This window comes from Allopontixanthobacter confluentis, from assembly GCF_009827615.1.
Classification (GTDB): Bacteria; Pseudomonadota; Alphaproteobacteria; order Sphingomonadales; family Sphingomonadaceae; genus Allopontixanthobacter; species Allopontixanthobacter confluentis.
The window spans coordinates 638,129-1,099,501 of record NZ_WTYU01000002.1; the positions used below are offsets into that span (position 1 = coordinate 638,129).

The 461,373-nt window shown below is 59.4% G+C and carries 417 protein-coding genes, 4 tRNA genes and 2 pseudogenes (2 of these 423 only partly in view); 207 read left to right on the forward strand and 216 right to left on the reverse strand.

The window, feature by feature from the left end:
• The 7 genes from glnE to GRI44_RS11420 form a co-directional block, all read left to right on the forward strand.
• Positions 1-1,666 carry the 3' portion of a bifunctional [glutamate--ammonia ligase]-adenylyl-L-tyrosine phosphorylase/[glutamate--ammonia-ligase] adenylyltransferase gene (glnE, locus tag GRI44_RS11390; RefSeq protein WP_160601891.1) on the forward strand. 1,055 nt of this gene lie to the left of the window's left edge, so the window shows 1,666 of its 2,721 coding nt (coding positions 1,056-2,721); the start codon falls outside the window, past its left edge; it ends in the stop codon at positions 1,664-1,666.
• The gene (locus GRI44_RS11395) at positions 1,666-2,136 is read left to right on the forward strand and encodes a peroxiredoxin (RefSeq protein WP_160602367.1); all 471 of its coding nucleotides are present in this window, start codon (positions 1,666-1,668) and stop codon (positions 2,134-2,136) included. The genes glnE and GRI44_RS11395 overlap by 1 nt, the downstream gene beginning before the upstream one ends.
• A gap of 38 nt (positions 2,137-2,174) precedes the next feature.
• Complete coding sequence (locus tag GRI44_RS11400; RefSeq protein WP_160602368.1) at positions 2,175-2,987, forward strand: ferritin-like domain-containing protein; 813 nt, start codon at positions 2,175-2,177, stop codon at positions 2,985-2,987.
• Between the two features lie 149 nt (positions 2,988-3,136).
• Positions 3,137-3,829: a M23 family metallopeptidase gene (locus tag GRI44_RS11405; protein WP_408609199.1), complete on the forward strand. Its 693-nt coding sequence runs from the start codon at positions 3,137-3,139 to the stop codon at positions 3,827-3,829.
• A gap of 181 nt (positions 3,830-4,010) precedes the next feature.
• Entirely contained in the window at positions 4,011-5,549 is a 1,539-nt protein-coding gene (locus GRI44_RS11410; protein WP_160601892.1) for an acyl-CoA synthetase, read from the forward strand.
• Between the two features lie 3 nt (positions 5,550-5,552).
• Positions 5,553-6,854, forward strand: coding sequence for a cytochrome P450 (locus tag GRI44_RS11415; RefSeq protein ID WP_160601893.1), 1,302 nt, complete (start codon positions 5,553-5,555; stop codon positions 6,852-6,854).
• Between the two features lie 23 nt (positions 6,855-6,877).
• Positions 6,878-7,618, forward strand: a complete 741-nt coding sequence (locus GRI44_RS11420; protein ID WP_160602370.1) for an SDR family NAD(P)-dependent oxidoreductase — start codon at positions 6,878-6,880, stop codon at positions 7,616-7,618.
• Positions 7,619-7,678: 60 nt separating this feature from the next.
• Here the strand turns inward: GRI44_RS11420 and galU are convergent, their stop codons facing one another.
• Complete coding sequence (galU, locus tag GRI44_RS11425) at positions 7,679-8,563, reverse strand: UTP--glucose-1-phosphate uridylyltransferase GalU (protein ID WP_160601894.1); 885 nt, start codon at positions 8,561-8,563, stop codon at positions 7,679-7,681.
• Positions 8,564-8,677: 114 nt separating this feature from the next.
• Here galU and murA point away from each other — a divergent pair, with 114 nt between their 5' ends.
• Together murA and GRI44_RS11435 are read left to right on the forward strand one after the other, a co-directional pair.
• Entirely contained in the window at positions 8,678-9,961 is a 1,284-nt protein-coding gene (gene murA, locus GRI44_RS11430) for a UDP-N-acetylglucosamine 1-carboxyvinyltransferase (RefSeq protein ID WP_160601895.1), read from the forward strand.
• Between the two features lie 62 nt (positions 9,962-10,023).
• Positions 10,024-10,266, forward strand: a complete 243-nt coding sequence (locus GRI44_RS11435) for a hypothetical protein (RefSeq protein ID WP_160601896.1) — start codon at positions 10,024-10,026, stop codon at positions 10,264-10,266.
• A 127-nt stretch (positions 10,267-10,393) separates the two neighbouring features.
• Here GRI44_RS11435 and GRI44_RS11440 read toward each other — a convergent pair whose 3' ends face one another.
• The 3 genes from GRI44_RS11440 to GRI44_RS11450 all read right to left on the reverse strand — a co-directional run bounded on the left by GRI44_RS11440 (position 10,394) and on the right by GRI44_RS11450 (position 12,414).
• Positions 10,394-10,624, reverse strand: a complete 231-nt coding sequence (locus GRI44_RS11440) for a ribbon-helix-helix domain-containing protein (RefSeq protein WP_160601897.1) — start codon at positions 10,622-10,624, stop codon at positions 10,394-10,396.
• 79 nt (positions 10,625-10,703) lie between these two features.
• Complete coding sequence (gene phbB / locus GRI44_RS11445) at positions 10,704-11,426, reverse strand: acetoacetyl-CoA reductase (RefSeq protein WP_160601898.1); 723 nt, start codon at positions 11,424-11,426, stop codon at positions 10,704-10,706.
• A gap of 184 nt (positions 11,427-11,610) precedes the next feature.
• Positions 11,611-12,414, reverse strand: a complete 804-nt coding sequence (locus GRI44_RS11450; RefSeq protein ID WP_160601899.1) for a hypothetical protein — start codon at positions 12,412-12,414, stop codon at positions 11,611-11,613.
• A 410-nt stretch (positions 12,415-12,824) separates the two neighbouring features.
• Here GRI44_RS11450 and GRI44_RS11455 point away from each other — a divergent pair, with 410 nt between their 5' ends.
• From GRI44_RS11455 to holA, 4 genes are all read left to right on the forward strand, one after another.
• Complete coding sequence (locus GRI44_RS11455; RefSeq protein WP_160602371.1) at positions 12,825-13,265, forward strand: DUF3576 domain-containing protein; 441 nt, start codon at positions 12,825-12,827, stop codon at positions 13,263-13,265.
• 96 nt (positions 13,266-13,361) lie between these two features.
• The gene (leuS, locus tag GRI44_RS11460) at positions 13,362-15,914 is read left to right on the forward strand and encodes a leucine--tRNA ligase (RefSeq protein WP_160601900.1); all 2,553 of its coding nucleotides are present in this window, start codon (positions 13,362-13,364) and stop codon (positions 15,912-15,914) included.
• Positions 15,911-16,417 (forward strand): LPS assembly lipoprotein LptE, encoded by a 507-nt coding sequence (gene lptE, locus GRI44_RS11465; protein WP_160601901.1) that lies wholly within the window; start codon positions 15,911-15,913, stop codon positions 16,415-16,417. Before leuS ends, lptE begins: the two co-directional genes overlap by 4 nt.
• A gap of 22 nt (positions 16,418-16,439) precedes the next feature.
• Positions 16,440-17,498: a DNA polymerase III subunit delta gene (gene holA / locus GRI44_RS11470; protein WP_160601902.1), complete on the forward strand. Its 1,059-nt coding sequence runs from the start codon at positions 16,440-16,442 to the stop codon at positions 17,496-17,498.
• 29 nt (positions 17,499-17,527) lie between these two features.
• Here holA and GRI44_RS11475 read toward each other — a convergent pair whose 3' ends face one another.
• Both GRI44_RS11475 and GRI44_RS11480 read right to left on the reverse strand, forming a co-directional pair.
• Complete coding sequence (locus tag GRI44_RS11475; protein WP_160601903.1) at positions 17,528-18,979, reverse strand: O-antigen polymerase; 1,452 nt, start codon at positions 18,977-18,979, stop codon at positions 17,528-17,530.
• Between the two features lie 6 nt (positions 18,980-18,985).
• Positions 18,986-19,891: a sulfotransferase family protein gene (locus tag GRI44_RS11480; protein WP_160601904.1), complete on the reverse strand. Its 906-nt coding sequence runs from the start codon at positions 19,889-19,891 to the stop codon at positions 18,986-18,988.
• Positions 19,892-20,015: 124 nt separating this feature from the next.
• On the opposite strand from GRI44_RS11480, the gene GRI44_RS11485 reads away from it, so the two are divergent.
• Entirely contained in the window at positions 20,016-21,155 is a 1,140-nt protein-coding gene (locus GRI44_RS11485; RefSeq protein ID WP_160601905.1) for a glycosyltransferase family 4 protein, read from the forward strand.
• Positions 21,156-21,167: 12 nt separating this feature from the next.
• On the opposite strand, the gene GRI44_RS11490 is transcribed toward GRI44_RS11485, so the two are convergent.
• Complete coding sequence (locus GRI44_RS11490) at positions 21,168-23,381, reverse strand: hypothetical protein (protein ID WP_160601906.1); 2,214 nt, start codon at positions 23,379-23,381, stop codon at positions 21,168-21,170.
• On the reverse strand, positions 23,378-23,809 hold the full coding sequence (locus GRI44_RS11495; protein ID WP_160601907.1) for a hypothetical protein: 432 nt from the start codon (positions 23,807-23,809) through the stop codon (positions 23,378-23,380). Before GRI44_RS11495 ends, GRI44_RS11490 begins: the two co-directional genes overlap by 4 nt.
• 157 nt (positions 23,810-23,966) lie before the next feature.
• On the opposite strand from GRI44_RS11495, the gene GRI44_RS11500 reads away from it, so the two are divergent.
• A complete protein-coding gene (locus GRI44_RS11500; RefSeq protein ID WP_160601908.1) occupies positions 23,967-25,211 on the forward strand; it encodes a glycosyltransferase family 4 protein in 1,245 nt (414 codons plus the stop codon).
• Here GRI44_RS11500 and GRI44_RS11505 read toward each other — a convergent pair.
• From GRI44_RS11505 to gmd, 7 genes are all read right to left on the reverse strand, one after another.
• Entirely contained in the window at positions 25,208-26,587 is a 1,380-nt protein-coding gene (locus GRI44_RS11505) for a lipopolysaccharide biosynthesis protein (protein WP_160601909.1), read from the reverse strand. The genes GRI44_RS11500 and GRI44_RS11505 overlap by 4 nt on opposite strands.
• Positions 26,577-27,884, reverse strand: a complete 1,308-nt coding sequence (locus GRI44_RS11510; RefSeq protein WP_160601910.1) for a WcaI family glycosyltransferase — start codon at positions 27,882-27,884, stop codon at positions 26,577-26,579. Before GRI44_RS11510 ends, GRI44_RS11505 begins: the two co-directional genes overlap by 11 nt.
• Entirely contained in the window at positions 27,877-28,839 is a 963-nt protein-coding gene (gene fcl, locus GRI44_RS11515) for a GDP-L-fucose synthase (RefSeq protein ID WP_160601911.1), read from the reverse strand. Before fcl ends, GRI44_RS11510 begins: the two co-directional genes overlap by 8 nt.
• On the reverse strand, positions 28,839-29,282 hold the full coding sequence (locus tag GRI44_RS11520) for a hypothetical protein (RefSeq protein ID WP_160601912.1): 444 nt from the start codon (positions 29,280-29,282) through the stop codon (positions 28,839-28,841). The genes fcl and GRI44_RS11520 overlap by 1 nt, the downstream gene beginning before the upstream one ends.
• Positions 29,283-29,345: 63 nt before the next feature.
• A complete protein-coding gene (locus GRI44_RS11525; protein WP_160601913.1) occupies positions 29,346-29,798 on the reverse strand; it encodes a hypothetical protein in 453 nt (150 codons plus the stop codon).
• Positions 29,795-30,850, reverse strand: coding sequence for an STELLO glycosyltransferase family protein (locus GRI44_RS11530; protein WP_202386331.1), 1,056 nt, complete (start codon positions 30,848-30,850; stop codon positions 29,795-29,797). Before GRI44_RS11530 ends, GRI44_RS11525 begins: the two co-directional genes overlap by 4 nt.
• Positions 30,851-30,853: 3 nt before the next feature.
• The gene (gmd, locus tag GRI44_RS11535) at positions 30,854-31,924 is read right to left on the reverse strand and encodes a GDP-mannose 4,6-dehydratase (protein WP_160601914.1); all 1,071 of its coding nucleotides are present in this window, start codon (positions 31,922-31,924) and stop codon (positions 30,854-30,856) included.
• Positions 31,925-32,113: 189 nt separating this feature from the next.
• On the opposite strand from gmd, the gene GRI44_RS11540 reads away from it, so the two are divergent.
• The 6 genes from GRI44_RS11540 (at position 32,114) to GRI44_RS11565 (ending at position 39,629) form a co-directional block, all read left to right on the forward strand.
• Positions 32,114-33,505: an exopolysaccharide biosynthesis polyprenyl glycosylphosphotransferase gene (locus GRI44_RS11540; RefSeq protein WP_232843121.1), complete on the forward strand. Its 1,392-nt coding sequence runs from the start codon at positions 32,114-32,116 to the stop codon at positions 33,503-33,505.
• Positions 33,506-33,626: 121 nt separating this feature from the next.
• The gene (locus GRI44_RS11545) at positions 33,627-33,935 is read left to right on the forward strand and encodes a hypothetical protein (RefSeq protein ID WP_160601915.1); all 309 of its coding nucleotides are present in this window, start codon (positions 33,627-33,629) and stop codon (positions 33,933-33,935) included.
• Between the two features lie 20 nt (positions 33,936-33,955).
• Positions 33,956-35,413: an O-antigen ligase family protein gene (locus GRI44_RS11550; RefSeq protein WP_160601916.1), complete on the forward strand. Its 1,458-nt coding sequence runs from the start codon at positions 33,956-33,958 to the stop codon at positions 35,411-35,413.
• Between the two features lie 3 nt (positions 35,414-35,416).
• Positions 35,417-36,115: a polysaccharide biosynthesis/export family protein gene (locus tag GRI44_RS11555; protein WP_160601917.1), complete on the forward strand. Its 699-nt coding sequence runs from the start codon at positions 35,417-35,419 to the stop codon at positions 36,113-36,115.
• A 128-nt stretch (positions 36,116-36,243) separates the two neighbouring features.
• Positions 36,244-38,406, forward strand: a complete 2,163-nt coding sequence (locus GRI44_RS11560; RefSeq protein WP_332872408.1) for a GumC family protein — start codon at positions 36,244-36,246, stop codon at positions 38,404-38,406.
• Positions 38,406-39,629 (forward strand): hypothetical protein, encoded by a 1,224-nt coding sequence (locus tag GRI44_RS11565; RefSeq protein ID WP_160601918.1) that lies wholly within the window; start codon positions 38,406-38,408, stop codon positions 39,627-39,629. Before GRI44_RS11560 ends, GRI44_RS11565 begins: the two co-directional genes overlap by 1 nt.
• Before the next feature lie 3 nt (positions 39,630-39,632).
• Here GRI44_RS11565 and GRI44_RS11570 read toward each other — a convergent pair whose 3' ends face one another.
• Positions 39,633-40,214: an LbetaH domain-containing protein gene (locus GRI44_RS11570; RefSeq protein ID WP_160601919.1), complete on the reverse strand. Its 582-nt coding sequence runs from the start codon at positions 40,212-40,214 to the stop codon at positions 39,633-39,635.
• Positions 40,211-41,380 carry a glycosyltransferase gene (locus GRI44_RS11575; protein ID WP_160601920.1) on the reverse strand — a complete coding sequence of 390 codons (1,170 nt, stop codon included), beginning with the start codon at positions 41,378-41,380 and terminating at the stop codon, positions 40,211-40,213. Before GRI44_RS11575 ends, GRI44_RS11570 begins: the two co-directional genes overlap by 4 nt.
• 150 nt (positions 41,381-41,530) lie before the next feature.
• On the opposite strand from GRI44_RS11575, the gene GRI44_RS11580 reads away from it, so the two are divergent.
• Positions 41,531-42,469, forward strand: a complete 939-nt coding sequence (locus tag GRI44_RS11580; RefSeq protein WP_160601921.1) for a glycosyltransferase family 2 protein — start codon at positions 41,531-41,533, stop codon at positions 42,467-42,469.
• Here the strand turns inward: GRI44_RS11580 and GRI44_RS11585 are convergent.
• Both GRI44_RS11585 and GRI44_RS11590 read right to left on the reverse strand, forming a co-directional pair.
• The gene (locus tag GRI44_RS11585; RefSeq protein ID WP_160601922.1) at positions 42,422-44,185 is read right to left on the reverse strand and encodes a glycosyltransferase; all 1,764 of its coding nucleotides are present in this window, start codon (positions 44,183-44,185) and stop codon (positions 42,422-42,424) included. The genes GRI44_RS11580 and GRI44_RS11585 overlap by 48 nt on opposite strands.
• Complete coding sequence (locus tag GRI44_RS11590; protein WP_160601923.1) at positions 44,182-46,080, reverse strand: ABC transporter ATP-binding protein; 1,899 nt, start codon at positions 46,078-46,080, stop codon at positions 44,182-44,184. Before GRI44_RS11590 ends, GRI44_RS11585 begins: the two co-directional genes overlap by 4 nt.
• A gap of 25 nt (positions 46,081-46,105) precedes the next feature.
• Here GRI44_RS11590 and GRI44_RS11595 point away from each other — a divergent pair, with 25 nt between their 5' ends.
• On the forward strand, positions 46,106-47,728 hold the full coding sequence (locus GRI44_RS11595; protein WP_160601924.1) for a glycosyltransferase: 1,623 nt from the start codon (positions 46,106-46,108) through the stop codon (positions 47,726-47,728).
• Between the two features lie 33 nt (positions 47,729-47,761).
• Here the strand turns inward: GRI44_RS11595 and GRI44_RS11600 are convergent, their stop codons facing one another.
• From GRI44_RS11600 to GRI44_RS11610, 3 genes are read right to left on the reverse strand one after another with little or no spacing between them, the layout of a single operon-like run.
• Positions 47,762-48,331 (reverse strand): LptA/OstA family protein, encoded by a 570-nt coding sequence (locus GRI44_RS11600; RefSeq protein ID WP_160601925.1) that lies wholly within the window; start codon positions 48,329-48,331, stop codon positions 47,762-47,764.
• On the reverse strand, positions 48,331-48,990 hold the full coding sequence (gene lptC, locus GRI44_RS11605) for an LPS export ABC transporter periplasmic protein LptC (RefSeq protein WP_160601926.1): 660 nt from the start codon (positions 48,988-48,990) through the stop codon (positions 48,331-48,333). Before lptC ends, GRI44_RS11600 begins: the two co-directional genes overlap by 1 nt.
• A 24-nt stretch (positions 48,991-49,014) precedes the next feature.
• On the reverse strand, positions 49,015-49,632 hold the full coding sequence (locus GRI44_RS11610) for a ribonuclease D (RefSeq protein ID WP_160601927.1): 618 nt from the start codon (positions 49,630-49,632) through the stop codon (positions 49,015-49,017).
• A 76-nt stretch (positions 49,633-49,708) separates the two neighbouring features.
• Between GRI44_RS11610 and ung the strand changes: the two genes are divergently transcribed.
• Positions 49,709-50,395, forward strand: a complete 687-nt coding sequence (gene ung / locus GRI44_RS11615; RefSeq protein ID WP_160601928.1) for a uracil-DNA glycosylase — start codon at positions 49,709-49,711, stop codon at positions 50,393-50,395.
• Between the two features lie 65 nt (positions 50,396-50,460).
• Here ung and GRI44_RS11620 read toward each other — a convergent pair whose 3' ends face one another.
• The 4 genes from GRI44_RS11620 to GRI44_RS11635 all read right to left on the reverse strand — a co-directional run bounded on the left by GRI44_RS11620 (position 50,461) and on the right by GRI44_RS11635 (position 59,112).
• Positions 50,461-51,897, reverse strand: a complete 1,437-nt coding sequence (locus GRI44_RS11620) for a glutamate synthase subunit beta (RefSeq protein WP_160601929.1) — start codon at positions 51,895-51,897, stop codon at positions 50,461-50,463.
• Positions 51,898-51,913: 16 nt separating this feature from the next.
• Positions 51,914-56,581, reverse strand: a complete 4,668-nt coding sequence (gltB, locus tag GRI44_RS11625; protein ID WP_160601930.1) for a glutamate synthase large subunit — start codon at positions 56,579-56,581, stop codon at positions 51,914-51,916.
• Between the two features lie 190 nt (positions 56,582-56,771).
• Positions 56,772-57,761, reverse strand: a complete 990-nt coding sequence (locus GRI44_RS11630; RefSeq protein WP_160601931.1) for a hypothetical protein — start codon at positions 57,759-57,761, stop codon at positions 56,772-56,774.
• 76 nt (positions 57,762-57,837) lie between these two features.
• Positions 57,838-59,112 carry a TIGR04063 family PEP-CTERM/XrtA system glycosyltransferase gene (locus tag GRI44_RS11635; RefSeq protein WP_160601932.1) on the reverse strand — a complete coding sequence of 425 codons (1,275 nt, stop codon included), beginning with the start codon at positions 59,110-59,112 and terminating at the stop codon, positions 57,838-57,840.
• 90 nt (positions 59,113-59,202) lie between these two features.
• Here GRI44_RS11635 and GRI44_RS11640 point away from each other — a divergent pair, with 90 nt between their 5' ends.
• The 7 genes from GRI44_RS11640 (at position 59,203) to GRI44_RS11670 (ending at position 65,155) form a co-directional block, all read left to right on the forward strand.
• A complete protein-coding gene (locus GRI44_RS11640; RefSeq protein ID WP_160601933.1) occupies positions 59,203-59,388 on the forward strand; it encodes a hypothetical protein in 186 nt (61 codons plus the stop codon).
• A 5-nt stretch (positions 59,389-59,393) separates the two neighbouring features.
• Complete coding sequence (locus tag GRI44_RS11645) at positions 59,394-60,827, forward strand: DUF5935 domain-containing protein (protein ID WP_160601934.1); 1,434 nt, start codon at positions 59,394-59,396, stop codon at positions 60,825-60,827.
• Positions 60,824-61,969, forward strand: coding sequence for an acyltransferase family protein (locus GRI44_RS11650; RefSeq protein WP_232843123.1), 1,146 nt, complete (start codon positions 60,824-60,826; stop codon positions 61,967-61,969). Before GRI44_RS11645 ends, GRI44_RS11650 begins: the two co-directional genes overlap by 4 nt.
• A 134-nt stretch (positions 61,970-62,103) precedes the next feature.
• The gene (locus GRI44_RS11655) at positions 62,104-62,553 is read left to right on the forward strand and encodes a MaoC family dehydratase (RefSeq protein WP_160601935.1); all 450 of its coding nucleotides are present in this window, start codon (positions 62,104-62,106) and stop codon (positions 62,551-62,553) included.
• A gap of 47 nt (positions 62,554-62,600) precedes the next feature.
• Positions 62,601-63,779, forward strand: coding sequence for an acetyl-CoA C-acyltransferase (locus GRI44_RS11660; RefSeq protein ID WP_160601936.1), 1,179 nt, complete (start codon positions 62,601-62,603; stop codon positions 63,777-63,779).
• A gap of 37 nt (positions 63,780-63,816) precedes the next feature.
• On the forward strand, positions 63,817-64,473 hold the full coding sequence (locus GRI44_RS11665) for a hypothetical protein (protein WP_160601937.1): 657 nt from the start codon (positions 63,817-63,819) through the stop codon (positions 64,471-64,473).
• A 61-nt stretch (positions 64,474-64,534) separates the two neighbouring features.
• A complete protein-coding gene (locus tag GRI44_RS11670; RefSeq protein WP_160601938.1) occupies positions 64,535-65,155 on the forward strand; it encodes a DUF4126 domain-containing protein in 621 nt (206 codons plus the stop codon).
• A gap of 30 nt (positions 65,156-65,185) precedes the next feature.
• On the opposite strand, the gene GRI44_RS11675 is transcribed toward GRI44_RS11670, so the two are convergent.
• Positions 65,186-66,439: a polyhydroxyalkanoate depolymerase gene (locus tag GRI44_RS11675; protein ID WP_160602376.1), complete on the reverse strand. Its 1,254-nt coding sequence runs from the start codon at positions 66,437-66,439 to the stop codon at positions 65,186-65,188.
• Between the two features lie 166 nt (positions 66,440-66,605).
• Between GRI44_RS11675 and GRI44_RS11680 the strand changes: the two genes are divergently transcribed.
• The 5 genes from GRI44_RS11680 (at position 66,606) to GRI44_RS11700 (ending at position 72,633) form a co-directional block, all read left to right on the forward strand.
• A complete protein-coding gene (locus GRI44_RS11680; RefSeq protein ID WP_160601939.1) occupies positions 66,606-68,531 on the forward strand; it encodes an ABC transporter transmembrane domain-containing protein in 1,926 nt (641 codons plus the stop codon).
• Between the two features lie 251 nt (positions 68,532-68,782).
• Positions 68,783-70,909 carry a M13 family metallopeptidase gene (locus tag GRI44_RS11685; protein ID WP_160601940.1) on the forward strand — a complete coding sequence of 709 codons (2,127 nt, stop codon included), beginning with the start codon at positions 68,783-68,785 and terminating at the stop codon, positions 70,907-70,909.
• Between the two features lie 129 nt (positions 70,910-71,038).
• A complete protein-coding gene (locus GRI44_RS11690; protein ID WP_160601941.1) occupies positions 71,039-71,851 on the forward strand; it encodes an undecaprenyl-diphosphate phosphatase in 813 nt (270 codons plus the stop codon).
• A gap of 183 nt (positions 71,852-72,034) precedes the next feature.
• The gene (locus GRI44_RS11695; RefSeq protein ID WP_160601942.1) at positions 72,035-72,289 is read left to right on the forward strand and encodes a GlsB/YeaQ/YmgE family stress response membrane protein; all 255 of its coding nucleotides are present in this window, start codon (positions 72,035-72,037) and stop codon (positions 72,287-72,289) included.
• An 86-nt stretch (positions 72,290-72,375) separates the two neighbouring features.
• The gene (locus GRI44_RS11700) at positions 72,376-72,633 is read left to right on the forward strand and encodes a hypothetical protein (RefSeq protein WP_160601943.1); all 258 of its coding nucleotides are present in this window, start codon (positions 72,376-72,378) and stop codon (positions 72,631-72,633) included.
• Positions 72,634-72,774: 141 nt separating this feature from the next.
• Here GRI44_RS11700 and phhA read toward each other — a convergent pair whose 3' ends face one another.
• Positions 72,775-73,713 (reverse strand): phenylalanine 4-monooxygenase, encoded by a 939-nt coding sequence (phhA, locus tag GRI44_RS11705; RefSeq protein WP_232843124.1) that lies wholly within the window; start codon positions 73,711-73,713, stop codon positions 72,775-72,777.
• A 68-nt stretch (positions 73,714-73,781) separates the two neighbouring features.
• Here phhA and ppk2 point away from each other — a divergent pair, with 68 nt between their 5' ends.
• Entirely contained in the window at positions 73,782-74,558 is a 777-nt protein-coding gene (gene ppk2, locus GRI44_RS11710; RefSeq protein WP_160601944.1) for a polyphosphate kinase 2, read from the forward strand.
• Between the two features lie 22 nt (positions 74,559-74,580).
• On the opposite strand, the gene GRI44_RS11715 is transcribed toward ppk2, so the two are convergent.
• From GRI44_RS11715 to GRI44_RS11735, 5 genes are all read right to left on the reverse strand, one after another.
• Positions 74,581-75,810 (reverse strand): acetyl-CoA C-acetyltransferase, encoded by a 1,230-nt coding sequence (locus GRI44_RS11715; RefSeq protein WP_160601945.1) that lies wholly within the window; start codon positions 75,808-75,810, stop codon positions 74,581-74,583.
• 37 nt (positions 75,811-75,847) lie between these two features.
• Positions 75,848-77,077, reverse strand: a complete 1,230-nt coding sequence (locus GRI44_RS11720) for a CoA transferase (protein ID WP_160601946.1) — start codon at positions 77,075-77,077, stop codon at positions 75,848-75,850.
• Positions 77,077-78,249, reverse strand: coding sequence for an acyl-CoA dehydrogenase family protein (locus GRI44_RS11725; protein WP_160601947.1), 1,173 nt, complete (start codon positions 78,247-78,249; stop codon positions 77,077-77,079). Before GRI44_RS11725 ends, GRI44_RS11720 begins: the two co-directional genes overlap by 1 nt.
• A 52-nt stretch (positions 78,250-78,301) precedes the next feature.
• On the reverse strand, positions 78,302-78,529 hold the full coding sequence (locus GRI44_RS11730) for a hypothetical protein (protein ID WP_160601948.1): 228 nt from the start codon (positions 78,527-78,529) through the stop codon (positions 78,302-78,304).
• A gap of 132 nt (positions 78,530-78,661) precedes the next feature.
• Positions 78,662-78,976, reverse strand: coding sequence for a hypothetical protein (locus tag GRI44_RS11735; protein ID WP_160601949.1), 315 nt, complete (start codon positions 78,974-78,976; stop codon positions 78,662-78,664).
• Between the two features lie 186 nt (positions 78,977-79,162).
• Between GRI44_RS11735 and recQ the strand changes: the two genes are divergently transcribed.
• From recQ to asd, 6 genes are all read left to right on the forward strand, one after another.
• Positions 79,163-80,953, forward strand: a complete 1,791-nt coding sequence (recQ, locus tag GRI44_RS11740; protein ID WP_408609206.1) for a DNA helicase RecQ — start codon at positions 79,163-79,165, stop codon at positions 80,951-80,953.
• A 56-nt stretch (positions 80,954-81,009) separates the two neighbouring features.
• The gene (locus tag GRI44_RS11745) at positions 81,010-81,924 is read left to right on the forward strand and encodes an SPFH domain-containing protein (protein WP_160601950.1); all 915 of its coding nucleotides are present in this window, start codon (positions 81,010-81,012) and stop codon (positions 81,922-81,924) included.
• Positions 81,925-81,942: 18 nt separating this feature from the next.
• Positions 81,943-82,143 carry a toxin-antitoxin system HicB family antitoxin gene (locus tag GRI44_RS11750; RefSeq protein WP_160601951.1) on the forward strand — a complete coding sequence of 67 codons (201 nt, stop codon included), beginning with the start codon at positions 81,943-81,945 and terminating at the stop codon, positions 82,141-82,143.
• Positions 82,144-82,204: 61 nt separating this feature from the next.
• A complete protein-coding gene (locus GRI44_RS11755) occupies positions 82,205-83,197 on the forward strand; it encodes a right-handed parallel beta-helix repeat-containing protein (RefSeq protein WP_232843125.1) in 993 nt (330 codons plus the stop codon).
• 71 nt (positions 83,198-83,268) lie between these two features.
• Positions 83,269-83,532, forward strand: coding sequence for a DksA/TraR family C4-type zinc finger protein (locus GRI44_RS11760; protein ID WP_160601952.1), 264 nt, complete (start codon positions 83,269-83,271; stop codon positions 83,530-83,532).
• Between the two features lie 80 nt (positions 83,533-83,612).
• A complete protein-coding gene (gene asd / locus GRI44_RS11765) occupies positions 83,613-84,491 on the forward strand; it encodes an archaetidylserine decarboxylase (RefSeq protein ID WP_160601953.1) in 879 nt (292 codons plus the stop codon).
• Between the two features lie 7 nt (positions 84,492-84,498).
• Here the strand turns inward: asd and ribA are convergent, their stop codons facing one another.
• The 7 genes from ribA to pabB form a co-directional block, all read right to left on the reverse strand.
• Entirely contained in the window at positions 84,499-85,536 is a 1,038-nt protein-coding gene (ribA, locus tag GRI44_RS11770) for a GTP cyclohydrolase II (RefSeq protein WP_332872410.1), read from the reverse strand.
• Positions 85,537-85,583: 47 nt separating this feature from the next.
• Positions 85,584-86,378, reverse strand: a complete 795-nt coding sequence (gene xth / locus GRI44_RS11775) for an exodeoxyribonuclease III (RefSeq protein WP_160601954.1) — start codon at positions 86,376-86,378, stop codon at positions 85,584-85,586.
• 365 nt (positions 86,379-86,743) lie between these two features.
• Entirely contained in the window at positions 86,744-87,406 is a 663-nt protein-coding gene (locus GRI44_RS11780) for a LolA family protein (RefSeq protein ID WP_160601955.1), read from the reverse strand.
• A gap of 64 nt (positions 87,407-87,470) precedes the next feature.
• Positions 87,471-87,638, reverse strand: coding sequence for a 50S ribosomal protein L33 (gene rpmG / locus GRI44_RS11785; protein ID WP_160601956.1), 168 nt, complete (start codon positions 87,636-87,638; stop codon positions 87,471-87,473).
• A gap of 163 nt (positions 87,639-87,801) precedes the next feature.
• Positions 87,802-88,206, reverse strand: coding sequence for an alternative ribosome rescue aminoacyl-tRNA hydrolase ArfB (gene arfB, locus GRI44_RS11790; protein ID WP_160601957.1), 405 nt, complete (start codon positions 88,204-88,206; stop codon positions 87,802-87,804).
• Positions 88,199-88,894, reverse strand: coding sequence for an RluA family pseudouridine synthase (locus GRI44_RS11795; RefSeq protein ID WP_160602381.1), 696 nt, complete (start codon positions 88,892-88,894; stop codon positions 88,199-88,201). Before GRI44_RS11795 ends, arfB begins: the two co-directional genes overlap by 8 nt.
• Positions 88,888-90,711: an aminodeoxychorismate synthase component I gene (pabB, locus tag GRI44_RS11800; RefSeq protein ID WP_160601958.1), complete on the reverse strand. Its 1,824-nt coding sequence runs from the start codon at positions 90,709-90,711 to the stop codon at positions 88,888-88,890. The genes GRI44_RS11795 and pabB overlap by 7 nt, the downstream gene beginning before the upstream one ends.
• A 115-nt stretch (positions 90,712-90,826) precedes the next feature.
• Here pabB and GRI44_RS11805 point away from each other — a divergent pair, with 115 nt between their 5' ends.
• Positions 90,827-92,425, forward strand: coding sequence for a helicase HerA-like domain-containing protein (locus GRI44_RS11805; protein WP_160601959.1), 1,599 nt, complete (start codon positions 90,827-90,829; stop codon positions 92,423-92,425).
• An 11-nt stretch (positions 92,426-92,436) separates the two neighbouring features.
• On the opposite strand, the gene GRI44_RS11810 is transcribed toward GRI44_RS11805, so the two are convergent.
• From GRI44_RS11810 to GRI44_RS11830, 5 genes are all read right to left on the reverse strand, one after another.
• A complete protein-coding gene (locus GRI44_RS11810; protein ID WP_160601960.1) occupies positions 92,437-93,870 on the reverse strand; it encodes a sensor histidine kinase in 1,434 nt (477 codons plus the stop codon).
• Entirely contained in the window at positions 93,867-94,640 is a 774-nt protein-coding gene (locus GRI44_RS11815; protein ID WP_160601961.1) for a response regulator, read from the reverse strand. Before GRI44_RS11815 ends, GRI44_RS11810 begins: the two co-directional genes overlap by 4 nt.
• Positions 94,641-94,706: 66 nt before the next feature.
• Positions 94,707-95,474: an EF-hand domain-containing protein gene (locus tag GRI44_RS11820; protein ID WP_160601962.1), complete on the reverse strand. Its 768-nt coding sequence runs from the start codon at positions 95,472-95,474 to the stop codon at positions 94,707-94,709.
• A gap of 212 nt (positions 95,475-95,686) precedes the next feature.
• Positions 95,687-96,064, reverse strand: a complete 378-nt coding sequence (locus GRI44_RS11825) for a VOC family protein (RefSeq protein WP_160601963.1) — start codon at positions 96,062-96,064, stop codon at positions 95,687-95,689.
• A 92-nt stretch (positions 96,065-96,156) separates the two neighbouring features.
• A complete protein-coding gene (locus GRI44_RS11830; protein ID WP_160601964.1) occupies positions 96,157-97,962 on the reverse strand; it encodes an aminopeptidase P family protein in 1,806 nt (601 codons plus the stop codon).
• A 37-nt stretch (positions 97,963-97,999) separates the two neighbouring features.
• On the opposite strand from GRI44_RS11830, the gene GRI44_RS11835 reads away from it, so the two are divergent.
• Positions 98,000-100,084 carry a S9 family peptidase gene (locus GRI44_RS11835; RefSeq protein ID WP_160601965.1) on the forward strand — a complete coding sequence of 695 codons (2,085 nt, stop codon included), beginning with the start codon at positions 98,000-98,002 and terminating at the stop codon, positions 100,082-100,084.
• Positions 100,081-100,476, forward strand: coding sequence for an acyl-CoA thioesterase (locus GRI44_RS11840; protein WP_160601966.1), 396 nt, complete (start codon positions 100,081-100,083; stop codon positions 100,474-100,476). The genes GRI44_RS11835 and GRI44_RS11840 overlap by 4 nt, the downstream gene beginning before the upstream one ends.
• On the opposite strand, the gene GRI44_RS11845 is transcribed toward GRI44_RS11840, so the two are convergent.
• The gene (locus GRI44_RS11845) at positions 100,473-101,990 is read right to left on the reverse strand and encodes a sensor domain-containing diguanylate cyclase (protein WP_160601967.1); all 1,518 of its coding nucleotides are present in this window, start codon (positions 101,988-101,990) and stop codon (positions 100,473-100,475) included. The two genes, GRI44_RS11840 and GRI44_RS11845, sit on opposite strands and share 4 nt — an antisense overlap.
• Positions 101,991-102,360: 370 nt before the next feature.
• A complete protein-coding gene (gene ald, locus GRI44_RS11850; RefSeq protein WP_160601968.1) occupies positions 102,361-103,476 on the reverse strand; it encodes an alanine dehydrogenase in 1,116 nt (371 codons plus the stop codon).
• Positions 103,477-103,596: 120 nt separating this feature from the next.
• Between ald and GRI44_RS11855 the strand changes: the two genes are divergently transcribed.
• Complete coding sequence (locus tag GRI44_RS11855; protein WP_160601969.1) at positions 103,597-104,235, forward strand: flavin reductase family protein; 639 nt, start codon at positions 103,597-103,599, stop codon at positions 104,233-104,235.
• Positions 104,236-104,457: 222 nt separating this feature from the next.
• On the opposite strand, the gene GRI44_RS11860 is transcribed toward GRI44_RS11855, so the two are convergent.
• From GRI44_RS11860 to GRI44_RS11870, 3 genes are all read right to left on the reverse strand, one after another.
• Positions 104,458-106,782 (reverse strand): EAL domain-containing protein, encoded by a 2,325-nt coding sequence (locus tag GRI44_RS11860; RefSeq protein ID WP_160601970.1) that lies wholly within the window; start codon positions 106,780-106,782, stop codon positions 104,458-104,460.
• A 212-nt stretch (positions 106,783-106,994) separates the two neighbouring features.
• On the reverse strand, positions 106,995-109,328 hold the full coding sequence (locus GRI44_RS11865) for an FtsK/SpoIIIE family DNA translocase (RefSeq protein WP_160601971.1): 2,334 nt from the start codon (positions 109,326-109,328) through the stop codon (positions 106,995-106,997).
• 67 nt (positions 109,329-109,395) lie between these two features.
• Positions 109,396-109,965: a thiamine phosphate synthase gene (locus GRI44_RS11870; RefSeq protein WP_160601972.1), complete on the reverse strand. Its 570-nt coding sequence runs from the start codon at positions 109,963-109,965 to the stop codon at positions 109,396-109,398.
• A 17-nt stretch (positions 109,966-109,982) separates the two neighbouring features.
• Here GRI44_RS11870 and GRI44_RS11875 point away from each other — a divergent pair, with 17 nt between their 5' ends.
• Entirely contained in the window at positions 109,983-110,645 is a 663-nt protein-coding gene (locus tag GRI44_RS11875) for a YggS family pyridoxal phosphate-dependent enzyme (protein WP_160601973.1), read from the forward strand.
• A gap of 88 nt (positions 110,646-110,733) precedes the next feature.
• On the opposite strand, the gene GRI44_RS11880 is transcribed toward GRI44_RS11875, so the two are convergent.
• The 3 genes from GRI44_RS11880 to GRI44_RS11890 form a co-directional block, all read right to left on the reverse strand.
• A complete protein-coding gene (locus GRI44_RS11880) occupies positions 110,734-113,520 on the reverse strand; it encodes a TonB-dependent receptor (protein ID WP_160602382.1) in 2,787 nt (928 codons plus the stop codon).
• Positions 113,521-113,602: 82 nt separating this feature from the next.
• Positions 113,603-116,362: a [protein-PII] uridylyltransferase gene (locus GRI44_RS11885; RefSeq protein WP_160601974.1), complete on the reverse strand. Its 2,760-nt coding sequence runs from the start codon at positions 116,360-116,362 to the stop codon at positions 113,603-113,605.
• Positions 116,359-118,056, reverse strand: a complete 1,698-nt coding sequence (locus GRI44_RS11890; RefSeq protein WP_160601975.1) for a class I adenylate-forming enzyme family protein — start codon at positions 118,054-118,056, stop codon at positions 116,359-116,361. The genes GRI44_RS11885 and GRI44_RS11890 overlap by 4 nt, the downstream gene beginning before the upstream one ends.
• Positions 118,057-118,217: 161 nt before the next feature.
• Between GRI44_RS11890 and lgt the strand changes: the two genes are divergently transcribed.
• Positions 118,218-119,078 carry a prolipoprotein diacylglyceryl transferase gene (gene lgt, locus GRI44_RS11895; RefSeq protein WP_202386334.1) on the forward strand — a complete coding sequence of 287 codons (861 nt, stop codon included), beginning with the start codon at positions 118,218-118,220 and terminating at the stop codon, positions 119,076-119,078.
• Entirely contained in the window at positions 119,075-120,136 is a 1,062-nt protein-coding gene (locus GRI44_RS11900) for a class I SAM-dependent methyltransferase (protein WP_160601976.1), read from the forward strand. The genes lgt and GRI44_RS11900 overlap by 4 nt, the downstream gene beginning before the upstream one ends.
• Positions 120,137-120,145: 9 nt before the next feature.
• Here GRI44_RS11900 and GRI44_RS11905 read toward each other — a convergent pair whose 3' ends face one another.
• Genes GRI44_RS11905 through GRI44_RS11915 form a run of 3 tightly spaced genes read right to left on the reverse strand, consistent with a single transcriptional unit; the run spans position 120,146 to position 124,070 of the window.
• On the reverse strand, positions 120,146-121,681 hold the full coding sequence (locus GRI44_RS11905; protein ID WP_160601977.1) for an ABC transporter permease/substrate-binding protein: 1,536 nt from the start codon (positions 121,679-121,681) through the stop codon (positions 120,146-120,148).
• Between the two features lie 16 nt (positions 121,682-121,697).
• Positions 121,698-122,504 carry an ATP-binding cassette domain-containing protein gene (locus GRI44_RS11910; RefSeq protein ID WP_160601978.1) on the reverse strand — a complete coding sequence of 269 codons (807 nt, stop codon included), beginning with the start codon at positions 122,502-122,504 and terminating at the stop codon, positions 121,698-121,700.
• 57 nt (positions 122,505-122,561) lie between these two features.
• Entirely contained in the window at positions 122,562-124,070 is a 1,509-nt protein-coding gene (locus tag GRI44_RS11915; protein ID WP_160601979.1) for a sensor histidine kinase, read from the reverse strand.
• A 161-nt stretch (positions 124,071-124,231) separates the two neighbouring features.
• On the opposite strand from GRI44_RS11915, the gene GRI44_RS11920 reads away from it, so the two are divergent.
• From GRI44_RS11920 to GRI44_RS11945, 6 genes are all read left to right on the forward strand, one after another.
• Complete coding sequence (locus tag GRI44_RS11920) at positions 124,232-125,398, forward strand: isovaleryl-CoA dehydrogenase (protein ID WP_160601980.1); 1,167 nt, start codon at positions 124,232-124,234, stop codon at positions 125,396-125,398.
• Positions 125,395-126,996 (forward strand): carboxyl transferase domain-containing protein, encoded by a 1,602-nt coding sequence (locus tag GRI44_RS11925; protein ID WP_160601981.1) that lies wholly within the window; start codon positions 125,395-125,397, stop codon positions 126,994-126,996. The genes GRI44_RS11920 and GRI44_RS11925 overlap by 4 nt, the downstream gene beginning before the upstream one ends.
• Positions 126,997-127,024: 28 nt before the next feature.
• The gene (locus GRI44_RS11930) at positions 127,025-127,546 is read left to right on the forward strand and encodes a DUF2306 domain-containing protein (protein WP_160601982.1); all 522 of its coding nucleotides are present in this window, start codon (positions 127,025-127,027) and stop codon (positions 127,544-127,546) included.
• A gap of 60 nt (positions 127,547-127,606) precedes the next feature.
• Complete coding sequence (locus GRI44_RS11935; RefSeq protein ID WP_160601983.1) at positions 127,607-128,242, forward strand: lysophospholipid acyltransferase family protein; 636 nt, start codon at positions 127,607-127,609, stop codon at positions 128,240-128,242.
• Positions 128,235-129,044, forward strand: a complete 810-nt coding sequence (locus GRI44_RS11940; protein ID WP_160601984.1) for a DUF1295 domain-containing protein — start codon at positions 128,235-128,237, stop codon at positions 129,042-129,044. The genes GRI44_RS11935 and GRI44_RS11940 overlap by 8 nt, the downstream gene beginning before the upstream one ends.
• 106 nt (positions 129,045-129,150) lie before the next feature.
• On the forward strand, positions 129,151-129,624 hold the full coding sequence (locus GRI44_RS11945; RefSeq protein WP_160601985.1) for a copper resistance protein NlpE N-terminal domain-containing protein: 474 nt from the start codon (positions 129,151-129,153) through the stop codon (positions 129,622-129,624).
• Positions 129,625-129,704: 80 nt separating this feature from the next.
• Here GRI44_RS11945 and GRI44_RS11950 read toward each other — a convergent pair whose 3' ends face one another.
• From GRI44_RS11950 to gyrB, 4 genes are all read right to left on the reverse strand, one after another.
• Complete coding sequence (locus GRI44_RS11950; protein ID WP_232843126.1) at positions 129,705-131,495, reverse strand: bifunctional metallophosphatase/5'-nucleotidase; 1,791 nt, start codon at positions 131,493-131,495, stop codon at positions 129,705-129,707.
• 79 nt (positions 131,496-131,574) lie between these two features.
• Complete coding sequence (locus GRI44_RS11955) at positions 131,575-132,750, reverse strand: BaiN/RdsA family NAD(P)/FAD-dependent oxidoreductase (RefSeq protein ID WP_160601986.1); 1,176 nt, start codon at positions 132,748-132,750, stop codon at positions 131,575-131,577.
• 19 nt (positions 132,751-132,769) lie between these two features.
• Positions 132,770-133,171, reverse strand: a complete 402-nt coding sequence (locus GRI44_RS11960) for a hypothetical protein (protein WP_160601987.1) — start codon at positions 133,169-133,171, stop codon at positions 132,770-132,772.
• Between the two features lie 4 nt (positions 133,172-133,175).
• Positions 133,176-135,761, reverse strand: coding sequence for a DNA topoisomerase (ATP-hydrolyzing) subunit B (gyrB, locus tag GRI44_RS11965; protein WP_408609200.1), 2,586 nt, complete (start codon positions 135,759-135,761; stop codon positions 133,176-133,178).
• A 114-nt stretch (positions 135,762-135,875) separates the two neighbouring features.
• Here gyrB and GRI44_RS11970 point away from each other — a divergent pair, with 114 nt between their 5' ends.
• From GRI44_RS11970 to GRI44_RS11985, 4 genes are all read left to right on the forward strand, one after another.
• Positions 135,876-137,339, forward strand: coding sequence for a M20/M25/M40 family metallo-hydrolase (locus GRI44_RS11970; RefSeq protein ID WP_232843127.1), 1,464 nt, complete (start codon positions 135,876-135,878; stop codon positions 137,337-137,339).
• Positions 137,336-138,883, forward strand: a complete 1,548-nt coding sequence (locus GRI44_RS11975) for a class I adenylate-forming enzyme family protein (RefSeq protein WP_408609201.1) — start codon at positions 137,336-137,338, stop codon at positions 138,881-138,883. The genes GRI44_RS11970 and GRI44_RS11975 overlap by 4 nt, the downstream gene beginning before the upstream one ends.
• A gap of 489 nt (positions 138,884-139,372) precedes the next feature.
• The gene (gene guaA / locus GRI44_RS11980) at positions 139,373-140,977 is read left to right on the forward strand and encodes a glutamine-hydrolyzing GMP synthase (RefSeq protein ID WP_160602387.1); all 1,605 of its coding nucleotides are present in this window, start codon (positions 139,373-139,375) and stop codon (positions 140,975-140,977) included.
• 48 nt (positions 140,978-141,025) lie between these two features.
• A complete protein-coding gene (locus tag GRI44_RS11985) occupies positions 141,026-141,688 on the forward strand; it encodes an endonuclease III domain-containing protein (protein ID WP_160601989.1) in 663 nt (220 codons plus the stop codon).
• A 48-nt stretch (positions 141,689-141,736) separates the two neighbouring features.
• Here GRI44_RS11985 and GRI44_RS11990 read toward each other — a convergent pair whose 3' ends face one another.
• The 6 genes from GRI44_RS11990 to GRI44_RS12015 all read right to left on the reverse strand — a co-directional run bounded on the left by GRI44_RS11990 (position 141,737) and on the right by GRI44_RS12015 (position 145,952).
• Complete coding sequence (locus GRI44_RS11990; RefSeq protein WP_332872412.1) at positions 141,737-142,153, reverse strand: hypothetical protein; 417 nt, start codon at positions 142,151-142,153, stop codon at positions 141,737-141,739.
• 21 nt (positions 142,154-142,174) lie between these two features.
• Positions 142,175-142,669 carry a hypothetical protein gene (locus GRI44_RS11995; protein WP_160601990.1) on the reverse strand — a complete coding sequence of 165 codons (495 nt, stop codon included), beginning with the start codon at positions 142,667-142,669 and terminating at the stop codon, positions 142,175-142,177.
• An 86-nt stretch (positions 142,670-142,755) separates the two neighbouring features.
• Positions 142,756-144,195 carry a metalloprotease TldD gene (gene tldD, locus GRI44_RS12000; RefSeq protein WP_160601991.1) on the reverse strand — a complete coding sequence of 480 codons (1,440 nt, stop codon included), beginning with the start codon at positions 144,193-144,195 and terminating at the stop codon, positions 142,756-142,758.
• A 45-nt stretch (positions 144,196-144,240) separates the two neighbouring features.
• The gene (locus GRI44_RS12005) at positions 144,241-144,846 is read right to left on the reverse strand and encodes a DUF4402 domain-containing protein (protein WP_160601992.1); all 606 of its coding nucleotides are present in this window, start codon (positions 144,844-144,846) and stop codon (positions 144,241-144,243) included.
• A 155-nt stretch (positions 144,847-145,001) separates the two neighbouring features.
• Positions 145,002-145,253 carry a zinc-finger domain-containing protein gene (locus GRI44_RS12010; protein ID WP_160601993.1) on the reverse strand — a complete coding sequence of 84 codons (252 nt, stop codon included), beginning with the start codon at positions 145,251-145,253 and terminating at the stop codon, positions 145,002-145,004.
• 63 nt (positions 145,254-145,316) lie between these two features.
• On the reverse strand, positions 145,317-145,952 hold the full coding sequence (locus GRI44_RS12015; protein WP_160601994.1) for a DUF4402 domain-containing protein: 636 nt from the start codon (positions 145,950-145,952) through the stop codon (positions 145,317-145,319).
• Positions 145,953-146,075: 123 nt separating this feature from the next.
• On the opposite strand from GRI44_RS12015, the gene GRI44_RS12020 reads away from it, so the two are divergent.
• The 4 genes from GRI44_RS12020 (at position 146,076) to GRI44_RS12035 (ending at position 150,558) form a co-directional block, all read left to right on the forward strand.
• On the forward strand, positions 146,076-147,029 hold the full coding sequence (locus GRI44_RS12020) for an ABC transporter ATP-binding protein (RefSeq protein ID WP_160601995.1): 954 nt from the start codon (positions 146,076-146,078) through the stop codon (positions 147,027-147,029).
• A 138-nt stretch (positions 147,030-147,167) separates the two neighbouring features.
• The gene (gene nadB, locus GRI44_RS12025; protein ID WP_160601996.1) at positions 147,168-148,766 is read left to right on the forward strand and encodes an L-aspartate oxidase; all 1,599 of its coding nucleotides are present in this window, start codon (positions 147,168-147,170) and stop codon (positions 148,764-148,766) included.
• A gap of 21 nt (positions 148,767-148,787) precedes the next feature.
• Entirely contained in the window at positions 148,788-149,675 is an 888-nt protein-coding gene (locus GRI44_RS12030; RefSeq protein ID WP_160601997.1) for an alpha/beta fold hydrolase, read from the forward strand.
• 373 nt (positions 149,676-150,048) lie between these two features.
• Entirely contained in the window at positions 150,049-150,558 is a 510-nt protein-coding gene (locus GRI44_RS12035; RefSeq protein ID WP_160601998.1) for a protein-tyrosine phosphatase family protein, read from the forward strand.
• Between the two features lie 134 nt (positions 150,559-150,692).
• On the opposite strand, the gene GRI44_RS12040 is transcribed toward GRI44_RS12035, so the two are convergent.
• On the reverse strand, positions 150,693-150,935 hold the full coding sequence (locus tag GRI44_RS12040) for a GlsB/YeaQ/YmgE family stress response membrane protein (protein ID WP_160601999.1): 243 nt from the start codon (positions 150,933-150,935) through the stop codon (positions 150,693-150,695).
• A gap of 669 nt (positions 150,936-151,604) precedes the next feature.
• Between GRI44_RS12040 and GRI44_RS12045 the strand changes: the two genes are divergently transcribed.
• Positions 151,605-153,686, forward strand: a complete 2,082-nt coding sequence (locus tag GRI44_RS12045; protein WP_160602000.1) for a ribonucleoside-diphosphate reductase subunit alpha — start codon at positions 151,605-151,607, stop codon at positions 153,684-153,686.
• A 241-nt stretch (positions 153,687-153,927) separates the two neighbouring features.
• Positions 153,928-154,317, forward strand: coding sequence for a PepSY domain-containing protein (locus GRI44_RS12050; protein ID WP_160602001.1), 390 nt, complete (start codon positions 153,928-153,930; stop codon positions 154,315-154,317).
• 76 nt (positions 154,318-154,393) lie between these two features.
• On the opposite strand, the gene GRI44_RS12055 is transcribed toward GRI44_RS12050, so the two are convergent.
• Positions 154,394-154,642 carry a hypothetical protein gene (locus tag GRI44_RS12055; RefSeq protein ID WP_160602002.1) on the reverse strand — a complete coding sequence of 83 codons (249 nt, stop codon included), beginning with the start codon at positions 154,640-154,642 and terminating at the stop codon, positions 154,394-154,396.
• Positions 154,643-154,871: 229 nt separating this feature from the next.
• On the opposite strand from GRI44_RS12055, the gene GRI44_RS12060 reads away from it, so the two are divergent.
• From GRI44_RS12060 to GRI44_RS12085, 6 genes are all read left to right on the forward strand, one after another.
• The gene (locus GRI44_RS12060) at positions 154,872-155,939 is read left to right on the forward strand and encodes a ribonucleotide-diphosphate reductase subunit beta (RefSeq protein ID WP_160602003.1); all 1,068 of its coding nucleotides are present in this window, start codon (positions 154,872-154,874) and stop codon (positions 155,937-155,939) included.
• Positions 155,940-155,972: 33 nt separating this feature from the next.
• Positions 155,973-156,383, forward strand: coding sequence for a hypothetical protein (locus tag GRI44_RS12065; RefSeq protein ID WP_160602004.1), 411 nt, complete (start codon positions 155,973-155,975; stop codon positions 156,381-156,383).
• A gap of 67 nt (positions 156,384-156,450) precedes the next feature.
• The gene (locus tag GRI44_RS12070) at positions 156,451-156,762 is read left to right on the forward strand and encodes a helix-turn-helix domain-containing protein (protein WP_160602005.1); all 312 of its coding nucleotides are present in this window, start codon (positions 156,451-156,453) and stop codon (positions 156,760-156,762) included.
• A complete protein-coding gene (locus tag GRI44_RS12075) occupies positions 156,755-157,174 on the forward strand; it encodes a hypothetical protein (protein ID WP_160602006.1) in 420 nt (139 codons plus the stop codon). The genes GRI44_RS12070 and GRI44_RS12075 overlap by 8 nt, the downstream gene beginning before the upstream one ends.
• 78 nt (positions 157,175-157,252) lie before the next feature.
• Positions 157,253-157,567 carry a DUF1294 domain-containing protein gene (locus tag GRI44_RS12080; protein ID WP_408609207.1) on the forward strand — a complete coding sequence of 105 codons (315 nt, stop codon included), beginning with the start codon at positions 157,253-157,255 and terminating at the stop codon, positions 157,565-157,567.
• Between the two features lie 24 nt (positions 157,568-157,591).
• The gene (locus tag GRI44_RS12085; RefSeq protein ID WP_160602007.1) at positions 157,592-157,771 is read left to right on the forward strand and encodes a hypothetical protein; all 180 of its coding nucleotides are present in this window, start codon (positions 157,592-157,594) and stop codon (positions 157,769-157,771) included.
• Positions 157,772-157,799: 28 nt separating this feature from the next.
• On the opposite strand, the gene GRI44_RS12090 is transcribed toward GRI44_RS12085, so the two are convergent.
• Entirely contained in the window at positions 157,800-158,357 is a 558-nt protein-coding gene (locus tag GRI44_RS12090) for a thermonuclease family protein (protein WP_232843129.1), read from the reverse strand.
• Between the two features lie 118 nt (positions 158,358-158,475).
• On the opposite strand from GRI44_RS12090, the gene GRI44_RS12095 reads away from it, so the two are divergent.
• The 7 genes from GRI44_RS12095 to GRI44_RS12125 all read left to right on the forward strand — a co-directional run bounded on the left by GRI44_RS12095 (position 158,476) and on the right by GRI44_RS12125 (position 163,569).
• Positions 158,476-159,393 carry a sulfotransferase domain-containing protein gene (locus GRI44_RS12095; RefSeq protein WP_160602008.1) on the forward strand — a complete coding sequence of 306 codons (918 nt, stop codon included), beginning with the start codon at positions 158,476-158,478 and terminating at the stop codon, positions 159,391-159,393.
• 81 nt (positions 159,394-159,474) lie between these two features.
• Entirely contained in the window at positions 159,475-160,383 is a 909-nt protein-coding gene (argB, locus tag GRI44_RS12100; RefSeq protein WP_160602009.1) for an acetylglutamate kinase, read from the forward strand.
• The gene (locus tag GRI44_RS12105) at positions 160,380-160,985 is read left to right on the forward strand and encodes a hypothetical protein (protein ID WP_160602010.1); all 606 of its coding nucleotides are present in this window, start codon (positions 160,380-160,382) and stop codon (positions 160,983-160,985) included. The genes argB and GRI44_RS12105 overlap by 4 nt, the downstream gene beginning before the upstream one ends.
• 111 nt (positions 160,986-161,096) lie before the next feature.
• Positions 161,097-161,357: a YggT family protein gene (locus GRI44_RS12110; RefSeq protein WP_160602391.1), complete on the forward strand. Its 261-nt coding sequence runs from the start codon at positions 161,097-161,099 to the stop codon at positions 161,355-161,357.
• Entirely contained in the window at positions 161,354-162,247 is an 894-nt protein-coding gene (gene folD / locus GRI44_RS12115; RefSeq protein ID WP_160602011.1) for a bifunctional methylenetetrahydrofolate dehydrogenase/methenyltetrahydrofolate cyclohydrolase FolD, read from the forward strand. Before GRI44_RS12110 ends, folD begins: the two co-directional genes overlap by 4 nt.
• Positions 162,244-162,942: a hypothetical protein gene (locus GRI44_RS12120; RefSeq protein WP_160602012.1), complete on the forward strand. Its 699-nt coding sequence runs from the start codon at positions 162,244-162,246 to the stop codon at positions 162,940-162,942. Before folD ends, GRI44_RS12120 begins: the two co-directional genes overlap by 4 nt.
• 3 nt (positions 162,943-162,945) lie before the next feature.
• Positions 162,946-163,569 (forward strand): MarC family protein, encoded by a 624-nt coding sequence (locus tag GRI44_RS12125; protein ID WP_160602013.1) that lies wholly within the window; start codon positions 162,946-162,948, stop codon positions 163,567-163,569.
• 18 nt (positions 163,570-163,587) lie between these two features.
• Here GRI44_RS12125 and GRI44_RS12130 read toward each other — a convergent pair whose 3' ends face one another.
• Positions 163,588-164,199, reverse strand: a complete 612-nt coding sequence (locus GRI44_RS12130) for an LON peptidase substrate-binding domain-containing protein (RefSeq protein ID WP_160602014.1) — start codon at positions 164,197-164,199, stop codon at positions 163,588-163,590.
• Between the two features lie 4 nt (positions 164,200-164,203).
• The gene (locus GRI44_RS12135) at positions 164,204-165,112 is read right to left on the reverse strand and encodes a tetratricopeptide repeat protein (RefSeq protein ID WP_160602015.1); all 909 of its coding nucleotides are present in this window, start codon (positions 165,110-165,112) and stop codon (positions 164,204-164,206) included.
• Positions 165,113-165,299: 187 nt separating this feature from the next.
• Here GRI44_RS12135 and GRI44_RS12140 point away from each other — a divergent pair.
• Together GRI44_RS12140 and GRI44_RS12145 are read left to right on the forward strand one after the other, a co-directional pair.
• A tRNA-Gly gene (locus GRI44_RS12140) sits at positions 165,300-165,374 on the forward strand.
• A 235-nt stretch (positions 165,375-165,609) separates the two neighbouring features.
• A complete protein-coding gene (locus tag GRI44_RS12145; RefSeq protein ID WP_232843130.1) occupies positions 165,610-167,757 on the forward strand; it encodes a TonB-dependent receptor in 2,148 nt (715 codons plus the stop codon).
• 1 nt (position 167,758) lies between these two features.
• Here GRI44_RS12145 and GRI44_RS12150 read toward each other — a convergent pair whose 3' ends face one another.
• The 4 genes from GRI44_RS12150 to putA all read right to left on the reverse strand — a co-directional run bounded on the left by GRI44_RS12150 (position 167,759) and on the right by putA (position 173,427).
• Positions 167,759-168,940 carry a saccharopine dehydrogenase family protein gene (locus GRI44_RS12150; RefSeq protein ID WP_160602016.1) on the reverse strand — a complete coding sequence of 394 codons (1,182 nt, stop codon included), beginning with the start codon at positions 168,938-168,940 and terminating at the stop codon, positions 167,759-167,761.
• 114 nt (positions 168,941-169,054) lie between these two features.
• On the reverse strand, positions 169,055-169,609 hold the full coding sequence (gene dcd, locus GRI44_RS12155; protein ID WP_160602017.1) for a dCTP deaminase: 555 nt from the start codon (positions 169,607-169,609) through the stop codon (positions 169,055-169,057).
• A gap of 58 nt (positions 169,610-169,667) precedes the next feature.
• Positions 169,668-170,210, reverse strand: a complete 543-nt coding sequence (locus tag GRI44_RS12160) for a hypothetical protein (RefSeq protein WP_232843131.1) — start codon at positions 170,208-170,210, stop codon at positions 169,668-169,670.
• Positions 170,211-170,268: 58 nt separating this feature from the next.
• Positions 170,269-173,427 carry a bifunctional proline dehydrogenase/L-glutamate gamma-semialdehyde dehydrogenase PutA gene (gene putA / locus GRI44_RS12165; RefSeq protein WP_160602018.1) on the reverse strand — a complete coding sequence of 1,053 codons (3,159 nt, stop codon included), beginning with the start codon at positions 173,425-173,427 and terminating at the stop codon, positions 170,269-170,271.
• A gap of 183 nt (positions 173,428-173,610) precedes the next feature.
• On the opposite strand from putA, the gene GRI44_RS12170 reads away from it, so the two are divergent.
• The 5 genes from GRI44_RS12170 to ftsH all read left to right on the forward strand — a co-directional run bounded on the left by GRI44_RS12170 (position 173,611) and on the right by ftsH (position 179,933).
• Positions 173,611-174,063, forward strand: a complete 453-nt coding sequence (locus tag GRI44_RS12170) for a MaoC family dehydratase (RefSeq protein ID WP_160602019.1) — start codon at positions 173,611-173,613, stop codon at positions 174,061-174,063.
• A gap of 85 nt (positions 174,064-174,148) precedes the next feature.
• On the forward strand, positions 174,149-176,113 hold the full coding sequence (locus GRI44_RS12175; protein WP_160602020.1) for a DUF3604 domain-containing protein: 1,965 nt from the start codon (positions 174,149-174,151) through the stop codon (positions 176,111-176,113).
• Positions 176,110-176,904: a peptidyl-prolyl cis-trans isomerase gene (locus GRI44_RS12180; RefSeq protein ID WP_160602021.1), complete on the forward strand. Its 795-nt coding sequence runs from the start codon at positions 176,110-176,112 to the stop codon at positions 176,902-176,904. The genes GRI44_RS12175 and GRI44_RS12180 overlap by 4 nt, the downstream gene beginning before the upstream one ends.
• Entirely contained in the window at positions 176,901-177,881 is a 981-nt protein-coding gene (locus GRI44_RS12185) for a HupE/UreJ family protein (RefSeq protein ID WP_232843132.1), read from the forward strand. Before GRI44_RS12180 ends, GRI44_RS12185 begins: the two co-directional genes overlap by 4 nt.
• Before the next feature lie 105 nt (positions 177,882-177,986).
• The gene (gene ftsH / locus GRI44_RS12190) at positions 177,987-179,933 is read left to right on the forward strand and encodes an ATP-dependent zinc metalloprotease FtsH (RefSeq protein ID WP_160602022.1); all 1,947 of its coding nucleotides are present in this window, start codon (positions 177,987-177,989) and stop codon (positions 179,931-179,933) included.
• A gap of 64 nt (positions 179,934-179,997) precedes the next feature.
• Here the strand turns inward: ftsH and GRI44_RS12195 are convergent, their stop codons facing one another.
• Both GRI44_RS12195 and rpoZ read right to left on the reverse strand, forming a co-directional pair.
• Positions 179,998-181,116, reverse strand: coding sequence for a DUF3667 domain-containing protein (locus GRI44_RS12195; RefSeq protein WP_160602023.1), 1,119 nt, complete (start codon positions 181,114-181,116; stop codon positions 179,998-180,000).
• A 164-nt stretch (positions 181,117-181,280) separates the two neighbouring features.
• Positions 181,281-181,625 (reverse strand): DNA-directed RNA polymerase subunit omega, encoded by a 345-nt coding sequence (gene rpoZ, locus GRI44_RS12200; RefSeq protein WP_160602024.1) that lies wholly within the window; start codon positions 181,623-181,625, stop codon positions 181,281-181,283.
• Positions 181,626-181,731: 106 nt separating this feature from the next.
• Between rpoZ and GRI44_RS12205 the strand changes: the two genes are divergently transcribed.
• Positions 181,732-182,925 carry a phospholipase D-like domain-containing protein gene (locus tag GRI44_RS12205; RefSeq protein ID WP_160602025.1) on the forward strand — a complete coding sequence of 398 codons (1,194 nt, stop codon included), beginning with the start codon at positions 181,732-181,734 and terminating at the stop codon, positions 182,923-182,925.
• Positions 182,926-182,943: 18 nt separating this feature from the next.
• On the opposite strand, the gene GRI44_RS12210 is transcribed toward GRI44_RS12205, so the two are convergent.
• Positions 182,944-184,449: a replicative DNA helicase gene (locus GRI44_RS12210; protein ID WP_160602026.1), complete on the reverse strand. Its 1,506-nt coding sequence runs from the start codon at positions 184,447-184,449 to the stop codon at positions 182,944-182,946.
• 127 nt (positions 184,450-184,576) lie between these two features.
• Here GRI44_RS12210 and GRI44_RS12215 point away from each other — a divergent pair, with 127 nt between their 5' ends.
• From GRI44_RS12215 to GRI44_RS12225, 3 genes are read left to right on the forward strand one after another with little or no spacing between them, the layout of a single operon-like run.
• Positions 184,577-185,071 carry a UPF0262 family protein gene (locus GRI44_RS12215; RefSeq protein WP_160602027.1) on the forward strand — a complete coding sequence of 165 codons (495 nt, stop codon included), beginning with the start codon at positions 184,577-184,579 and terminating at the stop codon, positions 185,069-185,071.
• Between the two features lie 5 nt (positions 185,072-185,076).
• Positions 185,077-185,781, forward strand: a complete 705-nt coding sequence (locus GRI44_RS12220) for a glycoside hydrolase family 25 protein (RefSeq protein ID WP_160602028.1) — start codon at positions 185,077-185,079, stop codon at positions 185,779-185,781.
• Positions 185,778-186,194: a cytidine deaminase gene (locus GRI44_RS12225; RefSeq protein WP_160602029.1), complete on the forward strand. Its 417-nt coding sequence runs from the start codon at positions 185,778-185,780 to the stop codon at positions 186,192-186,194. The genes GRI44_RS12220 and GRI44_RS12225 overlap by 4 nt, the downstream gene beginning before the upstream one ends.
• 70 nt (positions 186,195-186,264) lie before the next feature.
• Here the strand turns inward: GRI44_RS12225 and GRI44_RS12230 are convergent, their stop codons facing one another.
• Both GRI44_RS12230 and GRI44_RS12235 read right to left on the reverse strand, forming a co-directional pair.
• A complete protein-coding gene (locus tag GRI44_RS12230; RefSeq protein WP_332872434.1) occupies positions 186,265-187,392 on the reverse strand; it encodes a M14 family metallopeptidase in 1,128 nt (375 codons plus the stop codon).
• A gap of 25 nt (positions 187,393-187,417) precedes the next feature.
• The gene (locus GRI44_RS12235) at positions 187,418-188,038 is read right to left on the reverse strand and encodes a DUF4136 domain-containing protein (RefSeq protein WP_160602031.1); all 621 of its coding nucleotides are present in this window, start codon (positions 188,036-188,038) and stop codon (positions 187,418-187,420) included.
• 154 nt (positions 188,039-188,192) lie between these two features.
• Here GRI44_RS12235 and galE point away from each other — a divergent pair, with 154 nt between their 5' ends.
• The 3 genes from galE to GRI44_RS12250 all read left to right on the forward strand — a co-directional run bounded on the left by galE (position 188,193) and on the right by GRI44_RS12250 (position 190,440).
• Positions 188,193-189,215 carry a UDP-glucose 4-epimerase GalE gene (gene galE, locus GRI44_RS12240; protein ID WP_202386335.1) on the forward strand — a complete coding sequence of 341 codons (1,023 nt, stop codon included), beginning with the start codon at positions 188,193-188,195 and terminating at the stop codon, positions 189,213-189,215.
• 155 nt (positions 189,216-189,370) lie between these two features.
• Positions 189,371-189,496: a type B 50S ribosomal protein L36 gene (gene ykgO / locus GRI44_RS12245; protein ID WP_007165381.1), complete on the forward strand. Its 126-nt coding sequence runs from the start codon at positions 189,371-189,373 to the stop codon at positions 189,494-189,496.
• Positions 189,497-189,750: 254 nt separating this feature from the next.
• Entirely contained in the window at positions 189,751-190,440 is a 690-nt protein-coding gene (locus GRI44_RS12250; protein ID WP_160602032.1) for an HAD-IA family hydrolase, read from the forward strand.
• Positions 190,441-190,522: 82 nt separating this feature from the next.
• On the opposite strand, the gene GRI44_RS12255 is transcribed toward GRI44_RS12250, so the two are convergent.
• Positions 190,523-190,867, reverse strand: a complete 345-nt coding sequence (locus GRI44_RS12255) for a CC_3452 family protein (protein ID WP_160602033.1) — start codon at positions 190,865-190,867, stop codon at positions 190,523-190,525.
• Between the two features lie 178 nt (positions 190,868-191,045).
• Between GRI44_RS12255 and GRI44_RS12260 the strand changes: the two genes are divergently transcribed.
• A complete protein-coding gene (locus tag GRI44_RS12260; protein ID WP_160602034.1) occupies positions 191,046-191,618 on the forward strand; it encodes a winged helix-turn-helix transcriptional regulator in 573 nt (190 codons plus the stop codon).
• 97 nt (positions 191,619-191,715) lie between these two features.
• Here GRI44_RS12260 and GRI44_RS12265 read toward each other — a convergent pair whose 3' ends face one another.
• Complete coding sequence (locus GRI44_RS12265) at positions 191,716-193,224, reverse strand: YifB family Mg chelatase-like AAA ATPase (protein ID WP_160602035.1); 1,509 nt, start codon at positions 193,222-193,224, stop codon at positions 191,716-191,718.
• A gap of 150 nt (positions 193,225-193,374) precedes the next feature.
• Between GRI44_RS12265 and GRI44_RS12270 the strand changes: the two genes are divergently transcribed.
• The 7 genes and pseudogenes from GRI44_RS12270 (at position 193,375) to GRI44_RS12300 (ending at position 198,166) form a co-directional block, all read left to right on the forward strand.
• Positions 193,375-194,160 carry an alpha/beta hydrolase gene (locus GRI44_RS12270; protein WP_202386337.1) on the forward strand — a complete coding sequence of 262 codons (786 nt, stop codon included), beginning with the start codon at positions 193,375-193,377 and terminating at the stop codon, positions 194,158-194,160.
• A 65-nt stretch (positions 194,161-194,225) separates the two neighbouring features.
• The gene (rpmH, locus tag GRI44_RS12275) at positions 194,226-194,360 is read left to right on the forward strand and encodes a 50S ribosomal protein L34 (RefSeq protein ID WP_160597292.1); all 135 of its coding nucleotides are present in this window, start codon (positions 194,226-194,228) and stop codon (positions 194,358-194,360) included.
• 159 nt (positions 194,361-194,519) lie between these two features.
• A pseudogene (gene rnpA, locus GRI44_RS12280) lies at positions 194,520-194,894 on the forward strand (ribonuclease P protein component); the annotation flags it as partial.
• A gap of 128 nt (positions 194,895-195,022) precedes the next feature.
• A complete protein-coding gene (gene yidD, locus GRI44_RS12285) occupies positions 195,023-195,220 on the forward strand; it encodes a membrane protein insertion efficiency factor YidD (protein ID WP_202386338.1) in 198 nt (65 codons plus the stop codon).
• Positions 195,221-195,282: 62 nt separating this feature from the next.
• Positions 195,283-197,076 carry a membrane protein insertase YidC gene (gene yidC / locus GRI44_RS12290; protein ID WP_160602038.1) on the forward strand — a complete coding sequence of 598 codons (1,794 nt, stop codon included), beginning with the start codon at positions 195,283-195,285 and terminating at the stop codon, positions 197,074-197,076.
• Positions 197,073-197,741 (forward strand): ribosome biogenesis GTP-binding protein YihA/YsxC, encoded by a 669-nt coding sequence (yihA, locus tag GRI44_RS12295; RefSeq protein WP_332872415.1) that lies wholly within the window; start codon positions 197,073-197,075, stop codon positions 197,739-197,741. Before yidC ends, yihA begins: the two co-directional genes overlap by 4 nt.
• 59 nt (positions 197,742-197,800) lie before the next feature.
• On the forward strand, positions 197,801-198,166 hold the full coding sequence (locus GRI44_RS12300) for a DUF6481 family protein (RefSeq protein WP_160602039.1): 366 nt from the start codon (positions 197,801-197,803) through the stop codon (positions 198,164-198,166).
• A gap of 114 nt (positions 198,167-198,280) precedes the next feature.
• On the opposite strand, the gene GRI44_RS12305 is transcribed toward GRI44_RS12300, so the two are convergent.
• Positions 198,281-198,952, reverse strand: a complete 672-nt coding sequence (locus tag GRI44_RS12305; protein WP_160602040.1) for a nitroreductase — start codon at positions 198,950-198,952, stop codon at positions 198,281-198,283.
• Between the two features lie 69 nt (positions 198,953-199,021).
• Complete coding sequence (locus tag GRI44_RS12310; RefSeq protein WP_160602041.1) at positions 199,022-199,444, reverse strand: VOC family protein; 423 nt, start codon at positions 199,442-199,444, stop codon at positions 199,022-199,024.
• A 121-nt stretch (positions 199,445-199,565) separates the two neighbouring features.
• On the opposite strand from GRI44_RS12310, the gene GRI44_RS12315 reads away from it, so the two are divergent.
• The 4 genes from GRI44_RS12315 (at position 199,566) to GRI44_RS12330 (ending at position 203,588) form a co-directional block, all read left to right on the forward strand.
• Positions 199,566-200,231 carry a glutathione S-transferase family protein gene (locus GRI44_RS12315; RefSeq protein WP_160602042.1) on the forward strand — a complete coding sequence of 222 codons (666 nt, stop codon included), beginning with the start codon at positions 199,566-199,568 and terminating at the stop codon, positions 200,229-200,231.
• On the forward strand, positions 200,192-201,097 hold the full coding sequence (locus GRI44_RS12320; protein ID WP_160602043.1) for a S1/P1 nuclease: 906 nt from the start codon (positions 200,192-200,194) through the stop codon (positions 201,095-201,097). The genes GRI44_RS12315 and GRI44_RS12320 overlap by 40 nt, the downstream gene beginning before the upstream one ends.
• A gap of 8 nt (positions 201,098-201,105) precedes the next feature.
• Positions 201,106-202,248, forward strand: coding sequence for a succinyl-diaminopimelate desuccinylase (gene dapE, locus GRI44_RS12325; protein ID WP_160602044.1), 1,143 nt, complete (start codon positions 201,106-201,108; stop codon positions 202,246-202,248).
• A gap of 101 nt (positions 202,249-202,349) precedes the next feature.
• Positions 202,350-203,588 carry a dicarboxylate/amino acid:cation symporter gene (locus GRI44_RS12330; RefSeq protein WP_160602045.1) on the forward strand — a complete coding sequence of 413 codons (1,239 nt, stop codon included), beginning with the start codon at positions 202,350-202,352 and terminating at the stop codon, positions 203,586-203,588.
• A 24-nt stretch (positions 203,589-203,612) separates the two neighbouring features.
• On the opposite strand, the gene GRI44_RS12335 is transcribed toward GRI44_RS12330, so the two are convergent.
• The 3 genes from GRI44_RS12335 to dapB form a co-directional block, all read right to left on the reverse strand.
• Entirely contained in the window at positions 203,613-204,020 is a 408-nt protein-coding gene (locus GRI44_RS12335; RefSeq protein WP_232843133.1) for a hypothetical protein, read from the reverse strand.
• 70 nt (positions 204,021-204,090) lie between these two features.
• Positions 204,091-204,738: an endonuclease III gene (nth, locus tag GRI44_RS12340; protein WP_160602047.1), complete on the reverse strand. Its 648-nt coding sequence runs from the start codon at positions 204,736-204,738 to the stop codon at positions 204,091-204,093.
• A 10-nt stretch (positions 204,739-204,748) separates the two neighbouring features.
• Positions 204,749-205,477, reverse strand: coding sequence for a 4-hydroxy-tetrahydrodipicolinate reductase (gene dapB, locus GRI44_RS12345; RefSeq protein WP_160602048.1), 729 nt, complete (start codon positions 205,475-205,477; stop codon positions 204,749-204,751).
• Positions 205,478-205,512: 35 nt separating this feature from the next.
• Between dapB and GRI44_RS12350 the strand changes: the two genes are divergently transcribed.
• Both GRI44_RS12350 and GRI44_RS12355 read left to right on the forward strand, forming a co-directional pair.
• Complete coding sequence (locus GRI44_RS12350) at positions 205,513-206,223, forward strand: NAD-dependent deacylase (RefSeq protein WP_160602049.1); 711 nt, start codon at positions 205,513-205,515, stop codon at positions 206,221-206,223.
• Positions 206,220-206,561 carry a GFA family protein gene (locus GRI44_RS12355; RefSeq protein WP_160602050.1) on the forward strand — a complete coding sequence of 114 codons (342 nt, stop codon included), beginning with the start codon at positions 206,220-206,222 and terminating at the stop codon, positions 206,559-206,561. Before GRI44_RS12350 ends, GRI44_RS12355 begins: the two co-directional genes overlap by 4 nt.
• On the opposite strand, the gene GRI44_RS12360 is transcribed toward GRI44_RS12355, so the two are convergent.
• From GRI44_RS12360 to mutM, 4 genes are all read right to left on the reverse strand, one after another.
• The gene (locus GRI44_RS12360) at positions 206,558-207,328 is read right to left on the reverse strand and encodes a HesA/MoeB/ThiF family protein (RefSeq protein WP_160602051.1); all 771 of its coding nucleotides are present in this window, start codon (positions 207,326-207,328) and stop codon (positions 206,558-206,560) included. The two genes, GRI44_RS12355 and GRI44_RS12360, sit on opposite strands and share 4 nt — an antisense overlap.
• Positions 207,329-207,351: 23 nt before the next feature.
• Entirely contained in the window at positions 207,352-208,842 is a 1,491-nt protein-coding gene (gene dnaA, locus GRI44_RS12365) for a chromosomal replication initiator protein DnaA (RefSeq protein WP_160602052.1), read from the reverse strand.
• 536 nt (positions 208,843-209,378) lie between these two features.
• Positions 209,379-209,639: a 30S ribosomal protein S20 gene (gene rpsT / locus GRI44_RS12370; protein WP_160602053.1), complete on the reverse strand. Its 261-nt coding sequence runs from the start codon at positions 209,637-209,639 to the stop codon at positions 209,379-209,381.
• Between the two features lie 228 nt (positions 209,640-209,867).
• Complete coding sequence (mutM, locus tag GRI44_RS12375) at positions 209,868-210,683, reverse strand: bifunctional DNA-formamidopyrimidine glycosylase/DNA-(apurinic or apyrimidinic site) lyase (protein ID WP_160602054.1); 816 nt, start codon at positions 210,681-210,683, stop codon at positions 209,868-209,870.
• Positions 210,684-210,798: 115 nt separating this feature from the next.
• Here mutM and GRI44_RS12380 point away from each other — a divergent pair, with 115 nt between their 5' ends.
• Entirely contained in the window at positions 210,799-211,530 is a 732-nt protein-coding gene (locus GRI44_RS12380; protein WP_160602055.1) for a class I SAM-dependent methyltransferase, read from the forward strand.
• A 4-nt stretch (positions 211,531-211,534) separates the two neighbouring features.
• The gene (ubiB, locus tag GRI44_RS12385; protein WP_160602056.1) at positions 211,535-213,091 is read left to right on the forward strand and encodes a 2-polyprenylphenol 6-hydroxylase; all 1,557 of its coding nucleotides are present in this window, start codon (positions 211,535-211,537) and stop codon (positions 213,089-213,091) included.
• Here the strand turns inward: ubiB and GRI44_RS12390 are convergent.
• The gene (locus GRI44_RS12390; protein WP_160602057.1) at positions 213,088-213,489 is read right to left on the reverse strand and encodes a DUF4345 family protein; all 402 of its coding nucleotides are present in this window, start codon (positions 213,487-213,489) and stop codon (positions 213,088-213,090) included. The two genes, ubiB and GRI44_RS12390, sit on opposite strands and share 4 nt — an antisense overlap.
• A gap of 189 nt (positions 213,490-213,678) precedes the next feature.
• Here GRI44_RS12390 and GRI44_RS12395 point away from each other — a divergent pair, with 189 nt between their 5' ends.
• The 10 genes from GRI44_RS12395 to GRI44_RS12440 all read left to right on the forward strand — a co-directional run bounded on the left by GRI44_RS12395 (position 213,679) and on the right by GRI44_RS12440 (position 223,632).
• On the forward strand, positions 213,679-215,514 hold the full coding sequence (locus GRI44_RS12395; RefSeq protein ID WP_160602058.1) for a bifunctional phosphopantothenoylcysteine decarboxylase/phosphopantothenate synthase: 1,836 nt from the start codon (positions 213,679-213,681) through the stop codon (positions 215,512-215,514).
• A gap of 312 nt (positions 215,515-215,826) precedes the next feature.
• Entirely contained in the window at positions 215,827-216,276 is a 450-nt protein-coding gene (dut, locus tag GRI44_RS12400) for a dUTP diphosphatase (RefSeq protein WP_160602059.1), read from the forward strand.
• A gap of 417 nt (positions 216,277-216,693) precedes the next feature.
• On the forward strand, positions 216,694-217,362 hold the full coding sequence (locus GRI44_RS12405) for a helix-turn-helix transcriptional regulator (RefSeq protein ID WP_160602060.1): 669 nt from the start codon (positions 216,694-216,696) through the stop codon (positions 217,360-217,362).
• Between the two features lie 315 nt (positions 217,363-217,677).
• Entirely contained in the window at positions 217,678-218,127 is a 450-nt protein-coding gene (locus GRI44_RS12410; RefSeq protein WP_160602061.1) for a hypothetical protein, read from the forward strand.
• A 2-nt stretch (positions 218,128-218,129) separates the two neighbouring features.
• Positions 218,130-218,753, forward strand: coding sequence for a hypothetical protein (locus GRI44_RS12415; RefSeq protein ID WP_160602062.1), 624 nt, complete (start codon positions 218,130-218,132; stop codon positions 218,751-218,753).
• 36 nt (positions 218,754-218,789) lie between these two features.
• Positions 218,790-219,809: a hypothetical protein gene (locus GRI44_RS12420; RefSeq protein WP_160602063.1), complete on the forward strand. Its 1,020-nt coding sequence runs from the start codon at positions 218,790-218,792 to the stop codon at positions 219,807-219,809.
• A 132-nt stretch (positions 219,810-219,941) separates the two neighbouring features.
• Complete coding sequence (locus tag GRI44_RS12425; RefSeq protein WP_160602064.1) at positions 219,942-220,667, forward strand: C39 family peptidase; 726 nt, start codon at positions 219,942-219,944, stop codon at positions 220,665-220,667.
• Between the two features lie 12 nt (positions 220,668-220,679).
• Positions 220,680-221,522, forward strand: a complete 843-nt coding sequence (locus GRI44_RS12430; protein WP_160602065.1) for a hypothetical protein — start codon at positions 220,680-220,682, stop codon at positions 221,520-221,522.
• Positions 221,523-221,553: 31 nt separating this feature from the next.
• Positions 221,554-222,144 carry a peptidoglycan-binding domain-containing protein gene (locus GRI44_RS12435; protein WP_160602066.1) on the forward strand — a complete coding sequence of 197 codons (591 nt, stop codon included), beginning with the start codon at positions 221,554-221,556 and terminating at the stop codon, positions 222,142-222,144.
• A 57-nt stretch (positions 222,145-222,201) separates the two neighbouring features.
• Positions 222,202-223,632 (forward strand): transporter, encoded by a 1,431-nt coding sequence (locus GRI44_RS12440; protein ID WP_160602067.1) that lies wholly within the window; start codon positions 222,202-222,204, stop codon positions 223,630-223,632.
• Between the two features lie 917 nt (positions 223,633-224,549).
• Here GRI44_RS12440 and GRI44_RS12445 read toward each other — a convergent pair.
• Positions 224,550-224,807 carry a hypothetical protein gene (locus GRI44_RS12445; protein ID WP_160602068.1) on the reverse strand — a complete coding sequence of 86 codons (258 nt, stop codon included), beginning with the start codon at positions 224,805-224,807 and terminating at the stop codon, positions 224,550-224,552.
• A gap of 12 nt (positions 224,808-224,819) precedes the next feature.
• Between GRI44_RS12445 and GRI44_RS12450 the strand changes: the two are divergent.
• Positions 224,820-224,969: pseudogene (locus tag GRI44_RS12450) on the forward strand (dUTP diphosphatase); the annotation flags it as partial.
• Between the two features lie 56 nt (positions 224,970-225,025).
• Positions 225,026-225,283, forward strand: a complete 258-nt coding sequence (locus tag GRI44_RS12455; RefSeq protein ID WP_160602069.1) for a hypothetical protein — start codon at positions 225,026-225,028, stop codon at positions 225,281-225,283.
• A 78-nt stretch (positions 225,284-225,361) separates the two neighbouring features.
• Here GRI44_RS12455 and GRI44_RS12460 read toward each other — a convergent pair whose 3' ends face one another.
• The 4 genes from GRI44_RS12460 to secB all read right to left on the reverse strand — a co-directional run bounded on the left by GRI44_RS12460 (position 225,362) and on the right by secB (position 229,451).
• Positions 225,362-226,066, reverse strand: coding sequence for a DUF4136 domain-containing protein (locus GRI44_RS12460; protein ID WP_160602070.1), 705 nt, complete (start codon positions 226,064-226,066; stop codon positions 225,362-225,364).
• 208 nt (positions 226,067-226,274) lie between these two features.
• Positions 226,275-227,291 carry a tryptophan--tRNA ligase gene (gene trpS / locus GRI44_RS12465; RefSeq protein WP_160602071.1) on the reverse strand — a complete coding sequence of 339 codons (1,017 nt, stop codon included), beginning with the start codon at positions 227,289-227,291 and terminating at the stop codon, positions 226,275-226,277.
• A 21-nt stretch (positions 227,292-227,312) separates the two neighbouring features.
• Positions 227,313-228,884 (reverse strand): murein biosynthesis integral membrane protein MurJ, encoded by a 1,572-nt coding sequence (gene murJ, locus GRI44_RS12470; protein WP_160602072.1) that lies wholly within the window; start codon positions 228,882-228,884, stop codon positions 227,313-227,315.
• 45 nt (positions 228,885-228,929) lie between these two features.
• Positions 228,930-229,451: a protein-export chaperone SecB gene (secB, locus tag GRI44_RS12475; protein WP_160602073.1), complete on the reverse strand. Its 522-nt coding sequence runs from the start codon at positions 229,449-229,451 to the stop codon at positions 228,930-228,932.
• A gap of 272 nt (positions 229,452-229,723) precedes the next feature.
• Here secB and GRI44_RS12480 point away from each other — a divergent pair, with 272 nt between their 5' ends.
• Genes GRI44_RS12480 through GRI44_RS12490 form a run of 3 tightly spaced genes read left to right on the forward strand, consistent with a single transcriptional unit; the run spans position 229,724 to position 232,228 of the window.
• Positions 229,724-230,383, forward strand: a complete 660-nt coding sequence (locus GRI44_RS12480) for a Tim44/TimA family putative adaptor protein (protein WP_332872417.1) — start codon at positions 229,724-229,726, stop codon at positions 230,381-230,383.
• A gap of 56 nt (positions 230,384-230,439) precedes the next feature.
• Complete coding sequence (mltA, locus tag GRI44_RS12485; RefSeq protein WP_160602074.1) at positions 230,440-231,618, forward strand: murein transglycosylase A; 1,179 nt, start codon at positions 230,440-230,442, stop codon at positions 231,616-231,618.
• A gap of 4 nt (positions 231,619-231,622) precedes the next feature.
• Positions 231,623-232,228 (forward strand): Smr/MutS family protein, encoded by a 606-nt coding sequence (locus tag GRI44_RS12490; protein ID WP_160602075.1) that lies wholly within the window; start codon positions 231,623-231,625, stop codon positions 232,226-232,228.
• Between the two features lie 21 nt (positions 232,229-232,249).
• On the opposite strand, the gene ahpF is transcribed toward GRI44_RS12490, so the two are convergent.
• From ahpF to aroC, 3 genes are all read right to left on the reverse strand, one after another.
• Positions 232,250-233,860: an alkyl hydroperoxide reductase subunit F gene (gene ahpF / locus GRI44_RS12495; protein WP_160602076.1), complete on the reverse strand. Its 1,611-nt coding sequence runs from the start codon at positions 233,858-233,860 to the stop codon at positions 232,250-232,252.
• Positions 233,861-233,984: 124 nt separating this feature from the next.
• Positions 233,985-234,557: an alkyl hydroperoxide reductase subunit C gene (gene ahpC, locus GRI44_RS12500; protein WP_160602399.1), complete on the reverse strand. Its 573-nt coding sequence runs from the start codon at positions 234,555-234,557 to the stop codon at positions 233,985-233,987.
• Between the two features lie 212 nt (positions 234,558-234,769).
• On the reverse strand, positions 234,770-235,837 hold the full coding sequence (aroC, locus tag GRI44_RS12505) for a chorismate synthase (protein ID WP_160602077.1): 1,068 nt from the start codon (positions 235,835-235,837) through the stop codon (positions 234,770-234,772).
• Positions 235,838-235,958: 121 nt separating this feature from the next.
• On the opposite strand from aroC, the gene ruvA reads away from it, so the two are divergent.
• Together ruvA and ruvB are read left to right on the forward strand one after the other, a co-directional pair.
• Positions 235,959-236,561, forward strand: coding sequence for a Holliday junction branch migration protein RuvA (ruvA, locus tag GRI44_RS12510; protein ID WP_160602078.1), 603 nt, complete (start codon positions 235,959-235,961; stop codon positions 236,559-236,561).
• A gap of 73 nt (positions 236,562-236,634) precedes the next feature.
• Positions 236,635-237,675, forward strand: coding sequence for a Holliday junction branch migration DNA helicase RuvB (gene ruvB, locus GRI44_RS12515; RefSeq protein WP_160602079.1), 1,041 nt, complete (start codon positions 236,635-236,637; stop codon positions 237,673-237,675).
• Between the two features lie 532 nt (positions 237,676-238,207).
• On the opposite strand, the gene GRI44_RS14005 is transcribed toward ruvB, so the two are convergent.
• Positions 238,208-238,783, reverse strand: a complete 576-nt coding sequence (locus GRI44_RS14005) for a hypothetical protein (RefSeq protein ID WP_232843135.1) — start codon at positions 238,781-238,783, stop codon at positions 238,208-238,210.
• Here GRI44_RS14005 and GRI44_RS14010 point away from each other — a divergent pair.
• Complete coding sequence (locus tag GRI44_RS14010; RefSeq protein WP_232843136.1) at positions 238,782-238,901, forward strand: PEP-CTERM sorting domain-containing protein; 120 nt, start codon at positions 238,782-238,784, stop codon at positions 238,899-238,901. The two genes, GRI44_RS14005 and GRI44_RS14010, sit on opposite strands and share 2 nt — an antisense overlap.
• Before the next feature lie 91 nt (positions 238,902-238,992).
• On the opposite strand, the gene acnA is transcribed toward GRI44_RS14010, so the two are convergent.
• Complete coding sequence (gene acnA, locus GRI44_RS12525) at positions 238,993-241,665, reverse strand: aconitate hydratase AcnA (protein ID WP_160602081.1); 2,673 nt, start codon at positions 241,663-241,665, stop codon at positions 238,993-238,995.
• 246 nt (positions 241,666-241,911) lie between these two features.
• Here acnA and GRI44_RS12530 point away from each other — a divergent pair, with 246 nt between their 5' ends.
• A complete protein-coding gene (locus GRI44_RS12530) occupies positions 241,912-242,088 on the forward strand; it encodes a hypothetical protein (protein ID WP_160602082.1) in 177 nt (58 codons plus the stop codon).
• Here GRI44_RS12530 and GRI44_RS12535 read toward each other — a convergent pair.
• Complete coding sequence (locus tag GRI44_RS12535) at positions 242,085-242,993, reverse strand: DMT family transporter (protein WP_160602083.1); 909 nt, start codon at positions 242,991-242,993, stop codon at positions 242,085-242,087. The genes GRI44_RS12530 and GRI44_RS12535 overlap by 4 nt on opposite strands.
• A gap of 154 nt (positions 242,994-243,147) precedes the next feature.
• On the opposite strand from GRI44_RS12535, the gene GRI44_RS12540 reads away from it, so the two are divergent.
• The gene (locus GRI44_RS12540; protein ID WP_160602084.1) at positions 243,148-244,548 is read left to right on the forward strand and encodes a L,D-transpeptidase family protein; all 1,401 of its coding nucleotides are present in this window, start codon (positions 243,148-243,150) and stop codon (positions 244,546-244,548) included.
• 64 nt (positions 244,549-244,612) lie between these two features.
• Here the strand turns inward: GRI44_RS12540 and GRI44_RS12545 are convergent, their stop codons facing one another.
• The 4 genes from GRI44_RS12545 to ispG are packed head-to-tail and all read right to left on the reverse strand — an operon-like array spanning position 244,613 to position 248,522.
• Complete coding sequence (locus tag GRI44_RS12545) at positions 244,613-245,338, reverse strand: murein L,D-transpeptidase catalytic domain-containing protein (protein WP_232843137.1); 726 nt, start codon at positions 245,336-245,338, stop codon at positions 244,613-244,615.
• 29 nt (positions 245,339-245,367) lie between these two features.
• Positions 245,368-245,889 carry a thioredoxin family protein gene (locus tag GRI44_RS12550; protein ID WP_160602085.1) on the reverse strand — a complete coding sequence of 174 codons (522 nt, stop codon included), beginning with the start codon at positions 245,887-245,889 and terminating at the stop codon, positions 245,368-245,370.
• Positions 245,886-247,337, reverse strand: a complete 1,452-nt coding sequence (locus GRI44_RS12555) for an NAD(P)-binding protein (protein ID WP_160602086.1) — start codon at positions 247,335-247,337, stop codon at positions 245,886-245,888. The genes GRI44_RS12550 and GRI44_RS12555 overlap by 4 nt, the downstream gene beginning before the upstream one ends.
• Positions 247,338-247,385: 48 nt before the next feature.
• Positions 247,386-248,522: a flavodoxin-dependent (E)-4-hydroxy-3-methylbut-2-enyl-diphosphate synthase gene (gene ispG / locus GRI44_RS12560; RefSeq protein ID WP_160602401.1), complete on the reverse strand. Its 1,137-nt coding sequence runs from the start codon at positions 248,520-248,522 to the stop codon at positions 247,386-247,388.
• Between the two features lie 126 nt (positions 248,523-248,648).
• Here ispG and GRI44_RS12565 point away from each other — a divergent pair, with 126 nt between their 5' ends.
• Entirely contained in the window at positions 248,649-249,662 is a 1,014-nt protein-coding gene (locus tag GRI44_RS12565; protein ID WP_160602087.1) for a zinc transporter ZntB, read from the forward strand.
• Positions 249,663-249,673: 11 nt separating this feature from the next.
• Here GRI44_RS12565 and GRI44_RS12570 read toward each other — a convergent pair whose 3' ends face one another.
• From GRI44_RS12570 to GRI44_RS12585, 4 genes are all read right to left on the reverse strand, one after another.
• Positions 249,674-250,057, reverse strand: coding sequence for a response regulator (locus tag GRI44_RS12570; protein ID WP_160602088.1), 384 nt, complete (start codon positions 250,055-250,057; stop codon positions 249,674-249,676).
• Entirely contained in the window at positions 250,054-251,148 is a 1,095-nt protein-coding gene (locus GRI44_RS12575; protein ID WP_160602089.1) for an HWE histidine kinase domain-containing protein, read from the reverse strand. The genes GRI44_RS12570 and GRI44_RS12575 overlap by 4 nt, the downstream gene beginning before the upstream one ends.
• A gap of 204 nt (positions 251,149-251,352) precedes the next feature.
• Positions 251,353-251,880, reverse strand: coding sequence for a GNAT family N-acetyltransferase (locus GRI44_RS12580; RefSeq protein ID WP_160602090.1), 528 nt, complete (start codon positions 251,878-251,880; stop codon positions 251,353-251,355).
• An 89-nt stretch (positions 251,881-251,969) separates the two neighbouring features.
• On the reverse strand, positions 251,970-253,235 hold the full coding sequence (locus GRI44_RS12585; RefSeq protein WP_160602091.1) for a mechanosensitive ion channel: 1,266 nt from the start codon (positions 253,233-253,235) through the stop codon (positions 251,970-251,972).
• Positions 253,236-253,581: 346 nt separating this feature from the next.
• On the opposite strand from GRI44_RS12585, the gene GRI44_RS14180 reads away from it, so the two are divergent.
• Positions 253,582-253,917, forward strand: a complete 336-nt coding sequence (locus GRI44_RS14180) for an immunity protein Imm33 domain-containing protein (protein WP_456298096.1) — start codon at positions 253,582-253,584, stop codon at positions 253,915-253,917.
• Positions 253,918-254,030: 113 nt separating this feature from the next.
• Here GRI44_RS14180 and bla read toward each other — a convergent pair whose 3' ends face one another.
• The 9 genes from bla to GRI44_RS12625 form a co-directional block, all read right to left on the reverse strand.
• A complete protein-coding gene (bla, locus tag GRI44_RS12590; RefSeq protein WP_160602092.1) occupies positions 254,031-254,996 on the reverse strand; it encodes a class A beta-lactamase in 966 nt (321 codons plus the stop codon).
• 53 nt (positions 254,997-255,049) lie between these two features.
• Complete coding sequence (locus GRI44_RS12595; protein WP_160602093.1) at positions 255,050-255,970, reverse strand: RDD family protein; 921 nt, start codon at positions 255,968-255,970, stop codon at positions 255,050-255,052.
• Positions 255,967-257,040, reverse strand: coding sequence for a stage II sporulation protein M (locus GRI44_RS12600; protein ID WP_160602094.1), 1,074 nt, complete (start codon positions 257,038-257,040; stop codon positions 255,967-255,969). Before GRI44_RS12600 ends, GRI44_RS12595 begins: the two co-directional genes overlap by 4 nt.
• Entirely contained in the window at positions 257,037-257,234 is a 198-nt protein-coding gene (locus GRI44_RS14150; protein ID WP_332872418.1) for a hypothetical protein, read from the reverse strand. Before GRI44_RS14150 ends, GRI44_RS12600 begins: the two co-directional genes overlap by 4 nt.
• A complete protein-coding gene (locus GRI44_RS12605) occupies positions 257,231-258,367 on the reverse strand; it encodes a DUF58 domain-containing protein (protein ID WP_332872419.1) in 1,137 nt (378 codons plus the stop codon). The genes GRI44_RS14150 and GRI44_RS12605 overlap by 4 nt, the downstream gene beginning before the upstream one ends.
• A gap of 31 nt (positions 258,368-258,398) precedes the next feature.
• Positions 258,399-259,361 carry an AAA family ATPase gene (locus GRI44_RS12610; protein WP_232843138.1) on the reverse strand — a complete coding sequence of 321 codons (963 nt, stop codon included), beginning with the start codon at positions 259,359-259,361 and terminating at the stop codon, positions 258,399-258,401.
• Entirely contained in the window at positions 259,358-260,659 is a 1,302-nt protein-coding gene (locus GRI44_RS12615; protein WP_160602095.1) for a DUF4350 domain-containing protein, read from the reverse strand. The genes GRI44_RS12610 and GRI44_RS12615 overlap by 4 nt, the downstream gene beginning before the upstream one ends.
• Entirely contained in the window at positions 260,656-261,366 is a 711-nt protein-coding gene (locus GRI44_RS12620; RefSeq protein WP_332872420.1) for a hypothetical protein, read from the reverse strand. Before GRI44_RS12620 ends, GRI44_RS12615 begins: the two co-directional genes overlap by 4 nt.
• Before the next feature lie 119 nt (positions 261,367-261,485).
• Positions 261,486-262,412: a prephenate dehydratase gene (locus tag GRI44_RS12625; protein ID WP_160602096.1), complete on the reverse strand. Its 927-nt coding sequence runs from the start codon at positions 262,410-262,412 to the stop codon at positions 261,486-261,488.
• Between the two features lie 227 nt (positions 262,413-262,639).
• On the opposite strand from GRI44_RS12625, the gene GRI44_RS12630 reads away from it, so the two are divergent.
• Complete coding sequence (locus GRI44_RS12630; RefSeq protein ID WP_160602097.1) at positions 262,640-263,314, forward strand: c-type cytochrome; 675 nt, start codon at positions 262,640-262,642, stop codon at positions 263,312-263,314.
• Between the two features lie 86 nt (positions 263,315-263,400).
• On the opposite strand, the gene GRI44_RS12635 is transcribed toward GRI44_RS12630, so the two are convergent.
• Both GRI44_RS12635 and GRI44_RS12640 read right to left on the reverse strand, forming a co-directional pair.
• Positions 263,401-264,075, reverse strand: coding sequence for an RlmE family RNA methyltransferase (locus GRI44_RS12635; protein WP_160602098.1), 675 nt, complete (start codon positions 264,073-264,075; stop codon positions 263,401-263,403).
• On the reverse strand, positions 264,072-265,427 hold the full coding sequence (locus GRI44_RS12640; protein WP_160602099.1) for a Ppx/GppA phosphatase family protein: 1,356 nt from the start codon (positions 265,425-265,427) through the stop codon (positions 264,072-264,074). The genes GRI44_RS12635 and GRI44_RS12640 overlap by 4 nt, the downstream gene beginning before the upstream one ends.
• A 203-nt stretch (positions 265,428-265,630) precedes the next feature.
• Here GRI44_RS12640 and GRI44_RS12645 point away from each other — a divergent pair.
• Together GRI44_RS12645 and GRI44_RS12650 are read left to right on the forward strand one after the other, a co-directional pair.
• A tRNA-Gln gene (locus GRI44_RS12645) sits at positions 265,631-265,704 on the forward strand.
• A 77-nt stretch (positions 265,705-265,781) separates the two neighbouring features.
• A complete protein-coding gene (locus GRI44_RS12650) occupies positions 265,782-266,663 on the forward strand; it encodes an LOG family protein (RefSeq protein WP_160602100.1) in 882 nt (293 codons plus the stop codon).
• A 29-nt stretch (positions 266,664-266,692) separates the two neighbouring features.
• On the opposite strand, the gene thiD is transcribed toward GRI44_RS12650, so the two are convergent.
• From thiD to glmM, 3 genes are read right to left on the reverse strand one after another with little or no spacing between them, the layout of a single operon-like run.
• Entirely contained in the window at positions 266,693-267,508 is an 816-nt protein-coding gene (gene thiD / locus GRI44_RS12655) for a bifunctional hydroxymethylpyrimidine kinase/phosphomethylpyrimidine kinase (RefSeq protein ID WP_160602101.1), read from the reverse strand.
• Positions 267,505-267,729 (reverse strand): DUF1272 domain-containing protein, encoded by a 225-nt coding sequence (locus GRI44_RS12660; protein WP_160602102.1) that lies wholly within the window; start codon positions 267,727-267,729, stop codon positions 267,505-267,507. The genes thiD and GRI44_RS12660 overlap by 4 nt, the downstream gene beginning before the upstream one ends.
• On the reverse strand, positions 267,729-269,066 hold the full coding sequence (gene glmM, locus GRI44_RS12665) for a phosphoglucosamine mutase (RefSeq protein WP_160602103.1): 1,338 nt from the start codon (positions 269,064-269,066) through the stop codon (positions 267,729-267,731). The genes GRI44_RS12660 and glmM overlap by 1 nt, the downstream gene beginning before the upstream one ends.
• Before the next feature lie 127 nt (positions 269,067-269,193).
• On the opposite strand from glmM, the gene GRI44_RS12670 reads away from it, so the two are divergent.
• Together GRI44_RS12670 and GRI44_RS12675 are read left to right on the forward strand one after the other, a co-directional pair.
• Positions 269,194-270,459 carry a dicarboxylate/amino acid:cation symporter gene (locus tag GRI44_RS12670; RefSeq protein ID WP_232843139.1) on the forward strand — a complete coding sequence of 422 codons (1,266 nt, stop codon included), beginning with the start codon at positions 269,194-269,196 and terminating at the stop codon, positions 270,457-270,459.
• A gap of 84 nt (positions 270,460-270,543) precedes the next feature.
• Positions 270,544-271,155, forward strand: coding sequence for a superoxide dismutase (locus GRI44_RS12675; RefSeq protein ID WP_160602105.1), 612 nt, complete (start codon positions 270,544-270,546; stop codon positions 271,153-271,155).
• Positions 271,156-271,262: 107 nt separating this feature from the next.
• Here the strand turns inward: GRI44_RS12675 and GRI44_RS12680 are convergent, their stop codons facing one another.
• The 3 genes from GRI44_RS12680 to GRI44_RS12690 all read right to left on the reverse strand — a co-directional run bounded on the left by GRI44_RS12680 (position 271,263) and on the right by GRI44_RS12690 (position 273,391).
• A complete protein-coding gene (locus GRI44_RS12680) occupies positions 271,263-272,471 on the reverse strand; it encodes an AI-2E family transporter (protein ID WP_160602106.1) in 1,209 nt (402 codons plus the stop codon).
• Positions 272,472-272,606: 135 nt separating this feature from the next.
• Positions 272,607-273,215, reverse strand: a complete 609-nt coding sequence (locus GRI44_RS12685) for a sigma-70 family RNA polymerase sigma factor (protein WP_160602107.1) — start codon at positions 273,213-273,215, stop codon at positions 272,607-272,609.
• Positions 273,215-273,391 (reverse strand): NepR family anti-sigma factor, encoded by a 177-nt coding sequence (locus GRI44_RS12690; RefSeq protein WP_160602108.1) that lies wholly within the window; start codon positions 273,389-273,391, stop codon positions 273,215-273,217. Before GRI44_RS12690 ends, GRI44_RS12685 begins: the two co-directional genes overlap by 1 nt.
• Positions 273,392-273,555: 164 nt before the next feature.
• Between GRI44_RS12690 and GRI44_RS12695 the strand changes: the two genes are divergently transcribed.
• Entirely contained in the window at positions 273,556-275,211 is a 1,656-nt protein-coding gene (locus GRI44_RS12695; RefSeq protein WP_202386340.1) for a CHASE domain-containing protein, read from the forward strand.
• A gap of 157 nt (positions 275,212-275,368) precedes the next feature.
• On the opposite strand, the gene GRI44_RS12700 is transcribed toward GRI44_RS12695, so the two are convergent.
• The 11 genes from GRI44_RS12700 to GRI44_RS12750 form a co-directional block, all read right to left on the reverse strand.
• Positions 275,369-276,163 carry a response regulator gene (locus GRI44_RS12700; RefSeq protein WP_160602109.1) on the reverse strand — a complete coding sequence of 265 codons (795 nt, stop codon included), beginning with the start codon at positions 276,161-276,163 and terminating at the stop codon, positions 275,369-275,371.
• A 502-nt stretch (positions 276,164-276,665) separates the two neighbouring features.
• Positions 276,666-277,088: a response regulator gene (locus GRI44_RS12705; protein WP_160602110.1), complete on the reverse strand. Its 423-nt coding sequence runs from the start codon at positions 277,086-277,088 to the stop codon at positions 276,666-276,668.
• A 137-nt stretch (positions 277,089-277,225) separates the two neighbouring features.
• Positions 277,226-278,383: an N-acetyltransferase gene (locus GRI44_RS12710; RefSeq protein ID WP_160602111.1), complete on the reverse strand. Its 1,158-nt coding sequence runs from the start codon at positions 278,381-278,383 to the stop codon at positions 277,226-277,228.
• Positions 278,384-278,431: 48 nt separating this feature from the next.
• A complete protein-coding gene (locus tag GRI44_RS12715) occupies positions 278,432-279,154 on the reverse strand; it encodes a sterol desaturase family protein (RefSeq protein ID WP_232843187.1) in 723 nt (240 codons plus the stop codon).
• A 313-nt stretch (positions 279,155-279,467) separates the two neighbouring features.
• The gene (locus GRI44_RS12720) at positions 279,468-279,791 is read right to left on the reverse strand and encodes a hypothetical protein (RefSeq protein ID WP_160602113.1); all 324 of its coding nucleotides are present in this window, start codon (positions 279,789-279,791) and stop codon (positions 279,468-279,470) included.
• Between the two features lie 61 nt (positions 279,792-279,852).
• On the reverse strand, positions 279,853-280,470 hold the full coding sequence (locus tag GRI44_RS12725; RefSeq protein WP_160602114.1) for a GNAT family N-acetyltransferase: 618 nt from the start codon (positions 280,468-280,470) through the stop codon (positions 279,853-279,855).
• Positions 280,467-281,564, reverse strand: coding sequence for an LPS export ABC transporter permease LptG (lptG, locus tag GRI44_RS12730; protein WP_160602115.1), 1,098 nt, complete (start codon positions 281,562-281,564; stop codon positions 280,467-280,469). Before lptG ends, GRI44_RS12725 begins: the two co-directional genes overlap by 4 nt.
• Before the next feature lie 2 nt (positions 281,565-281,566).
• On the reverse strand, positions 281,567-282,775 hold the full coding sequence (locus GRI44_RS12735) for an LptF/LptG family permease (protein WP_232843188.1): 1,209 nt from the start codon (positions 282,773-282,775) through the stop codon (positions 281,567-281,569).
• 246 nt (positions 282,776-283,021) lie between these two features.
• Positions 283,022-283,399: an ATP-dependent Clp protease adapter ClpS gene (clpS, locus tag GRI44_RS12740; protein ID WP_160602117.1), complete on the reverse strand. Its 378-nt coding sequence runs from the start codon at positions 283,397-283,399 to the stop codon at positions 283,022-283,024.
• A 282-nt stretch (positions 283,400-283,681) separates the two neighbouring features.
• Positions 283,682-284,494 (reverse strand): phasin family protein, encoded by an 813-nt coding sequence (locus GRI44_RS12745; protein ID WP_160602118.1) that lies wholly within the window; start codon positions 284,492-284,494, stop codon positions 283,682-283,684.
• A 137-nt stretch (positions 284,495-284,631) separates the two neighbouring features.
• Entirely contained in the window at positions 284,632-286,548 is a 1,917-nt protein-coding gene (locus GRI44_RS12750) for a PHA/PHB synthase family protein (RefSeq protein ID WP_160602119.1), read from the reverse strand.
• A 167-nt stretch (positions 286,549-286,715) separates the two neighbouring features.
• Between GRI44_RS12750 and GRI44_RS12755 the strand changes: the two genes are divergently transcribed.
• The 7 genes from GRI44_RS12755 to GRI44_RS12785 all read left to right on the forward strand — a co-directional run bounded on the left by GRI44_RS12755 (position 286,716) and on the right by GRI44_RS12785 (position 291,214).
• A complete protein-coding gene (locus GRI44_RS12755) occupies positions 286,716-287,897 on the forward strand; it encodes an LL-diaminopimelate aminotransferase (protein ID WP_160602404.1) in 1,182 nt (393 codons plus the stop codon).
• Positions 287,898-288,033: 136 nt separating this feature from the next.
• Entirely contained in the window at positions 288,034-288,561 is a 528-nt protein-coding gene (locus tag GRI44_RS12760; RefSeq protein WP_160602120.1) for a hypothetical protein, read from the forward strand.
• Positions 288,562-288,612: 51 nt separating this feature from the next.
• Positions 288,613-288,972 carry a hypothetical protein gene (locus GRI44_RS12765; RefSeq protein WP_232843140.1) on the forward strand — a complete coding sequence of 120 codons (360 nt, stop codon included), beginning with the start codon at positions 288,613-288,615 and terminating at the stop codon, positions 288,970-288,972.
• 18 nt (positions 288,973-288,990) lie between these two features.
• Positions 288,991-289,491 carry a hypothetical protein gene (locus tag GRI44_RS12770; RefSeq protein ID WP_160602121.1) on the forward strand — a complete coding sequence of 167 codons (501 nt, stop codon included), beginning with the start codon at positions 288,991-288,993 and terminating at the stop codon, positions 289,489-289,491.
• A 50-nt stretch (positions 289,492-289,541) separates the two neighbouring features.
• Positions 289,542-289,913: a JAB domain-containing protein gene (locus GRI44_RS12775; RefSeq protein ID WP_160602122.1), complete on the forward strand. Its 372-nt coding sequence runs from the start codon at positions 289,542-289,544 to the stop codon at positions 289,911-289,913.
• 46 nt (positions 289,914-289,959) lie between these two features.
• Positions 289,960-290,427, forward strand: coding sequence for a winged helix-turn-helix domain-containing protein (locus GRI44_RS12780; protein WP_160602123.1), 468 nt, complete (start codon positions 289,960-289,962; stop codon positions 290,425-290,427).
• Positions 290,408-291,214, forward strand: coding sequence for a crotonase/enoyl-CoA hydratase family protein (locus tag GRI44_RS12785; RefSeq protein WP_160602124.1), 807 nt, complete (start codon positions 290,408-290,410; stop codon positions 291,212-291,214). The genes GRI44_RS12780 and GRI44_RS12785 overlap by 20 nt, the downstream gene beginning before the upstream one ends.
• Positions 291,215-291,264: 50 nt before the next feature.
• Here GRI44_RS12785 and GRI44_RS12790 read toward each other — a convergent pair whose 3' ends face one another.
• On the reverse strand, positions 291,265-292,044 hold the full coding sequence (locus GRI44_RS12790; RefSeq protein WP_160602125.1) for an acyl-CoA thioesterase: 780 nt from the start codon (positions 292,042-292,044) through the stop codon (positions 291,265-291,267).
• A 156-nt stretch (positions 292,045-292,200) separates the two neighbouring features.
• On the opposite strand from GRI44_RS12790, the gene GRI44_RS12795 reads away from it, so the two are divergent.
• The 3 genes from GRI44_RS12795 to GRI44_RS12805 all read left to right on the forward strand — a co-directional run bounded on the left by GRI44_RS12795 (position 292,201) and on the right by GRI44_RS12805 (position 292,855).
• Positions 292,201-292,274: transfer RNA gene (locus tag GRI44_RS12795), tRNA-Cys, on the forward strand.
• A 32-nt stretch (positions 292,275-292,306) separates the two neighbouring features.
• Positions 292,307-292,382: transfer RNA gene (locus GRI44_RS12800), tRNA-Thr, on the forward strand.
• Positions 292,383-292,612: 230 nt separating this feature from the next.
• A complete protein-coding gene (locus GRI44_RS12805; protein WP_160602126.1) occupies positions 292,613-292,855 on the forward strand; it encodes a hypothetical protein in 243 nt (80 codons plus the stop codon).
• Between the two features lie 298 nt (positions 292,856-293,153).
• Here the strand turns inward: GRI44_RS12805 and GRI44_RS12810 are convergent, their stop codons facing one another.
• From GRI44_RS12810 to GRI44_RS12820, 3 genes are read right to left on the reverse strand one after another with little or no spacing between them, the layout of a single operon-like run.
• The gene (locus tag GRI44_RS12810; RefSeq protein ID WP_160602127.1) at positions 293,154-294,515 is read right to left on the reverse strand and encodes an NfrA family protein; all 1,362 of its coding nucleotides are present in this window, start codon (positions 294,513-294,515) and stop codon (positions 293,154-293,156) included.
• Positions 294,512-295,969, reverse strand: coding sequence for a glycosyltransferase family 2 protein (locus tag GRI44_RS12815; RefSeq protein WP_160602128.1), 1,458 nt, complete (start codon positions 295,967-295,969; stop codon positions 294,512-294,514). Before GRI44_RS12815 ends, GRI44_RS12810 begins: the two co-directional genes overlap by 4 nt.
• Positions 295,933-296,613 (reverse strand): glycosyltransferase, encoded by a 681-nt coding sequence (locus tag GRI44_RS12820; RefSeq protein ID WP_160602129.1) that lies wholly within the window; start codon positions 296,611-296,613, stop codon positions 295,933-295,935. The genes GRI44_RS12815 and GRI44_RS12820 overlap by 37 nt, the downstream gene beginning before the upstream one ends.
• A gap of 800 nt (positions 296,614-297,413) precedes the next feature.
• Here GRI44_RS12820 and GRI44_RS12825 point away from each other — a divergent pair.
• Positions 297,414-297,965 (forward strand): DUF937 domain-containing protein, encoded by a 552-nt coding sequence (locus GRI44_RS12825; protein ID WP_160602130.1) that lies wholly within the window; start codon positions 297,414-297,416, stop codon positions 297,963-297,965.
• A gap of 121 nt (positions 297,966-298,086) precedes the next feature.
• On the opposite strand, the gene GRI44_RS12830 is transcribed toward GRI44_RS12825, so the two are convergent.
• Together GRI44_RS12830 and GRI44_RS12835 are read right to left on the reverse strand one after the other, a co-directional pair.
• Positions 298,087-300,399 (reverse strand): putative bifunctional diguanylate cyclase/phosphodiesterase, encoded by a 2,313-nt coding sequence (locus GRI44_RS12830; protein WP_160602131.1) that lies wholly within the window; start codon positions 300,397-300,399, stop codon positions 298,087-298,089.
• Positions 300,396-301,025, reverse strand: a complete 630-nt coding sequence (locus tag GRI44_RS12835; RefSeq protein WP_160602132.1) for a cupredoxin domain-containing protein — start codon at positions 301,023-301,025, stop codon at positions 300,396-300,398. Before GRI44_RS12835 ends, GRI44_RS12830 begins: the two co-directional genes overlap by 4 nt.
• Before the next feature lie 111 nt (positions 301,026-301,136).
• On the opposite strand from GRI44_RS12835, the gene GRI44_RS12840 reads away from it, so the two are divergent.
• Together GRI44_RS12840 and GRI44_RS12845 are read left to right on the forward strand one after the other, a co-directional pair.
• Entirely contained in the window at positions 301,137-302,015 is an 879-nt protein-coding gene (locus GRI44_RS12840) for a DUF3034 family protein (protein ID WP_160602133.1), read from the forward strand.
• Between the two features lie 10 nt (positions 302,016-302,025).
• Complete coding sequence (locus tag GRI44_RS12845) at positions 302,026-302,562, forward strand: group I truncated hemoglobin (protein WP_160602134.1); 537 nt, start codon at positions 302,026-302,028, stop codon at positions 302,560-302,562.
• Between the two features lie 45 nt (positions 302,563-302,607).
• Here GRI44_RS12845 and GRI44_RS12850 read toward each other — a convergent pair whose 3' ends face one another.
• Entirely contained in the window at positions 302,608-304,299 is a 1,692-nt protein-coding gene (locus tag GRI44_RS12850) for a class I adenylate-forming enzyme family protein (protein WP_408609208.1), read from the reverse strand.
• A gap of 482 nt (positions 304,300-304,781) precedes the next feature.
• Here GRI44_RS12850 and GRI44_RS12855 point away from each other — a divergent pair, with 482 nt between their 5' ends.
• Genes GRI44_RS12855 through GRI44_RS12865 form a run of 3 tightly spaced genes read left to right on the forward strand, consistent with a single transcriptional unit; the run spans position 304,782 to position 308,334 of the window.
• Positions 304,782-306,017: a serine hydrolase domain-containing protein gene (locus GRI44_RS12855; protein ID WP_160602136.1), complete on the forward strand. Its 1,236-nt coding sequence runs from the start codon at positions 304,782-304,784 to the stop codon at positions 306,015-306,017.
• A gap of 17 nt (positions 306,018-306,034) precedes the next feature.
• Positions 306,035-308,086 (forward strand): 3-hydroxyacyl-CoA dehydrogenase NAD-binding domain-containing protein, encoded by a 2,052-nt coding sequence (locus tag GRI44_RS12860; protein WP_160602137.1) that lies wholly within the window; start codon positions 306,035-306,037, stop codon positions 308,084-308,086.
• 14 nt (positions 308,087-308,100) lie between these two features.
• Positions 308,101-308,334 (forward strand): hypothetical protein, encoded by a 234-nt coding sequence (locus GRI44_RS12865; protein ID WP_160602138.1) that lies wholly within the window; start codon positions 308,101-308,103, stop codon positions 308,332-308,334.
• 7 nt (positions 308,335-308,341) lie between these two features.
• On the opposite strand, the gene ccoS is transcribed toward GRI44_RS12865, so the two are convergent.
• The 9 genes from ccoS to GRI44_RS12910 all read right to left on the reverse strand — a co-directional run bounded on the left by ccoS (position 308,342) and on the right by GRI44_RS12910 (position 316,913).
• Positions 308,342-308,491: a cbb3-type cytochrome oxidase assembly protein CcoS gene (ccoS, locus tag GRI44_RS12870; RefSeq protein ID WP_160602139.1), complete on the reverse strand. Its 150-nt coding sequence runs from the start codon at positions 308,489-308,491 to the stop codon at positions 308,342-308,344.
• The gene (locus GRI44_RS12875; RefSeq protein WP_160602140.1) at positions 308,488-310,626 is read right to left on the reverse strand and encodes a heavy metal translocating P-type ATPase; all 2,139 of its coding nucleotides are present in this window, start codon (positions 310,624-310,626) and stop codon (positions 308,488-308,490) included. The genes ccoS and GRI44_RS12875 overlap by 4 nt, the downstream gene beginning before the upstream one ends.
• Entirely contained in the window at positions 310,623-311,069 is a 447-nt protein-coding gene (locus GRI44_RS12880; protein WP_160602141.1) for a FixH family protein, read from the reverse strand. Before GRI44_RS12880 ends, GRI44_RS12875 begins: the two co-directional genes overlap by 4 nt.
• Positions 311,066-312,571, reverse strand: a complete 1,506-nt coding sequence (ccoG, locus tag GRI44_RS12885; RefSeq protein WP_160602142.1) for a cytochrome c oxidase accessory protein CcoG — start codon at positions 312,569-312,571, stop codon at positions 311,066-311,068. The genes GRI44_RS12880 and ccoG overlap by 4 nt, the downstream gene beginning before the upstream one ends.
• Entirely contained in the window at positions 312,558-313,466 is a 909-nt protein-coding gene (gene ccoP / locus GRI44_RS12890; protein WP_160602143.1) for a cytochrome-c oxidase, cbb3-type subunit III, read from the reverse strand. Before ccoP ends, ccoG begins: the two co-directional genes overlap by 14 nt.
• Positions 313,456-313,614, reverse strand: coding sequence for a cbb3-type cytochrome oxidase subunit 3 (locus GRI44_RS12895; RefSeq protein ID WP_160602144.1), 159 nt, complete (start codon positions 313,612-313,614; stop codon positions 313,456-313,458). The genes ccoP and GRI44_RS12895 overlap by 11 nt, the downstream gene beginning before the upstream one ends.
• The gene (gene ccoO, locus GRI44_RS12900; RefSeq protein ID WP_160602145.1) at positions 313,614-314,360 is read right to left on the reverse strand and encodes a cytochrome-c oxidase, cbb3-type subunit II; all 747 of its coding nucleotides are present in this window, start codon (positions 314,358-314,360) and stop codon (positions 313,614-313,616) included. The genes GRI44_RS12895 and ccoO overlap by 1 nt, the downstream gene beginning before the upstream one ends.
• Positions 314,361-314,390: 30 nt before the next feature.
• Positions 314,391-316,061: a cytochrome-c oxidase, cbb3-type subunit I gene (ccoN, locus tag GRI44_RS12905; RefSeq protein ID WP_160602146.1), complete on the reverse strand. Its 1,671-nt coding sequence runs from the start codon at positions 316,059-316,061 to the stop codon at positions 314,391-314,393.
• Between the two features lie 159 nt (positions 316,062-316,220).
• Positions 316,221-316,913: a Crp/Fnr family transcriptional regulator gene (locus tag GRI44_RS12910; protein WP_160602147.1), complete on the reverse strand. Its 693-nt coding sequence runs from the start codon at positions 316,911-316,913 to the stop codon at positions 316,221-316,223.
• A gap of 206 nt (positions 316,914-317,119) precedes the next feature.
• Here GRI44_RS12910 and GRI44_RS12915 point away from each other — a divergent pair, with 206 nt between their 5' ends.
• Positions 317,120-317,686, forward strand: coding sequence for a pseudouridine synthase (locus GRI44_RS12915; protein ID WP_160602148.1), 567 nt, complete (start codon positions 317,120-317,122; stop codon positions 317,684-317,686).
• Between the two features lie 21 nt (positions 317,687-317,707).
• Here GRI44_RS12915 and GRI44_RS12920 read toward each other — a convergent pair whose 3' ends face one another.
• Positions 317,708-318,859, reverse strand: a complete 1,152-nt coding sequence (locus GRI44_RS12920) for a cupin domain-containing protein (protein WP_160602149.1) — start codon at positions 318,857-318,859, stop codon at positions 317,708-317,710.
• Between the two features lie 76 nt (positions 318,860-318,935).
• Here GRI44_RS12920 and GRI44_RS14090 point away from each other — a divergent pair, with 76 nt between their 5' ends.
• The 3 genes from GRI44_RS14090 to GRI44_RS12930 are packed head-to-tail and all read left to right on the forward strand — an operon-like array spanning position 318,936 to position 321,966.
• Positions 318,936-319,067: a hypothetical protein gene (locus GRI44_RS14090; RefSeq protein ID WP_269801004.1), complete on the forward strand. Its 132-nt coding sequence runs from the start codon at positions 318,936-318,938 to the stop codon at positions 319,065-319,067.
• 32 nt (positions 319,068-319,099) lie between these two features.
• A complete protein-coding gene (locus GRI44_RS12925; protein ID WP_202386341.1) occupies positions 319,100-321,571 on the forward strand; it encodes a cation-translocating P-type ATPase in 2,472 nt (823 codons plus the stop codon).
• Positions 321,568-321,966 carry a DUF302 domain-containing protein gene (locus GRI44_RS12930; RefSeq protein ID WP_160602150.1) on the forward strand — a complete coding sequence of 133 codons (399 nt, stop codon included), beginning with the start codon at positions 321,568-321,570 and terminating at the stop codon, positions 321,964-321,966. The genes GRI44_RS12925 and GRI44_RS12930 overlap by 4 nt, the downstream gene beginning before the upstream one ends.
• Before the next feature lie 35 nt (positions 321,967-322,001).
• On the opposite strand, the gene trxC is transcribed toward GRI44_RS12930, so the two are convergent.
• On the reverse strand, positions 322,002-322,493 hold the full coding sequence (gene trxC, locus GRI44_RS12935; RefSeq protein ID WP_408609202.1) for a thioredoxin TrxC: 492 nt from the start codon (positions 322,491-322,493) through the stop codon (positions 322,002-322,004).
• Between the two features lie 30 nt (positions 322,494-322,523).
• Entirely contained in the window at positions 322,524-323,681 is a 1,158-nt protein-coding gene (locus tag GRI44_RS12940) for a L,D-transpeptidase family protein (RefSeq protein WP_160602151.1), read from the reverse strand.
• 90 nt (positions 323,682-323,771) lie between these two features.
• Here GRI44_RS12940 and GRI44_RS12945 point away from each other — a divergent pair, with 90 nt between their 5' ends.
• A complete protein-coding gene (locus GRI44_RS12945) occupies positions 323,772-324,371 on the forward strand; it encodes a murein L,D-transpeptidase catalytic domain family protein (protein ID WP_160602152.1) in 600 nt (199 codons plus the stop codon).
• A gap of 88 nt (positions 324,372-324,459) precedes the next feature.
• Here GRI44_RS12945 and GRI44_RS12950 read toward each other — a convergent pair whose 3' ends face one another.
• Together GRI44_RS12950 and GRI44_RS12955 are read right to left on the reverse strand one after the other, a co-directional pair.
• Entirely contained in the window at positions 324,460-326,055 is a 1,596-nt protein-coding gene (locus tag GRI44_RS12950; protein WP_160602153.1) for an MBL fold metallo-hydrolase RNA specificity domain-containing protein, read from the reverse strand.
• Between the two features lie 44 nt (positions 326,056-326,099).
• Positions 326,100-326,687, reverse strand: a complete 588-nt coding sequence (locus GRI44_RS12955; protein WP_332872422.1) for a hypothetical protein — start codon at positions 326,685-326,687, stop codon at positions 326,100-326,102.
• A 153-nt stretch (positions 326,688-326,840) separates the two neighbouring features.
• On the opposite strand from GRI44_RS12955, the gene GRI44_RS12960 reads away from it, so the two are divergent.
• The 4 genes from GRI44_RS12960 to GRI44_RS12975 all read left to right on the forward strand — a co-directional run bounded on the left by GRI44_RS12960 (position 326,841) and on the right by GRI44_RS12975 (position 333,846).
• A complete protein-coding gene (locus GRI44_RS12960) occupies positions 326,841-328,091 on the forward strand; it encodes an ACS family MFS transporter (RefSeq protein WP_160602154.1) in 1,251 nt (416 codons plus the stop codon).
• Between the two features lie 93 nt (positions 328,092-328,184).
• The gene (locus GRI44_RS12965) at positions 328,185-330,035 is read left to right on the forward strand and encodes a tetratricopeptide repeat-containing sulfotransferase family protein (protein WP_160602155.1); all 1,851 of its coding nucleotides are present in this window, start codon (positions 328,185-328,187) and stop codon (positions 330,033-330,035) included.
• A gap of 105 nt (positions 330,036-330,140) precedes the next feature.
• Positions 330,141-332,540 carry a TonB-dependent receptor gene (locus tag GRI44_RS12970; protein ID WP_160602156.1) on the forward strand — a complete coding sequence of 800 codons (2,400 nt, stop codon included), beginning with the start codon at positions 330,141-330,143 and terminating at the stop codon, positions 332,538-332,540.
• A gap of 13 nt (positions 332,541-332,553) precedes the next feature.
• Complete coding sequence (locus tag GRI44_RS12975; protein ID WP_160602157.1) at positions 332,554-333,846, forward strand: amino acid permease; 1,293 nt, start codon at positions 332,554-332,556, stop codon at positions 333,844-333,846.
• On the opposite strand, the gene GRI44_RS12980 is transcribed toward GRI44_RS12975, so the two are convergent.
• Positions 333,843-334,442 carry a TetR family transcriptional regulator C-terminal domain-containing protein gene (locus GRI44_RS12980; RefSeq protein ID WP_160602158.1) on the reverse strand — a complete coding sequence of 200 codons (600 nt, stop codon included), beginning with the start codon at positions 334,440-334,442 and terminating at the stop codon, positions 333,843-333,845. The genes GRI44_RS12975 and GRI44_RS12980 overlap by 4 nt on opposite strands.
• Before the next feature lie 36 nt (positions 334,443-334,478).
• Between GRI44_RS12980 and GRI44_RS12985 the strand changes: the two genes are divergently transcribed.
• Together GRI44_RS12985 and GRI44_RS12990 are read left to right on the forward strand one after the other, a co-directional pair.
• On the forward strand, positions 334,479-335,648 hold the full coding sequence (locus GRI44_RS12985) for an aromatic ring-hydroxylating oxygenase subunit alpha (RefSeq protein ID WP_160602159.1): 1,170 nt from the start codon (positions 334,479-334,481) through the stop codon (positions 335,646-335,648).
• Positions 335,645-337,252, forward strand: coding sequence for a phytoene desaturase family protein (locus GRI44_RS12990; RefSeq protein ID WP_160602160.1), 1,608 nt, complete (start codon positions 335,645-335,647; stop codon positions 337,250-337,252). Before GRI44_RS12985 ends, GRI44_RS12990 begins: the two co-directional genes overlap by 4 nt.
• Positions 337,253-337,258: 6 nt before the next feature.
• Here GRI44_RS12990 and GRI44_RS12995 read toward each other — a convergent pair whose 3' ends face one another.
• Both GRI44_RS12995 and GRI44_RS13000 read right to left on the reverse strand, forming a co-directional pair.
• Complete coding sequence (locus GRI44_RS12995; protein ID WP_160602161.1) at positions 337,259-338,548, reverse strand: metal-dependent hydrolase family protein; 1,290 nt, start codon at positions 338,546-338,548, stop codon at positions 337,259-337,261.
• Positions 338,545-339,960: a M20/M25/M40 family metallo-hydrolase gene (locus GRI44_RS13000; RefSeq protein ID WP_160602162.1), complete on the reverse strand. Its 1,416-nt coding sequence runs from the start codon at positions 339,958-339,960 to the stop codon at positions 338,545-338,547. The genes GRI44_RS12995 and GRI44_RS13000 overlap by 4 nt, the downstream gene beginning before the upstream one ends.
• Positions 339,961-340,120: 160 nt before the next feature.
• Here GRI44_RS13000 and GRI44_RS13005 point away from each other — a divergent pair, with 160 nt between their 5' ends.
• Positions 340,121-341,110, forward strand: coding sequence for an aldo/keto reductase (locus tag GRI44_RS13005; RefSeq protein WP_160602163.1), 990 nt, complete (start codon positions 340,121-340,123; stop codon positions 341,108-341,110).
• 20 nt (positions 341,111-341,130) lie between these two features.
• Here GRI44_RS13005 and GRI44_RS13010 read toward each other — a convergent pair whose 3' ends face one another.
• Both GRI44_RS13010 and GRI44_RS13015 read right to left on the reverse strand, forming a co-directional pair.
• Positions 341,131-342,786 (reverse strand): acyl-CoA dehydrogenase family protein, encoded by a 1,656-nt coding sequence (locus tag GRI44_RS13010; RefSeq protein WP_160602164.1) that lies wholly within the window; start codon positions 342,784-342,786, stop codon positions 341,131-341,133.
• On the reverse strand, positions 342,783-343,601 hold the full coding sequence (locus GRI44_RS13015) for a MaoC family dehydratase N-terminal domain-containing protein (protein WP_160602165.1): 819 nt from the start codon (positions 343,599-343,601) through the stop codon (positions 342,783-342,785). The genes GRI44_RS13010 and GRI44_RS13015 overlap by 4 nt, the downstream gene beginning before the upstream one ends.
• Positions 343,602-343,901: 300 nt before the next feature.
• Between GRI44_RS13015 and GRI44_RS13020 the strand changes: the two genes are divergently transcribed.
• Complete coding sequence (locus GRI44_RS13020) at positions 343,902-345,086, forward strand: molybdopterin molybdotransferase MoeA (protein ID WP_160602166.1); 1,185 nt, start codon at positions 343,902-343,904, stop codon at positions 345,084-345,086.
• A 99-nt stretch (positions 345,087-345,185) separates the two neighbouring features.
• Here the strand turns inward: GRI44_RS13020 and GRI44_RS14015 are convergent, their stop codons facing one another.
• From GRI44_RS14015 to GRI44_RS13030, 3 genes are all read right to left on the reverse strand, one after another.
• A complete protein-coding gene (locus tag GRI44_RS14015; RefSeq protein WP_232843142.1) occupies positions 345,186-345,308 on the reverse strand; it encodes a formate dehydrogenase accessory sulfurtransferase FdhD in 123 nt (40 codons plus the stop codon).
• A gap of 404 nt (positions 345,309-345,712) precedes the next feature.
• A complete protein-coding gene (locus GRI44_RS13025) occupies positions 345,713-346,198 on the reverse strand; it encodes a hypothetical protein (protein ID WP_160602167.1) in 486 nt (161 codons plus the stop codon).
• Complete coding sequence (locus tag GRI44_RS13030) at positions 346,199-346,753, reverse strand: T4SS efffector SepA family protein (protein ID WP_160602168.1); 555 nt, start codon at positions 346,751-346,753, stop codon at positions 346,199-346,201.
• A 337-nt stretch (positions 346,754-347,090) separates the two neighbouring features.
• Here GRI44_RS13030 and GRI44_RS13035 point away from each other — a divergent pair, with 337 nt between their 5' ends.
• Positions 347,091-347,384, forward strand: a complete 294-nt coding sequence (locus GRI44_RS13035) for a hypothetical protein (protein ID WP_160602169.1) — start codon at positions 347,091-347,093, stop codon at positions 347,382-347,384.
• 640 nt (positions 347,385-348,024) lie between these two features.
• Here GRI44_RS13035 and GRI44_RS13040 read toward each other — a convergent pair.
• Both GRI44_RS13040 and GRI44_RS13045 read right to left on the reverse strand, forming a co-directional pair.
• Positions 348,025-348,483, reverse strand: a complete 459-nt coding sequence (locus GRI44_RS13040; RefSeq protein WP_160602170.1) for a hypothetical protein — start codon at positions 348,481-348,483, stop codon at positions 348,025-348,027.
• 853 nt (positions 348,484-349,336) lie between these two features.
• Entirely contained in the window at positions 349,337-349,660 is a 324-nt protein-coding gene (locus GRI44_RS13045) for a hypothetical protein (RefSeq protein WP_160602171.1), read from the reverse strand.
• A gap of 251 nt (positions 349,661-349,911) precedes the next feature.
• Here GRI44_RS13045 and GRI44_RS13050 point away from each other — a divergent pair, with 251 nt between their 5' ends.
• Both GRI44_RS13050 and GRI44_RS13055 read left to right on the forward strand, forming a co-directional pair.
• Positions 349,912-351,165: an AAA family ATPase gene (locus GRI44_RS13050; protein ID WP_160602172.1), complete on the forward strand. Its 1,254-nt coding sequence runs from the start codon at positions 349,912-349,914 to the stop codon at positions 351,163-351,165.
• A gap of 2 nt (positions 351,166-351,167) precedes the next feature.
• On the forward strand, positions 351,168-351,968 hold the full coding sequence (locus tag GRI44_RS13055) for a DUF3226 domain-containing protein (protein ID WP_160602173.1): 801 nt from the start codon (positions 351,168-351,170) through the stop codon (positions 351,966-351,968).
• Between the two features lie 121 nt (positions 351,969-352,089).
• On the opposite strand, the gene GRI44_RS13060 is transcribed toward GRI44_RS13055, so the two are convergent.
• Positions 352,090-352,365, reverse strand: coding sequence for a type II toxin-antitoxin system YafQ family toxin (locus GRI44_RS13060; protein WP_160602174.1), 276 nt, complete (start codon positions 352,363-352,365; stop codon positions 352,090-352,092).
• 5 nt (positions 352,366-352,370) lie between these two features.
• Positions 352,371-352,982, reverse strand: coding sequence for a hypothetical protein (locus tag GRI44_RS13065; RefSeq protein WP_202386342.1), 612 nt, complete (start codon positions 352,980-352,982; stop codon positions 352,371-352,373).
• A gap of 365 nt (positions 352,983-353,347) precedes the next feature.
• On the opposite strand from GRI44_RS13065, the gene GRI44_RS13070 reads away from it, so the two are divergent.
• On the forward strand, positions 353,348-353,635 hold the full coding sequence (locus tag GRI44_RS13070; RefSeq protein ID WP_160602175.1) for a type II toxin-antitoxin system RelB/DinJ family antitoxin: 288 nt from the start codon (positions 353,348-353,350) through the stop codon (positions 353,633-353,635).
• A gap of 390 nt (positions 353,636-354,025) precedes the next feature.
• Positions 354,026-354,571 carry a recombinase family protein gene (locus GRI44_RS13075; RefSeq protein ID WP_160602176.1) on the forward strand — a complete coding sequence of 182 codons (546 nt, stop codon included), beginning with the start codon at positions 354,026-354,028 and terminating at the stop codon, positions 354,569-354,571.
• A 154-nt stretch (positions 354,572-354,725) separates the two neighbouring features.
• Here the strand turns inward: GRI44_RS13075 and GRI44_RS13080 are convergent, their stop codons facing one another.
• Positions 354,726-355,964: a hypothetical protein gene (locus GRI44_RS13080; protein ID WP_160602177.1), complete on the reverse strand. Its 1,239-nt coding sequence runs from the start codon at positions 355,962-355,964 to the stop codon at positions 354,726-354,728.
• Between the two features lie 326 nt (positions 355,965-356,290).
• Between GRI44_RS13080 and GRI44_RS13085 the strand changes: the two genes are divergently transcribed.
• From GRI44_RS13085 to GRI44_RS13105, 5 genes are all read left to right on the forward strand, one after another.
• Positions 356,291-357,028, forward strand: coding sequence for a hypothetical protein (locus GRI44_RS13085; RefSeq protein ID WP_160602178.1), 738 nt, complete (start codon positions 356,291-356,293; stop codon positions 357,026-357,028).
• A gap of 407 nt (positions 357,029-357,435) precedes the next feature.
• Positions 357,436-358,938 carry a type I restriction-modification system subunit M gene (locus GRI44_RS13090; protein WP_160602179.1) on the forward strand — a complete coding sequence of 501 codons (1,503 nt, stop codon included), beginning with the start codon at positions 357,436-357,438 and terminating at the stop codon, positions 358,936-358,938.
• Positions 358,935-360,443 (forward strand): type I restriction-modification system subunit M, encoded by a 1,509-nt coding sequence (locus tag GRI44_RS13095; RefSeq protein ID WP_160602180.1) that lies wholly within the window; start codon positions 358,935-358,937, stop codon positions 360,441-360,443. Before GRI44_RS13090 ends, GRI44_RS13095 begins: the two co-directional genes overlap by 4 nt.
• On the forward strand, positions 360,436-361,632 hold the full coding sequence (locus tag GRI44_RS13100; protein ID WP_160602181.1) for a restriction endonuclease subunit S: 1,197 nt from the start codon (positions 360,436-360,438) through the stop codon (positions 361,630-361,632). The genes GRI44_RS13095 and GRI44_RS13100 overlap by 8 nt, the downstream gene beginning before the upstream one ends.
• Positions 361,629-364,589, forward strand: a complete 2,961-nt coding sequence (locus tag GRI44_RS13105) for a type I restriction endonuclease subunit R (RefSeq protein ID WP_160602182.1) — start codon at positions 361,629-361,631, stop codon at positions 364,587-364,589. The genes GRI44_RS13100 and GRI44_RS13105 overlap by 4 nt, the downstream gene beginning before the upstream one ends.
• 31 nt (positions 364,590-364,620) lie before the next feature.
• Here GRI44_RS13105 and GRI44_RS13110 read toward each other — a convergent pair whose 3' ends face one another.
• From GRI44_RS13110 to GRI44_RS13140, 7 genes are all read right to left on the reverse strand, one after another.
• On the reverse strand, positions 364,621-366,234 hold the full coding sequence (locus GRI44_RS13110; RefSeq protein ID WP_160602183.1) for a tyrosine-type recombinase/integrase: 1,614 nt from the start codon (positions 366,232-366,234) through the stop codon (positions 364,621-364,623).
• 296 nt (positions 366,235-366,530) lie between these two features.
• Positions 366,531-368,468 carry a DUF262 domain-containing protein gene (locus GRI44_RS13115; RefSeq protein WP_160602184.1) on the reverse strand — a complete coding sequence of 646 codons (1,938 nt, stop codon included), beginning with the start codon at positions 368,466-368,468 and terminating at the stop codon, positions 366,531-366,533.
• 70 nt (positions 368,469-368,538) lie between these two features.
• Positions 368,539-369,579, reverse strand: coding sequence for a PGN_0703 family putative restriction endonuclease (locus GRI44_RS13120; protein WP_160602185.1), 1,041 nt, complete (start codon positions 369,577-369,579; stop codon positions 368,539-368,541).
• A 9-nt stretch (positions 369,580-369,588) separates the two neighbouring features.
• Positions 369,589-370,617, reverse strand: a complete 1,029-nt coding sequence (locus GRI44_RS13125) for a helix-turn-helix transcriptional regulator (protein WP_160602186.1) — start codon at positions 370,615-370,617, stop codon at positions 369,589-369,591.
• 5 nt (positions 370,618-370,622) lie between these two features.
• Positions 370,623-372,122, reverse strand: coding sequence for a DUF2779 domain-containing protein (locus GRI44_RS13130; RefSeq protein ID WP_160602187.1), 1,500 nt, complete (start codon positions 372,120-372,122; stop codon positions 370,623-370,625).
• A complete protein-coding gene (locus GRI44_RS13135) occupies positions 372,122-372,577 on the reverse strand; it encodes a hypothetical protein (RefSeq protein ID WP_160602188.1) in 456 nt (151 codons plus the stop codon). The genes GRI44_RS13130 and GRI44_RS13135 overlap by 1 nt, the downstream gene beginning before the upstream one ends.
• A 157-nt stretch (positions 372,578-372,734) precedes the next feature.
• The gene (locus tag GRI44_RS13140; protein ID WP_160602189.1) at positions 372,735-374,771 is read right to left on the reverse strand and encodes an AAA family ATPase; all 2,037 of its coding nucleotides are present in this window, start codon (positions 374,769-374,771) and stop codon (positions 372,735-372,737) included.
• Between the two features lie 243 nt (positions 374,772-375,014).
• Here GRI44_RS13140 and GRI44_RS13145 point away from each other — a divergent pair, with 243 nt between their 5' ends.
• Positions 375,015-377,732, forward strand: coding sequence for a UvrD-helicase domain-containing protein (locus tag GRI44_RS13145; RefSeq protein WP_232843143.1), 2,718 nt, complete (start codon positions 375,015-375,017; stop codon positions 377,730-377,732).
• Here GRI44_RS13145 and GRI44_RS13150 read toward each other — a convergent pair.
• Complete coding sequence (locus GRI44_RS13150) at positions 377,704-378,498, reverse strand: hypothetical protein (protein WP_160602191.1); 795 nt, start codon at positions 378,496-378,498, stop codon at positions 377,704-377,706. The genes GRI44_RS13145 and GRI44_RS13150 overlap by 29 nt on opposite strands.
• A gap of 207 nt (positions 378,499-378,705) precedes the next feature.
• On the opposite strand from GRI44_RS13150, the gene GRI44_RS13155 reads away from it, so the two are divergent.
• The gene (locus GRI44_RS13155; protein ID WP_160602192.1) at positions 378,706-379,929 is read left to right on the forward strand and encodes a hypothetical protein; all 1,224 of its coding nucleotides are present in this window, start codon (positions 378,706-378,708) and stop codon (positions 379,927-379,929) included.
• 302 nt (positions 379,930-380,231) lie between these two features.
• Here GRI44_RS13155 and GRI44_RS13160 read toward each other — a convergent pair whose 3' ends face one another.
• From GRI44_RS13160 to GRI44_RS13205, 10 genes are all read right to left on the reverse strand, one after another.
• A complete protein-coding gene (locus GRI44_RS13160; protein ID WP_160602193.1) occupies positions 380,232-381,065 on the reverse strand; it encodes a hypothetical protein in 834 nt (277 codons plus the stop codon).
• Positions 381,062-381,898 (reverse strand): META domain-containing protein, encoded by an 837-nt coding sequence (locus tag GRI44_RS13165; protein ID WP_160602194.1) that lies wholly within the window; start codon positions 381,896-381,898, stop codon positions 381,062-381,064. The genes GRI44_RS13160 and GRI44_RS13165 overlap by 4 nt, the downstream gene beginning before the upstream one ends.
• Positions 381,895-383,694, reverse strand: a complete 1,800-nt coding sequence (locus GRI44_RS13170; protein ID WP_160602195.1) for a hypothetical protein — start codon at positions 383,692-383,694, stop codon at positions 381,895-381,897. Before GRI44_RS13170 ends, GRI44_RS13165 begins: the two co-directional genes overlap by 4 nt.
• Before the next feature lie 121 nt (positions 383,695-383,815).
• The gene (locus tag GRI44_RS13175) at positions 383,816-384,514 is read right to left on the reverse strand and encodes a hypothetical protein (protein WP_160602196.1); all 699 of its coding nucleotides are present in this window, start codon (positions 384,512-384,514) and stop codon (positions 383,816-383,818) included.
• Positions 384,511-386,013 (reverse strand): hypothetical protein, encoded by a 1,503-nt coding sequence (locus GRI44_RS13180; RefSeq protein WP_160602197.1) that lies wholly within the window; start codon positions 386,011-386,013, stop codon positions 384,511-384,513. Before GRI44_RS13180 ends, GRI44_RS13175 begins: the two co-directional genes overlap by 4 nt.
• Positions 386,013-388,379: a hypothetical protein gene (locus GRI44_RS13185; protein ID WP_160602198.1), complete on the reverse strand. Its 2,367-nt coding sequence runs from the start codon at positions 388,377-388,379 to the stop codon at positions 386,013-386,015. Before GRI44_RS13185 ends, GRI44_RS13180 begins: the two co-directional genes overlap by 1 nt.
• The gene (locus GRI44_RS13190; protein ID WP_202386343.1) at positions 388,376-389,647 is read right to left on the reverse strand and encodes a serpin family protein; all 1,272 of its coding nucleotides are present in this window, start codon (positions 389,645-389,647) and stop codon (positions 388,376-388,378) included. The genes GRI44_RS13185 and GRI44_RS13190 overlap by 4 nt, the downstream gene beginning before the upstream one ends.
• Entirely contained in the window at positions 389,644-391,002 is a 1,359-nt protein-coding gene (locus GRI44_RS13195; RefSeq protein ID WP_160602199.1) for a hypothetical protein, read from the reverse strand. Before GRI44_RS13195 ends, GRI44_RS13190 begins: the two co-directional genes overlap by 4 nt.
• A 14-nt stretch (positions 391,003-391,016) precedes the next feature.
• Positions 391,017-391,412, reverse strand: a complete 396-nt coding sequence (locus GRI44_RS13200) for a hypothetical protein (RefSeq protein WP_160602200.1) — start codon at positions 391,410-391,412, stop codon at positions 391,017-391,019.
• Between the two features lie 5 nt (positions 391,413-391,417).
• Positions 391,418-392,926 carry a hypothetical protein gene (locus tag GRI44_RS13205; RefSeq protein WP_160602201.1) on the reverse strand — a complete coding sequence of 503 codons (1,509 nt, stop codon included), beginning with the start codon at positions 392,924-392,926 and terminating at the stop codon, positions 391,418-391,420.
• A gap of 325 nt (positions 392,927-393,251) precedes the next feature.
• On the opposite strand from GRI44_RS13205, the gene GRI44_RS13210 reads away from it, so the two are divergent.
• From GRI44_RS13210 to GRI44_RS14155, 3 genes are all read left to right on the forward strand, one after another.
• On the forward strand, positions 393,252-393,797 hold the full coding sequence (locus GRI44_RS13210) for a hypothetical protein (protein ID WP_160602202.1): 546 nt from the start codon (positions 393,252-393,254) through the stop codon (positions 393,795-393,797).
• Positions 393,798-393,853: 56 nt separating this feature from the next.
• Positions 393,854-394,561, forward strand: coding sequence for an amidohydrolase family protein (locus GRI44_RS13215; RefSeq protein ID WP_160602203.1), 708 nt, complete (start codon positions 393,854-393,856; stop codon positions 394,559-394,561).
• A 68-nt stretch (positions 394,562-394,629) separates the two neighbouring features.
• Entirely contained in the window at positions 394,630-395,346 is a 717-nt protein-coding gene (locus tag GRI44_RS14155; RefSeq protein ID WP_160602204.1) for an amidohydrolase family protein, read from the forward strand.
• A gap of 331 nt (positions 395,347-395,677) precedes the next feature.
• Here GRI44_RS14155 and GRI44_RS13225 read toward each other — a convergent pair whose 3' ends face one another.
• A complete protein-coding gene (locus GRI44_RS13225; RefSeq protein ID WP_160602205.1) occupies positions 395,678-396,316 on the reverse strand; it encodes a TetR/AcrR family transcriptional regulator in 639 nt (212 codons plus the stop codon).
• A 42-nt stretch (positions 396,317-396,358) separates the two neighbouring features.
• Between GRI44_RS13225 and GRI44_RS13230 the strand changes: the two genes are divergently transcribed.
• Together GRI44_RS13230 and GRI44_RS14160 are read left to right on the forward strand one after the other, a co-directional pair.
• On the forward strand, positions 396,359-397,108 hold the full coding sequence (locus GRI44_RS13230; RefSeq protein ID WP_160602206.1) for an Asp23/Gls24 family envelope stress response protein: 750 nt from the start codon (positions 396,359-396,361) through the stop codon (positions 397,106-397,108).
• Entirely contained in the window at positions 397,105-397,671 is a 567-nt protein-coding gene (locus tag GRI44_RS14160) for a YdeI/OmpD-associated family protein (protein WP_160602207.1), read from the forward strand. The genes GRI44_RS13230 and GRI44_RS14160 overlap by 4 nt, the downstream gene beginning before the upstream one ends.
• Positions 397,672-397,771: 100 nt before the next feature.
• Here the strand turns inward: GRI44_RS14160 and GRI44_RS13240 are convergent, their stop codons facing one another.
• Positions 397,772-397,987 (reverse strand): AlpA family transcriptional regulator, encoded by a 216-nt coding sequence (locus tag GRI44_RS13240; RefSeq protein WP_160602208.1) that lies wholly within the window; start codon positions 397,985-397,987, stop codon positions 397,772-397,774.
• Complete coding sequence (locus GRI44_RS13245; RefSeq protein WP_160602209.1) at positions 397,980-398,471, reverse strand: hypothetical protein; 492 nt, start codon at positions 398,469-398,471, stop codon at positions 397,980-397,982. Before GRI44_RS13245 ends, GRI44_RS13240 begins: the two co-directional genes overlap by 8 nt.
• Positions 398,472-398,837: 366 nt before the next feature.
• Between GRI44_RS13245 and GRI44_RS13250 the strand changes: the two genes are divergently transcribed.
• Genes GRI44_RS13250 through GRI44_RS13335 form a run of 18 tightly spaced genes read left to right on the forward strand, consistent with a single transcriptional unit; the run spans position 398,838 to position 416,561 of the window.
• A complete protein-coding gene (locus tag GRI44_RS13250; RefSeq protein ID WP_160602210.1) occupies positions 398,838-399,170 on the forward strand; it encodes a hypothetical protein in 333 nt (110 codons plus the stop codon).
• A gap of 33 nt (positions 399,171-399,203) precedes the next feature.
• Positions 399,204-399,491 carry a type IV conjugative transfer system protein TraL gene (traL, locus tag GRI44_RS13255; RefSeq protein WP_034960277.1) on the forward strand — a complete coding sequence of 96 codons (288 nt, stop codon included), beginning with the start codon at positions 399,204-399,206 and terminating at the stop codon, positions 399,489-399,491.
• A 13-nt stretch (positions 399,492-399,504) separates the two neighbouring features.
• The gene (locus GRI44_RS13260) at positions 399,505-400,074 is read left to right on the forward strand and encodes a type IV conjugative transfer system protein TraE (protein ID WP_160602211.1); all 570 of its coding nucleotides are present in this window, start codon (positions 399,505-399,507) and stop codon (positions 400,072-400,074) included.
• Entirely contained in the window at positions 400,071-400,886 is an 816-nt protein-coding gene (locus GRI44_RS13265; RefSeq protein WP_160602212.1) for a type-F conjugative transfer system secretin TraK, read from the forward strand. The genes GRI44_RS13260 and GRI44_RS13265 overlap by 4 nt, the downstream gene beginning before the upstream one ends.
• Positions 400,886-402,205, forward strand: coding sequence for a TraB/VirB10 family protein (locus GRI44_RS13270; RefSeq protein ID WP_160602213.1), 1,320 nt, complete (start codon positions 400,886-400,888; stop codon positions 402,203-402,205). The genes GRI44_RS13265 and GRI44_RS13270 overlap by 1 nt, the downstream gene beginning before the upstream one ends.
• A complete protein-coding gene (locus GRI44_RS13275; RefSeq protein WP_160602214.1) occupies positions 402,202-403,074 on the forward strand; it encodes a DsbC family protein in 873 nt (290 codons plus the stop codon). The genes GRI44_RS13270 and GRI44_RS13275 overlap by 4 nt, the downstream gene beginning before the upstream one ends.
• The gene (locus GRI44_RS13280; RefSeq protein WP_202386345.1) at positions 403,071-403,658 is read left to right on the forward strand and encodes a hypothetical protein; all 588 of its coding nucleotides are present in this window, start codon (positions 403,071-403,073) and stop codon (positions 403,656-403,658) included. The genes GRI44_RS13275 and GRI44_RS13280 overlap by 4 nt, the downstream gene beginning before the upstream one ends.
• Complete coding sequence (traC, locus tag GRI44_RS13285; protein WP_160602215.1) at positions 403,655-406,198, forward strand: type IV secretion system protein TraC; 2,544 nt, start codon at positions 403,655-403,657, stop codon at positions 406,196-406,198. Before GRI44_RS13280 ends, traC begins: the two co-directional genes overlap by 4 nt.
• Complete coding sequence (locus GRI44_RS13290; RefSeq protein ID WP_160602216.1) at positions 406,195-406,575, forward strand: hypothetical protein; 381 nt, start codon at positions 406,195-406,197, stop codon at positions 406,573-406,575. Before traC ends, GRI44_RS13290 begins: the two co-directional genes overlap by 4 nt.
• Entirely contained in the window at positions 406,568-406,954 is a 387-nt protein-coding gene (locus tag GRI44_RS13295) for a TrbI F-type domain-containing protein (protein WP_332872424.1), read from the forward strand. Before GRI44_RS13290 ends, GRI44_RS13295 begins: the two co-directional genes overlap by 8 nt.
• A complete protein-coding gene (locus GRI44_RS13300; RefSeq protein WP_160602217.1) occupies positions 406,951-407,472 on the forward strand; it encodes a S26 family signal peptidase in 522 nt (173 codons plus the stop codon). Before GRI44_RS13295 ends, GRI44_RS13300 begins: the two co-directional genes overlap by 4 nt.
• Positions 407,469-408,107, forward strand: a complete 639-nt coding sequence (traW, locus tag GRI44_RS13305) for a type-F conjugative transfer system protein TraW (RefSeq protein ID WP_332872425.1) — start codon at positions 407,469-407,471, stop codon at positions 408,105-408,107. Before GRI44_RS13300 ends, traW begins: the two co-directional genes overlap by 4 nt.
• Positions 408,104-409,117 carry a conjugal transfer pilus assembly protein TraU gene (gene traU / locus GRI44_RS13310; protein WP_160602218.1) on the forward strand — a complete coding sequence of 338 codons (1,014 nt, stop codon included), beginning with the start codon at positions 408,104-408,106 and terminating at the stop codon, positions 409,115-409,117. Before traW ends, traU begins: the two co-directional genes overlap by 4 nt.
• Positions 409,114-409,863 (forward strand): type-F conjugative transfer system pilin assembly protein TrbC, encoded by a 750-nt coding sequence (trbC, locus tag GRI44_RS13315; RefSeq protein ID WP_160602219.1) that lies wholly within the window; start codon positions 409,114-409,116, stop codon positions 409,861-409,863. The genes traU and trbC overlap by 4 nt, the downstream gene beginning before the upstream one ends.
• The gene (locus tag GRI44_RS13320; RefSeq protein WP_160602220.1) at positions 409,860-411,584 is read left to right on the forward strand and encodes a conjugal transfer protein TraN; all 1,725 of its coding nucleotides are present in this window, start codon (positions 409,860-409,862) and stop codon (positions 411,582-411,584) included. Before trbC ends, GRI44_RS13320 begins: the two co-directional genes overlap by 4 nt.
• Complete coding sequence (locus tag GRI44_RS13325) at positions 411,581-412,396, forward strand: conjugal transfer protein TraF (RefSeq protein ID WP_160602221.1); 816 nt, start codon at positions 411,581-411,583, stop codon at positions 412,394-412,396. Before GRI44_RS13320 ends, GRI44_RS13325 begins: the two co-directional genes overlap by 4 nt.
• A complete protein-coding gene (locus tag GRI44_RS13330) occupies positions 412,386-413,846 on the forward strand; it encodes a conjugal transfer protein TraH (RefSeq protein WP_160602222.1) in 1,461 nt (486 codons plus the stop codon). The genes GRI44_RS13325 and GRI44_RS13330 overlap by 11 nt, the downstream gene beginning before the upstream one ends.
• Before the next feature lie 12 nt (positions 413,847-413,858).
• Positions 413,859-416,561 carry a conjugal transfer protein TraG N-terminal domain-containing protein gene (locus tag GRI44_RS13335; protein WP_160602223.1) on the forward strand — a complete coding sequence of 901 codons (2,703 nt, stop codon included), beginning with the start codon at positions 413,859-413,861 and terminating at the stop codon, positions 416,559-416,561.
• Positions 416,562-416,565: 4 nt separating this feature from the next.
• Here GRI44_RS13335 and GRI44_RS13340 read toward each other — a convergent pair whose 3' ends face one another.
• The gene (locus GRI44_RS13340; RefSeq protein WP_160602224.1) at positions 416,566-416,766 is read right to left on the reverse strand and encodes a hypothetical protein; all 201 of its coding nucleotides are present in this window, start codon (positions 416,764-416,766) and stop codon (positions 416,566-416,568) included.
• 150 nt (positions 416,767-416,916) lie between these two features.
• Between GRI44_RS13340 and GRI44_RS13345 the strand changes: the two genes are divergently transcribed.
• Both GRI44_RS13345 and GRI44_RS13350 read left to right on the forward strand, forming a co-directional pair.
• Positions 416,917-417,279, forward strand: a complete 363-nt coding sequence (locus GRI44_RS13345) for a helix-turn-helix domain-containing protein (protein ID WP_232843144.1) — start codon at positions 416,917-416,919, stop codon at positions 417,277-417,279.
• Positions 417,276-418,571, forward strand: a complete 1,296-nt coding sequence (locus GRI44_RS13350; RefSeq protein ID WP_160602225.1) for a type II toxin-antitoxin system HipA family toxin — start codon at positions 417,276-417,278, stop codon at positions 418,569-418,571. The genes GRI44_RS13345 and GRI44_RS13350 overlap by 4 nt, the downstream gene beginning before the upstream one ends.
• An 86-nt stretch (positions 418,572-418,657) precedes the next feature.
• Here the strand turns inward: GRI44_RS13350 and GRI44_RS13355 are convergent, their stop codons facing one another.
• The 10 genes from GRI44_RS13355 to zorA all read right to left on the reverse strand — a co-directional run bounded on the left by GRI44_RS13355 (position 418,658) and on the right by zorA (position 444,783).
• Positions 418,658-420,805, reverse strand: coding sequence for a GmrSD restriction endonuclease domain-containing protein (locus GRI44_RS13355; RefSeq protein ID WP_160602226.1), 2,148 nt, complete (start codon positions 420,803-420,805; stop codon positions 418,658-418,660).
• A gap of 93 nt (positions 420,806-420,898) precedes the next feature.
• Positions 420,899-424,132, reverse strand: coding sequence for a type I restriction endonuclease subunit R (locus GRI44_RS13360; protein WP_160602227.1), 3,234 nt, complete (start codon positions 424,130-424,132; stop codon positions 420,899-420,901).
• Positions 424,129-425,379 carry a restriction endonuclease subunit S gene (locus GRI44_RS13365; protein ID WP_160602228.1) on the reverse strand — a complete coding sequence of 417 codons (1,251 nt, stop codon included), beginning with the start codon at positions 425,377-425,379 and terminating at the stop codon, positions 424,129-424,131. The genes GRI44_RS13360 and GRI44_RS13365 overlap by 4 nt, the downstream gene beginning before the upstream one ends.
• Positions 425,376-427,418, reverse strand: a complete 2,043-nt coding sequence (locus GRI44_RS13370; protein ID WP_160602229.1) for a type I restriction-modification system subunit M — start codon at positions 427,416-427,418, stop codon at positions 425,376-425,378. Before GRI44_RS13370 ends, GRI44_RS13365 begins: the two co-directional genes overlap by 4 nt.
• 221 nt (positions 427,419-427,639) lie before the next feature.
• A complete protein-coding gene (locus tag GRI44_RS13375) occupies positions 427,640-433,567 on the reverse strand; it encodes a DEAD/DEAH box helicase (RefSeq protein WP_232843145.1) in 5,928 nt (1,975 codons plus the stop codon).
• Positions 433,568-433,598: 31 nt separating this feature from the next.
• A complete protein-coding gene (locus GRI44_RS13380; protein WP_160602231.1) occupies positions 433,599-436,895 on the reverse strand; it encodes an STY4851/ECs_5259 family protein in 3,297 nt (1,098 codons plus the stop codon).
• A 106-nt stretch (positions 436,896-437,001) separates the two neighbouring features.
• Positions 437,002-440,733 carry a DEAD/DEAH box helicase gene (locus tag GRI44_RS13385; protein ID WP_160602232.1) on the reverse strand — a complete coding sequence of 1,244 codons (3,732 nt, stop codon included), beginning with the start codon at positions 440,731-440,733 and terminating at the stop codon, positions 437,002-437,004.
• Positions 440,727-442,103 (reverse strand): EH signature domain-containing protein, encoded by a 1,377-nt coding sequence (locus GRI44_RS13390; RefSeq protein WP_160602414.1) that lies wholly within the window; start codon positions 442,101-442,103, stop codon positions 440,727-440,729. Before GRI44_RS13390 ends, GRI44_RS13385 begins: the two co-directional genes overlap by 7 nt.
• A gap of 26 nt (positions 442,104-442,129) precedes the next feature.
• On the reverse strand, positions 442,130-442,807 hold the full coding sequence (locus GRI44_RS13395; RefSeq protein WP_232843148.1) for an OmpA/MotB family protein: 678 nt from the start codon (positions 442,805-442,807) through the stop codon (positions 442,130-442,132).
• A gap of 50 nt (positions 442,808-442,857) precedes the next feature.
• On the reverse strand, positions 442,858-444,783 hold the full coding sequence (gene zorA / locus GRI44_RS13400; protein ID WP_160602234.1) for an anti-phage ZorAB system protein ZorA: 1,926 nt from the start codon (positions 444,781-444,783) through the stop codon (positions 442,858-442,860).
• Between the two features lie 473 nt (positions 444,784-445,256).
• Between zorA and GRI44_RS13405 the strand changes: the two genes are divergently transcribed.
• Positions 445,257-445,892 (forward strand): S24 family peptidase, encoded by a 636-nt coding sequence (locus GRI44_RS13405; protein WP_160602235.1) that lies wholly within the window; start codon positions 445,257-445,259, stop codon positions 445,890-445,892.
• A gap of 11 nt (positions 445,893-445,903) precedes the next feature.
• Here GRI44_RS13405 and GRI44_RS13410 read toward each other — a convergent pair whose 3' ends face one another.
• The 5 genes from GRI44_RS13410 to GRI44_RS13430 form a co-directional block, all read right to left on the reverse strand.
• Complete coding sequence (locus tag GRI44_RS13410; RefSeq protein ID WP_160602236.1) at positions 445,904-446,812, reverse strand: HNH endonuclease; 909 nt, start codon at positions 446,810-446,812, stop codon at positions 445,904-445,906.
• A gap of 72 nt (positions 446,813-446,884) precedes the next feature.
• Positions 446,885-449,809 carry a MobF family relaxase gene (gene mobF, locus GRI44_RS13415; RefSeq protein ID WP_160602237.1) on the reverse strand — a complete coding sequence of 975 codons (2,925 nt, stop codon included), beginning with the start codon at positions 449,807-449,809 and terminating at the stop codon, positions 446,885-446,887.
• Between the two features lie 58 nt (positions 449,810-449,867).
• Positions 449,868-452,183, reverse strand: a complete 2,316-nt coding sequence (locus GRI44_RS13420; protein WP_160602238.1) for a type IV secretion system DNA-binding domain-containing protein — start codon at positions 452,181-452,183, stop codon at positions 449,868-449,870.
• Positions 452,173-452,505, reverse strand: a complete 333-nt coding sequence (locus GRI44_RS13425) for a hypothetical protein (protein WP_160602239.1) — start codon at positions 452,503-452,505, stop codon at positions 452,173-452,175. Before GRI44_RS13425 ends, GRI44_RS13420 begins: the two co-directional genes overlap by 11 nt.
• A 728-nt stretch (positions 452,506-453,233) precedes the next feature.
• A complete protein-coding gene (locus tag GRI44_RS13430) occupies positions 453,234-453,455 on the reverse strand; it encodes a hypothetical protein (protein ID WP_160602240.1) in 222 nt (73 codons plus the stop codon).
• A gap of 287 nt (positions 453,456-453,742) precedes the next feature.
• Between GRI44_RS13430 and GRI44_RS13435 the strand changes: the two genes are divergently transcribed.
• Positions 453,743-454,069 carry a DUF6437 family protein gene (locus GRI44_RS13435; RefSeq protein WP_232843151.1) on the forward strand — a complete coding sequence of 109 codons (327 nt, stop codon included), beginning with the start codon at positions 453,743-453,745 and terminating at the stop codon, positions 454,067-454,069.
• A gap of 66 nt (positions 454,070-454,135) precedes the next feature.
• Here the strand turns inward: GRI44_RS13435 and GRI44_RS13440 are convergent, their stop codons facing one another.
• From GRI44_RS13440 to GRI44_RS13460, 5 genes are all read right to left on the reverse strand, one after another.
• Positions 454,136-454,522: a single-stranded DNA-binding protein gene (locus GRI44_RS13440; protein WP_160602241.1), complete on the reverse strand. Its 387-nt coding sequence runs from the start codon at positions 454,520-454,522 to the stop codon at positions 454,136-454,138.
• A 281-nt stretch (positions 454,523-454,803) separates the two neighbouring features.
• The gene (locus GRI44_RS13445; protein ID WP_160602416.1) at positions 454,804-455,073 is read right to left on the reverse strand and encodes a hypothetical protein; all 270 of its coding nucleotides are present in this window, start codon (positions 455,071-455,073) and stop codon (positions 454,804-454,806) included.
• A gap of 267 nt (positions 455,074-455,340) precedes the next feature.
• Positions 455,341-456,264, reverse strand: a complete 924-nt coding sequence (locus tag GRI44_RS13450) for a DUF2493 domain-containing protein (protein ID WP_160602242.1) — start codon at positions 456,262-456,264, stop codon at positions 455,341-455,343.
• 293 nt (positions 456,265-456,557) lie between these two features.
• Positions 456,558-456,983 (reverse strand): hypothetical protein, encoded by a 426-nt coding sequence (locus GRI44_RS13455; protein ID WP_160602243.1) that lies wholly within the window; start codon positions 456,981-456,983, stop codon positions 456,558-456,560.
• An 11-nt stretch (positions 456,984-456,994) separates the two neighbouring features.
• A complete protein-coding gene (locus GRI44_RS13460; protein WP_160602244.1) occupies positions 456,995-457,930 on the reverse strand; it encodes an ArdC family protein in 936 nt (311 codons plus the stop codon).
• Positions 457,931-458,222: 292 nt separating this feature from the next.
• Between GRI44_RS13460 and GRI44_RS13465 the strand changes: the two genes are divergently transcribed.
• Both GRI44_RS13465 and GRI44_RS13470 read left to right on the forward strand, forming a co-directional pair.
• The gene (locus GRI44_RS13465) at positions 458,223-459,644 is read left to right on the forward strand and encodes an SMEK domain-containing protein (protein WP_160602245.1); all 1,422 of its coding nucleotides are present in this window, start codon (positions 458,223-458,225) and stop codon (positions 459,642-459,644) included.
• Positions 459,641-461,056, forward strand: a complete 1,416-nt coding sequence (locus tag GRI44_RS13470; RefSeq protein WP_160602246.1) for an argonaute/piwi family protein — start codon at positions 459,641-459,643, stop codon at positions 461,054-461,056. Before GRI44_RS13465 ends, GRI44_RS13470 begins: the two co-directional genes overlap by 4 nt.
• Before the next feature lie 237 nt (positions 461,057-461,293).
• Here the strand turns inward: GRI44_RS13470 and GRI44_RS13475 are convergent, their stop codons facing one another.
• Positions 461,294-461,373, reverse strand: the end of a protein-coding gene (locus GRI44_RS13475) for a phospholipase effector Tle1 domain-containing protein (RefSeq protein WP_160602247.1). Its footprint extends 1,369 nt past the window's final position; only the last 80 of its 1,449 coding nucleotides appear in the window; the start codon falls outside the window, past its right edge; the stop codon is at positions 461,294-461,296.

The following is a 461,373-nucleotide window of genomic DNA, read 5'->3' on the forward strand; positions in this document are numbered from 1 at the left end:
GGCAGACCAGCAGACCCATGCGCTGCCGTCGGGCGAGGCGCTGGATAATGTGGCACAATTTGAAGGGCTGGCGGGCGGGGCCGCGCTGGTCGCGCAGGTGGCCGAATTGACCGAGGCTGTAGGCCAGAGGTTTGACCGGCTGATTGATGCAGGCGGCGCATCATCCCACGCAGGTGCCGCGGCACCAGCGGGGCTGCCCGGCCAGTTGGAACAGCTTGGCTTTGCTGATCCTGCCGCGCTGGCAAGCCGGATAGAGGGGTGGACAGATGGCCATATCCGCGCCCTGCGCAGCCCGGCGGCGTGCAAGGCATTTGACGCCATTTTGCCCGATGTGCTGCAGGCACTGGCCGATGCGCCCGACCCCGAGCGGGCGCTGCTGCGCTGGGAAGCGATGCTGGCCGGCGCGCCTTCTGCCATCAATCTGTTCCGCCTGCTGGAAGCGCGGCCGGGCCTGTTGGACCAGCTGGTCAAGGTGCTGACGCTGGCCCAGCCGCTGGCCGATGAACTGGGCCGCCGCCCCGAATTGCTGGATGCGCTGATTGATCGCAGCGCGCTGGATTTGCCGGGCAGCGTGGCTGACCTTGCCAATGCCATGTCGCGCAAGGAAGACGATGATGATTACGAGCGGCGGCTGGACCGCATCCGCGTCGTCACCAGCGAAAAACGTTTCGCGCTGGGCGTGCAACTGATCGAGGCGGCGCATGATCCGCTGGAAATCGGCGCGGCGCTGTCGCGGCTGGCAGAAGCGGCGCTATGCGTTGCCGCGACTGCCGCGCGCGAGGAATTTGTGAAAGTGCATGGCACTGTGGCTGGTAGCGAATTGATGGTGCTGGGCCTTGGCCGGCTGGGCGGGGGCGTGCTGACCCATGCGTCCGATCTCGACATTATTTTCCTGTTTACCGGCACCCATGAAGGCGAATCGGATGGGGGCCGCGATGGAGGGCGCCCGCTGGGTGCAACACTCTATTTCAACCGGCTGGCACAGCGGGTCAGCGGCGCTCTCAGCGTGCCCACCGCAGAAGGCGCCTTGTATGAAGTGGATACGCGGCTGCGCCCGCAGGGCAAACAGGGTCCGCTGGCAGTCAGCCTCGACAGTTTTGCCCGTTACCAGCAGGAAAGCGCGTGGACGTGGGAGCATATGGCGCTGACACGGGCCCGCCCGCTGTTCGGATCGCCCGATGCCTGCGCCCGATTAAGCGGCATCATTGCCGATGTGCTGCAAACCCCGCGTGATGCAACCAGCCTGCGCGAAGACGTGCTGCAGATGCGCGCCGATATGGCGCGGCACAAACCCGCCAAAGGCCCGCTCGATGCCAAGCTGTCACGCGGCGGATTGGTCGATCTGGAATTTCTGGTGCATTATCTGCAATTGCGCGACCGCACGGCGCTGACACCGCATCTGGGCGAAGCGGTGGCGGGGCTGGTTGATGCAGGGCTGGTGCCGCAATCCCTGGTGGCCGCGCATGATCTGATGACGCGGATGCTGGTTGCAACGCGCCTGCTGGCGCCTGATCTGGCGCTTCCGGCGCCTGCCTCGGCCCGGGTGCTGGCGGCGGCCTGCGGATGCAGCGACGGGCCGGGTCTGCTGCGTGCTTTCGCGGATGCCCGCGCCCAGGTCGCGGACATCTGGAGCACCGTTCTGGACAGCAAACTGGAGAGCGAATGATGACCGATTATAATCCCGGCACCGCAGTGGCGGATATTGCGCTGGAAACCACCGATGGCGGCAGCGTCAGACCATCCGATTTTCGGGGCCGCAAGCTGGTGCTGTTCTTTTATCCCAAGGACAACACGCCCGGCTGCACGACCGAGGCGAAGGATTTCTCGGCATTGAAGGCAGAGTTTGAACAGGCCGGTGCCGCAGTTTTGGGGGTGAGCAAGGATACGCCGAAGAAACATCTCAATTTCATCACCAAACAAGGCCTGACGGTTGATCTGGCAACCGATGCCGAAACCGGCGGCCTGTCCGATGAAATGGGAATCTGGACCGAAAAACAGATGTATGGGAAAACCTATATGGGCATGGTCCGCACCACGTTCCTGATTGATGCAGAAGGCCGGATCGCGCGGAGATGGGACAAGGTGCGGGTAAAGGGCCACGCCCACGAAGTGCTGGAAGCTGCGCGCAGTCTGTGAACATCACGGCTTCCACCAAGCCAGCGCGCGCGCCTGCCATGCCGCCTGAGCTGCCGCCCGAACTGCCGCCTGTATCAGGCGCAATCCGTTCTGCATTGCTGACAGCTGACCCGCAGGCCAAGGTCATGGCCACGCGCGAAGTTGCGCGGGCATGGCGTCAGGGCCGGCTCGGTTTCTGTTTCGATGACGTCATGCCGGACAAGCCTGAATGGCCAGCCTCTCCGCAATTGCTGCCGCCGGGCCAGATGCCGCGCCGCGGGCAGGGTTCTGCCCATGGCCGCACCGCATTGTGGCACGCGCTGGCGCATATTGAATTTGTGGCGATTGACCTCGCGCTGGACATGGCCGGGCGCTTCGGCGCGCAGATGGGGCCTGAATTCGTGACGGATTTTCTGTCAGTAGCGGCGGATGAAGCAATGCATTTCGCCCTGCTTGATCGCAAGCTGAAGACCCTTGGCAGCCATTATGGCGCGCTGCCGGCGCATGACGGATTGTGGCAGGCGGCTTGTGAAACGCAGCATGACGTCGCAGCGCGATTGGCGATCGTGCCGATGGTGCTGGAAGCGCGCGGGCTGGATGTGACGCCAGCGACCATCAGCCGCGTCGAATCGCAGGGGGACAAAAATGGTGTCCGCATCCTGAGTCGCATACTTGACGATGAAATCCGGCACGTTCGCTTCGGCACCAAGCACTTTATCGCGCTGTGCGAGCAGACAGGGATCGATCCCCAGAGCCACTGGAAATCCTTACTGAAAAGTTATTTTCGGGGGGGTCTGAAAGCCCCATTTAACGACTCAGCGCGTCTCGCAGCCGGTTTATCGCGAGACTTCTACGCTGGTATTGCGTCGTAAAGATTTTCACGTCTAACCCATAATCACTGAAACGGCGGGGGGTTCCAAAGTTTCATAAAAAAGTTTCGCAGCAGTCGGCAACCGGCTGATTGCTGATGGAACGGGGGTCTTGGCGATGCTGCAACGGCATCGCAGAAAAGGACGGGTTTGTGGTCGGATTTCTGAAGAATAGCCGGATGTCTGCGTTGGCGGTAATCGCCTGCGGTTTCCTGGCACTGGGCGCATCGCCCGCATTGGCCAACAGCAGCGCGGCAACAGCCGACATGACCGCAGCGGTCCGTGATGCCAATACTTCTTCTGCCAGCGGCGGTGATGACCAGTTCCGCAATCTCTTCGCCAGCTGGGAAGCGCTCGACAGCGGTGCCATTTCCTCCCCGACGACTTCGGTGGCCATTCCTTCGCGGATGCCACTGGCCGCAGCCAAGCTGACCAGCGATTATGGCATGCGCACCCACCCGGTAATCGGTGGCCGCCGCGCCCATAAGGGTGTCGATCTTTCCGCTCCTACCGGCACACCTGTCTATGCCACAGCAGACGGTATCGTCGGCAAGGCAGAACATTTCAGCAGCTATGGTCTCTATGTCCAGATCGAACATGGCGCAGAACTTGAAACCCGCTTCGCCCATATGTCGAAGCTGGCCGTGGCTGAAGGCCAGCGCGTCAACAAGGGTGATGTCATCGGTTATGTCGGTTCCACCGGCCGTTCCACCGGCCCGCACCTGCATTACGAAGTCCGCATTGCCGGTGAAGCAGTAAATCCCATTCCTTACATGGTCGAAACAGAAGCCCAGCAGGCATTTGCACTGGCCATGGGTGATGGTGGCCGCGGCGGTCCTGAATAATCGCCAGTAATACAGAATAAATTCATGCCCCGAACCGCAATCGGGGCAAGACATCGGAGGGGATGTCTTGAATGAAGGTGGCCGGAGCGATCCGGCCGCCTTTTTCTTTGTCTCGCCCGCAGGTGATTTTTCTTGTTCCGCGCCGCAGCCTGATTAGGCTGCACTTCGGAAGAGGAACACTATGCACCCGATACAACATGCAAAGACGCGCCCGGACCATCCTGCTGTCATCATGGCAGGCAGCGGGGACACAATAACGTACCGGCAGATGGACGATGCAGCCAACCGCATGGCGCATTATTTGCGCAGTCAGGGGCTGGCAGAAGGCGATGCTTTCGGCCTGCTGATGGAAAACTGCGTCCATTACCATGAAATACTCTGGGCCTCGCAGCGCGCGGGCACGGTCATGGTGCCCATTTCCACGCATCTCACGGCGGATGAAGTGGCCTATATTCTGGACGACAGCGATGCCCGGTTGCTGGTGACCACCACAAAGTTTGATTCGCTGGTGGACCAGATGAAGGCCGCAGGCCTTGCGATTCCAACGCTCACTTATGGCGCGCCCGGTGCTGGCAGTGCAGAGGCCGTTCTGGCCGCGCAGCCTGCCACGCCGATTGATGACCAGTCTGCGGGCCGTGTCATGCTGTACAGTTCCGGCACCACCGGCCGGCCCAAGGGCATCGTGCCTGCGCCGCCTGCCGACCCTGAGGTGGAGGCAGCAGTGCCGCTGATGGCCCTCGCAACCCAGGGCTTCCAGATCGCCGGTGACGGCAGCAGCATCTATCTGTCGCCCGCGCCCATGTATCATGCCGCCCCCCTGAGCTGGAGCAGCTGCATCCACCGACTTGGCGGGACCGTCGTGCTGATGGAAAAATTCGATCCCGAAGGCGCGTTGGCAGCGATCGAGAAATTTCGCATTACTGACAGCCAGTGGGTGCCGACCCATTTTCTGCGAATGCTGAAATTGCCGGAGGACGTGCGCGGTCGCTACGATCTTTCATCCCACAGCCACGCCATTCATGCGGCAGCGCCCTGCCCTGTGGATACCAAGCGGGCGATGATCGACTGGTGGGGGCCGATTATCTTCGAATATTATGCCGGCAGCGAAGGCAATGGCATGACCATGGTCGCCAGCCCCGACTGGCTGACCCATCAGGGCACCGTGGGCCGCGCTATTCTGGGCACATTGCATATCTGCAAGGATGATGATGCAGAAGCGCAAGTGGGCGAAGAAGGGGTGATTTTTTTCGAAAGCCCCTATCCCTTTGCCTATCACAAGGATGAAGGCAAAACCGCCGAAGCCACCCATCCCAGCGGCTGGACGACGCTGGGCGATATTGGCAAGCTGGATGAAGACGGCTTCCTTTATCTGACCGACCGGCGCAGCAATATGATCATTTCCGGCGGGGTGAATATCTACCCGCAGGAGATCGAAAACCTGCTGGTGACGCATGAAAAGGTGATGGATGCCGCCGTGATCGGCGCACCTGACGAGGATATGGGCGAAAAGGTGGTTGCCGTGGTCCAGCCGGTCGACATGGCGGCTGCGGGCGATGATCTGGAAGCAGAATTGCTGGCATATCTATCCACCAAATTAAGCCGGCTGAAACTGCCCCGCCTGTTTGATTTCAGGCCCGAACTGCCCCGCGAAGCCAATGGCAAATTATACAAGCGCAAGCTGAAGGAAGAATACAGGATCCGCGCGCAAGAGGAGGCATGACCCATGGCGACCGTAGCTGACAACACGCTGGATGCCGCAACCGCGCGGATGGTGATTGAGCCCAAATCCTATGCCCGGTGGGACGGTTTGCTCGATACATTTGACCACGTGCGCCAGACCATGCCGGTGGCCCGGGTCACGCCTGCGCAAGACGGGGTGTTTGACCCTTTCTGGCTGATCACCCGCTATGATGATGTGATGCGGATCAGCAAGGACAATGCCACCTTCCTCAACCATCCGCGCTCGGTGGTATTTTCGCTCACCGAAGGCATCGAATTTGCCAAGCACCTGACAGGGGGCAGCCCGCATATGGTGGCCAGCCTGGTCACTTTCGATGGCCCGATACATATGAAATATCGCAAGCTGACGCAGGAATGGTTCATGCCCAAGAACCTGCGCCAGACCGAGGATGAAATTCGCAAACTGGCGCACCGCACGGTCGACCGGCTGGTGGCAGCGGGCCCGGATGTGGATTTTGTAACGCAGGTGTCAGCGCCCTATCCGCTGCACGTGGTCATGCAGATCATGGGCGTGCCCGAAGAAGACGAGCCGCGGATGCTGATGCTGACGCAGCAATTGTTTGGCGGACAGGATGATGATCTCAACCAGTCGGGTCTGAAGGATTTGCCGCCCGAAGCAATCACCCAGCTGGTGGCTGGCGCAGTGGCGGATTTCGAACAATATTTTGCTGGCATCACCGCGCAGAAACGGGCCGCGCCCACCAGCGATGTCGCCAGCATCATCGCCAATGCCACGATTGACGGCGAGCCGCTGAATGACCGTGACATGATGGGCTATTTCATCATCCTGGCGGCTGCTGGCCATGATACGACATCGGCCTCCACTGCCGGTGCCATGCTGGCGCTCGCGCGTGATCCGGAACAATTTGCCCGGGTAAAGGCGGACCGTTCGCTGCTGGCCGGCATTGTCGAGGAAGCCATTCGCTGGACGACGCCGGTGCAGCATTTCATGCGCACGGCCGCCTGCGACACGGAAATTTCGGGACAGAAAATCGCTGCCGGTGACTGGCTGATGCTGAGTTACATCGCCGCCAATCATGACCCTGCGCAATTTGAAAATCCGCGCAAATTCGATGCCGCGCGCAGCCCCAATCGGCATCTGGCGTTTGGCGCGGGCGCCCATCAGTGTCTGGGCCTGCATCTGGCGCGGCTGGAAATGCGGATATTGTTCGAAGTTCTGCTCGATCGGCTGGATAGTATCGAGCTGGCAGGCGAGCCGCTGCGGTCCAATTCCACCTTTGTGGGCGGGCTGAAGACGTTGCCGCTGCGTATCAAGGCGCATTGATCGTGGCTGCAACCCCGCCCACCATTGGCGCGGAGCTGGATTTTACCGGCAGGAAAGTGCTGGTCGTGGGCGGGTCGAGCGGCATTGGCAATGGCATCGCGCAGGCATTCCGCACGCGCGGCGCAGATGTTCATGTCTGGGGCACGAGGGCTTCTGCAACAGAGTATGTCAGCGACGCCGGGTCCGACCTTTCCGGGCTGGTATATGCGCAGGTTGATGTGGGCAATGGCGATGCGGTCGATCAGGCGGCGGCGCAATTTGGCGCGGCTGATGTGGTGGTATTGTGCCAGGGTGCAGTCCGCTATGGCCGGCAGGAATTTGAACGTGCTGGCTGGCATGATGTGATGGACGTCAATCTCAATTCGGTCATGGATTGCGCCCGCGCGTTTCATGATGCGCTGGCAGCATCGGGCGGCAGTCTGATTATCATCAGTTCCACCGGCGCCTATCATGCCATGGTCGGCAATCCTGCCTATGCGGCATCCAAGGCAGGGGCGGTCGCGCTGGTCAGAACATTGGGCGCGGCATGGGCGCGCGATACTATCCGCGTGAACGGCATTGCGCCGGGCTATGTCGCCACCAAGATGACGCGGGTGACCACCGATAATGACCAGCGCATGGCAGGCGTGATCCGCGCCATTCCGCTGCGGCGCACTGGCCAGCCATCAGACATGGCGGGCGCGGCCTTGTTCCTGGCATCCCCGCTGGCGTCCTATATCATTGGTCAGACGCTGGTGGTGGATGGCGGGCTGTCGCTCGGCTGACCGAAATTTAGACCAGCAGTTTCAGCCAACAGGCTCAGCCAGCAGTTTCAGGCAGCAGTCTCAGGCAGCAGTTTCGGCCAACAGGCGGGTGGCAATGCGGCGGATATCATCGCCCATGTCATCGCGTTCCAGCGCCAGCGCCAGCGTGGCTTCGACAAAGCCAATCTTGCTGCCGCAATCATAGCGTTTGCCCCGGAACGTGACTGCGTGGAACGGCTGCGTGCCGATCATCCGTGCCATGGCATCGGTCAGCTGGATTTCACCGCCAGCGCCCTTGCCCTGATTTTCCAGCGTCCGCATCACCTCAGGCTGCAGGATATAGCGCCCTGAAATGATCTTGTTGGAAGGCGCGTCTGCCATCGCCGGCTTTTCCACCAGCCCGTTTACCTGCGTCAGATCGCCGTGGCTGCTGCCCGGATCAATGACGCCGTAACTGGACACTTCCTCGCGCGGCACTTCCAGCACACTGATGAGGTTGCCGCCCACTTCGTCATAGGCTTCGACCATCTGTCTCATGCATCCCGGCTGGCCGACCATCAATTCATCCGGCAGCAGAATGGCAAAGGGATCATCGCCGATTATCGCCCGCGCACACCAGATGGCATGGCCAAGGCCAAGTGGCACCTGCTGGCGCACGGTGATGATGTTGCCCGGCGTGGCGCGGGTATCATCCAGCACCGACATATCCTTGCCGCGCTCCTTCATCGTGGCTTCCAACTCGAATGCGATGTCGAAATGTTCGACAATCGCGGTCTTGCCGCGGCCAGTGACGAAAATGATCTGTTCAATGCCCGCCTCGCGCGCTTCGTCCACTGCATATTGAATCAGCGGGCGGTCCACGATCGGCAGCAATTCCTTGGGGATTGCCTTGGTGGCGGGCAGGAAGCGTGTGCCCAGCCCGGCAACGGGAAAGACAGCCTTTTTTATGGGTTTGCGTGTGGTCATGCGCCAGGTGGTAAGCAGCCTGCGGGAAAGGCGTCAATACGGCAAAGCGTCGATGGTGACATTCTTGCGCGTTTGCCTACTTGCCCTGCGCGCGGTTCCGGTTAAACCGCCGTGATGGATAAAATCATCATCAGAGGCGGAAACCGCCTGTCCGGCACCATTCCCATTTCCGGCGCGAAGAATGCAGCGCTCACGCTGATACCGTGCGCTTTATTGACCGAAGAACCGCTGACCTTGCGCAATTTGCCGCGCCTGGCGGATATTGACGGATTCCAGCATCTGATGACGCAATTTGGCGTATCCACCAGCATTCAGGGCAATCGCCCGGAAGATTTCGGCCGCGTTGTCACTTATGAAGCCACGCGGCTTACATCCACTGTCGCGCCCTATGATCTGGTGCGCAAGATGCGTGCGTCCATTCTGGTGCTGGGCCCGATGCTGGCCCGCGCTGGCGAAGCGACAGTGTCGCTGCCGGGCGGCTGCGCGATTGGCAACAGGCCCATCGACCTGCATTTGAAAGTGATGGAAGCGCTGGGCGCCCAGATCGAACTGGCGCAGGGCTATGTCCGCGCCCATGCGCCCGATGGCGGGCTGCCGGGCGGCGATTTTGATTTTCCCGTGGTGTCTGTCGGCGCAACCGAAAACGCTCTTATGGCAGCGGTGCTGGCCGCCGGCACCAGCCGCCTGACCAATGCCGCGCGCGAGCCGGAAATTGTCGACTTATGCAATCTGCTGGTCGCCATGGGCGCTGAAATCGAAGGAATTGGCAATTCGGAATTGATCATCCACGGGGTGAAACGCCTGCATGGGGCGACTTACCGCGTCATGGCTGACCGTATCGAGGCAGGTTCCTACGCTTGCGCTGCGGCCATCACTGGCGGTGATGTGCGGCTGGAAGGGGCCAAGGGCGATGAAATGGCCGCCACGCTCCACGCCTTGCGCAATATTGGCGTGACGGTGGAAAGCGATGCACGCGGCATCAACATTTCATCGGATGGCAAGCTGAAAGCAGCCAATCTTTCAACCGCGCCCTATCCCGGTCTTGCCACCGATATGCAGGCGCAGTTGATGGCGTTGCTGTGCCGCGCGGAAGGCACCAGCGTCCTCAATGAAACAATCTTTGAAAACCGGTATATGCATGTGCCCGAACTGAACCGGATGGGCGCCAATATCGAAACCAGCGGGCGCACGGCAATTGTCCATGGGGTGGAAAAAATGACCGGCGCCGAAGTGATGGCGACAGACCTTCGTGCTTCCATGAGCCTGGTGATTGCCGGGCTTGCCGCAGAAGGCACCACCGAAGTGCGGCGGCTGTATCATCTCGATCGCGGCTATGAACGGCTGGAAGAAAAGCTGGCGCTGGTGGGTGCAGATATCGAACGGGTTGGCGACGATTGATTTTCCTTTTGCGGACCTTTCCTTTGCAATGTGCATTGTAAGGGAAAGAAAGGAATTAAATCATGGCACTATTGAAAATGGCCGCTTTGTCGGCACTTGGATATGTGGGTTACAAATATTTCGAGAAGCAGAAGAATCCGGACAATGCAGCATTTGCTGCTGGCCAGCCCGGCGATGGCAATTTCTCGCAAGTGCGTGATGCTGGTGTCTCCAGCATGCGTGACCCGGAAAACAAGGGTTGGTCCAAGACTGACGAGGAACTGGATGGCAGTTTCCCGGCGAGTGACCCACCCGCAAATTACTGACACCGTCTCAGATTAAAAAAGGCGCGCGTGACCCGAAAGGGTTTCGCGCGCCTTTTTATGTGCGGCACGTTTTCGTGTGCAGAACTGGGTTGCCCAAGCAGCCGCGCAATTTGCGGGTCACGACCGTTCAGGCGTTCACCACCAGCCACACGCGGATGGCGCTGGCCAGCCCCGGCGGAGTGGGCGATTTGATCCGTTCTGCATCAATCCGCGCCACCAGCGCATTAATCGGTTCGCCTTCGCGTTCTGCCGCCTGTTTCAGCATCTCCCAGAACAGAGGTTCCAGACTGATCGAGGTTTTGTGCCGGTCAATCTGGACGGACCGTTTGACCGGTGGATGGTAAGGCGAAGATGTCATGGCGGGGTCAGACCAGGTTTGTTAATTCGGGGCAGGGTCAAGGCAGGAAGGTCATCGCAGCAGGACCAACGCAGGCGCGTCAATACATATGCTGCCCGCCATTGATGCTCATGGTCGAACCTGTGACAAAGCCGCCATCTTCAGAACACAGGAATGATACGCCGCGCGCGATTTCATCCGCCTTGCCCAGCCGCCCGACGGGAATTTTGGCGACGATTTTTTCCAGCACCGGTTCCGGAACGGCGGCCACCATGTCGGTGTCGATATAGCCCGGCGCGATAGCATTGACCGTCACGCCAGCACGCGCGCCTTCCTGTGCCAGCGCCTTGGTGAAACCGTGAATCCCGCTTTTTGCAGCGGCATAATTGACCTGCCCATATTGGCCTGCCTGCCCGTTGATGGATCCGATATTGACGATCCGGCCCCAGCCGCGTTCGCGCATCCCGGGGAAGCACGCCTTGGCCATGTTGAAACAGCCGCCCAGATTGATGCGCATGACTTCATTCCAGTCATCGAAGCTCATCTTCTGCAAAGTGCCATCGCGGGTGATGCCGGCATTGTTTACCACCACATCCACCGGGCCGACTTCACTGGCCACTTTCTCGCATCCGGCGATGCAGGCTTCATGGTCGCCCACATCCCATTTATAGGCCGGAATGCCAGTTTCCTGTGTGAAGGCGCGCGCCTTTTCATCATTGCCGCCATAATTGGCTACCACGGTAAATCCGTCATTCTGCAGGGTTTCACATATGGCGCGGCCGATCCCCCGCGTGCCGCCTGTGACAATTGCAATGCGTCCCATGTCATTCTCCAGTCCCAAAACCTTCGGCCTTGCCGAATTGCAGCATTACCTTACGGCATGGCGGGGGCAGGGCAATAAAAAACCCCGCGCAAGCGAGGTTTAAAACGAACGTGTAGATGGCGGCTTCTGCGCGCATATTTCGCCGTCTGCCTTGGCCATAAAGGCCGCAACGCCGCGCTGCAAATCAGAAGCGGAACTGCGTCCCGACATAGACTGCCTGACTGTCCTGAACCGCATCGGTCAAGGGCGCCAGCCGGTCACGATCCTGCGACAGGCGCACGCCTGCGGTAACATCAAGGTTACGCGTGACGCGGTATGCCCCGCCCAGATCGACCGATTGTTCGCCCAGCGATTCCAGCGTTCCGCGTGAACGGCCCGCGGTACCTTTTTCCGTTTCCAGCGCAATGCGCGGCTGGAACCGGCTTGGCTTGTCCCTGGCCGTACCTTCCGATGGTTTGAAATCTGCCAGATCCGGCAGCGATACATCGCGCAGGGTTGCAGAAACCAGTGGCCGTGATGGCGCCACCGGTGTCTTGGCAAAGCCCTGATAGCCGCGCGCCGCACCCAGATTGTAGCGTGTCGGTGCAAGGCTGACCGTCCTGGTGCCTGCATCGCGCTGCGCGCTGGCAATGGCCGACCGCACCGAAATGGCGCGCGCCGTTTCATCATCAACGCGGACTGCCACGGTGTAGGTGCGGGCCTGCGAGGAATGGCCCGTGGCCGGTGTGAAGCGAATAGCCTGCCCCTTGGCGCGCACAGATGCCGCCACGCGCAGGGCAAGTTCAGGATCGACAGTGGCGGGGGTAAAGGGGGCAAAATCCATATTGGCGAGTGCTGCCACCGGCGATGTATCACCGCCAGCTTTCGCGCCGCCCATCCCAAGACCAAGCGCAAGGCTGGCTGTCGGCACGGCAAATGCAAGGCCCGCAGCGGCAATAAGCGCCGGCGCGATACCGCCAAATGCTGTCTTGTTGCCTACCTTCGCCATGAAACTGCCTGCGTGATCCTTCCCGAGTGTTCAGACCATTGCCGGCCTGAATAGTTCCTGACTGCCTGTTTGTGGACTCGCGGGTTTATGCGGAGTCGCTCAGTCTATCAGCGTGGATATTAGGCCCGGCAATTGGCCATTACCAGCTTTTCCACAATCGGTTCAGGACGATAGATGCAAAGTGTTGCAGCATGTCCACAAAGCCGCCTCCCGCGCCGCTCACTACGGCTAGCCGCGTGCCAGCGGATTAACCGCCGGTTCACGCGCGCGCGCCGTTAAGCAGCGGGCGATTGGCGTGAAAACGTCACCATGTCTTGCCGCCCGCTTCGGGAAGGTTATAGAGGCTCAGAACATTCCTTTGGCGCGCCGCTGCGCCATTTTCTAGGACGATCCGTAAGATCATGACCGTCATGCACACGACCACCACCAAAATCATTCGCGCCGCAATGGTTACTGCCGCACTTACCGGCCTTGCAGCCTGCGGCGGCAAGGAACGGCCCAGGGCTGATATTGCGGCATCGCAAGTCACCACCATCGGGGTGAATTCCTATCTCTGGCGCGCTGCGCTGGAAACAGTCAGCTTTGCGCCATTGTTGCAGGCAGATAGCGCCGGCGGCGTGATTGTGACGGACTGGTACACCAATCCTGCCAATCCGGGTGAACGGGTGAAAGTCAGCGTGGCCATTCTGGACCAGGATTTGCGGGCCGATGCGTTGCGCGTTGCGGCCAGCCGCCAGGTTGCACAGGGCGGCACCTGGGTGGATGCGCCAGTGCAGGCCGCCACCGTCCAGAAGCTGGAAGACATTATCCTGACCAAGGCCCGCGATCTGCGGCGCCAGACGGCGGGCTGACGGGCTTCGTTTACCAAAACCCCCTAAATTTGTAGCACAAGAAATTCACATACCGGGGGTTTTCGCCCTTACATTCTGAAAGGCGATCCAGGGGCCATGAGCAACACAAACGGGACCGATACCCGTTTCGATCCGTCGCAGGCTGATGCAAAGTGGCAGCAGGCGTGGGACGAGGCTGGCTGTTTCCATGCAGACAGCAACAGCGACAAACCCAAAAGCTACGTGCTGGAAATGTTCCCCTATCCATCGGGGCATGTCCACATGGGCCATGTCCGCAATTACACGATGGGCGACGTGCTGGCCCGATATAAGCGCATGCGCGGGTTTGAAGTGCTGCACCCGATGGGGTGGGATGCCTTTGGCATGCCGGCAGAAAATGCTGCCATGGAAAAGAACGTCCATCCCGGCGGCTGGACCCGCGCCAATATCGCGCACATGAAATCCCAGCTGAAGCGAATCGGCTTTGCGCTCGACTGGAACCGCGAATTTGCCACTTGCGACCCTGCATATTACGGTCACGAGCAGGCGCTGTTTCTGGACCTCTATGCTTCCGGGTTGGTTTACCGCAAGGAAAGCGAAGTCAATTGGGACCCGGTCGACCAGACCGTGCTGGCCAATGAACAGGTGATCGACGGCAAGGGCTGGCGGTCCGGCGCGGAAATCGAGAAGCGCAAGCTGAGCCAGTGGTTCCTCAAGATCACGCAATTTGCCGAAGACCTGCTGGACGGGCTGGGCACGCTGGAAGGCTGGCCTGATAAAGTGCGGCTGATGCAGGAAAACTGGATTGGCAAAAGCAAGGGCCTGCAATTCAGCTTCGCGCTGAATGGCGGGGCTGCTGACGGCGAACGGGTGGAAGTCTATTCCACCCGGCCCGACACGATTTTCGGTGCCAGTTTCGTGGCCGTGGCGGCAGACCATCCGATTGCGCGCGCGGTCGCGGCAACTGACAGTGACGCAGCGGCGTTCATCGAGGAATGCAAGCGCGGCGGGACCACAGCGGCAGAGCTGGAAACGGCAGAAAAGCTGGGCTTCCAAACCGGCATCATGGCTGCCCATCCGCTGGACCCGGCGCGGCAACTGCCCGTCTATATCGCCAATTTCGTGCTGATGGATTACGGCACCGGCGCTGTCATGGGCGTGCCCGGCCACGACCAGCGCGATTTCGAATTCGCCACCAAATACAAGCTGCCGATCACCCGCGTTGTCGCCAGATCCGCCGAAGAAGCGGACGCGCCGTTTGCCGGCGAAGCGGAAGCTGGCGACGGTATCATCGTCAATTCCGGCCCGCTTGACGGGATGGATGTGGATGCGGCCATTGCCGATGTCATTGCCCGCGCCGAAAGCGGCGGGTGGGGCGAAGGCAAGACCGTGTGGCGCCTGCGCGATTGGGGCGTTTCGCGCCAGCGGTACTGGGGCACGCCCATACCCTTCATCCATTGCGATGGCTGCGGTGTGGTGCCTGTGCCCAAGGCGCAGCTGCCTGTAACCCTGCCCGAAGATGTCGATTTCCAGACGCCGGGCAATCCGCTGGTGCGCCATGCCACGTGGAAGCATGTCAGCTGCCCCAAATGCGGCGGCAAGGCAGAACGCGAAACCGATACGCTGGACACTTTCGTGGACAGTTCGTGGTATTTCCTGCGCTTTGCCAGCCAGCCTGCGGACAAGCCGTTCGACCGGGAAGAAGTCGAAAAATGGATGCCGGTCGAACAATATATCGGCGGTATCGAACATGCGATCCTGCATCTGCTTTATGCGCGGTTCTGGACGCGGGCGTTGCAGCACATCGGCATGCTCGGCTTTGCCGAACCCTTTGCCAGCCTGTTCACACAAGGCATGGTGACGCACGAAACCTATTCGCGCAGCGGCGTTGAAGCGCGCCCCACATTCTTCACTCCTGCCGAGGTGGAAAAGCGCGGTGAAAGCGCGGTCCTGAAAGCCGACGGGTCTGCGGTGGATGTGGGCCGCGTGATCAAGATGTCCAAGTCGAAGAAGAACGTCGTCGACCCGGATGAGATCGTGGCGCGTTATGGCGCCGATGCGGTGCGCTGGTTCATGCTGTCGGACAGCCCACCGGAACGCGACCTGCCTTGGTCCGAAGCCGGTATCGAAGGCTGCTGGCGGTTTGTGCAGCGCCTGTGGCGGTTGCTCGAACAACATGATGGCAGTGCGACCGGCGACGACAAGGCTCTGGCCCGCAAGACCCATCAGACCATCGCTGCTGCTGCCGGCGATATCGAGGCATTGTCGTTCAACAAGGCCGTGGCCCGGATGTATGAACTGACCGGCGCAATCGAAAAGGCAGCGCCTTCTGCCAGCCGTAGCGAGGCGATCCATTCGCTGCTGCTGATGGCATCGCCCATGATGCCGCACATCGCCGAAGAAGCATGGGCGCGGATGGGCGGCGAAGGGCTGATTGCCAATGCGCCGTGGCCAGAAGTTGATCCGGCGCTGCTGGTGGATGATGAAGTGACCATCGCCGTGCAGCACAAGGGGAAGCTGCGCGATACGCTGACCGTGGCCAAGGGCCTGCCCAAGGACCAGCTCGAAGCGCTTGCACTGGCGAGCGAGAAGGTCCAGCGTTCGGTTGATGGTGCAGAAATTCGCAAGGTGATTGTCGTGCCTGACCGGCTGGTCAATATCGTCACATGAAACGCAAGGCCATCCTTGCGCCTGTCATGGCGTTGCCATTGATGCTGATGCTGGCGTCCTGCGGGATGCAGCCCATGTATGCCGGCGGCAGCAATGGCGCTGTGGCGCGCGGGCTGGCCGCTATCGAAGTGCCGGCCATCCCTGGCCGCGCTGGCTGGCTGATGCGCAACGCATTGCATGACCGGCTGGGCAATACAGACGCTGCCGGCAGCCGCTACCGTCTGGATGTGCGCCTGGATGACCGGCTGGAAGGGCTGGGCGTGCTGGGCGATGACACTATTGGCCGAGAACGCCGCACATTGCGCGCCCGCTATCAGCTGGTTGATGTGACAGACGGCACGATCCTGCTGGATGCGACAGCCGGTTCCGATGCCGGGATTGACGTGGTTTCCAGCGAATATGCCACCATTGCCGCCGAACAGACCGCGCTGGAAAACCTGTCGCGCGAAGTGGCTGACCGTATCGTCACGCAGTTGTCGCTGACACTGCGCGCCCAGCCTTGAGGCTGGGCATTATGAGGGCACTGTGAAAGCCACGCAGCGCGATTTTGCCAGTGCCGCCGTGCGCGGCGCGCGCGAATGTTCCCTGTTTTTCCTGTGCGGCCCGGATGAAGCAGGCGCATTTGCCGCAGCCTCCAGAATACTCTCGCTGCTGCCCGATCCGGGCGAACGGGTCGAATTATCGGGCGGGGATCTGCGCAAGGATCCTGTGCGCCTGGGCGATGAAGCCCGCTCCACATCGCTGTTCGGCGACAAGCGCCATATATTGGTGAGAGCGAGCGGGGATGAAGCGCATGATGCGGTGAAAAACATGCTCGATGGCATGGACACCGGCCAGGGCGAAGTATGCCCGGTGCTGATCATCGCCACCTCGGCAACAGATAAATCCCGCACGGCCAAGCTGCTTGAAAAGCGCAAGGACGGGATGGTGGCGATGTTCTGGCCGCCCGATCTCTCCTCGGTCACAGCGTCGGTGCGGACCATGGCAGATGCCGCTGGCCTGCGCCTGAATGGCGATATTGCCGAACGCATTGCGCGCGGTGCCGGGCTGGATGTGCGGCTGGCCCAGTCCGAAATCACCAAGCTGGCGCTCTATCTGGATGCATCACCTGAAGGCCCGCGCAATGCTGATGCAGAAGCGCTGGAAGCCATTGGCGCGGCCACCGAAGAAGATGGCTTCATGCCGCTGGTGAATGCGGTGCTGTCGGGTGAGGCCGCAAAATTGCCGGGCGAACTGAAACGGATGCACGAATTGTCCCTCAACCCGGTTGGCCTGCTGCTGGCGCTGGAACGGCGCACGGCGCAGCTTGCGGGGCTGGCTGCCAAAATCGGCGCATCGGGCAATGCACAACAGGTGCTGACCGCGGAAAAATCGGCGCGGCGAATATTCTGGAAGGACGAACGGGACTTGTCGGTCCAGCTGCGTTTGTGGCGCGGCGCCAGCCTTGACCGGCTGGTGAACCGGCTGGTCAGCCTGCACCGTGCCTTGTTGTCGAACAATCAGTCAGCCGAATTGCTGCTGGCGCAAGGGTTGACCCAGATTGCACGGCAGGCGGCCAGCACGGCGAACAAACGGCACCGGTAAGCAGGAGTGGTCGCACTTGCCGGCGCGGGTTAACCGCGTTTTGGCGCTGCCTTCTCGATCATTGCTTCGATCATCGCGCGCCGCCGCTGCGCTGGTGTCAGGGGCATGCTTCCCCCACCTTCTGTCGGCGCAGGCAAATGGCGGTTTTCACTCGCAAACTGCCGCAGCATATCGGCACGGGGCAGGGAAAATGCGCGGGCAAGCAGCCACATCATCGCAATTGGGCCGAGATAGAACGGCAACGATCGGGCAATGGTAATCAGCACCCCATCGCGGAAAGTGATCGTGGTGGCCGCAATCATGACGGCGTAGGTCATCAGAGACCAGTCATCTTCGCGCCGCGCAATCATCCAGCGGTAAAGGAGTGAATACAGCAGCGCAAACGCCCCGCATTGGATGATGACACCGGCCCAGCCCAATTCATACCAGCCCGCACCGGGCAGCGACAAGGTCATGCCCAGCGGCGATCCGTAATCGAACAGGCTGAACAGCTGGATAGGAGGGCCGACCGGCTTTCCGGGCCACCATGCGCGGGGCACAGGTTCGGTGAATATCTGGAGGTTGGACAGGAAATAATCATACGTGCCGGTTCGTTGCGGCACAGCATAGACGACATATTCGAAGAATTCCTGATTGGCGAAATCCATCGTTTCATACGGGGCTGTGTCGAGATAGGCGATAGTATCGGCCGCCTGTTCGCTGGTGAATATTTCGCGCACCGCTGCGCCCCGGTCTGACACCAGCGTGGTAAAGGTAACAGCGGCAAACACCATGATCAGTGCGCTGCGCCATTCGGGCCAACGGCGGCGCTGCTGCGTCAGATACAGCACGACAATGGCAAAGGCCGCCACGATCAGCGGCCCGCGCCCCCCTGTGCCTGCGCGCAGGATAAAGAAAATGCCGAACGGGATCAGCGACCATAGCCGGAACCGGTAAAGCCACGCAAAAATCACCACGATTGGCACCAGCACCAGCTGGGCGGTGAAAAACCATCCGTTGCCGGTGGTATTGATGGCAATGCCGGTCGACAGGTCGGTAATCATCGTGCTGCTGTCCAGCGCCCGCGTGGTCCAGTGTTCCGCCAGCGATGCCAGCGCGACAGGTGTCAGCAGTGCCGCGACGATCAGGAATGGCTTGCGGAGCATCGTGCGATGCTTGTCGTCATATTTGTCCCGCGCAAAAGCCAGCGGTTCGCGGGCGACAAAAAGCGATACGGCCACAAATGTCACCATGCCAAGATTGGCCGCGAGCAATACGGTAATCTTGTCCTGCATGGACGGCTGGAACCCGAACTGCTGATATAGCGCGCCAAAATCGTAATATCTGGCAAGAAACGGGCGGAATGTGAAAACAATGCCGTGAAACAGCAGATAGAGCGACACCGGATGCATGAAAGACGCCGCCCGGTGCCGCAGATAGAGCGCGCAAACCGCCAGATAGATGGCCAGCGATACCAGCAGGATGATGTCATAGGCCAGCATACAGGATCAGCCCCGGCCCGCATCTTCAGCAGGCGTGCGTTCTGCGTCTGCTGAAAAATTCCAATAGACATCGTCCAGCGCATGTTCGCCAAAGGCCGCTACCGCACGCTGTTTCTGGCCCTTTGTCCAGCTGCGCCATGCGCCATGGCTAGCCTCGATCCTGCTCTTGCCGCGCACGACCGGATCTTCGAGGCCGAAATTGTGTTCCTTGCTGCCAAAATCCAGCATCGCAGGGTCAAAAGCCAGGCCGATATGGGCCATGGCCGCTGTCAGGGTTTGCTGCGGATTTTCGCATAATTCGCGGTAATCGAACCGCGCGGCGCGGGCGCCGTGAGCTGCATGAAAGGCATTCAGCCGCGCAATCGACTGCTGCACATATACCAGCTGCGCTTCAAACGGATCAGCAATATCATTCTGCTTCCACCCGCGCTGGTGCAGCGAATGGACGATATCGCAAGGGTGGCGATAAATGAGCAGATATTTGGGGCGGTGGCCGAACAGACGGTCGATTGCGTCGGCGCAGCCGAGATATTGCGGGGTCTTGTCCGCCCATATTGCCTTGCCTTGAGCGATGCGGAAGGCTTCGTGCAGTTCGCTGGCCTTGCGTGCCAGATCATCACGCATGGCGTCGGCATCATAACCCAGCCCATCATAGCCTGCCTGCACCAGATCATCATCCAGCATCGCAGCATAATGGGCGATGAAAAAACTTTCCGGCGGGCAGGCAATTTCGGGATGGGAATTGAGCATCCGGCGCAGCAGCGATGTGCCGGACCGGTGTGCGCCCAGAACAAACAGCGGATGCGGGCACGCGTCATGGTCTGACACGACCACGGCGTGCTGCTGCATGATCATGCGCGGCCTGCCGATATAGGATTTTATCCGGTTATAGTGCCAGCGCAATGCGCCCATCTGCCTTGTCCGCCCCTTCTGGCCGTCGCTTGTGCGCGGGCAGCCGTTCGGCTAATGGCGCGGGACGCGTTCGTCACGCATAATCTTGCAAAAGCTGGAGCTCGAAGGGGCGCGTTTTTTCACCATGGGTCAACCAGAAATGCCTTTTCCGGTTGCCGTGATGTGGGAAAATTTCGGCCCGTCGCACCATGACCGGCTGCGTGCGCTGGCGCAGGCGGGAATGGCGGTCACGGGGATCCAGCTGTTCCCCCAATCGCGGATTTATGACTGGGAAACAGGCGGCAGCCGCAACTGGCATGAAGTCACATTGACAGACGGCAGCGGCAATCCCGGCGCGGTCCGCCTTGCCGCAAGGCTGGTTGCCGCGGTGAATGCCAGCGGCGCGCGCCATGTGTTTTTTTGCCATTATGATCTGCCCGGCGTTTTCCTTGCCAGCGTGTGGCTGCGGCTGACCGGGCGCGCCGTGTTCACTATGGCGGACAGCAAATTTGATGACGGACCACGCAGCTGGTGGCGCGGCCCGGCCAAGCGCTTGTTTCTGGCGCCTTATCATGGCGCCATCACCGCCAGCCTGCGTTCGCGGGACTATCTGCGCCATTTCGGCATTCCGGCGGCGCGGATCGCCCTTGGCTATGACACGCTGGATATTAGGCGGCTGCGCGCCAGCGCCACCGCCGCCGATGCGCCCGAATTTTCCCAACGCCCGTTTCTGGTGGTGGCGCGGCTGATCCCTGAAAAGAACCTGGCCGCTGGGATTAATGCTTTTGCCGCCTACCGCAAGGCGGGCGGGAGCCGGATGCTGGAATTGATCGGCGATGGCCCATTACGGGCCGCGTTGGAACAGCATGGCCGCGAACTCGGCGTTGCCAATTGGATCATATGGCGCGGCAATTGCAGCAGCGCCGATGTGCTGTCGGCCATGCGCCGCAGCCTGTGCCTTCTATTGCCCAGCCTGCAGGAAACTTACGGCCTGGTTATCATCGAGGCGCTGGCCGCAGGCTTGCCAGTGATCGTATCGCGCCGCGCGGGCGCGGTGGATATTCTGGTCGATGACGGGGTGAACGGACTGGTCATCGACCCTGAAAATGGCGCGCAGCTTCTATCCGCAATGCAGCGGCTGGATGGGGATGAAGCCCTTTACCAGCAGGCTGCCAGTGCGGCTTTCGCTTCTGCCATGCGCGGGGATACGCGCCATTTTGTGAACGGTGTGCAGACCCTTGCCGGGACCGGCGGAAAAATGTCCCCGGCCCCGGCTGTAGATTAGCCCCGGCTGGGATTAGCGGCGGCTGACATCCACAAACAGGTCGCTTGTGAAAGCAGGGCTGGCCTGTGTGCCCGGGTTGAACAGGCTGACTTTCACGCTGTCTGCCGCTGCAGTTTCAGCAAACAGCAGCAGTCCAGGCAGGGCGGCTGCGAAGCTGGCACTGGCTTTGTCACCCACCTTTGCGCCGGCAATCGTGACGCTGAGTGTAGTGGTGCTGCCGGGATTGACGGCCGGAACGCTCCGTGCGGCAAAATTGGCTGACAACGTTTCAGATGCAGCAGAAAAGAAGCCGCATTCTTCCCATCTGGCGGCGCTGGAATTGAACGCGAAGTCGATCCAGTCACCATGTTTGTCCAGAACGCGGGTGCGCTGAACGCTGAGATTGGCACTTTGGCCTTTCACGAAACGGACATCGGCCAGATCGCCTGACTTGTAGATCCGCAACTTCTGCCCTTCGGCAAACCCATAGGCGGCGCCGCCCGTGGGCACTGCCGCCAGCGTGGCATCATACACGCCGTCCACCGTGCTATGTGCCTGAACCACTGGCCCCGCGATACGGATTTCATCATTTTGGTTAAACGGCCCGACGTTAGCCGCGCCGTGCTGCAAATACCCCAGCGAATGGCTGAAACTGCCCAGTTCCACAAATGGCGCCGATTTGGTCGGATTATCCATGGTGTTGGGCACAGTGGTTGCCTCACTGCCGTTAATCGTCACCCGGCAGCTTTTGTCGATATAGCCGGACCAGCGGAATGGCGCCCAGTTGCGGCCTGCCGCCTGCGCCGCGGCCGTGCGGATATGCCGTAACCGCACATGAACATTGCGCGGCGGCTGGATGTAGATACCGGTAGGCGCGCCAGACACGGGTTTGGTCAGCGTGTCAGGGCCATATAGCAGCAGCGGATTGATGGCATCCTTCTGGTCAATAAGGGCTTCTATATCCAGATCGATATCCTGCAGCATGAAGAACAGATTGGCGGTCAGATTGATGATGCTGTCTGTCGTGCGCAGCCGCCCGCGCACCCAGTTGCCGATATAGGCCATGCCGACATTGCGGATTTCGCAGCCGTCAAACTGGGTGACAGGTGGCTGGGTTGCGGTATCCCGCGTGGGATAGAGGTAATTATACAACTGGCCATTGGTGGGGCCGCTGCCGATGTTCATCTTGTCCGCATCCCGCCAGATGCAGCCACTGTAGCGGGCATAACGTTTGCCGGTGTCTTCATGGGCCTGATACGCATCCCCGAATTCGCAATTATTGGCGATGATGGGGGTGTTGGTGCCAGGGTTCATGGCATTGCCATTGGTAGTCAGCAGGCGCACCCGGTCCATGGTCAGGCTGCGCGCATCATAGCCTGCCAGATACAGCAATTCGCCCCGCCAGCCGACAAAGTCTGTATCGCGCAGCACAATGTCGCCAACGTGGGTATCATGCACTTTCAGCCCCTGATGGGTGCCGTCCCAGCCATCGCCCGTGGTGATGTTGGCTGGCCAGTCATGATTGGCGGTGCGCACCGTATTGCCGCGAAAGACCAGCCGGTGCAGTTCCACCCGGTCAATCTGCAGCGGGTTGCCGGGCGCGGGCAGTTCGTTGTTCTTATTGCCGCGCAGCAGGCAGGCATTGCCTCGCCACAACCGGGGCGACGGGTCATTGCTGTCAAGCCACACGGTTTGCCACGATGTCTGCGGATCGCGCCCGCCCAATGCGCGGCAGTCCAGCACGGTGCGTGTGGCCGCCACGCCGCGCAGCACAAGCGTTTTGGAAATGACAATGTAATGCCCGTCAATAGCGAAATTGGCTTTGAACGGAGACGACCGGAAGGGCGCCCATAATTCATAGCGGCCCTGCCCGAACCTGACTTCGGCAGCGGCCACTGCCTGCGCATAATCAATCGCTGCCTGAATGGCGGGCTGGTCATTCTGCCCCGCAATGGCACGCGCCCCGGCCTGTTCGACATAAATGGCGCTGCCTTGCGCCAGCAGGCGGAATATCCGGTTGTCCGCCGAACGGAACGCAAACCGTGGATGCGTGCCCAGCAGGCTGGCGGTGCATTGCGCATCATGCACATAGGTGCCTGCGCCCATGCCTTCAACGGAATAGCCAGTGCTTTCCAGCCGGTTCAGGCTGGCCGGAATGGCGCGCCCCTGCATGGCGGAAAACAGGGCTGGCTGGGACATCAGGGCCTGGCGGGCAAGCCCGCGTGCGGCCAGATCCGGGCCGCTCATTGCGACACCCTGTATGCCACTGTGCCGGCATATATGGCGATATCGAGATAAAGCTGCGCGCCGGCTTCGCTTTCATCCCAGACCGGTTCGCAGGCATTGCCGGTGAAGCGGCCCCATTCGCCGCCAGCTACGGTAATCGGCAGCTTGGTTGTGCCGCCATCGACGGACCGGCGCATTTGCACGCTGCCAATCCAGTCACCGGTTAATTGCACCATCACTGGGCGGCCAACCACGGGCACGAATGGCCCGGCAATGCGATTGCTGTTGGCAGAGCCGGACAGCGCATCGGGCGCTGCCGGGCTGGCGATGGTGGTGGGCAAGGGCGTGGTTTCACTGGCGACCGCCAGCATGCCTGCCCCGTCAGCAAAGCCAATCGCGCTGGCAGTGACATAGCCTGCTGGTATTTTGATCGAATTCGATTCGTACATGGTTGCTTCCTGATAATTTTGGAACCATATCGGTTAATAAGGGAATTGCGTGTAGGAAAATACTTTGTGGAACGGGCCGCTATTTCCCGCTTTTCAGGCCATCATCCTGCGCAGCCCACTTGGCAATCGGACGCAAATCCGTAAGGCCGTAACTTCGATGCAAGTGGCCGTTTTCCATCCTGGTGTTCAGCACAGCTGGCAAACCGCTCTTGCATTGCAGGATCTGGGGCGGCTGGAATGGTATGCGACCAGTATTTTCCGCCGCGCAGACCGGTTTCCCTTTACGCTTGAAAATCTGCTGCCGGGGGCGCTGGGCCGGGCAACACGGCGGGAATTTTCGCGTTTCGATTTTCCCCAGCTTGCCGATGCCCGCATCATCACGCCGGGCAGCACTGCAGAATGGATTGAACGGCTGACAGCGCGGGCCGGGTTTCTGGGCCCGTCGCGGCGGATAAATGACCTGGGCAATGACCTGTTCGCCCGCGCGCTGGAACGCGAGATACGCACCGATATTCCCTATGCAGTATGGGGCTATAACAGCGCGTCACAGCGCGTTTTTGCGACTGCCAAAGCATGCGGGCGTTTGGCGATTCTCGACCGCACCATTGGCGACTGGCGCTATTTCAACCACCAGCTGGAGATTATCCGCCAGACCCATGCCGACTGGTTCATTCCGGGGGTGGAGCCGCAGAACGCCCAGCGCATCGCCCGGGATGATGCGGAATACAGCCTGGCTGATGTCATCCTGTGCGGCAGCGAATTTGCGGCTGCAACGGTGCGCCAGTTTGCAGGAAGCCCGGACATCGCGGAAAAGCTGCGCGTGCTGCCCTATTGTTTTGATGAAGCATTGTTCGGCAATATGCCCGCGCCTGCCCCTGTGCCAAAGTCAGGCCCGGTCAAATTCCTGTTCACCGGGCTGGCGGGGCTGCGCAAGGGCTTCCACCACGTGCTGGAAGCAATCGCGCAATTGCCGCGCAGCGACGCGGAACTGACGGTGGTCGGCCAGTTGAGCATCCCCGATGCCATCTTCGCCCGCTATGCCGACCGGATCACCTACCGGCGAACGGTCCCCCGCTCGGAAATGCCGGCCATCATGGCGGACCATCATGCATTGCTGTTTCCCAGCTATTTCGAAGGATCGGCGCTGACGCTGGTGGAAGGGCTGGCATCGGGTCTGGCGCTCATCCAGACGTCCCAATCCGGCAATGGCGTGACGCCGGATACCGGTATTTGCCTGGCGAAACCCGGCACAAGCGAACTGCTCGGCGCCATGCGCCAGATGATTGACGACCGTGACCGTCTTGATGCCATGCGCGTTGCCGCCCAGCACGAGGCGCAGCGCTACCGCTTCGCACAATATCGACACGGCATCAGCCAGCTACTGGTTGATCTGGCCTGCTAACGGCGGAACAGCCGCGGCAGCCGGTCTGCTATCAATGTCCAGCTGCGGCGCGGCGCGGTGGAAAATGATCCGGCGGCCAGAATACCAGCGCGGCGCGCCTGCCACACCAGCATGACCAGCATCGCCATGTCGAACCCTGCCGCTGTGATGCCAGCGCCCAGCGCGCCCATGCTGCGCGCCAGCACTGCGCACGCACCGACAGAAACACATGCCAGCCCCACAAAAGCGTAAGAATATCGCCCGTGCTGGTTCAGCGCCAACACCAGATTGGCCAGCACCAGCCATAGCCCGCCAAAAACCAGCGATGCTGCCATGACCGCCACCAGCGCCGCAGGCGCTATGATCGCCCCGCCAGTCCATATGCGAATGACTGCCGGCCCGGCCAGTGCGATGGCCATGGCTGCGGGAAGCAGGACCACGAGCGCGGTGGTCAGATTCAACGCCACCAGATCAGCCTTGCGCGCCGTGTCATCCTGCGCTGCGGCGTGGGTAAACACCGGCATGGATGCCACATTCACCACCGATGTCAGCTGGATTGCAAACCGCGCCAGCGTGCGCACGGTTGTAAATACGGGCACGGCGGCTGGCCCTGCTGCCATGCCCAGCGCCATGATGGTGCCCTGAAGCTGGATGGCAAAGCCCAGCGGAACCATGGCCATCGCCAGCGCGGGCCGCGCCAGACGCCGGGCTTCCCCCATGCTGAAAGCCCAGCCCGATTGCGCGAGCCACGGCGCATGGCGGTGTATCATCAGACCCGTGGCCAACCAGCCCGCACACCGTCCCACCGCAAGACCCACCGCTGCCATGACCAAACCGCCGCCCGCCAGAACCAGCGCGAGCGCTATGGCCATTTCCACCATCGCAGTTATGCTGGCGAGATAGAGGAACCGCGCAAACCCATCTGTCGCGCGCAGGGCCAGCGCCCAATTGCTCATTTGCAGATTGGCCAGCCCGTACGCCACAAGGGCCATGGCGGCCCATTGCGCCTGACCGTGGGCATAAGGCTGGGCGAAATCCAGCAGGCGCGCCGCCGGGCCGAAAATCAGCGCAGCGCCGATGAGGGCCGCCACCAGTGACAATCCGGCAAAGCCAGACCGCACTGCGGCATAGGTACGCGCTGCATCATGGCGCCTGCCCTGCGCCACGGCGGCCACCATATCATTGCCTGCCGCGCCGCCAAACCCAAGGCTGAGCGTAGCGAGATAGGCTGGCAGCGTATAAAGAATGAGCCAGATGCCATAGCGTTCAATGCCCCATGAAAGCGTGAACACCGGCACTGAAACCAGCTGGACCGCAAGCTGCGCCAGAAACGAGGCGGACTGGCCGGACACATTGCCCACCAGCCCGCGGCCAAATCTGCGAAAATCAATCTGCACTTGCGACGGCCCACGCCCTGCCGGAAAGGGCATGCAGACGCGGGGCCAATCCTGACATGACGGCGGATTTCGTCCAGCGGTCCTGTGCTCTCGCCTTCGCCGCTGCGCCCAGCGTTGCAGCCAGCGCCCCATCATCACACAGGCGGACAATGGCATCGGCCATGGCCTGTGCCTGTTCAGGCACCACCACCAGGCCGCAGCCGGTTACTTCGTCCGCCAGCGCGGTGCCGGGGGCAGCGCCTGCCACCACCGGGCGGCCAGAGCCGAGCATATTGGCCAGTTTGGAAGGCAACACCAGATCGGCCGCATCGGCCAGTTGCGGCAACAGATGCACATCAGCCAGCGCCAGCAGATCGCCCACACCGCTGGCCGGTTGCAAGGGGTGAAACTGAATATTGCGCAAGCCTTTGGCGCGTATTTCCAGCTGGCTTCGTTCCGGCCCGTTGCCGCAGATGACAAAGGCAAGATCGGTCCGGCCATGCAGCAGGCGCGCGCAGTCAATAATGGTTTCCAGCCCCTGCTTTCTGCCAATATTGCCAGAATAGAGCGCGATTTTCTTGCCCTGCAATCCCCATTCCCGCGCCAGCCTGTCCGGGTCTGCCGCAGCCGCGCTGTCTTCGTGATTGGCCCAGTTCCGCAATTGCATGATGCGCGGCGGTGGCACTCCCTTTTGCGCCAGCCGGTCGCACATGTTGGGGCTGATCGAACTGACCATATCGGCACCACGCAGCATCACGCCTTCAAGCCCCAATGCTGCCCGCGCTACCAACCCCTTTCCTGCCAGGCCCTTTCGGTCGAGTTCAGGCCGGCCCAGAAGACCAGTGGCGAGCGCGGTTTCCACTTCGAAATCCTGCACATGCAGCCACAGTTTCGCGCCCGAAAGCCGCGCTGCTGCCCAGGCCACGGGCATGGCCATCATGGCCGGGGCGACGGCAAACACCACATCAGGCCGCCGTTGCAGGGCATGTTTCAAGGCAGGAAAAGCGGCTGCGGCTGCAAAGCTGGCATGGTGCAGCAATCGTCTGGGGCCAGTCGGGCACTGCGGCACATAATGGGGGACGCGGGCAACGCGCACGCCCTGTTCCGCCGCTGATGTCCATCCGGCATAGCCAGGCTGGCGCTGCCATTGCGGATAATAGGGCGCGCCTGCCACCACATCCACTTGCCAGCCATCTGCTGCCAGCATCTGTGCCATCCCGGCGCTGTAAGGGCCGATGCCGATTTCTTCCGGGGCGTAATTCAGGCTCAGCATCAGGATGCGCGGTGGGCGCGGGGTGCCGGGGCGCGCCTTACCCATCCATCTGCACCTGCCGCAGGTTGCCGCTGGCGAGAAACTGGCGGTAGGCATCCTCAATTCCGCGTTCGAGCGCAATTTCCGGCTGCCACCCCATGGACCGCAGCAGGCTGGAATCCATCAGTTTGCGCGGTGTGCCGTCGGGCTTCGAAGTGTCGAACTGCAACGTCCCTGTAAATCCGACAACATTGGCCACCATCTGCGCCAGCGCGGCAATGGCAATGTCCGAACCGTAACCCACATTGACATGGCTGTGCCCGGAATAATTCTGCATCAGGAAGACGCAGGCATCGGCCATATCATCCACATGAAGAAATTCGCGCAATGGCGCGCCGGAGCCCCAGACAGTCATGGTCTGATCCCCGTTCACCCGTGCATCATGGGCTTTTCGAATAAGGGCTGGCAGGACATGGCTGGTAGCCAGATCAAAATTATCCCCCGGCCCATACATATTGGTCGGCATGGCACTGATGAAATCGCACCCATATTCCTGGCGGTATGCCTGGCACAATTTGATGCCGGCAATCTTGGCCACGGCATACCATTCATTGGTCGGCTCCAGCGGGCCAGTCAAAAGCGCGTCTTCGCAAATGGGCTGCGGGGCCATGCGCGGATAGATGCAGGACGAACCCAGAAACAGCAGCTTGCCGCATTGCGTCTGCCGCGCAGCATCGATGATATTCGCCTCGATCATCAGATTATCGTATAGAAACTGGGCGGGGTAGCGGTCATTCGCGGCAATTCCCCCGACCCGCGCTGCGGCGCAGAACACCGCATCGGGCCGGTTTTTCGCAAACCAGTCGCGCACCATCGCCTGTTCGCGCAAATCTACCGTGCGCGGCGCTGTCAGAATTTCGCACCCTTCGGATGCCAGCCGCCGCACCAGCGCAGAACCAGCCATGCCGCCGTGGCCCGCCACGTAAACGCGTTTTGCGCGCAGGCTATATTCGCCCGCCATCAGGTGTAACGGCTGAGTTTGACAGGGTGGATATACAGCCAGTCGGCCGGGAAATTCGCGCAAAGATGGTCCAGGCTGCCATCCAGCAGGCCGGCATGGCGGGCCTTGTCCGCGGCATTCCACAATTCCACACCGCACAAGCCGTGCGGGTCGGTCCGCGCCGGATTTTCATCATGAAAATGGCTGTTGGCGCAAAGTTCGGTTTTCACGCTGTCAGCGGCCAGCGCCAATGCGGTGGGCACGGCCACTTCGGCAAATATGTTGAGCGCGGCAAACACGCCGCAATAATGCACGAAATCATCAATGGCTTCAGCCGGAATAACCAGAAAATCGGAATAACCTGCCAGCAGCGGATATTCCGCAGGCTGGCCGCGCAGGCTGATGGCATCCAGAAAGCTGCGCTTGGCCTTTTTAGCCTGGGCAAGACGCGCAGCCAGGCCCATGCGCCGGGCCCGTGTGCCGGGGGCGGGAAACCGGATGCCCAGCTTGCGAAAGCGCGCCTCTGCCTAGGCCGCATCGGGCAGCAGCGCGGCAGTATCCAGCATTCGGCTGGAACGGCGGAACGTGGCTGCCACTTCGCCGGCCCATGGCCATGCAAAGCGCAATGCGTCAGCGGAAATCAGGTTCTTGATATAGGCTTGCCCCGGCGCCAGTTTCAGCGCGGCGACAAGGTTATTTTCATCGATCTGAGGGTTCAGCAGCAGATCGTCCGGCACCACGACATAATGGGTGATGCCCGGTTCCACCCAGTCACGCGCGGATTGCGCCAGATGGCCGGAAAAATTGCGCCCCTGTTCCGCCACCCGCGATATGCGCGGCCCCGGCTGGCTGGCAAAGGGCATGATGAAATGGCGGTTGGCAAATCTGCCGCCGTATATACGGTCAAGCATCGGCATATTCGCCTCGAACCGATGGTTGAACAGGAAGAGCGCCTTTATCTGCGGGCCACAATTGCTCATGGCATGGCGGCCAGATCTGCCAGCCAGGCATCCAGCAATGGCAATTCATCCGCGCCGACATGGCTATCTGCCACCAGCCGTGCATAGCACTTGCGCAAATTGGCGGGAATGGCCTCGACCCCGCTGTCCAGATCAAGGCTGGCCAGCGCTTCGCCAATGGCGCGATTGTTCAGATAGCCGGGAATTTCTTCGGCAAAATCCTTCATCAGATCATGGTCGTTGCGGTCCTGACTGACGGTGGCTTCGCGGAACAGGATGCTCCACCCGCACGTCCACGCAATGCGCTGGGCAACAAAACTGCGCCAGATGTCTGTCATCCGGAAACTGCAATGGGCAGGCAGATACAGCAGCGCATAGGCGGCGCGGTAATGCACCGTGTTCTGGCTGTTATAGGGGCACCAGCTGCCATGCCCCAGCGCCAGCCGTTTTGCCCCGCTGTCAAAATCGAACGGCAGCGGATAGGTCAGCCGGTAAATGGCATCCACATCAGGATTGGCATCTGCCAGCCCCTGCTGGATGGGGGCATCCACCAATGTTGGCGGCGGCAGCTGTGGCAGCGGATCGCGCACTGCATCCAGCGGCAGGCCGCGGGGCCAGATGGGCGTCTGGCTGTAAAACCCATAGACATTGGTCCAGCCATTGCCGGTAATCTGCGGCACGCTGCTATGGCGCGGCAGGGGCCGGTAAAATTCTTCGCGCGGAAAATTATCATCGTCAGTTTCGACAATGAAATCAGCGCCAGCGCGAATAGCCACCAGATAGGCAATGTTCTTGCGCGCATAATGGCGTTCCGGACACAGTTGCGCAAAGGCAAAGCCCGTTTCCCGCTGCGCTTCGATGCCGTAATAATCACAGCCTTCCAGCGCGAAATCCGCCGGGCTTTTGGTGTCACCCGCCACCACGAAATGCAGACCCAGCCGAGCCGCGTCCGATGCCAGCTGACGCAGCACGGCGTTGGGCGCGGAAATTGTGGTGACAGCCAGCGCGCCTTTTCCTGGCATAGCGTGGGCGCCTGTATCTGGTGTCGGGCTGATGCCGGGTGTACTGCTCATGCCCTAGTCGCCTTTCGCAATCGGCGCCTGGCGCATCAGTTCAAGATCTGCGGTGGTCATTTCGCGTGCCAGTTCGCGGGCGCTGGTTTCGTGCCGCCAGCCCAGCTTTTCCCGCGCCTTGGCCGGATCGCCCAGCAGGATGGCGACTTCGGTGGGGCGGAAATAACGCGGGTCCACTTCCACCAGACACTGACCTGTGGCCTGGCAATAGGCTTTCTCGGCCAGCCCCTCACCCCGAAACTCGATCGGCTTTCCGGCGTCTTCGAAGCACCAGCGGACAAAATCGCGCACCGACGTTGTCTCGCCTGTTGCCAGCACATAATCGCCCGGTTCATCCTGCTGCATCATCATCCACATGCCGCGCACATATTCGCGGGCGTGGCCCCAGTCACGCATGGCATCCAGATTGCCGAGATAGAGTTTGTCCTGCCGGCCCAGCACGATGGCCGCAGCCCCGCGGGTAATCTTGCGCGTAACAAAGGTTTCGCCGCGCAGCGGGCTTTCGTGGTTGAACAAAATGCCGTTCGATGCATGCATTCCGTATGCTTCGCGGTAATTCACGACCATCCAGTAGGCATAGAGCTTGGCCGCGGCATAGGGGCTGCGGGGGTAGAATGGCGTGGTTTCGTTCTGCGGCGTTTCCTGCGCCAGCCCGTAAAGTTCGGACGTGGATGCCTGATAGAAGCGTGCGGTTTTCTCCAGTCCCAAAATGCGCATGGCTTCCAGCAGGCGCAGCGTTCCCAGCCCATCTGCATTGGCGGTATATTCAGGCGTTTCGAAACTGACCTGCACATGGCTTTGCGCTGCCAGATTGTAGATTTCATCCGGCTGGGTTTCCTGCACCAGCCGGATCAGGTTGGTGGCATCGGTCATGTCGCCATAATGCAGCACGAAACGCTGGTCAGGATCGTGCGGGTCCTGATAAATATCCTCGATCCGGCCGGTATTGAACGAAGACGACCGGCGCTTCAGCCCGTGAACTTCATAGCCCTTTTCCAGCAGCAGCCGTGCCAGATAGGCACCGTCCTGGCCCGTGATACCTGTTACCAGCGCACGCTTCGTTCGTTCGGCCAATTCACTCTTTCCCTTGATAATTGTGCGGCCTTAGCCACCGGCTGGCAGGTTGTGCAACTGCCTTGCCAAGGTTCCAGCCCACCAATTGGGCAGCACGGCGGTGTTACAGGTTTCACGCTGCTGCAAATGTGACTAGGGTGACGCACGGCCGCTTAACATTGTCGAACCAGGGCCCGGACGATCCCGACCATGAAGCAAGATCATTTTCCGATGCAGATGGCGGGCAACGTCAGCCGTTTGCCGCAGGTTTTGCCGCTGGAGCATGGCCGGATCCGGGCGTATCTGGTGCTGCTGGTTGCGGATCTGGGGCTGCTCTATGGCGGGTTCCTGCTGGCAGGCGCACTATACCTGGGTGAATTCCCTTCGGCGGTGGCAAGTCTGGAAGCGCAATTGCTGGCGCCATTGTTCCTGACCATTGCACTGTATCAGAATGTCTATGCCACACGTTCGCTGATGGATTGGCGGTTTGTGGTGCTGCGGCTGTTGCTGGCGCTGGCGATCAGTTCGGCATTGCTCATCTTTTTCACTTTCTATTTCAAGTCGACCACCAGCTTCTCGCGCGCGGTATTCACGCTGGGGCTGGGTTTCAGTTTCATCTTCATGGCGGCATTGCGGACAGGCGCGATCTGGTGGCTGCGGCGCAAATGGGGGCCAACCCCGTTCAATGTCCTGCTGCTGGACGCTGGCGGGCCCGCAGTGGATATTGCCCATGCCATCCATGTCGATGCAGCGGCCCATGGCCTGCTGCCCAGCACGGATAATCCGCATCATATCGACCGCATTGGCCGATATATGCTGCATATGGACAGCGTGATTGTCAGTTGCCCGCCGGATGAACGCGAAAACTGGGCGCGCCTGTTGCGCGCCACCGGCATTCAGGGCGAAATCGTGAGCGAGACGCTGCACGGGCTGGGCGCCATCGGCCTGAACCAATACGAACATTGCACGTCGCTGGTGGTATCAACCGGCCCCCTGGGCCTGCGGGCGCGCATTTTGAAACGCGGGTTCGACATCGGCTTTGCCAGCCTGGCGCTGGTGGTACTTTCGCCGCTTCTGCTGATTACCGGCCTGCTGGTGAAACTGAACGATGGCGGGCCGGTCATTTTTGTCCAGCAGCGGATGGGCTGGGGCAACCGCTATTTCTCGATCTACAAGTTCCGCACCATGTCCGTTGCCTCGGCAGATGCGTCGGGGGGGCGGTCCGCTTCTCGCGACGATGAACGGATCACCCGGATCGGGCGGTTCCTGCGCCGGACCAGCATTGATGAACTGCCGCAATTGTTCAACATTCTGCTGGGCAATATGAGCATTGTCGGCCCGCGCCCGCACGCGCTGGGCTCCCAAGCGGGCGAAAAACTGTTCTGGGAAGTGGATGGGCGGTACTGGCGGCGGCACGCCCTGAAACCGGGGCTGACAGGCCTGGCGCAAATCCGCGGTTTTCGCGGGGCAACAGCGGATGAAAGCGATCTTTCCGACAGGCTCCATGCTGATCTGGAATATATCGCCCGGTGGAGCTTGTGGCGCGATATTGCAATCATTGCCGCAACTACCAGGGTCATGGTGCATAGCCGCGCTTATTGAGGGGAGGGCGGGGGCGCAAATATGACATCAGCCTGTTCGCCTGCCAACTGGCCAGAAACAGGATATTTTTGACTTTATCCCCTAATCTGGCAAAAGACCGCGCAACTGATCAGTAGGACGCGTGACTTTGGCAAATTTGAAGATTTCAGCGGCACTCATTGCTGGCACCTTGTTGCTGGCCGCGCCGCTGCAGGCGCAGGCCACGCGATCTGCGGATGCAGTCCCCAGTGCCGGGGCTACGCAGCAGGCAGACGCCAAGCTTCCCCGCCAGAAAGCGAGCAAGCGTAAGGCAATTACCCGCCAGAGCATGCCGGATTCCGAAAGCGGCCTTGCCGCCAAGGGCGGCGCCGCAGCCTTAGGTTTGCTGCTGGCTGCCACGCTGGGTGTTCTTCCGGGAGTTGATTCTTCGGGGAATGACAGCCCCGGCTGATTGTCAGTCGGGAGTTTGATGTGCCAGCGCTGGCATCACCCAGAAACAATCCGATAATGTGGGCCGCTGGCCTTGTGCTGGCCGTGTCGCTTGTCTTTGGCGGCGGCGGCTCGCCCAATCCGTGGTCGGAAATGGTGGTCCAGTTTGCGGCAGGCGCTGTGCTGCTGTGGCTGCTGTTGGCGCGCAGCATTGCCCGTTCCCCCGCCCGCACCCCCGGCACCACCCCCGCCGTCATCCTCCGCCCCGCCCGCGCTAAAGTTTCGCGTTCCGCCATGTGGCTGATCGCCATCGTCCTGGTGGTGCCGGCAGTGCAGCTGGTGCCATTGCCCCCTGCGCTGTGGCAGGCCATGCCGGGCCGCGCCCCTGAAATTGCCGCACTTGATCTTGCCGGTATGGCGCAAAGCTGGCGCCCATGGTCGGTCTCTCCCCATCTGACGCTGGCGGGCTTATTGGCCTTGGTGCCGCCGGTCATGCTGTTTGCGCTGACCTGTATGCTGGGGCTGCAAGGCCAGAAAATGTTGCTGGCCATAATCGTCGCCACCGGGCTTGCTGCGGTGCTGCTTGGCGCCCTTCAGGTGGCCAGCGGCGGGAGGGAATTTTATCTTTACAGCCAGGTCCATACGCCGTGGGTCACCGGGTTTTTCGCCAATCGCAATGCTGCGGCTGATTTTTTTCTGATTTCAGGTCTGGCGGCCGCCGCACTGTTGCTGCCCCCACGGCCCATACCCGGCGATCCGCAGGCGCATACAGTCACTGGCCCTGTAATCATTGGTCTCGTCGTGATGGTCGCTGTGCTGATGTTGGCGACCGTGCTGACCGGATCGCGCACCAGTATCGCGCTGATACTGGTGGCCCTGGCCGCGCAGGCATGGCTGGCCATTCCGCTTTTTCGCATGGTGGCGGGCCAGAATGGATGGGCCCCAATAGCGCGCGCCGTGCTGATCGCGGCCATGGTGTCTGCCGCCATTTATGTTGGCTTGCGCGGTAATGCGGAAATTGCCGTAGTGGCCAGCCGGTTTGGGGCGACCACGGATTTCCGGTCTGAATTATGGGCTGACACATGGTATGCCATCAGGCAATTCTGGCCGTGGGGCGCAGGCATCGGGACATTCGTACCCGTGTTTGTGGCAGGCGAACGGCTGGAAGTGGTCGATGCGACAATGCCCAACCGCGCGCATAATGATTATCTGGAATTTTTGCTCGAAACAGGCGTGATCGCGCCTTTCATTCTGGCGGCCATCACTCTCATCCTGAGCCGTGCAGCATGGCACCATTGGCGCGCCGCGCCAGATCGCCGGCCGCTGCTGGTGTTTGCAGCGGGCACGCTGGTACTTATCGCGCTGCATTCGCTGGTTGATTATCCGCTGCGCAATATGGCGCTGTCTGCCGTTGCGGCAGTGGCCGCAGGCTTGCTTGTCGGGCAGAAAACCACCAAAGGCTCTGCGGCGCAGCAGCGTGCCTGCAAGGGATCAGACTAGGCCATGATGACAAGACCGCTGCAAAATTGTGCAGCTCTGGCCCTGCTTGGCCTATTTTCAGCCTGTCAGAGCGGGTTTCACCCGGCAGTGGAAAGCGGCAGCGCAGGCTATGATGCCATTGCCGTTCCTGCAGACCAGTCACTGCCCACACGCTATGCCCTTCGGCGGGGCGATGTCGTGAGCGTGGAAGTGTTTCAGGAACCGGAACTGACCCAGACACGCATCACGATCGACAATGGCGGCAATCTCAACCTGCCGCTGATCGGCGAAATTCAGGCCGCCGGTGTCAGTGCGGCGGATCTTGGCCGCACCATCCAGCAGGCCTATGGCCGGCGTTATCTGCGCGATCCCCAGGTGACCGTGGTGGTGAATGAAAGCCAGCCCTACACCTATTCTGTGGAAGGACAGGTCGCCTTGCCCGGCGTTTATGCCCACGCAGAAGGCATGACATTGCTGGGTGCAATCGCGCAGGCACGCAGCCCCACCCAGGTTGCGCGGCTGGACCAGATTGTGGTGTTCCGCACGGTGGAAGGCCAGCGCATCGGCGGGGTTTTCGATCTTCAGGCAATCCGCGAAGGATCGCTGCCCGATCCGGTGATTATGCCGGGTGATGTGATTGTGGTGGGCTATTCGCAGCTGCGCGGCACCTACCGCGACATTTTGCAGGCAGCCCCGCTGATCGGGGTGTTCCGGCCCTTTTGAATAAGGCCGGGCCTGAATGAAGAGCGGGTCTGCGAGAGAGCCTGCCATAATATCTGCGAATAATTTTTTCGCGAAAGGATCAGATCGACGTGGCGGCAAATTCGCTGAGCGCAAGAGAACGGCAACAAGTGCAGCAGGCGTACTCTGCGCTGCCGGGCGAAACGGGTGACAATCCGTTCAGCGCCAATTTGCGTTATGCGCTTGCTGCATTGCGGCGCCATTTGTGGATGGCTGCGGGCATTGTCGGCTTCGCGGTCGCGGCGGCTGTCATCATCACCCTGCTCGACACGCCGCGTTTTACGGCCACCACCAGCGTCCAGATCAACGACCAGAGTGAAAAAGTGCTGGGCGATGAGCTGGATGGGGGGACCACTGAAACATCAGATTGGGACACCGACCGTTTCCTGAATACCCAGCTCGATATTCTTCGCAGCCGCGCCCTTGCGCTGCGCGTGTCGCGCGCGCTCGATCTTGATGGCAATGCGGCTTTTCTTGGCGCGATGGAAGTTTCCGGCCAGAGTGAAGGCATGGATGGCCGCGCCCGGCAGGAACAGGTGCTGGATCTGCTGCGCAGCAACATGAATGTGAACCTGCCACGGTCTACCCGCATTGCCGGCATTGGTTTTACCAGCACCGACCCGCAAATGTCAGCGCGTATTGCCAATAGTTTTGCCGAGGAATTCATTCAGTCAAACCTGCAACGGCGTTTCGACAGCACCGCATATGCGCGCAATTTTGTGGCGGAACAATTGGAAGAAGCGCGCAGCCGGCTGGAATCGTCCGAACGGGAATTGAACGATTATGCGCGGCAGGCAGGGCTGATCCGCACGCGCAATTCCACGTCGGAAGATAGCACTTCGTCAGGGTCGGGCAGCATTACCGCCAGCAGCCTGATGCAGTTGAGCGATGCGGCCAACCAGGCGCAGGCCGCCCGCGTTCAGGCAGAAACACGCTGGGCCGCCGAACAGGCTGTGCCGCTGTTTTCATCGCAAGTGGTGCTGGCCGATCCGACCGTCCAGTCTCTCATGACGAAACGCGCAGAAGTGCAGGGCAATCTGCAAACCGCGCGCGAGCGGTATCTGCCGGACCATCCCACTGTCACGCGCCTGCAAGCCGATCTTGCCTCCACCGAAGCGCAGTTGAACCGCACGGCCGGCAATGTGCGCAATTCCATCCGCGCCGATCTGGTGGCGGCGCGCGCGGCGGAAAAGCAATTGCAGGCGCAGGTCAAACGGCTGGAAGGCGCCACGCTGGCGGAGCAGGACAAATCCGTGCGGTATAATACGCTGGCCCGCGAAGCGGATACCAACCGGTCGATCTATGACGGCCTGCTGCAGCGATACCGCGAATTGAATGCCTCTGCCGGGGTGGCCACCAGCAATCTGTCGATCATCGACAAGGCCGATCCGCCGCTGGTTCCTTCATCGCCCGATTTGCTGCGTAATTTGGCTGTTGCCCTGCTGCTGGGCTTAAGTCTGGCAGGGGCCGCGGTGTTCCTGCGTGACCAGCTGGATGATGTGATCCGCGTGCCGGAAGATGTCGAAGGCAAGCTGGGTCTGCCGCTGCTGGGCGTCATACCACGCAGCCAGATAGACAGCCCCGCGCAGGAACTGGAAGATGCCAAATCCCCCATGACCGAAGCGTATAATTCGCTGCGGGGATCGCTGCTCTATTCCACGCAGGACGGCTTGCCCAAAATTATCGCCGTCACCAGCGCCCAGCCAACCGAAGGCAAAAGCACCACCAGCCTGGCGCTGGCGCAAGCGTTTGGCAAACTGGGAATGCGCGCAGTGCTGATTGATGCGGATCTGCGCCGCCCATCGCTCCACACCAGTGCAGGCGTGGCCAATGAACGCGGTCTGTCAGACCTTCTGACAGGGCAGGCCCTGGCCGCCGACATATCGGTGCAGGTGGCTTCGGGCCCGTTTGATCTTATTCCTTCCGGCCCGCTGCCGCCCGGGCCGGCAGAACTGGTGGCATCGCCCCGCATGGCGCAATTGCTGGAAGAGCTGTCTGCGGCCTATGATGTGGTGATTATCGACAGCCCGCCGGTGCTGGGGCTGGCAGATGCGCCGATGATCGCGGCCTTGGCCGATGGCACGATGTTCGTGGTGGAAGCAGGCCGGGCCCGCAGCGCGCAAGTCAAGGCAGCGCTGCGCCGCCTGCGCGGGACAGACCCTGTCCTGCTGGGCGCGCTGCTGACCAAATTTGATCCTGAACAGGCCGGAAACCGGTATTCCGCCTATTATGGCCGTGAATATTATCGCTACGCCGACGGGGCGCGTGGCTGATGCCGCGTCCTGCCATACAGCTGGCAGGGTTTTCGTCGCTGGCCGCGCGCGGCGCGGTGGTGGCGTTGGTGCTGGCCTATGCGGTGTCGGTGTGGGGTAGCGGTTTTGACCGGCTGGCCGAAACGCGGCCTGTGGCATCGCAGCCGATGGTGTCCCGGCTGGTGCCTGCGCTCTTCCGCAATGCTGCACATCGCGCTGATGCAGCGCGGGCTATGGCGCAGGGCAGGCCGGATATTGCCCACGCAGCCGCCTTGGCAGCGCTTGACCATGATCCGCTGCACCGCCAGCCAGCGGCGCTATTGGGCGCAGCATTATTGGCGCAAGGTGATTTTACCGCTGCGGAGCAGGCATTTCGGGTGGCCGCAAACATGGGGTGGCGTGATCCTATGACGCAGGCCTATTGGTATGATGCGGCCATCCGCCAGCGTGATTATGGCCGCGCTGCCCAGCGTGTGGACGCCATTCTTCGCGCCAATCCAAGGGCGCCTGCCCTTGATGATCTGGTGCAGCCGATGACGCAGACGGCAACAGGACGGGCCGCGCTGGCGCAGCAGATGGCAGCAGACCCTGCATGGTTGGATGGCTATCTGAACGCGCCTGTACGGCTGGACGATGAGATTATGATTGCGCGCAGCGGTATGATCGCGGCAGCAGGCGCTGCGGGCCTGAATCTGGGCTGCGAACGCCCAACCCATTTCACGGCGGACCTGTTGCGGCGCGGTCTGCGGGCGGAAGCGCTGGCCATATGGCAGGCCCATTGCCCGCACCGGGCTGCATCAGGTGGTTTGCTGAATGGCCGTTTCGATTATGCGGCATCTGAAAGTGGCGCTGCACCATTTGGCTGGCAGCGCCGCGGCTCTGGCGATGTGGATATGCGGTTTGTCCCGGCCAAGGGGGGCGGGCAGGCGGCAAAAATCAGCAATTCCGGCGCAATCAGCCGCGTTTTCCTGACGCAGGCGATCAGTCTGGAACCGGGCCGCTATCTGTTGCGGGCCGATGTGACGGCGCAAAACGGGCCGGTCAGCGGGCAGGTCGCGGCATCGGCGGCGTGCGGGGGCGCGGTCATCATCCCCCTCCCTGCCGAGGGCGATATAGCGGCTGGCGGGCAATGGCTGAATATAGGCGCCTGCGGGTTGCAGACGCTGGGCTTGTGGGTACGGCCCGGGGCCGCAGTGACCATTCAGAATGTGCGGCTGGATGGGGGCCCTTCACAGCGGCGCTGACGATCAGCCGCTTGGCTGGCTGTCATTACCATTATGTGGGACACGGTCCTTGATCTTTTGGGCAGGATTGCCGCGATAGACGGCCATGGCTTCCCCATTACCAAACAGGGCCGCCCGCGCTGCCAGCACGCAGCCGGGGGCCATGGTCACACCCGGGCCAACAAAAGCTTCGGCAGCGACCCAGCAGCCATTTTCGATCCGCACCGGGCGCAATACAAGTTTGAACGCCGGATCGGAAAGGGAATGGGTGCTGGCGCAAATATGCGCGCGCTGGCTGATGACGCAATTGGCACCAATGGTAATCTGTCCCTGATTATACAGCCGTGCGCCCGGCCCGATCAGGGCGTTTTCCCCAATTTCAAGATTGCGCGGCAGCCAGATGCGAACGGACGCATGGATCCGCGCATTGCGGCCGATGCGTGCCCCGAATGCCCGCAGCAGCAGCCTGCGCCAGCCATGCAGCGGCGGCGGGGTAAAGCGCGCAAGGACCAGCCAGACCGTGCCGAAAATTATCCGTTCCAGCTTGTTCATGAGGGAAAAGCTCGGCCCGGCCGCATGCGGGTCAAAATCGTCGAAACCGGTCATGCACCAAGCTTCCCGCTGGCAAGCGCGCCATATACAGTGCGCCATTGCTGCGCTGTGGTGCTGGCTGCAAATGGCCCGTTGGCCAGATCCGTCGCCGCGCCGGACATGGCGCGCCATTCCATGGGGGGCAGCGCCAATGCGCGGCGCAGCGCTGCGGCAATGCTGTCAGCCTGCGTGCCGCAGTCCGCAGCGGCACCGCTGCTGAAACCCTCCGGCAAATGGCAGGCGCGGCTCATCAATGTCGGCACACCATTGGCCCATGCTTCCAATATGGCCACCGGCAGGCCTTCACTCAGCGAAGGCAGCGCCATAAAGCGGGCGCGGGCCAATAATTCCTGCTTGGCTGCGCCATGGACGGGGCCAATGTAACGCACATTTCCGGGTGCGGCTGCCACCAGCTTTTCAAGCGCTGCCACTTCGCCACCATCGCCCCATCCCGCGATGGTCAGGCGCGCTTCACCGGCATCGCTGGCAGACAATTGCCCCCAGCCTGCCACCAGCGCCGCAAGGTTCTTTTTCGGGTGGATACGACCAATGAAAATGACTTCCGGTGCGGGAAAATCAGCGGCGTGGCTGCGCGCTGCCGGCGCGGGATTGGGGATGGTCCGGATGGTGGCTGCGCCTGTCTCGCGTGCAATATCCTGCGCTTCATCGCTGGTCAGCGCGTGGAAAGCTGCGGCCCTGCGCCAGCCTGACCGTTCGTAGAACCTGCGCGCCAACGCCTTTTTCCAGCGTCCTCGCGCCATAATCCACGGGTCCAGCATACCATGAGGGGAGATGATATAGAGCCTGCCAGTGCGCTGCGCCCACACCGCACCAGCGCGGGAGGGATACATCCAGATGCCGTGCAGATGCATCACATCGCATTCTGCCTGCATCATCTGTTTGTGCATATCCTTTGCATAGCCGAATATTGCCGGGCCCTGCCGGCTGGCAAGATGGGTTTCATAATTGGCAAATCGGGCGGCCTGCGCATCTGTTTTGGCATCGCGCAGGGCGAAAATGACCGGCACTGCGCCCATGTCGCGGATGATCGCGGCCTGCGACAGGACCGCCTCTGCCACCCCGCCGCCAAGCGTGGAAACAGATGCCGTCAACAGGCCAATCCGCTTGCCGGCCACACTGCCGGTTATACTGGCGGCCACACTGGCGCCCGGCGTGCTCAAAACTTGGCCCTGTTCATGGTGCCAGCCTTAGAAGCTGTCCGCCGCGGCGGCAAGAAATGCGCGTGTTGGCCGTCGAGAGGAGTGCGTAGAACTTCCGGAGGTTGCATTGGGCTTCCAACCGTGCGCCAATCCTGCGAAGCGTGCGGCATCATGCCTGCCCCTGCAACTTCCCCTGCACCATACCTTGGCCCGGGCCGATCCCCGCGCATCAGTGTCATCTGCATTTTTCATAATGCGGATGTTTTTCTGGCTGAAGCGATCGGCAGCGTGCTGGCGCAGACATGGCAGGATTTTGAAATGCTGCTGGTGGATGACGGTTCCACCGATAAAAGCGCAGCCATTGCACAGACATTCGCCGATGGCGCGCCGCACCGCATCCGCCTGCTGGCCCATGCAGGCAACGCCAATCGGGGCATGAGCGCATCGCGCAATCTGGGTATCGCGCATTCTGCCGGTGATCTTGTGGCATTCATTGATGCTGACGATGTGTGGCGCACGCACAAGCTGGAACAGCAGGCCGCCCTGCTGGACCGATTGCCGCAGGCAGGCATGGTGTGCGGCACGGTGAATTACTGGCGCGGTTGGAATGGCGGGCAGGACAGGCTGGTGCCAACCGGCCATGTCACCGATGCGCTGGCATATGCGCCCGATCTGCTGCTGTCGCTTTATCCGCTGGGCCGGGCCGGGGCGCCTTGCCCGTCCGATCTGCTGATCAGGCGCAGCACGATCGAGGCTGCTGGCGGGTTTGAGGATGCGTTTACCGGCCTTTACGAAGATCAGGCATTTTGCGTGAAAGCCTATCTGGCAGCGCCGGTCTATTTCGCCAGCAATGTCTGGCTGGATTACCGGCAGCACGCAGGCAGCGCTGTCGCCACTGCCCATCGCACAGGCACGCAGGCGCGCAGGCGGCAGGAATTTCTCGGCTGGTTTGCAGCCCATGTCGCGCGCCGTGAATTTCCGGGCAAGGCGCAGGTTCAGCAGGCCATCAGGCGGGAAAACTGGCTTGCGCGCCATCGGCTGACGGCAAGAATTTACCGCCGCCTAGCGAAAATAGCGCGTCCGCAGAAAAGTCGACAGGCGCGGAAATGACGTCTTGAGCCAGAACCGCCATGGCGTATCGCTGGCGAGCATTTCCACCCGCGGAATATCGTGCAAATTATCCGTCAGCCGCGCGGTCTTGTCCGCCAGTCCGAAAGCGGCATCATAGCCTGCCTGACTGACCGCGCTGATGCTGCGGGCATCCCTGCCGCCATAGGGATAGGCAAAGAAGCGCGGGCGTTTGCCCATCATCTGCGTAAAATCCTGCGCCGCGCCGGCCGTTTCAGCATATAGCGCATCATCATCCAAATCTGGCATGAACCGGTGGCTGCGCGAATGGCAGCCAAGCGCCACCCCGTACCGCTCAAGTTCGCCAAGGCCCGCTATGTCCAGCAGGCCAAGTTTCTTGGTGCCGATTGCCTGATCCCATTCATTGGTTCCGCTTGCCATGGCGGTCACGCAGAATGCCAGTGCCGGAATACCGGCTGGCGCCAGAATGTCGCGGGCGGCATCCAGCAAATCGGTGTAACAATCGTCAAATGTCAGCAGCACCGGTCGCGGCGGCAGCGGCGCAGCGCGCTGGTAATGGGCCAGTACATCGTCCGCGCTGACAAAGGAGAAGCCGCGTTTTTTCAATGCCGCAAGGTGCGTTTGGAAACGCGCTGGGCCGATGCTGTAATCTGCCAGAACGGCATCGTCGCCATGGTCGGCAATGGCGTGGTAACACAGCACCAGCAGCGGTGTTTCATCAGCCAGCCCGCCAGATGCGCGCACGCCGGACCAATAGAAAACCTGCCGTGCACCATAATACAGGCGCGCAATATGCCGGTTTGAGCGTAGCGGTGTTTTCAAGGCTGTCCCGGCCAGCAGTGCGGCGGCGCTGGCCAACAGCTTCGGCAGCAGTGGTATGCGGGCAAGCGGGCGATACACCAGCCGCGTCATTTTCGTGCCCCCATGGTTGAGGGCGTAAAGAGCGCGGGTCCAGCCGGGGTGGCGGCGGGCAAATTTCACATCGGCCCGCGCTGACAGATAGGCGCGCTCAAGATTTTCCCGCGCGGAGACGATGTAACGGTGATGGCTGACCGCATCCGGATTGAACCGCACATCATGGTGTTGCAGCAGACGCACGCCAAAATCGGCATCTTCCTGTCCATAATTACCGCCGTGGGTATAGCTGGTGTCGAACCCGCCCAGCCGGGCAAACACCGCCCGGCGCACTGACAGATGCCCGCCAGCCATGTGAAACGGAGTCAGCGGCGCATCACCTTGCGAATCTGTCGCGGAATCGGCGGCCCACACCGCGATGCCTTCGGTCAGGAAGCCGGGGGGAGATGCCGGGTCGAGCGGGATATTACCCAGCACGGCTTCGGCCCCTGCGGCATGGCTTTGGGCGTGCCGGGTCAGAATATCGGGGCGGCAGATCATGTCATCATCAAGAAACAGCACGATTTCACCCGTGGCTTCGGCGGCCCCCTGGTTGCGGGCATGGCCAAGCCCGCCATTGGCCTGCTCGATAACCTGCATTGGGACTGGCAGCGAAGCCGATATTTGCCGCAAGGCAGCGACTGTCCCGTCGGTGGAGCCATCCACCACCACGACCAGATCGAACGGGCCGCCATAGGAGATGTCCGCAATTGCCCGCACCGCATCGCACACCATTTCGCGCCGCTGAAAAGTGGGGATGACGATGGTGAAAGACAGCGGCGGCGGTGTGTCTGTGAGCGCTCTGTCTGTGACTGGCGTGTCTGCCAGGGGTGTGTCTGTCATGGGCGCTGACCGGCCATGGCGCGGTAATATGCCAGGCTTTGAACCGGGCCTGTTTCGACGATTTTACCGCCATCCAGCACAATGCCATAATCGCACGCAGCAAGGGTGCTGCGCCGGTGGCTGATGACAAGCGCGGTAGTAAAATGCCGGCGCTGCGCCAGCAATTGCATGATGTGCTGTTCCGACATGGCATCCACCGAATTGGTCGCTTCATCCAGGATCAACACATCGGGCCGCCGCAGCATGGCGCGCGCCAGGCCAATCCGCTGGCGCTGGCCGCCCGACAGGGACAGGCCGCTCATGCCAACTTCGGTTTCCAGCCCGTCCGCCAGCGCATGGGCAAATTCGGACACGCCGGCATCCTGTGCCGCCTGTGCGACATCCTCCGCGCTGGCATCGGGCCTGCCATAGCGGATATTGTCGGCAATGGAGCCTTGGGTGAGGCCTGTATTCTGCCCTGCAATGGCCATGCGGCTGCGCCACAGCGCCGGGGCAATATCCGTTGCCGCAATATCGCCCACCTGCACCGCACCTGTTGATGGTTCGAGCAAGCGACAGACCAGATTGGCAAGGGTGGTCTTGCCGCTGCCGGAAGGGCCGATCAGCGCGGTGATACTGCCCGGTTCCAGGGTAAAACTGACATTGCTGATGGCCGCCTGATCTTGTGCCCCATCATCGCTGTCCACCGGATCGCCCGCTACCGCATCTCTGGCCGGAAAGGCATAGGATACGCCGCGAAAATGGATCGGCTGGTCAATCCGGAAGTCTTGCTGGGCCAACTGTGCGCGCGGCCCTTCCTGTTGCAGCAGCCATTGGACTTCGCTGATGGGACCCTGCACCGATGCCATGCCCGTGCGCGCCTGACTGATGACATGGGCGTGGGGCTGGGCGCGTGACAACAGCAGCAGAAATGTGGTCACTTCGGCAATGGACAGCTGGAACCGGTAGGCGGCAATCAGGATGGCAATGAAAATCAGCGCGATGAACAGGTCCACCGTCGGCAGCACGAATGCGGCCAGTCGCCGCGCGGCAAACATGCGGCTGCCAACCTGCGCTGAGGCGTTTTCAAACTGGCGCTGTTCGGCCTGTTGCTGCCCGAAAATGCGGATCACCCGCATGGCGTTGACAATGGCCAGCATCCGGTCGCCCAGCGCGTGGTTGGCGTCAGTGGCACTCAGGCTGAGGGATTTCTGCCGCCGTTCCAGCATCAGCAGCGCCATTTGCACCAGCACTGCCCCTGCCAGCACAATCAGGAAAAGGCGCCAGTCCACCCAGACAAGCAGGGCGCAAAACACCAGCAGTCCGGCGGCGGCAGGCACCATGGTCAGCGCGGATTTGACCGCATCGGACACAGACCAGCTATCGGCGGAAATGATCTGCACCAGCCGCGAAGCCTGGTGCTTCAGGAAAAACGGGTAATCCAGCGCCAATATCCGTGCGGACAAGGCATTGCGGATATCGCGGCCCATTTTCACCTCGATATTGGCGATGAGGATATTGTTGGCCGCCTGCACAAGCCCGCGCAGCAGCACCAGCGTGACGACCACGCTCGCCAGCGCTAGCATCCTGTCCTGCGGATCAAGCGCGATGACCAGTTCCGCGATGGAGCGGATTGGCTGCGGCAAGGCGGCTGGCAATGATGCGCCGCCTGACAGGGATAATGCCGCCAGCGGGACTAGCATGCCGATGCCGATACCTTCCAGCAGGCTGGCCAGCAGGCCCAACAAGGCGACCAGTGGCAGCAGGGGCGCATATGCGGAAATTACAGGCGCAAATACAGACCGCGCATTCTGGAACAGGCCCGCATATTCCGGCCCACTATGCAGGGGCCCAGTATGTTCCGGCGCAATCTGTGCAGGAATAAAGTTTTTCAGTTTGCCGCCGGATGCCATCATCCCTTACTACCAAGGGGTCGATGCAGTGAATACAGGAAACAAGCGTATTTCAGCGCCAGCCCCGCCGCCCCATAATGCTGATGTCGCCATTGTCGTAACCAGCCATAATTACGCGCGTTTTCTTGGCGATGCGCTGGCCAGTATTGCGGCGCAAACCGTCCCTGCGGCTGAAATCTTCGTGATTGACGATGGTTCGCATGATAATCCTGCGGAGGTGACCGGGAAATTTCCGGCTGTTCAACTGGTTGAAACAGGCCATCAGGGCATTTCGGCAGCGCGCAATCAGGGGCTGCGCCTCGCAGTATCGCCCTATATCCTGTTTCTGGATGCTGATGACGTGCTGCGGCCCGATGCGATTGCCGCAGGGCTGGATTGCATGGCTGCCAACCGGGGCGCAGGGTTTGTCTATGGCGCGCACCGGCTGGTAAACGGCCAGTTGGGCGCGCCGCAAGGCCCCCGGCTGAAGCGCAGCGGGCCGCTGGCCTACCGCGAATTGCTGCGCGATAATCTGGTGGGGATGCATGGCACGGTTTTGTATGACCGCGAAAAACTCCTTGCTTGCGGCGGCTTTGACCCTGCGCTGGAACGGAGCGAGGACTACGATGCCTATTTGCGCATGGCGCGCCGTTTTCGAATTGCGAGCCATGCCCATGTCGTGGCGGATTACCGGCAGCATGGCGGCAATCTGTCGCTGGATGCAGCGCATATGCTGCGCTGGACCATCAGGGTGCATGATGCCCACCGCCCACCCCAATCTGACGGGCCGGAATTTGCCGCATGGCGCGCAGGCAGTGTTTTCTGGAAAAACGCCTTTGCCAATTCTGTGTGGAAGAACCGCGGCGCTAAAGCTACGCCGCGGTGGAGCCAGAGGGTCAGCATGATGCGCAGCGCGCCGCGAACAACATTGATGGCCGCCCTGCGGCAGCTGGCAGTCAGCATCCTGCCAGGACCGGTGGCTGATGCCTTGCGCCGTGTGCGCCGCAAGGCTGTGCATCCCCGCATCGGCCAGGTGGATTTTGGTGATCTGGCCCGCATTGCGCCTGTCAGCCGGGGCTTTGGCTATGCGCGGGGGACGCCGGTGGACCGCTATTACATCGAGGCATTTCTGGCCCGGCACCGCGCCGATATTCGCGGGCGGGTGCTGGAAGTGGGCGATGATCATTACAGCCGCCTTTTTGGGGCAGGCATCACGCGGCAGGATGTGCTCAATCTGGCGGAGGATTATCCCGGCACCACCATCACCGGCGATCTGGCCGAAGCCGGCGTGCTGGAGCCCGCTAGTTTCGACTGCATCATCATCTCCCAGACGCTGCAATATATCTACGATCTGCCAGCAGGGGTGGCGCAGTTGAAACAGGCATTGAAGCCGGGCGGGGTCATTCTGGCCACCGCGCCTGCAATCACCCCGATTGATTGCGATGACTGGGGCGAAAACTGGTTCTGGTCATTTACCGCGCAATCCGCCCGCCGCTTGTTTGGCGATGCTTTTGGCCCGGAAAATGTCGCTGTGTCAGCGCGCGGCAACGCATTTGCCGCCACTTGCTTCCTGCAAGGCATCGCGGTTGAGGAAGTGGGGCCTGACTGGCTCGACCCGGATGATGCGGCCTATCCGGTCAACATCACCATCAGGGCGGTTCATTCAGCCTGACAAGCGAAAGGTTCAGGCCTGCATCGGCCCGCGTCAGTTTTGCGGAACGCTGAATGATCCGGTGACGCGGCCGCCCGACCGCACTGCGCCGGGTTCGCCGGTGACAGAGGATGACCCCGAGGCGCTGCCATCCACGCTGGATACACCGCTTTGCAAGTCAATCACCAACCGCCCGCCGTTCAGCGTGTCCGTGCCGCGCTTCAGGCGCACATTGCCGGCCATGGTGATGATGCGGCGGTTGAAATCATATACGGCCACATCGCCGCTGGCCGCTTCGCTGCCGCGCGTCACCTGCACCCCGCCTGTGGCAGTGATGCGCTGGATCTTGAGCGAGCCTGCATCGGAATAATTCACCAGCGTGCGCGCCGCGCGCACCCGCAGGCCGGCTTGCGTGATATCGACATTGCCCGACAGGACGACACGGTTCTGCCGGTCCTGCAATTCGATCCTGTCCGCCCCGTAATTGACCGGCGCGTTGGAATTATGCGCGGCGATGGCCTGTGCGTGCAATTGCATCCCGCCAAACGCTGCCACGGTGAGGGCAAAGCCGGTCAGCGCCGAACGTGCCGCTACAGATAGATGTGCCGGAATTGGGTTGTTCATCAGGGCATCCTAAGCTTGCCGGGAATCATGCGCATTTTCGCATTGCCATCCAGCGTAACAGTTCGGGCGGAAAGATCAGCTTCAATCCGGTTGGCAGAAAATGTGCCGGCCGGCACTTCGCCGCTGACGCCGCCTTCGCCAACCAGCCTTCTGCTTTCCAGGTTAATCGACACATTGCTTGCCACCATGGAATATCCATCAGCCGCGGTCAGCCGCAAAGGGCCGATCACCGACACTACTTGCTGGTCGATATTATAGGCCCCTGCATCCGCCACGATCCGCGCCGGACCGTCAGGCAGCAGCAGGCCTGCCACCAGATCGCGCATCCGCACAATGCCTTCTGCGCCGGAACGCTGCACTGCCTCGCCCGCCGTGAGGGAAAAGGGCTGGCCGTCATTATCCTTGCCCCGGTACATCGCATTATCCACCCGCAGCCGCTCGTCGATCATGGCGACCTTGTTCCGGTCGAGCAGAAAACTGATTTCGCCGCGCGGACTGAGCGGGGTAATCACCATCAACGCTGCCAGCACGCCAACCGCCATGGGCAGGGCGCGGGCCAGAAAGCCGACCAGCCTGTCATGCGATCCGCCCGGCGCAGCAAAACCCTGCCGCCGGGAGCGCAATTGCCGTGCCTTGGAGGTTTCGATCTCGGAAGTCATGATGGTGCGATACGGCCTGCCAGATTACATGTGGCTGAAGATGTCGTGTTCGGCCCAGCCAGCCAGGTCAAGCCGTGCGCGGGTCGGCAGAAATTCAAAGCACGCCTGCGCCAGATGGGTGCGATCCTCGCGTGCCAGCCGCACTTCCAGAATGTCCTTCAGCCGGTGAAGGAACCGCACGTCAGACGCCGCATAATCGCGCTGCGCATCGTTGATTTCATCTGCGCCCCAATCGGAAGATTGCTGCTGCTTGGAAATGTCCGCGCCGAGCAATTCATTGACGAGGTTTTTGAGGCCATGCCGGTCGGTATAGGTGCGCGTCATCTTGCTGGCGATCTTGGTGCAGAACACAGGCGAAGCTTCCACGCCCAGATAATGTTCAATCGCCGCCAGGTCGAAACGGGCGAAATGATACAGTTTCAGGCGCGATTTATCGGCCAGGACCGCTTTCAGATTGGGCGCGTCGAATTCGCTGTCCTTGCCGAAGCGGACCAGATGTTCATCCCCCTGCCCATCGCTGATCTGCACCAGGCACAGGCGGTCGCGCGGAGTGATAAGCCCCATGGTTTCGGTGTCGACTGCGACCGGCCCGGGTGCAAGCACGTCTGCGGGAAGGTCTTCTTCATGAAAATATACTGCCATAGCGGCTCCCTAGTCTCATTGGTGAGGGAGGGAAAGAGGTTGCTGCCTTTGCCGGGCCTTGCGATAATCGCGCCAGATGACCGATGAACAGATCCCCGAAAGCTGGCGCGCTGCATTGACGGGCGTGCTGGATACGCCGGCATCCCGGCAACTGGGCCAGTGGTTGCGGCAGGAAGAAGCTGCCGGGAAGCAGATTTTTCCGCCCCGCAGCCAATGGTGGCGGGCGCTGGAACTCACCCCGCCTGATGCTGTCAAAGTGGTGATATTGGGGCAGGACCCCTATCATGGCGCAGGCCAGGCGCATGGCTTGTCGTTTTCCGTGCCTGACGGGGTGAAAGTGCCGCCGTCGCTGGCCAATATCTACAAGGAACTGGGCAGTGATTGCGGCATCCCGCGGCCTGCCCATGGCAATCTGGAAGGCTGGGCGCGGCAGGGCGTGCTGTTGCTTAACACGTCGCTCAGCGTGGAAGCGGGGCAGGCAGGCAGCCATGCACGGCGCGGTTGGGAAGCGATTACCGGGGCAGCAATGGCGGCGGTGGCAGCCAGCAGCCTGCCCACCGTATTCATCCTGTGGGGCAACCATGCCCAGGCCGCCGCAGCGCGCATTCCTGCGCTGGGCAGCACGGGCCGCCATCTGGTGCTGAAATCAGCCCACCCAAGCCCGCTTTCTGCCCATCGCGGGTTTCTGGGGTCAAAGCCGTTCAGCCGGGCCAACCAGTTTCTGGAAGCACATGGCCGCACCCCGATCGACTGGCGGGCGTGAAATATCGTGGGCGGATGCAAAACCAAGCCACACCAGCGCCTGATCCGCAAAGCAGGCCCGCCTGATTAACGCGGAAGCTGGGTTTCCCCCATCAGTGCCATGTCCACGCTGCGCGCACATTGGCGCCCTTCGCGGATTGCCCATACCACCAGTGACTGGCCGCGGCGCATATCACCGCAGGTAAAGACGTTCGGCTCGCTGGTGGCATAATCATCGGTATTGGCTGCCACTGCGCCGCGGTCCGTCAGTTCGACACCGGCCCGGTCCAGCAGGCCGCGTTTCTTGGGGCCGGTAAAGCCCATGGCCAACAGGATCAGGTCGGCAGGCAGAACAAATGTGCTGCCTTCCACTTCCTGCATTTTGCCGCCGTCCCATTGCAGGCGGACGCATTCCAGACCGGTCACGATGCCGTCCTGGCCAATCACCCGCTTGGTCAGCACGGACCAGTCGCGGCCCACGCCTTCTTCGTGGCTGGACGATGTGCGCAGTTTCAGCGGCCAGTCAGGCCAGGTCAGCATCTTGTCTTCATGCGCGGGCGGCTGCGGCATGATTTCCAGCTGGACAACGCTGGCCGCGCCTTGCCGGTTGGAAGTGCCGACACAATCCGATCCCGTATCGCCGCCGCCGATCACGATCACATGCTTGCCCGTTGCCGTCAGCGATCCACGTGGGGCGGCGCGCACTTCGTCATCGCCTGCATTGCGCTTGTTCTGCTGGGTCAGAAATTCCATCGCCAGCCTGACGCCGGGCAATTCCGCGCCGGGAATTTCCAGCGGCCGCGCTTCTTCCGCGCCGCCTGACAGCACGATGGCGTCGAAATTTTCATTCAGCGAATTGAACGAGATATCCACCCCGACTTCGGCAGAGGTGCGGAAAGTGACCCCTTCGGCTTCCATCTGCACTGCCCGGCGGTTGATGAGATGTTTTTCCATCTTGAAATCAGGAATGCCGTAGCGCAGCAGGCCGCCAATACGGTCGTTCTTTTCAAACACGGTCACGGCATGGCCTGCGCGGGCCAGTTGCTGGGCGCAGGCGAGGCCCGCCGGGCCAGACCCGACCACGGCGATGGATTTGCCGGTTTCGGCAGCAGGCACCACCGGCTTGATCCAGTCATTTTCCCACCCGCGATCCACAATCGCACATTCGATGGATTTGATGGTTACCGGGGCATCGATGATGTTGAGTGTGCAGCTTGCCTCGCACGGGGCAGGGCAGATGCGGCCGGTGAATTCCGGGAAATTATTGGTCGAATGCAGCACGTCGAGCGCGTTCTGCCAGTCCCCTTCATAGACCAGGTGGTTCCAGTCCGGGATGATATTATTCACCGGGCAACCATTGTGACAATAAGGAATGCCGCAATCCATACAGCGCGCGGCCTGTTTTTTCAGCGCCGCTTCATCATGCGGAATGGCGAATTCGCGGTAATGCGTCAGGCGTTCCTTGGGGTCCGCATAGGTGCGGTCCTCACGCTCGAATTCGAGAAAGCCGGTATCTTTGCCCATCTGCTTACGATCCCAATTATTCTGCGGCCACGGTGGCTGCTTCGTTGCGCTCTGTTTCCAGATTGCGCAGCGCTGCGGCATAATCGCGCGGCATGATCTTGACGAATTTTGGCAGGCATTCCGCCCAATTGTCGAGGATGAAGGACGCCCGCGCGCTGCCTGTGTGCAGCTTGTGACGCTCCACCAGGATTTTCAGACGTTCTGCATCATGGCGCAGCATATCGCCCATGCCTGCATCGCTGACGCTGCGGGCCCGCTGCTGCGGCCGGCCCGTGCCATCATCATCGTCTGGCGTTGCCGAAACCGGCAGCAGGTCCACCTGCGCCTGGTTGCACAGATCGGCAAAATTATCAGCCTCGTCATAGACATAGGCGATACCGCCCGACATGCCCGCGGCAAAATTGCGCCCGGTCCTGCCCAGCACCACCACCACGCCGCCGGTCATATATTCGCACGTATGGTCGCCTGTTCCTTCCGCCACTGCGATGGCACCGGAATTGCGCACGGCAAAGCGTTCGCCGCCAACGCCGCCAAAATATGCCTCGCCCGATATGGCGCCATAAAGGACCGTATTACCGACGATGATGTTCTTCGTCGGATCGCGGTCCACGCCTTCGGGCTGGCGCACGATAATGCGGCCGCCCGACAGCCCTTTGCCAACATAATCATTGGCATCGCCCGTCAGATCCAGCGTGACGCCGTGGGCCAGCCATGCGCCGAAGCTCTGTCCGGCAACGCCGGTCAGATTGATGCGGATGGTGTCCGCCTTCAGCCCGGCATGGCCGTATTTCCTGGCGATTTCGCCCGACAGCATGGCGCCGACAGTACGGTTCACATTGCGGATTTCATGGCTGATCTGGACAGCTTCGCCATGCAGCAACGCAGGCTGGCAGGCTACGATCAGTTCATTGTCCATGGCCGCAGCAAGGCCATGGTCCTGGCTTTGCGTATGATGCAGCGACTGGTTTTCATGCAGCGGCACCTGATGCAGCAGGCGGGACAGGTCGACCCCTTCTGCCTTCCAGTGCCGTTCCACCCGGCGCATGTCGATCAGATCGACCCGGCCAACCATTTCATCCAGCGTGGCAAAGCCCATTTCGGCCATGATCCCGCGCAGTTCTTCGGCCACGAAGAAGAAATAATTGATGATGTGTTCGGGCAGGCCGGTGAAGCGCGCGCGCAGCACAGGGTCCTGCGTGGCCACGCCCACCGGGCAGGTGTTGAGATGGCATTTGCGCATCATGATACAGCCTGCCGCAATCAGCGGGGCAGTGGCAAAGCCGAATTCATCCGCGCCCAGCAATGCGCCAATCGCCACATCACGCCCGGTGCGCAGCCCGCCATCGACCTGCACCGCGATGCGGCTGCGCAAATCATTCAGCAGCAATGTCTGCTGGGTTTCGGCCAGGCCGATTTCCCACGGGCTGCCAGCGTGGGTCAGGCTGGTCAGCGGGGAGGCGCCCGTACCCCCTTCATAGCCCGAAATAGTCACATGGTCGGCCCGCGCCTTGGATACGCCCGCCGCAACCGTGCCCACGCCCACTTCGGACACCAGCTTCACGGAAATGCGCGCCGCCGTGTTCACATTTTTCAGATCGTGGATCAGCTGTGCCAAATCCTCGATCGAATAGATGTCATGGTGCGGCGGCGGGGAAATCAGGCCCACGCCCGGCGTGGAATGGCGCACGGCGGCAATGGCCTTGTCCACCTTGTGGCCCGGCAACTGCCCGCCTTCGCCCGGCTTTGCACCCTGCGCCATCTTGATCTGGATATCGTCGGCATTGACCAGATATTCCGTGGTCACGCCAAAGCGGCCACTGGCCACCTGCTTGATGGCCGAACGCATGGAATCGCCATTGTCCATCGGTGTGAACCGGTCCACTTCCTCCCCGCCTTCACCGGTGTTGGACCGTGCGCCCATGCGGTTCATGGCAATCGCCATGGTGGTATGCGCTTCACGGCTGATGGAGCCAAAGCTCATCGCGCCGGTTGAAAAGCGTTTCACGATTTCGGCTGCCGGTTCCACCTGGGAAATATCCAGCGGCGTGTCAGCTTTATGCAGTTCCATCAGCCCGCGGATGGTCAGCAGGCGTTCGGACTGTTCGTTGATGGATTTGGCAAATTCGTCGTAATTTTTCGGATCATTGCCGCGCACGGCATGCTGAAGATTGGCGATATTGGCCGGTGTCCAGGCGTGGCTTTCCCCGCGCACGCGGTATTGATAGACGCCGCCTACATCCAGCATGGTGCGGTATAGCGGGTTGTCGCCATAGGCGATCATGTGGCGCTGCACGGCTTCTTCGGCCACTTCGATCAGGCCGATGCCTTCGATGGTGGTGGCAGTGCCCTTGAAATAGGCATCGATGAAATCGGAACTGAGGCCAACCGCGTCGAAAATCTGCGCGCCGCAATAGGACTGGTAGGTCGAAATGCCCATCTTGGACATGACCTTGAGGATGCCCTTGCCCACCGCCTTGATGAAGTTGCTTTCAACTTGCCTGGCGGTCAGGCCGGGGTGCTTTGTCTCGCGCAGCTGTTCCAGCGTTTCGAAGGCAACATAGGGGTTGATCGCTTCTGCGCCATAACCTGCCAGCACGCAGAAATGATGCACTTCGCGCGCTTCGCCTGTTTCAACCACCAGGCCAGTCTGCATCCGTAGGCCCTGACGGACCAGATGATGATGCACCGCAGCTGTCGCCAGGGCGGCAGGGATGGGAATCCGGTCCGGCCCCTGCGCGCGGTCGGACAGCACCAGGATATTATGGTCCTGCAGCACGGCTTCGGTTGCGGCCCAGCACATTTCCTTCAGCGCCATGGCAAGACCCTTGGCGCCTTTCTTGGCTTTCCAGGTGATGTCGATGGTTTCGGTGCGGAATGCGCCATCCAGCGCCCCTTCGACCGAACGGATCTTGGCCAGATCTTCATTGGTCAGGATCGGCTGCGTCACTTCCAGCCGTTTATGCGTGCCGGCATCGCGGCCCAGCAGATTGGGGCGCGGGCCGATCATGGACAGCAGGCTCATCACCAGTTCCTCGCGGATCGGGTCGATCGGCGGATTGGTGACCTGCGCGAAGTTCTGCTTGAAATAATCATACAGCAAGCGGCTGCGGTCCGACAGGACAGCAATCGGCGTGTCAGTGCCCATGGAGCCAATCGGGTCTTCACCCAAAGCTGCCATCGGCTCGAGGAATTTGAAAATATCTTCCTGCGTGTAACCGAAAGCCTGCTGGCGTTGCAGCAATTCGGTGGAATGGCCCGGCACTTCGGCCAGTTCCGGGTCGATCTGGTCAAGATCGCCCAGCTTGTACTGCGCTTTTTCCAGCCATTGCGCATAGGGGTGCGCGCCGGCCAGATCGGCCTTCAGTTCCTCATCCTCGATGATGCGGCCCTGTTCCAGATCGATCAGCAGCATCCGGCCCGGTTGCAGGCGCCATTTGCGAGTGATGTCTTCTTCGGCAAAGGGCAGCACGCCGCTTTCCGATGCCAGGCACACCAGATCATCCTTGGTGACGCAAAAACGCGCCGGACGCAGGCCGTTACGGTCCAGCGTTGCGCCAATCTGGCGGCCATCGGTAAAGGCCACTGCCGCAGGGCCATCCCATGGCTCCATCAGGGCCGCGTGATATTCGTAAAATGCGCGGCGCGCCGGGTCCATCAGCGGGTTTTTCGCCCATGCTTCCGGCATCAGCATCATCATCGCATGGGCGAGGCTGTATCCGCCCGCCAGCAGTAGTTCGAGCGCATTGTCGAGGCAGGCCGTGTCAGACTGGCCATGCGGGATCAGCGGCCACATCTTGTCGAGGTCAGGGCCGAGCAGTTCGGATTCCATCGTCCGGCGGCGCGCATTCATCCAGTTCACATTGCCGCGAACCGTGTTGATTTCGCCATTATGCGCAATCAGCCGGTAAGGGTGCGCCAGCCGCCAGCTGGGGAATGTGTTGGTGGAAAACCGCTGATGCACCAGCCCCAGCGCGCTGACGCAGTCAGGATCGCGCAAATCGTCGTAACAACTGCCCACCTGGGTCGCCAGCAGCAGGCCCTTGTACACAATCGTCCGGCTGGAAAAGCTCGGGATATACATGGACACAAGGCCGGGCAGATCATGCTTTTCCGCCAGCTTGATCAGGGGGTTCAAGGTCTGCTTGCGGATCACGATCAGCTTGCGTTCGAACGCATCCTGATCGGCGCAATTGTCGCCGCGCGCCACGATGCACTGGCGCATGACCGGCATGGAGGAAATAACCGCCTTGCCCAGCCCGTCCAGCGTAACCGGCACATCGCGCCAGCCGACCAGTTTCTGGCCTTCCTTGGCAATGAATTTTTCCAGCTGTTCGGTCACAAAATCACGCGCTGCTGCGTCCTGCGGCATGAAACACATGGCCACGGCGTATTCGCCCGGTGCGGGCAGATCATGGCCCTGCGCATTAGCCCATTTGCGGATCAGCGGATCAGGAATTTGCAGCAGAATGCCCGCACCATCGCCCAGCAACGGGTCTGCGCCCACGGCGCCGCGATGGTCCAGATTGGCCAGAATTTCCAGCGCCTGCGTTACGATGCCGTGGCTTTTGACGCCCTTGATGTGCGCGATCAGCCCGACGCCGCATGCATCATGCTCGTTCCTCGGATCGTATAATCCAGCCTTCTGGCCAGTATGCTGCACGCGTGGGGGCGCAGGGTAGCCCATCAAAATTCCATTCCTGTCAGGTGCCGGGCCAGCAGCTGTCAAAGCCGCCTCTCGGCAATCAAATGCGACTTTTTTGGCTGCCAGACGCAGCAAAAATATCGTTCGCCCTATTAATGACGACAGGAAGTGGTTTTTGCAACTGCGAAGAAAGAAGTAATCTTACGGGCCGCGATAGATAATCCTGAGGGTATCAGGCGGCTCCGCTCATCCGCTGCAGCTTAGCCAGCGCATCACGCAAGGCGCGTTCTGTCTCGGCAGGGTTGCCTGTTTCAGCAGAATTGGCTGTTTCAGCAGGATTGGCCCTAAAATCTGTCTGGTCGCCGGTGGCAGCGCCATGATCGGCCACAATTCGGGGCCGTTCAAAGGGGCGGCGCGGATTGCCGGCCATGAAATCAGCCGGGAAAATTTCCTGCGCCGATGCGGGGTGCTGCCTGCTTGCCGCATCCGAGGATTGCGGCGGGTTATAGCGTTGCAGGGACAGGGCAAAGCGTTCCACCAGTTCGACCATGCCCATTTCCGGCAGCGGTTTTGCCAGCAGAATATCGGCGGCAGAAGGCGGGCGCGGCGTTTCGACATTCTGCGCTGCGGGCGCGACTTCGTGATCGGTCGGTTCAGGCGCCCATGCAGTCACTGGTGATGGCTCGCTCTCGAATACCGCTGCTGGCGGACATGCATCAGTGCCGTCAGCTTCTTCGGCGTCGGCCATCTCGTCGATGGTCATCTCGTGGTCGGCCATCTCGCCGCCCGGCAGATAGGCGCCCAGCGGCCTGTCGAAGCCTTCTTCGCCCAGTTCCTCATGCGCGGAGATGAAATATTGGGTTTCTTTCCTGGCATTCACGCTGCGGCCGGCTGCGGGCTGCGCGATGATGCGCGCCAGAACAAAGCCGATCAGCCCCCCGGCACAGGCTGTCACAATGGACAGGGCCACGCGGGCCGTCTGGCCTAGGGGCGCTGCGGCTGCGGGCACATAATCTGCCACGCGCGCCGCACTTACCGCGGTTTCGACAAGTGCATCTGGCAGCAGGAAGCAGACGATCCCCAAAAGGGCGGCGAACCACACGGCAACCATCGCGGGAAAAGCCCGATGCGAACGCACCGATGGCTTTCTCTTGCCACCACCTGTCACAGCTTTTGCGTCAATATTGCCCGTTTCGGCCAAGCCGATAGAATTATGTGTCACTGTGGACTGCCCCTGTTACGTCGACGTTTTCCGGCCCAAAGCGCAAGGCTGTGCCCCAAACTTGCCAGCGTGCCATTCAGGCCGCTCTGGACAGAATCCCGTCAGTCCCACGGTCTATCAAATGTTGGTAAACGGACTGATAACGACAAATATTGCGCGCCCAGTCATGGTGCGTCTGCACATGGGCCAGCGCCCGCGCGCGCATCTGGTCCCAATCGGCCCTGTTATCGGCCAGATCGGCCAGCGCATCGGCAATTGCCGCAGGGTCATCGGCAACAAACAGCGTGCCGGTAACGCCGTCACTTATCAGTTCCTTGTGGCCGCCCACATCCGATGCCGCCACAATCCGGCCCTGCGCCATCGCCTCCAACGGCTTGAGCGGCGTCACCAGATCTGTCAGGCGGCTCTGCTTGCGCGGATAGGCCAGGATGTCGATCAGCGAATAATAGCTGTCCACCACATCATGCGGAACGCGGCCGGTAAAAATGATGGCATCTGCCGCAGGTGAGGCCGCGGCCTGCTGGCGCAAGGCTGCATCCATCGGTCCGCCGCCCACCAGCAGCAATTTCGCGCCGGGCTGGCGCGTGCGCAGGCGCGGCATTGCGGCAATCAGATCATCCAGCCCTTCATAATCGTAAAAGCTGCCGATGAAGCCGATGACGGGGCCAAAGCCGGTGGAGCCAGGGCCAGCAAGAGCGCCAATGCCCAGCCTTTGTGCCAGCGCATCATCACGCGGGCCGGGATCGCCAAACAGGGCCATGTCCACGCCATTGGGCGAAATGCCGATTTTTCCGGCAGAAAAGCCCCGCCCGACCAGATCGTCACGCAGGCCATGGCAAATGGTGAAAACGGCATCGGCCCCTGCCACCACGCGGTTTTCCAGGGCGCGGGTGGCCCGGTATTTGAGCGATCCTTCGCGCCCGGTCAGATTGCCGACCGCCGCATCTTCCCAGAAAGCGCGGATTTCATAAACCAGTGGAATGGTATGTTTGCGTGCGGCGCGCATGGCTGCGAGGCCGCATAATGCGGGTGAATGGGCGTGCAGCACATCGGGCCGCCATTGGTCGATAACGCGGTCGATCGCTTCGGCAAACCGCGTGATTTCACGCCATTCGCGCATCCCCGCAGGGCCAGAAGATGTGCCGGTGGTGCGATGGAAAGTCAGCCCGTCAATCTCCTCCGCCGCAGGCCCGCCATGCCGGTTATCAGGACCGGCATGGTGACGCAGGCCGGTAATGCCGCGCACATCCATGCCTGCTGCCTGCTGGCTTTTCAAAATGGCGCGCGTGCGGAAGGTATATCCGCTTTGCAGAGGCAGGGAATGGTCGAGAATATGCAGCACACGGGTCATGCAGGCCTGTCTGCCACAACACCCTTAACGTGCCGTCAACTGCCTGCTGCTAGGCAGGCTGCCGATGTTGCCCGAAAGGCCCGCTTGCCCGTGATCGATTATTTTGCCCTTGCTGTTGCGCATGCTCTGATCGCGATTGCGGTGTACCGGATGGCGGGCAATCCTGCGCTGGATGATGACGATCTGTCCGATTCGGGCACCAACGACACTGCTCGCAGCGCTGTCAGCCCTGTCAGCACTGGCGTAAACACCGCAACCGGCGAGGCTTCGCGCTAGCCGCCATGCTGGATCTGGCGCTTTTTCTGTGTATTGCTGCATTTCTGGCAGCAGGCATCCGGCGGCCCTTTATCTGGGTGCTGGCCTATCTTTACATCGACATTCTCTCGCCGCAGAAAATCGGCTGGTCGCTGACGCAGGCGCTGCCGGTGTCGCTGATCGCATTCTGCGCGGCATTTGGTGGCTGGTTGCTGACCGATCCCAAGCGCGGCAGCCGCTTTACATTCCGCCAGTTTCTGCTGCTGGCGCTGCTGGCCTATTGCGCCATCACCACTGCCAACGCGGATTTTCCGGTTGATGCGGCCAATAAATGGGCGTGGGTCTGGAAAGCGATGGTGTTTGCGATATTCTTCCCGCTGGCTCTGACCACGCGCCTGCGCATCGAAGGTGCTGCGCTGATCATGCTGTTGAGCGCGTCCGCCATCTATATCACTGCCGGGATCAAGACTGTGCTGTCGGGCGGCGGTTATGGGTCGCTCAGCCTGTTTGTGAACGACAATAGCGGCCTTTATGAAAGTTCCGTGCTGGCCTGCATGGGCATTGCGATTATCCCGCTGATCCTGTGGTTTACCCGGCATGGCACGGTGTTTGCGCCGGACTGGCGAGTCAAACTATTCGGCTATGCGCTCATCTTTGCCTGCCTGCTGGTGCCAGTGGGCACAGAAGCGCGCACGGGCCTGGTGTGCATTGGCGTGCTGGCGGTGTTGCTGCTGCGCGATTCGCGCAGGCGGCTGGCCTTTATTGGCGCCGCAGCGCTGGTGGCCACTGTATCGCTGCCATTCCTGCCGACCAGTTTTTACGATCGCATGTCCACCCTGACAGCGCCCAGCCGTGACGAATCGGCATCGACCCGCGTGGCGGTGTGGAAATGGACGCTGGATTATGCGCGGGATAACCCGTTTGGCGGCGGTTTTGACGCATTTCGCGGGAACAAGTTCACCTATGAACTGCCCGTGGTCAAGGGCAGCGGAAATACGCAGGCCTACCGTTACAACCGCGTGACTGACGAAGGCCGCGCCTATCATTCTGCCTATTTCGAAGTGCTGGGCGAACAGGGCTGGATCGGCCTTGCCATCTGGCTGATGCTGCAGTTTACCGGCCTGTGGCAGATGGAGCGTATCCGCCGCCGCTGGCGTAACCGAACCGCGCCGGGCGAGATGTGGCAGGCCCCGCTGGCCAGCGCCCTGCAATATGCGCAGATCATCTATCTGGTCGGCGCCCTGTTTACCGGCATTGCCTATCAACCGCTGATGCTGATGATTGTGGGCCTGCAAATTGCCCTCGCCACCTTGCTGGGCAAGGCGCAGCCACACCTCCTGGCATCTGGCAATGCAGGGGGGCGGCACCCTGCGGCGGGAAAACAGACCGCAGGCGCGCGCCATGCAGCGCTGCATGCCGGGCAAGCGGCACCTGCCCGGCAGACGGGCGGGCCAACATGACCATGCCGCCTGCCATTGGCCCAGCGACGTTACCTGCCTCTGCTTCCAGCCCAGCTTCTGGCCAGCGCCCGATCCACGCGCTGACCGGCCTGCGCGGCGTGGCTGCGTGGTGCGTGGTTTTCTATCACATCCGATACAGCCTGACAGCGATCCTGCCTGCGTCTGCAATCGAATTTATGGCCAAGGGCTATCTCGCGGTTGATCTGTTCTTTCTGCTGTCGGGCTTTGTCATGTGGCTCAATTACGGGGCAGTCTTTACCAGCGGCGGATTGCGCGCCGCGCCGCGTTTCTGGTGGAAGCGTTTTGCCCGGATCTGGCCGCTTCATGCACTGGTTCTGTCGGCAATGGTGGTTTTTGCCCTCGCCGTGCTGCTGACCGGACGCGATGCTTCGGCCTATCCGGTCGGGGAATTGCCGCTGCATATTCTGCTGATGCAGAACTGGGGCATGACCGGGCAACTGGCATGGAACCACCCGGCATGGTCGATCAGTGCGGAATTTGCCGCCTATCTGCTGTTTCCGCTGCTGGTGACAGCAGTGCCATGGCCGCGCATCGGGACATGGGTGCTGGCGGGCGTTGCAGCGGGGCTGGCAATGGGTCTTTACCTGATTTTTGCACTGCAGGGCCACGCCACCTTGGGGGCGGATATCACGCATCTGGGCTTGTGGCGCTGTCTGGCGCAATTTTCGATGGGCGCGGTGCTGGCGCTTGTGTGGCAGCGCCATGGCGGGCAAACCATGGCTTTGGCGGCATGGGGGGCCTGCGCTGCCATCTTGGCAATCGCTTTGCTGGCAGATCTGCCAGAAACAGCCTTTGTCCCGGCCCTGTTTGCAGCGGGCCTGCTGGCATTGGCGAGCGACCGGGGCGCGGCCGGGCGGCTGTTTGCGGCACGCCCGCTGCGCTGGCTGGGTGACATAAGCTATGCCACCTATCTGCTGCATTTCTTCGGCTTTGTGCTGTTCAAACTGATGTTTGTGGATGCCAGCCTGCAAATGGGCTGGTGGCAATTGCTGGCATTTGGGGCCCTGTTGCTGGCTGCATCCGACGCGGTTTTCCGCTGGTTTGAAAAGCCTGCCCAGCGCTGGCTGAATACGCATTCGCCGCGATTCGCGCAGCGGCAGTCAGGCGCGGCGGCCCGCTGAAGCCGGTTTGCCGGTGCCAACGGTTGCGGCAAGTCTTGATTGCCGTAACGGCAGGCTCGGGCGCGTTGCGCAAAGCCTTCCAAGGTGCCATGTAGCGGCCATTCCCATCGTAACAGCGGTTAGAGGAGAGGCATATGAGCCCACAGGATATTGCAGCAAAAATTGGCGAAAACATCGGCACCAGCGAATGGGTCGAAATGAGCCAGGACCGGATCAACAAATTCGCTGATGCGACAGGTGATCACCAGTTCATCCATCTCGACGAAGAAAAAGCCAAGATGACGCCGTTTGGCGGCACCATCGCCCACGGCTTTCTGACCTTGTCGATGATCCCCTATCTCACGGCCAATTCCGATGTGCCGCGTGTGGATGGCATCAAGATGGCCGTGAATTATGGCGGCAACAAAACCCGTTTCATCTCGCCAGTGCGATCGGGCAAGCGCATTCGCGGCCATTGGAAGCTGACCGAAATGACGGAAAAGCGCCCCGGCCAGTGGCAGCAATCGTGCGAAATCACCATCGAGATCGAAGGCGAGGAAAAACCTGCCCTGATCTGTGAATGGATGACCCAGTATTTTGTCTGAACCCCTCCCCGGGATCGACCATCAAAGTTTAATTCAAGGAAATACCTATGCGTGACGCAGTCATCGTCTCCACCGCCCGCACGGCCATTGGCCGGGCCTATAAGGGCGCTTTCAATTCCACATCGGGCGCCACGCTTGGTGCCTATTCCCTGAAACCGGCGCTGGAACGCGCTGGCATCGACGGCGCGGAAGTCGACGATGTGCTGTGGGGCTCCGCATTGCAGCAGGGCACACAGGCAGGCAATCTGGGCCGCCAGGTGGCGCTGCGCGCGGGTCTGCCCATTTCCGTTTCGGGCATGACCATGGACCGCCAGTGTTCTTCGGGCCTGATGTCCATTGCCACTGCCGCCAAGCAGGTGATTGTCGACCGTATGGATATCGTTGCTGCTGGCGGGCAGGAATCAATCAGCCTCGTGCAGACGCCGGAAATGCGCGTCGCGCCTGACCGCGAACTGATGGCGATGCACCAGTCCATCTACATGCCCATGCTGCAAACCGCCGAAACGGTGGCATCACGCTATGGCATCACCCGCGAAGCGATGGATGAATATGCCCTGCAGTCGCAAATGCGCACTGCCGCTGCCCAGCAGGCGGGCAAATTCGATGATGAAATCGTGCCCGTCACCACCACCCACAAGGTGAAGGACAAGGAAAGCGGCGAAATCAGCGATGTTGAAATCACCATTGCCAAGGATGAAGGCAACCGTCCCGAAACCACGCTGGAAGGGCTGTCCAGCCTGAAGCCGGTGATGGGCCCTGACATGACGATCACGGCCGGTAATGCGTCGCAGCTGTCCGATGGTTCCAGCGCTTGCGTGGTGATGGAAGCCAAGGCCGCTGAAAAGCGCGGGCTGACCCCGCTGGGCCGCTATGTCGGCATGGCTGTGGCCGGCACGGAGCCTGATGAAATGGGCATCGGCCCCATTTATGCCATCCCCAAGCTGCTCGAACGGTTCGACCTCAAGGTCAGCGATATCGGCCTGTGGGAACTGAATGAAGCATTCGCCGTGCAGGTGATCTATTGCCGTGACAAGCTGGGCATCGATAACGATCTGCTCAACGTCAATGGCGGCTCCATCTCCATCGGCCATCCCTATGGCATGACCGGCGCACGCTGCACCGGCCACGCGCTGATCGAAGGCAAGCGCCGCGGTGCCAAATACGCAGTCGTCACCATGTGTGTCGGCGGCGGCATGGGCGCAGCGGGCCTGTTCGAAATCTTCTGAGAGCGGAACATTTCGCTGAATTGCGGCGTTTCGGGGCATGGTTTTCTTGCCCCCGAAGCGCCGCTTTTCTTTTGCCGCCACACTGGCTCCGGTCCTTGCCGCGCTGCTGCTGGCTGGCTGCGGGCCTTCCGGACAGGGCCAGCAACAAGAGGGCGAAGCTTCCACCAGCACCAATCAACCAGCGCCCGTGTCCGATGACGCGCAAGCGAGCACGGTCGCCGCGCCAGAACGGTTCAGTTCTGCATATGGCAAGCTGCAATTCGATGATTGCACGGTGACTCGAGAAGCTACCGAGGGTTACTTTGTTGACCGGCGCTGCCCGGGCCGAGAGGGCATCGCCATTTTCCTGCATGACGGCGATGGCCGCTACGATCTGGATGCGGGCGTTCCCAACGACCAGTTCCAGAGCATCGGCGCGTTCAATTCGATTGGCGATACGCTGGAATGGCGGCTGGATAATGAAACTGCCTTTGCGGTGATTTTCCGCCTGTATGACGCGACACGTGAAGATCGCGGGCGTTCGGTTCTGGCGGTCGAGAAAATCGGCGCCGCAAATTCTCCGGGATGCCGCGTGGCGCAGATTGCCGGTGACACACCGCAGGCCAATCAGCGCGCACGCGCCGTCGCCGATACTGCAGCCGCCAGTTTCGACTGCACTTCAGGCAAGATCAGTTTCATCGGCGATGCCCGTTAAGGCGCTTGCCTTTATCCCGTTTACGCCGCATTTTTGCGAATGATGTAAAGGAATTGGCCAGATGGGCATCGTGGAAATTCTGGGTATCGCAGGCAGTGTCAGCCTGCTGTCCGGCTGGCGGCTGTATCTCAGCATCGTGGCCACGGGCCTCGCCATGCAATGGGGCGCCATTCCGCTGCCTGACCATCTTGCCAGTCTGCAGGTTCTGGCCAGCCCATGGGTGATCGGCATTGCCGGCGTTGCAGCCATAACCGAATTCTTCGCAGACAAGGTGGCATGGCTCGATAGTATCTGGGACACCGTGCATACGCTGATCCGGCCTGTGGGCGGCGCCTTGCTGGCGCTGGCCATCGTCGATCCGTCGGACCCGGCCACGCAGGTTATCGCCTTTATTCTGGGCGGCGGCGGCGCGCTGTTGGCGCATGGCGGCAAGGCGGGTGCGCGGGCGGTTATCAACACCAGCCCGGAACCTGTTACCAATGTGGCAATGTCGGCAGCAGAAGATGTGGCCACCGCCGGTCTGCTCTATGCCGCTTACGAATATCCCTATGCCGCAGGCGCGATTGCGCTGGCATTGCTGGGCCTGTCAATCTGGCTGCTGATGCTGGCTCGGCGCGTAATACGGCGCATTTTCAACGCCGGGAAATTCAATGCCGGAAAAAAAGCCCCGCCTGCGGTGTAAACCGGCAGGCGGCGCACTTTTCAGCACCCGTCAGGAAACTGCCTTGAGGTTTGCTTTGCCGGATGCGCCATGTTTGGCGAAGAAGGCTTCTGCAACCGGCGCGACCTTGTCGCGCCAGCGGCTGCCGTTGAATATGCCGTAATGTCCCGCGCCTTCGGCCAGATAATACTGCTTCTGGCCCGCTTTCAGGCCGGTGGCCAGATCAAGCGCGGCCTTGGTTTGGCCGATGCCGGAAATATCGTCCCGCTCGCCTTCGACAGCCAAAATGGCGGTTTGGGTAATCCTGCCCAGATCCACCACCTTGCCGCGATGTTCGAAGCTGCCGTTGGGGATGGAATGTTTCTGGAACACTTCTTCCACCGTCTGCAGATAGAATTCTGCCGTCATGTCGCAGACAGACCGGTATTCTTCGTAGAAATCCTTGGTCGCATCGGCGCTGGCATCATTGCCGGCGTTGATATGTTTGAACATTTCATAATGGCTCTGCATATGCGCGCCCAAGTTCATGCTCATGAAACTCGCCAGTTGCAGGAAGCCGGGATAAACGCGCCTGCCTGCACCGCGGTAGCTCATCGGGACCGTGGCAATCACGGTCTGGCGGAACCATGCAATCGGGCGTTCCATCGCCAGATCATTCACCGTGGTCGGAGATTTGCGCGTATCAATCGGGCCGCCCATCATGGTCAGGGTGACAGGGGCGGCAGGATTTTTGTCCGCATTCATCAGCGCCGTTGCTGCCAGCGCCGGAACAGATGGCTGGCACACCGCCATCATATGCGCGCCCGGGCCAATGAATTCGAGGAATTCGATCAGATAATCGATGTAATCATCGAGATCGAAGCTGCCTTCGCTGGTCGGCACGGTGCGGGCATCCGCCCAGTCGGTGATATAAACCTCGCAGCTTTCGATCATCCGTTCGACAGTGCCGCGCAAAAGCGTGGCGTAATGGCCGCTCATCGGGGCCACAATCAGCAGTTTCGGCGCGTTTTTCGGCAAGCCTTCGCGGGTAAATCTGAGCAGATCGCCGAACGGCTTGGTCAGCACGATGGATTCGGTCACGCCATGCGACTTACCGCTGATGGCAACGCTTTCGATGCCGAATTCAGGCTTGCCGCGCGGCGCTGCTGCATGGGCGAAAACTTCAAGTGCAGAGGCGGCTGCGGGGCCAAGGCCCATATAACCCATTGGCAACAGGGGGTTGCCCAGCATTTCTGCGCCAATGGAGGCCATGGCGCTGGCGCTGCTCAGCCATGCGCGCTGTAATTCATGTGCGTGATAGAGCAAAATCTGTTCCCTGCGGCCCGGTATGTTTATTGATGTTGCGACGGTCAGTTCCATGGGCATGGTGACCATATTCATTCCATTGTGCAACGCATCATTTTGCCATTGGTGCCGCAATCCGGTCAGCAGGGAGTGGATTTTGCTGTGGCACAGGTCTAGTCAGCCCGCGATGGACCAGCCGATCTCGCCCGCCGAACGCGCCGCAACACAGCTTCCGCCCGGCGGACTGTCCGGCCCCGAATTTGAAACGCCTTCTGCCGCTGGCGCATATTCTGGCGGGGAAGGACATTCTGGCGGGGAAGCGCATTCGGGCGGTGTTCAGCCGGATGAAGCCAGACCTGCACGCACGCTTGGCCCGCTGAAGATGATCTGGGCGGAAATGTATAAATATCCCGGCCATACTGCGATGGCGCTGCTGGCCCTTCTGGTTACGGCCAGCGCGACACTGGCGATCCCTGCCGGGTTCAAGCTGATCATCGACAATGGTTTCAGCGCAGGCGGCGATCCATCCGATATTGGCCGCTGGTTCCGCTATCTGCTATTGATCGTGGTGGTGCTGGCAATTGGCACCGCGCTGCGGTTCTATTTCGTCAGCTGGCTGGGGGAACGGGTGGTTGCGGATATCCGGCTGAAAGTGCAGGATAATCTCCTTCGCCTGGCGCCGTCTTTCTACGAGGAAAACAGCCCCAAGGAAATTTCCAGCAGGATGACGGCGGATACCGCGCTTATCGAACAGGTGGTCGGCACCACTGTGTCTGTCGCCCTGCGTAATGTGCTGATGGGCCTGGGCGGCACTGCCTATCTGTTCTGGCTGGCCCCGCAACTGACCATCTGGCTGGTGGTGGCTATTCCGCTCATCATCCTGCCGATTGCCTATTTCGGCAGGCGGGTGCGGAACATTTCGCGCACCAGCCAGGACCGCGTTGCCGATGTGGGTGCCATGGTCACAGAAACGCTGGGCGCGATGAAGATCGTTCAGGCGTTCAACCAGGAAGCCCGCGAAAACACGCGCTTTTCAAGTGCCGTCGAAGCCATTTTCGATACGGCCAAGCGGCGCATCATGTTGCGTGCGGCGATGACTTCGATCATCATCATGTTCATTTTCGGCTCTATCACGCTTATCCTGTGGCGCGGTGCATTGGGCGTTTCCACGGGCGAAATCAGCGGCGGCACGATTGCAGCCTTTGTCTTTACGGCCGCGCTGGTGGCGGGTGCATTTGGCGCGCTGACCGAAGTATATGGCGATTTGCTGCGCGGCGCAGGCGCAGCCAGCAGGCTGAATGAACTGCTCAATGAAAAACCTGCCATTGCGCCGCCTGCACGGCCCGAACTGTTGCCGCAGCCGCCACGCGGCAGCCTGTCGTTCCGCAATGTCACGTTCCGTTATCCGACCCGGCTCGAAGTTGCGGCGCTGAAGGATTTCAGCCTTGAGGTGGAACCGGGCGAAACCGTGGCCATCGTCGGCCCGTCAGGCGCAGGCAAGTCCACCATTTTCCAGCTGGCAGAACGGTTTTATGATCCGCAGGCAGGCTCCATCCGCATCGACGGGGTGCCGCTGACCAGCGCCGACCCCGCCGAAATCCGCCGCCGCATGGCTTTGGTGCCGCAGGACGGCATCCTGTTTTCCGCCAATGCGCGGGATAATCTGCGCTACGGCGAATGGGACGCCACTGACGAAGATATCTGGGAAGCGGCCCGCGCTGCCAATGCGGAAACCTTCCTGCGCGATCTGCCCGACGGGCTGGATACCTATCTGGGCGAAGGCGGGGCGCGCCTTTCCGGCGGGCAGCAGCAGCGCATCGCCATTGCCCGCGCGCTGCTGCGCGATGCCCCCATATTGCTGCTGGATGAAGCCACCAGCGCACTGGATGCGCAGAGCGAACAATTGGTCCAGCAGGCGCTCGACCGGTTGATGGAAAACCGCACGACACTGGTTATCGCGCACCGGCTGGCCACCGTCCGCAAGGCAGACCGGATCGTGGTGCTGGAAGGCGGCCAGATTGTGGAACAGGGCACGCATGCCCAATTGTCCGATGCTGGCGGGCTTTACGCGCGGCTGGCGTCGCTGCAATTTGCCAATCACGAGCCAGGCTAACAACACGCCGGCCCTTTAACACACCGGTCCGGCAATGCGCGGGCTTGAATCAAAAAGCCAGAGCGTGCCTGCGCGCAGTAAAATTACGTTCAGCCTGTGTTTTTCGACAAAGGTCTATGTCTGGTCGACGAGCGGCAATGGCCGAAGGCGTCCTTTCGACTATGCCCGATGCACTGGGCCCAACCCACTTGGCCCAACCCACTTAATCTTCTGGCCCGCAGCAGGCCATCAACTGACTGGAGTCGCACCATATGATCAAGACGATCCTCGCCGCCGGGGGCAGCGCGCTTGCGCTGGCGCTGGCCACACCCGCACTCGCACAGGATACCGCCAGCGAAACGCAGGCCACCCCCACCATGAGCTTCGGCAAATGGGGCGTTGATCCCGACGCGCTGGATAAAGCCGTTGATCCCGGTGACGATTTCTTCAAATATGTAAATGGCAAATGGCTGGATGAAAATCCGCTGCCGGCTGAATATTCACGCTTCGGCGCGTTCAACCTGCTCGGCGAAAAATCCACTGTCGATGTAAAGGCCGTGGTTGACGATCTTATTGCCGCCAACCCCGCGCCGGGCACTTCTGAACGCCGTATCGTGGATGCCTATCAGACATTCCTCGATACAGATGCGATTGATGCTGCTGGCCTCGCACCTGTTAACCCCTATCTGTATGAAATCTATGGCGCGAACACGCTTGGCAAGCTGGCTGACCTGTGGGGCAAGCCCGGCTTCGCAGCCCCGGTTGGCGCATTTGTCACCGTGGACCAGAAGCAGCCTGATACCTATGTCGCCTATGTCGGCAGTGGCGGGCTGGGTCTGCCTGACCGCCAGTATTACCTGGATGAGAGCGAAAAGGGCCGCGATATCCAGCAGAAATATCGCGATTACCTGACGTTCCTGTTCAAGGAAGCCGGGTTTGGCGATGCCGCGCTGACCGCGCAGGTTGTCTATGATTTTGAAGACACCATTGCCCGCGAAATTTCGTGGGACCGCACCGTCAGCCGCAACCGCGATCTGTCCTACAATGCCGTGACCCCGGCTGAACTCAAGACCATGGCGGGCACTTTCCCGCTGCAGACCATGCTCGACACAGCAGGGCTGGGCAACGCGCCCAAATTCGTGGTGCCGCAAATCCAGCCGACCGCAGAAGAAATTGCCGCGCTGGGCCTGACACCGGAATATGTCGCCATGATTGGCAAGGGCACGCCCGGCATGTTCGATCTGATTTCCAGCACCCCTGTTGCAACATTGCAGGCATGGACGGTTGCCCGGTTCCTGACTGGCAATTCATCCGCCATGCCGACACGTTTTGACGAGGCGAATTTCGATTTCTTCGGCAAGACCCTGCGCGGCCAGCCAGAACAGCGTCCGCGCTGGAAGCGGGCGATCAGCGAAGTGGAAAGCCACCTGGGTGAAGTTCTCGGCAAAAGCTATGTCGAGCGTAACTTCCCGGCCGAAAACAAGGCCGCAATGGTGGATCTGGTCGAAAACCTGCGTATCGCCATGGCGCAAAGCATTGATGAACTGAACTGGATGGGCGCTGAAACCAAGGTTGAAGCCATGGCCAAGCTGGCGGCATTCGATCCCAAGATCGGCTACCGCGACAATCTGGAAACCTATGATGGTCTGGCAATTGTGGCCGGCAATCCGATTGCCAACCGCATGGCCGCTGCCAAATGGGGCTGGGAATATAACATCGCCCAGCTGGGCGGGCCGATTGACCGCACGGAATGGGGCATGCTGCCGCAGACGGTGAATGCCTATTACAACCCGACCAAGAACGAAATCGTGTTCCCTGCTGCCATTTTGCAGCAGCCCTTCTTCGGCATCACTGCCGATGCGGCGGTCAATTATGGCGGCATTGGCGGCGTGATTGGCCACGAAATGGGCCACGGCTTTGACGATCAGGGTTCCAAAAGTGATGGCACGGGCCTGCTGCGCAACTGGTGGCAGCCTGATGATCTGGCGAATTTCACCAAGCTGACTGATGCGCTGGTGACGCAGTATGACGCGTTCTGCCCGCTGGATGATGGCAAAACCTGCGTCAATGGCCGCCTGACCCTGGGCGAGAATATTGGCGATCTGGGCGGCCTCAGCCTTGCCTACCGCGCTTACAAGCTGTCGCTCGATGGCAAGGAAGACAAGGTGATTGACGGGCTGACCGGCGACCAGCGCTTCTTCCTGGCATGGGCGCAGGTATGGCGTTCCTCGCAGCGTGAAGACAATGCCCGCCAGCGTCTGCGCACCGACCCGCACAGCCCGGAAGAATTCCGCGTTAACGGCATCGTGCGCAACATGGATGCCTGGTACAAGGCGTTCAACGTCACTCCTGACGATGCACTGTATCTGGCCCCTGAAAAGCGCCTGTCCATCTGGTAAGGCGCGGTGCTTTAGTTTGAAAATAAGCGCCCCTTCTGCCCGGTAATCCGGTGCAGGAGGGGCGCTTTTTCATGGGCGGCGTCATTTTTGGTTTTGAATCGCGCCGCGCCTCCTTCATGAGCGCGAGCCATGGACCTGACACTTACTGCAATTCTGCTCGGCATTGTCGAGGGGCTGACCGAATTCGTTCCGGTTTCCTCGACAGGCCATCTTATTCTGGCATCCGAACTGTTCGGCTATGATGCATCGCAATGGGCGATGTTCAACGTGGTCATCCAGCTGGGTGCGATTCTGGCCGTGGTGGTCCAATATTGGCGCACCTTCTGGAAGGCCGGCATGGGCGTGCTGAAACTGGAAGCAGAAGGCCTGCGATTCGCGCGCAATATCCTGCTGGCGTTCCTGCCTTCTGCGGTGCTGGGGCTGGCGCTAAAAGATTATATCGACATCATGCTGGGCAGCCCGTCGGTCGTGGCATGGGCGCTGATTGTGGGCGGCATCGCCATTCTGGCAATCGAAAAAGTTGCCAAGCCCGGCGAAGACGGCGGCGTGGCAGACATGCCTGTCAAACAGGCGCTGGGCGTGGGGCTGGCCCAATGTGTGGCCATGATCCCCGGTGTCAGCCGCTCTGGCGCAACCATCATGGGCGCGCTGGCCATGGGAATTAACCGCAAGACGGCGGCTGAATTTTCCTTCTTCCTCGCGGTGCCCACCATGATTGGCGCGTCCACGCTCGAAATCGCCACCAAGGGTGATCAGCTGATGGCCGGCACCAGCACGGTCGGCTGGTGGGAAATTGCGGTTGGCTTCATCGTCAGCTTCATCGTGGCGCTGGGCGTAATTCGGCTGTTTGTGGCCTATGTCAGCCGCCACGGCTTTGCGCCCTTTGCATGGTATCGGATCGTGATTGGCAGCGCTGCGGTCATCTGGCTGATGCTGCGCTGACAATGAGCCTGGGGCCTGCTCAGGGGCGCGGAAATTTTTTCCCACACAATCAGACAGGCGTCCACAAACTACCCTCGGTTCGTCGCAAAATCGGAACCAAAACGCTCCGGCTGGTTTGTTTCGGTTAACACAAGCCGGATTTGCTGATCGGGCAGGATTGATTTGATAAACGAGATTTGAGTAATGGGTCTGACAGTTTTGATCGTGGTGGGAGGCATCATCGGGTGGCTCGCTTCGATTCTCACCCGCACAGATGACCGCCAGGGAATTGTTTCAAACATTGCCGTGGGCATGGTTTCAGCGATTCTTTCGGCCATAATGGTTGACGGCAGCGCGTTTCTGGGTGCCGTCAGCCCTATTGGATTGTTTGCTTCTTTTGCAGGCTCGACAGTGCTTTTGTCACTTTTCGGCCTCTACCGCCGGAAAATGGTGCGCTAAGGCGGGTATTAGGAAAATTTAGCACTTACCAGCAGGGGTTTAGCATTGTATGCAGACCTCCCAATTCTACCAAGGGGAATGAGATTATGAAAAGCATTTTTAAAGCAGCTATGGTTTCTTCGGTCGCAGCAATGAGCCTCGGCCTTGCAGCATGCGACAGCGCAGCTGAAAACCAGATGGAAGACGAAGCGACAGCAATCGACGAAGCTGCTGAAGCTCAGGCTGACAACATGGAAGCCGCTGGCGCTTCTGAAGCTGCTGTTGAAGCAGTTGAAGAGCAGGGCGAAGAAACCAAGGACGCCATGGAAGAGCAGGCTGACAACATGGACGCCGCTCCACAATAAGCGTTTCGCCAGGTTAAGAAATCCGGCGTCGGGACATCCCGGCGCCGGTTTTTCTTTGTCTGCAATACTGGATTGAGGCTGACTCGATCTGAGGCTGGCTTCACCTCTCGAAATCAGGCCAATAGGTGCGATAAAGCAGGATCAGACCGGCGCTGCGCCGCTGCCTCTGCCGCCCCGCAGAAGATATTCCTGCGTGCCGCGGTTGATCACATTATCCACGTCAATCACTGCTGAATTGGCGTAGGTGAAGCCGGGCGGCAGGCTTTTATAGAGCCGGTCAAAATCACGCTCGACCGTCTGGCGATAGAGATCTTCAAAACTTTCGATCACGAAATATGTCGGCTGCAAGTCGCTGATGACATAATCGGTCCGCATTACCCGGTCGACATTCAGCATGATCCGGTTGGGGCTTTGCGCTTCCACTGCATAGACCACTTCGGTCGGGCCAGAGAGAATGCCCGCGCCATAGGCGCGCACATCCGCGCCTTCCATCATCAGGCCAAATTCAACCGTATACCAATAGAGTGCGCCCAGCGCCTTCAGCCGGTTGTACCGCATGGCTTTCCAGCCTGCGCGGCCATATTCCTGCATGTAATCGGCATAGACCGGATCGGTCAGCATCGGCACATGGCCGAACACATCGTGGAATACATCGGGTTCCTGGATGTAATCGAAGGTCTCGCGCGTGCGGATGAAATTGCCCGCGGGGAAACGGCGGTTCGCCAGATGCCAGAAAAACACATGGTCGGGAATGAGCATAGGCACGGGCACCACGCTCCACCCCGTCAGCGCGCCCAGTTCTTCTGACAAGCGGCCAAATTCAGGGACGCCGCCTTTGCCAAGATCAAGTTTCTCCAGCCCGTTCATGAACGCGGTTGCGGCACGGCCGGGCAGGACTTTCATCTGCCGGTCGAACAATTCGTTCCAGATCAGATCATCCTGGGCATCATATCGGGCCTGTTCCGGCTCCAGCCAGTCATCCCCCAGATGCGCGGGCTTTTTCAGCGGCGCTGTGAAGACATCTGCCGGCATTTCGGGCAGTTTGATAAAATCGCGGGATGGTTCGATGTTCGTGGTCATAATATGGTCTTGCCGATAGCATCGCTGGGCTTAACTGACAAATAACAGTAAATTGACAGGAGCGGTATTTGGGCAAGCTGAAGGGCAAGGAATACGCAGAACTGCTGGAGCCGCTGGAAGTGGAGCTGGTGGCAATGGCCCGCTGGGCGCAGCAGACAGGCGCGCGTATTGTGGTGCTGTTCGAGGGGCGCGACACTGCGGGCAAGGGCGGGGCAATTCGGGCCGTTTCGGAGCAATTGAATCCGCGCCAGTGCCGCATCGCCGCGCTGGCGAAGCCCAGCGAGAGGGAACAGTCGCAATGGTATTTCCAGCGCTATATCGCGCATCTGCCCGGGGCAGGGGAAATCGTGCTGTTTGACCGCAGCTGGTATAACCGCGCGGGCGTGGAAAAAGTCATGAATTATGCCGACGACGCGCAGATTGCCCTTTTTCTCGAACAGGCGCCCGAGTTTGAAAAAATGCTGGTGAACGACGGCATACTATTGTTCAAATACTGGCTGACCACCGATCAGGACAAGCAGGAAGAACGACTGGCGGAGCGGCTGGATGACCCGCTGAAACGCTGGAAACTGTCGCCAATCGACCTTGCCGCGCGCGAGAAATATGATGATTACACACAAGCGCGCGAAGCAATGCTGAAAGCCACCCACACACGCCATGCGCCGTGGACGCTGGTGGATTTCAACGATCAGAAACGCGGGCGGCTGACCCTGATAAGCGATCTTCTGGCGCGGTTGCCCGACACGCATTTCGATCCGCCCGCGCTGGATTTTCCGCCGCTTGCGGATGCACCGCGGCAAGAAAGCTATTCTGTGCTGAAACCGATCAAACCATTCAAGGGCTGACGCATCGCCGGTGGGCCTGAACTCAGCTGGCGCGTTCAAAAATGGCTGCCATGCCCTGACCGCCGCCGATGCACATGGTTTCAAGGCCGAAGCGCACTTCGCGCCGCTGCATTTCATGCGCCATGTCCGCCAGAATGCGTCCTCCGGTTGCGCCAATCGGGTGGCCCAGCGAAATGCCGGAGCCATTGACGTTGAGCATATCGCGCCGGCTGTCGTCATCAGACCAGCCCCAGCCTTTCAGCACGGCCAGCACCTGCGGGGCGAATGCCTCGTTCAGTTCCACCATGCCGATATCGTCCCAGCCCATGCCGCTGCGGGTAAACAGGCGGTCAACCGCTGGCACAGGGCCAATGCCCATGCGTGATGGGTCGCAGCCTGCCGCGGCCCAGCCATGCAGCCACAGCATCGGTTCCAGCCCCAGTTCTTCAAGTTTGTCTTCGGCCACGACCAGACAGGCCGATGCCGCGTCATTCTGCTGGCTGGCATTGCCTGCCGTCACCACGGCGTCAGGGTTGGTCTTGCCTTCGATGGCGCGAAGGGCGCCCAGGCTTTCCATGCTGGCATCGGCGCGGAAACCTTCGTCCTTGGCAAATACCACCGGATCGCCCCGGCGCTGGGGGATTTCCACCGGCACCAGTTGCGCGTCAAACTTGCCTTCATCCCATGCCGCCGCAGCGCGTTGGTGGCTGCGCACGGCATATGCATCCGAAGCTTCGCGGCTGATGCCATAATCCTTCGCCAGGTTTTCCGCCGTTTCGATCATGCCGCTGATCACGCCGAACCGTTCGATCGGCTGCGACATCAGCCGCCCGCGCGTCAGCCGGTCATGCAGGGTCATGTCGCCAAAGCGCACACCCTGACGCAGATCGGTGGTGTAATGTTCGACGTTGGACATGCTTTCCACGCCGCCTGCCACCACCACGTCAGCCGCGCCGGTCTGCACCATCATTGCTGCATTGACGACCGATTGCAGGCCCGAACCGCACCGCCGGTCCACCTGATAGCCGGGCACTTCCAGCGGCAGGCCCGCTGCCAGCCAGCTCCAATGGCCGATGGCTGGCGCTTCGGCGCTGCCATATCCCTGGCTGAAAATCACATCATCGACCCGCTCGGGATCAATGCCGCTGCGTTCCACCAGTGCTTTCAGGATGATGGCACCCAGCGCGCCTGCTTCCAGCGGGGCAAGCGCGCCCAGGAATTTGCCCACGGGCGTGCGCAGGGGGCTGACGATGGCGGCGCGGCGTAATTGCATGGATTTCTGTCCCGAGGTTTATGTCGACGTGTTAGTTTCAGGGCGTTTGGGCATCGCTGGTGGCGACGATGCCGGAATCGATCAGTTTGGCGATTTCGCCGGAACCCAGCCCCAGCTTTTCCACCAGCACTTCTTCGCTGTGCTGGCCCAGATAGGGCGCGGGGCGGGGCGCGCCGCGTTCCTGCGCGGGCATATTCGCAAACGGTCCGGCGGCAGGATATTCGAACCCGCTCGGGTTGCCGGGCGACGGGCCAAACAGCGGGTTTTCCGCCACCAGCTGCGGATCGTTCGCGGCTTCGTGCATGGTCCGGTATCGTTCGAATGTGGCCCCGGCGCTGGTCAGCCGGTCTGCCAGCGGCGCATAATCCAGTTTGCCGATCGCATCCTGAAACAGATCGAACAATTCTGCGCGGTGGGTGAAGCGATTGTGGTCGCTGGTTTCGAAACTGACCCCATGGCGTGTTTCGATCGCGGCAATTCCGGCACTGAGATCCAGCGCATCAACCAGTGCCTGCCATTGTTTGTTGGTCAGCGCCGCCAGCATCATGCGCTGGCCATCAGCCGTGCGGAAATCCCGCCCGAAAGCGCCCCAGATGGCATTGCCCAGCCGTTCACGGTCACTGCCGCGATAGAGCATTTCTGCCATGGCACCACTGTTGGCAACGGTGCCGATGGCCACATCGCCCAGCGGAATACGCACTTCGCCGCCTTCGCCAGTCATGTCGCGGTGGCGCAGGGCCGCCATCAGGGCAAAAGCGGTATAGGCGCCGGTGATGAAATCCCATGCGGGCAACATCTGGTTCACTGGCGGGGGGCTGGCGCCCATGTCCACAGGACCGGTCATCAGGGGGTATCCGCTGGCGGCATTGACGGTGAAATCCATCGCCTGACGCCCATCGTGCCAGCCCATGATGCGCACGGTTATCATGTCCGCCCGGCCTTCGGCCAGCCGGGCATGGGCCAGGAAGCTTTGTTCCGGCACATTGGTGATCAGCTGGCCGGTCCGCCGCGCCAGTTCCGCCACCAGCTCGCGCCCTTCGCCAGACCGCAGGTTCAGCGCCACGCTTTTCTTCGCGCGGTTGAGGTTTTCCCACGAAAGCGACCGGCCTTCCTCGGTCAGCAGATAGCGGTCATAATCCAGCCCGCCGCCAATCTGGTCCACCCGGATGACTTCCGCGCCCATCTGCGCGCAATACAGCCCTGCCGTGGGCGAGGCGACGAAGCTGGATACTTCGATGACCGACAGGCCGGACAGCATCTGATACATCAGGCAGCAGCCCCGGCAGCAAATTCGCGCAGCATGTTCTTGGCAATGACCAGTTGCAGGATTTGCGTGGTGCCTTCGTAGATGGTGTAGATCCGGCTATCGCGGTAGAACCGTTCTGCTTCATATTCGGCCAGATAGCCTGCGCCGCCGTGGATCTGCACGCAGCGGTCAGCCACGCGGTTGCACATTTCGGAAGCGAACATCTTGGCGCTGGCACATTCGATGATGGCCTTGCCCGCATTCGCCCTGGCGCTGGCATCGCGCAACATACATTCCGCAGCGTAGATTTCCGCCCTGCTGTCGGCCAGCATGGCCTGGATCAGCTGGAAATTGGCAATCGGTTCGCCAAAGGCCTTGCGTTCACTGGCATAGCGCAGCGCCGTATCGAGGATGCGCTGGGCATAGCCGCAACTGGCAGCCGCCACGGACAGGCGGCCATTGTCGAGGCTCTGCATGGCCGTGGCAAAGCCCTTGCCTTCTTCGCCGCCCAGCAGTGCATCGCCCGGCAGCTTTACTTCATCCAGATAGATGTCGGCAATATGGCTGCCGGACTGGCCCATCTTGCGGTCAGGCTTGCCCACCGAAATGCCGGCGCTGTCCATCGGCACCAGGAAAGCGGACACATGGGCGTTCTTGGCCAGCGTTTCCTGACTGGTGCGGGCCATGATCAGGCCCAGTTTGGCATGGGGCGCATTGGTGATGTAGCGTTTGGAGCCATTGAGGACGTAGCCATTGCCATCCTTGCGCGCCGTCGTGGCCATGGCCGCGCTGTCTGAACCAGAACCCGGTTCGGTCAGGCCGAAACAGGCGATTTCACCTGCCGCAAGGCGGGGCAACCATTCCGCTTTCTGTTCTTCGGTGCCTGAATTTTTCAGCGCGGAACATACCATGCCAAGGTTGATCGAGGTGATCGAGCGATAGGCGGGCAGGGCATAGCTCAGCACCCGGATCGTCTCGACATATTGCGGCACATTCATGCCCGAACCGCCATATTCTTCCGGCATGGTGAGGCCAAACAGGCCCATTTCGCGCATTTCGTCGATCAGATCCTCGGGGATGCGGTCATTTTCGATGACATCGGCTTCTGCCGGGATCAGCCGTTCGCGGACATAACGTTTCAGCTGGTCGATGAACTGGTCGAAAATCTCTGGGTCCATGCCGGTTGCGGACATAATGCTTTCCTCTCCTGTCCCCCTGCTGTGCAGGCGGGACGGTGTTGCGAATTTACGGTGCGGGTTGTTCCCTGCCGGGTGCAGGGTCGCGGGACTGGTTCATGGCTTCAGGCGGCAGACGCTGCGCTTCGATCATTTCGGCGGCCTCTTCCAGCGCCTGCGCCTCGCTCGCACTGGCGCTGCCGGGGGCGTCATCAGATGAAGCGCCGCCGCAACCGGCCAGCAGGCAGGCGGCTGTCAGGGGAAGGGCGATGAAAGCCAGCGTGGTGGTGCGTTTCATTTCGCCACCATAGCGCCAATGGCACAAAGGAAAAGCGGGCGAATCGCCAATCCGATCCGCCCGCTTCAAAAAAGCAGCCCGCTTGCCGCATCACACGGCGCGTTGCTGGCCCAGCCTGTTAGTGTTTACGGCTTATTCCTGTTCAGCAGTCGTGCTGGCAGTTCCGGCAGCCACGGCCGCCACATCGGCAGCAGCAGCAGCAGCAGCTTCGCCTGCGGCATCCGCTTCATTGGCAACAGGGTCAGTCGCAGCAGGCGCAGGGGCAGTATCAACCGCATTGGCCTGCGTGTCTTCGACAGGTGTTTCAACAACCGCTTCCATGGCGTCATTGGCGGGCATTTCGACCGTGTCGGCTTCTGCCTCGACCGACGCATCATCCGAACTGCCACAGGCAGACAGCGCCAGAACGGCAAGCGAGGCAAAAGCGGCAGTGGTAAACTTGTTCATCGTGAAAAATCTCCGAATGGGGTTGCTGGCGCGTTCTAGCGGCGCGGAAATGTATCGGCAAATGCAATTCGCCCACCGGTATCGCAGGATGGGCCATTCACCCATGGCCATGGTTCTGCCATGGGCCATGCCATGCATGATCTGCCGAATGAATATGCCCCACTTGACGCCATGAACTCTGACGCCATGAACCCTGATGCCATGAATGAGGCGCGCGCGCATTTGCGCAGTATTTTCGGCTTTGACGATTTTCGCGGGCGCCAGTCCGAAGTGGTGGAACGGGTGATGGGCGGCAAATCCACACTTGCCGTCATGCCGACCGGCGCGGGCAAATCGCTTACCTATCAGCTTCCGGCCACTGTGCTGGATGGCACCTGCCTTGTGGTATCGCCGCTGATTGCGCTGATGCATGATCAGCTGCGCTCGGCGCGGGCCAATGGCATCCGCGCCGCCACGCTGACCAGCGCCGACGCTGACTGGCGTGAAACGATGGACGCATTCCGGGCGGGCCAGCTTGATCTGCTGTATGTCGCGCCGGAACGGGCCAGCCAGCCGCAATTCCGCGATTTGCTGGCATCATCCCCGCTGTCGCTGTTTGCCATCGACGAAGCGCATTGCGTGTCCGAATGGGGGCATGATTTTAGGCCGGATTACCGGCAGTTGCGCCCGTTGATGGATGCTTTTGCCCATGTTCCGCGTCTGGCGCTGACCGCCACGGCTGATGAACACACCCGCGCGGATATACTGGCCCAGCTGGGCATTCCTGCATCGGGCATGGTGATTGCCGGGTTTGATCGGCCCAATATCCGTTACACCATCCGCCACCGTGACAGCGCGGCAAAGCAGATTATCGGATTGATGGCGGAAAATCCGGGGCCGGGAATTGTCTATGCCCCCACCCGCCGCAAGGTAGAAGCCCTGGCCCAGCAGCTGTCCGCCAGCACCGGACGAAAGGTGCTGGCCTATCATGCCGGACTGCCAGCAGAAGAACGCGCGGCCAATCAGGCGGCATTCGTGGCGAGCGAGGATATAGTGATCTGCGCCACCATCGCCTTTGGCATGGGGATCGACAAACCCGATGTGCGGTTCGTGGCCCACGCCGGCATCCCCAAATCAATCGAGGCCTATTATCAGGAAACAGGCCGTGCCGGGCGCGACGGGGATCCGGCCAATGCGGTGATGCTGTGGGGCGCAGGCGATTTTGCGCAGGCCCGCCAGCGGCTGGGCGAATTGCCCGAAGACCGGCGCACTGGCGAGCGGACACGGCTGGATGCGCTGGCCGCGCTGGTGGAAACGTCTGGCTGCCGCCGGGCCTTGCTGCTGCGGCATTTTGGCGAAAATCCGCCGGAAAATTGCGGCAATTGCGACAATTGCCTCAACCCGCCCAAAGTGGCCGATATAACGCAGGTGGCGCGCAAGCTGCTGTCTGCCGTGTACCGCACCGGTCAGAGCTTCGGTTTCGGCCACATCCAGAAAGTGCTGACCGGCAGCGCGGATGACCGCGTGCGCCAGCGCGGGCATGACCAGCTAAGCGTGTTCGGCATTGTCGGCGCGGATGAAGCCGCCTTGCTGCAACCCATATCCCGGGCATTGCAGGCCCGCGGCGCACTGGTGGCGACTGACCATGGCGGGCTGGCGCTGGGCGGCAATGCACCGGCCATTTTAAAAGGCGAACAATCGGTTGAAATGGTGCTGCCCCCCACACGCGGCAGCACGGCAAAGGGCGGGCGCAAGCGCGGGGACAGCGGCGCCAACCCCGTGGGCGACCCCCTGTTCGAGGCGCTGCGCGATTTGCGCCGCGAAATCGCCACCGAAGCGCAAATGCCGCCCTACGTCATTTTTCATGACGCAACCTTGCGCGAACTGGCCGCAAAGCGGCCAACCGACCGGGCGGAAATGGCAAGCGTCAGCGGCGTGGGTGCGCGCAAGCTGGACGCCTATGGCGATGCGTTTCTGGCAGTCATTCGGCAATATTGACAATTCGCAACTTTGATATAAATATGATATCATAGTCATATCAAAGGAGATTCGTCATGGCCCATTCCACAGGGGGAATGAACATCAGCCGCGAAAGCGGCGCAAAAAGTTACAATGGCTATATCATGCTGTTGGTCATCCTCGCGCTGCTGGCATTATGCGCGTGGACCCTCAGCAGCGGTTTCCCGCCGCAAGGCGCCGCCAGGGACGAAAAACTCGCCTTTGTCGGCACCGCCATTGGCAGCCTGCTGGTGGTGATACTGGTGGCATCGGGCTTCTTCATGCTCCAGCCCAACCAGGCTGCGGTAATCACGCTGTTTGGGGAATATCGCGGTTCCGAACGGACAGAGGGGCTGCGCTGGGTATGGCCGTGGATGATGCGCAAGAAACTGTCTGCCCGCGCCAACAACATCCATTCCGAACGGGTGAAAGTGAACGATCTGCGCGGCAACCCCATCGAAATCGCCTGCAACGTCGTGTGGCGCGTGCGGGATACGGCGCAGGCCAGTTTCGACGTCGATGATTTCCGCGAATTCGTGAACATCCAGATCGAGGCAGGTCTGCGGACCATCGGCTCGCGTTACCCCTATGATGATATCGAACATGACGAAACCACGCTTCGCGGCGGGGCGGACATCATCAATCCGGAATTGCAGGCCGAATTGAACGAACGGCTTGAGGTTGCCGGAATCGTGGTGGACGAAGCGGGGCTGACCCATCTTGCCTATGCACCCGAAATTGCCGGCGCCATGCTGCGCCGCCAGCAGGCAGATGCGGTGATTGCCGCCCGTGCCAAGTTGGTCATGGGGGCAGTGGGCATGGTGGAAGATGCGCTGGCGAAACTGAGCCAGGACGGCATTGTGGAACTGGACGGTGACCGGCGGGCAACCATGGTTTCAAACCTGATGGTGGTCCTGTGCGGGGAACGCGATGTGCAGCCAGTTGTCAATGCAGGGACGCTTTACCAGTAACGCGAAGGGTTAGACCTGATGCCCACTTCTGCCAGAAAAGCCTTTGCGCTCCGTCTCGACCCGGCAGTCCATGCCGCGGTCGAACGGCTGGCGGGGGCAGAATTGCGATCTGCCAATGCGCAGATCGAAATCCTTCTGCGCGAGGCGCTGCAAAAGCGGGGGCTGAAGGTAGGCACATCGGAAAAGCCGCGCCGGGGCAGGCCAGCGCAGGGCGATTGAAAGGCTCAGGCGCAGTTGGCCAGTGATGAATAATTAACCAAACTTGGTCCAAACCGGTGTCATGGAAAAAGCCTTTCGCCCGATGGAACGCCGCATGCCTGACCGCCCGTCCGCCGTGCTGGCAGGCGTGATCGTGGCCTTTGCCATTGCCGCCATTCCGGTTGCCGCCGTGCTGGCCCAGACATCAGGGCCGTTCATGCTGCGCGAAACAGGCCAGCAGTTTGAAAATCTGCAACAGGCCATCAATGCCATCGGCGCAGGGCAGGGCACAATTGCCATTGCGCCCGGCACTTACCATGAATGTGCCGTGCAAACGGCGGGATCTGTCCATTACGATGCGGTCACCGCCGGCACCGTCACATTTGCCCGCACCACTTGCGAAGGCAAGGCAGCGCTGGTCCTGCGGGGCCGCAGCGCCGCTGTATCCGGCATCATCTTCAAAAATATGGCCGTGCCCGATTTCAACGGCGCAGGCATCCGGCTGGAACAGGGCAATCTCGATATCAGCCAGAGCTGGTTTGCAGACAGCCAGCAGGGCATTTTGTCAGGCAATGACAGCAATGGCCGCATCACCATCGACAAGGTAACATTTTCCGGCCTCGGCACGTGCGAAGGCCCGGGCGGCTGCGCGCATTCAATCTATATCGGCGATTATGGCACAGTGCAGATTACGCGGAGCCGGTTCGAGAAAGGACGCGGCGGCCATTATGTAAAGGCGCGCGCACGCACGGTGGACATCACGGCATCCAGCTTTGACGACAGCGGCGGACGCGCCACCAATTACATGATCGACCTGCCCGCAGGCGCGGCAGGCACCATCACCGGCAACTGGTTTGTGCAGGGGCAGGACAAGGAAAATTACTCGGCTTTTATCGCGGTGGGGGCAGAGCAGAGATTGCACGCCTCTGACGGCCTCGCCATCAGCGGCAATGATGCGCGGCTGGCCGCAGACGTGTCGCGCAGCACCACTTTTGTGGCGGACTGGTCGGGTGATGCGCTTGTGCTGGGGCCAAATATGCTTGGCCGGGGCCTCATCCCGTTTGACCGCCGGTAACAGGGCCTGCCGCTCGTCACCGGAACTTCTGCCCCGCCTCACCTGTTGTATGGGGTGAAGGAGAATGCACAATGGCCGGTGGCTGGGCGCGGGATGGCGCCGTTCAGGATCAGATTGACGATACGATAAGCGACGCTGTCAAGGCGGCGCGCCTGCAAATGCCGCGCGGCGACAGTGCGGAATATTGTGACGATTGCGGCGAGCCTGTGCCCGAAAAACGCCGTGCGGCATTGCCGGGTGTGCGCACCTGCGTCAGCTGCCAATCCGTGCGTGACGGGGCGGTCCGCCATTCGGCCATCAATCGCCGTGGCAGCAAGGATAGCCAGCTGCGTTGATCGCTTGCGCTGTGCGGTTTAGAGCAGCGCTTTACCGCTCAATTCCCCGCTTCCATCCCCGTTCAAATCGGAACATATCAATGGCGACAGGCCCGTTCATCTGGTTACAGCACATTGCGCCGCAGCATGCGCTTTCAAAGCTGGCAGGGTCACTGGCCAGCAGCCGCACACCATGGATAAAGAACCGGCTTATTCGCCAGTTCATCAGCGCCTATAACGTCAACATGGCCGAAGCGGCGCAGGGCGCGTCTGATTATGCGTCCTTCAATGATTTTTTCACGCGCGCGCTCAAACCCGGCGCGCGGCCGATTGCGGATCCGCAGCACAGCATCGTCAGCCCGGCTGACGGCGCGATCAGCCAGCTGGGCCGGATCGACAATGGCCGCATCGTGCAGGCGAAGGGGCAAAGCTATTCAGCGGCGGAACTGCTGGGCGGTGACGAGGCGCTGGCAGCCCGGTTTGATGGCGGCGCGTTCATGACAATCTATCTTTCCCCCAGCGATTATCACCGAGTGCATATGCCGGTGGGCGGGACGCTTGCGTCCACCACGTACATCCCCGGTGCACTATTTTCGGTCAACCAGCAGACCGCAGCCGGTGTGCCGCGGCTGTTTGCCCGCAATGAACGCCTGTCCTGCGTGTTTGATACAGACCTTGGCAGCGTTGCCAGCGTGATGGTGGGTGCCATGATTGTCGCCAGCATCGAAACCGTCTGGTCGGGGCGTGTGGCTGCCCACGGCAAGCATATCATCCACACAGATTTTGACGCGAAGTCGCAGCGCGATTCTGCCCTCAGTGCGGAACCGGCACCCATGTTGGCAGCGGGGGAGGAAATGGGCCGGTTCCTGCTCGGCTCCACCGTCATTCTGCTGTTTGAACCCGGCCGGATCGAATGGCTTGCCGAACTGGCCCCCACAGATAAGGTGCGCATGGGCCAGGCAATCGCGCGCAGGCTGTAACTCGGCCTCAGTCCAGAATATGGCCAGACCGGTCACGCTTGGTATCAAGATAGCGGGCATTATGCAGATTGGGCGGTAATTGATGCGCGACCCGCTCCGTAATGTGCACGCCTGCCTCTTCCAGCGCTGCAACCTTGCGCGGATTATTGGTCATCAGCCTGATTTCATCCACGCCCAGCAGCGCCAGCATGCGGGCAGCCGTGCCAAAATCGCGCGCTTCGTCGGGCAGGCCCAGGCGCTGGTTCGCATCCACTGTGTCAAACCCCTGATCCTGCAACCGATAGGCGCGCAGCTTGTTGACCAGGCCAATGCCCCGCCCTTCCTGCCGCATATAGAGCAGCACGCCCCAGCCGCCTGATCTGGCTTCATCTGCCATCGCTTGCAGGGCGGCATCAAGCTGCGGCCCGCAATCGCATTTGAGACTGCCGAGAATATCGCCAGTCAGACATTCGGAATGCAGGCGGACCAGCGGCGCCCGATCGGATGATTGCTCGCCGATAATCAGCGCGACATGTTCGCGCGTATCATCGGCGCTGCGAAACGCGACGATCTGCGCGTCCTCGCACGCGGCCACCGGCAAATGCGCGCGGGCAGCGATGACGAGATTGGCCGCATTGGCCCATTCCGCAATATCTTCTGCGGCTACTGGCTGCGCTTCGCCTGCATCTGCCGGGTTGACCAGAAATGCCGGCAATATGCCCGCCAGCCGTGCAAGTTCCAGCGCGGCCTGCGCCTGCGCTGTCCACGGCAGGTTTTCCGCCAGAAACGGCCCTTTCAATGGCGTCAGAAGATCAAGCGAGGGATCAGCTATGGCGCGCGCGGTGGACAGGGTAAATGGCGCTGCGCCCTTGATGAGCACGGGGGCATGGGGCGCAGCCGCTTCGCGCTGGTTGACCAGTTTGAGAGTGGCCGCGCGGGCGGAAGAAATGAGCATCTGCGGCGCAGCAGCATCAGCAGAAATCGCCGTTTCTGCCGGCAGTAATATCGGCCCGCCCGCCATCGCCAGCGGCCAGCCATGGCGCAAGGCGTCAATCGCCTGTGCCACGCGCCGTGCAGGGGACGCAGGCGCCGGTGCGGAAGGCGGGGGAAGCTTCAGAGATCAATCTCCGTCACCAGCGGCACATGGTCCGATGGTTTTTCCCAGCCGCGGCAGTCTTCAAACACCTGATGGCCAACCGTGGCCGCGGCCAGTTCCGGCGATGCCCACATATGGTCCAGCCGCCGCCCGCGATCATTCACGCGCCAGTCCTTGGAACGGTAGGACCACCAGCTGTAATAGCGTTCCGGATCACGGATATGCTGGCGGCCAACGTCAACAAAACCATGGGCATCCTGAAACCGCTTCAGCGTTTCCACTTCCAGCGGGGTGTGGCTAACCACTTTCAGCAATTGCTTGTGGCCCCATACGTCGCTTTCCAGCGGGGCAATGTTGAAATCACCCACGATCATGGTGGGCCGGTCCACTGTGTCCGCCCAGCGCGTCATCCGTTCGAGAAAATCCAGCTTCTGGCCGAATTTTACATTCTGCTCGCGGTCCGGAATATCGCCGCCGGCGGGAATATAGACATTTTCCAGCACCATGCCCTGGCCTGCGCCCAGCAGTTCCACCCCCACATGGCGGGCTTCGCCATTATCCTGCCAGTTGTGGCGCGAAATCTCTTTCAGCGGAATGCGGCTGACGGTGGCGACGCCGTGGTAGCCCTTCTGCCCGTGCACCGCGTGGTGGGTATAACCCAGCGCATTGAAAGCGTCATAAGGGAACAGTTCTTCTACCGTCTTGATTTCCTGCAAGGACAGCACGTCGGGCGCCTGTTCTTTCAGAAACCGTTCGACGATCGGCATCCGCAGGCGGACCGAATTGATGTTCCAGGAAGCAATCTTGATCATGGTCGCGGGGATAGGCGGGGGCGCTGCCGCTGTCTATCGCGGGGTGTCCGCCAGCCTGCAAAAACCTTGCGGATGGTCACCGGAAATTCGCTGGCATGCACTTTGGCCAATGGACTTTGGCCAATGCACTTCGGCCAATGCACTTCGGGCAGCAAAAAACCCTCGCGCCGGGGGCATTGGCACGAGGGTTCCTTATCAGCGTTCGTCACGCTTTTGCAAAGCGACCTTCACAAAGGTAGGGCAACAGGGGGGAAACCCGCCTTCAGCCGCTCTGTCTGATTAATAATAGTCCTGTTTGGCTTTCTGGCCAATGAACAAGTTCGCGCCTTTTGTCGCAAGCTGCCCACTGTGCACGGTTCAGCCGTTCATCGCGGACGACGAGACGTTACACGCGGATCGCGGTAGCTGAACGCGCTGTCATTTACCGCCACGCCATAACGGTGATTCTTGAGCCGGACCGTGGTGCGATTGTTCTGCGAATCAAGCGCCACCCAATTGGTCAGTTGCAAACCGCCCGGGGCTGACGCGTTGCGCACGAAAATCATCGTGATCACGCCGAATTCCGGATGCTTGGGGTCGCGCACTTCCACGCTGATGACGTTACTACTGCTGGTCGGGATCAGCTTGCCATATTTGGCAATGTCGCGGCCCGGATCGAGCAATGCGCCAAGCGGCGAATTCTTGATCGGCCAGCGCTGGACCTGCTTTACCTCGTAATCCACCATGGTCAGCGATTTGCCGTTTGACACCACCAGAATGGGGACATCCTTCTGGTACTGGAAGCGGATCTTGCCGGGGCGTTTCAGCGTCATCACCCCGGCCAGAGTCTGGCCCTGCCGGTCAGTCTGGGTGAAATCGGCCTTCATCGTGGAAATGCCGCGCAATGCCGAAACAGCCTTGTCGAGGTCGCCCTGGGCAGCCTCGACAGGCGAAACGGGTGCAAGCACCGCAACGGGGAGGGCAAAGGCCATGGCGCCGGCAATCGCGGCGTGGACAGGCTTGTGAAAAATCGAGGTCAAAATGTTCATGCTCCGGCTATTAGCTACGCAGCATTGAACTGTCACTGAATGGCGGTGGTTCCCGCCGTTCAGATTACTTGATCTTGGCTTCCTTGAACTCGACATGCTTGCGCACGACGGGATCATATTTGCGGAAGGTCATCTTTTCCGTAATGTTCCGGGGATTCTTCTTCGTGGTGTAATAGAAGCCGGTGTCAGCGGTCGAGACCAGCTTGATCTTTACGGTTGCAGGTTTCGCCATGGCGGGTTCCTAAAATCTTGTCAGGGGCCACAGGGACATTCCCGGCGGCGCAGAATAAGCTAAGGCGACGCGCCAGCGCCGCCCTTCAAGCCGCGGCCATTGGGACAGGGCGGCGTAAAAGTCAAGCGCGATCGACTGCCGGAATTGCCCGTTTCGCGGCGCTTCACCACTCAATCTTGCCGCGATTGGCCTTCACCGTGCCGCGGTTCTTCTTGCCCTTGATGCGGGCTTCCTTGTTGATTCGGTTGACCCTGCTTTTCTTGCGGACGCGCGGCGCGTGCTGCGCGTCTTCCAGCATTTGCGTCAGCCGCTTGCGCGCATCTTCCCGATTCGCTTCCTGGGTACGGTAATTGCGCGCGGTCAGCACAATCTCGCCTTTGGAGGTCATTCTGCTGCCGGCAATGGTTTTCAGCCGGTTGAACACCGCCGGTTCCAGCCGCAGCGCAAATACATCGAGCCGCAATTGCACGGCCGTTGCCACCTTGTTGACATTCTGCCCGCCCGGGCCGGAGGAAGCGATAAAACTTTCCTCCATCAGTGCCAGGGCGCGCTCGATGATGTCAGCCATTATCGAAGGTGGGCGCATCTACAACAGGATCGCTGAAGCCCAGCTTGATGAAATCAGCGGGCAGCGGGGCAAGCGCGGTAATGGGCGGTTTGCCAGCGCGGGGCACCGTCAGGCCGGCGGCATGCAGCATGGTGCGCGGCGCATTGCTGTTGCCGCTGGCGGCGTCACCATATACAGGATCACCCAGCAGGGGTTTGCCCAAACCGGCTTCGGCATGGACACGAATCTGGTGGGTGCGGCCGGTTTCGGGCCGGAATTCCACCAGCGTATTGCCGCCCTGCACGTCGATCCGCCGCCAATGGGTGACAGATGGCTTGCCCTTGCGTGCGGCAATCATTCGCCAGCCTTTTTCCGCGCTGCTGATTTTCGACAGCGCCAGTTCAATCGTGCCTTCCGCTTCATCCAGCTCGCCAGCGATTATGCCCAAGTATCGCTTGGTCACCAGACGGTCTTCAAACGCCTTGGAAAACCGCGTCAGCGCCTTGGCATTGCGCGCCAGCAGCAGGCAGCCGGATGTATCGGTATCCAGCCGGTGCACGGCTGCGGGTGGGCGCTGGAAGCCCAGTTTCAAATCTTCGTAATGGTCTTCCAGCGCGGGCCCGCCCTTGCGCGGCCGGTCGATCGAGAGGCCAGCAGGCTTGTTGATCACCAGCGCTTCGCCGTCTTCGAACAAAATCGGAATCATGATGTGAATTTCGCTTTCATCAGGCCACGGACAGCATTGCCCAGCAGAAATCCCTCGTCGAGATCGGCCAACTGCAATTGTGATTCGCGCGCCTTGCCCGTTTCGATCAGCGACCGGCGCAGCACGCCGGGCAGCAGGCCCAGGCTGGCGGGCGGGGTCAGCAATACACCGTCCCGCTCGATAAAGATATTGGTCCAGCACCCTTCCGTCAGCAGCCCGTCATCACGCATGAACAGGGCTTCCCCCGCGCCTTCAGCACGCGCAACATCCAGGGCTGCCTCGTAAAAACCGCGGTCGCTGGTCTTGTGGCGCAAACGCCAGTCGCCTGAATCTACCGGAACGGGCAGCACAATGCAGGACAGCGGGCAGGACAGCGGCTGGCCGGGTGCAGTGTTCAATTCCTGTGCTTCCAGCGCAATTGCGCCGCTGCGGGCCAGTAACAGGCGGACCTTGGCCGGGGCTTCCAGTTCGAAACACAACGCCTGTATCTGGTTGCGCGTCTGGTGACGGTCAAAGGCAAAGCCCAGTTCAGCCGCGCTCAATTTCATGCGTTCAAGGTGCAGTTCCAGCAGTGCCATGCCGGTATCCGGGTCGAACCGCATGGATTCGATCAAATCAAAGCCAGCAGCCACATATTCGGGGGAAGATTGCCGCGCAAAACCGCCCTTGAGGATTGATTCGCGCCATTCAGGCATGGCTTCGCTATCTGCGACAATGGCGGAGCCCACGCCCAGGACTGCCGTGCCCTGGTTGTTTTCGACAGGGGTCAGCCGCAGGGTGCGGATGGCGACATTGAAGGCCGCATCGCCATTGGCATCAATCCGGCCCATGGCGCCGCAATAGGGGCCGCGCGCATCGCGTTCGGCCTCGTTGATAAGCTCCATCGCGCGGATTTTGGGCGCGCCGGTGATGGAACCACAGGGGAAAATAGCACGAATGAGATCGGCCGCGCCCTTGCCCGGTTGCAGGCGGGCGCGAACGGTGGACACCATCTGGTGGACGGTGGGGTAGGATTCGACCGAAAATGGCGCATCCACCCGCACGCTGCCCGCTTCGGCCACGCGCGACAGATCGTTGCGCATCAGGTCCACGATCATCAGGTTTTCGGCCTTGTCCTTCACCGAACCGGCCAGTTCCTGCGCCAATGCCTCGTCCTGGCCCTCGTCTGTCCCGCGCGGGCGGGTGCCTTTCATCGGCTTGACCTTGGCGGCATCCCCGTTGAGGCTGAAAAACAATTCCGGTGACAGGCTGAGCAGCCAATGCGCGCCGTCATAAACCATCCCGCCATAGCCGGCGCTGGCGGCGGGCCGCAGCGCGGCATACAGCGCCACGGGATCGCCGCGATAGCTGCCCACAAGGCGCAAGGTCATGTTGGCCTGATATATATCGCCCGCGCGTATCGCATTCTGCAAGGCGTCGAATGCCTCGACATAGGCGCCGGGTGATAGCTGCGGCTCCAACGGGCCGAGGGACGCCGCGCCTTCCATGTTTTGCGCCAGCCAGTCAGCCATGGCCGCAGGCTTCATGACTTGATGGGTTTCAAACAGGCTCAGCCACACCAGCGGCCCTGCTGCGCCGCTGCGGGCATCGGCCAGCCCCTGCAATCTGGGTTCCAGCGCCAGCCCCGCTTCATAGGCGATATAGCCTGCCAGCGTGCCGCCTCCTGCAAGCCGCGCTGCATCGGCGGCATCCAGCACTGCCGACACTTCGCCGGGGTGGCGGGCCACGAATATGCGGCTGGGCCTTTCATACAGATGCGCGTCGGCAGCATGGGTGCTGCGTGCATCGTCGAGCAGGACAAAGGGTTGCCGGTCGGCCATGGGGATGCCTTAGCCGCTTGTTCGCGCAAGTCGAGATGCTTGACCGCTTGCAGGCTACTAAGCCACACACGCCGCAGCGTCTGGACAGGCGGGTTGCAACGGGAGTGAAGCAAGAGTGAGCGATATTTTTCTGGGCCTTGGCGCCAATGGCGAAAGGCAGAGCCTCAATCTTTCCCGTGCGAACCGCCATGGCCTGATTGCAGGCGCCACCGGCACTGGTAAAACGGTGACGCTGCAAGGGCTGGCAGAAAGTTTCTCTGCCAATGGCGTTCCGGTATTCGTGGCGGACGTAAAGGGCGACCTTGCCGGTATTACCATGGCCGGTTCCCCAACTTTCAAACATGCGGACAAGCTGGAAAGCAGGGCGAAGGAACTGGGCATGGATGATTATGCCTATTCCGATAATCCGGCAGTGTTCTGGGATTTGTATGGCGAACAGGGCCACCCCATCCGCACCACCATTTCCGAAATGGGGCCCTTGCTGCTGTCGCGCCTGCTCGATCTGAACGAGACCCAGGAAGGCGTTCTCAACATCGTGTTCCGCTTTGCCGATGAACAGGGAATGCTGCTGCTGGATCTCGAGGATTTGCAATCCATGCTGATCCATACGTCCGAACACGCCAGCGAACTGACTGCGAAATATGGCAATGTGTCGAAACAGAGCATTGGCGCCATCCAGCGCCAATTGCTCAGTCTGGACAGTCAGGGCGCGGCGCAGTTCTTTGGCGAACCGGCGCTGGAAATTGCCGATTTCATCCGGCTGGATGAACAGGGGCGCGGCTATATCAACGTGCTGGCGGCTGACCGCCTGATGCGCAGCCCCAAGCTTTATGCCACGTTCCTGCTGTGGCTGCTGGCTGAACTTTTCGAAACGCTGCCCGAAGTGGGCGACCCGGAAAAGCCGAAGCTGGTGTTCTTTTTCGATGAAGCGCATCTGCTGTTTGATGATGCGCCCAAGGCGCTGGAAGACAAGATCGAACAGGTCGTGCGCCTGATCCGGTCAAAAGGCGTGGGCGTGTTTTTCGTCACCCAGAACCCGATCGACATTCCCGAAGAAGTGGCAGGGCAACTGGGCAACCGGGTGCAGCACGCGCTGCGCGCCTTTACCCCGCGCGACAAGAAAGCGATTCGCGCAGCGGCAGATACTTTCCGCATCAATCCCGATCTGGATGTGGAACGCGCCATCACCGAATTGCGCGTGGGCGAGGCGCTGGTTTCCACCCTGATGGAAGACGGCGCGCCCAGCATCGTTCAGCAAACCCTGATCAAGCCGCCACGGTCACGGCTGGGCCCGGTCACGCCCAAGGAACGGGCGATCATTCAGTCCATTTCGCCGGTTGACGGCAAATATGATGAACGCGTGGACCGCGAAAGTGCCGCCGAAGTCATCGCCCAGAAAATGGTCGATGCCGCTGAAACGGCGCAGGAAGTGGAAGAACAGGGGCGCGAGAAAGTGGCGGAGCGTGAACGCAAGTCGCCATCCTTGTGGGACGGTCTGGGCGGCAAGGTGGCCAAGGCGGCCGGCGGCGCAGCAGCGGCAAGTGCCGGTTCAATTCTGGCCGCGAAACTCAGCGGAAAGAAAAGCCGGGCCAACCCTACTGCCAGCGCGGCCAGTTCCGCAGCCGGCACAGTGGCCACCGAAATTGGCAAGGCAGTGGGCATTCCGGGCCTTGGCCGTTTCGCCCGCAACCTGATTGGCGGGCTGATGCGCTAGTCAGCCAGAAATCAGGCTGAGGGCAGGCGTATTTCTGCCCGCAGGCCACTTGTGCCATTTGCGGTTGGCCGGTTGGCCAGAACCAGCTGCCCGCCATGCTGTTCGGCAATGGCGCGGGCCAGCGTCAGGCCAAGGCCGGCCCCGCCTGTATCGCGGTTGCGCGATGCTTCGCCGCGGGTAAAGGGTTCCAGCATGGCCGCAATCCGGTCTGCCGGAATGCCTGGCCCGCTATCGTCCACCCGCAACACAATGCCGCTATCGGACTTGATCAGCGATACTTCAGCCGATCCGCCATAGCGCAGTGCATTGCCGATCAGGTTGCGCAATGCGCGGCGAAGCCATGTCACATGGACCGGATGCGCAACGCGCGTGGTCTCCTTCAGAGTAACCGGCTGGCCCATATCCTCGAATTCCTCGACCACGGATGCCACCAGCGCGCCCAGTTCAGCGCGTTCGGGCGGGTCGCCGGCGCGGCCCACGCGGGCGAGCGACAGAATATCGTCGAGCGAGCGGGAAATATCCTCGATCGTATCGGCCATCTTGCCACGTTCGCGCTCGTCCTCGACGCTCTCGATACGCACGCGCAGCGCTGCCAGCGGCGTTTTCAGATCATGACCGATCGCGCCCAGCATCACATCCTTTTCATCCAGCAACGCGCCAATCCGCGCTTCCATGGCGTTATGCGCGGTGATCAGGCGGCGGATATCATCCGGCCCTTGCGCTACCAGCGGCTGGGCCGGTTCCTGTGTGCGCGCGAAATTCTCGGTCCGGGCAGTCAGGATGTTGAGCGGACGGGTAATGCGCCGCAGCAACAGGAAATGCAGGCCGACAAGCAGGACATAAATCAGCAGGGTCTGGAGCACGATGGTGCGGATCGGTCCGGGCTGGCGCGGCGGTTCAGGCACGCGGACGATGGTCCAGTCTGCATCGGGGGATTGGCGCAGGCCCGCCACCAGCAAACGTGCCCTCGGCCCATAATTGCGCACAATGCGGCGTTTGATGCGGGGCCGCCCGTCCAGATAGCCGTCGTCCGCCACCATGCGAGAGACCACGACCAGTTCCGCCACATCAAAGCCCTGCTCAGCCAGAATTTCGCCAAGGGCCTGTTCCTTGTTAGCCGCCCGCCGTTCGCCGGGGAGGGCCGGACTGGTCGGTGACTGTTCCGGCCGCAACGCGCGTGCGCGGTCGGGCAGGCCGTTATTCTGCCGATCCCATCCGCGAAATTCGCCGCGCCGTCTGCTTTGCCTGTTTTCACGGCGCTCCCGAAATTCGGGTTCTGAGGGCATCACCAGCCGGAACGCAGCGGCGTTGAGCACCATCTGCTCACGCCTGTTTTCAGCGGCACGAAACAGCAGGGCCGCTGAAATGGATTGCGCCACCAGCAGCGCCAGCGCCACGGCCAGCAACATCTGGCCAAGCAGGCTTTTGGGCCATAAACGCATCATTTCGGCTGACTGTCCCTGGGCTCACCCTGTTTCAAGTCACCGGCGGAATGTGCACTGCGCCGGACATCGGCAACAAAGCGGTAACCGCCGCCGCGCACTGTCTGGATGAATTGCGGATTGCGCGAATCCAGCTCTATCTTGCGGCGCAGGCGGCTGATCTGGTTGTCCACCGCTCGGTCAAACATATGGGCTTCCCGGCCCTGCACCATGTCGAGCAGGCGGTCGCGGTCCAGAACCTGCCTCGGGTGGTCAAGAAATGCGCGCAGCAGCCGAAATTCTGCCGTCGATACGGCGACAAATGCGCCTTCAGGGTCCGTCAGCCGGTGTTTTAGCGGGTCCAGGGTCCAGCCTTCAAACTGATAGAGCGCGGTCTCTTCAGCCGGCGGCGCGGCGCGCTGCGAACGGCGCAATACCGAGCGGATGCGCGCCACCAGTTCGCGCGGCTCGAACGGTTTTACCACGTAATCATCGGCGCCTATTTCCAGCCCGATGATCCGGTCTGTCGGTTCGCTTTTTGCGGTCAGCAGGATAACGGGCAAGCCGCGCGCTTCGATCAGGTGGCGGCACAGCGAAAGGCCGTCCTCGCCCGGCATCATGATGTCGAGCAGGACAAGATCTGGCACCATGTCCAGCAGCAGGCTGCGTGCGGCGGCCGCACTTTCCGCTTCGGTTACGACAAACCCCTGGCGAGCGAGATACTCGGCCAGGGGTTCACGCAGGCTGGCTTCATCATCCACCAGAAGGATGGCGGTAGGCGCTTCTTGGGTCATGTTACCTCCACGCCTACCTTTGCTTTCATGCCGCAGGCAAGTGCCGCCTGCCTGCATGGCGGTGCATCAATTGGCTGGCGCAGCAGCGCGTTTGGCTTTCCATGCCGCGCGCATGGCAGTGTGTGCAGCTTTGCGCTCTTCCGCCGACACGCTGCCATTATTATCGGTGTCCATGCTGGCAAAACGGCTGTCGGCTGCGGCCATGAATTCTGGCTTGGTGACGGTTTTGTCGCCATTGGCATCGGCCTGCATCAGCATTTTCATCCCGCCGCGCATACCGCCCTGCATACCGGCCCGCATACCGTGGCCGCCGCGCTTGCCGCCATGTCCGCGCATCTCACCGTGCATGGCGTGTTCGCCGCGTGCAGCGCGCTTTTCACCGCGCTGCGTGGGCATTTCGCCGCGCCGTTCCTGGCGGGCATCCTGTGCAGCTTCCATTTCCGCTGCGCTCACGCCGCCGCTCTTGTCAGTATCGAGGCGGGCAAACCTGTTTCCACCACGCTGTTCACGCCGCTCGGCACGCTTTTCCGCGCGCTGGGCGTGCATGGCTTCAAATTCGGCCTGGGTCACTTCGCCATTGCCGTCAGTATCAAGTTTGCTGAACCGTTCTGCCTGGCGGGCTGCGCGGTCAGCAGCATTGATCACGCCGTCCTGGTTAGCATCCATCCGGGCAAACATGGCTGCCGCATGGGTGTTATGTTCAGCGCGGGTGATGATGCCATTGGCATCGCTATCCGCCTTTGCGCCGCGTGCATCAGACGGGCCGGCATACGCCACCGTGCCCAGCGCAAGGGCGGCCACAGAAAGCGTCAGGGGAAAGGTGAATTTACGCATATGTCATGCTCCTCGAAAGATTTGGAAGAGCTGCGGGGTGCCCGTTCTGGGGGAGGGAACCTTGTATGGCACCACCGCAACTCACATTTGACCTTCTAGAGTATCATTGTCGCAGCATTATCCCGAACCTGCGCTTAATTGTCGCAAATTGTCACAGAAGGCCGCCTGTGTTCATCCAGCGGACACGAAACTTTCCTGCACCCGCCACAGAATTACGCCGCATTCATCACAAATGCATTCAGCTTGTTCCCATCAGGATCGCGGAAATAGGCTGCGTAAAACCCGTCATCGCCGCGCGGGCCGGGCGCGCCTTCGTCGCTGCCGCCATGCGCCATGGCAATATCATACAGACGGCCAACCTGTTCCTTGTCAGCCGCTTCCAGCGCCACCATCACGCCATTGCCAACCGTGGCAGGCTGACCGTCAAACGCCTTGGTCGCAGCAATCCCGGGCGCACCGCCCAGTTTGCCCCACGCAATGAAGCTGTCGAATTCCATCATCCGGCCCACGCCCATCTCGGCCGCTATCGCATCGTAGAATTGCGCTGACCGTTCCAGATCATTGGTCCCGACAGTTACATATCCGATCATGGCACATTCTCCCTTCTCACGTGTCAAAACGACTCGCGAGGAGGGAGAACATTACCAGAACAGATGTGCCATGCCAAGCTGGCGGACGCTGGTCAGAGCGGCTTGCAGCCTTCCTCGACCCAGGCCCGCACGTCGCCTTCCAACTGCGGCAGCAGAATGTCTCGGACGTGTGCGTGGTAATCGTTCCACCAGGTTTTCTCTTCCGGTGTCAGCAGGGAAACATCGACCATGCTGCGGTCAATCGGCACGAAGGTGAGCGTTTCAAAGCCCAGATATTCGCCTTCCGCCCCGTCGATCTGGCGCGGTTCGACCAGCACCAGATTTTCGATGCGGATGCCATATTCGCCCGCCTTGTAATAGCCCGGCTCGTTCGACAGGAACATGCCAGCCTGGAGCGGCTCGTCCGTGCCGGCCTGCCCGCCGCCTGATTTGGCAATGCGCTGCGGCCCTTCGTGGACCATCAGGAAGCTGCCGACACCGTGGCCGGTACCATGGGCATAATCCACGCCTGCCTGCCACAGGAACTGGCGGGCAAAGGCATCAAGCTGGCTGCCAGCCGTGTTTTCCGGGAAAATGGCGCGGGCAATGGCGATGTGGCCTTTGAGCACGCGGGTAAAGCGGTCCTTCACTTCTGCGGGCGGATCGCCCGGCCCGATCCACACGGTGCGGGTGATGTCGGTGGTGCCATCCAGATATTGCCCGCCTGAATCGACCAGATAGACGCTGCCCGACGCAATCGGCAGATTGCTGTCTTCATCCACGCGGTAATGCGGAATTGCCGCATGGGGGCCTGCTGCGGAAATCGTGTCGAAGGACAATTCCTTCAGCTTGCCGGTTTCCTCGCGGAAGGCATGCAGTTTTGCAGCGGCGGACAATTCCGTTTCACCGCCCTTGGGCGCTTCGATGGACAGCCAGTGGAGGAAGCGGGACACAGCCGCGCCGTCGCGCGCCTGCGCATCGCGGTGGCCCTGTTGTTCGACCGGGTTCTTGATCGCCTTGGGCAGCAGCGCGGGATCGCGTTCCGCCACGGCCTGCGCACCGGCATCTTCCAGCGCCTTGAAAATGGCGGCGACCCCGCTGTTGGGGTCCACCGCGACTTTCCTGCCCTTCATGGCGGCAAGCGCGCTCTCAAATTCATCACGCGGGCGGACAGTCACCGCATTGCCCAGATGCTGCGCCAGTTCCGGCGAGACTTTTTCAGGCGCAATGAACAGGTCTGCGGTGCCGTCGCTATTGGCAATCACGAATGACAGCGCAACCGGCGTGCGGTCCACATCCGCGCCGCGAATGTTGAGCAGCCATGCCACCGAATCAAGCGCGCCGATAACGGCGGCATCCAGCCCTTCGGATTTCAGCCAGTCGGCCACCATAGCGCGCTTTTCCGCGCTGGATTGCCCGGCAAAGGCATCATCATGCACCATCGCCATGGCGGCTGATGGTTCGGGCTGGTCTTCCCACACGGCATCAACCGGATTGGTATCGACTGCCACAAGTTCGCCGCCCACCTTGGCCAGCGCGGCCGAAACCCGGTCGGCCCACGCCTTCGTATGGAGCCATGCATCATAGCCGATGCGCGGGTTCTTATCGGCATTGGCGGCAATCCATTTGCCCATGTCATCCTTGGGCACCTGGCAATAATCGTAAAGCGCGCTGTCCACCTGATCGCGCACCTGAATGGTGTAGCGGCCATCGACAAACATGGCCGCCTTGTGTTTCAGCACCACGGCGCTGCCGGCCGATCCGCCAAAGCCGGTCAGCCAGGCCAGCCTCTGGGCATAGCCGCCGACATATTCGGACATATGTTCATCGGAAATCGGAATGACGAAACCGTCGAGCTCGCGGCGCTTCAATTCCTCGCGCAGGGCATTCAGACGGGCTTCGTGGGTTTGCATAAGCATGGTTGCGGTCCTTTCGTGACCCACATAGAGCTTGTCCATGACCAATTCCACCTCTGCGGCCCCTGTTGCTGCACCGCTCGCCCTGAAAAAGCCTTCCGTCACCACCCATCACGGCATCGACGTGCGGGATGATTACGCGTGGCTGCGCGATCCTGACTATCCCAAGGTGGAGAACAAGGAGATCCTTGCGCATCTGGCGGCAGAGAACGCCTGGTTCGAACAGCGCATGGCCCCGCACCGCCCGCTGGTGGACGCATTGTTCAAGGAAATGCGCGCCCGCATCAAGGAAGCCGATGCCTCCGTCCCGCAAAAGGATGGCGACTGGCTCTATTGGGTCGAATATGAAGAAGGCGCGGAATACAGGAAATGGTGGCGCAGGCCGGTGGCAGGCCCGAATGATGGAACAGGCGCCGAACTGATCCTGGACGAACCGGAACTGGCCAAGGGCAAGGAATATTTCCGCCTGGGCGCGCTGGCGGTCAGCAAGGATGGCACCAAACTGGCCTATTCCATCGACGATAATGGCTCTGAACGCTTCACCGCGCGGGTCAAGGATCTTGTCACGGGCGCAATGCTGGCTGATGAAATCCCCGGCACTTTGTCCTCGCTCGTCTGGTGCGCGAATGACCGGGCGCTGGTCTACAGCCTCGCCAATGAACAGTGGCGGACGGACAATGCCCGGCTGCACTGGCTGGGGCAAAGTGTTGAAGACGATGTTGAACTGTATCACGAGGATGACGAAGGCTACCGCGTAGGTTCCGCCCTTTCGTCGAACGAGAAATACATCATCATCGCCGCGGGCGACCATGAAACGGGCGAGGCTTACCTTATTCCGGCGGATGATCCGCTGCACCCGCCGATGCTGGTGAAAGCGCGGGAAAAAGGCGTCGAATATGACGTGGACGAACGCGATGGCACCTTGTTCATTCTGGCCAATGACAGCCATGAGAATTTCCGCGTGGCGACAGCTTCCATCGACAATCCGGCGGATTGGCAGACGCTGATCGAAGGGTCGGATGCATTCTACATCACCGGGCTGGAGCTGTTCCGCGATTTCTACGTGGTGGAAGGGCGGATCGGCGGCCTCGATCGGATTGAACTGCGCTATTACGACCAGCCGGACCGGATTGAACCGATTACCTTCCCCGAAGCGAGCTATAGCGCGGGCCTGGGCGATAACCGCGAATGGCACATGGAAAAGCTGCGGGTCGATTATGAAAGCATGGTCAGCCCGGCAACGGTCTATGACTATGATGTGAAGGCCGGCACACTGGAAACGCTGAAAGTGCAGGAAATTCCGTCTGGCTATGATGCGGATCTCTACACCACGCAGCGGATGGAAATTACTGCGCGCGATGGCACATCAGTGCCGGTCAGCGTGCTGTATCGCAAGGACCGGCAGGCAGGCGGCCCGCTGCATCTCTATGGTTATGGCGCTTATGGCATTTCCATTCCGCCCGGTTTTTCGACCACCCGTTTCAGCCTGGTGGACCGGGGCTTTGCCTATGCCATCGCGCATATCCGCGGGGGTGATGACCTGGGGCGGGCATGGTACAAGGCAGGCAAGCTGAAAAGCCGCACCAATGCCTTCACCGATTTTGTGGATGTGGCGCGCGGGCTGATTGACTGCGGGCTGACGCAGGCAGGCAGGATCAGCATTTCGGGCGGGTCTGCCGGCGGCGAACTGATGGGCGCGGTGATCAATTCCGACCCTGAATTGTTCGGCGCGGTGGTGGCCCATGTTCCGTTCGTGGATGTGCTGGCGACCATGCTCGATTCCACCCTGCCGCTGACGCCGGGTGAATGGCCCGAATGGGGCAACCCGATAGAGGACCGCGAGGCGTTTGAACTGATTTCATCCTACAGCCCCTATGATCAGGTGAAACGGCAGGATTATCCGCCGCTGCTGGTGACTGCGGGCCTTAACGATCCGCGTGTGACCTATTGGGAACCGGCCAAATGGGTTGCCAAATTGCGCGACATGAAGACCGACCAAAACGAATTGCTGCTCAAAACCAATATGGGCGCAGGCCATGGCGGGAAATCGGGCCGGTTTGAAAGTCTGACCGAAACAGCGGAGGAATTCGCCTTCATCCTGTGGCAGATGGGCATGGCGGAATGACATCTTCCCACACACTGACTTTTACCGCGCAGCCAGACCATATTGACGAGTTGGGCCATGTGAACAATGCGGTATGGGTGCAATGGGTGCAGGATATGGCAACCGCCCATTGGAATGCCGTGGCCGCGCCTGAACATATCGCCGCCTATGCATGGGTCGTAATCCGCCATGAACTGGATTACCGCGGCAATATTGTCGCCGGTGAAAGCGTGACGGGAGAAACCTTCATCCCCGGCCAGCCAAGCGGGGCCAAGTTTGATCGCCGGGTCGATTTTCGCAACAGCGCGGGCAAGGTCATCGTCAGTGCCAACACCACCTGGGCCATGATTGACCGGGAAAGCGGGCGCTTGTGCCGGGTGCGGCCCGATATATCAGCGCCGTTTCTGGCCTAGGCCGCTGCGCTGGCAACAGCCTTGGTGCCGCCGGGTTCGAAATAGGTCAGCTTTTCCGACATGGTGCGATTGCGCCCGGCGGATTTAGCTTCATACAACAGCCGGTCGGCGCGGGTGTATAATTCGGCAAAGTCGATTTTTTCCATTCCGCGTTCCGGCAATTCCACCAGGCCCATGCTGGCCGTTACCAGCCGGTCCAGATCTGCGCCGCAGCGCGCCACGCGCCCTGGTATCGCCTGTCGCCGCCGTTCCGCGCGGGCTGCTGCATCCGGCCCGCGCAGCAACAGCAGAAATTCCTCGCCCCCCAGCCGCACTGCCAGCGTGTCATCGTCAGCATCCAGCGCGGCGGCCACGGCCACCAGCACGGCATCACCGCAGGCATGGCCAAAATCATCATTTACCCGTTTGAAATGGTCCAGATCGACCAGCGCGAAGGTGTCAAAGCCATCGGCGCGCAGTGCCGCAAACTTCGGCTCGATCGCGCGGCGGTTCATCAGGCCCGTCAGCGGATCGCGGCGGGACAGCGATCCCAGGACCGCTGCATCAGCGCGGGCATGGTCGCGCTGTTCCTTGATGATCATGAACCGGTCCGCCACGCCCAGCGAGGTGATCAGCACCTCGAACCCGATGGCCAGCGTGAATGGCACCAGCGCATCTGTGGGTTCTGGCCCAATTCCCAGATTGCTGCCCACGCGCACCAGACCGATAATGTAGATTGGCGTCCAGGCAATGATCTGGAACCACACGGCACGGCTGCCGCGGCGGGCTGCCTGCGCCATGGACAATGCCAGAACCAGCATCATCGGGATGAAACTGGCGTAATAAAGCTGGTTGCCCACATCGCGCATGGCCGGAATTTTGAAAGCGTAAACCGCGCTGCTAATGACGATGAAGGCCGCACACAGGCGCAGCGCTTTTCTGGTCGCTTCGGGCAAGCGGTCTTTCTCGATGAAATCAGCTGCAAACATGCACGCCCCGCTCAGGGAAACGGCCAATGCCGCCTGCATCAGCGGGTTCATCTGGCTGTGGGTCAGCGGCACCAGCCACAGGATGATACCGCTGCTGATCAGGGTCTGGCCGATCATCCCGATGGCGACAACCATATGCCACAGCAGAAATCGTTCGCGCAGGACGTGCCAGAAGCCGAGGTTGAAAAACAAGGGCGCGCACAGCAAACCGCAGATCGCCGCCAGCACCAGCAGCGTGCCTATCGGCCATGCGGCCTCGCGCACGGATGAGGTCAGTCGGGCCTGCGTGATGGTCGATGCGCTCCACGTGCCGTCCATCGCCGCGATGACTTCGATGCTGTCAGACGTTACACGCGGCAATTCCAGAATGAAGAACGGGCCGCCTTTCACAGGCTTGCTCTGGGCCATGGTGTAATCGGCGGTACGCAGCGTCCCGTCACGGTCCCGCACGGTCAGACTTATGGTCTCAAAACTGCCGATACTGGTGACAAAGTAGCGGGAGGGCGTATCCTGCCCTTCTACCTCAAACCGTAACAGGTTGGTCATTCTGCGCTGCAGATAATCGCGCCCGCTGCAATTCCACGCCACATTCCGGGCGGATATCTGCGGCGCTGCTTCGGTTTTATGCACTGCTGCATGGCACGTGGCCGACACGGGCGCTGCCGCGGCAATGGCGGGGTATGAAACCGCCAGTCCAAAAAACAGCCCAGAAGCCAGCCCAGAAGCCAGCCCAGCCTTCGACAGGGCCGCGACACATGCCGCGCACCATGTCCTTAACAGTGCTGAAATTGCCCGGTACATGCCGCGTGTCTAGTCAAACAGCTTTGACAGGACGTTAAAAAATCCAGAAATATCAGTGGCGGCGGTGGCTTTGCGTTAACCATTCCGCCGCCGTCGCAGGCGTCTTTTGCAGCCGTCAGGCGAGAATATCGGCCACGGACACAAAATCGTAGCCCAGCTCTTTGGCCACCGCTTCATAGGCAACTTTACCGCCGTGAACATTAAGACCTTCTGCCAGATGCGGATTGGCGCGCATGGCATCTTTCCAGCCCATCCGTGCAATACGCAGGGCGTGGGGCAGGGTCACATTGTTCAGCGCATATGTGCTGGTGCGGGCCACGGCGCCGGGCATATTGGCAACGCAATAATGGACGATATCATCCACCACATACGTCGGATCGGCATGGGTGGTAGCGTGGCTGGTTTCAAAACAGCCGCCCTGGTCAATCGCCACATCCACCAGCACCGCGCCCGGCTTCATCTGTTTCAGCATATCGCGGGTGATCAGTTTGGGGGCCGCTGCCCCGGGGATCAGTACCGCGCCAATCACCAGATCCGCTTCAAACACGGCTTCTTCCAGATTGGCCTTGTTGGAAAAGCGGGTCGATGCGCGGTTTTCGAAAAAGGTGCCGACCTTGTCCAGCACTTCAGGATCGCGGTCCATGATGGTCACCTGGCCGCCCAGGCCCACCGCCATCTGGGCAGCGTTGAAGCCCACGACCCCGCCGCCGATAACCACAACCTTGCCCGGCATCACGCCCGGCACACCGCCCAGCAGCACGCCGCGCCCGCCATGGGCCTTTTCCAGCGCGGTTGCGCCGGCCTGAATGCTCATCCGGCCTGCCACCTGGCTCATCGGTTTCAGCAAGGGCAGGCTGCCACCTTCGCCTGTCACCGTTTCATAGGCAATTGCCGTCACGCCTGATTTGACCAGATCGGCAGTCTGCTCCGGATCGGGGGCAAGGTGCAGATAAGTATAAAGGATCTGGTCGCGCCGCAATTTGGCGCGTTCCACTGCCTGCGGCTCCTTGACCTTCACAATCATCTCGCATTCGGCAAACAGGGCGTCCGGGCCGTCTTTGATTTCGGCACCGGCATTGCGGTAGGCATCATCGGTCGCGCCAATACCCATGCCAGCGCCCGTTTCCATCCACACATCATGCCCGTTAACCGTCAGTTCCTTGACGCTCTCGGGAGTCAGGCCAACACGATATTCGTGGTTCTTGATTTCTTTCGGGCAACCGATACGCATGGAAGTGCTCCTTGGCAGCGCGGCTGCCGGATGGGGGTTCGGCAAAGCCGTTACAAGTGAAACGATTTTTAGGCAACATTACAGGATTGCAACGGCCGATTGTGCGCTATGGGTCCGGCCATGCAATTCGATATGTCAAAGCTGGATGCGGCTGAACGATACAAGCTGCTGGTCAACACCATCACTCCCCGCCCGATCGCGTGGGTGGTGACGCAGGATGCGGCGGGCAACCGCAATGCCGCGCCCTACAGTTTCTTCAACGCCATGGGTTCAGACCCGGCGCTGGTGGCCATCTTCATGGGGCCTGACGATGTGCGGAGCCCGTCCGGGCAGAAGGACAGCCTGCGCGCCATCCGCGAAACAGGGGAATTCACCGTTGCGCTGGTGAGCGAAGATGATGCGCCAAAAATGGTCCGCAGCGCCACTGACGCACCGGCAGGAGTGGATGAGCTGGCACTGCTGGATATTCCCACGCGCCCCGCCAGCATGGTCACGCCGCCGCTGATCGCATCTGCACCGGTTACCTATGAATGCCGATTGTGGCAGTTCATCGAAACCACGGCCAATGCCGGAATAGTGCTGGGCGAAGTGGTGGCGATGGACATTGACGACCGCCTGCTGGGCGAAGAAAACGGCCGTCTGCGGATTGATGCGCCAGCGATGAAGCTGGTTGGCCGGGCGCATGGTGCCGGCTGGTATTGGCGCGGTAGCGACCAGCTCAGGATTGACCGCCAGAACTGGCCGCTGGACCAGACCTGACCCTGCAACGCGGTTTATCGGATTGCCAAAAGCCGGGGGTGCCACAAGCCGGGGGCGCCAAAAACTGGGCAAGAAAAAGGGGCCCCGAAGGACCCCTAAAATCTTTTAAAACTCGATCAGCCGGATTTACCGGGGAAGAGCCAATTCCAAAAATCCCACATACGCTGTCTCCTGTTTAGAGACACGAAAATGCGTTAACCATCTTTGTTTGTAAAGGATTAACTATAATACTCTTGCGCGGGAATCGCTAAGTCCTTGAAATTGAAGGAGGTCATCTATTCTCAATGGGTAGGAAATCGCATATCCTTGAGCGATATGCAGCCCGAAAGAGCCAAGAATTTTAAGGGTTTGCTCGTCCTCAATGCCTTCGGCAATTACCGTGATTCGTGCTTCTTCGCCCATAGCCAGAATTTTTTTGACGATGGCCTGCGCTTTGCTGCTTTGCTGCATTGCGCTGATGAACAGGCGATCAATCTTCAACTCGTCAAACGGGAACTGCAGGAAGGTTTCGAGGCTGGCAGAGCCAATGCCAAAATCATCAAGTGAAATCCTGATTCCGCGCGATTTGAACTGCGTAATGAGAGCCAGCGCGGTCGCTGCGTCGGTTATTTTGGAAGTTTCAGTGATTTCCAGCACCAGGCGGCGGGGGTCAAAACCTGTTTCATCCAGCACTTCATCAACGATGTTGAGAATGTTGGGATCGTGCAGCAACGTGGCGGATAAATTTACGGACAAGGCAGGTTCAGGCGTGCGCGTCCCCAGGGAAATGAACCCTGCCACGGCTTCCATCAGAACATGCCGGGTGAGATGTTCCATCCGTCCCGCCATCTCGCATTGTTCGATGAAATAGGCAGGCGAAATAGATCCGCGCAGCGGATCATCCCAGCGCACCAGCGCCTCTGCGCCCACCATTGATCCATCGTGGAGTGAAATTTGCGGCTGGAACACTACATAAATTTCGCCCTTGCTTAACGCTGCATCAATCTTTGACTGAAGCGAAATATTCCATAGCCGGTCAGTCTCACTCACTTCTTCGGCAATTTGGACCGGTCGGTACGCTTCATTTGTCTGTTCGGTTGCCGTCAGGGCAAGCGCCACGCGTTGCCGCCCCTTTATGCTGCGTGTCCTATCGACGCCAAAGGTGATCCCGACATCAACAGCCGTATTGCCGACCAATAATGGCTGTGCAAAAAGACCCCGCAGACCTTTTAAATGCTGATCAAGGTCGCCCATGTTTGCTTCGGGGGTAAGCCACGCTAGGTAGCGGTCACCGCTCGTGTAGATTTCCAGCTTCTTGTCCACAACGCGCAATCGGTCGGTAATTCGCAATATATAATCAGCATGGAGCGCTTCTGGAAGGGTCGAGAGCACTTCATCAAGCCGGTGAATCTTTGCAACAACGATCGCTTCGTCGGGATTTTTCCTATCGAGCAAACGCTCGAGCGCGCGGAAGGTAGGCAGTTTACTGGCCGCATCGGTAAGGGCAAATTTGCTCTGCCAGCGATCACGCAGTCGAAGCATGCCGAATACCATCAATAAGGCCAGCGACCATGACAAATTTGCTCTAATGCCAAATTGAGCAAAGAGGAAAACCAGCAAAGGTGCAGACAGGCATAGAGCGAGATACGACAAACGTCGGACTTGCTCATTCAGACAAATAGATACAATTGTGAGGAGCGCGATGAAGTAAAATATAAAGGTTGGTATCGTCCCAAACCGGTCCTTGAAGCCTGCCTTCAAAGTCTCTGCTGCGTAAATTGAAACGTAAGTCGATGGCAGATCGACTTGGCCAGGTATATTGGCAACGGAATCAGACAACTGGCTGGAATTACCGATAACCACGATCTTACGATCGAGGTTTAATGCATCAATGCTTGCATCAGACGCAGATTGTTTGCGCTTAAAGTCGATCGACGAAAGTTCGAGGTTTGGTATAGTCGCTGGATCGAAGCTATAGATAATTTCAATATCTCTGGTCGAACGTGAGTTAATTTCGGCCATTGATGCTGGAAAACTGAGTTCAATTTCTTTTTCGGTCTGAAATCCTATTGGCATTGACCAAGTATTACCAGTGAAATTAATAAACCTGTCGTTTGGAACCGTGTGGGCCTGGCCCATGACCGCCGAAACCGAATCATGGAACTCTGTCGCACCAGCTAAGCCCGTTACCTTGCGCCGTACAAAATAAACCTTGTCTCCCAAATCGGCGATTGCATCATGGAGCGACTTGTCCGCTGCGGGGTCAGATGGTTGATTGAACAGCAGGTCGATATAGATTTTCCGAGCGCCTGCTGCATCCAATGCGCGCAAAGAATTCGCAAGTTGCTCGCGGCGGTGCGGAAATTCAGGATCGGTCAGGTCGTCCCGGGCACCAGCGAAAACAATGTCACCGGATGCCTCATGTGAAGCAAGGCGCGCCTGACTATGCCAGATCAGATGGCCGACTGGGTAAAAAAACAGCGGGCCAAGAAACGATGCAAGGATGGCCGCAATCAGGACTTGCCTGATGCGGTCTATTCCCCAAATCTGTTTCAGCGTCGATATCATCGCAGCAGCGAAACCCCGGTTAACCTTCTGTCGCCCCTGTTTCAGAGCGGGTCGTCAGGCTGTCCTAGTCTGCTTTGGTAAAGATTGGCTTGCGATCCGGCAGATGGTTAATACGGCAGTATCCGTCACACTTGTAACGGGTCTGATAACACTTGGAAAATATGCCGGAATTTGGGCGATAAAATGGTCAGATCGGCCTGCGGCGAGACAAATCAGAGCACATTTCCATCCTGATCGCGGTAGATTTCGCGCCGCCCGACATGGTTCGCCGGCCCGACCAGCCCTTCGCTTTCCATCCGTTCAATCCACTTTGCAGCGGTATTATACCCCACGCCCATCTGGCGTTGCAGCCAGCTTCCCGATGCTTTCTGGTTTTCGAAAATGATCTGGCAGGCCTGCCGGTATTTCCGCTCGTCAGGATCATCGCTGGCGGTCAGTTCATCGTCGAATGCATAGCTGCCATCTTCCGGTTCTTCGGTGACTGCATCGACATAGTCGGGCTTGCCCTGCGCGCGCCAGTGATCCGCCACGGCTTCCACTTCCTCGTCCGACACGAATGGCCCGTGAACACGCACGGTTGCGCCGGTATTGGGCTTGTACAGCATATCGCCCTTGCCCAGCAGCTGTTCGCTGCCCTGTTCGCCCAGAATGGTGCGGCTGTCGATCCGGCTGGTTACCTTGAAACTGATGCGGGTGGGCAGGTTGGCCTTGATCACGCCGGTGATGACATCGACCGACGGGCGCTGGGTGGCCATGATCAGATGGATGCCGGCCGCGCGTGATTTTTGCGACAGGCGCTGGATGAGCACTTCGATTTCCTTGCCTACAGTCACCATGAGATCGGCCAGTTCGTCCACAATCAGCACAATCTGCGGCAGCGGCGCATAATCGAGCTGTTCTTCCTCGAACATTTCCTCGCCGGTTTCCGGGTCGAAGCCGGTCTGCACGCGGCGGCCAAGCGGTTTGCCCTTGGCAATGGCGGCCTTTACCCGTTCGTTGAAACTGTTGATGTTGCGCGAATTGATGCTGCTCATCATCCGGTAGCGGCGTTCCATTTCCTCCACCGCCCATTTCAGGGCGCGCACGGATTTGTGCGGCTCTGTCACCACCGGCGACAGGAGATGCGGAATATCGTCGTAGCTCTTCAGCTCCAGAACTTTGGGATCGATCAGGATCAGGCGGCATTCAGCAGGCGTGAACCGGTATAGCAGCGACAGCAGAATGCAGTTGAGGCCGACCGATTTACCCGAGCCAGTGGTGCCCGCCACCAGCAGATGGGGCATGGCGGCAAGGTCGGCAACCACCGGGTCGCCCGCAATATCCTTGCCCAGAATGATCGGCAAATTGCCGGTGGATTCGGCAAACGCCTCGCACGCGACCAGTTCCTTGAGCGCGACCATCTGCCGGTCGGCATTGGGCAGTTCGATACCCATTACGGTCTTGCCCGGAATGGGCGAAACACGGGCGCTTATGGCGGACATGTTGCGGGCAATGTCTTCGGCCAGCCCGACCACGCGGCTGGCCTTGATACCCGGTGCCGGTTCCAGTTCATACATGGTAACCACAGGGCCAGTGCGAACGGCGGTAATCTCGCCCTTTACATTGAAATCATCCAGCACCGTTTCCAGCAGTCGCGCATTGCGTTCCAGCGCCATCTTGTCGAGTTTGGGCGCAGTATGGACCGGCGGTTCTTCCAGCAGTTCCAGACCTGGCAGCTGGTAATCGGCAAACATGTCAGCCTGCTTGGTCTTGGGCATGGCGGCTTTTTTGGGCGGCGCGGTCGGGTCGGAAATTTCCGGTGCGCGTCGGGCTGGTTCGGGCACCTGCGGCTGCGCTGCAATCTTGGGCTCGCGGTCCTTTTTCGCCCGCTGGGGAATGAAGGGCAGGTCTGTTTCAGACAGACGCGGGGTTCGTTTGAGGAACGCGGGCAAGGTCAGCAATTGCGCCCAGTCGAGCGCAAAAACGCGGGTCAGCAAGGTCGCCCCGGCAGCCAGGCAAACCAGCGCGAGCGCCAGAATGGTCCATCCCTGAATGTTCCCGGGCAGGCGGCCGGCCACGGCTTCTATGCCGCCGGCCCCCAAAAGGCCGATAATACCGCCCAGCGATGCGGGAAAAGCGCCGCCCGGCCCTTCGAATGCGAGCGAGAGGACAGTGGACACCAGCGCCATGGCGAGCAGCAGCATACCCAGCGGCAACCACCAGCGCGTTTCGGTATCGCGGTCTTCTTCTTCCACATCGCGCCATAATTTGCGCGCGGTGATGTAAATGAGCGGCAATAGGAACAGGCAGGATACGCCAAACCAGAATAGCACCCGTTCCGCCGCCCAGGCGCCGGAGGCCCCCATCCAATTGGCGATATCCACATCCGATGCCGCGGTGGAAGGGCTGGGGTCTGTCTGGGTATAGCTGGCCAGTGCCAGCGTCAGGAACACCAGCAGGGCCAGCAGCAGCGCCGCGCCGGTCATTTGCAAGGCACGGCGCAGCGAACGCCGGAATGTGGCGCGCCAGTCAGTGCCGGACGATTTCCCGATTGCGCGGGTGGCCATTGCTACTCCCCTGTCTGCAGGTGCGAAGGTGTAATAGGTGCGTAATGCACAGGAGAGGACTCCTGCGTCAAGAATCCAGTTCGGCGACGAGGCCATCAATCGCGGCCCAGCGCGGCCAGCCAAGCGACCGGGCCCGCCCATGGGTCATGCCGCCAAGAGCGATGACCGGCATCTGGGCCAGCGATGCCAGCTGCCGGAAGCGTTCCGGCCCCAGGCCTGATGCTGCGGGATGGGAGCGGGTGGGAAATACTGGCGACAGGAATACAGCGTCAGCGTCAATATCGTTGGCGCTGCGGATTTCATCTTCATCATGCACCGCGGCCAGCCGCATCAGGCCAGTGGCGGCGGGCAGGCGCTGCGCCGGACCATAGATGCCGTCTGCACCCCAGATTTCTGCCAGCTGGCCATCATCTGCCATGATCACCAGATGCCCGCCGCGCCGTGCGGTGGCGGCCAGCGTGTCGAACCTTGCCCGCCGGGCGGCAGGTGCAAGGTGATAATGGCGGAACACAAGGCCGGAACCGTTGGGCAAAGCGCACAGGGCATGATCCAGCACCGCATCGTTGCGGGCATCACTCAGCAACCACAAATCGGGGATGCCGGTGCATTGCGAGGTATGGCAAGTCGTCACAGCCACGCTATAGCGCAAACCCGATGGAAAATGCAGCAACCAAGCTAGGGCAGGTGCGCGAAAATATCGCGCGCGCAGCCCGGATCGCGGGCCGGAAGGCCGAGGACATCACCCTGATCGCCGTCAGCAAGACACATTCGGCAGAGGAAATCGAGCCGTTGCTGCTGGCGGGCCAGCGCATCTTCGGTGAAAACCGGGTGCAGGAAGCGCAGGCCAAATGGCCCGAACTGCGCGAACGCCACCCTGCCGCGCAGGTCCATCTGGTGGGGCAGTTGCAATCCAACAAGGCCGATGATGCCGTGGCAGTTTTTGACTGCATCCATTCACTCGACCGGCCCAGCCTGGTCACTGCGCTGGGCAAGGCGATGGCCCGCGCGGACAAGCGCGTGCCGTGCTTCATTCAGGTCGATATTGGTGAGGAAGACCAGAAAGGCGGCTGCGCCATAGCCGATTTGCCAGACCTTATTGCAATGGCCCGCGCTGCTGAAATTCCCATTATCGGCCTGATGTGCGTGCCGCCAGCAGGGATCGAGCCGACCCCGTTTTTTGCCCTGCTGGACAAATTGGCCAGCGATCATGGCCTGGAAGGGCGCAGCATGGGCATGAGCAGCGATTATGAAATTGCCGTGCAGATTGGCGCAACCCATGTGCGGGTGGGCACTGCATTGTTTGGTACACGCGACTAATCCCGGCCTGCACAGCCGGCCATAAGAAAGGGGCCGCTTCCTTGCAGAAGCGGCCCCTTTTATTGTGCCGTTTTCAGGGCAGCAAGGCTTAGAACTTGCCGCGAACAGTCACGCCGTAGGTCCGTGGTTCAGCAAGGAATGCCGAATAGGTCTGCTGCGAGGCAACAAACGGCGTGTTGAAGGCAACCTGCGTGTAATCCACGTCGAACAGGTTGGATGCCCAGCCTTCGATGGCCCATTTTTCGTCCGGACCGCGGATGCCGATACGGGCATTCACGAGCGCGAAACCATCCTGTTCCTTGCCAAAGAGCAGGTCAGAACCGGTGTTGTAATCACCCACGCTGCGGGCGTTGACATAGACCAGACCTGACAGGCCGCCATTACCGATGGGCGGTGTCCAGCTGGCTGATGCCGTGGCCGTGATTTCCGGCGCGTTCGACAGATTGTCACCGGGCAGCAGGCGCAGGGCAGGATCAAGCGGCGATCCATTTTCGTTACCGATGAGGTTATCCTCATAGCTGGTGTCCGCAAGGGTCAGGCCAGCAGTGAAGTTCAGGTAACGGCTTGGCTTCATCGTGGCTTCAAGTTCGACACCCTGCGCAACCACGCCATAGGTGACATCATCCGCATCACACGCGCCGGTCAGGCCGAAGGCATCACGATCCGCACCGTTAAGATCGCTGGTGCAGGCATTGACGTTCTGCACCAGGAAGACCGAACCGTTGAAGGTGTTCAGCTGGAAATTGCTGAACTGCTGACGGAATGCCGAAACGCCGAAAGTGAAATCGCGGATCGAATATTTTGCGCCAACTTCAAAGGCATCAACCGTTTCCTGGTCGAATTGCAGATTGGCAGTGTTGGCCAGTGCATTGGGGCCAACCACCACCGAAATGTTGCTCGCACCCAGCGTATCGGTGGGCGAGAAGAACGTGCCGGTAAGCGCCGAACGGTCAAGGTTGAAACCGCCTGCCTTATAGCCGCGTGAGTAGCTGGCATAGAGCAGCAGATCGTCGGTTGCCTTGAAGCTGAGGATACCGGTTCCGGTAAATTCGTTTTCACTGCGCGAATCGGAGAACGTGGCACCGTTGAGTTCACTGGTCGAATTGCCCTGACAGGCAAGGGAGATAAGCCCGCCGGTCAGGCCGCCAAGACCAGGAATGCCAAGCAGCGGGGTCAGTGCGGCACGCTGTGCCGGGCACACCGTGTTGTCATTGCCCAGCAGCGAATCAAAGTCCTTGGTTTCATGCGTGTAACGCAGGCCCAGAGTCAGATCGAGGCGATCGGTCAGGTGGATGATATTATGCGTGAAGGCAGCGAAGCTTTCGCTCTTCTGGTTATAGAAATCGGTGGTTGAACCAAGATCGTTCAGACCTGCAAGCCGGTCCAGCCCGGCAAAGATTGCCGGAGTTGCTGCGCCAAATGCACCCGCGCCGCCATTGGCTCCGCTCAACACTGCCCGTCCGCCTGCGCTCAGACAGCCAGTGCTGCCGGGCGAAGCAAGTGCCGGGTTGATTGCATTGACGATCCGGCATGGGGCAAATGCGCCATACTGGCTGCCAAAGCGCAGATTGTCGCGCACGGCGAGCTTTTCATTGGCGTAGAAACCGCCAACCAGCCAGTCGACCCGGTCATTGAAGGCCGAACCCTGCAGACGCAGTTCCTGAGTGAAGGTCTTGAACGCACGTGCGCCGCCATTTTCATTCGGAGCACGATACAGAATATCTACCTGGGTATAATCGGTGTCGGAACCCTGGAAGTTGGAATATTCGCGGTAGCCGGTAATCGAGGTCAGCTCGGGGCCGCCCAGATCATAATTCAGTTCCAGCGAAGCGCCGTAATCTTCGGTTTCGCCTGCATAGGAACGGCCCTGCGTGACGTAGATGTCGCGGTCAAACGTGCTTTGGGTAAGCGCAGCGGGGTTCTGGCCCAGCCCCAGCAGCACAGGGATGATCGGGTTGGCGGTGCTGGTCAGCGCAGGGCTGCCGGCATTTGGCATTCTGAAGCTGTCGAGACCGGGGCTGACGCGCGCCAGCGGTGCAAAGTCAGGCTGGACGAATGTGGCTGCACAGCAGCTTTCATCCTTCTTGGAATAATCCAGCACCAGACGCGCGGTCAGCGCATCGGTTGGTTCCCACAAAAGCTGCCCGCGCAGCAGATACCGGTCGCGGTCATTGACATCAACGCCGTTCACCACGTCGCGATAGAAACCGTCACGCTTGAAATAAACGCCGTCCACCCGGGCTGCCACGGTTGTGCCCAGCGGCAGGTTCACGCCGCCTTCGACTTTCATCGAATCGTAATTGCCGTAGGAAAACGCGCCGTAGCCGCCGAATTCAAACTTCGGCTTGGCGGTATAGATGGAAATGAGGCCAGCTGAAGAGTTGCGGCCGCCCAGCGTGCCCTGCGGGCCGCGGAGGATTTCGATGCGGTCAATCGGACCAAGCTCGCTCAGCGCATTGCCCGAACGCGAACGATACACGCCGTCAACAAACACTGCGACCGAGCTTTCTAGGCCGGCATTGTCGCCAACCGTGCCGATGCCGCGAATACGGGCCGAACCGTTTGCTTCATTGCCAGTGGAAGAAACCAGCAGCGATGGCGCCACCTGGTTCAGTTCGCGAATATCGTTTGCGCCAGATTTCTGCAGCATGTCACCTGAGACAGCGGAAATGGCGACGGGAACATCGGCCAGCTGCTGCTCGCGGCCCTGCGCTGTCACGACGATGATATTGGCATCGTCATATGCCTGCTGTTCCGCGGCATCTTCTGCGGCCTGTTCAGCGGCAGTCTGTTCCTGCGCGAAAGCGGGCATGGCCGCCATGGAGGCAATTGTGAAGCAGGCAAGTGAAGTGGTTGCACGCAAAGCGAGTTTCATCATCTAGCTATCCCAAAAAAGTGTTTTTATTCTGTACGGATGCCCATACTTGGCATCGGTTTTTAATCAAGACCCATTTCGATCAAGCGTCTTCCAACTCCGCCTGGCGTCGGTCGCTTGCTGCGTCGAGCAGGCTCTGCTCGATCGCCTGCTTGCGGTCCGATGCGTCTATCTTATTACCAAGCAGGTCTGTCACATAGAACGTATCTGCTGCCCGCTCGCCATAGGCCGTGATATGTGCCGAATATACCACAAGCTGGTTCTCAAACAAGGTGCGTGCCAGCCGGTTCAGCAAGGCAGGCCGGTCGCGGGCATGGATTTCGATCACGGTAAATCTGTTGGACGCCTTATTATCGAAAATGACCCGCGGCCGAACATCGAATGCGCCTGCCCTGGTGCGCGGCAGGGGCCGTTTGGCAAGCTGGGGCACAAGTTCCACTTTGCCGGCCAGGGCATCGGCAATGGATTTCTTGATCCGGTCGATCTGCGTGGTTTCGTTGAATGGCTGGCCCACCGGGTCCTGCACCAGAAAATTGTCCACTGCCCAGCCATTACGGGTGGTGTGAATGCGGGCGTCGATTATGTTCGCCCCAGCCAGATGGATGCCTCCTGCAATGCGGTAGAACAGGCCGGGATGGTCAGCCGCGATGACGCTGACCAGCGTTGCGCCGCGTCCTTCGTCATATTCGCAATGAATGGACAGCTGTTCGCGGATTGACTGGGCCACGGAATATTGCACCAGATTGAGCGCGATGATCTTTTCCGGTTCGGCAATCCAGTAAGCATCGCCGAAAATCTGGTCGAGATCCTCGATCAGATGGGCATTTTCGCCCAACAGGCCGGTCACGGTCTGTTTCTTGAACGCCACGCGTTCCTTGCGCCCGTGGCGCATATGGCCCAGCCGCAGCCGTTCCTGCGCGCTGTCCGACAATTCGCCCAGCAGCTGCCGTTTCCAGCTGTTCCAGACCCCGGGGCCAACGGCCCTGATGTCGATTGCGGTCAGGATCATCAGATGGCGCAGCCGTTCCAGGCTCTGCACTTCGCCGACGAAATTCTCGATCGTGGCAGGGTCGGTCAGGTCACGTTTGAAAGCTGTCGCACTCATCAGCAGATGCTGGCGCACCAGCCAGGCGACCAGTTCAGTCTCGGTTTCATCCAGACCGAAACGGGGGCAAAGCTTCTTGGCCACTTCGGCGCCCAGCACCGAATGATCACCGCCGCGCCCCTTGGCAATATCGTGCAGCAAGGCGGCAACATAGGCCACGCGGCGCGATTCGACCTTGTGAATTAGCTTGGTGGCGCGCGGATGGTCTTCTGCCAGATCACCCTTTTCAATGCGGTTGAGCAGCCCGATGGCGCGGATCGTATGTTCATCCACGGTGTAGTGGTGATACATGTCGAACTGCATCTGCGCGTTGACGCGGCCGAAATCGGGCACGAATTTGCCGAAGACGCCCGCTTCATTCATCCAGCGTAGCACCGTTTCAGGATCGTTGCGGCCCGCCAGAATGTCCAGAAACAGCGCATTGGCCGCAGGGTCATTGCGGACCTTGTTATCGATCAGACCGGAATCGCGGTCTGCCTGCCGCATGGTGGCGGGATGCACTTCCAGCGATTCCTGCTGGGCCAACTGGAAAATCTCGATCAAGCGAACCGGGTCTTTGCGGAACCAGTCATCCGATGGCGCCTCGATCCGTCCGCCGAACACGCGGTATCCCTTGAGTTCGCGGGGACGAGCGGTAAATGCCGCCAGAAAACCGCGCCGCCGCCGGGTCTGGGCAAATTGCTGGTCGATATGCGCCAGGAAAACGCCCGTCAGGCTGCCGACGCGTTTTGCCTGCAGAAAATAGAACTGCATGAAGCGTTCTACCGCGCTTTTGCCCGTGCGGTCGGCGAAATTCATCCGTTCTGCCACCTGGCGTTGTAGATCGAATGTCAGCCGGTCTTCCGCACGATCGGTAATCATATGCAGATGGCAGCGCACCGCCAGCATGAAACTTTCGGCCCGGCGGAATGAGCGGTATTCCGCCGGCGTCAGCAATCCCACATCCACCAGATCGGCAGCGCTGCGGACCTTGTGAATATATTTTCCGATCCAGTACAATGTGTGCAGATCGCGCAGGCCGCCCTTGCCATCCTTGACGTTGGGTTCAACCACATAGCGGCTGTCGCCCATGCGTTTGTGGCGCGCATTACGTTCGGCCAGCTTTTCCGCCACAAACTGCCGTTCTGTTCCGGCCACCACTTCCGCAAAGAACCGTTGCCTGCTGTTCTGGTAAAGATCCTCGTCACCCCATACGAACCGGCCTTCCAGCAGCGCTGTCCTGATGGTGATATCCTCCCGCGCGAGGCGGACCATATCATCGGGCGTGCGGCTGGAATGGCCAACCTTGAGGCCCAGATCCCACAGGAAATACAGGATCGCCTCGATCACCTGTTCGCACCATGGCGCGCTGCGGGTGGGGGTGAAAAAGGCGATGTCGACATCCGAATGGGGCGCCATTTCCGCGCGGCCATAGCCGCCCACCGCCATGATCGTCAGCCGTTCGCCAGTGGACCGTGTGCCTACCGGATAAATGCGGCCCACCACATGATCGTGGATCAGCCGGACAAGCTGATCCACCAGAAATGCCTGCCCGGCGGAACATTCATGCCCCGCAGACGGCTTCTGGGCCAGCCTGCGGGCCAATTCACTGCGGCCGGCATCCAGCGCGGCGCGCAGCACGGCCACGATTTCCGGCCGGGCGCTGGCCGCATCGCCAGCGGCCAGCGCATCGATTTTGGCGACGATCACACGCCGGTCGATGATCGCGCGCTGGTTGGGGATGCGTATCTTGTTCAACTGGCCTCCATCTGCGCTGTATATTTGGCGCGCAGGGATTTCTTGTCGATTTTCTGCGTACCAAGACGCGGCAGCGTGTCGGTTGTCTGCCACAGATGGGCCGGCTGTTTATACGGTGCCAGCTTGCCATCCAGGAATTCGGACAGGTCAGACGGGCTTAACGTCTTGCCATCGCGGACCAGATAGGTCGCGCCGACAATCTCGCCAAAGCGTTCATCCGGCAGACCGAAAACGGAACATTCCGTCACATCGGGATGGGCATAGATTGCCTGTTCCACCTCGATGCAGGAAATATTCTCCCCGCCGCGAATGATGATGTCTTTCTTGCGGTCAACGATGAAAAGATATTCATCCTCGTCCAGATAGCCAAGATCGCCCGTGCGGAAATAGCCATTGGCGGTAAAGGCTGCGTCTGTTGCTTCGTCATTGCGCCAATATCCGCGGAAATTGGCTGCGCTACGAATGCACACTTCGTTGACCTGGCCCTTGGGCACGGGGTTTCCGTCATCATCCAGAATGGCCAGATCCACCAGCGGACGGCTGGCGCGGCCCGTGCTGCCCGGCTTTGCCAGATAGTTTTCATTGTAATTGCCGCAGCCAACGCCGTTGGTTTCAGTCAGGCCGTAACCCAGCAGCGGGAAGCCATCGGGGAAGGAATCCCTGATTTTGGAAACATGGTCCACCGGGCGCGGCGCGCCGCCTGCGGCAAAGCTCTTGCAGGCCGTCAGGTCGTATTTGTCGCGGTCAGCGTGGCTGGCCATTTCATAGCTCATCAGCGGCACACCGACGAAATAGCTGACAGCTTCCTTTTCCATCAGGCGCATGGCTTCCACCGCATCCCATTTGGGCATCAGCACCAGTCTGCGGGCAATGGCGAAACTTTGCAAAAACAGTGGCACTTCGCCGGTAACATGGAACAGCGGCACCGCGATCAGCGCGGACGGCTGGGTGCTGGGCGCTTCGCCCTTCTGCGCCAGCATGATGGCGGCCATCGCGCTTTGCGCGACGTAATTCATGGTGCCAGAAACCACCCCGCGGTGGTCGGACCATGCGCCCTTTGGGTGGCCGGTTGATCCGGACGTAAACAGAATGGTGGCCAGATCATCAGGGCCAAGTTCCGGCAAGGGAGTGCCGGCCTGCGCTGCATCTGGCCAGATGGCGGCCAACCCGCCTTCAGGTGAACCGTCATGGCCGAACATGACAATGCGCGCACAATGGTCTGTATCTGCCAGCCGCCGGGCGCGCTGCTCATCTGCCAGCACGATGGTGCATTCGGCCAGATTGATGCCATAGGCCAGTTCCTCGCCAGTCCAGAAACCGTTCAGCAGGGTGACGCAGCCGCCTGCCATCAGCGTGCCCATATAGGCGATGATCCAGTTGGCCGAATTGCGCGCGGCAATGCCGATGCGATCACCCGGTTTCACATCATGGCGCGATACCAGGCCCGCTGCCACGGCGCGGGCGGCGGCATAGGTTTCCGCAAATGTCAGGCGCAGGTCGCCGTCCACCAGAAAAGTCTGGTCGGCATGTTCGTTGCAATAATGGGCAAAATAATGCGCCAGGCTGGGAGGCGCGTTTTTGAATACGGGAATTTCGGTGCCGAAACGGGCCAATGGCACCGTTTCAAACGGCTGCCCCGGCTGAACCAACGTGTCCATGATGGTATTAAGCGTATTGTCCAGTTCCGTTGCCATCTGGCAGTATCTCCTGTTCCCGTTTATGCGATCCGGCTTGTTATAACGGATTCGCGTGTCGTGCAGGCTTCCACCTGCCCCCGCGCTATGCCAAAAGCCATGTGTGCCCAAACATTAATTCGGGCAACTGCGTGGTTCCATCCACTTAAGGGGTAAGCTTCTTGCTGTCACTACTGGCTTCTGCGGCCGCATCCGCGCCAATTCAATGGACGCAGCTGGGTCTGCAGCCGGGGATTGATCTGGGCTTCTTCACACTGCGGTTCTACTCGCTTGCCTATCTGGGCGGCATTCTGTTTGCCTATTGGCACTTGTCGAAGATGATCAAGGCGCCCGGCGCACCGATGGCGCAGCGCCATGTGGATGACCTGTTTTTCTACTGCACGCTGGGCATCATCCTGGGCGGCAGGCTGGGCTATGCCACCTTTTACGATCCATCGCTGTGGACCAGTGTCAAACTGTTCCAGCTGTGGACCGGCGGCATGAGCTTCCATGGCGGGCTGATGGGCGTGCTGCTGGCAATTGCCTATGTCTGCTGGCGCGGACAGCTGAATTTCCTGCGCGTGTCCGATTATATCGCCGTCAACGTGCCGGTGGGCATGATGCTGGGCCGGCTGGCCAATTTCATCAATGGCGAATTGTGGGGCCGCCCTGCCGATGTGCCATGGGCCATGGTGTTCCCCGGGGCCGGGCCATTGGCGCGCCATCCCTCGCAGCTTTACGAAGCCGCGCTGGAAGGCGCGATCCTGATTGTCATTCTGATGGTGATGTTCTGGCAAAGCCGTGCGCGCTATCGCCCCGGCCTGCTGGTGGGCGTATTTACCACCGGCATCGCGCTGGGCCGTTTCATCGTGGAATTCTACCGCGAACCGGATTCGCAACTGGCCGAATTTGCCCGTGAAACCGGCCTGTCCATGGGGCAATGGCTAACTGTCCCGCTGATCCTGCTGGGCGTGGTCATCACGGTGCGCGCGCTGATGAAACCGCCACTGGCAAGCGGGACGGGAACCCCTGCTGCCGCATGAATGACGCCGCTTTGACTACGGCGGACATGTTCCGCCGGCTGATCCGTACCACTGGCCCGATTTCGCTGTCCCAGTTCATGGGGGAAAGCAATGCGCGCTATTACGCGGGCAAGGACCCGATCGGCACGCGCGGCGATTTCATCACCGCACCTGAAATCAGCCAGATGTTTGGCGAACTGATTGGCCTGTGGTTGGCGGATATGTGGATGCGCGCCGGGCGGCGCGATCCGGTTTATTACGTGGAACTGGGGCCGGGGCGCGGCACATTGGCGAAAGATGCGCTGCGCAGTGCGAAGCGATATGGGCTGAACATGCAGCCGCATTTTATCGAAGGATCGCCTGCCTTACGCGAAATCCAGCGCGCTGCTGTGCCCGGTGTCATCCATCATGATGATTTTTCGACTGTCCCTGCCAATGGCCCGCTGCTGGTGGTGGGCAACGAATTCTTCGATGCCCTGCCCGTCCGGCAACTGGTCCGCGCTGCCGAAGGCTGGCGCGAACGGATGGTGGCGCTGGAAGGGGACGCCTTCGTCTTTGCCGCAGGCAGCCAGCCGATGGATGCCGCCGTGCCCGATGGCTGGCGCCAGGCAGTGCAGGGCGCAATTATCGAAACCTGCCCCGGCGCATCGGCAGTGATGGCGGACATTGCCGCGCGGCTGAAACGGCAGGGCGGGGCGGGCCTGTTTATCGATTATGGCCATGCCGATATGCGCGGCGGGTCAACCCTTCAGGCCGTGCGCAACCACCGGAAAGTGGACCCGTTCTCCAGCCCCGGCGAAGCAGACCTGACGGCCCATGTGGATTTTGCCACGCTGGCACAGGTGGCGCAGGCCAGCGGTGCGCGCTGGCTGGGCACGGTGACGCAGGGCGAATGGCTGAAACGGCTGGGCATCGACATGCGGACAGAGGCGCTTGCGCGGCAGGCGCCGCACTATAAAACCGCGCTGGACCAGGCCAGACACCGGCTGACCGCAGATGACCAGATGGGCCTGCTGTTCAAGGTGATGGGGCTGGCAGCGCCGGTGTGGACCGGCGGAACCGGATTTTCCGATAGCTAGGAATTGGCGTCAGGGCGCGTCGATCGTGCGGGCCAGTTCACGCGCGGCCTGTGCCGGGCTGCGTTTATCGTCCAGCCGGTCCACCGCATAATTCGCCTGGCGCATGGCTTCGACCGAAATCGCGCCGATCAGCGGCTTCAGCGCGGCGAGCAGTTCACTGTCCTTCGCGGCCTGGGGTGATATCAGCACCAGCGCATCATAGGATGGCAAGGCGCCGCGCGGGTCTTCCAGCACCAGCAGGCCGTCGGCGGCCACGCGGCCATCGGACGTATAAGCCGATATCACATCAGCCTCGCCGCCCTTCAGCGCATCATACATGAAAGTGCTGGTGAAAGTGCGCTGGCGGCCGAATTTCAGGCCATAGGCATCTTCCACCGCCAGCCATTCGGGCCGCCGGAAAAATTCCACATCGCCGCCAATGGTCAGCCGCCGTGCCTCCCGCGCCAGATCATCCATGGTTTCGATGCCAAGCTGGCGTGCGCGGTCTTTCTTCATGGCAAAGGCATAGGCATTTTCGAAACCCAGCCGCCCCAGTACCAGCGTGCCGGTGGTGTCGGCTTCCCAGCGGACCAGCTGTTCATACATGGCATCGCGGCCCGGATTGTCGCTGCGTTTCAGCTGATTGGTCCACAATGTGCCGGTATAATCGACCGCTATGTCGATCTCCCCGCTGGTGACTGCTTCATGGACCACGGCGGAACCCAGCCCGTCGCGATATTCCACTGCATATCCTGCATCCTGCAGCCGCTGGCCAATCAGGCGCGCCAGCACATATTGTTCGGAAAACGGCTTCGCCCCGATGACAATGGCGTTATCGTCCGTTGCCCGCTGGGCAAAAGCGGCCGCCAGAATACCGGCCAGTGCCAGCGTGATACCGGCCCACACCAGCCAGCGTCTGCGCATCTGGAACCCGCGCTCGATCGCGCCCAGCAGCGCGTCTGTCACCAGCGCCAGCCCGGCAGATGCAATGCACCCGGCCAGCACCAGCGCCCAGTTCTGCGTCTGCAACCCGGCAAATATCGGATCCCCAAGGCTGGTCTGGCCAATGGTGGTGGACAGGGTGGCAGCGCCAATCGTCCAAACCGCCGCAGTGCGGATGCCGGCCATAATGTAAGGCGCAGCCAGCGGCGCTTCGACCAGTTGCAGCTTTTGCCAGCGGGTCATGCCCACTGCGTCTGCGGCTTCCAGCACGCCTGCATCCATCTGTTCCTGCGCGGTGACGGTGTTCCGCAGGATGGGCAGCAGCGCATATAGCGTCAGCGCCAGCAAGGCCGGCAGGAAGCCCAGCGTGGGCAGCCCCTCGCCAAACACCGCGCGCAGGGACAGCAGCACAGGGAAGAACAGCGCCAGCAGCGCCAGCGCCGGGATGGTCTGGACCAGGCTGGAAAAACCCAGCGCCACGCGCGATACCGCTGGCGAACGATTGGCCCAGACGGCCAACGGCAGGGCGATAATTATGCCCAGCCCCAGCGCCGCTGCGGCCAGCAGCACATGGGCTGCCAGCTTGTCACCCAGACTGGCCAGATTGACGAGAATATCGTTCATGAAGCCCGCCTGTTCATCAGGCCGGCCCGTCCAGCTGCGCCATCTGTGCCAGTGCCGCTGCCTGTTCGCGCGGCACGGCCACCATTGCCTGGGCAATAGGGCCGCCAGCGCCTTTCAGCAGCGACCGGGGCGTTTCGTCCGCCACGATGCGGCCTTTTTCCATCACCAATATCCGGTCTGCCAGCAGCAATGCTTCGGCCATGTCATGGGTGACCATCATGGTGGTAAGGTTCAGCTGGCCATGCAGGGCGCGCACCCGTTTGCCCAGCCCGTCCCGCGTCAGCGGGTCCAGCGCGCCGAAGGGCTCGTCCATCAGCAGCAACTGCGGATTACCTGCCAGCGCCCGCGCCACGCCGATGCGCTGGCGTTGCCCGCCGGACAATTCATGCGGCATCCGCCCGGCATAGGAACCATCCAGTTCCACCAGTTCCAGCAGTTCTGCAATGCGGCCATCTGATGCCCGCGTGCCTGACAGGCGCGGGCCGATACCGATATTGTCCGCCACATTCATATGGGGAAACAGGCCGACACCCTGAAACACATAGCCGATCCGGCGGCGCAGCATGGCGGGCGCTGCATCCTGCACATTGTCCCCTGCCAGCAGCACCTGGCCACTGTCAGGATCGCCCAGCCGGTTGACCGTTTTAAGAAGGGTGGATTTGCCCGAGCCTGATGCACCCACCAGCGCGACAAAACTGCCCGCCGCTATGCCGCAGCTGACCCCGTCCACCGCAACGTCCACCGCGCTGTCCTCCGTGACCGTGCTCGCGAACGCCTTGCGGACATTCACAAATTCAAGCAGCGCGTGGGAAGGTTGGTCCATCGCCTGCTGTCCTATGGGCAGTTGGCGGCCAGGTCAAAATCTGGCCGCTGTTTCTGCCTATAGCGAGGAAAGGGGCAGCGTCAGCCGCGCAAGGAAGCCTTCGGGCTGCATTTCGCGCAGCAGCTTGCCGCGAAGCTGGCTGGTCACGGTCATTTCCACCAGCCGCGACCCGAAGCCCACCCGGTCAGTGTCCACCGGGGCCGGGCCATGTGTTTCGCGCCATTCGATCACCGCGTCGTCGCCATCTTTGGTGATGGTGACAGCCACCTTGCCGCCGCGCACCGACAGCGCGCCATATTTTGCAGCATTGGTGGCAAATTCGTGGAACACCAGCGCCAGCGGCGTGGCCGAACGCACACTGATATGCACTTCTTCGCCCACGATGGTGAGGCGGCTTTCCTGCCCGTCGACATAGGGTTCCATCAGCACTTCGAGCAGACCATGCAGGCTGTCACCCTTGGCACTGTCAATCGGGCGCACAAAATCATGCGCGCGGCCCAATGCGCGGATCTTGCCGGTCAGTTCCTCGGCGAAATCCTTCACTTCGGGCTTGTTGCGCGATGTCAGCGCGACCAGGCCGGAAATGACCGCAAAGATGTTCTTGATCCGGTGGGAAAGTTCACTTGCCAAAAGCTCGCGGCTTTCGGATTCGCGGTATTTGTCGTCAATGTCAGTGACCGTGCCGATCCACCGGATAACCGCGCCGTGGGGGCCCTGCACCGGCATGGCGCGGGCCAGCACCCAGCGAAAAGCGCCATCCGCGTGCTTCAGGCGATATTCCATTTCAAACGGTTCGCCGGCAACCAGCGCATTGGCCCATTTGGCATGAAACATCTTTATTTCATCCGGGTGGACATGCTCTGCCGCGCTATCGGGGATCGGCCCTGCCGGCTGGCCGGAAAATTCGAACCAGCGGCGGTTGCAATAATCGATCCGGCCCGAAGTATCGGCCGACCAGACAATATCGGGAATGCCATCGGCCAGCACTTGCAGGCGGGCGGATGTCTCCAGCAGTTCGGATTGGGACAGCAAATGCTGCTGCCGGTCACGCAGGCGGCGCATGACTGATTGCGCCATCACCTGCAGACCCTGCATCTGCATGTGGTTCAGCCCTTCGGGGCGCGGAACGGTATCAATCGCGCATAAAGCGCCAATGGGCGTGCCATCTTCCCCCACCAGCGGCGCGCCTGCGTAAAACCGCACATGCAGCGGGCCGGTTACTGCGGCAAAATCAGCAAAACGCGGGTCACTGGTGGCATCGGGCACCACCAGCGGTGCATTGCCCAGCATCGCATGGGCGCAGAACGAGGTTGAAACCGGCGTTTCGCGGTCTTCAATCCCCTCCCGCACGAGAAACAACTGCCGTTCGGCTTCGACAATGCTGATAGTGGATACCGGCACATCGCATAGCTTCGCCACGAATTTGACAATCGCTGCCAGTTCCGCATCATCTTCAAGCGCATTGATGCCATAAGGCTCCAACGCGCGATTGCGCGAAGTACGGGTTTCTACGCTGCACGAATCAGCATTCGTGTTGGGCAAAGTGTTGATTGTGTTCAATTTCATTCTTCCAATTCACTCCCATTATAGAAGAATTTCCAGATTCCCCAACGATATTCGCCCGCAAACTTAACCTGCGCGACGTTTGGCAATGCTACCCGTTTGCGGGCGCGGTCAGGCTCGGCTATGCGGCGGATCGAAAAGACTTACCCGGCAGAGGAACTATAATGCGCGCGACTCCCGATTTCGATTTTGCCCTTGGCGACAATGCGGACATGATCCGCGAAACGACGGCCCGGTTTGCAGATGAAGTGATCGCGCCTCTGGCCGAGAAAGCGGATCGTGAAGACTGGTTTCCGCAAGAACTGTGGCCCAAGATGGGTGAACTGGGCCTGCACGGAATTACCGTGGAAGAAGAGCATGGCGGGCTGGGCCTGGGCTATATCGAACATGTCATTGCGGTGGAGGAAATCAGCCGCGCCAGTGCCAGCGTGGGCCTGAGCTATGGCGCGCATTCCAACCTGTGCATCAACCAGATCCGGCGCTGGGGCAATGATTCCCAGAAGGCGAAATATCTGACCAAGCTGATCAGCGGCGAACATGTTGGCAGCCTGGCGATGAGCGAAGCTGGCGCCGGGTCGGACGTGGTGTCGATGAAGCTGAAGGCTGACAGCGTGGATGGCGGCTATGTGCTAAACGGCACGAAATTCTGGATTACCAATGCCACCTATGCCGATACGCTGGTGGTTTACGCCAAGACCGCACCGGGTGAAGGCAGCCGGGGGATCACTGCCTTCCTGATAGAAAAAGGCATGGACGGTTTTTCCATCGGCCAGAAGATCGACAAGATGGGGATGCGCGGCAGCCCCACGGCGGAACTGGTGTTCAACGATTGTTTCGTGCCGGAAGACAACATCATGGGCCCGCTGCATGGCGGTGTTGGCGTGCTGATGAGCGGGCTGGATTATGAACGGGTCGTGCTGTCCGGCATCGGCCTTGGCATCATGCAGGCCTGCCTCGACACGGTCATTCCCTATCTGCGCGAACGCAAGCAATTCGGCAAACCGATCGGCAGTTTCCAGCTGATGCAGGCCAAGGTGGCGGACATGTATGTCGCGCTGCAATCGGCGCGGGCCTATGTCTATGCCGTGGCCAAAGCGTGCGATACTGGCCACACCACCCGCTTCGATGCGGCAGGCGCAGTTTTGCTGGCCAGTGAAAGCGCCTTTCGCGAAGCCGGTCAGGCAGTGCAGGCGCTGGGCGGTGCAGGCTATACCAAGGACTGGCCGGTGGAACGCTATCTGCGCGATGCCAAGCTGATGGACATTGGCGCCGGCACCAACGAAATCCGCCGCATGCTGATTGGCCGCGAACTGATCGGCGCGGAACGATGAGCGCCCCTACCCTGACGTCCACGCTGGATACCCAATCCCAAGCTGCACAAGCCAATGCGGCGCATAATCGCGTGCTGGCAGAGGAATTGCGCGCCAGGGTCGCGCAGACTGCATTGGGCGGACCAGAAGGCAGCCGTGACCGCCATGTCTCGCGCGGAAAGCTGTTGCCGCGGGAGCGGGTGGAGCGGCTGCTGGATCCCGGCTCGCCCTTTCTGGAAATTGGCCAGTTGGCGGCCAATGGCATGTATGGGGATGAAATTGCGGCGGCAGGCATGATTGCCGGCATTGGCCGCGTGTCGGGCCGCCAGTGCATGATCGTGGCCAATGATGCCACGGTGAAGGGCGGCACTTATTACCCGATGACGGTGAAGAAGCATCTTCGCGCCCAGGAAATCGCGCAGGAAAACCGCCTGCCGTGCATCTATCTGGTGGATAGTGGCGGGGCCAATCTGCCGCATCAGGCAGAAGTGTTTCCTGACCGGGACCATTTTGGCCGCATCTTCTTCAACCAGGCCAATATGTCGGCGCTGCAGATTCCGCAAATTGCCTGCGTCATGGGGTCCTGCACGGCGGGCGGCGCCTATGTGCCTGCCATGTCCGATGAAACGGTGATCGTGCGCAATCAGGGCACCATCTTCCTTGCCGGGCCGCCGCTGGTGAAAGCCGCCACGGGCGAGGAAATCAGCGCAGAAGACCTTGGCGGTGGCGATCTGCATGCGCGCAAGTCAGGCGTGGTGGATCATCTGGCGGAAAATGACGAACACGCCCTCACCATCGTGCGCGATATCGTCAGCCATCTGGGCAAGGCCCATGAACCCGATGTGGAAATGGCAGACCCGCGGCCCCCTGTGTTTGACGCGCAGGAGCTTTATTCGATCATCCCTGACGATGTGCGCGCACCCTATGATGTGCATGAAGTGATCGCGCGGCTGGTAGACGGCAGCGAATTTCATGAGTTCAAGGCGCAATATGGCGCAACGCTGGTGTGCGGCTTTGCCCATATCTGGGGCATGCCAGTGGCCATTCTGGCAAATAATGGCGTGCTGTTTTCAGAAAGCGCAGTGAAGGGCGCGCACTTCATCGAACTGGCCAGCCAGCGCGGCATCCCGCTGCTGTTTTTGCAGAATATTTCCGGCTTCATGGTCGGCGGCAAATATGAAGCCGAAGGCATTGCCAAACACGGGGCCAAGCTGGTGACGGCAGTTGCCACCGCCCAGGTGCCGAAAATTACGGTGGTGATCGGGGGCAGTTTTGGTGCAGGCAATTACGGCATGGCAGGCCGTGCCTATTCCCCGCGTTTCCTGTTCACCTGGCCCAATGCGCGCATCAGCGTGATGGGCGGCGAACAGGCGGCCAGCGTGCTGGCAACCGTGCACCGCGATGCTGACAGCTGGACACCGGAACAGGCCGAAGAATTCAAGGCACCTATTCGCCAGAAATATGAAGATGAAGGCAATCCCTATTACGCCACGGCCCGCCTGTGGGATGACGGTGTGATTGACCCTGCGCAGACGCGCGATGTGCTGGGCCTTGCCTTTTCCGCCTGCCTTGAAGCACCAATCAACCCGCAGCCGCGCTTTGGTGTGTTCCGGATGTAGCCTGCGGCCAATAGGGGATGCCTGCACAATGAACGCTGCCAAGGTGCCATCGGCAAAATCGCTTGCCCCGGCGAGGATCGATTATGCGCTGGGCGTGCTATCCTTATGTCTTCTTGCAGCAGCCTTGACCGCGCTGTTTCGCGGCATGTCAGAATGGCATCTGCTGCCAGCGCGCCTGTGGCTGCACATCATCACGGTGGTCACGGCAACGGCAATCACGCCGGTCATGCTGTGGCGCCGGCGGGGGGACACAGGGCACCGCATCCTCGGATATATCTGGGTCGGCTGCATGGTGACAACGGCGCTGGCGTCCTTCACCTTGCATTTCCTCAATCCGCCATCAGGGTTCAGCCCGATCCATCTTCTGTCCGTGCTGACCCTGGTGGTGTGCTGGCAATTGGTGGCCCGGGCGCGCGCGCACAAGCCGTTTGAACATCGAAAGCAGGTGCGCGGAATAGTGATTGGCGCGTTGCTGATTGCCGGATTTTTCACATTTCCCTTCAACCGGTTGATGGGGATCTGGCTACAGGGATTGCCGGTTTTCAATTAAAACCATTTCTTTGTGATCGTAATTGGTTTGCTTGGGTGTAAGTTGCCTGCGGGAGAGTGCATGACCGAACATGATCACGGGTTTTCCGACCCGCCACCATCGCTGCTGTCGCGTTTTGTGCGGTGGATCATCCTGTGGGTTTACCGCTGGAAAGGCTGGCAGCTGGAAGGTGGCCTGCCCGACACGCGCAAATTCGTGATTGCGGGCGCGCCGCATACATCCAACTGGGATTTCGTCTTCTTTGTCGGGGCGACCGAGAAGCTCGGCATCAAGCCCAGTTTCATGGGCAAGAATACGCTGTTCAAATGGCCGATGACCCGGTTCATGCTGGATATGGGCGGCGTGCCGGTGGACCGGTCCAAACGCGCCAATTATGTCGATCAGATCGCGGCGGAATTCGCCCGGCGTGATGAACTGGCGCTGGTGATCGCCGCCGAAGGCACGCGCGGTTCCAATGGCGAATGGCGATCGGGCTTTTACCACATTGCACAGGCTGCCGGTGTTCCCATCGTGCCGGCATGGGTGAACAACCGCACCATGCAACTGGGCTTTGGCCCGGCCATCACGCCCAGCGGCGATTATGCTGCTGATCTGGGAAAAATTGCCGACTATCTGCTTTCCAAAGTGCCGGACGAGCCGCGCTTCAAACAGCTGGCAGCGCAGGTAAAGCGGCTGAAGGAGGCCAGCGATGACTGATATCCTGCTGACCAATGCGGCAATCCTGCTGGCGCTGGTGCTGGCGCTGTGGGTAATTTCCATGACCATTAACGATGTGTCCTTCATCGACGCATTCTGGGGCGCCGGCATGGGGGTGCTGGCCATTACCAGCTGGATGCAGCTGGCCGGCCGCGGCACTTTGGCCACGCTGATCATGATCATGGCGGCAGCGTGGGGCTTCCGGCTCGGCATTTATTTGTTCCGGCGCTGGTCACACGAAGGGGAAGACCAGCGATATGAACGAATGCTGCGCAAGGACCGTGAACAAGGGCGCTTTGCCCTTGCGGCACTAACCAAGGTGTTTCTGGGCCAGGCTGTGCTGCTGTTCATGGTCTGCCTTCCGGCGCAAACGGGCATCATCGCTGCTGGCGCGGCAGGGATTGGGCCATGGGTGCAGGCCCCGCTGGTTGGGGCAGGGCTGGCCCTTTATTGTGTCGGCATCTTTTTTGAATGGGTGGGTGACTGGCAGCTGGCCCGGTTCAAGGCGGACCCGGCCAACAAGGGCAAGGTGCTGGATACCGGCCTGTGGCGCTATACCCGCCACCCAAATTATTTTGGCGACGCCTGTGCATGGTGGGGCATCTGGCTGGTGGCGGCCCACACGGGCAACGCTGCGGTCATGTGGAGCGTGATCGGGCCTCTATTCCTGACCTTTACACTCACCAAATGGTCAGGCGCGGCGCTGCTGGAAAAAGGGATGAAGAAAACCCGCCCCGAATATGACAGCTACAAGCAGCGCACTTCGGCCTTTATCCCGCTGCCACCGCGCAAACCGGGCTGACCCCACTGCGGCTGGCCCCAACCGCAGCTGGAATCGCGAAAATTGCGACAATATAGAAACTTACCCTGCGCCTGTTCGTTGGTGGGGCAATAAACAGGAGAATGTCATGCGTAATTCCATCAAAGTTGCCTTCGCGGCCCCGCTTGCCCTCGCCATTTCGGCCTGCGGGGACAAGGATGCGGCGGACCAGCAGGTCGCCGCTGGCGGCACTGAAACCACGGCGCCAGTCACCACCAACGCGCCTGCCCAAATGCCGGCTGTGGCAGCAGATGCCCGCACTTCGGTCCAATATGCCGGCGCCTATGACCAGCGTCTGCCCGACGGCCGCACGCGCACCATCACGCTGAATGCGGACGATACCTATACCGTGCGTGATGAAAACGGTGTTGAAACCACCGGTACGTATAATTGGTATAGCGACAACAGCCGCATCCTGATTGGCACTGGCGCGAACAAGCAGGTCTATGCCATCGCCGATGGCGCCATTTACCAGCTGGCGGATGAAAATACGCCGGTAACAGGCGCAATGACAGCGGATCAGGCATATTTCCGCAGCGCGGGCACTGCCCCTGCGATGTGATCTGGCCTAACGCCAAATGATCCAGACAGACCCCGCCTGCAGCATGGCTGCAGGCGGGGTTTCTGTTTGTGCGGTGCGGATTACTTTGCCTCGGTGACGCGCCCTGTTTCGGGCAGCTGGCGCAAGGGCACCGCCCGAAGATAGGCTTCCATCGCATCCAGATCGACCGGTCCTGTCACCACATTGGTGCCATCTGCAAACACCGTGAAACCATCACCGCCTGCGGCCAGGAAACTGTTCATGGTTACACGGTAGGTGGCGGCAGGGTTGATCGGCTTGCCATCCAGCGATGCTGCCACCAGCCTGCTGCCGGACGGGCGGCGCATGTCATAGCGCATGGCAAACCCTTCCGATGGCGAAAATGTCTGCGCGAAACCGTCATCATCAAACTGCTGTTCCAGCAGCGCCAGCAGCTGCGCGCCGGTAAAGCTCTTGGTGATCAGCGTATTGCCAAAGGGCTGGACCGAATAGATATCGCCATAGGTCACAGTGCCATCGGCGGCGGCGTTCATGGGGGTGCGCACACCGGAATTGTTCATGAAGGCAATCTGCGCGCCTTGCGCCCTGGTGGCAAACAATTGGGCATCGGCAATCAGATTGCCCAGCTGCGTTTCTTCTGTTGCTGGCCCGGGGTCAGCCGCGCTGCCGCTGACTTTGCCCACCGGGCGCTGCGCTGCCTCGCGCGATGCGGCCACATAGGTGCTGACATATTCGGCAACTTGCGGGTCCGGCGCATATTGCCTGAAGGCAGGATTGGCAGGCACAGGCGCGCCTGCGGCATCGCGGCCCTGGCTCTGCACGACGACATTATCCGCGCTGGCGGCAATCACATCATTACGGGCCAGATCCACCGTTAACGCAATGTCGGTCAACAAGGATCCGCCGTAACCGGCGCTGGTGACAAGGAATTTGCGGCTTGGGTCAATGGCGGAATAATCGCACACATATGCGCGGTGAGTGTGGCCTGAAATTACCACATCCACGCGCGGGTCCAGCCGCGCAAGAATATCCAGCAAAGCCCCGGAAACGCCGCCGCAGCTTTTGTCATTCACGCCCACTTCTGTGGAAAGGCCCTGATGGATTGATACCACGATGGCATCGGCCCCTTCGGCTTCCAGCCTGGGCACCAGCGCGTTGATCGTATCGGCTTCATCAAGAAAGGTCAGCCCATCAACTCCGCTGGGCGTGACCAGCGATGGCGTATCCTTGAGGGTGAGGCCGATGACCCCGACCGACACTTGCGCCGCGCCTGTGCCAAACCGTTTGATGCCATAAGGCGCAAACAGCGTTTCACCGCCGGGCATGATGACATTGGCCGCCAGGAAACGGAATTTCGCGCCGGGAAATGGCTGTTCCACCTGGCATGGCTGGCGCAATGTATATTGGGTGCAGCCGCCGTTCTGCATCCGCTGCAATTCCTGCCATCCGCGGTCAAATTCGTGATTGCCCACCGCGTTGAAATCCAGCCCGATCCTGTTCATCGCGCCAATGGTGGGTTCGTCCAGAAAAATGGATGATGCCAGCGGGCTGGCGCCAATCAGATCACCCGCCGCAATGACCATATTATAGGCATTCTGGGTGCGCGCCTCAGCGACAGCGCTGGCAAGATAGGCCGCGCCTGCCAATTGGGCCTGTTCTGATTTGCCATCAGCAACCGGCACTTGCGACAGGCGGGGAAAGGGTTCCAGATTGCCGTGAAAATCATTCAGCCCGATAATCCGCACAGTGGCCGTCTGGGGCGTTTGCGCCGGGCTTACGGGGGCAGGAATGGTCGCGCAGGCCGACAGGAACAGGGCCGCAACGGATGAAAGGATGAATCGCATGGTCATGGCACTGGCACTTAGCGGCAGAGCATGACGGCGGGAAGTCATTGCGTGCCCTGCACAAACCGCAGCCATAAGCCTGCGCCCGTAAATTCGCTCCCATAAACCTTCGCCCGGTGCGCAGCCCCTATAATTCCTGTGCGGCAGCCCAGCCGCTGGCCCATGCCCATTGAAAATTATATCCGCCCAGCCAGCCTGTCACATCCACTGCTTCGCCAATGGCATAAAGGCCGGGGACACGCTTGGCTTCCATAGTCTGGGACGAAAGTTCAGCAGTGCTGATACCGCCCGATGTCACTTCTGCCTTGGCCAGCCCTTCGGACCCATTGGGACAGAACGGCCACCGCAGCAGCTGGTTTTCGGCATCATCCAGAACCTTGTCGGACAGGTTCTGCAAATCGCCTTCATGGCCCAGCCGGTCTGCCAGCGTGGCGGCCAGCCTGTGCGGCAGGGCATCTTTCAGCAGGCTGCGGATGGAAGCGCGGGGGGCGGCGCGCTTGGCATCGCGCAGCCAGCCGCGCGGGCGCCCGGGCAGGAAATTTATCTCGACCATGTCGCCGGGGCGCCAATAGGATGAAATCTGGAGGATGGCGGGGCCGGACAGGCCGCGATGGGTGAACAGGGCAGCTTCATGAAATGTCGTCTTGCCGCAACGGGCATCTACTGGCGCAGACACGCCCGAAAGATCGCGGAACAGCACATCATCGCCGCCCAATGTCAGCGGCACCAGCGCAGGGCGCGGCTCCACCACTTTCAGCCCGAACTGGCGGGCCAGATCATAGGCAAAGCCAGTCGCACCCATTTTGGGTATTGAAGGGCCGCCAGTGGCAATGACAAGGGCAGCAGCAGTAATGTCAGCGCCATTGGCGGTGACCGTAAACTGGCCGTTGCCATGTGCCACGTGGGTCACATCCTGGTCGCAGCGAATGTCCGCGCCGCCAGCGCGGCATTCTTCCAGCAGCATGGCGACAATCTGTTTCGACGAACCATCACAGAACAATTGCCCGAGGGTTTTCTCATGCCAGGCGATGCCGTGGCGTTCGACCAGTGCCAGAAAATCGCTGGCAGTATAGCGGCTGAGGGCGGATTTGGCGAAATGGCGGTTGGCCGAAAGATAGCGGTCAGGCGCGGTGTTGAGATTGGTGAAATTGCACCGTCCGCCGCCGGAAATGAGGATTTTCTTGCCCGGCTGGTCCGCCTTTTCGAGCACCACGACGCGGCGCCCGCGCTGGCTGGCAATGGCCGCGCACATCAGCCCGGCAGCACCGCCGCCAAGAATGATAGCATCGTAAGTCTGGGTCATCGGGTTCTCGGTTCTGGCGTCAGAGTGCGGCACAGGCGACGACGCCTGCCAGTATGAAAGTCGGCACCGCCATGAACCTGACGAGGACAGGCGGCAACCGCTTTGCCCAATATTGCGAATAGGCCTGATGCCAGCGGCGCGGAGCGACCAATATGGCCACTGACGACAGCAGGATAAACCAGCCGGCAATACTGAAAATATGCGGTGCGCCGGAATAATCCGCCCGCACCACCAGCGCCGCGCCTGCCAATGCCCGCAACCCATGTTCGCCGATCTGGATGGGCCAGGTGCTGCCCATGCGGCCCAGCATTGCCAGCGCCAGTTCGGGCCGGATGGCGCAAACCAGTCCCACCACCAGCAGCCAGCCCGCCGCCACCAGAATTACGCCAAGCGCAATCGTCTGGAGCAGCGGGCCGTCCAAGATATCAGGTGTCCAGATTGGCCACGTTCAGCGCATTTTCCTGAATGAATTCGCGGCGTGGTTCCACGATGTCGCCCATCAGGCGGGTGAAGATTTCATCCGTTACATCGGCGTCTTCCACCTTTACCTGAAGCAAGGCGCGATTGTCCGGGTCCAGCGTGGTTTCCCACAATTGGTCGGCATTCATTTCGCCCAGCCCCTTGTAACGGGCAATCGACAGGCCCTTGCGCCCAGCGGCCAGCACGGTGTCGAGCAATTGGGTCGGGCGGGTGATGGATTCGTCGGCAGAAATGACCGGTGCGTCAGTATCGCTCTGGGCGTCACCCTCGTCACCTTCTTCTGCCGGTGCATCGGCAGATGCCTTCACCAGGCGCGACGGGTTTTCGTACACTTCGGCCTGTTCCATGGCGATCTTGTGCATCTTGCGGGCTTCTGCACTGGTCAGGAACGCCGCTTCTATTTCGTGCACATCGGTCACTCCGCGCCACAGGCGGTCAAACCGGGCAGATCCGTCTTCACGCAGGGACGCAGACCAAGTGGCCTCGCTGTCACCCAGTTTCAGGCGGCGCGCTGCATTGGTCAAAGCTGCTTCGCGGCCGGCACGGTCCAGTTCAGGGTCGAGCACGCCGGCCAGCGCCATCGCCTCGATCAGCGAAGGGTCATATTTGCGCGGCACAAAGGCCATCAGATTGCGGATACGCAGCGCATGTTCCACCAGACTGGCAAGATCAGCGCCGGTGCGCGCGCCGGTGCTGCTTTCCAGCACACGGCCCTGCAGCCCGCCTTCCACCAGATAGCGGTCCAGCGCGGCCTGATCCTTCAGATAGACTTCGCTGCGGCCCTTGGCCACTTTGAACAGCGGCGGCTGGGCAATGAACAGATAGCCGCCACGGATGATTTCCGGCATCTGGCGATGGAAGAAGGTGAGCAGCAAAGTGCGGATATGCGCGCCGTCGACGTCAGCGTCGGTCATGATCACGACCTTGTGATATCGCAGCTTCTCGATGTTGAATTCATCGCGGATGCCAGTGCCCATCGCCTGGATCAGCGTGCCCACTTCCTTGGAGGAAATGATCCGGTCAAACCGGGCGCGTTCCACGTTGAGGATTTTACCTTTCAGCGGCAAAATCGCCTGATAATGCCGGTCGCGGCCCTGTTTTGCGCTGCCACCGGCGGAATCGCCTTCGACCAGGAACAGTTCGGATTTCGCCGGATCGCGTTCCTGACAGTCAGCCAGCTTGCCGGGCAGCGATGCAATGTCCATCGCGCCTTTGCGCCGGGTCAGTTCGCGGGCCTTTTTCGCCGCTTCGCGGGCGGCGGCGGCATCGATGATTTTCTGCACGATGGTTTTGGCGTGGGCCGGGTTTTCTTCCAGCCAGTCGCTCATTTTGTCTGCCATCAGGCTTTCCAGCGGCTGGCGGACTTCCGAAGAAACCAGCTTGTCCTTGGTCTGCGACCCAAATTTGGGGTCAGCCAGCTTGACCGAAACAATCGCGGTCAGCCCTTCGCGCATATCTTCGCCCGAAAGAGACACTTTTTCCTTCTTCAGCGCGCCTGACCGTTCGGCATAGCCGTTCAGAGTGCGGGTCAGCGCCGCGCGGAATGCCGCCAGATGCGTGCCGCCGTCGCGCTGGGGAATGTTGTTGGTGAAGCACAGGACGTTCTCGTAATAGGAATCGTTCCATTCCAGCGCCACGTCGATGCCCATTCCGTCCCGTTCTGCCGAAATGGCAATGGGTTCGGGAATGAGGGCGACCTTGTTGCGGTCCAGATATTTGACGAACGCCGCAATGCCGCCTTCGTAATAAAGGTCATGCTCGGCCACTTCCTCGCCGCGCTTGTCGCGCAGTTTGATGTGCACGCCGGAATTGAGGAAAGCGAGCTCGCGGTAACGGTGCTCCAGCTTTTCAAAGTCGAAATCGAGCACGTTCTTGAATGTGTCGGTGCTGGCCTGAAAGGTGACGCGGGTGCCCTTGCGCGGGCCGCCATCTTCGGCTGGCGGTGCATCGCCTTTCTGGACGAGCGGGCCAACGGCGTCGCCATGCTCGAACCGCATCCAGTGTTCCTTGCCATCGCGCCAGATGGTCAGTTCCAGCCATTCGGACAAGGCATTCACCACAGAAACGCCCACACCGTGGAGGCCGCCCGATACCTTATAGGCATTTTCATCCGAGGTGTTTTCGAACTTACCGCCCGCGTGCAGCTGGGTCATGATGACTTCGGCGGCAGAAACGCCTTCTTCCTTGTGCATATCCACCGGAATGCCGCGGCCATTGTCTTCAACCGAGACCGATCCATCGGGGTTGAGTTCGATCAGCACCAGATCGCAATGCCCTGCCAACGCTTCGTCAATGGCATTGTCCGACACTTCGAACACCATGTGGTGCAGGCCCGAACCATCATCCGTATCGCCGATATACATGCCCGGCCGTTTGCGCACCGCATCCAGGCCTTTGAGAACCTTGATGGAATCTGCGCCATACAGGTTCTGGTTGGGGATGGCTTTGGCGGGGGTTTCGCTGTTGGCGGCAGGGGCGGCGGCAGGCGCTGCGCCGGGCTGGTTTTCAGGTGTTTCACTCATGCCATTCATATAGGTGCACAAGGGCCATTTAGGAAGGCACAATGCCCCCTTCCATCCACAGGCAATTCATGGTCAAACCGGGCCTATAAAAACGGATTGGCAACAACAGGTGAGGACGGGTGGATGCGTAAAACGGCTGCAAGAATGACTGCGGGGCTGATGGCCGCTGCGCTGATCGCCACAGGGCTGATAACCAGCCCGGCGGCTTTCGCTGCTGGCGAGGGCGAGACATTGCGCCCTGACCAGAGCACGTTTTTCGGGCTGTACAAGGAACTGGTCGAGACCAATACGACCGTGTCGCAGGGTAGCTGCACCCTTGCTGCCGAACGCATGGCGGCGCGGCTTAAAGCCGCTGGTTTTACCGATGATCAGCTGACCCTGTTTGCCACGCCGGAACACCCGAGGGATGGCGGGCTGGTGGCAGTGTGGCCCGGCACATCCAAGACGCTGAAACCGATGCTGCTGCTGGCCCATATCGACGTGGTCGAGGCCAATCGTGAAGACTGGGTCCGCGATCCGTTCACGCTGATTGACGAGGGCGGATATTATTACGGTCGCGGCACGGTAGACGACAAGGCGCAGGCAGCCATCTTTACCGATACTCTGGTCCGCTTCGCGCAGGAAGGCCACCATGGGCAACGCACGATCAAGCTGGCGCTGACCTGCGGGGAAGAAACCAGTGGCGCCTTCAATGGCGCGGAATGGCTGGCCGCCAACAAGCGTGACCTGATCGATGCCGAATTTGCCATCAATGAAGGCGGCGGTGGCCGCACCGATGGCATGGGCGTGTCGGAAGGCGGCAAGGTGGTGGTGCAGACCATTCAGGTGGGCGAAAAAGCCTATCAGGACTTCACCTTTACCGCCACCAACCCCGGCGGCCACAGTTCGCAGCCCGTGCGGGACAATGCCATCTATGCTATGTCGGAAGCCCTGCTGAAGGTGCAGGGAGCGCAATTCCCGCTGGAATTCAACGATACAACGCGGGCGTTTTTCGCCCAGGCGGGCAAGACCCGTGGCGGCGAATTGGGCGCAGCAATGATGGCGCTGGCTGCCAATCCGGATGATGCCGGGGCAGAAGCCATCGTCAATCAGGACAAGGCGCTCCATTCCATGCTGCGGACAACGTGCGTGGGCACGCTGGTGGATGGCGGCCATGCGCTGAACGCCTTGCCCCAGCGCGTGACGGCCAATGTCAATTGCCGGATGTTCCCGGGCCGGTCGACTGCCGAAACCAAAGCCGCGCTGGAAGCTGTGATCGGCAATCCTTCGATCAGTGTCGCACCGCGCATTGCCGACAAGCCGATTGCCAAGGTTCCGCCATTGGACCCGCGCATCATTTCCGCATCGGAAAGGCTGGTGGCCAAATATTTCCCCGGCCTGACCCTGCTGCCCACCATGTCCACGGGTGCAACAGACGCGGTTTACACAGGCTCTGTCGGCATCCCGACCTACGGCGTGCCGGGCCTGTGGGGCAATCCGGATGGCAATGGCACGCACGGTCTTAACGAACGGATCGAGAAGACCTCGCTCTATACCGGGCGCGATTTTCTGTATGAACTGGTGCGCAATCTGGCGGACACGAAATGATGACGACCGAAGACCTTGATGCAGCGCTGGCCGAACCGTTTGGCTCTTTCCCGGAAATAATCAGGGGGTGGGGCGCTGTGCGCGGCGATGCGCCTGCCCTGCGCGATGACAAGGGTGAGATCAGCTGGCGCGATTTGGCTGACCGGGTGGAACGTGTGGCCGCGCGCATGCAGCAGACGGGTTTGCAACGCGGGCAATCGGTGGCCATCGTCGGCACGTCGGACACATCCTATGCCACCATCTTCCTCGCGGCGGTGCGGGCAGGCGGGGTCGCTGCCCCGCTGACCACCAGTGCCACCCCGCAGCAGCTGGCGGCCATGGCGCAGGACAGCGGTGCCAGCCACCTGTTCATCGACCGGGCGAAGCTGACTGAACTGGGTGATGATTTCATGCCCGGCCTCCAGCGGATAATCTATGACGAGGAACTGGACGGCTGGATGGCACCGGAAGGGACCGAGGCCGCTGAATTCGTGCCGGTCCGGTCCGATCCGTTCAACATCATCTATTCCAGCGGCACCACGGGTACGCCCAAGGGCATCGTCCACAGCCACGGCATGCGCTGGTTCCAGTTCGCGGCCACTGCCAATGCCGTTTATGCAACAAGTTCGCAGGCGCTGACATCCACGCCGCTCTATTCAAACACCACGATGGTGGCATTCCTGCCTGCCTTGCTGGCGGGCGCCTGCGTCAACATCATGGGCAAATTCAACGCTGTCGGCTGGCTGGAGACAGCCCAACGCTACGGCGTGACCCACACCATGCTGGTGCCGGTGCAATATAAGCGGCTGATGGAAGAACCGCGGTTCGATGAATTCGACCTGCGGACGCTGTTCCTCAAATATTGCACTTCGGCACCGTTCCCCGCTGCTCTCAAGACAGAAGTGCTGCGGCGGATGCCGGGCGGGCTGATTGAAATTTACGGCATGACCGAAGGCGGCGTGACCTGCCTCCTTTATGCGCATGAATTTCCGGACAAGCTGCATACCGTTGGCCGCCCCGCACCGGGCCATGCGCTGAAAGTGCTGGGGGAAGACGATGTGGAATTGCCGCCGGGCGCATCGGGCAATCTGGTCGGCATTTCGCCAGCCATGATGGCCGGATACAAGAACCGGCCAGATGCCAGTGCAGAAGCGCTGTGGACCGACCCTGATGATGGCAGCGTGTGGATGCGCATGGGCGATATTGGCCGGGTCGATGAGGAGGGCTTTGTCGAACTGGTGGGCCGCGCCAAGGATGTGATCATTTCCGGCGGGTTCAATATCTACCCCGTCGATCTGGAAGGCGAATTGCTGAAAGAAACGGGCGTGGAAGAAGCCGCCGTCATCGGCGTGCCGTCGGATGCCTGGGGCGAAACGCCGCTCGGCTTTGTCCGGCTGAGTCATGATGCGCCGCAGCCTGCGGAAATCATGGCAGCGGTCAATGCACGGCTGGGGAAAACGCAGCGTCTGTCGGCACTGCACGCAATCGACGAAATGCCGCGCAGCCATATTGGCAAATTGCTGAAAACCGAATTGCGCGATCTGGCGACAAAGCTGCCAGAGTGACGGGCCAACCCGATCTTGCGGAACCAGATATTGCGGAAAAAAGTGGAGGCGCGGCCACCCCAAAGGGGGGGGGGGATTGGTAAGTGGCCGCGCCTCTCTTCCTTCGCTTGAGGGTAATGCAGCACGCGATCGTCAGGGGATCGGGGCGCTGCTTACCAGGCTGTGTCAAAAGACAACCTGCAAGGAAGGACAGGGCATGCAGCGCAATGCACTGACATGGTCCCTTTAGTTAAGGCCGGCCCAACACGATGGGAGAGGATATCTGTGAACCGGCTCGGACTGTGAAATAATGTTACAACATTGGTTATTCAAATGAGAAAACTGCAGGATGTGTTGCAGTTTTTGCAACGGATGGCGTGCGGATATCCGTAAATGGGTCGATCAGCCGCACGGCTGGTGTTGCACGCTGTGCAATTCATTCGCCGCACCTGCACGCTGTTGATACCGGCGCTGGACAGCGGGCGCCCTGCGCGCTTAACGCTGCGGGCCATGAACGCTGCACCCCACACCGATTCCGCTCATTCTGAAACAATTCAGGCTGATTCCATCCTCATTGTCGATTTCGGCAGCCAGGTGACGCAACTGATTGCGCGCCGTGTGCGCGAGGCAGGGGTCTATTCCGAAATCGCGCCGTACACGATGGCGGAAGAAGCATTCGAAAGGATGCGGCCCAAAGGCATTATCCTGTCAGGATCGCCCGCCAGCGTGCCTGATGAAGGCAGCCCACGCGCGCCGCAGATCCTGTTTGACAGCGGCCTGCCGATTTTGGGCATCTGTTACGGCCAGCAGGTAATGACGCAGCAATTGGGCGGCGAAGTGCGGCCCGGCCATGAAACCGGCGAAGGCGGCGAATTTGGCCGCGCTTTCCTGACGGTGAGCAAGGATTGCGCCCTGTTCGACGGTTTGTGGAAAGTGGGCGAGCGGCACCAGGTGTGGATGAGCCACGGCGACAAGGTTACGCGCTTTGCCGATGGGTTCGACATTGTCGCCACATCCGACGGCGCGCCATTTGCAGTCATCGCGGATGAGAAGCGCCGCTATTACGGCACGCAGTTTCACCCTGAAGTGGTGCATACGCCCGACGGCGGCAAATTGCTGGCCAACTTCGTCCACAAGGTCTGCGGGCTGGCGGGCGACTGGACGATGGCGGAATTCCGCAAGACCAAGATCGAGGAAATCCGCGCTCAGGTGGGGGATGGCAAAGTTATCTGCGGCCTGTCGGGCGGGGTGGACAGCGCGGTTGCTGCTGTCCTCATCCACGAGGCGATTGGCGACCAATTGACCTGCGTCTTTGTCGATCATGGTCTGCTGCGGATGAACGAACGCGAGCAGGTCGAAACCCTGTTCCGCGATCATTACAATATTCCGCTGGTGGTGGTGGATGCCGAACAACGGTTCATGGCCGGCCTCGACGGGGTGACGGACCCGGAAAAGAAGCGCAAATTCATCGGCGGTGAATTCATCAATGTGTTCGAGGAAGAAGCGCGCAAGATCGGCGGCGCAGATTTTCTGGCGCAAGGCACGCTCTATCCCGATGTGATCGAAAGCGTGTCCTTCACCGGCGGACCCAGCGTGACGATCAAGAGCCACCACAATGTGGGCGGCCTGCCGGAACGCATGAACATGAAGCTGGTCGAGCCATTGCGCGAATTGTTCAAGGATGAAGTGCGCGTGCTGGGCCGCGAACTCGGCCTGCCCGAAATCTTTGTTGGTCGCCACCCGTTCCCCGGCCCCGGCCTTGCCATTCGCATCCCGGGCGCAGTGAACAAGGAACGCTGCGATATTCTGCGCAAGGCGGATGCCATTTATCTGGAAGAAATCCGCAATGCGGGGCTGTATGATGCCATCTGGCAGGCATTTGCCGTGTTGCTGCCGGTCAAGACCGTGGGCGTGATGGGCGATCACCGCACCTATGACAGCGTGTGCGGATTGCGCGCCGTTACCAGCACTGACGGGATGACCGCCGATGTCTATCCGTTTGACGGGGCGTTTCTGGCATCGGTTGCTACGCGCATCGTGAATGAAGTGCGGGGCGTGAACCGCGTGGTGTATGATTACACCAGCAAGCCGCCCGGCACGATCGAATGGGAATAATCGGCGCACGCTGACCTGCCGAATGATGGTTGCCGCTGCGTTCGCGAAATGACTGAACTGCTCGACAGCGAAGCGGTGGAAACGGTGTTTCGCCGCCTGCGTGATGCGATGCCGGGCCGCACTCGCGGCGCGAAGGGCCCCAAGGGGCAACCCGATGCCTTCCGCGCGTGCATTGCCTGCATGCTGTCCGCCCAGTCGCTCGACCGGAATACGGCGGCTGCGACACAGGCGTTGTTTGCGCTGGCGACCACGCCCAATGCCATGCTGGACCTGTCAGACACGCAGATTGCGCAGGCCATCAGGCCGGCAGGGCTGTATAATGTCAAAACGCGCAATATCCGCCAGTTCTGCGAAGCGTTGCTGGCCAATCATGCAGGCGTGGTTCCGCGCAGCCGGGAAGGGCTGATGTCACTGCCGGGCATCGGGCGCAAATGTGCGGACATTGTCATGTCCTTCACTTTTGGCGCTGATGTGATTGCGGTGGATACGCACGTTCACCGCGTGTGCAACCGGATCGGCCTGACAGCGGCGAGAACCGCCGAAGGCACGGCCCGGCAATTGGAAAGCCGCGCCCCCCACTGGGCGCTGCATGACGGGCATTTCTGGCTGATCCAGTTCGGCAAGCAGATTTGCCAGGCGCGCCGGCCCCAATGCGCCGTTTGCCCGCTGTCCGATCTGTGCCGGTGGCGGTTGGAAAATCTGGAAAAATAGGAGCCAGGCCGCGGTGTAAAAAGGCCCGCCAGACACCTGTTTGTGGCATTATCTCTGTCTGGTGTAGGGCACGAAGTCCCCCAGAAAGATATTGCCCGTATAGGCGCCGCCCACTCGGTCTATCGTGGTGACATAATCCATCCGGCATAGCGAACTGCCGAAGCGCTGCGTGACCAGCACATCGCGGTCGTCCAGCGATTGCGGGTGCAGCGGCACATTCACATACAGGGTGCTGCCGCTCTTATAGACCAGCGCTGTGCCATCGATAATTTTGACGCTGCGCACAGGGTGGGCCGTGATGCAGCTTCGCGGCGCGCCCGCCACCCGTCCTTCCAGCATTTTATCGAGCTTTTCCTCGCCCGAAAGGCGGCGCTTGTCACTGGCCGATGCAGAAGGCGCGGCCAGCAAGGCAGCGGCTGCGAACAGCGATGCCAGAGTAGCTGCAATAGGTAGTGAACGGGTCACAAGTTTGCTCCTTCTGCCAACTCAGTCGGCACGGTCGGGCGCCAGAGTGTCAGGCGCCAGAGTGTAAGGGATAAAGTCGGACATCAACAATTGCGGGCCGGAAATGCCCGCAGCGCGGTCGCGCAGTTCCACCCTGTCCATCCGGCACAGCTGGCTTCCGAAAATCCGGAAAATCGGCACATCGAACCGGTCCAGAAACTGCACCCCATCGGGCGCGTTGACATAGATCGTCCTGCCCGATCCGAACACCATCGCCGTCCTGTCGATGATCTGCATATTCTGCCGCTGTGATGTTCCGATGCAGCGTACCGGCTCGCCCGCCACACGCCCTTCCAGCAGCTTGGCCAATTCAGCCTGCCCGCGATCATGCGGCGCATCCTCATGGCCAGCGTGGTCGGCAGCGTGGCCAGTAGCGTGGCCAGCAGCGTGGTTGGCATCCTGGCTGGAAGCGGCGGCTGGCACCGCCATCAGCAGGGCGGCAAGGCCAGCTGCGAGATATGAAATGCGGCGCATCATCCGTTCTCCTGTTGGCGCATCTTACCACGGCAGACTGAACCACAGCTGACCTGAAGCAGGCGCATGGCGCATCGTTCAGTCAGCCATTATGCAGTGCCGCCCACGGTCAGACCGTCCACCAGCAACGTCGGCTGGCCCACCCCGGCTGGCAGGCTTTGCCCGCCCTTGCCGCACACGCCCACGCCTTCGTCCAGTTCCAGATCATCGCCAATGCCGCGCACTTTGGTCAGCACGCTTGGCCCATCGCCAATCAGGGTCGCGCCTTTTATCGGCGCGCCCAGTTTGCCATTTTCGATGCGATATGCCTCGGTGCAGGAAAATACGAATTTGCCGCTTACGATATCCACTTGCCCGCCGCCGAAGCTCTTGGCAAATATGCCCTGTTTCACCCGCGACAGAAGCTCTGCCGGATTGTCATTACCGGCCTGCATGAAAGTGTTGGTCATGCGCGGCATGGGGGCGTGCTGGTAACTTTCGCGGCGGCCATTGCCAGTGGCGGGAACGCCCATCAGCCGCGCATTCAGCCGGTCCTGCATATAGGCTTTCAGAATGCCATCCTCGATCAGGACGGTTTGCGATGTGGGCGTGCCTTCATCGTCAATCGACAGGGAACCGCGCCTGCCATTGCCGCCATCCAGCGCCAGCGTGCCATCATCCACCACGGTCACGCCCGGCGCTGCCACGCGTTCGCCGATCCGGCCTGAAAATGCGCTGGTGCCCTTGCGGTTGAAATCCCCTTCCAGCCCGTGGCCGATGGCCTCGTGCAGCAGCACACCGGGCCAGCCGGGGCCGAGCAGAACGGTCATTTCGCCCGCAGGCGCATCCACGCTTTCCAGATTGGCCATGGCCTGATCCACTGCAATATCGATGCCGCGATTCCACTGTTCAGCGTCAAACAGCCGGTCATATAGATAGCGCCCGCCCATGCCGAAACTGCCGCGTTCGCGCCTGCCATTGGCTTCTGCGACAATGGCGATGTTAAGGCGCACCAGCGGCCGGATGTCCTGCGCGACAAACCCGTCCGCCCGGATGATTTCCACCACGTTCCAGCTGGCAGATAGCGACACGCTGACTTGCGAGACGCGCGGATCACGCGCGCGGGCAGCAGCGTCGATGGTTTCCAGCAAGGCAACCTTGCGCGCAAATTCAATCCCGTCCAGCGGGCTGGCATCTGTGTAAAGGCGGCGATTGCTTCTTTGCGGGGGCGCAGAAGGCTGGGCCACTGCGGGGTCAAGCAATTGCAGCGTTTCGCCTGCGCGGGCAATGGCCTGCGCGCTGATGTCACTGGCATGGGCAAAGCCGGTCATCTCGCCCGACACACCGCGCAGGCCAAAACCTGAATCGCGCGAATAATCAGCGGTTTTCAAGCGGCCATCATCAAATGCGAAAGCCTCGCTCACGCCATATTGCAGATACAGTTCGCCATCATCGCAGCCCGACAAGGTCCGGGCAGCCAGATTACGGGCTTCGTCCGGGGTAAGTTTGCCCTGCTGATACAGCAATGCGCGCGGATCAAATTGTGTCATGTGCCCTGATATAGGGATACAGGCGGATATTAGAAAGCAGGCCCTTTAAAGATAGGCGATTGTCAGATTGAAGCTGCCTTCATACGTGCCGACGGCCTGCGTGCCGGGCACAGTCAGCGTGCCGCCTGTATAAATGTCCTGCTCTGCTGCAATTGCCCGCAGGCCGATGGGCAGATTGAATACCATTGCCGAAACCAGCCCGGTGCCGCCACGGTGGATCAGGCTGGCGGTCATGGTTTCTGTCCCGCCATTGCGGGTCAGCGTGACGGCGGCGTCACCTGAAAGCACCATGACAGTGCCGACAGGCGCATTCAGGCTGAAACGCGCGCGTGTCTGGTTGCTGCCAATGGCCACAACCTGGCCAATGGTGGTGACAGCGCCGGTCGCGGCATTAATGGTGACAGACCCGCCAAGGCCGGACGGCACAATCTGTGCAAATTGCAACGGCTGGACATTCTGCAACTGGATGTCGTTGAGGATGGCGGCGCTGGCATTTGCGCCGGCATCCTGTGCCGCCGCAGGCGTTGCCAGCAGCAGGGCAGACGCGGCAGCGGGCATGGCAGCACGGCTTAAAATGTTACGCAGGGCAGGATGATGCCGGTCGCGGCCAGTCTGGCAGCGCGAGGCGTCAAGGATGGTCTGGGCACACACGGCAGTCGGCTCCCTTCAGAAGGCAGGCTGTTTATGCACGTCGGAGGCGAATTTCTGGTAACCAGATACGGTCAACCAAACCGGTTAACCCCGCCTTACCAATGCTGCTGTGTCAGGGGAGCGAAAGTCTGGCAGCGCCGCTGCCAGGGCGTTCCTTAAATGCTCGCGCCTTCGGAAATGTCGGGCAGGCTGGCCTGATCCGCGCCGTCAGCCGGGCCGCCGCGAAGGACAAAGCGCCGGTCGCAATAGCCGCAATCCACATAGCCATGTTCGTCTATTTCGAGGTAAATGCGCGGATGGCCCAGCGCCGCTGGCGTGAAAGACGCGCCGCCACGAATGTTGCTGGCCCCGTCACAGCTGACGCGGGCGTGGTCGACGAGGATGGTTTCTGGTGGCGGGATGCTCATGGCGTTGGCGGATAAGCTCTCGGCAAAGGATTCGCAAGCAGATGAATGCGGCCAGCCATGCGCTCAGTCGTAATTGATATCCACGTTGAACGTGCCGGTGTATTTGCCCGGGGCCTGATTGGCGCCCACATTAAGAGTGCCGGCAAGCCGGAAGGTAAAAATCCCATTGGCTGAAGAAATACGGAAGCGGCTATAACCGGGTGTCGCCTTGACCAGCGTGAGTTCGGGCGCGCCATTCAATGTCAGGGCGGAAATATTCATGTTGGAACCCGGGCCGATCAGTTCGATCCGGTCCGACACCGGCTTTTTGATCCGCACAATGCGGCCACTTTCACCCTTGCCGAGAAATTCTGCCGGTTGGCATTTCTGGGCATGAACCAGCCCGCCGGTGGCAGTGCAGGTGGGCGCCGCGGTTGCTGGCATTACAATGGTGCCAGCGGTCTTGCCAATGATGATGCCAAAATCGAGGTCCTTGGTCTTCAGGATAGACAGATCACCCAGCAAAGCCAGCCGGACATCCGCTGCTTCCTGCGCGCTGGCAGGGGTTGCAACCAGCAGCATTGCGCCAGCAGCCATCAGGCCCGTCAGGCCTGTGCGCCCGGCACCATGCCGGAACGCCCGCCCATATGCCGCCCGCCCCATTTCAGAGCGTAATTGAGCGTCATGGAAAATGCCGGAAAAAGAAAACATCGGTTTCATCAAGGCCTCCCTAGCAGCCAAGTGGTAAACGCTGCCGGATGGCTTGTGGTTAACAGCCCGGTAACGAAGTCGATGGGCCGAAACCGCTTTACGAGCCATATGCGTGCGCCCTAGGTGGCCATTATGGACAGCACTGCATCACCGGCCATTGCCATTCGCGATCTTGTAAAACGCTATTCCGGAGAAAAGGGCAGCGAAGGCAAGCTGGCGCTGAAAGGCGTGAGCTTCGATGTGCCCGAAGGCGGCATATTCGGGTTGCTGGGCCCCAATGGCGCGGGCAAATCGACCTTGATCAACATCCTTGCCGGGCTGGTTACCAAGACCAGCGGCAGCGCGGAAATCTGGGGTTTCGATATTGACGAACAGACCCGCAATGCCAAACGCTCGATCGGGATTGTGCCGCAGGAAATCGTGTTTGACCCGTTTTTCACCCCTTTTGAAGTGCTGGAAAACCAGGGCGGCTATTACGGCATTGCCAAACGTCTGCGCCGGTCCGAGGCGCTGCTGAAAGCCGTGCATCTGGCCGACAAGCGCGATGCCTATGCACGCACCCTGTCAGGCGGGATGAAGCGGCGGCTGCTGATTGCCAAGGCCATGGTCCATTCCCCGCCCATCCTCATTCTGGATGAACCGACCGCCGGGGTGGATGTGGAACTGCGTAAATTGCTGTGGGAACTGGTGACAGACCTCAATCAGGATGGCGTGACGGTGGTTTTGACCACCCATTATCTCGAAGAAGCCGAACAATTGTGCGACCGGATCGCCATCATCAATCATGGTGAACTGATCGCCAACAAGCCCACCCGCGAACTGGTGGATATGGCGCGCGAAAAGATCGTGGCCGTGACGGTGGATAGTGACCTCACCGTGCCGCCGTCCCACGAAGCCTTCATCAAGGCGGAAATTTCAGGGCCGCGGGCCGTGGAAGTGACTTATAACAAGGACCGGCTGAATGCCGGACAGGTTCTGGCCATTCTCCAGCAACAGGGCCTGGTCGTGGAAGATGTGACCACGCGCGAGGCTGATCTGGAAGATGTCTTCGTATCGCTGACCAGCACCGCAGCGCAGGTGGCCTGACGCAAGGCTGGCCATCCAGCGCAGCTTGTCGGGGGACCGCTTTTTCCTATAGCGCGTTACAGACAGATGATCGCGGCCCGCTGCTGGACAGCGAATGGCCAGATGCTGGCAAGCGAATGGCCAAATGCTGGCAAGCGAATGGAGAGTATCTTGGCGACGCAAACACATGATGTATTGATCATCGGTTCAGGTGCGGCGGGCCTTACTGCCGCGCTGGCGCTGGCCGAAACCAGAAAAGTGCTGGTGCTGGCCAAGGGTTCGCTCACCGGTGGCAGCACGGCATGGGCGCAGGGCGGAATTGCCGCTGTGCTGGATGCGGGCGATACTTTTGACAATCACATCCGCGATACGATGATTGCGGGCGCGGGCCTCAACCGGCGCGAAACAGTGGAATATGTCATCGAACGTGCGCCCCATTCCATCCAGCGACTGGTGGAACTGGGCGTTCCGTTCAATTCCGAAGAAGGTGACCTTCACCTCACCCGCGAAGGGGGCCATTCGCACCGCCGCATCGTCCATGTGAATGATGCGACTGGCTGGGCCGTGCAGGAAGCCTTGCTGAAAGCGGCCGATGCCAATCCCAATATCACCATGCTGCCGGGGCGCACCTGCGTTGATCTTATCACCGGCAAGCATGAGGAACGCTATTCCGGATCTGGCCGTGTCTGGGGCGCCTATGCGCTGAACGAGGAAACCGGCAAGGTCGAAGCCTATACTGCCCGCGCCACCATCATGGCGGCAGGCGGGGCGGGGCGCTGCTACCTGTTTTCCACCGCGCCGCGCGGCGCCACGGGTGATGGCATTGCCATGGCATGGCGGGCAGGCGCGCGCGTTTCCAACATGGAAATGATGCAGTTTCACCCCACCTGCCTCTACAATCTGGAAGTGAAAAACTTCCTCATCACAGAAGCTGTGCGCGGCGAGGGCGGCCATCTGCTGCATCCGGAAACAGGCCACCGGTTCATGGCGGATTACGACCCTGAACGGATGGAACTGGCCCCGCGTGACGTGGTTGCTCGCGCCATTGATGATCAGATCAAGCGCTACGGCCTCGATTATGTGCATCTGGACATCAGCCACCAGCCAGCGGATTTTGTGAAAGATCATTTCCCGACCATCCATGAAAAGCTGCTGGGGCTGGGCATCGACATGACCAAGGGGCCGATCCCGGTGGTGCCGGCGCAGCATTATACCTGCGGGGGCGTGCTGATCGATCTTGCCGGACGGACCGACCTGCCCGGCCTTTATGCGGCCGGTGAATGCACCGAAAGTGGGTTGCATGGTGCCAACCGGCTGGCTTCCAATTCGCTGCTGGAATGTTTCGTGTTCGGCGAAGCGGCGGCAGCGGATATTCTGGAACGGTGGGACAGTTTCGGCGCGCCGCCGCCCGTGCGCGCATGGGATGAAAGCCGCGTGACCGATTCCGATGAAGAAGTGGTCATCAAGCAGAACTGGACCGAAATCCGCCGCTTCATGTGGAATTACGTCGGCATTGTCCGCACCACCAAGCGGCTGGAGCGGGCCAAGCACCGCATCCGCCTGCTGAACGAGGAAGTGGCCGATTATTACGGCCATTTCCGCGTGACAACTGACCTGATTGAACTCAGAAACCTGCTGCAATCTGCCGAATTGATCGTGAACAGCGCGCTTTCGCGCCACGAAAGCCGCGGCCTGCATTATACGCTCGACTATCCGGAAACAGACCCGATTGCGCGTGATACCGTGCTGGTGCCATAAATATACGCGGGAGACATTATCATGACGCAGATCGCCGCCAATAACATTACCATCGAATATGAAGCCTATGGCGACAAGGCCAATCCGCCCATGCTTCTGGTGATGGGGCTGGGCGCGCAGCTGACCTATTGGCCCATGGAACTGGTGGATGCGCTGGTGGAACGCGGGTTTCACGTCATTCGTTATGACAACCGCGACATCGGCCTTTCGACCAAGTTTGACCAGGCCGGCAATCCGTCCATCCCATGGACCATGATCAAGGCGCGAATGGGCATCAAACCCAAGGTTCCCTACCGCTTGTCAGACATGGCGGCGGATGCTGTGGGCCTGCTGGATGCGCTTGGCATAGACAGAGCGCATGTCGTTGGCGCATCCATGGGCGGGATGATCAGCCAGCTGATTGCGGCAGAATATCCGAACCGGGTGCTATCGCTCACGTCCATCATGTCCACCACTGGCCACCGCAAGCTGCCGCAGGCAGACAATGAAGCGATCCAGGCACTGACAACCCGACCCAAATCAACCGATATGGAAGCCATCCGCGCCCACGGCGTGCGTATTGCCCGCGCGATTGGCAGCCCCCAATATCCCGCACCGGTCGAACGGCTGCACCAGCATATCGACAGCAATTTCCAGCGCAGCTTCTACCCCGAAGGTATGGCGCGGCAGATGGCGGCCATCATTGCCGATGGTGACCGGCGCCAGCGGCTTGCCCATGTCAAAGCCCCCACGCTGGTGGTGCATGGCGAGGCTGATCCGCTGGTGAAAGTGGAAGGCGGGCATGACACCGCCGCACATATTGAAGGCGCGACAATCACGACCTTCCCCGGCATGGGGCACGATCTGCCTGTCGAACTGGTGGACCAGATGGCAGATGTGATTGCCCGCCACGCCGTCTCTGCCTGTTAGGCGGCAATATCTGGCACCCCATTCTTGAGCACCTTTCGTCCAGCACCGACTCGCTGGCCGATTCGCGCCGCCGGAACCGCCTGTTTCTGGCGTTCTGCCCTCCATCCTTATCAAAGGCTGTGAATGGCAATGCGCGCTAAGGCGCACTAAGAATTGGCAAAAGCGGAAGTGTAGTTTTGACAAAATGCATAATTTGACAAATTAACTAAAAAGAGTATTTTTCTGAGCAGTCGAGAAAGCGGTCCGCAGACGCTACTCAACTGATCGACCATTTAAAATCGTCGTATCACGCTATAAGCGTTATGAAAACTTTGGTCGCTTTAGCGATTTTAATTTGTGGCCGATCATCCATTTGAATAAAAAGGATGATCTGATGAAAAATATACTTATTGTAGCATTCGCAACTTCGGTTGCATTTACGCCTATCGGTTTACTGGCTCAGGAAGACGACATCGTCGTGACTTCGGGACGGTCCATGGACCGTTTTGTCGAGGATATGTCGCATGATCTTGATCAGGCACTGAACCGCAGCAGTCTTCGGTCATTGCAGTTGACCGGCACCGGCATCGTCCAGATATCGTTTGAATGCGGACCTGACGGCAAACCCACCAACATCGCCTATTATCGCAGGGATGATGATCATGATGTGAATCGACTGGCACGCAATGCGGTCAGGAAAATTCGTTCGCTGCATCCCTTGCCACGCGGTATTTCCGAGGATCAGAAATACCTCGCGAATATGATCATGGCCGATGATATGTGGGAGTATGAGGCGCTTTCCGAAGAACTGGCCCGGTCCGAACAGGCCCGGATCGCCGCCACGAAAGGCAAGCCGACCTATTTCGCTTTCAATCTTGGCAAACCCCCCGCCCACCGCAAGTAACTTCCGGTGAGCCCCCGGCACTGCTGCCATACCGCACTGCGGGCGGTGTGGCGGCAGTGCCACCGGGTTTTCAGCCTATGCCCCGATCTCTGTCCATGCCCTGATCTTTGGCCATGCCTTAATCTCAGGACGTGTCAGCCAAGGCCTATCAGGCGGCCCAGCAAAATCAGCGCCATGCCGCCAATGATGGACGCTAGGCAGCCTGCCCGGTGAAACCCTGTCCGCCCCCGATTGGCAATAGCGCCGGCCAGCAGTGAACCGCCGATCCCCAGTGCAATCGTCGTCAGCCAGTTCATTTCCACATCACCGGGGTAGAACCACCGCGCCAATGCGCCCACCAGCAGGCCGGAAAGAATGGCACCCAGAATATTGATCATGAAATCTCCAGAGATTGCAGGCGCGCCGACAGTGGCGGCGGCCAGGAATAATTCCGTCAGTGTAATTGCCGCGCCCCAAATGGCGAACAAAAATTTCAGCGGCCGATTCGATTGATCCAAACCCTGTTCAGGCCGCTTATCCCATGAATTATTTTTTCACGAATTCATTTTTGGACTTGCGCAACACGCCAGTCGAGGATTCCCCGCGCGTCGCACCGTTGCACCCGCATAACACAGTACCGCCATGCCCCGCATGACGCGGTTAAATTCGATTTAACCCCTTGCGTCAAACCGCCGTGTGATTCACTATCTAGTGGTTCGTGACCTGGGGGCACCTACTAGACCTTGTTGCCACACTGACTGCGCCTTCTACGCGGTGATGGGTGGATTCGGTTTGGTGATCGGGGTTTTCAAGTCAGGCGCAAGTGGCACTTGTGGGTATCGCGGGGATAAGTTTTTGCCCGCTCGTGCTGCAAAATCGCTAGGGTAGGCAGCAACCTGCCGAATCGAACGGAAGTAGAACATCATGCGCCCGGCAAAACTGCCGACGCACTATGGGCCAGGGGGCTGGCCAAAAGATTTGGGCCAAAAGATTTGGGCCAAAAGATTTGGGGCCGCAATTTAAAGGCCGCAGGTTTTGGGGCCATGGATTTAGAGCAGGGCGATATAATGGATTTTAAAAGTGGGGATGATGCAGCCATGGGGCTCGATCTGGATATGAACGACACGGTCGATACAGCGTCACAGGCGCCATCCACCACCAATGACGCCACACTTACAGAAAAGCGCGCGGTAGATATGGAAACGATGGACAAAGGTACAGACGAGCTGGTGGCAGAAAAAGCCGCAGAAGTGATGGCGGGCGCATTGACGCAGGTGGCAGACGCCATCTCGCAAAGCTCTGCCGGCGCCGCGGCTGACAAGGCTGACACGAAAAAGGTCCGCGATCGCCGCTTCACCGTGGTCACCGATAACAGCCGCGATGCCCTGCTGACGGATTTCGGCAAGGATACGCTGATTGACCGCTATCTGCTTCCCGGTGAAAATTTTCAGGACCTGTTTGCCCGCGTGGCGGATGCCTATGCGGATGATCAGGACCACGCGCAGCGTCTGTATGACTATATCTCGCGCCTGTGGTTCATGCCTGCAACGCCGGTTCTGTCCAATGGCGGCACCAGCCGGGGCTTGCCCATTTCCTGCTATCTCAATTCTGTGTCAGACAGCCTCGAAGGCATCGTCAATACGTGGAACGAAAACGTGTGGCTCGCATCCAAGGGCGGCGGCATCGGCACCTATTGGGGCAATGTGCGCGGCATTGGCGAGCCGGTCGGCCTGAACGGCAAGACCAGCGGCATCATTCCCTTCGTGCGCGTGATGGACAGTCTGACGCTGGCCATTTCCCAAGGGTCTTTGCGGCGCGGTTCGGCTGCCTGCTATCTCGATGTGTCGCACCCCGAGATCGAGGAATTCCTCGAAATCCGCAAACCGTCGGGCGATTTCAACCGCAAGGCGTTGAACCTGCACCACGGCGTGCTGTTGACCGACGATTTCATGGAAGCAGTGCGTGCGGGCGAGAAATTCGACCTCAAATCCCCCAAGACCGGCGAAGTGCGCGGGCAGGTGGATGCGCGTTCGCTGTTCCAGAAACTGGTCGAAACCCGCCTTGCCACAGGCGAGCCTTACATCGTGTTCTCCGACACGGTGAACCGCATGATGCCCAAGCATCACCGCGATCTGGGGCTGAAGGTTTCCACCTCCAACCTGTGTTCGGAAATCACCCTGCCGACCGGCATTGACCACCTTGGCAATGACCGCACGGCTGTGTGCTGCCTGTCCTCGCTCAACCTGGAAAAATGGGATGAGTGGAACGGCGATAAGGTGTTCATCGAAGACGTGATGCGGATGCTCGACAATGTCCTGCAGGACTATATCGACCGCGCCCCGCCGGAAATGGACCGCGCCCGCTATTCCGCCTCGCGCGAACGGTCGGTTGGCCTGGGTGTGATGGGCTTCCATTCCTTCCTCCAGATGAAGAACCTGCCGCTGGAAGGCAGCATGGCCAAGGTCTGGAACCTGAAGATGTTCAAGCACATCAGCGGCAAGGCAGAAGAAGCCTCCATGCTGCTGGCGCATGAACGCGGGCCATGCCCGGATGCTGAGGATATGGGCGTGATGGAACGGTTCAGCTGCAAGATGGCAATCGCGCCAACGGCCTCCATTTCAATCATCTGCGGCGGCACCAGCGCTTGCATCGAACCGATCCCGGCCAATATCTACACCCACAAGACATTGTCGGGCAGCTTCGTGGTCAAGAACCCCTATCTGCAGAAAATGCTGGCGGAAAAGAGCAAGGATTCCACCAATGTGTGGAACACGATCCTTGAAAAGGGCGGTTCGGTCCAGCACCTCGATTTCCTCAGCGCGGAAGAAAAGGCGATCTTCAAGACCAGCTTCGAAATCGACCAGCGCTACCTGCTCGAATATGCCGCTGACCGCGCGCCATTTATCGATCAGGCGCAGAGCCTCAACCTTTTCATTCCGGCCGATGTCGACAAATGGGATCTGGCGATGCTGCATTTCCAGGCATGGGAAAAGGGCATCAAATCGCTCTATTACCTGCGTTCCAAGTCAGTCCAGCGCGCCGGCTTTGCAGGCGGTGTGGAAGCGGACAACACTGCTGACCTCGCCAAGATCGAACTGATGGCAGGCGCGCAGCAGACCGATTACGAAGAATGCCTGAGCTGCCAGTGATCTGACACCGCTGTTCCGGGTTTAAAAACAGGCCGCGCCAGAAAGCATATTCGCTTTCTGGCGCGGCCTTTTTCATGGGCTGCCTTTGCATGGGCCGCCTCGATCCTCGCGCAGTATCGCCAAATTCATTCGCCCGATGGCCGGGGTGTGCCGCACTGAATAATACAAGGCGCGACAATCTGTTGCTTGCGCGCCGGGCCATCATGGTTATCGCGGCGCCATTGCAGATTTTGAGGTATTCATGCGTAAATGGCATCGCTGGCTGTCGGTCTTTTTCGGCGTCTTTCTTTTCTGGATCGCGGCCACCGGCCTGTTGAGCCAGGCGGCGGATTTGTGGCCTTCCGCAGAGCCAACCACGGCTGAACAGCTTGCGCCCGCGCCGCCTGCCGCTTTCGTTTGCCCGAAAGGCTGGCGCTGCCGCCCGCCCGAGGCGACCACCGGCTTCGCTTCGCTCAAGGGTTTCTTCCACCACCTCCATTCGGGTGAGGAATTTGGCCTGCCGGGCGTGATCATTTCTATCCTGTCAGGGCTGGCGCTGGCATTTTTCAGCCTGTCCGGCCTGTGGATGTATATCCGCATGTGGTCGAACCGCCGGTCGAAGAAGCTGAATGGCGGAATGTTCTGGAAATAAACACAGGAAAGGCGCCTGCCCCATGTGACGGGCAGGCGCCTTTCAGATTGCTTTCGGCTCGCAGAATGCGTGGCGGTCAGCCTTCCTTGGCGGCGTCTTTCTCGCTCTCGCCATCCTTGGTGCGGGCATTGCCGTAACCCGGTTGGCTGCCCATATCGGGATCAGCGGCAATCGGGTTGCCCGCATCTTCCAGTTTCGCCGGTTGGGGCGAAGTATCGTCATTCACATTCTGGGCCTGGTTGACTTCATACTGGTCATATTCAGGCCGCGCTGCGCCAACCTTGTTCCTGATTGCCTGCGGTTCGTTGGTCTGGTCTTGTGCCATGGTCCGGTTCCTTTGCTGCTGGCCGCCCGCATATTGCGCCGGCCCCTTGCCCTGTTAACGGGCGGCAGCGGGCAAGTGTTCCGGCAGGCATGGTCCGCCCGACCATGGCAAGGGGGTCACAAATAAAAATATACCCCTTTATCCACGCCGAATCATAAACTCTTGCCTTCGCTTTCAGGCCATGATTCCCTATGTATAACGCCACACTGAATTCCGATGGAGACACTAGATGTCGTTGACCGAAGCCCGCAAGACCTACAAGCCCTTCGAATATCCGTGGGCTTACGACTTCTGGAAACGGCAGCAGCAAATCCACTGGATGCCCGAAGAAGTGCCCCTGGGCGAAGATTGCCGCGACTGGGCGCAGAACCTGTCCGACCATGAGCGGAACCTGCTGACGCAGATCTTCCGTTTCTTCACCCAGGCCGACGTGGAAGTGCAGGATTGCTACCACGAAAAATATGGCCGCGTGTTCAAACCGACCGAAGTGAAGATGATGCTGGCCGCCTTTTCCAACATGGAAACGGTGCATATCGCCGCCTATTCCCACCTGCTCGACACCATCGGCATGCCGGAAAGCGAATATGGCATGTTCCTCGAATATGAGGAGATGAAGGCGAAGCACGATTATCTGCAGGAATTCGGCGTCGACACTGACGAGGATATTGCCCGCACGCTGGCCATGTTCGGCGGCTTTACCGAAGGGCTGCAGTTGTTCGCCAGCTTCGCCATGCTGATGAATTTTCCGCGCTTCAACAAGATGAAGGGCATGGGGCAGATCGTCAGCTGGTCCATCCGCGACGAATCGCTGCATTGCGAAGGCATCACGCGCCTGTTCCACGCATTCTGCGCGGAGCGGGACTGCCTGACGAAAGCGGTGAAGGAAGACATCATGGATGCCTGCCAGAAAACCGTTCGCCTGGAAGACAATTTCATCGATCTGGCGTTTGAACAGGGCCCTGTGCCGGGGATGACGGCGAAGGAAATCAAGCATTACATCCGCTACATCGCGGATTGGCGCCTCAGCCAGCTGGGCCTGCCGGCCATCTACATGGTGGAAGACCACCCGCTGCCCTGGCTCGCCCCGCTGATCAACGGTGTGGAACACGCCAACTTCTTCGAAACCCGCGCGACTGAATATTCCAAGGGCGCGACCAAGGGCAACTGGCAGGACGTATGGAGCAGCTTCGACAAACGCCAGTCCGCCAAAAAAGGCGACCAGGCCAATGACGTAGTCGCCGACGACGGCCCGGGCCTGTTTGGCGATGATGCTGGTGGAAGCGTGGCGGCGGAGTAATTCTGCGCTTGTGCTTTATACCGGTATCAGTATATGAGCGAGATAGAACGCCGATTTCGGCTGATCGTGGACCAACAGGTGGGGGTGGATTTAGCCCGTGTTCGACAAGAGGATTCTTGGGCGCATGCTCAAATCATCGCTCTGCTCCAAGAATATGCAGCGGGGACATTTCCTCCAGAAGAGCTAATTGACGAGCGCTTTGAAAGTGAAGAGATCGAAAATGTTGAGCCATTGTGGCATCTGCAGGATCGACGGCTCAACGTTTATCGTCTCAAGCTTGTCAATGTTGGGAGATGGAGAGTGCTGACCGCGGGCGATCGGCAAAGTCGCGAAGTTGCGGTTTTGGCTGTAATGCATCGCGCGCAAAACTATCAGGCCGATAGGCCACTAATGGATAGGATTAAGAAAAGTTATGAAAGCCTCGGCTTCAAACCGTTGGGTTAACGTAGTTGGCCGGACTAGGACTTCGTCGTCGCCAACCTTTCGATTCCGCCGCAAAGATTTCAAACATTTGGATGGATTGCCTCAAGGTTTTTCGACTCTTGAGTCATTTTTGGCAAAAGTCGACCAAGCGCCTGATGTGGAAATGCTTCAGGAAGCTAGGCGCTTGCTTGTTGATAGGCGGAAGGTCATCGGATTGGCCGCATTGCGGCTTAAGCGTGGGTTGAGCCAAGCGGAGTTGGCAAAGGCAATTGGCACTTCGCAACCGCGTCTATCTTCTTGGGAGCGCGGCACTGAAAAGCCGGGTTATGATAGTTTGCGCAGAATAAAAGACGAGCTTCAAGTGACCTTCGACGAGTTAATGGAGGCGCTTGATGCCTGAAATAGAAGCATATTCCCTATTTTGTGAGGATGTGAGGTGGGAAGCAAACGGCGCGCCAATGTTCCTGGGCATGATGTCTCCCGTTTTCCATCCCACTGAGTATCCTGCAAATCTTTCCAAGATCGTCTTAGCTACCCTTTTCAGGTCAGACTGTAGCAAAGACAAATTCCTCGCAGAACTAATTTTAGAAAAAATCTCAGCAAGTGGCGCCGAAACTCTAGACTCCTTCGACGCCGAATTTGAGCGAAATGAGTTTGATGAAGGCCAATTTCAGTGGGTAGCCGTTTCGACTTTGCCCATTGAAAACATAGAATTTGAACAGGGGAATTCTCTCAAAGCGACATTGAAAATTGAATCGAACACTTGGGAGACTTATTTGACCGCCGGTACGACCATTCAGCCTGATAAATAGGATGGCTATCCAGCAATGAGTTAAAGCATAAGGGTTTTTCGATTAATATTCCCCCTCCCCCCACTAATGCTTGTGGTCATGCAAATGCACTTCCTCACCCACGCCAATATCGCCACATTCCTGATCGCGATGAACTTCATCGCCTTTGCGGCGTTTGGCATCGACAAGATGCTGGCGGAAGCGGGGCCAAGGGGGTCGGTGCGGCGGATATCGGAAGCGACTTTGTTGCAGTTGGCCTTTTTGGGCGGGATTTTCGGGGCGTTTGCGGGGCGGCATCTGTTCCGGCACAAGACGCGCAAGCAACCATTTTTCACCCGCCTTTATGTGGTCGCGGTGGTGCAGGTGATGGGGCTTGGCATGGTGGCGGGCTGGTTTTATCTCCATCAGGGTTAACCGCCTCGCCCGCATGATGCGGCCATGTTCGGTCCGCGTCTTAACACCGTTTTCGCCAGCCGCTGGAAAGCGGTGTGGTGGTCAGCCGTGGTGCTGATGACCGCCTATTGCAGCGTGCCATCCCCTGACAAAGCCGGCGCCAGACAGGCCGCTGCCGATAGCGCCGCGAAGGACGCTAATCCATGGGCGCTGGACCCGCAATAAGCGCCTGCCTGTTCCAGTATTGGCGGGTCTAAACCCCGGCCTGCTGGCACCAGTCGATGGAACTGGGCCACACATCCGACAGGCCCTCTGCCACCAATATCGCGCCCAGGCTCTGCCCGCCGCGTGTCACGTTGCGCAGTTTGCGGCCATACCGGTCCATGTCCCGCCCATCGGGATTGGGGGCGAGGGTAAATGGCCCCTGATTGAGCAGCGCCTGCAACCGCTGCGTCGCGCGGCGGCCCAATTCCGCTTCGCGCGCGCAGGCCGGGCTGCCGGTTTCCGGCGTGTCGATATCGGCAATGCGGATCTTGTCGCCGCGATACCAGAACGTGTCCCCATCCACCACGCAAGTGACGCGCACCGGCCCCGAACACGCGCCGAATTGCGCGCTTTGCGTATCCTGCGGGCTGGCGCTGGTGATGGACGAGGGGGGCGCGGTTTCGGCCGCGCTGCGCCACATGTCGTAAATGATCCATCCCGACACCAGCGCCACCATCAGCACAAAGGGCATGACCTGCCATGCAGCCTTGCCCCAGCCGCCCGATGTGCGGCGTGATGTCTTGTGATTTGCGCGGTTTCGTCCCATCGGCGCTGCTTACCAGCGCGGCAGCAAAGCGCCAGCCGGATGTGCGCCAAGCGGTTGTTTGAAAGCTGCTTTTTTCGGCACCCTTGCCACAATGCTGCGGCACTGTAACATTTGCGCCATGCCCGAGAGAATGCCCCGCCGCGCCCGCACACTGGCAGAGTTCACCGCCGCGCTGGCCGCCATGGCCCCTGATGCGGATGAACTGGCGCAGTTCAGCGCTTACGTCCCGCAGGCAGGCGATGTCATCATCACCCCCTTTGCCAAATGCGGCACCACCCTGTTGCAGCAGATGTTCCACCAGCTGCGCACCGGCGCTGCCGGCGGCGACATGGAATTTGACGATATCAGCCGCGTGGTCCCGTGGATCGAGGAAAGCGTGGGCCTCGGCCTCGATCTGAATGCGCCCCAGCGGGCCATGCCGCGCGGGTTCAAGAGCCATCTGGCCTATCCCGATCTGCCGCCTGGCCTGCGCTACATCGTCGCCCTGCGCGACCCGGTGGCGGCGTTCATGTCGTTCTACCATTTCATGGAAGGGTGGTTTTTCGAACCCGGCACCATCACGCCGGAAGAATTCCTGCCCGGCTGGGAAAATGGCGGGCCCAACCAGCGCAATTATTCCGCCCATCTGCTCAGTTGGTGGGCGCGGCGGGCAGAGGCGGACACATTGCTGATGAGCTATGACGGCATCGTGGCGCACAAGCCCGCCGCCATCCGTGCCATGGCGCAATTTTGCGATATTGCGCTGGATGATGCGCTGCTGGGCCTGGTGGAACATCGCACCAGCCGTGCCTACATGGCGCAGCACGCAGACCGGTTTGACGATGCGTTGCAGCGCATCCGCAGCGAAACGCATGGCGGACTGCCCGCAGGCAGCCAGACTGCCAAGGTCAGCTTCCGCGCAGATGGCAGCGCCCGCGAAAAAACCGCCACCCCAGCCAGCGTGACGCAGCACATCACCGCCATGTGGGAAAAGGACATTGCCCTTGTGACCGGGCATGCCGATTTCGCCTCGCTCGCAGCAGAGCTGGAAATCTAGCGTGCTATGCGCTTTCCACTACCCGCATGAGCCGCTAAACGCGCCGCATAACGCGCCACAACACGCTAAGGACGCTGCATCATGAGCACCAGCCCGCCCCGGACTGACGACACCAAATTCCTGGCCAAGGCGGAAACGCTGATCGAGGCGCTGCCTTATTTCCAGCGCTACAAGGGCCGCACTTTCGTGGTGAAATACGGCGGACACGCCATGGGCGACCCCAAGGCCGCGCGCGAATTTGCAGAAGACATCGTGCTGCTGAAAGCAGTCGGCATCAACCCGGTGGTGGTTCACGGCGGCGGCCCGCAAATCGGTGCAATGCTGAAACGGCTGGGCGTGGAAAGCAGCTTCGTCGATGGATTGCGCGTGACGGACAAGGCCACTGCCGAAATTGCCGAAATGGTCCTGTCAGGCGCGATCAACAAGGAACTGGTCGGCTGGATTGCGGCCGCGGGCGGCAAGGCCATCGGCATTTCGGGCAAGGATGGCGGGCTGGTCACGGCCACCAAGGTTGAACGCACCACCAAAGACCCGGAAAGCAATATCGAACGCGTGGTCGATCTGGGCTTTGTCGGGGAACCATCCGAAGTGGACACCACCATTCTCGACACCGCCAGCGCGGCAGGGATGATCCCCGTGGTTGCGCCCATTGGCGCGGGCAAGGATGGCCATACATATAATATCAACGCCGACACCATGGCCGGCGCTATTGCTGCTGCTCTTGGCGCGGCGCGCCTGTTCCTGCTGACCGATGTGAAGGGTGTGCTGGACAAGGACGGCGAGTTGGTCACCGATCTTGACCCGGCGGCCATCCAGAAATTGCGCGAAGAAGGCGCGATTACCGGCGGCATGATCCCCAAACTGGAAACCTGTGTGCAGGCAGTGGAAGCAGGCTGCGAGGCCGCCGTGGTGCTGGATGGGCGTGTGCCCCATGCGATGCTGCTGGAATTCTTCACCTCGCACGGTGCGGGCACGCTGATCCGCGCATGACGATGCGGGCGGCTTTCCTGTTGCCGCTGCCGCTGCCGCTGCTGGTGCTGGCGCTGGCGTCCTGCGGGCAGAATTCTGTCGCGCCGCCGCCTGATGTGCAGCAGCCAGAAACGGCGCAGCCACGGATGGCGGAAACTCCTCCGCAAACGCCGCCTTCGCCGCCGCCCCCACCTCCGCCACCTCCGCCACCTCCGGCAATCATGCTGGATATCGGCGCAGTGGACAGCACGGATTGTGGCCGCGTCCTGCGCTATTATGCGACCGCGCTGCACGCTCGCCTGTTTCCCGCCGCATCACGTATCTGGCCAGCCCAAAGCGGTGTGGATGGGACTGTGCTACAGCAGCGCTATGCAGATTATCGTTCCATCGACTTGCAGATTGGCAAGCTGAGCGTGGAAGGGGCCGCGGGTTCGCTGTTCTGCGAAGCGCAGGTCACGCTGCTGGAAGCTGCAGGCACGGGGCGCGCGCCGCAGCGCGGTGTCATCACCCTGCGCCGCGTCAACGATGTGCCCGGTGCCACAGCGCAGCAACGCCGCTGGACCATCAGGCAGAGCACTTTGGGCGAAGATGTGGCGGGCGCTGATCGGCCTCCGCCGCGATAATTGCGTATTATGCGGTTGATACAGTTACGCCCCCTCGGGTAGTGGAGGGGAAATACTCTTTATCCTTCGCCGAAAGGACGTCCATTGGGCCTGATAATCGACATAGTTTCCATGCTGATCAACGTGCTTGTCATGCTGATTATCGTGCAGTTCATCATCGGATTGCTGTTTGCCTTCAACGTGGTCAATTCCAGCAATGATTTTCTTCAGCAGATTTACCGCTCGATCAATTCCCTGCTGGAACCGGTTCTGAACCCGATTCGGAAGATACTTCCGGCAACCGGCGCGATTGACTTCTCGCCGCTGGTTCTGATTCTGGGGCTGCAGATTTTCATGCGGATTCTGGTCGAAGTGGCCATTGCAACATCATGACCGCTGAACTGATAGACGGCAAAGCCTTCGCGCTTTCCCTGCGCGAAAAGGTCGGCGAAATTGCCGCTGCCTTTGAGAAAAAGGCTGGGCGCAAGGCGGGCCTCGCCGTGGTGCTGGTGGGGGATGATCCGGCCAGTCAGGTCTATGTCAGGTCCAAGGGCAAGGCGACGGTGGCTGCCCATATGGAAAGTTTCGAACATCGTCTGCCGGATGATGTTTCCAATGAAACGCTGATGGCGCTGGTGAAGCAGCTTAATGATGATCCGGCGGTTGATGGCATTCTGGTGCAATTGCCGCTGCCAGCGCATCTGGACGAACAATCGATTATCGCTGCGATTTCGCCGGACAAGGATGTTGACGGGTTTCATGTCATCAATGCGGGCAGGCTGTCAGTGGGGCAGCCAGGGTTCGTGCCGTGTACGCCGCTGGGCTGCATGATGCTGCTGTCAGACCGGCTGGGCGATCTTTCGGGGCTGGACGCGGTGGTTATCGGCCGTTCGAACATTGTCGGAAAACCCATGGCGCAGCTGTTGCTGGACGCCAATGCCACGGTCACGATTGCGCATAGCCGCACGAAAAACCTGGCTGACGTGGTGCGCCGTGCCGATATCGTAGTGGCGGCTGTGGGCCGGCCCGAGATGATCGGCAAGGACTGGATCAAGCCGGGGGCCACCGTCATTGATGTCGGCATCAACCGTGTGCCCGGCTCTGAAGAAGGCAAGACCAGGCTGGTGGGCGACGTGGCGTTTGACGAAGCAGCTGAAGTGGCCGGTGCGATCACGCCTGTGCCGGGCGGTGTTGGCCCAATGACCATCGCGGTGCTGCTGCGCAATACGCTGGTGGCGGCACACCGCAATGCGGGCTTCGAACTTGCCGCTGGTGCGCTTTGACGTCGGCGTTCAGATTTCTGCTGGCCTGCAGTCTGGCTGCATCGCTGGCGGCCTGTGCCGGAGGGCAGCGGAACATTGGTCCACGCCTTGCGCCCGTTGCCAACCCCAGTGCCGTCATCGCGACGGAACTCGCCTTTGCGCGGGCCGCACGCGAACAGGGGCAGTGGACTGCCTTTCGCCAATTCGCGACCGACAATGCGCTGCTGTTCGGCACGAATGGCGCGTTCGAGGCGCAACCATGGCTGAAAAAACAGGCAGATCCCGCGCAGGCAGTGGTGTGGCAGCCATTTGCCGTATGGAGCAGCTGCGACGGATCGCTGGCAGCCACCAGTGGCGGCTATCGGGAGCCGGAAGGCGCCACCGGACATTTCTATACCGTGTGGGAACGGCAGGACAACGGCACGTATAAGTGGATCTTTGATTTCGGCATACCAACGCCGCTCGCCCCGGCGGAACCTGACAGCATTTCCGCCAGTATCGCCAATTGCAAACTGGCCGACAAGGCAGTGGCGGCAGACCCTGCGCTCAGCCTGCGGTATTCCGCCGACAAAACCTTGGCCTGGGCATTTCAAATGGCTGATCACACAGTTGGTCACAAGGCTGGAAATGGGACGCGCACGCTGTATGTGTGGGCTGCGGGTGAAAACGTCATGACGCTGGTGCTCGAAGCCGCCGCCAACCCGATTGCAGAGTAAGCCATGCTAGAATTGTTCTTTTCAGCCTTTGTCACGCTGTTTGTGATTATCGACCCGCCGGGCTGCGCGCCCATTTATGCGGGGCTGACACAGAAGGCCAATGCCGCGCAGCGCCGGTCCATGGCCATCCGCGCCACAGTCATTGCCACTGGCATCCTGCTGTTTTTCGCGGTGCTGGGCGAAGAAGTGCTGGGCGCGCTGCATATTGAACTGGATGCCTTCCGCATTGCAGGCGGCATTATGCTGTTCCTCATCGCGCTGGAAATGGTGTTTGAAAAACGCACCCAGCGGCGCGAAGACCGTGCGGAAAAGGTCCGCTCGACCCCTGAAATAGAAGATGTGGCGGTGTTCCCCATGGCGATGCCGATGCTGGCAGGGCCGGGCGGCATCGCATCCATCATGTTGTTGATGGCGCGCGCTGAAGGGATCGAGGAGACATTCGTCATTCTGGCGGCGCTGGCGGCAGTGATGGTGTTGACGCTGCTTGCGCTGCTGGCAGCAGCCCCTTTGATGCGGCTGTTTGGATCGCAGTTTGAAGCGGTCCTGACGCGTCTGCTCGGTGTCGTTCTGGCAGCGCTTGCCGCGCAGTTTGTGATCAACGGATTGCGCGGAACATTCGGGCTTTAACGCACGGTCAGTTCACGTTTACTGCAGCGTTACCCGGTCATCATCGCTGTCCCGGCGACTGAAAAACTGCATCAACTGGACCAGCAATTCGCATCTTGTGCGCAGATCGTCCGCTTCCAGCAACGCCTGCTTGGCGGCGGGGTCAAACGGGGCAATCTGGGATACGCCATTGATGAGAGCCATATCATCCAGCCGGGCCACGGAATCCCAATCAACGCTGTAGCTTTGCGTATCGGCAAATTTCTTTGCTTCACGTTCAAAACTCGCGCGTTCGATGCTGCTCAGCACTTCGTCGTCGTCATCCTCAAGCAGTTCGGCTTCCACTTGGCGGAACGGGGTGCTGACATCCAGTTCGCGCAGGACGCGAAAGCGCTGCTCGCCTTCCAGCACCAAGTTGAACCGCCCATCATCCAGCGCTTCGAATTCGCCGATGCGCCCCACGCAGCCCACTTCGAACAGCGGTGCGCCTTCCTCGGGCCGTTGCGGCTGGATCATGGCGATCCGCCGGTCGCGGGCCAGCGCATCGCTGGCCAGCGCGCGATAACGCGGCTCGAACAGATGCAGCGGCAATTGCAGCCCGGGCAGCAGAATGGTGCCGGTAAGGGGGAAAATGGACAGGCGTTTGGCCATCAGGTCAGCCGAACAATATCTTGGACAGGCGGCGGCGCGTGGCAACCACCCAGGCATCCTCAAGGCCGACAGCCTCGAAAATCTGCAGCAGCTTTGCCTTGGCCGCGCCATCGTTCCATTCGCGGTCAGCCTCGATCATGCGGAGCAGGGTATCGGCCGCTTCATCGCGCGAATTACCGGCATAGGCAGCTTCAGCAAATGCCAGTTGCGCCTCCATGTCGGCCGGGCGTTCTGCAGCAGCGGCGCGCAAAGCCTGCAATTCCCCTTCGTTGACACTGGTGCCGGCCAGTTCAACCGCGCTGGTAGCGGCCTGTATCAGCGGATCGTCCTGCAATGCAGGGTCCAGCTCTGCCAGTATGGCGCGCGCATCATCAGCATGGCCCAGAGCCACCAGCGCGCGAACAAGGCCGGCGTGGGCGGCGGCATTATCCGGCACCATTTGAACCACCTGCCCGAAGATGCCTGCGGCCCGCTCCGCATCACCTTCCGCCAGAACCTGTTCGGCCATGGTGATGAATTCGGTAACATCCTGCTGCGGCGCCGCGCCATCACCAGTGGGATCGACAGGCAGTTTTTCCAGCAACTGGTCCAGCATCTGCTTAAGCTGGCTTTCCGTGCGTGCCTGCGTCAGGTCAGCCACCGGCTGGCCCTGGAACATGGCATATACCGTGGGGATGGAGCGCACCTGAAACTGCGACGCGATGAATTGGTCTTCATCGACATTCACTTTTGCCAGAATCACGCCCTTGTCGGCATATTCTGCCGCCACTTTTTCAAGCACGGGTGTAAGTGCCTTGCATGGTCCGCACCATTCGGCCCAGAAATCCAGCACGACCAGTTTGGTCATGGACGGTTCGACAATATCTTTCTTGAACCGGTCGACCGCTTTCTGTTCGTCGATACTAAGACCCATACTGGCCAAGGCGTGCTCCCATCATCAATTGCTACTGGCTGAATACCCAATGTGGGCCTTTCGGGCGATATGTGAAGGGCAAAAAGCCCGATCGAAAAAAGGTGCGATTTTCCCCTTGCTAGGTCGCGCGACCGCTGCTAATTGCCCGCCTCCCCACCGAGCCTACGGGCTTTGGAGAGCATTGTGAGCGGGCGTAGCTCAGGGGTAGAGCACAACCTTGCCAAGGTTGGGGTCGGGCGTTCGAATCGCCTCGCCCGCTCCATTTTCTTAAAAACATGATTTCCCCCTTGGGGGCCCCGGCGGGCGTTTGCCGGGGCATCTCCGCTGATCTGTTTTGGTTGGGCCATTGCCGGACTTTCACGGAACTCAGCGCGGTTTCGGTCTTCCAAAGGGCGCGCGGTGCAATCCGTACGCCCGAACCATGCAGTCTGCCCGATTTATGCCTGCACACCGCGATTTGGTGTTGCATCTGCCCAATCCTGCGCTAACGGGACGATATGTTGTATCATAAAATCAAAACTCTGGGGCGCTCGTCCGTTTCCATCTTCGTGCTGTCCGTTCTTTCCATGCCAGCGGTGGCCGCGGCGCAGGATGCCCCGCCAGCCGGCACGCCAGAGCAGGTCGCCCCCACTTTGGCAGATCAGCAAGCTGACGATGATTTTCATGACCGGCGCAATGATTATGCCGGCGAAATTGTCGTCAATGCAGTTGGCCTGACCCAGCTGGACGTGCTGGCCGGCACATCGGTGATGGAAGGGATTGAACTTCAGCGCAGCCTTGACGGGCAGGTGGGCGAAGTGCTGGCGAAACTGCCGGGCGTTTCTGCCACCAGCTTTTCGCCCGGCGCATCGCGCCCTGTCCTGCGCGGCTTTTCGGGCGAGCGGGTGCGGGTTCTGGTTGATGGGATTGGCGCGATCGACGTGTCCAACACCTCTGCCGATCATGCCGTGTCAATCGACCCGCTGACTGCCGAACGGATCGAGGTTTTGCGCGGCCCTGCCGTCATGTTGTATGGCAGCCAGGCGATTGGCGGCGCGGTCAATGTGATCGACAAGCGCATCCCGTTGCGGCGTTTGAAGGAGCCTGTCCATATTGATGCGCTGGTTGGCGCCGATACGGCAGCAAACAAGCGTGAAGCCGGCGCTTCTGTCGATTTCCCGCTGGGCGATGCCTTCGCATTCCATATCGACGGATCGTACCGGAAAACGGATGATCTTGACGTTCCCGGCTTCACCTATGCCCCGGCATTGCGGGCTGAATTGCTCACCGCGGCGGACCTTTCGGCAGACCCTGCCGAAGCTGCCGAATTGCGCGATGCTGCTGGCCTGCGCGGAGTGCTGCCCAACAGCGCGACCGAGACTTTCAGCGGCAATGCGGGCTTTGCCTTCTTTGCCGGCGGCAGCAATCTGGGCGCAGCAATCGGCGTGTATGATACCAATTATGGCATTCCCGGGCGGCCGGGGCCGGGCGCAGAAGATGATGTCAGCATCGATCTGCACCAGTTCCGTGCGGATATGCGCGGTGAACTGGCGCTGGGCAGCGGGTTTTTCAAAGGCCTGCAAACCCGCTTCGGCTACAGCAATTACACCCATACCGAATTTGAAGGCGATGAAGTCGGCACCACTTTCGATGTAAAAGGGTTCGAGGCGCGCGCGCTGCTGGAACAGAACCGGCGCGGAAGCTGGAGCGGTTCTGTCGGCACGCAATATTACTTCCGCGATTTTGCCGCAGAAGGCGAAGAAGCCTATATTGCGCCCAATCTGACATCGCAGCTGGCATTCTTTGCCTTGCAGGAAGTGGGCATCGGACCGGTCCAGCTGGAAGTGGCTGGCCGTTATGAACATGGCCGCGTCGAATCGCAGGCATTGGGGGTCACGCGCGGGTTCAACAGCCTGTCGGGCGCCGTCAGCCTGGCGCATGAAACCGAAAGCGGCTTGCGCTTTGGCGTCACCGGATCCCACGCGGAACGTGCGCCCAGCGCGGAAGAACTGTTTTCCAACGGTCCACATATCGCCACCCAGGCATTTGAAGTGGGCGATACCGGCCTGTCAAAAGAACGCGCATTGGGCGCAGAAGCCTTTGTGCGCGGCAAGATCGGTCTGGCCACCATCAATCTGGCGGTCTTCAAAAGCTGGTTTACCGACTACATCTATCTGGAAGAAACCGGACTGGTCGAAGACGGCCTGCCAGTATTCCAATATCTTCAGGGCGATGCCAATTATGCCGGTGTGGAAGGGCAGATCACCCTGCCGCTGATCGATAGCGGCCCGTTCACCCTCCTCGCCGATATTCGCGGCGATTACATCCGGGCTGAACTGGACGATGGATCGCCGCTGCCGCGCATCCCGCCGCTCAGTCTGCTGGGCGCGCTGGAAGCACAAACGGAGCGTGTGGATGTGCGCGCCGAGGTCCAATGGTCGGACAGCCAGAGCAGGCTGGCTCCGTTTGAAACGCCGACTGACAGCTTTACCTTCGTCAATGCTTCCATCGCGTGGAAGCCACTGCGCGGCGAGGACAATCTCACCATCATGTTGCAGGCGGAGAATATCTTTGATGCAACGGGCCGCCGCCACGCCAGCTTCACGAAGGATTTCGTGCCGCTGGCGGGACGCAATTTCAAGATCAGCGCGCGGGCCAGTTTCTGATCTAGTTTTCCAGTGTAAAGGTCAGATCGGCGTGGTCTTCTAGCCGTTTGACCAGTTTTTCACCCAGGAAGGAGCCGGGCGTGCCAATGCCGCCCGGCGTATCAGTGGCCAGCAGGGCGATCCCGGTTTCTGACAGCATCCGGCTGGTGGAACCATAGCCCGGGTCGTACCGGCCCTTGACGCTGTAATGGATGGTCTGGCCATCCGGCATCTCGCCCACGAACAGGACATCGTAAAAGCCGTTTTCGCGTTCTGCCGGGGTCGGGCCTTCGCCCGGCTTGGGACCGCCGCTGCCGAACGGGTTTTTCAGGGCCGCAGCCACGGCGCCAGCTGCTTTCTTGCCCATCTCCCCCGCGCTGGTCAGCACCATTTCATCATAGCGGAAATCCTCGCCATAGGGGTGCCCGAGCAGGAAATTGGTGCGGTGGACATTCTTGGTGTTGATGGCCGCCATGATGAAGGGCGCAGCCCAGCTTTCCAGCGCATCATCATATTCCGGGATCAGCCCCAGCGGCTGTGACGGGCCGGAAAAGCCGGGCGTCAGCGCGAAAGGGTCTTGCAGAACGCCGATGAGCCTGGGGTTTTTGGCCGCCGCTTTCATCGTCGCTTTCAGGCTGGCAGCGGTGCCGCCGGAAAATGTCCCTTGCATGGCGCGCACTCGCCCTTTCACCCGCGGGGCTGGCTTGCCGAAGCGTTTGACGGCTTCTTTTTCCAGCATCAACACACCAAGGTCGAACGGGATGGAATCAAAGCCCGATGAAAAACAGATCCGCGCGCCGGATTTGGCTGCTGTTTCGCCGTGCGCGTCAATCATCTGGCGCATCCATGCAGGTTCGCCGCACAGATCGGCATAGTCCGTGCCAGTACGGGCGCAGGTTTCCACCAGTTCATTGCCGTAAAGCTGGTAGGGGCCAACGGTGGTCAGCACCACGCGGGTGCGGTTGCACATGGCTTCCAGGCTGGCCGGGTCGGACGCATCGGCCACCACCAGCGGCGTATCGGCAGGCGCGCCGATCAACCCGCGCACTTCTTCCAGCTTTTGCTGGCTGCGGCCAGCCATGGCCCATTTCGGGCCATCATCGCGCGGGCCGTAATGATGGGCCAGATATTCCGCGACCAGGCGGCCGGTATATCCGGTGGCGCCATAGACAATGATATCGAATTCCCGGTCAGCCTTGCTCATCTTCTCATCTCCCGATTGTGGGGCCAGAGATGCGCGCTGGCGGGCGCTGTGTCAAAGACGCAGGGTCACGGCGGGCTGCGGGAGCAGGCAAGCGGCCCGCTCTACTTCAAAGAATCACAATTTGGGCAGGGTTACGCCGCGCTGGCCCATATATTTGCCGGCCCGGTCGGCATAGCTGGTCTCGCACGGTTCATTCCCTTTCAGGAACAGGAACTGGCACGCGCCTTCATTGGCGTAGATTTTTGCCGGCAGCGGAGTGGTGTTGGAAAATTCCAGCGTGACATGGCCTTCCCAGCCAGGTTCCAGCGGGGTCACATTCACGATGATGCCGCAGCGCGCATAGGTGGATTTGCCAAGGCAGATAACCAGCACATCATTGGGAATGCGGAAATATTCCACCGTGCGCGCCAGTGCAAAACTGTTGGGCGGAATGATGCAGCAATCCGTCTCGCGATCGACGAAGCTCTTGGGATCGAAATTTTTCGGATCGACCACGCTGCTGTCGACATTGGTGAAAATCTTGAATTCTGGCGCAACCCGGGCATCATAGCCGTAGGAGCTGAGGCCGTAGGAAATGCAGTCATCGCGCCGCTGTGCTTCCACAAACGGTTCGATCATGCCGTGTTCGGTCGCCTGGGACCGGATCCATTTATCGCTGAGAATCGCCATGCGGGGGTGATCCACCAAGCCTGCGCGCGGAGCAAGCGTTGCTGGGTCTTTTTCCCCGTTAGTTGATCTGTTTTGCACCAAGGCGCGGGTTCAGCGCGGTGATATGATTGAGCCAGTTTTTCGGTTTACGGAGCATTTTCTTCGGGAAATCCACCTTCAGCCCGACAATTTGCGCCATCTTGCCCACGAAATGGATGCAATTGCGATTGTCGAGCGAGTAATATTTCCCCGGCGCATCGCGCCATGCCTTCATCTCGGCCACCACCTGCCGGTATTGTGCATCGGTCAGCGTGACTGAGAAGTGCCGATTGGTGCTGGTCAGATATTTATCCGGTTCCACCACGATTTCATGTTCAACCGGGCCAGACAGGATGGCGGTCGAAACGGTCTTGGCGGTGAAGCCGTAATTTTCCTTCACTTTCTGGCCCGTGCCATCCAGCGTGCCTTCCAGCACCACGAAGGTATGCGGATAGCGGCCAAAGAACACAGAGCCGTTGAAGCTGTGAAAGCTCATGGTGACTGCAGCGGCAGCTGGCAGGGACCAGCCGAGCGCAGCAAGTGACAGGATGATGGCGACAAGACGTGACATGGGCTGTGTCATAGAGGCCAAGCATCTGAACGGGAACTGAAAACTGCGGCCATAGGTGCTTGCCGCCTGCTCAACTGGCCAGCAGGGTGGCATTACCGCCCGCTGCCGTGGTGTCGATGCAGACCACGCGTTCGGTTGCGAAACGGGCCACATAATGCGGGCCGCCTGCCTTGGGGCCGGTGCCTGACAGGCCTTCCCCGCCGAAGGGTTGGCTTTCCACCACCGCGCCGATCTGGTTGCGATTGACGTAGAAATTGCCGACTCTGGCACGGCTTTCGACCAGCCTGCGCGTTGCCTCGATGCGGCTGTGCAGGCCCAGCGTCAGCCCGAAACCGGTTGCATTGATGTCCGCAACCACCTGTTCCAGCTGGTCGGCACGGAAACGCGCGACGTGCAGGATGGGGCCGAAGTTCTCGCGCTTGAGATCAAGGATGGAATCCATCTCGATAATCGTCGGGGCGACAAAACAGCCCTTGGTCGTGCCGCGCGGCAGTTTGCGCTGCCATACGGTGCGCCCGGCTTTCTTGCGGCGGGCGACATGGCGTTCCAGTGCTGCCTTGGCATCAGGATCGATGACCGGGCCAACGTCTGTATCCAGATCAACCGGATCGCCGATTTCCAGTGCTTCGAATGCGCCGCGGATCATGGCCAGCATATCGTCTGCGACATCGTCCTGGATATAGAGCATCCGCAGGGCGGAACAGCGTTGCCCCGCGCTCTGGAACGCGCTGGCGACCACATCGCGCGTCACCTGTTCGGGCAAGGCGGACGAATCCACGATCATCGCGTTCTGTCCGCCGGTTTCGGCAATGAAAGTGGCAATCGGCCCTTCCCGGGCGGCCAGTGACCGGTTGATGGCACGCGCCGTATCGGTCGATCCGGTAAAGGCGACGCCCGCCAGCCGCGCATCGGACGTGATCATTTCGCCCACATCGCCCGCGCCGGGGATCAGCTGGAACACATCTTCGGGAATGCCTGCCTCGTGGCACAGCCTGACGGCCAGCGCGGCGATCAGCGGGGTCTGTTCGGCAGGCTTGGCGATGACACTATTGCCTGCCGCCAGCGCCGCTGCGGCAGGACCGATGAAGATGGCCAGCGGGAAATTCCACGGGCTGATGGTGGCAAAAACGCCGCGGCCCGCCAGCGACAGGCGGTTTTCCTCGCCCGTCGGCCCCGGCAGGATGGTGGGCGCGGTAAACAGCCGCCGTGCTTCCGCTGCATAATACCGCAGGAAATCGACTGCTTCGCGCAGTTCGAGAACGCCGTCCACCAGCGTCTTGCCCGCTTCGCGCTGGCACAGGGACAGGAATTCGTCGGTATGCAATTCGAATAGCTCCGCTGCCGCTTCCAGCAGCAGGGCGCGTTTTTCGCCGCCCAGTGCATTCCAACCGGGCTGGATATGCACGGCGCGGGTGATGCCATATTCCACTTCTTCGGCCAGCGCATCGCGGCGTGTGCCCACTTCACTGGTCAGGTCCTGCGGCTTGTTGATGGGCGCGACTTCGCCTTCTGCATCGAAACAGAAAGTTGGCTGCGCGTGCCAGTGCTTGCCATCCAGCGCGGCCAGCCGGTCCATCAGGGGCAGGCGCACCACAGGATCGGCCAGATCGACCCCGGCACTGTTGCGGCGCCCGGGAAAGATGTCACCCGGTAGGGGAATGGCAGGGTTGCGCTTGGGCTCCAGCGCGGACAGGTCCGCGACAGGGTCCGTGGTCAGTTCCGCCACCGGCACTTGGGCATCGGCCATGCGGTTGACGAAGGAGGAATTGGCCCCGTTTTCCAGCAGGCGGCGAACCAGATAGGCCAGCAGATCCTTGTGGCTGCCCACCGGCGCATAAATCCGCACCGGCGTGCGCGCATTGGCACCGCCCTGCTTTTCCAGCATGGCCAATTCGTCATAGACATCTTCGCCCATGCCATGCAGCCGCTGGAATTCGAACTGCGTATCATCACCCGAATCCATGCCCGTTTCCCGCGCCAGCGATTTGATCGCGGCCACGGTATAGGCATTATGCGTGGCAAAGGCCGGATAGATGGCATCACGCGCACCCAGCAGCCGCGCCGCGCAGGCGAGATAGGATACGTCCGTTGCCAGCTTGCGAGTGAAGACGGGAAAATCAGGGTAACCGCCAACCTGGCTGAGTTTGATTTCCGTGTCCCAGTAAGCGCCCTTCACCAGCCGCACCATCAGGCGGCGGCCATGGCCGCGGGCCAGCTCGGCCACCCAGTCGCACAGCGGTACGGCGCGCTTCTGGTAAGCCTGCAGGGCCAGGCCGAAGCCGAACCATTCCTGCCCGTTCTGCGTGGTGAACAGCTCATCATCGGCCACCAGCGCTTCGATGATATCCATCGACAGTTCCAGCCGCTCTGCTTCTTCGGCATCGATGGTGAAATGGATATTGGCGTCGCGCGCCTTGCCCGCCAACTCTTTAAGCATTGGGACCAGAGCCGCCTTGGCAAGGTCTGCGTGGAGAAAATCATATTTGGGATAAAGCGCGGACAGTTTCACCGAAATGCCCGGTGAAGTGACGACGCTGCCGGTGGCTTCACGCGTCAGCCGCTCGATCGCAGTGTCATAGGACAGGCGGTAACGTTCCGCGTCGGCAAAGGTCATCGCCGCTTCGCCCAGCATGTCGAAACTGTGGGTGAGGCCGCGTTCGCGTTCCGGCTTGGCGCGCTTCAGCGCCTCGTTCATGGTGCGGCCGAAAACGAACTGGCCGCCCAATATGCGCATCGCCTGCAATGTGGCTTTGCGGATCACCGGTTCGCCCAGTCGGCCGACGGTGCGCTTGAGCGTGGCGCCCATGCCGCGCTGGTGCAATTCGGGCCGTTCCAGCACTTCGCCGGTCAGCATCAGAGAGAATGTCGCGGCATTGACGAAGGTGGACGAACTGTCACCCAGATGTTCCGCCCAGTCGATACCGCCCAGCTTATCCCGGATAAGCGCATCAGCCGTGGCGCTGTCAGGCACGCGCAGGAGGGCTTCGGCAAGGCACATCAGCGCCACGCCTTCTTCTGTGGCCAGACCGTAGGTTTGCAGGAAAGCGTCGATCCCGCTGGCCTTGCGCCTGCGCGCCCCTTCGATCAGCTGGCCTGCCAGTGCCGCTGCCTCGGCGTGCACCGCAGATGCAGGCGCGGCCTGCGCCATGCGTTCTGCAACACAGGCCTGCTCCTCCTGACGGTAGGCTGCGCGAAGATGTGATCGGTCGGGAGAAGCGGTCCGGGCCATGGTTCGACTCTTTAATCGAGGGGGATGAATCGGCGCCGCTCTGAACCTGGTATCAATTGCAATCAAGTTTTGTGTTTGGCCCAGCTTGCAAACTCCCTCACTCGACATGGCTCAACAACACTCGACAAGATTGGGCCAAGCCGCGATGGGGAACAATCAGCTGACACAGCAAGGAAGATGGACATGGCAGGGCGGTATTTCGATCAATGGCAGTCAGGCGACCGGATCGAGCATGAAATCCGTCGGACCGTGACCGAGACGGATAATCTGCTTTTCAGCACCATGACCCATAATCCACAGCCCCTGCACCTTGATGCAGAAGCAGCCAAAGCCAGCGAATTCGGCCAGATTCTGGTGAATGGCACGTTCACCTTTGCCCTCATGGTGGGGTTGAGTGTGGGCGATACGACGCTGGGCACGCTGGTGGCCAATCTGGGCTATGACAAGGTGGTGATGCCGCACCCTGTATTTATCGGCGACACATTGCATGCGGCCAGCGAAGTGACTGAACTTCGTGCATCCCGGTCACGCCCCAATGCCGGGATTGTCACATTCACACATGAACTTATCAACCAGCGCGGCGAAGTGGTGTGCAAATGCCTGCGTTCCGCCCTGTTGATGAAAGCGCCTGCCTGAAATTGGCCGCGCTTGACCTGCGCTGCTTTTTAACTGCAATCTCGCCGCGCACGCCAGAAAACTGGCGGCGACAGGAGGGATTTGGATGGGCCGGGCAAGGAAAATCGTGTCAGGAATTGCCATTGCGGCGGTGCTGGGCGGCGGCGCATATTGGCTGACGCGGCCCAGAATTATCGACCCGGCCAAGATCGCCTCAGCCGAAAGCGATGTCGCGCTGAGCGAATTTCCGGAACGCGTCCTGTTTGGCGATACGCATCTTCACACGGATAATTCCATCGATGCCTTTGGCTTTGGTGCCAGGCTGGGCCCTGAAGACGCGCTGAAATTCGCGCGGGGCGACGAAGTCACTTCGACTACGGGCGTAAAGGCACAGCTTTCGCGCCCCCTCGATTTTCTGGTGATTGCCGACCATAGTGACGGGCTGGGTGTCACCCGGCGGCTGTATGATGCGCCGCGCTTTGCCATTCGCGACAAGACGCTGCGCCGGTGGCGCGACATGATGCACGAATCGCCCCAGCAATCCGTCCGCGCCACATCGGAACTGATTGCCGCCGCAGGCGCAGGCACATTGCCCGCCGCCATGCTGGACCCGGCGCGGCGCGATGAAAGCACTGCCGAGATTTGGGGCAACCAGTTGAAAGTGCTGGACCGCTATTACCAGCCGGGCAAATTCACCCCGATTGCCGGCTTTGAATATACGCTGCAGCCCGATGGCAACAATCTGCACCGCGTGGTGATGTTCCGTGACGGGATTGAGCGCACGTCCAAAATCCGCCCCTATCCCGGCCTGGTGTCCAATGTGGATGGGCTGTTTGATTATATGGACGGGTATGAACGGGCGACAGGCGGCAGGGTGCTGGCGATCCCCCATAACTCCAACCTTTCAAACGGGCTGATGTTTGAACTGACCGATGCGGCAGGCGGGCCGATGACGGCGGAATATGCGCGCCGCCGTGGGGCGCGTGAACCGGTGGTGGAAGCCACCCAGATCAAGGGTGACAGCGAAGCGCATCCGTTCCTGTCACCCAATGATGAATTTGCGGATTTCGGCAAAAAGGGCTGGGAAATCGGCAATCTCACCCTTTCCTTCCCAAAAAAGAACGACATGCTGGCGGGCGAATATCTGCGCGAGGCGTTGAAGCGCGGCTTGTCGATCGAACAGCAGACCGGCGTAAATCCGTATAAATTCGGCATGATCGGTTCCACCGACAGCCATACGGCGCTGGCCACCGGTGACGAGGATAATTTCTTCGGTAAACATACTGGTAACGAGCCGGACAAGATCCGCGCCATCGCCCCGCAGAATCTGGGCACACGGGTCGGGCGCATGGGCTGGAATTATCTGGCAGGCGGCTATGCGGCGGTGTGGGCGCGGGCCAATACGCGGGCGGAAATTTTCGACGCGATGATGCGCCGCGAAGTGTATGCCACCACCGGACCGCGCATGGTCGTGCGGTTTTTTGGCGGTTTCGAATTTTCGTCCGAGACTTTCAAAGGCGATTGGGTGCGCGCCGGATATAAAACCGGCGTGCCGATGGGCGGCGAACTTGTGGCGAGCGGGGCCAAGGCGCCGCGCTTTCTGGTATCCGCATTGAAAGACCCGGAAGGCGCCCATCTGGACCGTGTGCAGATCATCAAGGGCTGGGTTGATGCGAGCGGCACCGCGCAGGAGAAAATCTACGACGTGGCATGGTCTGACACGGCAAAGCGCCAGCCGGTGAATGGCAAAATCCCTGCCGTGGGCGATACGGTCAACAGGGCCAGGGCCGCTTACACCAATGCCATCGGGGCGGCGGAATTGCGCAGCGTGTGGACCGATCCTGATTACACACCGGGCCAGCGCGCCTTCTATTATGTCCGCGTGCTGGAAATACCCACGCCGCGCTGGCCATTGTTCGATGCGGTGCGCTTCGGGGTGAAATTATCGCCTGAAGCCTTGGCCGATGCCGTGGCGCAGGAACGTGCCTATAGCTCGCCCATCTGGGTCGGCCCTGCTGCCCGGAATACTGCTGACCGCAAGACTGGGCAGCGGAGACTTGCCGGCCGATGATTTTGCCCGGCTGGACGCGTGAACCGCTGGTCCATTTTCTGGTTGCAGGTGCTGCCCTGTTCGGCCTGTTTGCATGGCAGGGGGAGCCTGCGGACACGGCCAGCCGTACGATCACCATCACCCGCGAAGATCGCGCACGGCTGGCTATTGAGTGGGAGCGCACGATGCAGCGCCCGCCGACTGATGCTGAACTGGATGATCAGGTAGAGCATTTCCTGCGCGAGGAAATTCTCTACCGCGAAGCGCTGCGCCTCGGGCTTGACCGCGATGATGCCGTTGTCCGCAAGCGGATGGCCAACAAGATGGATTTTCTGGCCGCCAGCATGGTGGAAAGCGCGCCGGCCGATGATGCCGTGTTGCGCCAATGGCTGGCCCGCCACCGGGCGCGTTTCGCACGCGATAGCAGCTACAGTTTCGACCAGCGCTATTTTGCGCAGCGCGGTGCAGCCAATTGTGCATCCGCGGAAAGGATGGAGCGAGCCGGAGACGCGATTTCGCTGCCTGCCAGCTTTGAAAACGCACCCCGAAACGAGGTGGAAGCGCGGCTGGGGTCAGCCTTCATGGCCAATCTTGACCGGCTTGCGCCCGATGGCAAATGGGCCGGGCCCGTGCAGTCAGGCTTTGGCTGGCATTGCGTTCGCCTTCGCCAGCGGGAGGCGGGCCAAACGCCGCCGCTTGCCGCCATCCGCAGCGAAGTGGAAGCGGACTGGCGCAGCGAGACAGAGGCGCAGCGCCGCAAGCAGGCCTATAGCTTGCTGCGCAGTGCCTATAAGGTGAAAATCGCGCGATGAAATGGCTGATCGCGCTGCTGGCAGGCATAGTGTTCATGCCTGGGGCGGCATGGGGTGATGAATTGCGCCCCGGCTATCTGGAACTGACCCAGCATTCTGCGCAAGAATGGCGAATTGCCTGGAAACTTCCCTTGTCCGCGCCGCCAGCAGGGCAGCTTGCGCGGCCGCGCCTGCCGGCAAATTGCCAGTATAAACCACCTGTGGTCCAAGGTTTTACGGGCGGCGGCGTGACGGGAAATGCCATCGCGCGCTGCACCGGTGCCATTTCCGGCGGCACGGTTTCCATGCCTGCGCTGACAGGGCCGGGCGATATGCTGGTGCGCGTTTCACCGCTGGATGAACCAGTGCAGATGCACCGCCTGACAGCGCGCGAACCTGCCGCGCAGATAAGCGCCAGGCCAGCCACATGGCAGGTGCTGCGCAGCTATTTCGTCCTGGGTGTGCAGCATATCATGGCGGGGTGGGACCATTTGCTGTTCGTGATCGCGCTGGTGCTGCTGGTGCGTTCCGGGCGCGCCGTGGTGGCCGCGGCAACTGCCTTTACCATCGCCCATTCCATCACGCTGGCAGGTGCTGCGCTGGGTTTCATTTCCATGCCGCAGCGGCCGGTCGAAGCCATGATTGCTCTTTCCATCATATTTCTGGCATTGGAAACGCTGCGCAGCAGGCATGAAATGCCGACCATGACGCTGCGCTACCCATGGGTCGTGGCCTTCCTGTTCGGCCTGCTGCACGGTTTCGGCTTTGCCGGCGCGCTTGCCCGGATTGGCCTGCCGCAGGGCGATGTTCTGCCGGCCCTGCTGGCCTTCAACATCGGCGTTGAAGCAGGGCAATTGCTGGTCATTTTCGCTGTGCTGACAATGATTGCGATCCTTCGCCGATGGGCGCGCACGGCGCTGCAACCTTCTATCCGTATATCCGCCTATGCGGTCGGAATTACCGGCTCGTACTGGCTGATCGATCGTGTTCTTGGCTGAGCCTTTGTCGGCAGGCGCAAATTTCGCAGGCCCAAAGGGGACGCATTATCTTGCCATTCACCTTCATGCCCCCATATTGTCCTATTGAAAGGACGGGACACGTCGATGAATGATGACAAGGAACCACAGGCCCCCAATCCATGGATGAAGAGCCTGGCTGTCTGGGGCGGGATTTTTCTTGCCCTGTTGATGGTGGTCACGATGTTCGGAAATTCCGGACAGCCGGCAGGAACCCAGATTGGATATTCCGAGTTCCGCAACAAAGTCAGTGAAGGCACCGTGCAGAAGGTCGAAATCGGCCCAGACGCCATTGCCGGGACTTTCAAGAATGGTGAAAACTTCACCACCACCCCTATTTCCGGTGATACCCGCCTGACTGAATTGCTGGACGAGCAAAACGTTCAATATTCAGGCGTCGCGCCTGAGCGGGTGAACCTGCTGCTCGCCATTCTCATCCAGTCGCTGCCTTTCGTGCTCATTCTGGGCATTGCATTTTTCGCCCTGCGCCAGGTGCAGAAGGGTGGAGGCGGCGGCGCCATGGGCTTTGGTAAATCCAAGGCCAAGATGCTGACCGAAAAACAGGGCCGTGTGACCTTCCAGGATGTTGCCGGCATTGATGAAGCGCGCGAGGAACTGGAAGAAATCGTCGAATTCCTGCGTGATCCGCAGCGTTTCTCCAAGTTGGGCGGCCAGATCCCCAAGGGCGCCTTGCTGGTCGGTTCACCCGGCACTGGTAAAACACTGCTCGCCCGCGCCATCGCGGGGGAGGCAGGCGTGCCTTTCTTCACCATTTCAGGGTCCGACTTTGTCGAAATGTTCGTGGGCGTTGGCGCAAGCCGCGTGCGCGACATGTTTGAACAGGCCAAGAAAAATGCGCCGTGCATCGTTTTCATCGACGAAATCGACGCGGTGGGCCGCCACCGCGGCCATGGCCTCGGCAATTCCAATGACGAACGCGAACAGACGCTGAACCAGCTGCTGGTCGAAATGGACGGTTTTGAAGCCAATGAAGGCATCATCATCATCGCGGCCACCAACCGCCCCGATGTGCTTGACCCTGCCTTGCTCCGTCCCGGCCGGTTTGACCGTCAGGTGGTCGTGCCGATCCCCGATATCGAAGGGCGCGAGAAGATCCTGTCGGTGCATATGAAAAAGGTGCCGCTGGCGCCTGACGTGAACCCGCGCACCATTGCGCGCGGCACACCCGGGTTCTCAGGTGCTGATCTCGCCAATCTGGTGAACGAGGCTGCCCTGCTGGCTGCCCGCCGTAACAAGCGGCTGGTGGCGATGCAGGAATTTGAAGATGCCAAGGACAAGGTCATGATGGGCACCGAAAGGCGTTCGATGGTCATGACCGATGATGAAAAGAAAATGACTGCCTATCACGAAGCAGGCCACGCGCTGGTTTCGATCAACGAAGATGCGTCAGACCCGATTCACAAGGCCACCATCATTCCGCGTGGCCGGGCATTGGGCATGGTCATGCGGCTGCCGGAACGCGATAATTATTCCTATCACCGGGACAAGATGCACGCCAACCTGGCAGTTGCCATGGGTGGCCGTGTGGCAGAAGAAATCATCTTCGGGCATGACAAGGTATCGTCAGGCGCATCGTCAGACATTCAATATGCCACCGATCTGGCCCGCAATATGGTCACCAAATGGGGTATGTCGGACAAGCTGGGGCCGCTGATGTATGAACAGAGCCAGGAAGGCTATCTGGGCATGGGTCAGACCAGCCGGACAATGGCATCGGCTGAAACCAACCAGCTGATCGACAGTGAAATCCGCAGTCTGGTGGATGGCGCGCATAAACGAGCCACCGAAATCCTGACGGGCCATGAAGACAAGCTGCATCTGATCGCACAGGCGATGCTGGAGTTTGAAACGCTGACGGGTGATGAAATCGATCAGCTTGTCAGCGATGGCAAGCTGGACCGTCCTGATGCGCCCAAGGGCCCCAGCAAGATCGCCCCGCTTCGCGGTTCGGCCATTCCACGGTCGGGCAAGAAGTTTGGCGGATCGGAAGATGCGGCGCCGCAAGGGGCCTGACCAAGTCATCGGCTGGTTCGGGTCGGCTGGTTCAGGATGTAATGGGCTTTCAGGCTGGATGCGTTCAGCCTGAAAGCACCAATCCGAACATGATGACCGCGAACAGCACCATCGCCGTAACGCAGCCGGCCGATAGCAGGATTGTGCGCCACACAGCGCCAAAGCGGGTGAGCGAATAGGCCCCGCGCAGTGATCGGTAGAGGTGGAACGGTGCATAGATCGCAGGCGCGATAATCAGCAATTGCAGGTCATAAGCTGCGCCAATGCTGGCAATAACCACCAGCATGGTCATGAAGCTGATGGAGTAGGTCACAAACACCGTATGATCATACATCCGGAATTTCCGGCTTAACGGAAACAGCAGCCAGACGAAGGGTACGCTGAGAGGGATCAGCAGCCAGCTCAATTTATAGGCGTTGGTCTGCAATTTATAGAGCAGCAGCTTGGGGTTGGCCTTGGCCTTTTGCCAAATCTGTTGCAGCCATTGGCCGGCGGAATTGTCCGTGTTTGCAGTATCTGCAGAAGCATCGCCGCTTGTGCCGTTTTCTACAGACGGTTGCGCGGCCAGCATGAAATCGCGCGATTCGATCAGTTGCGCCAAGTCTTCCTCGAGGCTGGCGGTACTGCGGCCTGCCGCTTTGCTGGCCGCGATTTTCCTGCGTGTGTCGGCAATGGCGCCATCCACTGTCTGCGAAATGTCCAGACTGGTGCCGCCCTCTTCGACTTGCTGCGATGCGTCATTGACCAGGCTCATGTCGCCCTCGCCAAAACCGCCGGCGGCATTGAACAGGGCAAAACTGACGAAGACCGTAAACAGAAACAATGCGATGGGCGAGATATAGCTGGCGCGTTTTCCGTCTATATATTCGCGCGTCAGCCTGCCGGGTTGCCATGCGAGCAGCGGCAGCGTGCGCCAGAACTTGCCTTCAAAATGCAGCACCCCATGCACCAGATCATGCAGGAAAGCGCCCAGTGTGCGGTGCACATGGGCCCGCTGGCCGCAGGCGTGGCAATGCGTCCCCACCAGCACTGTGCCGCAATTGAGGCAGCAGCCTTCTGCGGTATGGCCATCAGCCGCAACCGTGCTGCCATGCGCTGCCGTATCTGTTTGCGCTGCTACGCCGGCCTGTGTTGCCACGCCGGCCTGCGCCACTTCGCCCGTCATTTCCGGAATTCCGCTCATCTGCCCCACCTTGCGGGCGTATTTATCGCGGCAATTTGTGATGGTCGAGTGGGATCATGCAATTCCGGCTGCAAATGCAAAAAGGCCGCCCGGTGACAGGCGGCCTTTTCAAATTCCGGTTCGATATTGCCTGCCCAATGGCACAGCACAATCTGGCAGCGTGATCAGCCGTCGTAATCAGCGCCGATGGACGTGGAGCGTGTCGGTGCAGATGCGGTGATCCGCAGGGCTTCTGCCGACTGGCTGAGCGAGCCGATTTCATCTGCTTCGTCCTCATCATCAGGCAGGATTTTCTGCAGGCCGGTGACGACGCTTTCCATCAGATGTTTGGGCTTGACCGTCTGTTCGGCAATTTCGCGCAAGGCGACAACGGGGTTCTTGTCCCGGTCGCGGTCGATGGTCAGTTCTGCGCCGCCTGAAATCTCGCGCGCACGCTGCGCAGCAAGCAATACAAGGTCAAAACGGTTTGGAACCTTGTCGACACAATCTTCGACGGTAACGCGCGCCATCGGGCACTCCAATTTCTAACAATACAGGAAAGCGCCGCAATTACTCTGCAGCTTGCCCAAAGTCAAGGATTTGCGCGTAGCGGCAGGGGTGGTTAAGGCACGGGGCATGACAGAAGTTACCTTACCTGCCCAGCAGGCACCTGATTGCGTGACTTATAGCGATCCTGCCCCATTTTCGGCCAGCGCCCAGGGACAGGAGTTGACCTTTTATCCGGCTGGCAAGGACCGGCTTGATGCGCTGCTGGAACTAATTGCCAGCGCCCGCGAATCGGTGCGGATCTGTTTTTACATCTTTTCCGAAGATGGCACGGGCACCAGCGTGCGCGATGCGCTGGTGGCCGCCGCGCGGCGCGGGGCGAAAGTCGAGCTGATCGTGGACGGGTTTGGCGCATCGGCGACCGCGGAATTTTTCAGCGATCTGATTGACGCTGGCGGCACCTATTGCGCGTTCAGCCCACGCTGGACGCAGCGCTACCTTATCCGCAACCACCAGAAAATGGTCATCGTGGATGGCACCAGCGCGATGATTGGCGGCTTCAATGTGGAAGATTCCTATTTTGCCCCGCCCGAGGACGATGGCTGGAATGACCTGGGGCTGATCGTCAGCGGTTCTGTGGTAGATGATCTGGGCAAATGGTTCGACAGGCTGGCGCAATGGACTGCCGATCCCAAGGCAAACTGGCGCGCGATCCGGCGGCTGGTGAAGGACTGGCAGCCGGGGGATGGGCCGGTGCGCTTGCTGATCGGCGGGCCGACCCGCGGCCTTTCAAGTTGGGCGCGCAGCGTGGGGCGCGATCTGGAACAGGGCAGCCGGCTGGACATGATGATGGCCTATTTTTCGCCATCCCGCAGGCTCACCCGGCGCATTGGGGCAATTGCCACCCGGGGTGAGACCCGGCTGGTGATGGCGGGAAAATCCGACAATAATGCCACCATCGGCGCCACCCGTTCGCTCTATCGCTTCCTGTTGAAACGCGGTGCGCGCGTGTTCGAATTTCAGGCCTGCAAATTGCACACCAAGCTGATTGTGCTGGATGATGCGGTCTATGTGGGAAGTGCCAATTTCGATATGCGCAGCCTCTATCTCAATCTGGAACTGATGCTGCGGATAGAAGATGCGGCGCTGGCCGACCGGATGCGGGAATTTGTCTCGCAATATCTTCCCGCCAGCGAGGAAATCACGAGGGAACTGCACAAGAAGCGCTCGACACTCGGCAACCGGCTGCGGTGGAATGCCAGCTGGTTTCTGGTGGCAGTGGTGGATTATACCGTCAGCAGGCGGCTCAACCTTGGCCTATAGGCGCAAGGCTCTCGCCCATCAGACATAATCGGCGCGGCGGTCATCGTCTGCAAGGTCAGAGAATTTGGTGATCCGCGCTTCGAACTTCATCCGCACCTTGCCGGTGGAACCATGGCGCTGTTTGGCCACCACCAGTTCCGCCAGGCCGAACACCTGTTCCATTTCCGCCATCCACGCAGCATAGGCTTCGTGCACTTTCTGATCGTCTGTTTCTACTGGCCGCTTGGGCTCCTTGGCCGCGACGTAATAATCCTCGCGGTAAACGAACCACACCATGTCGGCGTCCTGCTCGATCGAGCCTGATTCGCGCAGATCGGACAGCATCGGCGTCTTGTCCTCGCGCTGTTCGACGGCACGGCTGAGCTGCGATAGCGCAATCACCGGCACTTCGATTTCCTTGGCCAGCGTCTTCAGGCCGCGGCTGATTTCGGAAATTTCATTCACGCGGTTGTCATTGGCGCGGCCTGACCCTTGCAGCAATTGCAGGTAATCAACCACGATCAGGCCGATATTATGCTTGCGCTTCAGTCGCCGTGCGCGGGTCCGCAGGGCGGCAATGGTCAGCGCCGGCGTATCGTCGATAAACAGCGGCAGTTCGGCAAGGCGCTGGCTGGCGAAGGACAGTTTCTGGAAATCGTCGCGGCTGATCTTGCCCATGCGCAGCGCTTCTGAAGAAATGCCCGCCTGTTCGGAAAGGATACGTGTCGCCAACTGGTCCGCGCTCATTTCCAGGCTGAAAAAGGCCACCGGTGCGCCGACGGATTCGTCGATACCGTCATTCTTGTCGCGCAGATAGCGGTCGGCGCAATTGAAGGCGATGTTGGTGACCAGCGATGTCTTGCCCATGCCGGGGCGCCCGGCAAGGATGATCAGATCCGAATCGTGCAAGCCGCCGATTTTTTCATTGATTGAAGTAAGGCCGGTGGTCTTGCCCGAAATATTGCCGCCGGAATTGATCGCCATTTCGATCATGCCCAGCGCCTTGTGCGTGGCCATGCCGAAGGTCGATGCTTCGTTCTGGCCAGCGGCGCCCTCGGCCACCTTGAACAGGGATGCTTCGGCTTGTTCGATCTGGAGCATGGGCGCGACATCTTCCGATGTGTCCAGCGCGCCTTCCACCAGATTGCGGCCCACGGTCACCAGTTCGCGCAGCAACGCCAGGTCATAAATCTGTTCTGCCAGTTCGCGCGGTGCCAGCAGGCCCTGTCCATCGGCAGTCAGGCGGGCAAGATAGGTAATGCCGCCCAGTTCCTTCAACGCTTCATCGGTTTCGAAATAGGGCTTCAGCGTTACCGGCGTCACCACCGCGCTCCGGTCCATCAGGGTGAGGATGCGTTCAAACACGCGGGCATGGACAGGTTCGAAGAAATGTTCGGGCCGAATCGGTGACGGCAGTTCTTCCAGCACCCGGTTATCGATCAGAACCGCGCCCAGAAACGCGGCCTCCGCCTCGATATTTGCGGGCAGGCTGCGGATTTTTGGGGTTTCAGTATGGGCGCGCGAAAGGGTGTCTTGTTCTGGCATGGCCACGCTTTGCGCGCGAAGCGGGGCGAAACGCAAGTGCGCGATTGCCGCAGTCGGCTGTGGATAGTGGGGATGGTTTCTTAAAGTCTTGCCGCACCCCCTTCGCATCTGCGAAAGCGGTCAATCTATGGCCGACCAAAAATCAACCTGGCGCATTTCGCACATCGCGCTCGACGAGGATACGATCCTGTGGCGCAATGCCGATGTCGAGCAGGAGCGGCGCGTGGCCATCTTCGATCTGATCGATGAAAATACCTTCAAACCTGTACGCGCGGCGGAAAAAGGGCGGGACGGGCCGTATCACCTGTCGCTGGCGGTGCGTGACGGGCGGCTGGCCATGACCATCTGCGATGAAGCGGATAACGAGCTGGAAACGCTGTTACTGGGACTGGCGCGGTTCCGCCGTCCGATCCGCGATTATTTTGCCATCTGCGAAAGCTATTACCAGGCGATTCGCAAAGCCACCGCTGCCGAGATCGAAACCATCGATATGGCGCGGCGCGGCGTTCACAACAATGCCGCCGAATTGCTGCTGGAACGGCTGGACGGCAAGGTAGAAACCGATTTTGCCACCGCACGGCGGCTGTTTACGCTCATCTGCGTCCTCCATATCAAAGGCTGACGGGTGTGAGCAGGAAACGGAAAAAATCGCACCCCTGGCGGCTGCGTATCGCAGGGCTTGCGCTGCTGGCGGCGCTGGTGGCTGGCATATGGTTGTGGTGGGATGTGAACCACTGGACGCCGCCTGAAGATATCTACCGCGACCAGGGCGTATTGGCCGGCGCGCGTGACGGAGCGGTTAATTTCCGCACGATTCGCGCGATTGGCGGCAGCTTTGCTTATCTTGACGCAAGCGATGGTGCAGGCGGGCAGGACGCCCGGTTCACCCGCAATTTTGCCGCCGCGCGCGAAGCCGGGCTGCAGGTGGGCGCGGTTCATTCCTTTGACCCCTGTGTGATGGCTGACGGCCAATCTGCCAATTTCGTCACAATGGTCCCGCGCGATGCAACCTTGCTGCCGCCCGTGATCGAATTGACCCGGCTGGCGGATAGTTGCGCAAAACGGGTGAGCGATGCGGCGGTGGAAAGCGAGTTGATGACGCTGATCAACCAGATAGAAAATCATGCAGGCAAGGCTGCCATTCTCAAGCTCGATCCCGCGTTTGAAGACCGCTATGGCTTGGCGGGGCAGTTGGAACGCAATTTGTGGCTGACCCGCACGCGGCTGGCCCCTGATTATGCGGGCCGGCCATGGTTGCTCTGGACCGCGAACGAAGCATTGCGTAGCGAAGCAAGCGAAGATCCAATCCGCTGGGTGGTGGTGCAACCGTGACTGATGAAGACCTGATCAAAGCCGCGCGCAATGCAGCGCAGCATTCCTATGCGCCCTATTCGCAATTTGCCGTGGGTGCGGCACTGCGGTTTTCAGACGGACGCGTGGTAACCGGCACCAATATCGAAAATGCCAGCTATGGCATGGCTTTATGTGCAGAAACCGTGGCCGTGGCCAAGGCGATGGCAGAGGGCATTCGCGGCGGGCTGGAAGCAGTGGCCGTGACCGGCCCATCCGATCGCGGTGGGGATGCGCCCATCACGCCCTGTGGCAGATGCCGGCAGGTGCTGAACGAACTGGCGCAACTGGGCGGGACCGACCCGGACGTATTATGCGTCGGCAATATGGACGTGACACGGCTGAAACTGTCCCAATTGCTGCCCTTGGCATTCGGCCCGGCCAACCTCGACTGACCGGCAGGGCACCGCGCCCTGCCAGCCAGATTTCCAGTTCAGCCCAGATTTCCAGTTCTGCTAAACCGCTTTAGTCCAGCCATTCGACCAGTGCTGCCAGACAGTCGCGGGCCAGCAACTTGCTGCGTTCCGGGCTCCATCCCTGCTCGGGATCGGGCAATTCGTGATTATCCTTGAACGGCATTTCCAGCGTCATCGAACAGCAGCCGAACCGGCTGGCAAGCTGCGTGGTGGACATGGACAGATTGGCTGTGCCCGCCGGGGTTTTGCCATAGCCGAGCTTCATCTGGAAATCAGGAGTGCGCCGGTCGAGGATCGACTGGTATTTCTCGTATTTTTCCAACTGCCCGTCGGCCAGCGAAGGAATGCCCTCAAAACCTGCCAGGAACACTGCCGGGATTGCTTCGTCACCATGCACATCCATGGCAAAATGGACGCCGGTTTTGTCCATCGCGTTGCGGATGCACAGCACTTCGGGGGATTTTTCCGCCGTGGGGGTGTCCCATTCGCGGTTGAGATTGGTGCCCACGGCATTGGTCCGCAAATGGCCGCGGCGCGATCCATCGGGGTTGCAATTGGGGACGATATGCAGCGTGCATTTCTGCCGCAGCGTGCGGCCCACAGGATCGGCCGGATCAGTCAGGCATTCCAATGCGCCTTCCATCCACCATTCGGCCATGCTTTCACCCGGATGCTGGCGGGCATAGAGCCATACCTGCGTTTCGCCTTCACCCATGTCGAGGCAATCGACCGGCTGCCCGTCCAGCGTGGTGCCAAGGCGGCGATAGGAGACGCCTTCACTCAGTGCGGCTTCGGACACCAGATCATGATGGCGTTCCATCGAATAGGGCGCGAAATAGGCAAACCATGCGACATCGCTGTCCCCGGCGTAACGGATGGTCAGCGTTCCGCCATCCTCGTCCTTGTCAAAGGTGGATCTGGCGCGGCCCCAATATTCACGGTCTTCCGACACGCAGGCATCATAGTCCGACCAGCCGCCGGGATAGGCTGACTGGTTGAGGCCGGTAATCTTCAATTCCAGTTCGCGGCCCGATGCCCCGCTGACGCGGAAATGAAACCATTGCGCAAATTGCGACATATGGTCCTTGCGCAAGGCCAGCCTGGCGCTGGCGCCGCTGATCGACAGGACTTCAATATTGCCGCTGTCGAATTCGCAGTCGATGTGGATGGTGTTCACGTGGATGTCGTTCACTGGGCAACCCTTATTTTTTCGGCGTGATCTCGATGGTCTCGCCATTATTTCCCGGAAATTCGCGGAACAATGCGTCCGCAATTATCGAAGCGTTGGCGGCAGTAGCGGCCAATGGTGAAGCAGCGCTTACCGAAAAATTCGCGCGCCCTTCCCACAAGGCATCGCCAGTGGCGCTATCGCGGATTGATACGGCCAGGGCAGTGCCTGTTTCCTCGCGGGATTTGTTACCGCCCAGATTGATGCCGATACCAAGCCCTACGCCCGAACGGTAGCCGCCCGTGCTGCCCCCGACACCCACGCTGACCGGGCTGCGCTGCGGCCCTGCGTCGCGGGTGAAGCGTTCCAGATCCACTTGGGCAATCTGCGCTGCCTCGGCGCGCGGCACCTCGCGGTAGCCCAGCCGGACCAGTTCCTGCGCGACTGCGGCCTTGTAGGGGCTGAGTTCAAGGCTGCTCATTTCCAGCCCCGGCGCGCTATCGATGAAAATTGTCGAATTGCCTAGACGGGCGAGCGTTTCAGGCTGATGGAAACGGGTCACTTCAACCGGGCCAGCAGCACCAGTGGCGCAGCCCGCCACCGACAGGCCGCCCAAGGCAGCAAGCGCAAAAGTGCCGATATGGCGGAAATTCATGGGCATGGTTCCTTTATCTGGCAAGCGTTCAGGCCGCGCCCGATGCAAACCCACCTAGCCAACCAACGCATGAAGCGCCAGAGAGGGTTCAGCGCCCCGTAACGGGAGGCGCTGTTAACCGTCCAACCGCCTTGTGGTGCTATCGAATCGAACCATGACAATTTCATCAAAGACCCCTGTTCTTGTCACCGGCGGGGCCGGATATATCGGCAGCCATGCCGTGCTGGCCTTGCGTGATGCTGGCTGGCCGGTCGCAGTGATCGACAATTTCAGCACCGGTTTCCGCTTCGCCATTCCAGATGGGGTGCCAGTGTATGACGGCGATATCGAGGATGGCGCATTGCTGGCGCGCATTTTTGCAGAACAGGGCATGGGCAATGGCGCAGGGGCAGTGATGCATTTTGCCGGGTCCATCGTGGTGCCCGAATCGGTGGAACAGCCGCTGGCCTATTATCACAACAACACCGTGAAAAGCCGCGCGCTGATCGAAGCTGCGGTCACTGCCGGTGTGCCGCATTTCATCTTCAGTTCCACTGCCGCCACCTATGGCATGCCGGTTGCCTCCCCGGTCAGCGAGGATTGCCCGCAAGTGCCGATCAACCCTTATGGCTGGTCAAAACTGATGACGGAACAAATGCTGGCCGATACCGCCGCTGTCTATCCGATGAATTTCTGTGCGCTGCGTTACTTCAACGTCGCGGGCGCTGATCCGCAGGGGCGCAGCGGGCAGTCCACCGCCGGGGCCACCCACCTGATCAAGGTGGCGGTTGAAGCGGCGCTGGGTAAACGGGATAGCGTGGCGGTTTTCGGTACGGATTACGACACGCCCGATGGCACGGGCGTGCGCGATTATATTCATGTGTCCGATCTTGCTGCTGCCCATGTGCTGGCACTGGAAGAACTGGTGCGGGCGCCGCACACATCGCTGCAGATGAATTGCGGCTATGGGCGCGGCTTTTCCGTGCTGGAAGTGCTGGATGCGGTGGACCGGGTGACCAACCTGAAACTGAACCGCCAGATGCAGCCGCGCCGCGCCGGCGATCCGGGTTCGCTGGTTTCGGACCCGTCGCGAATCAATGCAACGCTGCCATGGCAGCCGCAGCATGCTGATCTGGATGTGATTATAGGCCATGCGCTGCAATGGGAGCGCAAATTGCAGGAAATCAGGCGTGGTTAAGGTCTGGCATCCTATACAAAGGTCAACCACAGGTCGCTGGCCGCATATTGCTATGCGAATCTGTTGACTTCGCCGGTGCCTGCCCGTAATTGCGCCGCTTGAATTTCAGGCATCGGGGGCCATCTCCGGTGCCACTTTTTTTGGAAAAACCGACCATGAAGATCCGCAACAGCCTCAAGTCGCTGAAAAACCGCCACCGCGATTGCCGCGTTATTCGCCGCCGCGGCCGGACCTATGTCATCAACAAGACCAACCGTCGTTTCAAGGCGCGCCAGGGCTAATCCCCAAGGTTTCCACGGCTGCTTCATGCAGTGATTCGGGCTTGATCTGGTCATGCTCGTGGAAGTGGGCCGGGGCTGTTGAAGGGGCTGCTGAACTGGTCCCGGTTATTTGGCCCCGATGATTTGGCCCTATTGATATCGAACGCTCCTTGCCGGCCCGTTCCCCATGATGATGACCCGTTAGGGCAGTCATCAAGGGGAACGGGCCGGAGGCGCTTCCAGCTTGGCGATCCGGCAACCATGGACCTGCGCGCATGACATCTGCAACACCATCCCCGCAAGCGGGCAGCGCCGCTCTGCTTCACAACGATGTGGATGACGACGAATTGCCTGCCGATGCCGTGCAGGCCGTGGTGTTTGATGTGGGGCGGGTGATTGTGCAGTGGGATCTGCGCTGCCTGTTTGCAAAACTCATTCCCGACCAGCAGGAACTTGACTGGTTTGTCGCCAACGTCGTGACCGAAGAATGGCATTTCCAGCATGATGCCGGAAGGCCGCTGGCTGACATGGTGCCAGAACGTAAAGCGCAGTTTCCTGACTATGCCGTTCTGATTGATGCCTATGCGGAGCGTTTTCTGGAAACCATTCCGGGGCCGGTTGCAGGGACGGCGGCCTTGATTGATGGTCTGGCAGAAGCCGGCCAGCCCTTATTTGCCATCACCAATTTCGGCGCCGAATTCTGGGAGATGTTCCGCCCCACGGAGCCGGTGCTGGACCATTTTCAGGATATTGTGGTGTCGGGGAAAGAAAAGCTGGCTAAGCCTGATCCGGCCATTTTCCAACTGGCACAAGCCAGATTTGGCCATGCGCCCGCGCAGATGCTGTTCATCGACGATAATCTGGCAAATATCACCGCTGCCCGGCGGGAAGGCTGGCAGGTGCATCATTTCGAAAATGCCGCGGTGCTGGAAACGGATTTGCGTGCGCGGGGGCTGATCGCCTAAAAAACAGGCTCCCGGGGTTGATGCCCGGAAGCCTGAAAGTGCCACCCTATCTGGAGAGGACGGGGGGGATTTTGAACAGGGGTCAGTTGCCGTTGCAGCTGGCGATGTCTTCTGCGCTGAGGTCTTTGCCGTCAGCCGAAAATCTGGTGACTGCGCCCATTTCGCGCACGACACGCTTGCAGATGTTGAGTGGGCGCGACGTGCCCTTGCCAGCCAAGCACACAGCGCCATCGCACTGCCATGCCTGGCCGCTGATAATGGTGCGGGCTTCTGCTGCAGGGGCCGCCAGTTCCACAGTATAAAACGGGCCATTGCTGCGCGCTTCTGCCGGGGTGGGGGTGATCGCAGCGCCGAATGTCAGGCTGGTCCATGCCAGCGCCATGCCGATGGCACTGAAATTGCGGATGCGGTGTTGGGGGATAGTCATGATGCGGGTCCTTGATCGTGAAACGCTGGTCATCGCTGGCCGCCATAATCAGTTTCAATTGACAACCAGTTGCGAATCACTACCTAGTCCAATAGATTTTAAGTTGCAACTGAAAACTTACTTTAGCTTTTGTGACAGGCCCAATACGCGCTAGACGCTACGGCGGAGAGAGATTCTGATGGGTGAATTACGCGAGCCGCTTAAAGAGCTGACAGTCTGCGGGCTGCCTGAAGCGCTGGAAACCATGGGTGAACGGTGGTCATTCATGATCCTGCGTGCGTCGTTCAACGGGTTGCATCATTTCGAAGAATTTCTGAACGAGTTGGGAATCGCCCGGAACATCCTGTCCAGCAGGCTGGCCAAGCTGGTCGATCATGGCATTCTCAGCCGTGACCCGTGCCCGGATGACCGGCGCCGGATTGAATATCGGCTGACGGAAAAGGGCATGGATCTACTGCCGGCAATGCTGGCGCTGCGCCAGTGGGGTCAGAAATATGGCTCGGAAATCACCGAAAACCCGGTGCTGGTGGACGAACGCGACCGGTTGCCGATTGGCCCTGTGTCCATTCTTGCCCATGATGGCCGGATTCTGACCTATATGGATCTCAATCTACAGGCGCGTGAAAGGATTGGCATCAGGCCGGATGGCACAGTCGCGGAAGAATCCCGCGATGCTTGCGCGCCGGGAAGTTTCGCCCGCACACTCGCTGATGATCCTGATGCGCCGCCGACCCGGGTCGCTAACGGCTGACCTCCGCCATTGCATCTTCGCCCGCCAGATTTGGGGCGCAGCGCGAGACTTTGAATTTAACCGTAACCCCTTCCGGTCCTCGCACCTCGGCGGGCCATCATGCTCGCGGCGCTTGCCTGCGGTAGGACAGCGCTTCGGCAATGTGAATCCGCCCGATCTGCTCCGCGCCTGCCAGATCCGCGATGGTGCGCGCCACGCGCAGCATGCGGGTGTATCCGCGTGCGGACAGGCGCATGGCTTCTGCTGCCTGCAACAACAATGCGCGGCCCGCTTGGTCAGGCGTTGCGTGCCGGTCCAGATGTTCGCCCGCCAGTTCGGCATTGGTGCGCGCGCCTGTCTCAGTCGCGCGGCTTCTCTGGATCGCACGCGCCGCGGCCACCCGTGCGGCCACTTCTGCGGTGCCTTCTGCTGCGGGCGGCAACGCAAGATCCGCCGCGCTGACGGCATCGACTTCCACATGCAGATCAATCCGGTCGAGCATCGGGCCTGAAACCTTGCTCTGGTAATCCGCCGCGCAGCGCGGGGCGCGGCTGCAGGCTAGCGCCGGATCGCCCAGATGGCCGCAACGGCACGGGTTCATCGCCGCGATCAGCTGGACACGGGCCGGAAAGGTAACATGCGCATTGGCGCGCGCCACATCCACCTTGCCGGTTTCCAGCGGTTGCCGCAGCGAATCGAGGACGGCCCGCTGGAATTCGGGCAATTCGTCCAGAAACAGAACTCCCAGATGCGCCAGGCTGACTTCGCCCGGCTTCACCTTGTGCCCGCCGCCGGTAAGCGCGGCCATGCTGGCGGAATGATGGGGGGCGCGAAATGGCCGTGCGCGGCTGATGCGCCCGCCTTCCAGCAGGCCCGCAACAGATTGCACCATGGACACTTCCAGCGCTTCTGCCGGTGTCAGATCGGGCAATATTCCGGACAGGCAACTGGCCAGCAGGCTTTTGCCAGCGCCCGGCGGGCCGGACATCAGCAGATTATGACCGCCAGCAGCCGCAATTTCCAGCGCGCGTTTGGCCGTTTCCTGCCCTTTTACTTGCTTGAGGTCAGGGCCGGGCGGGCTTTGCTCGACTTCGCCCTGTTGCGGCGGCGGCAGGGTCTGGCTGCCCTTGAGATGGTTGAGCAGGCTGACCAGATCGGGCGCGGCGCAAATCGCAATGCCTGCCGCCCAGCGCGCTTCTGCGCCCTGTGTGGCAGGGCAGATAAGGCCGACTTCCGCTTCGCTGGCATGAATGGCCGCCAGCAGCACGCCGGGTGATGCCACGATGCGCCCGTCCAGCGCCAGTTCGCCCACTGCGACCCAATCGGCCAGTTGTTCGGCATCGGTCACGCCCATCGCCGCTAACAGCGCCAGCGCAATGGGCAAATCGTAATGCGACCCTTCCTTGGGCAGGTCCGCTGGCGAAAGATTGATGGTGATGCGTTTTGGCGGCAACGACAGGCCCATGGCCGCAAGGGCGGATTGCACGCGTTCGCGGCTTTCCCCGACGGCCTTGTCCGCCAGGCCAACAATGTTGAAGCGCGGCAGACCGGGCGCGATCTGGCATTGCACTTCCACGGCGCGCGCTTCCAGCCCAAGATAGGCCACCGTCCGGACCAGTGCGACCACTATACCCCCTTTGCATTCCGCTGAATTTGGCTGCTTGTGTCGGCAAATGGCCATGAAGTCGAGCGCCAAGTGGCTGAAATTGCAGCGTCAACCAAATAGCAACCATTCAGGATAGGAAAGCGGAAACCGGCAGGCGGGCAGACTGGCCCGATGCGGAGCGCAATCGCCTTTTTCATCGCCATCGTCACGCTGTTTGGCGCGCCTGTGGCCATGCAGGCGCAAGTGCTGTCGGTCCAGACATGGGTCGAGGAATGGGATGATGCCGCGGGCCAATGGGTGCGGGTGGACGAAGGCGCAGACCGGCTGATCCCACGGGCTGATGCCAGCGCGCCGCAAGCCATCGCGGTGTATGGTCCGTTTCGCGTGCTGGATGGTGCGCGGGCGCAAATGGTCGGGGTTACCGATGCTGCAACCCCCCGTCAGTTTGCCGCAATGCTGCGAGCCTTTCCCGGCCTTGCCACAATCGAGATGGTGGAATGCCCCGGCACAGATGATGACCGCGCCAATATGCGGCTGGGCCGGATGATTCGCGCAGCCAATATCGCCACGCATGTTCCGGCAGGTGGCTCGGTTCGTTCCGGGGCGGTGGAATTGTTCCTGTCAGGCGCAAGCAGGCAGATTGACGACGGGGCGGAATTCGCGGTGCATGCGTGGCTGGATGATCATGGTCGCCAGCCCCACCACTTCGCGCCTGATTCGCCGCAAAACCGGACATATTTGGATTATTATGCCGAAATGGGCATGGAAGCAGCGCAGGCGCGCGCCTTTTATGATATGACCAATTCTGTTACCAATGATGCCGCCTTGTGGCTGGATGCGCAGGCTATGCGCCGCTGGACCCAAGGCGTAAAAGCAGATCGCACTGATGCCCGGCAGGCCAATGCCGATAGCGGACGCGTGATTGCTTATCTTGACTCGGGCTTTGCCACGCCCTAAGCGCGCCGTTCAATTGACGGCCTCCCGATAGAGGGCGGCCCTTTTTATTTGTACTTGAGGTTATCATGAAGCGGACTTTTCAGCCCAGCAATCTCGTGCGCGCACGTCGCCACGGTTTCTTCGCCCGCAAGGCAACTGTTGGCGGTCGCAAGATCCTGCGCGCACGTCGTGCACGTGGCCGCAAGAAACTCAGCGCCTGATTTTGCGCTGCTGAGGGGCTGAATTTTCAGCCTTTGCGCGCATTTCCGGCCCGCTCCCCCTACCAAGACCCTGCTCTATTCTGTGGCGCGGGTATTGGCATGGGGCGCGGGCCGGTTTGCATTTCCGGCGCACGCATTTTCCTCTAGGGATATAGGGCCATGCCGCCGGACACACCGATCATACTGACCCGCCGGGCCGATTTTCTGGCTGCGAATCGCGGGCTCAGGGTGGCACGGCGCGGTTTTGTTCTGTTGGCCCATCCCAATGACGGGAAGGGCACGCGCTACGGCATCACGGTGACCAAGAAGATCGGCAATGCGGTTGTCCGCAACCGGATGAAGCGGCGGTTCCGCGCATTGCTGCGCGATGCCCTGCCCGCACGCGGTCTGGCCGATCATGATCTTGTGCTGATCGGCCGCGAAGGCGGGGTCGAGCGGGACTTTGGCGACCTGCATCGCGAGCTTGCGCGGGCGCTGGAAAAAGCAGCGCTGGGGCAGGGTGATCCGCCGCGCAGCAGAAGCGGGCGCCATCGCGGCAAGCCAAAGCCGGGCCAGCGTTCGGGAGGGCAAGGTTCGGCTGGCCAAAGGTCGTCAGGGCAAGGCTCGTCAGGGCAAGGCTCGGCAGGACAGCCATCGTCAGGACGGGCCAAGTGAAGCAGATAATGATCCTCATCGCGCGGGGCTGGCAACTGGGTCCGTCGCGTATTTTGCCGCCATCGTGCCGCTTTGCCCCGTCCTGTTCGGAATATGCCATTCAGGCGCTGACCAAGTATGGCGCGATCAAGGGTGGATGGTTGGCGTTTAAGCGTATATTGCGCTGCCAACCCTTCGGCGGGCACGGGCACGATCCTGTGCCCTGACCGGATTCGACCCTGACTTAAGATGTTTTTTCAGTAACCTTTCAGACTAACGGGATCCCGCCTTGGATAATCAGCGCAATCTTCTGCTCGCCGTCGTATTATGCGGCTTGCTTCTTCTGGGGTGGGATGCGGGCACCCGGTACTTCTATCCAGAGCCTGCACCTGCGGCGCGGGTCGAAGGCGCGGCCATCCCGAATGACCAAGTGGGCACCGGAGCAGATGGCGGCGCAGCGCCAACGCGCACGCGTGAAGGTGGCCTGACAGACCCTGTTGCCATCGCCGAAGAGAAGAAAGATCTGGTAACGTCGCTGGCTTCGCCAAGCCGCGTCAGGATCGATGCCCCTGAAATCGCCGGTTCCATCAATCTGGTTGGCGCGCGCATCGATGATATCACGCTCAAAACCCATCGCCAGGCGGTGGACAAGGACAGCGGCCCTGTGCGCCTGTTCTCCCCCCAGGGCACACCCGCACAGCAATTTGCGCAGTTTGGCTGGGTGGGTGAAGGCGTTGCCGTGCCTGATGCGACCACGCTGTGGCAGGCAGATGGCACCGTGCTGACGCAAGCGAAGCCTGTAACCCTGTCATGGGACAATGGGCAGGGGCAATTGTTCCGCATCAAGCTGTCGATTGACGCGCAATATATGATCACTGCTGATCAATCGGTCAGCAACACGGGCGCCGGCCCTGTCGTCGTGCGGCCCTTTGCCACCGTCAATCGCACCAGCGCCACGGCCAGCGCCGATACGTGGAACGTGCAGTCAGGCCCGATCGGTGCTTTTGGCGATTCGGTGGATTTCGGCACCGATTATGACGATCTGGCCGAAACCGGCAAAGTCACGCCGGAAGGCCGCACCGGCTGGATCGGCTTTACCGACATTTACTGGCTGTCCGCGCTTATCCCGCAGGACGGGTCCAATCCGGCAGCGGATTTCCGCTCGCTGGGCAACAATATTTTCCGGGCCGATGTCATTTATCAGCCTGTCACCGTGCCGGCTGGCAAGGTGTTCAGCCGTTCAACCCGCCTGTTTGCCGGGGCCAAGGAAAGCGATGTCCTTGATGGCTATCAGGATGCCGGCATTACCAAATTCGGTTTTGCGATCGACTGGGGCTGGTTCCGCTGGTTTGAAAAGCCGATTTTCTGGCTGCTCAGCAGTCTGTTCGGGCTGGTCGGCAATTTCGGCCTCGCCATCATCCTGCTGACTGTCATCATCCGCGGCGCGATGTTCCCCATCGCCCAGAAGCAATTCAAGTCGATGGCTTCGATGAAGGCCATCCAGCCAAAGATGAAGGCGCTGCAGGAACGCTACAAGGACGACAAGCAGAAGCAGCAGCAGGAAATCATGGCGCTGTACAAGACCGAAGGCGTCAATCCGCTGGCTGGCTGTCTGCCACTGCTGTTGCAGATTCCGGTGTTCTTCGCTTTGTATAAGGTGCTGATCCTGTCGATCGAAATGCGGCACCAGCCGTTCATCCTGTGGATCAAGGATTTGTCCGCGCCCGACCCGGCCATGATCCTCAATCTGTTCGGCCTGCTGCCCTTCACCCCGCCGGCCTTCCTTGGCATTGGCGTGCTGGCAGTATTGCTGGGCATCACCATGTGGATGACGTTCAAGCTGAACCCCACGGCGATGGACCCTATGCAGCAGCAGATCTTCAACATCATGCCGTGGATCCTGATGTTCGTGATGGCGCCGTTTGCCGCTGGCCTACTGGTGTACTGGGTAACCTCCAACATCCTGACACTGGCGCAGCAGAGCTATCTGTATTCCAAGCATCCGCAATTGCGGGCGCAGGCGAACAAGGACAAGGAAGATGCCGCGCTTGTGGCAACGCGGGGGGGCAAGAAAAAACCGTGAACGATCCAGAAACCCAGGCCGCGCTGGACAGGGAAGCGGAACTGCGCGCGCGGCGGGCAGCCAAGCTGTTTTCCGGGCGGGTGGATTTCCTGCTGTCCGCGCCGCAGCTGAAATTCCTGCCGGAACCGACCGTGCCCGAAATCGCCTTTTGCGGGCGGTCCAACGTGGGCAAATCATCCCTGCTGAATGCGTTGACGGGCCGCCGGTCCATCGCGCGGGCATCGGTCACGCCGGGGCGCACGCAGGAACTCAATTTCTTTGAAGTGGGTGACCCGACGCTGTTCAGGCTGGTCGATATGCCTGGCTATGGGTTTGCCAAGGCCCCGCCGGCCGTGGTCGACAAATGGAAGAAACTGGTCAAGAGTTACCTGCGCGGCCGGCAAGTGCTGCACCGCAATCTGGTGCTGGTGGATTCGCGCCACGGCATCAAGGATGTGGACCGCGAAATGATGACCATGCTGGATGAAGCCGCCGTGGGTTACCGCGTGGTTTTGACCAAGGCCGACAAGATCAAGGCGAGCGAGCTGGAAAAAGTGGTCGCCCAGACCGTTGAAGAAGCGCGCAAGCACCCCGCAGCCTTTCCCGAACTGCACGTAACCAGTGCGGAAAAAGGAATGGGCATTCCCGAACTGCGTGCAGCCGTCTTGCTGGATGCCGGCGTCTGACACGCTGACTGCAAGATTTTGCAGCTGATGAACACTGAAACTCAAGGACACGTGATTTAATGCCTCCCTTTACTCAACCCAGCTTTCAGGAACGCGTTGCCATGGCCGAAAAGGCCAAGCAGGCTGCGCTCAAAAAACTGAAAGCCCGGCCCAAACTGACCGAAGCAGAGCTGGCGGAGCGTAAAGCTGCGCGCGTTGCCCGCGAAGAAGCAGAAGCCGCAGCCCGCGCTGAAAAACAGGCCGCACGCGAACAGGCCAAGGCGGACCGTGAAGCTGAAAAAGCTGCCGCCGAAGCAGAAAAAGCCGCCGCAGAAGCCGCCAAGGTAGAAGCGGAAGCCAACAAGCCTGCTGCCTTGACCGAAGAAGAAAAGAAAGCCGCCCGTGACGCGCGCTATGCCGCCCGCAAAAAGCGACGCCGGAAATAAGCACCGGAACAAGCGCCGGAACTGAAGGCCGCAAACAGGCCGGATAAGGAAAATCGAGGCCTGCCAGCGGTGTGCCAGGCGCGCCTGCGCAGACGCAGACCTCGATCTGGCGCGTTAGAACCCGACGAAAACGGCGGCGTCTGCCACGTCCCGGCGTTCCGAAACAACCGCGTTGGCGGGGAATGTTTCATCCGGCCAGCCCAGCGCGATGCTTTTCATGATCACCTGATTATCGGCAATTCCGGCGTGTTCGCGCACCACGGGTGATTGCATGATGCCCTGGCTGTTGATGACCGTGCCCAGCCCGCGTGACCATGCGGCATTGACCAGTGCCGTGGCCACCGCGCCGCAATCAAAGGCGGTGTCGTCGCTGCTCGCCAGTTCCTTGTCATAGGTGACAATAACGCAGACTGGCGCATCGAACTGGCGGAAACCGCGCAGCACCCAGTCCTGCCGCATTTCCTTGTCATCACGTTCGATACCCATGGCGCTGAACAATTGTTTCGCCACCCCGATCTGGCGGTCGCGGTGGTGGCCAGCGAAGGCTTCCCCGGTGCGGAATTCACGTGATTGGGGAACGCCTGCCACCATCCGTTCGGTATTGCCCTGCCGGATGCGGTCCAGCGGTTCCCCTGTGATGATGTAGAAATTCCACGGCTGCGTATTCATCGAAGATGGCGCACGCATGGCAATCTGCAGCACTTCTTCGATCAGTGCCCTGGGCACAGGGTCAGGCTTGTATCCGCGGATGCTCCGCCGGCCCAGAACCACGTCATCATATTCCATTGCTGCCCTCTCGTTTGGTCTGTCTGGCCCGACCATACAGGCTTGCCGGAAAGGGGGAAGGGGCGCGTTTCAGCGTGCGAACAGGCTCGCCAGACTGGCAAAGGCTTTCATTTCGATCGCATTGCCGGATGGATCACGGAAAAACATGGTGGCCTGTTCGCCGGGCTGGCCCTTGAACCTGATGGTCGGCTCAATCTCGAAAGTGACGCCTGCCGCTTTCAGCCTGTCTGCCAGGGCCTGCCAGTCGGCCATTTCCAGCACCACGCCAAAATGCGGCACTGGCACACCATGGCCATCAACCGGGTTTGCCCCTGCATCGCGGCTGGCCATATCCGGCACCAGATGAGTCACGATCTGGTGCCCATAAAAATTGAAATCGATCCACTGGTCGGCGCTGCGGCCTTCGTCGCAGCCGAGAAATTCACCATAGAAGCGGCGCGCTTGCGCCAGATCATGGACCGGAAAGGCAAGATGGAAAGGGCGTAATGTCATGTGACCTCCATATTTCAGGCCATTCGAAACCGGAAGAGCTTCATTGCGGCCTGTCGTTCAGTGTCGACAGGGAAAGGATGAACGCCTATCGCGGCGGCTCGGTGGGTAACGAGGCGTTTTTATGAAGCTGATTGTCGGCAACAAGAACTATTCGAGCTGGTCCTTGCGCGGCTGGCTGGCGATCAAGCAATCCGGCCTTTCGTTCGAAGAACTGATCGTCAACATCGGCGGTGAGGAATGGGAAGCGGCCAAGCGCCAGTCGGGCGAAATCATGCCAGCGGGCAAGGTGCCGATCCTGTGGGACGGGGAAACCGTTGTCTGGGACAGCCTCGCCATCATGGAATATCTGGGCGACAAGGTGGGCCGCGAACGGTTCTGGCCCAAGGATGATGCGGCACGCGGCATGGCGCGGTCCATGGTGGCTGAAATGCACAGTTCGTTTCAGGCCTTGCGCCGCGAATGCCCGATGAATGTGCGCACCACCTATGACAACGCCCGCATTTCGGACGATTGCAAGGTCGACATCGTGCGCATCCTGCAATTGTGGGCAGAAGCGCGGGCGCGCTTCGGGCAGGGCGGCCCGTTCCTGTTCGGCACTTTTGGCGCGGCGGACATTTTCTTTGCGCCGGTGGTCAGCCGTTTTATCACCTATGGCATTGGCGTGCCGGGATTTGCAGAAGCCTATATGCAGGCTGTGTGGGAACATGAATGGATGCAGCAATGGATTGCTGCAGCAGAGGATGAACAATGGGTCTTGGAACAATACGAAGCTGTGCCGCAGGGCTGATTGCCGGCATGGCGATGGTGCTGGCCACGCTGGCGCCGGTGCCTGCCATGGCGTGGGGCGGTTATGGCCACCGCACCACAGCTGACATTGCGCTGGCCAATGTTCAGCCATCCACCCGCGCAGCCATTGCGCGGCTGATTGCCTATGATGCGCAGCTTGGCACGCCGGAATGCCGCATCCGCGATCTGGAAGATGCCGCTGTCTGGCCTGACTGCGTGCGCCGCGATTACTGGCGCTGGGGCTATACCGCGGCATGGCATTACCGCACCGCGCCCATTTGCGAGGCGTATAATGCGCGCAGCAATTGCAGCGGGGGCAATTGCGTGCTGGGCCAGATAGAGCGCAACCAGCGCATTCTGGCTGACGAAACGCTGCCTGCCAATGTGCGGCTGGAAGCCATGGCGTTCCTGGTGCATTTCATTGGCGATGTGCATATGCCGCTGCATTCCGGTGACAAGGATGACAAGGGCGGCAATGACCGCGTGACATCCTATGGCGATGTGCCGGGCCTCAATTTGCATGGCATCTGGGACAGTACGCTGGCTGAACGGGCGATCACTTCCGCACAGCCGCCGCTGGTGCGCGCCTATTCTGCGGCAGAGCGGGCCGAACTGGCTGGCGGGGACGCGGCGGAATGGGGCCGGGAAAGCTGGCAGCTGGCGCGCGATGTGGTCTATCCCGGCGCGTTTGAACAAAACGTCTGCGATGGCGACTTGCCCGAGAATGCCGCGCTGACGCAGGCCGACATCGAAGCCGCCATCCCGGTATCGCAAAAACGCATCGTGCAGGCAGGATTGCGCATGGCGCGGATGCTGGACGAAGCCTTTGCACCCGGGCCGCTGGCGCCCGCTTCATCAGCCCGGTAACAGGCCAAATGACCGACAACAGCCTTGCCGTTTCGCTCGCTGAAAAGCTGATTGCAGCCGAAAGCGTCACTCCTGCAACCGGCGAGGTTTTCGCCGTGATGGAAGCCATGCTGGAACCGCTGGGTTTCGAAGTGCACCGTTTCATCAAGGGCGAAGCGCCCGATGGGCCGGTAGAAAACCTGTTTGCCATCCGCCGCGGCCCGCACGGATCGCGCCACCTTGCCTTTGCCGGCCATCTGGATGTGGTGCCGCCGGGGCAGGGCTGGGCCAGCGCGCCCTTTGAACCAGAGCGCAGGGGCGATCTGCTCTACGGGCGCGGCGCGGTGGATATGAAAGGGGCCATCGCCGCCATGGTCGCAGGCGTGGCCGATGTTCCGGCGGATGCAGGGACCATCAGTTTCATCATTACCGGCGATGAGGAAGGCCCTGCCATCTACGGCACGCGCGCGCTGATCGACCTTATCCGGGAACGCGGCGATGTGCCGGATCTGTGCCTGGTGGGGGAGCCGACTTCGGTAAACCGGCTGGGCGACATGATGAAGATTGGCCGGCGCGGATCGGTCAATATCTGGCTGGAAGTGGAAGGGGTGCAGGGGCATGTCGCCTATCCGCATCTGGCGGATAACCCGATCCCCAAAATGGTGGCCATGCTGGCGCAACTTGATGCGCTGGTGCTGGATGAAGGCACTGACTGGTTCCAGCCATCCAATCTTGAAATTACGGAAATGGAAGTGGGCAACCATGCCCATAATGTCATTCCCGCCAAAGCCACCGCGCGCATTTCCATCCGTTTCAACGATAGGCATAGCGGCGCGTCACTGTCGGAAATGGTGGCCCAAATTGCGCAGCAGCATGGCGGGACCGCACTGCCGATTGTTTCGGGCGAACCGTTTCTGACCCCGCCGGGCGCCTTTTCGCAGATGATTTGCGATGCAGTGGAAGCCGAAACCGGCATTGCGCCCGAAGCATCGACCACGGGCGGCACATCTGATGCGCGGTTCCTGCGGGATTTGTGCCCGGTGATCGAATTCGGTCTGGTCAATGCCACCATGCACAAGCGTGACGAAGCTGTCGCCATGGCCGACCTTGCTGCGCTCAGCCGCATTTATGCCCGCATTGCCCGTGCCGCGCTGGAAATTACCGGCGAATAGCGCCGCCCACTTGCCGCGCCTTGCATAGGCAGGCACAAGGCGCGCCAAGAACATGCACAATACGCAAGGCGCCAGGCGCCGGTCTGCGAAGGGGTCACATTATGGGTCGTTTCTGGTTCGCAATTCCACTGTGGCAGCGGGTCATCGCTGCACTGGCGCTGGGCATCGTGACAGGCCTTTTGTGGGGACCGGAAGCGCAGAGCATCAAGATCATTGGCGATATTTTCATCGCCTTTATCAAGATGCTGGTCGTGCCGCTCATTTTCTTCTCGCTGGTGTCAGGTGTCGCGGCGATTGGCGATTTGCGCAAACTGGGCGCTGTGGGCGGCAGGGCTGCCTTGCTGTTTCTGGTCACCGGCCAGATTGCCGTGTGGCTGGGCCTTGCGCTGGGCACCTTGCTGACCCCGGGTGTGGGGCTTGATGTTTCCGCGATCGAGCGTGGGCCAATCCCGGAGCCTGCCCAGACAGGGTGGCGGGATATGCTGCTGTCGATCGTTCCGCAAAGCCCGGTTCAGGTTATGGCGGACGTCAATGTCCTGCCGCTGATCGTATTTGCCCTGCTGGTCGGCATCGGCATTCTGATGTCCGGCAAGGAAGGCGAACCCGTCGCCAAAATCTTCGATTCCGGTTCCATCGTGATGCAGAAAGTTACCGCCGTGGTGATGGAACTGACGCCGTTTGGCGTGTTCGCGCTGATGGCGTGGGTAGCCGGCACGCAGGGCACAGACGCGCTGCTGGCGCTGGCCAAGCTGGTGGGCCTCAATTACCTTGGCTGCCTGCTGATCATTTTCGTGATGTATTCCGCCATCATCAAGCTGCTGGCGAAATTGCCGGTGGTGGATTTCTTCCGCGGCATCGTGGATGCGATGGCAGTCGCCTATTCCACCGCTTCTTCCAATGCGACCTTGCCCGTCACCTTGCGCTGCACCCAGCGCAATCTGGGCGTGTCATCCAGCGTGTCGAGCTTCATCGTGTCCCTGGGCGCGACAGTGAACATGAACGGCACGGCCATGTATCTGGGCCTTGCCACATTGTTCGGCGCGCAGATTTTCGGGGTGGATTTAAGCTGGGGTGATTATTTCATGATCTCCATCCTCGCCACCGCCGGCGCCATCGGCGCTGCTGGTATCCCCGGCGCCGGTCTGATCATGATGGCGCTGGTGTTTGGCGCAGTGGGCGTGCCGCTGGAAACCATTGCCCTTGTGGCAGGCGTTGACCGGATCATGGATATGATGCGCACTGTCACCAATGTGTCGGGCGATGCGGCCATCACCGTGGCCGTGGCATCCATGACCAACGAGATTGACCGCGAGGAAATGATCAGCGCGGACGACGTATAGCGAGGGGCGTCAGCGCGGCCGGCGCTAGCTGCCCTGTAACGCGCTGCCTTCTGCATATTCGACCGGCACGAATTTGCCGAGGCCGCAGCCTGCCCCGCGCCGCAGGTCGCCGGCCGTGCGGTCAAGCACATAGATGATATCGGTATCGCACAGGCGCGAAGTGTGGACGGTGTAGGTAAACCCTTCCTCGAACCCGAGGCGCGGACAAGTGCCGGGCAAGGTATTGCGGTAAATGCGGCTGCCGGTGGTGATAAAGTCTATCGTGCGGTCATCATGGACCTTGGTGTCGCGGATTGTGGAAGTGGTGATGCAGCTTACAGGCTCGCCCACGATTTTTGCCGCAGGTGCCTTGCTGACAAATTCGGCCCTGTCTGCCGGGGGTGAGCAAGCGGCCAGCGCAAGGGCTGGCAACAGTAGAACGGTATGTTTCAAGCGCATGGCATTCTCCCAGTCAACCGGCGGCATATCAGCGCCCGAAGCGGCGCTTGTATACGTAGTTACCTCAGGGTCGGGCCGGCTGCATCACCTTCTTGCGGAACGAACACAGGTCCACCACCGGGCAGCGCCAGCATTCCGGCGAGCGCGCCTTGCACACATAGCGGCCATGCAGGATCAGCCAGTGATGGGCATCGCGCCGGAAGGGCTGCGGCACGCGCTTTTCCAGCTTGGCTTCCACCTGTTCCGGCGTTTTGCCCTTGGCAAGGCCGGTGCGGTTGCCCACCCGAAAAACATGGGTGTCGACGGCGAATGTCTCCATGCCGAAAGCGCAGTTCATCACCACATTGGCGGTTTTGCGCCCGACACCGGGCAGCAGCGTCAGGGCGTCGCGGTCTCGCGGCACTTCCCCGCCAAAATCGGCAATCAGCATGTGCGACAGGGCGATGACGTTCTTCGCCTTGGAATTGAACAGGCCGATGGTCTTGATATGCTGCTTCAGGCCTTCCTCGCCAAGGTCCACCATCTGCTGCGGCGTGGTTACCTCGGCAAACAGGCGGCGCGTCGCCTTGTTCACGCCCACATCGGTGGCTTGCGCTGACAAGGCCACGGCCACCACCAGCTGGAATGTATTGCCATATTCCAGCTCGGTTACAGGCTCTGGATTGTCTTCGGCCAGTCGGCGGAAAAATTCGAAAATCTGGTCTCTGGTCATGGCCGCAAGGTCACAGCCCCAGCACATCGCTCATGGTGTATCGGCCCGCAGGCTTGCCGATCATCCATTGTGCCGCCTTCACCGCGCCGCGGGCAAAGATCATCCGGTTTTCCGCGCTATGCGACAGGGTAATGCGCTCCTCGTCGCCTGCCAGGATAACAGAGTGGTCGCCTGCTACCGTGCCGCCGCGCAAGGCTGCAAAGCCGATTGCGCCGGTCTCGCGCGCGCCCGTGTGGCCATCACGCCCGCGTTCACTATGCGCGGCAAGGTCAATGCCGCGCCCGGCGGCGGCTGCTTCGCCCAGCAGCAGGGCGGTGCCTGATGGTGCGTCCACTTTCATCCGGTGGTGCATTTCAACAATCTCGATATCCCAGTCATCCCCCAGGCGCTGCGCTGCCTCGCGCACGAGATGGGCCAGCAAGGTTACGCCAAGGGACGTATTGCCGGTCTGCAGTATGGCAGCGCCTCTTGCTGCTGCATCAATCGCGCCATGGTGGTTGGCCTCCAGCCCCGTGGTGCCGACCACCAGCGGCACACCGGCAGCGGTGGCCGCATCCAGATTGGCCTGCAATGCGGCTGGCGCGGAAAAATCCACCAGCACATCGCATTGTGCGGCCAGCGCCGTAACATCGCCGCCCTGGTCGATGCCGCCGGCATAATCATGGCCGGCATCGGCAATCGCCTGCCGCAGCGCATGCCCCATTCGCCCTTCGCTGCCGATAATTGCTATTCTAGACATTGCGCCCCCTGATGCTGGCGTGCTTCATGCGCGACATGGAAAATATTCGCAACATCGTGATCCTGACTGGCGCAGGCATCAGCGCCGAAAGCGGGATTGATACGTTCCGTTCCGAAGGCGGATTGTGGGAGCAGCACAGGGTCGAGGATGTCGCCACGCCGGAAGGTTTTGCGCGCGATCCCGATCTGGTGCTGCGCTTTTACGACATGCGCCGCGAATCGATCCAGACCAAACAGCCCAATCCCGCCCACGAGGCGCTGGCGCGGCTGGACCGGGAATGGAGCGACAGAACCGGCGGCAATCTGCTGATCGTGACGCAGAATGTGGACGATCTGCATGAACGCGCTGGCGCAAACCGCGTGCTGCATATGCACGGGCAGCATCTGAATGCGTGGTGCACCATGTGCGATACGCGCAGCACATGGCGCGGGCCCTTGATCGACCGGCCGGCCTGCCCGGAATGCGGCGTTGCCGCGTTGCGGCCCGATGTCGTGTGGTTCGGCGAAATGCCCTACCGGATGGACGAGATTTACGGCGCCTTGCGGCAGGCGGATCTGTTTGTTTCCATCGGCACATCAGGCGCTGTCTATCCCGCGGCGGGATTTGTGCAAGATGCACGCGAGCTGGGCGCGCGAACGCTGGAATTGAACCTTGAGCCGAGCCAGGGTTCGCGCTGGTTTACCGAGGCACGCTATGGGCCAGCATCCCACATCGTGCCGCAATGGGTAGAGGAACTTCTGGCATGACACGGCATCAGGGCAGCTGCCATTGCGGCGCGATCCGGCTTGAACTGCGCGAAACACCCGTTGACGGTGCCGAATGCAACTGCAGCCTGTGCCGCCGGTCAGGCGCATTCTGGCATCATTGTTTACCCGAGGTGGTGACGGTGACCGGCGAGGCCACAGGCTATATTCAGGGCGATTGCATGCTGACCAACTGGCATTGCGGAACCTGCGGCATGAACACCCATTGGACCGCGCCGCAGGACCCGTCCTATGACCGGATGGCAGTAAATTTGCGGATGTTTGATCCATCCCTGTGGGCGCATCTGCCGCGCCGACAGATTGATGGCGCCAGCTTCTAACTGGCCGCACAGCCCTTGCAGGCAGGGTCTTTCGTAATGGTGAAACTGCGCATCGCAGGCTTCATCCCGTCCAGCAGATGCAACTGGCCAAATTGCGCATTGCCAAAGGCAGCCTTGCCATCCAGCACCAGCCTGATGGCCTGCATGGCGGCAAAGCTGCCGACCCAGCCCGCCATCGCGCCCAGCATGCCATCTTCGGCGCAAGTGTCGCAATCATCAGCATCAAACGCATCGCCCACATAACAGCGGTAGCAGGGCTGATCGGGCAGATGGCCGGCAAAGGCACCCACTTGCCCCTGAAAACGCCCGACAGCAGCACTCAGTAGCGGAGTTTCCGTGGCTACGCAGGCATCGGAGACCGCAAGGCGGGTGGCAAAATTATCCGTCCCGTCCAGCACCAGATCAGCGCCGGACAAAAGACCGGGCGCATTGGCGGTATCGATCCGGCGGGCAATCACATGGGCGGCAATTTCAGGATCAAAGCGGTCCAGCCATGCCAGCGCGCGTTCACCCTTGGGCTGGTCCGTATCGGCGGCGGTGTAAATGGTCTGGCGTTGCAGATTGCTGGCATCGACCACATCATCGTCAATCAGCGTGAGGCGGCCAATGCCGGCGGCGGCCAGATATTGGAGTGCGGGCGAACCTATGCCGCCCAAACCCACGATGACAATATGCGCTGCGCCCAGCGCAACCTGGCCTGCACCGCCCACTTCGGGCAGGATGATGTGACGGGAAAATCTGTCGAGACGGTCAGCGGTAAGGGCCATATCGGACCCTTACCGCAGTTTGGTCAGGATTCCAGCTGCCTGAGCAGGCTGCGAACATCGCCATCCATATCCGCATCGCGGGTGCGCAGGTCTTCGATCAGGCGCACTGCGTGGATGACCGTGGAATGGTCACGCCCGCCGAATTTGCGGCCGATTTCAGGATAGCTGCGCGGGGTCAGCACCTTCGACAGATACATCGCCACCTGGCGCGGGCGGACCACGGCGCGCGCACGGCGCTTGCTCGACATTTCGGAACGGTCGATGCGGTAGAACTGGCATACGGTCCGCTGGATTTCGTCAATCGTGATCCGGCGGCGATTGGCTGACAGAATATCGGTCAGCTGTTCTTCGGCCAGTTGCAGCGACACGGTCTGACCGGTCAGCTGGGCATAGGCAATCAGCTTGTTGAGGCCGCCCACCAACTCGCGCACATTGCGGGTGATGGTGCGGGCCAGAAATTCGATCACATCGCCCGGCACTTCCAGCGGAGCAAAGCGGGTGAGCTTCGATTCGAGGATCTTGCGGCGCAATTCGATGTCGGCAGGCTGGATATCGGCAACCAGCCCCATCGACAAGCGGCTCAGCAGGCGTGGTTCCACCCCGTCCAGTGCCTGTGGTGCCCGGTCCGCAGCGAACACCAGCCGCTTGCCTTCGGCCAGCAGCGCATCGATGGTGTAGAGCAGTTCTTCCTGTGCAGAAGCCTTGCCGATGATGAACTGGATATCATCCACCAGCAGCAGGTCGAAACTGCGCAGGCGGGCCTTGAATTCCATCATCTGGTTCTGTTTCAACGCCTGGACGAATTCCACCATGAACCGTTCTGCACTGCAGTAGAAAATGCGGGCCCGCGGGTGCGATGCCAGATAGGAATGGCCAATGGCGTGCAGCAGATGCGTCTTGCCCTGGCCGGTTGCGGCCTTGAGGTAGAGCGGGCTGAACTGCGGGGTTTCCGTGGCGGCCATGCGCTGCGCTGCATTGCAGCCCAGAACATTGTTTTCACCCGTTACAAACGCTGCGAAGGTCAGTGACGGGTCAAGCCCGACAGATGATGTGAAGCCCTGTTCGCCAATGGTGCCGGCGGCCACCGCGATCATGGAAGAATCGCCGTCATTCGCCGGGTTGCGTCCGCCATGATACATGACATTGCTGCCAATGCCGCCAAGGCTCATTTCCGGAAGTTTGCGGCGGCCGGGGTGCACCTGAATGCGCACGTTCCTGACTTCGCTGCGGGCAATCTTCCAGGCGAGGGACAAACGGTCCGCAAACCGGTCCTGCACCCAATTGGCGGAGAAATCCGTCGGCAGATAAAGATCGAGAGTGCCGGTATCCTTGCAGAACCCGCCCAGCTGGATCGGTTTGATCCACTGGCTGTGCAACTGGTGGCCTAGATCCTTGCGCAGGCCCTGGCTGATGTCTGACCAATCGGCCGCCAGGTTTACTGCTTCGAGATCTTCCATTGTGTTATCGTTGCCCTTACGTTTTTCCGCGCCCGCACCGCTATCTTTGCTTGCCATCGACTATCCAGATCCCAACCAGCCGGTTTTGACACCGGCGTCCCCTAAAACCCGCGACTGGCATGGCTTCGCCAAACACGGAAAACGGTTTTCCCCGTGCTGCCCCCCAGCGACCAGTGATGTAAAAGCACGAACTGTCCAGTTTCGCGCCATGGGCCGTTCAGCGCCATGGACTGTGTTATGAACCGGTTTGCCGGTGACGCAAGAGCATTAGCTGTAAAAAATCCGAAATAAAGCTGTTGACTCAAGTCAAGCCCGCAGGCCGCCGTATAAAGCCCTGAATTCCCCCGTTTCTGGCCTCTAAAAGAGTGCGAATCGCGGGGTATCCTAGGCTTATCAAAGCCATTCTTTAGGGCTGACGGTGTAGTCGCAATGAAACAAAAAGGGCCGATGCCATTGGCACCGACCCTAATTCAATTTCATCCGGGTAAAGTCCCGTATTTCACAAGCTGGATTCGGGCCGATACTTTGGCAAAATGCCGGGGCGAATCGCGATTCGCCCAAAGCGTTGCGCCGAATACCAGCCGATGCGCTGCTTAAAGCGCAGATACCCGCTTCGACAGGCGCGACAATTTGCGCGACGCTGTGTTCTTGTGCATCACGCCGCGGGCAACACCGCGTGCCAGTTCTGGCTGCGCAGCTTTCAGGGCGTCCTGAGCAACAGTCTTGTCGCCGCCTTCAATGGCCACTTCGACCTTCTTCACGAAGTTACGAATGCGGCTCATGCGCGCGCCATTGATTTCGGCGCGGCGATCGTTGCGGCGGATACGTTTACGGGCTTGCGGCGTGTTGGCCATGTCTGTCCTTTGTCGGGCCGCCTTGGAAGCGGCCGGAATTCTTGAATTTGTAAAATCGAAAAGCGGCAGTTTCCCGCCGGAAAGCGCGCCCCTTAACCAGCCACTTGCGAATCGTCAATGTTTGTTTGGCGCGGCCGCAACCTTAGTATGGCCCCAGTCTGGGCTCAGTGTGGACCCAGTATCCCCCTCCATGGCCATCTTTTGCAGGCATCAGGCCGCCAACCGCCACTATTTCTGGCATATCGGGCAGAACCAGGTGCTTCTTCCGCCCTGCACAATACGCTTTATCGTGCCGCCATCGCCGCGCTTGCAGGCCTCATTCTCACGGCCATAGACATCGAATCGGGTGGCGAAATAACCCAGTTCACCATCAGGCCGCGCATAGTCACGCAAGGTCGAGCCGCCATCTTCGATCGATTGCAGCAATACGCTGCGAATGGCGGGCACCAGCCGGGCGAGCGCCGCGCGGCTGACTCTGCCGCCTGCCTTGGTCGGGCGTATTTGCGCCCGGAACAGCGCTTCGCAGACATATATATTGCCCAGGCCCGCCACGATGCGCTGATCCAGCAGCAGCAGCTTGATCGCCTGTTTGCGCCCCAGCAGTGCGGTTTTGAGATGATCTACCGTCAAATCCGGCCCCAGTGGCTCTGGCCCCATCGCGGCAAAGGAAGGCCAGCTATCCAGCGTGGCGGTATCTGCCAGATCGACCCAGCCGAATCGCCGCGGATCGCACAGGGCGAAACGGCTGTTGGCGGTTTCGATCACGAAATGATCATGCTTGTCGTCATCTGCCGGATCGATTCGCCAGCGCCCGCTCATCCCCAGATGGAAAATGAGGCTGCGGTCACGGTCGGTATGGATGATCCCATATTTGGCGCGGCGAGCAAGGCCGGTGACCGTCGCGCCCGTCATCGTTTGCACCAGATCCACCGGAAACGGGCGGCGCATATCCGGGCGGTTGACTGCTGCGAGCACAATGCGTTGCCCGTCGAGGAACCGCGCGAGGCCGCGAACCGTTGTTTCTACTTCAGGCAGTTCAGGCATCAGCTTCCTGCAAATTGCGGGGTCATAAATTGCGCAATGGCATAATCCGGGCATCGCTGTCTGCACATGCAAGTCCGAATAGACGGCACATCACGTTCCGGCTAGGGAGCCGCGCATGAGTGAAAAGGTTTCTTTCGGCTATAAAGAAGTCGACGTGGAGGAAAAGACCGCCCTGGTGGGTGAGGTGTTTTCCAATGTGGCAGCAAAATACGACATCATGAACGATGCCATGTCAGGCGGCATGCACCGTTTGTGGAAGGACCGCTTCGTGCGGCGGGTGAAGCCGCAGCATGGCGAGATAATCCTGGATATGGCGGGCGGCACGGGCGACATTGCTTTTCGCATGGAAGCCAGGGGCGCCCAGGTAACGGTGTCTGACATCAACCAGGAAATGCTGGATGTGGGTATCGAACGCGCGATGGAACGCGGCATCGACAGCCTTGTCTGGTCGCGCCAGAATGCGGAAGGACTGACCTTTTCTTCCGCCACCTTCGATGCCTACACCATTGCCTTTGGCATCCGGAACGTGACCCATATCGACCGCGCTCTCGCAGAAGCCCACCGCGTGCTGAAGCATGGCGGGCGGTTCTACTGCCTCGAATTTTCGACCACGCAGTGGCCGGGCTTCAAGGAAATGTACGATCTTTATTCGCACCGGCTGATGCCCAAGATCGGCAAGATCATTGCCGATGACGAGGACAGCTATCGCTATCTGGCGGAATCGATTCGGAAATTCCCCAAGATGCCTGAATTCGAAAGCATGATTCGCGCTGCAGGCTTTGCCCGCACGCGGGTAGAGCCGATTCTGGGCGGGGCAGTTGCCATCCATTCAGGCTGGAAAATCTGACCCTGTGACCCGGCCTGCCACCCATATCTGGCGGCTCCTGAAATGGGGCCGGACATTGGCGAAACACGGCGCGCTGCGGGGGATCGAGCGTGATCCCAATACCCCGCCGCAAGTCCAGCGGCTGGCGCGGATTGCGCGGTTTGGCACTTTCCAGCCCCGCCAGCCTGACTATGCCGGGGCGTTCTTCGATATTGGCCCTGCGGCGATCAAGCTGGGCCAATCACTTGCCACCCGGCCCGACCTGGTGGGCGAGGAAGCGGCGCGTAATCTGCTGTCCCTGCAGGACAGCCTGCCGCCGGTTGATTTCGAGCAGATAAAGAATGCCATCGAAGCCAGCTTTGGCAGACCGATTGACGCGCTTTATTCCTATATTGATCCAGACCCGGTGGGCGCTGCATCCATTGCGCAGGTCCACCGCGCGGTAACCACTGACGGTGTCGAGGTGGCAGTAAAGGTGCTGCGCCCCGGCATTCGTGAACGGTTCGAGCGCGACATTGCGACGTATGAATGGGCGGCTGCCCATCTTGAGGCGCTGGGCGGCGAAGCCAGGCGCCTGCGCCCGCGCCTGACGATTGCCAATTTCCAGCGCTGGACCAACCGCGAGCTGGACCTGCGCCGCGAAGCTGCGTCTGCCAGTGAATTGTCAGACAGCATGAAAGCTGTCGAAGGCTATGAAATCCCCACCATCGACTGGGACCGCACCAATGGGCGCGTGATGACCGTGGAATGGGTCGATGGGGTCAAGATCAGCAATCGCGAAGCGCTGATTGCGGCAGGCCATGATCTGCCGGCATTGGCCCAGCGGCTGGTGCTGGCGTTTCTGACGCAGGCCATCAGCGGCGGGTTTTTCCATGCCGACATGCATCAGGGCAATCTGTTCGTGCGGGCAGATGGCACCATCGTGGCGATTGATTTTGGCATCATGGGCAGGATTGACCGGCGCGCGCGGGCGTGGCTGGCGGAAATACTCTATGGGCTGACCACCGGTAATTACCGCCGTGTCGCGGAAATCCATTTCGAAGCGCAATATGTGCCGAGCTACCATTCAGTCGATGAATTCGCCACGGCCCTGCGCGCGGTGGGCGAACCGATGCGCGGCAAGCCGGTGAGCGAATTGAGCGTGGGCCAGATGCTGGACGGGCTGTTTGCCATCACCCGTGATTTTGACATGCAGACCCAGCCGCATTTGTTGCTGCTGCAAAAAACCATGGTCATGGTCGAAGGCATCGCCACCCAGCTCGACCCGCAGATCAACATGTGGGACGTTTCCGCGCCCTTCGTGCGCGGCTGGATACGCGATGAACTGGGCCCTGAATCGGCCTTGGCTGATCGCATCCGCGAAGATACCGACACGCTGATGCGGATACCGGCGCTGATCCGCCGGCTGGAAGAACAATATCCCCCGCGCGGCGGTGCGCCCGAAACGCCGCCGCTGCCCGACATCGAACTGATGTGGGACAGCCGCGTGAAACGCGCCCGCACCTGGCCAGGCTACGTCTTTGCGGGCCTGGCCGGCGCAGGCGCTGTTGCAGGCGCACTGGCAGGGGGATGGATTGGTTAGGCTGCGTCTTGTGAAGTGAAGGCTGTGTGGGGCAGCAAGCGGCTGCCCATCAGGCACAGTACCACCGCAATCGCTTCGACCAACATGGGCATCCAGTAATTTTCATAAGCGCCGACGCTGACGAGGTTCACCAGACGGCCAATAAAAGCGATGCCGAACAGTGCGGCCGACACCAGCAGCGGGTCGCCTTTGCGCTTCCATGCGCCCCAGATCATGCAGCCACCTGCCACCACGAAAAACGCGGTAAAATCGGCCCGCAGGCTGGCACGCCCCATTGCGCCATCCGGTATCACGCCGAAATCGGCCCCGGCTGTGGCCGGGTCCAGCAGGAAACCCATGCCGATAAACAGAAACATCAATCCGCCGGCAAACAGCAGCGCAGTCAAGATCAGTCGCATATGGTTTTCTCCCCTGCATCGGGCTTACACTGCAGTCCGGCAAAACCGCTAGGCAAAACTTAACCACTATGTTGCAGGGGTGACATGGGGTCATACGCGCGGCTAAGCAGACTGCGTGCTAGATACATTGGGGAGACCTGCCATGCTGTCGCCACGCCGCCGTGCTGCGGTCATAGCGAGAATTGCCAGATGAGCGCGGGGGGAACGCCGCGTATCCTGCTGGTGGTGGGGGGCGGTATTGCCGCCTATAAATCGTGCGAGCTGGTGCGGCTGATCCGCAAGGCTGGCGGCGATGTCACCTGCGTGGTGACTGCCGGCGGCCAGCAATTCGTCACCCCCATGGCGCTGGCCGCGCTGAGTGAAAACCCTGTGCACACCACCTTGTGGGATCTGAAGAACGAAGCCGAGATGGGCCATATCCAGCTGAGCCGGGAGGCTGATCTGGTGGTGGTCTGCCCCGCAACGGCCGATTTGCTGGCCAAGATGGCAGCGGGCATTGCCGATGATCTGGCGACCACGCTGATTCTGGCGACTGACAAGCCGGTGATGGCTGTGCCTGCCATGAATGTGCGGATGTGGCAGCATGATGCCACCCAGCGCAACGTCACATGGCTGCGGCAGGCAGGCGTGCGGGTGGTAGAACCTGATGTAGGCCCGATGGCCTGCGGTGAATTTGGGCCGGGCCGGATGCCCGACCCGGAAGCCATCTGGGCGCAAATTGCTGAAATATTCGGCATGGCTCATGATTATGTTGCCCCTGCAGTCGAGGATTACGATGGCGAAGGCGACAGTGACTTCGAAGAGGACATCGAAGCGCTTGAGCCGGAACCTGAAATTGCAGCCAGAGGCGGCGGTTTTGGCGGCGGCTTTGGCGGCGGGAGCGGAGGCGGGCTGGGCGGCCTGCTGGCATCCCTCATCCCGCGCAGCACCCCCAAACGTGCGGCAGAGGAAATAGAGCAGGAATGGCTCGAGATGCCCGATGGCGCATGGCCAGAGGAAGGCGTCCCCGCGCCAGAAACAGGAGCTGAAACCGGGGCCGAGGCCGAAGCCGAAGCCGAAGCCGTGATCGAACCGGCAGCGGAACTCGCCAAGCCCGGTTTTTCCAGCCCGCTGCTCGCCACCAAGGGCAAGGCAGCGTCCGCGCCGCCAACCGACCCAGAAGCGATGAACCATCTGGTCATAACCGGGGCTGGCAAGGCCGCGCCGCAGCCGATCGAAGGTGACGAACATCGCATTACCATTGGCGATGGCGGGGCCGAAGAAAGCGGAAATGGCGCCAATGTAGAAGGCGAAAACGCGGAAGAACGGCTGGAATTTGATCCGCTCTATGGTCAGCCAGATTTCGATACCGATCCGGAACATCGCCCGCTTTACGGCAAGCATGTCCTGATCACTGCCGGGCCGACCCATGAACCGATTGATCCGGTGCGCTATATCGCCAACCGTTCATCGGGCAGGCAGGGGTTTGCCATTGCCGCAGCCGCCGCCAATGCAGGCGCGCGGGTAACGCTGGTAGCCGGGCCGGTTACCCTGGCCACTCCGCATGGGGTGGACCGGATTGACGTCGAATCAGCCCGCGAAATGGATGCAGCAGTGAAGAATGCCCTGCCGGTTGATGTCGCCATCATGGTGGCTGCCGTGGCAGACTGGCGAACCAGGGACTTCATTGCCGAGAAGATGAAAAAGCGCGGCTCTGCCCCGCCGGCGCTGCGCCTGATGGAAAACCCCGACATTCTGGCCAGCGTGGCGGCTGGCACCAAGCGGCCCGGCCTGCTGATCGGCTTTGCCGCGGAAACGCAGGATGTGCTGGAAAATGCGAAAATGAAACGCAAGCGCAAGGGCGTGGACTGGATTGTCGCCAACGACGTATCGGGCGATGTGATGGGGGGTGACAGAAACCGGGTGAACATTGTTACCGAAGCCGGTGTGGAAACGCTGGACGATATGCCCAAGGCCGATGTGGCCCGCGCGCTGATCGAACGCGTGGCCGATGCGCTGGCAGATAAAGTGAATGACGATGACTGATATCGTGGGCGTGCAAATTATCCGGCTTCCCCAATGGCGAGGGGCTGGCCGTAAGTGATAACCGAGCGCGTATGCCTGAGCGTTTTCCGCAAAAATGGCAGCGTGTGCGCTAATGACGAAAGGCGCCGTGAAGGCAACTGGAGCGGTGAAAGTTGCGTTTTATGAAGGCATGCTTCGATAGGCAGACACCGCTGTTTTGCCTTGGCGAGAAGAGCTTGAAGCTTTGCGGTGAGCAAACCAGCAGCCCCCGTGTTCAAATTGCTGAAACGGCCTCTCCTCGCGCAACTGTGGTTTTTATGGGGAAGATCAAGAATGACTGATGTAAAATTCAAACGCGTAGCCGGGAATCAAGATCTACCCCTGCCATCCTATGCTACCTCTGGTGCCGCAGGAATGGACTTGCGTGCATTTCTGCCGGACGGTCCGATAAAGTTCCGTAAAGGCGACTTGAAGTTGGTTTCGACCGGCTTTTGCGTTGAGCTTCCACGGGATGTGGAGATGCAAATCCGTCCCAGATCAGGCATGGCTCTCAAGCACCGTTTCACTATTCCCAATAGCCCGGGCACTGTCGATGAAGATTATCGGGGTTGCGTGATGGTCGGCCTCCATTATTTCGGGGACGAAGACGTTGTTGTCTCCCATGGAGATCGTATCGCGCAGGCCGTCTTTGCCGACGTCAGGCGTGTCGTTCCTCGCGAAGTCAGCGAGTTGTCCCCTACCGAGCGCGGTGAGGGTGGTTTCGGCTCAACCGGCACCAAGTGAATTTCAAACTTCCCAAGTCCCGCCATCCCCCGCATCGAATGGCAGGTTGGCTTGACCCATAGTCACAATTGCAACGCCAATGTCAGGGCAGCGACGTATCAATCTAATGGTGATCTTCAGCCGGGCTGTAACTGCAAGATCAACGGTTTAAAACCGTCGGAAGAATATTCGTTCGGGCCTGAATATGTCACGAAGCGTCGCTCTTTTGGTGGACTCGAGACATCTGCCGCATGTATAGTATTCAATTCGATTACAATATCGACGGTCGCAGAATATTCAGCAAGATAACGATGTCGCAAAAGATTGTCTTCGCAACTATCTGATTTTTAATCGCTAGTCCTGAACCGCAGCGTTCTGCGTGGATGGTTTTTGACGCGCAAAATCAGATGCACCATTTGAATTTTTGGGGGCGCGATCATGCAATGTTCACATGATGAATTCCTGAAGAAGCCGGGTAAAAATCAGCTTGCCGGTTCGGCGGCGCGCCGTTCCCGTGCAGCAGATGCCGATACGCCTGAAAAGAACCGTGAACCTGTCGGCCTGCAAGACCTTATAGATGCGCTTACTGCTCTTGATGGCCGGTCAAGAATGGTTGTCCGGCGCGATGGCACGCTGATAGCCGGAAGTTCGGTTCTGAACGAATTGTTCGAGACTGGCACTTGTCTTCTTCTTCACGCCGACACTGTCCGGACGGCGTTGCCGGAATATAGCGACCCGTTCCACGAATTGCTTCAGGTCAACGCGCCAGAAGTGCGCAATCTGGCTTTGCCGTATTCCAAAATTGATGGCCATATGATCCTTAGTGCAACGTCGCTGTGCAAGACGGCGGTGTGCATGAGTTTGCAGCGCGCCACGCAAATGGACCAGCCTGAACTGGCCGATCTGGAGGATGTGTTTCATCTGACCAAGGCCGAAGCGTCGATCGTTTACGGCCTGTTCATGGGGCATACGCCGCAGCAAATCGCCATCGAACTCGACAATTCGATCCATACAATCCGGGCGCATATCCGGAGGTGTTATGACAAGCTGGGCATCACCTGCCGCGAAGAATTGTGGCGCAAACTGAATGCCTACCGCTTGAAGTGAATGGGCTGGCGTAGGGCCCGCCCGGCATAATGTGTCATCCATCGCCTGACGGCACGGCGACACAGTAGTCAATAGTCATTTTTGACTATTTAATAATGACTAACAAGACCTTGTGATGTCAGCTTAAGCGAATCGCCCTATAGTAATTTCATAACAACAAGTCGCGTTTCCGAAATCGAGAATATTCGGTTTCGATTTTATCCGCCTGAAATTCGCGTTTCAGGTGGCGGGGCAGTTGCGTCCCGAAATCAAGGGAATTTTGCGATGCGTAAGGCAGTCAACATAAAACAATTGGTAATGCCAGTTCTTGGTTTGTTGATAGCTGCTGCAGCAGGCACAGCCCTTCCAGCACCGGTATTTGCCCAGCAATCGGCCACCAATGCGCCTGATGCCAATGAAGGTCAGGTCATCTATTCGCGCAATGTGCCATATGGCACTGCGATCGGGCCGCGCACGCCGGGGCAGGCCAATACTGTGGTTACCGGTCCGACCAGCCTTCTTCTGCATAGCGTTGCAACCGGCCTTGAGCCGATTACCGATGATGAGAATGCAGGCATTGCCGCAGCGACCAGTTTGCAGGCCAGTCTTATTGGCAGCCATGTGATGAACGGGATGAGCGCTTTGTCCAATATGGGCAGTTCCGGCGCAGCGTCCACCATTACTGCCGGACAGGGTTCAGCGACCAGCGGCGCGATCAGCCAGGCGACCGGCGCGCTCAGCGCTGCAATGAACAGTCTGCGCGGCGTTCTGGGTAACGGACAATGATCATGCCAAAACCTCCCATTTGGCACACGGCCACCGCCCTACTGGCGCTGACCTGCGCCCCGCAAGTGGCGGCGCAGGACGCGCAGCAAATTACACCGCAGGTCAGCGATGAGGTGGTGGTGGCATCCAACAATGCCGCCGGCAGCACGGGCCGCATCGCAGTCAACATTGCCGCAGGCAATACGAACCAGCAGGCAGGCAGCGCAGTTGTCGCCATAGGTGACATTGCCCTGGCAGCGCAGTCTGTCAGCCAGCGCATGAGCGGGATGGCAGCCAGCGACCATATCACCGACATTACCGTGGGGGATGGTGCCTTTGCCGGCACCACCGGCCTCACCAGCATCAACATCACCGCCGGAGCGCAAAACCAGATGGCAAATCTGGCTCTGCTGGCGGTTGGGAATAGCGGCGTCATGTCCGACCAGCTCCTGGAGCAGTCGCGGGCGCCCATTCTACCGAAAGGGGGCAGCCTGGAAGGGACTGTGCCCGCCAATGACCGCATCGCCGTTGGCGATAGCACGTTTGGCGATGGCCATGGTCTGATCCAGGTAAACCTGATCGGCGGCGAGGGCAATTCCTCCGCCAACACCTTCGGCCTGTCAATTGCAGGCGAAGGATCACCCTGAACTACCCCCCCCCCAAAAAAACCAAGGAGAAGGAAAATGAGAAGTATTCTTATGGCCTCAGCCGCCGGTCTGGCAATGATTGCCGCGCCCGCACTGGCGCAAGACACAGGAGCCGATGGTGAAAGCTCGGTCGAAGTGGATCTGCGTTATGCCAATAACATTGACACCAGCGTCACCACTGATGTGACATATAACAAGAATGTTGCTCTTGGTGGTGCTGTCAGCCTGACCGGGGTCGTCAATGTCGACAGTTCCGCAGTCGCGGTGACGGATGCCAAGCAATTGCAGCAAGGCGTCCAGGTCACCTATCACGAGGAAAACGAACTGAACGGCGAGAACGGCTTTGTCGATCCAGTGTTCGGACCTGGCGTCAGTGAATATGGTCAGGACCCTGCCGATGGCCTGCCAGACGGTGTGGTCCAGCCCCAGATTCGCGTGGGTTTCTTCGCGCCCATCATCAATACGGTCGAAACGTTTGATGTGGAAGGTTCGGGCAACATCGGTGTCAATCTGGCCGCTGGTTACTTTAATGACCAGATGAACGCTGCGTCCATTGCGGTTTCCAGCAATTCCGATCCTGATGCCGTTGGTGGCTGGGCCGAAGCGTCGACCACTTCGCTGCAATCGCAGCTGGGTGTGGCACAGTTCCGCGCTGAAGATACGCTGGAAGAAGATGACATCAACAACTTCCGCGATCGTAACACCGTGGCAGGTGCGACCATTACCGGGTCGGGCAACATCGGCGTCAATGCGGCTGCGGGCAGTCTGAACCAGCAGGCCAATTTGATGACGTTGGCAGTGGCCAATAACACCACACTCTCCGAAGCCAATGCCGGCCTGATTCAGGCGACCACGATGTCGTTTGTCGAACAGCAGGACAGCATCAATGTCATAAGCGGACTGTCGATTGCCGGTGCATCGGGTAACATCGGCGTGAACATGGCGTCGGGTGTTGGCAATCAGCAGCTGAATTCGCTGACGATTGCTGCGTCGCAAGGCGGTGCCGCTCCTGGCAACGGCAACGGCGGCAATGGCGGCAATGGCGGTGGTAGCTAAGCCACTGGCGGGCGGAACCGCCCCCCCGCTGGTCTAGCCGTCCGTCAAGGGGGAAGGGCAGTAGCCTGTCTGGCGCTGCCCTTCCTTGCCCCGCAAATCCCTGCTTCATTTCATGAAAAGTCCGCATTGCTCATGTCTCAGCTTCCGCCCATCGTGTATCAGGCCCTGACGCCGCTGTTTGCCGTTACACTGGCAGGCTGCATGACGGCACCGGCCCAGAACGCGCCGCTATGGCTGGGACAGACAGCCGAGGGCGCCCGCATAACGCCAGTTTCGGTCACCAGCTGGAAAGATCGAAAATTTATGGGCCTGGTCCGGCAACGGACGGATTTCAGCTGCGGTGCTGCGGTCATGGCGACAATTTTCAACGAAGCATTCGGCCACAGCACGACAGAGCAGCAGGTGCTGGTCAATATGCTCAAGATTGCCGATCCCGACATTGTGCGGGAAAAAGGCTTTTCCCTGCTGGATATGAAGACTTACGCCCAATCCGTCGGCATGGAAGCTGAAGGCTACCAGCTGGATTATGACAAGCTGACCGCGATTGATCTGCCATCTGTCGCCCTGCTGGATATCAAGGGGTACAAGCATTTTGTCGTCATCCGCAAAGCGTTTGCAGACCGGGTGGCAATTGGCGACCCGGCTTTGGGCAACCGCACAATGTCCCGTGCGGACTTTCAAAAGGCGTGGAACGATGTCGCCTTCATCGTGGTGGGCGATGGGTATGATCCGCAAAATGCGTTGATCAACCCGCCTTCGCCGCTGTCCGCCAAGCGTCTGCTGGCGCTTCACGCCGCCCTTCCCGCTGCTGACACTGCCGAATTTGGCAACAATGCAGCATTCAGTTTCTCATTCTGATGGAGAGTTACCATGCGTATTTCGACCTCCGTTCACACCTTGATGCTCCTGAGCCTTGCCGGCGCTGTATCGCTTGCCGCTGCAAGTCCGGCGGAGGCGCAGGAACGCGCGCCTTATGACGATGCAAAACTGGCAACGATCGGCGCCATTTTGCCGGATCCTGAGCTGGCCGATATGCGCGGCAAGTTCATGCGTCAGAATAATGTGTCATTTTTCGGCATAAGCTTGCTGACCAGCTGGCAGGATGCGCAAGGCATCACGACCAATGCGCGGCTGGTTTTCAACGTAGATTTTCTGAAACTGGGCACGGATGGAAAACCCACCCCGGCCCTGATGGTTGGCTGGCAGCGGGAAGGCGATCCGGCGATGGATGTGACCGACACCCATTCGGGATACGTCCCGCTCATGACGCCTGCCAATGTTTTGCCTGTCGGCGGGATCGGCACGCATCAGGGCGCGGCGCAGGCCAATGTCATTGCCGGAGCGAATAATCTGGCGCGCAACAACATGCAGATCGCCATTGTCCCTGCATCGGCAATTTCGGCTTTGTCGATGGCCGGACTGCAATCTGCTGATGGCACGACCAACATCGGCTTTGCAGATGGCGACCAGCTGCAGTTTCTCGCGGCAAACAACCAGATCGGCATTGTCATGACTGGCGGCGATGGGCTGGACAGTTCGCTACAGTCCCTGGGCAGCGATGTCGGGCAGATGCTGCAACAGACCATGCTGAACACCAGCGGCAATTCCATCCTCAACTCAGCTTCCATCATCCTGGGGGCGGACAATTTTGCCCAGTCGCGCGGTGTCAGTCTGAATAGCGCGCTCAGCGCTATGAAGGGGCACGGATATTGACTGAAATGTAAATCCCGGCGGGGGAAAACAGATGAAGAAATCAATGCTGGCGGCCATGGCCGCAACCTTTATCGCTTCTGCGGCAAATGCTGCTGAGCCACACGACAACAGCTTTGCAGTGGAGGGCGCAGGTCGGTTCGACTGCGCCGCTTTCCTGACAGCGCGGCAGGATAAATCATCGGCTGAATATCAGCGCCTTATCGGCTTTGTCGAAGGCTATCTCAGCGCGGCGAACAGATATGAGCCCAACACATTCGACCTGACGCCGTGGCATAATGCCGCCGCGTTCGACATTATCCTGAATTCCCATTGCACCCAGCATGCGCAGGACACCGTCGTCAGCGTAGTTCAGCGCATGGTGACCGGCTTGCGGCCCGTTCGGGTGGCTCAGTTCTCGCCCCTGGTTGAGGTGGGCGATGCTAAGCACCGGGCGTTTGTTTACGAAGCAATCCTGCGCCGATCGCAGGCCGCCTTGAAAGTAAAGGGTCTCTACAAGGGCGAAGAAACCGGCAAGTTTACGCCCGAAATGCGCAATGCGCTGGCCGCCTTTCAGAAGCAGCATTCGCTGGATGCCACAGGTGTTCCCGACCCGGCGACCCTATGGACTCTCCTCAATCCCTGAACTTTCAGACCCATACCAGTGCCGGCACGGCGGAGTAGCAAAACAGGAAGATTAAACATGCGCCATGATCTGACATCGAAAGCATCGATAATCGCTTCAGCGGTTGCCACATCAGGCGCGGCGATTTTCCTGCCGCCGTCAGCCTATGCGCAGGATGCCCCTCTGACAGGCAGTGCCATGCAGTCTTCTGATGCAGATAGCCGCGCCGATGCGGAAATCATGTCACTGCGGGCGCAAGTCGCCATTCTCGAAGCCCGCGAGCAGGAAGCGCGCAGGCGAGTGCAGTCCCTCGAGGAACGTCTGTTGCGACTGGAACAGTTCGATGTAGAACCCATCACCGGCGATGAAGCGGCCGGCATTCGTGGTCGTTATGCGCAAGGTGAAGCACAAGCCCGGTCGTCAGATCCAGGATTCCGGCGCTTTCCCATGCCCGCGTTCGGCTTCCCCGAGCAGACGTCCAGTAATCTTGTCGTGCAGCAGCCTGAGCAAAACAATGATACAGCCGCCGTATCCGGAGTGGACCGCAAGGCCCCTGCGCCAACCACCGCGCAGGAAAATGTGACACAGCAGCAGCAAGGCACTTTCGGGCGACGGTTCGGTGTCGAACTGGGTGCATCCTATACCCATTTTAGCAATGCCAGAATCAATCTCGACGGGTTTCTGGCGCTGGATGCCATTTTTCTGGGCACGATCAGTATTGACCAGATTAAAGCCGATATATTCACGCTTGAACCTTCGGTCGATCTCGGCCTGTCTGACCGGCTTTTCGTCGACGCCAGCCTGCCGATCCTCTCGCGCACGTCGAACTTCCAGTCGGGCGGTGCCGGCGGATCGGCAGCGGGCCTGGTTGAACGCACGGTCCATGGCACAGGTATTGGTGACGCCAGCGTAGGCCTGAGTTACCGGATGCTGGCGGAAACCACCGACTTGCCCGATGTCGTGCTCAACGGAAGGGTTAAATTCCCTACCGGAAAGCATCCGTTCGGAATTGAGTTTACCGAAGTAGAAGGCAGCGAAGGCAACCTGTCGATCCCTGAACGGCTATCGTTCGGCACGGGCGTATATGGTGTGTCCCTCGGCTTTTCGATGCTCAAGACACTGGATCCGATGATTGTGTTCGGCAGTGCGACCTATTTTCACAATTTCAAACGCAGCTTTGCCGATATCGATGAAACGCCAGGTGATCAGCCCGGCAAGGTTAAATTGGGCGATGCCGTCCAGTTTGGTGCCGGCCTTGCCTTTGCGCTTAACGACAAATCGAGCATATCGATGTCCTACACCCAGCGCATTGTCGAGCGCACGCGCCTGACGCCCGATCTTCAGACTGACCGTTTCGTCGTTGGCAGCCAGGCCAATGTCGGCCTTGTGAATCTTGGTGCCACATTCTCGCTTGGCGAGAATGTGGCACTGGTGACAAATGTAGGCATAGGCCTGACAGACGACAGCCCGGACATGGCACTGAGCATCCGGGTTCCCTACCGTTTCTAGAGGCTGGCTGATGGGCCAAAACAAGGATAGCGCCAGGACAAAAACCAGGCGTTGTATTGTGGCAGAGATGGTGGGCGCCGACACAAAGCCGCAGCTTCCTGAATTGTCTATGACACAATTCATTCCTGGACCGCCTGCCAGCGGACATCAGCGCACGGATGATGAAATATCGGCCTTGTCAGACAATTCTGACAGTATGCTTTAAGGGTCGCGACGCCGATTGGCTGCCGTTCGTTCACGCCATAAACAAACGGCAGTTTTATGCCCGTTACGTCATCCTGGATCATTTGGCAGAAACCAAGAGAAGGCCGTCTGGAATGGACCAGATTGTCGACAATCCGACGAGCGCTTGACTAGCCGATCGCAGCCTGCGTTGTTGCCGCAAAGTAGCATCTGGTGGAGCGATGGCTTTCCAAGCCATTGCATGGTTTCAAGCCGTGATGGAATGGGGCTACGCGTAATCGCGGCAGGCGGAAAAGCTACCGCGACTGATACTTCCAGCGCGCCCATTCATACTGCCCAGCACCCGATATCTCTGCCAAGAGCCGCAACCCAAGTCGTCCAGCCTGCCGATGGAAGCACTGCGCCAAGACCATCTATGCGTAACGGCGACGTGGTAGCGGGAGAGCATGGGCGATAAAAAATAGCAGGGCGACCAGGAGAGTGGGTTCAAGCAACGCGATTGGCAGCAATGATATCAATGCCACTGTAGACCCACGGTAGGGCCCGTATTGGGGCAATAATGCTGGTAGCCACGCCGCAGGCCCCGATGGTCGCGACCGCATCCATGAGTATGTCAGGGACTGAAGTCAGGCCGAGCATGCGGGTGACAACCCGCCTGGTCGCATCACCATTGAACAGCGCACTGCCACCAACCGCCAGACATGCGATTGCGAAAAGGCAAAGAGGGTGAGCAGTCATTTCGCACCGCGCAAAATGCCATGGGGAAATGATGAAAAACCGATCATACCGGCAGGTGGCGCAATCAAAATGAGGGCCGTGAGATCCAATTCGGTTTTGAAGTATGCTGCCATGCTGCCATGCTGGCCTCGGCCTAGTCTTTGTATGATGCGCACCTCGATGTATTCGCGCCGGGCGACTATCTCTTGCAGGTTCAATGAAGCATCTGTCTTGAACATCAGCGGCAACGGTCTTCCCGGCAGACGGTCGGCCAAAAGCTGACGGCGCCATTCGATATCGAGCGCGGCGACCGCGTGGCGCAGCTGGTGCTGGCTCCTGTGACACAGGCCCGCTGGGAAGAAGTGGCCACGCTGGACGAAACAGAACGGGGCCACAGCGGCTTTGGATCAACCGGCGGGCACGCCAGGCTGGTCTGACGGCCTGAAATTCGCAAATCAACCGTTTAATAAGGTTTTTGCGGCGCACCATCGGCATGAGCGAGATCATCTCCCTGTTTGCCGCGATGCTGCTGAAAGTGGGCTTTGTGCTGTTTGCGGCCAATGAAATTCGCGGCGCGATACTGGCCGGGCCAGTGCTTTACGGCATTTACCAGTCCGGCGGCACGCTGGTGGCCATCTGGTTGGGCGTATGTTCGCTGGCCGGGATTGCCTTATCCCTACTGGTGCCGCTGGTGGCCGCCAAAAAGTTCAAGCGTTACAGCGCAGCACGCGGCGCCGCCCGCGCGGCCTGACCCCGGTTTTCTGTTACTGACACAAAAAAGGCGGACCTTTCCAGGCCCGCCTTTCTGATTTTTTTGGAGTGCAGCCGGTCAGTCGATGCGGCGCACGGTCTTTTTTTCCGGCGCGATCGAAATCCGCACTGTCTCGCCTGAATTGCCGGGGAAATCGGTAAACATCGCTTCAACGAGGTTCGGCACCAGATATTGCAAACGGTCGGATGTGGACATGGCCTGCGCCTTGCCTTCGAACAGGCGTTCGCCATCCGCACGGTCGATCTTCATGTCGATGCCGCTGGTGTAGACGGTGTAACTGGTCACTTCCGGCCCGCCAAAGAACGGATCGTAATAGCCATAGCCCCACGCCCTGCTGCGGAACGAACCGGGGTAAAAGCCCCTGCGGGAATAGGGCGAATAAAAGCCCCTGCGGCCATAGCCATACCATGGGCTGTAGAACGGGTCCTGAAACCCGGTTGTGCGAAGCCGCTCGCGGCCCTTGTCCACGCCATAATCAAACCGGACGAGCAGATTGGCACTTTCCGGTGCTGCCTGTACATAGCCGAGGCGTTCCATCTGGGTTTCGACCAGATCTGCATATTGCGAAAATTCCAGCCCGCCTGCCATCGCAGGATCATCTGCCACCACGGCAAAAGTCTGGCCCGAAGGCGCTGGAAGCTGGCTCTGGAAACGGGAAACATCCGCCTTGAACGGCGTGGCGCAGGCAGCAAGGCTGGCCAGCAGCAGCGGAACAGACGCCAGTTTCAGGATGCGACCTGCGGAATTGGTCTTCTTCGTCATGGGAAACCTTTCGAAACGTGCAAAAGCAGCGCGTCCGCCCCTAAGCCCGGCCGCAAGCTGTCATCGATAGGGCGTGTTGTAAAGCAGACTGGCTGAACCGCCTTTGAATGGGCGGGTTAACAAATGTTTGGAAATGCAGCCGTTTTGACCGCCAAGCAGCCCGTCAATTTAGCCCATCAATTTAGCCCATCAATTTAACGGCGCCAATTCAGCCCCGTACCAGACCCAGCGCATCATAGGCGGCCTTCAATGTGGGGCTGCCCAACTCGCGCGCTTTGGCAGCGCCCTTGGCCAGAATGGCATCCAGCGATTCGCGGTCCTGTTTCAATTCGTTGAAGCGTTTGGAAATGGGTGCCAGCGTTTCGATCAGCACTTCTCCCAGCGCAGGTTTGAATTTGCCGAACCCTTCGCCGCCAAAGGTGCGCAGGATCGAATCGACGCTTTCGCCGGTCACAGCGGCATAAATGGTCACCAGGTTCTGCGCTTCGGGCCGGCCTGCCAGACCGCCTTTTTCAGAAGGTAGAGGCTCGGCATCGGATTTTGCCTTCTTGACCGCCTTCATGATCGTGTCGGCATCGTCCGACAGGTTGATCCGGCTGCGTTCGGAAGGGTCGGATTTGCTCATCTTGGCCATTCCGTCGCGCAGGCTCATGATGCGTGCGGCTTCTGGCGGCACGATGGGTTCGGGCATGGTGAAAACGGGGGCTTTTTCGGCGCAGAAATCATTATTGAACTTCTGGGCAATGTCGCGTGCCAGTTCCAGATGCTGCTTCTGGTCATCGCCCACCGGCACATGGGTTGCCTGATACAGCAATACGTCGGCGGCCTGCAGCACGGGGTAGGTAAACAGCGCGATGCTGGCGCCTTCGCGGTTCTGGCCGGACTTGTCCTTGAACTGGGTCATCCGGTTCAGCCAGCCCATCCGCGCCGTGCCATTCAGCAGCCATTGCAGTTCTGCATGGGCGGGAACCTGCGCCTGATTGAACAGCACGGATTTTGCCGGATCAATCCCGCAGGCGACCAGTGCCGCGGTCATTTCCAGCGTGCCGGCGCGCAGGTCTGCCGGATTATGCGGCATGGAAATGGCATGTAGATCCGCCAGGAAAAACAGGCATTCGCTGCCGTCCTTCATGGTGTCCTGCATCCGCACCCAATTGCGGATCGCCCCCAGGTAATTGCCAAGGTGGAGATTGCCCGTGGGCTGGATACCGGAAACGACGCGCATGATGTTCTCTCAGATTACCCCTTAGCCGGGGCGATTGACCAATTGCCGGATTGTGGCGCGGTTGACCACGCCCAGCATGATGGCTGCCGCGAAGTAGACAGCAGCGCCTGTCAGCACAAGCGCAAGGATGGAGCCGACGCGCTGGCCGATGTTGCCTGCATACCATTCGCTGCCCACCGGCATGGCAAAATAGAGCGCCGCGCCCATCAGCGCAGCAGCGATGCCAATTCTGAGAATCCGGCTGACGGCCTGCCCACCAATGCGGAAATATCCCTTCCGCGTCAGCAGCACGTAAAGAAGGGTGGCATTGCACCATGCAGCCGCAGACCCTGCCAGCGCCAGGCCGACAACGCCCAGGCGCGGCACCAGCATGAAATTCAGCCCGATATTGAGCAGCAATGAGGCAAGCGCGGTAAAGACCGGCGTCCGCGTATCCTTGCGGGCAAAGAAATTGGGTACCAGCACCTTGATCAGCACATAGGCAGGCAGGCCCACCACCAGCGCGGACACCACGGCGCCGGTGGCGATGGAATCCGCCAGAGTATATGCGCCGCCTGTGTAGAATGCGCGGGTAAAGGCGCTGCCGGTAACAAACAGCGCCACAGCGGCGGGCACCGTCAGCAGCATGGCCAGTTCCACCGCATTGCTTTGCAGGCGGGAGGCCGCGTTCCCTTCATCATTGGCAATATGGCGGGACAGGGCAGGCAGGATGGCCGTGCCCAGCGCAATGCCGATAATGCCCAGCGGCAGCTGGTTCAGCCGGTCCCCCATGGCCAGGAAAGTATAGGCACCATCAGGCAGGGTGGAGAGGAAGAACAGGTCGATAAACCGGCTGATCTGATAGACACCGGCGCCAAATACGGCGGGCAGGATCAGTATGCCCAACTCCTTCACGCCCTTGGTCAGGCGCGGGGCGCGCAGTGTCATGCGGAAGCCTGATCGGTAGGACCACATGGCCAGCCACAGCAATTGCAGCAGGCCCGAAATGGTGACCGCGATGGCCAGATAGACGCCCGTTTGCCGCCGCGCTTCCATCCCGTCGCCCAGCGTCATGCCGATCAGCAGTGCGGTAATGAGGCAGATGTTGAGCATGATCGGCGCCGCAGCTGCCGCAGCAAAGCGGGACAGGCTGTTGAGAATGGCGGCAAACAGCGTCGCCAGGCTCATGAAGAACAGATAGGGGAAGGCAACCCGCGCCATCAGCACCGCGAGGTCGAATAATTTGGGGTCGGAGGATATGCCTTCATTGGCAAACAGGCCGGCAATCCAAGGCATCGCAATCAGCGCCAGCGCGCCGAACACGATCAGAATGGGAATCAGAAACGCCAGCACCTGTTCGGCGAACAGGCGCGCTTCGCTGATATCATCGCCATTGGTCATGCGCCGGTTGAACAGCGGCACGAAGGCAGAGGCAAAGGCCCCTTCGGCAAACAGGCGGCGGAAGATGTTGGGCAGCTGAAACGCCAGCTGCCACGCATCGCCCACGCCGCCTGCGCCCAGCACGCGGGCCAGCAGAATATCGCGCACGAAACCGAAAAGGCGGCTGACCAGGGTCAGACCGCCAATCGTGCCGACGTTTTTCAGAAGGCTCATCTACCGGGCCTGCGGTTTTTCAAGGTCAGGCAAGGTGGGGCAGGGTCAGGCGTTGCCGGCCGCTGATTCGCCAGCCATCTGCTCTTCGGCCTTGCGCTGCAACTGCTGGATATACAGCCCGTTGAAATCAATCGGGTCGAGCATCAGCGGCTGGTAGCCTGCATCGCGCGTGGCATCGGCAATGATGCGGCGGGCGAAGGGGAACAGGATGCGCGGGGCTTCTGCGTAAAGGAATGCATGCACCTGTTCGTCAGGCATATTGCGCATGCCAACCAGGCCGCAATAGGACAATTCGACCAGATAGGCATTGCCCTGTTCGGCCTTGGCGGTGATGTTGATTTTCAGTTCCACTTCGTGGACTTCATCATTGACCGGCACGGCGCCAATGTTGAATTGCAGGTCGATCTGCGGCTGGTCTGCCCACTGGTAACTGGCCGGCGCATTGGGGTTTTCGACCGACAGATCTTTTACATATTGCGAAATGATTCCGGCCACCGGCTGCGTGTCTTCGCCATTGGGCGCAGGGTTCATGTTGAGGTCGGTCAGGATGTCGGCTTCGTCGGCCATAATGCTGGTGCTTTCTGCTATGTGATACTGTCATGCCTGCGGCAAATGGTTCCGACGCAGGCTTCGGCGGCGCGCGTAGCACTCAAGACAGCCTCCCGCAACTTCGGGCCCGCAACTTCGGGCCCGCACCTTCATAGGCCAGACGGGGGCACCTGTATGACTGGCTGATCATGCTGGGCTGTTGTTCATTTGTAATGCCTTCCTATTTAGGGCAATATCACTTCACATTTCGCAGGCGCGTGCTGTGCCTGCCCTGATACAGGTAAAAGCCCGTGATTATTGAAATCGTCATTCTTGCCATGATCGCCGCCTTTCTCGGCATGCGGCTATATTCCGTGCTGGGCCGCCGGGCCGAGCATGAGGAAGAATCGATTCCAACCCGTTTCGAAGCGCCAGACCAGGCGGCGGTGCAGGCAAACCGCACGCGTCCTGTCCCGCCTGCCGCGTTGCAGCGCCCCGCTGATCTTGCTGGCGTGTCACCAGCGGTTGAACAGGGCGTGCGAGATATTGCCGCAGCAGACCGCACATTCGACATCACTGCGTTTCTTGAAGGCGCAAAGGGTGCCTATGGCATGGTGCTCGAAGCATTCTGGAACGGCGACAAGGCGACCTTGCGCGAATTATGCGACGATGATGTCTACGCCAGTTTTGCAGGCGCCATCGATGCGCGCGATGCAGCCGGCGAAACGCTGGCCAACCGTCTGATTCGCATCGAAGAAGCGATCATTCAGGGCGCACGCCTTGATGGCCGTATTGCCCGCGTTGCGGTGCGTTTCGTGGCCGATATTGCCGCTGTTACCCGCGACAAGGAAGGCGTGATGATTGCAGGCTCGCTTGATGATGCGATCGAAACCCGCGACATCTGGACATTCAGCCGCGATGTAACGGCTGCTGCGCCTGACTGGGTGCTCGACGAAACCGACGAAGGCTGATCAGGGACTTGGTGCGGCGCGGACCAGTCTTGCAGCGTATTGCAATTCTTGCGGCAATGATGCTGGGGGGCTGCGCGCAAATTGTGCCGCAATCAGCAGCGCCGCCGCGACCTGCCGCGCAATTGCCGGCACCGCCGCAAGCCGCGATACCTGCTGCAACCACCGCCGCATTTTCACAAGTTACCAACGGGCCGCCGGTGGCGGGCCTTGGCATGTCCGTGGCGGATGCTGGCGCTGCGCTGGCGTCTTTTCGGGAAAGTTGCCCCAAGATTGTACGCCGCAGCGATGCCAGCGGGCTGACCAGCCAGGATGACTGGCGGCCGGCCTGTACTGCTGCTGCCACATGGCCCGCAGGCACCGCACCGCAATTTTTCGCCGCCCATTTCGAAACAGCGCAAGTGGGAGACGGGACATCCTTTGCCACTGGATATTTTGAACCGGAAATCCGCGGCAGCCGCGTTAAACTGCCAGGGTACGATACGCCGGTATATGCCATGCCGCCTGAACTGGTGCGCGGCTGGCCCGATGAGGTGCCCGAGGCAGAGCGAACAGGCCGCCCGCCGCTGGGCCGCCTGGATGCAAGTGGCAAATTCGTGCAGTTTTACGAACGGGCCGAGATCGAAGATGGCGCGCTTGCCAATCGCGGGCACGAAATAGGGTGGGCGGCCGATCCGGTGGAATTCTTTTTCCTCCAGATACAAGGCTCCGGCAGGCTGATCGCGCCTGATGGCACGGTTACGCGGATTGGCTATGCAGGCCAGAACGGCCGGGAATATGCAGGCATTGGCAGCATCATGCGCGAACGCGGCCTGCTGGGCGACGGGCCGGGACAATATGCCGGCAGCATGCAGGGCATCATGCAATATATTCGCGAAAACCCCGAAGCGGGCCGCGATCTGATGCGGTTGAACAAAAGCTGGGTGTTTTTCCGCATCCTGAACGGTGACGGCCCGCTGGGCGCGCTGGAAGTGCCCGTGCGCCGCGAATCGAGTGTGGCTGCTGATCCCAGATTTGTGCCGCTGGGCGCGCCGGTATGGCTTCAGATGGACCGCAATGAAGCCAACGGCCTGTGGATCGCACAGGACACCGGCGGCGCAATCAAGGGCCCGAACAGGTTCGACACATTCTGGGGTGCGGGCGAAGATGCCCGCCTGATCGCCGGCGGGATGAGCGCGCGCGGCCGGGCGCTGATCTTGGTGCCCAAAGGCACGGTGCAACGTTTAAGCGGGCAATAAGCCCATGGCGAAAATGCCGCGCGGGCTGACCGCCGACGAACAGGAAGCCTGGGAACGGGTGGCAGCGACGGTAAAGCCGCTGGCCCGCGTCAAAAAGACTTTTGCAACGACCAATGTAAAGGCCGCTGCTTCCTCCATATCAACCCCCGTTTTGCAACAGTCTCCCCTGCCAATCGCGCGCCTTGCCAAGGCGCCTTCGGCAGGCCGCATTCCGCAACCCTTGATACGGCCGCCAACGCGCCCGCCACTTCGTCCAGTGGGGCAGGGCGGGCTGGATTCCCATTGGGACAAACGCCTTAAAACCGGGTCTATCGACCCTGATTTCTCGCTCGATCTGCACGGCCACGGGCTGGATGCGGCGCATGACCGGCTGGAAACGGGTATTGCACAAGCGCGCGCCATGGGCGCACGGCTGGTGCTGGTGGTTACTGGCAAGCCGCGTCCGGTAGATGCTGCCGACACGGCAACGCAGCGCGGCGCCATCCGGGCCAAGGTGCTCGACTGGCTGGCGGCTGGCCCCCATGCCGATGCGATTGCCGCCATCCGAAAATCGCACCGCCGCCACGGGGGCGATGGTGCGATTTACATTGTTCTCCGCCGGGGTATCTAGGCCCCGTCAGGCTTTGTAAAGTCAGGCGGATTGCGCCGCTTTCTGCGCTGCCTGGGCAATTTCGGCCACCGGCTCATTGCGAATGATGTAATCAAACGCGCTGAGGGCGGCCTTGGACCCTTCGCCCATGGCGATAACGATCTGCTTGTATGGCACGGTGGTCACATCGCCCGCTGCAAAAATGCCGGGAATGTTGGTGCCTGCGCGATGATCGATCACGATTTCCCCGAAACGTGACAATTCCAGCCCCGAATCCTTCAACCATTCGGTGTTGGGCACAAGGCCGATCTGGATGAAAACGCCGTCCAGCGGGATATGAATTTCCTCCGCGCTGTCACGGTCCTGATAGGTCAGGCCGTTCACCTTCTCACCATCGCCGGTCACTTCGGTGGTCTTGGCAGAAGTGATGATGTCCACATTGGCCATGGACCGCAATTTCTTCTGCAACACCTCGTCCGCCCGGAGGCTGCTGTCGAATTCGATCAGCGTGACATGGCCGACGATGTTGGCAAGGTCAATCGCTGCTTCCACGCCGGAATTGCCGCCGCCGACAACCGCCACGCGCTTGCCCTTAAACAATGGGCCATCGCAATGCGGGCAATAGGCCACGCCCTTGTTGCGATAGGTATCCTCGCCCGGAACGCCCAGCTGCCGCCACCGCGCGCCGGTTGTGAGGATGATGGAGCGGGCTTTCAGCGATGCGCCATTGGCCAGGCGCACTTCATGGAAGCCGCCGTCTTCGCTGGTCGGGACAAGGGCTTCGGCCTGCTGCAAATTCATCACATCAATATCGTAATCCGCGACATGGGCTTCCAGCTGTGCGACCAGCTTCGGGCCTTCGGTATAGGTGACCGACGGCAGGTTCTCGATCCCCATCGTGTCCAGCACCTGTCCGCCGAAGCGTTCTGCCGCAATGCCTGTGCGAAACCCCTTGCGCGCAGTATAGATTGCCGCCGACGCACCTGCTGGTCCGCCGCCCACGATCAGCACTTCGAACGGGTCTTTGGCGGCAATCTTGCGGGCCATCTTTTCGCCCGCGCCGCTATCCAGCTTGGCCAGGATTTCGGAAACTTCCATCCGGCCATTGGCGAAGGGTTCACCGTTCAGGAAAATGGCGGGGACTGCCATGACCTTGCGGCTGTCGACTTCATCCTTGAACGCGCCGCCTTCGATCAGCGTGGCGGAAATGCGCGGGTTGAATATGGCCATCAGCGTCAGCGCCTGCACCACGTCGGGGCAGTTCTGGCAGGATAGCGAGAAATACATGTCGAAATCGAAAGTGCCGTCCAGCGCCCGGATCTGTTCAATCACATCGGCATCCACCTTGGGCGGGTGTCCTCCAGCCCACAACAGGGCGAGGACGAGCGAGGTAAATTCATGGCCCATGGGCAGACCGGCAAAACTTACCGCCGCAGCATGGTCCGCCGCACGGCGGATGAGAAAGCTGGGCGCGCGGCTTGCGGTGCCGTCAAACGATGCTGTCACCATGGGGTGCAGCGCGGCAATGTCTTCCAGCAATGCGCGGGTCTTGGCGGAGGTTTCGTCGCTGCCGATGGTGCCGACCAGCTCGATCGGCTCGCGCAGATTGCCAAGATAGGTCGTCAACTGCTGCTTCATGGCGGTGTCGAGCATCGAAATTCTCCGAAATGCGTAATACTATCAGGGAGGAAACGACCCGGGGCGGGAGGGGGAGCCCCGGGCCATCCTTTGCCGCAACAGAGGTTGCGGCTAGCTGTATTCAATCAGCCTGATCAGCTCAGATCTTGCCGACGAGGTCGAGCGAAGGTGCGAGCGTGTCGTCGCCTTCTTCCCACTTGGCAGGGCAGACCTGGCCGGGGTTGGCGCGCACATATTGTGCAGCCTTGATCTTGCGGACCAGTTCCGTGGCATTGCGGCCAACGCCTTCCGAAGTGATTTCCATCACCTGGATCACGCCATCAGGATCAACCACGAAGGTGGCCCGGTCAGCCAGGCCCTGGCCTTCACGCAGCACGCCGAAATTATTGGCGATGGTGTGGTTCTGGTCGCCCAGCATCGGGAACTTGATCTTGGCGATCTTTTCCGATGTTTCGTGCCATGCCTTGTGGCTGAAATGGGTATCGGTGGAGACGGAATAGACTTCCACGCCCATGCCCTTCAGCGTGTCATACTGTTCAGCCAGATCTTCCAGTTCAGTCGGGCAGACGAACGTGAAGTCAGCCGGATAGAAGAAGAATACGGCCCAATTGCCGCGCACGTCACCGTCGGTAACTTCGACGAATTCGCCTTTGCCCTGGGCGGTTGGTTTGAAAGCCTGTGCGACGAAAGGCTGGATTTCCTTGCCGATCATGGTGGTCATAATATGCTCCGATATGTTGCAGTTGCGAATATGAATATTGCAACCGCGAGATAGGGAGCAGCCCGGCCCAATGAAAGGCGAGTTTTCCGATGATATTGATTGAATAAATTAATCGTGGAACTTTGATTGGTTGCATCGATTTATCAGGTTGGCGACCACACCGTTGTGCAGTTGCGAGAAACGGGGCCGAGAGCCGCCGCTTTCTAGCCGCATTGCGCCCGGTGGAGCATCATGTGATCCGCCAGCACCAGCGCCATCATCGCTTCAACCACCGGCGTACCGCGTATGCCAACGCATGGGTCATGCCGCCCCTTGGTGCTGATCTGCGTGTTTTCACCGTCACGGCCAATGGTGTCCACGGCTGACAGGATCGAACTCGTCGGCTTGAATGCCACCCGCACGATGACTGGCTGGCCGGTTGAAATGCCGCCGGCAATGCCGCCTGCATTATTGGCTTCGAACTGCGGTCCGTCCGCGCCCGCCCGCATCGGGTCGGCATTTTCTTCGCCGCTCAACATCGCAGCCCCGAAACCTGCACCAATTTCCACGCCCTTGACGGCATTGATGCCCATCATTGCGCCTGCCAGGTCTGCATCCAGCTTGCCATAGACGGGCGCGCCCCAGCCTGCGGGGACGTTTTCCGCGACACATTCCACCACTGCGCCCAGCGATGACCCAGCCTTGCGCGCCCCATCCACCAGCGCTTCCCAGCGTGTGGCTGCGGCGGCATCGGGACAGAAGAAAGGGTTCTGGCCAATTTGAGAAAAATCCATTGCGCTGCGGTCTATCTCGTCCCGGCCAATCTGGCTGACGTAAGCGGTGATTTTCACGCCTGGCAGGATCAGCCGCGCCACCGCGCCTGCGGCCACGCGCGCGGCAGTTTCACGGGCGGAACTGCGCCCGCCGCCGCGATAATCGCGCAAGCCATATTTGGCATCATAGGCATAATCCGCATGGCCCGGGCGATAGGCCTTGGCCACTTCGGAATAATCTTTCGAGCGTTGATCGACATTCTCGATCATCAGACTGACCGGAGTGCCGGTGGTCCGGCCTTCGAACACGCCGGACAGGATTTTTACCGCATCGGGCTCGCGCCGCTGGGTGGTGAATTTTGATTGTCCGGGCGCGCGGGCATCCATGAAAGGCTGGATCATCGCTTCTGTCAGGGCAATGCCCGGCGGGCACCCGTCCAGCACGGCGCCCAGCGCAGGGCCATGACTTTCACCCCAGGTGGTGAACCGCAGAACCCTGCCGAATGTGTTGACGCTCATGCTTGTCCCTCAAACTGCGCCGGTTCATGTCGCAAAGGCGGCCCGCTGTCCATAAATGTCCATAAAGGGTGGACCAAGCGCAGCTTTACGCGCAAGAACAAACCATGCCCAAGGACATCAGATGATCGCAAAGCTCAAGGGACTGCTGGACGAAACCGGTGCCGACTGGGCCGTGATCGATGTGGCGGGTGTGGGCTATCTGGTCCATTGTTCCGCACGCACTCTGTCTGCGCTGGGCGATGTGGGCGGTGCCTGCACGGTCTATACCGATTTGCAGGTCAGCGAAAACGACATGCGCCTGCTGGGTTTTGCCGATGCGGCAGAACGCGACTGGTTCCGCCTGCTGACACAGGTGCAGGGCGTGGGCAGCAAGGTCGCGCTGGCGATCTTGTCGGCGCTGTCCATTGCAGAAGTGCAGGCCGCCTGCGCCAATGGTGATGCGGCCATGGTGGCCCGCGCCAATGGCGTGGGGCCGAAACTGGCGGGGCGGATCGTCAATGAACTGAAAGACAAGGCGGGCGGAATGCCCGGCGGCGGGGTTGCGGCAGGCATGGTCAACATCGCCGCAGGCTCGGCCAGCGCGGATGCAGTGTCGGCCTTGCAGAACTTGGGGTTCAAACCCGTTGTTGCATCGGCGGCGGTCGCCAGGGCGCAGGCCGCGTTGGGTGAGGATGCCGATCTTAACGCCTTGATTCGCGAAGGGCTTAAACATGCCGCGAAATAGTCTTCGCGCGGTTGCCTTAACCTGGCAGCAAACCGACACGTCACATCCCTTTTGAAAGCTGGCACTGGCTGCGATGACTGATCTTCCCGACCTTACCCCGAACCGCCAGCCGGAAGACCCGGATGCGGCGCTGCGGCCAAAATCGCTCGCCGAATTTGTGGGCCAGGAAGCGGCGCGTGACAATTTGCGCATCTTCATCGAGGCGGCGCGCGGGCGCGGCGAGGCGATGGACCATGTGTTGTTCTTCGGCCCGCCGGGGCTGGGCAAGACCACGCTGGCGCAGATTGTAGCCAAGGAACTGGGCGTGGGTTTCCGCGCCACATCCGGCCCGGTGATTGCCAAGGCAGGCGATCTTGCCGCGCTGCTGACCAATCTTGAACCCCATGATGTGCTGTTCATCGACGAGATTCACCGCCTCAATCCGGTGGTGGAAGAAGTGCTGTATCCTGCGATGGAAGACCGCGCGCTGGATATCATCATCGGCGAAGGGCCATCGGCGCGCAGTGTGCGGATTGATCTGCCGCCGTTCACGCTGGTGGGTGCGACCACGCGGCAGGGCCTGCTGACCACGCCGCTGCGGGACCGTTTCGGTATTCCGGTGCGCCTGAATTTCTACACCGTGCCGGAACTGGAACGGGTGGTGACGCGCGGTGCGGGCCTGCTGGATATGAAAATCCATCCTGATGGCGCGCGCGAAATTGCGCGCCGTGCGCGCGGCACGCCGCGGGTTGCCGGCCGCCTGATGCGGCGGGTGCGGGATTTTGCCCATGTGGCAGGGGACGGGGTGGTGACTGCCAAGGTGGCTGATGATGCGCTGACCCGGCTGGAAGTGGACCGTCTGGGGCTTGATGCGATGGACCGGCGCTATCTCACCATGATTGCCGATATTTACAAAGGCGGGCCGGTGGGCGTGGAAACGCTGGCTGCGGGCCTGTCAGAACCGCGTGATACGGTGGAAGAAGTGATCGAGCCCTATCTCATCCAGATGGGGCTGGTGGCGCGCACGGCACGCGGGCGCTGCCTCAATGATTCGGCATGGGTGCACCTGGAAAAAAAGCCTCCGGCACCGTCCGGCGCGCCTGAACAGAACGGCTTGTTTGACGCACAGGGTTAATCCTGCGTCAGCAAATGGCCGTCCTTCGGTTCCATAGTGGGACAGGTGTGCGCAAATGCGGCGTGAGCTGCGTGTCTTTTGCGAATTTCAGGCGCAAATCATGGTTAACGCGATTGCGGCAGGGCGGCGCCGGGCGTCTGATGTGCTGACAGGGAAGTGCCGGATTGCGGAATCGCCGCTGCCAAGGCTGCCCTGGAAAGTAACAAGAGAGCGTGCCCATGTCTGTAAAGATGGCCTTGGCGAAACTATCCGCAACTGCTGCAGGCGGCGCGCTGCTGGCTGGCGGCGCGGTGCATGTCGCTGAAAAGCCTGTGGCTAATCCTCCAACCTATAAATCGGTAAAGTCGGTAAAATCCGCGCCGGTGAAATATGTCAAGGAACGTCGGGCAGAACGCCGCATCCCCAAGCCGGAAAAGGCCAGGCGCCGGATTGTAAAACGGGTGGTCGAATGCCAGCCAGCAGGCCCCGGCATGGTCGTTGTGCCTGGCGCAAGCGCGCCTGCCTATGATGACAGTGTGGAATGCCCGCCCACCTACCGCATGGCGATGGCGGCAGTTCCGCTGCCCCAGTCAGGCCCGGTTTCCGGCGGCGATGGCGGCAGTGTTACAGTGATTGGCGGCGGCGGCGGATTTGGCGGCGGGTTCGGCGGCGGATTTTTTGGCGGCTTCTTCGGCGGCGGCGGGGGCGGCTCCAGCAGCGGTAATGTGACGGTTACATCCACCACCACGACAACGGGCGGCACGACCAGCGGCAGCTCATCAAGCAGCAGCTCATCAAGCAGCAGCTCGAGCAGCAGCGGCGGTGATGTGACCCCGCAGCCATCCTCGTCCACAACTACAACGACGACCTCGACGTCAGGCAATGTGTCAAGCACGTCAACCTCGGGCAATATGTCCAGCACCACGTCAACATCGGGGAATGTGTCGAGCACATCCACTTCCGGAAATGTGTCCAGCACCACCTCAACGTCGGGCAACGTGTCGAGCACTTCGTCCACATCGGGCAATATTTCGACCAGCACGACCACGTCGGGCAACATGACCAGTTCAACGTCCACCACGACGACAAGTTCGGGCATGACCACATCCGGCATGACTACTTCGGGCATGACGACGACCACCACTGGCGGCACGCAGGTTCCGGCCCCGCCCATGATGATCCTGTTCGGGATCGCAGCAGCGGCAGTCTTGTCCCGCCGCAAATTCCGGCTGGTCAGGGGCGCCTGACCCTACTGATCCGGTCTTCCAGTCCAGCAAAAAGGGCGGCCCCCGCGAGGGAGCCGCCCTTTTTCTGACCCGCATTACTGGCGGGCGCGAATTACGCTGCCAAATTGCGCAGCACGTATTGGAGAATGCCGCCGTGGCGGTAATACTCCATTTCGTTAGCGGTATCGATCCGGCATTTGGCGGTGAAGCTGAAGGTTTCCCCATTGGCGCGGGTCACATCCACGGTCACGTCCTGGCCGGGGGTGAGATCAGCCAGACCGCGCACGGTAAAGCTGTCATCGCCGGTCAGGCCCAGCGTGGTGCGCGTATCACCATTTGCAAATTGCAGCGGCAGCACGCCCATGCCCACCAGGTTTGACCGGTGAATACGCTCGTAGCTTTCGACAATCACGGCGCGCACGCCCAGCAGATTGGTGCCTTTGGCAGCCCAGTCACGGCTGGAGCCAGTGCCATATTCCTTGCCCGCGATAACCACCAGCGGCGTGCCATTGGCCTTGTGTTTCATGGCAGCATCATAAATCGCCATGGTCTCGCCGCCATAGGTGGTCATGCCGCCTTCGACGCCGGGGACCATTTCATTCTTGATGCGAATATTGGCAAAGGTGCCGCGCATCATGACTTCATGGTTGCCGCGGCGCGAGCCGTAGGAATTGAAGTCCGCCTTGGCGACCTGATTGGCCATCAGATATTCACCGGCTGGCGAATCTTCCTTGATCGAACCGGCAGGCGAGATGTGGTCGGTGGTGACAGAATCGCCCAGCATCGCCAGCGGCTTTGCATCCACGATGTCCATGATCACCGAAGGCGTCATGCTCATGCCCTCGAAATAGGGCGGGTTGGCCACATAGGTGCTGCCCGGACGCCACTGGTAGGTGTCCGAACCCACCACATTGATTGCCTGCCAATGCTCGTCGCCCTTGTAGACGTCGGCATAGCGGGCTTCGAACATGCCCCGGTCGATGGAGCTGGCGCGCAGGTCGGAAATTTCCTGATTGGTCGGCCAGATGTCCTTCAGATAGACATCATTGCCGCTGCGGTCCTGCCCGATGGGGGTGGATACCATGTCGGTTGTGACAGTGCCGCGCAGGGCATAGGCCACCACCAGCGGCGGCGATGCGAGGAAGTTGGCCCGCACATCGGGGCTGACGCGGCCTTCGAAATTGCGGTTGCCCGACAGTACGCTGGCCGCAACAATGTCATTATTGTTGATTGCGGCGCTGATCGGCGCGGCCAGCGGGCCGGAATTGCCGATGCAGGTGGTGCAGCCATAGCCGACCAGATCGAAACCGAGGGCATCCAGATCAGCCTGCAGTCCGGCTTTCACCAGATAATCCGTCACCACTTGTGAACCCGGTGCCAGGCTGGTCTTCACCCATGGCTTGGGCTTCATGCCCAGCGCATTGGCCTTGCGCGCCACCAGACCGGCGGCAATCAGCACATCGGGGTTGGACGTGTTGGTGCAGCTGGTAATGGCCGCAATCACCACGTCGCCATCACCAATGTCATGGTCCTTGCCTTCTACTGCCACGCGTTCCGGCGCGGATTTCTTGTAGATGGACGCAAGATCGGTGTTGAACAAATCGTCCACTTCGGGAAGCGCAACCTTGTCCTGCGGCCGCTTGGGCCCGGCCAGTGACGGCACCACGCTGCCCATGTCGAGCGACAATGTCTTCGTAAAGACCGGCTCATGCGCAGGATCAAACCACATGCCCTGTTCGCGGTAATACGCTTCTACCAGCGCCAGCTGGTCTTCGCTGCGGCCGGTCAGGCGCAGATATTCCATGGTCTTGTCATCAACGCCGAAGAACCCGCAGGTCGCGCCATATTCGGGCGCCATATTGGCAATGGTGGCGCGGTCGGCCAGGCTCAGTTTGCTGACGCCGGGGCCATAAAATTCGACAAAGCTGCCCACCACGCCCACTTCGCGCAGCATCTGCACACACGTCAGCACCAGGTCGGTTGCGGTAATGCCTTCAGCCATTTCGCCGGTCAGTTTGAAACCGACGACTTCGGGGATCAGCATGGAAACCGGCTGACCCAGCATCGCGGCTTCCGCCTCGATCCCGCCAACGCCCCAGCCAAGCACGCCAAGACCGTTAATCATGGTGGTGTGGCTGTCAGTGCCGACGCAGGTGTCAGGATAGGCGACTGTCGCGCCGCTCGGATCCTGGCTGGTCCATACGCATTGCGCGATATTTTCCAGGTTCACCTGATGGCAAATGCCGGTGCCCGGAGGGACAGCCTTGAAATTGCTCAGGCTTTTGCTGCCCCATTTCAGGAAGTCATAGCGTTCTGCGTTGCGCTGATATTCCAGTTCGACATTATGTTCGAACGCCTTGGGGTGACCAAATTCGTCCACCATGACCGAGTGGTCGATCACCAGGTGAACCGGAACCTGCGGATTGATTTTCTGCGTGTCGCCGCCCAGCTTGGCAATGGCATCGCGCATGGCGGCCAGATCGACCACGCAAGGAACGCCGGTGAAATCCTGCAGCAGCACGCGGCCGGGCCGGTACTGGATTTCATTGCCGGTCTTGGGGTTGTTCTGCCAATCGGCAATGGCCTGGATGTGGTCTGGTGAAACGGTGAAACCGCCATCTTCAAAACGCAGAAGATTTTCCAGCAGGACTTTCAGGGAATAAGGCAATCGGCTGATATCGCCAATTTTCGCGGCCGCCTTGGCCAGGGAATAATAAGCGATTTCCTTGCCGCCGACATTCATCGTGCTGCGAGTTGCGAGTGTGTCCTTACCGACCTGGGTCATCCTGCGCGGGTTCCTTTCATGGGTGGCGCTCGTTCCGCCGCGAAATTCCGGGATTGTCCATCAGACTGTACCCAGAACGGACTCGCGGGCGGGGAGCCAATATCTGCTGCGCCGCTTGCGCGTTCACGCCCGCAAGGTCAAGAGCGCGGGCATGAACGCAGCATGTCAAATCGGAACCTTTGGCGCTCTATCTGCATTGTTCCGGTAATAATTGGCCAATTACAAGGCTGCAACAGGGACAATACAATGAACGGTCTGCAACCATCAGACAAATGCAATGCCCATTCACTCCGCGCTGGTCTGGTCGCCGCGGTGCTGGGCGTGACAGCATGTTTCGGGGCCGCCGTCAGCTTTGCTGGCGAAACCGTGCAGGCATCGGAAGTGGGCGTGGAAGAGAGTGGCCCGAACACAGCCGCGCGCTAGACGGCACCTTGTCCTGGCGGCGCGTGTTGTGCTGGGGACCGTGTGCCAATCCAGCAACCAAACACAATCAGCACCGCCCCTGCGATCGTGGCCGGACTGACGGGTTCACGAAAGAATATCCACCCGAACAGGACGGCCCACAGAAACCCGGTATATTCAACAGGCACCAGCCGCTGTGTTTCAGCCCGGGCATAGGACCATGACAGGATCATGGAGGCTGCAACGCCCAGCACTGCGGCGGCCACCAGATCCCCCCACACGCCTTGTGGCGGCACGGAAAACAGGAACGGGGCAGGACCCAGCAGTGCCAGCCCGACAATTCCGTTCTGGAATGTCGCCACTTCTACCGGTCTGGCAACCAGAGCCTGTTCGCGCTGAAGCACCAGGTTCCAGGCATAAAGAACCGCCGAAATGAACAGCGCGGCCAGCCCGATCATTGCATCATCCGTCATGCGTTCGCGGCCCACGCGCCCGCCGACTATGATGATGACCCCGCCCAGCCCCAGCAATGCAGCGATGATCGCGCGCGGCTGAATTTTCTCGCCCAACAGCATTGCCGCCAGAAACAGCGCGATCAGCGGGGCGATGAAGGACATGGCAATGGCTTCTGCCAGCGGGAGGCGGACAAGCGCGAAAAAGAACGTCAGCGCCATCCCTGCAATGACCACGCCGCGCCGCAGATGCAGCCGGATTACGGCGGGCTGCGGCCATTTGCGGCTGCCTATCCACCATGCCGGCCCCACCAGCATTACCCCGATGACCGACCGGACCAGCAGCGCGCTATAGGCCCCGGCAGCCATGGATGCGCTTTTCATGAACGCATCCATCAAGGAGAACACCGCAATTCCGGCAATAGTCGTTAAAACCGGAATGATCGGGCGGGTAGATGTGGCTGCATCCGGCATGTGACAGGCTGGTTCCGGCAGTCTGATCCGAAATTATCCGTGCCAATTCAGCAAGGAGTCAGCCGGAACGGTTGATGACAGACCCGTAATTGGGCTAATTTGGGAATCATGCAATTCCCGGACATCACCTTTCCGGCACAGGACTGACGCATTTATGACATTTTCCATTCGCATTTCGTTGCTTGCCACTGCGGCGCTGGCCGTGGCGGCGCCACTTTCCGCGCGCCAGGCAGCACCGGCCAACCTGTTGCCGCAGGATGCAGAAGCGCCAGCGAAGCAGGAATCGAAACAGCCTGCTGCGGCGAATGCTGTTCCGGTCAGCGCTCCTGCACAAAGCGTGGCCGAGGCGTTTTCGCAAGAAATGGTGCAGGACATCCCTTCAATCACCCAGCCATGGTCGCTTGGTAATGCCAAGGCGTTGGTCACCCTGATCGACGGCATTGGCGCTGAAGGGCTGGACAAGGCCGATTACAATCCTGCCGAATTGCGCGCCGCCATTGCCCTTGGCGAAAGTGAGCAGTTGAACGAATTGGCGAGCCAGACTTTCGCGTGGCTGGTGGAAGACCTGCGCGATGGGCGCACGCCGATGGATGCGCGCAAACAGTGGTTCGTATTCGACCCCGATGCTGACCGTTACCCGATATCCACGCTGATGACGCAGGCGCTGGAAAGCGGCGATCTTGAGGGCACGCTGGCGCAGATCATGCCGGAACATCCCGATTATGCGCTGCTGAAGGCGGAACTGGCCAAGACACCCGTGGCAAAGGCCGGCCACCGCAAGATGATCCGCGCCAATATGGACAGGTGGCGCTGGCTGGCCCGGGAATTGGGCAGCCAGTATCTGATGACCAATGTGCCGGAATTCCAGCTGCGTCTGACGGTGAACGACAATATCGTCCGCACCTATAAAACCGTGGTGGGCAAGCCCGGCCGCACGGCAACCCCGCAATTGGCTGAAAGCGTGGAAGGCGTCATTTTCAACCCGACATGGACTGTTCCGCAATCCATCGTGAAGGGTGAAGGGCTGGGCGCACGCGTGCTGGGCAACCCGTCATGGGCGCGCCGAGCAGGTTATACCGCGACCAAGGGAGAAAATGGCTGGGTCAGCGTGGTGCAGCAGCCCGGGCCGACCAATTCGCTAGGCCTGATGAAGCTGGATATGCCCAACCGCCATGCCATTTTCCTGCATGATACGCCGTCGCGCAGTCTGTTTGCCAATGCCAATCGCGCGTTGAGCCACGGCTGCATCCGCACCGAACGCGCCACCGAACTGGCGATTACGCTGGCCATACTACAAGGTGGGCTGACCCCGGAAGAAGGCGTCGGCCTGATCAAGGGCGGTGAATATACCAAGGTCGGTTTCCAGAAAACCATGCCGGTTTACATCACCTATTTCACCATGGCGAAGGACATTGACGGCAAACTTTCCACCTTTGCCGACATTTATGACCGGGATGCACCTGTGCTGGCCAGCCTTGATGCGCCGCGCAAGCCCAACCGCAGCCGGGTAACGGGCGAACAGATCATCGTGATTGAGGATGACCTTCAGACTTGATTAGGTGGAGGCCATAGGCGCCGCAGTTTTGCGGCGCTGAGGCTTTGTTCAATAGATGCCGGGTTCAATAGATGCCGGGATTGGCCAGCTGTTCTGCGCTGGGCCTTTCCGGCATCAGCGGGTCAATCACCGGCGCACGATAGGGCTCGACAATCTGACCGTCAGCGCCAAGGCCCAGCCGGTCAGCATATAGCACCCGTCCGCCGCCCAGATGCAGCAGCGCCAGTTTGAAATCGGCATCGCTCATCGCGAAACACCCGTTCGAACGGCCGAGACGGCCCCAGCGCGCCAGATGTTCCGGCTCTGCATATTGGGCGCGGTGCATCACGATGGCGCGGTCCAGCGCATTGGAATTGGAAGGTTCAAGCCCTTCCAGCCGGATGGATGTGCCGTAACGGCCAGTGTACCAGCCATAGGTCATATAAGCGCCGGCGCTGGTGGCATTCGACCCGTTCTGATTGGAAAACCAGTTCAGCCAGCCATCATGTTCCGGATCAGAACCGGTGCCATGGGCTACGCGGTAGGATGTAATTGCGTCACCTTCGACATTGACGAAGTGAAACCGGGGTTCGGACGAGCGCAGGCCAAAATCGGCAATGCCGACAAAATCCTTGCGCCACAGCAGGCTGCCGGCCTTTTCCTGTTGAACCCGCGCAATTTCGAACAGTTTGCGGTCCCGCAACCCATGGGGGCTGGCCTGTGCAAAAACGCGTGGTGCCAGGGCCATCGAAATGCCTGCTGCCACACTGCCGGTAAGAAGTTCACGCCGTTTCATAACCGCATCATACATAAACGATGATAAAGGAGGGGTGAATGGCTTTAAGGCAGCAAATAGGCCGATAATTCGTCATATATCGCATCTTCATCGCGGCTCGCCGCATTTCTCCAGCCTGGCGCGGTGGCTGCGTTGAGCACGGTGCCATCAGGCGACACGATCAGAACGGTGGGTGTGCCGGCAATATCGGCAAGGCCGAAGCGGCGCGCAATATCCAAATTTCTGCCCTTTGCCTGCTGCGGGTTGCCGACATCGACAAACACCGTTTCGTAACGCTGCGCCAGCATGGCGGCAAAGCGGGGCGTTTCCATCCAGCCGGCAAAGGCCCGGCTGTCATGGCACCAGTTGGCACCCAGCGCGATCAGCACATTCTTGCCGCCCGCACCTGCGCGAACCAGCGCGGCATCCACATCGGCTGCGGCATTGCGCTGTTCATCATAAGCGCGTGCTTCCGGCGCGCTGTGGGCGGATATTGACGGCCGCATGGGCGGATCGACAATGGCAGCGCAACTGCCCAATAATCCAGCGCCCAGCAGCGCTAGTAATACCACAGCGCTTTTGTTCATCGTGACCTGTCTTGAGGCGCAGCGGGCAGCGCGCCAAGGGCGGCCAGCCGGTGCAGGTTGGGCAGGGCCGCCCGCGTGGCATCCTGAACCTTGCCCAGCAGGGCAAAACGCGGATCGCCTTTTGGCAGCGATGCAATCAACGGCCCGGCCGGATCGAGGCGGGATTTTGCCAGCCAATCGCTAATCGGCTTGCTCATCGACCAGCGGATCCTGTTCATGGTGGTGGTGAGAAGAGCAATCGGATATTCATGGGCGCTATCCACAAAGGCGCTGACTTCGCCCAGCGTATTCTTGTCAGCATCATTATCGAAATTCGCTTCGATGAACGCCGCCACTGCCGCGTTCAGTGCCACCAGCGGCACATGCATCATCTGCAGCGTGATCAGGCCGTCTTCAAATTGCGGGCGGGTCTCGCGCACTGCCACGGCAGTCGCGGTGCAATCCACAAACAGGGTGTTTTCCGGCACTGCCACCGTGCCCGTGGGAAACATCAATTCCCCCGGTGCAATGGCAGTGAGCCGGCCCATGCGGACCACGTTTTTGACGGAGCGCAGCAGCTCCAGTTCGCCATGGGATATGACCGGGAAGTGGAATTTGGTCGGCAGGACATCAGGGTCGATGCGGAGCATGAAATCGTCGCGTTCCAGTTTCAGGAACAGGTCATCGGCCGTTTCGGCATCGGCTACCGCGTTCATCAAGGTGAGCTGCGCCTGCATCAATTGTTCGAAGAACGCTGGCCCTGATTGCGTGTTGGCGCGGTTGAACATCCATGTCTCCCGCGGGCGGACCCAGGTGATATTGTCCTGCGGTACACCGGAACGCAGCAGCCATACGGCCACATCCATGGCAGTCTTGCCAGCACCCAGAATGGCGTAATGCGCCGGTATTTCATTGCTGCGCATCCACAGGCCGGGAAGGTCGTTGGGAATGGCAATCTGCGTGCCTTGCGCCACTGTAAACCTGCGCGTGTGGGTGGCCGGAACAGAAGTGTTGTAATAGGTGGCATCCACCACTTTGCGCCGGACTTTCACCGCACGTTCTTCGCCCGACAAAATGCCGCTGATCCGGTGATTGCCCAGATAATCGGTCATCGGAAGATATGCCACCCTGCCACTTGGCAGGAAACGGGTGTTCATCACCCTTTCGTAATAGGCGCACACTTCCGTGCCGGTAGCCAGTTCGTAATAGCCCTTGTTGGGCCCATCTGTATCAATCTGGTTATTGCCCAGCGGCGTGGAATTCAGGCCGTAATAGGATGCCGGCTGATGCAGCGCCACGAAGGGGTAGGCATCGTTCCAGTGCCCGCCAGGCTTCGCATGGCGGTCCACCAGCGTGATATGGGCGTCAGGGTCTTCGTCCAGCATGGTGTCGGCAAAGGCCATGCCCACCGCACCTGCGCCAATAATGAGGTAGTCCGTCTCGATCGTAGGCGCAGGCACGGTGGGCATGGCTGACTTCCTGTAAATAAGTGTGACGCGACCGTTTGAGTTTTGCTTTTATTGGGCAGGTTCGGCAAGGGCAGCCGCTGCGTCAGCTTCCGCTTCCAGCTGCGCGGCCTTGGCTTCCACCAGTTCAACGATATGGTCCAGCATATCGGCAGATTGCACATGATGGTCCGTCACGCCGGACAGGTAAACCATGTGTTTCCCATTGCCGCCGCCGGTAATGCCAATATCGGTTTCGCGCGCTTCGCCCGGGCCATTGACCACGCAGCCAAGCACGGACAGCGAAAGCGGGGTCTTGATATGCGACAGGCGTTCTTCCAGCGCCGATACGGTGCGGATCACGTCAAACCCCTGCCGTGCGCAGCTGGGGCAGGATACCACGCGCACGCCGCGGGTGCGCAGACCCAGTGATTTCAGGATTTCAAAGCCGACGCGCACTTCTTCTTCCGGTTCTGCCGAAAGCGACACGCGGATGGTATCGCCAATCCCGGCCCACAGCATATTGCCGATGCCGATGGCGCTTTTGACCGTTCCGCCAATCAGCCCGCCTGCTTCAGTGATGCCCAGATGCAGCGGACAATCCACCGCATCTGCCAGCCCCTGATAGGCGGCCACTGCCAGAAATACGTCACTGGCTTTCACTGCCACCTTATATTCGTGGAAATCATGGTCCTGCAGCAGCTTGATATGGTCGAGCGCGCTTTCCACCAGTGCTTCGGGGCACGGCTCGCCATATTTTTCCAGCAGGTCCTTTTCCAGGCTTCCGGCATTCACCCCGATGCGGATGGCGCAGCCATTGGCCTTGGCCGCGCGCACCACTTCGGCGACGCGCTGGCTGGAACCGATATTGCCAGGGTTGATGCGCAGGCACGCAGCGCCAGCATCGGCGGCTTCCAGCGCACGTTTGTAATGAAAATGAATGTCTGCCACCAGCGGCACGCGGGCTGCCTTGACGATGCGTTTCAGCGCGGCGGTGCTTTCCACATCAGGGCAGGAAACCCGGATGATGTCGGCACCAGCCTCTTCGCACCGGCGGATCTGGTCAATCGTCGCTACCGGATCGGACGTCAGCGTATTGGTCATGGTCTGCACGGTAATCGGCGCGTCGCCGCCTACCGGCGTATTGCCGATCATGATCTGCCGGCTTTTGCGGCGGTCAATATCGCGCCAGGGTCTGATTGAGGACATAGCCATGCCTATAGCTCCCTAAATGCGGTGAAACAACGCCCGAACATGCATGGGATGTGTTGCATGGTGGCGGCAGCCGCTTACAAACGCACAGATTGCTCCCTTGTTGAAGGCCCGATGCCCGCGATGAACACCGACACACCCACCCTGACCAACGGCATCCACGATGATACGCCGCTGCTTTTCGGCAGGGTTCTGGACGGGAAGGGCGGCGGCCGCCCGATTGGCTGGAAGGAAATCCAGACCTGGCAGCCAGCCTCCCCGGACGAGGTTCTGTGGATGCATTTGTGCCGTGACAAGCCCGGCGTTTATGAATGGCTGCAGGAAACCATAGGGATACCGGAACCCACCGCGGAACTGCTGACCAGCGATGCCACCCGCCCGCGCGCCTTTCGCGAAGGGGATGCACTGGTGGCCACGCTGCGCGGGATCAATTTCAACCCCGGCGCGGAACCGGAAGACATGGTCTCTATGCAGTTGTGGTCAAACGGCAAATATCTTCTAAGCCTGCGCCGCCATCCCTTGCAGACCCCGCGCGATACGCTGGCGGATATCGATGCCGGCAACGGCCCCAGCGATGCAGGGGCGCTGGTCACATCGATGACGGAATATATGGTCAACCGGATGAACAGTTCGATTATCGACATGAACGATCATATCGATTTGCTGGAAGATGCCGATCCTGAACAGAATGCGGACCAGATGCTGGACAAGATCACTACCATCCGCCGTAATTGCCTGGGGCTGCAACGCCACATGGGCCCGCAGCATGAAGCGCTGGAAATTATTGCGCGCGATGCCCCTGGCTGGTTTGAGGACCATGACCGCCGCGAAATCGATGAGACGATTGCACGGCTGCGGCGATTTCTGGATGATATCAATATCAGCAAGGAAAGCGCCATGGTGTTGCAGGACGAGTTGCGAGCCCGCGCGGTCGCTCGGTCAAACCGCACCAATTATCTGCTGACGATTGTTGCGGCCATTTTTCTGCCGCTGAGTTTCGTGACGGGCCTGCTGGGCATCAATGTTGGCGGCATACCCGGATTTGATCATCCCCATGCCTTCTGGATCGTGGTGGCAATATGCGCTGTTATTCTGGCAATGCAGGTGATGTTGTTCTGGAAATGGAAATGGCTGTAACCAGCGTGACGTTATTTCTTTTCCAGATGCGGGTAGACTATCCGTAACGCATCCAGCAGCTTGCGCCCACTGACAGGTTTTTTGACGACCTTATCATCATCCTGCAAAAACGTGATCTGATGGGCATCATAGGCGGTGATATACACATAGGGGATGCCGCGATCGCGCAGGATTTCGGCCACCGGTTTTGATGTTTTGCCTTCACCCAGATTCACATCGAGGCAGGCCACGTCAATCTCGCTTGAAGCGGCGGTTACCGTGGCATCTTCGAGGTGATTGCTGGGGCCTACAACCTCAAAACCGAGGTCTTCCAGCACGTCGCTCATTTCAAACGCAAGAAGGGCTTCGTCCTCGACGATAAAGATGCGGGTGGGTTTGTCTGATCGCTCTGTCATGTCTTGGATGTAACGGGCAAAGGCATGGTCAGGTTCCAGCAAAACCCCGACTTATTATAGTCCATTCTGACGCGGCCCTTGGTTTCTGCACTCAGCGCCCGGTCGATGACGAATGACCCGAAACCCTTGCGGGTCGGCGCCTGTGGTTGAGGCCCGCCGCTTTCTTTCCAGTCGATCGCAAGGATCCTGTCGGGCCCTTCACCCGTCACTTCCCACGACAGATCAACCTTGCCGCCGGGAACAGAAAGGGAGCCGTATTTGACGGCATTGGTGCCCAGTTCGTAAAAAGCCATGGATGCTGCCAATGCCTCACGCGAAGGCAACAGAACTAGCGGGCCGCTGGTGGTGACACGGTCAGCGCCGATGCGCCCGGCGGTTTCTTCTGCAACATCGCTCAACAATGCCTTTTCCCAGGTCATATTGACCAAGCGGGCATGGGCAGCGGCATAGGCGTTCAGCCGTTCATCCAGCGTTTCACGCATCTGGGCAGGCACATTTTCGCGCCGCAGCGTTTGGGAAACGATGGATTTGACCACGCTGAAGGCGTTCTTCACCCGGTGGTCCAGTTCCTTGATCAGCAGATTCTGCGTTTCTGTCAGACGCACCTGCTTGTCGATGTCGAGCAGGGCAACAGTCGCGCCGATCTTGTTACCTTCAGCATCGACGACCATTTTGCCGATAATGCGCATCCAGAAACGGGTGCCATCGCCGCGCTGGTAATGCACATCCAGCTCGGCGCGCTCAAGATTGCCGACGATGACTTGCGATAGCGGATATTCGTGATTTTTCACCCGCGTTCCATCCGCATGGTAGGAAACCCATTGCTCATATTCGTTCACATCGGCCGAATTATAGACCGGGTGCCGCAGCATTTCGACAACCTGGCTGTTGCCGTGGATGATCTGCCCCGTCTCATCGGCCATGACCACACCGACCGGCACGGTTTCCAGCACCGCTTCGAGCATATTTATCCGCTGGACGTTTTTGCGCTGCTTGTCTGTGCTGCGCTCCTTTTCTTCCGACAGTTCGGCCAGCCGAGCCTGCAGCTTGAGAATTTCGTCTTCGTAATTGGTTGGTGAATCCTGGGTCATTTTCCCCAGCGCCCCTTGAATGAAATGCCAAAGCAATTGTGAAAGCCGAAGCAATTGTGAAAGCCGAAGCAATTGTGAAAGCCGAAGCAATTGTGAAAGAATGCCGCTTGCCGTCTGCTGCTGTCTGCCGCGTTTCAGCGTGATCGTCCATTTCCTCCAGACCTCAAGGCGCAGCGGGCCTAATGGTTCCGGCGGCAGCGCGGATTAGCTGCGGGGTTGGCCAATCGGCAATTCATACAGGAATTCTTCGTCCAGCTGGCTGCCGACCTGAAAATGGATGTCGGCAATCCTGGCAAAGCCATAGCGCTGATAGAAACGCTGGGCCCCGAAATTCTCGCTGTAGACAGATAGCTGGATGGCATCGCGCCCCTGCTGGTGGGCAACATCCATGGCCCAGTCCATCAACGCTGCGCCAATCCCGGCGCCGGTCATTTCCGGCGCGGTATAGAGCTGTGACAGAATGATCGGGTTCCGCGCGGCGGAATGGTCGGCATACTGATTTTCCAGACCCAGTTTGCAGAAGCCGGTCAGCATATCTCCATCCATTGCCAGACAGTGCAGGAAACGGTCGCTGGCAATTTCCGCCGCGACCTTTTCGGTAGCATAGCTTTGGGTGAGGAAAATTGCGAGATCGGCGGGCGAATACAAGCCATCAAACGCTGCACAGAAGCTGGCCCTGCCAAGGGCGGCAAGCGCGGGAGCATCAGCCAATAAAGCGGGGCGCAGGATCATGGTACTGCGCCCCTTACTCTTTCTTACCCTCGCCTGTAAGCGGGGAATGCCAGCTGTATTCAGAACAGCCGTATTCAGAACAGCAATGTTCAACTCAGCGGCGGAGTGCCTGTATCAGCCGCCTTCGGCGCGCGCGGCGCCTTGGGCTTGGTTACAGGCGCAGTCGGCGCTGCAGGTGTGGTTGGCGTTGGCACACTGCCGCTGTCCATCTGCTCCAGCTTGCGCGCGGCCCATTCACGACCGCCCAGACCAAAGGCAAGCGCCCCTGCCACGGCCATACCCACCACAATCGCAGTGAAGGCTGTTTCGGTGATGATGTCACCCACGCCGGTATATTGCAGGCCCATGAAGGTGAACAACACGATGGTGGCCCATTTCACGATTGTTCCGGCCATGGACGAATTGTCCGCGCCGCCCAGCACCCGTGCCAGCGAATTGGCAATCAGGAAGCCAAGGCCAATGACAACTGCGCCAAAAATGACCCGGCCGCCCAGAACCAGCACTTCATCCAGAATAGCGGTCAGTTCAACAAAGCCGAGCATACGCGTTGCAGCAATGGCGAAGAACAGCACAATCGCGATTTGGGCCACACGGGCCAATATGCCGGTTGCGGTGGTGCCTTCGGGCAGCAATTCGGTGGCCCCCAATGTGCGGTCAACCCCGAGGCCGGTCAGCACTTCGGTCATGATATTGGCAACGAATTTGCTGATCATATAGCCAATGCCCAGCAGGATGGCTGCGCCGATGACATTGGGAATGGCGTTGAACACCAGTTGCAGCATATTGCTGGCCGGTGCCGAAACGCTTTCAAGGCCCAGCGTATCCAAGGCCAGGATAGAGACGAAAATCACGATAATCGCATAGATGATCGTACCGATGGTCTTGCTGATGGCGCTGTTGCCGGTGGCGCTTTCCACGCCGCCGCGATTGGCCCATTTGTCGAAATCAACCGTCTGCAAGGCAGTGATGGTAATATCGCGGACAATCTTGGCAATCATCAGGCCCACAAAGAACAACAGCCCTGCACCGACCAGATTGGGCACAAAGCCCATAATCGAATTGAGCAAAGTCTGGACCGGGCTCATCACGCCGCCCAGTTCGAACACCTGCAATATAGCCAGCAGGCCGAACAGCCAGATCAGCAGGCTGACAATGGAACCAAGGCTTTCACCCAGGCTTTTTCCGCTGCCTGTATGGCGCTGGAAAAAGCTGACATTGTCGACCAGCTTGGCAAATGCCCATTTGGCCGCCTTGGCCAAGGCCCATGTTGCGATCAGAATCAGCAACGCAAGCCCCAGTTTTTCGATGACCTGCATCGCCACTTCTTCATCGAAGCGGTATCTGCCCATGTTCATAAATAAGTCTCCCCGTTGTTTATTACCTGACATGATAACACGGCTGGGCTTGTTTTGGAAAATCACACGCTGGTCCAAGTGGATAACCACCTGCCGCGCAATCATTCGGATGGTGGCTGCCGCCCATCTCCCGGCCAGACAAGCCCGCAAACACCCGCTGCGGGGTTCGCCGCTGGCGGGGCCTTCAATTTCAGCATGTGCAATCAGTCTGGGCGAGAAAGCAATGTCTGCTCCCCGCACTGTTTCTCAAAAAGCGGTCATTCCGCTAACGACCCAATGTTGCCGTTCACGATGAAAAATCGACTGCCCGATAGCCGCCGTCAGACTACCGCGATACATTGATCGTATGGAAGAAGAGCAGCGAGACATTTGTAAGCGGTATGGCGCTGGTTTCACGCCACCGGACGGCACCGATAAGGTAGGCGTTTCTGAGAGCGCCTTGCGTGGCGAACTTCCACTTCATGGCCTGCGTCATAGGTCAGAGAGTGGAACGACGGGCTGGTTCATATGGGCTGGTGATTGGTCAGACGACCCTGACTTCTTCAAACCATTGCACCTCTATCATCTTACCGATCATTGCCCGGCTGTCCTTCCATTCTTGGCCCTGCCGCCGGGATGGAGGTTCATGGTAGCCCCCGGGCATGACGACGTATGGTCCGATCGCGGCCTATTGAGCGCCTAAAGCCGCCATTCGCCTATCCACCCAATTTCGGACATTCCGACGATTTTCGAATTGCGCCAAAAGCTGACCTTCCGCTGATGAGCTGGCTTACCGGTGGTAAGCCAGAAAGGCGGTCAGACGGGGGCCTGATATGTTCGTCTGTCATTCGAAAATTGGGCAATGACACGGCCCACTTGCGCCAGCACATCTTCGGAGGCAGGGTCCATCTCTGCTTGCGGTCTGATGGTGCGTAGATAGGTCGCGAAGGTCAGCATCTGGCGCGGGTCGCTGGTGCCGGCAGGCGATGCAAAGCCGATATCGACATAGATGCCGCCGGTTCCGGGCCAGATCGATGTGCCGGTCTTGTCGCCTGCGCGCCAGTCTGCGGGCAATCCGGCACGCACCCGCCTAACGCCGGTTCGGGTATCTGCCATCCATTGCTGCAACAAGGCGCTGTTAGAGGCTGACAGCACATCGCCAAACAGGATTTTCTCGGTTGTAAGCGCCATCGCGGCGGGGCTGGTGGTATCGCGTATTTCGCCCGGGGGAACATTGTTGAGTGCAGGCTCTGTCCGGTCAAGCCGGCTGACATCATCACCCAGCGATCGCCAGAAACGGGTGAGCGCCGCTGGCCCGCCCAGCCCGGTGGCCCTGCCAAGCCGCGCCAGAAGAACATTGGCGGCGGTGTTATCGCTGTATGTCTGGGTATTTTCCGCCAGTTCCAGCACGGTTGCACCCTGATCGATCCGGCTGGCGGTGAAGGGGGATGTAGCCATCAGTTCCGATCTGCTCCAGTGCAGTTTTTCGGACAGATCAAGCTGACCATCCTGCCCCATTTTCAGCACCATCGCGGCGAGCGAAAATTTGAACGAGGAACATTGCGCAAACCGCTGGTCAGCCCGGTAATCCAGGGTGCGGCCCGTGCCGACATGGCGCACAGATACGCCCAGTACCCCGCCCGATGCTGCTTCGATAATGCGCAGCTTCGCTGCCAGCCGGCCCGCTGTGCTGGCATCAATCGGGACGCATCCCGGCAGGGTGCTTGCACAAATTGCACTGGCAGCGCTGCCCAGTATGAGGCCCCGGCGGTCTATCTGCATCACACATCCCCTTATCAGATCGTTCCCTTATCGAATCGTTTTTGGCAGCGGCGTTATGAATATTTATCCGCCTTGCGCTGGCCAAACCGCAGCCCCCCTTCCAGCCTGGCCCGCAATTGTGCGTAAAACGCTTCGAGGAACGCGCGTTCGTCCCCTGCGCCAGTGGTCCAGCCGATTTTGCGGCAGATCGTCTCGGCCACCTGACCGATTGTGTCATCATTGCTGTCACGCAGCACCCGTTCAAGGGTTTGCAATTCATATTCACCATAGACGCCGAGTTCCGAATCGCTGAAGTCGTATCTTGCGCCGGTAAGGCTGCTGGTGCCGCTTGCTGCCGCAGCGCTGGTGGACAGGGCAGCGGCCAGCCGCGCGCGCGGTGCTTCTACCACCCATGTCCCGGCGATCAGATCTCCGGCGCGCATTGCATCCTTGTTGAACACGGCAAACAGCATGAAACAGGCAAACCATGCGGCGGCCGCCACGCCCGCGGGGCCGCCTTCACCGCTTGGGGCAGAAAAGATGAGCACCAGCGGCAGGAAAATTTCGATATCGCGCAGCAGATTGCGGGCAATGACCGCTTCTGCTGTCAGCCGCCCGCCATCGCGCGCGGCCACCCTGAGGCCCAGCAATCGCTTGCCCGGAGTGGCGCCGCGCGGGCCCATTTCAAAGCCGAGGAAATAGCCATAGCGCGCAGCAAACAGCAGCAGGAAATAGAAAATCATCAGAAATTCCGCCGCTCCGTTCATCGCGCCGGTGCCGTCTGTGGCAGAAAACAACCCGCCGAACATCCAGATCAGCAGCAGCGTCAGTGCCAAAAGCGCCAGCCCGATAATCAGAAAATCAAGCAGCAGGGCGCCAAAACGGGCCGCGCGCGAGCCGATGGTGAAGGGCAGCGCAATTCCCTCTGGCGTCACCACGGTGCGGCGGCGTTTGTCAGGCAGATTGCGCATGGGTGCAGAAGCGGGCCTGTTCATTCGCCATGCGCCAGTTGCAAGGCCGGTTTGCGTGGACGCACAGCAAAGAAATAGGCGAGCCAGATCGCCAGCATGCTGCCGCCGATCAAAAATCGTTCGTTCATGCCCAGCAATTGGCGCGGAAATGCTTCCAGCATGGCGGCCACAATCAGCATCAGGACCACGCCTGCCATGACCTGCGCTGCCCGCTGCCCGCTGCCCGCTGCTGCGGCCATGATGGACCGGGCACCGGGAAACGCCATCGAGCGGCCAATATGGATGCCAGCCGCGCCCGCCAGCAAAATGGCGAATAATTCGGTGGTGCCATGCACGCTCAGCCAGGCGGCAAATTCCCAACTGAGCCCGGCGTCGGAAAACAGCCACCACATTGCGCCCAGCACCGCCATATTATGCACCAGCAGCAGCACGGACGGCACGCCAAAGGCAAAGCCCAGCGCAAAGGCAAGAATGGCAACGCCCGCATTATTGCTGAACAGATAAGCAGCAAAGGCGCTGAGGCCTTGCGCATCCTGCTGCACGGCCAGACTTTCCAGCAAGGTTTCCCGCGTAGCGCCGGGTACCCGGCTGTCGGTAAAGCCGGCAGGAACAAGCGCATAATACCATTCCTGATCGCGGCTGACGAGAAGCCAGCCGGTAATCGTGCCTGCCACCATTGCCGCCAGCGCAATGCAGATATCCAGCCAGATCTGCTGGATGGACCGGCTGAGGCCGCCGCCCAGAAAACCGCGCAGCCAGCTGAAAAACCCCTGTTGGGGGCGATAAACCTGAAACCATGCCCGCTGGACCAGCGCTTCAAGATAGGCGAGAGCTGCCTGATCGAGCGAGGTTTCCCGCGCCACTGACAGACTGGATGCCGCCGTGCGATAAAGGGCCGGTAACGCCAGCACATCATCATCGGGAATGCGGCGCAGGCGCCCTTTTTCCATCATCGTGACGATGGTGTCCAGCCGCCGCCAGTCTGCCTCGCGGTCCAGCCGGAACCTGTCTGAACGCAGTGCCGCTTCCTCGGTTGCGGGGGGCGTTTCCAGCGATTGTCGGCGGAACAGGTTTCTGAGCGCGGGCGCTTTCATCCAATTGCTCCTGACCGTTTGATGGAAAGATAACGGTCGATCAGACGGTAGCCAATGGCATCGAAAGGCGCCTCGATAATGTCGACCCCCATCTGGCGCAGCCGTTCCAGCACCAACATTCTTTGCCGCGCCAGCGTTTGCGCGCTGACTGCCATGGCCAGCGTATGCAGATCGACAGGATTGGCATCGGTCATTGCCGCAATTTCGGCATCGGTGATGGTGACAAACAGCACGAGGTGTTTGTCACCAGCCGGCCAACGCTTTCGACCATCATTTCCGCAGCCGTGGGGTCGGTAAAATCGGAAAACAGCACGATAAGCGACCGGCGCTGCAACCGCGCCGTCAGGGTGGCCATGGCATAAGTGAAATTGGGTTCTTCGGCATGATAATCGAGATTGGCCGCGGCACTTTGCAGCTGGGTAAATTCGCGCGTGCTGCCGACAAAGGGGGTCATAACCTGCGGCTTTCGGGCAAAGCCGAACAGCGCCACCCGGTCACCGCTTTTCAGGGCCACATAGGCCGCAGTCAGCGCGGCAGTCACTGCGCGGTCAATGCGGGCAAGGCCGTCCACCGGTTCGCACATGGCCTGCCCGCAATCGAAGGCAAAGACGATCTGGTTGTTGCGTTCGCTTTCATTTTCGCGGGCATAAAGCCTGGTGTGACGGGCGCTGGCTTTCCAGTCGATCCGGCGGCGGTCCATCCCCGGTTCGTATTCACTCAACGCTTCAAACTGCGTGCCTTCACCGCGGATACGCCGCGCAATCAGGCCAAATTGGGCATCGCGCAGATATTGCTGCAATTCGGGCGAACGGATGGGCGTAAGATCAGGCCAGATCCTGATGGCCGTTTCTACCTGGCGGCTGGTCTGCCGCGCGCCCAGACCCAGCGGCCCGGCCAGCCGCAGCCACATCTGCGTTATCCGGGCGGTGCCGCGCCGCGTGGGCAGCAATATGGCATCCCCCTGCCACTGGCCGGCTTGCGCGCCGGGATGCAGCAGCGTCGCGCAGCGCCCGTCGCTGCCCAGCCGCGGGTCAAATGCCAGTGCGGCTTGGGGCCCGCCAGCGCCACCGTGGCGTCCGCTGATATTGGCCACGATGCTGACAGGCAGCGGTTCGCCCACTTCGGCATCTGGGGGCGCATTGATTTGCCAATGGTCCAGCCGGCCCGCAACCAATCCGTCCACCACCACCAGCAGCAGCAATACAGCCCCTGCAACAGGTGCCACCACCCATGCCGCAGGGGCCGCTGCGGCAATCACCACCGCCAGCGGCGCGGCCAGTGCCGCCAGCCACGCCGCGCGGGCAGTGGGAATGATGGGAAATTTCACGATGATCGCATCATCCTGCCAGCCCCACTGCCTATCGCGGTGCTTCGACGGCGTCGACCATATCGGCCACCAGCATTTCCATTTCGCGCCCTTCGATTTCTGCCGCAGGGCTGAGCACCAGCCGGTGGCGCAGGACCGATGTGGCAAGCGCTTTCACATCATCAGGAATGACATAATCGCGCCCTTCCAGCGCGGCGCGGGCGCGGGCGGCATTGGCCATCAGCACTGCGGCACGCGGGCTGGCCCCGGTGGTAAGATCAGCGCTTTGCCGGGTGGAGCGGATCAGCCGGACGATATAATCGATGATTTCGCCTGCCACTGTCACGCCGCCAATGGCTGCGCTTGCCTGCGCCAACTGGCCGGCACCAGCCACGGCATTGACGCCGAAATCGGCAGCGCGGGGCGGGCCCTGCCGGTCGCCGAAGCGGGTCACGATGGCGGCTTCTTCCTCGGCGCTGGGGTAGGGGATAAGCAGTTTGAACAGGAACCTGTCCAGCTGCGCTTCCGGCAGGGGGTAAACACCCTGGTTTTCAATCGGGTTCTGGGTTGCCACCACCATGAACTGGGCGGGCAGGGCATGGGTTTCCCCATCCAGCGTCACACTGCGTTCCTGCATGGCTTCCAGCAATGCCGCCTGTGTCTTGGGCGGTGTGCGGTTGATTTCATCGGCCAGCAGCAGATCGCAGAATATCGGCCCGCGCGTCAGCGAAAATTCGCTGGTCTGGAAATTGAACAGGTTGGACCCCAGAATATCGCCGGGCAGCAAATCCGGTGTGAACTGGATGCGCCCGAAATCAAGACCCAGCGCCGTCGCGAAACTTTGCGCCAGAAATGTCTTGGCAGTGCCGGGCGGCCCTTCCAGCAGGACATGGCCTTGCGCAAACAGCGCCACCAGCAAATGGTCCACTGTTTCTTCCTGCCCGACAATCGCCTTGGCCACCTCGGTCCGGATGGCGGCGGCCAATGTTCTTACATCGTCAAGGGTCATGGTCATCGGGAAAGTTTCCTTTCAAGGGATTTAAGCGCTGCGGCAGCGCGCAAGACTTGGATCTGGGTGCGGGCATCGCGCAGCTGGGCAATCAGCTGGCTGAATTGCGGTTCATCGCCCAGCCTGCGGGCCAGCGCCGCATCAATTTCTGCCAGGTCTGGATGGCGCAGCCCCAGCGCGTCCGCGACCCGGTGCTGCATCATCAGCGCATAGGGCGCCGACAGCAGGTGCAGCCGCCCGGTCCGCTGCATCAGGCTGGCGCTGTTGGCCACCAGCTGGCGTTTGCCAAAGGCGATGGCGCGGCTTTCGGCAACCGGCGGGCCGAACCTGTGGAACGCGCGCCAGCCGATTACCAGCATGGCCAGCATCATGCAGATGGTCGCTGCCAGAAACGGCGGGGTGAACGCCAGTGTCAGCAGGTTTTTTGCACCGCCAAGCCCGCTTTGCGTCAGGTCGAAAACAATCGGCAGGTCTTTACCCTGCATGGCAAGCGTGATGATCCGGCTGGCCAGCAATGCCCGGTCGCGGTCCGCCATGCCGTAATTGTTCATCAGGTCAGGCTCTGCCACCACGATGACGCCCCAGCGGTCTGCGTCCCGGTCCTCATAGGCGCCCGGATCAAACCCTGCCGCCTCGGCCAGCGTGGGGTAATATCCGTCATCATCGACATAGCCGACGATGGTTTCATCCGCCGAATTTCTGACCAGCGTGACGATCTGCGACGCAAAGACCGACATGGACTGGCTGCGGTCGGGCAATTGGCCGGAAAGTCCCATGCCCTGCCAATCTGGCCGCGGCTGCGTTGACTTGACCTTGGCCAGCGATTGCAGGGCAATGGCGAAGTTCAGATCTTCGGTCAGCGCCTCACTCCAACGCGGGGTCATGGCGCTGCCGAGGACCACCCAGCCGGGTGCCTTTTTCACCTGCCATTGCGGCGGAATTGGCGCCGCCTGCCATTTGGGCAGCACGATGATGGTGGGGCCCTGATAGCGCCTGTTTTCCACGGCTTCCTGCAGTTCTGCGGCATCCATGTCCAGCGGCGGGGTCAGCACCAGCAGCGCGTAATCATCCATTGCGCCCGGGCTGCGCGACAGGGTGACATCATGGCCCCCTGCTTCCAGCATGGCGGCCAGCGCAGCATAACCATTGATGCCGCTGGCAGCGGCATGGCCGCCGCCATCATTGGTGCTGCCGGTCTGGCCGGTGGCGGTAAAATACAGCGCCGCAAAAAAGGCACAGGCACCTGCCAGCACCAGCGCCAGCACGGTTTTCGGGTTGAAGGGGGATGCGGACCTCTCGTTCATGCAGCGGGGCCATCATGTGCGGGGCCATCCAGGCCATCCCGGCCATGCACGCCATCGCGGGAAGGCAGGGTGGCAAGGGCAAAGCTGGCATAGGCTTCGCGGGCAATATCCCAGTCCCCCGCGCCCAGTGACCGCAAGGCAAACAGGCTGCGTTCAACCCGCTCGGAAATGACCGAAAATGCCACCCGTGCGCCATCGGGCAAAGCGGGCAAGGCGGCGATTTCGCGGGCGGTGGTGGATGTTTCCACCCAGTCAGGCCGGGCTGCGGCAATCTGGCTGACGGACCGCAGCAGCAGCAGATGGGCAGCTTCGTCAAACCGGCCTTCGGCGGCCAGCCGGTCTGCATCTTCCAGCAGGGCCATGGCTTCGGCGCGCTGCGGCACCCAGTCTTCGTCAGCGCCGGTCGCCGCACTATTCCTGTTCAGTAATGGCAGGGCCAACCGGTAGATCAGATACAGCAAAGCTATGATCGCAAGCGCCAGCAGCACCCATTTCAACACCGGCCATGATGCGCCGAAAAACCGCCCCAGCGGCGCGAAAAAATCCGCCAGCCATTCCCCCAGCCGTTGCAGCCAGCCGGGCATTTCGGGTGTTTTGGGCGGCGTTACCGGATCATATTGGATGGACGTATCGTTGCGGACGGTTTCCCATCCTGTTGCAGCCACACTATCGCTGCCTGCCGTAACTTCCCCGTTTGCCCGTGCCACGATGCCGGTGGTGGCAGGTCACGCCGCAGCGTGCAAGCGCTTGAAGATGCCGCAGCATGCAAGCGCTTGAAAATGATTGCAGAACCTATGTTAAATCAACGGGCGGATCGAAGCCCGCTTTACCCGCGGGCGCGGCCCTGCCGGTAACTTCCCAGGATGCGCAACTGCTTGCAATGAAATGCCAGTTCTTCCAGCGCGCGGTCCACTGCCGGATCACCCGGCGCGCCGATTATGTCGGCATAAAAGGTGGTGGCCGCAAAACTGGCGCCTTTCTGATAGGATTCCAGCTTGGTCATATTGACCCCATTGGTGGCAAAACCGCCCATCGCCTTATACAGCGCCGCGGGGATGTTCTTCACTTCAAAAACAAAAGTGGTCATCGCCGTATCGCCTGCCAGTGCATCAGGCGTCAGAGTGGCCGCGCCCAGTGGTTCGCGCGCCAGAATGACGAAACGCGTCATATTGTCGGCTGCATCCTCCACCTTGTCTTCCACGATGGTCAGCCCATAAAGATCAGCCGCCAGCACCGGCGCGATGGCCGCGGCGGTAGGATCGCCTTTTTCCGCCACATAGGCCGCAGCGCCAGCGGTATCGGCATGGCTCAACGGAACAATCCCGCGTTTACGCAGATAATGCCGTGACTGGCCCAGCGCCTGCGGATGACTGTAGGCAACGGAAAAAGGCCCGAATGATCCGTCCGGATGGGGCAGGGCCATCAGCGCATGGGTGATCGGCATGAAATGTTCGCCCACGATGGACAAGCCGCTTTCCGGCAGCAGGAAATGGATGTCCGCCACCCGGCCATGCTGGCTGTTCTCAATCGGGATAATGGCGCTGGCCGCCCGGCCATCCTTCACTGCATCCAGCGCATCTTCGAAACTGAAGCAGGGCAGGGGCAGGCAGTCTGGCGACGCTTCACAGGCGGCGCGATGGGAATTTGCGCCCGGTGACCCCTGAAAGGCCACAGCCTGCATCGGGTTGGCGGCCGCAGCGGCCTGCATACGCTCCACCATGGCAAGCGCGGGGGCTGGAAAACTATGCGTCATGCACGGCGACTAACGCTACAACGGCGGCCCTGCAATGTGCAAAAACCGCCAAAGCGGCATTACCGGCCGTTTGAGAAAGCCATCAGCGCGGCTTCTGCGCGCCAGAGACTGCCATCTGCGCCGTCCCTGTGCGCCAGAGATTAATTGCCGCACTTGCAGTCTTGTCTGGCCCGCCCTAAAGCGGCGCGCGATACATTCACTTAACGCAGACGCCGGATTCTTGACGCATGGACGATCGTTTTAACACTACCGCAGGATGGGTGCTTTTCGCCGGGATCATCGCTTTGGGCCTTTCTGCCGTCAGTTCGCGCGTATATCACGCCGACAAGGCAGAGCTTCCCGAAGAAGGCGGATACCCGATTGAGGGCGCGGCTGAAGAAGGCGGCGAAGATGCTGGCCCGTCGCTGGCCACGCTGCTGGCCACGGGCGATGCGGCCGCTGGTGAAAAGATTTTCGCTAAATGCACTGCGTGCCACACCATCGCGCAGGGCGGACCAGCAGGCATCGGTCCCAATCTTTACGGCGTGGTTGGCGCCGGCATTGGTAAACACGCTGCCGGCTTTGCCTATAGTTCCGATCTTGCAGGCCATGGCGGAAACTGGGATTACGAATCGCTTGACGCATGGCTGAAAAGCCCGCGTGCGTTTGCTGCTGGCACGAAGATGAGCTTCGCTGGCCTCGGCAACCCTGCGGACCGTGCCAATATCATTCTGTATATGCGTGAAAATGGCGGCGGTCCGGCATTGCCAACACCAGAAGCGCCAGCAGCCGAGGAACCTGCGGCTGATGCTGTGTTGGACGGTGCCGTGCCAGCTACTGAAACGCTCGGCGGGGAAGCGGCAGGCGCAGTGGCAGCGCCAGTGCCCGCAGGCGAAGCAACGGCCGACAAGCCTGCTGCCTGACCGGCCACGCACATGAATTCAATAAAAAGGCCCCGCGCAAGCGGGGCCTTTTTATTGAGCGGGAGGGTTCACTTAACCCACGTAAATCAGGCGTCCTGCGGGCGGCCCTTGAAACCCTGGGCGACGACATACCATTCCGATGATCCCTTGCGGCTGGCGGGGGGCTTGGCATGTTTTACGCTGGTGAAATGCTTTTTCAGCAGGGTCAGCAATTCAGTATCAGTCCCGCCTGCCAGCACCTTGGCCACAAAGGTGCCACCCGGTGCCAGATTATCGACTGCAAACCACGCGCCGGCTTCCACCAGACCCATGGTGCGCAAATGGTCGGTCTGCTTGTGGCCCACCGTATTGGCGGCCATGTCGGACAGGATCAGATCGGGCCGCCCGTCCAGCGCCGCTTCCAATGCGGCAGGCGCGTCATCGGCCATGAAGTCCATTTCGAATATGATCACGCCGTCAATCGGTTCGGTCGGCAGCAGGTCAATCCCGACAATGGCCGCCTTGGGGCTGGCCTTGCGCACCACCTGGCTCCACCCGCCGGGTGCAATGCCCAGGTCAACGACCCGTTTTGCACCTTTCAGCAGGTTGAACCGTTCATCCAGTTCCAGCAATTTATAGGCCGCACGGCTGCGATAGCCATCCGCCTTTGCCAGTTTGACGTAGGGATCGTTCAACTGCCGCTCCAACCAGCGGACGCTGGATGCGGTGCGCCCCTTGGCAGTGCGCACACGCTTGTCGGGATCGCGGCCTGAACGGCTCATATCGGGTCACTCCGTAAACTTTTAACCGCAGCGCGGCTTTTCTCGCCCTCGACATCGGCGGCCATCAGGCTGCGCAGGATGCCTTCGCGAATGCCGCGGTCTGCCACCCCCAACCGGTCCGCGGGCCAGATGTCCAGAATTGATTCCAGAATTGCGCATCCTGCCACTACCAGATCTGCCCGGTCATTGCCGATACACGGCAGTTTGCGCCGGTTTTCAGGGGACATGGTGGAAAGCCGCTCGCTGATGTCGCGCATGGATGCTGATGGCACGATGAGGCCGTCCACCGCCCGCCTGTCATATTGCGGCAGTTCAAGATGCAGGCTGGCCAGAGTTGTCACCGTGCCGCTGGTGCCCAGCAGGCGGATTTCCTGCGAATCGCGCGCGGTTTGGGCGATGCGTTCGGCAAAGGGGGCAAAACTTTCCGAAACGATGCGGCGCATTTCGCCATAACGCGTCATCCGTTCGTTCGTTTTGCCTTCAGCGCGGCCAACCGTGTCGGTCAGTGACACCACCCCCCACGGCACACTTTGCCAATCCAGAATGCGCGGCACCGGGCCGCCCGGTTCGATCAGGATCAACTCGGTTGAGCCGCCGCCAATATCGAAAATGACGGCCGGGCCCTGCCCGCCTTCCAGCAGGATGTGGCAGCCAAGAACTGCCAGCCGCGCTTCTTCCTGCGCGGTGATGATATCCAGCACGATGCCGGTTTCCTGCCGCACGCGTTCGATAAAATCCATGCCGTTGGACGCGCGGCGGCACGCCTCTGTCGCGACAGACCGGGCCAGATGCACATTCCGGCGGCGCAGCTTTTCCGCGCATACCTGCAAAGCGCCCAATGCGCGGTCCATCGCAATGTCACTCAGCCTGCCCGACATGGCCAGGCCTTCACCCAGCCGGACAACCCGGCTGAAGGCGTCGATTACGGTAAAATTCTCGCCTTCGGGCCGGGCGATGAGCAAGCGGCAATTGTTGGTGCCCAGGTCCAGCGCGGCATAGGCCTGCCGCCGGTGGGGCGCTGATGGCTCCAGTGCGATGGCATCTGCCTCACCGCCGCTGAATGTCGCAGCAGGCTTTGCCGGCGATGGTTCGGGCTGCGCGTCGTGGCCGTTGCTTCTGCCATTGCTTTTGCTGTGGTGCTGGTGGCCCTGTTTTTGGCCCTGTTTTTGGCCCTGTTTCTGGCCGTGCTTCTTGCCGCGTTTCTTGTCGCGGCGCGGAGCCCTGTTGGCACCGGGCGCGAGTGTGTCTGGCTGCGAGGGACGCTTGTAGCGAAAATCGGCTACCTTGCCGGACTTGTCGACCTCGTTTTGTTCAGCCCTATTCTGACTGTCCGGCGGAGAAAATTCCGCCATTACACTTACTTTCTTTTCCTCCCGCGAAGGTTTCGCGGGGACCTGGGGCCGATGCTAGCGGCGGCAGGGCGAGGGGGCAAGCACGCCGTGTGGATGGATTAGCGCCGGTGAGTTTCATTCTGGGGCGAAAGCGCCCTTGACGCGGGCCTCAAGCAAAACTAGATGCACGCCCGCTTACAAGCTCTATGCCATGTTTCGCATATTGCCCTGTCGTCTAATGGTAAGACTACGGACTCTGACTCCGTCAATTGAGGTTCGAATCCTCACGGGGCATCCAGCTTTTGGGCCAAACCTCATCTTCGCGCTGATAAAAAGCACCTTGCCGTTCGGCATGGCCCTCCTTAATTGCGCCGCATGACAGATAAAAAAATTGATCAAGATCACGACTTGTCGGGCCGCAAATTCTATCCTGCCGAAAAAGAGGCCGAATTTTCCAAGGCGGTTCCCCACAGCACTCCGCAGACCGAACATCCCGCTTACAAGCTGGCCTTTCAGGACCGCGATTTCCTGCTGCGCGAGGAATTGCGCCCCGTCCGTTTTCAGCTGGAATTGCTGAAACCCGAAATGCTGCTGGATGAAGCCGGCGTTGGTTCAACGCTGGTGATGTATGGTTCGGCGCGCATTCCCTCGCCCGAACAGGCAGAGGCGCTGGTCGCCAATGCCACCGGCGACAAGAAGGCCGTGGCCAAGCGCCTTGCGGCAAAAGCGAAATATTATCAGGAATCCTATAATCTGGCGCGCATCGCCAGCGAAAAATCCATCATTCAGGATGGCAAACGCCAGTTCGTCATCTGTTCAGGTGGCGGCCCGTCCATCATGGAAGCGGCCAATCATGGCGCATCTGATGCCGGCGCGGAATCCATCGGGCTGAACATTGTGCTGCCGCATGAGCAGGCGCCCAACAGCTATGTCACCCCATATCTGTCGTTCCAGTTCCATTATTTTGCCTTGCGCAAGATGCATTTCCTGTTGCGAGCAAAGGCTGTCGCAGTGTTCCCCGGCGGGTTTGGCACGTTCGATGAATTTTTCGAACTGCTGACCCTGATCCAGACCGGCAAGATGAAAGCCATGCCGATCCTGCTGTTCGGCAAGGAATTCTGGAACAAGGTGATCGATTTTGAAGCCCTGGCCGATGAAGGCACGATCAACCATGAAGATCTGAACCTGTTCCGCTGGTGCGAAACTGCCGAAGAAGCATGGACGCACATCGCCAAATTCTACGATCTGGAAGAATAAATCTCAAGGCAGGGTCATGTAAGGCGCCGTCAGCCGGTGACTGCCTGATGGCCAAGCGGCCCTGACCCTGCACCGAAACCTGGGGCGAACCGCAGGGCAGCCCGGACAAATTTGCGGGCAGCAAGAATTGCATCCTCCAGCGTCATGCCCTGGCCAAGGCCAGTGGCAATGGCGCTTGAGAGGGTGCAGCCGGTGCCATGCGTATGGCGCGTTTCGATCCGCGCTGCGCGCCAGGTGATGTCTGCCAGACCGGGGCGCACCAGCCGGTCTTCCACTTGCGGGCCGCCAGCGTCCCCGCCTTTTGCCAGATAGATTGCGCCGCGCCGCTGCATTCCCGCAAATCCGCCCAAGGCGGCCAGTTCTGCCACATTGGGTGTGGTCAGCGTTGCCGCCGCCATCAGCCGGTCGAAAGCGGCAATCGTATCACTATCGGCCAACACCGCGCCGCTGGTCGCCACCATGACCGGATCAAACACCACAGGAATGCCGGTATTCTCCACGCAGTCCGCCACCACTTGTGCGATTTCAGCCGAACCCAGCATGCCGATCTTGATGGCATCTGCGCCAATGTCCGACAGGCAGGCGTCAATCTGCGCTGCCACCATTCCGGGCGAGAGGGATAGCACCTGGCTGACACCCAGCGTATTTTGTGCAGTGACCGCGGTGATCGCAGTCATCGCATATCCGCCCAACATGGTGATGGTCTTGATATCGGCCTGAATGCCTGCCCCGCCTGAACTGTCCGATCCGGCAATGACCAATATCCGCGCTGGCTGCGGAACGGGTGTTGGAGCATTGCCAGAAAAGGGGCCAGAAGAGGGGCCAGAAGAAGAAGCCGAGCTCATTTTCCGAAACTGGCCTGCGTGCCGGGCGGATATTTTTCCTGCAACTGGCTGCTGCGGGTTGGCCTGTCCATCAGTTCGCCGCCGCAATTGGGGCAGCGATCATCCAGTTCCTCGGCACAATTTGCACAAAAGCTGCATTCAAAGCTGCAAATGAACGCGCCGCTGTCCTGCGCTGGCAAGGCTGTGTTGCAGCGTTCGCATTGGGGGCGCATCTCCAGCATCAGACCGCTTTCTCAACCGCATCGCAAATGCGGTCCACCACCGCGTGGACCTGCTCTGCATCATCGCCTTCCGCCATTACGCGGATAAGCGGTTCGGTGCCTGATGCCCGAATTACCAGCCTGCCTTTGCCCGCCAGTTCTGCCTCTGCATTGGCAATCACTTGCTGAACCGCGGCATTATCCAGCGGTGATGCGCCGGAATAGCGCACATTCTTGAGCAATTGCGGCACCGGATCAAACATATGCAGCAATTCGCTCGCCTTTTTGCCTGATTGGACCAGAGCGCCCAGCACCTGAAGCGCGGCAATGGTGCCATCGCCCGTGGTGGCATGGTCCAGCATGATCATGTGGCCGGATTGTTCGCCGCCCACATTGAAGCCGCCCGCGCGCATTTTTTCCAGCACATATCTGTCGCCCACCTTGCTGCGTTCCAGCGTCAGGCCCTGGCTTTCAAGATAGCGTTCCAGCCCCAGGTTGGACATGACCGTGGCGACAATTCCGCCGCCTTTCAATTTGCCGCTTTGCGCCATCTGGGTTGCGATCAGCGCCATGATCTGGTCGCCATCGACTGTCTGGCCCTTTTCATCGATGACAATCAGCCGGTCCGCATCACCGTCGAGCGCGATGCCGATGTCGGCGCCTTCGGCAATCACCGCCTGCTTCAGCGCAGCAAGTGACGTGGAGCCCACGCCATCATTGATGTTGCGGCCATTGGGGTTGACGCCCAGCGTGATCACCCGGGCACCCAGTTCCCAAATGGCGGAAGGCGTGACCTCGTAAGCGGCGCCATTGGCACAATCGACCACGATCTTCAGGCTGTCGAAACGAATATGTTCGGGCAGGGATGCCTTTACGGCATGGATGTAGCGCCCGCGTGCATCCTCGATCCGGCGGGCCCGGCCAATATCGCCGGAAGGTGCCAGTTCCTGATCGGTCTGGATTGCCGTTTCAATCGCCATCTCGTCCTGATCGGACAGTTTGAACCCATCGGGGCCAAACAGCTTGATGCCATTATCCTCGAACGGATTGTGGCTGGCGGAAATCATCACCCCAAGGTCGGCGCGCAATTCCCGCGCCAGCAGCGCAATGGCAGGGGTGGGCAGGGGGCCGGTCATGACCACATCCATGCCCACGCTGGTAAAGCCTGCCACCAGCGCGCTTTCCATCATATATCCGGACAGGCGGGTATCCTTGCCAATCACCACCCGGTGGCGGTGGTCGCCGCGCAGGAAATGGCGGCCCGCTGCCTGCCCGACCCGCATGGCAGTGGCAGCGGTCATCACGCCTTCATTGGTGCGCCCGCGAATACCGTCAGTGCCAAAAAATTTGCGTCCCATATTTATCCCAGTTCAATTAAGTGCGCCAGCGGCACGGCTGCATGGTTCAGCTGCACCGCGCGGCGTGCATTGTGTTGCCAGCGGCTTCTGGCGCGTTAAACAGCCAAAGGAAAGGGGAGTAGCCAATTTGCCTGATGCGACAGACGTAAAAACAACCGATGACGACAGTCTGGTTTCCATCCGCCTTCCGGTGTGGTGGACTTTTGGCGGATTGATTGCGGGCCTGGTGGCCGGTTTGCTGCTGGCTGACAACGCTGCGCTGGATATGGTTCTTGCCATTACCCAGCCAGTGGGGTCGCTATGGCTGCGCGCCTTGCAGATGACCATCATTCCGCTGGTTGCTGGCTTGCTGGTGCTGGGCATTACGCAGATGGCGCTGGCGGCGCGCGCAGGCAGGGCCGCGCGCCTGATGCTGGCCTGCGTCTTTGCAGTGCTGATTGCCAGCGGGACAGCCACCGTGCTGGCGATGCCGCTGCTGCTGGAGGCATTCCCCATCCCGCAGGCGGCCACAGGCATGCTGGAGGCAGGCGATATGGCCGCGCAGGAAGTGCCGGTTATTGCCGATTTCATTACATCGCTGATTGCGCCCAACGTCATTGCTGCAGCCGCCGAAACCGCCATGCTTCCGCTGACTATATTTTTCGCGCTGTTTGCCCTTGCCATGGTGCGTATTCCGGTCAGCCAGCGGGCGGTGCTGCTGGGGTTCTTCCGGGCGCTGGCCAATACCATGCTGACCATCATCGGCTGGGTGCTGTGGGCCGCGCCAGTGGGCGTGTTTGCGCTGGCCGTGGGGGTTGCCGCACGCAGCGGCGGGGGCGCGTTTGCCACGCTTGGCCACTATATACTGACCGTTTCTGCCATGGGGCTGATCGTGTTGCTGGGTGCCTATCTGCTGGCGCTTCTGGGCGGGGGCATTTCGCCGTTGAAATTTGCACGGGCGCTGGTTCCGGCGCAGGCAGTCGCCATCAGCACGCAAAGCTCGCTTGCCAGCCTGCCCGCCATGCTGGACAGCGCCAGCAGGCTGGGTATCCGGGAACGAACGGCGGATTTCGTGCTGCCACTGGCAGTCGCCATTTTCCGTGCGACCAGCCCGGCCATGAACCTGGCGGTAGTCATTTATGTGGCATCGCTGGCGGGGGTTGAACTGACCGCAGCGCAGATGCTGGCCGGCATTGCCGTGGCCTTTGTGATCAGCGTCGGCTCTGTCAGCCTGCCCGGTTCCATCAGCTTTGTCGTTTCAATCGGGCCGATTGCCATTGCCATGGGGGTGCCGGTGGAACCGCTGGCATTGCTGGTGGCAGTGGAAATGCTGCCAGACATCATGCGGACACTGGCCAATGTGACAATGAATGTGGCCGTGACAGCGACGGTTGATCGTTCTACTCAGGACTAGACGCAAACCTTGCAACTCTTTTGCCCGACAGGCGTTGGAATTGTGAACACACTGTTTTCTCGACAATCGACCGATGGAGATACCATGGCTTTCAAACTGACCCCGCTGCCTTACGCAGACACCGCGCTGGACCCTGTGATTTCGGCGGAAACGCTGTCGTATCACCATGGCAAGCATCATCAGGCCTATATCGACAAAACCAACGCAGCTGTCGAAGGCACAGATAATGATGGCAAGTCGCTGGAAGACGTGATTGCCGCGGCCCGCGGTTCGGACAAGGGGTTGTTCAACAATGCAGCCCAGTCCTACAATCACGGCTTCTACTGGCATTCGCTTGCGGAGGACACCACCGCCGCGTCAGACGAGCTGACTTCGCTTATCAACGAAGCATTCGGCTCGGTTGATGACCTCAAAACCAAACTGGCTGAGAAGGGCGCAGGCCACTTCGCCAGCGGCTGGGTCTGGCTCGCGGAAAAGGGCGGCAAGCTGTCCATCGAAGAAACCCATGATGGCGATACGCTGGCCGACAGCGACTTCAACCCTCTGCTGGTGATCGATCTATGGGAACACGCCTATTACCTCGACCATCAGAACAAGCGTCCTGCCTATCTTGACGGTGTGCTCAACAAGAAACTGAACTGGGCATTTGCGTCTGACAATCTGGCGCGCGGCAGCACATGGAAATATCCCGCCTGATCTGACGACAGGCACAAATTATGCAAAAGGCCCGCCATGGTGTTCCATGGCGGGCCTTTTTTATGCCGTAAGGCGTCGGGGCAATGCAATGGGCCCTCACGTGCTGGTCAGGCAGCAATGCCCTGTTCTGCCGCATTTTCGGCGCCGCGTTCCAGCGCTTCACCTGAAAACAGCGGTTCACCGAAGAAAAACCCAACCAGATTGGGGCGGCCCACATGGTCGAAAAACGCGGTGAGCATCAGCAGGATCGGCACGGATAGCAACGCGCCGAAAACGCCCCAAATCCAGGAAAAATAACTCAGCGCGATCAGGATCATCACCGGGTTCATGGTAAATCTGGCACCCAATATCGACGGTGTGACAATGTTTGATTCAACCGTATGCAGGCCCAGATAGGCAAGCGCCGGGATCATGCCCAGAAATGCGGTTTCTGCCGTTCCGATGCCGAACAGCGCCAGCAGCGCTGTCATGATCAGCGGGCCGATATAGGGGATAAAATTAAGCAGCGCCGCCAGCCCGCCCCACATGACCGGGGCTTCAACGCCCAGCGCCCATGCACCCAGTGCCACCACCACACCCACGCATCCGTTGATCCAGGTGACAGTCAGAATATAGGCCGCCACACGGTCCTGCATTTCGCGCATGGCGCGGGCTGCCTTGATGCTGGTGCCAAATGATGTGCGATCAAGCAGCAAGTGCCGCCGCATACGCACCCGCGCTTCGATCATGAAGAAGGTCATCAGCAGCGTCAGCAGCGTTTCCAGAACCACCGATGGCGTAGCAAAGGCAAGTTGCTGCATGACTGACGGTGTTGCCAGCACGACTTCGCGCCCGTTTGACTGGCCGGTTACTTCTGCCAGCCGGTCATTGGTGATCGAAATCCAGGCAAATTCAGCCTGAAATTCCGTAAATCGTTCGCCCACTTTTTCTGCCATGGCTGGCACGCGTTCAAACAGATCAATCGCCGGTTGCAAGATCAGTGCAAGAGCCATCAGCAGGATTGCGAAAAACGACAGCAGAGCGACAATGGATGCCAGCGTGTTGGGCAGACCCCAGGCTGCCAGCCTGTCTGCCAGGGGGGACAGCATGATGGTCAGCACCAGGGCTGTCACCACTGGCAGAAATACGACTGAGCCGATGGACAGGACAAATGGCAGGGCAAGGAAGAACCCGGCGCCGAGCAGCAGCACCAGCGCGGAAATCAGGCGCAATTCCTGTTCGGCAAAAGCCATTCGCCGGCGCGGGCGGGACAGGCCCGGATTGGCGGCGGCATCGGCTGCCAGCGGGCGATCGGCAGAGGGGATTTCACCTGTCATCGAACGTCCTTATTGCAGCCGGCAAGGTGCGGTTGCGCGTCAGCGCGGCAGATCGCTGCATCATGTCAGCAAATGCACCGGCGCGTCCCATTTTCAAACGGATTTCTCACAGCGGAGAATATCCGCCGGTATGTATCAGTCTTTTGACGCCAGTCCGTTGCCGCTGGCAACCATGTCCAGTTCTTTCAGAATGGCACGGTGGGCAGTAGCATCATTGACGGAACGCTGCGGAATGTCGCCATCTTCCATCATGGAATTAAGCGCAGATCGCGCGCGCCCGACACGGCTTTTGATCGTGCCGACTGCGCAGCCGCAAATGCTGGCCGCTTCTTCGTATGAAAAACCGCCTGCACCCACCAGAAGCAACGCTTCGCGGCGTTCCGGCGGCAGGGTCAGCAAGGCACGGTGCATATCGGACAGGTGGATGGGATCTTCCTGGCCTGCCGGGGCTGTCAGGATGCGTTCGGCCACGTTTTCATCATATTCGCCGCGGAAACGGTTGCGGCGCATATCTGTCAGATAGGCGTTACGCAGAATAACGAAGGTCCATGCGCGCATGGATGTGCCGGGTTCAAACCGGTCCTGAGCGGCCCATGCCTTCAACATGGTTTCCTGTACCAGATCGTCGGCCATATCAGGACGCCCGCACAAGCCGCGTGCAAAAGCACGCAGATGCGGCACGACATCTGTCAATTCGCGTTTGAAATCAGCCTTCTGGGAGGGCGTGCGGGTATCGTCAGCCATCAGGACTTCTTGTCCAGCTTCGCCAACAAATCCTTGAAAGTATCGGGAAGCGGTTCTTCCACGACAGCATCATACAGTTGGCGCAAGCCGTTGGCCCATTCGGGGCGCTGTTGCTCGCCAGTCATTTTCTTGCTTTCCGAACCTTTCTCGGGCTTTTCGTTCTTTTCAGACGTCATGTGTTGTTTGAAACATCCCTGATCATTCCGCGTCGTAACCGCTGTGCGCGGAAGATGAAATACATTCTTATATCGGGGAACGAAGAGGCGCTTCTTTGGTTCCCTGCACGAGACATTAGATATAGGCGACCGGAGACGCGGCGTTGTAGAAAGGCGTGCAAACCTTGGAACGGGCGGAAAATCGGATCAGACGGGCACGCCAGTTGCTCGTGGATTATCCGCGCGCCGTCCCGTTGGCGATTTTTCTGCTCATTGCATCGATCACCGCTTTGAGCGTCTATGCCATCGAGAAGGGCGAAAACCAGCGCGACCGGGGGCGGTTACGCGAAACAGCGCAGGCCGTTGCCTCTGCGATAGAGCGGCGCGGCAGTGCCAGTTCATCCTATCTGCGGGCAGGGGCCGCGTTGCTGGCCACGGTTGACGAGGTAGAGGCGCCCCTGTTTCGCAAGTTCGTGAACGAATTACGGCTCGACACAGATTATCGTGGCGGTGGGGGTATCGGCTGGGCCGAGGCAGTACGGCCATCCGATCTGACACGGTTTGAAACGGCGCTGGAATCCAGCACCAATGGTTTCAACAGGGTCCGTCCCGCACCCGGCCCGGCCCAGCGCCTGATTGTGCCGGTCACCTATCTGCAGCCCGACACTGCCAGAAACAGGCTGGCACTCGGCTTTGATATGTATTCGGAAAAAACCCGCAAAGCCGCGATGGATGCCGCGGTGGCCAACAACCGCCCCACAGCCAGCGGCCGGATCATTCTGCAACAGGATGGCTCCAGCGATGAGCCGGGTTTCCTCATCTATATGCCGGTATACAATAATGGCGCGATCAGGCGGGAGCTGAAAGGCTTTATATTCAGTCCGTTCAATTCGCAGGATTTCCTGCTGTCGGCGCTGGAACTGGAAGGCCGCGGCAAATCCGGCATCAGCCTGTATGACGGCGAAATATCCGACGCCAACCTGCTGGCCGAAGTGCCCCTGGGCACTAAGGCCGGTGATGCGGTTTCGGAACAGGTGATGGTGGCCAACCACCCGATGACCCTGCTGGTGGTATCGGCGCAGAGCGGTTCTCTTTCCCAGCTTTCAATGGCCACGCTCATATTCGGTATGCTGGTGGCCACCCTGCTGATGCTGATGTCCCGGCTGTTGGCGCAGCAGGCGCTAGAGGACCGGGCTTCGCTGACCTGGCTGCATGAACAAAATTCCATCCGCAATTCCCTGACCCGTGAATTGAACCACCGGGTCAAGAATACCCTTGCCAATGTGCTGTCGATCATCGCCATGACACGCCGCAGGACCACATCGCTGGATGATTTTGCCGAAGGTATCGATGGCCGGATTCGCGCCTTGTCTGCCACCCATGATCTGCTGACGCAGTCGGAATGGGGCACGACCCCTGTAAAGGCTGTGATTGAAGCGGAACTGGCGCCTTATGCGCAGGGGGATGGCGGGGTCACCACCATTGCTGGCAGCGATGTCGATCTGGCACCGAACGAAGCTTTGTCGCTGGGCCTTGCCATCCACGAACTTGCCACCAATGCCGCCAAATATGGGGCATTGTCGGTCGCTGACGGTAAAGTAAGCGTCACCTGGACGCATGAAAACGGCGTGGCCAGAATTGTCTGGCAGGAAAGCGATGGTCCCCCTGTAAAGCAGGACCGCACACGGGGGTTCGGCACCGATCTGATTGAAAAGATCGTCGCCCATGAATTGCAAAGTCCTGTCGAACTGGACTTCAACCCGGCAGGCGTGCGCTGTGTCATTACCGTGCCCATCCGCACACCGAGCGATTTTGCCATGCGCGCAAAACGCACATCCTGATCCGAATAGGCGGCTACCTTACGCACCTGTTGGTGATAGGTGGGGGGTTGCTGATAGCGGGGTTGCGCATGACGCTGCCGGCACCGTTGTCCCCACGAAAAAGGCCCGCCAGATACTGGCGGGCCTTTTCAATAGGCTTGCGATGGTTCGCGGGTTGTCAGGACAGGGGCCGGCTCGATCCGAAGAACAGTGCCTGGCTAATTGCAGCCCGCACAGTGGCTTCCTGAAATGGCTTGGTCACCAGATAGGTCGGCTCGGGCCGGTCGCCTGTCAGCAGGCGTTCCGGATAGGCCGTGATGAAAATGACCGGCACGCTGCCGATAGCCAGAATATCATCAACCGCGTCGAGGCCCGAAGAACCGTCAGCCAGCTGGATGTCAGCCAGAACCAGCCCCGGGGTGCGTTCTGCCACCACTTCCTGTGCCTGTGTCCGCGTGGCGGCCGTACCGCAGATTTCATGACCCAGGGACGACACAAGGTCTTCCAGCTGCATGGAAATGAGCGGCTCGTCTTCGATGATCAGCACACTGGTGGTGGATTCGCGGTCAATTTCTTCAACCGCTTCCTGCACCAGCGATTCCACGTCAGCGGAATCCAGATCCATGATCTCTGCTGCCTGGTCGATGCTAAAATCTTCCAGCGTCGTCAGCAGCAAAGCCTGCCGGTTGAGCGGAGTGATGGAGCGAAGGCGGGCATTGGCCGCATCTTCGTGATCCGATCCTTGCGACGAAGTCTCGTCCACTTCGAGATAGGCACTCGACCACACCTTGTTGAAGGCACGGTATAGCGGCACCCGGCCGTTTTCGAGCGAGGCTTTGAGTTCCTCGTCAGCCAGCGCTGCTTCCAGCGTGGCCCGCACGAATGCATCGCCTGTTGCCTGCGATCCGGTAAGCGCACGCGCATAACGGCGTAAATACGGTAAATTTGTAGCGACCTGTTCACCAAGTGACATGGTAACCCTTCCCTCATAGATTTGCGCGAATTTAACGTCTGCGCGTCGTGATTGTTCCTCGCGCAATAATCTGCACATGCATATTCTTAAACGAGCCGGTGCTGGCATAAGCAGGATTTGCCGCCATGTGCCAACCTGCAATATTCCGAAGAAACCATAATGCTCTCAAAAATATAGATAAATCGCAATCTCTTTTGACTGAATGCAGAATTATTTGCATCTTTTCGCAAGGGGCGGGAACTGCTTTCCTGGCGGGGCATTATGGTATTATCACCGCCGAGACCCCCCCTCCCGTCCAAGCGGCGGTGATACGATCCCGAAGGGCCTCCGCTCAATCAGAAGAGCGGAGGCCCTTTTTTCGTTTGGGTCGGCAGTAAAAATCATCAATCACGTCGAAAATGCAATTTGCAGCCAAAGTAGCAGTCATTGGGCGCTGCAACACGTGACAAGCGCAGCTGAAACAGCTGCGCTTGTCAGGATAACGGCGATGGGGACTTTGAAATCAGGATTTGCGTAAAAGCGAAAACAGCCCGCGCCGTTCAGGTCCGCGGATTGCCTCGATCAGATCAGCAGGGTCATACGGCTTTTCCAGCACCGAACCCAGTTCGGCGATAGCCTGCGGAATATCCTGCGGCGCGCCGGTTGAAAATACGATGCGCGGCGGGCGCGGGCCAACTTCATTGACGAGTTCCGCCAGGGCCCAGCCATCATCCCGGTCCGCCAAGTGCACGTCCAGCACCATGGCATCAGGGCGATGGTCGCGCAGCGATGCCAGCGCTTCTTCTGTCGAACTGCACAAGATAACTTCGCCGGCGCCTGCATCCATCAACGCCTGTTCGATGGACATGGCCAGCAAGGCATCATCTTCGACAACCAGAATGCGGCGAAAGCCGGCTGGTGCGTTTTTGCCTGCAGTAATGCCCATAAACCCATCCTCCGGACGTGCCGGCAAAACGCCGGGTTCCCGAATGTGAACGCCGGGGCGGGCCGATGGGTTCCCGCAGAACTTTGCGCGTTTCAGCCGCGGCCGGCCCCTATGCGCCGAGCCATACAAATACCACGTCAGAGCGTTTTGGAATAGATCAGATATTCGCGGTTCACACTGCCGCCGATGGTATCGGCAATTGCCACCATTCCCTGATTATCATCCAGGATCCAGCCGATTTCAGCACGCGTGGCGCCAAAGGTTTCGACTGCTTCCTTGCGGATGACTTCGATCATCATGAAAGCCAGCTGGCTGGCCAGCCGCGAATTATGAAATTCCTTCAGCACGCCCATCAGCGGCACACGCATATGCTTGCCGCGTGGCCGGCGGACCCAGCGCAGAAGTTTGAACCAGCCAAACGGAAACAGCTTTCCGCCCGTCTGCACCAGCGCTTCGTTGATGTCGGGAAAAGTGATCATGAACGCCACCGGGCGGCCATCAAGTTCGGCAATCCGCACCAGTTCAGGATGGATCAGCGGCAGCATTTTCCTGGCCGCATAGGAAATTTCGCGTTCGGTGAATGGAACAAAGCCCCAGTTACCCGACCATGCATCGTTCAAAATACCCAGGATAATCCGCACTTCGTCTTCAAACCGGGATTTATCGACCGGGCGGATGGCAATCCGTTCGTTACGCTCACCCGATTTGACGATGCGCTGCACCAAAGGGGGAAAGTGATCGCCTATCGGCAGATCATATGTCAGCAATGATTTCACCGGCGCATAGCCGGCCGCTTCGATCCATCCCTGATAATGCGCCGGATGGTGGCCCATCATCAGCATGGGGGCGTGATCATGCCCTTTTACCAGCAGGCCAGGCTCTTCCCAGATGGACAGGGAAATCGGGCCCAGAACTCTGGTCATGCCCTCCGCACGCAGCCAGTTTTCGGCAGCCCGCAGCAAGGCATCGCCCACGGCCTGGTCCGCCGCATCATAATAGCCGAACATGCCGGTGCCCGGCCCCATGCCCTGTTCCGGCGGAATTTTAAGGGCAAGTTCGTCAATATGGGCAGAAATGCGCCCCACGGCCTGCCCATCACGTAGGGCAATGAACAGCTGGACGCGGGCGTGGGCGAAAAACGGGTTCTTGTGCGGGTTAATGAGTTCCAGCTGTTCTGCCCGCAGCTGCGGCACGAAATGCGGCAACTGGCTGGAAAATGTCCGCCCCAGATCGACAAATCTGGCGCGGTCACGCTTGTTTGCCGCCGACAGCGGCGTGACGGTAATGTCACCCATTTCCCGATGCCCCCAACTATCGAAAATCAAGCCTGACCGGTCAGCCGTTCAGGACTGGCCTTCCTTGCCCAGCGCACGGCGGCGCGGATGGCCGCTGGCGATGCCGCCCGACAGATCCTTGACCCATGGATAGGTCTTGGCAACTTCTTCGTCATAGCCAAGGTTGAACACACTGGGCGAACGCTTGGGGCGCTCCTTCTTTTCGTAAAACGTGCCCAGCAGGCGGTCCCAGCCATAATTGGTTATGCCGAAATTGCCCGTTTCATCAAAATAATGATGTTCGTTATGGCGCTGTTTCATGTGCTGGACCCATGCCCATTTGGGCTTGAATGCCAGATGCTGGATGCAATGCATGAATTCATAATAACAGGTGGTCAAAAGGCCCGCCGCAAAGGCGGTCAGCGCGCCGCCGGGGCCGGCAATCAGCCAGCCGACAGGCAACGTTGCAATGGCAATGGTGGGCACGGTGGTGTGCAATGCGCCGAACAGGACGTTCAGTTCATTCGGATCCTGATGGTGGTCATAATGGATGCGCTTCCATGTTGGCGAAAGCCATTTGGATTTCCACATCCATTTGCCGTGCAGAACATATTGATGAAGCAGATGCCAAACCAGCGGATAGACGAAGAACGCCGCAGCCGCAGACAGGACAGTGCCGAGCACGCTGGCGGGGTAAAACGCAAATGCCACGATGCACAGGGCCACTAGGCCAAGATAGGTGATGATGGTGTAATGCTGGAAATAGGCCACGATCAGCTGGCCCAGCGTCATCCGGTCAAGGTAGTGACTGCGCTTCCAGAACGGCAGATTGCTCTGGTCAGCAGTGCTGCCAGCCTTGCTGACCGAAGCGTTGTCGGATGCGGAGTTGGTCTGAGACACTGTCTGTTTCCTGGTTATTTGAGATGCGCCCATAGCAGGCCGTTGCCACCTGCGCCACAAGCGCGCTGCGGAGCCCGTTAAAAGACTATATGGTGCACTGCAATATATCTGTGTCGCTGAACAAGCGCTGACCAGACCTGCGCAAAAAGGGCGGCCCGTTGCCGGACCGCCCCAATATGGTGGCTGTGTCGGGATAAAAAACCCCTTAGTCGGTTTCAACCGTCAGCGATGGCTTGCCATCGACATTGGCCTGAACGCGGGTGTTACCGTCAGTGATGTCCGCATTCACGCCATTGGCATCAATCGTAACGCGGTCGCCAGTGGCAGCGTTTCCTGAAACAGTGTCGGTGGCCGCCTGTCCAGCGGTTGCATCAGCGGCAACAGCGCTGTCGCCGCCCATCGGCGCGGCTGTAGTGGCGGCTTCGCCAGTGGTGGCCATGGCATCGGTTTCGCCCGCAGCATCATTATCAGCGCAAGCGGCAAGCGCGACGAGAGCGGGGAGGACGAGAGCAATTGCAAATTTTTTCATCGGATTTTCCTTCAGATGGTTTGACCCAAGACGCCGGAAGGCGAGCTTTGTTCCCGGCGGCCTAGCCGGCGATAAAGCGGATCATGGCAATTCTGTGTGGGGTGGGTCTGCCGGGGGCGGGCTCCGCTTCATCAGGCGGCGGTTGCGAACCATGCAGGCCTGCTTGCAAAGCGGACGCAGTCTCTTTTTCCAGCAGTTCTGCCAGGCGCGGGTGGGCCGACAGTTCTTCGACCGCGACAAATCCGAGTGCGCCGTAGAATGGCGCGTTCCATTCAACGTCCGAAAATGTCGTCAGGGTAAGGGCCTGAAATCCCGAATTGCGGGCATCGACAATGGCTGCGCGCACCAGGCCTGAACCCATGCCCATCCGCTGGCAATCTGCATGGACTGACAATTCGAGGATATGGATTTCGCGGCCAACACTGATGGCGCTGAGAAAACCGGCAATCCTGTTATCGCGCAGCGCCACCAGGCACCGGCCCTTGCCAATCAGGATGCGGTGCCGTTCCTGCGTGATAACTTCTGCATTGGCCAGATGCGCCAGTTGCGGTTCTGCCTTGAAAAGCTGCGCGGCAGATTGCTCAATGGCGGGCAGAAATTCTGCATCTTCCGGCCGGGCAAGGCGCAGAGACCACTTAGGCTGCGACCCTGCAGGGTGCGGCGATGCAGATGCCGTCATTCCTCAGTCCTGATCAACACGGTTTCGCCAATCAGCAGGAACAGGAAAAACGGTGCCCATGCCGCCAGCAGGGGTGGGTAGCCGCCAAAATTGCCCATGGCGAGAGCGGCGTTATCGACCACGAAATAGGCAAATCCCAGCCCCATGCCGATAATTGCGCGTACAAACAGCTGCCCCGATCGGGCCAGTCCGAAGGCCGCCACCGCCCCCAGCAAGGGCATCAAAAAGGCCGACAGTGGCCCCGAAATCTTGTGCCACCATTTGCCCCGCAATTCCGCAGTGCGGCGGCCCGCTGCCTCAAAGTCTTCAATGGATTGCGACAGTTTCCAGAAGCTCTGCGCATCGGCATCAATACTGTCGAGTTCGATCTGTTCCGGGGTGAGGCCGGGAGCCACCACGATCCGGTCAACAGTGGTTGTATCGGCGGTCTCGACATCAAACCGCGTGGCGTCCTGCAATTCCCAGCCCGGGGCGGCATAGACCGCTTTGCTGGCGCGGATCTGTTCGGACAGGATGCCGCCTTTATCGCGTTTATACCAGGTCACTGCGTTCATCTGCGTGGCGGCACCTGTTCCGGCGATGGAACTGGCTGCCAGGATATTGTCCCCATCCACCAGATAGACATTGGACTTGATGCCGGAATCCTGCGGGACAGGACCAAAATCATTGGCTTCCCACGCCTTCAGCGTCGCGGTGGAGCGTGTGACGACCCGTTCGTTGAAGGCAAAGCTGACCAGTGACACCACTGCCGCCGTCAACAGCAGCGGCGCCAGCACCTGATGGGCGGACAGGCCCGCAGCCTTCATGGCCACAACTTCGCTGTTCTGGTTCAGCGTGACGAGGGAGATGATGGTTGCCAGCAGCACCGAATAGGGCAGGAAACGCGCAATCACCTGCGGCACCCGCAGTGTGACATAGGTCCATAACTGGGCCTGCCCATTGCCCGGTGCGCCCAGAATTTTGCCGCTGGTGCTCAGCAGATCAAGCGACATCAGCACCAGCACCAGCACCGCCAGCATGGCGATGATACGCAGGGCAAACATCTTGGCCAGATAGAGGGTCAATGTGCGCGATGGGAAGAAATCAAGCTGCATGGCTATTGCGCCGCCTCCGGTTGCAGGTCGCCATCATCATCGATGACCGGTTCAAACCGGCGCCGTTTGCGGCGGAACAGTTTGCGGATTTTCTTGGCAATTTTGGCAGAGCCGCTTTCCAATGCGCCAATTGCCTGCCCGCCCGGAACATAGGCCACGCGGTAATACATCCACATGATCAGCGCGGCAAAAATCGCAAATGGCCCCCACAACGCCAGCACCGGATCCGCGCGGCCCAGCGTGGCAAAATCCTGCCCGTATTCATTCACCTTGTGATAGGCGACCACCATCACGATGGACAGGAAAACGCCCAATGCGGACGTTGACCGTTTGGGCGGGATAGCAAGCGAGATAGCCAGAAGCGGGAGCAGCAGCATCATCACAACCTCCACCATGCGGAAATTGAAGCTGGCCTGACTGGCATCGCGCTGGGTTTCGGTGCCTTCCGGGCTCCACCCGATGCGCAGAAGTTCGGGCAGGATATATTCGCGTTCGGCATCACCGCGCTGACGGAATTTTTCCATCGCCGGCAAATCTATTGGCAAATCATGGCGCGTGAAACTCAGCACACGGGGAGTGGAATTGCGGCCCCCTTGGGTGCCCATATCCTGCACGATGGTGCCATCGGTAAGACGCAGGATGATGGTGTCGGGATTGTCGGAGGTAGCAAGGAAATTGCCTTCGCGGGCAGATATGGACAGCACTTGCCCCTTGCTATTGGCCACGCGGGCAAAAATGCCGATCAGCTGGCGGCCTTCGTTGCGGCTTTCCTCGATCCGAAGGGCAGTGCGGTCCGCCAGGGTGGTGAATTCGCCCACCTTGATGGAAGCGCCCAGCGCGCCGGAACGCAATTCATATTCCAACTGCTCGTAATAATAGCGGCTCATTGGCTGGACGTAGAAAACCAGCGCCACATTCAGCCCCACCATCAGCGCGGTGATGATGTAGGGCATGCGCAGCAGCCGACCATATCCCAGGCCCACTGCACGCAGCACGTCCAGTTCGCTGGAAGTGGCCAGTTTGCGGAATGCCAGCAGAATGCCCAGCAGCAGGCCGAGCGGGATTGCCAGGCTGGCATATTCAGGGACAAGGCTGGCCAGCATCTTGAAGACGACGCCCACCGGCCCGCCTTCGGTCGCGACAAAGTCGAACAGGCGCAGCATCTTGTCCAGCGTGAACAGCGATGCTGCCAGCACGAAAACGCCGATCATGGGCACCAGCACCAGCCGCAGAATATACCGGTCTATGGCGGGAATGAATTTGAACAAGGTCGCGCAGCCTGCCGGTTAGCGGTGAAAGGTGTCGCGCGCCCTTAGCGCGAATTTCGCTGGCGGTCATGCCTTCTGTTATGCTGGCTTTGAACCCGGCTAATTACCCAGCCCCAGATGTGGCGGCCTGTTAGCAGTCAAGCCATACGCGCTCAGGCCAGAAACGCTCAGGCCACACGCGCCGGCGCCTTATGCCTTTTCCAGCGTGCATTGCAGCGGATGCTGGTTCTGCCGCGCGAAATCCATCACTTCGTTAACCTTGGTCTCGGCCACTTCGTAGGAAAAGACGCCGCAGATGCCGACACCTTTCTGGTGGACATGCAGCATCACCCGGGTCGCCTGATCAATATCCATGCGGAAAAACCGCTTCAGCACCATCACCACAAATTCCATGGGCGTGTAATCGTCGTTCAGCAGCAAAACCTTGTATTGGCTTGGCTTCTTCGTCTTGGTCTGGGTTTTGGTCGCAATGCCGACCTGGTTGCCGCCATCGCCGCCATCCTCTTTTTTGTCGGATGCGCGGGGGGTGAACAAAGCTGGTTCAGGATGATGGGGTCGGACTGTCATGGCAGCCGTAATATCGTATCGAGTTGACCCAGCGCAAGATGCTGCGCGTAATTTGGCCGCGCCCGCCCGCTGTTCCAACGTAAAATGGTCAAGGACGAAAGGGCACAGGCAGGTTCGCATATTGCCCGACACGTAAACGGGGCCAGAATCGCAAACGGGGCAGAATCGCAAACGGGGCAGAATCGCAAACGGGCCGGACGGTGAAAACCGTCCGGCCCGCTTTGAAATGCGTCAGCGTGATGTGCTCCACCGGGTCAAGGCGCCGGTGTCAGCACTCAGGCTTCAGGCTGCCTTGCGGACTTTGTCCATGGCAACGCTCATGCGGCTGGAAATTGGCGCGAACGCTTCATTTGCCAGCTTGACCCATGCTTCGGTGGTCTTGGAAACGGTTGCCACGGTCGCATCGAAATTGCGGCTGGCAATCTTGCTCTGCAACTGAGCGAATTCGGTCGGCGACTTTACCGCAGCGATTTCCCTGGCGTCAGAAGCGATGGCCGCAGCAGCAGCTTTGCCGTCAGCAACGTAGGACTTGGCCATGTCCTGCATACCCGATGCCAGGATCTTGCCGGCTTCGACAACAGCTTCAACGTTCTGCTTGCTGAAATCGCCCATGTCCGAAGCAAGCACAGTGCCCTTTTCGTAAACGGTCTTGGCGCGGGTCTGAAGATCAGCAAAGCCGTCCTTGACCTGTGCGGAATAATCGGCGGTGGTTTCTTTAGCCTTGGTCATGATGGTATCCCTGTAGTTTGATGTCTTGGTGTCTGCCGGTGCGGCAATTTTGCGCGCGGCAGCCGTTTTGCGGGCTGCGGGCTTCGCAGCAGTCTTCCTGGCGGCGACCTTTTTGGCTGCAGCTTTCTTCACCGGCGCTTTGCGCTTTGCAGCGGGCTTGCGGGCAGGCGTTGCTGCAGCGGCTTTGGTTGCAGCCGGTTTAGCTGCTGGCTTGGCGTCTGCTTCGACAGCTTGGGCCACAGCCGCAATGTTCACGGTATCGTCTGCCTTCTTTGCCGGAGCATTGGCTTCGACATTCTTTGCAGCGGCATCGGCAATTGCCTTTTGCGTTGCTGCATCGATCTTGCTTGCGGCTTGATCAGCCATAATAAAAATCCTTGTGCTTCCAACGCCCGTCCAAACGAGCTTTATGTTGCAGTGCACAAAATAGGCATTGCAGCTGGTAAGTCAAGCATTTTTGTGCAGTGCAGCAAAAACCGTGAATGATATGTGATTACAGGAAGTTAGCGCGTCATCACATAACGGCCCGGCGCATCTTCAATCACAATATCACCTTTTGCACCGGGTTTGCGTTTGCCGGTGGCGGGCACTTTTGCGCTATCCACGCTGGTCAGCCACTCAAACCAGTCGGGCCACCAGCTGCCCTTGTGTTCTTCGGCGCCCGCAATGAATTCATCCAGCGAGGAAACATCCTTGTCGTTGCGCCAATATTGGTACTTGTTGGCAGCAGGCGGGTTGACCACGCCGGCAATATGGCCCGACCCTGCAAGCACAAACCGCATTGGCCCGGAAAACTGGTCCATAATGCGCCAGACGCTGGTGGCAGGTGCGATATGGTCTTCCTTGCCGGCCTGGATGTAGCAGGGCGTTTTGACTTGGGTCAGATCAATCGGCGTGCCGTCCGCCGACATGGAATCTGGCACCACCAACCGGTTGTCGCGGTACAGATCAATCAGATAGCTCTTGTGCCATTTGGCCGGCAGGTTGGTGACATCACCATTCCAGTGCAGCATATCAAATGCGGGATAATCCTCGCCCAGCAGGTAATTGTTGACCACGTAATTCCAGATCAGATCCGTGCCGCGCAGCAGATTGAACGTGGCCGCCATCACCCGGCCATCCAGATAGCCATCAGTGGCCATGCTATCGATTGCCTTGATCTGCGCTTCATCGACAAAGTGCAGCAATTCGCCTGCCTGTTTGAAATCGACCTGCGCGGTAAAGAATGTCGCGCTTGCTACCTTGTCCGCCTCGCCCCGGCGCGCCAGGATCGCCAGCGTTGCCGCCAGCGTGGTCCCGGCCACACAATAGCCGATGGTATGCACAGATTTGACCTTCAGCCGCGCCCTTACATGGTCAATCGCATCCATCTGCGCGCGGATATAATCATCCCACACCACGTCCTTCATCGACGCATCGGCTGATTTCCAGCTGACCATGAAAGTGGTGATCCCCTGCGCCGCAGACCAGCTGACGAAACTTTTCTTGGGGTTGAGATCAAGGATATAGAACCGATTGATCCATGGCGGGAAAATCACCAGCGGCGTTTCCAGCACCTGGTCCGTCGTGGGGCTATATTGGATGAGCTGGTAAAGCTCGGTTTCATGCACCACCTTGCCCGGCGTGATGGCGATGTTATCGCCCAGCGTGAATGCTTCGGGATCGGTATGGGTCAATTGGCCGCGCTTCAGATCGGCCATCAGATGTTCCATGCCCTTAACCAGATTTTCCCCACCGGATTCCAGCGTGCGTTCCAGCACCAGCGGATTGGTGGCGGGGAAATTGGCCGGGCTGAGAGCGTCGATCATGGCGCTGGTGGCAAAGCGCAATTGTTCGCGTTTGGCCGCGTCAATGCCGCCAATATCATCCACCATCGCGTTCAGCCGTTCGGCCAGCATCAGATAGGTCTGATGGATCAGGGCAAAAACCGGCTGGTTCTGCCATTTGGGATCGGCAAAGCGGCGGTCGGTGCGGGGCAACTGCGGCGCGCTGTCAGCATCCACCGTGCCATCATCGCCAAACCGGTATTGGCCCAGCACAGATTGCCACAAGGCAACACTGTCATCCACCATCTGCTTCTGCCGCGCAGGATCGGCCATCGGCATCAGTTCATACCATTTCTGCGCCATGCCAAGCCACTGCGCCGGGTCAAACATGGCCGCAACCGGGTTCGCCGCGGATGTCTGGCTCGACTGGAAATCCGCCCACATGGTGTGCAGCCTGCCGGCCACATCGTTCCATTGTGCCATCGCATCTGCATCAGGCGCCATCTGTCCGGACGTCATCCCGGGCATCATCTGGGCAGGCATCAGCATTGGCAGCATCTGACCCCAGAAAGCCTGCATCTGCTGGGCCTGCGCCTGCATCAATTCGCTGAAGGTTTCGTCGGATTTGCTGGCGCCTGCCATATCGGGCCTCATTCTGAGAAAATTGCATGACACATCCGCGATGTGCCTTTGTCGGTGTTTTTGCCTTATAGGATTGCGCGAGAGCGATTGCACCTATGCAATTGTTGCTTGTCTGATAATCAGGCCGGAAGATCAACACAGCCAGGGGCAAACCGCCCTGAAACGCACCAAGGGATATGATGGATACCGATTTCTACCGCATGAAGCGCCTGCCGCCATACGTGATTGCCGAAGTAAACGGCCTGCGTCACGCGGCCCGGCGTGAAGGCAGAGATATCATCGACCTTGGGATGGGCAACCCGGACCAGCCGCCGCCAGCCCATGTGATCGAAAAATTATGCGAAGTGGCGCGCAAGCCCAGCGCCCATGGCTATTCCCAGTCGCGCGGTATTCCCGGCTTGCGGCGCGCACAGGCCAATTATTATGGCCGCCGCTTCGGGGTCGATCTGGACCCGGAAACAGAAGTGGTGGTGACCATGGGGTCCAAGGAAGGGCTGGCCAGCCTTGCCAATGCCATCACCGCGCCCGGTGATGTGGTGCTGGCGCCCAACCCGTCTTACCCGATCCACACCTTCGGTTTTATCATTGCAGGGGCCACTATTCGCTCCGTGCCAACCACGCCCAATGAAGATTACTGGCGCGCGCTCGACAATGCGATGGCCTTTACCGTGCCGCGCCCAAGTGTGCTGGTGGTGAATTACCCGTCCAATCCCACCGCAGAAGTGGTCGACCTGGCATTTTACGAACGGCTGGTGGCATGGGCAAAGGAAAACGAGGTCTGGGTGCTGTCCGACCTTGCCTATTCCGAACTCTATTTTGACGGCAATCCCACGCCGTCGATCATGCAGGTGCCCGGCGCGAAGGATGTCGCGGTGGAATTCACTTCCATGTCCAAGACCTATTCCATGGCCGGGTGGCGCATGGGCTTTGCGGTGGGCAACAGGGCGCTGATTGCCGCGATGACGCGGGTGAAAAGCTACCTCGATTATGGCGCATTCACGCCCATCCAGGCGGCCGCCTGCGCGGCATTGAATGGCCCGCAGGATATCGTGGAAAGCAACCGGCTCCTGTATCACAAGCGCCGCGATGTGATGGTGGAAGCGTTTGGCCGTGCCGGCTGGGACATTCCGCCGCCGCCTGCATCCATGTTCGCATGGGCACCGCTGCCGCCGGCCTTGAAAGCCATGGGCAGTCTCGAATTTTCCAAGCAATTGCTGGAACACGCCGAAGTCGCCGTGGCACCGGGTGTCGGCTATGGCGAGGAAGGCGAAGGCTTTGTCCGCATCGCCATGGTGGAAAATGAACAGCGGCTGCGCCAGGCGGCGCGCAATGTGAAACGCTATCTGGCGAGTGTTACCTGACGCCGCTGGCCAAATTCAACTGCATGACAAGTTTGCCGAATCGCCGCCATTAACCTAGCAAGGGCAGGTTATGGCAAAGGAACCATCAGTGATTGGCGAAGCCACCAGGACGCTGACTGTAAAACAGCGCGCGGTGATGGAAGGTATCGACCGGCGACAGCCAATCAAGCTGATCGCCGGTGAAATGGGTGTTTCCGAAACTCGCATCAACCAGCATATCCGCGCCTTGAAGGGCATTTACGGCGCATCCAGCCTGAATGAACTGGTGGAAGAATTCCGCAAAAGCGAGCCTGAAAAGCCTGAAGATGCGCCAGCTGAAGGAGCCATTCCCCCCTTCAGAAATGTTGCATACAGCATTAAGCAGCTGCCAGAACTGGACATTCCCAGCCAGAAGTTGACCCGGGATGACCCCGGTTCGATTAGGGTGTCCGATGCACATGTGGTCGCACGCGATGCGCTTTGGGCACACGATATCGAACCGGTGGTCGTCTTCGGGGCGCTCGACGGTGATAACGCCGTCCTATACCGTCTCGCTGTTATGGTCGGACTGGCGTTTGGCATGATTGCCGCAGTGGTCCTGGTCGTATCAGCGGCGCTTTCCCTAAGCGAGGTGCTGGATGGACAGGCTTCCGTTCCCGTAGACAACCAGGGTGCAACCGGTTGAGCCTGGCTGCGCCCGGAGTTTTCCGGAGACATTGCGATGACTACCGAAGCAATGACGGCCCACACAATGACGGCCAAAATGCGCGCGGATGCGCTGAATATACGCAAGCTGATGCGCGAAGCAGAAGCGCTGTCCGACGAAGCGATGCTGGCATGTGCGCGGCTGAAACAGGCCATGCTGCTTGCGCGGCAAAACCCCGAAGTGCCGCTTGATGCCGGCCAGCGCGCCATCATGCGTCTGGTTCAGGCGGAACAGCAGGCATTGTCCATGTCCACCAGCCTGCTGCGGGTGCATGACGAATTGAGCAAGGTCGCCCGTGAACGTGCCGGCCCGGATGAAGATTTCCCCACCATTATCGAACCAAGCGCGCTCAATGCCATGCCAGCACAGCAGATGCAGGAAGCAGCATAGGCCAGTGAAGGCACCATTTTGCAGCTGATTCTGGACAACCGGGCCCTCATCCAGTTTGCCCTGATGGCAGTGGTGTGCCTGCTCGCGCTCAGAAAAGGTGGTGGGCCGGAACGGGGCGTTGCGCTGGTGCTGCTGTCCATGTTCATCATCGACCGGGTCTACCATCTGGTGCTGGACCGGGGCGTGACCCTGTCGTCGGTCGATCTTTTTCATGCTGCGCTTGATTTTGCGGCAGCCATTGCGCTGGTGGTCATCGCCCTGCGCGCCAACCGGATGTACACGCTATGGATTGCAGGCCTGCAACTGATTGCGCTGAGTGCGCATCTGGCGCGCGAGATGACGTCGGGCATGACGCCGATTGCCTATGCCATACTCTACATCCTCCCGTCCTATTTTCAGATACTGGCTTTGGCAATGGGCCTGCAGATGCATCTAAAGCGGCAAAAGCGGTATGGCCCTTACAGGGGATGGCGCAGGTCTTCCGCGGGCTCGGATGGGCTACGGGGCGTCCGGCGGTGAGTTTCTCCACTGGGGGGCGGGGGCTCCGCCAGCCTTGCCGTACAATCGCTGTGCCGCTTGCTGACCCGCGGTTTCTCACCTTCGTCCGGTCGCACTTTGAAAATGCCCGGGAAGAACGGCTGCATGTCACCTATCTGGATTCGGCCGGCCACTATCTGGCCGATGAAACGCTGGCGACAGGTCTGACCCATTGCGCTGCCACCCGCGCCCGCACCCTGTTTGCCAAGGCGATGGCCGCCGATGCCAAGGGATTTATTCTGGCCCATAACCACCCTTCGGGCATTTGCCGGCCAAGCGAAGATGACATCCGTTCGACAGACCGCGTGCGCCATCTGGCAGCGGCGCTGGATATTCCGCTCATCGATCATCTGATTGTCACTACCGCACATATTTATAGCATGCAGTCTGGCCGGCTGCTGTGATGTGTATAATGCCGGCGTTCCGCCTCGATTTATCCGGCTGACACATATGGATCGCGCATCTTTTCTCGCCGGGGCTGAAATGCTGCCACGCCATTTTCGCGCTGGCCCGGTGATGCTCGACCTGTTTCACCGGGATGGCAGTATTGATGGCCGCTGGCTGGGGCTCCACCCGCGCGAGTTCGAATTGTTCTGGCGGCTGGCAGAATGCGCCGGCCAGCCCCTTTCGCGCAAGCGGTTGCTGGCTGAAGTATGGCGGATCGACTATGATCCTGAAACCAACCGGGTCGAAGTGCATGTGGCCCGCCTGCGCGCAAAATTGCACGTTTTCAGCGCAAGCTGGCTGATCGTGACGGTGCCTGCAGGCTATCTGCTTGATGCGGCTGCCTATCCTGTTCTGCGAACAGACGATTGCCCGGCCACCCCGCAACAATATCTGGACAGCTACCTTCGGTTGGGCAACGATAGGTGCACAGCAGAAATTACAGGTGATGCAGATGAATTTCTCCCCGAATGACCGTGTTTCAATCACCATGGGCGATCATGGCGTGGCGCAGGTGCGGCTGGTGCGCGGCGACAAGATGAATGCTCTTGATCCGGAAATGTTTGAACGCATCATCGAGGCTGGCCATGCTTTGCAAAAGGCCCGCGGGCTAAGAGCGGTGGTCCTGTCGGGGGAAGGCAAGTCATTTTGCGCCGGGCTGGACACGGCCAGTTTCGGGCAGGAACCAGCACCTGACCAACCGGGCCTTACCGAGCGGACTTACGGCAATTCCAACAAATTCCAGCAAGTCGCGACGCAATGGCGCAAATTGCCGGTCCCGGTCATCGCGGCCATCCACGGTGTGTGCTTTGGCGGGGGGATGCAGATTGCCAGCGGGGCGGATATCCGCATTGCCGCGCCCGATGCCCGCATGGCCATCATGGAACTGAAATGGGGGCTGGTGCCGGACATGGGCGGTTATGCCCTGTGGCGCGGACTGGTGCGGGATGATGTGCTGCGCGAACTGGTTTATACCAATCGCCAGTTCAGCGGGGAAGAAGCAGCCGCGATGGGCTTGGCCACTTTTGTGGATGCAGACCCCCTCGGCCGCGCCACTGCTCTGGCGCAGGAAATCGCCAGTCGTAACCCGCACGCCATTCGCGCTGCCAAGCGGCTGTCCAACGCCATGCACGACCGCTCGACTGACGAATTGCTGATGGAAGAAAGTATCGAACAGCACGCCATCATGCGCACGCCCAACCAGATCGAGGCAGTGATGGCTGGCATGGCACAACGCCCGGCCAGATTTACCGACGTTTAGCGGCGCGCGTTATCCAGCCTGACAGCATACCAGCCGTTTTCGATCAATTGTCAGCCAAATATGGCGACTGACTGGATGCCCGATGTGACCTGGGTGCCATCGGTATTCCACATCCGCAGCCGTTCGCTGGAATAGCCATGATCGGCATGGTCGCTGGCAGTTTCCGCCAGCCACCATCCGTCGCGCGTATGCGGTTCGGCTTCCAGAAGGTTGAAGGACCAGTTGATCGAACTGATCGGCCCGCGCCGTTCCATTAACCGCACGGCCGAGGGCGGCAATGTGTCACCCATCAAGATGATTTCCGACACCGGATCCAGACCTGACGGCTCTCGCAGCCTGACCCACCGGCGCACCACTGGTTCGCCCGCATTCACCCGGTCGGCTGTGTAACGCACTTCGTAATTATTGGTGAGGAAGCCGGGCGCCTGCTGCGATACTGCATTTGCCCCGTCTTCAGGAGCGCCGGGCGCGCCATCCAGGGGTGCCGCACTGTGGCGGCCATTGGCTTCGCGCTGGGTGCCGAACAGCCAGAAAGCAGTCAGCGCCACCTTGCCATCGCACAGAATTTCGCTGCGCAACTGGGCCACGTTCCGGCCCTCACGGATCATCTCGCAGCGCAATTCCATGTCCGTGCCAACAGGGGCGACAAACCCGATCTGGGCTGCCCGCAAAGGCGGCAAACCGGGAAAGCTGCGCGTGGCTACAGCATAAGCGATCAGCGCCGATGCGCCGCCATATAATGTCCGGCCCTGCATCCATTGTGCTGCGCCGGGCAGAGACAGCGTGCCTCCGCCTGCCTGTATCGGCTCGATCAGATGTCCAATGCTCATGGCAAAGTTTCATAAAGAAACTTTGCCGCATGGCCAGCCCTGTTGGCGGCGGCCCAATCAATTTCCCAAGAAGCGGATTGCCTTGGCCCGCGCCACGCGCTAGGGGGCCGCTTCCTTTGCAGTTCAGCGCCATGGGTGATGGGCTGTTGAAGGAATGGCCCGATGGCGGAGTGGTTACGTAGGGGACTGCAAATCCTCGCACGCCGGTTCGATTCCGGCTCGGGCCTCCATATTCCAGCAGCTGCCACCCGCAGCGCGCAGGGCCGCTTTAGCTCAGTTGGTAGAGCACATCATTCGTAATGATGGGGTCAGGTGTTCGAGTCACCTAAGCGGCACCACCACTTCCAGTAGGAAAAATCGAGACTTGAAGCGGAAAGGCCGTTCGGCTGGTCGCGTCTTTGGGTCCTGCTTGGGGCGCTTTGGGTAGGAAAATAGGCAGTACCCATGCCAACCCACTCGGCGGTTGCAGTTCATTGTGAGCCTTCCTGAACGTCTGTAGGTGGTTTGGCAACAGACAGGCCTGATTGGCGGCCAGCCGTTGGTGCCGGTCGTGACCGCCTAACCGTCCGTGCAACTCAGCGGAGCGAACTGCCGATCTGAGCAGGCGCGTTGTCTGAAGGAATCTATCAATGACCCCCTGGCAAACCGATGCAAAATCGCGGTCATCGTTGCCGAAGCGTGGGGGAAAGAAGCACTTCTTGCGCATCAACGGGAAGCAAAGCTCCTCGCGATCCTAAGTGATGCGGATATTGCGATCGCGCGACAATTTGCTGAAGAGGCTCAAAATCAGGAAAATACTGGATACAACTAAACTGGTTCTTGCCCGAGCAAATGCATCGGCTAACGCAACCAGGGTGATCGGCTAGGGAAGGGCAAGTCACCGCAAGGAGATGTCAGCCAGCCACTTTCGCTGGTGCAACTCATAGCCGAGGTGCCCCACCTGGAGGTAATGATGCATGGGGACTTTTCTCTAATGGTATTTTGACGAGCGTTAGTACTCCGCACCGCGTAGTGAGTAGCAATGTCCGAAATTGGGTCGTTAGCTGACAACCCGTTCTGATTTGAAAAGCGTGCTCTGCTATGTGTCGCCTTCTCGGTCATTCGCTTGATCAGGTGCCGAAGCTTAAGACCACACTGAGACCTTGTATTTGCTCTGCGCCGCTAATGCCCGCGCGATATTGGACCGTCAGGTCGACATACGAAGGTGTTGCGCCAACGCCCCGATTGGCAAGCCATCGACGGGCACTCAATCCTCCCCCGACTGCAGTGCCCCATTGGTCATTTCGGCTGCTGTCATATCCGGCGTAGGCCAGCGCGTGCGGGGTAACGATGATATCGCTAATGTTGAAAGCGCGTCCATATCGCCCTTCGAATGCCCCGTAGGCCACATCTGCATCGATCAGATATGCAAGGTCCCCGTAAAGGCGCCATGCCGTCCAGTCTGAACGTCCGCGCATGACATCTAATCCATTCTCCTGGGAAAATGCCGCACGCAGACCCCAGTCATCTATAGCAGCGTCATTGAGCGCAATCAGGCGGCTAGCTTCCAGCACGAGGTTGGCGTTGGACAGGGGCTTGTATTGCAGGCCTGCCCAACCCTGCACGACATCGCTCATCAGGCCGTCATCATTCAGTTGAGTTGCAACAAAGGTGCGCCCGAACAGCGTGAGCGGTCGGCCATTTTGCCAACCGAATGGCCGATAGCCCAGCTCAAGCCCACCCTGCAGTGTCTGTCCCGTTGTCGAACCCTGATTGAACAGCGCCAAAGGCTGGTCGCTTTCTGCATAAGCAATCTGCCCGCTCAGGCTCCAGCGATTTGCCAGGAGTGTGATCTCTCGTTCAATTGCGGCGCGCTGGCCTGCATCAAGTGGCCCGTCCTGCTGCCGCGCAAGGCCTTGCCGGAAAAGTTGCACTGCACGGTCGTCGAGCCCACGGCGCTTGGCACTATAAGCGGCGTCCAGCAATTGCTGGCGGTTCATCGTGTCTGGAACTGGTCCATCGTCGAGCAGTGACTGAGCCAACCGGTCGTCGCCAGCCGCTATCGCAACCATCATCCAGTCGACTGATCCCTGCAGCGAAACAAGCGGATCGCTGGCAGCCTGCGCCAAAATTCCAAGCGCGGCCTCTCGCTGGCCCGCCATGACATATGAATAGACAGCAGCGCGGAAGCGATAGTCCCGCGCATCGCCATCCTGAGTCAGCGATGCTGCACGCTGGTAGGCTTCTGCCGCTTCTGTCCATTGTTCAACGGCCCCGGCTTCCTGCCCCAGCAGCGCCCAGTATTCACCGTTTAGAGGAGCCGCTGTCACCGCCTGGCGGGCCTGTTGGAGCGCTGCAGCGTGATCGCCAGCAGCCTGCAGCCGATATGCCTGTTCGGCGGCCTCATATGCCTGCGTCGTTTGTGCGCTGGCAGGGGCTGCTGGAATTACCCCGATCAGTACAGCCACAATGAGAGCGTTCTTCAGGGTCATGCTGTTTCTTTCTGTTGGTCGACGATCATCAACCTCTGTTCAAGTGCGAGCTTAGCAATGATGTCGCCATCGATAATTCCGCGCGCAACAAGATATTCCCCGAAGGTTCCGTGCAGGGCCGGTCGATATTTCCGCATCGCGGTCTTGATCGCTTTGCGTGACACCAGTCCGCCCTCAAGCAGCATTTCATGAAGCAGTGGAACTCCCAGAGCCTTTTGGGTCGGCGCTGTTTCATCATTCAACCGCTTGATTGTGGCCACCAGTTGGCTTTCAGGCGCAATAAGCTGAACGAATTTTCCGCCCAGGCGCTCGATCATGCGCTTCGATTCTTCGTCGGAAAGTGGGCGAGCAAAAGCGATCTTCAAGCGACCCTTATCACTGACGCCAATCGGAAGTGCTCGCAGTCGGAGTGAGACGTCCGCTGGTAGCCGACCATGAAATGCCTTTGCGGCCTCCAAATTCACTTCCGTAAATGGCAGTCCTGTTTGGCTCGCAACTGCTTCAGTCAAAAGCATTTCATCAAGGCCTTTGCGCAGCAGAATAACGCCCAGGTTCTCTCCCGTGCTAGATTGTTCGATTAACGCAGCGTCACGGTCGGTTGCAGAAACGGCTTCCCATTCAACAAGTATGTCGCCCAGAGCGCGCTTGTCTTGTACCAGCCATTCTCGCGTCGGAAACCGATGTGCTGTCTTGTCCCAAGCTATGTTCTCTTTGGTGATCTTGCTTCGCACAAATATCCTGAGCGCGCGCATCGTTGCCAAGAAGTTGACGACACTGGCGAGGAATATGCGCGGCAAAGCCATCATCGCGTGCCCCCACCCATAGATAATATGCGTGAAATACATGCGCTGCGCTACACGCGCCAACAGCGCGAACGCGTTGAATATCAGCAGCGAGGTTTCAAACGGACTAGCGTCAAAAAGCAAAAATCGGGGTAGTCCCATCCGCGAGGAAGCTATGTTGAGAACGATGTAATTGATCGCCAAGAAATAGCCAACGATGGCAAGTGTTGGCGTCAGAATTGCTTTTCGGTCACGAAATAGGAAATAATTTGCGATCGGCGATTTGCTCCAGCCGAGTTGCTCCCAACCCTGTAAGGCGATCCCAAGTGTCCATCGTGCCTTTTGGCGATACGATGTGCGGATCGTGTTGGGAAAGTGTTCGCGCACACATAGTGGCATCTCGAATTGCAGAATTTGCGAAGGACCCATCCCCAGGAGCGAGCGACGTCTTACGCGGAATTCCACCGGATATTGTGCGATAATGGATGTCTGCCCGCGGGCCGCCAGACGCGTGGCGATGTCGTAATCTTCTGTCAGCGTTGCGCTGTTGAAGGGTTCCTGGCCATTTTCCATCAGCAGCAACATGGCATCTCGTGAAAAACATGTGCCAACGCCTGCAGAAGGGACCGAACCAGTCAGCACTTCCCGAACCACCAGATCCTTGGCATGCATTCGGCGAACTCATCCATGTAAATGCCAGCAACCAGATCGCGATAACCCTGTTCTAATGAGACAACAGGCAGCTGGATCAAATCTTTATACGGAAGCAGATAGTTGAAATATTTAAGTTCCAGCGGATGTAGAACATCTTCGCTATCGTGCAGGATGATACCTGCAAACGCAATTTCCTCGCGCGCTTCATGCGCCAATATTTCAGCTACAATGTAGTTTAGGCAATCAGCTTTGCAGGTCGGTCCGCCATGAGGAAGTTCGACCTTTTTGACTCGGCGATATCGCTTGGCGAGCCGTTCTGCCTCGGCAATTGTCTGCGGATCGTTGGCATAAACTCCGGCAAAAATCGTATAATTTTCATATGTTAATGTTGAGATCGCATTATCGACCATTGCCGCAATTACATCGTGCTCCTGCCAGGCTGGAAGCATTATAGCCAGATGTTGTTCGGGCCGCGCGAGCAAGGCTTGCACCGGCGCCTTGTGATGCTTTTGGAACAAGCGATGTTTCAGCCGTCGTGCCCAATAAACGGCATCTATGAACAAGTCATCGATTGATGAAAGTGTGACGAGCACAATCGTGACCAGAGCCAAAATTTGCAGCACGTATTCGTAGGAGGAGAGAAAGCCTGCGAACGATATCAATCAGATAACCCTATTTAAAAGAGCGGTGCCCCTTTGGCCGGACAGCAAAATCCGCATATCCGTACTTATCATGGCAGTCGATCATTATTATGTAATTGCTGCATAAAATTCGGATTGTCGCAGAGAGCTTGCATTAGGTGTCAATTGCTAGTGATTGCTAGGCATGGCGCTAACTTTAGATGCCGCCTTGTTCGTAATGGTCCTGCAAGTCGCGAGTTGGGCCGTCAGATGACAGTCGGCTTTTATAAAAAAGCGGGATTAGCGGCCAGTCCGCTTTTGGTGAAATGGCAGATGCAAATCCAGTCACCAGCCGGTGTCGATGAGATATAGCGAAGGTCACTTTTCTGCAATTTTTCCTACCAAAGCGCTTTCACGAGGAAACCGCATTGAATGTACCGAACCCGTAACTGGATCCTGCGTGGGTAGAGCCAAATTTAGGTCAAAAATTGAGCCCTGAAAGCTTGGAAAACCTCGCTTTCTGGCGAGTGCTTTCATCTCATTCGTAATGATGGGGCAGGTGTTCGAGTCACCTAAGCGGCAACATACCTTCAAATATGGAAATGCGTCATTCAGAACTGGTGGGGCGTTCGGTTGGTTCGTCAGCGTGCCATGCTTCGGGTGGGTTTGGGCTGGGGCGGTTGGTCAAAACATGCTAAGCGCAGCTTGACCCATTATTGCGCCCAAACAGCCTATGACATTCTCACCGCGTGAACCGGAGCGTCGCCGAGGTTTGGTGCTCCTGCATTGCTAATCCTCTGTAATCGCGTAAGGAAGTTCGCCATACTCACTAGGAGCCCACGATGGACATCAATGATATTCTGCGATCGCAAGGCGGCCTTGAATCGATCGCTGCGCAACTGGGCATCTCGGAAGAACAGGCGATGCAAGGGGCAACCGCGCTGCTTCCTTCGATCCTGACTGGTTTTGGAGATCGCGCTGAAGGCGAGACACAGAGCGGCGCAGGCGGTCTTGGTGCAATTCTTGAATCGCTCGGCGGGGCAGATCTGACCCGCAATGTCGTTGGCCCGCAGCCGACCGAGGTGGGTAAGGGCAACGACATTCTCGGACAGATTTTTGGTTCAAAAACTGTCAGTCGGGACGTCGCGAGCGAGGCATCTCAGACAACGGGTCTGGACCCGGCCCTGCTCAAGAAAATGCTCCCGATTGTTGCGATGCTGGTTGCTGGATATCTGTCGTCGCAGTCCAACCGTCCAGGACAGAGCGGCGGACTGGGTTCCGTATTGGGTCAGGTGCTTGGCGGCCTGGCTGGTGGCGGTGCTGCTGGCGGTGCCGGCGGTCTCGGTGGCGGCCTGGGGGGAGTGCTCGGCTCTATCCTGAGCGGCAGGCGTTAGGCGACAAAGCGCCAAAAGCCGGTCAACCGAGACCTGAATTGGGCCCTCTTGTCGCGCTTTGCAAAATGCCGCGACCCGCGGGCAATCGCGCGGTCTAGCGGACAGGACTGACTCGCTGCTGTCAGGCAACTCTGGTCAGCAATTTGCCCTGTTCATCACCTAGCACCCATGTCCGCACATCCTGTGCGGACATCGGTTTGCTCAGCAGGAAGCCCTGCACATTGCGGCAGCCTTCGCGCCGCAGGATGTCGAGCTGTTCAATTTCCTCAACCCCTTCGGCCAGCGTTTCCATGCCCAGCGCATCTGCCAGGGTGGTGATGGCGCGGATGATGGCATGGCCGTTGCCGCCATTGGCAAGATCAGTCACGAAAGACCGGTCGATCTTGACCTTGTCGAACGGGAAAGATCGCAGATAGCTGAGGGAGGAATAGCCAGTGCCGAAATCATCCAGCGCAATCTTCACGCCCAGTCCGCGCAGGCTGTAAAGCGTTGCCATGGTCTTTTCGACATTGGCGATAAATACGCTCTCGGTAATTTCCAGTTCCAGCCGGTCAGCCGAGATGCCGGAGGAGGCAATGGCGCTGAGGATTTTGCCCGCCAGACCGGGAGACGCAAACTGTTTGGGCGAGACATTGACCGCGACCGACAGGTCAGTTTCCCACATGCTGGCCTGATGGCATGCTTCTCTCAGCACCCATTCGCCAATGGGGTGGATCAGCCCTGTTTCTTCGGCCAGCGGAATGAATTCAAGCGGGCTGATCTGGCCGCGTTCCGGATGCTGCCACCGGATCAGCGCTTCGAACCCTTTGAGCTTTTCTTCGGTCAGGCTGTAAAGGGGCTGGAAATAGAGCTCAAATTCACCCTCGCCAATGGCGCGCCGCAAATCCAGTTCCATCTGGCGCCGCAAACGTGCCTGTTCATCCAGCGATGGCTCGAAGAAATGATGGCCTGATTTGCCGTCCCGCTTGGCGCGGTAGAGTGCCAGGTCGGCGTGTTTCATCAATATATTGCCATCATCGCCATCACCGGGCGCGACGGCGATGCCAAGGCTGGCCGAACAATCGGCCACTTGCCCGTCGATGGTGACATGACGCATGAAACAGGCCTGCACCCGCCGCGCGATGCCCGCCAGACTGGCATCGCAATCCACACCGTCGATCAGAATGGCAAATTCATCACCGCCGAGGCGGGCAATGGTCGCTTCGGGCAATTCTGCGATAAGGTGGCCGGCCACATTGCGCAGCAGCGTATCGCCTGCCGGATGGCCCAGCGTGTCGTTGACCACCTTGAAATCATCAAGGTCGATATAGATCACCATCAGGCGATCGTCGGCTTTGCGGCGGGCGAGTGCCTGCGACAGCTGTTCGACGAACAGCTTGCGGTTGGGCAGGTTGGTCAGCCCGTCATGCAGGCCGACATGGACAATGCGTTTCTCGCGTTCGTCGATGGCCTTGATCATGGCGTTGAAACTGCTGGCCAGACGGCCAATTTCATCGTCAGTCCTGACTGTGACTTCCACCTGGCGCCCTTCGCCGATCAGGCGCGTGGCTTCATCCAGCTTGCGCAGAGGCGCGGTGATGGAAAGCGATACTTTCCAGCTCAGGGCGATGACTAGGCACAGGCCTGCCACTGCCAGCAACGCCAGCAGCCATTTCAGGCTGGCATATTCGGCCAACGATCCGCTGAGGGAATGGCGCAGGATAAGGCGTGGGTCCAGCCTGTCCTGCAGCGCTGGCAGGGCTGAAATGCGGTACAGGAAACGGTCGCCTTCGCTGCGTTCAAACACACGGCCCAGCGGCGCAGAAAGCAGGGCTGGCGGCGTATCCCCCTTGCGCACGACCTGTGCGGCCAGATCCACCGCCGCCAGTTTTACCAGACGGTCCATTGCCGTCTGGTCCAGCGGCTGGGTGACCACCAGCCAGCCGACCAGATCGGGAACCTCCACCGGTGATGCAGCGGCCAGCGCGACATCATTGCCAAGGCGGATGACGCCATATTCTACCCCTTGATCCAGCGGACCCCAGAGGCTGTTGCCATCGGGCAGCACGTCGCCTGTCGAGCCGATAACCGACCCGTCATACCCCACCACGAATGCGGCGCTGCTGCGGGACCGGTCGCGCAGACTGTCGAGCGCGCTGGCAATGGTGGCCCGATCATTGGTGGCGACAGCTTCACGAAAGCCGAAATCGCGCGATAGCACGTCGGAAGCACTGCGCATCTGGCGCGCACGAAGGTCCAGTATTTCCTCGAACACACGCGCATTGGCAGCCAGATCGCGTGTGGCATTGTTCTCGCCAAAACGCGCAATTGCCTGGCCGACAATCACCATCAGCACGGCGATAACGGCGGCAAACAGGCTGGCATACAGCACTGCAATGCGCAGCCGCAACGTGCCAAAGCGCAGCCCCTTTACCCGGTGCAAAGCGCCGATCATTTCAGCGTGACGGTAAATTTGCGGGACAGATTGCCGGTGACAGACACCGTGCTGACGGTTTCATTGCCCGGCGCACGCAAGCGGGGGTGCCACAGCGTTACCTTGGCCATGCCGCCCGGCACACCTGACACTGTCATTATGCCATTATGGTCCGTCTTGCCCGCAAATGGCGTATCGACCACACGGATATAGCCGCGCATGTCATCGTGTATCTTGCAACCAAGCGCGACAGAACCGGTAATCGGGAAGGCGCGGCTGCGGGTCTGGTCGCGTCCGTAAAGATCAAATTCGAACCGGGCGATCCTGGAAAAACTGTAGATGCTGTGCCGAACCCGGTCGAGGTTGGGAAAAACCACCGCACTGCCCTTGGCCACAACCAATGTGCCGGGCGTGAATTGCAGGTCCTTTTGCGCCATCGCCGCGCGTCCGGGGAAACGGAAGGAAGCGTTGGGGCCGCTGGCAGGGCTAATTTCCACCACCGCATCGCGCACCGGCACGCCGCGCGCATCCACCAGCTGGATGCGCACATCTGCCCCACCTGCAGCGAGCGACGTTGCCGCCGGTAAGGCCATGGCAAGAATGGCAAGAGGGGCGAGCGGGGCGAGGGGCGCAACGAATTTTTTCACTAGGGCGATGCCGCTACCGGCAAACTCTTAACAAACGGCTGCGTGCAGATGATTGCGAAACGGGGCGCATTCATTATCAGCAATTTAACCAAGCGGCGGCAGATGCGCTGCATGAAAGCATTTCTTACCCCTGCCGCACTGACAATCGCTGTGGCAATCTGCCCTGTGCAAACTGCTGCACAGGATAGCGATTTTCTGCCTGGCGGCAAGCTGGTGCTGACCAATGCAACCAGCAGCATCGAAGGGTCCAGCGGCGGCGGCATTGCCACATGGGCCACCATCGGCGGGCTGGAAACAGACCGCGGCTTCGGTGTGACAGGCCATGCCACCATCATTGAATTGCCGGATTATGGCTGGCAAAGCCACGGCATTGCCATAGGCATCGCAAACCGGGTCGAGCTTTCCTATGCGCGGCAGAATTTTGACACCCGCAATGTTGGCGCGGCGCTGGGCCTGGGGCGCGGTTACACTCTTAATCAGGATGTGTTCGGCGCAAAACTGCGCGTGGCAGGCGACCTTGTGTATGGCGATCCGCTGATGCCGCAAATCAGCATCGGCGTGCAGCATAAACGCAATCTGGACGGCGCTGTTACCCGCGCTGTAGGGGCAGCGAGCGCCAACGGGACGGATTTTGTGGTGAGTGCAAGCAAGCTGCTGTTATCTCGCAGCATGCTGCTATCTGCCACGGCCCGCTATACCGCTGCCAACCAGACCGGCCTTTTGGGTTTCGGCAGCGGCACGCGGCATGATTACGCCATAGAGTTTGAAGGATCAGCCGCGTATCAATTGTCCCGCCGCGCAGTGCTGGGCGCTGAATTTCGCAGCAAGCCTGACCGGCTGGGGCTGGGCGAAGATGACTGGATGGATCTGTTCGCAGCCTATGCTGTCACCGATAATCTGACCCTGACCGCAGCCTATGCCGACCTGGGTTCCATCGCCACGTTTGAAGATCAGCGCGGCGCATTCTTGTCAGCGCAGCTGGCATTTTAGGACAACCGACATGTTTTCCGTAATTTTCGCTCTTGCCATGATGCAGCAAAGCCCGCCCGATAGCGCCGAGCCGGTTGATTGGGACAAGGAATTCGGGGTGGAAGAACAGGCCCGTGACCCGCAGACAGGCGAAATTCCGGTGGCTGAATACCCGCAATCGCATGACAATGCCGGCGCCGCGCCGATGGATGATGCCGCCATCGCGGCCCATTTCGGCGGGCGCGAAGGCATCCGCATGATCGCTGCCCGCACGGTGGAACTGTCAGAAAACGACCCGCGCATCGCGGCCATTTTCATAGCGCATGATACGGTGCGGCTAAAGCGGACATTGGCTGAACAATTCTGCTATCTGCTGGCCGCTGGCTGCGATTACACCGGCCGCGATATGGCCGCCGCCCACGCCGCCATGGGCGTCAGGATGGCGGATATGAATGCGCTGGTGGAAAACCTGCAACAGGCAATGCGCGAACATGATGTGCCATTTGCCGCCCAGAACCGCCTGCTGGCCAAACTTGCCCCCATGTCACGCGACGTGATCACGCGCTAGCTGACTGGCAAGCCGGTCATGGGCCGGTTCGTGATGCCGATGTGCCTATGACCCCGGCTCGGCCTCGAACAGCGCGTAGAGATCGCGCTTCAATATTTTGCCATTGGCATTCCGGGGCAATGTATCTTCTGAAAAAACCACCCGCACCGGCACTTTGAACTTGGCAATGCGTGCTGCCACCCATTCCTGCAATTCAGCCTGCGTCGCACTGGTGCCGGGCGCCAGATGCACCACGGCTGCCGGTTCTTCGCCCAATGTGCGGTGCGGCAGGCCCACCAGCGCGGCATCGGTCACTGCCGGATGGTCATACAGCACATTTTCCACCTCGGACGAGTAGATGTTTTCCCCGCCGCGGATGATCATGTCCTTGGCCCGGTCCACAATGGTGCAGAACCCTTCTTCATCCACGCAGGCCAGATCACCCGTGCGGACCCAGCCGTTCACGAATGTCTCGGCCGTGGCATCAGGCTTGTTCCAGTATCCTTTGACGATCTGCGGGCCGCGCGCCCATAATTCGCCCACTTCGCCCACCGGCATTTCCTGCGTGCCTGTTTCATCCATGATGCGGATATCGCTTACCGCAACGGGCGGCCCGCAACTGGTGGGGCGGTTGAGATAATCTTCGCTCAGATGGCCGGTTACAGTTGCCATGGTTTCCGTCATGCCCCAGCCATTGCCGGGCAATGCGCCGAAGGTTTCGTAAATCTTGCGGACCAGTTCAGGCGCGGCAGGCGCGCCGCCATAGGATATGACTTCCAGCGATGACAGATCATGGTTTTCGCGGGCCGGATGTTCGATCATCTGCCACGCAATGGTTGGCACGCCGCCGGTAGTATTCACCTTTTCACGCTCGATGATCTCGAACGCCTTTACCGTGTCCCAGCGGTGCATGAAGATGAGGGTGTTGCCAGCCCAGATGCTGCCCATCAGCCCCGCCGAACAGGCCGTGACATGGAACAGCGGGATGACTGTCAGGCCCGTTTTATGCGCCGGACCGGGCAGGTCTTCCCCCCGCCGCAGAACAGCCACGGCGGCATTATAGGCAGAAGCCATGATGTTGCTGGCAAGGTTGCGATGCGAACCCAGCGCCCCCTTGGGATTGCCGGTGGTGCCGCTGGTGTAGAAAATGGTCGCTGCATCATCAGGTGCAACCTCCGCATCTGGCAATTCGCGGGCTGGCAGGCGGGCATAGGATGGCGGCGATCCGATGATATCATCCAGCCTTTCGGCAATGCCGGTCAGGCCATTTGTGCGCGAAACATTGGGTATGCGAGAGATAAGGGCACCTTCGACTGCCGGACACATGCCCAGATGCGGCACGATCCTGTCCCACCGTTCGTCATCGCAGATCAGCAGGCGCGCGCCGGAATCAGACAGGCCATAGGCCAGTTCCGGCCCCGTCCACCATGCGTTGAGCGGCACGCAGATAGCGCCGATGGTGGTGGCGGCAAAAAATGCCACTGGCCATTCGGGCAAATTGCGCATCGCCAGCGCCACCCGGTCCCCCTTGCCAATGCCGCGCGCGACCAACTCGTGCGCCAGTGCCGCCGTTGCGCGATGCCACGCATCATAGGTGACGCGTTCATCCTCATAGATCAGAAATTCCCGCTGCCCGTGTGAGCGGCCCGTTGCGGCAATATCGCGCAAGCTGTGAGGCGCGTTTTTCCAGATGCGGGTGGGGACGCCGCCAATGTCCGCGCTGGCCATTTCAAACCGCTGGCCCGGCGCTGTAAGCATGGCCTTGCATTCACCGATGCTGCGGGCGGGCCAGCCAGCAGGCGCTGTCCAGCCGATGGCACTGGCCAGGTCCGATGCAGATTGATGGGCCCCGTGTTTATGCGCCCCGTGTTTATGCGCCCCGTGTTGATGCGACATGTATGCAGCCCTCTTCCGGCATGGGTTTGATGGTGTTTTTCGCGCCATGCTTTGGCGTCTTTCATGTGCGCCTTAGTAGGGTCAGAAATTCGCACCTTGCAAGTGTTGTTCAAGCGGCAGGCAGGCAAAGCGCCACGCATATGCACGCCAAATACACGCCAGATGCAGGCATCATGCAGGCATATCACCCGCGGCCACCGCGTAATTGCCGCCCAGTTCCGGTTGCAAAGGGCAACTTAGCCCTTTTCTGGCAGCGGCCTATGTTCTAGCCCCTGCCAGACAATAATGGCAGCACGCCAAATCCAAGCCAGATGGCGGGACCGATGCTGCCGGGGAGAGACTGTATGTTCGACGTCGCCGATCCTGCAAAGCTGGGCTTTGATGCCGACCGCCTCTCGCGGATCGAGCCGTTCCTGCGCAAGGTCTATCTGGATAGCGGCAGGCTACCGATGGCGCAGCTGCTGGTGGCGCGCAATGGCCAGCCGGTGCATTATTGCAGCATGGGCAACGCCCGCGAAGATGGCGCGCCCATGCGCGATGATGCGCTGTTTCGCATTGCTTCGATGACCAAGCCGGTCACGTCAATTGCCTTCATGCAGCTGGTGGAACAATGCAAGGTGGCGATAGAAGACCCGATCGGCAGCGTCCTGCCGGAACTGGCGGATGTCGGCATTTATACAGGCGGCGGCGGGCAGGTCGGCTTTGCGCCCACACGCCCGGCTGCGCCGATCCGCTTTGTTGACCTGCTGACCCATATGTCGGGCCTTACATACGGTCTCCAGAACCGGACCAATGTGGATGCGGCATACCGTGATGCATCGCTGGACGTTGCCCGCCAGCACCACGATTCCGATGAATATCTGGCCGCACTGGCGCGGCTGCCGCTGGAATTTTCGCCGGGTGAACGGTGGAACTATTCCGTTTCGACAGATGTGCTGGGCATCGCGGTTGAACGTTTGTCCGGCATGCGGCTGGGCGCGTATTTCCAGCAGCATATCTTCGGGCCGCTGGGCATGGTGGATACAGGTTTTGGCGTTGCCGATGGGCAGGCCGACAGGCTGGTGGATGCCTATCAATATGTGCCGGGCGCAAAGCCGCGCATGATCGACCGCGGGCCGGACAGCCGCCTTAATGCAGATGGCAAGTTCGATAGCGGCGGCGGCGGGTTGATCGGCACGATTGCCGATTATCACCGCTTCACCTCCATGCTGCTGAACGGCGGCAAGCTGGACGGGGCACGGATCATCTCGCCCAAGACGCTGGCGCTGATGACAGCCAATCACCTGCCCGGCGGCAAAGACCTGACGGAAATTTCGCAAAGCCTGTTTTCCGAAGCGAATAATGCGGGAACCGGTTTTGGCCTCGGCTTTGCGACGGTGATTGATCCGGCGCGCACGCTGATCCCTTCCAGCAAGGGCGAATTTTACTGGGGCGGGGCCTATTCCACGGCATTCTTTGTCGATCCGGTGGAACAGATCACCATGGTTTTCATGACGCAGGTCTACCCGTCCAGCATTTACCCGATCCGCCGCCAGTTGAAGACGCTGATCTATTCAGCTGTCGACCAAAGCTACGTTTGAAACAGAGGAACGCCCAGATGACATCTCCCATTTTCGGCCCCATAACCACCCAGCGCCACGACAATGTCCTGGTGATCATATCCAACAATCCGCCGGTGAACGCGCTGGGGCAGGCCGTGCGTGCGGGGCTGGCACAGGGTATTGAAGAAGCACTGGCCGATGACAGCATCGAAGCCGTGGTCATCCGCTGCGATGGGCGGACATTCTTTGCCGGCGCGGACATTACCGAATTCGGTAAACCGCCGGTCGGGCCCAACCTGCCTGAAACGCTGGACAAGATGGAAGCCAGCAACAAGCCGGTGGTGGCAGCCATTCATGGCACCGCGCTGGGCGGCGGCTGCGAAGTGGCGCTGGCCTGCCATTACCGCGTGGCTGTGCCCTCTGCCAAATTGGGCCTGCCCGAAGTGAAGCTGGGCCTTATTCCCGGCGCTGCCGGCACGCAGCGTTTGCCGCGGCTGGTGGGCGCAGAAGCTGCCCTGCCGCTGGTGGTTGGCGGCAATCCCATCAGCGCAAAACAGGCCCTGGCGATCGGGCTGGTAGACAAGATTGTCGGCGAAGACAGCCTTGAAGCCGATGCCATTGCATTCGCGCGGGAACAGATCGGCAAGCCGGTGCCACGCAGTTCAGAAGGCACAGCCAATCGGGACGGGGTCCGCAACCCTGCGATCTTTGACGAATTCCGTCAGAAAAACGGCCGCAAGCTGCATGGTTTCGATGCGCCGCAGGCGGCCATTGCGGCGGTGAAGGCGGCTGGCGAATTGCCCTATGCAGAAGGCGTGAAAAAGGAACGCGAACTGTTCATGGGCCTGATGGGCGGCACGCAATCAGCCGCCATGCGCCACTATTTCTTTGCCGAACGGGCCGCCAACAAGATTGACGATATTCTTGCTGACACGCCGCTGATCGACATCCGGAAAGTGGGTATCATTGGCGCTGGCACCATGGGCGGCGGCATCGCCATGAATTTCCTGTCGGCCGGCATTCCCGTCACCATTCTGGAAATGCAGCAGGAAGCACTGGACCGCGGCACGGCCACCATTGCCAAAAATTACGACAATACGGCGAAGAAAGGCCGGATGAAGCCGGAACAGGTTCAACAGGCGATGGGCAATCTTTCCACCAGCCTCGATTATGCCGATCTGGCGGATTGCGATCTGGTGATCGAAGCTGTGTTCGAGAATATGGACGTGAAAAAGGAAGTATTCGCCAAGCTGGACAGCGTGGTAAAACAGGGCGCAATCCTCGCTTCCAACACCAGCTATCTCAATGTGGATGAAATTGCGCAGGCGACGACGCGGCCCGGATATGTGCTGGGCCTGCACTTCTTCTCGCCCGCCAACATCATGAAACTGCTGGAAATTGTGCGGGGCGCAGAAACGCGCGACGATGTGCTGCTGACATCGATGAAACTGGCCAAGAAAATCGGTAAGATTGCGGTTGTATCTGGCGTCTGCCCCGGCTTCATCGGCAACCGCATGCTCAGCCCGCGCCAGCAGCAGGCCAATGCGATGATCATGGAAGGGGCCAATTACTGGGAAATTGATGATGTCCTTATCGATTTCGGCTTCCCCATGGGCCCGTTTCAGATGGCCGACCTTGCCGGCACGGATATCGGCTGGCACCGCGATCCCACGCGGATTGAGAACGTGCGCGAGGCATTGTGTGCCGCTGGCAGGTTTGGCCAGAAAGCGGGCAAGGGCTATTATGATTATGACGCATCGCGCAGCCGCACCCCTTCTGAGGAAACCAAGTCCATCATCGCGGACTTTGCAGGCCGCGAAGGCGCGCAGCAGCGGGCAATTTCCAAGCAGGAAATTCTCGAACGGCTGCTTTACCCCATGGTCAATGAAGGGGCGCTCATCCTCGATGAAGGAATGGCCCAGCGCGCCAGTGACATCGATGTGGTGTGGATCAACGGTTATGGCTGGCCGCTTTACACAGGCGGGCCGATGTTCTGGGCGGACACTATCGGCCTCAAGACCATCGTCGAAGGGCTGGAGAAACATGGCCTTCCGGTGAGCGATTACCTGCGCCGCAAGGCCGATGCCGGCGAACGGTTCACCAGCTAGGCAGGCGGATAAGCATGAAGCGCACCCGGCTGAGTGTCTGCCGCAGAAAGGCGCGTTTCATCGCCATGGAAGATGCCTTGATAGTGGCCGGGCGGGCTGAATATCCGCTCCGGCCCTATCGGTGTGACAGGTGTTTCCATTATCATCTGACCAGCCGCACAAAAGGCAAGAAAGTGCCGCAATTCGTGCTCGAAAAATTGCGGCCTGACAAAGTTGGGGCAGACAGGCCCGGGCAGGCGCCGAGCTAGCGTCAGCCTATTCCAGATCCTCGTCATCCAGCAGCACGCGGTGGGCAGCGCCGTCCAGATCATCATACTGGCCGCTTTTCATGGCCCAGAAACATGCGGCCAGCCCCAATGCGCCCATGCACAAGGCAAGCGGGATGAGGACGGCCAGCCCGGTCATTTCGCAGCCCGCATCAAACGCATGGAATTGCCCACTACCACCAGCGAACTGGCGGACATGGCAATGGCGGCTACCATTGGCGTCACCAGCCCTGCCAGCGCCAGCGGAACCGCCAGAATATTGTAGCCAATGGCAAGGCCGAAGTTCTGCCGCACGATCTGCATGGTCCGGCGGGCCACGCGCACTGCCCATGCAACCGGCATCAATTCCGTGCCCACAAACACCGCATCTGCCGCCTGCTGGCTGGCATCGCTGGCGGTGCTGGGCGCGATGGACGCGTGGGCAGCGGCAAGGGCGGGGCCATCGTTCAGCCCGTCACCCACCATCAGCACGCGCTGGCCCTGAGCTTTCCGGCGTTCAAGATCGGCCAGCTTTTCAGCCGGCGTCAGCCCGCCTGCCGCTTTTACGTCAAGCGTGTCTGCCACTTGGCGCACCGCAGCAGCACGGTCGCCAGACAGGATCTCGCTCTGGATGCCCAGACTGCGAAGGGCCGCCAGCGCATCGGCCGCGTCGCTGCGCAGCGGATCGGCAAAGGTCAGTGTGATCCGCTTGTCCCCGATCACAAGATCGGTCGCCAGTCCGGCGCTTTCATCGCACGAACGCGCGAAGCTGGCAGGCACAGTCCCCCACATGCCCGACACGCCAGTGCCCGGCGTCTCCTCGATATTCTCCATCGGCGCTGGCGGCACTGCCATCACGCGCAGGGAAGCCGCGATGCCCTTGCTGAGCGGGTGGCGGCTGGATTGCGCCAGTGCCAGTGCGATGCTGCGTTGCTCGTCCGTCAGACGGTCCAGATTTTCCGGCCGCGGCTCGCCCAGTGTCAGCGTTCCGGTCTTGTCGAACAGCGCCACATCCACTTCGGCCAGCCGTTCCAGCGCGCTGCCATCCTTGATCAGCAGGCCGCGTTTCATCAGCGCGCTGGCAGCGATGACCTGTGCGGCAGGCACTGCCAGGCCAAGCGCGCAGGGGCAGGTGATGATCAGCACGGCAATGGCAATGGTCAGCGACTGGTGCAAGCCCGCGCCCGCGATCATCCAGCCGACAAAGCTGGCCAGCGCCAGCGTATGCACAGCGGGCGCATACAGCCGTGCGGCACGGTCTGCGATGCGGACATATTGCGAGCGTGACTGGCCTGCCTCGTCCATCAGGCGGGCGATTTCAGCAATGGTCGTTTCATCGCCGGTGGCTGTGATTTTAACCTGTACCGGGCTGGTGAGGTTCATCGTGCCGGCATGAACGACATCGCCTGCATTGACCCGTTCCGGCGCGCTTTCGCCGGTCAGCATGGCATTGTCGAACTGGCTGCTGCCGCTGATGATAGTGCCATCTGCTGCCAATGCCTCCCCCGCAGTGACCAGCATGACCATGCCCTGCCGCAAGTCCTGTGCATCCACCCACTGTGTCCGCCCGTCAGCATCCACGATGGTTGCGCCGCGGCCCATGCGGCCCAGCAACGCCTCGATGCCGGACCGCGCGCGGTTGCGCATGGTCGCATCCAACACCCGCCCGGCCAACAGGAAGAACAGCAGCATCACCGCTCCATCGAAATACGCATGCTGGCCGCCAATCAGCGTTTCATAGATACTCAGCGCAGTGGCCAGCAGAACACCGATGGAAATGGGCACATCCATATTGGTGGTGCGGTACCGCAGCGCCATCACCGCAGAAGCGAAGAACGGCCTGCCCGCATAGGCAATGACGGGGATTGCGATCAGCGCCGACAGCCAATGGAACATATCCCGCGTCACGCTGCCCGCACCGGACCACACGCTGACCGACAGCAGCATGATGTTCATCATGCCAAAGCCGGCCACGGCCAATGCGCGCAGCAGGCGGCGGGAACTGGCCTCATCGCGCGCCAGCGGGTTTTGCGCCGCGCGTTCCGCGTCAAAGCCCAGCCGGTGCAGTTCCTCGATCAACTGATCGTCATCAATCTGGTCGGTATGGCTCACGGCCACGCGTTTTGCCGAAAAATTCACCCGCACGGCGGCCACGCCGGGCACAGCGCCAAGGCCCCGTTCAATCTTGCCGATGCACCCGGCGCAATGGATGGACGGCACAGTGAAACGGCTGTCCGTGGTCGGCTGTGCGCCTGGTGCAGGCAGGTCTGCCAGGGTGGGTGCAAGGGTGTTCATCGAAGGGCGCTTTCCCCGCGCCACACCTTGCCATCAGCGGTGATGCGCAGGCGCACGGTCCACCGACCCGGTTTCAGGGTTTCAGCGGAAATCTGCCGGTGGTCCGATGCGGGCGTGAAGGTGAGGGTGCGGTCGGCTTCGCGGCCCAGCGGATGGCGCGCGGCGCCGATGATATGTGCGCCTGCCGGAATATTGCCGGTGTCCACGACAATGCGGTTATCAGCCCTGCGGGTGACGCCGGCCTCCCAACCCAGAGCTTCCTGTGCCTGCGCCTTGTCCAGCCAGCCATTGTAATTCTGGCTGGCGACATAGGAATTTTCGACCACGATCCCGCCGAAGGTGGACACGGCGTAACGGGCCATGGTGAAATTGACCGCAACCACGATGCCAAAGCCAGCGACGAGAATAGCGGCCATATGGCGTCCGGTGAAATGTCTGGTCATCGTGCTTCTCCCGGGGCGGCAAAGCGGGTTTCACTGCGTGCGCTTTCGCCTTCAGCGTCAAGTGACCTGAGCACAAAGGCGAAAACCTGCGGCGCGGTGCCGGGCGGTGCCAGAACATATGTTCGCAGTGCCTGCGTGCTGTCGGCAGCGACAGTCAATGTCATGGACCGGGCGGCATCTGTGCGCGCCATCCTGTCATTCCATACCACGCCGCCCGGCAGACCGGAAAGCGATACTTCCATCCGGCGCTGGCGGTTTTGCATATTGCGCAGCTTCAGCGTGAAGGCATTGCGCGGCGAACCATCGCTCATCAGCATGAAAGGCGGGTTGCGGTCCGCCGCCACTGTCAGATCGGTGCGGCTGCGTGTGCCAAGCGCAAACATCAGGCCCAAACCGATGCCTGCCCAGATGCTGAAATAAACAAGCGTACGCGGACGCAGCAATGTCTGCCACACCGGGCGCGGCGTTTCGCCCGCCGCTTCGCGCGTGCAGTCTTCCAGCGTGGCATAATCGATCAGGCCGCGCGGACGGCCCACTTCCTTCATCACCCTGTCGCAGGCATCAATACACAAGGCGCAGGTAATGCAGCCGATTTGCGGCCCCTCACGAATATCAATACCGGTCGGGCAGACCGCAACACATTGATTGCAATCGATACAGTCACCGAAATTATCAGGGTTTTTCGCTGACTTCTTGACGCTGCCGCGCGGTTCGCCGCGCCAGTCCTTGTAAGTGACCAGCAGCGATTTTTCGTCCAGCATTGCTGCCTGGATGCGCGGCCATGGGCACATGTAAATGCACACCTGTTCGCGCATGAACCCGCCGAGCACGAAAGTCGTCGCAGTCAGGATGGCAACGGTAATATAGGCAACCGGCGCTGCCTGGCCGGTCCAGAAATCCGCCGTCAATGTGGGGGCATCTGCAAAATACATGATCCATGCGCCGCCGGTCCAGAAACTGATGACCAGATATATCGTCCATTTAAAGGCGCGGCGGGCAATTTTGGATGGGCCCCATGGCGCCTTGTCCAGCCGCATCCGTGCATTGCGGTCACCATCCACGAAGCGGTCGACATGCTGGAACACATCGGTCCAGACGGTTTGCGGGCAGGAATATCCGCACCACGCACGGCCCACCGCGCTGGTGACCAGAAACAGGCCAATACCCGCCATGATCAGCAATCCGGCCACGAAATAGAATTCGTGCGGCCAGATTTCGATGCCGAACATATAGAACCGGCGATGCGCCAGATCGACCAGAACGGCCTGATCGGGCGCGTAAGGGCCGCGGTCCCAGCGGATCCACGGGGTCACATAATAAATGCCCAGCGTGACCAGCATCACCAGCCATTTGAACCGGCGGAACGGGCCGTCAATTCGCTGCGGATGGACAGCTTTGCGCTTTTCGAAGAACTTTTGCGGCACTTCTGGCGGCGCGCCTTCTGGTGGTGGGGGGGCTGACAGGTTGGTCCAATCAAGGCCTAAAGGATCAGGGTTGTTCATCAACCTGTACCGCCGGGTCTTCGGCGACCTCCACGAAGTCTTCGCCGCCGCCCAGAGAATGGACATAGGCTGCCAGCATCCTGATCGTGACCGGGTCAAGCCGCCCCTGCCACGCCGGCATCACCCCGTGACGCGGGGCGAGGATCTGGCGCCTGATTTCCTGTTCGCTGCTGCCATAAAGCCAGATGGCATCGGCAAGGTTGGGCGCGCCGAATGCGCGGCTTCCCTTGCCATTCTGGCCGTGGCACGATGCGCAATTGGTGGCGAATATCGCCGCACCAGACGGATTGGCCGCCGCCTTGCCCGTCAGCGACAGGACATGGCCTGTCACCTGCCCAATTTCTGCCGGTGACAGGATGCCGTCGAAAGCCGGCATCATGCTGGTGCGCGTGGCAACATCACCGGGATGCCGGATACCGTGGACCAGCGTATATTCGATGGCTTTCAGATCGCCGCCCCACAGCCAGTCGTCATCATTGAGATTGGGGTAGCCGCCTGAACCTGCCGCGCCCGAACCGTGGCACTGCACACAATTGACCTGAAATGCGGCCCGCCCGCCAGCAACGGCCTGCTGCATCAGCGCGCTGTCTTGCGGCAGGCGCTCGATCGGTATGCGTGACAGGGCCGTCAGCATCGGCGCGCGCCTGCCTTTTTCCGCCTGCATTTCTGCCGACAATTGCCCCCGGCTGGACCAGCCAAGCGTGCCGGTGGTCGCCTTTTCGGCCATCGGGATGGCAGGGTAGACCGCGACATAGCCGATGGCGAAGATGACGCAGGCAATGAAGGTCCACACCCACCAGCGCGGCATGGGAGTGTCGAGTTCCTCGATACCGTCCCATTCATGGCCGACGGTTTCGGTGCCGGTCGGCGGATCGATCCGTTTTTCAGCCATCATTATCATCCTTGAAAATCAGCTTCGCCGCGTCATTGTTGCGGGTGCGGGCGCCGGGGCGGAAGGGCCAGGCACATAGGGAGAGGAAGATGGCCAGCATGGCCAGCAGCCCCCAGCTGTCAGCCAGATGGCGAAGGGTGTTGTAATCCATCACCGGCCCTTTTCCGTTGCCAGTTCTTCCTGGGCGGCAGCGCTGCTTACATCCACCAGCGTGCCCAGCATCTGCAGATAAGCGACCAGCGCATCCATTTCGGTCAGCTTGCCGGGATTGCCGTCAAAATCGCGGATTTGCGCCTTGGGGTATCGCGCCATCAGGCCCACGCCGTCCTTTTCAGGGTTGGCCTGCGCCGCAAGATCGGCCTTCGCATTGGCGATTTCATCCCTGCCATATGGCACGCCCACATGGCTGAGCGCGCGCAATTGCGCGGCAGCATCGGCAACCTGCAGGTCTGTTGTCGACAGAAAACCGTAAGACGGCATCACACTTTCCGGGACCACGGACTGCGGGTTCTTCAGATGCTGGACATGCCAGTCATCGGAATAGCGCCCGCCCACCCGCGCAAGGTCAGGTCCGGTGCGTTTCGAGCCCCACTGGAACGGGTGGTCATACATGGATTCCGCAGCCAGGCTGTAATGGCCATAGCGTTCCACTTCATCGCGGAACGGGCGGATCATCTGGCTGTGGCAGCTATAGCAGCCTTCACGCACGTAGATGTCCCGCCCGGCCTGTTCCAGCGGGGTGTAGGGGCGCATCCCATCCACTTTCTCGATCGTATTGTCGATCCAGAACAGCGGCGCGATTTCAACAATCCCGCCGATGGCAACGGCAACAAATGCCCCCACCGCCAGCAGCGTGACGTTGCGTTCCAGTTTCTTGTGGCTTTCTGCCATGCTCATGGTCTGAAATGTCCTGTTGGGCGCGAATGGCTATTCAGCGGGAATGGCAGCGGGGCGGCCTGAGGTGATGGGCCGGTCCTTTTCAGGATCGAAAGCGGCATCGCTCATCGGCGCTTCGATGCGGATGCAGCCGGTGATGGTCTTCCACACATTCACCAGCATGATGACGAAGCCGGTCAGGTAGAGAAAGCCGCCAAAGGCGCGCATCAGATACATCGGGTGCAGCGCCGAAACCGTATCGGCAAAGCTGTTCACCAGATAGCCGTCAGCGCCATATTCGCGCCACATCAGGCCCTGGGTGATGCCCGCCACCCACATGGATGCCGCGTAGAAAACGATGCCGATGGTCGCCAGCCAGAAGTGCCAGTTGATCATTCGCAGCGAATAGAGCCGCTCCCGCTTCCACAATCGCGGGACGAGGTAATAGACGCAGGCAAAAGTGATCATGCCGTTCCAGCCCAGCGCGCCGGAATGGACATGGCCGATGGTCCAGTCAGTATAATGGGACAGGGAATTGACCGATTTGATCGACAGCATTGGCCCTTCAAATGTGCTCATGCCGTAAAATGCCAGCGCCATCACCATCATGCGGATGATGGGGTCCGTGCGGACCTTGTCCCACGCGCCGTTCAGCGTCATCAACCCGTTGATCATGCCGCCCCAGCTGGGCATCCACAGCATGATGGAAAACACCATGCCCAGCGTCTGCGCCCAGTCGGGCAGGGCAGTGTAATGCAAATGGTGCGGGCCGGCCCAGATATAGAGGAAGATCAGCGACCAGAAATGGATGATCGACAGGCGATAGGAATAGACCGGCCGTTCTGCCTGCTTTGGCACGAAATAATACATCATCGCCAGGAAGCCTGCCGTCAGGAAGAAGCCGACGGCATTATGGCCATACCACCACTGGGTCAGCGCATCCTGCACCCCGGCAAAGGCGCTATAGCTGCGCGATCCCAGGAAGCTGATCGGCACGGCCAGATTATTGACCACATGCAGCATCGCCACGGTCAGGATAAAGGCGAGATAGAACCAGTTCGCCACATAGATGTGCGGTTCATGGCGCCGCACGATGGTGCCGATGAATACGGCGGCATAGCTGAGCCAGACAATGGTCAGCCAGATATCGACATACCATTCAGGCTCGGCATATTCGCGCGACTGCGTGACGCCCAGCAGATATCCGCTGGCGGCCAGCACGATGAACAGCTGATAGCCCCAGAACACAAAGCGGGCGAGGGCAGGAAAGGCCAGCCGCGCCCGGCAGGTGCGCTGCACGACATAGAAGCTGGTGGCGATAAGGGCATTGCCGCCAAAGGCAAAAATCACCGCAGACGTATGCAGCGGGCGGACCCGGCCAAAATTGAGATAGGGTTCGAAGTTAAGCGCCGGAAAGGCCAGTTGCAAGGCAATGAACAGGCCCGCCAGAAAGCCCGCCGCGCCCCAGAACATGGTGGCGATGACGCCCCAGCGGATCGGGTCATCATCATAGCGGGAGGGGTCTGTTGGCATCCGGAAAATGCCCTGCACCCGCGCCAGCGGATCATAGCGCACCGCCGTGACCCACATGCCGCCAAAGGCAACAGCGGCAAAAATCCACATATGCACGGCAAACCCAGTGTCTTGCGCGCCAGCGACCGCCAGAATGGCAAGGATCAGCAGGGCAAACCACAGCCCTATTTTTGCAATTGATGTTTCCATTATGGAACAGCCCCCTCATTTCCCGGCCTTTTTAATGGCGGCGGGCTGATGCGCATTGATCTGGATCAATTCAGGGAAATTAAGTCGCGGCTTTTACGCCTGCTTCGATTATCCGCCCTTTTCGATTATCCGCCCTTTTCGATTATCCGGCCTTTTCGATTATCCGGCGGTTTCCAGCACAGCCATCGGGTCCAGAATGGTGACCCGGCACCGGCCCGGAAATTCGATCATTCCGGCATCTTTCATGGCGGACACCTGCCGGCTGACGGTTTCGATCGTCAGGCCCAGAAAATCGGCCATGTCCTGTCTGCTCATCGGCAGTGCAATCGACAGGCGCCGCCCGGAACGCAGGGCGCTGGTCTGCCCCTGCCAGCGGGCCAGTTCCACGAAAAACGATGCTACTTTCTCGTCGGCATGCTTGCGTCCCAGCAGCACGCTCAAGCGTCTGCACGCATCCAGATCGGCAAAGGCAAGCCGCGCGATACTGGCCAGAAATACTGGGTTCTGACGCGTCAGCCGGTCAAATTCTGCGGCCGGAAACGCCAGCAGCCGTGACGGGCCCAGCGCATAAGCACCGTGGCGGAATTTGCACGCAAAGGGCCTGCCGATCAGATCGCCTGCAAAGGCAAAGGCAAAAATCTGCTGCCTGCCGTCACGGGTGGATTTCCTGAGCTTGAGCGCCCCTGTCTCGACGATAAAGACCCGGTCCAGATCTTCACCTTCCTCGATCAGGGTATCGCCCGATGCCAGGTCGCAGGTCTGCGCTGCGGCGGAAAGCCGGGCGACATCGCATGGCGCCAGGCTGTCAAAAATGGCGTGTTTTTCACCAGGCGCATGTCCAGACAGTCGCATGTGTTGCATTGACCGGTTTCACCAGTGGCCGCGCACGGAAATGAAGCGCAGCGCCATGTGGCGGGTTTGCGCCATGGCCGTCATTGATCTGGGTCAATCAGTGTGCCGCCTGCCATCTGCCGTGGATTTTACCCACGATGCGTTCTAGACCGAATGGCGGGTCCAGACAGCAATGAACAGGGTTTTGAAATGACGGAGCGAGCACCATGGCGCGGCTGATCCTGTTCAACAAACCGTTCGGTGTGCTTTCCCAATTTACCGACACCGGCACGCAGCCGGCGCAATTGGCGCAGGGCCCGCGCCAGACGCTGTCCGATTTCATCGATGTCCCCGGCGTCTATCCGGCTGGCAGGCTGGACCGCGATAGCGAAGGGCTGATGCTGCTGACAGATGATGGCAGGCTGCAGGCCCGGATTGCTGATCCGAAATTCAAGATGCCCAAGACCTATCTGGTGCAGGTTGAGGGGGACATAACGGATCAGGCGCTGGAAATGCTGCGCGATGGCGTCCGCCTGAAAGACGGCATGACGCGGCCTGCACTGGCCGAACGCGTCATGCAGCCCGATCTGTGGCCGCGTGATCCGCCCGTCCGTTTCCGCAAGAGCGTGGCGGATTGCTGGATAAAGCTGACCATCCGTGAAGGGCGCAACCGGCAGGTGCGGCGGATGACTGCGGCAGCAGGCTATCCAACCCTGCGGCTGATCCGCTGGAGTATCGGCAACTGGTCGCTGGATGGGCTGGCCCATGGCACCTGGCGCGAGGGAGAGGCCTAGCGCCAGCTTAAGCCGCCCCGCTCAGTCACTTTCTTCAAAGGCAAGGCTGCCCTGGTTGACCAGCGCTGTGATCAGCTGGACCACCTGCTGCGATGACGCCAGCGCCGGATCGGCCACCAGCTCAGTCTGCTGACATAATTGCTGCGCAAATTCGCCGGACTCGCTGTCGCAATCATATTCCTGCCCATCCACAAACAGCAGGATTGCGCCCGTTTTCTGCCGGATAAAGGAAAAGCGGCTGGCCGGGTTGCGGCAAAGCGGCGCGGAATTTGCCAGCATCCGGGCAATGTCCTGCGCGGCTGCCGCATGGTCTGGCTGCCAGTCCATTTCGGGATATTTGGGGGTGGTGTTATATTGGCCAAACCAGCGCGCAAAGGCATCGCGGTCACCCATTTTTTCGGTGATGAGGGAATGGAGCCGGCTGATCGCTTCTGCGCTGATTTCGCCGGGGTTGGGCTGGCTGGCAAGGCCGGGATCGGCGTAACGGTCATCATCGTCCATGTCTTCCAGCAGATCATCGCTCCAGCTGCCGATCAGGTCGCTGCGCGATGGCGCACGGAAGCCGACCGAATAGGTCATGCAATCATCGCCTATCGCAATGCCATTATGGGCAAAACCGGGCGGGACATACAGAATATCGCCGGGTTCAAGCACCCATTCCTGCGTCGCTTCGAACCGGGCCAGCAAGCGCAGGTCGCCATGTTCCAGCAATTCTGAATTTTCATCGCATCGGGCGCCAATCTGCCAGCGGCGCGTGCCCAGACCCTGAATAAGGAAAACATCATACTGGTCAAAATGCGGCCCCACCCCGCCGCCATCGGCAGCGCAGCTGACCAACACATCATCAATCCGCCAGTCCGGAATAAAACGGAACGGTTCGATCAATTCGGCCACTTGCGGCACATGGTGATCTGCTGCCTGCACCAGCAGCGTCCAGTCTTTCTGGCCCAGCTGGGCAAAGCGGCTTTCAGGAAATGGCCCATGTTCCAGCTGCCAGCCATCGGCTGTATGGGTGACAAGGCGGGCTTCCACTTCTTCCTCGCACGCCAGGCCAGCCAGTTCATCCGGTTCCAGCGGGTTGGCCCATCTGGCCCACGGATTGCGGATGAGCAGCGGCTGTTGTTGCCAATAATCGCGGAGAAATGCGGCGCTATCGAAATTCTGGAGTTCCATGGCATCCTGGCTTTGTTCAAAATTGGCCTGTCGGCTGTCGGCTGTCGGCTGTCGGCTGGCGTCTGTCGGGCGTGCAATGCACGGCGTGGTGGCTGTGTCACGCGCTAATCTGTCGTGGCTGTGCTATCAGGCGCGGGTTGGCCAGTTGATCCAGATCAAGGAAACGTCGCCCCGCGCGTTCCAGAACATGATCGGAAAACAGGTCTGAACCCGAGTCGATCAGGCAGGAGACACACACAGGTGAAGCGCGCGATACCACCCGATCGGCAGCGCTTTGCGGCAATGGACGCATCCTGCGGGCTGGATGATACTGAGATAGAAGCGCTGCGCCAGCAATTCGGCGCAAACCTGATTGCGGAAGACCCGCCCGGCAACTTTGCTGGCCTTGCCCGCGATACTGCGGGCGACCCGATGATCTGGTTTCTGCTGGTGACCAGCGCGCTGTTCGGGGCGCTTGGCCAATATACTGACATGGCCGTGCTGCTGCTGGCCATTGCCCCGCTGGTGGGCATGGATTTTTACCTTCACCACCGAACGCAGGCCTCGATCGAGGGGCTGCGCAGCGTGCTGGCGGCAACGGCAACCACATTGCGCGGCGGCGTATGGGCGCAGCTGCCTGCCGAACGGCTGGTGGTGGGCGATCTGGTGCAAGTGACCGCGGGGCAAAACATTCCGGCAGACGGGGTGATTGTGGCGGGCGCGGATCTGCAGGCGGAAGAATCCTCCCTCACCGGGGAAGCCTACCCTGTGAGCAAGGCCGCTCTTGGCACCGGTGCGCTGGCGCAGGACAGTAACTGGGGTTTTGCGGGCACCCGCCTGCTCACCGGCGATGCCGCCATCAGGGTGATTTTCACCGGGCCCGACACAATTTTTGGCGAGATTGTGCATTCCGCCATTGGTGGCCCGCCGGGGCGCACGCCATTGCAGAATGCCGTGGCGCGGCTGGTGAAATGGCTGCTGCTGGCGGCATTGGTCCTGTGCCTGTTACTGGCAGCGGTCAGGCTGTGGCAGGGCTTTGGCGCGGTGGATGCTTTCCTCAGTGCCGCAGCATTGGCGGTGGCTGCCATTCCCGAAGAATTTCCCGTGGTGCTGACGTTTTTTCTGGGCGTCGGCGTGTACCGTCTGGCCCGCGTAAAGGTGCTGGTGCGGCGCGGAGTGGCGGTAGAAAATATCGGCCGGGTGTCGGTCATCTGCAGCGACAAGACCGGCACCATTACCGAAGGCCGCCTGACATTTGCCGAGGCATTGCCTGCGCAGGATATGTCCATACAGGAGCTGATGGAAACCGCCGCCATGGCATCACGCGCCCAATCGGGTGATCCGCTTGATCTGGCGATTTTGGAAAACTCACCTGCAATTCAGGATGGCTGGACCAGAACCGCCCTGTTCCCCTTTACCGAAGGCCGCCGGCGTGAAACTGCCTGCTGGCAGAGTGCCGGCGGCGCGCAGCGATGCGTCACCAAAGGCGCGCCCGAAACCGTTCTGGCCTTGTGCGACATGACTGATGCGGCGCGCACGCAGTGGCTGGATGCAACATCTGTATTGTCGGCCAAAGGGCAGAAAATCATCGCTTGCGCCATGCAGGACACGGTTTGCGCCCAAAGCGCAGAGCCAACAGCGGCTTTGCGCTTTGCCGGTCTTGTCGCGATAATAGATCCGGTCAGGCGCGGGGTATCGCAGGCCGTCGCAGAAGCCAGGCTGGCAGGCATCCAGGTGGTGATGGTGACTGGCGATCATCCGCAAACCGCACGCGCCATTGCCGCGCAGGCAGGCATTGCTGAAGACGGGCTGACCATTCTGGGCGATGATCTGGAACAGACGCTGGCCCGGCTTACCCCCGATGAACTGGCGCAAGTCAGCGTGGTGGCACGGGCCAGTCCTGCCCAGAAGGTGCTGCTGGTGCAGGCGTTTCAAAGCATCGGCAAGATTGTGGCGGTGACAGGTGACGGCGTGAATGATGCGCCCGCGCTGCGCACTGCCGACGTTGGCATTGCCATGGGGCAGCGCGGCACCCGCAGCGCCCGCGAGGTCAGCGCCATGGTGCTGATGGATGATAATTTCGCCACCATCATCGCCGCCATCAGCGAAGGGCGGCAGCTGTTCCGCAATCTGCGGATGAGCTTTGCCTTTCTGCTGATGATCCACCTGCCGCTGGTCGCCAGTGCCGCGCTTATTCCGTTTCTGGGCTTTCCCATTCTCTATCTTCCGGCCCACATCGTATGGCTGGAATTGCTGATCCACCCCGCTGCCATACTGGCGTTCCAAACGGGCGCTGGCAGCCTGTCGGAAAATCATGCCGATGATCATGGCGGGGCCTTTTTCACCCCCTGGCAATGGGCTGTCATCATCGGCACTGGCATTCTGGTGGGTGCGGGCCTGCTGGCGGTTTTCATCATGGCACTGTCGGGCGGCCATTCGATTGAACAGGCCCGTTCCATGGCGCTTGTCTGTCTGGTCATGGCGCTGGCCACGCTTGTCACCATACTGGCGCCGCGCCGCACAACGGCCCGCAATGCGGTGGTGGCAGCAGGTTTTGCCAGCGCCCTGTTGCTGGTCCAATATGGGCCGCTGGCAGCCCTCATCCACCTTCAGCCGGTGGCGTGGCCCAACTGGCTGGCGGCGGCGGCGGCGGGCACATTACCGGCACTGGCCAGTATTCTTCTCAAGACCGGCATAATTTCACCATCAAGACTAAGCAGGACCAGACCATGAGCTATTATATTTCCGCCACGCTGAACGTGCCATTCGAAAAGGCGCTGGAACTGACCGAGGATGCGCTGAAGGCAGAGCAGTTCGGGGTGATCAGCCGGATTGATATCCAGCAGACCCTGAAAACGAAAATCGATGTCGATTTTCAGCCCTACACCATTTTGGGCGCATGCAATCCGGCGCTGGCATATGAAGCGCTTCAACTGGAAGACAAGGTGGGCACCATGCTGCCATGCAATGTGGTGGTCCAGCAATTGGCAGATGGCACTGTGGAAGTGGCCGCAGTGGACCCTGTGGCATCCATGCAGGGCATTGATAATCCTGCCCTTGCCAAGGCTGCGACTGCTGTGCGTGAAAAGCTGGCGCGGGCCATGAACGCCCTGGCTGCAGACAGCTGAAACTATGGACCGGCGGCATGCGGCGCTAGCCGGTTTTAAGCGCCCATGCCTGCAAATTGCCGCGCCCAGCTGACGATGGCTGATGGCGGCATGGCCCCTGATTGACGGGCGATTTCCTTGCCCTTTGCGATGACAATCAGCGTAGGGATTGACCGGATCGCATAGCGCCCCGCAATGGCCTGCTGCGCTTCTGTATCCAGCTTGCCAAGGCGCATCAGCGGTTCCAGCTGGCTGGCAGCCGCTTCGAATGCGGGTGCCATTTGCAGGCATGGTCCGCACCAGCTGGCCCAGAAATCTACCAGCAGGGGGATATCGCTGCGGGCGGCGTGCGCCTCGAAATTGGCGCTGGTCAGGATGATTGGGCTGCCTGCGAACAGGGGTTTGTGACATTTGCCGCATTTTCCGCCTGCACCCAGCCGGTCTGTCGGCACGCGATTGGCCGCAGTGCAGTGGGGGCAGATGATGATCCTGGAGGATGAGTTGGTCATGGCATCGTTTTCCCAAGGTTTCACCGCAAATACCAGCATAAATCCGCCCGAGCGGTGTTCACAGCGGGCCTAGTCCTTGCACGCCTTTCCCGGTGCCTGTGGCGGCAGAATGCGTCCATCCCTGCTGTAAATGTCCGGTTGGAACCGCACCGTTCCGGCCCCGTCGGGCGCGGCTGTGAAATAGGTAATGTAAACAGGCACTGGCTGCGCCAGATCGACCGTACGGGTTTTGCCGGCAGCCACGATTTTGTCCACGTCTTCGCGGGTGGCGGCGCCTTCCAGCAGGGCGGCGGCATAATCCAGCGCATTGTCGGTGCGCACGCAGCCATGGCTGAATGCCCGGACATCTTCATCAAACAATGCCTTGTTGGGCGTATCATGCATGAACACGCTGAACCTGTTGGGCATGGCCAGTTTCATCAGCCCCAGCGCATTGCCCGGGCCCGGTTTCTGCCGGTAGCGGCCATTGCTGCGGACATATCCGCGTTGGCGTGCGAGCGCAGGATTCCGGCGAAACAGGGCGCCCACGCTTTCGCGCACAATGCTGGCGGGAATTTCCCACCACGGGTTCAGGGTGACGCCGGTAATGGTGGTTTCAAACACTGGCGTCGGCGTGCGGGCCTTGCCGACAATGACGCGCCATGTTCCCTTTCGCTCACCGGCGCGCCACAAGCCCGCTTCAAAAAACGGCGCGTTGACCATTACATAATCTGACCCCAGCGTGCGGGGCATCCAGCGCCAGCGTTCCATGTTCCGCGCCAGAGTATCGCGGCGGTTGTCATCCGTTTCCAGGCGATACGCAGCTTTCAACGCCGAATAATCGGTATGGGACGGACGCATCAGCGCAAAGAAAGTATTCAGCGTGCCGCTGGCCAGCGCGGCGCGCAGCATAGGTTCAAGGTCCAACTGGCGGTCGGTATCGGTGATGTTCCACCCGGCACGTTCAGCCTTTGTGGCGCAGCCGAGCAAGTGCATCTGCGCCAGACGAAGTGCAATCGCGTGCGCCTGGCTGTCAGTGTCAGCGCTGTCTGCACGCGCAATTGCGGCATCCAGCCGGTCAGTCGCCAGCATGGGCAAGGCATCTGCAGGGGCTGCGGCAACCCATTGTTTGAGATTGGCAATGTCGGTCGCGGACCACCTGGAACCGGCTGTGTCAGACAGGTTCTGCGCCGGCGCTGCGGCAATTGAAAGGGCCGCCGCAATTATCGCAAACATTCCACGTTTCATCGCAACATACCTTCCATAGTGTTTAAACAGGCGCTTCTATCCCTACATATTGACACGGGGAACCTTGGGAAAGAATACGGGATCGTACACATGACTATCAACCGGCGCAGCGTTTTGCGCGGTGTAATGGCAACTGCAGTGGTGGTTTCAGGCACGCGCGCGCTGGCATGGCCGCCTCTGCAGGAAAAAAGCCTGCTTCTAAGGCGCGGGCTTGCTGCACTGGACGCACAAAATCCGAAACTGGTGGCGCGCGATGTCATGGGCATCGTCGATTTTTCCGCCCATTCGCGCGAAATGCGTTTCAGCATCGTCAATGTGGCAAATGGCCGGATTGATGCATCATATCTGGTCGCCCATGGGCGCGGGTCGGACCCGGCCAACAGCGGCTGGGCCCGGCAGTTTTCCAACCAGACAGGCTCCAACGCATCATCGCAAGGCAGTTTCCTCACCGGTGCCGCCTATGTGGGCAAACACGGCCGGTCGCGCCGTCTGCATGGGCTGGACCCGGTAAACAGCCGCGCGTTTGACCGTGCAATCGTGGTCCACGGGGCTTCCTATGTCGGTCAGGATCTGGTCCGCACGCAAGGACGGATCGGGCGCAGCCTTGGCTGTTTTGCCGTCGAACAATCCACCATTGGCGACGTTCTGGAACGGCTGGGGCAGGGGCGATTGCTGTTTGCATCTGCCTGATATGCGCTGACATGCGCAGGCCAGCCTTGATCTGGATCAATTTTCGCCAATTGGATGATGCACGCCGCTGGCCTTCGGCGCCATTGCCCTACTGTTTGCGCTGGTCCCTATATTGCGCATAGCTGTCGAGCACGGCCCGCATTTCACGAATGGCTTTCTGGCGCTGCTGTTCATTTGTGATGGTGCGCAGCCTGTCTTTCAGATCGGTGGCGAATTCCGCATATTCATTTTGCCAGTCGCGCCCGACAGCGGCCTGCAATTCCACCGTGCCGATCTTGCTGCGTTTGGCGGGCTGGCCTGCTTCCAGCCGGTATGTTTCGCCTATTTCAGGCAGGCGCACGCTTAATTGCGGATTGCGCCGCTGCAATTCGCGGCGCAGCCCTTCAAGCCCGGTAATCTCGCCATGGTCGAGGAAAAGGCTGCCATGGATGGGGCTGCGTTCTTCAATCCAGTCCAGCAATTCGTTCTTGTCGGCATGGGCAGAATAGCAATCGATCCGGCGGATTTGCGCCCTGACGCGCACATCCGTGCCCGAAATGCGCACGGTTTTCGCCCCTTCCAGAATTACCCGGCCAAGCGATCCCTCGGCCTGAAACCCGACAAACAGCACCGTGGCTTCGCGCCGGTGGAGATTGTTGACCAGATGGTGCCGGATGCGGCCCCCTTCACACATGCCCGAGGCGGCCAGAATAATAACCCCTGACATGGAATTGAGGCGCATGGACTGGGCCACGTCTTCGGTGAAATGAAACGCCGGATCGGCAAAGATATTGATGCCGCCAGTGTCTTCCAGATCGGCGGCATGGCGCGCAAAAACGCTGGTGGTGCGGCTGGCCAACGGCGAATCGATAAACACCGGCACATCGGGAATACGCCCCGCGCGCAGCAGGAAAGCCAGATCCAGCAGCAGTTCCTGCGTGCGTTCCAGCGCAAAGGTGGGAATGACCAGATTGCCGCCCCGCGTCAGTGCTGCAACCACTTCGGATTCAAGCAATCTGCGGCGCCCTTCCAGCGTAATGGGTTCACGTTCCCTGTCGCCATAGGTGCCTTCGCAGATAATATGGTCAAAGCCTGATGGCCCGGCCGGGTCCAGCTGGAACGCCTTGTTGTCCGGGCCAATATCGCCGGAACACAAGATCCGGACCCCGCCTGTTTCCAGTTCCGCAGATGCCGCGCCCAGAATATGCCCGGCGTTCCACAGCCGTGCCCGAAAGCCGGTCTCAGGTTCAAACCATTCTTCCAGCGCCACCGGACTGCACATTTTCCACGCGGCCAGCGCATCGCGCTCGGTATAGGCGGGGACGAAGGGTGTTTCACCGGCGCGGTCACGCCTGCGGTTGCGCCGCGCCACATCCGCTTCCTGAATGCGCCCGCAATCCGCCAGCATATATTCCAGCAAATCAGAGGTTGGCCGGGTGCACCAGATCTTCCCCCTGAACCCGTCGGCCACCAGTTTGGGCAGCAAGCCGCTGTGATCAATATGCGCGTGGGTGAGGATGACTGCGGCAATGTCTTTCGGGTCAAATGCAAAAGGCCGGTTGTTCAGCGTTTCCAGCGTGCGCGACCCCTGAAACAGGCCGCAGTCCACCAGCACCGACCGGCTGCCCAGCGTGAATTGCATACATGAACCAGTGACCGTGCGCGCTGCGCCATGGAACGTCAGGGAAAGGGACGGATTGGACATTCGCTCACCTCGTCTTGTCATAAGCCGCGGCATCAGTGCCGCTTTTAATCCTGCCTGCTGGCGTGGCCATTCAGATATTTCTGCCAGTCAATCCGGGTCAGAGCGATCAGTGCGGCAATCATCGCCAGTTGCACCGCAATGCCCAGCGGGCTGGTCAGGCCTGCGGCCAACACCTCGCCAAGGGACGAATGCCTGATTGTCTGCGCGCTCAAACCATAGACTGTATAGGAAACCAGCCGTCCTGCAAAAAAGGCCAGGGTAAAGCCCAGTAGCCGCACGCCTGTCAGGCCAGCCGCCTCGAACAGTTGGGCCGATGGAACGGGGGACAATGCAAACAGCGCCAGTGCCAATATGCCGCCGCGCCGGTTACGTTCAAACACTGCCCGCGCCGCTGCCAGATTGTGTCTGGTGCGCTGCGGCACATGACCCCCCAGCAGCCTGAAGGCGATTGCCAGCAGATAACGCCCGATGGCCGCCGCCGCTGCGCCTGTCAGCACAATCATGAACAGCGGCAACGATGTGTTGATGCCGTAAAGGACGATGATCGACCATGTCGGAGGCCCGAAGGCGGGCATCAGATTAACCCCCAGCACGATGGCGAACAGGATCAGATAGGGCGCTGTGTCATCCACCGCGCAATACCATCATGTCTGGTGCAGATAAGCAATCACCAAGGCCGGTCAAAGGCGCGTGTTCTGCGCGCTAGGCAGATTGGCAAGCCTATGGCAGAAGCTGTGCGGATAGTGCCGGTACCTGGCGGCACCCGTCATCTTTGGGGAGGGGTGATGATGCAAAAACGCCACCAATTGGTGTTCATGGCATTTCTGGCCATTTTCATCTGTTACATGGACCGCGTGTCCATTTCGGTCGCGATCATCCCGATGGTGGATGATTATGGCTGGGATCTGACGACGCAGGGGCTGGTCCTGTCCAGCTTCTTTGTCGGATATCTGCTCCTACAGATTATCGGCGGAAAACTGGCGGACCGGTTCGGCGGCAAGATCGTGCTCGGTTTTGGTGTGTTGCTATGGTCGATCTTCACCATCCTGACCCCGCCTGCCGCGGCCTTTGGCCTAGCCGCGCTGGTCACCGTGCGGATTTTAATGGGCATGGGCGAAGCGGTGACTTTCCCGGCCATTTTTGCCCAATATGCGCGCTGGATACCGCTGAAGGAACGGTCCCGCTCGGTCGCATTTTCAAATAGCGGCCTGCCGCTGGGCACTGTTTTTGCGTTGCTGGCGACGCCTGTCATCGTCAACACGCTGGGCTGGGAATGGGTGTTCTACCTGTTCGGCGCCACCGGGTTTGTCTGGTGCATTGCGTGGCTGTACTGGATTGCGCCCAGCCCGCAGACGCAGGCGAGAATATCGCCGCAGGAACTGGCCCTGATCGAAGCTGATGCCGTGTCAGACAGCATTGCGCCTGCAACGCCGTGGCGGGCCTTGCTGACCAATATGCCGGTGTGGGCCATTATCGTTGCCCATTTCTGCAACAACTGGTCGCTTTATGTGCTGCTGGCGTGGCTGCCCACTTTTGTAAACAAGGGGCTGGGCGTGGATTATGCCTCGATCGGCATTTACGCCATGATGCCGCATATCGCGTCCTTCATCTGCCTCAACATTGCGGGCAATTTTGCTGACCGGATGATTGGCGGCGGCATGTCTGTCACGCGGGTCCGCAAGATCATGATGCTGGTCGGCTTTGGCGGGATTATCGCATCGCTGATGGTGGTTGGCGGCATCAAGGATGCCGTGACAGCCATTGCGGTCATGACCGCTGGCAGCGCGCTGGGCGCGTTTGTGATTGGCGGGTTTTTCGTAAATCACATGGATATTGCGCCGCGCCATGCCGGCACGTTGATGGGCATTACCAATACCGCAGGCACTATTCCCGGCATTATTGGCGTGGCGGTAAGTGGGTGGATATTGGAAACCACCGGATCATGGGCCTTGTTGTTTCAGGTGACAGCGGCAGTCACTGCATTCGGCCTTGTTTTCTACCTGCTGTTTGCCAGCGGCGAACGGCAGGTGGACTGACCATCTGTGGCCATTGACACGTGCCGCGGGCGGTGGCCTGAACCCGCCCCAATTGCCCTACCATCGGCGCTGCAGCCATGATAACCGGCAGGAATGGATGCCAATCGCCCGACCGGTAAATCGCCCGCCCGCCTGCCCGCCCGCCCGCCAGCCCATCCCCCGGCCAATATTCCGATTGCGGAGCTGGTTCAGCGCGACCCGGCGGCGGCGGCAAGGCACCTTCAGACCGTGGTGGCGCGCGACCCGCATAATGCAGGGGCGCAGCGCCTGCTGGGCAAGGCGCTGCGGGGCGCAGGCCGCTCGGCCGATGCGGAACTGGCGGAAGCCGCCGCCATCCGCGCATCCGTCTATGACCCGCAGATGCAGGACATTGGCGTTGCCATGGTCCATAATGATTTGCCTCAGGCAGAAGCCCTGCTGCGCCAGCGCCTTGCCAGCCAGCCGACCGATGTTGCGGCCATTCGGCTGATGGCGGAACTGGCCGCGCGCATTGGCCGGCTGGAAGATTCCGAACGGTTGCTGCACCGCGCGCTGGAACTGGCACCGGCCTTCACCGTGGCCAAGGCCAATCTGGCGACGGTCCTTTATAAACAGCACCGTTTTGCGGAAGCGGCGAACCAGCTGGAAGCCCTGCTGCTGACCGATGATGGCAGCCCGTCCGACCGCAATCTGCTGGCAGCGGCATTGGGCCGGATTGGCAATTATGACGAGGCGCTGGCGCTGTACCGCGAGCTGACCGAAAGTTTCCCCGAACACGCCAAATTGTGGATGAGTTACGGCCATGTGCTGAAAACCGTGGGGCAGATGGATGAAGGCGTGGCAGCCTACCGCCATGCGCTGGCCAATCAGCCGGATCTTGGCGAAGTGTGGTGGAGCCTGGCGAACCTCAAGACATTTGCTTTCACAGATGATGACGTGGCCGCAATGGAAGCCGCGCTGACCGCAGAGCCAGAGCTGGAAGACCGGCTGCATTTGCATTTCGCCTTGGGCAAGGCACTGGCTGACAGGGGCGATGTGACCGCATCGTTCGAACATTACCGCCAGGGCAATGCGCTGAGGAGCGAGGAACTCGGCTATGATCCGGCGCGGGTCAGCACACAGGTTGACCGTGTCTGCGAAATCATGACCCCGCAATTTGTGGCAGCGCTGCAAGGCACGGATGGCCTTGGGGGCGATGCGTCTTGCGATCCGGTATTCATCCTTGGCCTGCCGCGTGCCGGATCGACCCTGATCGAACAGATCCTTGCCAGCCATTCGCAGATCGAAGGCACGATGGAATTGCCCGATATTCCCGCCATGGCCATGCGCGAAGCCAAGGCGCTGGGCGAAGGCACCTATGACTGGCCTGGCGCGCTGGCGGCCATGGAACGGGCGCGTCTGGCCGAACTGGGCGCGGAATTTCTCGATCGCACCCGTGTGCAGCGCAAGACGGACAAGCCCTATTTCATCGACAAGCTGCCCAATAACTGGGCCTATGCCGGGTTCATCCATGCCATTTTGCCCAATGCGAAAATCATCGATGCGCGCCGGCATCCGATGGATTGCTGTTTCTCCAATTTCCGCCAGCATTTCGCCAAGGGGCAGGGATTTTCCTACGACCTTGACCATATTGGCCGCTATTACGCCGATTATGTCCGGGCGATGGACCATTATGATGCGGTGCTGCCGGGCCGCATCCACCGCGTAATCCACGAGGAATTGCTCGATGAACCCGAAGTGGTGGTTCGCCGCCTGCTGGAATATCTCGCCCTGCCGTTTGAGGATGCGTGCCTGGAATTTTACCGCAACCGGCGGGCAGTGAGAACTGCGTCGAGCGAACAGGTGCGGCGCCCCCTAAACCGCGATGGGGTGGACCAGTGGGTTCCTTATGCCCAATGGCTTGGCCCGCTAGAGACTGCGCTGGGCGATTTGCCGCAGACATACACGCGCAATAACGTGTCATAAAAACCGCATCTGCCGTTTTTCTACAATCTTCAACCCTCGGGCACTTGCCAAATAATACGTGATGTGGCGTTTTTGCGCCATAATTCATCTCACGGGGGAACGCAGATGAACAATTTGCAGATCAGGACAAACATTCGCGCCACTGCAGTGCTGCTTGCCAGCACGGCGATGGTTTGGGGCGGGGCTGCCTTTGCCCAATCGCAGACTTCGCAAAACGCGCAGGACAGCGACATCATCATCGTGACCGCGCAGAAGCGCGCGCAGGATTTGCAGGATGTGCCCGTTGCCATCACTGCCATCGGCACGGAAAAGCTGGACCAGTTGCAGGTGAATGATCTGGAAGGCGCGGTGAAGTTCCTGCCTTCGGTCACCATCCAGTCGATCAGTCCCGGTTTCTCGCAGGTCTATTTCCGCGGGGTGGCATCGGGCGAAAATGCCAACCATTCATCATCCCTGCCCACCGTCGGCACCTATCTTGATGAAATGCCGGTCACCACCATTCAGGGCGCGCTGGATATTCACGCCTATGACCTTGCCCGGGTGGAAGCACTGGCTGGCCCGCAAGGCACGCTATATGGCGCAAGTTCCATGGCCGGCACAATCAAGCTGGTCAGCAATCCGCCTGAAATCGGCTCCACTTACGGTGCTGCCGATCTGGAAGTGAACAGCGTGGCCCATGGCGGTGTTGGCGGCATTGCCGAAGGTTTCCTCAATGTCGGCCTGTCTGACAATGCGGCATTGCGGGTGGTGGGCTGGTATCGTCATGATGCCGGGTACATCGACAATATTGCGGGCAGCCGCACCTTCCCCACATCCGGCATCACGCAGACCAACGCCGATCTGGTGGAAGAAGATTACAATGAAGTCGATACCTATGGCGCACGTCTGGCGCTGGGCATCGAACTCAATGACAGCTGGACCTTGCGCCCCACCATCATGGGTCAGGTCCAGAAAGTCAGCGGCAGTTTCGGGCAGGAACGCAGCACCGCGGTCAGCAAGAAGCTACAAACCGTCCAGTACAATCCCGAACGCAGCAAAGACGAATGGCTGCAGGCGGCTCTCACTATCGAAGGCCAGATCGGCAATTGGGATCTGGTGGCGACAGCCGGCCATCTGCGGCGCAAGGCTGAAGTGGAATCCGACTATTCGGATTATTCCTATTTCTACGATGCGCTATATGGCTCAGGCGCTTATTTCTACGACAACACCAACACGCTGATCAGCCCCAACCAGTATATCCAGGGGCAGGATACCTATCGCCGCAATTTCAGTGAAATCCGCATCAGTTCGCCGCAAACCAACCGTTTGCGGATGATGGCCGGGCTGTTCGCGCAGCGCCAGTCGCATATTATCGAACAGAATTACATCGTTGACGATCTGACCGATTATTTCACCGTTACCGGCACGGATAGCGACATCTGGCTGACCAAGCAGAAGCGGGTTGACCGCGACTATGCCGCCTTTGGCGAAATCAGCTTCGACCTGACCGACCAATTGACCGCAACCGGTGGCATCCGCGTCTATAATTACAAGAATTCGCTCAAGGGTTTCTTCGGGTATAATGCCAATTTCTCCAGCCGGACGGGCGAAGCTGCGTGTTTTGCGCCCGCCAGCGTTGCCGGATCGCCCTGCACCAATCTCGACAAGACCACGTCGGATACAGATTTCATCCATAAGCTGAACCTGACTTACAAGATCAACGAAGATGCGATGGTCTATGCCACATGGTCCCGCGGCTTCCGCCCGGGCGGCATCAACCGGCGCGGCACCTTGCCGCCCTACCGGCCAGACCAGCTCGACAATTATGAACTGGGCTGGAAAACCCAGTTCGGCGCGCTGCGTTTCAATGGTGCGGTGTATCAGGAAGACTGGAATGACATCCAGCTGTCCTTCCTGGGTGAAAACGGGCTGACGGAAATCCGCAATGCCGGCATCGCCCGTATTCGCGGGGTGGAAATGGACCTTGGCTACCGTCAGGGCGGTTTCACCTTCAATGTGGCGGGCAGTTACAATGATGCCACCATCCAGCGTGATTTCTGCCGTATCGCGAATTCGGCGTTTGATTGCACGCTTGATCCGGGTGACGGGCGCACCAATGCACTGCTGGCCCCGGCAGGCAGCCGCCTGCCGGTTACCGCCAAATTCAAGGGCAATGCCATTGCCCGCTATGAATTCCCGGTTGGCGGGATGGATGGCCATGTCCAGTTCGTCGCCAATCACATCGGCAAACGGCGCAGCGACCTTCGCGATTATGAAAACAGCATCAAGGGCAATTTCGATGCCTATACCACGGCTGATTTCAGCGTGGGCGTGGACAGCGGAACATACCGGATCGAACTGTTCGCCACCAATCTGTTTGACAGCAATGGCGTGGTCAACAGCGGGGTCCAGTGCCTGGAAACCACTTGCGGCGACCCGGACGGCATCAGCGGCACAGGCGGCGTCTTTTACGACAGCGTCATCAAGCCGCGCATCATCGGGCTGAAGGTCGGCACAGATTTCTGATCCGGTGCAGGACATGACGAACAAGGCAGGAGGGCCGGGCCGCAAGCTCGGCCTTTTTGCTGCCATTGCCCTGGTCATGGGCAATATGATCGGCTCAGGGGTCTTCCTGCTGCCCGCCAGCCTTGCGCCGTTCGGCTGGAATGCGGTGGCCGCATGGATTGCCACCATTTCAGGCGCGCTGGTCCTTGCCTATGTGCTGGCCAGGCTGACCAAGGCCTTCCCCGAGGCAGGCGGACCCACCGGTTTCGTGCAGGAAGCATTCGGCTCTGTGGCGGCTTTTTTGATAGGCTGGGTGTTCCTTGTTTCGATCTGGACCGGGGTGGTGACCATTGCGGTCGCGGCGATCAGCTATCTTTCCAGCATGGTGCCGGGCATTGCCGATGCGCCGCTACGCCCTGCGATACTGGCGGCCATAACCGTATGGCTGCTGACCTTGCTCAACCTTCGCGGGGTGAAGGCAGCGGGCAATTTCCAGGTTGTGACCGTGCTCATCAAGATCATCCCGCTGGTGGTGGTGATCATTATTGCCGCGGCCCTGCTTGGGGGCGGGACAGGGGAAATCGCGCCGTTCAAACCCGAAACCATCAGCCTCACGGCCATAAACGGGGCGGCAGCGCTCACGCTGTGGGCATTGCTGGGGTTTGAATGTGCCAGCGTTGCCACGGCCAGGGTGGAAAATGCGCCGGTCAATGTGCCGCGCGCCACCATGTGGGGCACGGCGTTGACGGGCCTGCTTTACCTGCTGGTCTGTTCGGCTATCGCGCTGATGCTGCCGGCGGAAATCGCCAGCAGATCGCCCGCGCCTTTTGCCACATTTGTGGAAAGATACTGGGCGCCGGGCCCTGCTGCACTGATCGCGGTTTTCGCTGTGGTCAGCTGTGTCGGCGCGCTTAATGGCTGGATGATCATGGTGGGGGAATTGCCGCGAACCATGGCAGAAAAAGGGATGCTGCCTGCGTGGTTCGGCGTGACTGACAGCAATGGCACCCCGCGCCGCGCCTTGCTGGTCTCTGCCGTCATCGCCACCGTGCTGGTGATGATGAACGCCAGCCGCACGATGCAGGAACTGTTCGAATTTCTGCTGCTGCTGTCCACTTCGGCCAATCTGTGGCTGTATCTGGCCTGTGCCATGGCCGCAGTGCGGCTGAAAGTGGCGCTGCCCTTTGCCTTTGTCGGCATTGCCTATTCGCTTTGGACCTTATGGGGCGCGGGCCTTGATGCCAGCGGGCTTAGCCTGGTGCTGATGCTGGCGGGCCTGCCGCTTTACTGGTGGGCCAAAAAGGACCGCAAAGTTGCGGCGCTTTAATCCAGCAGTTTTTCCAGCCACAATTCTGCCAGCACTTCGGCTTCTTCGGGCGTGAAGGGGGCATCGCCCAGGCTGAGTTCCAGCCACAGCCCGTCAATCAGCGCGGTCAAAGCCACAGCCGCCAGCCGCGCGTCCGGCAGATCAGGCCGGTAGGCGGCAATCAGCCGTTCCACCCCTTGGCGAAAGTCGCGGTAAATCTCGGAATGCACGGCCGCAATCGCAGGGTCGCTGCGGGTCATGGCCCAGAACCCCAGCCACGATGCCAGCAGGTCCGTGCTGGCGATGGGCGGACGGAAACTGGCTGTCAGATAGGCCAGCAGCCGCGCGCGGGGGTGGGGCGCTGCCTGCGCGACGGCCAAATCCAGCGCGCTGGCCACGCATGACCCCGTCCAGCGATAGGCTTCCGCGATCGCATCGGTGACGCCTGCAAAATAGTGGCGCAGCAGGCCCGGCGATACGCCGGCTTCGGTGCAGATGGCGCGCACAGATACACCCGATGCACCGCGCCGGGCCAGACAGCGGGCTGTCGCCTCGATCAGGCTTTGCCGCCGATCATCGGGCGCTTCACGCGTAAATGATGGTTGTTGTTGGGTCATCGGCTTGTTATACGACCGTATAGTAAGGAGCGTTCCATGGCAACTCGGACCCGGACAGAGACAGATGCCGCAGTTGATCCGCTGGACGGGTGGAGCCTGCCTGCGTGGACCTATTCCGACCCCGAGTTTTTCGCGGTGGAGCAGGAACGGATTTTTGCGCCGAGCTGGCAAGTGGTGTGCCACATATCCGACATTCCGGCCCTGGGCGACTGGCACACGCTGGACTATATCGGCGAAAGCGTCATCGTCACGCGGGGGCGCGACGACCAGATCCGCGCCTTTACCAATGTCTGCCGCCACCGGGGTTCGCGCCTTGTGGACGGCCAGAGCGGATGCGCGAAAAAGCTGGTGTGTCCCTATCACGCCTGGACCTATGATCTTGACGGCAGGCTGACCGGCGTGCCGGACAGCGCCAGCTATCCCGCTCTGGACAAGGCAGAACAGGGGCTTGCGCCTGTTTCACTCGAAATCTGGCGCGGCTTCATCTTTGTCCGCCTGAAGGACGAAGGCCCGTCTGTTGCCGAAATGATGGCGCCGTATGATGCGATGGTGGAACCCTACCGGCTGGAAGAATTGCAGGCGCTGGGCCGCGTCACCATGCGCCCGCGGGAAGTGAACTGGAAGAACATCGGCGATAATTATTCCGACGGGCTGCACATCGCCGTGGCGCATCCTGGCCTGACGCGGCTGTTCGGCAAAAGTTACGGCGTGGAAGCGGAAACCAATGTCGACCGGATGTGGGGCGACATGGTGGACCGGCCCTCGGACAATTGGTCGGAAAGACTGTATCAGAAGCTGCTGCCGCCGGTGCCGCATTTACCGGAAGCAGCGCAGCGCCACTGGCTCTATTTCAAGCTGTGGCCCAATGTCGCCTTCGACATTTACCCCGATCAGGTGGATTTCATGCAGTGGCTGCCGGTCAGCCCGACCACCAGCGTTATCCGTGAAATCAGCTATGTGCTGGAAGATGATCGCCGCGAAATGCGCGCTGCCCGCTATCTGAACTGGCGGATCAACCGGCAGGTCAATGCGGAAGATACGGTGCTGATTACCCGCGTCCAGCAGGGCATGGCATCGCGCAGTTTCACCATGGGGCCATTGTCCGACAAGGAAACCTGCCTCCGGCATTTCTGCAAACGGATGCGCGATATCATCCCGCACGCCCGCGAAGAACATCAACCACCTGCCGGATGGAGCCGCGCATGACCAAACAATATGATGCCGTGATCATCGGCGCGGGCCATAATGGCCTTGTCTGCGCCTTTTATCTTGCCCAAGCGGGCCTGAAAGTGCGCATCGTGGAACGGCGCGACGTGGTGGGCGGCGCTGCGGTGACGGAGGAATTTCACCCCGGTTTCCGCAATTCCGTCGCCAGCTATACCGTCAGCCTGCTGCAGCCCAAGGTCATCCGCGACATGAAGCTGGAAGATCATGGTTACAAGGTGATCGAACGGCCAATATCCAATTTCCTGCCGCAGGAAAACGGCGGCTACCTCAAACTGGGCGGCGGTCTTGAACGCACCCAGGCGGAGTTCCGCAAATTCTCGAACCATGATGCCGAGGTTCTGCCCGCCTATTACGAAGCGCTGGAAACCGTGGCCGAGGTGCTGCGCGATCTGGCGCTGAAATCCCCGCCCAACATGGGCGATGGTTTCCGCACGCTGATAGATGGCGCTTTGCAGGGCAGGGGGCTGGCGAAACTGTCGATGGCGCAGAAGCGTGACTGCCTCGACCTGTTTACCAAATCCGCCCGCAGCTTCCTCGACAGCTGGTTTGAAAGCGAAGCGGTCAAGGCGGCTTTTGGGTTCGACGCAGTGGTCGGCAATTATGCATCGCCCGACACTCCGGGCAGCGCCTACGTGTTGCTGCACCACGTCTTTGGCGAAGTGAATGGCAAGAAGGGCGCGTGGGGCCATTGCGTTGGCGGCATGGGCGCCATTACCCAGATGATGGCCAAAGTCTGTCTGCAGGCCGGGGTGGAAATCAGCCTGGAAAGCCCGGTGTCGCGGGTGCTGGTGGATGGCGAGACAGTCGGCGGCGTTCGGCTGGAAAGCGGCGAGGAAATCGCGGCCAAACGGGTCATCGCCAATGTCGGGCCCAAGATCCTGTATGACCGCATGTTTGACGAAGGCGATCTGAAGCCGGAATTCAAGCGGCGGATGAAGGGGTTCAAGGCAGGCAGCGGCACGTTCCGCATGAATGTCGCCCTGTCGCAGCTGCCCCGTTTCACCTGCCTGCCGGAGCCGGGTGAACATCACCAGTCGGGCATCATCCTTGCCCCCACGCTGGATTACATGGACCGCGCATTTCTCGATGCCAAACGGGATGGCTGGTCAAAAGCGCCGATTGTCGAAATGCTCATCCCTTCCACCGTGGACGATACGCTTGCGCTTGAAGGGCAGCATGTCGCCAGCCTGTTCTGCCAGCAATTCGCTCCCGAATTGCCCGATGGCAGGGATTGGGATGCCGAAGAGGGCAAGGCTGTCGATGTGATCATCGACACAGTCGAAGCGCAGGCACCGGGTTTCCGTGCGACCATTCTGGGAATGCAGGTGCTTTCACCCAAGGGGCTGGAACGCAAATTCGGCCTGGCGGGCGGCGATATCATGCATGGTAACATGGGCATCGACCAATTGTGGTCAGCGCGGCCAGTGCTGGGCCATGGCGCCTATCGCGGCCCGCTGAAGGGGCTGTATATGTGCGGCGCAGGCACCCATCCGGGCGGCGGCGTCACCGGCGCACCGGGCCATAATTGCGCACGCGAAGTCATTGCGGACAAGGGCCGGTTCGGACGTTTCCAGACCGGCTGACCCCCGCTATTTGATGATCTGGCCCCCCTTCATCACATGGGTGACCGTTTCCAGCACGCGCACATTTTCCAGCGGGTTGCCTGCCACCGCAATCAGATCGGCAAATTTGCCGGGTGTGACAGTGCCAAGTGCATCATCGTGGCCAATGAGTGTTGCCGCATCCAGCGTGGCGGCGCGAATGGCGCGCGCAGGCGTCATGCCATTGGCGACCATATAGGCAAATTGCCGCCCGTTGATGCCATGGGGATAGACCCCGCTATCGCTGCCGAACGCCAGCTTCACGCCCATGTCCGCAGCTTTGCGAAAATTGGCGCGCTGGATATCGGTCGTCTCGCGGTTCTTGCGCAGATATTCCTCCGGCCAGCCTTCTGCCGTGCCGACTTCGTCGATGTAATCGCCGTTGAAAACGTCCATTACCAGCCACACGCCTGCGTCCTTCGCCATCGCCAAGCCTTCGTCATCAATCAGGCTGGCATGTTCAATGCTGCGGACGCCTGCGCGAATGGCATTCTTGATGCCTTGCGCGCCGTGCGCATGGGCGGTGGCATAGCTGCCGTGCCGGGTCGCCACTTCGACTGCGGCGCGTAATTCCGCCTCGGTCAGTTCCGGCTCCCCCGGTTCCGTGCCAATCGCCAGCACGGCCCCTGTCGCCATCAGTTTCAGAAAATCGACCCCGCCAGCAAACAGGAATTCTGCCCGCTCACGCGCTTGCTGAGGAGTGCCGAACACGCCCAGCCGCATATCGGCGGGAAGCTCGTCATTGGGAACCACGCCGTTCAATTCGCCCCCGCCGCCCGGATGGGTCAGATAGGCGCCGGCCACAAACATCCTTGGCCCCGGGACCGTGCCGGCGTTGATCGCATCGCGCAGGGCCACATCGGTCAGGCCGCGATAGGTGCCGACATCGCGCACCGTGGTGAAACCGGCCCGCAATGTGGTCAGCGCATTATGCGCCCCGATCAGCGCGGTTGCCGCTGGCGAAGTCTTGATCGGCGCTGCCAGATCCGCGCTTTGCCCCGCATCGGCCAGATGGGTGTGAAGGTCGATCAGACCGGGCAGCACGGTCAGGCCAGACCAGTCCACCCGCTGCGCCCCGTCAGGCGTGGCAGTGCAGTTTTCAACGCGGCTGATGCGATCATCGGTGACAAGGATGCATTGGCCCGTTGCCAGCGCGCCGCGCTCTACATCCAGCAATGCGCCTGTTTCGATGTAAAGCGATTGCGCCGATGCCGCGGAAAGCGGAGCAAGCACAGCGCAGGCGGCGCAGGCGGCGATGAGGGCCGTTGCGCCCCTCATTTTGCCGCCAGTTCGCGCAGCAGCGTATCGTAATATTTCATTCCCGGCGCGATGTTGCCCAGCGGCACCCGTTCATTCAGCCCGTGCGAATAATCATCGGAATCCTTCATGAAATTGCCGCTCGCCCCGTAACTCGGCACGCCCAGCGCACGATACCACATGGAATCCGATGCGCCTGACGCCTGCGATGCGATGATAGGGATTTCGCCAAACGCCGCATGGACTGCCCGCGTGGCAGCAGCCACGAAGTCGCGGTCAAACGGCGATGCCGGCGCGGCGACGACATATTCCGGGTTGATCTCGGAAAATTGCACTTCCGGCTGGTCTGCCACCATTTTCAGTTCGGCTATGATGGCGTCCTTGGCATGGCCGGGGAAGATGCGGCAATTCACATTGGCCGTTGCGCGCTGGGGCAGGGCGTTGAGCGCGTGGCCGCCCTCCACCATTGTCGGCACACAGGTGGTGCCGATCTTGCCAATCATCGCGGGATCGCCGCGCAACACGGCAATGGCTGCCTTGTCTGCCGGGTCCTGCGCAAAGGCGCGCATGGCCGCAGCGCGCAGCGGGTCGGATTCAAACGCGGCCGCCTTGCCGAAATAGTCCCGCGTGATGTCGTTCACTTCGGGCGTAAAGCGATAGGCGGCAATGCGCGCCAGCGCGGTGGACAGCTGCGCAATCGCATTGTCGTCACGCGGGGTGGAACTGTGGCCGCCATCATTGGTGACCACCAGCTGGAAATCAGCATAGGTCTTTTCGGCGCCCTGCCAGCTCCAGAATGCAGGCTTGCCCGTCTTTTCATCCAGCGCGCCCGATGCGCCATCCACATTCAGCACCAGCTTGGCATTTTTCAGCCGCTCCGCGATCATCTTGGATGTGATCATGGTGGTTTCTTCATCGCCCGAATAGGCGATGACTATGCTGCGTTTGGGCCTGAACCCGGACTGCCGCAGCCGGATCAGCGACACCATCGCCAGCACTGCGTCAAATTTGGTGTCACTGGCACCGCGCCCATACAAATAGCCGTTTTCCACCACCGGGGTGAATGGATCGCGCTCCCAGTCCTCAGGCTTTGCTTCGACCACATCCATATGGGCCGAAATGACAATCGGGCCGAGCGCCGGGTCGCTGCCGTGCCATGTTGCGATAAGATAGGCGGTGTCATCCAGCGGGGTGATTTCAATGTCGTTCCTGCTCCATCCGCCAGCCACCAGCGTATCGCTGAAAAGCTGAGCGACAGCCTTTGTCTGGTTGCCGTCACCGCGCACGGACCGCAGGGAAATTGCTGCCTTGGACAATTCCAGAACCTGCGCCGGTGTGCCCATTTCTGCCTGCGGCGATGCCTGCGCCAATGCCGGTGCCGAACCGAGTATGACTGCACCTGCGCCCAATGCGCCCAGAACGAATTTCCGCACCCCTGTTCTCCTTGTTAGCTGGGCCGATAGTGGACGGAAATGCGCGTACGGGCAATCACCCAAGACACACGCTTGCAGTGCATCGCGATAGCCGCCTATCAACGGCCAGACGGCACAATGGCACTTTTCCTTCTGCCAATCAGATTAAAGGCGTATTTTCATGACCAAGCGTATGCTCTGTGGCCGCCTTGTCCACCCCATCGGGCTTGGCTGCATGAACCTGTCCTGGGCCTATGGTGACCCGCCCGCGCATGAAGACAAGGTGCGGCTGCTGAATGAAGCGCTCGATCTGGGGTATGATCATCTCGACACGGCCAATATCTATGGCAAGGGCGCGAATGAGGAATTGCTGGCGCAGGCAGTGATGCACCGGCGGGACGAATTCCTGCTCGCCAGCAAGATGGGTATTACGCTTGATGGCCCGCGCCGGGGCATCGACTGTTCGCCGCAGGCAGTCGCAGCTGCGCTCGACGCCAGTCTGAAGCGGCTGGGAACAGACCATATCGATTTATATTACATGCACCGCTTCGACCCCAACGTGCCCATTGCCGACAGCGTGGGCGCCATGGCGCGAGCGATAGAGGCAGGCAAAATCGGGGCCTATGGCGTGTCGGAATGGTCATCGGCCCATATCCGCGAGGCGCATGGCGTTCATCCGATGGGGGCTGTGCAAAGCGAATTTTCACTGTGGACCCGCAATGCCGAGCTTGGCGTGCTGGAAACCACGCGCGAACTTGGCATTGCGCTGGTGGCTTTCTCGCCCGTGGCACGGGGCGCTTTGGGCGGTGAATTGAAAGACCCGGCCACATTGGGGGCAAAGGATTTGCGCCGCAATATGCCCCGGTTCAACGAAGAAAACTGGCCCCGTAATCTGGCGCTGATCGAACAGTTCTGCGCTTTGGCGAAGGCACAGGGGCTGGCCCCTGCGCAATTGGCGCTGGGCTGGCTGTTGGCGCAGGGCGATCATGTTCACGCCATTCCGGGCACGGTCAGCGCCGCCCATATGCGGGAGAATTTTGGCACGCTGAACATGGCCGTCGGCGCTGCCGCAATGGAAGAAGCAGGCCGCCTTATCAATCAGGAGGCCGTGGCAGGCCACCGCTATCCAGACGTGATGCGCGCCAGTATCGATACCGAAGATTACGCCTGAATTCAGGCAGGCCGGCCCGCTTAATTGCCGTGCCGGCCCTGCATTGCCAGCAGTCCGCGTGCGATGACCTGCGCCTGGATTTCGGCAGCGCCTTCGAAAATATTGAGTATCCGCGCATCGCACAGCACGCGGCTCACTTCATATTCCAGCGCATAGCCATTGCCGCCGTGGATTTGCACGGCATTATCCGCATTGGACCACGCAACCCGCGCAGCCAGCAGCTTGGCCATGCCTGCTTCGATATCGCAGCGCTCGCCCATGTCCTTGTGGCGTGCGGCTGAATAGGTCAGCTCGCGGGCCATCACCAGTTCTGCCACCATCAACGCCAGCTTGTCCGACACGCGCGGAAATCTGATCAGCGGCTTGGCGAACTGCTGGCGCTGCTGTGCATAGCGCAAGGCCAGATCAAACGCATTCCACCCCACCCCTACAGCGCGGGCCGCAGTCTGGATGCGCGCCCCTTCAAAAGTGCGCATCAGCTGTTTGAAACCCTGCCCTTCCTGCCTGCCAAGCAGGCCATCTGCCGCCACGGCAAAATTATCAAAGCCAAGCGTGTATTCCCGCATCCCGCGATAACCCAGCACGTCAATCTCGTCCCCCGCAATGCCGGTATCGGGGAACGGGCAATCCTGCGTCCCGCGTGTTTTTGCCGCCAGCAACATGGACAGGCCGCCATAGCTGGCATTGTCGGTATTGGTGCGGCACAATATCGTCATCAGGTCGGCGCGGGCGGCATGGGTGATCCATGTTTTTGCGCCCGTAATCTGCCAGCTGCCATCTGGCGCGAGCACGGCGCGGGTCTTCACCGAGGCAAGGTCGGATCCTGTGTCGGGTTCGGTAAAGACAGCCGTGGGCAAAACAGACCCATTGGCCAGCTGCGGCAGCCACTTCGCCTTTTGGGCCTGCGTTCCGTTTTCACCGATCAATTCGCCAGCAATTTCCGACCGTGTGCCTAGCGATCCTGCGCATATCCATCCACGCGACAATTCCTCTGACACCAGGCACATGGCCAGCTTGCCAAGGCCAAGCCCGCCATATTCCTCGGCAATACAGACGCCAAACACGCCAAGACTGGCCATTTCCTGCACCACTTCGATCGGTATCAGGTCATCGGCAAGATGCCATGCGTGCGCCTTGGGCGTGATCCGGTTGGCAGTAAAGGCGCGGAACTGGTCCCTGATCAGGTCGAGCGTTTCATCGCCAAACCCTTCAAACGGCCGGTCGCCCCGGCATAGCTGCTGTGCCAGCGCAGCACGCGTATCGGCTGTGCTTCCCGCCTCCAGAAAGGCGGCAACGCTGCGGGATGCGGCAAAATCTGCCGCCCGTGCGGACAGGCCGAATTCATGCGGGCGGATAATTTCGCTCTGGCTCATCGGCACCCCGCCAGCCAGCTGCGCGCAATATTCGCCAAACCCGATCCGCAGCATCAGCTCGTCAATCTGTCTGAATGCCCCATGGTCGCGGGCCCGCTGCGCCCAGTCCGCAGTGATGGCCAGCGCCTTGGCCGTGGTCGCGATCCACGCATATCCGTGCAGGATGCGCTGCTGATCCTCGGCGATTTTGGCGTCGAATTGCCCCTGCGGCGCCACTTGCTGCGCCAGCGCGCTGTGCACAGCATCTGCATAATCCTGCGCTGCTGCGGCCGCGTCCTGCGCCAGTTCAATCCAGTCAGTCATGCGTAAACTGCCGTTGCCGCGGTGCAGATCTCACCGTCGCAGCGCACAGCTTCGACGCCATTGCCCTCGCAGTGGCGCAGATAGGCTGGCTGACCAAGGAAAAGCGGCGCCAGCGCACGGAAGGAAAAACTGGCGAGTTCGCCCTTGCTCGCAGCCAGCCCGGCCAGCTTGGCCGCGATAAATGGCCCATGGACGACCAGCGCTGGGTAGCCTTCTGTTTCGACAGTGTAGGGCAGATCGTAATGAATGCGGTGGCTGTTGAAAGTGGCGGCGGAAAAGCGGAACAGATTAACTGCATCAGGCTGCCAGATTGCGCCTTCAGGCTGGCGGGCTGCCGGGGCGGGCAGGGACAGAGGATTTTCCGTCAGACCCCGGTACACAAAATGCTGGCTCTCGATAATGCGCGCAAGCCCGGCCTGCGACAATACACGTTCCACTTCGACAAATACCAGATCGCCCGAACGGCCGGTCTTATGCGCCACATTCTTGATGGTATTGATCATTTCAGCAACTTCGCCAATTTCCAGCGGCGCAGGAAAGGATATGTCGCTGCCGGCAAACATACGCCGCGGCAAAGTAATATCAGGCAAAAACCCGCCGCGCCTGGGGTGCCCGTCCCGGCCCAGCGCGTCATCCGTTGTTGCGGTGAGGAAAAATGCCGAATGGGCGAGGGGCGGCATCGCCTGCGCGGTGTCTGCCGATCCGCCCACCGCCAGCGAATAGCGTGACAGGCTTTCCTGGTCGAGCACTTGCCGCCGGCTCTCGACCCGGCCGACCCAGCTCGCCCATTGCGCGACATGCTCACTGTCCACCATACATCAACCAAACCTTCAAAAGAAATGATGCCAAACCACCGGATCCCGCCGGTTTAAACTGCACAAGCATGGGGTTTGGAACAGTTTGGCCAACCTGTCGATAAATTAGGCCGCTGCACAAACGCCGGCAAGGCGTGCCAATGGAAAATCGCCGCCGACTTGCCGCGATGGCATTCGCTATACGCCCCCTTAAGCAGGCATCACGCCTGCGATGCACGGTGCACGCCAGAGCGTTGGCTGATATGTAGACGCGCAAATAGACTATTCCATACAGGCGCCGCCGATGTCACAGCCAGTCGGATGTTCAGCTATGATGACGCTCTCGCTCTCCTTCTTTGCTCCGCGCCCGTGCTGCCGGCCGAAACTGCGGCGATAGAAAACGCCGGGGGCCGGTATCTGGCAAGGCCTGTTACAGCCGCCATCGATGCGCCGCGGGCCGATGTATCAGCCATGGACGGCTATGCGTTGCGCCTCGCCGATGCCCAGCCGGGCCGATGGCTGACAGTGGCGGGGGAAGCCGCCGCAGGTGTGCCACTGAGCCATGGCCTCGCCCAAGGCGAGGCAGCGAGAATTTTTACCGGAGCCCATATCCCGCAAGGCGCGGATTGTGTGATCATGCAGGAATATGCAGAGCGCAGCGGGGACCGCGTCCAGTTCTCCGGCGGTTTCGGGCCGGCCTCCCATATCCGCCGCAAGGCCGGCGATTTTGCGAAGGGTGACATCTTGCTGGAGCAAGGCCAGCGCCTGACGCCGCGTGCCATGGTGGCGCTGGCCGGTGCGGACCTTGCAGAGGTAGGGCTGGTGCGACAGCCCGGAATCGTGATTATTTCGACCGGTAACGAGTTGGAACAGCCCGGCTCTGCACATCTATCACCCCATTTGCAGCCGGAATCCGGCAGCTATGGGGTGGCGGCGCTGGCGAATACCTGCGGGGCGATTTTGATGGATCGCATGCACGGCAGGGATGATCTGGAAATCCTCGCTCCGCTTGCGCGCAGTGGGATTGATCGGGCCGATTGCGTGGTGGTTATCGGCGGCGCATCGGTCGGCGATCACGATCTGGCCCGGCCAATGTTTGGCGGCGCGCAGATGGACGAGAAGTTCTCCAGCGTGGCAATCAGGCCGGGCAAACCAGTGTGGTTCGGCCTGGCCAATGGTATCCCGGTGCTTGGCCTGCCGGGCAATCCCACGTCGGCAATGGTGACGGCCCGGTTGTTCCTGGCCCCCTTACTGGCAGCCATGCAGGGCGGCGACGGGGCGGCCACGACGCGGTTCCTCCCGCAAGTCCTTTGCGGCGCGCTGCCTGCAAATGGCTCGCGTGAAACCTTTGTAAGAGCGCGCTCTACCGAATTCGGGCTGGTGCCAGCCCACAACCAGGAAAGCGGTGCACAGGCACCCCTGACAGCCAGCGACTGGCTGATCCGCCGCCCGATCGGCGCAGACGCGGTAGCCAACGGAGCAATCGTGCCGGCAATCCCGTTCTAGACAAAACCGTTCAGAAAATGCCGTGCGGATCGCTGACGATCAGCGCGCTAACGCTCCCGGCGAGCGCCAGCAATCTCAACCAACCTTTCCTCGCCCGCGCTAAACGATGCTGGACGCCGCGCTGAGGGATTTGTCGAGCACATCTTGCCGCCCGACATCGTCGCGAAGCAGCACGATCCCGCCGCTGACGTACCACAGCCCGACCGCATGGACTGCCTCCAATTGAGACCCTCACATGTGCGTGATCGCGCATGACGGAAAGCGAATTGTGAACAGAAGCACAGCCGACCAGCGATGAGAACAGGACCACTTTTCAAATAATGATGGGTCGGAACAGTCCGACATCACTGTCCAACACGCACGCTTGGAAGACCGTCGGTGTGACGATTTTCCAAGTGTTTCAGAGCTTTAAGAAAAGCTGGTGCCCAGAAGAGGACTTCCATGGTAGACCCTAAGAACCGCAGAAATCAGCCATTTCTTGCACTCTCGATCAGCCCGATGTGTACTATCCGTGTGTACAACTTTCAAGCCTTTAGCTTAATTCGAGTCCTCGTTTAGGACTCACATCGGTTACGCAAAATCCAGCGGCTAAAAGACGCCATGGACCTGACGCTTTTAGGCGCTCTCTACTCCTCAGACGAGCCACCCGGGACCCCGGCCTCGGCAAGCCTCTTGGCTGCGTTGTCGCGACACTTATCCGCAAACCGAGAGGGATGCCTGAGTGTCACCGCTTCAAAGGTGTATTGCGGCATATTCCGCGCGATCATCATATCGAATCCAGAAGATTGCTTCCCGTTTACAAGATCTATCACTGTCTGATGCTCACCGTCCCGTCCGATCTTCTGGCGTGTGCGCGACAGTCTTACTGTTTTGCCTCGCTCCTCGGCGAGAGCGTCTTCGAGAGCGTGAATGCAGCGCCACACATCATGCTCGAGGGTGCCAGGTTCCTCTGATGGAAGGAGCTCATACAGACGCAACTGAGCTGCCCGAATAACTTCTAGTTCCCCATGTCTACGAGCGTTCACAATGACATTTCGCAGGTTGTCGGTATCTAAGCACTTTTCAATGTACGCTAGCGCCTCTTGGGCGCGATCTTTTTTCTTATCAGTCATTTACTCGCCCTCCACATAGAAGGATCCAGCTACGTTTGGCATCGCCGCTTTTTCCGTGTTCTGCCACGAGAACTCGACCTCAACAGCGATACCGAATGAGGAGGCAATTCGGTATGCCTGCTTCCATGCAGAATTTGCATCTTGGCCCTGTACCGAAATGTTTGCCTTCTCGACGAATTTGTAGCCATTTTCCTCGTTGCGCCCCTCGATGTAGGGAACAGCAATAACGGACGAGATATCAGCTTGAGATATGCCTCGCTTCGCCGCCTCTTCGATCACAGCGTACATGATTGGGTTCCAGTATGTCTTGGCCTTGGCCAGCATTTTTTTGCCGACCTTAGCAATCTGCGGTGTGCTGAATGTGAGGTTGGGGGCGGCTGCAGGATTGAACGCACGTACGTCCGAGCCGCCCTTCGGTATCTGCGCATCCTCGTCGCCCTCTTCGAGTGCAGTGAGGGCTCTCTCAATCACTGTCAGAGGTGTGTCGACAAACGGAACAGCGTGCTTTTGCAACCTAGCGAATAGCTCGTCCGGGATTGTGATGACAGTGGGCATTAATCGTCTCCTTCGTGGTCAGTCTGGAGAATCAACTACGCTATAAATCGCAGGATGTAAACCCTGTAGGACTCTTAGAGTGTGCATCCTAGGAGCCCTAGGGGTATAATTGGATGGCCGCTTGCTCCTCTGCACTCATAGATTGCACATCGATCGTTCTTGGTGCGACCCACGACATATCGCGAACGGAGCGGCGTTTTTTAAACTCATGAACGCCTGACTGCTGTGATACCATCAGGAGCGCGAATATTGCGCAGTGGAGAAGGAGGCGTGATTGGAAGGCACCAGAGAGGCGTAATCGCCAATCTGAGGGTGGTTGATTGGAAAGGAGGCGTGAATGAAGAGAGGTAGCTACTTCGGCGGATCAACTGAGATCGGGCCTGGAAGCAAGTATTGGTGGCCAGAACCAGGGGACCGGAAAAAGTCCCGAAAAATCGATCCTGAAACACAAGCGATCATGGATGAACACGACAGGCTTCGGGCCCTTGGTCGAGATCCGATGGCAGAATTGAAAGAACAGAAAAAGGCCTACAAAGCCGAAGTGGCACGCCGAAGAAGAGCAAAGAAAAAGGCCAAAACATCGAATCATAAGGGCGCCGCTGGAGCGTCCCTTGCTCCGGACAATGATTGACTCACCTACCTCATAAAGAAAATGAGATTTGAACAAAAAAATCCCCCAAGTGCCAATTGGCACCTAGGGGATTGCAAGCAGCCTTAGTAGCTAGCCGTGCTTGCTTGAAAACTAGTGGGCGTCCAATTCCTCAACCTTGAACCGAACGCCAAGGATTCGTTAAGAGCGATCCACTCAGTTTTCCTGCCAGAATATTTCATCGGGTATGGTGGGAGTGAGCCGTCTGGTTTCAGGCCAATGAAGACCCGAGGATCTTGCGGCTCGGGATGCGGGTAAAGCTTCAACGTTTCCCGCTTAGCCCACGCGGCAACATTCTGGCCCTTCCGAGGACATGTAAGGTGCGTCCACCACCACACACCGACAGACGACAAAATCACAACATTCTCAGGCTTTCCCGTAATTTCCGGGTCGACAGCCTCTGCTGCTATACGCTTGGCGAACGTCGGAAAGCTGGGTTGGCTAACGACGCTGGCTGCAGATTGATCATAACCAATAGCTGCGCAAAGATCGGGGAGGGCAAACCAAGGGACGCCATCAATCGTGATGGTACGGATGGGCCTTCTACGATAGTCTAAGGTGAAGCCTTCACTCCAGACTTCAGTGACGCATGCCGATCGATCTAAAGCATCGCGAACCAGCATTAGATTGCCTTCCGTTCAGCAAAAAGAAGATGCTCACTAGCAAATATCTTCTCTGAAAAGCGCAATTTGACTAGCCTCTCCGCAATGGTGATGGCTTGCTCAACCGATCCACCCCTTTCGGACAAAGCACTTAGTGATCCATAGGTATTGAGCCATTCGAATGCGACTTGAGAACGGGTCTGCTGCAAGTTTTTGACAAAGCGTCGCCCACCCCTTTTGGCATGCTTTGCCGCAATTTCCGGGTTAAATCCGATCTTATAGAGCGACCTTAGGAGTTCTTGCTCTTCGTCGACCTGCCAATTCAAAGCAGCATCCCATGGTTCGCGATTGATAAGCGCTTTCTTCACGGAGGTGACCTCCAGTGAATTATGGAGATCGGTCCTGGGACTGGATAGGGTTGGATTGCGTGTATATTTGCTGAGGAGAGCTAAAATTTTGCGCAAAAATTTGTTTTTCATATAATGTTCTTTCGAGATTAGAGTTCGCCCAGGATTTCTGGGCACTGATAGGTAAGCCCTTCGATGTGCCTTGATGGCCAAGTCAGATCTTGGGCAGGAATGGAGCTGAAGCCATCTACAAATTGGTTGGATGGCTCTTGCAATAGTGACCTCGCAATTTGCATTGAGGGCTGTCTAAGCAGGGTTTCGCCAAACATTGGTCGCATGTGCGGGACCTAACGGCGGAGGCCGCGCACGCACTTTTGTTTCATATGTTTCGGTAAGGACGACCGGGCTTGTTGCTGAGCGCGAGGTCAGAACGACAAATAATTCCGGCTGGAATCTAAGGGTACCAGCTACAAATATATGCCAATCAGAATTGCTGTGTTTCGCCATGCTCCAACGCCCTCAATGAGCGCGTGGTGCTTGAGAGCACCCGGAGCTGTTGTCGATTTGCTTATAGTATCAGGCTTTACGATCAGAGCGAGCAAGAACGCCTATCATGAGAATTAAACTTTGTTTGGTAAACAACAGTTTAACATCAGTTGGGTTCTTGGAGATGAATTGGCCCTTTGTCGGAACCAAGAAAATTGAGGATTTTGGTTGTTATCGAGTCCACTCCGACCCGCAGTCCTGGTGTCCAGCGAAACCGCCTTTTTGACAAATCTTTCTCGTCGATCAGTTTGGCACCATCGATAAGTGCAAAGGGGACCCATTGATCGCTTAGGCGCGGATTAATGCCGCCGAGGTCTGGCATAATGCGATATGTGACGGGCACAAAAACGTTACAAGTCAAGTTTGGGTCGAATTGGACAACTGCACGAACCCATCTGAATGTCCCTCCTATTCCACTATGTAGCACATGAGTTTTGGTTCAAGCTTTTGGTTCATCATTCTGTTCTAAAGCCTCTCTGAGAGCTGCCGCCAGAGGTGACGAATTCACCTGCTTTGCGACCACTAATTTCTCGTAAGCTTTGCGCCCCCTCATCTCAGCCCAATCCTTACCCAGCTGTCGCATCTTTCGTTGGTTTTCTTCAACTTGTTTGCCCACTTTTACTTTGAGCTTTTTATCAATAATGCGCTGTTGATCACGGATAGCAGCGCCCGAAGGCCCCACACCGCCCTTACGCCCTTTCGCTTTTACAATTGCTCCGTCGCCTATGAGCGTACTGCCGCCATGATAGTGCCCTTTTCCCATATGGCTCTTGAACCAATGTTTTGCATCGGGCGCAAGGGATTGGGTTCAATGTATGCCGTGGAGTGCGAACGGATTAGACACTAAGAATGGCAGGAAACAGTCGTTTTTGTGCTCCCCATCTGGGCATTGTGCACTGTCTGTTTGCGCGTGCATAAGTACATCATTTTGGTCTGATCTTCTGATAGGCCCTCTCGTTCGGGGTATTCCATGGCCGCTTGCAGAATGCGTTCTTCTCCTACCCACGCCAGTTTGTGCTATCATTATCACCTGAATCCCGGCATTTGGATTGTCTTCTAGGAAGACTCAAAAGAGAAGGCATAGTTTTGGTTGAGCTGAAGCGTCCCCCAAAGAGGCTAAGGGATGCCCCTATTGCTTTAGACAAGCTGACAATTGGAGCGTTCAGAAACCTCGAAAATGTAGAGTTGGAGGACCTTGGGCGCATCAACCTGTTGGTTGGTGTCAACAATGCCGGCAAGACCTCAATATTGGAGGCAATTGCCGTCCTTCAAAATCCATTTTCTCCTTACGAGTGGTTCAACGCAGTCCGCACGAGAGAAACTCGTTCGGTTGGTTATATGCCAGATCAGATGTCTGTCCTTGAAGCAATAAGGTGGATGTTCCCAATTTCCAACGACCCAATGGAAATTGAAAATCAAATCTCACCAATTACCTTGAGTAGTGAAGCCCACGGTCGCTCCGATGATCTGCGGATCACTTGTGAAGAGATAAATGGTTTCATTGATCCCGAAACCTTCAGCAAGGCTTTTGCCGGTGTCAGAAAGCGTGATGCTGTGGAGCCAGTCGAGGATAGCGGATTATTAATTCGAGCCTCAGCGCACATCAGCCAAGGTCTCCTTTCGCCCGAATACTTTGAGCAAGAATGGGTCCTCTGGTCTCAACTTGGACTTCGCACCGAAATGGGCGCTCGTCGGCCAACAGGAAATTTGCAGTTTCTAGCACCCTACGCGCACCGCAATTCACCAGCTAACTTGCGGCTATTAAGCGAGGCCAGCAAATTTGGGGGGCGTGACGATATTGACGCTCTGCTGAGAGACCTGGATCCGCGAATTTCGGGCGTAGAGATTATTACATCTGACGACGGTCGTTATCCTAAGATAGCGATCCGGATGCGTGATGGCGCTCTAATGCCACAAGGTATCTTTGGTGATGGAGTAAGGCGGGCTCTTTCCATTGCTCTAGCCATAAGAAAATGTGCTAACGGCATTTTGCTGATCGACGAAATAGAGGCGGCTCTTCATGTCAGTGCGTTGGATCGAGTGTACCGTTGGCTGGATCAAGCGGCCAATAGCTACAACGTACAGATTTTTGCAACCACCCACAGCCTTGAAGCCATTGAAGCAGTTATCAGTAGCGTTGCGCCTAACTCTCATTCAGACTTGTCTGGTTATGCTCTGGGCGACGCTAAAGAAGGTGGGGTCAAGAGGTATACGGGTGGCATGCTACATCGCTTAGTGCGTCAGCGTGGCTTAGATATTCGATACTGAGCATGGCCAATTTTGCAATGATAGTTGAGGGCGCACATGACGCCAGCTTCCTCGGTAAGCTTCTCAAGGTTCGTGGATTTCAAGCAGTTCGCAAGATTGGTGATGTGCCTGGTAGGTGGAAACTTTTGTTTCCGAAAGTATTCCCAATGGACGGAGAGAACCTCGAACGGGTGATGCGCTTTCCGGAAATTTATGTCCGAGATGGCGACGTTGTAGGGATAACTACTTCTGGTTCCGATAGTCAGCTTATTTCCACAGTTCGCGCAGTCGTCGATGTTTTGGGATCTAGTGAACTAAGATCCATTGGCATTTTCGCCGATATAGATGGTCATGATAAGGATGCCCGCTTTTCGGAGTTTGTTGATGCAATCAATGCAATGAATAAGGCTGCAGCTGCCGAAGGGGAGCCTGGCTACCCACTGGCAGTTCCTGCATCCCTAGGGTGTATGGAAACTGGGCCACCTGCGATCGGCATATATCTATTTCCCGACAATGATCAGCCTGGAGCTTTGGAAAACATACTTGTTGATTGTGCAGGCGCTAACCACAAAGCAATCGCAGATGCCTCAATTAAACTCGTTGCTGATCTTGATGCATCCTGTCCACCCGATCAAGCTGATCTGAAGAGACTAAGGGCGGGGATGGGGCGAGCAAAAGCCGTCGCTGGTACCATCGCAAATTTACTAAAGCCTGGAGTCAGTTTAGCCGTATCATTGGCACAAACAGATTGGCTCACAGGGCACGCTGGCGAACTTGAAGTCGTCGAAAAGGTAGATGCGTTCTTAGACAATCTTCTCGCGTAAATCTTTGTTTTTATTACCCGTGGATAATCGGGCTGCGAGCCGTCAAATGAGATTTTTTAACCAAAATAAGGGTGCGTCCTTCTAGTTTGCCGCCTTGAGACCGTACAGTGGAACTTGACTCTTATCCAAAAAGTTCAGCGTGTGAGCCTAGACGAGCGAGGATCAAATTGCCATCTGCGGGCTTGGCATAAATCAAAACCAAGTCAGGACGTATGTGGCAGTCTCGGTGGTCCGCCCAATCCCCGTTCAAAGCATGATCACAATTGCTCTTCGCCAGGGGCAAGTCGGCAGAAAGCTTGTCAAGAACTGGTTGCAAAACCGCATCCAGACCAGCATCTGATTTTCTTTCGCGCTTATAGTCACGACGAAACTTGGTCGTGGGTGTGAGAGCACGCATGATCGCTACCCCTTCACAACAGCACCAGGAGGCGCTGTGGCCGTAGGAGCCGTGGGGGCGTGGGGCTGTTGCCAGGCGACGGTCATGTCAGCGGCACCTAGCTCAATCGCAGTCTCGACTAAGGCATTATAACTCGCCTCGGTCAAACCAGGGGTTTTAATGAAATGGAGCCACCTGATAACAAAGTGGGGGTTCCAAATTATGGCATAACCCATTGCGCCGGATTTACCTGGCTTAATGTCAATAAATTGAAGCTCGTGAAGCATCTTCATCCGGGTGCTCCAGGTGTGTTCTCCGCGCTGCCCCCCAAAACCAGAAGCGTTTGCCATATCTCCGCGCTTATTGAGTGCCGCAAAGCTATTATCCCAAGTACTGCACCATAGCGTTAGATAGGTGGAAGAGACCGGTTGACCCTTTGTAATCTCATCCATTATCTTGAGTATTAGTGGCATTGTCTTAGGGATGGTCGTGAAGCCCTTCTGCTTCTTCCGGTCCCAAAGCCACGTCTCCTTGTTCGGCCATAGATGGTCCCGAAGCTGGAGCTGCTTCTTCACGATTGCACTTGCTTGGCGGGCGGCTGCCATAGCGAATTCCTTGATTTCGAGCGACTGGTTCATCCAGCCGTTAAAATGGGTTATGAACTAAAAAAGCTTATAATTCAATACCTTAGGTGCTTACTGGTCGGGATTGAGTCGCGCTCTTCTTGCATCCTGGCTCATGAGATTGTTGTATATATCTCGTTATAAAGTTACTTTTGCAATATATAATGCGCATAGAATGAAGTTTGTTATTGTATTCTCAACATAATATTCTCGCTCTTCCTGTACTCGACTGTGCTGATGTGCTGAAATGTGCTGGATGTGCTGTCCGTGCTCACGGGGATGGTCCAGGAAGGGGGTGCGGGTTGACGCACTGGTGTTAAAGACTACTTTAATTTTCGTAGCTACATTGTAGCCTTCGATGTCGAATGAAAGAATGAACCATGCCTGCAGCTGAGGTTGTCCGCGCTCGGATTGATGCCGCTCTTAAGAAGAATGCCACGGCTGTCTTAAACAAGATGGGCCTCTCCGTGTCTGATGCCATCCGCATGCTGCTGATTAGGGTCGCTGAAGAAAAAGCTCTGCCTTTCGATGTGCACATACCCAACCGTGAAACTCAGAACGCGATGCTGGAAGGCCGCGACGGCAAGCTTGAGCAGTTTGCCAATTCTACCGACCTACTTGCTGGCCTCAATGAATACGAAGAGGCGACGTCGAGTAAGGTCGGATAAAACATCGTCAGGGACGCGCTTGGCTCAAGTTGACGTGAACAGGCAATGCGGCGGATATTGAATTCGTGCTAATAAAAGCGCTCCGATGCGCTCAGGGTCCGACCTACGAGGCGACCCCTAGCGAAGGTGTCAAACTCAAATCTGTTGATCAGAAGTTCCTCTGGTACCATCGGCTAAGAGCAAGGGGACCCATTTGCGACTAGGGCATACCCAATCGACATATGTGCTGAAGCCATCCTCAGTTTACCTATTCGGACAGCCTATTACGTCCGCATGGTTTACCCCAACGACACAACTGCCTGAGACAGTTCAGGTGTCTCAATAGCATTGACATTGCCATTACGGACATTTAGCGACAATGGTCTTAGAGGCTATTGAGACGCATTCATCATGACCACGACCATTGGCTACGCACGGGCAAGTTCCGAAGACCAGGACTGCACCATCCAGGAGGACGCGCTGAGGGCGGCTGGCTGCACCATCGTCCGCTCAGAGAAGAAGAGCGGCACGACCAGGCAGGGACGGGAGCAGCTCGATACGATCCTGGAGTTCCTCCACGAGGGCGACACTCTTGTGGTGACCCGCATCGACCGCCTGGCGCGATCCGTGAAGGACCTGGAGGACATCGTAGAAGCCATCAGGGCCAAAGGAGCACACCTCCAGGCGACAGAGCAGCCGATTGACACAACCACCCCAGCAGGCGTCGCGTTCCTCCAGATGCTTGGCGTGTTCGCCCAGTTCGAGACGGCGCTGCGAAAAGAGCGTCAGATGGAGGGCATAGCCAAAGCAAAGGCGGCAGGTGTCTACAAGGGCCGCAAGCCCTCGGTGCCTGTGGAAGACGTAAGGCGGCTGAAGGATGAGGGTCTCAATCCGACCCAAATCAGCAGGCAGCTCAAGATCGGCAGGGCGTCTGTTTACCGTGCGTTGGCAGCATGATCTGTTCAGAGAATATACGGGTAAGCTGAACACCCTTAGACTGGCCAAACAAGCCATGTTGAGGCCTCTGGCATGCAATTGAACAGTGGTGCAGCGCAGTCCTTCAGGTATGCGTCATCGCGGTTGTATAGGGACCTAGGTCCCTCCACGGGGTCTACTTCAGGATTGGCTCGGGGGCGCTTGTCATCCCAAGTTGATGGATGAAATACCTCGAGAACCCTTCCTTTATGGCCTCCTCAGCCAGCCCTTGGTTCCCATCAGCAACCAACAAAGCGTCATGTACTGGCAAGAAACCAACGCCTTTTTTCATCAAGCTCTCCATTGCGAGCCGGATGATTTCGGCCTCGTGATAGTGCAGGTCGAGAGGACCAATTCCAAGGCCGTGAAGCTGCGACAGGAACGGATAGCGCTTCAGGCCAACCCTCTTAGCCGCAAGCAGGGGATTGCCCCCGTTCGACGCTCCAGACGAACCTAAGGCGAGCACTACCCACTGCTTTACAGTATCCCTTTTGACCCCATCGAGCTCGTAGGGGTCCTTGGCGCTATCGAATGGAACACCCAGCAACCCGTGGAGAATGGTAAGATGCGACGCACTGATGTCGAGCTCTCTGGAAGGCAGCCCATCAATTATGATCAAGCGCTCCCTGGTCTCTTTGCCGCCCTCAAAAGCCTCATACCGATCAGCTCCGAGCATGCTGTAGTACCGGCCATGCCACTGATAGGAGAAATCTGGGTGGTCCGCATTGTTGAAGGATCGCCTCAAGCCCGCGAAAGTGAACCCTGCGATACGCCCTTCGTGCATCAGAAATGCGTTCAGCTCTTGCAGGTCCTGGATAATTAGGCTGCACCTGGGGTCATCTTTCGGCAATGGCAGCAGCTTCGGCTTTTCTCCCCTTATTGCAGGCTGAGCCTTTAACATCAGAACTTCTGCACGGCTGGGTGGAGCGCTTGGTCTTGCTACAAAATGCTGACGAATGGAGGACAGGCTAACACCCAGCTCATCAGCCAGGTCGATCAGCTTCTTGGTGGGCCTGAAGCAGGTACGGCTGTGCTTCTTTCGCTTCTGACCAAAGCTCACTTCGGTTCTGAAGTACCCAGGCAGTTCTTCGATATAATCCTGGCTACCCAGAGCTGATCGCATGACACCAAGAGCCGTTCGGCCACCTGGAACAGTCCCCAAGTGTTCATTGTCGGTCGATAGCTTGCTCCAGCGGCCATCAGCAGCAGCTCGAAGTAGGTCGGCAAGGAAGGCCTCTATAATAGCCTGGTAAGCTGGAACCATCGACGGCCGAAATTGACCTTGGGTTCTCCTGAAGGGAACAATGATGGTGTTTAACACTACATCCATCAAGGCCTTGGCTTCAGGGGACATCAAGTAGCCCTTCAGCAGCATTGAGCGGGCGCAAGTCCGTGCATCCCTTCGGTCGGCTGTACGGTCCTCTAAGTTGAGGGCAGATAGGGGCGTAAAGAGGTGCATATAGGGTTAGCCCTACCATCATTTATGAGGGTGCTTTAAGCCACCTTTGGCCAACCCCAGGTGCCCCTTAAGCCATAGTAGACAGAAACTATTCGGCCCGGCTTAACACATTGATAACGAGGAGCCATTAACCCGTCGCAATAGGCTCTGGACCATCCATCAGCCCTATGGCAGATACTGCCAACAACCACGGCTCCGGGTGTCACTAAGGCACCACGCGCTTCAACCAGGAGCGCCATCAAATGGCCTTAACTAAATGTGCACTTGCGACATCAAGAAGTAGCGACCGCATCCGACGCCAGAGTGGCGACCCAGTATTCGAGAAAGGGAGGTTACGGACGACTTCCACGGTCACCCTTGAACACGAAGGGGAGAAGCTCCAGCTTCGCTATCATCGTTCCCGCTGGCGACTTCCTGATCCCGACTTTCCATCAGTTCGTCAGTGCACAACGAAAGCGAAACTGTATGCAGGTGACACACATGCTGGAAGCTTTGAGTTCACTGAACTCTGTCCTGAACCCCTGATCGACAATCATTCCTTCTTTGAGTGGGCGGATGCGATGTCGTCCACACTGATGGAGCTCGCAGAAGTTCTATGCAGCCACTGGGAAGAACTGTCTGAAGTGTCAGATTATGGAACGATCCTGGAACTGACCCGAGCATGGATGGACCCAGCGTTCTCGAATAGCGGGCGCTTTGCACGGGCTGCAAATGCTTTAATCGGGATGAACAAGGACTGGAGCCTTCTGGTCCTCAAGGCCTTTCCGCTAGAATATGAGGGTTCGGGTTCCGATTCCGATCAGTTTGTTCAAGCCCAAAATCGTCGGCAGCGAGCGATGATGCGGCACTACCATTCAGCGCTTGGCGTTGCCCCTTTCCCAGAGGCTGCAGGTAATCACGGGTGGATGTACTTGCGACGCGCTGGCTTACCGATAGCTGATCCCATAAATGGGGCAGGAGACACGATAAGTGACTGGTGAAGCCCTACTTCCCTCCATGTCGTTTCACTCCATCGAAGCCTTCCTTCAGACGGCTGCCAGCAATTTCCCATATTTTACCCCAAGTTCGAGGGTGGCTTTTAACTACGCCTTGGCGCGGCTCTATACCTCCCGGATCAGGGTGGGAGGTGGACGAAGTCGGTCTCGCGCCAGATGAATAGGAGTTCAATGAGAGAGTGCCCGACTCGATGACCACTCGAGTTGAGCCCTGAAACGGCGGAGGCTTTTCAAAAGATGACTAGGAGGACGCTGATTAATCAACGGGTTTTCTTCGACCGAGAGGATAACTTGTCTGTCGCAAAAGCTATTCAAAGCTCAACCTTTGACCTACGAACAGAGCACGGCTTAGTTCGAGCTCCAGTTAGACCTAAAGGACATAGAGCCACTCAATGACATCGGATGGGCGCGAAATTAAGTCCTCACTCTGGGATGCAGCAAATACGTTGCGCGGATCTGCCGTCGATCGCACGGATTGGAAGGGGTACATACTCCCTCTTCTATTCTTCAAGCGCATATCGGACGTCTGGGACGAGGAGACCCTTGAGGCTGGCGAACTCTATGGTGAGGCCGACCCGTCGCATTTCCCTGAAATTCATCGCTTTGAGGTGCCGGAAGGCTGCCATTGGAATGACGTAAGGGAGGCGCCAGCAAATGTCGGCTCGGTCTTGCTCCATGCCATGCGTGAGATCGAGCGGGCCAATCCTGACACGCTCTTTCGCGTTTTCGGCACGGCGGACTGGGGCAACAAGGAGAAATTCTCCGACGAGCTTTTGAAGGACATGATCGAAGGTTTCTCAGAAATCCAACTGGGCAACTCGCAAGTCAGCACCGACGTTCTGGGTGACGCCTACGAGTATCTTGTCGGAAAGTTCGCTGACGTGACCCGGCGGAACAAAGCTGGCGAGTTCTATACCCCCCGAAGCGTCGTGCGTATGATGGTGCAACTGCTCGATCCTAAGGAAGGAGAGAGCATCTATGATCCTGCGTGCGGAACGGGCGGTATGCTGCTCGGAGCAATTGAGCATGTCGCAAACCGAGGTGGTGATCCGCGGACCTTCTACGGGAAGATCTTTGGTCAGGAAAAGAACCTCACGACATCCGCAATTGCGCGCATGAATCTGGTGCTTCATGGCATTGAAGACTTTGAGATTGCCCGCGAGGATACCTTAATAAGTCCTGCATTCACCGATTCCAGCACAGGCGGTCTCGCAACCTTTGATTGTGTAATCGCCAATCCCCCTTTCTCACTAAAGGAATGGGGTCGTGAGCTATGGGAGAGCGACCCGTGGGGTCGTGCATCCTATGGTATTCCGCCTGAGAGCTACGGGGATTATGCCTTCGTACAGCACATGATTGCCTCGATGGCGCCGAGCGGCAACAGCCGGATGGCCGTGGTGCTTCCTCAGGGCGCCTTGTTTCGAAAGTCGGCTGAGGGATCTATCCGCACTCAGCTGCTTAAGGAGGACCTGATCGAAGCCGTGATCGGCCTCGCTCCCAATCTCTTTTACGGGACCTCACTTGCAGCCTGCATTGTGGTGCTCCGGCGCAAGAAGCCAGCCGACCGCAAAGGCAAGGTTATGATTATCGACGCGTCGAGCGAGTTCCGGAAGGGCCGGGCACAGAACTTCCTCGACACCGGGCACGCGGACAAGATCGTAAAATGGTATCAGGCATTTGAGGATGTTGTGGATCGCGCCAAGGTGGCAGCGATCGAGGAGATCGAGAAGGAAGGGTGGACTCTTAACATTTCCCGTTATGTCCTGCCGCCAATCGGTGATGAGATTCCCCCACTCCCCGAAGCGATTGAGGCATTCAAGACCGCACTTGCAGATGCCCGGCTGGCCGAAGACAATCTGCGAACTGTCCTCAATGAAGGAGGGTGGCTGAAATGAGCACGCGCCTTACCCAGCGCGAGCTCGAAAGCTATCTGTGGGGTGCTGCAACGCTCCTGCGCGGGCTGATCGATGCTAGCGATTACAAGCAGTACATCTTCCCTTTGATGTTCTTCAAACGCCTTTCCGACGTCTGGGATGAGGACTACCGCGAAGCGTTCGAGGAAACAGGAGACGAAGGGTATGCCACTTCGACCGCAAATGATCGTTTCATTGTACCGGCAGGTTCGCATTGGGAAGACGTCCGCGCCACTTCGACTGACGTTGGACGCGCCATCCTCTCCGCCTTTCAAGAAATCGAAAAGAGCAATCCCGAGCGGCTACAGGGAGTTTTCGGCAATGCCCAATGGACCGACAAGGGGCAGATGCCCGACGCGACGCTCAAGAACCTGATCGAGCACTTTTCGAAGCACGACCTGTCGCTTGGCGCAGTGCCCGAGGATGAGCTTGGCAATGCCTATGAATATCTAATCAAGAAGTTCGCCGATGATAGCGGGCATACCGCGCAGGAGTTTTACACCAACCGCACGCTTGTGCATCTGATGGCGCAGATGCTGGATCCTCAAACAGGAGAAGATGTCTATGACCCCACCTGCGGCACTGGCGGCATGCTCATTTCATGCCTGGCAGAGGTCAAGCGTAATGGAGGTGACACCAGAACGATGGGCCTCTACGGTCAGGAGCTAATTAACATCACTGCGGCCATCGCCCGGATGAACCTCGTCATTCATGGGGTGTCCGACTTTCAGGTCGCCAGCGGGAATACTCTTTCTGATCCAGCCTTCGTGGAAGGCGACAAGCTTCGATCCTACGACATCGTGCTCGCCAACCCGCCATATTCGATCAAGAAATGGAATCGGGACGCCTGGACCAGCGATGCCTGGGGACGGAATTTCCTCGGCACCCCTCCGCAAGGCCGGGCCGACTATGCGTTCTTCCAGCACATCCTCAACAGCATGGACCCGGAGACCGGACGCTGCGCGGTCTTGTTCCCGCATGGCGTATTGTTTCGCAACGAAGAAGCCGAGATGCGCCGCAATCTAATTGAGACTGATCTGGTGGAATGTGTGCTCGGGCTCGGGCCGGGGCTATTCTACAACTCGCCAATGGAGGCCTGCGTCATTATATGCCGCAGCAAGAAGCCAGCCGAACGTCAGAAGCAGGTCCTGTTCATAGACGCAGTAGCTGAGATCGAGCGTGAGCGAGCACAGAGCTTTCTGAAGCCGGAAAACCAGCAGCACATCCTTGATGCTTATCAGGGCTTTACCAATGCGCCTGGTTTCGCAAGCGTTGTACGCACTGCCGATGTGCTGGCGGCCGACGGGGATCTCTCTATTGCCCGTTATGTGAAGAAACCCAAGCCTGAGATCTCTGCCGACGAGGCTGTAGGCCTCAAGGACTCTTGGAGCGCCTTCGATGCAGAGGGGCGCGATTTCTGGACTGGCATGGATGCGCTAGTCGATATGCTTGACGAGTTGGAATCTGGGAAGGATGCCGATGCTTGATAAAGCTTCGAAATTGAGCAGCTACCGGTTTGATAAGATGGCAGCTCAAATCAGTCACCGGGTCATGCCCGCAGAGACCGAAGTAGGCCGCTATGTCGGCCTAGAGCATCTTGATCCCGAAAGTTTGCGCATCCGTCGGTGGGGCGATCCCAGTGAAGTAGAATCGACCAAATTGACGTTTGAGCCGGGTGACGTAATCTTCGGCAAACGCCGCGTCTATCAACGCAAGGTTGCGGTGGCGGATTTCCATGGCATCTGCTCAGCGCATGCCATGGTGCTTCGCGCAAAGCCGGAAACGGTGCTGCCCGATTTCCTGCCCTTCTTCATGCAGAGCGATCTGTTTATGGAGCGTGCGCTGAGCATCTCGGTGGGCTCGCTCTCGCCCACCATCAACTGGAAGGCGTTGGCGAAGGAAGAGTTCCTGCTACCGCCAATCCAGGTGCAGGCGCGCTTGGTAGAAACTCTTATAGCCGCAGTAAACGCTCAAATCGAACTTCATAGGTCTCTGGAGACACTCACAACTATGAACGCTTCACTTTTGGATGCGCGACTAAGGGGTTCTTTACTTGGCGCAGCAAACCGGCATGAACGAGTTGGACCCTATTTCGAAGACTGGCCGCTGTTGCCAATTGGGAAATTGTTGACGAAAAACCAGTACGGACTTTCTGTAGAGGCCGGATCAACCGGGCAGTACCCCATGTTAAGAATGATGAACATGGAAGATGGTCGGGTAGTTGAGAACGACCTTAAATACATTGATCTTTCAGACGGCGAATTCGAAAAGTATCGTCTATTCGATGGCGACATACTCTTCAATCGCACGAACAGTTTTGACTTAGTTGGCCGAACCGGGGTGTACCACCTTGGCGCGGAGCACGTTTTCGCATCCTATCTCGTGCGTCTCCAGACCTACCGTGAGAAGCTTGATCCAGAATACCTCTGTGCATTTTTAAATGCTCATATTGGACGCCGCCAAGTCATGTCTTTCGCAACTAGGGGCGTCAGCCAAACAAATGTTAACGCCTCAAATCTGACGCGAATCTTACTACCCCTCCCACCGATCAGTTTTCAGCGTGAAACCGTAGAATTTATTCGTGAATGTCACGCAGCATCTTCGAGACTTACCCAACGAATTAAGAGCCTTGGACAAATAATCTCAGAGGTTACGAAACAAGGTATTTCTGAATGACATTCAACGAAGCCAACACCGTCGAAGCCTTTATTTGTGACCGTCTTAGCGGGACGATTAGTCCGACAACTGTGGTGCCTGGCCTAGCCCGTGAGGGTAGCGCGATCTCCGGCCTAGGCTGGCATTTCGTCGGTCCCGCTAATTTGCCACGCCATCCGCAGGATACGCTGGTTGAAACCTATCTGCGCGAAGCGCTGCTGCGCTTGAACCCCGACATCGCCGCCAACCCATCGCTCGTGGACGACGTGCTCTACCGCCTCCGTGCCATAGTCATGAGCGCCCGCTCTGACGGGTTGGTAAAGGCCAATAAGGAATTCGGTGCTTGGATGCTCGGCGAACGCTCTATGCCCTTCGGTCCAAACGGCGAGCATGTCACGATCCGCCTGATCGACTTCGATGACATCGAGCAGAACAGCTTCGTCGTCACGCAGCAGTTTACCTTCCGCGCCGGTAAGACCGAAAAACGCGCCGATCTGGTCCTGCTGGTCAATGGCCTGCCACTCGTCTTGATCGAAGCGAAGACGCCGGTCCGCTCCAGCCAGAGCTGGCTCGATGCCGCGCTCCAGATCAATGAAGACTATGAAAAGAACATCCCGGAACTCTTCGTACCGAATGTCTTCTCGGTCGCCACAGAGGGGAAGGAATATCGCTACGGTTCCGTGCGTATGCCCGTCGACATCTGGGGCCCTTGGCGCATGGATGAGGATGGCCCTCAGTCCCTGGCCGAGGTCGAGAAGGCGGTCATTTCCATGCTACGTCCGGCCATGGTGCTGGATCTGCTCGCAAATTTCACTGCCTTTACCATCCAGAAGGGTAAGCATCGGATCAAGATCATCGCCCGCTACCAGCAGGTGGAAGCCGTCAACAAGATCATCGAGCGAGTTGTCGCCGGCCAGCCGCGAAAGGGCCTGATCTGGCACTTCCAGGGCTCGGGCAAGTCGCTACTCATGCTGTTTGCATCGCAGAAACTCAGGTTGCATCCGGCACTCAAGAACCCAACGGTTGTGATTGTGGTCGACCGGATCGATCTCGACAGTCAGATCTCAGGCACATTCTATGCCGCCGACATGGCAAACCTGGTGCGGACAGATAGCCGCAAGGAGCTTAAAGAGCTGCTCGCAAAGGATGCTCGCAAGGTAGTCATCACTACCATTCACAAGTTCGCAGAGGCCGAAGGCGTCCTCAATGATCGCTCGAACATCATTGTCATGGTCGACGAGGCTCACCGGACCCAGGAAGGCGATATGGGGCGCAAGATGCGCGAGGCCTTGCCCAACGCCTTTCTCTTTGGCCTGACCGGCACTCCGATCAATCGCAGCGACAAGAACACCTTCTATGCCTTTGGCGCCGATGAGGACGAAGGCGGCTATATGAGCCGCTATGGACTCAACGATTCCATCCGGGACGGTGCAACCAAGGAGCTACATTTCGATCCACGGTTGGTCGATCTGCACATTGATCAAGAAGCGATTGAAGAGGCCTACGCTGAACTGACGGCTTGCCTTACCGATGATGATCGCGATAGGCTTGGCAAGGAAGCGGCCAAGATGGCCATTCTGGTGAAGTCGCCTGAGCGCGTGAGCGCAATTTGCGCCGACATTGTGAAGCATTACCAGGCGAAAGTGGAGCCAAATGGGTTCGGCGCTCAGGTGGTGACCTTCGACAGGCAGAGCTGCGTGCTCTACAAGCAGGAGCTTGACCGGCTTCTTCCGCCCGAGGCGTCAGACATCGTCATGTCGGTGAACAGCGGTGAGACTGAATATGCCCAGTTCAAGCGCGACCGGGACGCAGAGGAAAAGCTCCTCGACCGGTTCCGCGATCCCAAGGATCCGCTCAAAATCATCATTGTTACGTCGAAGCTTCTGACGGGCTTTGATGCGCCGATCCTGCAGACGATGTACCTAGACAAACCCTTGCGCGACCACACACTGCTTCAAGCCATCTGCCGGACGAACCGCCCTTACGGCGAGCAGAAGACGCACGGTTTGATTGTCGACTATCTCGGTGTCTTTGACGATGTCGCCCAGGCTCTCAATTTCGACGAGGAAAGCGCAAAGAAGGCGGTATCCAATATCGCAGAGCTGCTGTCCGTTCTGCCCGGCCAGGTTCAGAAGTGCCTTGCCTATTTCACGGGGGTCGACCGAGAATTGGAAGGGTATGAAGGGCTGATCGCAGCTCAGGATTGTCTGCCCAACAACGACCGTCGTGATGCCTATGCGGCCGAATTCAGTGTCCTTGCCCGGATCTGGGAAGCACTGTCGCCTGATCCCGTTCTATCGGCGTTCCAGAAGGACTACCGGTGGCTTGCTCAGGTCTATGAATCGCTAAAGCCGTCAACCGGTACGGGCCGGCTTTTGTGGCACAAGCTCGGCGCTAAGACGATTGAACTCATTCATGAGCATGTCCATGTCGACACGGTGCGTGATGACCTCGACACGCTTGTTCTGGATGCCGATCTGCTCGAAGCGGTGCTGGGTACTCCCGATCCTAGCAAGAAGGGCAAGGAAATCTCGGTCAAACTGACTGCTCGCCTTCGCAAGCATGCCGGCAACCCGACCTTCAAGGCGCTAAGCCAAAGGCTCGAAGATCTCAAAGAGCGGCATCAGCAGGGACTACTTCTCAGCATTGAATTTCTGAAGGCTCTGCTCGAACTGGCCAAGGATGTGGTCAAGGCGGAGCGTGAAGCGCCTGCCGAAGAAGATCGCGACCGGGGCAAGGCGGCTCTGACCGAGCTCTTCGAGGAAGCGCAAACGGGCGATACACCGATCATGATCAAGCGCGTGGTCGACGATATAGATGACATCGTACGTGCAGTCAGGTTCGATGGCTGGCAGGAAACCCATGCCGGCGAGCGGGAAGTGAAGAAGGCGCTGCGGCAGACCTTGTTCAAATACAAGCTCCATCAGGATACCGACCTGTTTGACCGTGCCTACCTTTATGTCTGCCAATATTATTGAATCGAACGTGCGCCCCCGTAGTCGAGCTTGATCACACCTTGAAGGGGGGGATCAGCTCTATTTCCCGGGAGAGCACATCAACAAATTCCCCGACGTGCTCATAGTCACCGTGGACGTCCCCTGAAGCATGACCTGTCAGCGCCCGAGTTATCGCTGGGTCGAAGCGGTAGCGGACGGCCTGGCTGATGAAATGATGTCGCCAAGCATGGTTTGGCATAACCCCTACAATTCCGACTGAACGAACCCACTCTGCGAGCTTGGAACCAAGGCGATTCGCCTGTCGGTTGATGGCATTGTCGCTCCGCCGCTTAGCCGGATTGTAGAACAAGGGCCCATCAGAACGCTCTTCCACAAACTTAAGGAAACCTTGAGCCCGCAGGTGGCTGTGTAGGGGCACCAGTCTGGACTCCTTGTTCTTCACTGTTCCGGCCTCAGGTGTAATGCGCATTACCCAGACGCCATCTTGCTCGAATATATCCTGCTTTCTCAGCTGAGTGATTTCGTTCACTCGCGCACCCGAATAAGCCATAATCCAAGGGCACCATCTCTTCGCATTGCGGAGATCTTCTTTCTCATTTGAGGTTGGAGGCTGCAGAGAGGCTCGGAGGATTGTAAGCGCCTCCTCGCTAGTGAACCCCTTGCCCCTGGTCCGCGGTGCCTTGGGCAGCTTCACTTTTGCCACTTCCAGCATTGGATTGGCGGGGATTATCGCATCTCCCTTCGCCCAAGCAAAAACAGCGTTAACCGCGCCCAGATAACTGCCATTGATTGTCTTCGCCGAGAAGCGCTTACCCTTGTAGGTTGCATGATCCCGAAGGTGATTGCGCCAGGCCACAAGGTCATCGTGCTGCATCGCTAGGATATTATCTGTCCCTACGAAGTCGACCAAATGCTTGATATATCGACGCCACTGCGCAACCGTCTTGAGGCTTCTACCTGGCACGGCTGCATAGCGTTCGTAAATATCAAAAATACTGATAGCAATTTTGTCAATCTGAGCGGCCTTAGCAGGTCGCTTTGCAATTAGCGGTGTCGGTACCGAATTGCCTTTCAGTCTCTCGAGGGTGCCTTCGCTCGCTGCAATTTGGGCATCATGGATGGCACTGCAAAGTGCTACGTGTGAGGGTGAGTTCTGGTCAAGGCGAAACCCTTCCACCTCAGCTAAACTTGCCGCCTCATAACCCCATATCCCAATGATCCCCTCAATGTCGCCAACGGCCCGCATCTCTCGCCATTCGGTCAGGTCCTCGAGGGTGACCGCAGCGAGCGTTTGGGCTCTCTGCTTCTTTCGATCCGCTGGCTCAGGTAGGAGCCGAACTTCTGCATCGATCTCTAGGCCCTCGTTGACCACGTGAGATGCGAGATAAGCAATTGTTTCGGCATCGAGCTGATCGAAGGTGCCGCTGGCCCGCTTACGAGCCTGGTCGACGATCTCGCCCCACATCCGCTCTGCCTCTTCATAGCGGGCTCTTGCTACCGGATGGTTCATACTGGAGGCCTTAAGGGAAACCTTCAGTTCCTTACGGCCAGAACCAGAGGGGCTCTTGCTCGGAATGAACGGCACGAGCTCCTGTGGGAACCGTCTACGGTATGTAAGGAGGCCACTCTTTTTGTCGCGCCGAAGGTAGTCCAATTTCAGTTCCATCTATCGATCCTGTGTACGAGTGTGTGTACGACAAGAGCGTTTACAAATGGCCGAAAACCTGAAACTTTTCTTATTTCAGGGGCTTAGGGAGTGTATGGTGCCCAGAAGAGGCATCGCACTAATGCCTTAAGATTCTGAAATTACTCATGAAATTTTCTTAGCTTCTTCAATGAGCCCGCAATTAAGCCCCCGAACGGCGACTACTGCATTGGTTTGATGCCTTTTTTGGGACTCGAAAATTCGAAAAGGCATGCGACTCGCTGGTCGCCTCTACCGCCATTCTGGTTTGCTGAATTCTACTCCTCGTCCTCTTCATATGCAGCCTTGATTTCATTATATCCAAGATACTGAGCCAGCGACCAGCGTTGGGCAGCAAACTTCTTATACCGAGCTTCATTTCGGTCGTTGATCTCCCGGTAAAGCTCAAGATAGAAGTTTTTGAGACGCTTCTTGTCCTGACGTTTCTTGATAGATTTTTGGGCTGCGCTCACAGCCTCTTTAACATGCTGAAGATCGGTACCTGCCTCACCGTTTAAACCCTCGAGGTAACGAGTGCTTTTTGCTTCGAGATCATCACAATCCCCCTGAATGTTGAGCCTAAGCTCCAACAACACAAAATTCCCCAAACGCCTGCGCTCATGTTTATCGACGGGGCGAACGTTCTGCCCCTCTTCCGCGCGGTTCCGAGTGGCCCAAAGGTGCTCGATCGAAAGATAGTCGTTCGATTTGCCCTCCTTCCGAGCTTTCAAAATTCGGTCTATTCTGATGGTCTTGTTGGGCTGCAAATGTTGCTCATAGTTCATGAGGAAATACCGCAAACCATTCCATTGATAAAAATCATCCATTTCGCCTTCGCGAAGCATGAATGAGCCTAGAAATTCGCTTTCAGGAGCGTTCCAAAAAATGAATTCTAGCAATTGGATCTCGAGCGCCTTGTCTTCCGAATCTACGCCCTCGATTTCCGCCGATACATCCAAATTTTCAATGAGCCTGTCGTGATAATACGCTGAAGCGTACCTAAACAATTCAGCTTGGCCGCTATCGTTTCTGCTCGTCATATTCCGAGCGATATAAACCCTGAAATTCAGGGTTTCGAGGAGCCTCAGCAAGCGCTCCAGGTTACCGTCTAGAGCGTGATTTTTCACCACAAGAGCTAAGAAAAGTGGCATTATCGAAGCTTGGCGATCTTGCCCTCTAATTTGATCGAGGACCTGAACAAGCTCGGCACTCAGGCCTTGATGCACTTGGCCGTAAAGCCGAGCGTACCAATGCGAGGCATTTTTCAGGAATTCCACAAAGCTCATAATCGCTTTAACCGCGGCGTTTCGCGAATCGTCGGTCCTAATCGCTTGATCTAGCACCAGCAATTTCTTGAGCTCGATGTAGCCATGCTGGCTATCGGTTTTACTCAACCCGAAATGGACTGCCATGCAATAACGCAAAAACGAATTCTCATCTGAGTCTGCAGTTTTGTTAGCTGCATGAAGGTAGTTCAGAATATCAGACCAGTCTGAATCGATATTCTCCCGAAGCTTAGCAGCATCTAATTTCACACTGCAGTAAATGAGATAGTTCTTGATTTTCTCAAGTTCGCTCAGGTCCTTGCCCCGATTGTTTATGACCTCAAACATCACGCCAGTCTCGGCGTCTTCCTTGGGAGCAAAAACAATGAACCCCATGTCGCTTTCTAAGGTGAGAAGGATTTTCTCAATCGCCGTCTTGCTTTTAATCCGTTTCTGAACCCATTTCCTGATTATCTTCCAAGCTTTGACCAGCCTATCATGTGACTCAAGTCTGCTTGGCTCACTGCTTTTCGGCCGGTCATCCAAGATGACATTTTCGAAGAATCGTCGTGTATCCGAATTCAGGGTCAGAACATGCTCAGCGGAACCAAGTTTCCCCCTTCTGATGTAAAGGCCTTCAATCCGGGACTTTTCGTTTTTGGGGAGTTCATCAAATATGGCCTTTGCTAATATCACCAAGGTTGTGAGCCGTTGCTGTCCGTCGACGACGTTGAAACGATCAGGTCGACCTTCATGGCTCAGGACTAGCGTGCCGGTGTAATGCTTCTGAGATATTCCATCATCGATAAGGTGATCGAGATCCTGCAAAAGATCCTGAACCTGCTTTTCGTCCCAGGCATAACCTCTTTGGTAATCCGGAATAACGAAATAATTATCAGCGAAAATCTCTGGCATCGTCAAAAGTTGAGCGCCAAAATTCTTAATTTCCATTGTGTTGCTTTCGCTGATCAATTTCTAATGTGTGTGCTCAGTCGCTGCTATGATCGCACTGTGCAAGCGATTACGTTCTTGAAGTTCCATGAGAATCTTCTCTAGAAGCGTTTGGGATGAGGGCGGGATATCGGGCTCGAAGCCAATCCATCCACTCGGTTCGCGGTTCGGTAGTCAGAAATCGGAAAGCGTCCGCGGTATTGATCGATTTGAAGCGGTCGCGAAAATTCCCCTCCAATAGAGATGCAAATACCTCAAAAACATCATCACCAAGCGCACCAAAATTGCCCTTTACTTTGTGCAAGTCAAAGTTGCCGTTCGGCGAGATGTGAAGGAGTGTTGCCCGGCTGTAAGGGCTTAATGGGTCCGTTTCTGCATGATATGCTGTCATCTGTTGTCGCAGCAGCTGATACCAAGGTTCAAGAAAGAATTCCGTCAGCTCGACGTCAAGGTCGGCACGAATGGGGCCGTGCGGCCGCTGCCAGATGTTCTGGTAGCGGGCGATCCGGGTCGGATCTCCAGCTAAAGATTTGGGATCGCGCTTCGACGCATAGCTTTCCGTGTATTTCCATTCGATCAGAAGCAGGTGAAGCTCATCGCCGATGCGATAGCGCACCGCTGCATCAACGGATGTTGAATTGCTTCCGCGGTTCCCCTTTCCATTCTTTCCAGCTTCATTGAGATAATCGGTTTCGGGAAACCATTCGAAGGCGACGTAATGATCCTCACCATTGCGGCGTTCGATAACTTCAGGTTGCGCACCTTCGACACCCAAAACGTGATCGATCCAGCGAGCCAGCAGGTTGGGTTGATCGACGAAGGGGAAAAGGAAATTGACGCAGCACACCTGCGACGAGGCGCCGTGATTGGCATGAGTGTGCCATCCGATCGACTGGGTATCTTTGTCAGAATAAGAGAAGCTATCGACAATCCGTTGCCGATAGTCCGGGTGGAAATTTGCCGCCCAGCTCTCCGGCATCAATCGGACTGCCTGACCGCGATAGCCGGTAACGGCTTCATCGCAGCTCGCAAAAAACTGCTCTTGCTGACGGTACTGCTGCTTGGCGAAATGAGCCAAGGGCTTAGCGGGTTTATCGTCTTCGTTTTCCATCCGGCTAATCTATGCTCCTTGTACGTCAGTTTCGGACGCATCATCTGGCGCTTTTTCAATCGCTGTTTGCGCTGCTTCTAGCTGCTCTGCCATCACGGTTTTCAGTTCATCAGGACCCTCGATGATAAGATCGCCGGCCCATGTGAAAAGATGGTTGGCGAGTTCGAGCAGCCCCCCTGAGGTAAAGGTTATCCGTATTCCGCTGTCGGCAAGTTCGGTCAGCTCTTGCTTAGGATGGAATCTCCAGGATTTTGCTCGCTCAGCAGCTTCGGGCAAAATGCGAAGACGCACTTGATGGGTTTGTTCGCGAAACATGCCGAAACTGTCGGCCAGCCATTCATCGAGATCGAAGTTTTCCGGCGCAGCGCCAGCAACTTCCGACACCAGTGCGTTCTCAATCCGGTCGAGCCGATAGGTCACCAATCCATAGCCACCCTTGGGAAAAGCCCCAACGAGATAGCTAACGCTGCCATGCAGAATGCCGTGCGGGATTACCCTGCGCCATACCGTCTCATCCTCACCCTCGCGCTGATAATCAAACTCAAGGCACTGGCCGGCGAAGATCGCCTGAGACGCTGCCGCCAAGGTTTCAGACGCCACCCTTGCCACGGCGCCTGGTCCAACCAGCGTCCTTTGCAAACGGGCGAGTTCGGCAAAGTCACGATCGACGCGGCGCTTTTCCATGCCGTCGAAACTGGCGCGAAGCTTCACCAGAAGCGCATCGAGCAATTCTGCCCGGGGAGACTGCGCCTTGGTCGCTGCAAGCACTTCGGCTTGAAGTGCCGCCAATTCGGCAGCGTTCGGACGGACGTAATGGCGGCGAAGCGAGTCACGGATCAGGAAGCGCTTGCGTCTGCCATCTTCGATTTCGTCGAGGTCAAAATGAAAGGCGATCGTATCGCGGGCCCGCTCGGCAGACCGGCGCTGCTGTCCAAGAACCTCCGCCATCTCGTCCAGCGTCAATCCCTCAACGCTGTCGGCAAGTGCCCTCACCAAGGTAAGGACCCGGTCGAGCGGCGCTTTGCGGCGTTCGGCCATTGCTCCTAGCCCCCGGCCAATTTGCGATAGATTTCGACCATCGCGAGCGTATCCCGCTCGCAATAGGCAATCAGGCCAGCCGCCAGTTCGGCGCGCCGTTCGTCCGGGCAATCGGGATCGGTTGCTTCGATATAGGCAAGTTGCGCATCCCCGCCATCAGCGACCTGCAGATCGCCATAGTCCAGCTCGGGCAGAAGCGTGGGAAGCACCGCCTTGATCGAGAAACTGCCCCGCTGGTCGCGGTGATAGTAATTGTTCTTGGCGACGGGGAGCAGATCGACCGTTCGCTCGGCGAGCGACAGAAGCGCATCGCGGTGACAGGGCACCACCTCCGCCAGCAAGCGCAAACAGCGCCGCTCAAACCCTGCGTTCCAGGCAATGACGGCGCCCTCACCCGGGAGACCTGAGAGCGCCTCGGCAATGGCCTCGCGGGGATCCTCACCTGAAAGATCGAGCGCCTCGATTTGGTCCAGCTCGCCGTCTGCTTGTTCAACATGCGCGGAAAACTGAAACGGGACTTGGCCATAGGGGGTGGTGCCCACCCAGCGCGGGATAGCGAAGCCGATGGTTTCGAAGTCGAGCCAGATACGGGGAAAAGCCCATTCGGCGGTAGCCTTCCTGACCCCTGCGGCATCGAGATAGACTTCGCCTGTGCGGACTGCGTCTTTAATCCTCGTGTGAAGGGGATTGAGACCCGCGTCTTCGGGAAGCTCAGCGATCTCGAAGATATCGGCGTCAGCCCACTTCTCGGCAAGACGTGCGCCGGTGTTGGGCAGCTCACCAATAGGCCACGCAGGGCCGGCGGGCTCGAAACTCGAGCAGTGACCTGAGAATTCACAGGAGAACGGCGCACTGCAATGCTTGCCGGTTGCGCAAACGGGTTCTTCACCCGCGAGCATCTGGCGGATTTCTTCGACCATGGCGTCCCGCGTTGCGGCGATCCCAGAAATATCGCTCAGCAGTGAGGCGTCACTGAAGATGCCGGTGTAATCGCCGGGCGACTCAAGCACGAAACTGGTATCGATGTGGCGGATTGAAGCGCTTGCAATGGCGACGCCGCAATTTGCGATTACCCAATATTGGGTCGCAAGATCGCCAATGTGATACGGCTTGGCGCTACCTGAACTTTTCACTTCATAGATGTGCCACACGAGCCCAGCCGCAGAGCGCTCGGGGACCAGAATATCGACCCGCACAAGCACGCCTTCATGCTCGAAGGTGGCTTCGAAAATTGGTCGGTCGGCAGCGGCAACCAGTTCGGTTGTACGGGCGAGCGCAGCTTGTAGATCAGGTTCCGCTTCGACCATGATGCCATGTTCGACTTGGGCGCAGGCGAGGTCACCTACCGCATGCCCTGCTGCAAAACTCATCTGCGTCGATGCATCGACTTCCGAGCGCTCCCGCGCGTGGACCTGTTGCCACAAGCGTCGCGGGCATTGCTCGAAAGCACTGATCCGTGATTTGGAGAGCCCGGGTCGGCGAACTTGAGATGCAGCCTCGGTCATCAAGCGCGTGAAATCATGATGCTGTGCGGCAAATCGCCAAAAGCGTGAGCGATATCTTCGAACGCGTCACCGGCATTTTCGATGATGATGTCGATCGCGGTCAGTGGTGGCTCTGATATAGCACCATACGTCATGCCCGCGAATTTCTCGGCCTCGTCTTTGGCCCTTGCGGGAAGGCGCGAGCGACGGTTCATCCCGCCTAATTCATTCATGAGTTCCTTGGAATACCAGGCACCTGACGTTGCGATCCCAACCTCGCTCTCGGGCGAAGCTTCGCAAACCCCCAGCCAGAATTCGCGATCGAGATCGTCTGCGTGTTCCACCAGATGGGCAACAAGCCAAAGCGGGTTCTCAAAAAGCTGGGCGGGATACCGAGCGCTGGCCTTGGTGATCCCGCTGCCTCGCTGGCGAACCGGCAGCAAAATGATCGGGCCTTCATCGTCACCGACTTCCATGGCGTGCTTGCTCCTCAATCGTTCTGTTGGAGCAACCTCTAAGACCGATCCCCGACAAAAACGGACATAGTAAGCTTGTTGCCTGATAAGCAATGGAAAAGTTGGTGTCTGGCTTGATGCGAACGAAATCGACTTGAGTGAGTATTCAATCGCGTAATCAGAAGCCGATCGGACGGACAACCGGCCCGCGCGCTTCCGCCTCTTCGCGCAGCCATTTTGCCAGGACAGGCGCTTCCTTGACGGCGAGCAGGTTGGCCCGCGCAGCAACTACGGCGAAGTCACCTGGGGTCTGGTCAAGAGGCGGAGCCAGCTCCACCGGATACTCGATGGAGAAATAGCGCTCGAAAAGATCAAGGGCGCGCTGCGCATCGAGAGTTTGGAATGCGACGCGCAGGGTAAACCGGCGCTGCGAAGCGGGATCGAGTATTGCTGCGTGATTGGTAGTCGCCACGAAAGGATACCGCAGCCCTTCCATTTGCCGAAGCATCTCGTTGACCATGCTGCGTTCCCAGCTCCTGCCGGCTTCTGCACGATTGGCAAGAAAGTCGTCGGCCTCATCGATGAGCAACATAGCGCCAGACCGCGCGGCCTCATGAAACGCCTCGGCCATGAGCTGTTCGGTGCCTCCGACAAAGGGATTGAGAAGGTCAGAGCCCCGCTTCTCAATCACCTCCATCCCCAGCTGATCAGCGAGATGCCTTGCAAAGGCGCTTTTGCCGGTTCCCGATGGCCCCGACAGGAGCAGGCTCCAACCGAGCTTGCCTGCCCGATTCAATTGACAGCCGAGAGCAGCGAGGTCGACGTCGGCAACCGAGAGCGCCGGGTCATAGACTTTGTGAAACCGGTAGGGTGATGGTCGCCGTCCCGAGACCGCCGAGACGAGCTCGTTGCCTATAGCGAGAACTTCGCAGTCTGAGCCTCCAGCCCGCTTGGCACCCCTGACCGCAGATGCGAGTATCGCCGGAGCTGCTGGCAAACTGGCAAGCTGCGCGACTGTGTCGTCCGACAGCTTGAGCCGCTGCTTGCGAATGTGCCTGCGGACTATGCGTTCGCGGACCGATTGAGAAGGTTTCGGGAATTCGATGGCAAGATCCATTCGCCGGACGATCGATTCCTCTAGTCGGCGAGGTTCGTTGATGATCCAGATTGTCGGGCGTGCGCCACTCTCGACAAGGTTGTTAAGCCAGAGCTTCGAGCGGTGCCCGCGTTCTTCTGGGTCAAGGAGGAGAACATCGTCAGCCTCGTCCATCACGATCAAATGCTTCTGATCCCCGCGCGTAATGGCGCGCAGCGTCATGAGATGGGCCAGTCGTTCTCGTCTGTGCGGCTCCCTGCCGCTATCATCAGCTTCACCGGCAAACAGTGCGTGCGCACCGGCCCGCGAGGCCAGGAGCCGAGCAAACTCTGTTTTGCCCGTGCCGGGCGGCCCGTAGAGAAGAATTGAGACGGCCTCGCCGCTGGAAACAAGCTTCTCGGCAATCTCCCGGGGGACGCCCAAGTGATCGAAATCCATCCAAAGCAATGAAGAGCGCGAGGATCGCGGCATCAGGGTGCGGACAAGCTGCGCCTTGCTCCTCGCTCCGGAACGGGCAATGCGAAGAAGATAATTGGCTGCCGAAAATTCCCCGTCAGGGTCCCGGTCGACCAGCCCACCGACGCAGATTGGTGCCGATATATGGAGCCGTCGATCAACGGCGTTAGGCGTAGCGCCAACGATGGGGGCCATTGCGGCTGGAGTCAGGTGGCATCCCCGATTACCCGGCAAGACATCGAGCAGCTCCTGCCATTCTTCAAACAGATTGACCCGTGCGAACAGCGAGACAATCGCTTGATCAAGACTGTCCAGGCCGAGCAGCTCACCAAGCCAGCCAATGATCTTGTCGAGCTCAGATTTGCGTACATGCCCCGCACTAATACGACACGCGCTAGCGAGTTCCTTGATTAGTGCCGGTCGATCAGACGGTTTGATATCTGCTGCATCAACATCGGGCAGATCGGCATCGTCGATCTTCACTCGTGAGAAAACACTGAGCAGCCCTTCGCCATGACGGTTCAGCATTAAAGGGGAAAGGCGGCTCACAGCGTCTGCCCAGGCGAGTCGGAAACGGATCGCTTCGCCGTCGCTGGATGCGGCGGGCTGATGCATCCCGTGGGAGTAATTGTTTCTGCTGCGGAGCGCTTTACGATTTCTCATACCGATTGGTATAAAAGGCTGCCGCGTCAAATCCGGACATATCAACGGCCAGACTGGTGACGCTTTTGAAATCATTAGTTTTCAGCGAATACTCAATGCTACCAGCGAAAGGATCGTATTGTTCGCGTCCCGGTGACTTCGGCGCGGGAGATGGGCAGAGGCGAAGTGATGTTAACCCGCAACCGAACTTTCAGGCCAAGCTTTTGGGCCCGCCTCTTCCGTCTTCAAAGCTGGAAGCTGGTAATGAACGGCTCGGTGCGCGACCGCCTTTCGTGCTTTTCAGACGGCGCTTTCGATTTGGCCTGTCTCGAGATCAACGCCGTTTCGACTGCCAAGGGTCTGCTCTGGCATACCGTCGAAATCCGGACCACTGAGGAAACTCACCGCTTTTCAGGCCTCGGGGCAACTGGCGCCGCGGAGATCGCCTCAGAGATACTGACATTCATCAATCGATACCTCTCCACTCTCATTGAGCAAAACACGGGCCAATTAGCGACTGTTGATGAGCGGATCCGCGAGATTACGGAACGCAGTAGGCAATATCTGGCACACGCTGACATTGCGCAGGCGATATCCCAAGTTCCAGGTGAAGCTTCCAAGGCACTCTCCCATCCCTTGTTTGAACCGGCGCTCTTGCCAGGATCCCTCCAAAAACATCTACCAAAGTCGTTCGAATTCCTGACCGATCCGGGCGTCAGGCGTGAGTACAACGAAAGTTTCGTCGTGACTGAGCTGGAGAGGTTCAGTTCATTTTTTGATGATCTCGGAGGGTTTTGCCTATCCCAGGAGCAACGAGAAGCCTGCATCCGCCTCGAAGACAATAATTTGCTTGTGGCGTCTGCGGGATCAGGAAAATCGGCGACCATGGTCGGCAAGGTCTCTTACGCCCTTGAGAAAGACCTTTACGAACCAGAGCAAATCCTCGTGTTGGCCTTCAACCGCAGCGCCGCTGTAGAACTCAAAGAACGTATCGCGCGCCAGCTGCAGGTCGATGAGGAAGATCTTAGATGTCAGGTGACCACCTTTCACGCACTTGGCCGGGGGATTATTGAGAAGACGGAGGGCAAACCTCCTCAGCTGGCGAACTGGGTCGAGCACCCGGCCGGAGAAGCACGTTTCATCGATCAGCTGATCAAAGAGCTGATGGCGAATGATGCGGATTTTGAGCGCCTATGGATCGATCTGCTCACGATCTTCCAGAAGGCGGACCTCCCCGTCGAAAGTTTTGATTCAGAAGACGATTACCGACGGTACATCGCGGACCGGATCGACAAGAGTTCAGCCACCGTCGGAACCCTGGCAGGCGTGTTCGTGAAGTCCTTGCAGGAAAAGCGCATTGCTGACTGGTTGTGGGTAAATTCTATCCAGTTCGATTACGAGCGGCAGATATCCGTAAGCGATGCCGACGGGACTATCCGCCACGTCCACCCTGACTTCTATTATCCGCAATCCGAGACATTCCACGAACACTTCGCAATAAATGCGGATGGCTCATCGCCATTTGCGAACTACGCTTCACATACACGCGAGAAGCGGCTGGCCTATGGCAGGGACGGTCTCGATTTTTTCGAGACGACATCAGCGCAGGCTGCGGACGACACGCTTATTGCTCATCTGGAGAAAGAGCTCGTCAAGCGAGAGATCCCGCTCGAAAGGCGCAGCACCGATGATATCTTAGAAGCGCTCGAGCCGGTGGTGATCAAGCATTACCACAAGCTGATCGCAGTATGCATCAAGCACATCCGCGCCAGCGACCTCACCCTGGATATGTTGCTCGAACGCGCGAAGAGCCTTCACGATAGGGCGCGCGCCACCCGGTTTGCCGAAACTGTCTGGAAGATCTCACAAGCCTATTCTCAAAAGCTCGATGAGGAAGGGCGTATTGATTTCGATTCCATGATCGGCGATGCCGTGCACCTGGTTGAGGGTGGGAGGTACAAGAGCCCCTACTCGCTGATCCTGGTCGACGAATTTCAGGACATCTCGGATCCGCGCGCCAACCTCATTAAGGCGCTCAAGCATCAACGGCCCTTCAGCAAGGTCTTCGCAGTCGGGGACGACTGGCAATCTATCTATCGATTTGCTGGCTCGGACATCACTATTTTCACGCAATTTGAAGCGAACTTCGGACCGTGCTGGCAAGGCCGGCTCGAGCAGACGTATCGTTGTAACCAGCTAATAGCCGAGACCGCTGCAAAATTCGTGCAGCGTAACCCGGAGCAGATCAGGAAGACTGTGCGTTCGACACGCCCAGCAATCGCGCGCTCGATCAGGGTCGTTCCAGTCAAGGTCGAATGGAAAAAGCCCAGCTTCGACCATGCCTGCCGCGCCCTGCTTGCGCGTCTCGATGCATTCCTCGAAGGCATCTCAGAACAATGGCGAAAAGAACCAGGGCACCAGCTCAAAGTTTTGGTTCTGTGGCGATACAACCACCTCGATCCCTTCAAGGGCCATAAGCCGGACTACGCCAACATCGAGATCAACGGAATGTCCTTCCATCGCGCAAAGGGCTTGGAAGCGGACTACACGATTCTCCTCGACGTGAGCGAAGGGGACTATGGTGTGCCAAGCCGCATCGAAGACGACGAACTTCTAAACCTGGTGATCCCGCGACCGGAGACTTATTCGTATGCTGAGGAGCGACGACTATTTTACGTCGCGCTCACGCGAGCGAGCCGCGGAACGTTCCTCCTAGCGAATGATCGTAAGCCCTCGCGCTACATTCGCGAGCTATGCGAGATAGCAGGCGAGAACGTCCGGTTTGAAACGGTTGACGGAGAAGAACTCGACCAATGCCCATCCTGTCTCGTGGGGCAGATGGTCGAACGACAGGGGCCGAATGAATCGACTTTCTTTGGCTGCAACCAATATCCCAATTGCCGGAATACCAGGCAAACGACTGGAAACGCAGTTCGTCGCTCGCCCGGGAACTCTAGCTGGTCAAAAGCTGCACGCGCTTGATCAATTGAGCTTTCGCCGCATCGATTGTGGCCGGGTTTGTTTTCGACGAACATTGCGCTGCCGTTTTTTTGCCTAGGAAATAGGCAATCCGCTCGGCATTGGCGCCGCTAGGATGAGGAAGCCCCGTGAGCACCCTGTCCGCATCGATCAATCCGCAGTCTGCCAAATGCAGCATGGCCGCCGACACCTTTGGGCCAAGAGGAACGATCAGGGCATTCGGTAGCTTAGCCAACTCCTTGCCAGTGTAGTCCTCCAAGGTTGAGCGCAAGACAGAAGTCCGGACCATGTCTGGCGTTCCAGACCAGTTCTTACCGTCCACGAAAACCGGATAGCGAAGCGCAGACGTGAAGTGCACGTGATGTGTATTTCCGGCCCACAGGCTTGCCGTTGAACCAATGCCAAGCCAGCGCGCGACGCCGATCGCATCCAACATCGCGATGAGGTTGCCGCGCATGGGCTCACCAGAAAAGCTTGCGTGAGTTTTTGCGATCCGTGCCGCGTCGCTCGCCGAACTATCATTCCGTAATGCATCGCGTGCGGCGACAAGCGCATTTACTGCTTGAAAGCGACCGGGCGTCATTCCCACGATAACCACTCGAGCACCCTGGTTCACATGATCGAACGGGGCATAGATCATGCTTAGCTCGCGCTGGCCAACCTGCTCTCTGAACATTTGGAGTGACGAAACATGATCTGGATTGCGCAATTCTTCGTCACCAAGGCTGAGTAGCGTCGGGACGAATTTCTCAAATATTTGTAGTGGCATGCGGCGGCATTAGCCGAAAGGCGCTGGCTGGACTAGCGGCGAACAGTCGCTCAACGGCATGCGTGTCGTAGCGTGGCGAGACCAAAGAAGCTTAAGAGACCTGCGGCCCCAGGAACGCAAAGTGCGAAAGACAAGATTTTGACTATTGATATGTGGTCGATCCGTCTGCTCTGATTGTGCAGCTTTAACGCGAAAGGTCCACAGCGGATGCCAACCAAGCAGAAGTTCTCACTTTCCATCGCAAAGCTCGATAGCTTGGATTTGTGCGATTATTATCAAGCAGATGTCCGCCCTGCGCTGCTCGAGGCCTGCGAAGGCGCAACCAAGAAGCGCCTTACAATGCGCGATGCTTTGCCATTTCTCCAACACCCTCTGAATGTCCGACAACTACTGGTCCCTGTAGCTCGCGTTGCTCAGGCTGACACCGATGTGAGGGAACGCCTGACAGGTTTCATCAACGACTGTGCCAGGAAGGCGCTGGAGAGTTTCGAGAAGTCTTTTCCAACTGATGAAAGACCCCGGAGAGCAATCGTAGCAACCGCGGATTATATGTCAGGATATATCGATGAGAAGGTGTGGACACAGATCTATAAGGACGGTCTCGCCGCTTGGGCGGGCTGGTTCGCGCCAAAGGGATTCTACGCAAGCGCCGAATGGGCTGCCATAAACTACTCAAGCTGGCACTATCCGAGGGTGCGCGGGACGAGCTGGTCCATCTGGTCGGAATGGGCTTCCCTCAACCTGCTCGCATATTTAGGTAAAGACTATCGGCAGCGTGAGAACCCCGACGAGATCGACGAGGATAACCCGCCGGAACACGGATGGGCAGTCGAACGTCTTGCTTTGTGGTTGGAAACGAACGCTCCTGAACCATTGCCGCTGCCAAATCCGCCCGGCCGGGCGGAAGCAACAGAGAAGCAGGCATTATGCACTGCTGAATTCGTTGAAGAGTATTACATGCAGTGGCCCACCTTTGCGGCGTTTCCGACGGGATTGATGAAAATTGGCAAGGTCCAATTGGAACGTAACGCTGGGATCGAGATCCCCGAAGGGGTCATGAGTATCGCAACGATCGATGTCTCCGATCACCCTGCTTTGACTCTACCCGGCAGCTTGAGAAAAGTGGGCGAAATAGACGCTTCGTACGATGGATATGTCGAACTTCCAGACGGCGTTGAAACTGTTGATAGCATCCGCCTCTACCTCGATTCTGTCGTGCATCTTCCAGACTCGATTGCCTTCGTCGGTAACCTCAACACAGAGGTCGAGTCCCACATCGATGACGTTGGAGTGGATGACGAAGAAGAGTTTTGGGAGGGCGTGGAAACGCAGGAAAAAGAGGGAGTGAAAGACTATCCATTCTACGATTCGTTCGTTTCCTACAAAGGGCGCTGCTTCATAAGGAGGAGAGAGAACCTGCGCTTCGAATGAGCGCTCCTATAATGGTTGCGCTGCGGGCTCTCTTGCGGGCTCAACCATTAAAAGGCAATTTTTTCGGTTTTCGGATCAAATCGTTAGCTCGCCGACGGGATAGCTTTTTCGGGCATCAAATCGCGGGAGCATTGCGAGGCAGTATCGGTCATGCGAAGCTTAGCTTTGATCGCTAAAAACCAGATATCTGTCTGCAGGAAGCAACTCAACAATGCGTTGCTAATTAGAGGGACAACGCTTCGTACTTTGCCATTTTCTACCGGACCCTCCTAGTCGGTATGGGCACGCGCTTTTCCTCTCGATCAAAAGCCCCAAAAGTGATTGCAGTCGACTGGTTCAAGGTTCGGACTGCGCAGGCGACGGTCGGCCTCCTGCTGCGCGCGGCTAATGGCGCAGCTGTTTGCGCGTTCCAGTATTTGCGAGTTGGTCGCGTCGCTGCGCTCGCCATAGCGCCGCAAGGCTGGATTAAAGCGTTCTGGCCAAGCGAAGGGATTGCTGACAGTTGTGACACCAACTACCTTGTGCTGGCCGCAAACTGCGGCAAGTTCAGGCGGCGCATCGAAAGGTTCCGTGTACCAGCCGGTTTCAGCCAAAAGGCCCACCCGAACGCTACCCATCGTAGTCGGCTCGTACCGTGAGCCGAATGCCAGATAACCTAGCTTATCGATTTCCAAAGCGATGCCGTAGGGAAACTGCACCAGTGGATCGTTATGACCCTCGCGGTCCAGGAAAAAGCAGCCGTCGCGCAAAACGATGGCATGCTCGCTTCCGAGGGAAAGGACATCTCCCGCCGGCTCGTCATCCTGCGGGAACGCTCTGATATAATACGAAAGCTCTGGCGGGACCGCAGGACGAACGAGTTCCGGCTCCACATTAGCCGGATCCGGCGGCCATTGCTTGTCGAGGTCGAAGAAGGGTGCAGATAGCGGCGCTTCCAGTATGGTGAGGCGGCCCGTGCTTTCCTGTGATGCGCCATTCGGGATTGGGGCCGGCTCCACACATGCGGCGGTGTCATTTCCAACTTCGGTGATGATCGTTCCATTCTCGTCGAACGCACAGAGCGGTTGCTCAGGCATTGTTTGCGAACAGGCAGTGGCGGCGGTACCGGCGAGCAACAGCGGGGCGAGGTTCTTCATCGCGATTGCTCACCCGTCAGTACATGGCCGCCACCTGCGATAATGAGTTCTCCGTTCGGGCCCACGAGGTAGTGCGGGTCCGAACGCATGAGGTCTGCAAGCGCATCGTCGAGAACAACATACTCGGCTGGGCATAGCTGCTCGGTACTGGAAATTTCATTACCAACAATTATGCGCCTGTCATCAATCGCATAAGTCCCGAACAAAGTGGCGCATGAAGCCAGGCCTTGCCATGTGTCTTGGCCGAACCGCAGGTGCCTGTCTGTCGGGCTGGCACTAGCCGTTTCACCGTTGATAGCGCGGATGACCCAGCGCGTGTTAGCCAGCGCCTGATCTGGCGGCTCTGCAACCGGAATACGCATGGGAGCGGGTGAACGGATTTGCTCTATCTGCTTGTCCATACGGGCTAGTTCGATCACATGGTCGCGCGAGCGCAGGCGCAATGTCTCCCCGGACAGGCGCGTGTGCGGATTGGCGTGGAACAGCTCGGCAATCGCCGCTTCCCATTCATCCATGCGGCCCGGGCACCTCATGGCATCGCCGCCCCAGCTATGCACCGCGATGCGCCCATCGGCATATAGCGCGGTGCCGCCAAAGGCGTTGCAGCCGATCGAGCCCCCGGCCGCATCGCGCGATATCACCAGATAGGGTGCCGGGTTGGCTGCCGGCAAGGTTTCCCCGTCAATAGCCTCGATAAGCCAATGTCCCTCGATCTCGGCCATCGCAGGCACAGTTTGAGCCGAACTATCAGCAGATGTGTCACTCGTCTTTTCCGCGGAAGGCAGATTGCAGGCCAACAGGCCCACAACGAACAGGAGAACCGTGTAATTCATCGCAGCAGCGGCTTCAGGACGACGTCGCCACCGGGGAGCGGCACGCTGTAGTCAGGATCGACGGGACACGTGCTCACGCAGATGACGTCGGGGAATAAGTTGGCATTGATCCAGCGTACTACCTCGCCGACAGCTAATTCGGTAACAGGAGAACCGTCCTGCAAATTGCCAGGGCAGGCGATCGCACTCGCGCCCCAGACGTCGTTGCCAAGGTTGGTCTGCCGTGAGACAGGCGTGCAGCCATCGAAATAGGCTGTTACGCCTCCATAGCCATTCGGATTGCCGAAATTGGTGGTGCCGTCATAATCGAGCCACAGGCGGGTTGGGTCGGTCAGCTTGCGGTCGCCGATACGGGTTATGAAATAGCGCCGTACGGTGGGATTACCGAAAATGTCGGAAGGGCGCGACGGGGCAATTTCCGTCAAGCGCCCATCAATTGTTAAGGCCAGGGCGCGCGCGTCCTCGATCGGGGTTCCGGCAAATTGCGCCGCGCCCAATACATCGGCGTCCTTAATGGCCTCGACCAGCTTGCCGTCTTCGATCCGCATCAGGGGCAAGGTCATCTGCACGATCCGGGTGTCGGCGGAAGGCGGATTGCCTTCCATGAGGCTGCGCGCAAGATAGCCGGTGCGGCTTGCCAGCAACAGCACTTCGGCACCCGGTTCCGGGGTGATGACCAGCGAGCGGCTCTTGTCTTCCTGCGACGGCATTCTCACGATGAGCAAGTCGCCAGTGCGATTTCCGCCGCGCCAGCGCTCGCGCACGCGGTACAGGTAATCAAGCGACAGCCCGTCGCCGCGATCGGCCGGTCGGATGCCTTCGAGCTCCGCGCGTACGACGATGGGCGCGATAGCAAAGTTTTCCGCCAAGCTGAGCATGGCTTCGCTTGGCGCGGGCAAAAGCCCGGCCGCTTGCGCCTGCGCGTAATGCCAGGCCGAGATCCCCGCGAAAGACAAGGCGCGAGGGTCGGCGGGGCCCTCCACGCCTGGCAATCCTTCGCCGCCGATACCAATGGCCCGCAACGCCAGACCGCTGCGTTGTTCCGGCGTCATTCGCGCGGCGACTTCGGCGAGTTCGACCGACCACGGATGCGGATCGATTGCCACGGCGTCGGGCGCAAGTCCAGGGAAGCGCGCGGCCGGGACCAGTGTTGCGCGTTGCGCACCAATCCGCACAGCGATGCGCGTTTCGACAGGTTCGGCAATCATGGTCACGCCAGCGCCAATTTTCGCCATGCGATCTCCAAGTGAGCGCACACGGCAAGGCTCGCTAAGACGGTAATAGGAACCGCCAACTCGTACTTCGCCGTCGCGGTCGCCAAACCAGCCATTAGCTGCGAAGCTGCAGTTTGCGGCCTTGACGCTGTATTCAGGACCAAAGGACACGCGCGTCAGTTCGTCCCCTCGGTAAGGCCGGCCACGGGAGTCGGCCAGCAGCCAGTCACCGCGGATAAAATCATCGCGCGGAATAGTGGCAGCAGTATCGACCTTCTCGAACATCCAGACGTCATTGCCACGCTCGACCCTGACGGTAGCAGCGGTAAGCTTGACGATCCGCACCTCCTCCCCGTCAAACGGCGCAATAGCATCTACCTCGCGGCAGTTGAGCGGAGCGCCACCCATGGGTTCAACGCCGTAGCGATCATCGCCAAGATCGCTAAGCTGCCCCTGCGAGAACGTGCATCCTGCTCCCCATGAAAACATTGGGCTCCAGATGGTCAGCCGGTAATCTTGCGATATGCCCGGCCCCGATAGTGGTTGCCATTCTCCATAAAGTGCTTTGACCGCATCGGTCATCGGCGCAAGTTGGCCGGGAGGCGGCGGGACAGGTATGGACCCTGCAGTTCCGCTGGTCGGTTCCGACAAACTGTTGCACCCTGTCAGCATAGCAACGCAAGCTAGCGCTGCGATCAGATGGTCAGGTTTCATCAAGGTGATCCTTGCAAATTTTGTCTGCATCCGCCGGACGCGGTGCGGGTGGTGGAGGCGGAGCAGGCGGACCAGCTTCCCTGACTGGCGCGGGCGGAGGCGGGATGACTGATGCGTCCTCACGATAGCCGGGCGGCGGCACCCATTCTCGCGGAGGTTGCGGGAACATCAACGCGCATTCCTGCTCGGCGCTGCGCATCGCTACACTGGCGAGCGTTTGCAGCACTGCCTCGCAATCTTCGTCAGAGCGGCAGGTGCCCCAGAACAACGGTTCTTCCGGCTGATGCCAGATAGCGATTGCCGCGCTTTCCGCTCCGGCATAGTGATTTGTAATCAGATAGCGCGTGCCGCCATCCTCCAGAAGTTTCCGGAAAGCCGGCCTGCCGTTGATCGTGACTGGATCGCCCCATTGGTCGTTCTCCAAAGCTTTGCCGAATGGGTCGAGCACATAGTCGAACCTGAGATCACCCGAGCGCCACACCGCATGAGTGCTGTCATCGCCGAGTGGACACTCGCTGGCTTTATTCGGACAGTTTTCTGTTGCACCCTCGAAAGTAAGACCGACCGGGAAGTAGAAGCTAAATCCGTCGAGGGAAATTCCGCTGCTTGGCCGAACGTCCGGTTCCGGCACGGTGATATGGGTTGGCTCCGCGCAGCCTGCCAGCATCAAAAGCACCGCAAGAATCAACCCCCGCCGCATTGCAGTCCATCGCCGTTTGCCGTCAGTGTCACGCCGCGCGGATTAACGTGAAAGCCGCCTTCCCATCCTGCCCAGATCACACGCACCGAGGTGCTCGGCGCAAGGCTGCAGCTCAGCGTGCCGTTCGCCGAGCGGCATTGAGCGGCATCGGGATCACCGAAGATTTGCAAGTCGCCCATCCGCCCCACCTCGGGCAGGTTCGCAAGAAGCGCAGACTCTTCCCGGCCGAAGCGGATGCAGTCGGTGTAAGAAAAAGGATCGGGCTCGGGTTCCGGCGGCTTGGCGACAGCGTCGGGAACCGGCCGGCCTTCGGCGACGGCCGAGAGGCGCGCGAGGAGGCTGTCTGACGTTTCCTGCCAAGATGCCTCGTTCTGCACTGCCGTTCGGGCTGCGTCGGAGAAGTCGGCCGTAACCACACGTGTGGTCAGAAAGGGGTCGATTATCGTCGCATCGCCCGACTGGCCTCGCAGTCGCCCTATGGCAGCGGGCGAGCCGGTCAGGTCGAACCCCGCCACCAGCCATTCACCAGTCTGAACCTGAGAGCGCCTTGCTGCATCCGCGACCAAGAAAGCATGGCGCCGGAGTAACCCGTCGCTTTCTAGGGTTGCTGCGTTGAGAACAGCCGCCATGGCGCGAGCAAGAGTTTGTAGTGGCCCGCCTGGTTCATTCTCGCGCGCATCGGCCAGAGCACGCTCAACGAGGCTGGCCGAAGCCTGCTCAGGCGCAATGGTTGTTTCATCCAGCATCTCGCCATCCGTGACCCGCACCGCATACGGCAGCAAGTCTCGCTCGCGGAGCCAGCGCTGTGCGGCGCGCAAAGTCAGTGGGGTCGGGAAATACACTCGCGTGCGGTCCGAGCGGATGGCAGGGGCAGAATTGCGGACAGCCGTCTCGTCCGCTACGGGCGCCAAAATCATCGCCGCCCAGCCTTCACGCGTTCCTAAGCCCGCCCGGACCAGTGGGAAGACTGCTGTTTCCAGGTCCTCATATAAAGCGAAGCGGCCTAGCAGTCTGCCTTCGGCATCGCGATAAACGAGGTAGGACTCTCCGGCCCGTACCGACAGCGTGCCGGGAAAGCAGCTGGTCAACTGGCGCGTGCCGCCAACCGCATATTGCGCTTCGACCGGATAGGGATACGGTGTCACCCTGCCTTTTGCGTCCACCCAGTGCATCGCCTCGACATCCCGGCTGTTCACATCAGCCGCTCCCACCAACAATGTGAAGCGATCCGGCGACTGGCCCTTGAGCCGATCGATCACGTAAAAGGTCGTGGAAGAAATTCCCCACTGCGGGTCGCTGCCGAATGCTGTTCGCGTTTCGCCCGCGACCGCAATGTCGGCCGTGGCGGCGGCCTGCATCATCTTCATGGCAAAGAACGGGGCAGAGGCCGGACCGACTGGTTCAGGTGCCTGCGTATAGAGACAGGCGGCTGCAGGAGACACGGCGAACAGCGCGGTGGCCGCCACCAAAGGCAAGACAAGGCGCATTATTGCGCTCCTTCTACAAGACCTGCCGAAACCAGTGCTGTCTGGATTGGCGCGATGGCCTCGCGCAGATCAACCAGTGACATCGGTTCGGGATAGAGCGAGACCGGCCGGGCAATATCATCGGCATCCAGGCGCGCGGGCGGGGTCGATGTCGCCACAAGCCATTTGCCTTCTGTACGTGCCGCGCCCTCTCCGCCCTGGACAAAAGACATATGCCGATAAAGGGCGTCGCTGAGGTGCAGCACCCAGCGTGAGCCGGGTTCGAGTGCATTCGGAAGGCCGGGGAGAAGGACTGGCTCGTCCATCCCTTGACCGTAGCGGGTTACGCCTGCTTCATCGGTTCGCTCTCCTGAAGCAAGGCGCTGGCGCAACTCTCCGCCCACCGATGCGGAGCCTTTGAGCACCTCGACAACCCGCCAGCGCACCGAGGAGGAAAAGCCGTCCGAGCCGCTGTCGGCAATGTCGATACCCACAGATTCGGCCACCACTATGTCGCTGGCGACCAGCGCGCGCGTCTGGACCGTCTGGCGACCATTCATATCCTCCTGCGCCGTGATCGGATCGAAGCCGGCGGCCCGCAATGCCTCGATTTCGCGCAAGCTCCGGCCAAAGGCGATCAAGAAATGCGTCTGTTGCAACGATCCTGCCGGCGACGGCTTTTGCGCTATCAAGCGACCTTCGATCTCGCCGGGTCGAGGCGGTTCGGGACGCATGATCGGGGTCTCTGCCACGAGCGCGCGGATCGCGGCGAAATCAGGATGCGCCTCCAGCGGATACCAGATCGCCTCCGGATCGCGGCGCAGCGCAATATCCTGCCGGTATACCGCACTCTGGTTGTCCATTTCCAGACGGACAAACGGCGGGATGACCAGTCTGCCCTCGACCGCAGCCTGCGAGAACGACGCAAGGTCACTGACACGCACTCCGACATAACCGCCTATTGGTTCAACATAAATATCACCGGTCAGACTGGCCTGTGCCATTTGAGCGGCGATGTCATCGCGCGCGCGGCTAAGAGCACGGCCGCCCTGAGGCACGATTTGCGCAGTGACGAATGGTCGCAGCGCGGAAGGAACCAGTTGCTCGCGCGTCGCGGCACCAGTGTGGAACATATGGGCAGTGCCCTTATTCTCGTCGATGTAGATCTGGGCCACCACATCGCCGCGCTCCGGCAGGATGCCGCCGCGCCATGCGCGCAGCTCCGCAACCCGCGCCATGTCGGCGGTATAGTCGGCCTCGGCGGCAGCGCGACTGCCCAATTCCTGCTGACGGCCTGCAATCCCTGACTCGCGCCGCTGGGCGTCCCACAACTCGCGCGGCACGATACCGCGTACGACCCGATAGGGGCCGGGGCAGCCCTCGGAGCCGATCACATCGGTGGGCGGTGTCACTTCGCCCGGTTGAAGTCCCATCAGCACGACATCGCTATCAGCGACGACCTTCGCTCCGGAAAAACGGTTCATTATCGCGACGCGCTCCGGATCTGTGAGGTCGATCGCCTCATGCTGCTCCCAGACCGCGATTTTCGGCTCCTCGCCCTCAGGTTCGAGCCAAAGGCATCCGTCGCGCAATGTCAGCCGCGCGGGTACGTCTGGCACACCTACCAGCGTGCTTATTCCTCCATCCGTACGGCGTGCAAATTGCGGGAAGCTCCTGACACGGGTGTCACCAGATGGGACCGGCGGCGCGGCGATAGGGAAAGGTGCAGGTTCCTTGAACACGACGTAATCGGGAATGTCGATCTCGCCTCGCGCAGCGGCTTCGCGGATCGGCCCGGCGCTCTGTGCCAGATCAATCTCGACCTTGCCCGTTATCTCGCTCGCACCTGCACCGTTCCAGGCAAAGCCGAGCCGGATAAGATCTTTCACGATCCGGTCCTGCGTTGCGCGAAGTTCTATCAAGGTGGGACCAGATCGTTCGACCGGAGTAAAGAGCGGATCCGAAGTGTATCGCCCCAACGTTGCCGCGGCATTTCGAGTGAACGCAACTGCAACTCCGTAGGTTGGTTCGTGCTGAATCCAGAGGCCAGCGAAGGTGTCCGCTTCCTTTTCGCGCAATGTGGCTTGCAGGGTGCCAAGATCGGCGTCGGGTGCAGGCGGCAGTGGAGCGGGGCCCGGCTCGGTTCGCGGGCCGATAGCTCCCCGGTTCTGGATTTCCATTCGCCTCTCGGCTTCCTCCACGCTGACGCAATAGGCGCGGGCGTACCAGGCATTCTCGCTGAACTGACCCTGGTAGTTCTCGATAGCCTCGATCTCTTCTGCCGTCAGATCGGGGCAGGTTTCGGAGAGCGGTCGTTCATCTTGGGCAGTGGCGGAGGCAGCGGAAACCAGCACAATAAGGCTGGCAGCGATGAGCAGGCGTTTCATTGAGTTCTCTCCACGGGAGTTGGGTCAGCGATACGACCGAAGAAAATCAATGCGCCGCTGGCACGGTCGCGGATGGTAAGTAGGAACGGTCGATCGATGATCATCCTTGGCACGTCCGGCACTATCCGCGAGCCGGTCACGACGATTTTTACCGCCGTCGCCGCAGCAGCCTCGGTCCCTTCTTCGTCCACGCGCAGGAAGGTGGCGTGGGCGACATCGTCGATCTTCAGCGGCGCGTTGGACATGCCGGAAAAGTCCGCGCAGCTTTCACTGAAGGCACACGGCATCCCGGCGGCAATCAGAGCCTCTTTCACGCTGCCATCGAAGCGTGCTTGGAAGCGCGGCAGGCGCAGCAGAATTTCCCGTTCTTCTGCCGCACCCAGATCGAATTTCCCATCGCTGCCCTGCACGGCAAGATTGAACGAGAGGGCGGCTACATCACGCTCCCATCGGTGTAGTGTTTCCATGTCCTTCGGCAGAAACACTTCCATAACAAAGCGGCCATCTTCGCCATAAGGGAGCGCGACTGCCTGTCCGTCGCGCGTCTCGCGAAAGGCCATCGGCGCGACGCGTTCCATCATGTAAATCTGCATCTTCGATCCGTCGCCGCGGGTAAATTCGCCAGTGGAGCCATCCTCAAACGGCACGCTCCAGTCAGCCTTGAACCACACCGCATTGGTCAGCACTGCCGCGGTGGAATCATTGAACCCGCTGGCATCGACAATTTCGGTAATCCGCTCTCGCGTCTGCTCGCTTACCCAGCCATTGATGGTATCAGCAGAACCTGCGGGGTTTCCGCCGAAATCGACTGCGCGCGGGGTGGCACCAAAGCCGTCCTGCACTGTGCGCAGATATTGGGGCAGGAAAGCAAGGTCATCGGATAGCCAAAGCGCATTGGCCACCGACAGCGCCACCTTGTCATCACCGGTGCGGGTCAGGAAGCGATCGTAGTCCCTGACCAGCAGTTCCGGCCGGCTCGCTCCGTCCCATCCCAGCAGGGCGCGCAACTCTGCTTCGGTCTGACCGCGCGCACCCGGAAGGGCGAGGCCAAGACCCTCACTGAGCGACAGCGGCGAGATAAACAGATTGTCGTTAGGTTCCGCTGCGGCTGCAAGGCGTGGGTAGAGCCGCGCCGCAAGCTGCGCCTGTCCGGATGTAATGTCGTGGGGGATCGCGTGACCGGTTTGGTCTGCCACTGTCGGCGGCGGCGTAATTGTGCATCCGGTGGCCAGCAACGCACTGCCGACGATCGTCAGGAACGCTCTCATCGATCTTGCTCCAGGAATTCAGCCAGCCATTCGGGAAGTGGCCTTAAATAGCCTTCGGGCGTGCGGCACAGGCCGGATACGAGACGCGACCCGGTGGGACATTCGGAAGCATCAATGACTGGGCGAGGCGGAATGTCGATTGTCATCGCGGCGGTGATGGGCGGCAAAGCAATGCCATCTTCCGTTACCTGCCGGTTCGCCATCTGCCTCCGATCGAGCCATGCCATCGCCCGGCGCGCCTGCGCCTCGCCAAGACCATACTCGCTCTGCAATCGCCGCAAGGCATTGGCATTGTCCGTGACGGCCTGCTGCCGGTCGCTCGCGTCAGCGCTCGCGAGACCTTCAATTTTGATCACCTTGCCCGGCCCGCAGACCGCGTAGATCGGCTCGACCAATTCGGGGACAGTGACTTCGTTGATCGATCCCATGAAGATAACCGTCTCTCCGACCCGCGCATAACCGGGAGATTGCCCCGAACCGAACGCCAGATAATTGTCGCTGTCGACAAAAAGGCGCGCGCCAAACGGGAACAGGACCAGCGCATCGTCCGTGTCGGCGGCGCGGAAGCAGCCGTTCTTCAGCACAAGTTTGACACGGCTGTTGATGGCGTTGAGCGCGCCCGCAGGACGATCATGGCGCGGGAAGATGCGGATATGCGGGGCGACGGCGGCAGGGACGGCCTCGTCGCCCACCGCTGGGCGGAGCGGGTTGTTGATCGGAACCATCGGGGCGGCGTGGAACACCAGCGTTACCTGTTCCGGGATCGTCACACCTTTGCGCCGGACGAGTTCGCGAAACTCCCTTTCTGAGACAATGATTTCGACAGTTACCTCCTGCGGACGGATACCTGTCCCCTGGATCACCCGCTCTTCGCGGAAGGTCTCCCACATGAATTCGGCAGCGGCCATCAGTTCGTCTTGCGACCAACGGACCGTCTCGCCGCGAAAGGTCGGGTTCCGGCTGTAGCGGCGTAGAGTTTGCGAGCCATCGCGCAGGAACTGGAACACCACGCCAAGCTCGCCATCGTTATCGTAATAGAGATCGACAAAATTGTCCTTCTCGGCACGGCGAAGGCGCTCACTCAGTGCCTGCACTTCGTCCATTACGCTGTTCTGATAGTCAGCGACCCGCATAAACTCGGCGTCAGCAGCGTCCTGTTCGGGCGTGCGCGGCTGCACAGGCGCGGGCTGTTCCGGATCGAAGGCAGCAGGCGGAACGTCGAGAATGGTGGCAAAGCCCTCGGCGTTGAATTCCGCGCGGAACGGGCCCTGAGCGTTCGACGGGCTGTCTTCAGCGTCATGGCCCGCGCAGCTCGCCAGCAAGATAGATGCACTCAGCGCAGTCGCAATAATCACGGATCGTCGTGGCCTCATCCGGCAACCTCCTCCATATTACGTAAGCGCATCACATTATTTCTCGGGCATCCGCTGGGGATACTAACCTCATAGAAACGCTCGATATCGGAAATCGTCCGTCCCTTGCCGTTTTCGCGCAAATTCCCGCCGCCTCCTTGCATGGGATGACCGAAGCGGATCGTGTTGCCGGTTGGCGGCTCGAAAATTCCCTCGCCGCTCGCGGTGCGCACGACACGGGGATCGAACAACGCTGTGAAAGCACGGCGATGGCCCGCTGCCACGATACAGCCATCCACGAGCTCAAGCGAACCACGATAGAGTGCCTCGCCTGCAAACGCTTCGCGCGCGATAGTGATCGGCCGGGCATTCTCGGGAACGCTCTGGCACGCGGCCAGCAGCAACGCGCCCAAGCCAGCTACCAGTCTGCTGGCTGACGGCATTCAAAAATCTCCGGTCCGGAATAAAGATGTATCGGCCCGTCCCGATTTGGAAAGATCCATAGATCGGGAAGCCCCTCACGCTCGGCCACGATACGAAAACCGGGCACCACCATGCCTTCATCGACAAAGCCGTTGGGATGATCCCACAGAGCAGCCCCCTCGTCGGCCCAGAAGATCATGTTCGACGCGCGATTGGTGTCGATCAGCTCGCTGGGACGTTCGGCCGGATCGCGCTCCTCGAAACGGCACACGCCGTTGCGTGTCGGCTCAAGCTTCTTGGGCGGAGCGGCTGGATAGACCGGCTCGGTCGCAAAGGATATCAGTGCGCTGGGAGGCAACGGCGATGGCGGAGGGGGGTTCACCGGATTGCCCCAGATGCCTAACGTCTTTGCGCACTGTGTCGGATGGTCACGCGTGCCGCGCAGACGGTTGTTCGCCATCGTCTGATCCTGCGCCAACAGGCAATCATTGGCACGGCGCATGGCTTCGGCACTGCCGATCCCTTCCCGGTCGCGATATTCGCGCACTGCGAACCAGTCATTGCCATAGCCTGCGGCCTGATCGACCGCACTGACGGCGACTACGCGGTGTTGGCCGCAAGCTTCGATCAGACCTGCGGGAGGACCGGCCACTTCCCGGCGATGGCCAAGTTGCATGCGTGTACCCACCCGGCTCAAACGCCGCTGGTCCGCCGAGACGCGCGGTCGAAAAGCAAGATAGCCCTCATCGTCGCGGTAGATGCCAACATTGAAGGGAAACAGCGCCAGCGGATCGTCTTCGCCCGGTCCATCGACAAAAAAGCAGCCGTCGCGCAAAACCACGGCATCGAAGGTGGCGATGTCGGGTGCCGGACCTGACGGCCTCTCCTGCTGCGCGAAATAGCGGATCGACGCCCGAGCATCGGCGGAAACGGATGGCAGGTCGGGATCGGCACGCGGGTCGAATTGCAGCGCCAGGTTTGCGGGCAGATTCCATCCTCGCTCCTGCTGCAACATCTCGAATTCCGCGCGTGACATCGACAGGGTTAGCCAAGGCACGCTCATATTACCAAAACCGGGGGATGCGATCTCGGTCCCGATACTCTCCGCCCAATCGCGAACGACACTATCCTGCGCATCGCGTGAGAAACCGGCAGTCTGCGCGCTATACAGTGGATCGGCGGTGTAGCGCGCAAGCGAAGCAGTGGGTTCGCGCAAGAAATAGGCCACGCCGCGAACCGTACCGATGCCTTCGTTTTCCGGGCTGTCGGCCCAGCGCCACTCGATGCCGCCGAAATTGCCGATCTCGCCCTTCTTCAAGCGGCGCAATATGGGCAAGTGGCGCTGTTCAAGCGCTTCGGCAAAACGCTGGCGTCTGTCTTCAAGAGTTGGATTGTAGGTCTCAGGACCAAGCCGCATGATTGGCGTGTAGGGCGGCGCTTCGAGGATTGTCTCGTAACGATCGCCGGCGTCGTTGGACGGTCCGCCGCAAGCTGGCAAAGCCATAGCGATACAAGAGAGAAAGATACTTCGAAACAACACGATACCCCATAAAGTAATAGAGTATCATTGCGCAGCATTGCTGAACCGGAGCCTAACATCCCAATTATGCACGGAGGTCGCCGCTCTCATCGTTCATGCAATTTCACCAGCGGCTTAGCGGCAGCATTGCGAATGCTTTCTGAATTAGCTGCAAACGACTGAAGTGACAGCACTTGGCGTGAGAAACGGACCGTCTGGTTTTAATTCGTAAACTGCCTTAAGCTGCCGAAAGCTTGGAGAAATATCCAGTGAGCGTTTGCGAATTGATTGCCTGCGCGATGCGTCGGGAATGACCCTATCAACCATGAGATTTGCTCGATCTCTGATAGCTGCTGTGATCATTATGGTGACTGCACTGTTGTTCCTAGGCTGGTATATCCTGTCACCTCGACTGGCGATCTCGCAATTGAGCGATTGGAACACCGAACCTGAAAATTTGATTGCGCTTTACGATCGAGAAAGGGTGCGATCAGCTTTCGAGCAGCAGATGCTACCGCAAGTCGACACATATCCACCTCCGTTGACCAAAAGCGTTGTTCTGGATGCTATGTGCGATCCAAGGGCCGTTCGCGCTTTTGTGGTCGAGCCATATGGAGAATGGCAATTCGCAGCTGCTACCGGACTGCCTGAAGAACTTGCGACTAAAGAGCCGACCGATGTCATGCCTCGATTAATGGAGACGACGGAAGATTGGGAGTTTGAGCGAAAGGGGATCAGTGAATTCATCGCTTCACCATCCGATCGCAAAGACCAAGAAGGAAATTCGTATCGGTTCGAGCGGGATGGGTTAGGCTGGCGCTTGGTGGCCATCGAACTAACGACAGAAATCAGGTAACGAGCCATCATTCGGATTCGACCGCAACTGGGCCGGTAGAGGAATGGCACCTTTTGGTGTATGACAATCTGATGTCCGACCAAGCTCCGAAATCGCGGGTGTCGAACATCATATGTGAGGAGCGTCCATCGGCCCTGACCGATGCGGAGGGGGAGAATAACACGATGCTTCGGCTCCCACTAATCGCCTCGTCGTTGGCATTCCTCTTGGTGTCCTGCACGGCGGGGCGGTCCGACGCTACTGCCGACGTAACTATCATTGACCACGTGACGGTGCTCGATGGCCGTGGAGGCTTGGCGATGGACGACGCGCGCGTCATCATCCGCGACAGGCGGATTGCGAGCATCGACAAGTCTGCTGGAGCCCCACCGCCCGATGCCACGGTGCTTGACGGACGTGGCAGATTCCTGCTGCCCGGATTCATCGACATGCACGCGCATTTGCTGTTTCCGCGCTGCACGCTGGGAGACGGGCCGGTCATGTTCGACCGCGATCTGTCGGAGCGAGCGTTGGCGCGGTATCTAGACTTCGGCATCACCACGGTCCGGAGCGCTGCGACACCGACTGTCGCCGGGCTGAAGCTGCGCGACGATCTGAATGCCGGGATCGTGAGCGGACCGCGTGCGCTGGCCTCGGCTGAAATCATCAACGATGCCTCAATGACCGAGGCTGGACTGCGGCAGGTCGTGCGTGATGCCCTTCCCTATCGACCAGATTATGTAAAGGCCTATGCCCGACTGAACCCGGAGCAGGTTCGACGATAATTGACGAAGCGCACCGGTATGACATTCCGGTAATCGGACACCTGCAGCGCACGACATGGGCACAAGGGGTGGACCTCGGCATCGATCACCTTGTGCATAGCGTGGACTGGTCCGTCTACAGCCTGCCGCCCGATCGCCGGGCGGCCTACAGGCGCGCAGTCGAGGGCCGCAGCGGGCTTCGGGCGCCGATCGACTGGTTGGAGGCCTTCGACCCGGACGCGCCGGCGCAGCAGGATCTCGTCGCGGCATTGGCCCGCGAACGTATCTCCGTTGACGTCACGCTGATCGCCTATGACGGAAAGTTATCTCCACCTAGCGAAGGGCGCTTCCGTCGCAATCCCTACTTGCGATCCTTTCCCGAGCTGCGCGATGATTGGACACGGTGCGACGACGCGACGGCAAATTGGACGCAGAACGACTACCGGCGTTGGCAAGCAGCTCGGCCGAAGCTGTCCTCTTGGATCAGACGGATGGCTGATGGAGGCGTGGTGCTGGTGAGCGGAACGGACCTGACGAACGAGTGGATCGCGCCCGGCGAAGGGTTGCATCAGGAATTCGAATTGCTGGTCGAAGCCGGTCTTACGCCGAACCAAGTTTTGCGGATGACCGGAGCAAATGCGGCAGAGGCGCTAAATCTGGACGACGTAGGTGTCATCGCCGAAGGCAGACGGGCGGACCTAGTGCTACTGTCTGCCGATCCGCGCCGCTTGATTTCCAATACGCGGTCGATCGTTTGGGTCATGCAGGGCGGCGAAATCGTTGCTCGCGGCGCGCCACGACCCTGAACACGGATGCCGCAGTGCTTCGAAAATGCTGCTGGTCCCTGGCGCTTTCGGCGATTACTCGATCCGCAACGCGCAGCTGACCCTCGCGATATGACGTAAATATCCCGTGTTGGGAAATTGCTTAGACCAAACGATTGCCCGCCATAGGGTTGCTTGCCAACGGCAGCTTTTTTGTATTTCGGCGACTTACACCGGACTTTCTCATTCCGGCCCATCTCCAGATATGACGCCGGCTTTAATTCAACGGCTGCTCTTAGGATCGCACCAAGGTGGCGGGAGCAGCGGCAATTGGGGTGGGTTTGCGACTGTCCGGTTTTAGGCGTCATCTGTATCAAACGGACCATGCTCGAATGAATTGCTCCGCATGCTGCTTTGCGAATTCATCCAGATCCAACGGACGCACCGCGTGACCGCCTAGCTTGGCCTGATGCAACGCGCTCAAGACGATCGGCGAAATCAAACCGAGCGCAGCGATACGAAGATCGCCTTCTTTCATCTGCCCACGTTCGACATGAGTGGCGAGTCGCATTTCGCAAGCTTGGAGTGTCGGTTCCAGCGCCGTGGTCAGGAAGAGCGGCCCGATACGCTCATGCGAGAACCCTTCGCGCAAGCCGGATGAGAATAAAGCGTCGAGCCCACCGTAGCGCATACCGTCCAGAAGATGGACTACGGCCCCATGGATCGAGGTTGTAAAATCTTCGTCGGCCGTCGCCATAATCTCCAGTTCCGAAGATGCGCCCGCGAGATCATCCTCCATGATCGCGGCGACGACATCCTCCCGCTTGCCGAAGTGATGGGTGATGGTGGAAAGCGAAGCTCCGGCGCCCTTGGCTAATTCGCGCCACGAAGGCGCCTGACCGCGCTCTTCACGCAGCACTTGGCGGAGACGTGAAAGGAGAGTCGATTTTCTGGCCTCTCGATTGCCGCCAGATCGCCCACTAAGTTTTTCTGGATCAATTGATCCATTCATGTATTTCTCCTTTGGTTCATTTGATCCCCAAGGATGGAAGTCATGTCAACGTATCTCTCCATCGATGGGCTGCGTGCGCTCATCGTCATCGTTCTGGCCATCGGTCAGGCAGCCATGGCCTATTGGCCCGATCTCAGAAATTGGCCAGAGACCATCTCTTCTCGATCAGCTCGCTATTCCACGCCAGTCGTCCCGATTGGTTGGGTTTTTGCGATCTGGGGCCTGATCTTTCTCACCTGTTTCGGATTTGCCATCTGGCACGCGCTGCCCATGAATCTCGACGATCCTTTTCTGAAAACACTGGGATGGATTGCCGCCACGATCTTCGCGATAAACATCGCTTGGGAATCCTACGTGCCCAAGCGCGATATCGACTGGGGAAGCGTCGCGCTGATCGTGTTTTCGCTGGTTCTCTTACTCATCGTCGTGTTTCGTATTCATAACGATCAGCCGAACGGTGTCCTCGGCTTTCTCGCGGTCAGCCTCCCGTTTCAGCTGTTCGCCGGATGGATAACGGCAGCAACCTTCGTGAACTTGAGTTCGACACTCCGGATGAGCGGCATCCATATCGGTACAAGGTCGAGTCTGTCGCTATTGGCCTTAGCGGTTTTGCTGGGCGGTATCGTCGGCTTCATAACCGGTATGATTGCCTATAGTTTGGTAATTGCCTGGGCGCTGTTCGGCATCGTCATGGCCAACCGAGAGCATGATGGAAACCTGGCGGTTGCACGTGCAGCGCTGATCGCCCTTCCGATCGCGCCTTTGCTGGCAATCGTTGGTGCCTTACGGTGACGCACTCCAATAATCCCAAGAACGCGATCATCGTCCGGTCCGCATCCGAGCTGCGCGAGTGGTTGAAAACGAACGGCGAGCGCGACGCCGGGGTGTGGATCGTCTCGTTCAAGAAGGAGCACGAAGACTTCGTATCCTACGGCGATATTCGCGACGAGGCGCTTTGCTTTGGATGGGTCGATTCGAAGAGCGATGCGGTCGATGAAAATCGGACTGCAGTATGGCTTTCGCCTCGACGTAAAGGCAGTCCGTGGTCAGGTGTGAACAAGGAAAGGGTCGTGGTGCTCCGCCGTTCGGGTCGAATGACGTCACGAGGCGAAAGGGCAATCGAACAGGCCAAGGAAGAGGGCAGTTGGAGCATCCTTGACGATGCGTCGGCGCTCATCGTTTCCGACGATCTTGCGCAAGCTATGGAGCAGGCTGGCGTGCGCGCCGAGTATGACAAGTTGGCACCATCGAAGCAGCGCTCGATGTTAGAGGGCATCGCCTTGGCGAAAACCAACAAGACGCGTGAAGCAAGGATCAACCGAATAGTCAGGGAATGTCAGGTTTCGGGAGGTTAGCGAAAATCTCTGAATGACGGCAGTTAGGGTCGTTAGCCGACTGACCCCTTTCAAGTCTCAATCGCCAAATGCAGACCTTGCACACGCGGCCCATTTTCAGTCATTCGATTATGCCTGCAATCCATTCATCGATGTCCTTCTCAGCCCACGCTACAGCATAGCCACCCAACTGCACCGGCTTTGGAAACCTGCCCTCGGCCATCCAGCGGTAGATCGTCGAACGACCAAGCCCAACGCGTTGTTGCACCTCCGGAAGGCGAATAAGCCGGGTGACCCGGCGGGTGTCGGTCGCTTCCTTTTCAATCTCTTCACCCACGATGACCTCCCTCGACGCCAGCAAATACGTCACCGAGGAGCGCATCCTTGCGTTCGAGTTCGTCGATGTGATCGGAAAGGAGACGTGCGACACGGTGCGCCGTGCCCTTGGCCCAGCGGGGCTTCACGTCGTGCACCTGGTTGCCGAGAACACGTTCGAGCGCAAAAGGAAGCTCACCAGAGAAATTCTCAAAAAACAGCGCGAGGTCCGACTGGAGCCAAGCAATCGCGTGATCGCCGCCGCTGACTAGGAACAGCAGCAAATGAGCATTCGGTGCGACGCCGCTCGCAGCCAGAATCCTTAGGGCTTCTCCAAGACTTGCCGAACGCTCGCCAAGAAGGACCCTTCGAAGGGCATCTCTATGAATCTGCGCATCGCGTGCGATGTCGCAGCGTGCGCGTCCGCTGGCTTCGACAGCGGCGAATAGCAGCCGGGCAAGATCGGCGCGAACCTGTTGTTCGGCAAAAAGCGCCATGTCAGTCATCGACGATTCCTTTCGCGTAGTGGTGATGACTCACCGGCTATCCCGAAAGGAAAGTTGTAGGAAAACAAAAAGAACAATTACGGAACATAAAGGAAGGAGCGAATCAGGTTCCTTCGGTGATTCGCGCAGATAGCGGTCGCTGCTGCGCGTATTCCAGCAGGCGCCGCGCAGAACTCGGCAAAGTCGGCGCTACAAAGCGGTCCGTCTGCGCAAATCCCGTGCCCAGCCTGCCAAATGGCGTTTTTTGCTTGGTCGATCGGACCCAAACGCATTTCCCGATTTCCTACAGCCCGGCTCCGGAGAGAGGAAAGAACATACAGCGAACGCATCGCTGGCTGATGTTCAATCTTTTCGGAGTTTCCACCCATGACCACCAAGACTGCTCTTCCGGCCCAGCGCCGCATGCAAAGCCGTATCCCGGGCCGCGATTATATCCTCCCGGCCTGTGTTGCGCTGGCATGTGCCGGCGCCGCTTTTGCCGGTGCGGACACCACATTTGATCCTGCGCTGAACCAGTTCACCGACTTCCTCGAGGGCTCGGGCGGCAAGATTATCACCGTGCTCAGCCTGGCTGCTGGCCTGATCGGGCTTGCCTCAGGGCGCTTTTCGCTCGGCCAAATCGCTGTGCCGGTGGGCGTTGGTATCGGCGTCGGCACCGGCGTGCCGATCGTCACTTCGGTCGTGACCGCGGTCATCTGAACCCGGACCCGGTCACAACAGGAGGGCGGCATCATGGCCGACAGGTACCTTGTTCCACGGCGGCTCGACGATCCGGAGCTTATCGGCTTCTGGACCATCGACGAGTTTGCAGGGATTCTCATTCCCTTCGCCTGGGGCATTCTCGCGCAGCACATTTTCATCGGTATCGGCCTGGCCGCCGGAACCTGGTTTGCCTTGCGGAAGGCAAAGGCTCGCGGTGCCGGTTCGGCACTGGTGCATGCTGCGTACTGGTATCTGCCCGGGAGTTTCCTGGGGCTGAAAGCCACGCCGCCCTCCCACTGCCGCCTGCTGGCGGGCTGAGGGAGCACGATCCATGCAAGCAGAATTCGCACACGAACAGGCGCAAGGTTTCCTGCGGCAGCGCAACCGCTTCGCCGTGCTCGCAGGCGCTTTGGGCCTGACCACGCTGGTCAGCCTCGGCGCTGCTGCGACAAGCGACGAAAGGATCGTGCTGGTGCCGATCACCGCCGAGCGGATCACCGTCTCGAGCGGCGGGGTCGACGCGCCTTATCTCGAGCTTGTCACCCGCGACACGGCGCTGATGCTCCTTAACCGGGCACCAGAGAGCCTCGACTACTGGATGGCAAACATAATGAAGCTTGCTGATCCCGCCGCGCACGGCGCCCTTAAGGCCGAGCTGGTGCAGATCGTCGAGGAGCAGCGCGGCTCGGACATCTCCCAGGCCTTCGTGATCGCCGAGATACACGTCGATCCCAAGGCCCTGACGTCGAGCGTCACCGGCACACTCAAGACCTTCGTCGGCGCGCAGGTGATCGCGAGCCAGCGCCGCTCCTTCCGTTTCCGCTGGTCGAAGCGTGGCCTCAGCCTCGCGCTGGCCGGCTTCGAGCAACTTCCCACTGACAAGGAGGACATCGGCCAATGAGCCTTTTCCCAACTCCCCTCGCAGCCGCGCTTGCCGGAACCGGTCTCGCCTGTTTCGCGATCGGCGCGGCCCGCCGTCCCGATCCCGGGCTCAAGCTCACCGGTCTTGCAGTGCTTGCCTTTGCGCTCACCCCGGTCCCGGCGCATGCCGACCAGTTCGTCGAGGCTGCTGACAACGCGACCATCGATTGCGAGCTGGCGCGCGGCGAACTCACCCGGATCGCGCTTATCGATGACGGCTTCGCCAATGTCTCGAAGATCGCGAGCGGCTTTCCCTACAACGACTTCCAGGTGACGCACGAGCCGGTGCGCGGGGACATCTATATCTCCGTGCCTCCGCAATTCGCGGCGGCGCGCGTCAGCTTCTTTGCCACCAGTAAAGCGGGCTACGTTTACAGGTTCGCCTGCCGCCTGGGCGGCGAGGAAGCGACCCAGCTATTCATCACCAACCCCGCGCTTGCCAAAAACGAGGCGTCAGAATGGGAGACCGAAACCGGCCCTGAAGACACCGCGATCCGCCTTATCGAGGCCATGGCGACAGATGCCGTCCTGCCCGGCTTTACCGCGCGCGCCGAGCTGTCCACTCCGCGCCGTACCGGCGGGATCGAAGTCCAGCTTGTCGCTGAATACCAAGGCGACGCGCTTACCGGGCAGCGTTTCCTCATCCGCAACCTCGGCCAGGAAAACCTTGCGCTGGCTGCCGAGCGCGAAGCGCCCGCAGGCGCGCTCGCCTTTGCCTATGGCCGCGACGCGCTCGCGCCCGGTGAAGCCACCAGCGCCTTCCTCGTCTTCGCGAAGGGAGGGCTCAAGTGATGGCAGACGCACCAGCAAAACCGGAAAGCCCCAAGGCGAAGCCTGTACCAGGCTCGCCGCAAGCCCGCGAGAGCGGACGGCGCAATCTCAATGCGCAAATCGCGCAGCGCCAGAAACTGCTGCTCGCCGGGATTGGTGCCATCGCGCTTATCGGGGGAGGACTGTTCATCTTCAGCGATGACGGTGACGACGCCGGAGCGGATGCAAACGGCGCAGAAACGATCGACACGGGCGGCCTCGTCAATCGCAACCTGTCGCAGCGCGAGTTTGTCGCAAGCTACGGCAACCGGCTCGACGCGCAAGGCCGCGCGATCAAGGATCTGGAACAAGCCCAGCTACCGACCGCGCAAGTCGAGGAGGAGCTCGAAGCGCTGCGCAGCGAGAATGCGCAGATGCGCTCCGACGGGCAGGCAGCAATCGACGCGATTTCTTCCGAGAACGCCGCATTGCGTTCGCAGCTCAATGGGGCCGGAAACCGTCCTTCAGAGCCCGCGCCTTTGCCGCCGCCTGCCTATGGGCCCGGCGTCGGAACTGGCGCAGCAATCCAGGCGCCGCAAGCCGGATCAGAAGGACCGGGCGGACAGCTCAGCCTGATGAGTTTCGGTCCCAATACCGGCAAGGACGGCAAGCCGCGAGTGCCCGAGACAGCGCCTGCATTGCTGCTCGAAGCGAGCCGCGAGTATTTGCCGCCCAACAGCTATGCGCCTGCAACGGTCATTGTCGGGGTCGACGCATCGACGGGCGTTGCCAGCCAGAGTGATCCGCTGCCCGTGGTCCTCAGGATCACCGGCCCGGCCCGTTCGGTCATGCGCGGCAACAAACTGCTTACCACCGACATCACCGGCTGCCTCGTCAACGGCGCAGCGCGCGGCGATCTCTCGGCCGAGAAAGTCTACGTCAAGCTGGTGCGCATGACCTGCGCGCAGCCCGGCGGGCGTTTCGCGGTAAGCGAGGTCAAAGGGTTCATCTCCTTTGCCGGCAAGTCCGGGGTGCGCGGCCGCGTTGTCAGCCGTGAAGGCAGCCTTGTCAGCCAGGCGCTGCTCGCAGGGATTATCGGAGGCTTCGGACGCGGATTTTCCGCCAACGCCAACGGCATTTTTACCGGACAAGTGGGCAGTGACGGCCAGCGCGAAGCGCTCTCGCCGACCGACATTCTTGCCGGCGGCTTCGGCCAGGGTGCTGGCGAAGCTGCCGATACGGTCAGCCGTTATCTCATTGAACGCGCAGAACAATATCAACCAGTCGTCGAGATGCCGACCGGCATCGAGGTCGAGATCGTCTTTCTCGACGGCGTCCATGTCAGGAGCTCTTCCAAATGAACTACAATGACCACCGGCCGGGCCTGAAGACCCGTGCCGCCCACTTCGCCCTTGCCTGCTCAGGTGCCGCTGCCGTGCTCACACTCGGTGTCTCGGCTGTCACGGCCATGCCCGCATCGGCTTCCGCGCTGGCAAGCGATGTCGCGCAGGCGCTGAAGTTGCGGCTGCCCAGGACCCCGATCGATGCGATCAGCTGCGATAAGCTCGGACCATGGTGCGAAGTCGTTTCGGGCGACACGCTGTTCTACATCGATGAGACCGCGCGCTACCTGTTCGTCGGCCGGCTCTACGACATGGAAGAGCGGCGCGACGTGACCGCGGCTCGGCTTCTCGAACTAAATCCCGACCTGCTTGCCGCCGGTGCACCGCGCGCCGGAGGCGAGACGCAACCGGGCGGAGACAAACCTCCGGCCCAGACGGCCGCAGCTAACGTCGATCTCTCCACCCTTCCGGCAGCCGGTGCGATCCACTGGGGCAATCCCAAGGGCGAAAAGCTGGTGGTCTTCTCGGACTTTCAATGCGGCTACTGCCAGCGCCTGGCAGGCGAACTCGCCAAGGCCAAGGTCCATATCGAAGAGCGACCGGTTTCGATCTTCGGCGCACCGAGCCGCAAGACTTCCGAAGCCGTGCTGTGCGCGAAGGATCCGGTAAAGGCTCTCCATGCTGCCTATGCCGGGCGGGCTCCGGCGACCGGCAAGACCTGTAAGAAAGCCAAGGCGCTCGATGCCAACGAGGCCTTTGCCAAGGCCAACGGTTTTAACGGGACGCCGGTGATTGTGCGCGCCCGCGATGGGGCAGTGATCCATGGCTACCGCGATGCCGCGACAATCCGCCGCTTCGTATCCGGCGCGAAGGGAAGCGCGCAATGAGCCGGCTCCCGATCCTGCGCGCCCTCTTGCTGGCTGCGCCGCTCGTGATGGCGAGCGGATGCACCAGCCTCGGGAGCAATGTGAAAGGCAGTTTTGCCTGCCGCGCTCCCGATGGAACCTGCGCGCCCACCTCCACCATCGATGCCGGGGCGACCGGCATCGACCGGGCCGAAGCCGGGCACGCACATCGCCCCGTGCCGACGGCTGGCGAAGCGGTCCGCCGTCTGCAGGTCGTGCTGGCCGGCTACCGCGACGAAGCGAGCCGCGAGCACGAAGCGCGGGTCGTGCACCTGACGCTGCCCGAACCTGTCGGAACAGGCTGGCGTCCACCGCAAGGACGCCGGGACATCCTCCGCTCGCTGGGCGCAAGCATCGCTGCAACCCGCGAGGGTAACCCCGCACCCGACCTCCATCCAACAGAACACCACACGACACAAATATTGCCGGAACAGCTGTTTATCCCCTCGCAGCCACTTCCGGCGATGCCCGGCGCCAACGCGCCGGAACCCGGGGGACCTGGCTCGTTTCCCCCTCCCCGCGAGCCGGTCCCCCACCCTGACATGCACGAAGGAGACAGCCAGTGACGCTATCCTTAGCCGCAGCGCGCGATGCGCTATCGCGCAGGCTTTTTGCCGATACATCGCGACCTGAAAGGGAGCGGGCGCATTTCGGGCTCGACATGCTCTCGGACTGGCTCCCGTACCGGGTCTATGACGAGGGCGCGAAGCTCTACCGCAATGCGCGCTCGAAAGGCTTCGTCCTCGAAGTCACTCCGCTGATCGGAGCTGACGAACAGACCGGCGAGATCCTCGGGCAGTTCTTCTCCGAAGGGCTGCCGCAGGGTGCCTGCCTCCAGGTTCTGAACTTCGCTTCCCCGCGGATCGGCAATGTCGTCGCCCCCTGGTTTGCCCCGCGCTACGAGCAGGGCGGGATCTACGAGGCCATCGCCAGGGCCCGGACAAAGCGCCTGTATGACCTCGTCTGGAATTCGGGCTCGGCGCATGCGCCCTTCCATGCCCGCAATGTCCGGGTGATCGTCTCGCTCGGCGTGCCGGCCCCCGGCAGCGTGACCGATGCCGAGCTGTCCGAATGCCGCGAAGGCTTGATGGGCATGCTTCATTCGCTTGGGCTGCAGGCACAGGAACTGCGCCCGAACGGGTTGCTGGCGCTGATCGACGAGCTGACGTCGCCGACTACCGCGCATGAGCCGGATGTCCATACGTGGAACCCGCACGATACGCTCCAGGCTCAGGCAATCCGCCGCGACATCGAGCTCGAGGTCGACGATGATCGGATGATCCTGCGAACCGAACGGTTCCGCGAGACCGGGCGGGACGCGCACGGCCATCCCGAAGTGGGCGAATGCTACCCCGATCATTTCGACATGCGCCACTATGCCGTGCGCTCGACACCTGAACGCTGGGCGCCCTGGGAATGCGCGCGGCTCATCGGCGACATGTTTGCCGACAAGCTGCGCTTTCCCTGTCCGACGGCGACCATGCTGTGCCTCGTCTATCCCGACCAGGAAGCCGCCTCGGCGCGGGCCGGCTTCAAGTTCATGCGCACGACCACCCTCAGCCAGACCAAGAGCGCAAGCTTCCTGCCCAAGCTTGCCGAACAGTCAGCCGAATGGCGCCATGTCCAGGCCGAGCTTCAGGCAGGCAAAAAACTCGTGAAACTGTTCTATGGCCTCACCAGCATCTCGCCGCTTGGCCAGGGCGATGCGCATGAGCGGGTGATCAAAGCGATTTACAAGGCGGCAGGCTGGGACCTGGCCGACGAGCGCTTCCTGCAGCTGCAGGGCCTCGTCGCAGCATTTCCCTTGAGCCTTGCCGACGGGCTTGCCGACGACATGGCGCGCCTCAAACGCCTGAAGACCATGCTTTCAACGACCGCGGCAAATATTGCGCCGATGCAAGGAGAATATCTTGGCGGTTCGATCCCCCACCTGCTGCTCGTCGGCCGGCGCGGCCAGCCCTTCTGGTGGTCGCCGTTCGAGAACGACGCGGGCAACCACAATATCGCGATCTGCGGCAAATCAGGCTCGGGTAAGTCCGTCCTCTTGCAGGAACTTTGTGCAGCCCTTCGCGGCGCCGGTGCTAAGGTCGTTGTGATCGATGACGGGCGCAGCTTCGAGCATTCGGTCAAGCTGCAAGGTGGCCGCTTTGTCGAGTTTACGCTCGCTTCGGGCTTTTCGCTCAATCCCTTCTCGATGGTCGACGATGTCCGCGCTCACGAGGACGAGGATTACCGGCTCGACTGTTTCGCGATGATCAAGGCCATGGTCGGCCAGATGGCCCGGCCCAGCTCCGCGCCAAGCGATACCGAGCGCGGCCTTATCGACCAGGCGGTGACGCACGTCTGGGAAGCGCTTGGCAGCGGCGCGTCGGTCGATGATGTCGCGCATGCGTTGCAAGGCTCGGAAAGTGAAGCAGGGCGCGATCTTGCGACCGCGATCGCGCCGTTCTGCCGCGGCGGAAGCTACGGCGGCTTCTTCTCCGGCAAGGCCAGCTTCGCGCTCGATGATGATTTCACCGTCTTCGAGATGAGCGACCTTGCAAGCCGTGAGGAGCTGCGAAGCGTGGTCCTCTCGGCAATCATGTTCATGACCGGCCAGGCCATGACGCGCAGTTCGCGTGCCACCAAAAAGCTGCTGCTGATCGACGAGGCCTGGGCGATGCTCAAAGGCGGCTCGATGGGCGAGTTCGTCGAGACCTATGCCCGCACCGCGCGCAAATATGGCGGCGCTCTCGCAACTGCGACCCAGTCGCTCAACGATTACTACAAGTCCGATGGCGCGCGCGCTGCGCTCGAGAACAGCGACTGGATGCTGGTGCTACAGCAGAAGGCCGAGACCATCGCCGATTTCCGCAGCCAAGCACGGCTCGACATGGACGACCGGACCGAGACGCTGATCCGCTCTCTCAAGCGCTCGGGCACCGAGTACAGCGAGATCTTTATCAAGGGACCCGAGACCGAAGCGGTCGGGCGCCTTGTGCTCGATCCGTTTTCGGCGACGATCTATTCCTCCGATCCCGACACCTATGCCGCGATCCAGGAATGCGAGCGGCGCGGGCACAGCCTCGCCGATGCGATCCGCACAGTTGCGGGAGACGCGCAATGATGAGCTCGCATCTCACCGACAGGGTCGAACCGGCAAATCTCAAAGCATTCCTGCCCTTCTTGCAGGGAACGTGCTTCATCCTGATCGAGACGACGCGCTTCGCCGCGACATCGCTTCTCATCGCGCTTGGCCTGCCGCTCGCACTGTTCCTGTTTGTCGCAGGCTGGGATTTGCACGGGCTGTTCACCCAGCTCGGAAATCTGTCGGACCGCTATCTCGAGGCCGACGGGCTGCGCCGCACCCTTTTCAGCCAGGACCTCAAGATCTGCTTCCTGATCATAGCTGGCGCGGTGACGCTGTTTCGCATGCCGCGCTTCCTCCAGCGGCTCGCGGCCGACCTCGATACCGATCTCAGCAAGGAGCCGAGCCGTGGCTGACACCAACCGATTACAATCATTTAATCAGCCTCTACTGCTGAAGATTGCCGCCGTACTGGCCATCGCTGCCGCGCTGCTCTGGGCGACCTGGGTCAGCCGCGAACTGACCGAGCCCCGCCAGGAAATCGTCACGGTCAGGCTTGCCGAGACCATTGCCGCTTTCGTCGATGCCGAAGCGCGCGAAACTCGTGATCCCGAGACCAGCCAGGCACGCGTGCTCGCCTTCCTCAAGGCCTCCGAACGCGCGGTGGCGGACATGGGAAGCGATGGCCGCGTGGTGCTGGTCGGCGAAGCGGTGCTTGCAGGCGGTCCGCCTGACGCGACCGATGAACTGCGCATGCGGATCGCCGGCCAGCTCGGACAAGGAGACGGGCAATGAAAAGCCTGTCCAAGCGTCTTGCGCAAACCCTCAAACGCCCGCTCGTCCTCACCGCGCTCGTCCTGCTTCCCCTGGGATGGAGCGCCGTCGATGCATTCGCAAAAGATCACGCCTTCCTGATCAATGCCAGCCCGAGCCTGCCCAACTGGGCCTTCTGGCTCGATCGTGCTGCACCTATCACGCGCGGCAGTCTGATCTTCTTTGAGCCTCCGGCGAGCGAACTCGTCGAAGCCCATTTCGGGAAAGGCGCGCAGCTCTTCGGCAAGCGGGTGCTGGGCGTGCCGGGCGACGTCGTCAGCCATCGCGGCCACGAGGTCTTCATCAACGGCCGCAAGATCGCCGCGCGCCTCGATGAAACGCGGCTTGGAATCTCTCTCCACCAGGGACCCGAAGGTCCGATCCCAGAAGGCTGCTTCTACACCGGGACGGGCCATCCGCGCGGGCTGGACAGCCGCTACGCCGAGATCGGTTTCATCTGCCGCGGCCAGATCCTCGGCAGCGGGAGGGCAATCCTGTGAAAAAGTTTCTCGCCCCATCGATCCTGCTCGCAGCCCTGCTTTACCCGGCGCAGGCACTCGCCCGGGACTACGGTCAGCGCGGCACGGTCTTTCCCGTGATCGAACGCGACCTGCTCGAGCAGATCCATTCCCGCCTGACCCAGATGGAACAATCGGGCGAGACCGCTCGCCTCAACTCAGAGCTGAAACGCCGGACAATTGCCCGCGTGAACCGGCCGGATCCGGTCACCGGAATTGTCCGGGCCAGCGAAGCCCGGCGCTGGAGTTTCGATCCGACGATCACGCTCGCCGCCGACATCACCGGCGCGAAGGGCGAGCTGATCCATGCCGCAGGCACTAGGGTCAATCCGCTCGACAGCGTCCAGCTGAGGAGCCCTCTGCTGTTCCTCGACGGCGACGATCCCGACCAGCTCGCCTGGGCGCTGAAGCAAGACGCCAGTGCCAAGCTGATTCTCGTAAAAGGGGCGCCGCTCGAACTCATGAAGGCCCGCCAGCGCCGCTTCTATTTCGACCAGGGTGGCAAGCTGACAGCGCGGTTCGGGATCAGGTCAGTGCCGGCGCGGGTGCGTCAGGATGGCCGTCTGCTCGAGATCAGCGAAATCGCGCTGCCGCCCAAAAGGAGGCCTGCGCTATGAAACTTTTGCGCAAACTCGCCCTCATCCTAATTGCCTTGCTTGGCCTCACCATCGCGACACCCGCCATGGCCGATGACGGCCCCGGGAAATGCACCGGCAGCTTCGTCAACCCGATCACCGATATCTGCTGGTCGTGCCTGTTCCCGATCTCGATCGGCGGTCTCGATATCTGGCCGTCTAGCCGGCCCGATCCCGACAATCCTGACTTGCCGGTATGTCTGTGCGGTATCAGGCCCGGGATCGCGATGGGCTTCTGGGAGCCGGTCCGGCTTGCCGATGTCAGCATGAAGCCGTGGTGCTTCGTCAACCTTGGCGGAATGAAACTCGATCCCGGCTTCGATATCGGCTTCCGCTCGATCTCGGGTCCTTCAGCTGTCGGCGGCGCGAGCCAGTATTATTCGAGCTGGCACGTCCACTGGTACGCCTATCCGCTGATTTACTGGATGGAGATCGTCGCCGATTTCCTGTGCCTCGAAGCAGGTTCGATCGACATTCTCTACATCTCCGAGATCGATCCGCTGTGGCAGGACAGCGAACTCACCGCGATCATCAACCCCGAGGCGGTGCTATTCGCCAACCCGTTGGCGCTCGCCGCCTGTGCTGCCGATTGCGCCGCCTCGGCCGCCTCACTGCCAATCGACGAGATGTTCTGGTGCGCGGGCTGCCAGGGCTCGATGTATCCCATGAACGGGAATGTCTCGGCTTCGATCGGGCATGTGCAGGCCTCGCGGCTCGTGCTTTCGCGCTTCGCCTATAAGCTTCACCGCGAACTCGTTTCCTGGGGAACGATGGGCTCCAAGGGGCTGTGCGGCAAATATCTGATGCCGGTCATGCGCAAGCAGCAATACCGCTTCCAGGCCATCAATCCCAATCCGGCTACGAGCGGACGCTATGCCTGCCCGCCGATCGGCACCTCCACCACGCTTCAGGAACCCGGACAGGTCATCCCCGCCATCGGCGAAGACATGGGATACCTCGTCTGGCGCAAACGGAATTGCTGCGCACTATGAACAAACATCTTATCCTTTTACCGCTTGGCCTCACGCTCTCGCTGGGCGGCCTGGCGCTGGCCCAGAGCGTTCCTGACGGCATCGACCTCGACAAGATCCGCGAGCGCGCCGCTGAACATACCGAAGAGGCCCAAGCGCTCGCGACGAATGTCCGCGAGCGTGCCGAAGCCCTCACCGAGGATGCGCAAGGTGTGCAAGTCCAGGCGCAGGCCAACCGCGCTGCCTATGCTGACAGCGTAGAGGTTACCCCAAGCGACGCCATACTGGATTTCGACACGATGATCGCGAACCAGGCCGCAGCCGAAAAGGCAGTGCTAGGCCAATCCCCTCGCTTTATCGCTTTTGCCAGCCTGTCGATGCCGCCAGCCGCGTTAAAGGCTCTCGTCCATGACATGACACGGGCCGGCGGGGTCACCGTGCTGCGCGGCTTTCCGCAGGGAAACAGCGAGGCATTCAAGAAGCGCCTCGCCGCCATCTGGAGCGACCGCAACGAAGCCGGATCGCTCGGCATCGACCCGAGACTATTTCGCGCTTTCCAGATCAAAGCCGCGCCGAGCTTCGTCATGCTCAGCACCGATTTTGCGCCATGCGACGGGTTCGATTGCACCAGCAACGTCCCGCCGCATGACCGGATCGCGGGCAATATCAGCGTGGAAGAGGTGCTCGAGACATTCGCCTCGGGCCGCGGGCCAGGAGCGGAGCTCGCCCGCCTTCACAAGCGGCGCCTGCAAGGAGACCAGCCATGATGATCCGCGCTTTTCTTAGAGCAGCAACACTCGCGGCGTGCCTTCTCGCCGTGCCAGTTGCAGCACAGCAGCAAGACGCAAGGACCGATGGCAAGACATTTGGAGAGAGCCTGCGCGGTGATGCGCAGCAAGCCGCGCAAACGCAGCGAAGCGCGGCAGACATTCCCAATTACGACCGCAACGCAGTGCGGGACCTCGAACGGCTTGCCGACAATCCCGATCAGATCGAAGGGGCTGCCGCGACCGCATCGCGCAATCATCAAGGCCATCGCTTGGTGCGCGACAGCCTTGCCAATCGCGCACGCTTTGAAAGCGATGACATTGAAGCGGTTATCGCTCGCAGCCTGGCAATCAATGAAGCACCTCTTGATTACACCAGCGGTATGTCGATTTCAGGCAGCCAGGGCGAATGTGTGCCTCTGCCGCCTGGTTCGGGGTCCGCTGGCACATACACCGCAACATGCAATACAGGCACAAGGATCGAGCAATCCCAAGGGCAATGTTTTGTACAGCTCGTCGCCAGCGTGACCCAGCGCCAGCAATGGCATTATCTCTGCAATGAGACTGGCTTTGCTCCGAACGTGCCGCTCTGCAGCAGCTTTGATCAGGGCCAATGCCGGATCACCGGATACCGCCCTGGCCCCTGCCTCCAATGGCGGGTCAATGGCACCAACCGTTTCTGCTCGGAGCCCGGCGACCCGATCGCAGAGATTTCCTGTGATGCGGCGGATCCTAGATACACGCCCTATGAAGTCACGACAGACCGGACTGTCGATACCGCGTCCGACGAAAGTCAGTGTCTTGGCTTGTCGGATAACAGCGACTGCGCGCTCGACACCGAAATCTGCACCGACAGCTCTCCGCAAACGCGGGTCATCGACGGCGTATCAGTTACGCGGCCCTGCTGGTCATGGCAGCGAAGCTATAGTTGCACCGCGCGCAGCGCCGCGAGCGATTGCTCGGAGATCGAGGACCAGGGCACTTGCCGGTTCCTGCGCGAGGAATGCCTTACCGACAGCACGCCATGCGAGACCTGGGAGCGCATTTACGAATGCCCGCTTCCGGCAGGCGATAGCGATGCAACCCAATATGTCTGCGACGGCGATGTCTATTGCATTGACGGTTCCTGCGAGACGATCGAGCGCAATGCAAATGACGAGTTCAAGGATGCAGTTACGGCGCTCCATGCGATGGACGAAGCGCGCGGGGCATTTGATCCTGACACGCTGACGCTGTTCCGGGGCACCCGCAACACCTGCTCGTCGAAAGTGTTTGGCGTCCTCAATTGCTGCAAGGGCAAGGGCTTCCCGCTGATCCCCGGGATCAGTCTGCTGGTTGCGCTTGGCTGCGACCGCGAGGAAGTGCTGCTCCACCAGCGCGATGCGCAAGGCCTGTGCGCCTATGTCGGAACCTACTGCTCGAAGAAGTTTCTTGGCGTCTGCCTGACCAAGCGCAAAGCCTATTGCTGCTTTGAATCCAAGCTGGCGCGCATTCTGCAGGAGCAGGGTCGGCGCCAGCTGCCCAAGCCGTGGGACAAGCCTAAGGAAGAGCAATGCGAGGGGTTCACCCTCGACGAGTTCGCACAGCTTGATCTCAGCCAGATGGACTTCAGCGAGGTGTATGCCGAGTTCACCGAGGCGGCGCGGCTACCCGACGAGCTCGAGACCAGCATTCTCATCCAGCAAAAGATCGAAGACTATTATTCAAGGAGTGGCCAATGACGCGCCGCCAATTGATAGCCGTCCTGACACTATGGCTCGCTGCGCTGGCTCCCAGCCCGGTAGTCGCACAGCAAACCCAGACGGAAGATACGGGCGCTTCGACTGACAGCCTTTACTGCGAGCAGCGCCGGCTCGGTTACTGGTTCTACTGCGTCAAGCCGGCGCCGAAAGCCGAGCCGCAAGCGGCTAAGCCTACAGAAGAGGTTGCGGCAACGCAGCAGCTCGATGCGATCACCGGGGAATTGCGCGAGCTGAAGGCCCGCGCGATCCTCTATCCGACACCGGAAAACGTTACCGCGTACATCCGTTTCCAGCGGGCACAGCTCGACCGGGCATCCCTGTTCTCCGATGTCTGGCAGCGCGCGATCTGGCAGGATCCCGAACTCGATTACACGTTGGAACGCCCGGTCGGCGCGCTTGCCAAGAAGCTATGGCAGGATGCACGCGCTGCTGACCGCGACGCGGTTATGGCACGGCTCTCCGAACGCTACGGCCTGTTCTATTTCTTCGCCCAGACCTGCGGCGCCTGCGAGGTCATGAGCCCGATCGTCAGATCCGTGGCGGACCGCTGGCGCATTACGGTCCGGGCGATCTCAACTGATGGCGGACCCTCGCGGCATTTCCCCAATTACAAGGTCGAGAGCGGCCAGCGCCCCCGCATGGGTCTCGAGCCGGGCATCACCCCGGCGCTGGTCCTGTGGGACAGCCTTGCCAAGCGCCCGATCCCGATCGGGTACGGCGTGCTCTCGGCAGACGAACTCCAGGACCGCATCTATCTCCTCACCGCCAAGGAAGCCGGACATGATTACTAGAATTCGCAACACGGCGTTGGCGCTTGCTGCAGCCAGCATGGTGGCAAGTCCGGTCGCTGGCCCATTATCCAGCCCAGCCTCAGCCAATGTCGGTGACAGCATGGACCGCTTCATGGACGACATGGGCGCGGCGGCCAATGTCAACGGCCCGTCCGCCTTCGAAGGCCAGTCGGCGGGCTATTACAGCCTCGGCAATGTCTGGACGCGCTTTCCGCAGAAGACGACCAACATCGCCAATCTCCAACTCCCCAGAGCACGGGCAGGCTGCGGCGGGATCGACATCTTCGCCGGGTCCTTTTCGTTCATCAATGCAAGCGAGATGGTCGCGCTCCTGAAAGCGGTCGCCAACAATGCGGTCGGGTTCGCCTTCAGCCTGGCGATCGATACCGTTTGTCCCGAGTGCAACAAAATCATGCAGGAGTTCAGCCAGAAAGCGCAGCTGATGAACAATCTCTCGATTAACTCCTGCGAGATGGCGCAGGGGCTGGTCGGCGGCGTCTGGCCCAAGGGCGATCTGGCCGACAAGGCGATCTGCGAAGCCATCGGCAATTCCGAAGGTATCTTCACCGACTACGCCGCTGCCAAGCACGGTTGCGGCACGCGCGGACAGCGCGCCTCAACCAATGACAACGCGGGAGCCGACTACGCCGACGTCAATCCGGGGATCGCCCGCAATTACACCTGGCATGTGCTGAAGCAGAGCGCCTTCTTCAATCCCGGCGGCAGTTTCGACCGTGACCTTGCCGAATACGCGATGACGCTCATCGGCACGGTGATCTATGTGCCGCCGCGCGATGACGAGGCGGGCAAGTTTGTGCCCTTTGCTGGTGATGCCTCCTCGACGCTGGTGACTGCATTGCTTGACGGGACGCAGGGCCAGTCAGTGCGGGTATTCAAATGCGATGAGCCCGATCAATGCCTCAACCCCACCTTCCAGCAGATGAACCTCTCGAGCGCGCAGGCCATACGTCCGCGCGTTGCCCGCATGATTGGCAGCATGGTCGAAGCCATCCGAAGCGACACCGCGATCGGTGAGGAGGAGAAGGAGCTTCTCCAGGTCGCCTCGGTGCCGCTCTACAAGACGCTGACTGTTCAGGCGGCCTACGGGCGGGGCATGCCGACTGATGATCGCGACACGCTGGCCGAGATTGCCAGTATCGATCTCCTCTATGCCATTCTTGAACGCATCACCGGCGAGGCCGGACGCTCGATGGCGAGCTTCATCGCAGCCGATGAAGCCAAACTTGCAATCTGGCGCGCGCAGGTCGCCGAAGTCCGGACCAGTCTTGCCCAGCGCCAGGCGACCGGACAGGCGCGGGTCTCGGCGATCATGCAGATCATCGAGAAGACGGCGATGATCGAGAACATGCTTGCAGCTTCGATGTCGCCGTCAATGGCAGCGGCCCTCGACTGGTCACGCGGGATGCAGTCCCGCTCAATCATTCCATAAGGAGGAGCGAGGATGGTTGAGATCTTCACGGTCGGCGGCGGCGAGTACATCGTCAATGTCCTCAATGCGGTTGCCGCATGGACCGGGGCCGGCGGCTATAAGAGCCTCATCCAGGTTGCGCTGGTGATGGGCATGGCACTTGGCGTGATCGTGGTGGCGTTCAACCAGGACTGGCGCGCGTGGTTCAACTGGTTCCTCGGCGCGACGCTGATCTATATGTGCCTGATGGTGCCGAGGATGGACGTCCAGGTGACCGACCGCGTCAATCCCAGCCTTGCACCGGCAACGGTCGAGAATGTGCCGCTCGGGCTTGCCCTAATGGCGAGCTTCACCAGCCAGGCGGGTGACTACCTGACCCGTTCTGCCGAACTCGTCTTTGGCTTGCCCGACGACCTCAACTACTCGAAGAACGGTATGATCTACGGCGCACGCCTGCTCGAGGCGACGAAATCGCTGCGCATCGCCGATCCCGAATTCGCCACCAATTTCGACGAGCATGTCCGGCAATGCGTGTTCTATGATCTGCTGCTGGGTCGCTATTCGATGAAAGAGCTTTCCGAGAGCGACGACATCTGGGCAAGCATCGCCCCGGGCAGCGCGGCAAGAGCGCAGAAATTCCTGACCAGGCAAGCCGACGACAGCGTCACGGCTTCGATCATCACCTGCCGCGAAGCCTACACCGCGCTTTCGGGTCAATGGACGAACATGATTGACGAAATGACGCTGGTTGCAGGACGCCAGCTCTATCCGCGCCAGACCGAAACGCTCGCCAGGGCAAAGCTGTTGGCCGACCTGCCAGTTGCCTATCAATATCTGACGGGTATCTCGCGCAGCGCGAGCGACATCTTTCGCCAGGTGCTGACCATCAATGCCATGAACCAGGCGATGCACGGGTTTGCCGGCGCGAGCGGCACGAGCAGTGTCGATGTCTTCGCGCAGACACGCGCCGACATCCAGACCGAGCGCACCTATTCCTCGATTGCGCACAACGCGATGAAATGGGTGCCCATCCTAAATGTGGTACTGACCGTGGTGTTCTACGCGCTGTTCCCGGTTCTCTTTCCGCTGTTCCTGATGCCCAAGACCGGTCCGATTGCGCTCAGGGGCTACGCGACCGGCTTCTTCTACCTTGCTGCGTGGGGTCCGCTGTTCGTGATCCTGCACATGATCCTGATGTTCAAGGGCGCAGGCGATGTCGCGGCTGCCGGCGGCAGTTCGGGCCTCAGTCTTGCGACCTTTGCCGGTATGAGCGACGTCAACAGCGATATCGGCATCCTCGCCGGCTATCTCGTCGCCTCGATCCCTTTCCTCGCAGGCGGAGTGGCACGCGGCGCAATGGCGATCTCGGGACAGGCGACCAGCTACCTCAATCCAAGCCAGAACGCGGCCGAGGAGGCTGCACGCGAAGCCAGCACCGGTAATGTCTCGCTCGGCAATTCGAGCATCGACAATTCGACGGTGTTCTCGCGGCAGTTCGCCCAAGGCAATCTTGCACCCAATATCACCTACGGCGCAGCCCAGACGCGCGGCTTCAGTGACAGTGGTACCCAGACCACCAGCTTTCCCGATGGCGAGTTCGCCGCGGTCCCGAACTCCAGTTACCCGTTCACCCCGACGCTCGGGCAGGATTTCACAGGGCGTCTCGGAACGATGGCGAGCCAGAGCCGCACGCAAAGCGAGACCTTTGCCAATCTCGCCCAGCAATCGACGAGCTCGGCGGTCACCCGGTTCAGCGAGATCCGCAACGCCTACAGCCAGGGCCGCAGCTCCGAGACTGTCAGCGGGGTCGGGACGAACGACAGCGTTGGAACGGCCTTCAGCGAAGTCGACAACGCATCGAGAGCGCTCCAGCAACAGTTTGGCTTGTCGCGGCGGGCTTCCGACGACATCACCGTGTCATGGTTCTTGAATGGAGAAGCATCTGCTGGTGTAGGAGGCGATTTGGGGCCAGTAACTCTCGGAGGTAAAGCAAGAGGCGGTCGCAACCAGTCGTGGACCGACAGCGATATCGGGATCGCCTCGGAAGATCGTAGCAGGATTACGGGATCGCTGCGCCAGCTTTCCGACAGTCGCAACTGGTCGAACACTCGCGAGGGCTTCCTGCGTGAGACGAGCACGAGCTCGGTATCACAGGTCTCGACCAGCTCGTCTGGGCTCACCCGATCGCTGACCGAGGCAGAAAGCTACACGCGCGAGGCTCGCCGCGCTGAAGAGATGGCCAGCCGCCTCGAGACCCAGGCGGGCTGGTATGAGGCTAACAGCGCTGCGGGAACGCTCAACCTGAGCCAGGCCTATCGCGACTGGGGCATGGCCGAGATCGAAGCCAACCGCGACTATTATGGACCAGTGCGTTTTGATGACATCGAGTTCCAGATGAGCTCACGCGGCCAGCAGCTGCAGTCACGGTTTGTCGAAAGCTACGCTGATCAGTTGCAGGAGGACATCGAAGGCGATCTCTCGCTGCCGGCATTCTCGCCTGTTCACCGCCCTGATATCGGAAGTGCGGGGCAAGTGCGCGCAAGAGGAGCCGTGGGGTCTGCGGGTGGACCCGCCATGCCCGACGCGCCCGATCGGTCAGGGATCGCGGATGAAGTCGAGCGGGCCCGCCAACGGGGTCAAGCACGGATTGGAACCGTGGGAGGCTATCTCGACCGCCAAACGCAAGGCGCGACGGGCGCAAGCGAGGAAGCGGCTGATGATGTGAAGGAGTGGTAGCTCGTCAAAGCACGAGATCGTAGACGATGACAAAGATCACAAATGCCGCAAGTAATGCTAGTGCCGTGATGATCTTCGCACGTCCCCATGGATCAGCCCAAGCCTTCTTCCACGAATAGGCCGTGAGACGGTTTTCGGAGATGGCACGATCTATCTCTCGAAGGCCCTCCCAGTCTTTTTCCTTCTGATCTTTGTGGTCATTCATATCTGCCACTCCTTGCCTTATCCATAACGTATCGATTATGACGCATTAACTGCCGCAACGCCTATTATGCTTCGATATTGACACATTATACACGGAAACGTAAAGACGCAAAATTGCTACACAAACCTCCATATTGGAGATAATGTCTCGATGATGACGCATTATGACTCGCCAGACTTACGTCCGCTCTCAGTGCTGCTGTCCGACCTCGGCCAGCAGATCGAAGCCTACCGTATATCACGCAATTTCAAACAGGCCGAGCTTGCGGAGATGGCAGGCATCTCCCGTTCAACGCTCACTCGGCTGGAAGCCGGCAATGGCGGGACGATCGACAGTCTTGCCAGAATTCTGCGTGCGCTCGATATCGAGGATCGTCTGCTGGATATCGTGCCCGATGCTAAGCTGAGCCCGCTCGACCCACGGTCAGACACGGGCAAGGCACGGCAACGAGTGCGGAAGTCTTCCGAAAGTGCGCCCAGTGAGGAATGGAGTTGGGGTGACGAGGCCCCATGAGCCGCGCAGTCGTTAATCTTTGGGGCCGGCAGATCGGTGCCGTGCTGTGGGATGAGGACCGCGATGTCGGGGTCTTCGAATACACTCCGGAATTCACCCGCAGCGGTATCGAGGTCGCCCCGCTCACCATGCCGCTGCGCAGCGGCGTCTACGATTTCCCCGCACTGAACCATGACACCTTCAAGGGTCTACCGGGAATGCTGGCCGACAGCCTGCCAGACAAGTTCGGCCACGCCCTCATCAATCGCTGGCTCGCAGAACAGGGCCGAACGACCGACAGCTTCAATCCCGTTGAACGCCTCTGCTACACCGGTCGCAGAGGCATGGGCGCGCTCGAGTTTGAACCATCGACAGGCGAACGCCGCGAACAGGGCGGGCCCGTTGACATCGCTCCGCTTGTCGAGCTGGCCAATCGTGTGCTTGCAGCACGGGAAGAACTCACCGGCGTCCTGCAGGGCGACGATGATCATCATGCGCTTCAGGAAATCCTGCGCGTCGGAACATCCGCGGGTGGCGCGCGCGCCAAGGCTGTTCTCGCCTGGAATGAAGAGACCGGGCAATTCCACTCCGGGCAACTCACAGCAGGCCCCGGCTACACTCAGTGGCTGGTCAAGTTCGACGGTGTGTCAGGCAATGCCGATAAGGAGCTTGCCGATCCCATGGGCTTCGGCCGCCTCGAATACGCCTGCTATCTGCTAGCCAAAGAAGCTGGTGTCGCCATGGCCCGGTCTCGGCTACATGAAGAAGGAGGGCGAGCGCACTTCATGACGCAGCGGTTTGACCGCACGGTCGACGGCAAGAAACTCCATATGCAGTCGCTTTGCGCGATGCGGCACTTCGATTTCAATCAGGCCCGGGCCTATAGCTACGAACAGGCGATCGAGACCATCCGAATGCTCGGGCTTGGGCGTGAAGCTATTAAAGAGCAGGTACGACGCGCTCTGTTCAATGTTTTCATCCGCAACCAGGACGATCACACCAAGAACATTGCTTTTCTAATGGACAGCTCAGGCCGCTGGAGCCTCTCGCCCGCCTTCGATGTCGTCTATGCCTACAATCCCAACGGAGACTGGACAAACGAGCACCAGATGTCGCTGTCAGGCAAGACCGATCAATTCGATTTGGACGACCTGATCGCCTTCGGTAGGTTCGCAGATCTCAAACCTGCCGAAACCAAAGCCATCATTTCAGACATACAATCTGCAATCCTTGGCTGGACTGCCGTGACCCGTGAAGCGGGCGTGTCCAAGAGTATGGCAGAGCAGGCTCGTAACGGATTCAGGTCCCTTTAGGGTTGTCATACCGGCAATTACATTCAAGAAATTACAGGTGAATTGAGCTTGAAGGCACGACTAGGCCATGAGCTTCGATTGTTCAGTTAGCCAACAGTCTTGGACGCAAATCGCTTGTTCAAAAACGCCTGTACCTCGCTCATGGGCATTTCCGGAGATGAATTGCCACTTCTAACATAGAGTTTCTCGGACTTGAGCCCGTTCTTATCAGCGACCGTGAGGACAACAGCAGCATCGGCTGGCCGTACATCGATTTTGCAGATTTCAACGCCTTCGATTTCTGGGAAGCTGATCTTCAATTTCGATGCTGTGACATTCTGCCCAAGCGCTTCCGAAAACAAGTTTCTCAAATGCAGCTCAAACCTGTCCTTATCCGCATCCCCCAGGGCCACATAGTCTCGCTCTAATCCGAGCGCCTCTCCGTCATCGGAAACCCCAATCAAAAGGGTGCCGCCTTCATAGCTGTTGGCAAAAGCCGCTACCGTTTTGCTAACAACCGCTTCCAGGCCCTTATTGACCTTCGACTCTTTCACATCCCAACGAAGGGTTTGCTTGAATTCAAGTTCTTCGCTTTCGCCTTCGGCGATCATTTCGGCGAGGGTGATCGGCGCCTCGCTCTTTTCTGTTTCGGTTATCGAAGTGAGAAACGCATTCAGTCCATCCGCTAGCTGCTTGCGCCGAGCGTCTAGGAACAGCTCATAGTTTTCGAGTTTCCAGAGCTCGGGATCGTCCGGAATGCACTGTTTTGCCAGCGCATCAGGGTTCTTAGCATTGACTTCGCTGAGGTAATCCTCGGCATTTGTCGCGCTCTTCGATCTGTTGGCAATTGCAGTCAGAATTGCCCTGTTCGTAATCTCCTGAGCCAAGGAATACTTGATCCGATTACCCATCCCAAAACCGGCTGCCTTAAGCTTCGAAAACGGGAAAATATGATCCTTTTCAAGCGCGTACTTCTTTCCCATTGATTGGCGAAGCTTGACCCCAGTTGTAAAGCAGGTCGCTTCCTTGCTCTTGAAGTACCATCGCATCATAGGGAACAGCGGGTGCGTTATCGTCCTCCCCACAAATTCGTCCGGAATAATTTCCAGAGACCTTTCATCTTTGATGACTTGCAGGAGTTCATCGAACGGATGGTCAGCGTCCCGCACGATGCGAAGGTCGCGATCCAACTTCTGAGGAAGCTGGCTGACATAACGCGTCCGAATTTGAGAGTAATAAAACCACTTCACGACCTTCTTGATTTGTAGATCGCTAAGGTGCTCATCCTGCTGATAGCAATACGCAATGATCGGGATCAAAGCATAGATCGAGTTGATCTCGTCTGTGTGGTCCACATACGCATGCGATTGCATGAGATTAGCCACATAATCCAAAGTCTGGCTTTCCAGCTTTTCCCAGGCCTTTCTGATTGGTGTATCATTGCCTTGATCATGCAGCAGCCGCATGTTCGAGCCCGATGCGTATAGGCAAGCCAGCAAAGCGTAGATTACGAAATCGAGCTTGAAGACAAACCCGCGCTTTTCCAATTCGGCCAGCTTGGCCTTAAAAGTGTCTCGTGCCTGCGGCCAGTAACCCGAAATCTGGGCGAGCGCGAGTTCAGCTTCGGTCAGCGAAACGCCGCTAGCATTGACCTTGTAGAAAATGTCGATCGCTTCGCGGATGGACGCTTTGATCGGGATCGTTTGTTCGGGAAATTCTCGATCAAGGATCCGCTCAACTTTCCTGATGTTGCCGGAAATGTGTCGGGCGGCATCTTTGTCGACTTCAACGCCGCGCTCTTCGAGCTTCTTGAATACGTCCTGATCCCACACTTCATCCTTGAAAATGGCCGTCAAATTCTGCCAGCGAGGATCATTCTCCATCTTGAGCTTTTTGTAATATTCCAGCTCAAGGTTCTCGAGGTTGACGTAGAGACCGCGCGTATCGTTCAAAATCTCGGGAGCTGTGTAATAGGGTGGCAATTCACCTCTGATCAGCATGTAAAGCGTGGTCAGGCGTTGCTGACCGTCGAGCAAGATACGAACCGCACCTTGCTTCTCATCGTATTTGTGGGGCCCCTTGAGCTCAGGCGGGGTATTCGTCTCCCATGTAAGCATTGTGCCAGTTGGATATTCTTTGATCAGGGAGTCGATCAGTTGCTTTGCGTCATCGCGCTTCCAGACATATTCCCGCTGAAATGCAGGTACGAAAAGCTGCCTTTCATCGATCTTATCGAGGGCAACTGAAATCTTCATTTGGTGCTCCTAAGTTTCCAAATCACGCTGCATCTCCCCCGGACTTCAACCGCTATAATGCCGCTGATAATTTTGGCTTTGTTTTCATGCGATTCATGCAGCATCGAGGTCACCAAGATCGATGTCTTTCCCCTGTTTGATCAGGTCGTAAATAAGGTTAGTAAGTATACCAAGGCTTTGCTTGTCTTCTTTAAGGAGATGCGTGGCCAGCGCGTTGTTTGAACCCATCGCACGCACTACCGCTCCCTGGACCGCTCCTGGAAGGCTTCCTTTCAGGGCCTGGTCTTTGGAGTTTTTCTGCACCTGCGCTCTCACGATGCTGTTTTCACGGGTTATCGAAACGATTTGGTTTACGAAAGTTGCTTGATCCTGGATCGGAGCAGCTTCACCAAAGATACCGTTCAATCGTTCTATAAGCTCCTGAAGATACACAGGAAGCTTCCCTGGCGCATTTGAGCCGCCGGATCCTGTGGGATTCAAATTTGGATCTGGGTCATCGCCGTCGCTGCCCTGGTCATCGTTCCTTTTGATATCGTACCCCGTCAGGGCAATGCCTCTAAGGTCGACGTGCTCGGGAGGTATGCCATTAAGGCGGTTTGCCAGAAGTTTGGTGAAAGCGGCAAAGTTCTCCATGCTGGGGTCTCCCAGATCCAGCAATTGCGCAATGTAGGTGTAAGTCCTGGAGAACCTGGACAGCCCAGACTTAAATTCCAGCATCCGACCGATGCTTTCTTCTACCTGCATCCTTTCATGCTCGGCCTTTTTTGCAGTGGCATCGTCTCCTGTCTCGGTTGCCTTCAGGTATTCAATTTCACACCGCGCGGCTTCGTCGCGGAGGGCCTTTAGGCGAGCGTTAAACAGGTCTGTCGGTTTTTGGGTGGCTGCGAACATCGCCTTGTGGTGGTCGCCTTTGACAATGTCGAAAGTCTTGGCGGTTTCGAAACGCGCGACCTTGAACGCCTCGATGTCTTCGTCCGAGTAGATGCCTTGTTGGTCAAGGCCATCCTTCATGTCGTAGACAACGTTCGGGTCTTGAACCTCCGTGATCTGCGCGCCAGAATCGTATTTCTTGAAGGCGGCGCGGATCGCTTCCGGGTCGTTGACAAAGTCGACAATAAAGGTCTCTTCCTTGCCAGGGAAGGTACGATTTAGGCGCGACAGCGTTTGAACGATTTCGACTTCATTCGCGATCTTTTTGTCGACATACATGGCGACGAGCTTCGGCTGGTCGAACCCCGTCTGGAACTTGTTGGCGACCAACATCACTCTGAATTCCGGCCGATCAAATGCGATCCGAAGGTCTTTGACTGCAACGCCGGTATTCATGTTGCTCTCGGTAAATTCCGCGTCGTCGTCACAAACGAACAGATCGCCTGAAATCTGCGCGTCATCGGAGTGCATGACATCCTTACCACTGAGCTTTCCTGAAAATGCGACCAACGCACGAACGTCTTTGTACTGAGGATTGGCCGCAACAAACGCATCGAAGGCTTTCTTGTAGCGAACAGCCGCCGCACGAGAGCTCGTCACAACCATTGCCTTCGCCTTTCCGTCGAGGAGAGACGACACGTTGTGCCGAAAGTGTTCCATGATGAACTGCACCTTCTGGGTGACGTTCGTAGGATGTAGACTCATCCATTTGGCAAGCGCCCGCTTGGCAGACTTGCCATCCACGCGCTTTTTGTCTTCCAGTTCTTTTCCAAGATTGAAGGCGGTCTTATACGACACATAGCCCTTGAGCACGTCGAGGATGAAACCCTCGTCGATTGCCTGACGCATCTCGTATTTATGGAAGGCACGCGGCAGGTTGTCCGGGCCTGCTGGACGGGACGGGTCTTCCGGCCTTCCAAACAACATCAAGGTCGAGTGTTTTGGTGTCGCAGTGAACGCGAAGTGCGACAGGTTCTTTGGTCGGGCGCGGCTCTTTTGGATCTCGGTCAAAAGTTCTTCGACCGTCATGTTTGCGGTGTCTTTGGCCGACGAAAGCGCGAGAGTTGCCTGAAGTTTCGAAGCGGTACTGCCTGTTTGGGAGGTGTGCGCCTCATCGATGATCACGGCAAAGCTACGGTCCTTCAACGAGGTTTCGGTCAGGATCGCTTCCATTGCATGCGGGAATGTCTGAAGCGTTACCACGATGATCGGAACACCTTTTAAGATAGCCTCCGCCAACTGCGCCGTTTTCGTTTTGGAACTCGTCTCGCGGTCAATCGCAGCGATCATGCCCTTGCGGTGGTCGATCTGCTGAACGGCATCTTGCAGCTGACCATCCAACACGGTCCGGTCTGTCACGATGATCACGGTATCAAAGATGGCCTTACCGTCGTCATAGCGCAGCTTGGTCAGGTCGTGGGCCGTCCAGGCAATCGTCGACGTCTTGCCCGAACCAGCACTGTGTTCGCACAGATAGGCATACCCTGGGCCTTTCTCTTTGGCATCCGCGATCATCTTGGAGACCGCGTCGTGCTGGTGGAAACGCGGGAAGATAAGCGTTTCCTTGGCCGACCAATTGCCCTTCAGATCCACCACATCCTTCTTTTCGACATAGACGAAGCTGTTGAAGATCTTCAGGAATGCGTCCCGCTGGCAAATCTCCTCCCAAAAATAGGCGACGGGGTATTCGCCGTCATCACGCGGCGGGTTGCCGCCTTTGCCGTCATGGCCGCGGTTGAAGGGAAGGAAATAGGTATTCTCGCCGGCCAGTTTTGTGGCCATCCAAATTTCACTGTCGGACATCGCAAAATGCACGATGGCACCGCGCTTGAAGGTCAGCAGCGGGTGTTTCCGCCCGGTCGCGGGGTCCTCGGGCAGGCGATCGCGTTTGTATTGCTCGCGCGCGCTTTCGGCCGATTGGGTGAAGTCGGTCTTGAGCTCGACCGTCGCAACAGGCAGCCCGTTGATGAAGAGGCCCAGATCGATCGCCAGCTCGCGGCCGGGGTGGTATTTGAGTTGAGGCACGACGCGTAGACGGTTGGCGGCGTAGCGCTCAAGGATCGTCTCGTTGCGCTGATCTTCGGGCGCGGCCTCGGACATGTCGATTTGACCGCAGCCCGCGATGGCGAAGCCACGTCGTAGCACCTGAATGGTGCCATGCTTCTCTAAGGCTACATCAAGACGCGAGAGCAGCGTTTCGCGGGCGCGCTCGCCGTTTAGCGCTACGAGCTTGTCCCATTTGGTGCCTTGAGTTTCTTTGATCCAAGCTTCCAGATCTTCGGTGTAGACGGCGGCATCCAGATGAAAGCCTTTAGTGTCGCCAAGCAGCCAGCCCTGTTCCGTCAGTTTCTTGACGACATACGCCTCAAGGTGTTTTTCGTGGTGCAAATCGCTCATGCTGCGGCTCTCACATCAATCTTACCGGTTACAGCAGCCGTAATAAGTGCCGCACGTTTTTCCTTCAGAAGCGCGATCGAGTGCTTTGTTTTATCAATCAAATCTTCGATACGTGCTGTTTCGCGGTCAATCTGCCTAAGGATTGCATCCTGCTCCGGTAGCGGGGGCAGGCAAACGCGGATATCGCGAAAGTACTCCCAGTAAAGCCGCATACGAAAATCGGCGATTCCTCGGGAATATCTCCGGATCTCCTCAGCCGCGCTATTCGTATGCAATAGGTGCTCCAGAAACTTGGTTCTGAATTCAGCAATTGGTAGTGCGACAACATAGGCTGGGCTAACCAGCCCTGATACAGCCACGGCACCAAATGCGCCCTGCCAAGCGCGCATCATATTATAGACGAGATCGCCGGGTTCAACGCCCTGGTATTTCGTGCGATCCTCGCTCAGCGCGACTTTGCGGTCACGTTCTTCATCAGAGAGCTCGCCGTCTGAGACGCCGTTGTGAATCGATACCGAAAGTACCGGCAAATCCGGGTCTGGCTTTCGGAAAGCTTCGCGAAACAGCGTAGCGATGCGAGGCGCCTCCCAATGGGCTGGAATATCGCCAAGCCATTCCACCCCAGAGGGTTTCATTTCGACGTTTCGGTCGATGCCCTTTGTAACGGCGTGATCGATGACGGCTGCGCACTTTTCCTTGAGCAGCGCGATGAAGCCCGTCTTTTTCTCGATTAACCCATCAATCTGTCCGGTTTCACGGTCGAGATAGTCGGCGATGGTTGTTTGAACGCTTTTCGCAGGAGCCGGGGAGGTGAGAGCTCCTGCAAACGCCCACTCCGCACGAGGCATTTTGGCCCCGTTTGTGGAAGCATTCAGAGTCTCGATAAATACCTGCGACAGGAGTTGGTAAGCTACAAACCGAGGCTCAGAGGAATCGTTCGGGCGAAGAACCCAAAGATCGCCAATAGCTTCACCGTCCGAACGCGCTAGGTATGCCTTGGCGAGGTAAGGGCGCAATTTTCCAAAAAGAATGTCACCCTCTTTGAAGCTGATGCCGTCGCCGTCAAAATCCGTGTCAGTCGGTACAAGCTTCCCTGTCCAACTCTCAATATTTTCTAGCGCAACGACGTTCGTCTTGTTCTTGGTCTTTTTCGAAATTTTGCGAACGATTTGCTTCAGCGGCTTGAGTGACCAGCCTTCGGTAACGACAGTTTCAGGAATTGACTTAATGGCTCCGAAGGATCTCATTCCGTCACCTCAGCCAAAACTTCAGCGATGGAGGCCTCGATAGCCTTCAACTCTGCATCGATTTCGCCCAGATCGCGCGGCGGCACGTATTCATAGAAATAGCGGTTGAAGTTAATTTCGTAGCCGACAATCCCGATGTCGCCATCGGTTTCGTCAACGTAAGTTTCGTCGATATAGGCGTCATGGGCATGGGGCGTGACCTCGGTAGCGAGGTAGTCATGGATATCGGTGCCCATCGGCACGTTTTCGTAATCCGTCAGGTCATCATCGGGGATCAGGTTGCCCTTCTTGTCCTTGACCGGGTCCAAATTTTCGTCGCGCACGCCAAAGGCTTTTTGAAACGCCTTGATCAACGCAACCTCGGCTTTTCCGAGCCCAGCGTCCTTTTTCGCGGCGGCTTTAACGAAGCTTTCGATCCAGTGCCAGTCATGGTCGGTGCCCATGTGCTTCGACAACAGGTCGCGCCAGCGTTGCCGCTGATCATCGGTGCGCTTCTCCCAAGCCTTGTGTTCGACCAGCGTCTCAAACCCCGCGTCTGACACGACGATCTTGTGGCGCAAGGGCCGGAGCACCTTAATGCGGCGGTAGCCGAAGTCCTGTGCGTCGAGGATCAAACCCTTTTCCGTTGGCTCAAAGTCGGCATAGAGCTGCACGATATCGCGGATTTGGTCCTCGCCGATCTTGCGCCGCTTGTTGCCCTCGCTCTTGCGGAGCGGCTCATACATCCCGGTCGCGTCGATCAGTTGAACCTTGCCGCGCCGCGCTTCGGGTTTACGGTTGGACAGGACCCAAATGTAGGTGCCGATGCCGGTCCGGAAGAAGATTTCGGTCGGCAGTGCGATGATGGCCTCCACCACGTCCTGCTCAAGCAGGTGGCGGCGGATTTCAGACTCACCCTGACCGGCGTTTCCGTTGAAGAGAGGAGAACCCGACAGCACGATCGCCGCGCGCCCGCCACCCTTTTCAGGGTCCTCAAGCTTGCTGAGGAGGTGCAAGAGGAACAGCATCGAGCCATCCGACACGCGCGGCAGCTTGGGGCCAAAGCGCCCTTCAAATTTCTGGTCGCGGTGTTCGCGCACGACTTCAGCCTGGTCCAATTCCCACTTCTTGCCGAAGGGTGGATTGGAGACGCAATAATGAAATTTATCGTGCCGAAACTTGTCGGCCGACAGTGTGCTGCCAAGCTTGATGTTCTGCGACAGATCGCGGCCGGGGTCAGACTTGAGCGTCTTCAAAAGCATGCTTGCAAGGCAAACAGCGTGGGTTTCGGACTCCAGCTCCTGGCCGTAGGGAACAAGCGTCGGGGCCGTGCCATAGCGATCTTGTAATGATTGCACGTGCTCCATGCCGTCCGAGACAAAGCCGCCGGTGCCGATCGTGGGGTCATAGAGCGTGCGAATGATCCCGGGGTTGTCGATGAACATCTGGTCATCAGGCTCGAGCAAGAGCTCGATGCCCAAGTGCACAACGTCACGGGGCGTCATGAAATCCTCGGCCGCTTCGTTGACCTCGGCCCCGAACCGACGGATTAGGTGTTCATAAACGTTGGACATGGTCCGTTCGGGGACCGCGTCGGGATGCAGGTCGATGGCAGCGAAGTTCTGGCAGATCTTGTAGAGAACGCCCTTCTTGTCCATCTGACTGATTGTGTTGATGAAATCGAATTGTTCGAAAATTACGCGGGCATTGCCGGAAAACTTTGCGATATAATCTTCAAGGTTTTGCCGGGTGCGGCCGGATCCTAGAGTTTCAAGGCTATAGCTCGAGGAGTTGTAGAAGGGGTAGCCGGTTGCCTGACGAAGGATGACGTCGATATCGAGCCCGTTTTCGACAGCCATTTTGTGCATTTTGGCGGCCTCTTCTCGAGTAGGCTCGAGAACGCATTCCAGACGGCGCAGAAGAGTGAAGGGCAGAATGATCTTGCCAAAATCGACGTGTTTGAAATTGCCCCAAAGATCATCCGCATTTTTCCAAATGAAATCGGCGAGCGACGTGTGAGTGTTGTTGGCCTTTGCTGTTGCCGAAGTCTGTGTGTTCAATGCTCAGGTTTCTTTCTGATTGGGTCCTAAACGTAAACGCTCGCGAATTGACCGAATATCTCTAACTCAATTTCACGTTTTTCTGCACGATCTAACCCTCTGCCCTGCTTGGCTCCTAAAATGAAGGTCTGGTGCCTGAAGCAGTAAATTAGGCCGAAAGCTCCAAATGCCGTCGCCAAAAAACTTGGATGATGCGAAAGACGCGATGAGACGATCAAGGTTCACTTCGGATCTCTCTTCACAGCAAAATAGCTCTCGCCTACCCCGGAAACCGCAGATGTCGAGCGCAACAGTGTGCTGGCCTGAACCGCCGGTGCTGCACGGAAATCGTGGCGAGGCGGGCTGCCGGCTACGCGAAAGTATCCAAATCCCTGGTCGAGCAGCACGAGCACCTTGTCGCCATCGGCGTATTCAAGCTCAAGCTTGCGGCCGTGATCCGAATTTTCCGTGACCTGAAGATCGACATCGAGGCCAAACTTTTCGCCCAGTAGCTCGGCAACATCTGCCCGGTCGTCTTCATACTCCCAGTCATGAAAGGTCCGATGAGGGGACCGATCCTTCTTCAGCGGTTGGACCACGATATCGACTTCGACCGGAACTTCTGACTTCAGGTCGACAGACAGGGCTTCACAGGTCCGCAGGAACAAGAGCATGGGAAGAGGTGCGTTGAGATAGCGGTCGGTATAGGTGATCCGCACAAGGCTGCCAGGCTTCCAGGCACCAGCCGCCTCCATTTGTTGTTTCAGCTTCGATCCGAAGCGTTTGCCAAACTGGCCGACAGGGCACTGGCCAAACCCTTGCATCAGCTCCACCTGATCCCCCGCCGCAACCTGACGTTCCAGATCCTCTGGGTTGATTGGTTCGAAGACAGTATGGCTATCCAGAGCACCGGCAACCACTGCATGCGTTGCGCCGACGCCCCAGAGTTCACCTGGCTGAGCAGCGTTAGCGTCGCGCGAGAAGAACCCTGTCACACGGTCGTTCGATTTCAGCTCAGCGAGGCGTACGCTATCGAAGCGACCGATTTGTGCGCTTGCAAGACCAAGTTCGAACTCGAAGCGCACCGAAGCATCGCGCAGGAATCTCCGCTCAACTTCTTCCAGGTTTTCAAACGACTTCGCATCGAGCACCAGCGTGACAGGCAATCCCCGTGCCGAGGCTGCCGAGAAGAAAGACCGCATCTTGGTTGATGTCAGCTCAGCCAGATCGAACGACGACGGCAAGAAGATCGAGATGATGTCTCCGCCGCCTGCTTTCAGCAGAAGCGTGTTTGCCGCATCATTGATGGGCCTTGCATCTGCAACAGCCCGATCTTCCTCTGGCAGTTCGGCATTCGTCTCAAGGAAGGCCTGGACTGCAACGAGTGCAGCACGCCTGTCGAGTTTACCCTGTTGCTTGTAGAGATCGGCAGAAAGCACGCAGGCAGAACAGCCCATCTCACACTCATTCGGGCAATCGAGGACTTGAGCCGCTCGCTCGAAGACGTGATAGATATCGTCAAGAAGCCTCGGAGCATATCCTGCACCGCCGGACGCTTCATCGAACAGGTAAACCGATGGGACTCTGCGGCCAAGCTTACCATCTCTGGCTGCCACCGCGATTCCCAGTTCCCTAGGCTCAATCCCTAGCCAGCGCACAAGACCCTCGCGCAGCGCTGCGCCAAAAGCCCAGGCCGCGCCATCGCTTTCCAGGCCTGGCAACTGGACCTCGATAACGTCGGTGAGGACTTCGTGACCCAAAGCGAGGGCCCCCGTTATCGCATAGCCCTCGTCGTTGCCGGGGCAGCGATCCATCGCTTTCTTGTTTCTGGGGGTCAGCGGCCTGTGGTCTTTAAGAGCATCAGTCCCCGCATCCCCGGCCCGTCCGCATTCGAGGCAAATCTCGTAGCCCCTGTCTTTAGGCCCGCGCGAATGGTGATAGATATACCCTTCGTGTGAAGCGCGGATCCGGCCACTTTCGGGCTGCAACAAAGGCTGCCAGAGAGCATCGCCCACGCTGACCTTGGGAGACTTTGGTTCGATATAAACCGCCTGATCGGTATCGGCGTGAGGCTGCGCATTCCAGTCCACGCGGAATCCTGCAGGTTCCAGAAACTGCTCGATGTTGATTGTCTGTTCGCCGCAATGATCACAGTGATCGGGCATCTGGTGATCACTTCCTGCGCCGCCACAATGATCACACCACCAGGCCCAGCGTAGGTTCTGGGGCTCGCGATGACCGCTATCGATCGGGCTCAGCCAATTAAGAGTGACCCCGGCTGACTTCCAGACCAAGCCGTCGACGACAACCTCGGCCCCTGGGGCATACTCGCGAATAGCTATGTCGGCATTTCGTGTCGGGCATTCATAGCGCCGGTCGCGGGCGCCTTCATCGTCTGATCGATTGCGCTCCTGCGCCTTTTGGGTTTCTGCACAGAGGGTGTCGAACGGGACGACTGACGTCGGGAAGCCGCTGCCTGGAATAAGCGAACGATTGGCAAGTTCCTTTAAAAGGAACTCTTTGCAGAGGCGCCGGGCCTGGAACTCTATCGCCTTCTTCGCCGGACCTTCGAGCGCGTCCCCATCCTCCTTGAGGCGCTGCCACGTGCGCCGGAAGTTCCCAGTTTCATTGGCGAACATTTCCGCCGTGTGTTTTCTGATCTCAGTATCGTACTCGAGGCCAGTTCCCTTGAGGAGACGCTTGAGCCCATTTTTCGTGGCCGGAGTTGTCGCCGGAAGCTCAAGCCACTCGCAGAAGGCGTCAACCGGAGCGCGGCCTTCAAATGGACGGAGGTCCGAGCGGCAGCCAAAAAAATCGCCAGTTTTTGTCTTGGCGAATTCACCGTCGACTTCGCGAAACCACTCCGCGAGCAGGTAAGCGTTGGCGTGACGCTGTGCGATCCGGTCAGAATCAAGCGATACGCGCGGAGAGGCTAGCTTGCGCCGCAGATAGCCTGCCGGATCGGCAAAGGTTTCGAGATCGAGCGGTGTATTCCGGGCGATCGTCAGGCTGGTAGAGAAGCCCTGTCCGCGGCGGCCCGCACGGCCGGCCCGCTGGTTATAGTTGGCGATCGAGGGAGGAACGTTGGTCATGAGCACGGCTTCAATCGAGCCGATATCGACGCCCATTTCCATTGTAGTCGAACAAGCCAAGAGGTTGATGTCGCCTACTTTGAACTGCTCCTCAAATTCGCGCAGCCGTTGAGGCGGCTGCTGCGCGCTGTGCTCTTCGGCTCGCAGATACGGCGTCGCGAGCGCTGCCTGATCGTGCCAGTTCATCCAGATGCCGCGCTCGCGAAGGGTCGTTACTTGTTCGTTGGCGTCAAGCCAGGCCGTTATTTCCTCCCGCTCTCCTGTCGAAAGTGGTCTTGTTTGCGGAAGGCGCGGGAGCTGCACTTCGTTAGCAGGCTGGCTCGCAAACACCTTCCCCGCGCTGACGAGATTGGGCGATCTTCCAAAAACCAGTCGCGGTAAAATTCGGCGGGTAAGCGGGCATCGCCAGGCCTTGCTCACAGCCTCAATCTCGGCCGTCTTTTCAAGGCGCAGGCTGTAAGTCCCGCCAACCCCGGAGAGGAGTGGGGCTAGCTGATCCCAGGCTGCGCGCATGACCTGATTAATTTCATGACGGCCGCGATCAGAAGAGAGGTCAAGGCTCAGAGCTGCGGCCACAATGAGACTGCTATCGGGCTGCCGCCCTTTCGAATTGACGGTCGGCCAGGAAGCGTCGCGCTTTTCACCTGGTGGCTGATCGGGTCCGATCACGTTACGCGGCCGAGCCCGTCCCGGCATCCAGCGCGCGTCGCCGTGATCAACGTCTAGGGCGAATTGGCCGCGCAGATAATCGACCATGTAATAAAGGAAATCGCGCCAGTGCTCGATCGAGTAGCCCTTCTCGCTCACGATCGCCGGTAGCTTGTCCTGACCAATTCTCTCGATGTCCGGGAAGCGCAGCCGCGCAAGCCCAAGCGTTTCCATTGCATTGGCATTGCGGGGACGGCGGGCGAGTTCGCGCAAAAGCATGAAGCGGGCGAGCGCCTCGCGGTCATTATGGAAGCGCTCGCTGCGGTCCAGATCCCAGACTTTCGCCATCATGCCAAGGGCGGGCTCGGCGGCGAGCGCAGGCACGAGGTCTTGCCAACGTACTCCTGCAGCGCCGGTGCCACCGAGCTCGGCATCAATCTTCGCAATATCGTCCTTAAAGGCCGGCATATCGGTCACAAGGCCCGCCAAAGCCGCCCTCTTCTTGAGCAGCTCGGCTCTTCGCTCTTCGGTAAGATCACCGCCATGAGCAGCCTTCTGAACGGCATGGTAGATAAAGCCGCGGACAAAACCTCGCTCGCCATTGGTTTCGATATTCGCAGCAAAACGCGCGGTTCCCTGCCTGCTGTCGGAAAAGCTGATCAGCTGACGGCCATCGAATGGCAGCGCATGTTCTGCTTGATGCGGTGAAACACCTTCCAGGAGGATCGGGGCGGCGTTCTGGGTGAGAAAAGGGGTGCCAAAGCGGAAGGGAAAAACCGCAGGCCGCCCGCGACGTTTGTTTCCAAGACAGGAGGGGCAGCGCCCTTCATCCAATTGCGTTAGATGGAATTGGCCAGCCTGCTCGGTGTATTCGCCGCTTTTAACGTCGAAGCCCGTGGCATTCGCATCGGATTTCGGATTGATGGCTATCAACCGCGGATGACCAACTCCCTCGTGCCTTGCCTCATCATCGTCATCAGCATCATCATGATCCTGCTCCCGGTAGCTGTCCTCACGAAATTCGTCGGCATCGTGATCGCTTCCACGCGGAAGAATTCGGTCACCCATGTCATCGGCAGGCAGATAGGGTTCGCCGCAATCAAGGCAATTCTGGATCTCAAACACCAATGACTGGCAATGCGGACATTGAGTCCGCTGCTCGAACAGGACAGTGCCAAACGGCCAGTCCTTTGGCCGCGCTTCACCAGAGCAATCGGGATTGATGCATGTCCAGAGACCGGGAATTGCCCGCGTAAAACTGTGCGCGCGCATCGGCAGGACAGGCTTTGCCTCTGCTGCATTGTGCGCGGACAAGTCGAGGAGGACCTGCCCTGCGTTCGGGGCGAGGGTTCTGAGTGAAGCAAGAGTTTGCGGTTCTCGCTCGAGCTTCTCGGCAATAGACTGAGCGGCGGGATCATCGGACGCAGTCAGGACCTTTGATAGGTCGACCGGTTGAGGTTTACCCACCACAACATGCGCGCGGTCGAGCGGAACTCCGGCAATATCAGCAAGAAATCTCTGGAGATCTTCTCGCGCCCTCTCATCATCGGCCGATCCGATCGTGGCTGACGTTGCGACAAATCGCACCTGATCTGGATTAACCTCGAAGGCATTCATCACGCGCCGGAGCAGGAGCGACAGCTCTGCCGCTGCCGAGCCGATATAGCTGTGCGCTTCGTCGATGACGATCCAGCGAAGCTTGCCTTGAGACTTATCGAGGATTTGGCGATCTTCACGCCGGACCGTCATATATTCGAGCATCGTCTGGTTGGTGACGAGGATCGGAGGCGGGTTGGCGCGGAGGGTTTCGCGGTAGAGGACCTGGTGCGGGATCTCGTGTTCGGCCTTGTCGCGATTAGATTTTCGCGCCGTTCCCATCAAGCCGTTGTAGAGAGCAAACCGGACATCGCCGTGAAGCGGCTTTGTCCAGGCCGTAAGACGCTTTTCCTGGCTCGCGATAAGCGCATTGAGCGGATACAGCATCAAGGCTCGAACCCCGGTCAATGGACCTTCTGTTGCCGCTTCACGAACCAGATCATCCAGCATCGGAACAAGAAAGCATTCAGTCTTTCCCGAGCCCGTGCCGCTGGAAACCAAAACGGATTGCGGATCTTTAGCGCTCAGAAGCTCCCAGGTACTGAGCTGGTGTGCATAGGCCTCATAATCGAAACGCAGGTCAGTGACCGGTGTTTGGCTGATCGCATCAATTGTGCGCGGATGCAGTAGCGCCTCCAATTGGTCAGGACGTTTGCCAGACGACACGTAGCCTGGGGCCGCTTGAAAAAGTTGCTCGGACAGAAGTCCACCTTGCCTGGGGTCTGTTCCGGCCAAGTTTCGCCTGAGAAATGCGTTGAGGCCTTCATGCCGGATGCCCGCCCGGGAAACGACCGCTTCAGCCAGGCCAGCTCGCAACCGCTGGTGGACTTCCATGGGAGACAATCGTGAGAACTGGGAGACGTCACTAGCGGCCATTTTTGAGCTCCGAGAGGGCATAGCCATAGGCTTTTGCGAAATAATCAGGGTGGCGTCGTTCGACGTCCTTGACGGTCAGGATCTGTTTGTTGTCGAGAACGACAGAACCAAAAGTCGAAAGGGCGGCGGCAAAAGGTGCATCGAAGACCCGCATCAGGCCTTCGACGAAGTTTTCCTTGGGTAGCATGTGGCCAAAATCAACGCGGAAGGGATTGAACCCGGCGGCACCGGTATTGATGCTCTCGCTCGTATGGCTCGTGAAATGCTTGCGAACCGCTTCATACGCGAGCGGCGAATAATCGCGGCAAATCAGCGGCGCCAATTGCGGGGCGCGAGCGGCAATTTCGTTCTGGCGCTCTGAGATGTTGGCCAATGCCCATTGAGGGTCGTCAAGCCTGCTTACCAAAAAGGCGCCCTGCGCCTGGAAGGCCGCGTCCCAGACTTCGATGGGGAGAAGTGTCCAGCTCGAACAAAGCCCGTCGAACAGCTCGAGAATCGTTGAAAGATGCTGCTCCTCGCAGCGATAGAGAAGCAGGGGCGCGAGAGGGCCAGCGGCATCGAACTTGCTGAAGATTTCAAAAGTCTGTGGAGGCAGGCCGTTCAGTGAAAGGGCCAGATCCATGACGGCTCTGGTAGTTTTAATCGCTTCGGGTGAGGCAGGGTCGGCAATGATATCATTTGCAATGCGGGTGAGCTCCTCGCGCGCAAGTAGAAGTGGCTGTGCCATCGCACGCCCGAGCCTGTGCTGAGGAAGATCGTGGACCGGATCATCGTCAATGAATTTGGGCCTGGTAAGGACGCGCGAGCCTTCTCGCAGGTATATCAGCCATGGCCCACGCAGGCGTGGGAGCTGAATGAGCTGCCCGCCCAAACCCGCGTTTAATCCGTCAAAGCCGCCGTAATCGATTTCCTTCTCAGGGGCCCCCAAGAAACGGCCGCAGATCCGCACAGCTTCGCCAACAATGCCAGTCTTTGGTCGCCACCCTCCCGAGGGCTCCCACTCCAAGACATTGCCGAACTCCGTCACATACCAGTTGTCGTTGCTGCCGTTGTGAAAGTCGAGCCTGACCTGCGCATCGATGCCGAGCGGTCGCATCAATGCCGCTATGTCGTTCCGCAGTGCCGAGAGGCCCAGCTCGCCGTCGACTTTCCAGCTGGTTTCAAGCGATGCTCCGGTGTGATGAGCAACTTCCCCCATGAGGACAGCACTCGCTGGCGCTCGGGCGACCGTATCGCGCAGATCGGCCAGACCAAGTACCGCATCCCGCCGCACCAGTTCTCCATCCCAAGCCGTGAGCCATTCTTTTGATCGCAACGGAACGCTGAGCTCGAGAGCCGAACCCTGTGGCATAACGAGATGCAGTGGAAGCAGCGCGCGGCGAGGCGGATCGATCCGGACTGTCCACTGATGCTCAAGATCACGGGCGTCATCCCCGAGTGTGGCCTTCCCGGTCCATCCTTCCAGAGTGATCACGGCATGAGATGCATTTATCCTTTGGGTCAGCGCGAATTCGCACGGAAGCACAACGGCGGTAACACGGTCACGCACGTGTCTCGTCGAACCGTCGAGCCAGGCGAACTCGCAAGCGCCTGGACCTGCGCTTGCCAGATCTTCACGCCAGGATTTCTCTCCAACGAAACGCCAGCACACTTCCCCGCGGGATCCTGTGCGCCGCGAAACGCCATCTTCCACTTGTGCGTGGAAGGGATGCTTCAACAGCCGCTCACCACTCGGCGCTTGTACGCCGGCAGGTGCATCAGCAACGATTGCCAGGCGATCCTTCCTGTCCGCGCTCTGACCTGTGCGGACCAGGTATGTATCACCATTCGGCTTTTCGGCGATGATCTGGCCAGCGCAGCGGTAAAGCGAGCGATCGGCAGCAAACGCGAAGTCCTCGGGTTCAATTTCGGAATTGCTGTCTTTGCCGCGAAGGGCCCAGTCACGCGGCACATCGATGAAGACCGCTTCTGTGCGATAGCCACCGGATCCCTGCCCGATGAGTGCGAATACGCTGTCGTCGTTTTCTCCGCTGCGGCGTTCAAAGACGCGTAATCCATTCGAGACCGGCTTTCCCCCTGGGAGGACAAATTCCCGGGTCAGCCGTTCGCCGCGCGAATGAAACTCAGCTGCTACGGCAAGGTCGAGCGGATACTCAATTGCTGTCTCGCTTCGCATGGCGCGAGCAATCCAGCAGTTGCCGGTTTCGAACTCAAGGTAAGCGAGACGACCGGAAATGCGGTCTGCAAGCTCACTTGAAGGCTGGAGAAATACCCGAACACTATCATCAATCGCAAGACTACCGTCCTTGTCTTCCCAGCGACCGTTGAGATGGAAGTCGAGGCACTCACGCCAGTCGCTGCCTGTAAGACGCATCACACGTCCAACCCGAATGGTGCCAGTACCTGTAAGTGTTCTCGCCTCGAGGAGCGTATCGAGAAGGCCGGCCGCCGCTCCATCGAGCGTCATCGGCAATTCATCCCGCCAGTCTGCGTATGCGTCGTCTAGCCGGGCTGAATAAGGGCGTCCGTCAGCCGGCATCGCCTTGTCAACGAATGCTCGCAACTCCACGATTTTGGATGCAAGCTCTCCGCAAATTGCGTACATTTCCTGGCTACGCCATATCGATGGAAGCAGGTAGTCGTTGCGTTCACAGATCTCCACGGCGGCCTTGGTATCCTGGACGTCCGAGCCAAGAAGCTCGCCGACCACTCGCTCAAGGAAGCGGCGGGGCCAGCTTGCCCCGCTGGAAATTGCGGCAGCGGGAAACCCGCCATGCCGCGCAAGATTGGCGAGGCGCTGGTTGCCATGCGCAGTAATCAACGGGTCTATTTTCCACGCGCGAAATCCCCGGTCAGCGAGATCACGCCATTCCGATTGCGGTAAAGACAACCCAAGCGCTTCTTCGATATCACTCCATCGCTGCATGCCGCCCTGATATGATCGCCGGAACCAGTCGGCTGCCCAGACGACAAATGCAGCGGCGAGAGCGGGCCGAATCAGGTCCGACTCCAGATTGATGACAAGCTTTTTCTCGATCCTGTCGAACACGCCCGGCGCGAGCTTGTAGCGATAGAGAGGGACCGCTTCAGGCCTTGGTAAACCGAGCTCGCCGCAGATCTTTCCCAAAGGATGTGGCCCACTGTCTGCAGCCCGCGCGAGCTGAATGGCCTTGATCATGAGCAGGCGGGACGCTCCGGCATCCTGAATCTCCTGCGCAATTTGCCGAAGCGCTGCTGAATCACCACGCGCCGCGTCAATCTCTGACTTAAAGTCGCGGCCTTCCATTTTGTCGCTCTACCCCTGCCCCTGGTCTGATCAGAATGCAGAATTGCATGCTAATTCAATAACTATCTCTTATCAGTAGCTTATAAACAAGCGAGGAAACCCACTTTTACTGTAAGCGATGCCCCCGCACCCCGATGCCAGCCGAGTTCTTGTCGTGAAAGGCATTGACGACACATGACCATTTGGCGCTCATAACTCCGTCGATTCCCCGTCCCAAATCCCATATGACAGCGTCGCCATTCTCCAGTTGCGCTCTTACAAAGCGGTCGTGCAAATCGCCTCGTGAGCGGCGTGAACGCTGCGCAAGGTGCAGCGCAGTCGATCCGATCGTGTTTCTCCAGCGGCTTTCGAGATCGGCCCGTTGATCCCCGTTGGTTTCCGGCATCCGTTTATCGACCGAGTCTGCATCGAAGGTCACAATCTGAACTTCATCAAGCTTCGCTGCGAGCTCACAGAACCGATTGACGAAGTTCAGTAGCCTTCCGCGAGCCTGTTCGTCCGCACAGCAATAGGGGTCCTGGATTTCAAGGCGGTTGATTCTGGCTTCGCGGACAAATTGCTCGAAGATCGTCCAGTCACGCGGCCCATATTGTTCGTAAACCACACGCTGAACACTGGGTGTGCGAGCTTCGGCCGCCTCGACCGGCGTGCGGACCGACAAGACAGGTCTCTGGGGAACTTGGACCGGTGGTTCGGGCTCGGGTTCAACAGCAACAGGGGTAGGAAGAGGCACAGGGGCAGGTGAAGAAGACGCAGCGTCTGCCGTGTTCTCAGGGCCGATCTGCGACTCTGCCTCAGATTCTTCTTGGACGACATTTTCGACATCGCTCGCTTCGGCGTCCGACGACAAGAGAATAGAAGAGGGAGCACATTCGGCGTCCTCTTCGCTGCCGGTTTTTCGTCCATCCAGAACGTCCGAAAGCAAGTCATCAACGTCGCGCGCACTTTCGGGCGGCATGAGCAGCCCCCTGCTCAGCGAACGCTTACGCTCCATGAGGGCATCGAGCCGTTGGTCGAAGCTTGAAGGTCCAATCGCCTCATCCGGATGAACAGCCATCGGGATATGGATCGTCACCGGCCTTGTCTGGCCGATACGGTAGGCCCGGTCCGTTGCCTGATCTTCGACAGCGGGATTCCACCAGCGGGAAAGATGGATGACGTTGTTGGCGGCGGTGATCGTAAGCCCGACACCGCCGGCCTTGGGTGAAAGTATGAGAACATCGAAAGGTGCAGGCGAAGTCTGGAAAGTGGTGACCATGTCCTGTCGTTTGTGGCCAGCAACCTTTCCACTGATACACATCGGCCGCCGGTCGAGCGAGAAACGATCCTGAATGGCCATGGCAAGGAATGCCTGCATTTCGAGATCTTCGCAAAACAGCAGGGCCTTTTCACCACGCTGTTCTATCTCCTCAAGAATCTCGAAGGTCTTTTTCAAGCGTGCAGACTGCTCAATGTAGCCATTGATATCATTTACACCGCGCGGGGGTAACGGATGGAGCGACGTGCCGCGAAGCATATGCAGCACTTTAAGCATCGCACCCTGTTCGCCGCTTTCTCTGAGCGCCCGTGCTCTGGCGAGCACAAGGTCGTAGGCCTGTGCCTGTGTAGGTGGCATCTCGACAGGGTATTTGCGCGCCGTCTTCTCCGGCAGGCCGGTCAGGATCTCATCCTTCATACGGCGCAGCATAAAAGGCGGCAGGTCCTCCTCGCGCTCGATCAGGCGCTGCTGAAGATCGCCCAGGCGCTCAAGATCATGAGCGGGAAAGCTGTTCTCAAATTCCCGGCTTGAGCCGAGAAATCCTGGATAGACCGTATCGGCAATTGACCAGAGATCCTGCAATCTGTTCTCGACCGGAGTGCCCGTCATGGCGATCTGGAGACGCCCATTGAGGGCTTTGGCCGCTCGCGTCATCTGGCTGGCCGGGTTCTTGAGCTTCTGGATTTCGTCGTAAACGATGGCCGCGAATGGAATGCGCGCAAAGCTCATGTGATAATCGCGCATCGTCTCGTAGGTCGTCAGAACGATGCCGGCCTCTTCCCATTGGGACACGTCCAGTCGCGAGGTTCCTCCGCGAATGTCGCTCCCGGCTTCGAGGCGAAAGTCACGCAGGTTAGTGCTAAACGCCTCTACTACCGGCCCCATGAGATCGGCTTCGATGTGTAGGGCCAGCTCGGCTTGCCAGTTACGCAGCAAACCAGTGGGGGCGACGATCAGAACAGGCTTCGGATGCGGAGAACTCTGCCGCAGCCAGAGCAGAAACATCAGGGCCTGAAACGTCTTACCAAGGCCCATATCGTCGGCGAGAAGAACGCCGGGTAACCGCCTCTGCCAGGCCTCTGTGAGCCAGGCAAACGCATCGATCTGATGGGGCTTTGGCTCGGACTTCAGGCCTACCGGAAGTTCCGGAGCGTCAAACGGTTCTACGCTAGCATTCGGCCGTGGTAGGCGCGCGTAATCGAGTTGCTCGAAATTCTCTCCAACCTGAAGGAAAAAAGTGTCGACGGCCTCGCGTTCGCTCGTTTCAGAAGATTGCTCGTCGGTGCCGGCAGCAATCTGACGTTCGAGGTCCGCAATTGCACGTGCAGCCTGCAGTGTCGCGGGAGTGGCGGGGATGCTCTCGTCATGCCAGGCGATGGATTCCTTGCCCGTCGCGATAGCCGTCTCGACCTCGCCTGCAAGCGTTTCGGCTTCGCCCGGAGCCAGCTCGACATGACGCGCATCAGGCGGATCGCCAATCCGTAATCCGAACCCTTCTGGAAGCCAGCTGTTTGGCTTGGGCTTTATCCAGGGAAGGACTGGCTTCTGCCAGACCTCGATACCGCTGACCCGCTCGGAGAATTGCTGTGTTTCAATGAACAGCCGGTCGGCTGCCTCGTCGTCACCTGTCGCGTCAAGCTTCAGCTCCTCGCGCAGGACACGCTGCGGCGAACGCAGGAACTCACGCTTCTCCTGGGACGTGCCAGTCTGCTTTGCCCGCACGATGTCGAGGGCTTTGCCAAGAAGCGGATCAAGGAAAAGGAGAGTGCCGTCTGAGAGCAGATAGCTTCGCCGGCCACCGTCCTGCCCCTTGAATCGGCGCTGGAAATGCTGGTTATCTTGCGGAGTGAGAAGCGATGCTTCCTCTTCGTCGACCAGGTCTCCATCAGCGGTTTCGCTCACGTTTCTCGAGAAAAGAACCGGATCAAAATCAAAGCGCCCGTGATCGGTCTTGGCGTTTAGCGAGAAATTTGCCGCATAGGCGATCCGAACACGCTCGAGAAAGCCGTCGGCCTCGATCCCTGCTCCAATATCATCGCCGAGGGTCGAGCGAAGCTCGGCGAAGGCCGCCCGGCGCTCATCGGGGTCTCCAGCCGCGTTGACTGCGAGAGCAGCCTGGAAGGCCGAAAAGATCGGTTCTGGGATTCTTCCGACCCTTCCACCCTCGCGCACGCGCGCGCCAGCGATGTCCGCTCGAACCGGGAGCCCGCCGCGGCGGACCCATTTTGTATCGACCTTGATTGTTCCATCGGCGAGCGATCCGCCCGAGTTAAGCTGCAGCGTCAACGGCGTAGTTGGCGGGAGCCCGATAGCGAATGCATCGGCCTCATCGAGCCGCGCTACGATCTCTGGCGGAAGGACGATGCCTTTCGCTTCCTCGCTAATCCGGCTCTCATCGTCGAGAGCCCGGGCGAGTGCAAGAGCGGCCTGACCAGCTTCGGGCGCAACCCTGGGCCACTCCGAGACTGGAACCATTTCACTGGACGCCCGGCGGAATAGACCGCCCGACTGTTCGCGCAGCAGTGCAATGGTCTCTCCGCCGCCCTCATGCGGCGCGGCAATGAACTTTGTCATCACCATTGATCATTCCAATTGCGCCCTCGGCCTCTCCCGAAACGGGGATGGGCGATTGATGTGCGGCGATGAATGATACCGGCGAATTTGCCTTCCCAACCCGGGCTCGCGGGAACGTGCGATTCATATTCGAAGTCCGCACGGCCGACGGTGGTACGCAGCTTTCCGCCCTCGTAAGTCTTGGCGTAAAGTTTCGGGGCTCCTGGATCGCTGTCGCTCCAGAATCGGCATGACCCGTTGTCGCTCCACTCAGAAATCCGCAGATCACCTATCTGCATGATAATCGAGGAGGAGGACGCGTTCCCTCCCCGGATAATGCCATACTCGGGTCGTTCGCCGCTCTGGCGGATGAGATCCTCAATCCTGTTGCGTGCCCGGTTCCCGAGGGCAGGCCAAGCGTCCGTGACCAGACCTTCGTCGAGATAGGCCATCCAGAATTTCTCGCGCTGGGCCCACTGATCCGGTCGATCGGTTGTTTTTGCGATAGCGCGGAAAAACTCGCGCATGGCGACTTCAGTAAGCCAGCGCTTGAAAACCTGGGTAACTTCGCGCGCTCGTTCCTCGCCGATCGTTTGCGCGAGCGAACGCACAATCCTGTCCCAGCGTGTGCGCTGAAGGCGCGGGTCACCAACCTGATCGAGCAATAGCTCCGAGATTGCCTTGCGATGTTCGGGTTCCGGTTTGGTCCTGACCCATGGTTCGAGCAAGGCGCGGACAACAAGCTCCAATTGGCCCGCCTGAGCCTCGGTATCGAACAATCGCATTATGTTGCGCTGCGCACTGACTGCCTCGTCAGGTTGAAGTTCAGCGGTCGCTATACAGGTCTCGGAAAAGACTGCCTGGCCAAAGCCGCTTGCAGCAAGATTTGCACCCAGACCGGTTTCGCGCATCAAAAGGGATATCTGGTCCGCATTACGGGAGACAAAATCGCGTGCCACCTTGGCTGGACCGGCTTGAGGCAAAAACAGATCCCATCGGGAACCTCGCTCACGCCAGGCCCATTCGTGCCGACCGGCGGCGCGGGAAGCAGCCTCAGCAAGCTTTGGCATGATTGGGCGCCCGGCCGGAAAGTACGTGAGATATCCATCGATCATAGCTTGGTCAGAACTGCGTCGATGTTCGCTATCGGCGCGCTCAAGTGCTGCTACGCCCAAGTCATCGAATTCAGAGTCACACCAGGCGCCGCGCAAAACCCGGTTGAGCTGAAAACGCGGCAGCCCGCCTGTGCCTCTATTGGCTGCCCCCCGCAGAAACGGCTTCAGCTCAACAACGGGTTCGGCTTCGCCAACGCTGGCATCAAGCTTTGCCAGTTGCCGCTGCAATTCAGGCTGCGTTGTCGGAGGTTTCGCAAGTCCGGATGAACCCAGGGCTTCCATTCGGGCCATTGCAGATCGAAGATAAGTCACTGCTCCTCTCTCAGGATGTCAGGATCAAGACCAGAAGTCGGCGTGGCCATAAGAAAGCGTAAGTCGATACGGCGATTGCGTTTCTTCGCTTCCTCCGAGTCACCGCGATCCACAGGGCGGTCGGGCCCATAACCGCTCAGACTCAGGATCGGTGCCGAACCGTCTTCGCCGGCTGGCCTGTTGAGGAAGCCCCGCAAAGCCGGTTGATTGCGTTGCAACATGGTGAAGGTCGTCTCGGCTCGGCGCACCGAAAGCCCGTAATTGTTCATACCGCCGGACATGGCGTCGGAATCCGTGTGCCCCTCGACAAAGACGGCATCGATCAGGTGCGGTGATCGCTCGCCCTCACACAGATCAGAAGTCGTGTAACAAGGCAGAACGGCAACCATAGCATTGGCAACCTTGCTGATCGCCTCTTGCCCCCTCCCGGTCAGTTCCCACTGTCCCTTGTCGAACAGGACATCGTCAGGGAGCCGCAAAACCCCGCTTTTTGTGTCAATTTCGACCTGGAGTCCTCTGTCTTTGAGCGATTGCTGCAGGTCGTTGAGGATTTCCGCGCGGGTTCTGTTCGCGCCGGTCAGCTCTTCGGTTTTCGTCTGAAGATTGAGGGCAAAATAGGCTAGCAGAATAATGAAGATAAGCAGCAGACCAACCATCATGTCGGTCATGGACATGAAATAGCTTTCGCCTTCCTCAGGGGGCCTTCGGCGAACAGCGCCTTCCATTATTCAGCGGCTTCCTGGTTCTGGCTGGCAAGGATGCCTGCCAGTTCCTCGACGGTATCACGCAGAGTGGTCAGCGGTTCGAGAGCACCTGCGAGCTGTGCCACACCATCTCCCAGAGCCTGGTCGATCTGACCAACCCGCTCGTTGAGGTTCGAAGCGTGGTTTCCGGCCGCATCGGAGATTTTATCGATGGCGTCTCCGAGCGCACGGTCCACGTCCTCGAAACGGGCACGATATTCAGACCACGCCGACGAAGCGGCCGTAGCAGTATCATTGAGAGCCGCAGCAAGCTGGCGCATTTCATCGCGGGCGCTCTCCGACGAATCTGCATTTCTCGAGACGATCGATTCCACTGATTTGACCGCTTCGGCGATCGAAACCGCCGACTGGCGAACAGGCGCAGTCGCAGCTTCGACATCATTAGCGACAGTTCCGAAGGCTGTAGCAAGATCGTTCGAGCGAGCTGCCACTTGCTCGATTGCCCGCGTATGATCGCCAATTGCGCTTTGCGCGCTCGAAAGGTGATCTGCGGATGTGGATATAGCGTTGCCAGCATCTTTCATGCTGCCGACCAGCGGGGCTCCAGTCTGATTGAATCGCTCGACAAACTCCGAGAACGACTGCTCCATCGCCTCCTGACCGATACGGGCCGCATCATTCGCCGCCCGCGCCGAAGCTTCGCCCATCTGGCTTGCCGCCGACGCAAGGCCCGACTTCATGTCATCAAGCGTTCTGCCGAGATTGCTCAGCAATTCATCCATCCGCTGCCGCGCCAGCGCACTTGCCTGTTCGTTTTCTTCACGCATGCGATCGGCCACGACACCAAAATTGCGATTGAGCTCCCCGAAGGCGGAGCGCATCTCTTCAGATGCCTGACCAAAGCGTTTGACCGCCTCTTCGATCTGGCGGTCGGCTTCGCCGGTCTGCTGCTGAATGCGATCCGACATCGTGGCCATCGAGACGGTCATCGCGCCAATAGCTTCCGCGAGACCCGCCATCTCTGCGCCAGCCCCGGAAGCAATTGCATCGCGAACTGCCTCGCCGCCGCCACCGCTTATCTTGTCGATTCCCTGCTGAATCGATCCCAGATGCGTGATCATCGGCGCCATCTGCTTTTCAAGTGCACCATCGAGCGCTGCAGCTAGCTGCTCGGAGAAAGTACGGAGCGCCGGAGTCTGCTCCTTGAGCTGCGCGAGCTGGTCGCTCGCAATCCGCTGGGGCGGAAGATAGGCCATCCCATGCTCGAGCTTGTCGCACAGCATCGAGAGCCCATCATTGATCCGCTTGCCGAACCGATAATCGTAAGACCGTAAGACGATGGAGGCTACGATGCCGCCAACGGAAGCCCAGAATTTGGCTCCGGCGACTTTCATGAGGCTGTTGAGCTTGTCCTGCATTGCGGCAGTATCGCCGCTGAAATCAAGGGTGGAGAGCGCAGCGATAATGCCAAGGAAGGTGATCAGCAGTCCAATGGCGATAAAGATGTTCGCAAACCAGTTCAGCCCGCGATGACGGTCGCCGAGGTTGACGAAGAAGTGTTCGGGTCGGGCCGAGTTCTGAAGAACCTCGGCCGATGGATCGACGATAGTCTCGCGGTATTCTTCCCAGGTTCTGCGAAGGGGCAGCGCCTCGGAATTTTCCGCCTCCATCATTTGCGCATCGATGTCATTGAAGCGGCGCGCGAATTCGAGCCGTGCTTCATCGACATCCGCAGTGCTGCCACCAGTTATTTCATCTAGCAGCCGAACACGTGCTTCGATCGCGACCGCAAGTGGAGCGTGGTATTCGCGCTTGTAGCGATATGCGATCGCAAAGGCTGTTCCGATGAGCACAATCGCGAGAAACGCCGCCATCGCATCGCCGATGAGCGGGATTTCGGTGAAGAAGTAGATTAGCCCATGGCCAAGCCATTCGGTAATTTCCACGTGGACCCCCTGAAACCCTTTCTGATGGCAGGGCCCTGCAGACCGCTGCGACACCAGAATTGGCATTGTCGCGGCGAGCGGATTGAGGGACCTCGATCGTAGACCACGTTATCGGAGCACTAGCTCCACGCCAAGATAGGTTGCGACAATACCAAGAGAAATTCGTAATTTCGAAGAACTATTCGGATAAGTTTTTTGTATTGAGGTAACTCTCCACCTTCTCAATTGTCCTTCGGCGCGGCCTTCGGCCAGCTCTTAAGTCAAGTACAAATCGAGGATCGCCGACCGCGCGCCTGCCGAACCGCGTCGCCGACATGCGCGATTCTTTGAGGTGGTGCTCTATCCTGTCCAATAATTTCATGGCCTTCCTCGACTCACTCAACACTTGCGTTCCTGTTTTGTTCTTAGTAGGAAGGTTCCATCGAGTCTAGGAGATTTCCTTCTCTCCTGAGACCGTCAGAAGGAAGCAGACAATGGAACATGTCAGAGAGGAGCTCGATCGGCTGATCCAGCAGCGACGGCTCGGATATTCGGCTATTTCACGATTGATCGGACGCAACTCGTCCTACATCCAGCAATTCATCAAACGCGGATCCCCGCGAAAACTTGATGATGATGACCGGCGCACACTCGCCAGCTTTTTCGGCGTCGACGAGCAGGTCCTGGGCGGCCCGCCCGCCCCGATGCGCGACGGGTTGGTTGAAATTCCGGTGCTCGATGTCGATGCATCGGCAGGCTTCGGAGCGATTGCCGAGAGCGAGACGGCGCATACCCGTTTCGGATTTGACGAACGTTGGCTCGCCGGGCTGACCCGGGCGAAGAGCGCCAGTCTCTCGATTATCCATGTTCGGGGCGATTCCATGGAACCGACGCTCAGCGATGACGACGAAGTGCTGGTCGATGCGTCGGACGAGGGCTCACGGCTGCGGGATGGCATTTACGTGCTGCGCGCTGACGATGCGCTGGTGGTCAAGCGCGTGACGCTGAAGCCTGGCGGTCGCAAGATCACCATCAGCAGCGATAATTCGGCCTATCCGAGCTGGGACGATGTTGACCGGTCCGAGATTCAGATCGTGGGGCGGGTCATCTGGTTTGGACGCGCGGTCTAATCCCTGGCTGGTCAGGAACCGGCAAAGCGCGCGCGATGCCTCGCCACAAAATCGGGGCGGGGATGATCCCGTGGATCGGCCGGCAGTCTGATCCGCTGTCCTGAAGGGGGAAACAGCGTCAGCAGTTCGGACGGCACCTTGTTGTGCGATACGAGAAGACAGAGGTTATCGTCGAAACTGATAAGATGACGATCAAATAGCCAATGCGCTGTTGCCGAGAGCGCCACGCCGTTGGGCACCACATCGGGCCCGCCATCGGCGACAGACCAGATATGGGCCGCCTGTGCTTCCGCTTTCCCGCCGCCATTGATGATCCGCAAACCTGTGACGGCGCAGGTGCTCTCATAGGCGTCGAGCACATGATTTCTGAAAGCGGCGGATCGGATCTTCTTGTTTACCAGAACCTGCTCGATCCGGCGCTCGCCGAACTCCTCGCCCAGCAGCCCGGCGGTGCCATCATCGATGTGCCATTCATCGAGCTCAAGCCTGATCCGGTTGTCTGGGTCCAGCGTCTCGCTCAGTCCCCGATTGACGATCGCGACGAAATCGTCGCCATCTAGCGTCCTCACCGATTTGCCGCGCAGCGTCCTTCCGGCATCACCCGGACGTGCCATTTCGCGCAGAAAACGCTCGGCAAAGCGTCCGTCCTTGTCACGATAGGAAACCGCATCATCGAATGGCAGATAGTCTCTGACGCGCGCATAATAGTGAGTCGGATCAGCTTCGTCGGCATCGATCCGTTCGACGAAGGCGGTCGCAATATAGGCCATCCGGCCACCGGAGACGCGGGTCTCGCGGTAGAGTATCCAATCGTTCTCGAGGTGCTTGGCTTCAGACAGATACTGCGAAGGAAAATGGTACCGCTCGGTGATGAGGTCGTCGTAGCGCGAATTGCCGCTGATCTCGAACACACCCTTCACCGACAATACTCCGCATTTCTCATTTGAAAGTATCGTTCCTGGTAACGGTAAATCCGTCCAGGCCATCGGCCATCAAATCCCGATTTCAAAGGGCTTTACTCTTTCCTTCACGAGCTCCGGTGTATCCTTGGCAGGCGAAGCGCTGTCATTGGCCTTGCCTTGCGCAAGTCCTTTGGCAGCCGCGATCTTGAGACGCTGCGTCACCTCGAGAGCCGAAGACTTTTCTCCGCTGTTGGCCTTGATAGCGCGGCCGAGCTTCTCTGCACTGTCAGCGACCAGCGTAAGGCCGTCGCGAAGCCTTGTAACAGTCACGAGGAAGGTTTGCCGGTTGGCCAGATTGCGCTCGCGGCTGTCCATCACTGCAATACCCCGATCCGAAGTCAGTCCCTGCGCCATGTGTGCGTTCAGAGCGTATGCTAGGTCGAGGCGCTTCAACATGGGGTCGCGGCGCGACAAGCGAAGTTCATTGCCTGCCGAGGTTTCGACTGTAACGCCCCTGGTATCCACCGCGACGATCCTGGCCTGGTCGGCATTGAAGAGAGCGCGCTTGTGATCATTGTCGGTCCAGCGGATCTTGTCGCCCTCAAAGACGTCCAGCGATTTAAGCTCGAAGAGCGAAAACCGGTCATCACTCGCACCTGGTCTCAGTCGCGAAGGGCTGAATTTATGCTGCCGTCCCTTCCTGTCTTCGAGCATCACGCGCTTTTTTGCGTGGTCGATGGATTTCACAGTGTAATCGCCTTTGGAAAGCTTCTGGCTGCTGTCGCGCGAGCGAACATTCAGAACCATGCCTGCCTGATATATGCCTATGTACCGAAGCTCCTCCCGCGTGGCATTGACCCGGGAGTGAACGGTCAGTTTCGCGGCACGCGATCCAAGCTCACCGTTCGCCTTCAGTCCCTGCTGCACGGCCTCATTGACCGCTGAGCGCAATACGCGTCCGGATGCATAGATCGAAGTCCTTTCGCGCTCCGCAGGACTTAGAGAAAGCCATTGTTCGGCGGCAACGATGGCGCTGTCGCCTTTGGCCTCAACTGTCGTTGGTTCGAGCGCCTTCAGCGCGTCGTCGATACGGCCTTCCTGAGCCGCTGCCTGGGCACGCCGCAAGACCGGGTCGCGGCCGCGCAAATTGACCTCCATATTTGCCAGCTCGATGCCCGCCTGCTGCACCAGTGCAAACGGCTTGCCGGCCTCGACCGCGCCAAGTTGCTGCCGGTCGCCAACGAGCACCAGCCTTTGGACTTCGGCGAGGTTTGCGAGGCGGATCAGCTTTGCCTTGTCGTCATTGGAGACCATCGAGGCTTCATCGAGGACAAGGACATGGTCACCGAGTGCGCTCTTTGCCTCGCGGACCAAGGCTGTGTTGCCAGGCTCTTTCAACAGGCGGCCACATTGCGACAGGAAGCGGGCTATGGTCATCGAACGGATGCCAGTGTCGCGTTCGAGCATCTGGACAAGCGTGTTCTGCACGGCGAGGCCCAGCACTTGCTTGCCTTCCTCGCGCAGAAGCTGTGCAACCGGCTTCATCACGCTGCTCTTCCCGGCACCTGCAACGCCCTGGATCGCGACGATCCGGTCGCGCGATGAGAGCACCAGGCTGGCCGCATCTTCCTGGCCGGAATTAAGCGTGATGCCGTGGTTGATCGCTGACACTGCCTGAACGCGCGAAGCGGCGTCTTCGCGTTCGAGAATTGGGGTCACCGCGCTACGCCCCTGGTCGACACCGGCGAGGATTGTGCTTTCAAGCTGCAAAGCCTCCTTGCTTGCAAGCCAGCCGGCATGCGCACCGGTCCCCCGCACAAGCACGCCCGTTCGCACCAGCGCATTCACCTGCCTTTCGACCCGGTCCACTGTCGTTGGCAGCCCGAAATCCAATGCCGCTTTGAGCAATCCTTCACGGGGAAAAGCTGCCTCGCGCTGCGATAGGTGGCGCACTGCGGAAGCAACAGCTTGGGTAGCTGCAATGGTAGGCGCATCTTTCTTGAGCACGTGGGCGGGGATCAGCGGGTCTGCCGGATCGCCTTTAATCCGCTGCGCAAACTCTCTCAGTTTTGTCATCCCACGCTGAATGAAGCTTCCCTCTTTTGAGCTGGTGTTGGCGACTGCGGCGGCACGCATGTGGGATGCTTCGATCATGGCTTGCAAATCGAGCCCGATCTCTCCTGCGCTTTGCTGCCACTGCTCGAGGAGGCCTTCGCGGTCCCTCACAGGTGCCTTGCTTTTCCTTGTATCAAGCACGGCAATGTCACGCGCTTTCGGAGAATTCTCGCCAAGTTGCCGGACCGCGTTGAGGACATCTTCGCGGCGCGAAGAGAACGCCATGACCTGCTCGCGTGTGATACCTGCGGCTTCAAAATTTCCGTGCTTGCCCACGGGACCAGCGGCATATCCCATTGTCTCGACCGCCATGCGAAAGCGGGCCATGGTCATCGAGTTAAGGAGAGTGTTGAAAGACCAAAGTTTGTCGTTGCGCAGTGCCCGCCACTTGCCGTCGGGCCCTTGCGTAGCGTTGGCGACAACCGCGTGGAAATGCAGATTGGGTTCCTGGTTGCGATTGGTATCGTGCTGGAAGAGACCAATTGTGAGGTTGTCAGTCGGGACCTTTCCGTAACCTTCCTTACTGCCCATCCGGGTCTGCGCCGCGTTTGTTTCGGCCCAACGCAAAGTCTCGGTCACTGCCTCGCGATAGGCTTCGATTATCCGCTTATCGCCGCCAACGAGCGCGAGGAGCGACCAGCTTTTAGGAAGAGAAAAAGTCAGGTCGGTACCGGGCCTGTGGGACTGCCCGGCGTTGCCGACCTGGATGCTGCCAGGCAGTTCTCCGCGCAGTAGAGCATCGAACTGTTCGGTACTGACGCGGCCGCTAAGACCGAGCCGTTCCGCACCTTTGCCGACCCAGGTTCCGGAGCGATCGGCATCTACACCGGTGTAGTAATTGTCGGCGGCAAAGTAGGCTGCTGCAGCCGAAGGGGAGCGCACATTGGCTACGGAAAGCATCGTGTCTGGTCCTCATCACGGCTCCCCTAAACCGGCAATCCCTCCCCTTTTTTGCACTTCACATGTCGGGCTCGAACTCCCCAAAATCCTTCGCCGGAGGATCACTTACAGCGCCTTCACGCAGGTCCTTTTCAGCGGGCTTGATAGGCTTGGATCCGTCTTCGTGGGCTTTGTTCTGAGGCGAGGAATCGGCCGTCTTTCGGTCATCCATGCTATCAGTTCCGGCTGCACTCTTCTCCTGCGCGACATTCGAGGCCGCGGCATCCTCGCCCGTTTGTACGGCAGAGGGCGGCAGGGTCGGCGACGCGGCAACGACGGCATCGGCGCCGACTTCGGGCTTGGCCTCACCGGACTGGCGCCACGCTTTCAACTGCTCACGAGACTCGATTTCCGGACGATCCCGCGCCTCATCAACTGGCCTGTCTGGTCCCGGCAGATTGAGCTTGAGCTGCTTTGGATCGACAGGCTTGCCAGCACCGTCATCGTTGGACGCAGGGTGCTCGCCGTCTGCTTCAGAGCTGGACTTTCGCTTGGTTGCTGAAGCTTTGACCGGGCCCTTTCCAATCTTAGCGGGCGGTATCTCGCGAGGAATGAAACCCTCAGCGATTCGGTCACGCGAGCAGGGTATGAGCGATACCGGGGCGGCAGGAAAACCATCGGGAAACTTGATGTACGCCGAGAGCCTAGGAAGGTTCATGAACTGGTCTGGCAGGAGCAAGGGTTCAACCTGCCGCCTAGGCGTCAGACTGACCGCGTCGCGCGCATTGTTGTAGCCGTAGCTATAGCCTTCTTCCATGTCTCGTACCTGCCGGTGACCGATGAAATCGGAGCACCATGTCGCCGTCTCGCGGTCGGCTGTCGCCAGGATGAGCTTGGTACGCGCGAGCGAAGACAGTGTCATGGCCATGTTCTCGCCGTAGACTTCCTTGAGCTTGGCATAAGCATGCACACCGGTGACGATCGCCCCGCCAAAATTGCGCGCGGTCTGCAGGCCTTTCTCAAGTGCGGGTAAGCGGTGGAGAGCACCGAGCTCGTCGATCAGGAACCACATCCTGAGGTCCTGCGTCCGCTCGAGCGTCATCAGCGTGTTCATCGCCGTATCGAGCCACAGCGTGAGCAGTTGCGAGGAAATGCTCATGTCGACATAGCGCGCCGAGAGGAATAGGATCGAACCCGTTTCGCAGTCACCTTTGACCCAGTCGCGGACCGAAAAGTGCGGCCCGTTCGACGGCAAAAGCTTGAGCACTTTGGCGTTGGCATTGAACACCGCCCGGATCGATTCCGCCATGCGGGCAGCCTCCGGAGCGGTGAGCGGATCGGCCATTGTCCCGCGCATCAGCTTGTGCACCTCGGACAGATCTGCCGTCATCAATTTGCGTGCCAATGCATCATTGGTCGCTGTTCCTTTGCGCGAGAGATGGAGGCACATCTCGACAAACAACATGCGCGCAGCAAGCACCCAGAACTGCTCTGATCCGCCACCATCGTGAGGTACGAGCGCTTCGGCTGCGGCATGAAACTCGGCTTCGCTCGAGCAGTCATTGAACACGCTCCATAGGGGGCAACGGGCGTCGATTGGATTGAGAATGATGTCGCGCGCGGGATCATAATAAGTCTCGATAAAGGCCCCGGTCAGATCGAAGATCACCGCGCGTTGGCCGCGCTGGCGGGCTTCAGTCACAAGCTCGGTAAGCGCTACGGTTTTGCCGGTTCCGGTCGTGCCGATGAGCATGGTGTGGCTCTGCTCTAGCCTCCATGGCCAGCTTACTCCGGCGAGATGCGCGGGTTCGTAATGGCCGGCCTCAGTAAGGGCTGACGAGCTTGCCAGCCGCCACTTCCAGCCGAACTTTCGGCTGAGCTCTTCAGCGCGATAGTTGCCGTTATAGCGCTCGATTTCGTCCTCAAGCTCATCCAGCGAAACAAGCATGGCACCGCGCTCGTGCTTGCGCTCTTTGGAGCGTCCTCCGAAGCGTTCAGCGAACCACCAGAAGAACACAAAAGCCGGACTGAGAAGGACAGCCGACGTGAGCAAGCCTTGCTTCGCCGCGATACGGAAAGCATCAATCGCATCGCGCATCGGCGGGAACTCACGCACCACCGCGAAGGGCAGACCGACTTTGTCGCCATCGGCCAATGTGAGGTTGACCAGTTTTGCCGGATCGAACTCCATGAAGGCGTAAAGGCTGGCATAGAGATGCATCCAGACCAGGTAGAACTCGTGATTGGTAAGAGTCGTTCGCACTTCCCAGTAACAGGTACCTAAAACCACAAGCGCAGTGACGATCACAGGACCCTTCAGGCCCGCGGCAAACATGAAAGCAAAGTGGCCAAGCAGCTGGCTTCCGCGTGTGAAGTTGAGGAGGTTATGCTTCATGTGAGTTGCCTCCCATCTGGTTGCTCACCGGCAGGCCGAGCCGTTCAAGTCGGCGGCGATAAGCCTCGTGGGTTCGATCCCGCAGGGTCGCGTCCGGATGGCCCGCCAGAAGGGCGTCGAGCGCGACGGAAATGAAGACATTTTGACGAGCCGGATCGAGCGCAGCCGGCCTGTCCTTTGCCTCATTGTCGCGATGCCAGGCCGCAACAATGAGGTCGCGAATGAAGACGCTGACGCTTTCGCCTTGGTCCGCTGCAGACTGGCGAACCCAGTTGCCTACGGGAAGCGATACGAATGTCTGAAGCCGATCTTGTCGGGTCATGAAACAGGTTCCTTGTCGGGCCGACGGAACCTGGCTCACCTTGCGGAAGGTGATGATGAGAATAAATCGTGAACAACTCACAGTCAATGGAAAGTTTAAGTATTCATTACAATGCTCTAAAGGCAAGTGAGTTGTGTGCGGATCAGCGCAATGCCGCTCTACTCGCAGACGGGTTGATTCCGCCCAAAACCGAATTGCTCAATTATATCAGAATGATAAGTCCCGAATTCGCGGGGTAGGGTGTGCTCCCTTGTTCCCATATGCGCGAGGGAGGACCAGACAATCAGAGGTATTGATCTCGGACGCCTTTTTCCAACCTCCACGATGGAGCGCGAGCAAAGGTCGCCTGGCAGGTATTCGAGGGCCGTTCGGCGGCTCTTAGGTGCCTTCGCAAAAACAACTGCACCGCGAAAGAGGCAGCGGCCAAGGGCGCGTGGCAAGCGAGGCAAGCGGGACTTGTCGCGGCCATGCTTTCCGCCGCCCGACCCGTTGCCGGTTCGCAAGTGCATGCAGGGCCCAGGAAAACGTAGTGCCGCACCCTCAGGAGCGCATCGCATGATGCGCGGGACAGAGTGCGTCCATAGCCCTGCTCCTTTTTCGGGCACCAGCGCACTGCGCGCGGTGCCCGTCAGCGCCTCAATGCGCCTGCCAATAACCGGCTTTCACCTTCCTCGGCGAACATGAAAAAAGGGCAGGAACCGTTCCCGGTTCCCGCCCTGCCGATAGCCTCAGAACTCGTCGAGCATTCCCCCGTGGACCGTGTGAACCACCCGCGCTGTGAGATGCGCTGGCAATGCATTGTAGTCACCCTCGTCGAGAGCAACATATCCAAGCTCATCATCCTCGATAACGTGCTGGTCGAAGAAACTGTGAAGCGCCCTTTTCTCGGCGGTTTCAAGAGCCTCGAAGTAGCTGCGCGATGGTAGAGTGCAATGTGTAGAACAAGCCATGGTAATCCTCCTGATATCTGTCGTGAGACGACAGGAGATCGCGCGATGGTCTTGCGTATTCCGGGTCACAGGATCGCCCGAACGGGCGACCGCGGGAGCGGCGGTGGGGGCAACGATTTTGTCCGATGCCGGATGCAATCCGGTGGCGGCCAAAATGGTGGGGCCCCGCACGTCCTTGAGGCGGGATATGCAAGGCCATCATGCTGGGAGAACCGTGAGCCAGGACCCACCTCCTCCGCCCCAATATCAAACGCCCGCTGGGCACGAATTGCCTTTCCTACACCCTGATGACGCGTGCATGGAATTCACCGGGGAGCAGATCTGAGGGGTATGAAAGGACAAAGAACATGCCCCGAAACAGGAGCGCGATTGCAGCCCTGCAGAAGCTCGAAGCGGACCGCGAGGCGCTTGACGCCAAACAGCGAGAGCTTGAGGCGCAAGCTGCAAAAGAACTCGGGCAAATCATCCTTGGAACCGGCCTCGAGACGTTCTCAAAGAAGGGATTGAAGCAGGTCGCCGAGGCGCTTGGAAAGCTCGGCGAAACAGCTGCAATCGCGAAGCTGGCGGAGCGCAGTGCAGCACGAACTTTGACTGCCTCACCGAGTACCGAGTAACCACAAGAGAAGAGGCCCTGCCGCTTGCGGCAGAGCCTCTTCCAAAGTGTGTGATCACCTGCAGCTTCAGTCGATCGGGGGAGCGTCCTGGTTGTCGTTGCCAGTCGCGCGCGAGAGGAAGTCGACCTTATCGGCAAGGATCTCGCAGCCGTACCGCTTGGTGCCGTCTTCATCTTCCCACTGGGTGTAGTGGAGGCGGCCCTGGACCGATACCAGCTGGCCCTTCGAGCAGTATTCGCCGACGGTTTTGGCGAGGCCATTGAAGCAGGTTACCCGGTGGAACTCGCTGTCCTTGGCGGTGTAGCCGTTCTCATCCTTGTAAGTCTTGCCGTCCTTGTCCCGCGCTGGGCGGTCGGTAACCACGGTGATGCCGGTAACGCTGGTTCCGCCTTTGGTTTCGCGGGTCTCGGGATCGCGGGCAATGCGGCCGGTGAGGATAACGAGATTGGTCATGATAAATTCTCCTTTAGCTCTCAAACCGGAAACCACTTCCGGCTTGCGAACGTCGAAGAGAAACAGGGCATGGGAGGACTGCACCGCAGGCCCTCAGGCAAGCCTGTGGGCCAAGGGAAACCTGTTCATGACGGGTGGTGCGGGCAGCCCGCGCAGCGGGCAACACGGCCGGAAAGGAACAGGTTGCAGCGCCTCAACTGACCTGGTTCAGACGGGTTCGCAAGGAAAGCCGGAGTGGAGCCCGGTTGGGCATAAAGGTGACCCGGAGATCCAACGTGTCTTCACCCTTTCGCATTGCCTTCGCTACCCGCGAGAAGGTCCATGAAATCGCAGGCCGCCTCACGGTCATCATCATCTTCGAACGCCACTTCGAGGTCAGGGGCTGAGCCTAGCATGTGGAGCAAGGCCCATAAGGCGAAACACTTTCCGCGATCCTGCTCAAGGCCAAGATCGACCAGGCAGCGTTCAGTGCCCGTAGCGAGGGTGTCGGGGGTAAAAGAGGACACGTCGGTGTCATAGAAATAGCGGCTTAGCAGGTCATCGAGTTGCATCATTGTGTCCGATGAGGCTTCGTGTTGGTGGCAGGCGTTAGCGTCCTGAGAACGCCCCAAGGCACGATAAATAAGCCAGACATTTAGAGGAGAATTGGCGGGCGGTCGCTCAAAAGCGAGACAGGGCCTATGGGGAAGTACGATGCCAAGAGAGCAGCACACAGCCACACACCAATCCGCCATTCATCCATGCACCGCAAGTGGGCCAACCCCAGAGCAAGAAGCGGTAGAACGAGCGGCCGGAGCCGCTCGCCTTCAGGTCGGCTATCAACCGCCAGTGGGGCACCGACGATCTACCACAGTAATCCGCTGAGCTTTGGCCTCAATGACCAGGCGCTCGAGCACACCATTGCCCGGAAATGCAATTACGTAACGGGGCTTCAATCCAAGCATCTGCTCATTGCGCTTGAACCCGGCGCGGGCACCGAGACGCCTGTCTAGGGAAAATACCAGTTGCTGGATATCGCGTCGCTCGGCCCAGCTGGCTGCCAGCCGATCAACACCCTTGCTGTCGCCGCCATGGACAAGAAGCATGTCGGGAACTTGATCGTAGACCTTGTCGAGGGTTGCCCAGACGGACTGAGCGAAAGCCTTGGCCTCGTCGGTGGTTGCAAAGGATGATCGACCACCTGCAAAAACGATTGGCGTGCCTTCGGGTGAGTGGGCGGCTCGGCGCCGTTCGGCGCGGGTGCGTAGAAAATCGCGGGCATCAACAACGGCTGATGTGATCTTGGCGGAGTGGTTCGGCCGGGAGCCGGACATGGGCTTCCATGAGGATCCAATCTCGTCGAGGTACAACGCAGCCGCAGTTTCCCGCATCTGTTCAAAAGCGATCATGCTGGCTTCTGCCGCCTGCGCACGTGCAACCTGCTCGTCGAGATTGCTCGAATGGATTTCCGACCCATCGGCGGAGGCAAGCAAAGCGCGGATCTCGTCGCTCGCGCGGTCGAGCAGGGTCGATTTGCGGCTGGCTGCGCGATGGAAAAGATTGACGAAGCCCCAGGCGATATCCTCTGCATCGGCCTCAAGAGCGGAATCTGCAAACATCGCAAAGAGGTCTGACCAGGCTCCGGCAAGCGTCTGATTGATTGCTTCGTCACAAGGAAAATCGGTCTGGGTAAATGGCGCGGGCTTGATGCTGAAGCCTGACAGGTCAAGGCCTGCGAGGTGGTCAATGAAGGTGTCATACATGGTCAAATCTCCTGATCTATTCGAGGAATCAGAAGACGCGACTTGATTGACTCGCTCCCGATCCGCCGGAGCCCGATCAGGGCCGGGACAAGGGTGAAAGCGCACCGCGTGAGCGGGAAACCTGCGGCCCTAGGCTGGCGCGGGTAACACGGGCCGACGGGCCGCAGGTTGCGCCTTCACCCGACCGGCCCAGGGCCTCTCCCGGCGGAATGGGTCGAGACAAATCAGTGACTCTTTACCGAAATGGGCCGGAGTGCGACCTTTGCTGCCAATGCGAAACTGCCGAACCGATGTCATGGCGAAGCATTCGCGCGCTCGAAGATCGCCTCGCCATTGGAAAATCGTCCAACGAGACGGAGCTCTCCAAACACTTTGATGAATCTGTCAGACACCTGGGTGAGCCATTGCTGGGCACGGCCCGATCTCGCTTTTCGGTAGTCGGCCTCCCAATAGCGGCTATCGTCGCGTTCAACGATCCAGATGGCAGCGAGACCGCAATAGGTTGAAACCCCGCAATCCGCGAAAGCGTTGCGAAGGAGGATACGATCTTCACGCCCACGCCAGCCATCAAATGGCTCGAGTGACGGAAGACAGGAACTAGCCGTTTCAACGATGTCCTCAACGAGACATTCGTAGGCCCAGTCCCAGTCGTCTTCAGCTTCGTCGACCAGACGAAATGCGACGATGGCACCCGTCGGATAGCTCACAGAGCGTCCCATGGTGGTCTCCTTCAAGCTGCCTGTTCGAGATCGTTGTCGCCTTCAGACGACTGGCGCTCATCCAGACCGCCAAGGCGCATCAGCAAGCTTGCCGCTTGCTCGGCCTTTGCTGCGGCTGTCAGGATTGCCCTGTCGTCGGACCTCAACAACTTCAGCCAAGACGCAATGTAGCTCGCGTGATGGTCGAGGTGAGTCACGGGAAGACCAAGTTCTGCGCCGAGAATTGCCGAAGACAGTTCGGCTACGAGTTCTTCGGCCGCATAGGCCTCGCTGCCAAAGCGGTTCTTCAGATCGCGATCGAGCCGCGATGAATGTCCGGTCCAATGCGAAAGCTCATGCGCGAGCGTTGCGTAATAGTGCTCGTATGCGTCGAAAAGATCACTCGGCGGCATTGTGACCCGGTCACGAACGGGTTCGTAATAGGCTTCGCAGCCGTGGTGGCGAAGATTAGCGCCGACAGACCCGAAGAAGCAATCGAGCCGTTCCTGCCGCCCTTCCGGCTCTACGGGTGCGAGGAGCGGTTGCGGATAGTACATTTGCGGTAGACCATCGCACTGGTCGGCATTGAATACAGCATAAGCCTTAAGGACGCGGCGCGTCTCAGTGTCATCTTGGCCGCTGGGACCTTCGACCTCCTTCTCGTAGGTCTTGTAGAAGATCGCTATGGTCGACTTCTCGCCTTTGCGAACCTGCCCGCCAAGCTTGTGGCATTGGCGGTATGTCATCCAATAGGGTGAGGAATAGCCAGATGCATCAGCGATCATCCAAAGCCAGAAGGTGTTCATGCCCTGATAGGGCGTTCCACACGCACGAAGGGGACGTGAGACGGGTAGTCCTCGCCAAGGCTTGACCCAGGGCTTGGTGCCCTGTTCGAGCTTCTCGATGATTGTGGCGGTTATCCGCTGTGCGGGAGACTGCGACGAGGCTGAGCGCTTGAATTTGGGCATGGAAAATCTCCTGATTGCCGAGACGAGATTGTCCCAGAGCACTCAGAAACAGCCCACTCTCCTCTTCAATATTTGTCGGCTTTGCGCGCCAATCTCGATCGTACAAAAAACAAAACTAGAAGCCCCAAAGCCGCCATTGCTGGGCCTCAAGAGTCATTGGTAACAATTCTAAGTGCCAAAATGCGCAAACGTTGCCTTCATCGAAGCGAACGATCCCAATTAGCCCTTGAAATGTTCGTGATGTGTTCCCAAATCGAAAGCACTCTTAACATGGGGAGCGATAGCGGGGAAAATGAAGCAGTTGGAGATTGAAAACGAACTGCGTGACGTGGTTAGCCGCGTGATCGTACAAGTCGAACTCGCGACTGCGCAAGGCCGTACTGACATTAACCTTGCTTTGGAAGATGCGCTTATTCCCATTTTACAACTGGTCTACAATCTTCCCAACCTCACGAACTTAAACAGAAAACAGAAGAATTTCCCCGGTATCGATCTTGGAGATGATAGCGATAGAGTCGCCTTTCAGGTGACATCGACGACATCACTCGACAAGGTAAAAGACACTGTTCGACAATTTGTTGAACGAAAATATTTCAACAGCTTTGACGAACTTTATGTGTTGATGCTTGTCGCAAAACAGTCGTCCTATAGCCAGTCATCCATCGATGCACTGATTGACGATGAATTTGAATTTCGTTGCAAAGATCATATTGTCGATCTTCGTGACCTACTCGGGTTGGTAACTTCCCTTCGGCTGACGCAACAATCCCGGGTTCTCGATGAGTTCAAGCGCATTCTCGGCGAGGTCGATGCGTTTATCAGTTACTCTTCGGAAAAGATCGATCTACCCGATACCATTACATCTAACATGCAGCGCGTCGTGCTGCCTGACGCCGTATATGTTGCCGATCTGAATTTCGATGACAAAGAGATCGTCAAAGCCGCGCGAACTGAACTTGGTTACAAAGGATATAAGGGCCGGTGGCCAAGTCCACGTTCGGTAGCCAAGATGGCGTTACGCTTGAATGAAGTCCAGAACGACGCGTGGGTTCGCTTTGACGGCCGAATGTTCTCGTTTCGCGACTTCTCCGAGACAGGCCTCCTTCGTGTGGTCGATGAAGGTACTTTGGAACGCCTCGAAATCACTGATCTTACTGACTCAGGCGAGATCGATAATATCAATCTGATTAAACAATTGCTTCATGCAGAGGCGTCGGAGCAACTGAAATCGCGGAATGTTCGGACTCATCCTAGAGATCGGTTTTTCTTTTTTGGGCCCGGAGATGAAGATGATGCAATGCGGAAGGAGTCATGGGTCGGTAAAAAGAAGGCGGTTCGCACAGTTTATGAGCGCAAACAGCAAAAGAAGGCTCCTGAGAAAGTTGCCTTTCACAAACACCTATCCTTCGATCTTGCATTCACCCAAATGGGCGATGAATGGTACGCGGTGATCCTGCCTAGCTGGTATTATTCCTATAACGGCTACAAGCAATCAAACTGGCATCATGATTATCTCTCACAGCAGAAGCGGCTCGAACGCAACGCGACTGTTCGTAATCTGGTTCGATTTACGGCTTTTTTTCTATCCAGTATCAACGATGATGATCCTGCCCTGCCTCGCTTTGGATCTCTGTTAGACTTTGATCTGAGCGACAACAATGATGGTGGGACTGAGAGCGAAACCGACGAACCGCTTGAGGAGCAGGCAGCATGAAGCTCGCAAAACTGCCTGAACCTTTGCTAGAGTTTGGTTCCGGAACGCATGTCTGCCCAAGAACCGGCATCGAGCAGATGAGCGTTTATGATAAAAAGGACGAGCTGCGCCGCACCGAACTTCGTATTGGCGTTGTCGGTCGCGGTGAAGGGGTCGACCTTCTCGATGATTGGTTGCGGCGCTGCCGCAATGGCATTGAGCGGAAAAAGAAGTCCGACCTCAAAAACCTTTTCCGTGGATTTGGCGGCATTAGCCAAACGCATGGTTTTCTAACCCGCTTCATCAATTCGCCTAATTACACCCGCACATTGCGAAAGTCGGATGTGACGCAGGTGGTTCTGCTCGGTTCGCGCACGCAGCGCGTAGAAAAAGCGGTAAACCTATATTACGAGCAGGTTCGATTTTTGGCTGAGAACAGAACGGTGGACGTTATTGTTTGTGTCGTGCCGAATGAGATGTTTGACTCGCTGACTGGTAGCACGAATGACAATGACGACGAGAAAGAAGGGCGCGCGATTGAGCATAATTTTCGCCGCTTGCTCAAAGCCAAATGTATGCATCTCGGTATTCCGCTTCAGCTAGTCCGCGAAAAGACAATTCAAATCACGGCCTATTCCGGCGAACAGCAGGATCCGGCGACAAAAGCATGGAATTTCGTCACTGCGCTCTATTACAAGGGCAATCGAACAATTCCTTGGCGTCTTGTCGAAGACAGTGAGAAGCCGAAAACGTGTTATATAGGGATCGGCTTTTACAAGAGCCGAGACGGCGAAACATTGTCATCGAGCCTAGCTCAGGTTTTCGATGAATTCGGACACGGGATCATTCTACGCGGAACACCGGTGTCGATTGACAAGAGCGACCGGCGACCATTTCTCAGCGAAGATCAGGCCTACGATTTGCTGACGGGCGCTTTAGAGGAATACGATCGCGCTCTCGAACAAATGCCAGCACGGATCGTAATTCATAAATCGAGCCATTTTCGCGAGACCGAGCGGGCAGGATTCAGCCGCGCGCTCAGCGACAAGGGAATTCGCTCCAAGGATTTCGTCACCATTACAGGTACGGATATTCGCCTGTTTGCCGATACAAATTATCCGCCGGAACGTGGCACGTTAATGACAATGGCCGAAAATGAAGGCGTTCTTTATACGCGCGGCACGGTCCAATTCTACAAAACCTATCCTGGGGCCTATGTTCCGAGCCCATTGAAAATTACGGTCTACGAGCAGGACTCATCGCTTGAAGCGATCTGCAAGGAGATTATGGGATTGACCAAGATGAACTGGAACAACACGCAGTTGGACGGTCGCCTACCCATCACTCTGGAATGCGCAAACAAGATTGGAGACATCATGAAGTATGTCGGCGAGTCAGAGAAACCTCAGGTGAGCTACAGCTTCTATATGTGAAAGGAGTTAGTTTCTTTGACCTTTGTTTTCACCGAATTTCAACGTCGTTCCTCCTGCGACTGTATCTTTGGCAGGTTTCCAATCAGATTATGAATTTTGAATGACTGTTTGTGCGGCTTCACGCGACAGCACACCGGCCACTATCGGCTTAATTGCGGCAGTCAGCAAATTGCTTCATCTACACGCAACATTCAGTAGTTTTTCGATGCGCAAAATGACATGCAGACGTCAGGCGCTTCAAGGCCGGTTCGGATCGTCATCGACGCAGCTATAGAATTCCTTTAATTTGTTGTGGGTCTTCAATTGTTCGGGACGAT

Bases quoted from the DNA above. Each gene is read 5' to 3' on its own strand.
- GRI44_RS11725 (WP_160601947.1), bottom strand. From the start codon at position 78,249: ATGTCCGCAACCGGCATGGACCCAGAGATTTTCGACCAGTTCATCGAC.
- GRI44_RS12995 (WP_160602161.1), bottom strand. From the start codon at position 338,548: ATGAGGGGCGCAACGGCCCTCATCGCCGCCTGCGCCGCCTGCGCTGTG.
- GRI44_RS11600 (WP_160601925.1), bottom strand. From the start codon at position 48,331: ATGAACAACCCAATTCCGGCACATCTATCTGTAGCGGCACGTTCGGCG.
- GRI44_RS12720 (WP_160602113.1), bottom strand. From the start codon at position 279,791: ATGAAAAAATTTGCAATTGCTCTCGTCCTCCCCGCTCTCGTCGCGCTT.
- GRI44_RS12945 (WP_160602152.1), top strand. From the start codon at position 323,772: ATGACTATCAACCGGCGCAGCGTTTTGCGCGGTGTAATGGCAACTGCA.
- GRI44_RS12595 (WP_160602093.1), bottom strand. From the start codon at position 255,970: ATGAACAGGCCCGCTTCTGCACCCATGCGCAATCTGCCTGACAAACGC.
- GRI44_RS13280 (WP_202386345.1), top strand. From the start codon at position 403,071: ATGAGCCGGCTCCCGATCCTGCGCGCCCTCTTGCTGGCTGCGCCGCTC.
- GRI44_RS13185 (WP_160602198.1), bottom strand. From the start codon at position 388,379: ATGAAACGCCTGCTCATCGCTGCCAGCCTTATTGTGCTGGTTTCCGCT.
- GRI44_RS13070 (WP_160602175.1), top strand. From the start codon at position 353,348: ATGCCTGCAGCTGAGGTTGTCCGCGCTCGGATTGATGCCGCTCTTAAG.
- GRI44_RS11400 (WP_160602368.1), top strand. From the start codon at position 2,175: ATGCCGCCTGAGCTGCCGCCCGAACTGCCGCCTGTATCAGGCGCAATC.
- GRI44_RS12635 (WP_160602098.1), bottom strand. From the start codon at position 264,075: ATGAGCCGTTCAGGCCGCGATCCCGACAAGCGTGTGCGCACTGCCAAG.
- GRI44_RS13275 (WP_160602214.1), top strand. From the start codon at position 402,202: ATGAACTACAATGACCACCGGCCGGGCCTGAAGACCCGTGCCGCCCAC.
- GRI44_RS12785 (WP_160602124.1), top strand. From the start codon at position 290,408: ATGAATTTCTCCCCGAATGACCGTGTTTCAATCACCATGGGCGATCAT.
- dapE (WP_160602044.1), top strand. From the start codon at position 201,106: ATGACCGACAACAGCCTTGCCGTTTCGCTCGCTGAAAAGCTGATTGCA.
- GRI44_RS12110 (WP_160602391.1), top strand. From the start codon at position 161,097: ATGCTGATCAACGTGCTTGTCATGCTGATTATCGTGCAGTTCATCATC.
- GRI44_RS11835 (WP_160601965.1), top strand. From the start codon at position 98,000: ATGACCAATTCCACCTCTGCGGCCCCTGTTGCTGCACCGCTCGCCCTG.
- ccoO (WP_160602145.1), bottom strand. From the start codon at position 314,360: ATGAGCATGGCAGAAAGCCACAAGAAACTGGAACGCAACGTCACGCTG.
- GRI44_RS12865 (WP_160602138.1), top strand. From the start codon at position 308,101: ATGAAGCGCACCCGGCTGAGTGTCTGCCGCAGAAAGGCGCGTTTCATC.
- dut (WP_160602059.1), top strand. From the start codon at position 215,827: ATGACTGATGTAAAATTCAAACGCGTAGCCGGGAATCAAGATCTACCC.
- GRI44_RS11995 (WP_160601990.1), bottom strand. From the start codon at position 142,669: ATGATGCGCCGCATTTCATATCTCGCAGCTGGCCTTGCCGCCCTGCTG.
- GRI44_RS12075 (WP_160602006.1), top strand. From the start codon at position 156,755: ATGCCTGAAATAGAAGCATATTCCCTATTTTGTGAGGATGTGAGGTGG.
- GRI44_RS12810 (WP_160602127.1), bottom strand. From the start codon at position 294,515: ATGACCCTGAAGAACGCTCTCATTGTGGCTGTACTGATCGGGGTAATT.
- GRI44_RS13135 (WP_160602188.1), bottom strand. From the start codon at position 372,577: ATGGAAGTCGGTGACGATGAAGGCCCGATCATTTTGCTGCCGGTTCGC.
- GRI44_RS12390 (WP_160602057.1), bottom strand. From the start codon at position 213,489: ATGCGACTGATCTTGACTGCGCTGCTGTTTGCCGGCGGATTGATGTTT.
- GRI44_RS13340 (WP_160602224.1), bottom strand. From the start codon at position 416,766: ATGAATGACCACAAAGATCAGAAGGAAAAAGACTGGGAGGGCCTTCGA.
- GRI44_RS11680 (WP_160601939.1), top strand. From the start codon at position 66,606: ATGGACCAGCCGATCTCGCCCGCCGAACGCGCCGCAACACAGCTTCCG.
- GRI44_RS11815 (WP_160601961.1), bottom strand. From the start codon at position 94,640: ATGACCCAAGAAGCGCCTACCGCCATCCTTCTGGTGGATGATGAAGCC.
- GRI44_RS12090 (WP_232843129.1), bottom strand. From the start codon at position 158,357: ATGGGACGAAACCGCGCAAATCACAAGACATCACGCCGCACATCGGGC.
- ftsH (WP_160602022.1), top strand. From the start codon at position 177,987: ATGAATGATGACAAGGAACCACAGGCCCCCAATCCATGGATGAAGAGC.
- recQ (WP_408609206.1), top strand. From the start codon at position 79,163: ATGAACCCTGATGCCATGAATGAGGCGCGCGCGCATTTGCGCAGTATT.
- GRI44_RS13225 (WP_160602205.1), bottom strand. From the start codon at position 396,316: ATGAATGGATCAATTGATCCAGAAAAACTTAGTGGGCGATCTGGCGGC.
- GRI44_RS11695 (WP_160601942.1), top strand. From the start codon at position 72,035: ATGGGTCTGACAGTTTTGATCGTGGTGGGAGGCATCATCGGGTGGCTC.
- GRI44_RS11450 (WP_160601899.1), bottom strand. From the start codon at position 12,414: ATGGCGAAGGTAGGCAACAAGACAGCATTTGGCGGTATCGCGCCGGCG.
- GRI44_RS12175 (WP_160602020.1), top strand. From the start codon at position 174,149: ATGGGCCGGGCAAGGAAAATCGTGTCAGGAATTGCCATTGCGGCGGTG.
- GRI44_RS11700 (WP_160601943.1), top strand. From the start codon at position 72,376: ATGAAAAGCATTTTTAAAGCAGCTATGGTTTCTTCGGTCGCAGCAATG.
- GRI44_RS12915 (WP_160602148.1), top strand. From the start codon at position 317,120: ATGGCGCGGCTGATCCTGTTCAACAAACCGTTCGGTGTGCTTTCCCAA.
- GRI44_RS12205 (WP_160602025.1), top strand. From the start codon at position 181,732: ATGACAGAAGTTACCTTACCTGCCCAGCAGGCACCTGATTGCGTGACT.
- GRI44_RS12765 (WP_232843140.1), top strand. From the start codon at position 288,613: ATGACGGCCCACACAATGACGGCCAAAATGCGCGCGGATGCGCTGAAT.
- GRI44_RS12960 (WP_160602154.1), top strand. From the start codon at position 326,841: ATGATGCAAAAACGCCACCAATTGGTGTTCATGGCATTTCTGGCCATT.
- GRI44_RS12170 (WP_160602019.1), top strand. From the start codon at position 173,611: ATGGCAGGGCGGTATTTCGATCAATGGCAGTCAGGCGACCGGATCGAG.
- GRI44_RS12760 (WP_160602120.1), top strand. From the start codon at position 288,034: ATGGAAGGTATCGACCGGCGACAGCCAATCAAGCTGATCGCCGGTGAA.
- GRI44_RS12850 (WP_408609208.1), bottom strand. From the start codon at position 304,299: ATGCTTACAGCGCCGGGCCAGCGGTTTGAAATGGCCAGCGCGGACATT.
- dnaA (WP_160602052.1), bottom strand. From the start codon at position 208,842: ATGGCAAGCAAAGATAGCGGTGCGGGCGCGGAAAAACGTAAGGGCAAC.
- trpS (WP_160602071.1), bottom strand. From the start codon at position 227,291: ATGCGCGTCGTTTCCGGTATCCAGCCCACGGGCAATCTCCACCTTGGC.
- GRI44_RS13470 (WP_160602246.1), top strand. From the start codon at position 459,641: ATGAAGCTCGCAAAACTGCCTGAACCTTTGCTAGAGTTTGGTTCCGGA.
- GRI44_RS12630 (WP_160602097.1), top strand. From the start codon at position 262,640: ATGGACGATCGTTTTAACACTACCGCAGGATGGGTGCTTTTCGCCGGG.
- GRI44_RS12970 (WP_160602156.1), top strand. From the start codon at position 330,141: ATGAACAATTTGCAGATCAGGACAAACATTCGCGCCACTGCAGTGCTG.
- acnA (WP_160602081.1), bottom strand. From the start codon at position 241,665: ATGACCCAGGTCGGTAAGGACACACTCGCAACTCGCAGCACGATGAAT.
- GRI44_RS11880 (WP_160602382.1), bottom strand. From the start codon at position 113,520: ATGAAACTCGCTTTGCGTGCAACCACTTCACTTGCCTGCTTCACAATT.
- GRI44_RS13450 (WP_160602242.1), bottom strand. From the start codon at position 456,264: ATGTATGACACCTTCATTGACCACCTCGCAGGCCTTGACCTGTCAGGC.
- GRI44_RS11410 (WP_160601892.1), top strand. From the start codon at position 4,011: ATGCACCCGATACAACATGCAAAGACGCGCCCGGACCATCCTGCTGTC.
- gyrB (WP_408609200.1), bottom strand. From the start codon at position 135,761: ATGAATGGCATGAGTGAAACACCTGAAAACCAGCCCGGCGCAGCGCCT.
- GRI44_RS12440 (WP_160602067.1), top strand. From the start codon at position 222,202: ATGCGCCATGATCTGACATCGAAAGCATCGATAATCGCTTCAGCGGTT.
- GRI44_RS13425 (WP_160602239.1), bottom strand. From the start codon at position 452,505: ATGACCCGACAAGATCGGCTTCAGACATTCGTATCGCTTCCCGTAGGC.
- GRI44_RS12180 (WP_160602021.1), top strand. From the start codon at position 176,110: ATGATTTTGCCCGGCTGGACGCGTGAACCGCTGGTCCATTTTCTGGTT.
- GRI44_RS12680 (WP_160602106.1), bottom strand. From the start codon at position 272,471: ATGACAGGTGAAATCCCCTCTGCCGATCGCCCGCTGGCAGCCGATGCC.
- GRI44_RS12050 (WP_160602001.1), top strand. From the start codon at position 153,928: ATGCGTAAATGGCATCGCTGGCTGTCGGTCTTTTTCGGCGTCTTTCTT.
- GRI44_RS13465 (WP_160602245.1), top strand. From the start codon at position 458,223: ATGAAGCAGTTGGAGATTGAAAACGAACTGCGTGACGTGGTTAGCCGC.
- GRI44_RS12260 (WP_160602034.1), top strand. From the start codon at position 191,046: ATGGGTGAATTACGCGAGCCGCTTAAAGAGCTGACAGTCTGCGGGCTG.
- GRI44_RS11510 (WP_160601910.1), bottom strand. From the start codon at position 27,884: ATGGGTAAGGCGCGCCCCGGCACCCCGCGCCCACCGCGCATCCTGATG.
- GRI44_RS12310 (WP_160602041.1), bottom strand. From the start codon at position 199,444: ATGACATTACGCCCTTTCCATCTTGCCTTTCCGGTCCATGATCTGGCG.
- GRI44_RS13005 (WP_160602163.1), top strand. From the start codon at position 340,121: ATGACCAAGCGTATGCTCTGTGGCCGCCTTGTCCACCCCATCGGGCTT.
- GRI44_RS12130 (WP_160602014.1), bottom strand. From the start codon at position 164,199: ATGGCCAAACGCCTGTCCATTTTCCCCCTTACCGGCACCATTCTGCTG.
- GRI44_RS12210 (WP_160602026.1), bottom strand. From the start codon at position 184,449: ATGCCAGAACAAGACACCCTTTCGCGCGCCCATACTGAAACCCCAAAA.
- phhA (WP_232843124.1), bottom strand. From the start codon at position 73,713: ATGACCACGAACATCGAACCATCCCGCGATTTTATCAAACTGCCCGAA.
- aroC (WP_160602077.1), bottom strand. From the start codon at position 235,837: ATGAGCGTCAACACATTCGGCAGGGTTCTGCGGTTCACCACCTGGGGT.
- ahpC (WP_160602399.1), bottom strand. From the start codon at position 234,557: ATGATCGGCAAGGAAATCCAGCCTTTCGTCGCACAGGCTTTCAAACCA.
- GRI44_RS11760 (WP_160601952.1), top strand. From the start codon at position 83,269: ATGGCCGGTGGCTGGGCGCGGGATGGCGCCGTTCAGGATCAGATTGAC.
- GRI44_RS12185 (WP_232843132.1), top strand. From the start codon at position 176,901: ATGAAATGGCTGATCGCGCTGCTGGCAGGCATAGTGTTCATGCCTGGG.
- asd (WP_160601953.1), top strand. From the start codon at position 83,613: ATGGCGACAGGCCCGTTCATCTGGTTACAGCACATTGCGCCGCAGCAT.
- GRI44_RS12985 (WP_160602159.1), top strand. From the start codon at position 334,479: ATGGCAACTCGGACCCGGACAGAGACAGATGCCGCAGTTGATCCGCTG.
- GRI44_RS11810 (WP_160601960.1), bottom strand. From the start codon at position 93,870: ATGATGCGTTTATGGCCCAAAAGCCTGCTTGGCCAGATGTTGCTGGCC.
- GRI44_RS12855 (WP_160602136.1), top strand. From the start codon at position 304,782: ATGTTCGACGTCGCCGATCCTGCAAAGCTGGGCTTTGATGCCGACCGC.
- GRI44_RS11720 (WP_160601946.1), bottom strand. From the start codon at position 77,077: ATGTATCAGATGCTGTCCGGCCTGTCGGTCATCGAAGTATCCAGCTTC.
- GRI44_RS13395 (WP_232843148.1), bottom strand. From the start codon at position 442,807: ATGTCCATGACCGACATGATGGTTGGTCTGCTGCTTATCTTCATTATT.
- GRI44_RS12535 (WP_160602083.1), bottom strand. From the start codon at position 242,993: ATGCCGGATGCAGCCACATCTACCCGCCCGATCATTCCGGTTTTAACG.
- GRI44_RS11955 (WP_160601986.1), bottom strand. From the start codon at position 132,750: ATGACCCAGACTTACGATGCTATCATTCTTGGCGGCGGTGCTGCCGGG.
- putA (WP_160602018.1), bottom strand. From the start codon at position 173,427: ATGGCCCGGACCGCTTCTCCCGACCGATCACATCTTCGCGCAGCCTAC.
- GRI44_RS11920 (WP_160601980.1), top strand. From the start codon at position 124,232: ATGCGCGCGACTCCCGATTTCGATTTTGCCCTTGGCGACAATGCGGAC.
- GRI44_RS13460 (WP_160602244.1), bottom strand. From the start codon at position 457,930: ATGCCCAAATTCAAGCGCTCAGCCTCGTCGCAGTCTCCCGCACAGCGG.
- GRI44_RS12610 (WP_232843138.1), bottom strand. From the start codon at position 259,361: ATGACCATGACCCTTGACGATGTAAGAACATTGGCCGCCGCCATCCGG.
- GRI44_RS12550 (WP_160602085.1), bottom strand. From the start codon at position 245,889: ATGAACAAAAGCGCTGTGGTATTACTAGCGCTGCTGGGCGCTGGATTA.
- GRI44_RS13100 (WP_160602181.1), top strand. From the start codon at position 360,436: ATGCTTGATAAAGCTTCGAAATTGAGCAGCTACCGGTTTGATAAGATG.
- pabB (WP_160601958.1), bottom strand. From the start codon at position 90,711: ATGGCCGACCGGCAACCCTTTGTCCTGCTCGACGATGCACGCAGCACC.
- GRI44_RS11970 (WP_232843127.1), top strand. From the start codon at position 135,876: ATGCGTAAAACGGCTGCAAGAATGACTGCGGGGCTGATGGCCGCTGCG.
- GRI44_RS12040 (WP_160601999.1), bottom strand. From the start codon at position 150,935: ATGATCAATATTCTGGGTGCCATTCTTTCCGGCCTGCTGGTGGGCGCA.
- GRI44_RS12675 (WP_160602105.1), top strand. From the start codon at position 270,544: ATGGCTTTCAAACTGACCCCGCTGCCTTACGCAGACACCGCGCTGGAC.
- GRI44_RS12780 (WP_160602123.1), top strand. From the start codon at position 289,960: ATGGATCGCGCATCTTTTCTCGCCGGGGCTGAAATGCTGCCACGCCAT.
- GRI44_RS14180 (WP_456298096.1), top strand. From the start codon at position 253,582: ATGGAAGAAGAGCAGCGAGACATTTGTAAGCGGTATGGCGCTGGTTTC.
- GRI44_RS11495 (WP_160601907.1), bottom strand. From the start codon at position 23,809: ATGTACGAATCGAATTCGATCAAAATACCAGCAGGCTATGTCACTGCC.
- GRI44_RS11830 (WP_160601964.1), bottom strand. From the start codon at position 97,962: ATGCTTATGCAAACCCACGAAGCCCGTCTGAATGCCCTGCGCGAGGAA.
- GRI44_RS12625 (WP_160602096.1), bottom strand. From the start codon at position 262,412: ATGACGCATAGTTTTCCAGCCCCCGCGCTTGCCATGGTGGAGCGTATG.
- GRI44_RS11900 (WP_160601976.1), top strand. From the start codon at position 119,075: ATGAATGACGCCGCTTTGACTACGGCGGACATGTTCCGCCGGCTGATC.
- GRI44_RS12270 (WP_202386337.1), top strand. From the start codon at position 193,375: ATGCGGAGCGCAATCGCCTTTTTCATCGCCATCGTCACGCTGTTTGGC.
- GRI44_RS11525 (WP_160601913.1), bottom strand. From the start codon at position 29,798: ATGAGCAATTGTGGCCCGCAGATAAAGGCGCTCTTCCTGTTCAACCAT.
- GRI44_RS14090 (WP_269801004.1), top strand. From the start codon at position 318,936: ATGCACGGCGTGGTGGCTGTGTCACGCGCTAATCTGTCGTGGCTGTGC.
- GRI44_RS13350 (WP_160602225.1), top strand. From the start codon at position 417,276: ATGAGCCGCGCAGTCGTTAATCTTTGGGGCCGGCAGATCGGTGCCGTG.
- GRI44_RS12715 (WP_232843187.1), bottom strand. From the start codon at position 279,154: ATGACGCTGGGCCAGCTGATCGTGGCCTATTTCCAGCATTACACCATC.
- GRI44_RS13320 (WP_160602220.1), top strand. From the start codon at position 409,860: ATGATGATCCGCGCTTTTCTTAGAGCAGCAACACTCGCGGCGTGCCTT.
- GRI44_RS12790 (WP_160602125.1), bottom strand. From the start codon at position 292,044: ATGAGCATTGGACATCTGATCGAGCCGATACAGGCAGGCGGAGGCACG.
- gltB (WP_160601930.1), bottom strand. From the start codon at position 56,581: ATGGGCTACCCTGCGCCCCCACGCGTGCAGCATACTGGCCAGAAGGCT.
- GRI44_RS13300 (WP_160602217.1), top strand. From the start codon at position 406,951: ATGAAAAGCCTGTCCAAGCGTCTTGCGCAAACCCTCAAACGCCCGCTC.
- GRI44_RS12250 (WP_160602032.1), top strand. From the start codon at position 189,751: ATGACATCTGCAACACCATCCCCGCAAGCGGGCAGCGCCGCTCTGCTT.
- secB (WP_160602073.1), bottom strand. From the start codon at position 229,451: ATGGCCGACGAAGCCGACATCCTGACCGACCTCAACATGAACCCTGCG.
- GRI44_RS11480 (WP_160601904.1), bottom strand. From the start codon at position 19,891: ATGGGCGCATTGCGCTGGCACTATAACCGGATAAAATCCTATATCGGC.
- GRI44_RS12460 (WP_160602070.1), bottom strand. From the start codon at position 226,066: ATGACGAAGAAGACCAATTCCGCAGGTCGCATCCTGAAACTGGCGTCT.
- GRI44_RS11455 (WP_160602371.1), top strand. From the start codon at position 12,825: ATGCACACGACCACCACCAAAATCATTCGCGCCGCAATGGTTACTGCC.
- GRI44_RS13065 (WP_202386342.1), bottom strand. From the start codon at position 352,982: ATGAACCAGTCGCTCGAAATCAAGGAATTCGCTATGGCAGCCGCCCGC.
- GRI44_RS13430 (WP_160602240.1), bottom strand. From the start codon at position 453,455: ATGGCTTGTTCTACACATTGCACTCTACCATCGCGCAGCTACTTCGAG.
- argB (WP_160602009.1), top strand. From the start codon at position 159,475: ATGAGCACCAGCCCGCCCCGGACTGACGACACCAAATTCCTGGCCAAG.
- GRI44_RS13080 (WP_160602177.1), bottom strand. From the start codon at position 355,964: ATGCTGCTGAAGGGCTACTTGATGTCCCCTGAAGCCAAGGCCTTGATG.
- GRI44_RS12330 (WP_160602045.1), top strand. From the start codon at position 202,350: ATGGGTCGTTTCTGGTTCGCAATTCCACTGTGGCAGCGGGTCATCGCT.
- GRI44_RS11820 (WP_160601962.1), bottom strand. From the start codon at position 95,474: ATGCGTAAATTCACCTTTCCCCTGACGCTTTCTGTGGCCGCCCTTGCG.
- GRI44_RS12380 (WP_160602055.1), top strand. From the start codon at position 210,799: ATGAGTGAAAAGGTTTCTTTCGGCTATAAAGAAGTCGACGTGGAGGAA.
- GRI44_RS13290 (WP_160602216.1), top strand. From the start codon at position 406,195: ATGATGAGCTCGCATCTCACCGACAGGGTCGAACCGGCAAATCTCAAA.
- tldD (WP_160601991.1), bottom strand. From the start codon at position 144,195: ATGACACAATTTGATCCGCGCGCATTGCTGTATCAGCAGGGCAAACTT.
- GRI44_RS11415 (WP_160601893.1), top strand. From the start codon at position 5,553: ATGGCGACCGTAGCTGACAACACGCTGGATGCCGCAACCGCGCGGATG.
- GRI44_RS12055 (WP_160602002.1), bottom strand. From the start codon at position 154,642: ATGGCACAAGACCAGACCAACGAACCGCAGGCAATCAGGAACAAGGTT.
- GRI44_RS12990 (WP_160602160.1), top strand. From the start codon at position 335,645: ATGACCAAACAATATGATGCCGTGATCATCGGCGCGGGCCATAATGGC.
- GRI44_RS12705 (WP_160602110.1), bottom strand. From the start codon at position 277,088: ATGGGCATTACTGCAGGCAAAAACGCACCAGCCGGCTTTCGCCGCATT.
- GRI44_RS12980 (WP_160602158.1), bottom strand. From the start codon at position 334,442: ATGACCCAACAACAACCATCATTTACGCGTGAAGCGCCCGATGATCGG.
- folD (WP_160602011.1), top strand. From the start codon at position 161,354: ATGACCGCTGAACTGATAGACGGCAAAGCCTTCGCGCTTTCCCTGCGC.
- galE (WP_202386335.1), top strand. From the start codon at position 188,193: ATGACAATTTCATCAAAGACCCCTGTTCTTGTCACCGGCGGGGCCGGA.
- GRI44_RS11915 (WP_160601979.1), bottom strand. From the start codon at position 124,070: ATGAAATTGAACACAATCAACACTTTGCCCAACACGAATGCTGATTCG.
- GRI44_RS12135 (WP_160602015.1), bottom strand. From the start codon at position 165,112: ATGGGTCTTAGTATCGACGAACAGAAAGCGGTCGACCGGTTCAAGAAA.
- arfB (WP_160601957.1), bottom strand. From the start codon at position 88,206: ATGGCTGACATCATCGAGCGCGCCCTGGCACTGATGGAGGAAAGTTTT.
- GRI44_RS11520 (WP_160601912.1), bottom strand. From the start codon at position 29,282: ATGGGCCTGGCTGCGCGTCTTGCCCAGGCTAAAAAGGCCAAGCGCAGC.
- GRI44_RS14005 (WP_232843135.1), bottom strand. From the start codon at position 238,783: ATGCCCGAAGTAGTCATGCCGGATGTGGTCATGCCCGAACTTGTCGTC.
- GRI44_RS11610 (WP_160601927.1), bottom strand. From the start codon at position 49,632: ATGGCAGTATATTTTCATGAAGAAGACCTTCCCGCAGACGTGCTTGCA.
- dapB (WP_160602048.1), bottom strand. From the start codon at position 205,477: ATGTCTAGAATAGCAATTATCGGCAGCGAAGGGCGAATGGGGCATGCG.
- GRI44_RS11925 (WP_160601981.1), top strand. From the start codon at position 125,395: ATGAGCGCCCCTACCCTGACGTCCACGCTGGATACCCAATCCCAAGCT.
- GRI44_RS13325 (WP_160602221.1), top strand. From the start codon at position 411,581: ATGACGCGCCGCCAATTGATAGCCGTCCTGACACTATGGCTCGCTGCG.
- GRI44_RS12360 (WP_160602051.1), bottom strand. From the start codon at position 207,328: ATGGCCCTTACCGCTGACCGTCTCGACAGATTTTCCCGTCACATCATC.
- lptG (WP_160602115.1), bottom strand. From the start codon at position 281,564: ATGCAGCTTGATTTCTTCCCATCGCGCACATTGACCCTCTATCTGGCC.
- GRI44_RS13075 (WP_160602176.1), top strand. From the start codon at position 354,026: ATGACCACGACCATTGGCTACGCACGGGCAAGTTCCGAAGACCAGGAC.
- trxC (WP_408609202.1), bottom strand. From the start codon at position 322,493: ATGCTGGTATTTGCGGTGAAACCTTGGGAAAACGATGCCATGACCAAC.
- GRI44_RS13010 (WP_160602164.1), bottom strand. From the start codon at position 342,786: ATGACTGACTGGATTGAACTGGCGCAGGACGCGGCCGCAGCAGCGCAG.
- rpmH (WP_160597292.1), top strand. From the start codon at position 194,226: ATGAAGCGGACTTTTCAGCCCAGCAATCTCGTGCGCGCACGTCGCCAC.
- GRI44_RS12640 (WP_160602099.1), bottom strand. From the start codon at position 265,427: ATGGCGGAATTTTCTCCGCCGGACAGTCAGAATAGGGCTGAACAAAAC.
- GRI44_RS12300 (WP_160602039.1), top strand. From the start codon at position 197,801: ATGCCTCCCTTTACTCAACCCAGCTTTCAGGAACGCGTTGCCATGGCC.
- GRI44_RS11735 (WP_160601949.1), bottom strand. From the start codon at position 78,976: ATGAACAAGTTTACCACTGCCGCTTTTGCCTCGCTTGCCGTTCTGGCG.
- GRI44_RS11975 (WP_408609201.1), top strand. From the start codon at position 137,336: ATGATGACGACCGAAGACCTTGATGCAGCGCTGGCCGAACCGTTTGGC.
- GRI44_RS14010 (WP_232843136.1), top strand. From the start codon at position 238,782: ATGACGACGACCACCACTGGCGGCACGCAGGTTCCGGCCCCGCCCATG.
- GRI44_RS13040 (WP_160602170.1), bottom strand. From the start codon at position 348,483: ATGAAAAACAAATTTTTGCGCAAAATTTTAGCTCTCCTCAGCAAATAT.
- GRI44_RS11580 (WP_160601921.1), top strand. From the start codon at position 41,531: ATGCCTGCCCCTGCAACTTCCCCTGCACCATACCTTGGCCCGGGCCGA.
- GRI44_RS11690 (WP_160601941.1), top strand. From the start codon at position 71,039: ATGGACCTGACACTTACTGCAATTCTGCTCGGCATTGTCGAGGGGCTG.
- GRI44_RS12425 (WP_160602064.1), top strand. From the start codon at position 219,942: ATGTCTCAGCTTCCGCCCATCGTGTATCAGGCCCTGACGCCGCTGTTT.
- murJ (WP_160602072.1), bottom strand. From the start codon at position 228,884: ATGAGCCTTCTGAAAAACGTCGGCACGATTGGCGGTCTGACCCTGGTC.
- GRI44_RS11825 (WP_160601963.1), bottom strand. From the start codon at position 96,064: ATGATCGGATATGTAACTGTCGGGACCAATGATCTGGAACGGTCAGCG.
- ung (WP_160601928.1), top strand. From the start codon at position 49,709: ATGACCGATGAACAGATCCCCGAAAGCTGGCGCGCTGCATTGACGGGC.
- GRI44_RS11670 (WP_160601938.1), top strand. From the start codon at position 64,535: ATGGGCATCGTGGAAATTCTGGGTATCGCAGGCAGTGTCAGCCTGCTG.
- GRI44_RS12650 (WP_160602100.1), top strand. From the start codon at position 265,782: ATGACAGATAAAAAAATTGATCAAGATCACGACTTGTCGGGCCGCAAA.
- trbC (WP_160602219.1), top strand. From the start codon at position 409,114: ATGAACAAACATCTTATCCTTTTACCGCTTGGCCTCACGCTCTCGCTG.
- GRI44_RS12600 (WP_160602094.1), bottom strand. From the start codon at position 257,040: ATGAAAGCGCCCGCGCTCAGAAACCTGTTCCGCCGACAATCGCTGGAA.
- ruvA (WP_160602078.1), top strand. From the start codon at position 235,959: ATGATCGCAAAGCTCAAGGGACTGCTGGACGAAACCGGTGCCGACTGG.
- GRI44_RS12010 (WP_160601993.1), bottom strand. From the start codon at position 145,253: ATGAGCATCCCGCCACCAGAAACCATCCTCGTCGACCACGCCCGCGTC.
- GRI44_RS14150 (WP_332872418.1), bottom strand. From the start codon at position 257,234: ATGACCGATGCCAATCCTGTCGATCTGCATACGCTGGCCATGGCAGTC.
- GRI44_RS13150 (WP_160602191.1), bottom strand. From the start codon at position 378,498: ATGCCACTACAAATATTTGAGAAATTCGTCCCGACGCTACTCAGCCTT.
- phbB (WP_160601898.1), bottom strand. From the start codon at position 11,426: ATGGGACGCATTGCAATTGTCACAGGCGGCACGCGGGGGATCGGCCGC.
- GRI44_RS12975 (WP_160602157.1), top strand. From the start codon at position 332,554: ATGACGAACAAGGCAGGAGGGCCGGGCCGCAAGCTCGGCCTTTTTGCT.
- GRI44_RS13025 (WP_160602167.1), bottom strand. From the start codon at position 346,198: ATGACTGATAAGAAAAAAGATCGCGCCCAAGAGGCGCTAGCGTACATT.
- mltA (WP_160602074.1), top strand. From the start codon at position 230,440: ATGATGCTGGGGGGCTGCGCGCAAATTGTGCCGCAATCAGCAGCGCCG.
- GRI44_RS11650 (WP_232843123.1), top strand. From the start codon at position 60,824: ATGACCATGCCGCCTGCCATTGGCCCAGCGACGTTACCTGCCTCTGCT.
- GRI44_RS12305 (WP_160602040.1), bottom strand. From the start codon at position 198,952: ATGGAATATGATGACGTGGTTCTGGGCCGGCGGAGCATCCGCGGATAC.
- GRI44_RS13140 (WP_160602189.1), bottom strand. From the start codon at position 374,771: ATGAGAAATCGTAAAGCGCTCCGCAGCAGAAACAATTACTCCCACGGG.
- GRI44_RS12255 (WP_160602033.1), bottom strand. From the start codon at position 190,867: ATGACTATCCCCCAACACCGCATCCGCAATTTCAGTGCCATCGGCATG.
- GRI44_RS13265 (WP_160602212.1), top strand. From the start codon at position 400,071: ATGAGCCTTTTCCCAACTCCCCTCGCAGCCGCGCTTGCCGGAACCGGT.
- GRI44_RS11865 (WP_160601971.1), bottom strand. From the start codon at position 109,328: ATGGCCACCCGCGCAATCGGGAAATCGTCCGGCACTGACTGGCGCGCC.
- GRI44_RS12080 (WP_408609207.1), top strand. From the start codon at position 157,253: ATGCAAATGCACTTCCTCACCCACGCCAATATCGCCACATTCCTGATC.
- GRI44_RS13015 (WP_160602165.1), bottom strand. From the start codon at position 343,601: ATGGTGGACAGTGAGCATGTCGCGCAATGGGCGAGCTGGGTCGGCCGG.
- GRI44_RS11685 (WP_160601940.1), top strand. From the start codon at position 68,783: ATGATCAAGACGATCCTCGCCGCCGGGGGCAGCGCGCTTGCGCTGGCG.
- GRI44_RS12615 (WP_160602095.1), bottom strand. From the start codon at position 260,659: ATGAACGAGAGGTCCGCATCCCCCTTCAACCCGAAAACCGTGCTGGCG.
- ruvB (WP_160602079.1), top strand. From the start codon at position 236,635: ATGACTGATCTTCCCGACCTTACCCCGAACCGCCAGCCGGAAGACCCG.
- GRI44_RS12920 (WP_160602149.1), bottom strand. From the start codon at position 318,859: ATGGAACTCCAGAATTTCGATAGCGCCGCATTTCTCCGCGATTATTGG.
- GRI44_RS11555 (WP_160601917.1), top strand. From the start codon at position 35,417: ATGATGACAAGACCGCTGCAAAATTGTGCAGCTCTGGCCCTGCTTGGC.
- GRI44_RS12160 (WP_232843131.1), bottom strand. From the start codon at position 170,210: ATGACACAGCCCATGTCACGTCTTGTCGCCATCATCCTGTCACTTGCT.
- GRI44_RS11935 (WP_160601983.1), top strand. From the start codon at position 127,607: ATGACCGAACATGATCACGGGTTTTCCGACCCGCCACCATCGCTGCTG.
- GRI44_RS12145 (WP_232843130.1), top strand. From the start codon at position 165,610: ATGTTGTATCATAAAATCAAAACTCTGGGGCGCTCGTCCGTTTCCATC.
- GRI44_RS12430 (WP_160602065.1), top strand. From the start codon at position 220,680: ATGCGTATTTCGACCTCCGTTCACACCTTGATGCTCCTGAGCCTTGCC.
- GRI44_RS12875 (WP_160602140.1), bottom strand. From the start codon at position 310,626: ATGAACACCCTTGCACCCACCCTGGCAGACCTGCCTGCACCAGGCGCA.
- GRI44_RS13405 (WP_160602235.1), top strand. From the start codon at position 445,257: ATGGAACATGTCAGAGAGGAGCTCGATCGGCTGATCCAGCAGCGACGG.
- GRI44_RS12815 (WP_160602128.1), bottom strand. From the start codon at position 295,969: ATGCATGCCAAGGATCTGGTGGTTCGGGAAGTGCTGACTGGTTCGGTC.
- GRI44_RS11930 (WP_160601982.1), top strand. From the start codon at position 127,025: ATGAACGCTGCCAAGGTGCCATCGGCAAAATCGCTTGCCCCGGCGAGG.
- GRI44_RS13155 (WP_160602192.1), top strand. From the start codon at position 378,706: ATGCCAACCAAGCAGAAGTTCTCACTTTCCATCGCAAAGCTCGATAGC.
- GRI44_RS11985 (WP_160601989.1), top strand. From the start codon at position 141,026: ATGACTGAACTGCTCGACAGCGAAGCGGTGGAAACGGTGTTTCGCCGC.
- GRI44_RS12930 (WP_160602150.1), top strand. From the start codon at position 321,568: ATGAGCTATTATATTTCCGCCACGCTGAACGTGCCATTCGAAAAGGCG.
- GRI44_RS13250 (WP_160602210.1), top strand. From the start codon at position 398,838: ATGACCACCAAGACTGCTCTTCCGGCCCAGCGCCGCATGCAAAGCCGT.
- GRI44_RS11945 (WP_160601985.1), top strand. From the start codon at position 129,151: ATGCGTAATTCCATCAAAGTTGCCTTCGCGGCCCCGCTTGCCCTCGCC.
- GRI44_RS12395 (WP_160602058.1), top strand. From the start codon at position 213,679: ATGAGCGCGGGGGGAACGCCGCGTATCCTGCTGGTGGTGGGGGGCGGT.
- fcl (WP_160601911.1), bottom strand. From the start codon at position 28,839: ATGGCGGGCGAATATAGCCTGCGCGCAAAACGCGTTTACGTGGCGGGC.
- GRI44_RS12745 (WP_160602118.1), bottom strand. From the start codon at position 284,494: ATGGCTGATCAAGCCGCAAGCAAGATCGATGCAGCAACGCAAAAGGCA.
- GRI44_RS12725 (WP_160602114.1), bottom strand. From the start codon at position 280,470: ATGACGGCATCTGCATCGCCGCACCCTGCAGGGTCGCAGCCTAAGTGG.
- GRI44_RS12940 (WP_160602151.1), bottom strand. From the start codon at position 323,681: ATGAAACGTGGAATGTTTGCGATAATTGCGGCGGCCCTTTCAATTGCC.
- GRI44_RS12580 (WP_160602090.1), bottom strand. From the start codon at position 251,880: ATGATCCTGCGCCCCGCTTTATTGGCTGATGCTCCCGCGCTTGCCGCC.
- GRI44_RS13095 (WP_160602180.1), top strand. From the start codon at position 358,935: ATGAGCACGCGCCTTACCCAGCGCGAGCTCGAAAGCTATCTGTGGGGT.
- GRI44_RS12420 (WP_160602063.1), top strand. From the start codon at position 218,790: ATGAGAAGTATTCTTATGGCCTCAGCCGCCGGTCTGGCAATGATTGCC.
- ccoN (WP_160602146.1), bottom strand. From the start codon at position 316,061: ATGGAAACATCAATTGCAAAAATAGGGCTGTGGTTTGCCCTGCTGATC.
- GRI44_RS13330 (WP_160602222.1), top strand. From the start codon at position 412,386: ATGATTACTAGAATTCGCAACACGGCGTTGGCGCTTGCTGCAGCCAGC.
- GRI44_RS12315 (WP_160602042.1), top strand. From the start codon at position 199,566: ATGAAGCTGATTGTCGGCAACAAGAACTATTCGAGCTGGTCCTTGCGC.
- GRI44_RS11530 (WP_202386331.1), bottom strand. From the start codon at position 30,850: ATGAGCAGTACACCCGGCATCAGCCCGACACCAGATACAGGCGCCCAC.
- GRI44_RS12015 (WP_160601994.1), bottom strand. From the start codon at position 145,952: ATGAAACCGATGTTTTCTTTTTCCGGCATTTTCCATGACGCTCAATTA.
- GRI44_RS12195 (WP_160602023.1), bottom strand. From the start codon at position 181,116: ATGAGCGGAATTCCGGAAATGACGGGCGAAGTGGCGCAGGCCGGCGTG.
- GRI44_RS12415 (WP_160602062.1), top strand. From the start codon at position 218,130: ATGCCAAAACCTCCCATTTGGCACACGGCCACCGCCCTACTGGCGCTG.
- GRI44_RS13115 (WP_160602184.1), bottom strand. From the start codon at position 368,468: ATGGAAATTAAGAATTTTGGCGCTCAACTTTTGACGATGCCAGAGATT.
- GRI44_RS12755 (WP_160602404.1), top strand. From the start codon at position 286,716: ATGGATACCGATTTCTACCGCATGAAGCGCCTGCCGCCATACGTGATT.
- guaA (WP_160602387.1), top strand. From the start codon at position 139,373: ATGAACGCTGCACCCCACACCGATTCCGCTCATTCTGAAACAATTCAG.
- GRI44_RS11655 (WP_160601935.1), top strand. From the start codon at position 62,104: ATGAGCCCACAGGATATTGCAGCAAAAATTGGCGAAAACATCGGCACC.
- mobF (WP_160602237.1), bottom strand. From the start codon at position 449,809: ATGCTTTCCGTAGCCAATGTGCGCTCCCCTTCGGCTGCAGCAGCCTAC.
- yidD (WP_202386338.1), top strand. From the start codon at position 195,023: ATGATCCTCATCGCGCGGGGCTGGCAACTGGGTCCGTCGCGTATTTTG.
- GRI44_RS12735 (WP_232843188.1), bottom strand. From the start codon at position 282,775: ATGATCGGCGTTTTCGTGCTGGCAGCATCGCTGTTCACGCTGGACAAG.
- glmM (WP_160602103.1), bottom strand. From the start codon at position 269,066: ATGGGACGCAAATTTTTTGGCACTGACGGTATTCGCGGGCGCACCAAT.
- traU (WP_160602218.1), top strand. From the start codon at position 408,104: ATGAAACTTTTGCGCAAACTCGCCCTCATCCTAATTGCCTTGCTTGGC.
- GRI44_RS13180 (WP_160602197.1), bottom strand. From the start codon at position 386,013: ATGCGCCTTGTCTTGCCTTTGGTGGCGGCCACCGCGCTGTTCGCCGTG.
- GRI44_RS12825 (WP_160602130.1), top strand. From the start codon at position 297,414: ATGGACATCAATGATATTCTGCGATCGCAAGGCGGCCTTGAATCGATC.
- GRI44_RS12965 (WP_160602155.1), top strand. From the start codon at position 328,185: ATGGATGCCAATCGCCCGACCGGTAAATCGCCCGCCCGCCTGCCCGCC.
- GRI44_RS12405 (WP_160602060.1), top strand. From the start codon at position 216,694: ATGCAATGTTCACATGATGAATTCCTGAAGAAGCCGGGTAAAAATCAG.
- GRI44_RS11620 (WP_160601929.1), bottom strand. From the start codon at position 51,897: ATGGGCAAAGATACCGGCTTTCTCGAATTCGAGCGTGAGGACCGCACC.
- GRI44_RS11485 (WP_160601905.1), top strand. From the start codon at position 20,016: ATGGGTCAACCAGAAATGCCTTTTCCGGTTGCCGTGATGTGGGAAAAT.
- thiD (WP_160602101.1), bottom strand. From the start codon at position 267,508: ATGAGCTCGGCTTCTTCTTCTGGCCCCTCTTCTGGCCCCTTTTCTGGC.
- GRI44_RS12565 (WP_160602087.1), top strand. From the start codon at position 248,649: ATGAACACCGACACACCCACCCTGACCAACGGCATCCACGATGATACG.
- GRI44_RS13120 (WP_160602185.1), bottom strand. From the start codon at position 369,579: ATGGAAAACGAAGACGATAAACCCGCTAAGCCCTTGGCTCATTTCGCC.
- GRI44_RS13190 (WP_202386343.1), bottom strand. From the start codon at position 389,647: ATGAGAGCGTTCCTGACGATCGTCGGCAGTGCGTTGCTGGCCACCGGA.
- nadB (WP_160601996.1), top strand. From the start codon at position 147,168: ATGGAGAGTATCTTGGCGACGCAAACACATGATGTATTGATCATCGGT.
- GRI44_RS13110 (WP_160602183.1), bottom strand. From the start codon at position 366,234: ATGGAACTGAAATTGGACTACCTTCGGCGCGACAAAAAGAGTGGCCTC.
- GRI44_RS13335 (WP_160602223.1), top strand. From the start codon at position 413,859: ATGGTTGAGATCTTCACGGTCGGCGGCGGCGAGTACATCGTCAATGTC.
- GRI44_RS12150 (WP_160602016.1), bottom strand. From the start codon at position 168,940: ATGAGCAAGGCTGACCGGGAATTCGATATCATTGTCTATGGCGCCACC.
- GRI44_RS12065 (WP_160602004.1), top strand. From the start codon at position 155,973: ATGAGCGAGATAGAACGCCGATTTCGGCTGATCGTGGACCAACAGGTG.
- GRI44_RS11745 (WP_160601950.1), top strand. From the start codon at position 81,010: ATGGCCCATTCCACAGGGGGAATGAACATCAGCCGCGAAAGCGGCGCA.
- GRI44_RS11665 (WP_160601937.1), top strand. From the start codon at position 63,817: ATGGTTTTCTTGCCCCCGAAGCGCCGCTTTTCTTTTGCCGCCACACTG.
- GRI44_RS12575 (WP_160602089.1), bottom strand. From the start codon at position 251,148: ATGACCCAGGATTCACCAACCAATTACGAAGACGAAATTCTCAAGCTG.
- GRI44_RS13230 (WP_160602206.1), top strand. From the start codon at position 396,359: ATGTCAACGTATCTCTCCATCGATGGGCTGCGTGCGCTCATCGTCATC.
- GRI44_RS11855 (WP_160601969.1), top strand. From the start codon at position 103,597: ATGCAATTCGATATGTCAAAGCTGGATGCGGCTGAACGATACAAGCTG.
- GRI44_RS13205 (WP_160602201.1), bottom strand. From the start codon at position 392,926: ATGGCTTTGCCAGCTTGCGGCGGACCGTCCAACGACGCCGGCGATCGT.
- GRI44_RS11840 (WP_160601966.1), top strand. From the start codon at position 100,081: ATGACATCTTCCCACACACTGACTTTTACCGCGCAGCCAGACCATATT.
- GRI44_RS12350 (WP_160602049.1), top strand. From the start codon at position 205,513: ATGGAAAATATTCGCAACATCGTGATCCTGACTGGCGCAGGCATCAGC.
- GRI44_RS13105 (WP_160602182.1), top strand. From the start codon at position 361,629: ATGACATTCAACGAAGCCAACACCGTCGAAGCCTTTATTTGTGACCGT.
- GRI44_RS11440 (WP_160601897.1), bottom strand. From the start codon at position 10,624: ATGACATCTTCGCCTTACCATCCACCGGTCAAACGGTCCGTCCAGATT.
- GRI44_RS11590 (WP_160601923.1), bottom strand. From the start codon at position 46,080: ATGATGGCATCCGGCGGCAAACTGAAAAACTTTATTCCTGCACAGATT.
- GRI44_RS11565 (WP_160601918.1), top strand. From the start codon at position 38,406: ATGCCGCGTCCTGCCATACAGCTGGCAGGGTTTTCGTCGCTGGCCGCG.
- GRI44_RS12035 (WP_160601998.1), top strand. From the start codon at position 150,049: ATGAAAAATATACTTATTGTAGCATTCGCAACTTCGGTTGCATTTACG.
- GRI44_RS13385 (WP_160602232.1), bottom strand. From the start codon at position 440,733: ATGGTGATGACAAAGTTCATTGCCGCGCCGCATGAGGGCGGCGGAGAG.
- GRI44_RS13035 (WP_160602169.1), top strand. From the start codon at position 347,091: ATGAAGAGAGGTAGCTACTTCGGCGGATCAACTGAGATCGGGCCTGGA.
- GRI44_RS13160 (WP_160602193.1), bottom strand. From the start codon at position 381,065: ATGAAGAACCTCGCCCCGCTGTTGCTCGCCGGTACCGCCGCCACTGCC.
- GRI44_RS13365 (WP_160602228.1), bottom strand. From the start codon at position 425,379: ATGAGATCCTTCGGAGCCATTAAGTCAATTCCTGAAACTGTCGTTACC.
- GRI44_RS13030 (WP_160602168.1), bottom strand. From the start codon at position 346,753: ATGCCCACTGTCATCACAATCCCGGACGAGCTATTCGCTAGGTTGCAA.
- nth (WP_160602047.1), bottom strand. From the start codon at position 204,738: ATGACCAGAGACCAGATTTTCGAATTTTTCCGCCGACTGGCCGAAGAC.
- ald (WP_160601968.1), bottom strand. From the start codon at position 103,476: ATGCGTATCGGTTGCCCGAAAGAAATCAAGAACCACGAATATCGTGTT.
- GRI44_RS12530 (WP_160602082.1), top strand. From the start codon at position 241,912: ATGAACGGTCTGCAACCATCAGACAAATGCAATGCCCATTCACTCCGC.
- traL (WP_034960277.1), top strand. From the start codon at position 399,204: ATGGCCGACAGGTACCTTGTTCCACGGCGGCTCGACGATCCGGAGCTT.
- GRI44_RS12585 (WP_160602091.1), bottom strand. From the start codon at position 253,235: ATGAACATGGGCAGATACCGCTTCGATGAAGAAGTGGCGATGCAGGTC.
- mutM (WP_160602054.1), bottom strand. From the start codon at position 210,683: ATGCCTGAACTGCCTGAAGTAGAAACAACGGTTCGCGGCCTCGCGCGG.
- GRI44_RS11570 (WP_160601919.1), bottom strand. From the start codon at position 40,214: ATGACCGGTTTCGACGATTTTGACCCGCATGCGGCCGGGCCGAGCTTT.
- bla (WP_160602092.1), bottom strand. From the start codon at position 254,996: ATGCAGATAGACCGCCGGGGCCTCATACTGGGCAGCGCTGCCAGTGCA.
- rpsT (WP_160602053.1), bottom strand. From the start codon at position 209,639: ATGGCCAACACGCCGCAAGCCCGTAAACGTATCCGCCGCAACGATCGC.
- ahpF (WP_160602076.1), bottom strand. From the start codon at position 233,860: ATGCTCGACACCGCCATGAAGCAGCAGTTGACGACCTATCTTGGCAAT.
- GRI44_RS13125 (WP_160602186.1), bottom strand. From the start codon at position 370,617: ATGGCCGAACGCCGCAAAGCGCCGCTCGACCGGGTCCTTACCTTGGTG.
- GRI44_RS12860 (WP_160602137.1), top strand. From the start codon at position 306,035: ATGACATCTCCCATTTTCGGCCCCATAACCACCCAGCGCCACGACAAT.
- GRI44_RS13435 (WP_232843151.1), top strand. From the start codon at position 453,743: ATGACGCGTGCATGGAATTCACCGGGGAGCAGATCTGAGGGGTATGAA.
- GRI44_RS13060 (WP_160602174.1), bottom strand. From the start codon at position 352,365: ATGCGTGCTCTCACACCCACGACCAAGTTTCGTCGTGACTATAAGCGC.
- xth (WP_160601954.1), bottom strand. From the start codon at position 86,378: ATGATCAAGATTGCTTCCTGGAACATCAATTCGGTCCGCCTGCGGATG.
- GRI44_RS11715 (WP_160601945.1), bottom strand. From the start codon at position 75,810: ATGCAATTACGCCGCGCCGCCATCGTCAGCCCCCTGCGCACGCCCGTG.
- GRI44_RS13355 (WP_160602226.1), bottom strand. From the start codon at position 420,805: ATGAAGATTTCAGTTGCCCTCGATAAGATCGATGAAAGGCAGCTTTTC.
- GRI44_RS12700 (WP_160602109.1), bottom strand. From the start codon at position 276,163: ATGTCACTTGGTGAACAGGTCGCTACAAATTTACCGTATTTACGCCGT.
- GRI44_RS13055 (WP_160602173.1), top strand. From the start codon at position 351,168: ATGGCCAATTTTGCAATGATAGTTGAGGGCGCACATGACGCCAGCTTC.
- ccoP (WP_160602143.1), bottom strand. From the start codon at position 313,466: ATGATGGCTGAAAAACGGATCGATCCGCCGACCGGCACCGAAACCGTC.
- GRI44_RS12020 (WP_160601995.1), top strand. From the start codon at position 146,076: ATGGACAGCACTGCATCACCGGCCATTGCCATTCGCGATCTTGTAAAA.
- GRI44_RS11780 (WP_160601955.1), bottom strand. From the start codon at position 87,406: ATGAACATTTTGACCTCGATTTTTCACAAGCCTGTCCACGCCGCGATT.
- GRI44_RS11890 (WP_160601975.1), bottom strand. From the start codon at position 118,056: ATGGCAACGGAACTGGACAATACGCTTAATACCATCATGGACACGTTG.
- GRI44_RS12880 (WP_160602141.1), bottom strand. From the start codon at position 311,069: ATGACCAGACATTTCACCGGACGCCATATGGCCGCTATTCTCGTCGCT.
- GRI44_RS12545 (WP_232843137.1), bottom strand. From the start codon at position 245,338: ATGTATGATGCGGTTATGAAACGGCGTGAACTTCTTACCGGCAGTGTG.
- GRI44_RS12215 (WP_160602027.1), top strand. From the start codon at position 184,577: ATGGCCGACCAAAAATCAACCTGGCGCATTTCGCACATCGCGCTCGAC.
- GRI44_RS12555 (WP_160602086.1), bottom strand. From the start codon at position 247,337: ATGCCCACCGTGCCTGCGCCTACGATCGAGACGGACTACCTCATTATT.
- ccoS (WP_160602139.1), bottom strand. From the start codon at position 308,491: ATGACCGGGCTGGCCGTCCTCATCCCGCTTGCCTTGTGCATGGGCGCA.
- GRI44_RS12085 (WP_160602007.1), top strand. From the start codon at position 157,592: ATGTTCGGTCCGCGTCTTAACACCGTTTTCGCCAGCCGCTGGAAAGCG.
- GRI44_RS13245 (WP_160602209.1), bottom strand. From the start codon at position 398,471: ATGACTGACATGGCGCTTTTTGCCGAACAACAGGTTCGCGCCGATCTT.
- murA (WP_160601895.1), top strand. From the start codon at position 8,678: ATGGATAAAATCATCATCAGAGGCGGAAACCGCCTGTCCGGCACCATT.
- GRI44_RS11730 (WP_160601948.1), bottom strand. From the start codon at position 78,529: ATGAAACGCACCACCACGCTGGCTTTCATCGCCCTTCCCCTGACAGCC.
- GRI44_RS12750 (WP_160602119.1), bottom strand. From the start codon at position 286,548: ATGAGGCCCGATATGGCAGGCGCCAGCAAATCCGACGAAACCTTCAGC.
- GRI44_RS12455 (WP_160602069.1), top strand. From the start codon at position 225,026: ATGAGCGAGATCATCTCCCTGTTTGCCGCGATGCTGCTGAAAGTGGGC.
- GRI44_RS12690 (WP_160602108.1), bottom strand. From the start codon at position 273,391: ATGACGTCTGAAAAGAACGAAAAGCCCGAGAAAGGTTCGGAAAGCAAG.
- GRI44_RS13020 (WP_160602166.1), top strand. From the start codon at position 343,902: ATGTTCAGCTATGATGACGCTCTCGCTCTCCTTCTTTGCTCCGCGCCC.
- GRI44_RS13170 (WP_160602195.1), bottom strand. From the start codon at position 383,694: ATGACCGATGCGGTCAAAGCACTTTATGGAGAATGGCAACCACTATCG.
- GRI44_RS12540 (WP_160602084.1), top strand. From the start codon at position 243,148: ATGACATTTTCCATTCGCATTTCGTTGCTTGCCACTGCGGCGCTGGCC.
- GRI44_RS12045 (WP_160602000.1), top strand. From the start codon at position 151,605: ATGGATTTTAAAAGTGGGGATGATGCAGCCATGGGGCTCGATCTGGAT.
- rpoZ (WP_160602024.1), bottom strand. From the start codon at position 181,625: ATGGCGCGCGTTACCGTCGAAGATTGTGTCGACAAGGTTCCAAACCGT.
- lptE (WP_160601901.1), top strand. From the start codon at position 15,911: ATGAAACGCAAGGCCATCCTTGCGCCTGTCATGGCGTTGCCATTGATG.
- GRI44_RS13130 (WP_160602187.1), bottom strand. From the start codon at position 372,122: ATGACCGAGGCTGCATCTCAAGTTCGCCGACCCGGGCTCTCCAAATCA.
- GRI44_RS12840 (WP_160602133.1), top strand. From the start codon at position 301,137: ATGAAAGCATTTCTTACCCCTGCCGCACTGACAATCGCTGTGGCAATC.
- dcd (WP_160602017.1), bottom strand. From the start codon at position 169,609: ATGGCGATTCTCAGCGATAAATGGATCCGGTCCCAGGCGACCGAACAC.
- GRI44_RS12830 (WP_160602131.1), bottom strand. From the start codon at position 300,399: ATGATCGGCGCTTTGCACCGGGTAAAGGGGCTGCGCTTTGGCACGTTG.
- GRI44_RS11940 (WP_160601984.1), top strand. From the start codon at position 128,235: ATGACTGATATCCTGCTGACCAATGCGGCAATCCTGCTGGCGCTGGTG.
- GRI44_RS13145 (WP_232843143.1), top strand. From the start codon at position 375,015: ATGAACGGCTCGGTGCGCGACCGCCTTTCGTGCTTTTCAGACGGCGCT.
- GRI44_RS12895 (WP_160602144.1), bottom strand. From the start codon at position 313,614: ATGGATTACAACACCCTTCGCCATCTGGCTGACAGCTGGGGGCTGCTG.
- leuS (WP_160601900.1), top strand. From the start codon at position 13,362: ATGAGCAACACAAACGGGACCGATACCCGTTTCGATCCGTCGCAGGCT.
- GRI44_RS11635 (WP_160601932.1), bottom strand. From the start codon at position 59,112: ATGACCCGTGTGCTGCATATTCTCGACCATTCCCTGCCTCTGCAAAGC.
- GRI44_RS11395 (WP_160602367.1), top strand. From the start codon at position 1,666: ATGACCGATTATAATCCCGGCACCGCAGTGGCGGATATTGCGCTGGAA.
- GRI44_RS11540 (WP_232843121.1), top strand. From the start codon at position 32,114: ATGAAGCAAGATCATTTTCCGATGCAGATGGCGGGCAACGTCAGCCGT.
- GRI44_RS11500 (WP_160601908.1), top strand. From the start codon at position 23,967: ATGCAAGTGGCCGTTTTCCATCCTGGTGTTCAGCACAGCTGGCAAACC.
- GRI44_RS13165 (WP_160602194.1), bottom strand. From the start codon at position 381,898: ATGAATTACACGGTTCTCCTGTTCGTTGTGGGCCTGTTGGCCTGCAAT.
- GRI44_RS12355 (WP_160602050.1), top strand. From the start codon at position 206,220: ATGACACGGCATCAGGGCAGCTGCCATTGCGGCGCGATCCGGCTTGAA.
- GRI44_RS13260 (WP_160602211.1), top strand. From the start codon at position 399,505: ATGCAAGCAGAATTCGCACACGAACAGGCGCAAGGTTTCCTGCGGCAG.
- GRI44_RS13360 (WP_160602227.1), bottom strand. From the start codon at position 424,132: ATGAGCGATTTGCACCACGAAAAACACCTTGAGGCGTATGTCGTCAAG.
- GRI44_RS11950 (WP_232843126.1), bottom strand. From the start codon at position 131,495: ATGACTTCCCGCCGTCATGCTCTGCCGCTAAGTGCCAGTGCCATGACC.
- GRI44_RS11660 (WP_160601936.1), top strand. From the start codon at position 62,601: ATGCGTGACGCAGTCATCGTCTCCACCGCCCGCACGGCCATTGGCCGG.
- GRI44_RS12030 (WP_160601997.1), top strand. From the start codon at position 148,788: ATGACGCAGATCGCCGCCAATAACATTACCATCGAATATGAAGCCTAT.
- galU (WP_160601894.1), bottom strand. From the start codon at position 8,563: ATGACCACACGCAAACCCATAAAAAAGGCTGTCTTTCCCGTTGCCGGG.
- GRI44_RS13445 (WP_160602416.1), bottom strand. From the start codon at position 455,073: ATGCAACTCGATGACCTGCTAAGCCGCTATTTCTATGACACCGACGTG.
- GRI44_RS11435 (WP_160601896.1), top strand. From the start codon at position 10,024: ATGGCACTATTGAAAATGGCCGCTTTGTCGGCACTTGGATATGTGGGT.
- GRI44_RS11875 (WP_160601973.1), top strand. From the start codon at position 109,983: ATGGAAAATGCAGCAACCAAGCTAGGGCAGGTGCGCGAAAATATCGCG.
- GRI44_RS13455 (WP_160602243.1), bottom strand. From the start codon at position 456,983: ATGGGACGCTCTGTGAGCTATCCGACGGGTGCCATCGTCGCATTTCGT.
- GRI44_RS12845 (WP_160602134.1), top strand. From the start codon at position 302,026: ATGTTTTCCGTAATTTTCGCTCTTGCCATGATGCAGCAAAGCCCGCCC.
- GRI44_RS13090 (WP_160602179.1), top strand. From the start codon at position 357,436: ATGACATCGGATGGGCGCGAAATTAAGTCCTCACTCTGGGATGCAGCA.
- clpS (WP_160602117.1), bottom strand. From the start codon at position 283,399: ATGACAGTCCGACCCCATCATCCTGAACCAGCTTTGTTCACCCCCCGC.
- GRI44_RS13440 (WP_160602241.1), bottom strand. From the start codon at position 454,522: ATGACCAATCTCGTTATCCTCACCGGCCGCATTGCCCGCGATCCCGAG.
- GRI44_RS12235 (WP_160602031.1), bottom strand. From the start codon at position 188,038: ATGAATTTCCGCCATATCGGCACTTTTGCGCTTGCTGCCTTGGGCGGC.
- rpmG (WP_160601956.1), bottom strand. From the start codon at position 87,638: ATGGCGAAACCTGCAACCGTAAAGATCAAGCTGGTCTCGACCGCTGAC.
- GRI44_RS11845 (WP_160601967.1), bottom strand. From the start codon at position 101,990: ATGACCAACCTGTTACGGTTTGAGGTAGAAGGGCAGGATACGCCCTCC.
- GRI44_RS13345 (WP_232843144.1), top strand. From the start codon at position 416,917: ATGATGACGCATTATGACTCGCCAGACTTACGTCCGCTCTCAGTGCTG.
- GRI44_RS11475 (WP_160601903.1), bottom strand. From the start codon at position 18,979: ATGCTGGCCTATGACATCATCCTGCTGGTATCGCTGGCCATCTATCTG.
- GRI44_RS12570 (WP_160602088.1), bottom strand. From the start codon at position 250,057: ATGACAGAGCGATCAGACAAACCCACCCGCATCTTTATCGTCGAGGAC.
- GRI44_RS13270 (WP_160602213.1), top strand. From the start codon at position 400,886: ATGGCAGACGCACCAGCAAAACCGGAAAGCCCCAAGGCGAAGCCTGTA.
- GRI44_RS12685 (WP_160602107.1), bottom strand. From the start codon at position 273,215: ATGGCTGACGATACCCGCACGCCCTCCCAGAAGGCTGATTTCAAACGC.
- lptC (WP_160601926.1), bottom strand. From the start codon at position 48,990: ATGACTTCCGAGATCGAAACCTCCAAGGCACGGCAATTGCGCTCCCGG.
- GRI44_RS11585 (WP_160601922.1), bottom strand. From the start codon at position 44,185: ATGACAGACACACCCCTGGCAGACACGCCAGTCACAGACAGAGCGCTC.
- GRI44_RS11750 (WP_160601951.1), top strand. From the start codon at position 81,943: ATGCCCACTTCTGCCAGAAAAGCCTTTGCGCTCCGTCTCGACCCGGCA.
- GRI44_RS11905 (WP_160601977.1), bottom strand. From the start codon at position 121,681: ATGAACGATATTCTCGTCAATCTGGCCAGTCTGGGTGACAAGCTGGCA.
- GRI44_RS13210 (WP_160602202.1), top strand. From the start codon at position 393,252: ATGACCCTATCAACCATGAGATTTGCTCGATCTCTGATAGCTGCTGTG.
- GRI44_RS11490 (WP_160601906.1), bottom strand. From the start codon at position 23,381: ATGAGCGGCCCGGATCTGGCCGCACGCGGGCTTGCCCGCCAGGCCCTG.
- GRI44_RS11645 (WP_160601934.1), top strand. From the start codon at position 59,394: ATGCTGGATCTGGCGCTTTTTCTGTGTATTGCTGCATTTCTGGCAGCA.
- GRI44_RS13390 (WP_160602414.1), bottom strand. From the start codon at position 442,103: ATGGAAGCCCTGGGTTCATCCGGACTTGCGAAACCTCCGACAACGCAG.
- GRI44_RS11860 (WP_160601970.1), bottom strand. From the start codon at position 106,782: ATGATATCGACGCTGAAACAGATTTGGGGAATAGACCGCATCAGGCAA.
- GRI44_RS12060 (WP_160602003.1), top strand. From the start codon at position 154,872: ATGTCGTTGACCGAAGCCCGCAAGACCTACAAGCCCTTCGAATATCCG.
- GRI44_RS12490 (WP_160602075.1), top strand. From the start codon at position 231,623: ATGGCGAAAATGCCGCGCGGGCTGACCGCCGACGAACAGGAAGCCTGG.
- GRI44_RS12950 (WP_160602153.1), bottom strand. From the start codon at position 326,055: ATGTCCAATCCGTCCCTTTCCCTGACGTTCCATGGCGCAGCGCGCACG.
- GRI44_RS12095 (WP_160602008.1), top strand. From the start codon at position 158,476: ATGCCCGAGAGAATGCCCCGCCGCGCCCGCACACTGGCAGAGTTCACC.
- GRI44_RS12910 (WP_160602147.1), bottom strand. From the start codon at position 316,913: ATGCGACTGTCTGGACATGCGCCTGGTGAAAAACACGCCATTTTTGAC.
- GRI44_RS11910 (WP_160601978.1), bottom strand. From the start codon at position 122,504: ATGGACCAACCTTCCCACGCGCTGCTTGAATTTGTGAATGTCCGCAAG.
- ykgO (WP_007165381.1), top strand. From the start codon at position 189,371: ATGAAGATCCGCAACAGCCTCAAGTCGCTGAAAAACCGCCACCGCGAT.
- GRI44_RS12320 (WP_160602043.1), top strand. From the start codon at position 200,192: ATGGGTCTTGGAACAATACGAAGCTGTGCCGCAGGGCTGATTGCCGGC.
- GRI44_RS12125 (WP_160602013.1), top strand. From the start codon at position 162,946: ATGCTAGAATTGTTCTTTTCAGCCTTTGTCACGCTGTTTGTGATTATC.
- GRI44_RS12435 (WP_160602066.1), top strand. From the start codon at position 221,554: ATGAAGAAATCAATGCTGGCGGCCATGGCCGCAACCTTTATCGCTTCT.
- ccoG (WP_160602142.1), bottom strand. From the start codon at position 312,571: ATGAACAACCCTGATCCTTTAGGCCTTGATTGGACCAACCTGTCAGCC.
- GRI44_RS12105 (WP_160602010.1), top strand. From the start codon at position 160,380: ATGACGATGCGGGCGGCTTTCCTGTTGCCGCTGCCGCTGCCGCTGCTG.
- GRI44_RS13375 (WP_232843145.1), bottom strand. From the start codon at position 433,567: ATGGAAGTCCACCAGCGGTTGCGAGCTGGCCTGGCTGAAGCGGTCGTT.
- GRI44_RS11755 (WP_232843125.1), top strand. From the start codon at position 82,205: ATGGAAAAAGCCTTTCGCCCGATGGAACGCCGCATGCCTGACCGCCCG.
- GRI44_RS13420 (WP_160602238.1), bottom strand. From the start codon at position 452,183: ATGAAGCATAACCTCCTCAACTTCACACGCGGAAGCCAGCTGCTTGGC.
- GRI44_RS13045 (WP_160602171.1), bottom strand. From the start codon at position 349,660: ATGGGAAAAGGGCACTATCATGGCGGCAGTACGCTCATAGGCGACGGA.
- GRI44_RS13380 (WP_160602231.1), bottom strand. From the start codon at position 436,895: ATGGAAGGCCGCGACTTTAAGTCAGAGATTGACGCGGCGCGTGGTGAT.
- GRI44_RS13085 (WP_160602178.1), top strand. From the start codon at position 356,291: ATGGCCTTAACTAAATGTGCACTTGCGACATCAAGAAGTAGCGACCGC.
- ispG (WP_160602401.1), bottom strand. From the start codon at position 248,522: ATGTCCTCAATCAGACCCTGGCGCGATATTGACCGCCGCAAAAGCCGG.
- GRI44_RS12710 (WP_160602111.1), bottom strand. From the start codon at position 278,383: ATGGGTGACATTACCGTCACGCCGCTGTCGGCGGCAAACAAGCGTGAC.
- GRI44_RS12660 (WP_160602102.1), bottom strand. From the start codon at position 267,729: ATGCTGGAGATGCGCCCCCAATGCGAACGCTGCAACACAGCCTTGCCA.